This window comes from Cupriavidus sp. IK-TO18 (assembly GCF_015549295.1).
Lineage (GTDB): Bacteria > Pseudomonadota > Gammaproteobacteria > Burkholderiales > Burkholderiaceae > Cupriavidus > Cupriavidus oxalaticus_A.
The window spans coordinates 1-451,637 of record NZ_JADGMP010000029.1 but is presented as its reverse complement, the minus strand read 5'-3'; the positions used below and the strand labels follow the sequence as shown (position 1 = coordinate 451,637).

The 451,637-nt window shown below is 68.3% G+C and carries 410 protein-coding genes and 13 pseudogenes; 203 read left to right on the top strand and 220 right to left on the bottom strand.

The genetic code is table 11. From position 1 onward, the window contains the following. Positions 1-113 precede the first annotated feature (113 nt). Positions 114-317, bottom strand: coding sequence for a cold-shock protein (locus IPF36_RS22585; protein WP_010811149.1), 204 nt, complete (start codon positions 315-317; stop codon positions 114-116). A 416-nt stretch (positions 318-733) separates the two neighbouring features. On the opposite strand from IPF36_RS22585, the gene IPF36_RS22580 reads away from it, so the two are divergent. The 3 genes from IPF36_RS22580 to IPF36_RS22570 all read left to right on the top strand — a co-directional run bounded on the left by IPF36_RS22580 (position 734) and on the right by IPF36_RS22570 (position 4,861). Continuing rightward, complete coding sequence (locus IPF36_RS22580; RefSeq protein ID WP_135703353.1) at positions 734-2,098, top strand: NCS2 family permease; 1,365 nt, start codon at positions 734-736, stop codon at positions 2,096-2,098. Positions 2,099-2,900: 802 nt separating this feature from the next. Then, complete coding sequence (locus IPF36_RS22575) at positions 2,901-3,374, top strand: hypothetical protein (protein ID WP_133095566.1); 474 nt, start codon at positions 2,901-2,903, stop codon at positions 3,372-3,374. 119 nt (positions 3,375-3,493) lie between these two features. Next, complete coding sequence (locus IPF36_RS22570; RefSeq protein ID WP_133095567.1) at positions 3,494-4,861, top strand: sigma-54 dependent transcriptional regulator; 1,368 nt, start codon at positions 3,494-3,496, stop codon at positions 4,859-4,861. 147 nt (positions 4,862-5,008) lie between these two features. On the opposite strand, the gene IPF36_RS22565 is transcribed toward IPF36_RS22570, so the two are convergent. Next, the gene (locus IPF36_RS22565) at positions 5,009-5,416 is read right to left on the bottom strand and encodes a hypothetical protein (RefSeq protein ID WP_135703352.1); all 408 of its coding nucleotides are present in this window, start codon (positions 5,414-5,416) and stop codon (positions 5,009-5,011) included. A gap of 1,279 nt (positions 5,417-6,695) precedes the next feature. Between IPF36_RS22565 and IPF36_RS22560 the strand changes: the two genes are divergently transcribed. Together IPF36_RS22560 and IPF36_RS22555 are read left to right on the top strand one after the other, a co-directional pair. Next, complete coding sequence (locus tag IPF36_RS22560) at positions 6,696-7,712, top strand: YihY/virulence factor BrkB family protein (RefSeq protein WP_240745748.1); 1,017 nt, start codon at positions 6,696-6,698, stop codon at positions 7,710-7,712. Between the two features lie 125 nt (positions 7,713-7,837). Then, the gene (locus IPF36_RS22555; RefSeq protein WP_133095570.1) at positions 7,838-9,451 is read left to right on the top strand and encodes a peptide chain release factor 3; all 1,614 of its coding nucleotides are present in this window, start codon (positions 7,838-7,840) and stop codon (positions 9,449-9,451) included. Positions 9,452-9,587: 136 nt separating this feature from the next. Here the strand turns inward: IPF36_RS22555 and IPF36_RS22550 are convergent, their stop codons facing one another. Then, positions 9,588-11,747 (bottom strand): TonB-dependent siderophore receptor, encoded by a 2,160-nt coding sequence (locus IPF36_RS22550; RefSeq protein ID WP_195430383.1) that lies wholly within the window; start codon positions 11,745-11,747, stop codon positions 9,588-9,590. Positions 11,748-12,078: 331 nt separating this feature from the next. Between IPF36_RS22550 and IPF36_RS22545 the strand changes: the two genes are divergently transcribed. Both IPF36_RS22545 and IPF36_RS22540 read left to right on the top strand, forming a co-directional pair. Next, positions 12,079-13,326, top strand: a complete 1,248-nt coding sequence (locus tag IPF36_RS22545) for an MFS transporter (protein ID WP_135703350.1) — start codon at positions 12,079-12,081, stop codon at positions 13,324-13,326. A gap of 237 nt (positions 13,327-13,563) precedes the next feature. Further along, complete coding sequence (locus IPF36_RS22540; RefSeq protein WP_195430380.1) at positions 13,564-14,454, top strand: helix-turn-helix domain-containing protein; 891 nt, start codon at positions 13,564-13,566, stop codon at positions 14,452-14,454. 268 nt (positions 14,455-14,722) lie between these two features. Here the strand turns inward: IPF36_RS22540 and edd are convergent, their stop codons facing one another. Next, positions 14,723-16,552, bottom strand: a complete 1,830-nt coding sequence (gene edd, locus IPF36_RS22535) for a phosphogluconate dehydratase (protein ID WP_195430378.1) — start codon at positions 16,550-16,552, stop codon at positions 14,723-14,725. 216 nt (positions 16,553-16,768) lie between these two features. Here edd and zwf point away from each other — a divergent pair, with 216 nt between their 5' ends. The 6 genes from zwf (at position 16,769) to IPF36_RS22505 (ending at position 22,691) form a co-directional block, all read left to right on the top strand. After that, a complete protein-coding gene (gene zwf, locus IPF36_RS22530; protein WP_133095575.1) occupies positions 16,769-18,226 on the top strand; it encodes a glucose-6-phosphate dehydrogenase in 1,458 nt (485 codons plus the stop codon). 15 nt (positions 18,227-18,241) lie between these two features. Then, entirely contained in the window at positions 18,242-18,922 is a 681-nt protein-coding gene (gene pgl / locus IPF36_RS22525) for a 6-phosphogluconolactonase (protein ID WP_195430375.1), read from the top strand. A 30-nt stretch (positions 18,923-18,952) separates the two neighbouring features. Beyond that, positions 18,953-19,990, top strand: coding sequence for a glucokinase (gene glk / locus IPF36_RS22520; RefSeq protein ID WP_195430372.1), 1,038 nt, complete (start codon positions 18,953-18,955; stop codon positions 19,988-19,990). 2 nt (positions 19,991-19,992) lie between these two features. Beyond that, the gene (locus IPF36_RS22515) at positions 19,993-20,688 is read left to right on the top strand and encodes a response regulator transcription factor (protein ID WP_195430368.1); all 696 of its coding nucleotides are present in this window, start codon (positions 19,993-19,995) and stop codon (positions 20,686-20,688) included. After that, positions 20,688-22,022: a HAMP domain-containing sensor histidine kinase gene (locus tag IPF36_RS22510; RefSeq protein ID WP_195430365.1), complete on the top strand. Its 1,335-nt coding sequence runs from the start codon at positions 20,688-20,690 to the stop codon at positions 22,020-22,022. The genes IPF36_RS22515 and IPF36_RS22510 overlap by 1 nt, the downstream gene beginning before the upstream one ends. A 213-nt stretch (positions 22,023-22,235) precedes the next feature. Further along, positions 22,236-22,691 carry a YccF domain-containing protein gene (locus tag IPF36_RS22505; RefSeq protein WP_133095580.1) on the top strand — a complete coding sequence of 152 codons (456 nt, stop codon included), beginning with the start codon at positions 22,236-22,238 and terminating at the stop codon, positions 22,689-22,691. Between the two features lie 22 nt (positions 22,692-22,713). On the opposite strand, the gene IPF36_RS22500 is transcribed toward IPF36_RS22505, so the two are convergent. From IPF36_RS22500 to IPF36_RS22490, 3 genes are read right to left on the bottom strand one after another with little or no spacing between them, the layout of a single operon-like run. Further along, on the bottom strand, positions 22,714-23,181 hold the full coding sequence (locus IPF36_RS22500) for a MarR family winged helix-turn-helix transcriptional regulator (RefSeq protein ID WP_135703344.1): 468 nt from the start codon (positions 23,179-23,181) through the stop codon (positions 22,714-22,716). Positions 23,182-23,214: 33 nt separating this feature from the next. Then, the gene (locus IPF36_RS22495) at positions 23,215-23,394 is read right to left on the bottom strand and encodes a hypothetical protein (RefSeq protein WP_135703343.1); all 180 of its coding nucleotides are present in this window, start codon (positions 23,392-23,394) and stop codon (positions 23,215-23,217) included. Then, positions 23,384-25,084: an FAD-dependent oxidoreductase gene (locus IPF36_RS22490; protein ID WP_195430362.1), complete on the bottom strand. Its 1,701-nt coding sequence runs from the start codon at positions 25,082-25,084 to the stop codon at positions 23,384-23,386. The genes IPF36_RS22495 and IPF36_RS22490 overlap by 11 nt, the downstream gene beginning before the upstream one ends. A 192-nt stretch (positions 25,085-25,276) precedes the next feature. On the opposite strand from IPF36_RS22490, the gene IPF36_RS22485 reads away from it, so the two are divergent. The 3 genes from IPF36_RS22485 (at position 25,277) to IPF36_RS22475 (ending at position 28,952) form a co-directional block, all read left to right on the top strand. Continuing rightward, on the top strand, positions 25,277-27,073 hold the full coding sequence (locus IPF36_RS22485; protein ID WP_195430359.1) for an OPT/YSL family transporter: 1,797 nt from the start codon (positions 25,277-25,279) through the stop codon (positions 27,071-27,073). Positions 27,074-27,192: 119 nt separating this feature from the next. Then, positions 27,193-28,350, top strand: a complete 1,158-nt coding sequence (locus IPF36_RS22480) for an acyl-CoA dehydrogenase family protein (protein ID WP_133095585.1) — start codon at positions 27,193-27,195, stop codon at positions 28,348-28,350. Positions 28,351-28,382: 32 nt separating this feature from the next. Further along, on the top strand, positions 28,383-28,952 hold the full coding sequence (locus IPF36_RS22475; protein WP_195430355.1) for a hypothetical protein: 570 nt from the start codon (positions 28,383-28,385) through the stop codon (positions 28,950-28,952). A gap of 68 nt (positions 28,953-29,020) precedes the next feature. On the opposite strand, the gene IPF36_RS22470 is transcribed toward IPF36_RS22475, so the two are convergent. Both IPF36_RS22470 and IPF36_RS22465 read right to left on the bottom strand, forming a co-directional pair. Further along, positions 29,021-29,410, bottom strand: coding sequence for a PHA-granule associated protein 4 (locus tag IPF36_RS22470; RefSeq protein ID WP_135703339.1), 390 nt, complete (start codon positions 29,408-29,410; stop codon positions 29,021-29,023). A 193-nt stretch (positions 29,411-29,603) separates the two neighbouring features. Further along, on the bottom strand, positions 29,604-32,456 hold the full coding sequence (locus IPF36_RS22465) for a pitrilysin family protein (RefSeq protein WP_135703338.1): 2,853 nt from the start codon (positions 32,454-32,456) through the stop codon (positions 29,604-29,606). Between the two features lie 180 nt (positions 32,457-32,636). On the opposite strand from IPF36_RS22465, the gene IPF36_RS22460 reads away from it, so the two are divergent. Genes IPF36_RS22460 through thpR form a run of 3 tightly spaced genes read left to right on the top strand, consistent with a single transcriptional unit; the run spans position 32,637 to position 35,200 of the window. After that, positions 32,637-34,121, top strand: coding sequence for an AlkA N-terminal domain-containing protein (locus IPF36_RS22460; RefSeq protein WP_135703337.1), 1,485 nt, complete (start codon positions 32,637-32,639; stop codon positions 34,119-34,121). Beyond that, entirely contained in the window at positions 34,118-34,621 is a 504-nt protein-coding gene (locus tag IPF36_RS22455; protein WP_135703336.1) for a methylated-DNA--[protein]-cysteine S-methyltransferase, read from the top strand. Before IPF36_RS22460 ends, IPF36_RS22455 begins: the two co-directional genes overlap by 4 nt. A 9-nt stretch (positions 34,622-34,630) precedes the next feature. Then, a complete protein-coding gene (thpR, locus tag IPF36_RS22450) occupies positions 34,631-35,200 on the top strand; it encodes an RNA 2',3'-cyclic phosphodiesterase (protein ID WP_135703335.1) in 570 nt (189 codons plus the stop codon). Here thpR and IPF36_RS22445 read toward each other — a convergent pair. After that, complete coding sequence (locus IPF36_RS22445) at positions 35,184-35,819, bottom strand: LysE family transporter (RefSeq protein WP_133095592.1); 636 nt, start codon at positions 35,817-35,819, stop codon at positions 35,184-35,186. The genes thpR and IPF36_RS22445 overlap by 17 nt on opposite strands. A 152-nt stretch (positions 35,820-35,971) precedes the next feature. On the opposite strand from IPF36_RS22445, the gene IPF36_RS22440 reads away from it, so the two are divergent. Together IPF36_RS22440 and IPF36_RS22435 are read left to right on the top strand one after the other, a co-directional pair. Further along, positions 35,972-36,883 (top strand): LysR substrate-binding domain-containing protein, encoded by a 912-nt coding sequence (locus IPF36_RS22440; RefSeq protein WP_135703334.1) that lies wholly within the window; start codon positions 35,972-35,974, stop codon positions 36,881-36,883. 198 nt (positions 36,884-37,081) lie between these two features. Further along, the gene (locus IPF36_RS22435) at positions 37,082-37,849 is read left to right on the top strand and encodes a flagellar brake protein (RefSeq protein ID WP_133095594.1); all 768 of its coding nucleotides are present in this window, start codon (positions 37,082-37,084) and stop codon (positions 37,847-37,849) included. A gap of 27 nt (positions 37,850-37,876) precedes the next feature. Here IPF36_RS22435 and IPF36_RS22430 read toward each other — a convergent pair whose 3' ends face one another. Beyond that, positions 37,877-38,725 carry an IclR family transcriptional regulator C-terminal domain-containing protein gene (locus IPF36_RS22430; RefSeq protein ID WP_135703333.1) on the bottom strand — a complete coding sequence of 283 codons (849 nt, stop codon included), beginning with the start codon at positions 38,723-38,725 and terminating at the stop codon, positions 37,877-37,879. A gap of 509 nt (positions 38,726-39,234) precedes the next feature. Continuing rightward, positions 39,235-41,565, bottom strand: a complete 2,331-nt coding sequence (locus tag IPF36_RS22425; protein WP_195430352.1) for a patatin-like phospholipase family protein — start codon at positions 41,563-41,565, stop codon at positions 39,235-39,237. 259 nt (positions 41,566-41,824) lie between these two features. Here IPF36_RS22425 and IPF36_RS22420 point away from each other — a divergent pair, with 259 nt between their 5' ends. The 4 genes from IPF36_RS22420 (at position 41,825) to IPF36_RS22405 (ending at position 44,642) form a co-directional block, all read left to right on the top strand. Beyond that, on the top strand, positions 41,825-42,151 hold the full coding sequence (locus IPF36_RS22420) for a hypothetical protein (RefSeq protein ID WP_133095672.1): 327 nt from the start codon (positions 41,825-41,827) through the stop codon (positions 42,149-42,151). Positions 42,152-42,304: 153 nt separating this feature from the next. After that, complete coding sequence (locus tag IPF36_RS22415) at positions 42,305-42,511, top strand: oxidoreductase-like domain-containing protein (protein WP_240745864.1); 207 nt, start codon at positions 42,305-42,307, stop codon at positions 42,509-42,511. Beyond that, positions 42,508-43,335 (top strand): NAD-dependent protein deacetylase, encoded by an 828-nt coding sequence (locus IPF36_RS22410; protein WP_133095598.1) that lies wholly within the window; start codon positions 42,508-42,510, stop codon positions 43,333-43,335. The genes IPF36_RS22415 and IPF36_RS22410 overlap by 4 nt, the downstream gene beginning before the upstream one ends. A 392-nt stretch (positions 43,336-43,727) precedes the next feature. After that, positions 43,728-44,642 (top strand): DMT family transporter, encoded by a 915-nt coding sequence (locus IPF36_RS22405; protein WP_195430349.1) that lies wholly within the window; start codon positions 43,728-43,730, stop codon positions 44,640-44,642. Here the strand turns inward: IPF36_RS22405 and IPF36_RS22400 are convergent. From IPF36_RS22400 to IPF36_RS22390, 3 genes are all read right to left on the bottom strand, one after another. Next, on the bottom strand, positions 44,639-45,196 hold the full coding sequence (locus IPF36_RS22400) for a DUF1439 domain-containing protein (protein WP_135703329.1): 558 nt from the start codon (positions 45,194-45,196) through the stop codon (positions 44,639-44,641). The genes IPF36_RS22405 and IPF36_RS22400 overlap by 4 nt on opposite strands. A 109-nt stretch (positions 45,197-45,305) precedes the next feature. Continuing rightward, entirely contained in the window at positions 45,306-45,509 is a 204-nt protein-coding gene (locus tag IPF36_RS22395) for a SlyX family protein (RefSeq protein ID WP_133095601.1), read from the bottom strand. A gap of 97 nt (positions 45,510-45,606) precedes the next feature. Then, the gene (locus IPF36_RS22390) at positions 45,607-46,032 is read right to left on the bottom strand and encodes a VOC family protein (RefSeq protein WP_133095602.1); all 426 of its coding nucleotides are present in this window, start codon (positions 46,030-46,032) and stop codon (positions 45,607-45,609) included. A 258-nt stretch (positions 46,033-46,290) separates the two neighbouring features. Here IPF36_RS22390 and IPF36_RS22385 point away from each other — a divergent pair, with 258 nt between their 5' ends. Further along, positions 46,291-47,226, top strand: a complete 936-nt coding sequence (locus IPF36_RS22385; RefSeq protein ID WP_133095603.1) for a LysR family transcriptional regulator — start codon at positions 46,291-46,293, stop codon at positions 47,224-47,226. Positions 47,227-47,248: 22 nt separating this feature from the next. Here IPF36_RS22385 and IPF36_RS22380 read toward each other — a convergent pair whose 3' ends face one another. The 3 genes from IPF36_RS22380 to IPF36_RS22370 are packed head-to-tail and all read right to left on the bottom strand — an operon-like array spanning position 47,249 to position 50,225. Continuing rightward, positions 47,249-48,025 (bottom strand): enoyl-CoA hydratase, encoded by a 777-nt coding sequence (locus IPF36_RS22380; RefSeq protein WP_135703328.1) that lies wholly within the window; start codon positions 48,023-48,025, stop codon positions 47,249-47,251. 23 nt (positions 48,026-48,048) lie between these two features. Next, entirely contained in the window at positions 48,049-49,020 is a 972-nt protein-coding gene (locus IPF36_RS22375; protein ID WP_135703327.1) for a tripartite tricarboxylate transporter substrate binding protein, read from the bottom strand. A 41-nt stretch (positions 49,021-49,061) separates the two neighbouring features. Next, the gene (locus IPF36_RS22370) at positions 49,062-50,225 is read right to left on the bottom strand and encodes a CaiB/BaiF CoA-transferase family protein (RefSeq protein ID WP_135703326.1); all 1,164 of its coding nucleotides are present in this window, start codon (positions 50,223-50,225) and stop codon (positions 49,062-49,064) included. A 303-nt stretch (positions 50,226-50,528) separates the two neighbouring features. Here IPF36_RS22370 and argG point away from each other — a divergent pair, with 303 nt between their 5' ends. From argG to IPF36_RS22345, 5 genes are all read left to right on the top strand, one after another. Further along, positions 50,529-51,854: an argininosuccinate synthase gene (argG, locus tag IPF36_RS22365; protein WP_135703325.1), complete on the top strand. Its 1,326-nt coding sequence runs from the start codon at positions 50,529-50,531 to the stop codon at positions 51,852-51,854. A gap of 127 nt (positions 51,855-51,981) precedes the next feature. Further along, positions 51,982-52,164, top strand: coding sequence for a type II toxin-antitoxin system HicA family toxin (locus IPF36_RS22360; protein ID WP_135703324.1), 183 nt, complete (start codon positions 51,982-51,984; stop codon positions 52,162-52,164). 24 nt (positions 52,165-52,188) lie between these two features. Further along, positions 52,189-52,578: a type II toxin-antitoxin system HicB family antitoxin gene (locus IPF36_RS22355; RefSeq protein ID WP_135703323.1), complete on the top strand. Its 390-nt coding sequence runs from the start codon at positions 52,189-52,191 to the stop codon at positions 52,576-52,578. A gap of 71 nt (positions 52,579-52,649) precedes the next feature. Beyond that, a complete protein-coding gene (gene pip / locus IPF36_RS22350; RefSeq protein WP_135703322.1) occupies positions 52,650-53,603 on the top strand; it encodes a prolyl aminopeptidase in 954 nt (317 codons plus the stop codon). 26 nt (positions 53,604-53,629) lie between these two features. Next, the gene (locus IPF36_RS22345) at positions 53,630-54,283 is read left to right on the top strand and encodes a glutathione S-transferase family protein (protein ID WP_195430346.1); all 654 of its coding nucleotides are present in this window, start codon (positions 53,630-53,632) and stop codon (positions 54,281-54,283) included. A 60-nt stretch (positions 54,284-54,343) separates the two neighbouring features. Here the strand turns inward: IPF36_RS22345 and IPF36_RS22340 are convergent, their stop codons facing one another. Genes IPF36_RS22340 through IPF36_RS22330 form a run of 3 tightly spaced genes read right to left on the bottom strand, consistent with a single transcriptional unit; the run spans position 54,344 to position 57,582 of the window. Next, complete coding sequence (locus tag IPF36_RS22340; RefSeq protein ID WP_135703321.1) at positions 54,344-55,558, bottom strand: cation:proton antiporter; 1,215 nt, start codon at positions 55,556-55,558, stop codon at positions 54,344-54,346. 20 nt (positions 55,559-55,578) lie between these two features. Continuing rightward, the gene (fabG, locus tag IPF36_RS22335; RefSeq protein ID WP_133095610.1) at positions 55,579-56,310 is read right to left on the bottom strand and encodes a 3-oxoacyl-ACP reductase FabG; all 732 of its coding nucleotides are present in this window, start codon (positions 56,308-56,310) and stop codon (positions 55,579-55,581) included. A 42-nt stretch (positions 56,311-56,352) separates the two neighbouring features. Then, complete coding sequence (locus IPF36_RS22330; protein ID WP_195430343.1) at positions 56,353-57,582, bottom strand: NAD(P)/FAD-dependent oxidoreductase; 1,230 nt, start codon at positions 57,580-57,582, stop codon at positions 56,353-56,355. Positions 57,583-57,875: 293 nt separating this feature from the next. On the opposite strand from IPF36_RS22330, the gene IPF36_RS22325 reads away from it, so the two are divergent. After that, positions 57,876-58,910 (top strand): aldo/keto reductase, encoded by a 1,035-nt coding sequence (locus tag IPF36_RS22325; RefSeq protein WP_195430341.1) that lies wholly within the window; start codon positions 57,876-57,878, stop codon positions 58,908-58,910. 260 nt (positions 58,911-59,170) lie between these two features. After that, complete coding sequence (locus IPF36_RS22320) at positions 59,171-62,437, top strand: transglycosylase domain-containing protein (protein ID WP_195430339.1); 3,267 nt, start codon at positions 59,171-59,173, stop codon at positions 62,435-62,437. Here IPF36_RS22320 and IPF36_RS22315 read toward each other — a convergent pair. Both IPF36_RS22315 and IPF36_RS22310 read right to left on the bottom strand, forming a co-directional pair. Then, a complete protein-coding gene (locus tag IPF36_RS22315; RefSeq protein WP_195430322.1) occupies positions 62,410-62,661 on the bottom strand; it encodes a GlsB/YeaQ/YmgE family stress response membrane protein in 252 nt (83 codons plus the stop codon). The two genes, IPF36_RS22320 and IPF36_RS22315, sit on opposite strands and share 28 nt — an antisense overlap. Positions 62,662-62,782: 121 nt before the next feature. Continuing rightward, positions 62,783-64,339, bottom strand: coding sequence for a methyl-accepting chemotaxis protein (locus IPF36_RS22310; protein ID WP_195430319.1), 1,557 nt, complete (start codon positions 64,337-64,339; stop codon positions 62,783-62,785). A 341-nt stretch (positions 64,340-64,680) separates the two neighbouring features. Here IPF36_RS22310 and chrA point away from each other — a divergent pair, with 341 nt between their 5' ends. The 7 genes from chrA to IPF36_RS22275 all read left to right on the top strand — a co-directional run bounded on the left by chrA (position 64,681) and on the right by IPF36_RS22275 (position 73,517). Next, positions 64,681-65,904, top strand: a complete 1,224-nt coding sequence (chrA, locus tag IPF36_RS22305; protein WP_135703317.1) for a chromate efflux transporter — start codon at positions 64,681-64,683, stop codon at positions 65,902-65,904. Positions 65,905-66,174: 270 nt separating this feature from the next. Then, a complete protein-coding gene (locus IPF36_RS22300) occupies positions 66,175-66,831 on the top strand; it encodes a PepSY-associated TM helix domain-containing protein (RefSeq protein WP_135703316.1) in 657 nt (218 codons plus the stop codon). 75 nt (positions 66,832-66,906) lie between these two features. After that, positions 66,907-67,431, top strand: coding sequence for a DUF2271 domain-containing protein (locus IPF36_RS22295; RefSeq protein ID WP_195430316.1), 525 nt, complete (start codon positions 66,907-66,909; stop codon positions 67,429-67,431). A gap of 19 nt (positions 67,432-67,450) precedes the next feature. Next, a complete protein-coding gene (locus IPF36_RS22290) occupies positions 67,451-68,317 on the top strand; it encodes a DUF4198 domain-containing protein (RefSeq protein WP_195430312.1) in 867 nt (288 codons plus the stop codon). 11 nt (positions 68,318-68,328) lie between these two features. Next, a complete protein-coding gene (locus IPF36_RS22285) occupies positions 68,329-69,357 on the top strand; it encodes an FAD:protein FMN transferase (RefSeq protein WP_195430309.1) in 1,029 nt (342 codons plus the stop codon). Further along, positions 69,354-70,952, top strand: a complete 1,599-nt coding sequence (locus tag IPF36_RS22280; RefSeq protein ID WP_195430306.1) for a sulfite reductase flavoprotein subunit alpha — start codon at positions 69,354-69,356, stop codon at positions 70,950-70,952. Before IPF36_RS22285 ends, IPF36_RS22280 begins: the two co-directional genes overlap by 4 nt. 126 nt (positions 70,953-71,078) lie before the next feature. Beyond that, the gene (locus tag IPF36_RS22275) at positions 71,079-73,517 is read left to right on the top strand and encodes a penicillin acylase family protein (RefSeq protein WP_195430304.1); all 2,439 of its coding nucleotides are present in this window, start codon (positions 71,079-71,081) and stop codon (positions 73,515-73,517) included. 121 nt (positions 73,518-73,638) lie between these two features. On the opposite strand, the gene IPF36_RS22270 is transcribed toward IPF36_RS22275, so the two are convergent. Further along, on the bottom strand, positions 73,639-74,316 hold the full coding sequence (locus IPF36_RS22270) for a type 1 glutamine amidotransferase domain-containing protein (RefSeq protein ID WP_133095622.1): 678 nt from the start codon (positions 74,314-74,316) through the stop codon (positions 73,639-73,641). Positions 74,317-74,432: 116 nt separating this feature from the next. Here IPF36_RS22270 and IPF36_RS22265 point away from each other — a divergent pair, with 116 nt between their 5' ends. Then, positions 74,433-75,368: a LysR family transcriptional regulator gene (locus tag IPF36_RS22265; RefSeq protein ID WP_135703312.1), complete on the top strand. Its 936-nt coding sequence runs from the start codon at positions 74,433-74,435 to the stop codon at positions 75,366-75,368. Between the two features lie 43 nt (positions 75,369-75,411). On the opposite strand, the gene IPF36_RS22260 is transcribed toward IPF36_RS22265, so the two are convergent. Together IPF36_RS22260 and IPF36_RS22255 are read right to left on the bottom strand one after the other, a co-directional pair. Further along, the gene (locus IPF36_RS22260; RefSeq protein ID WP_135703311.1) at positions 75,412-76,104 is read right to left on the bottom strand and encodes an SDR family NAD(P)-dependent oxidoreductase; all 693 of its coding nucleotides are present in this window, start codon (positions 76,102-76,104) and stop codon (positions 75,412-75,414) included. Positions 76,105-76,288: 184 nt separating this feature from the next. Then, a complete protein-coding gene (locus tag IPF36_RS22255; RefSeq protein ID WP_135703310.1) occupies positions 76,289-77,245 on the bottom strand; it encodes a LysR family transcriptional regulator in 957 nt (318 codons plus the stop codon). Positions 77,246-77,459: 214 nt separating this feature from the next. Here IPF36_RS22255 and IPF36_RS22250 point away from each other — a divergent pair, with 214 nt between their 5' ends. The 4 genes from IPF36_RS22250 (at position 77,460) to IPF36_RS22235 (ending at position 81,099) form a co-directional block, all read left to right on the top strand. Then, positions 77,460-78,407: a hydroxymethylglutaryl-CoA lyase gene (locus IPF36_RS22250; protein ID WP_195430302.1), complete on the top strand. Its 948-nt coding sequence runs from the start codon at positions 77,460-77,462 to the stop codon at positions 78,405-78,407. Between the two features lie 8 nt (positions 78,408-78,415). Then, positions 78,416-79,573 (top strand): CaiB/BaiF CoA-transferase family protein, encoded by a 1,158-nt coding sequence (locus IPF36_RS22245; protein WP_195430299.1) that lies wholly within the window; start codon positions 78,416-78,418, stop codon positions 79,571-79,573. Between the two features lie 73 nt (positions 79,574-79,646). Continuing rightward, on the top strand, positions 79,647-80,636 hold the full coding sequence (locus tag IPF36_RS22240) for a tripartite tricarboxylate transporter substrate binding protein (protein ID WP_135703307.1): 990 nt from the start codon (positions 79,647-79,649) through the stop codon (positions 80,634-80,636). A 76-nt stretch (positions 80,637-80,712) separates the two neighbouring features. Then, on the top strand, positions 80,713-81,099 hold the full coding sequence (locus IPF36_RS22235) for a DUF427 domain-containing protein (protein ID WP_195430297.1): 387 nt from the start codon (positions 80,713-80,715) through the stop codon (positions 81,097-81,099). Positions 81,100-81,113: 14 nt separating this feature from the next. On the opposite strand, the gene IPF36_RS22230 is transcribed toward IPF36_RS22235, so the two are convergent. The 6 genes from IPF36_RS22230 to IPF36_RS22205 form a co-directional block, all read right to left on the bottom strand. Further along, the gene (locus IPF36_RS22230) at positions 81,114-81,467 is read right to left on the bottom strand and encodes a hypothetical protein (protein WP_135703305.1); all 354 of its coding nucleotides are present in this window, start codon (positions 81,465-81,467) and stop codon (positions 81,114-81,116) included. An 8-nt stretch (positions 81,468-81,475) separates the two neighbouring features. Beyond that, positions 81,476-81,895 (bottom strand): cupin domain-containing protein, encoded by a 420-nt coding sequence (locus tag IPF36_RS22225; RefSeq protein ID WP_195430294.1) that lies wholly within the window; start codon positions 81,893-81,895, stop codon positions 81,476-81,478. 100 nt (positions 81,896-81,995) lie between these two features. Further along, positions 81,996-82,814, bottom strand: coding sequence for a GntR family transcriptional regulator (locus tag IPF36_RS22220; RefSeq protein ID WP_135703303.1), 819 nt, complete (start codon positions 82,812-82,814; stop codon positions 81,996-81,998). Between the two features lie 89 nt (positions 82,815-82,903). Next, on the bottom strand, positions 82,904-83,893 hold the full coding sequence (gene puuE / locus IPF36_RS22215; RefSeq protein WP_135703302.1) for an allantoinase PuuE: 990 nt from the start codon (positions 83,891-83,893) through the stop codon (positions 82,904-82,906). Positions 83,894-83,925: 32 nt separating this feature from the next. Beyond that, positions 83,926-84,660: an aspartate/glutamate racemase family protein gene (locus tag IPF36_RS22210; RefSeq protein WP_029045211.1), complete on the bottom strand. Its 735-nt coding sequence runs from the start codon at positions 84,658-84,660 to the stop codon at positions 83,926-83,928. A 45-nt stretch (positions 84,661-84,705) separates the two neighbouring features. Beyond that, positions 84,706-86,238, bottom strand: a complete 1,533-nt coding sequence (locus IPF36_RS22205; protein ID WP_195430290.1) for an NCS1 family nucleobase:cation symporter-1 — start codon at positions 86,236-86,238, stop codon at positions 84,706-84,708. 707 nt (positions 86,239-86,945) lie between these two features. Here IPF36_RS22205 and IPF36_RS22200 point away from each other — a divergent pair. The 3 genes from IPF36_RS22200 (at position 86,946) to IPF36_RS35125 (ending at position 87,833) form a co-directional block, all read left to right on the top strand. Then, complete coding sequence (locus IPF36_RS22200) at positions 86,946-87,158, top strand: hypothetical protein (RefSeq protein ID WP_135703300.1); 213 nt, start codon at positions 86,946-86,948, stop codon at positions 87,156-87,158. A 65-nt stretch (positions 87,159-87,223) separates the two neighbouring features. Next, positions 87,224-87,490: a type II toxin-antitoxin system RelB/DinJ family antitoxin gene (locus tag IPF36_RS22195; protein WP_133095676.1), complete on the top strand. Its 267-nt coding sequence runs from the start codon at positions 87,224-87,226 to the stop codon at positions 87,488-87,490. Further along, positions 87,477-87,833 carry a type II toxin-antitoxin system YafQ family toxin gene (locus tag IPF36_RS35125; protein ID WP_135703299.1) on the top strand — a complete coding sequence of 119 codons (357 nt, stop codon included), beginning with the start codon at positions 87,477-87,479 and terminating at the stop codon, positions 87,831-87,833. Before IPF36_RS22195 ends, IPF36_RS35125 begins: the two co-directional genes overlap by 14 nt. On the opposite strand, the gene IPF36_RS22185 is transcribed toward IPF36_RS35125, so the two are convergent. Continuing rightward, entirely contained in the window at positions 87,725-89,275 is a 1,551-nt protein-coding gene (locus IPF36_RS22185) for an amino acid permease (protein ID WP_195430287.1), read from the bottom strand. The genes IPF36_RS35125 and IPF36_RS22185 overlap by 109 nt on opposite strands. A 371-nt stretch (positions 89,276-89,646) precedes the next feature. On the opposite strand from IPF36_RS22185, the gene IPF36_RS22180 reads away from it, so the two are divergent. The 3 genes and pseudogenes from IPF36_RS22180 to IPF36_RS22170 all read left to right on the top strand — a co-directional run. Beyond that, the gene (locus IPF36_RS22180) at positions 89,647-91,311 is read left to right on the top strand and encodes a phospholipase D family protein (RefSeq protein ID WP_135703297.1); all 1,665 of its coding nucleotides are present in this window, start codon (positions 89,647-89,649) and stop codon (positions 91,309-91,311) included. 108 nt (positions 91,312-91,419) lie between these two features. Continuing rightward, the gene (locus IPF36_RS22175) at positions 91,420-92,505 is read left to right on the top strand and encodes a Zn-dependent alcohol dehydrogenase (protein WP_195430284.1); all 1,086 of its coding nucleotides are present in this window, start codon (positions 91,420-91,422) and stop codon (positions 92,503-92,505) included. A gap of 142 nt (positions 92,506-92,647) precedes the next feature. Then, positions 92,648-92,773: pseudogene (locus tag IPF36_RS22170) on the top strand (LysR family transcriptional regulator); the annotation flags it as partial. Positions 92,774-92,802: 29 nt separating this feature from the next. Here the strand turns inward: IPF36_RS22170 and IPF36_RS22165 are convergent. Both IPF36_RS22165 and IPF36_RS22160 read right to left on the bottom strand, forming a co-directional pair. Continuing rightward, positions 92,803-93,309: a hypothetical protein gene (locus tag IPF36_RS22165; RefSeq protein WP_135703295.1), complete on the bottom strand. Its 507-nt coding sequence runs from the start codon at positions 93,307-93,309 to the stop codon at positions 92,803-92,805. A gap of 55 nt (positions 93,310-93,364) precedes the next feature. Beyond that, the gene (locus tag IPF36_RS22160) at positions 93,365-94,054 is read right to left on the bottom strand and encodes a helix-turn-helix transcriptional regulator (protein WP_195430281.1); all 690 of its coding nucleotides are present in this window, start codon (positions 94,052-94,054) and stop codon (positions 93,365-93,367) included. Between the two features lie 596 nt (positions 94,055-94,650). On the opposite strand from IPF36_RS22160, the gene IPF36_RS22155 reads away from it, so the two are divergent. The 4 genes and pseudogenes from IPF36_RS22155 to IPF36_RS22140 all read left to right on the top strand — a co-directional run bounded on the left by IPF36_RS22155 (position 94,651) and on the right by IPF36_RS22140 (position 97,427). After that, positions 94,651-95,439, top strand: a complete 789-nt coding sequence (locus tag IPF36_RS22155) for a bifunctional 2-polyprenyl-6-hydroxyphenol methylase/3-demethylubiquinol 3-O-methyltransferase UbiG (protein WP_135703293.1) — start codon at positions 94,651-94,653, stop codon at positions 95,437-95,439. A gap of 48 nt (positions 95,440-95,487) precedes the next feature. Further along, positions 95,488-96,519, top strand: a pseudogene (locus tag IPF36_RS22150) (AAA family ATPase); the annotation flags it as partial. A 66-nt stretch (positions 96,520-96,585) separates the two neighbouring features. Continuing rightward, positions 96,586-97,176: a sigma-70 family RNA polymerase sigma factor gene (locus tag IPF36_RS22145; RefSeq protein ID WP_135703983.1), complete on the top strand. Its 591-nt coding sequence runs from the start codon at positions 96,586-96,588 to the stop codon at positions 97,174-97,176. A 47-nt stretch (positions 97,177-97,223) separates the two neighbouring features. Continuing rightward, entirely contained in the window at positions 97,224-97,427 is a 204-nt protein-coding gene (locus IPF36_RS22140; RefSeq protein ID WP_133095642.1) for a zf-HC2 domain-containing protein, read from the top strand. A gap of 106 nt (positions 97,428-97,533) precedes the next feature. On the opposite strand, the gene IPF36_RS22135 is transcribed toward IPF36_RS22140, so the two are convergent. Further along, entirely contained in the window at positions 97,534-97,920 is a 387-nt protein-coding gene (locus IPF36_RS22135) for a hypothetical protein (protein WP_135703292.1), read from the bottom strand. A 245-nt stretch (positions 97,921-98,165) separates the two neighbouring features. Between IPF36_RS22135 and czcI the strand changes: the two genes are divergently transcribed. The 7 genes from czcI (at position 98,166) to IPF36_RS22100 (ending at position 106,780) form a co-directional block, all read left to right on the top strand. Further along, positions 98,166-98,540, top strand: a complete 375-nt coding sequence (gene czcI, locus IPF36_RS22130; RefSeq protein ID WP_133095644.1) for a cation efflux protein, CzcI family — start codon at positions 98,166-98,168, stop codon at positions 98,538-98,540. Between the two features lie 96 nt (positions 98,541-98,636). Next, a complete protein-coding gene (locus IPF36_RS22125) occupies positions 98,637-99,917 on the top strand; it encodes a TolC family protein (RefSeq protein ID WP_195430278.1) in 1,281 nt (426 codons plus the stop codon). A gap of 17 nt (positions 99,918-99,934) precedes the next feature. Beyond that, positions 99,935-101,236: an efflux RND transporter periplasmic adaptor subunit gene (locus IPF36_RS22120; protein WP_195430275.1), complete on the top strand. Its 1,302-nt coding sequence runs from the start codon at positions 99,935-99,937 to the stop codon at positions 101,234-101,236. A 12-nt stretch (positions 101,237-101,248) separates the two neighbouring features. After that, entirely contained in the window at positions 101,249-104,428 is a 3,180-nt protein-coding gene (locus IPF36_RS22115) for a CusA/CzcA family heavy metal efflux RND transporter (RefSeq protein WP_195430272.1), read from the top strand. Between the two features lie 58 nt (positions 104,429-104,486). Then, positions 104,487-105,629, top strand: a complete 1,143-nt coding sequence (locus tag IPF36_RS22110; RefSeq protein ID WP_135703288.1) for a cytochrome P450 — start codon at positions 104,487-104,489, stop codon at positions 105,627-105,629. 27 nt (positions 105,630-105,656) lie between these two features. Further along, on the top strand, positions 105,657-106,013 hold the full coding sequence (locus IPF36_RS22105; protein ID WP_135703287.1) for an antibiotic biosynthesis monooxygenase: 357 nt from the start codon (positions 105,657-105,659) through the stop codon (positions 106,011-106,013). Between the two features lie 11 nt (positions 106,014-106,024). Continuing rightward, entirely contained in the window at positions 106,025-106,780 is a 756-nt protein-coding gene (locus tag IPF36_RS22100) for a sulfite exporter TauE/SafE family protein (protein WP_195430269.1), read from the top strand. A gap of 98 nt (positions 106,781-106,878) precedes the next feature. Here IPF36_RS22100 and IPF36_RS22095 read toward each other — a convergent pair whose 3' ends face one another. Next, the gene (locus IPF36_RS22095) at positions 106,879-107,628 is read right to left on the bottom strand and encodes a carbonic anhydrase (protein ID WP_133095651.1); all 750 of its coding nucleotides are present in this window, start codon (positions 107,626-107,628) and stop codon (positions 106,879-106,881) included. 297 nt (positions 107,629-107,925) lie between these two features. Beyond that, on the bottom strand, positions 107,926-108,126 hold the full coding sequence (locus IPF36_RS22090) for a DUF3606 domain-containing protein (RefSeq protein ID WP_133095652.1): 201 nt from the start codon (positions 108,124-108,126) through the stop codon (positions 107,926-107,928). A gap of 152 nt (positions 108,127-108,278) precedes the next feature. Between IPF36_RS22090 and IPF36_RS22085 the strand changes: the two genes are divergently transcribed. Beyond that, the gene (locus IPF36_RS22085; protein WP_135703285.1) at positions 108,279-109,379 is read left to right on the top strand and encodes a PHB depolymerase family esterase; all 1,101 of its coding nucleotides are present in this window, start codon (positions 108,279-108,281) and stop codon (positions 109,377-109,379) included. 39 nt (positions 109,380-109,418) lie between these two features. On the opposite strand, the gene IPF36_RS22080 is transcribed toward IPF36_RS22085, so the two are convergent. Both IPF36_RS22080 and IPF36_RS22075 read right to left on the bottom strand, forming a co-directional pair. After that, positions 109,419-109,733 carry a 2Fe-2S iron-sulfur cluster-binding protein gene (locus tag IPF36_RS22080; protein WP_135703284.1) on the bottom strand — a complete coding sequence of 105 codons (315 nt, stop codon included), beginning with the start codon at positions 109,731-109,733 and terminating at the stop codon, positions 109,419-109,421. After that, positions 109,726-110,343: a YigZ family protein gene (locus IPF36_RS22075; protein WP_133095655.1), complete on the bottom strand. Its 618-nt coding sequence runs from the start codon at positions 110,341-110,343 to the stop codon at positions 109,726-109,728. Before IPF36_RS22075 ends, IPF36_RS22080 begins: the two co-directional genes overlap by 8 nt. A gap of 275 nt (positions 110,344-110,618) precedes the next feature. Here IPF36_RS22075 and IPF36_RS22070 point away from each other — a divergent pair, with 275 nt between their 5' ends. The 3 genes from IPF36_RS22070 to cysK all read left to right on the top strand — a co-directional run bounded on the left by IPF36_RS22070 (position 110,619) and on the right by cysK (position 114,443). After that, positions 110,619-112,607, top strand: coding sequence for a PhoX family phosphatase (locus IPF36_RS22070; protein ID WP_195430262.1), 1,989 nt, complete (start codon positions 110,619-110,621; stop codon positions 112,605-112,607). 113 nt (positions 112,608-112,720) lie between these two features. After that, positions 112,721-113,338 (top strand): DUF938 domain-containing protein, encoded by a 618-nt coding sequence (locus tag IPF36_RS22065; RefSeq protein ID WP_135703282.1) that lies wholly within the window; start codon positions 112,721-112,723, stop codon positions 113,336-113,338. 187 nt (positions 113,339-113,525) lie between these two features. Next, positions 113,526-114,443, top strand: coding sequence for a cysteine synthase A (gene cysK / locus IPF36_RS22060; protein ID WP_133095658.1), 918 nt, complete (start codon positions 113,526-113,528; stop codon positions 114,441-114,443). A 49-nt stretch (positions 114,444-114,492) separates the two neighbouring features. Here cysK and IPF36_RS22055 read toward each other — a convergent pair whose 3' ends face one another. Beyond that, on the bottom strand, positions 114,493-114,978 hold the full coding sequence (locus IPF36_RS22055) for a GFA family protein (protein WP_133095659.1): 486 nt from the start codon (positions 114,976-114,978) through the stop codon (positions 114,493-114,495). 92 nt (positions 114,979-115,070) lie between these two features. Then, positions 115,071-115,733, bottom strand: coding sequence for a DNA oxidative demethylase AlkB (gene alkB, locus IPF36_RS22050; protein ID WP_195430259.1), 663 nt, complete (start codon positions 115,731-115,733; stop codon positions 115,071-115,073). 138 nt (positions 115,734-115,871) lie between these two features. Here alkB and IPF36_RS34810 point away from each other — a divergent pair, with 138 nt between their 5' ends. From IPF36_RS34810 to IPF36_RS22025, 4 genes and pseudogenes are all read left to right on the top strand, one after another. Beyond that, positions 115,872-116,330, top strand: a complete 459-nt coding sequence (locus IPF36_RS34810) for a hypothetical protein (protein WP_255519868.1) — start codon at positions 115,872-115,874, stop codon at positions 116,328-116,330. A 221-nt stretch (positions 116,331-116,551) separates the two neighbouring features. Next, on the top strand, positions 116,552-117,949 hold the full coding sequence (locus IPF36_RS22035) for an amino acid permease (protein ID WP_195430256.1): 1,398 nt from the start codon (positions 116,552-116,554) through the stop codon (positions 117,947-117,949). 269 nt (positions 117,950-118,218) lie between these two features. Continuing rightward, a complete protein-coding gene (locus IPF36_RS22030; RefSeq protein WP_195430254.1) occupies positions 118,219-119,313 on the top strand; it encodes an amino acid dehydrogenase in 1,095 nt (364 codons plus the stop codon). Positions 119,314-119,340: 27 nt separating this feature from the next. Continuing rightward, positions 119,341-120,507, top strand: a pseudogene (locus tag IPF36_RS22025) (2-isopropylmalate synthase); the annotation flags it as partial. Between the two features lie 241 nt (positions 120,508-120,748). On the opposite strand, the gene IPF36_RS22020 reads toward IPF36_RS22025, so the two are convergent. Continuing rightward, positions 120,749-121,633, bottom strand: a complete 885-nt coding sequence (locus IPF36_RS22020; protein ID WP_133095664.1) for a LysR family transcriptional regulator — start codon at positions 121,631-121,633, stop codon at positions 120,749-120,751. 129 nt (positions 121,634-121,762) lie between these two features. On the opposite strand from IPF36_RS22020, the gene argC reads away from it, so the two are divergent. Continuing rightward, positions 121,763-122,692 (top strand): N-acetyl-gamma-glutamyl-phosphate reductase, encoded by a 930-nt coding sequence (gene argC / locus IPF36_RS22015; protein WP_195430252.1) that lies wholly within the window; start codon positions 121,763-121,765, stop codon positions 122,690-122,692. Positions 122,693-122,769: 77 nt separating this feature from the next. Here argC and IPF36_RS22010 read toward each other — a convergent pair whose 3' ends face one another. From IPF36_RS22010 to fliF, 6 genes are read right to left on the bottom strand one after another with little or no spacing between them, the layout of a single operon-like run. Next, a complete protein-coding gene (locus IPF36_RS22010) occupies positions 122,770-124,206 on the bottom strand; it encodes a flagellar hook-length control protein FliK (protein WP_195430250.1) in 1,437 nt (478 codons plus the stop codon). A 36-nt stretch (positions 124,207-124,242) separates the two neighbouring features. After that, positions 124,243-124,695 (bottom strand): flagellar export protein FliJ, encoded by a 453-nt coding sequence (gene fliJ / locus IPF36_RS22005; RefSeq protein ID WP_135703274.1) that lies wholly within the window; start codon positions 124,693-124,695, stop codon positions 124,243-124,245. Then, on the bottom strand, positions 124,673-126,154 hold the full coding sequence (gene fliI / locus IPF36_RS22000; protein WP_195430248.1) for a flagellar protein export ATPase FliI: 1,482 nt from the start codon (positions 126,152-126,154) through the stop codon (positions 124,673-124,675). The genes fliJ and fliI overlap by 23 nt, the downstream gene beginning before the upstream one ends. Beyond that, a complete protein-coding gene (fliH, locus tag IPF36_RS21995) occupies positions 126,147-127,013 on the bottom strand; it encodes a flagellar assembly protein FliH (RefSeq protein ID WP_195430245.1) in 867 nt (288 codons plus the stop codon). Before fliH ends, fliI begins: the two co-directional genes overlap by 8 nt. Continuing rightward, the gene (gene fliG / locus IPF36_RS21990; RefSeq protein WP_133095669.1) at positions 127,000-128,022 is read right to left on the bottom strand and encodes a flagellar motor switch protein FliG; all 1,023 of its coding nucleotides are present in this window, start codon (positions 128,020-128,022) and stop codon (positions 127,000-127,002) included. Before fliG ends, fliH begins: the two co-directional genes overlap by 14 nt. Next, positions 128,009-129,736, bottom strand: coding sequence for a flagellar basal-body MS-ring/collar protein FliF (fliF, locus tag IPF36_RS21985; RefSeq protein WP_135703271.1), 1,728 nt, complete (start codon positions 129,734-129,736; stop codon positions 128,009-128,011). Before fliF ends, fliG begins: the two co-directional genes overlap by 14 nt. 397 nt (positions 129,737-130,133) lie before the next feature. On the opposite strand from fliF, the gene fliE reads away from it, so the two are divergent. After that, entirely contained in the window at positions 130,134-130,457 is a 324-nt protein-coding gene (fliE, locus tag IPF36_RS21980) for a flagellar hook-basal body complex protein FliE (RefSeq protein WP_133096018.1), read from the top strand. 117 nt (positions 130,458-130,574) lie between these two features. Here the strand turns inward: fliE and IPF36_RS21975 are convergent, their stop codons facing one another. The 8 genes from IPF36_RS21975 to IPF36_RS21940 all read right to left on the bottom strand — a co-directional run bounded on the left by IPF36_RS21975 (position 130,575) and on the right by IPF36_RS21940 (position 136,807). Further along, the gene (locus tag IPF36_RS21975; RefSeq protein WP_135703269.1) at positions 130,575-130,865 is read right to left on the bottom strand and encodes an EscU/YscU/HrcU family type III secretion system export apparatus switch protein; all 291 of its coding nucleotides are present in this window, start codon (positions 130,863-130,865) and stop codon (positions 130,575-130,577) included. Further along, the gene (locus tag IPF36_RS21970) at positions 130,862-132,169 is read right to left on the bottom strand and encodes a flagellar hook-length control protein FliK (protein ID WP_195430243.1); all 1,308 of its coding nucleotides are present in this window, start codon (positions 132,167-132,169) and stop codon (positions 130,862-130,864) included. Before IPF36_RS21970 ends, IPF36_RS21975 begins: the two co-directional genes overlap by 4 nt. Before the next feature lie 106 nt (positions 132,170-132,275). Next, the gene (locus tag IPF36_RS21965) at positions 132,276-132,608 is read right to left on the bottom strand and encodes a flagellar protein FliT (RefSeq protein ID WP_135703267.1); all 333 of its coding nucleotides are present in this window, start codon (positions 132,606-132,608) and stop codon (positions 132,276-132,278) included. 1 nt (position 132,609) lies between these two features. Next, on the bottom strand, positions 132,610-133,017 hold the full coding sequence (gene fliS, locus IPF36_RS21960; RefSeq protein ID WP_135703266.1) for a flagellar export chaperone FliS: 408 nt from the start codon (positions 133,015-133,017) through the stop codon (positions 132,610-132,612). A gap of 18 nt (positions 133,018-133,035) precedes the next feature. Continuing rightward, complete coding sequence (gene fliD / locus IPF36_RS21955; protein WP_195430241.1) at positions 133,036-134,448, bottom strand: flagellar filament capping protein FliD; 1,413 nt, start codon at positions 134,446-134,448, stop codon at positions 133,036-133,038. 61 nt (positions 134,449-134,509) lie between these two features. After that, the gene (locus IPF36_RS21950) at positions 134,510-134,884 is read right to left on the bottom strand and encodes a flagellar protein FlaG (protein WP_135703264.1); all 375 of its coding nucleotides are present in this window, start codon (positions 134,882-134,884) and stop codon (positions 134,510-134,512) included. A gap of 142 nt (positions 134,885-135,026) precedes the next feature. Next, entirely contained in the window at positions 135,027-136,265 is a 1,239-nt protein-coding gene (locus tag IPF36_RS21945; protein WP_135703263.1) for a FliC/FljB family flagellin, read from the bottom strand. Between the two features lie 224 nt (positions 136,266-136,489). Beyond that, positions 136,490-136,807, bottom strand: coding sequence for an RNA chaperone Hfq (locus IPF36_RS21940; RefSeq protein WP_195430239.1), 318 nt, complete (start codon positions 136,805-136,807; stop codon positions 136,490-136,492). A 1,081-nt stretch (positions 136,808-137,888) separates the two neighbouring features. On the opposite strand from IPF36_RS21940, the gene IPF36_RS21935 reads away from it, so the two are divergent. Then, positions 137,889-138,080: a hypothetical protein gene (locus IPF36_RS21935; protein WP_195430439.1), complete on the top strand. Its 192-nt coding sequence runs from the start codon at positions 137,889-137,891 to the stop codon at positions 138,078-138,080. Between the two features lie 27 nt (positions 138,081-138,107). Here IPF36_RS21935 and IPF36_RS21930 read toward each other — a convergent pair whose 3' ends face one another. Next, on the bottom strand, positions 138,108-139,001 hold the full coding sequence (locus IPF36_RS21930; RefSeq protein ID WP_133096053.1) for an oxygenase MpaB family protein: 894 nt from the start codon (positions 138,999-139,001) through the stop codon (positions 138,108-138,110). A 326-nt stretch (positions 139,002-139,327) separates the two neighbouring features. Then, complete coding sequence (locus IPF36_RS21925; protein ID WP_195430236.1) at positions 139,328-139,615, bottom strand: hypothetical protein; 288 nt, start codon at positions 139,613-139,615, stop codon at positions 139,328-139,330. 296 nt (positions 139,616-139,911) lie between these two features. Here IPF36_RS21925 and IPF36_RS21920 point away from each other — a divergent pair, with 296 nt between their 5' ends. After that, positions 139,912-140,355, top strand: coding sequence for a BON domain-containing protein (locus IPF36_RS21920; RefSeq protein WP_133096007.1), 444 nt, complete (start codon positions 139,912-139,914; stop codon positions 140,353-140,355). Positions 140,356-140,444: 89 nt separating this feature from the next. Here IPF36_RS21920 and IPF36_RS21915 read toward each other — a convergent pair whose 3' ends face one another. From IPF36_RS21915 to ligD, 4 genes are all read right to left on the bottom strand, one after another. Next, positions 140,445-141,530 carry a Ku protein gene (locus tag IPF36_RS21915; protein ID WP_195430233.1) on the bottom strand — a complete coding sequence of 362 codons (1,086 nt, stop codon included), beginning with the start codon at positions 141,528-141,530 and terminating at the stop codon, positions 140,445-140,447. A 209-nt stretch (positions 141,531-141,739) separates the two neighbouring features. Then, the gene (locus IPF36_RS21910) at positions 141,740-143,833 is read right to left on the bottom strand and encodes a response regulator (protein WP_135703259.1); all 2,094 of its coding nucleotides are present in this window, start codon (positions 143,831-143,833) and stop codon (positions 141,740-141,742) included. A gap of 296 nt (positions 143,834-144,129) precedes the next feature. Beyond that, the gene (locus tag IPF36_RS21905) at positions 144,130-144,546 is read right to left on the bottom strand and encodes a hypothetical protein (RefSeq protein ID WP_240745745.1); all 417 of its coding nucleotides are present in this window, start codon (positions 144,544-144,546) and stop codon (positions 144,130-144,132) included. A 118-nt stretch (positions 144,547-144,664) separates the two neighbouring features. Then, positions 144,665-147,511, bottom strand: coding sequence for a DNA ligase D (gene ligD / locus IPF36_RS21900; RefSeq protein ID WP_195430220.1), 2,847 nt, complete (start codon positions 147,509-147,511; stop codon positions 144,665-144,667). Between the two features lie 305 nt (positions 147,512-147,816). Here ligD and IPF36_RS21895 point away from each other — a divergent pair, with 305 nt between their 5' ends. Together IPF36_RS21895 and IPF36_RS21890 are read left to right on the top strand one after the other, a co-directional pair. After that, on the top strand, positions 147,817-148,824 hold the full coding sequence (locus IPF36_RS21895; protein ID WP_133096003.1) for an SDR family oxidoreductase: 1,008 nt from the start codon (positions 147,817-147,819) through the stop codon (positions 148,822-148,824). Positions 148,825-149,061: 237 nt separating this feature from the next. Next, a complete protein-coding gene (locus tag IPF36_RS21890; protein WP_195430218.1) occupies positions 149,062-151,008 on the top strand; it encodes an ATP-binding protein in 1,947 nt (648 codons plus the stop codon). On the opposite strand, the gene IPF36_RS21885 is transcribed toward IPF36_RS21890, so the two are convergent. Continuing rightward, positions 150,993-152,045, bottom strand: a complete 1,053-nt coding sequence (locus IPF36_RS21885) for a sigma-54-dependent Fis family transcriptional regulator (RefSeq protein ID WP_133096001.1) — start codon at positions 152,043-152,045, stop codon at positions 150,993-150,995. The genes IPF36_RS21890 and IPF36_RS21885 overlap by 16 nt on opposite strands. Positions 152,046-152,401: 356 nt before the next feature. On the opposite strand from IPF36_RS21885, the gene IPF36_RS21880 reads away from it, so the two are divergent. From IPF36_RS21880 to IPF36_RS21860, 5 genes are all read left to right on the top strand, one after another. Then, positions 152,402-153,802, top strand: coding sequence for a sigma-54 dependent transcriptional regulator (locus IPF36_RS21880; RefSeq protein ID WP_133096000.1), 1,401 nt, complete (start codon positions 152,402-152,404; stop codon positions 153,800-153,802). 104 nt (positions 153,803-153,906) lie between these two features. Further along, positions 153,907-154,740, top strand: a complete 834-nt coding sequence (locus tag IPF36_RS21875) for a sensor histidine kinase KdpD (protein WP_195430216.1) — start codon at positions 153,907-153,909, stop codon at positions 154,738-154,740. A 202-nt stretch (positions 154,741-154,942) separates the two neighbouring features. Further along, complete coding sequence (locus tag IPF36_RS21870) at positions 154,943-155,503, top strand: hypothetical protein (RefSeq protein WP_218959658.1); 561 nt, start codon at positions 154,943-154,945, stop codon at positions 155,501-155,503. A 43-nt stretch (positions 155,504-155,546) separates the two neighbouring features. Then, the gene (locus IPF36_RS21865; protein WP_195430214.1) at positions 155,547-156,152 is read left to right on the top strand and encodes a hypothetical protein; all 606 of its coding nucleotides are present in this window, start codon (positions 155,547-155,549) and stop codon (positions 156,150-156,152) included. A gap of 47 nt (positions 156,153-156,199) precedes the next feature. Next, entirely contained in the window at positions 156,200-156,658 is a 459-nt protein-coding gene (locus tag IPF36_RS21860) for a PRC-barrel domain-containing protein (RefSeq protein ID WP_133095996.1), read from the top strand. Positions 156,659-156,739: 81 nt separating this feature from the next. Here the strand turns inward: IPF36_RS21860 and IPF36_RS21855 are convergent, their stop codons facing one another. Then, positions 156,740-157,078, bottom strand: a complete 339-nt coding sequence (locus tag IPF36_RS21855; RefSeq protein ID WP_133095995.1) for a BON domain-containing protein — start codon at positions 157,076-157,078, stop codon at positions 156,740-156,742. A 245-nt stretch (positions 157,079-157,323) separates the two neighbouring features. Between IPF36_RS21855 and IPF36_RS21850 the strand changes: the two genes are divergently transcribed. The 4 genes from IPF36_RS21850 (at position 157,324) to IPF36_RS21835 (ending at position 161,128) form a co-directional block, all read left to right on the top strand. Further along, positions 157,324-157,893, top strand: a complete 570-nt coding sequence (locus IPF36_RS21850) for a low affinity iron permease family protein (protein ID WP_135703253.1) — start codon at positions 157,324-157,326, stop codon at positions 157,891-157,893. A gap of 91 nt (positions 157,894-157,984) precedes the next feature. Beyond that, the gene (locus IPF36_RS21845; RefSeq protein ID WP_133095993.1) at positions 157,985-159,166 is read left to right on the top strand and encodes a DUF3182 family protein; all 1,182 of its coding nucleotides are present in this window, start codon (positions 157,985-157,987) and stop codon (positions 159,164-159,166) included. After that, positions 159,153-160,013: a S9 family peptidase gene (locus tag IPF36_RS21840; RefSeq protein WP_195430212.1), complete on the top strand. Its 861-nt coding sequence runs from the start codon at positions 159,153-159,155 to the stop codon at positions 160,011-160,013. Before IPF36_RS21845 ends, IPF36_RS21840 begins: the two co-directional genes overlap by 14 nt. Positions 160,014-160,069: 56 nt before the next feature. After that, positions 160,070-161,128 carry a DNA topoisomerase IB gene (locus tag IPF36_RS21835; protein WP_133095991.1) on the top strand — a complete coding sequence of 353 codons (1,059 nt, stop codon included), beginning with the start codon at positions 160,070-160,072 and terminating at the stop codon, positions 161,126-161,128. A gap of 60 nt (positions 161,129-161,188) precedes the next feature. Here the strand turns inward: IPF36_RS21835 and IPF36_RS21830 are convergent, their stop codons facing one another. Beyond that, the gene (locus IPF36_RS21830; protein WP_135703251.1) at positions 161,189-161,824 is read right to left on the bottom strand and encodes a ParB-like protein; all 636 of its coding nucleotides are present in this window, start codon (positions 161,822-161,824) and stop codon (positions 161,189-161,191) included. Positions 161,825-161,879: 55 nt separating this feature from the next. Then, entirely contained in the window at positions 161,880-162,995 is a 1,116-nt protein-coding gene (locus IPF36_RS21825; protein WP_195430209.1) for a BON domain-containing protein, read from the bottom strand. Positions 162,996-163,324: 329 nt separating this feature from the next. On the opposite strand from IPF36_RS21825, the gene IPF36_RS21820 reads away from it, so the two are divergent. From IPF36_RS21820 to IPF36_RS21810, 3 genes are all read left to right on the top strand, one after another. After that, on the top strand, positions 163,325-164,182 hold the full coding sequence (locus IPF36_RS21820) for an SDR family oxidoreductase (protein WP_135703249.1): 858 nt from the start codon (positions 163,325-163,327) through the stop codon (positions 164,180-164,182). Positions 164,183-164,330: 148 nt separating this feature from the next. Beyond that, a complete protein-coding gene (locus IPF36_RS34805; RefSeq protein ID WP_135703248.1) occupies positions 164,331-164,792 on the top strand; it encodes a hypothetical protein in 462 nt (153 codons plus the stop codon). Continuing rightward, entirely contained in the window at positions 164,776-165,453 is a 678-nt protein-coding gene (locus IPF36_RS21810) for a ParB/Srx family N-terminal domain-containing protein (protein WP_240745845.1), read from the top strand. Before IPF36_RS34805 ends, IPF36_RS21810 begins: the two co-directional genes overlap by 17 nt. Positions 165,454-165,537: 84 nt before the next feature. Here the strand turns inward: IPF36_RS21810 and IPF36_RS21805 are convergent, their stop codons facing one another. The 4 genes from IPF36_RS21805 to IPF36_RS21790 all read right to left on the bottom strand — a co-directional run bounded on the left by IPF36_RS21805 (position 165,538) and on the right by IPF36_RS21790 (position 168,895). After that, entirely contained in the window at positions 165,538-165,726 is a 189-nt protein-coding gene (locus IPF36_RS21805; RefSeq protein ID WP_133095986.1) for a DUF3008 family protein, read from the bottom strand. A 120-nt stretch (positions 165,727-165,846) separates the two neighbouring features. After that, positions 165,847-166,005 (bottom strand): DUF3309 family protein, encoded by a 159-nt coding sequence (locus tag IPF36_RS21800; protein WP_133095985.1) that lies wholly within the window; start codon positions 166,003-166,005, stop codon positions 165,847-165,849. Between the two features lie 224 nt (positions 166,006-166,229). Further along, positions 166,230-166,886 carry a response regulator transcription factor gene (locus IPF36_RS21795; RefSeq protein ID WP_133095984.1) on the bottom strand — a complete coding sequence of 219 codons (657 nt, stop codon included), beginning with the start codon at positions 166,884-166,886 and terminating at the stop codon, positions 166,230-166,232. Further along, positions 166,883-168,895 carry a type IV pili methyl-accepting chemotaxis transducer N-terminal domain-containing protein gene (locus tag IPF36_RS21790; protein ID WP_135703247.1) on the bottom strand — a complete coding sequence of 671 codons (2,013 nt, stop codon included), beginning with the start codon at positions 168,893-168,895 and terminating at the stop codon, positions 166,883-166,885. The genes IPF36_RS21795 and IPF36_RS21790 overlap by 4 nt, the downstream gene beginning before the upstream one ends. A 346-nt stretch (positions 168,896-169,241) precedes the next feature. Here IPF36_RS21790 and IPF36_RS21785 point away from each other — a divergent pair, with 346 nt between their 5' ends. The 3 genes from IPF36_RS21785 to IPF36_RS21775 are packed head-to-tail and all read left to right on the top strand — an operon-like array spanning position 169,242 to position 171,720. Beyond that, a complete protein-coding gene (locus IPF36_RS21785) occupies positions 169,242-169,667 on the top strand; it encodes a hemerythrin domain-containing protein (protein WP_195430206.1) in 426 nt (141 codons plus the stop codon). A 24-nt stretch (positions 169,668-169,691) separates the two neighbouring features. Continuing rightward, positions 169,692-171,035 (top strand): hypothetical protein, encoded by a 1,344-nt coding sequence (locus IPF36_RS21780; RefSeq protein WP_195430204.1) that lies wholly within the window; start codon positions 169,692-169,694, stop codon positions 171,033-171,035. After that, positions 171,007-171,720 (top strand): Crp/Fnr family transcriptional regulator, encoded by a 714-nt coding sequence (locus IPF36_RS21775; protein ID WP_255519866.1) that lies wholly within the window; start codon positions 171,007-171,009, stop codon positions 171,718-171,720. Before IPF36_RS21780 ends, IPF36_RS21775 begins: the two co-directional genes overlap by 29 nt. A gap of 70 nt (positions 171,721-171,790) precedes the next feature. Here IPF36_RS21775 and IPF36_RS21770 read toward each other — a convergent pair whose 3' ends face one another. Next, entirely contained in the window at positions 171,791-172,966 is a 1,176-nt protein-coding gene (locus IPF36_RS21770) for a nitronate monooxygenase family protein (protein WP_133095979.1), read from the bottom strand. 377 nt (positions 172,967-173,343) lie between these two features. Between IPF36_RS21770 and IPF36_RS21765 the strand changes: the two genes are divergently transcribed. The 3 genes from IPF36_RS21765 to IPF36_RS21755 all read left to right on the top strand — a co-directional run bounded on the left by IPF36_RS21765 (position 173,344) and on the right by IPF36_RS21755 (position 175,777). Then, positions 173,344-174,297: a peptidase U32 family protein gene (locus tag IPF36_RS21765; protein WP_133096051.1), complete on the top strand. Its 954-nt coding sequence runs from the start codon at positions 173,344-173,346 to the stop codon at positions 174,295-174,297. Positions 174,298-174,368: 71 nt separating this feature from the next. Continuing rightward, complete coding sequence (locus IPF36_RS21760) at positions 174,369-175,310, top strand: U32 family peptidase (RefSeq protein ID WP_135703245.1); 942 nt, start codon at positions 174,369-174,371, stop codon at positions 175,308-175,310. After that, on the top strand, positions 175,307-175,777 hold the full coding sequence (locus tag IPF36_RS21755) for an SCP2 domain-containing protein (RefSeq protein WP_135703244.1): 471 nt from the start codon (positions 175,307-175,309) through the stop codon (positions 175,775-175,777). Before IPF36_RS21760 ends, IPF36_RS21755 begins: the two co-directional genes overlap by 4 nt. 27 nt (positions 175,778-175,804) lie before the next feature. Here IPF36_RS21755 and IPF36_RS21750 read toward each other — a convergent pair whose 3' ends face one another. The 3 genes from IPF36_RS21750 to norR all read right to left on the bottom strand — a co-directional run bounded on the left by IPF36_RS21750 (position 175,805) and on the right by norR (position 179,781). Further along, complete coding sequence (locus tag IPF36_RS21750; RefSeq protein ID WP_195430201.1) at positions 175,805-177,418, bottom strand: histidine kinase N-terminal 7TM domain-containing protein; 1,614 nt, start codon at positions 177,416-177,418, stop codon at positions 175,805-175,807. 192 nt (positions 177,419-177,610) lie between these two features. Continuing rightward, complete coding sequence (locus tag IPF36_RS21745) at positions 177,611-178,063, bottom strand: polyhydroxyalkanoate granule-associated phasin (RefSeq protein ID WP_240745844.1); 453 nt, start codon at positions 178,061-178,063, stop codon at positions 177,611-177,613. Between the two features lie 161 nt (positions 178,064-178,224). Further along, positions 178,225-179,781: a nitric oxide reductase transcriptional regulator NorR gene (gene norR, locus IPF36_RS21740; protein WP_135703242.1), complete on the bottom strand. Its 1,557-nt coding sequence runs from the start codon at positions 179,779-179,781 to the stop codon at positions 178,225-178,227. A gap of 153 nt (positions 179,782-179,934) precedes the next feature. Between norR and ytfE the strand changes: the two genes are divergently transcribed. Together ytfE and IPF36_RS21730 are read left to right on the top strand one after the other, a co-directional pair. Continuing rightward, positions 179,935-180,663: an iron-sulfur cluster repair protein YtfE gene (gene ytfE, locus IPF36_RS21735; RefSeq protein WP_195430182.1), complete on the top strand. Its 729-nt coding sequence runs from the start codon at positions 179,935-179,937 to the stop codon at positions 180,661-180,663. 38 nt (positions 180,664-180,701) lie between these two features. Beyond that, complete coding sequence (locus tag IPF36_RS21730; RefSeq protein ID WP_133095973.1) at positions 180,702-182,990, top strand: nitric-oxide reductase large subunit; 2,289 nt, start codon at positions 180,702-180,704, stop codon at positions 182,988-182,990. Between the two features lie 89 nt (positions 182,991-183,079). On the opposite strand, the gene IPF36_RS21725 is transcribed toward IPF36_RS21730, so the two are convergent. Further along, complete coding sequence (locus IPF36_RS21725; protein WP_195430180.1) at positions 183,080-183,256, bottom strand: hypothetical protein; 177 nt, start codon at positions 183,254-183,256, stop codon at positions 183,080-183,082. A gap of 40 nt (positions 183,257-183,296) precedes the next feature. Continuing rightward, positions 183,297-184,610, bottom strand: coding sequence for a DUF3422 family protein (locus IPF36_RS21720; protein WP_133095972.1), 1,314 nt, complete (start codon positions 184,608-184,610; stop codon positions 183,297-183,299). A gap of 149 nt (positions 184,611-184,759) precedes the next feature. On the opposite strand from IPF36_RS21720, the gene IPF36_RS21715 reads away from it, so the two are divergent. Next, entirely contained in the window at positions 184,760-185,626 is an 867-nt protein-coding gene (locus tag IPF36_RS21715; RefSeq protein WP_135703240.1) for a LysR family transcriptional regulator, read from the top strand. A gap of 283 nt (positions 185,627-185,909) precedes the next feature. Here the strand turns inward: IPF36_RS21715 and IPF36_RS21710 are convergent, their stop codons facing one another. The 6 genes from IPF36_RS21710 to IPF36_RS21690 all read right to left on the bottom strand — a co-directional run bounded on the left by IPF36_RS21710 (position 185,910) and on the right by IPF36_RS21690 (position 189,634). Then, positions 185,910-186,755: a cytochrome c gene (locus IPF36_RS21710; RefSeq protein ID WP_195430178.1), complete on the bottom strand. Its 846-nt coding sequence runs from the start codon at positions 186,753-186,755 to the stop codon at positions 185,910-185,912. A 140-nt stretch (positions 186,756-186,895) separates the two neighbouring features. Continuing rightward, entirely contained in the window at positions 186,896-187,114 is a 219-nt protein-coding gene (locus tag IPF36_RS34800; protein ID WP_133095969.1) for a GDCCVxC domain-containing (seleno)protein, read from the bottom strand. 48 nt (positions 187,115-187,162) lie between these two features. Further along, complete coding sequence (locus IPF36_RS21705) at positions 187,163-187,639, bottom strand: DoxX family protein (RefSeq protein ID WP_133095968.1); 477 nt, start codon at positions 187,637-187,639, stop codon at positions 187,163-187,165. 24 nt (positions 187,640-187,663) lie between these two features. Next, positions 187,664-188,449, bottom strand: coding sequence for a DNA-binding domain-containing protein (locus IPF36_RS21700; protein WP_195430176.1), 786 nt, complete (start codon positions 188,447-188,449; stop codon positions 187,664-187,666). Continuing rightward, complete coding sequence (locus tag IPF36_RS21695; protein ID WP_195430174.1) at positions 188,421-189,302, bottom strand: DUF692 domain-containing protein; 882 nt, start codon at positions 189,300-189,302, stop codon at positions 188,421-188,423. Before IPF36_RS21695 ends, IPF36_RS21700 begins: the two co-directional genes overlap by 29 nt. 11 nt (positions 189,303-189,313) lie before the next feature. Next, positions 189,314-189,634: a DUF2282 domain-containing protein gene (locus tag IPF36_RS21690; RefSeq protein ID WP_135703236.1), complete on the bottom strand. Its 321-nt coding sequence runs from the start codon at positions 189,632-189,634 to the stop codon at positions 189,314-189,316. Positions 189,635-189,751: 117 nt separating this feature from the next. On the opposite strand from IPF36_RS21690, the gene IPF36_RS21685 reads away from it, so the two are divergent. Continuing rightward, positions 189,752-189,973 carry a hypothetical protein gene (locus IPF36_RS21685; RefSeq protein ID WP_195430437.1) on the top strand — a complete coding sequence of 74 codons (222 nt, stop codon included), beginning with the start codon at positions 189,752-189,754 and terminating at the stop codon, positions 189,971-189,973. Between the two features lie 106 nt (positions 189,974-190,079). Here IPF36_RS21685 and IPF36_RS21680 read toward each other — a convergent pair whose 3' ends face one another. Beyond that, positions 190,080-190,994 (bottom strand): sterol desaturase family protein, encoded by a 915-nt coding sequence (locus tag IPF36_RS21680; protein WP_195430171.1) that lies wholly within the window; start codon positions 190,992-190,994, stop codon positions 190,080-190,082. A gap of 254 nt (positions 190,995-191,248) precedes the next feature. Between IPF36_RS21680 and IPF36_RS21675 the strand changes: the two genes are divergently transcribed. After that, entirely contained in the window at positions 191,249-191,542 is a 294-nt protein-coding gene (locus IPF36_RS21675; RefSeq protein WP_135703233.1) for a hypothetical protein, read from the top strand. 89 nt (positions 191,543-191,631) lie between these two features. Then, positions 191,632-191,925 (top strand): EF-hand domain-containing protein, encoded by a 294-nt coding sequence (locus IPF36_RS21670; protein WP_133095961.1) that lies wholly within the window; start codon positions 191,632-191,634, stop codon positions 191,923-191,925. Between the two features lie 33 nt (positions 191,926-191,958). Here IPF36_RS21670 and IPF36_RS21665 read toward each other — a convergent pair whose 3' ends face one another. From IPF36_RS21665 to IPF36_RS21655, 3 genes are read right to left on the bottom strand one after another with little or no spacing between them, the layout of a single operon-like run. Continuing rightward, entirely contained in the window at positions 191,959-193,221 is a 1,263-nt protein-coding gene (locus IPF36_RS21665; RefSeq protein ID WP_135703231.1) for an MFS transporter, read from the bottom strand. Between the two features lie 37 nt (positions 193,222-193,258). Then, positions 193,259-194,452, bottom strand: a complete 1,194-nt coding sequence (locus IPF36_RS21660) for a chromate transporter (protein ID WP_135703979.1) — start codon at positions 194,450-194,452, stop codon at positions 193,259-193,261. A 36-nt stretch (positions 194,453-194,488) separates the two neighbouring features. After that, the gene (locus IPF36_RS21655) at positions 194,489-195,451 is read right to left on the bottom strand and encodes a chromate resistance protein ChrB domain-containing protein (protein ID WP_135703230.1); all 963 of its coding nucleotides are present in this window, start codon (positions 195,449-195,451) and stop codon (positions 194,489-194,491) included. Between the two features lie 138 nt (positions 195,452-195,589). On the opposite strand from IPF36_RS21655, the gene IPF36_RS21650 reads away from it, so the two are divergent. From IPF36_RS21650 to IPF36_RS21620, 7 genes are all read left to right on the top strand, one after another. Next, positions 195,590-195,970 carry a hypothetical protein gene (locus tag IPF36_RS21650; RefSeq protein ID WP_195430169.1) on the top strand — a complete coding sequence of 127 codons (381 nt, stop codon included), beginning with the start codon at positions 195,590-195,592 and terminating at the stop codon, positions 195,968-195,970. 99 nt (positions 195,971-196,069) lie between these two features. Beyond that, a complete protein-coding gene (locus tag IPF36_RS21645) occupies positions 196,070-197,287 on the top strand; it encodes a TolC family protein (RefSeq protein WP_195430168.1) in 1,218 nt (405 codons plus the stop codon). Then, the gene (locus IPF36_RS21640; RefSeq protein WP_195430150.1) at positions 197,284-197,838 is read left to right on the top strand and encodes a hypothetical protein; all 555 of its coding nucleotides are present in this window, start codon (positions 197,284-197,286) and stop codon (positions 197,836-197,838) included. Before IPF36_RS21645 ends, IPF36_RS21640 begins: the two co-directional genes overlap by 4 nt. 11 nt (positions 197,839-197,849) lie before the next feature. Beyond that, the gene (locus IPF36_RS21635) at positions 197,850-198,971 is read left to right on the top strand and encodes an efflux RND transporter periplasmic adaptor subunit (RefSeq protein WP_135703226.1); all 1,122 of its coding nucleotides are present in this window, start codon (positions 197,850-197,852) and stop codon (positions 198,969-198,971) included. Positions 198,972-198,980: 9 nt separating this feature from the next. After that, complete coding sequence (locus tag IPF36_RS21630) at positions 198,981-202,085, top strand: efflux RND transporter permease subunit (RefSeq protein ID WP_195430147.1); 3,105 nt, start codon at positions 198,981-198,983, stop codon at positions 202,083-202,085. A gap of 52 nt (positions 202,086-202,137) precedes the next feature. After that, positions 202,138-202,515 (top strand): hypothetical protein, encoded by a 378-nt coding sequence (locus IPF36_RS21625; protein WP_195430144.1) that lies wholly within the window; start codon positions 202,138-202,140, stop codon positions 202,513-202,515. Between the two features lie 175 nt (positions 202,516-202,690). Further along, positions 202,691-203,833, top strand: a complete 1,143-nt coding sequence (locus tag IPF36_RS21620) for a 3-deoxy-7-phosphoheptulonate synthase (RefSeq protein WP_218959656.1) — start codon at positions 202,691-202,693, stop codon at positions 203,831-203,833. A 59-nt stretch (positions 203,834-203,892) separates the two neighbouring features. On the opposite strand, the gene IPF36_RS21615 is transcribed toward IPF36_RS21620, so the two are convergent. Beyond that, on the bottom strand, positions 203,893-204,552 hold the full coding sequence (locus IPF36_RS21615; RefSeq protein ID WP_135703223.1) for a DsbA family oxidoreductase: 660 nt from the start codon (positions 204,550-204,552) through the stop codon (positions 203,893-203,895). A 120-nt stretch (positions 204,553-204,672) separates the two neighbouring features. Further along, positions 204,673-205,077 (bottom strand): hypothetical protein, encoded by a 405-nt coding sequence (locus IPF36_RS21610; protein WP_195430141.1) that lies wholly within the window; start codon positions 205,075-205,077, stop codon positions 204,673-204,675. Between the two features lie 157 nt (positions 205,078-205,234). On the opposite strand from IPF36_RS21610, the gene IPF36_RS21605 reads away from it, so the two are divergent. Further along, the gene (locus tag IPF36_RS21605) at positions 205,235-205,624 is read left to right on the top strand and encodes a c-type cytochrome (RefSeq protein ID WP_133095955.1); all 390 of its coding nucleotides are present in this window, start codon (positions 205,235-205,237) and stop codon (positions 205,622-205,624) included. Positions 205,625-205,633: 9 nt separating this feature from the next. On the opposite strand, the gene soxR is transcribed toward IPF36_RS21605, so the two are convergent. Next, positions 205,634-206,149, bottom strand: a complete 516-nt coding sequence (gene soxR / locus IPF36_RS21600; protein ID WP_255519865.1) for a redox-sensitive transcriptional activator SoxR — start codon at positions 206,147-206,149, stop codon at positions 205,634-205,636. 126 nt (positions 206,150-206,275) lie between these two features. On the opposite strand from soxR, the gene IPF36_RS21595 reads away from it, so the two are divergent. Next, positions 206,276-206,710, top strand: a complete 435-nt coding sequence (locus IPF36_RS21595; protein ID WP_195430138.1) for a RidA family protein — start codon at positions 206,276-206,278, stop codon at positions 206,708-206,710. Between the two features lie 26 nt (positions 206,711-206,736). Here the strand turns inward: IPF36_RS21595 and IPF36_RS21590 are convergent, their stop codons facing one another. After that, on the bottom strand, positions 206,737-207,132 hold the full coding sequence (locus IPF36_RS21590) for a nuclear transport factor 2 family protein (protein ID WP_135703222.1): 396 nt from the start codon (positions 207,130-207,132) through the stop codon (positions 206,737-206,739). A 98-nt stretch (positions 207,133-207,230) separates the two neighbouring features. Continuing rightward, entirely contained in the window at positions 207,231-208,133 is a 903-nt protein-coding gene (locus tag IPF36_RS21585; protein ID WP_135703221.1) for a LysR family transcriptional regulator, read from the bottom strand. Between the two features lie 97 nt (positions 208,134-208,230). Here IPF36_RS21585 and IPF36_RS21580 point away from each other — a divergent pair, with 97 nt between their 5' ends. Further along, positions 208,231-209,007 (top strand): NAD(P)H-dependent oxidoreductase, encoded by a 777-nt coding sequence (locus tag IPF36_RS21580; RefSeq protein WP_135703220.1) that lies wholly within the window; start codon positions 208,231-208,233, stop codon positions 209,005-209,007. 46 nt (positions 209,008-209,053) lie between these two features. Here IPF36_RS21580 and IPF36_RS21575 read toward each other — a convergent pair whose 3' ends face one another. Together IPF36_RS21575 and IPF36_RS21570 are read right to left on the bottom strand one after the other, a co-directional pair. Next, the gene (locus IPF36_RS21575; protein ID WP_133095950.1) at positions 209,054-210,040 is read right to left on the bottom strand and encodes a tripartite tricarboxylate transporter substrate binding protein; all 987 of its coding nucleotides are present in this window, start codon (positions 210,038-210,040) and stop codon (positions 209,054-209,056) included. A 100-nt stretch (positions 210,041-210,140) separates the two neighbouring features. Beyond that, complete coding sequence (locus IPF36_RS21570; RefSeq protein WP_195430134.1) at positions 210,141-211,640, bottom strand: amidase; 1,500 nt, start codon at positions 211,638-211,640, stop codon at positions 210,141-210,143. Between the two features lie 142 nt (positions 211,641-211,782). Between IPF36_RS21570 and IPF36_RS21565 the strand changes: the two genes are divergently transcribed. Next, positions 211,783-212,706: a LysR substrate-binding domain-containing protein gene (locus IPF36_RS21565; protein ID WP_195430131.1), complete on the top strand. Its 924-nt coding sequence runs from the start codon at positions 211,783-211,785 to the stop codon at positions 212,704-212,706. 21 nt (positions 212,707-212,727) lie between these two features. On the opposite strand, the gene xth is transcribed toward IPF36_RS21565, so the two are convergent. Continuing rightward, positions 212,728-213,537 carry an exodeoxyribonuclease III gene (gene xth / locus IPF36_RS21560; protein WP_195430128.1) on the bottom strand — a complete coding sequence of 270 codons (810 nt, stop codon included), beginning with the start codon at positions 213,535-213,537 and terminating at the stop codon, positions 212,728-212,730. 110 nt (positions 213,538-213,647) lie between these two features. Next, a complete protein-coding gene (locus tag IPF36_RS21555; protein ID WP_135703217.1) occupies positions 213,648-214,772 on the bottom strand; it encodes a BON domain-containing protein in 1,125 nt (374 codons plus the stop codon). A 401-nt stretch (positions 214,773-215,173) separates the two neighbouring features. On the opposite strand from IPF36_RS21555, the gene IPF36_RS21550 reads away from it, so the two are divergent. Beyond that, positions 215,174-215,875 (top strand): response regulator transcription factor, encoded by a 702-nt coding sequence (locus IPF36_RS21550; protein ID WP_195430125.1) that lies wholly within the window; start codon positions 215,174-215,176, stop codon positions 215,873-215,875. A gap of 11 nt (positions 215,876-215,886) precedes the next feature. Next, the gene (locus IPF36_RS21545; RefSeq protein WP_243736936.1) at positions 215,887-217,794 is read left to right on the top strand and encodes a histidine kinase; all 1,908 of its coding nucleotides are present in this window, start codon (positions 215,887-215,889) and stop codon (positions 217,792-217,794) included. 93 nt (positions 217,795-217,887) lie between these two features. Here the strand turns inward: IPF36_RS21545 and IPF36_RS21540 are convergent, their stop codons facing one another. Then, a complete protein-coding gene (locus IPF36_RS21540; RefSeq protein WP_195430122.1) occupies positions 217,888-219,123 on the bottom strand; it encodes an MFS transporter in 1,236 nt (411 codons plus the stop codon). Between the two features lie 143 nt (positions 219,124-219,266). On the opposite strand from IPF36_RS21540, the gene IPF36_RS21535 reads away from it, so the two are divergent. Then, entirely contained in the window at positions 219,267-220,307 is a 1,041-nt protein-coding gene (locus tag IPF36_RS21535) for a LysR family transcriptional regulator (protein ID WP_195430120.1), read from the top strand. 215 nt (positions 220,308-220,522) lie between these two features. After that, a complete protein-coding gene (locus IPF36_RS21530; protein ID WP_195430117.1) occupies positions 220,523-222,475 on the top strand; it encodes a methyl-accepting chemotaxis protein in 1,953 nt (650 codons plus the stop codon). Positions 222,476-222,491: 16 nt separating this feature from the next. On the opposite strand, the gene IPF36_RS21525 is transcribed toward IPF36_RS21530, so the two are convergent. Next, complete coding sequence (locus IPF36_RS21525) at positions 222,492-222,701, bottom strand: DUF2905 domain-containing protein (RefSeq protein ID WP_133095941.1); 210 nt, start codon at positions 222,699-222,701, stop codon at positions 222,492-222,494. Positions 222,702-223,077: 376 nt separating this feature from the next. On the opposite strand from IPF36_RS21525, the gene IPF36_RS21520 reads away from it, so the two are divergent. Then, entirely contained in the window at positions 223,078-224,457 is a 1,380-nt protein-coding gene (locus IPF36_RS21520) for an aromatic acid/H+ symport family MFS transporter (RefSeq protein WP_133095940.1), read from the top strand. A 33-nt stretch (positions 224,458-224,490) separates the two neighbouring features. On the opposite strand, the gene IPF36_RS21515 is transcribed toward IPF36_RS21520, so the two are convergent. Next, positions 224,491-225,444 carry a LysR substrate-binding domain-containing protein gene (locus IPF36_RS21515; RefSeq protein ID WP_195430114.1) on the bottom strand — a complete coding sequence of 318 codons (954 nt, stop codon included), beginning with the start codon at positions 225,442-225,444 and terminating at the stop codon, positions 224,491-224,493. Positions 225,445-225,538: 94 nt separating this feature from the next. On the opposite strand from IPF36_RS21515, the gene pcaH reads away from it, so the two are divergent. From pcaH to pcaD, 4 genes are all read left to right on the top strand, one after another. Further along, the gene (pcaH, locus tag IPF36_RS21510; protein WP_133095938.1) at positions 225,539-226,240 is read left to right on the top strand and encodes a protocatechuate 3,4-dioxygenase subunit beta; all 702 of its coding nucleotides are present in this window, start codon (positions 225,539-225,541) and stop codon (positions 226,238-226,240) included. 4 nt (positions 226,241-226,244) lie between these two features. After that, positions 226,245-226,814, top strand: a complete 570-nt coding sequence (gene pcaG / locus IPF36_RS21505) for a protocatechuate 3,4-dioxygenase subunit alpha (RefSeq protein WP_195430111.1) — start codon at positions 226,245-226,247, stop codon at positions 226,812-226,814. Positions 226,815-226,908: 94 nt separating this feature from the next. After that, positions 226,909-228,297, top strand: coding sequence for a 3-carboxy-cis,cis-muconate cycloisomerase (locus tag IPF36_RS21500; protein ID WP_195430108.1), 1,389 nt, complete (start codon positions 226,909-226,911; stop codon positions 228,295-228,297). Between the two features lie 27 nt (positions 228,298-228,324). Then, complete coding sequence (gene pcaD, locus IPF36_RS21495) at positions 228,325-229,500, top strand: 3-oxoadipate enol-lactonase (protein WP_195430106.1); 1,176 nt, start codon at positions 228,325-228,327, stop codon at positions 229,498-229,500. A 4-nt stretch (positions 229,501-229,504) separates the two neighbouring features. On the opposite strand, the gene IPF36_RS21490 is transcribed toward pcaD, so the two are convergent. Beyond that, the gene (locus IPF36_RS21490) at positions 229,505-230,392 is read right to left on the bottom strand and encodes a helix-turn-helix domain-containing protein (protein WP_133095934.1); all 888 of its coding nucleotides are present in this window, start codon (positions 230,390-230,392) and stop codon (positions 229,505-229,507) included. 127 nt (positions 230,393-230,519) lie between these two features. Here IPF36_RS21490 and pobA point away from each other — a divergent pair, with 127 nt between their 5' ends. Then, positions 230,520-231,689, top strand: a complete 1,170-nt coding sequence (gene pobA, locus IPF36_RS21485; RefSeq protein ID WP_195430084.1) for a 4-hydroxybenzoate 3-monooxygenase — start codon at positions 230,520-230,522, stop codon at positions 231,687-231,689. A 91-nt stretch (positions 231,690-231,780) separates the two neighbouring features. Here the strand turns inward: pobA and IPF36_RS21480 are convergent, their stop codons facing one another. Then, a complete protein-coding gene (locus IPF36_RS21480) occupies positions 231,781-232,695 on the bottom strand; it encodes a sterol desaturase family protein (protein ID WP_135703205.1) in 915 nt (304 codons plus the stop codon). A gap of 252 nt (positions 232,696-232,947) precedes the next feature. On the opposite strand from IPF36_RS21480, the gene IPF36_RS21475 reads away from it, so the two are divergent. The 4 genes from IPF36_RS21475 to IPF36_RS21460 all read left to right on the top strand — a co-directional run bounded on the left by IPF36_RS21475 (position 232,948) and on the right by IPF36_RS21460 (position 237,176). Next, entirely contained in the window at positions 232,948-233,946 is a 999-nt protein-coding gene (locus IPF36_RS21475; protein WP_195430065.1) for a hypothetical protein, read from the top strand. A gap of 162 nt (positions 233,947-234,108) precedes the next feature. Then, on the top strand, positions 234,109-234,822 hold the full coding sequence (locus tag IPF36_RS21470) for a response regulator (RefSeq protein ID WP_133095930.1): 714 nt from the start codon (positions 234,109-234,111) through the stop codon (positions 234,820-234,822). Positions 234,823-234,836: 14 nt separating this feature from the next. Further along, on the top strand, positions 234,837-236,168 hold the full coding sequence (locus IPF36_RS21465) for an ATP-binding protein (RefSeq protein ID WP_195430423.1): 1,332 nt from the start codon (positions 234,837-234,839) through the stop codon (positions 236,166-236,168). A gap of 243 nt (positions 236,169-236,411) precedes the next feature. After that, positions 236,412-237,176, top strand: coding sequence for a DUF4410 domain-containing protein (locus tag IPF36_RS21460; protein WP_133095929.1), 765 nt, complete (start codon positions 236,412-236,414; stop codon positions 237,174-237,176). Positions 237,177-237,249: 73 nt separating this feature from the next. Here IPF36_RS21460 and IPF36_RS21455 read toward each other — a convergent pair whose 3' ends face one another. The 23 genes from IPF36_RS21455 to IPF36_RS21345 all read right to left on the bottom strand — a co-directional run bounded on the left by IPF36_RS21455 (position 237,250) and on the right by IPF36_RS21345 (position 263,485). After that, on the bottom strand, positions 237,250-237,708 hold the full coding sequence (locus IPF36_RS21455; RefSeq protein ID WP_218959655.1) for a potassium channel family protein: 459 nt from the start codon (positions 237,706-237,708) through the stop codon (positions 237,250-237,252). A gap of 50 nt (positions 237,709-237,758) precedes the next feature. Next, positions 237,759-238,526: a uroporphyrinogen-III C-methyltransferase gene (cobA, locus tag IPF36_RS21450; RefSeq protein ID WP_195430060.1), complete on the bottom strand. Its 768-nt coding sequence runs from the start codon at positions 238,524-238,526 to the stop codon at positions 237,759-237,761. 33 nt (positions 238,527-238,559) lie between these two features. Then, positions 238,560-240,059 (bottom strand): nitrite reductase, encoded by a 1,500-nt coding sequence (locus tag IPF36_RS21445; RefSeq protein WP_195430058.1) that lies wholly within the window; start codon positions 240,057-240,059, stop codon positions 238,560-238,562. Continuing rightward, a complete protein-coding gene (nirJ, locus tag IPF36_RS21440; RefSeq protein WP_195430055.1) occupies positions 240,056-241,219 on the bottom strand; it encodes a heme d1 biosynthesis radical SAM protein NirJ in 1,164 nt (387 codons plus the stop codon). Before nirJ ends, IPF36_RS21445 begins: the two co-directional genes overlap by 4 nt. Next, positions 241,219-241,734, bottom strand: coding sequence for an Lrp/AsnC family transcriptional regulator (locus IPF36_RS21435; protein ID WP_195430417.1), 516 nt, complete (start codon positions 241,732-241,734; stop codon positions 241,219-241,221). Before IPF36_RS21435 ends, nirJ begins: the two co-directional genes overlap by 1 nt. After that, positions 241,734-242,234 (bottom strand): Lrp/AsnC family transcriptional regulator, encoded by a 501-nt coding sequence (locus tag IPF36_RS21430; protein WP_195430052.1) that lies wholly within the window; start codon positions 242,232-242,234, stop codon positions 241,734-241,736. The genes IPF36_RS21435 and IPF36_RS21430 overlap by 1 nt, the downstream gene beginning before the upstream one ends. Continuing rightward, positions 242,231-243,214 carry an Lrp/AsnC family transcriptional regulator gene (locus IPF36_RS21425; protein ID WP_195430050.1) on the bottom strand — a complete coding sequence of 328 codons (984 nt, stop codon included), beginning with the start codon at positions 243,212-243,214 and terminating at the stop codon, positions 242,231-242,233. The genes IPF36_RS21430 and IPF36_RS21425 overlap by 4 nt, the downstream gene beginning before the upstream one ends. Positions 243,215-243,222: 8 nt before the next feature. Beyond that, positions 243,223-244,395, bottom strand: a complete 1,173-nt coding sequence (locus tag IPF36_RS21420) for a cytochrome D1 domain-containing protein (protein WP_133096042.1) — start codon at positions 244,393-244,395, stop codon at positions 243,223-243,225. Next, positions 244,392-244,778, bottom strand: a complete 387-nt coding sequence (locus IPF36_RS21415) for a cytochrome c (RefSeq protein WP_195430047.1) — start codon at positions 244,776-244,778, stop codon at positions 244,392-244,394. The genes IPF36_RS21420 and IPF36_RS21415 overlap by 4 nt, the downstream gene beginning before the upstream one ends. After that, positions 244,760-245,113: a c-type cytochrome gene (locus tag IPF36_RS21410; protein ID WP_133095922.1), complete on the bottom strand. Its 354-nt coding sequence runs from the start codon at positions 245,111-245,113 to the stop codon at positions 244,760-244,762. Before IPF36_RS21410 ends, IPF36_RS21415 begins: the two co-directional genes overlap by 19 nt. Before the next feature lie 67 nt (positions 245,114-245,180). Next, entirely contained in the window at positions 245,181-246,866 is a 1,686-nt protein-coding gene (locus tag IPF36_RS21405; protein ID WP_133095921.1) for a nitrite reductase, read from the bottom strand. A gap of 274 nt (positions 246,867-247,140) precedes the next feature. Beyond that, on the bottom strand, positions 247,141-247,566 hold the full coding sequence (locus IPF36_RS21400) for a universal stress protein (protein ID WP_133095920.1): 426 nt from the start codon (positions 247,564-247,566) through the stop codon (positions 247,141-247,143). Positions 247,567-247,576: 10 nt separating this feature from the next. Next, positions 247,577-248,593, bottom strand: coding sequence for a TerC family protein (locus IPF36_RS21395; protein WP_133095919.1), 1,017 nt, complete (start codon positions 248,591-248,593; stop codon positions 247,577-247,579). A gap of 99 nt (positions 248,594-248,692) precedes the next feature. Then, positions 248,693-251,578: an AMP-binding protein gene (locus IPF36_RS21390; RefSeq protein ID WP_135703198.1), complete on the bottom strand. Its 2,886-nt coding sequence runs from the start codon at positions 251,576-251,578 to the stop codon at positions 248,693-248,695. Positions 251,579-251,798: 220 nt separating this feature from the next. Beyond that, positions 251,799-252,356 (bottom strand): molybdopterin-guanine dinucleotide biosynthesis protein B, encoded by a 558-nt coding sequence (mobB, locus tag IPF36_RS21385; protein ID WP_135703197.1) that lies wholly within the window; start codon positions 252,354-252,356, stop codon positions 251,799-251,801. Continuing rightward, positions 252,353-253,060 carry a carbonic anhydrase gene (locus tag IPF36_RS21380; RefSeq protein WP_133095916.1) on the bottom strand — a complete coding sequence of 236 codons (708 nt, stop codon included), beginning with the start codon at positions 253,058-253,060 and terminating at the stop codon, positions 252,353-252,355. Before IPF36_RS21380 ends, mobB begins: the two co-directional genes overlap by 4 nt. Before the next feature lie 29 nt (positions 253,061-253,089). Further along, the gene (locus IPF36_RS21375) at positions 253,090-253,842 is read right to left on the bottom strand and encodes a peptidylprolyl isomerase (protein ID WP_135703196.1); all 753 of its coding nucleotides are present in this window, start codon (positions 253,840-253,842) and stop codon (positions 253,090-253,092) included. 17 nt (positions 253,843-253,859) lie between these two features. Then, a complete protein-coding gene (gene narI / locus IPF36_RS21370; protein WP_135703195.1) occupies positions 253,860-254,543 on the bottom strand; it encodes a respiratory nitrate reductase subunit gamma in 684 nt (227 codons plus the stop codon). Between the two features lie 45 nt (positions 254,544-254,588). Further along, entirely contained in the window at positions 254,589-255,254 is a 666-nt protein-coding gene (narJ, locus tag IPF36_RS21365) for a nitrate reductase molybdenum cofactor assembly chaperone (RefSeq protein WP_195430044.1), read from the bottom strand. Positions 255,255-255,281: 27 nt separating this feature from the next. Further along, the gene (narH, locus tag IPF36_RS21360) at positions 255,282-256,832 is read right to left on the bottom strand and encodes a nitrate reductase subunit beta (RefSeq protein WP_195430041.1); all 1,551 of its coding nucleotides are present in this window, start codon (positions 256,830-256,832) and stop codon (positions 255,282-255,284) included. After that, the gene (locus IPF36_RS21355; protein WP_195430039.1) at positions 256,829-260,578 is read right to left on the bottom strand and encodes a nitrate reductase subunit alpha; all 3,750 of its coding nucleotides are present in this window, start codon (positions 260,576-260,578) and stop codon (positions 256,829-256,831) included. Before IPF36_RS21355 ends, narH begins: the two co-directional genes overlap by 4 nt. 187 nt (positions 260,579-260,765) lie before the next feature. After that, on the bottom strand, positions 260,766-262,151 hold the full coding sequence (locus tag IPF36_RS21350) for a NarK family nitrate/nitrite MFS transporter (protein ID WP_135703191.1): 1,386 nt from the start codon (positions 262,149-262,151) through the stop codon (positions 260,766-260,768). A gap of 53 nt (positions 262,152-262,204) precedes the next feature. Next, positions 262,205-263,485, bottom strand: a complete 1,281-nt coding sequence (locus IPF36_RS21345) for a nitrate/nitrite transporter (RefSeq protein ID WP_195430036.1) — start codon at positions 263,483-263,485, stop codon at positions 262,205-262,207. 280 nt (positions 263,486-263,765) lie between these two features. On the opposite strand from IPF36_RS21345, the gene IPF36_RS21340 reads away from it, so the two are divergent. Then, positions 263,766-264,989 (top strand): NnrS family protein, encoded by a 1,224-nt coding sequence (locus tag IPF36_RS21340; protein ID WP_195430405.1) that lies wholly within the window; start codon positions 263,766-263,768, stop codon positions 264,987-264,989. Between the two features lie 71 nt (positions 264,990-265,060). After that, positions 265,061-265,497: pseudogene (locus IPF36_RS21335) on the top strand (substrate binding domain-containing protein); the annotation flags it as partial. A gap of 34 nt (positions 265,498-265,531) precedes the next feature. Here the strand turns inward: IPF36_RS21335 and IPF36_RS21330 are convergent. Further along, positions 265,532-266,539 (bottom strand): AraC family transcriptional regulator, encoded by a 1,008-nt coding sequence (locus IPF36_RS21330; RefSeq protein ID WP_135703188.1) that lies wholly within the window; start codon positions 266,537-266,539, stop codon positions 265,532-265,534. A gap of 531 nt (positions 266,540-267,070) precedes the next feature. On the opposite strand from IPF36_RS21330, the gene IPF36_RS21325 reads away from it, so the two are divergent. Further along, complete coding sequence (locus IPF36_RS21325) at positions 267,071-267,655, top strand: hypothetical protein (RefSeq protein WP_133095906.1); 585 nt, start codon at positions 267,071-267,073, stop codon at positions 267,653-267,655. Positions 267,656-267,721: 66 nt separating this feature from the next. Here IPF36_RS21325 and IPF36_RS21320 read toward each other — a convergent pair whose 3' ends face one another. Next, positions 267,722-268,036 carry an H-NS histone family protein gene (locus tag IPF36_RS21320; RefSeq protein WP_135703187.1) on the bottom strand — a complete coding sequence of 105 codons (315 nt, stop codon included), beginning with the start codon at positions 268,034-268,036 and terminating at the stop codon, positions 267,722-267,724. A 279-nt stretch (positions 268,037-268,315) separates the two neighbouring features. On the opposite strand from IPF36_RS21320, the gene IPF36_RS21315 reads away from it, so the two are divergent. Next, on the top strand, positions 268,316-268,726 hold the full coding sequence (locus tag IPF36_RS21315; protein WP_135703186.1) for a VOC family protein: 411 nt from the start codon (positions 268,316-268,318) through the stop codon (positions 268,724-268,726). 134 nt (positions 268,727-268,860) lie between these two features. Here IPF36_RS21315 and IPF36_RS21310 read toward each other — a convergent pair whose 3' ends face one another. Next, positions 268,861-270,255, bottom strand: coding sequence for an NCS2 family permease (locus IPF36_RS21310; RefSeq protein WP_195430033.1), 1,395 nt, complete (start codon positions 270,253-270,255; stop codon positions 268,861-268,863). A 480-nt stretch (positions 270,256-270,735) separates the two neighbouring features. On the opposite strand from IPF36_RS21310, the gene IPF36_RS21305 reads away from it, so the two are divergent. After that, on the top strand, positions 270,736-270,957 hold the full coding sequence (locus IPF36_RS21305) for a hypothetical protein (RefSeq protein WP_135703185.1): 222 nt from the start codon (positions 270,736-270,738) through the stop codon (positions 270,955-270,957). Positions 270,958-270,983: 26 nt separating this feature from the next. Here IPF36_RS21305 and IPF36_RS21300 read toward each other — a convergent pair whose 3' ends face one another. The 3 genes from IPF36_RS21300 to IPF36_RS21295 are packed head-to-tail and all read right to left on the bottom strand — an operon-like array spanning position 270,984 to position 271,978. Continuing rightward, on the bottom strand, positions 270,984-271,589 hold the full coding sequence (locus IPF36_RS21300; RefSeq protein WP_255519864.1) for an N-acetyltransferase: 606 nt from the start codon (positions 271,587-271,589) through the stop codon (positions 270,984-270,986). Positions 271,590-271,649: 60 nt separating this feature from the next. Next, positions 271,650-271,781: a hypothetical protein gene (locus tag IPF36_RS34795; RefSeq protein ID WP_255519863.1), complete on the bottom strand. Its 132-nt coding sequence runs from the start codon at positions 271,779-271,781 to the stop codon at positions 271,650-271,652. Between the two features lie 17 nt (positions 271,782-271,798). Next, the gene (locus IPF36_RS21295) at positions 271,799-271,978 is read right to left on the bottom strand and encodes a glycosyl hydrolase (protein ID WP_133095901.1); all 180 of its coding nucleotides are present in this window, start codon (positions 271,976-271,978) and stop codon (positions 271,799-271,801) included. Positions 271,979-272,199: 221 nt separating this feature from the next. Here IPF36_RS21295 and IPF36_RS21290 point away from each other — a divergent pair, with 221 nt between their 5' ends. Next, complete coding sequence (locus IPF36_RS21290; protein WP_255519862.1) at positions 272,200-273,348, top strand: glycosyl hydrolase; 1,149 nt, start codon at positions 272,200-272,202, stop codon at positions 273,346-273,348. Positions 273,349-273,362: 14 nt separating this feature from the next. Then, positions 273,363-273,623 (top strand): MoaD/ThiS family protein, encoded by a 261-nt coding sequence (locus tag IPF36_RS21285; protein ID WP_063237368.1) that lies wholly within the window; start codon positions 273,363-273,365, stop codon positions 273,621-273,623. A 132-nt stretch (positions 273,624-273,755) separates the two neighbouring features. On the opposite strand, the pseudogene IPF36_RS21280 reads toward IPF36_RS21285, so the two are convergent. Next, positions 273,756-274,370: pseudogene (locus IPF36_RS21280) on the bottom strand (HEAT repeat domain-containing protein); the annotation flags it as partial. 330 nt (positions 274,371-274,700) lie between these two features. On the opposite strand from IPF36_RS21280, the gene IPF36_RS21275 reads away from it, so the two are divergent. Then, complete coding sequence (locus IPF36_RS21275; protein WP_133095900.1) at positions 274,701-275,657, top strand: chemotaxis protein; 957 nt, start codon at positions 274,701-274,703, stop codon at positions 275,655-275,657. Positions 275,658-275,999: 342 nt separating this feature from the next. On the opposite strand, the gene IPF36_RS21270 is transcribed toward IPF36_RS21275, so the two are convergent. Together IPF36_RS21270 and IPF36_RS21265 are read right to left on the bottom strand one after the other, a co-directional pair. Then, a complete protein-coding gene (locus IPF36_RS21270) occupies positions 276,000-276,656 on the bottom strand; it encodes a peroxiredoxin (protein WP_133095899.1) in 657 nt (218 codons plus the stop codon). Between the two features lie 82 nt (positions 276,657-276,738). Next, positions 276,739-277,176 carry a universal stress protein gene (locus IPF36_RS21265; RefSeq protein WP_133095898.1) on the bottom strand — a complete coding sequence of 146 codons (438 nt, stop codon included), beginning with the start codon at positions 277,174-277,176 and terminating at the stop codon, positions 276,739-276,741. Positions 277,177-277,441: 265 nt separating this feature from the next. On the opposite strand from IPF36_RS21265, the gene IPF36_RS21260 reads away from it, so the two are divergent. Further along, the gene (locus IPF36_RS21260; protein WP_135703182.1) at positions 277,442-279,151 is read left to right on the top strand and encodes a SulP family inorganic anion transporter; all 1,710 of its coding nucleotides are present in this window, start codon (positions 277,442-277,444) and stop codon (positions 279,149-279,151) included. A 1-nt stretch (position 279,152) separates the two neighbouring features. On the opposite strand, the gene IPF36_RS21255 is transcribed toward IPF36_RS21260, so the two are convergent. The 5 genes from IPF36_RS21255 to IPF36_RS21235 form a co-directional block, all read right to left on the bottom strand. Then, positions 279,153-279,347 carry a CopG family transcriptional regulator gene (locus IPF36_RS21255; protein ID WP_063237357.1) on the bottom strand — a complete coding sequence of 65 codons (195 nt, stop codon included), beginning with the start codon at positions 279,345-279,347 and terminating at the stop codon, positions 279,153-279,155. Positions 279,348-279,513: 166 nt separating this feature from the next. Continuing rightward, positions 279,514-280,632 carry a dihydrolipoamide acetyltransferase family protein gene (locus IPF36_RS21250; protein ID WP_135703181.1) on the bottom strand — a complete coding sequence of 373 codons (1,119 nt, stop codon included), beginning with the start codon at positions 280,630-280,632 and terminating at the stop codon, positions 279,514-279,516. A gap of 45 nt (positions 280,633-280,677) precedes the next feature. Beyond that, the gene (locus tag IPF36_RS21245) at positions 280,678-281,655 is read right to left on the bottom strand and encodes an alpha-ketoacid dehydrogenase subunit beta (RefSeq protein ID WP_135703180.1); all 978 of its coding nucleotides are present in this window, start codon (positions 281,653-281,655) and stop codon (positions 280,678-280,680) included. A gap of 46 nt (positions 281,656-281,701) precedes the next feature. Then, positions 281,702-282,787, bottom strand: coding sequence for a pyruvate dehydrogenase (acetyl-transferring) E1 component subunit alpha (gene pdhA / locus IPF36_RS21240; protein WP_135703179.1), 1,086 nt, complete (start codon positions 282,785-282,787; stop codon positions 281,702-281,704). A gap of 202 nt (positions 282,788-282,989) precedes the next feature. Continuing rightward, positions 282,990-283,805, bottom strand: coding sequence for a MetQ/NlpA family ABC transporter substrate-binding protein (locus tag IPF36_RS21235; protein WP_133095893.1), 816 nt, complete (start codon positions 283,803-283,805; stop codon positions 282,990-282,992). 181 nt (positions 283,806-283,986) lie between these two features. On the opposite strand from IPF36_RS21235, the gene IPF36_RS21230 reads away from it, so the two are divergent. The 3 genes from IPF36_RS21230 to IPF36_RS21220 all read left to right on the top strand — a co-directional run bounded on the left by IPF36_RS21230 (position 283,987) and on the right by IPF36_RS21220 (position 286,598). Next, positions 283,987-284,328 (top strand): hypothetical protein, encoded by a 342-nt coding sequence (locus IPF36_RS21230; protein ID WP_135703178.1) that lies wholly within the window; start codon positions 283,987-283,989, stop codon positions 284,326-284,328. Between the two features lie 63 nt (positions 284,329-284,391). Further along, positions 284,392-285,609, top strand: a complete 1,218-nt coding sequence (gene clsB, locus IPF36_RS21225) for a cardiolipin synthase ClsB (protein ID WP_133095891.1) — start codon at positions 284,392-284,394, stop codon at positions 285,607-285,609. Beyond that, a complete protein-coding gene (locus tag IPF36_RS21220) occupies positions 285,609-286,598 on the top strand; it encodes a lysylphosphatidylglycerol synthase domain-containing protein (RefSeq protein WP_133096038.1) in 990 nt (329 codons plus the stop codon). Before clsB ends, IPF36_RS21220 begins: the two co-directional genes overlap by 1 nt. 47 nt (positions 286,599-286,645) lie before the next feature. Here IPF36_RS21220 and IPF36_RS21215 read toward each other — a convergent pair whose 3' ends face one another. The 6 genes from IPF36_RS21215 to IPF36_RS21190 all read right to left on the bottom strand — a co-directional run bounded on the left by IPF36_RS21215 (position 286,646) and on the right by IPF36_RS21190 (position 292,772). Then, positions 286,646-287,920 carry an O-acetylhomoserine aminocarboxypropyltransferase/cysteine synthase family protein gene (locus tag IPF36_RS21215; protein WP_135703177.1) on the bottom strand — a complete coding sequence of 425 codons (1,275 nt, stop codon included), beginning with the start codon at positions 287,918-287,920 and terminating at the stop codon, positions 286,646-286,648. Positions 287,921-288,123: 203 nt separating this feature from the next. Then, positions 288,124-289,092: a TauD/TfdA family dioxygenase gene (locus IPF36_RS21210; RefSeq protein WP_135703176.1), complete on the bottom strand. Its 969-nt coding sequence runs from the start codon at positions 289,090-289,092 to the stop codon at positions 288,124-288,126. A 45-nt stretch (positions 289,093-289,137) separates the two neighbouring features. Further along, positions 289,138-289,926, bottom strand: coding sequence for an ABC transporter ATP-binding protein (locus IPF36_RS21205; RefSeq protein ID WP_135703973.1), 789 nt, complete (start codon positions 289,924-289,926; stop codon positions 289,138-289,140). Positions 289,927-289,962: 36 nt separating this feature from the next. Continuing rightward, positions 289,963-290,760 carry an ABC transporter permease gene (locus IPF36_RS21200; protein ID WP_195430031.1) on the bottom strand — a complete coding sequence of 266 codons (798 nt, stop codon included), beginning with the start codon at positions 290,758-290,760 and terminating at the stop codon, positions 289,963-289,965. Positions 290,761-290,773: 13 nt separating this feature from the next. Next, positions 290,774-291,613 carry an ABC transporter permease gene (locus tag IPF36_RS21195; protein WP_195430029.1) on the bottom strand — a complete coding sequence of 280 codons (840 nt, stop codon included), beginning with the start codon at positions 291,611-291,613 and terminating at the stop codon, positions 290,774-290,776. A gap of 4 nt (positions 291,614-291,617) precedes the next feature. Next, complete coding sequence (locus IPF36_RS21190; protein WP_255519861.1) at positions 291,618-292,772, bottom strand: ABC transporter substrate-binding protein; 1,155 nt, start codon at positions 292,770-292,772, stop codon at positions 291,618-291,620. A gap of 271 nt (positions 292,773-293,043) precedes the next feature. Here IPF36_RS21190 and IPF36_RS21185 point away from each other — a divergent pair, with 271 nt between their 5' ends. The 5 genes from IPF36_RS21185 to IPF36_RS21165 all read left to right on the top strand — a co-directional run bounded on the left by IPF36_RS21185 (position 293,044) and on the right by IPF36_RS21165 (position 297,682). Next, positions 293,044-293,970: a TauD/TfdA family dioxygenase gene (locus tag IPF36_RS21185; RefSeq protein WP_135703173.1), complete on the top strand. Its 927-nt coding sequence runs from the start codon at positions 293,044-293,046 to the stop codon at positions 293,968-293,970. 77 nt (positions 293,971-294,047) lie between these two features. Beyond that, positions 294,048-295,058: an ABC transporter substrate-binding protein gene (locus IPF36_RS21180; protein WP_195430027.1), complete on the top strand. Its 1,011-nt coding sequence runs from the start codon at positions 294,048-294,050 to the stop codon at positions 295,056-295,058. A gap of 2 nt (positions 295,059-295,060) precedes the next feature. Then, positions 295,061-295,912, top strand: a complete 852-nt coding sequence (locus IPF36_RS21175) for an ABC transporter ATP-binding protein (protein WP_195430025.1) — start codon at positions 295,061-295,063, stop codon at positions 295,910-295,912. Positions 295,913-295,944: 32 nt separating this feature from the next. Beyond that, entirely contained in the window at positions 295,945-296,856 is a 912-nt protein-coding gene (locus tag IPF36_RS21170; protein WP_195430023.1) for an ABC transporter permease, read from the top strand. Positions 296,857-296,911: 55 nt separating this feature from the next. Continuing rightward, on the top strand, positions 296,912-297,682 hold the full coding sequence (locus IPF36_RS21165; protein ID WP_133095885.1) for a class I SAM-dependent methyltransferase: 771 nt from the start codon (positions 296,912-296,914) through the stop codon (positions 297,680-297,682). An 11-nt stretch (positions 297,683-297,693) separates the two neighbouring features. Here the strand turns inward: IPF36_RS21165 and IPF36_RS21160 are convergent, their stop codons facing one another. Then, on the bottom strand, positions 297,694-298,053 hold the full coding sequence (locus IPF36_RS21160; RefSeq protein ID WP_133095884.1) for a LysR family transcriptional regulator: 360 nt from the start codon (positions 298,051-298,053) through the stop codon (positions 297,694-297,696). Between the two features lie 212 nt (positions 298,054-298,265). After that, complete coding sequence (locus IPF36_RS21155) at positions 298,266-298,499, bottom strand: IclR family transcriptional regulator (RefSeq protein ID WP_195430021.1); 234 nt, start codon at positions 298,497-298,499, stop codon at positions 298,266-298,268. A 506-nt stretch (positions 298,500-299,005) separates the two neighbouring features. Between IPF36_RS21155 and IPF36_RS21150 the strand changes: the two genes are divergently transcribed. Both IPF36_RS21150 and IPF36_RS21145 read left to right on the top strand, forming a co-directional pair. Next, positions 299,006-300,244: a diguanylate cyclase gene (locus IPF36_RS21150; RefSeq protein WP_135703971.1), complete on the top strand. Its 1,239-nt coding sequence runs from the start codon at positions 299,006-299,008 to the stop codon at positions 300,242-300,244. Between the two features lie 100 nt (positions 300,245-300,344). Further along, complete coding sequence (locus tag IPF36_RS21145; RefSeq protein WP_135703169.1) at positions 300,345-301,601, top strand: Hsp70 family protein; 1,257 nt, start codon at positions 300,345-300,347, stop codon at positions 301,599-301,601. A gap of 35 nt (positions 301,602-301,636) precedes the next feature. Here the strand turns inward: IPF36_RS21145 and IPF36_RS21140 are convergent, their stop codons facing one another. The 4 genes from IPF36_RS21140 to IPF36_RS21125 all read right to left on the bottom strand — a co-directional run bounded on the left by IPF36_RS21140 (position 301,637) and on the right by IPF36_RS21125 (position 305,798). Then, positions 301,637-302,317, bottom strand: a complete 681-nt coding sequence (locus tag IPF36_RS21140; protein ID WP_133095881.1) for a phosphorylase — start codon at positions 302,315-302,317, stop codon at positions 301,637-301,639. Then, complete coding sequence (shc, locus tag IPF36_RS21135; RefSeq protein WP_195430019.1) at positions 302,314-304,380, bottom strand: squalene--hopene cyclase; 2,067 nt, start codon at positions 304,378-304,380, stop codon at positions 302,314-302,316. Before shc ends, IPF36_RS21140 begins: the two co-directional genes overlap by 4 nt. A gap of 88 nt (positions 304,381-304,468) precedes the next feature. Beyond that, entirely contained in the window at positions 304,469-305,341 is an 873-nt protein-coding gene (gene hpnD, locus IPF36_RS21130) for a presqualene diphosphate synthase HpnD (RefSeq protein ID WP_135703167.1), read from the bottom strand. 253 nt (positions 305,342-305,594) lie between these two features. Then, positions 305,595-305,798: a cold-shock protein gene (locus IPF36_RS21125; protein ID WP_029045406.1), complete on the bottom strand. Its 204-nt coding sequence runs from the start codon at positions 305,796-305,798 to the stop codon at positions 305,595-305,597. 888 nt (positions 305,799-306,686) lie between these two features. On the opposite strand from IPF36_RS21125, the gene IPF36_RS21120 reads away from it, so the two are divergent. Genes IPF36_RS21120 through IPF36_RS21110 form a run of 3 tightly spaced genes read left to right on the top strand, consistent with a single transcriptional unit; the run spans position 306,687 to position 311,575 of the window. Then, positions 306,687-307,415 (top strand): response regulator transcription factor, encoded by a 729-nt coding sequence (locus IPF36_RS21120; protein ID WP_135703166.1) that lies wholly within the window; start codon positions 306,687-306,689, stop codon positions 307,413-307,415. Next, positions 307,408-309,111 carry a FecR domain-containing protein gene (locus IPF36_RS21115; protein WP_195430010.1) on the top strand — a complete coding sequence of 568 codons (1,704 nt, stop codon included), beginning with the start codon at positions 307,408-307,410 and terminating at the stop codon, positions 309,109-309,111. The genes IPF36_RS21120 and IPF36_RS21115 overlap by 8 nt, the downstream gene beginning before the upstream one ends. Continuing rightward, on the top strand, positions 309,026-311,575 hold the full coding sequence (locus IPF36_RS21110) for a CHASE2 domain-containing protein (protein WP_135703164.1): 2,550 nt from the start codon (positions 309,026-309,028) through the stop codon (positions 311,573-311,575). The genes IPF36_RS21115 and IPF36_RS21110 overlap by 86 nt, the downstream gene beginning before the upstream one ends. 164 nt (positions 311,576-311,739) lie before the next feature. Here IPF36_RS21110 and IPF36_RS21105 read toward each other — a convergent pair whose 3' ends face one another. Both IPF36_RS21105 and IPF36_RS21100 read right to left on the bottom strand, forming a co-directional pair. Further along, positions 311,740-313,140, bottom strand: coding sequence for a heavy metal sensor histidine kinase (locus tag IPF36_RS21105; RefSeq protein ID WP_195429995.1), 1,401 nt, complete (start codon positions 313,138-313,140; stop codon positions 311,740-311,742). Continuing rightward, on the bottom strand, positions 313,137-313,829 hold the full coding sequence (locus IPF36_RS21100) for a heavy metal response regulator transcription factor (RefSeq protein WP_195429993.1): 693 nt from the start codon (positions 313,827-313,829) through the stop codon (positions 313,137-313,139). The genes IPF36_RS21105 and IPF36_RS21100 overlap by 4 nt, the downstream gene beginning before the upstream one ends. A gap of 158 nt (positions 313,830-313,987) precedes the next feature. On the opposite strand from IPF36_RS21100, the gene IPF36_RS21095 reads away from it, so the two are divergent. The 4 genes from IPF36_RS21095 to copD are packed head-to-tail and all read left to right on the top strand — an operon-like array spanning position 313,988 to position 318,251. Beyond that, positions 313,988-315,844, top strand: coding sequence for a copper resistance system multicopper oxidase (locus IPF36_RS21095; RefSeq protein WP_255519860.1), 1,857 nt, complete (start codon positions 313,988-313,990; stop codon positions 315,842-315,844). An 8-nt stretch (positions 315,845-315,852) separates the two neighbouring features. Further along, positions 315,853-316,887 (top strand): copper resistance protein B, encoded by a 1,035-nt coding sequence (locus tag IPF36_RS21090; RefSeq protein ID WP_195429991.1) that lies wholly within the window; start codon positions 315,853-315,855, stop codon positions 316,885-316,887. Positions 316,888-316,931: 44 nt separating this feature from the next. Beyond that, positions 316,932-317,318, top strand: coding sequence for a copper homeostasis periplasmic binding protein CopC (gene copC / locus IPF36_RS21085; RefSeq protein WP_133095871.1), 387 nt, complete (start codon positions 316,932-316,934; stop codon positions 317,316-317,318). Between the two features lie 9 nt (positions 317,319-317,327). Next, entirely contained in the window at positions 317,328-318,251 is a 924-nt protein-coding gene (gene copD, locus IPF36_RS21080) for a copper homeostasis membrane protein CopD (RefSeq protein WP_135703158.1), read from the top strand. Positions 318,252-318,276: 25 nt separating this feature from the next. On the opposite strand, the gene IPF36_RS21075 is transcribed toward copD, so the two are convergent. The 3 genes from IPF36_RS21075 to IPF36_RS21065 all read right to left on the bottom strand — a co-directional run bounded on the left by IPF36_RS21075 (position 318,277) and on the right by IPF36_RS21065 (position 320,606). Continuing rightward, positions 318,277-318,789 carry a DUF6644 family protein gene (locus IPF36_RS21075; RefSeq protein ID WP_133095869.1) on the bottom strand — a complete coding sequence of 171 codons (513 nt, stop codon included), beginning with the start codon at positions 318,787-318,789 and terminating at the stop codon, positions 318,277-318,279. 15 nt (positions 318,790-318,804) lie between these two features. Further along, complete coding sequence (locus tag IPF36_RS21070; protein WP_133095868.1) at positions 318,805-319,167, bottom strand: DUF6152 family protein; 363 nt, start codon at positions 319,165-319,167, stop codon at positions 318,805-318,807. Positions 319,168-319,280: 113 nt separating this feature from the next. Further along, complete coding sequence (locus IPF36_RS21065) at positions 319,281-320,606, bottom strand: tetratricopeptide repeat protein (RefSeq protein ID WP_133095867.1); 1,326 nt, start codon at positions 320,604-320,606, stop codon at positions 319,281-319,283. A gap of 218 nt (positions 320,607-320,824) precedes the next feature. Here IPF36_RS21065 and IPF36_RS21060 point away from each other — a divergent pair, with 218 nt between their 5' ends. Next, positions 320,825-321,274: an FKBP-type peptidyl-prolyl cis-trans isomerase gene (locus IPF36_RS21060; RefSeq protein ID WP_133095866.1), complete on the top strand. Its 450-nt coding sequence runs from the start codon at positions 320,825-320,827 to the stop codon at positions 321,272-321,274. Between the two features lie 19 nt (positions 321,275-321,293). On the opposite strand, the gene IPF36_RS21055 is transcribed toward IPF36_RS21060, so the two are convergent. Both IPF36_RS21055 and IPF36_RS21050 read right to left on the bottom strand, forming a co-directional pair. Continuing rightward, positions 321,294-322,142, bottom strand: coding sequence for a VacJ family lipoprotein (locus IPF36_RS21055; RefSeq protein ID WP_135703156.1), 849 nt, complete (start codon positions 322,140-322,142; stop codon positions 321,294-321,296). Positions 322,143-322,174: 32 nt separating this feature from the next. Further along, positions 322,175-324,817: an MMPL family transporter gene (locus IPF36_RS21050; RefSeq protein ID WP_195429989.1), complete on the bottom strand. Its 2,643-nt coding sequence runs from the start codon at positions 324,815-324,817 to the stop codon at positions 322,175-322,177. A 175-nt stretch (positions 324,818-324,992) separates the two neighbouring features. Here IPF36_RS21050 and IPF36_RS21045 point away from each other — a divergent pair, with 175 nt between their 5' ends. Continuing rightward, entirely contained in the window at positions 324,993-325,625 is a 633-nt protein-coding gene (locus IPF36_RS21045) for a phospholipid-binding protein MlaC (RefSeq protein WP_135703154.1), read from the top strand. Here the strand turns inward: IPF36_RS21045 and IPF36_RS21040 are convergent. The 4 genes and pseudogenes from IPF36_RS21040 to ispH all read right to left on the bottom strand — a co-directional run. Next, positions 325,622-325,959: pseudogene (locus IPF36_RS21040) on the bottom strand (hypothetical protein); the annotation flags it as partial. The gene IPF36_RS21045 and the pseudogene IPF36_RS21040 sit on opposite strands and share 4 nt — an antisense overlap. Before the next feature lie 37 nt (positions 325,960-325,996). After that, positions 325,997-326,288, bottom strand: a pseudogene (locus IPF36_RS21035) (ChbG/HpnK family deacetylase); the annotation flags it as partial. A 100-nt stretch (positions 326,289-326,388) separates the two neighbouring features. Then, positions 326,389-327,561 carry an adenosyl-hopene transferase HpnH gene (hpnH, locus tag IPF36_RS21030; protein ID WP_133095862.1) on the bottom strand — a complete coding sequence of 391 codons (1,173 nt, stop codon included), beginning with the start codon at positions 327,559-327,561 and terminating at the stop codon, positions 326,389-326,391. Positions 327,562-327,582: 21 nt separating this feature from the next. Beyond that, positions 327,583-328,608 (bottom strand): 4-hydroxy-3-methylbut-2-enyl diphosphate reductase, encoded by a 1,026-nt coding sequence (ispH, locus tag IPF36_RS21025; RefSeq protein WP_195429987.1) that lies wholly within the window; start codon positions 328,606-328,608, stop codon positions 327,583-327,585. Between the two features lie 233 nt (positions 328,609-328,841). Between ispH and hpnA the strand changes: the two genes are divergently transcribed. Beyond that, positions 328,842-329,846 carry a hopanoid-associated sugar epimerase gene (gene hpnA / locus IPF36_RS21020; protein WP_195429985.1) on the top strand — a complete coding sequence of 335 codons (1,005 nt, stop codon included), beginning with the start codon at positions 328,842-328,844 and terminating at the stop codon, positions 329,844-329,846. A gap of 40 nt (positions 329,847-329,886) precedes the next feature. On the opposite strand, the gene IPF36_RS21015 is transcribed toward hpnA, so the two are convergent. The 3 genes and pseudogenes from IPF36_RS21015 to IPF36_RS21005 form a co-directional block, all read right to left on the bottom strand. Then, the gene (locus IPF36_RS21015; RefSeq protein WP_195429983.1) at positions 329,887-331,035 is read right to left on the bottom strand and encodes a glycosyltransferase; all 1,149 of its coding nucleotides are present in this window, start codon (positions 331,033-331,035) and stop codon (positions 329,887-329,889) included. 172 nt (positions 331,036-331,207) lie between these two features. After that, the gene (locus IPF36_RS21010; RefSeq protein ID WP_195429981.1) at positions 331,208-332,587 is read right to left on the bottom strand and encodes an amino acid permease; all 1,380 of its coding nucleotides are present in this window, start codon (positions 332,585-332,587) and stop codon (positions 331,208-331,210) included. A gap of 319 nt (positions 332,588-332,906) precedes the next feature. Beyond that, positions 332,907-333,119, bottom strand: a pseudogene (locus IPF36_RS21005) (quinonprotein alcohol dehydrogenase); the annotation flags it as partial. A 4-nt stretch (positions 333,120-333,123) separates the two neighbouring features. On the opposite strand from IPF36_RS21005, the pseudogene IPF36_RS21000 reads away from it, so the two are divergent. Next, positions 333,124-333,444 (top strand): annotated as a pseudogene (locus tag IPF36_RS21000) (ankyrin repeat domain-containing protein); the annotation flags it as partial. 11 nt (positions 333,445-333,455) lie between these two features. Here IPF36_RS21000 and IPF36_RS20995 read toward each other — a convergent pair. Next, positions 333,456-334,520: a beta-propeller fold lactonase family protein gene (locus IPF36_RS20995; protein WP_195429979.1), complete on the bottom strand. Its 1,065-nt coding sequence runs from the start codon at positions 334,518-334,520 to the stop codon at positions 333,456-333,458. 314 nt (positions 334,521-334,834) lie between these two features. On the opposite strand from IPF36_RS20995, the gene IPF36_RS20990 reads away from it, so the two are divergent. The 5 genes from IPF36_RS20990 to IPF36_RS20970 all read left to right on the top strand — a co-directional run bounded on the left by IPF36_RS20990 (position 334,835) and on the right by IPF36_RS20970 (position 339,418). Further along, on the top strand, positions 334,835-335,596 hold the full coding sequence (locus IPF36_RS20990) for an NADPH-dependent F420 reductase (protein ID WP_195429976.1): 762 nt from the start codon (positions 334,835-334,837) through the stop codon (positions 335,594-335,596). Positions 335,597-335,736: 140 nt separating this feature from the next. Then, the gene (locus IPF36_RS20985; RefSeq protein ID WP_195429974.1) at positions 335,737-337,320 is read left to right on the top strand and encodes a DUF1800 domain-containing protein; all 1,584 of its coding nucleotides are present in this window, start codon (positions 335,737-335,739) and stop codon (positions 337,318-337,320) included. Positions 337,321-337,347: 27 nt separating this feature from the next. Further along, the gene (locus IPF36_RS20980) at positions 337,348-338,682 is read left to right on the top strand and encodes a DUF1501 domain-containing protein (protein ID WP_195429972.1); all 1,335 of its coding nucleotides are present in this window, start codon (positions 337,348-337,350) and stop codon (positions 338,680-338,682) included. 92 nt (positions 338,683-338,774) lie between these two features. Continuing rightward, positions 338,775-339,017, top strand: coding sequence for an antitoxin (locus IPF36_RS20975; protein WP_133095853.1), 243 nt, complete (start codon positions 338,775-338,777; stop codon positions 339,015-339,017). After that, complete coding sequence (locus IPF36_RS20970) at positions 339,017-339,418, top strand: type II toxin-antitoxin system VapC family toxin (protein ID WP_135703148.1); 402 nt, start codon at positions 339,017-339,019, stop codon at positions 339,416-339,418. Before IPF36_RS20975 ends, IPF36_RS20970 begins: the two co-directional genes overlap by 1 nt. Before the next feature lie 17 nt (positions 339,419-339,435). Here the strand turns inward: IPF36_RS20970 and IPF36_RS20965 are convergent, their stop codons facing one another. Further along, positions 339,436-342,075, bottom strand: coding sequence for a penicillin-binding protein 1A (locus IPF36_RS20965; protein WP_195429970.1), 2,640 nt, complete (start codon positions 342,073-342,075; stop codon positions 339,436-339,438). Positions 342,076-342,393: 318 nt separating this feature from the next. Here IPF36_RS20965 and IPF36_RS20960 point away from each other — a divergent pair, with 318 nt between their 5' ends. Continuing rightward, positions 342,394-343,464: a porin gene (locus IPF36_RS20960; protein ID WP_195429958.1), complete on the top strand. Its 1,071-nt coding sequence runs from the start codon at positions 342,394-342,396 to the stop codon at positions 343,462-343,464. 137 nt (positions 343,465-343,601) lie between these two features. Here IPF36_RS20960 and IPF36_RS20955 read toward each other — a convergent pair whose 3' ends face one another. Continuing rightward, positions 343,602-344,087 carry a DM13 domain-containing protein gene (locus IPF36_RS20955; RefSeq protein ID WP_135703146.1) on the bottom strand — a complete coding sequence of 162 codons (486 nt, stop codon included), beginning with the start codon at positions 344,085-344,087 and terminating at the stop codon, positions 343,602-343,604. 139 nt (positions 344,088-344,226) lie between these two features. Here IPF36_RS20955 and IPF36_RS20950 point away from each other — a divergent pair, with 139 nt between their 5' ends. After that, positions 344,227-344,460: a CDP-diacylglycerol pyrophosphatase gene (locus IPF36_RS20950; protein ID WP_195429955.1), complete on the top strand. Its 234-nt coding sequence runs from the start codon at positions 344,227-344,229 to the stop codon at positions 344,458-344,460. Further along, complete coding sequence (locus IPF36_RS20945) at positions 344,448-345,257, top strand: CDP-diacylglycerol diphosphatase (RefSeq protein WP_133095849.1); 810 nt, start codon at positions 344,448-344,450, stop codon at positions 345,255-345,257. Before IPF36_RS20950 ends, IPF36_RS20945 begins: the two co-directional genes overlap by 13 nt. A 21-nt stretch (positions 345,258-345,278) precedes the next feature. On the opposite strand, the gene IPF36_RS20940 is transcribed toward IPF36_RS20945, so the two are convergent. The 15 genes from IPF36_RS20940 to IPF36_RS20870 form a co-directional block, all read right to left on the bottom strand. Further along, positions 345,279-346,853, bottom strand: coding sequence for a TAXI family TRAP transporter solute-binding subunit (locus tag IPF36_RS20940; protein ID WP_195429953.1), 1,575 nt, complete (start codon positions 346,851-346,853; stop codon positions 345,279-345,281). A 1-nt stretch (position 346,854) separates the two neighbouring features. Beyond that, on the bottom strand, positions 346,855-348,045 hold the full coding sequence (gltS, locus tag IPF36_RS20935; RefSeq protein ID WP_133095847.1) for a sodium/glutamate symporter: 1,191 nt from the start codon (positions 348,043-348,045) through the stop codon (positions 346,855-346,857). Between the two features lie 270 nt (positions 348,046-348,315). After that, the gene (locus tag IPF36_RS20930; RefSeq protein ID WP_135703144.1) at positions 348,316-349,482 is read right to left on the bottom strand and encodes an ABC transporter permease; all 1,167 of its coding nucleotides are present in this window, start codon (positions 349,480-349,482) and stop codon (positions 348,316-348,318) included. A gap of 11 nt (positions 349,483-349,493) precedes the next feature. Further along, on the bottom strand, positions 349,494-350,648 hold the full coding sequence (locus IPF36_RS20925) for an ABC transporter permease (protein WP_133095845.1): 1,155 nt from the start codon (positions 350,646-350,648) through the stop codon (positions 349,494-349,496). A 6-nt stretch (positions 350,649-350,654) separates the two neighbouring features. Continuing rightward, on the bottom strand, positions 350,655-351,347 hold the full coding sequence (locus tag IPF36_RS20920; RefSeq protein ID WP_133095844.1) for an ABC transporter ATP-binding protein: 693 nt from the start codon (positions 351,345-351,347) through the stop codon (positions 350,655-350,657). A 23-nt stretch (positions 351,348-351,370) separates the two neighbouring features. Further along, positions 351,371-352,588: an efflux RND transporter periplasmic adaptor subunit gene (locus IPF36_RS20915; RefSeq protein ID WP_133095843.1), complete on the bottom strand. Its 1,218-nt coding sequence runs from the start codon at positions 352,586-352,588 to the stop codon at positions 351,371-351,373. A gap of 189 nt (positions 352,589-352,777) precedes the next feature. Next, positions 352,778-353,122, bottom strand: coding sequence for a helix-turn-helix transcriptional regulator (locus IPF36_RS20910; protein WP_240745836.1), 345 nt, complete (start codon positions 353,120-353,122; stop codon positions 352,778-352,780). After that, positions 353,106-353,567 (bottom strand): SRPBCC family protein, encoded by a 462-nt coding sequence (locus tag IPF36_RS20905; RefSeq protein ID WP_133095841.1) that lies wholly within the window; start codon positions 353,565-353,567, stop codon positions 353,106-353,108. The genes IPF36_RS20910 and IPF36_RS20905 overlap by 17 nt, the downstream gene beginning before the upstream one ends. A 95-nt stretch (positions 353,568-353,662) precedes the next feature. After that, positions 353,663-354,616, bottom strand: coding sequence for a PDR/VanB family oxidoreductase (locus IPF36_RS20900; RefSeq protein ID WP_133095840.1), 954 nt, complete (start codon positions 354,614-354,616; stop codon positions 353,663-353,665). A 74-nt stretch (positions 354,617-354,690) separates the two neighbouring features. Then, on the bottom strand, positions 354,691-356,337 hold the full coding sequence (locus IPF36_RS20895; protein ID WP_133095839.1) for an APC family permease: 1,647 nt from the start codon (positions 356,335-356,337) through the stop codon (positions 354,691-354,693). A gap of 340 nt (positions 356,338-356,677) precedes the next feature. Beyond that, the gene (locus tag IPF36_RS20890) at positions 356,678-356,980 is read right to left on the bottom strand and encodes a hypothetical protein (protein WP_133095838.1); all 303 of its coding nucleotides are present in this window, start codon (positions 356,978-356,980) and stop codon (positions 356,678-356,680) included. 46 nt (positions 356,981-357,026) lie between these two features. After that, positions 357,027-357,914 (bottom strand): TorF family putative porin, encoded by an 888-nt coding sequence (locus IPF36_RS20885; RefSeq protein ID WP_133095837.1) that lies wholly within the window; start codon positions 357,912-357,914, stop codon positions 357,027-357,029. Between the two features lie 180 nt (positions 357,915-358,094). Further along, on the bottom strand, positions 358,095-359,825 hold the full coding sequence (gene betA / locus IPF36_RS20880; RefSeq protein ID WP_133095836.1) for a choline dehydrogenase: 1,731 nt from the start codon (positions 359,823-359,825) through the stop codon (positions 358,095-358,097). 85 nt (positions 359,826-359,910) lie between these two features. Next, positions 359,911-361,377 carry an aldehyde dehydrogenase family protein gene (locus IPF36_RS20875; protein ID WP_135703139.1) on the bottom strand — a complete coding sequence of 489 codons (1,467 nt, stop codon included), beginning with the start codon at positions 361,375-361,377 and terminating at the stop codon, positions 359,911-359,913. A 28-nt stretch (positions 361,378-361,405) separates the two neighbouring features. Next, complete coding sequence (locus tag IPF36_RS20870; RefSeq protein ID WP_195429950.1) at positions 361,406-362,521, bottom strand: SRPBCC family protein; 1,116 nt, start codon at positions 362,519-362,521, stop codon at positions 361,406-361,408. A 247-nt stretch (positions 362,522-362,768) separates the two neighbouring features. On the opposite strand from IPF36_RS20870, the gene IPF36_RS20865 reads away from it, so the two are divergent. Both IPF36_RS20865 and IPF36_RS20860 read left to right on the top strand, forming a co-directional pair. After that, complete coding sequence (locus tag IPF36_RS20865; RefSeq protein ID WP_240745835.1) at positions 362,769-363,869, top strand: helix-turn-helix transcriptional regulator; 1,101 nt, start codon at positions 362,769-362,771, stop codon at positions 363,867-363,869. A gap of 241 nt (positions 363,870-364,110) precedes the next feature. Next, entirely contained in the window at positions 364,111-365,454 is a 1,344-nt protein-coding gene (locus tag IPF36_RS20860) for an aspartate aminotransferase family protein (protein WP_195429948.1), read from the top strand. 152 nt (positions 365,455-365,606) lie between these two features. Here the strand turns inward: IPF36_RS20860 and IPF36_RS20855 are convergent, their stop codons facing one another. From IPF36_RS20855 to IPF36_RS20835, 5 genes and pseudogenes are all read right to left on the bottom strand, one after another. After that, positions 365,607-366,710 carry a methyl-accepting chemotaxis protein gene (locus IPF36_RS20855; RefSeq protein WP_195429946.1) on the bottom strand — a complete coding sequence of 368 codons (1,104 nt, stop codon included), beginning with the start codon at positions 366,708-366,710 and terminating at the stop codon, positions 365,607-365,609. 168 nt (positions 366,711-366,878) lie between these two features. Continuing rightward, complete coding sequence (locus IPF36_RS20850) at positions 366,879-367,580, bottom strand: anaerobic ribonucleoside-triphosphate reductase activating protein (RefSeq protein ID WP_240745834.1); 702 nt, start codon at positions 367,578-367,580, stop codon at positions 366,879-366,881. A gap of 25 nt (positions 367,581-367,605) precedes the next feature. Further along, a complete protein-coding gene (gene nrdD, locus IPF36_RS20845; protein WP_135703134.1) occupies positions 367,606-367,779 on the bottom strand; it encodes an anaerobic ribonucleoside-triphosphate reductase in 174 nt (57 codons plus the stop codon). Further along, a pseudogene (locus IPF36_RS20840) lies at positions 367,776-369,500 on the bottom strand (ribonucleoside triphosphate reductase); the annotation flags it as partial. The pseudogene IPF36_RS20840 and the gene nrdD, both read right to left, overlap by 4 nt. Before the next feature lie 317 nt (positions 369,501-369,817). Then, positions 369,818-370,438 (bottom strand): flavodoxin family protein, encoded by a 621-nt coding sequence (locus IPF36_RS20835; protein ID WP_133095830.1) that lies wholly within the window; start codon positions 370,436-370,438, stop codon positions 369,818-369,820. Between the two features lie 305 nt (positions 370,439-370,743). Between IPF36_RS20835 and IPF36_RS20830 the strand changes: the two genes are divergently transcribed. Both IPF36_RS20830 and mdtD read left to right on the top strand, forming a co-directional pair. Continuing rightward, complete coding sequence (locus IPF36_RS20830) at positions 370,744-372,930, top strand: TonB-dependent receptor (RefSeq protein ID WP_195429944.1); 2,187 nt, start codon at positions 370,744-370,746, stop codon at positions 372,928-372,930. A 181-nt stretch (positions 372,931-373,111) separates the two neighbouring features. Further along, positions 373,112-374,548 carry a multidrug transporter subunit MdtD gene (mdtD, locus tag IPF36_RS20825; RefSeq protein ID WP_195429942.1) on the top strand — a complete coding sequence of 479 codons (1,437 nt, stop codon included), beginning with the start codon at positions 373,112-373,114 and terminating at the stop codon, positions 374,546-374,548. A gap of 565 nt (positions 374,549-375,113) precedes the next feature. Here mdtD and IPF36_RS20820 read toward each other — a convergent pair. After that, the gene (locus tag IPF36_RS20820; protein ID WP_255519870.1) at positions 375,114-377,051 is read right to left on the bottom strand and encodes a ligand-gated channel protein; all 1,938 of its coding nucleotides are present in this window, start codon (positions 377,049-377,051) and stop codon (positions 375,114-375,116) included. A gap of 300 nt (positions 377,052-377,351) precedes the next feature. On the opposite strand from IPF36_RS20820, the gene IPF36_RS20815 reads away from it, so the two are divergent. The 4 genes from IPF36_RS20815 (at position 377,352) to treF (ending at position 380,345) form a co-directional block, all read left to right on the top strand. After that, the gene (locus tag IPF36_RS20815) at positions 377,352-378,071 is read left to right on the top strand and encodes a response regulator transcription factor (protein WP_255519859.1); all 720 of its coding nucleotides are present in this window, start codon (positions 377,352-377,354) and stop codon (positions 378,069-378,071) included. Next, positions 378,068-378,304 (top strand): hypothetical protein, encoded by a 237-nt coding sequence (locus IPF36_RS34790; RefSeq protein WP_255519878.1) that lies wholly within the window; start codon positions 378,068-378,070, stop codon positions 378,302-378,304. Before IPF36_RS20815 ends, IPF36_RS34790 begins: the two co-directional genes overlap by 4 nt. Next, entirely contained in the window at positions 378,301-378,453 is a 153-nt protein-coding gene (locus IPF36_RS34785; protein WP_255519877.1) for a hypothetical protein, read from the top strand. Before IPF36_RS34790 ends, IPF36_RS34785 begins: the two co-directional genes overlap by 4 nt. A 149-nt stretch (positions 378,454-378,602) precedes the next feature. Then, complete coding sequence (treF, locus tag IPF36_RS20805; protein WP_135703128.1) at positions 378,603-380,345, top strand: alpha,alpha-trehalase TreF; 1,743 nt, start codon at positions 378,603-378,605, stop codon at positions 380,343-380,345. 136 nt (positions 380,346-380,481) lie between these two features. Here treF and IPF36_RS20800 read toward each other — a convergent pair whose 3' ends face one another. The 3 genes from IPF36_RS20800 to IPF36_RS20790 all read right to left on the bottom strand — a co-directional run bounded on the left by IPF36_RS20800 (position 380,482) and on the right by IPF36_RS20790 (position 385,714). Further along, positions 380,482-382,116: an AMP-binding protein gene (locus IPF36_RS20800; RefSeq protein ID WP_135703127.1), complete on the bottom strand. Its 1,635-nt coding sequence runs from the start codon at positions 382,114-382,116 to the stop codon at positions 380,482-380,484. 57 nt (positions 382,117-382,173) lie between these two features. Next, a complete protein-coding gene (locus tag IPF36_RS20795) occupies positions 382,174-384,153 on the bottom strand; it encodes an alkyl/aryl-sulfatase (RefSeq protein ID WP_195429930.1) in 1,980 nt (659 codons plus the stop codon). Between the two features lie 88 nt (positions 384,154-384,241). Further along, the gene (locus IPF36_RS20790; RefSeq protein ID WP_205751621.1) at positions 384,242-385,714 is read right to left on the bottom strand and encodes a coniferyl aldehyde dehydrogenase; all 1,473 of its coding nucleotides are present in this window, start codon (positions 385,712-385,714) and stop codon (positions 384,242-384,244) included. 159 nt (positions 385,715-385,873) lie between these two features. Between IPF36_RS20790 and IPF36_RS20785 the strand changes: the two genes are divergently transcribed. The 3 genes from IPF36_RS20785 (at position 385,874) to IPF36_RS20775 (ending at position 388,719) form a co-directional block, all read left to right on the top strand. Continuing rightward, complete coding sequence (locus IPF36_RS20785; RefSeq protein ID WP_135703124.1) at positions 385,874-386,539, top strand: TetR/AcrR family transcriptional regulator; 666 nt, start codon at positions 385,874-385,876, stop codon at positions 386,537-386,539. Between the two features lie 74 nt (positions 386,540-386,613). Continuing rightward, a complete protein-coding gene (locus IPF36_RS20780) occupies positions 386,614-388,209 on the top strand; it encodes an MFS transporter (protein ID WP_195429920.1) in 1,596 nt (531 codons plus the stop codon). A 48-nt stretch (positions 388,210-388,257) separates the two neighbouring features. Beyond that, the gene (locus tag IPF36_RS20775) at positions 388,258-388,719 is read left to right on the top strand and encodes a MarR family winged helix-turn-helix transcriptional regulator (RefSeq protein WP_133095819.1); all 462 of its coding nucleotides are present in this window, start codon (positions 388,258-388,260) and stop codon (positions 388,717-388,719) included. A gap of 27 nt (positions 388,720-388,746) precedes the next feature. Here IPF36_RS20775 and IPF36_RS20770 read toward each other — a convergent pair whose 3' ends face one another. Both IPF36_RS20770 and IPF36_RS20765 read right to left on the bottom strand, forming a co-directional pair. After that, the gene (locus IPF36_RS20770) at positions 388,747-389,412 is read right to left on the bottom strand and encodes a response regulator (protein WP_195429918.1); all 666 of its coding nucleotides are present in this window, start codon (positions 389,410-389,412) and stop codon (positions 388,747-388,749) included. Between the two features lie 344 nt (positions 389,413-389,756). Next, the gene (locus tag IPF36_RS20765; protein ID WP_135703121.1) at positions 389,757-390,716 is read right to left on the bottom strand and encodes a LysR family transcriptional regulator; all 960 of its coding nucleotides are present in this window, start codon (positions 390,714-390,716) and stop codon (positions 389,757-389,759) included. A 926-nt stretch (positions 390,717-391,642) separates the two neighbouring features. Between IPF36_RS20765 and IPF36_RS20760 the strand changes: the two genes are divergently transcribed. After that, positions 391,643-391,933 carry a transposase gene (locus IPF36_RS20760; protein ID WP_158577668.1) on the top strand — a complete coding sequence of 97 codons (291 nt, stop codon included), beginning with the start codon at positions 391,643-391,645 and terminating at the stop codon, positions 391,931-391,933. Between the two features lie 202 nt (positions 391,934-392,135). Next, complete coding sequence (locus IPF36_RS20755) at positions 392,136-392,402, top strand: hypothetical protein (RefSeq protein ID WP_240745861.1); 267 nt, start codon at positions 392,136-392,138, stop codon at positions 392,400-392,402. Between the two features lie 37 nt (positions 392,403-392,439). Here the strand turns inward: IPF36_RS20755 and IPF36_RS20750 are convergent, their stop codons facing one another. Beyond that, complete coding sequence (locus IPF36_RS20750; protein ID WP_135703120.1) at positions 392,440-393,234, bottom strand: Crp/Fnr family transcriptional regulator; 795 nt, start codon at positions 393,232-393,234, stop codon at positions 392,440-392,442. A 250-nt stretch (positions 393,235-393,484) separates the two neighbouring features. Between IPF36_RS20750 and IPF36_RS20745 the strand changes: the two genes are divergently transcribed. Beyond that, the gene (locus IPF36_RS20745) at positions 393,485-394,642 is read left to right on the top strand and encodes a PHB depolymerase family esterase (RefSeq protein ID WP_195429916.1); all 1,158 of its coding nucleotides are present in this window, start codon (positions 393,485-393,487) and stop codon (positions 394,640-394,642) included. A 207-nt stretch (positions 394,643-394,849) separates the two neighbouring features. On the opposite strand, the gene IPF36_RS20740 is transcribed toward IPF36_RS20745, so the two are convergent. Then, the gene (locus tag IPF36_RS20740) at positions 394,850-395,887 is read right to left on the bottom strand and encodes a LysR family transcriptional regulator (protein ID WP_368671180.1); all 1,038 of its coding nucleotides are present in this window, start codon (positions 395,885-395,887) and stop codon (positions 394,850-394,852) included. A 330-nt stretch (positions 395,888-396,217) separates the two neighbouring features. On the opposite strand from IPF36_RS20740, the gene IPF36_RS20735 reads away from it, so the two are divergent. The 5 genes and pseudogenes from IPF36_RS20735 to IPF36_RS20715 all read left to right on the top strand — a co-directional run bounded on the left by IPF36_RS20735 (position 396,218) and on the right by IPF36_RS20715 (position 400,252). After that, a complete protein-coding gene (locus tag IPF36_RS20735) occupies positions 396,218-397,234 on the top strand; it encodes a GlxA family transcriptional regulator (RefSeq protein WP_195429914.1) in 1,017 nt (338 codons plus the stop codon). A gap of 201 nt (positions 397,235-397,435) precedes the next feature. Continuing rightward, positions 397,436-398,176, top strand: a complete 741-nt coding sequence (locus tag IPF36_RS20730; protein ID WP_195429913.1) for an SDR family oxidoreductase — start codon at positions 397,436-397,438, stop codon at positions 398,174-398,176. Positions 398,177-398,198: 22 nt separating this feature from the next. Further along, a complete protein-coding gene (locus IPF36_RS20725) occupies positions 398,199-398,702 on the top strand; it encodes an Ohr family peroxiredoxin (protein WP_195429910.1) in 504 nt (167 codons plus the stop codon). Position 398,703: 1 nt separating this feature from the next. Further along, positions 398,704-399,039, top strand: a pseudogene (locus IPF36_RS20720) (carboxymuconolactone decarboxylase family protein); the annotation flags it as partial. A 349-nt stretch (positions 399,040-399,388) separates the two neighbouring features. Beyond that, positions 399,389-400,252, top strand: a complete 864-nt coding sequence (locus tag IPF36_RS20715; RefSeq protein WP_135703119.1) for an alpha/beta fold hydrolase — start codon at positions 399,389-399,391, stop codon at positions 400,250-400,252. 90 nt (positions 400,253-400,342) lie between these two features. Here IPF36_RS20715 and IPF36_RS35120 read toward each other — a convergent pair whose 3' ends face one another. Then, positions 400,343-400,483: a hypothetical protein gene (locus IPF36_RS35120; protein ID WP_346769550.1), complete on the bottom strand. Its 141-nt coding sequence runs from the start codon at positions 400,481-400,483 to the stop codon at positions 400,343-400,345. Positions 400,484-401,072: 589 nt separating this feature from the next. Here IPF36_RS35120 and IPF36_RS20710 point away from each other — a divergent pair. Next, a complete protein-coding gene (locus IPF36_RS20710) occupies positions 401,073-405,161 on the top strand; it encodes a DUF748 domain-containing protein (RefSeq protein ID WP_195429908.1) in 4,089 nt (1,362 codons plus the stop codon). A gap of 93 nt (positions 405,162-405,254) precedes the next feature. Next, complete coding sequence (locus tag IPF36_RS20705) at positions 405,255-405,449, top strand: rubredoxin (RefSeq protein WP_135703117.1); 195 nt, start codon at positions 405,255-405,257, stop codon at positions 405,447-405,449. A 36-nt stretch (positions 405,450-405,485) separates the two neighbouring features. Here the strand turns inward: IPF36_RS20705 and IPF36_RS20700 are convergent, their stop codons facing one another. Then, complete coding sequence (locus IPF36_RS20700) at positions 405,486-405,650, bottom strand: hypothetical protein (RefSeq protein ID WP_165971506.1); 165 nt, start codon at positions 405,648-405,650, stop codon at positions 405,486-405,488. Positions 405,651-405,718: 68 nt separating this feature from the next. Then, positions 405,719-405,898 carry a hypothetical protein gene (locus IPF36_RS20695; RefSeq protein WP_029047537.1) on the bottom strand — a complete coding sequence of 60 codons (180 nt, stop codon included), beginning with the start codon at positions 405,896-405,898 and terminating at the stop codon, positions 405,719-405,721. A gap of 286 nt (positions 405,899-406,184) precedes the next feature. Here IPF36_RS20695 and IPF36_RS20690 point away from each other — a divergent pair, with 286 nt between their 5' ends. From IPF36_RS20690 to IPF36_RS20665, 6 genes are all read left to right on the top strand, one after another. Then, the gene (locus IPF36_RS20690; protein WP_135703116.1) at positions 406,185-406,688 is read left to right on the top strand and encodes a hypothetical protein; all 504 of its coding nucleotides are present in this window, start codon (positions 406,185-406,187) and stop codon (positions 406,686-406,688) included. Between the two features lie 314 nt (positions 406,689-407,002). Then, positions 407,003-408,340 (top strand): cytochrome c oxidase subunit II, encoded by a 1,338-nt coding sequence (locus tag IPF36_RS20685; protein ID WP_133095810.1) that lies wholly within the window; start codon positions 407,003-407,005, stop codon positions 408,338-408,340. A gap of 10 nt (positions 408,341-408,350) precedes the next feature. Beyond that, positions 408,351-410,108 carry a cytochrome c oxidase subunit I gene (ctaD, locus tag IPF36_RS20680; RefSeq protein ID WP_133095809.1) on the top strand — a complete coding sequence of 586 codons (1,758 nt, stop codon included), beginning with the start codon at positions 408,351-408,353 and terminating at the stop codon, positions 410,106-410,108. Further along, positions 410,105-410,752 (top strand): bb3-type cytochrome oxidase subunit III, encoded by a 648-nt coding sequence (locus tag IPF36_RS20675; protein ID WP_133095808.1) that lies wholly within the window; start codon positions 410,105-410,107, stop codon positions 410,750-410,752. Before ctaD ends, IPF36_RS20675 begins: the two co-directional genes overlap by 4 nt. Positions 410,753-410,786: 34 nt before the next feature. Then, complete coding sequence (locus IPF36_RS20670; protein ID WP_133095807.1) at positions 410,787-411,488, top strand: heme-copper oxidase subunit III family protein; 702 nt, start codon at positions 410,787-410,789, stop codon at positions 411,486-411,488. 8 nt (positions 411,489-411,496) lie between these two features. Next, positions 411,497-411,883, top strand: a complete 387-nt coding sequence (locus IPF36_RS20665; RefSeq protein WP_133095806.1) for a cytochrome C oxidase subunit IV family protein — start codon at positions 411,497-411,499, stop codon at positions 411,881-411,883. Positions 411,884-411,956: 73 nt separating this feature from the next. Here the strand turns inward: IPF36_RS20665 and IPF36_RS20660 are convergent, their stop codons facing one another. Further along, positions 411,957-413,396, bottom strand: coding sequence for an NAD-dependent succinate-semialdehyde dehydrogenase (locus IPF36_RS20660; RefSeq protein WP_133095805.1), 1,440 nt, complete (start codon positions 413,394-413,396; stop codon positions 411,957-411,959). A 227-nt stretch (positions 413,397-413,623) separates the two neighbouring features. Next, positions 413,624-413,965: pseudogene (locus IPF36_RS20655) on the bottom strand (MHYT domain-containing protein); the annotation flags it as partial. Positions 413,966-414,739: 774 nt separating this feature from the next. On the opposite strand from IPF36_RS20655, the gene IPF36_RS20650 reads away from it, so the two are divergent. The 5 genes from IPF36_RS20650 to IPF36_RS20630 all read left to right on the top strand — a co-directional run bounded on the left by IPF36_RS20650 (position 414,740) and on the right by IPF36_RS20630 (position 418,919). Further along, positions 414,740-415,879: a GNAT family N-acetyltransferase gene (locus tag IPF36_RS20650; protein ID WP_195429906.1), complete on the top strand. Its 1,140-nt coding sequence runs from the start codon at positions 414,740-414,742 to the stop codon at positions 415,877-415,879. Between the two features lie 12 nt (positions 415,880-415,891). Beyond that, the gene (locus tag IPF36_RS20645; protein ID WP_133095803.1) at positions 415,892-416,212 is read left to right on the top strand and encodes a hypothetical protein; all 321 of its coding nucleotides are present in this window, start codon (positions 415,892-415,894) and stop codon (positions 416,210-416,212) included. Between the two features lie 202 nt (positions 416,213-416,414). Beyond that, complete coding sequence (locus IPF36_RS20640; RefSeq protein WP_135703112.1) at positions 416,415-416,876, top strand: tripartite tricarboxylate transporter TctB family protein; 462 nt, start codon at positions 416,415-416,417, stop codon at positions 416,874-416,876. A 13-nt stretch (positions 416,877-416,889) separates the two neighbouring features. After that, a complete protein-coding gene (locus IPF36_RS20635; RefSeq protein WP_133095801.1) occupies positions 416,890-418,392 on the top strand; it encodes a tripartite tricarboxylate transporter permease in 1,503 nt (500 codons plus the stop codon). 218 nt (positions 418,393-418,610) lie between these two features. After that, a complete protein-coding gene (locus tag IPF36_RS20630) occupies positions 418,611-418,919 on the top strand; it encodes a helix-turn-helix transcriptional regulator (protein WP_135703111.1) in 309 nt (102 codons plus the stop codon). A gap of 3 nt (positions 418,920-418,922) precedes the next feature. On the opposite strand, the gene IPF36_RS20625 is transcribed toward IPF36_RS20630, so the two are convergent. From IPF36_RS20625 to IPF36_RS20585, 9 genes are all read right to left on the bottom strand, one after another. Then, positions 418,923-419,291, bottom strand: coding sequence for a VOC family protein (locus IPF36_RS20625; RefSeq protein WP_195429904.1), 369 nt, complete (start codon positions 419,289-419,291; stop codon positions 418,923-418,925). 212 nt (positions 419,292-419,503) lie between these two features. Beyond that, positions 419,504-420,283: a DUF4397 domain-containing protein gene (locus IPF36_RS20620; RefSeq protein WP_133095798.1), complete on the bottom strand. Its 780-nt coding sequence runs from the start codon at positions 420,281-420,283 to the stop codon at positions 419,504-419,506. Positions 420,284-420,679: 396 nt separating this feature from the next. Beyond that, positions 420,680-421,690 carry a PleD family two-component system response regulator gene (locus IPF36_RS20615; protein ID WP_133095797.1) on the bottom strand — a complete coding sequence of 337 codons (1,011 nt, stop codon included), beginning with the start codon at positions 421,688-421,690 and terminating at the stop codon, positions 420,680-420,682. Between the two features lie 66 nt (positions 421,691-421,756). Beyond that, complete coding sequence (locus tag IPF36_RS20610) at positions 421,757-422,788, bottom strand: chemotaxis response regulator protein-glutamate methylesterase (RefSeq protein ID WP_195429901.1); 1,032 nt, start codon at positions 422,786-422,788, stop codon at positions 421,757-421,759. Continuing rightward, entirely contained in the window at positions 422,785-425,088 is a 2,304-nt protein-coding gene (locus IPF36_RS20605; RefSeq protein ID WP_195429899.1) for a hybrid sensor histidine kinase/response regulator, read from the bottom strand. The genes IPF36_RS20610 and IPF36_RS20605 overlap by 4 nt, the downstream gene beginning before the upstream one ends. Continuing rightward, on the bottom strand, positions 425,085-425,810 hold the full coding sequence (locus IPF36_RS20600) for a chemotaxis protein CheW (protein ID WP_135703108.1): 726 nt from the start codon (positions 425,808-425,810) through the stop codon (positions 425,085-425,087). Before IPF36_RS20600 ends, IPF36_RS20605 begins: the two co-directional genes overlap by 4 nt. Further along, positions 425,803-427,074: a protein-glutamate O-methyltransferase CheR gene (locus tag IPF36_RS20595; RefSeq protein WP_195429897.1), complete on the bottom strand. Its 1,272-nt coding sequence runs from the start codon at positions 427,072-427,074 to the stop codon at positions 425,803-425,805. Before IPF36_RS20595 ends, IPF36_RS20600 begins: the two co-directional genes overlap by 8 nt. Beyond that, the gene (locus tag IPF36_RS20590; protein ID WP_133095792.1) at positions 427,071-427,544 is read right to left on the bottom strand and encodes a chemotaxis protein CheW; all 474 of its coding nucleotides are present in this window, start codon (positions 427,542-427,544) and stop codon (positions 427,071-427,073) included. Before IPF36_RS20590 ends, IPF36_RS20595 begins: the two co-directional genes overlap by 4 nt. Positions 427,545-427,615: 71 nt before the next feature. Next, entirely contained in the window at positions 427,616-429,232 is a 1,617-nt protein-coding gene (locus IPF36_RS20585) for a methyl-accepting chemotaxis protein (protein WP_195429895.1), read from the bottom strand. A gap of 320 nt (positions 429,233-429,552) precedes the next feature. Here IPF36_RS20585 and IPF36_RS20580 point away from each other — a divergent pair, with 320 nt between their 5' ends. The 3 genes from IPF36_RS20580 to IPF36_RS20570 all read left to right on the top strand — a co-directional run bounded on the left by IPF36_RS20580 (position 429,553) and on the right by IPF36_RS20570 (position 434,707). Further along, positions 429,553-430,881, top strand: coding sequence for a bifunctional diguanylate cyclase/phosphodiesterase (locus IPF36_RS20580; protein ID WP_135703104.1), 1,329 nt, complete (start codon positions 429,553-429,555; stop codon positions 430,879-430,881). Between the two features lie 329 nt (positions 430,882-431,210). Continuing rightward, on the top strand, positions 431,211-434,048 hold the full coding sequence (locus IPF36_RS20575; RefSeq protein ID WP_195429894.1) for a DUF6600 domain-containing protein: 2,838 nt from the start codon (positions 431,211-431,213) through the stop codon (positions 434,046-434,048). 71 nt (positions 434,049-434,119) lie between these two features. After that, entirely contained in the window at positions 434,120-434,707 is a 588-nt protein-coding gene (locus tag IPF36_RS20570) for a J domain-containing protein (RefSeq protein ID WP_133095788.1), read from the top strand. A gap of 148 nt (positions 434,708-434,855) precedes the next feature. Here IPF36_RS20570 and IPF36_RS20565 read toward each other — a convergent pair whose 3' ends face one another. The 11 genes from IPF36_RS20565 to IPF36_RS20515 form a co-directional block, all read right to left on the bottom strand. Beyond that, entirely contained in the window at positions 434,856-436,037 is a 1,182-nt protein-coding gene (locus IPF36_RS20565; RefSeq protein ID WP_133095787.1) for an ABC transporter substrate-binding protein, read from the bottom strand. A 193-nt stretch (positions 436,038-436,230) separates the two neighbouring features. Continuing rightward, complete coding sequence (locus IPF36_RS20560) at positions 436,231-436,938, bottom strand: ABC transporter ATP-binding protein (protein WP_133095786.1); 708 nt, start codon at positions 436,936-436,938, stop codon at positions 436,231-436,233. After that, positions 436,925-437,689, bottom strand: a complete 765-nt coding sequence (locus tag IPF36_RS20555; RefSeq protein ID WP_195429892.1) for an ABC transporter ATP-binding protein — start codon at positions 437,687-437,689, stop codon at positions 436,925-436,927. Before IPF36_RS20555 ends, IPF36_RS20560 begins: the two co-directional genes overlap by 14 nt. Further along, on the bottom strand, positions 437,682-438,713 hold the full coding sequence (locus IPF36_RS20550; RefSeq protein WP_135703100.1) for a branched-chain amino acid ABC transporter permease: 1,032 nt from the start codon (positions 438,711-438,713) through the stop codon (positions 437,682-437,684). The genes IPF36_RS20555 and IPF36_RS20550 overlap by 8 nt, the downstream gene beginning before the upstream one ends. Positions 438,714-438,723: 10 nt before the next feature. Then, positions 438,724-439,587 carry a branched-chain amino acid ABC transporter permease gene (locus IPF36_RS20545; protein WP_133095783.1) on the bottom strand — a complete coding sequence of 288 codons (864 nt, stop codon included), beginning with the start codon at positions 439,585-439,587 and terminating at the stop codon, positions 438,724-438,726. A 545-nt stretch (positions 439,588-440,132) separates the two neighbouring features. Then, complete coding sequence (locus IPF36_RS20540) at positions 440,133-441,137, bottom strand: tripartite tricarboxylate transporter substrate binding protein (protein ID WP_195430386.1); 1,005 nt, start codon at positions 441,135-441,137, stop codon at positions 440,133-440,135. A 103-nt stretch (positions 441,138-441,240) separates the two neighbouring features. Then, on the bottom strand, positions 441,241-444,813 hold the full coding sequence (locus IPF36_RS20535) for an indolepyruvate ferredoxin oxidoreductase family protein (RefSeq protein WP_195429890.1): 3,573 nt from the start codon (positions 444,811-444,813) through the stop codon (positions 441,241-441,243). A gap of 91 nt (positions 444,814-444,904) precedes the next feature. Beyond that, entirely contained in the window at positions 444,905-445,948 is a 1,044-nt protein-coding gene (locus IPF36_RS20530) for an Ldh family oxidoreductase (protein WP_135703098.1), read from the bottom strand. After that, positions 445,945-446,649: a GntR family transcriptional regulator gene (locus tag IPF36_RS20525; RefSeq protein WP_133095780.1), complete on the bottom strand. Its 705-nt coding sequence runs from the start codon at positions 446,647-446,649 to the stop codon at positions 445,945-445,947. Before IPF36_RS20525 ends, IPF36_RS20530 begins: the two co-directional genes overlap by 4 nt. Before the next feature lie 6 nt (positions 446,650-446,655). Continuing rightward, the gene (locus IPF36_RS20520; protein ID WP_135703097.1) at positions 446,656-447,810 is read right to left on the bottom strand and encodes a UxaA family hydrolase; all 1,155 of its coding nucleotides are present in this window, start codon (positions 447,808-447,810) and stop codon (positions 446,656-446,658) included. A 5-nt stretch (positions 447,811-447,815) separates the two neighbouring features. Then, a complete protein-coding gene (locus IPF36_RS20515) occupies positions 447,816-448,106 on the bottom strand; it encodes a UxaA family hydrolase (protein WP_133095778.1) in 291 nt (96 codons plus the stop codon). Positions 448,107-448,325: 219 nt separating this feature from the next. Between IPF36_RS20515 and IPF36_RS20510 the strand changes: the two genes are divergently transcribed. From IPF36_RS20510 to IPF36_RS20490, 5 genes and pseudogenes are all read left to right on the top strand, one after another. Beyond that, positions 448,326-448,787 carry a hypothetical protein gene (locus IPF36_RS20510; protein WP_133095777.1) on the top strand — a complete coding sequence of 154 codons (462 nt, stop codon included), beginning with the start codon at positions 448,326-448,328 and terminating at the stop codon, positions 448,785-448,787. Then, positions 448,777-449,142 carry a hypothetical protein gene (locus IPF36_RS20505; RefSeq protein ID WP_135703096.1) on the top strand — a complete coding sequence of 122 codons (366 nt, stop codon included), beginning with the start codon at positions 448,777-448,779 and terminating at the stop codon, positions 449,140-449,142. Before IPF36_RS20510 ends, IPF36_RS20505 begins: the two co-directional genes overlap by 11 nt. 47 nt (positions 449,143-449,189) lie before the next feature. Then, complete coding sequence (locus tag IPF36_RS20500; protein ID WP_135703095.1) at positions 449,190-450,161, top strand: zinc-binding dehydrogenase; 972 nt, start codon at positions 449,190-449,192, stop codon at positions 450,159-450,161. A 26-nt stretch (positions 450,162-450,187) separates the two neighbouring features. After that, the gene (locus IPF36_RS20495; protein ID WP_135703965.1) at positions 450,188-450,982 is read left to right on the top strand and encodes a TauD/TfdA family dioxygenase; all 795 of its coding nucleotides are present in this window, start codon (positions 450,188-450,190) and stop codon (positions 450,980-450,982) included. Positions 450,983-451,035: 53 nt separating this feature from the next. Next, positions 451,036-451,637: pseudogene (locus tag IPF36_RS20490) on the top strand (NAD(P)(+) transhydrogenase (Re/Si-specific) subunit alpha); the annotation flags it as partial.

Here is a 451,637-nt window from a genome sequence, read left to right as displayed (position 1 = left end):
TTGTTTACAACCCCTGCAAAGAAAAATGCCGTTCAGACTTAACTGAACGGCATTACCGCCGAGGCGGGGTTCTTCCGTTGCGTGGCGCGCACGTGGCGCGCCGCGGGCAACGCTTACAGCGGGGTGATGTTCGCTGCCTGCAGGCCCTTCGGGCCGTTCTTGACTTCGAACTGCACACGCTGGTTTTCCTGCAGCGACTTGAAGCCGTCGGCGCGGATTTCCGAGAAGTGGGCGAAGAGGTCGTCACCACCTGCGTCCGGCTTGATGAAGCCAAAACCCTTGGCGTCGTTGAACCACTTGACGATACCGGTTTGCATGATTTGCTTTCCAGAAAAAGGATATAAAACGTCGCATGACGCGCGCGCCATCCGACAGGGGAACTCAAGGAAAGGACACCATGGACAACCGAAGTACCAGACGGTGGCTAACGAATGAACTGTTGCCTCGTCGCTTGAATCTAGCCGGGTTTATACGGGGGATTGGGGCCAGCGTCAAGTTGGGGCCAGCCCCAACCCCGGCCACGCGCGGGCGGGCCCGGCGCCCCCGCGGGCCCTGTGCGCCCGGTATCCGCTGTGGGATCATCACGCTTTTTGCATATCGCTTATTCGTGTGCGCCGTGGCGTATCGGGCCCATGCTGGACCAGAGTACGCATGCCGCATGATGGCGCGCCACGCGGCCATGCCGCGCAGGGATCCCTGCCGCGGACACGATAACGATACTGGAGACTTAGTCATGTCGATGCCGGAACCCGCTTCCAAGCCGGGTACGCCTTCCGTCAACCCCTCGCGCGGCCAGCCGACGCTGCTCGAGCGCCTGTTCAAGCTGCGCGAGCACCAGACCGATGTCCGCACCGAGGTCCTCGCCGGTATCACCACCTTCCTGACGATGGCGTACATTATCTTCGTCAACCCGTCGATCCTGGGCGACGCCGGCATGCCCAAGGACGCGGTCTTCGTCGCGACCTGCGTGGCCGCAGCGATCGGCACGCTGATCATGGGGTTCTACGCCAACTACCCGATTGCGATGGCGCCGGGCATGGGCCTGAACGCGTACTTTGCGTACACGGTGGTGAAGGGCATGGGATTTCCGTGGGAGGCGGCGCTGGGCGCGGTCTTTATCTCGGGCTGCCTGTTCCTGCTGGTGACGCTGTTCCGCGTGCGCGAGATGATCGTCAACGGCATCCCGCATTCCATCCGCGTGGCGATCACCGCGGGCATCGGCTTGTTCCTGGCAATCGTCGCGCTGAAGAATGCCGGCATCGTCGCCGCGAGCCCGGCAACGCTGGTTACCCTCGGCGACCTGCACCAACCCCCGGCGGTGCTCGCCATCGTCGGCTTCTTCGTGATCGTCGCGCTGGACCACCTGCGCGTGAAGGGGGCGATCCTGATCGGCATCCTGCTGACCACGCTGCTGAGCTTTGCCTTTGCCGGCAACACCTTCCACGGCGTGTTTTCGGCGCCGCCTTCGCTGAGCCCGACGCTGCTGAAGCTCGATATTTCGGCGGCGCTGTCGATCGGCATCATCAATGTCGTGCTGGTGTTCTTCCTGGTCGAGCTGTTCGATGCCACCGGCACGCTGATGGGCGTGGCCAACCGCGCCGGCCTGCTCAAGGCGGGCCGCATGGACCGGCTGAACAAGGCGCTGATGGCTGACAGCACCGCCATCATGGCCGGCTCGTTCCTCGGCACGTCGTCGACGACTGCGTATATCGAAAGCGCTTCCGGCGTGCAGGCCGGCGGGCGTACGGGGCTGACCGCGGTGACGGTGGCGGTGCTGTTCCTGGCGGCGCTGTTCATCGCGCCGCTGGCGGGCACGGTTCCGGCCTACGCCACCGCGCCGGCGCTGCTGTATGTGTCCTGCCTGATGTTGCGCGAGCTGCTGGAGATCGACTGGAACGATGTCACCGAAGTCGTGCCGGCGGTCATGACCGCGCTGGGCATGCCCTTCACATACTCGGTGGCGAATGGCGTGGCGTTCGGCTTCATCAGCTACGCGGCACTCAAGCTGCTGACCGGGCGCGCGCGCAGCGTGCCGGTGATGGTCTGGATCATCGCCGCGGTCTTTGTCTTCAAGTTCTACTACCTGCCGGGCCACTGAGCATTCCTGGCGGCAATCAAGAATGGGCGGCGTGGGCCGCCCATTCTTGATTGCACACCCCCGTTGCCCCTTCGCGGCAAGGTCGCAAGGCCGGAGCATCGGAACGCGCGCAAAGCGTACCCGTTTCTGCGGCCCTTCCGCGGCCGCACGAGCGTTCGCAGCGTACCTGTTTCTGCGGGCTGCGTTTCGACATGCCTTGCCGCGAGCCATACCACCTCGCGCATTGGCCACGCGTGCTAACGAGAGCTCTGCCATCACCCGTTCGGGGTGCGAGAGCGTACCCGTTTCTGCGTACCATGCGGGCGTGGAAACGGCGCGCCGGCGGCACGACAGGCGGGCCGCATCCAGTCCGAAATTTAGTCCAAAATTCGGTCCGAAATTTGGCTCGAAATTCGGTCGCGAATCTGTCACGAACCAGCCCGCAAGCCGCTTCCGGCGGGCCAGATCGACGGTGTGCAGGCCGGCTCATTCCAAAGTATGAGATTGGGTGTAAGTCACCCACTCAGGGCTGGACAAACCGCCCCAAATGCACTGAACTATAGGCGTGGCAAAGAGGGGCGCGGCAAGGCGCCCCTTCTTGACTCCGGTGCATGCGGCTGGATTGCCGGAGCACACCGAGCGCGCGTTGGCGCCGTCCGCTAGTCTGGGGACAGTTCGGATGAGACCGCCAGGCAAGGCGGCACGGCCACGACCAGGGAGCGTGCGGAAACACGTACGCCACGCAGAGACAAATAATTCCAAGACTGACAAGTGGTATCCGCAGACGTGTAGTGCCGGGGGATGTTGTTCAACGGGGATAATCATGACCGCAGGAGAGATTCGGCGACCCGCCATCGGGCCCGTCAGGGAGTCCATAAGCCGATCCAATAGCCGATCCATCCACCAAGCCTGGGCTGCTCTGGGGGAAGCCGCAGGCGAAACACCCGCACACCGCGCCAGCCGCGACGGCGCTGCTGCCGACGTGGCGGCCCTGCTGGCCGAGGACAGTGCGCTCAGCGACAGCGCCCGTGCCGCGGTGGAAAACCTGCTGCGCCGCCATCGCCTGCTGGAGGACGAACTGGCGCGCCAGCGCGCCATGCTGCAGGAATGGATCCTGAGCCAGCTCACCTACAAGTCGCTCTACTACCAGTACTCCGGACAGACCCCCGAGGCACCGCGCGTAGAGTTGATGCGCGAGAAGGAAGCGGTGCGCCGACGCATCCGCGAACAGCTCCAGGGTGGCAGCGGCTATCTCGCCGCGCCCGAGGAGCCGTCCCGCAGTCTGTCCACCTCGTGATACCGACGTTGCCTGCGGGCGCCAAACCGCAGCCAGTCCAGCGCCAGTCCGCGCCACGGCCACAGGCCCCGGCGCCGGGTGCCGGAACCAAGAACAAGCCAAACGTCCGGGAGATCGTGATGGACCGACTGTGCAAGGCGCCACGCACTGCGCAGATCGTAGTCGTGTCGCGTCATGAAGATTTTGGTTTTGACCCGTCCAGCTTCGGCCCCGGATGGGAACTGCGCCGCGTGCAGCAGATCCGTGACGCCGAACGCGTGGTGCGCGCGAGCCCGCCCAGCGCTGGCGTGATCGACCTGCAGGCGGAATACAGCGATGCCGAGCTTGGCCAGCTCGAACTTGCGCTGCAGCATCTGCATGTCGCCTGGGTGGCCATCACCTGCGACGCGATGCTTGCCGACGAGCGCGTGCGCGGGCTGATCCGCGACTATTGCGTGGACTACGTGCGCACGCCGTTCTCGGTGCAGGAGCTGATCTACACGCTCAAGCACGCGCATGGCATGGCGTCGCTGCATGGCGTGCGCGTGCAGGAGACGGCGTCGCGCGGCACCATGATCGGCGAGTGCGCGGCCATGCGCGCCATGTTCCGCTCGCTCGCCAAGGTGGCGCACAACGAGGCGCCGGTATTCATCTCCGGCGAATCCGGCACCGGCAAGGAACTCGCCGCGCAGGCGATTCACGATGCCTCGAGCCGGCGCAAGGGGCCGTTCATCGCCATCAACTGCGGCGCCATCCCTTCGCACCTGGTGCAGTCCGAACTGTTCGGCTACGAGAAGGGCGCGTTCACCGGCGCCAACCAGCGCAAGATCGGCTGGATCGAGCAGGCGCAGGGCGGCACGCTGTTTCTCGACGAGATCGGCGACCTGCCGCTGGAGAGCCAGGTGGCGCTGCTGCGATTCCTGCAACAGGGCACCATCACGCGCCTGGGCGGGCATCAGTCGATCCCGTTGAACCTGCGCATCATCTCGGCCACGCACGTGGACCTGGTCGCCGCGCAGGGCGACGGACGTTTCCGTTCCGACCTGTTCCACCGGCTGTGCGTGCTGACGCTGAGCATTCCGCCGCTGCGCGAGCGCGGCGAGGACATCCTCCAGCTGGCCAACGCCGTGCTGGCCGAGCATGGGCACGAGGCGCACCGGCGTATCCGCGGCTTCTCGGCATGCGCGACCCAGGCCATGATGCAGTACGCATGGCCGGGCAACGTGCGCGAGCTGATCAACCGCGTGCGCCGCGCCATCGTGATGACCGACAACCGCAAGATCACGGCCGAGGACCTGCAGCTGCACGGCGGTGCGGAACTGCCGCGCAAGACCCTCGACGCGATCCGCGAGGAGGCCGAGCGCGAGGCGATCCGCAACGTGATGGCCAGCCATGGCTTCCACGTCGTGCCGGCTGCGCGCGAACTCAACGTGTCGCGCGTGACCCTGTACCGGCTGATGCACAAGCACAATATCCGCGTGGAGAGCCAGCCCGCCGCGGGCGAGTAGGCTGGCAAGTGCGCAGCGCAAGCGCCGGTCACCGCTGTCCGCAGCTATCGAACTGCAAACAGTCGAGCCTCGGGCAGCGCGCCACAGGAAAGGGGAACCGCCGACGTCCGCTCGCCGGTTCCGCCTTTCCCCGTGCCCGCTGGCACGTCAGCGCACAACCACGCGAGGCTGGCCGGCCGTGCCTCCTCCAATCGTCCCATCCGCCGGGGCGGCCGCGAGATTCATGCTGATCTTGCCGCGCGGCGTGCGAGGCGGGCCGTTGTCATCCCGTTGCAGCCACGGCGGCGCGTCGCGCCGGTCGGGGTAGTCGCGCGCCTGCCGGCGGCCTTGCGGCGCCGCAGGTGCGGCCGCGCCTGGCGAGGTGTCCTGCTGCATATGCAGTTCGCCCCAGGCCCAGCCGAAGCCACGCACGTACACATCATTGCTGACCGCCGCGTGGCTGTTGGCGCTGGCGTCGTCGGGACGATCGAACCAGGCATAGCTGGCTGCCACGGCAGGGGCCGAGAAGACCGCCAAGGCGGCCAGCACGCCTGCGGCAGGGATTGCGGCTTTCATGGCGTCTCCTCCTTGTGGAAAAAAGTGCCCGCCGGGGGACGGAGCACAAATCCGCGCGGGCACGCTGGCCCGCGTGCCCACTCAATATCGCACCAGCTCCCGGTCAGGCGCGCCGCCTTCCGGCCGGGCGCCTGCCGGCTGCGCGCGTGCAGGACGGACCCCGCGCCCGGCGCGCACCGCCGGGGCACGGCGCGCTGGCCGTGTCCAGCTGTGCCGGCTCGACCCGCGCGCGCGGGTAGGGCAGCAGTGGCGGCGAAAGCAGGTCCGTCACCGTAGGCGGGGGGCCCGCCAACCGGTATGAGCGCCGGCGCGCCGTCATGCGTGAAGGCGGATGACGCATGGCTGGTCTCTCTCCGCAGTAGTGGCTGGTTGATGGCCCGGACGCGCACGGCGTCCCTGCGGATACTGAGCGACAAGTGTGCCAATGGCCGCAAAGGTATATCCCATGCGGGTTTGCGGCTCGTCCGGTCGTGCCGTGCGCGGCCGGGGCGGCGCCACGGGGCCATTCGGTTTCGCCGTTGCAACGCGTGCGGCGAGCGCCACCGCCGGGCGCGCCTGCGCATGTGCGGGCATGGCCGCCTGACATGCACGCCGGGTGCGGGATAGCGTGCCCCGGCAGCGGCGCATTCTTCGCATTGCACCGGGTTGCATCTTTGAAACTGGAGTTACTTCAGCCTTGCATTGGCGTAACAGCGGGGGACACGGTGGAAGACAAAGAAAGGTTCCGGGGACCTGAGGACCGTGCCTTGAACATTGCCGAGCGCGCTGCCCGCCCGGCGCTGCGGCGACGCGCGGCGCAGTACGCAGAAACGGGTACGCAGCGGGCGTCCCTCGCGGCAGGGCGCGGCAAGCGGCTAGCGGCCGCCGTGGTCGTCAGCGGGACTGGCCCGGCGGGGCGGGTGCCGCTGGCAGGGCGGGAGCGGCAGCGGAGGACGAGGCCGTGGCAGTGCCTGAGATGGGTTTGGGGCCGGGCTGGCTGCGCTCGCAGCCGGCAACACCCAGCATCCCGATCACAAGCATGGCGGCCACCGGGCGTGCGGAGAGGGAACGGATCACAGATGCCTCCTTGCGCCGGCGCGCTGGCACGGATGCGCCGGCAGGTGTGCCTGGTCTTACTGTAGCAGGTCGCCCCGGGGGTGCTGCTTGGGCAAGCCGCACAATGCGCAGTATGATGAACGCAAGCTACCCTTGCTGCCGGAGCGTGCCGCGGCCGCTCGCGCCAGGCGTTCCGGCTCCGTCCCTGCGTACCAGGGCTCCCGAACCTGGCAAACCCAAGGCCGTGAACGACAACTCCGAACATCGTCCCGCATCGTCCCCTGGCACCGAATCCCCGCAGCCGCGGCCCCGCCGCCCTCACTGGCTGCCGGACCGCCACACCGGTGGGCGCACGCTGCGCGTGGTCACCGCGGCGGTGGCCTCCTGGTTCGATCACCGCGCCGCCAGCAAGGGCGCGGCGCTGTCCTTCTACATGCTGTTCTCGCTGGCGCCGATCCTGGTGCTGGTGATCTCGATCGCCGGCCTGTTCTTTGGCGCCGAGGCGGCGCGCGGCGAGATCTTCACCCAGATCGAAGGGCTGGTCGGCGAACAGGGCGCCACGGCGATCCAGCAGATCCTGGCCGCCACGCACCGCGCCGGCGGCAGCGGCATGGCCGCACTGATCGCCATGGGCATCCTGTTTGTCGGCGCCACCAGCGCCTTTGCCGAGCTCAAGAGCAGTCTCGACGACATCTGGCATGTGCCGGTGCCCAAGACCGCCGGCTGGCAGACGCTGCTGCGCGCGCGGCTGCTGTCGTTCAGCCTGGTGCTGGTGCTGGCCTTCATGCTGCTGGTGTCGCTGATCGTCAACGCCGCGCTGGCGGTGGTCGAGCGCATCTGGGGCCAGCTGTGGACGCAGTCCTGGTTCGCCCCGGTGGCAGACGTGATCTCGACGGCGTTTTCCTTTGCGGTCGTGACCGCGCTGTTCGCCGTGATCTTCAAGATGCTGCCCAACGCGCGCATCGCCTGGCGCGACGTGACCATGGGCGCCGTCATAACCGCGCTGCTGTTCTCGGTGGGCAAGCGGCTGATCGGCCTCTATCTGGGAAATAGTGCCGTGGCCTCTTCATACGGCGCGGCGGGCTCGGTGGTGGCGCTGATGCTGTGGATCTACTACTCGGCGCAGATCTTCTTCTTCGGCGCCGAGCTGACGCGCCAGTACGCGCTTCAGTTCGGCAGCCTGCGCGGCGTGCCGGGCATGGGAGGGGAGGGGGATGGCAAGGGCGAAGGCAAACCCCCGGCCTGGCCCGTGAACCGGTAAAATAGCGCCCCATTCCTTCCGTAAGTCCCGCAGGGCCCGGCGCAATGCCGCCTGCGGCGGCGCCGGTCCGGGTGCCGGCTGATGCCGCACCCTCTGTTCCCTCTACCTATTCCCAGCCAGATTCCGTGAGCTCGCTCGTATCCGAAATTGCGCGTCGACGCACCTTTGCCATCATCTCCCACCCCGACGCGGGCAAGACGACCCTGACCGAAAAGTTGCTGTGGTTCGGCGGCGCCATCCAGGTCGCGGGCGAGGTGCGCGCGCGCAAGGCCGACCGCCATGCCACCTCCGACTGGATGGAACTGGAAAAGCAGCGCGGCATCTCGGTGACCTCGTCGGTGATGCAGTTCCCGTATGGCCGCGGGCATGCCAGCAACAACGCGGACGGCAACGCGCAGGAGAACATCGTCAACCTGCTCGACACGCCTGGCCACGAGGACTTCTCGGAAGACACCTACCGCACGCTGACGGCGGTCGACTCGGCCGTGATGGTGATCGACTCGGTCAACGGCGTGGAAGCGCAGACCATCAAGCTGCTCAATGTCTGCCGCCTGCGCGATACGCCCATCCTCACCTTCATCAACAAGCTCGACCGCGAGGGCCGCTCGCCGATCGAGCTGCTCGATGAAATCGAGGACGTTCTGCAGATCCAGTGCGCGCCGATGACCTGGCCGATCGGCATGGGCAAGCAGTTCCGCGGCGTGTATCACCTGATCGACGACAAGGTGCAGCTGTTCGACCCGAAAGGCGACAAGGGCACCGCGGCGATCCTGGATGGCCTGGACAACCCGGAACTGGACCGCATCCTCGGCAGCCAGGCCGACGAGCTGCGCGTCGAGATCGAACTGGTGCGCGGCGCGTCGCATACCTTCGACAAGGAAGCGTTCCTCGCCGGCAAGCAGACCCCGGTCTACTTCGGCTCGGCGATCAACAACTTCGGCGTGCAGTCGTTGCTGGACGCACTGTGCGAGCTGTCACCGCCGCCGCTGGCGCGCAACACCGACACGCGCGTGGTCGAGCCGAACGAAGGCAAGTTCACCGGCTTCGTCTTCAAGATCCAGGCCAATATGGACCCGCGCCATCGCGACCGCATCGCCTTCGTGCGCGTCTGCTCGGGCCGCTTCGAGCGCGGCATGAAGCTGCTGCACGTCTCCGCCGGCAAGACCGTCGCGATCAACAACGCCATCACCTTCATGGCGCAGGACCGCAACACGACGGAAGAGGCCTACGCCGGCGACATCATCGGCGTGCCCAACCACGGCACCATCCGCCTGGGCGATGTCTTTACCGAAGGCGAGCCGCTCAAGTTCACCGGCATCCCGTCGTTCGCGCCGGAGTTCTTCCGCCGCGCGCGCCTGAATAACCCGCTCAAGGTCAAGCAGTTGCAGAAGGGCCTGCAGCAGCTGGCGGAAGAGGGCGCGACGCAGATGTTCCGTCCGCTCGCCTCCAACGACCTGGTGCTGGGCGCGGTCGGTATCCTGCAGTTCGACGTGGTGGCGCACCGGCTCGAGCATGAGTACGGCGTCGATGCCATCTTTGAGTCGCACGAGTGCGCCACGGCGCGCTGGCTCAAGGGTTCGCCCGCGGAGATCGAGAAGCTGATCGCCAAGGCCGGGCATAACGTGGCGCTGGACGGCGCCGGCGACCATGTGTACCTGGCGCCGAGCATGGTGAACCTGCGGCTGACGCAGGAGCGGTTCCCGGAGCTGCAGTTCCTGGAGACGCGCGAGATCGTTTGACGATCCCGTCGCTGACAATGCAAAACGGCTCGCCTTGGCGAGCCGTTTTGCATTCGGGGGATTTGCTCCCCTCTTCCGCTTGCGGGAGAGGGGCCGGGGGAGAGGGGAGCAAACACGCCGCCTTACTTGCGCCAGCTTAATACGCCAGCGACGCCTGGATATAGAAAGTCCGCGGCATCCCCACATACTTGCCCGCATTGTTGTCCGTCGAGCGCGTGAAATAGCGCTTGTCTAGCAGGTTCTTCACCCCCACCGCCACCTTCAGGTTCTGCGCCGACTTGCCGAAGTCGTAGCCCAGCCGCATGTTCAGCAGTGCATAGCCAGGGATGTCGCCCAGCGCGCCATTGGCGCTCTCCGCGGTCTGGTACGTGGTCGACGTGCTCGGGTCGCCCGGCGAATGCTGCTTCGACTGCGCGTAGCCGTCGATATTGAACGCCCAGCGGTTGCGCGCATAGCGCATGCCCACGGTGGCCACATGGCGCGAATAGAACGGCAGGTCGCGCCCGGCGAAGTTGCCCTGGTTGTAGGTGGCTTCGGTGAAGGTGTAGGTCGCATACGCCGACAGGCCGGCCAGCGACTTGTCGAGCGCGCCGAAGTCATAGCGCAGCGATGATTCCACGCCGCGGTGCGTGGTGGCGCCGAGGTTGGTCCACGCGTCCGGCGCGCCGCCGGTGCCGCCGCGCAGCTGCAGCTCGTCGTCGAAGTCGATATTGAACAGCGTCAGCTCGCCGCCCCAGCCGTTGCTGTTGAAGTGCGTGCCGATTTCGTACGTCTTCGCCTTCTCCGGCGTCAGGCCGTTGGTGGTCTGCGCGATCTGGAAGTACTGCAGCGGCCCGAACGAGACGCCGGCATTGGCGAACAGCTTCCACTGGTCGCTGACGTGGTACATCACCGCCAGCGAGGGCAGCGGCTCGTTGGACGAGACATCGTTGCGCGCGCCGGTGAAGTTGTCGGTCACGTACGACCGTATGAATTCGTAGCGCAGGCCCGGCGTGATGGTCCAGCTGCCGACGTTGATGGTGTCGTCGATATAGACCGCGTTGGCGGTGGTGCCGCCCGTGCGCGACTGGTACACCGGCGACGGCAGCGTGGTCGGATCGATGGTGCCCGGCGTGTAGAACACCGTGCGCGAGGCCTTCTCGTCGCTGGCTTCGCGCAGGAAGCGGTAGCCGACGCTGACCTCATGGCTCATGTTCTCGCCGCGGAACAGCTGCGAGTAGCGCGGCTCGATCGCGAACGTATGGTAGTTGCGCGGCGCCGAGGTCAGGCGCCGCAGGTTGGCCTGTGCGCCCGTGCCTTGCTGCTCGATATTGCTGCCGCGGAAGCTGTCGGTGTAGTACGTCAGCACCTCGAACTTGCGGTTGTTGTCGTTATGGCTGTACTTCAGGCTGAAGTCGTTGCGGCGGCCGTCGAAATTGTCATAGGGCCGCACCGACTGGAACGGGTCGGCCGCGTACTGCGCCGGGGTCAGGCCGCCGGGCATGCCGGCCCTGCCCTCGTAGAAGTGGAAGGCAGCGCTCAGTTCGTCGGTCTTCGAGATCCGGTAGTTGCCCTTGAGCAGCAGGTCGTCGATATTGGCGTGGTCGTTGCTCTCGCGATAGCCGTTGCCGTGGATGCCCGAATACAGCAGCGCGCCGCCCAGCCCGTTGTCGTTGGTGCCGCCGATGAACGCGGTCGGGTTGGTCTTGACGTTGCCGCCGTGGCTGTAGATGTCGGTCGAGACCGAGGCGTCGGCCGCGAAGGTCTGCGGGATCGACCGCGTCGCGAAGTTGATGATGCCGCCCACGTTCTGCGGGCCGTAGCGCACCGAACCGGCGCCGCGCACCACGTCGATGCTTTCCAGGTTGCCCAGCGACAGCGGCGCCATCGACAGCTGCGGCTGGCCATAGGGCGCCACCGCCAGCGGCACGCCGTCCATCAGGATGGTCGAGCGCGGCGACAGGCGCGCAGTCAGGCCGCGCACGCCCACGTTCAGCGACACATCGCTGCCGCCGGTGCCGTTGTTCTCCTGCACCTGCACGCCCGGGACGCGGCGCAGCACTTCGCGCACGTTGTTGGCGCCGGCTTCCTGGAAAGTCACGCGGTCGACGATGGTGCGGGCGCCGGGGTGCTCCAGCACCTTGGCTTCATCGGCGTTGTCGAGCCAGTTGCCGACCACGGTGACGGCATTGAGGGTGGTTTCCGCGTTGGCGCTGCCGGCTGCGGGAGCCGTGGCTGCGTTCTGGGCATGGACGGGGAGGGCGAACAACAGGGCGGCGCCGATGGCACCGGCGGTGGGACGGAAAGCGGGCTGCAAGATGAAAATCCTGAAAGGGCAGCGCAGTCCACTGGCGGATGCGCCGAATGGGGCCGGATTATAAGTGCGAGTGATTCTCAGACGCGATTAGTCAGATCAAACGGGGGACGTTTGTCGCATCCATGCATCAGCTTGGATACATTTGCACTGTAAAATATGACAAAAGATCCACTTATCTTGACTGCTGGCGCGCAGGGCATGCACGTGTATGCACTAATTCAGCAGCCACCGTAAAATCGTGGCTTTACTCCGCCGCTTGCCGGGCGCCTTTGCAGCACATTGCTGCGCTTTGCCGCGGCGCCTTCGCGGTCCGATCCCGTCCTTCGCATCCATGTCTTCCCCTGCCACCGTCCCGGCCGCCGAGCCGGATAGCGTCTTTGGCGACGCCGCGTTCCGCCGCTACTGGTTCGCCCGCCTGTGCACCACCATCGGCTACCAGATCTTTACCGTGGCGGTGGGCTGGCAGATGTACGACCTGACGCGCGACCCGCTGATGCTGGGCATGGTCGGGCTGGTGCAGTTCCTGCCCTCGGTGGTGCTGATCCTGATGTCCGGCCACGTTGCCGACCGCTTCGACCGGCGCCGCATCGTGCGCACGTGCCAGTCGATCGAAGCGCTGCTGGCCGCCGGCATGGCGGTGGTCAGCCTTACCGGCTGGATCGACAGCCATCACATCTTTATCTTCGTGGCACTGATCGGCGCCACCCGCGCGTTCGAGAACCCCACGCTGCAGGCGCTGCTGCCCAGCGTGGTGGCGCCGCGCCAGCTGCCGCGCGCAGTGGCGCTGGCCAGTTCCGCCGGGCAGACTGCGATCATCATCGGCCCGGCCATCGGCGGCTTTGCCTATGTGGCGGGCCCCGGCGTGGTGTACGCGCTGAGCGCGACGCTGTTCGTCATCGCCGCGGTGCTGGTCAGCGGCATCACGCTGCGCCAGGCCGCGCAGCGGCTGACCGCGCCGGTCAGCGTGAGCACGGTGTTTGCCGGCTTTGCCTATATCCGCAGCCGGCCGGTGCTGCTGGGTGCGATCTCGCTGGACCTGTTCGCGGTGCTGCTGGGCGGCGCGGTGGCGCTGCTGCCGATCTATGCGCGCGACATCCTGCATACCGGGCCGTGGGGCCTGGGGCTGCTGCGCTCGTCGCCGGCGGTCGGTGCGCTGGTCATGGCGCTGTGGCTGGCGCGCCATCCGCTGAACCGGCGCTCCGGGCGCATCATGTTCGGCGCGGTGGCGCTGTTCGGCGTCGCCACCGTGGTGTTTGGGGTGTCGACGTGGCTGCCGCTGTCGATGGCCGCGCTGGTGGTGCTTGGCGCCTCGGACATGATCAGCGTGGTGGTGCGCTCGACGCTGGTCCAGCTCGATACGCCCGACGACATGCGCGGGCGTGTCGGCGCGGTCAACTCGGTATTCATCGGTGCCTCCAACCAGCTGGGCGAGTTCGAATCCGGCGTGACCGCCGCGCTGTTCGGGCCAGTGGGCGCGGTGATCCTTGGGGGCGTCGGCACGTTGCTGGTGGTGGCGGTGTGGATGCGGTTGTTCCCGGCGCTGGCCTCGCGCGACCGGCTGCATGAACTCGCCACCTGACAAGCGCAGATTGTTCGCCGCCCAGATCTGTCCAGGCTGTGGCGGGGCCACGAAGCGTACCCGTTTCTGCGTAGCTCCTGCTTAGTCCTTGGCTGGCTGCCGCATGAGCAGCCACCGCCCGGCTGACGGTATAGTCCAGCTTTGTGCGGCGGCTTTCCGGACCAACTTTCGTCGCTGAAAGTTACCCCGGGGCGCCCCGCCGACGTCGCCCCGCCAGCTCCTGTCAGCCCCCGTCACATGGCCGCTCCGTCCGATCCGCTCCAGCGCCACGCGGTCTTCGCCGCGCTCACCGGCTCGCGCGCGTCGCTGGAGCGCGCGGCCATGCTGGGCGATGGGCTGGGCGTGGCGCTATGGCGCAACCGGGACGACGATACCGCCTACGCCCATCCCGGCCATCACACGGTTTCGGTCTACCTGGAAGGCGGCCTTGGCACCTACCGGCGCGACCAGCCCGGCAACAAGGGCGCGCCCGGGCGGCTCTGCCTGTTGCCGGCGGACCATGAGTCGCGCTGGCACGTGGGCGGCCCGCAGCGCTTCGTTCACCTGTATTTCAGGCCGGAGATGCTGGCCTGGCACTGCGTGCGCCTGCTCGACCGCGAGCCGCGTTCAGTGGCGCTGCGCGACCTGACCTTTGCCGACGATCCGTTCCTGTACGCATTGAGCCAGCGGCTGGCCGCGCTCGACTGGCACCACCCCGATGCGCGCATGGCCTGCAATGCGCTGGCGCACGAGGCGATCAGCCACCTGGTGCTGCAGCATGCCGGGCGCGCCGCGCCGGCGGACTGGCGCGGCGGCCTGTCGGCGCAGGCGAGGCGCACGGTGCGCGACTGGATCGAGGCCCATCCGGCGCACAACCCGACCCTGGGCGAGCTGGCCGCTCTGGCGGGCCTGTCGGAGTTCCACTTCGCGCGCATGTTCCGGGTCTCGTTCGGCATGCCGCCGCATGCCTGGATCCTGAGGGCGCGGCTCGAGCGCGCCCGCCAGCTGCTGGCCGAGCCATGGCCTGGCCTGCATGAAGTAGCCGTGCGTGCCGGGTTTGCCTCGGCCAGCCACCTGAGCCACCGCTTCCGTGCCGCGTTCGGGGTCACGCCCGGCACCTGGCGCGCGGGATCGTCGCGCTCCGCGTGACTCGCCGCCAGCCTTGCCGGGCAAGGGCTGGGGAGACGGGGTACGCACTGCTGGCGGATTGTGCGGGAAACCAATTGGCGCCCGGTTATGCCCTTTCGGTGTGGCGCGCCATGTCTTTGTCTGTGATCGTCTGACATCGCGCGATCAATATTCACTAATTACATAAAAATTTGCGAGTCCGCCGGTTATCGGCGAGGCGCCGCATTCCCGGTGACAGCACGCAGAAACGGGTACGCAGACGCTGCCGCCGAATACCGCCGAACGTGCGCTACTTGCCCTCGTTGGCAAACAGCGTGCAGGCGCCGCTTTCGGCCGTGCTCACATTGCTGCGGAAGGCCGCGAACAGGTCGCGGCCGACGCCGTGCCGGTTGGCACTGAGGTCCGGATGGGCGGCCTCGCGCGCGCGCCATTCGTCTTCCGGCACCAGCACGTCAAGCACGCCCGCGGGCGCATCCACGCGCATCATGTCGCCGGTGCGCACGCGCGCGATCGTGCCGCCGCGCAACGCCTCGGGACAGACATGGATCGCCGCCGGCACCTTGCCAGATGCGCCCGACATGCGCCCGTCGGTGACCAGCGCGACATGGAAGCCGCGATCCTGCAGCACCGTCAGCGTCGGCGTCAGCTTGTGCAGCTCGGGCATGCCGCATGCGGCCGGGCCCTGCCACGGCAGTACCGCGACAAAGTCGCGCTCCAGCTCGCCGCGCTTGAATGCGTGCAGCAGGTCGTCCTGACGCTCGAACACGATCGCCGGCGCCTGAACGACCTGGTGCTCCAATTTGACCGCCGAGGTCTTGATCACCGCGCGGCCCAGCTTGCCGTCCAGCACCTTGATGCCGCCGTCCGGCAAGAACGGCTGGTCGGCGCTGCGCACGATGCTGTCATCGAGCGGCGCCGCCGGGCCGTCGATCCAGCCCAGCTTGCCGTCGCGCAGCACTGGCTCGCGCGTATAGTCCTCCAGCCCGCGGCCGAAGATGGTGGTCACGTCGTCATGCAGCAGTCCCAGCGACAGCAGCCCGCGGATCACCACCGGCAGCCCGCCGGCCGCCTGGAACTGGTTTACGTCCGCCTTGCCGTTGGGGTACACGCGCGCCAGCAGCGGCACCACCGCGGACAGCTCGTCAAAGTCGTCCCACCCCAGCACGATGCCGCCCACGCGCGCCATCGCAATCAGGTGCAGCGTGTGGTTGGTCGAGCCGCCGGTGGCCAGCAGCCCGACGATGCCGTTGACGAAGGCGCGTTCGTCCAGCACCTCGGCCACCGGCGTGTAGCGCTCGCCGCCATGCACCAGCTTGAGCGCCTGGCGCGCGGACTCGCGCGTGAGCGCCTCGCGCAGAGGCGTGCCGGGGTTGACGAAGGCGGTGCCCGGCAGGTGCAGCCCCATCATTTCCATCAGCATCTGGTTGGAATTGGCGGTGCCGTAGAAGGTGCAGGTGCCGGGGCCGTGATAGGAGCGGGTCTCGGCTTCGAGCAGCGCCTCACGCCCGATCTTGCCTTCGGCATAGAGCTGGCGCGTGCGCGCCTTCTCGTCGTTGCTGATACCGGTGGTCATTGGCCCGCCCGGCACGAACACCGCGGGCAGGTGGCCGAACGACAGCGCGCCCATCACCAGGCCGGGCACGATCTTGTCGCACACGCCCAGGTACAGCGCGGCATCGAACATCTGGTGCGACAGCGCCACGGCCGAAGCCAGCGCGATCACGTCGCGCGAGAACAGCGACAGGTCCATGCCGTCCTGGCCCTGCGTCACGCCATCGCACATCGCCGGCGTGCCGCCCGCGAACTGCGCGGTGCCGCCGGACTCCAGCGCGGCTTCCTTGATCCATTGGGGATAGGCCGCCAGCGGCTGGTGCGCCGACAGCATGTCGTTGTAGGCGGAGACGATCGCCAGGTTGGGCCGCTCGTCGGCCTTCAGCCGGATCTTTGCTTCGTCAGGCATCGCGGCCACCGCGTGGGCCAGGTTGGTACAGGAGAGCTGGGCGCGTTCCACTTTCTGCCCGGCCATGGCGCGGGTGCGGTCCAGGTACGCCTGGCGGGTGGCGGCACTGCGGGAGACGATGCGGGCGGTGACCCGCTCGAGCACTGGATGACGTGGCATGGGGTTCTCCTGCGGGGGAGCTTTCAGCCTAGCGCACTTTGCCGGGCGCTGCACGCCGGAGGCCCGCCCGCGGCCCGGGCGCGCCACGCAGAAATGGGTACGCTTGCCTCGCCAAGCCGTAGCGACTCACGTAAACTTGCCGCAACACGGCCCGCCAGCGCGCGATGGCCGCCACAACTCGAATCCTCCCGAATCCTCAAGGAGCACAGGGTGAGCATGCCTGATTTCGACATGGTGCTGTTCGGCGGCACCGGCGACCTGGCGCGGCGCAAGCTGCTGCCTTCCCTGTTCGACGCGCACCACGCCGGCCTGCTGCATCCGGCTGCGCGTATCCTCGCCACCGGCAGCCAGCCGTTGTCGACCGGCGACTACCTCGCGTCGCTGGAGCAGACCGTGCGGCCCGCATTGGCCCATGCGCCGCCGGAGTCATGGGAGAAGTTCTGCGCGCGCATCACCTACGTGCAGGCCGACGCACGCGTGCCCGCGCATTTCGATGCGCTTGCCGACAAGGTGCTGTCGCGCAGGCCGGAAGTGGTGGTGTGCTATCTCGCCACCGCGCCGCACCTGTTCGTGTCGATCTGCGAGCAGCTCGCCCGCACCGGGCTCAATACGCGCACGGCGCCAAACGTACGCATCGTGCTGGAAAAACCGCTGGGCCATGACCTCGACTCGAACGAGGCGATCAATTCGGCGGTAGCCAACTACTTCGCCGAAGAGCAGATCTACCGTATCGACCATTACCTCGGCAAGGAGTCGGTGCAGAACCTGATGGCGATCCGCTTTGGCAATGCCCTGTTCGAGCCGCTGTGGCGGCGCGAGTGGGTCCGGGACGTGCAGATCACCATCGCCGAAGAGCTCGGCGTGGAAACGCGCGGCGATTTCTACGACCAGACCGGCGCGCTGCGCGACATGGTGCAGAACCACCTGCTGCAGCTGCTGTGCATGGTGGCGATGGAGCCGCCCGCCAGCCTATCGGAGGACGCCATCCGCGACGAGAAGATCAAGATCCTGAAGGCGCTCAAGCCGATCACGCCGCAGGACGTCGCCGAGAAAACCGTGCGCGGCCAGTACCGCGCCGGCGCCATCGGCGGCAAGCCGGTGCCGGGCTACACCGATGAGGCCGGCATCGCCGCGGACAGCCGCACCGAGACCTTTGTCGCGATCAAGGCGGAGATCGCCAACTGGCGCTGGGAAGGCGTGCCGTTCTACCTGCGCACCGGCAAGCGCATGCAGGCACGCGTGGCCGAGATCGTGATCCACTTCCGCGACGTGCCGCACGCGATCTTTCCGCGCCCGCTGACGCTGTCGCCGCAGAACCGGCTGGTGATCCAGCTGCAACCCGAAGAAAGCATCCGGCTGTATTGCCTGGTCAAGCAGCCCGGCGACACGCTCGAGCTGACGCCGACCTCGCTCGACCTCGACTTCGCCAACTCGTTCAAGGTGCGCCGCGCCGGCGCCTACGAGCGGCTGCTGCTGGACGTGATCCGCGGCCGGCTGGGTCTGTTCGTGCGCCGCGACGAGCAGGTGCAGGCGTGGCGCTGGGTCGAGCCCATCATCGATACATGGGAAGCCAGCACGGTACCGCCCAAGCCCTACACCGCCGGCACCTGGGGCCCGGCCGCGTCGTCGGCGCTGATGTCGCGCGACGGCGGCTTGTGGCACGAAGAAGCCTGAACCAGAGGGAACCATATGCGCCTGTTTGAACATCCCACCCCGATGGACCAGGCCGAGGCCCTGGCCATCTCGATCAGCAATGCGCTCGAACTCGCCATCCGCGTCAACGGCTGGGCGGTGCTGGCGGTGTCCGGCGGACGCTCGCCGGTGCCGATGTTCGAGCGGCTGCGCTACCGTCCGCTGCGCTGGGAAGCGGTGACGGTGACGCTGGTCGACGAACGCGTGGTGCCGCCCGACCACCCCGACAGCAATGCCGCGCTGGTGCGCGCGCACCTGCTGCGCGAGGCCGCGGGCAGCGCCGCCTTTATCCCGCTGGTAGCCGATGCGCAGGACGTGGCCGACCCAACCGCGGCGGTGGCGCGCGCGAATCGCGCGTTCCGCCAGCCTGACGTGGTGGTGCTCGGCATGGGCGAGGATGGGCATACCGCGTCGCTGTTCCCGGACGCGCCCGAACTCCAGGACGCGCTGAGCGATCCGCAGCCGGCCTACCTGCTGACGCATCCGGGCACCGCGCCGCATGCGCGGATCACGCTGAACCTGGCCGCGCTGCTGGCGGCCGAACGCGCCTTCCTGTCCGTCACTGGCGAAGCCAAGGCAAAGGTGCTCGAACGCGTGCTGCAGGGGCCGACGCCGGCGCTGCCGGTGAGCCTGGTGGCGTCGCGCCACCGGCATGGATTCGATGTGTTCAAGGCCTGAATTCTGACTGAAGGGGACGTGACCGACGCCATGGCTGACACCGCCTCCACTCCCGCGACCGCCCGCGCCAGCGCCAGCGCCACCTTCCCGCGCCTGCTCGGCGATGTCGGCGGCACCAACGTGCGCTTCGCGATCGAGTCCGCGCCGATGCAGATCGGGCCGGTGACCGCGCTCAAGGTCGCCGACTTTCCCTCGCTCGAAGCCGCAATGCGCCAGTTCCTGGATGGCCTGGCGGCCACCAGGCAGCGCTTGCCGCGCCATGCGGCGGTCGGGCTGGCCAATCCGGTCACCGGCGATCAGGTCAAGCTGACCAACCACAACTGGTCGTTCTCGATCGAGGGCATGCGCCGCGCGCTCGGCCTGCAGACTCTGGTGGCGCTGAACGACTTCACCGCGCTGGCGCTGGCCTTGCCGCACCTGCCGGCGGACGGCCTGGCGCGGGTGCGCAGCGGCACCGTGGTGCCGGCCGCGCCGCTGGCGCTGGTGGGGCCGGGCACTGGGCTGGGCGTGTCGGGGCTGGTCCCCGCTCCGGGCGGGCAGATGGTGGCGCTGGCCGGCGAGGGTGGCCATATGGAACTGATGCCGGCCACCGACGATGAATGGGTGGCGTGGCGCGCGGTGCATCGCCAGCTCGGCCGGGTGTCCGCGGAACGGCTTTTATCGGGTGCCGGGCTGTCGCAGATCCATGCCGCGCTGGCCGCAGAAACGGGTACGCTTTTGCTCGCGCCGCTGCAGCCGGAGCAGGTCACCGACGGCGCGTTCCAGCGCAACGACCCGCTATGCCAGCGCACCATGACGGTGTTCTTCGGGCTGCTGGGCTCGGTCGTGGCGGATATCGCGCTGGTGCTGGGCGCCCGCGGCGGCGTCTATCTGGGCGGCGGCATCCTGCCGCGCTTCGTGCCGGCGCTGCAGGCCTCCACCTTCGCCGAGCGCTTTGTCGCCAAGGGCCGCATGCGCGGCTGGCTCGAAGACGTGCCGGTCCATGTCGTCACCGCGCGCCACCCCGCGCTGCCGGGGTTGGCGCGCGCGCTGGCCGAGCGCCTGGACCGCGAAGCGGGGAACGCCTAGCCATGCGCGTGCTGCTGGTGGAAGACGACGCCATGATCGGCGACAGCGTCAGGCAGGCGCTGCGGCAGGAGGGCTTCACCGTCGACTGGGTACGCGACGGCGACGCCGGCCTGGCCGCGGCCACGTCGTCGCAGGACGGCGAGGCCTGCTACGACATGGTGCTGCTCGACCTCGGCCTGCCGCGCCGCTCGGGGCTGGACGTGCTGCGCACGCTGCGCACGCGCGGCGTGCCAACGCCGGTGCTGATCCTCACCGCGCGCGATGCGGTCGCCGACCGCGTCGCCGGCCTCAATGCCGGCGCCGACGACTACCTGGTCAAGCCTTTCGACCTGCAGGAACTGGCCGCGCGCATGCACGCGCTCGCGCGCCGCGCCGCGGGACGGGCCGAGCCGCTGGTGACCTATGGCGAGATCGTGCTCAACCCGTCCACGCGCGAGGTCACGCAACGCGGCGAGCCGGTGCGGCTGTCGGCGCGCGAGTTCGCGCTGCTGTCGGCGCTGATGTCGCGGCCGGGCAAGGTCTGGTCGGTGCCGCAGCTGCAGGAGCGCCTGTACGGCTGGGACGACGAGGTCGGCAGCAATACCGTCGAGGTCTATATCCACGCGCTGCGCAAGAAATTCGGCACCGCGCTGATCCGCAATATCCGCGGCGTGGGCTACGTGGTGCCGCGCCTGGACGGCGAGGGAGAGCCCGGCTGATGCGCTCCATCCAGCGAACGCTGCTGTGGTGGCTGGCAGCGGGACTGCTCGCCGGCATTGCCATCGCCACCGCGCTGATTTACGGCCAGGCGCGCCAGGAAGCGAACGCGCTGTTCGACTACCAGATGAAGCAGATGGCCGCGGCGCTGCCGAGCCAGTTTGCCAACCCCGTGGTGCCGCCCTTCATCGGCTCGCCCGGCGACCTGTCGCATGCCGACGAGGATGTCGTCATCCATATCTGGGACGGCTCCGGGCGCAGCCTGTACCTGTCGCACTCGCACCCGGCGCTGCCCGCGCGCGCCGAGCTGGGCTTCTCCAATGTGACCACGCAGCAGGGCGAATGGCGGCTGTACAGCATGCAGCTCGGGCCCACCGTGGTGCAGATCGCGCAGCCGATGAGCGCGCGCCGCACGCTGGCCGCGCGCATGGCGCTGCGTACCGTGGCGCCGCTGCTGTTGCTGCTGCCGCTGCTGGGCTGGCTGGTGTGGATGGCGGTGGGGCGCGGGCTGCGGCCGCTGCGCGAGATTGCTGCCGAAGTGCGCGCGCGCGACGCCACCACGCTCGCGCCGCTGGCGCTGCGGCAGATGCCGGACGAGATCGCGCCGCTCAGCGCCGCGCTGAACCAGCTGCTGGCGCGGCTCTCGCACGCCATCGACACGCAGCGCGCCTTCGTGGCCGACGCCGCGCACGCGCTGCGCACGCCGTTGGCCGCGCTGCAGCTGCAGGCCCAGCTGGTCGAGCGTGCCGACAGCGGCGCTGCGCGCGACGAGGCGCTCGCAAAGCTGCGCCAGGGGCTGGAGCGGCTGACCCATCTCGTCACGCAGCTGCTCACTCTGGCGCGGCAGGAGCCCGGCGCTGCCACGCCGCCGCACGAGCCGGTCGCGCTGCGCGCGCTGGCCACCGGCGTGGTGGCGGAGCTGGCCCAGGCTGCGCTGGATCGCGATATCGACCTGGGCGTGGATGGCGATGCCGACGCCGACGCGGCGCCTGCCATTGTGCATGGCGATGCCGATGCCTTGCGCATCCTGCTGACCAACCTGCTGGACAACGCGCTGGCCTATATCCCGGCCGGCAGCCGCGTCGACGTGCAGGTCGCGCGCGGCAGCGACGGGCGTTCGGTCGAGCTGGTGGTCAGCGACAACGGCCCCGGCATTCCGGCCGGGGAGCACGAACGCGTGTTCGACCGCTTCTACCGCGTGCCGGAGGCGCCGACCGGCGGCAGCGGGCTGGGCCTGGCGATCGTGGCGGAGATCGCGCAGTCGCACGGGGCGCGCGTGGCGCTGGAAGACGCGCGGCCGGGGCTGCGTGTCAGGGTTGTATTTCCAGCGGCCTGAGCCCCGGCCAAAGTCACGCAGAAATGGGTACGCTTTGCAGGTGCGACGCAATGCCATGCGGCGCGCCGCTGCAGGTTTGCGATCGCAATTCAGCCCCGCGAGCCATGCACAGGAGTCATTGCCAGTGGCCAGAAACGGGCACGCAGAAACGGGTACGCTCCCTCGCCGCGCGTATCATCGAAGTCCTCTCCTGCTCACATACAAAAGGCTCGCATGCGCGCAATCGGCAACTTCCTCTGGTTCATCCTCGGCGGCGTGGTGATGGGCCTGGCCTGGTGGCTGGCCGGGCTGCTCTGTTTTATCTCGATCGTCGGCATCCCGTGGGGCAAGGCCTGCTTCGTGATCGGCGGCTTCACCTTCTTCCCGTTCGGCAAGCAGGCCATCAGCCGGCGCGAGCTGACCGGGCGCGACGATGTCGGCACCGGCGCGCTGGGGCTGGTGGGCAATGTGCTGTGGTTTGTGTTTGCCGGCGTGTGGCTGGCGATCGGCCACGTGATGGCGGCGGTCGCCAACTTCGTCACCATCATCGGCATCCCGTTCGCGATCCAGCACCTGAAGCTGGCCGGCATCGCGCTGGCGCCGATCGGCCAGACCGTGGTCACCAACGAAGTAGCCGACGCCGCGCGCCGCGACGGTGCGCGCGCGCACGTGGACGGCTTGCGTCGCTAGGCGTCGTCGCTGGTCTTTGCGGCTAGTCCTCGTCGCTGTCCGCCGCGCCGTCCTGCCGGGCAGCGTGCGCGACCAGCCGGTCGAGCAGGCTGCCCAGCAGCGCCTGCTCATCCTCGCTCAGGCAGCCGAAGATCTCGTCATTGCGCCGCGCAATCATGGCGATCGCCTGCCGGTACAGCGGCTTGCCCTGCGCGGTTAGCGACAGCACCACGCCACGGCCATCGGCGGCGCTGGTTTCCTTGCTGACCAGCCCCCGTTCCACCAGCGCTTGCGCAGAGCGGCTCGCCTGGCCCTTGGTCAGGTTGGCGCGGTGCGCCAGCGCGTTGACCGACAGCGGCGCGAACGCGCCGATCGCGGCCAGGCAACGGCCTTCGCTCAGCAGCAGGCCGCACTGCTCCAGGTAGGCGGCGGCGCTGTCCTTGTCGCTGAGCTTGTTGACCTGGTGCAGGCGGTAGGTCAGGAACTGGTCCAGGCGTGGCAGTGGTTTCATGGCGATGTCCGGTCGGCGTCGGCATTGTAGTGCCTACGCCTGGCTGCGTGCCTCCGCCTCGTCGATCAATGCCAGCACCGGTGCCAGCGAATCCTGCCGGCTCATCAGCCCCAGGCACATCATCGCCAGCAGCAGCGGAGATCGTGCTTCGCCAACGCGGCCCAAGGCCTCGCACAGGCGGGTATAGGCGAGGTCGAGGTCATCAGCTTGCATGGCGGGCTCCGGCGGGTTGGGATTGCGGGGTTTGCATCAGGGGGGCGAGGGTTGCGCCGACCTCGTCCCATGCGGGCGCGCGCCAGCGCGACAGCACGTACCCGTCGGGGCGGATCGCGTAGAGCGTACCCGGCCGGGCACCGTAACGCGCCTGCGCCTGGCCGGCGACATCGGCAAGTGCGCCCTGCGCGGGGCCGGCGTTACCGTTGACGATCACGCGGGCCTGCAGTGTATGCGGATAGGCCTGCACCAGCGCGGCCAGCGGGGCAGGCAGCGTTGGCGAATCACCGAAGTACAGCAGCGTGAAGCGCTGCCCGAAGCATTGCGTCAGGTGGCCGATGCCTTCCGCGCTGGCGACGCGCGCCTCCGGAGCGGGCAACCCGGGCGCGGCGCCGGGGCAGTCGGCGCCGAAGTCGCTGGCGCCGTTCAGCGGCGAACCGGCATAGGCGACCGGTGCCGACTGGCGCGGGTTGATCAGCGACCGCACCGGGCTGCCGCCCTGCGCCAGCCGCAGCGTGGCCTCGCGCATCAGGCGGAAGGCAAAGTCGGGGGGCGCCATGAATTCGGTGCTCTTGGCGCCGTAGGCGATGTTCTGCCGGGTGGCGTGGACGCGTTCGGCCGAATAGGAGTCGAGCAGGCTGTCCGCGGCCTGGCCGCGCACGACCGCTGCCAGCTTCCACGCCAGGTTGCCGGCATCATCCAGCCCGGAGTTGAGCCCGCGCACGCCGAAGATCGGCACCAGGTGCGCGGCGTCGCCGGCGAACAGCACGCGGCCGTGGCGATAGTCCTGCAGCGTCAGGCACTTGGCGTTGTAGATCGAGATCCACAGCGGCTGCCAGGGCTCGGTCTCGCCGATCATGTCGAGGTGGCTCTGCACGCGCGGCAGCACGTTCTCCGGCTTGACCGCTTCCTCGGCATCCTCGTCGTCGCGGATCTGGTAGTCGATGCGCCAGACATCGTCGGGCTGGCGGTGCATCAGGATGGTCGAGCCCGGATTCGACGGCGGGTCGAACCAGGCCAGCCGCTCCACCTCGCGCCGGGTCTTCTGCACGATGTCGACGATGACATAGCGGCCTTCGTACTGGGTGCCTTCCATGCGCAGGCCCAGTTGCTCGCGCACCGTGCTGCGCCCGCCGTCGCAGGCGACCAGCCATTGCGCGTCGACCTGCACCACGCCGTCGGCGCTCTCGATTTCCGCGACCACGCCGCCGTCATGCGGATGCACCGTGCGCACGCGCGCGCCGAAGCGCACCTCGGCCGGCGTGGCGCCCCGCAGCGCGGCCTCGTGCGCGAATGCTTCGAGGTAGTACTGCTGGATATTGACCATCGGCGCAAAGCGCTCGTCCGGCTCGCTCGGCATGCGGAAATGCAGCACCTCGGCGTCGCGGTAGTAGCTGCGGCCGCCTACCCAGGGCAGGCCGGTTTCGACCGTTTGCTGGTCGGCGCCGACCCAGCCCAGGATCTCGAGCGAGCGGCGCGACATGCAGATGGCGCGGCTGCCGGCGCAGTAGCCGTCGTCGGCCTCCACTACCAGCGAGGCGACGCCGTAGCGCGCCAGCAGTGCCGCCAGCGCCAGCCCGACCGGGCCGCCGCCGGCGATCAGCACGGGTACGTGTCGGGGCCAGGGGCGCGGCGTCGCGGGAGGCGGTACCGGTGGCACGGCCGCGCGTGGTGCGGTGGAGTCGGTCATGGCTGGTCTCGTTTGATGTAATTGGTTTCGTACGCAACTATATCCCAGATGGTTGCGCACGAAACCAGTGTTTACCCGGCTGGCTCGGCGGCGCCGCCCTGTAAAGAGAGACAAGTCGCACATCGCCTACCCGGTACCGTGGCCTATGCTTCGCAGAACGCACCCCGCTACTGCTGCCTGCGAACCTTCGCCATGCCAACCCTGCCCACCGACGCCGTGCACCGCGCCAGCTGGCTGCCCGCTGCCGGCAGCTGGCGCTACCACGCGCTGCTGGGCGCGGCCGGCATGCTGGTGCTCGGTCCACTTGGCGGCATTGCCGCCGCCTACATGAATTTCTCGCTGGGCTTCTTTGTCGGTGGCCAGGTGCTGGCCGGCATACTCGGCTCGGTGGTGACGGCCAGCTACGGCGCCCCGGGCCGGCATGGCGCCAACTACATCCAGACCGCGGCGGCATCGGTGGCTGGCATGGGCGGCATGGCGGTGGTGCTGCAGGCGATGACCTGGCTCGGCCTGGCACAGCCGCCGCTGTGGCAGCTGGTGCTCTACATGCTGTGCATCGGCATGTACGGCGTGGGCATCGGCATGCTGTACACGCCGTTGCTGGTGGACCGGATGCAGCTGACGTTCCCGTCGGGACTGGCGGTTGCCAATATCCTGCGCGCGCTGACCGACCCGGTGCTGCTGCGGCGCTCGGTGGCGCGGCTGGGCGGCGGCATGGCGCTGGGGCTGGCCAGCGGCCTGGGCGCGGCGCGCGTGTCGTGGCTGGCGGCGCTGGACCTGTCGGCGGCGACATTCGGCGCGGGCATGATCGTCGGGGCGCGCATCGGCATTGCCGCGCTGGTGGGCGGCCTTGCCGGCTGGGCGCTGACGCCGTGGTTCGTGTCGGTGGGATGGCTCGCGCCTGGCGAACCATATCGCAAGGCCACCTTCCTGGTGGCGCTGGGGATGATCATGGGGGCGGCCGCGCTCGATGTCGCGCTGCTGCTGGCGCAGGCGTGGCGGCAGTGGCGTAGCCGGGCCCCGCGAAAGGCGCAGGCGCGGCGTGGACCCGGCATGGCCTGGGTGGCCGCGTGGGCGCTGCTGTGGGGCACCGCCACGGTCGCGGCGGGCGTCGCGTGGTTCGGCCAGCCGCCGGTCTTCCAGCTGATGGCGGTGCTGCTGGTGCTGGTGTTCGCGCTGGTCAACGGCATCTCGGTCGGCATGGTCGACCAGAACCCGATCTCGTCCGCCTTCGTGCTGACGGTGATCCTGATGGCCGCGGCCGGCTTGCGCGCGCCGCATGTCGGCCTGATCGCGGCGACGGTGCTGCTGGTGGCGACCGCCGAAGCCAGCGACATGCAGCAGGACCGCTCCACCGGCTGGCGCCTGGGCAGCGACCGCATGGTGCAGTTCGGCTACCAGGTTGCCGGCATCGTGGTAGGCGCGCTTGTGGCCGTGGCGATGGCGCGGCTGTTCATGCAGGCGTATCCGGTGCTGGCGCTGGACCAGACACAACTGCCGGCGGACCAGCAGCCGGCGCGCTGGGCCTCGGCCATGACCTACAAGATCGTCGGCGTGCTGCACGGGCTGGCGCAGCCGCGCGCCGCCCAGCATGCCGCGGTCGCGCTCGGGCTGGCCCTGGGGCTGGCTACGGCGGTGCTGCGCAAGGTCATCCTGGGCGGCCCGGCGTGGCAGCGCTTCGCGCAGTCTGGCCGGCGGGGCAGGGTGGCGGACTTTTTGCTGGATGCGGTGCTGTTGCCGTCACCCTATGCATCGTCCTTCGGCGGCTTCGTCAACCTGGCGGCGGCCGGCTGGATGGCCGCGGGCGGCGTGGCGGCAAGCGTCGGCGGCGCTTTGGCCGGGCGCAGGCCTGGGGCGAGGCGTGAGCGGCAGGCGCTGCCCGAGGACATGAGCACCGCATCGCTGCTGGGTGGCGGCCTGATCGCCGGCGACGCGCTGGCGGCACTGGCCGTCGGCCTGGCCGGGCTGCTCGCAGTGACGTGGAACTGACACAGGCGGATTGTCAAATTTTGTTGACGCTTCTGTCCAATCTCCAGTGGATTGTCAAATCGCGCCGCCGGCGTACCATGTCGGCCAGACCGACGTATTGCCTGACCCGGAGAATCCTCATGGCCCTTGACCAAGAATCCTTTGCCCTGCTGCGCGCCTCGGTGCAGCGCTTCATCGACGAACGCCTGAAGCCCGCCGAGGACACGCTGGAAGAGACCGACGACGTCCCCGCCGATATCGTCGCGGACATGAAGGAGATGGGCCTGTTCGGCATCTCCATTCCCGAAAACTACGGCGGCATCGGCCTGTCGATGTCGCAGGAATGCGATGTGGTGTATGACCTCGGCCACACCGCGTTTGCCTTCCGCTCGGTGTTCGGCACCAACGTCGGCATCGGCTCGCAGGGCATCCTGATGGATGGCACCGAGGAGCAGAAGCAGTCTTACCTGCCGCGTATCGCCAGCGGCGACCTGATCATCTCGTTTGCGCTGACCGAACCGAATGCCGGCTCCGACGCAGCCTCGCTGCAGACCAGGGCGGAGCTTGACGGCGACCACTACGTCATCAATGGCACCAAGCGCTTTATCACCAACGCACCGCGCGCCGGCGCCTTCACGCTGATGGCGCGCACCGGCGGTGCGGGTGCCTCGGGCATTTCGTCCTTCATCGTGCCGGCCGACACCCCGGGCATCTCGCTGGGCAAGCCGGACAAGAAGATGGGCCAGCGCGGCACAAAGACCTGCGACGTGGTGCTGGAGAACGTGCGCGTGCCCGCCGCCAACATCATCGGCGGCGTGCCGGGCGTGGGCTTCAAGACCGCCATGAAGGTGCTCGACCGCGGCCGCCTGCATATCTCGGCACTGGCCTGCGGCATGGCGCATCGCCTGATCACCGACGCGGTGGCATATGCCAAGGAGCGCAAGCAGTTCGGCAAGCCCATCGGCGACTTCCAGCTGATCCAGGCGATGCTGGCCGACAGCCAGGCCGAGCTCTACGCCGGCCTGTCGATGGTGCGTGACTGCGCGCAGCGCTACGACGCCAAGCCCGCCGGCAAGAGCGATCCGGAAGTCAGCATGCTGGCCTCCTGCACCAAGATGTTCTGTACCGAGATGGTGGGCCGCGTGGCCGACCGCGCGGTGCAGATCCACGGCGGCGCCGGCTATATCGCCGAGTACAAGGCTGAGCGCTTCTACCGCGACGTGCGCCTGCTGCGCCTGTATGAAGGCACCACGCAGATCCAGCAGCTGATCATCGCCAAGCAGCTGCTGCGCGACTGACCATGCAAACGCCCGGCGCGGCAGGAGTCGACATGGACGATTGGCAGGATCGCGGGCCGGCAGGCCATGACGTTGACACGCCGCACCGCCTGCGCGCGGTGGTGGCGTCCTATCGCACTGCGCTACAGGCGTACACGCTGGCGGTATCGCCCGCGGAGCTGATGGCGCTGGGCGCGGTGCCGGCCAATATGGCGCAGGACAGCGACCCGCGCGCGCACGCGCACCTGGCGCGCTTGCGCGGCAAGGTGCAGGCCAGCGGCATTGCGCTGCCCGGCGCGATCGTGCTGGCGGTAAGCGGCGGCAGCCTGCATTGCGAATGCGATCACCTGTACACGCTGCAGCTGCAGCCATGCCGCGGCGACCGCCTGATCGTGATGGATGGCTACGAGCGCCTGCTGGCGCTGGCGCATGGCGAACGCCGCCAATGCAAGACGCTGGTGTCGGCAGTCATGTGGCGCACGGCGCTGGACAGCGCCGAGCAGGTGTCGCCGGCCGATGCCGGCGAGCTTGCCGAAGCCGATGATGCGGCCGAGTCAATCGCCGCTGCCGCCACGCAATCGTGCGCGGCGCGATGGGCCAACGCGACGCGGGTCTGGCACTGATCGCGCCGCGTGCAATATAGAAGGTCGAAGGCCGCCGGCATGGCGGCCTTTGCTTTTGGTTGCAGCGCTTATTGCTCGCTTTTTGGCTGCGGCCACACTCCATCGACATCGCGCAGCAGGTGCCCCGCGAGAATATAGTCCCCGAGCCGCGTGGCCTTGGCCTCGAGGTCGAGCAGTTCATGGTCCGCCAGCGTGCCGAGATCGAACTGGCAATAGAGATTGCGTTGGCGGAACGTGCCCTTGGGTTTGGCAAGCCCTTCGATCAGGGCTTCGCGGGAGCGGACGGCGATGCTTTCCTGTCCGCGATACTGCACCTTGATACCGCGCTTTTCTCCGAGCCTGCCGAGTTCGACCGCATCCTGCCAGCCTGTCTCGTAGTCCAGCTCCAGCGCCAGCACGTTTTCCGAGGCCAGAAGCCGGAGCGCTTCTGCCTTGCTGCCAGCTCGCACGATTGACATCCACACCTCTTGTATCGACTTATACTGTACGAATATACAGTCAACCCGGGGTCGCGGCAAGAGCCTGCACCGCGGCGATGCCTACATGCCCGGCCTTGCGCGCCCCGGCCGTTAGCCTAGCCGCCCGGGCAGCTGCTGCCTGGCCGGTCCTGCGCTTCCCGCCAGTGCAGCCGAACTTTGTTTCCCCGGTATGTCAGGGCTGCGCGGCCGATGTGGCGCCGGCGGCTTCAGTGTTCGCCCCGCCGCCTGCCTGGCTGCCGCTGGCCGCCTCGCGTGCCTGAGTCGGCTGCGCCGCAGGCGCGCCGCTGAAGTCGCCCGCATAGACGCGCGACATGCCACCCGCCTGCATATAGCGCCGGATCGCGGCGTTGACCGATTCCGTCGTGGCCGCGCGCAGCCGAGCCTCGAGTTCCGCGGTGAAGGCCATGGTGCGGCCCAGGTAGAGCTGGTTGGCAAGCGCACCCGCCAGCGCCGCGTCATTGCTGCGGCTGACCGTGCCCTGCTGCAGCAGGCCGCTGACCGCTTCTGCCAGTTCCGGTGCGGTGATGCCGTCACGTGTGAAGCGCTCGAGCTCGTCGGCGACCGCGCGCTGCAAGCGCGCGAGGTTCTGCGGCGCGTATTGCGCCTGCACGCCGAAGCGGCCGGCGCGGTCGAGCGCGCCCACCTGTACCCAGCTGCTGGCGCCATAGCTCAACCCTTCCTGCTGGCGCAGGCGGTCGGCCAGCCGGCTGCGCAGGCTGGCACCACCCAGCACGCGGTTTGCGATCATCATCAGCGCATAGTCCGGCGAGTCGCTGGTCAGGTCGATCGGCGCCGCGGCCACGTAGACGGCATTGGCCTTGCCCGGCGCGGGCAGCGTGAATTCGGCCGGCGCAATCGGCACGAACGGCCGGTCGACGCGTTCAAACGGCTGCGCCGCGGTCCAGTCGCCGAACAGCTGCGCGACCTGCGCCGCCGCGGCCGGCGCATCGAAGTCGCCTACCAGGCTCAGTTGCGCATTGCCCGCGCCGTAGAAACGCGCGTGGAAATCGCGCACCTGTGCCAGCGTGGCCGCGCGCAGGTCGGCGATGTTCTCGGCAAAGCTGCGCGCGTGGCGCGGATCGCCCATGGGATACGGATCGCCGTGACGGCCCAGTGCGTTCGACGCCATCACGCCCGGCTGGCTCTGGATGCTTTCGATATCCGCGATGCTGGTCTTGCGCAGCGTCTCGAACTCCGCTTCGGGAAAGTCCGGCGCGCGCAGGATCTCGCGCAGCAGTGCCAGCAGTTCGGGCAGCTGCGTCCGGCGTGTCTCGAAGCTGACGGTCACGCGCTCCGAACTGCCGCCGATGCCGACGCGCGCGCGCAGCGCCTCGATGCGATCGGCGATCTGCTCGCGGTTCATGCCGGCGGCGCCGCGCCGAAGCATTGACGCGGTCATCGCCCCCACCGTGGTCAGCCCTTGCAGGCTCTGCACGTCGCCCATGCGCAGCACCAGCACGCCATGCACCACCTCGCCGCGCGCGGGCTTGGGCAACAGGGCTAGCTGCATGCCGTTGGCCAGCGTCTGGCGCGTGGTATGTGCGTCGATATTGGCGGGGCTGGGGTCGAACGGCGCGACCGCGGCCAGCGCCGGCTTGCCCTGGTAGCCGCTGACCATCGCGGCGACATCAGGCTTGCCGGGCACCTGCGCGCGGGCTGGCTGCGCGGACGGTACGAACAGGCCCACGGTGCGGTTTGACGACTGCAGGTAGTTCTGTGCCACGCGCTGCACGTCCGCCAGCGTGGTGGTCTCGATGCGATCGCGGTTCAGGAAGAACAGCCGCCAGTCGCCTTTTGCAATGGCCTCCGACAGGGCGATGCCAAGCGCGCCGGGGTCGCTCATGTAGTGGTCGTAGGCATTGCGCATGCGCACGCGTGCGCGTTCCAGCTCGGCTTCGGTCACGGGGGCCTCGGCAAAGCCTTCGACCTGCGTGATCAGGCCCGCGCGCGCGGCTGCCAGCGACTGGTCCCTGGACGTCTCCGCCATGAACAGCAGCGTGCCGGGGTCCTTCATCGCATAGAACGCGCTGCCGATCGAAGCGGCCTGGCCGCGCTCGACCAGCGCCTTGTACAGGCGCCCGCCGGGCGTGTCGCCGAGGATGATCGTCAGCAGCGACAGCGCCGTGGTGTCGGGATGTGCGCCGGGGCTGACGTGGTACTGCGCGGCCACCAGGCTGTTGTCGCCGGGCCGCATGATCACCAGTTCGCGCGCGCCTTCCTGCGCCGGCTCGACCGTATGCTCGGGCGGCAGCACGCGCGTGGGGCGCGGGATCGGGCCGAAGTAGCGCTCGATGCGTGCCAGCGTGGCGGCGGGATCGAACTTGCCCGCCACCACCAGCACCGCGTTGTCCGGCTGGTAGTAGCGCCGGTAGAACGCGCGCAGGTTGTCGATGCTGACGTTCTCGACGTCGCTGCGCGCGCCGATCGGTGCCTTGCCGTAGTTGTGCCAGCGGTATGCGGCGGACATGGTCTGCTGCATCAGCATGCGCGACGGGCTGTTCTCGCCCATTTCCATCTCGTTGCGCACCACAGTCATCTCGCTGTCGAGGTCGGCCTTGGACAGCACGCTGTTCACCATGCGGTCCGCTTCCATGCGCAGCGCCCAGTCGAGGTTTTCGTCGCTGGCGGCAAAGGTGCCGAAATAATTGGTACGGTCCTGCGTGGTGGTGCCGTTGACGCTCATGCCGCGCCGCGCGAACTCGGTCGGAATGGCCTTGCCCGGCAGCGAAGGCGTGCCCTTGAACAGCAGGTGCTCGAGCAGGTGGGCCATGCCGGTCTCGCCATAGTTCTCGTGGCGGCTGCCCACGAGGTAGGTGATATTGACCGTGGTGGTGGGCTTGGCCGCGTCCGGGGCCATGACGATGCGCAGGCCGTTGGGCAGGCGGTATTCGGTGATGCCCTCCACAGTGGCGACCTGCTGCGCCTGCGCAGGCGATGCCGCCGGCACCGGCTGCACGGGTTGCGCCGGCGCGGGCAGCGGGGCCAGCAAGGCAAGCATCGACAGGTGCAGGGCAAAACGGCGCATGGCATCTCCGGTGTGGGCTGGCTGCCGGGTAATGAGCTGAAGGGGGGCGCGGCAGTGGCGCAAAGCGCAATTCTAGCCGCCGCCCATACCCGGAACTGTGCCGCAGCCCACCTCTGCATGCCAGAGGGAAATGTCCGAATCCAGCCGGTGCCCAGGCGGCCGAAGCGGTAGCATGCCTGCATGAACCTTGATCCCGACACCTGCTACAAGGCCGTGGCATCGCATGACCGCCGCTTCGACGGGCGCTTCTTCGTAGGCGTCTCCTCGACCGGTGTGTACTGCCGGCCGGTGTGCGCAGTACGCACCCCCAAGCGCGAGAACTGCACCTTCTACGAAAGTGCCGCCGCCGCCGAGAAGCACGGCTTCCGGCCCTGCCTGCGCTGCCGCCCGGAACTGGCGCCCGGGCACGGGCTTGCCGATATCTCGGGCCGGCTCGCGCAGGCCGCCGCCACGCTGATCGACGAAGGCTTCATGGCCGAAGGCAGCGTCACCACGCTGGCCGCGCGCATCGGCGTGACCGAGCGGCATTTGCGGCGCCTGTTCGATGCGCAGTTCGGTGTCTCGGTGCTCGAGTACGCGCAGACCCAGCGGCTGCTGCTGGCCAAGCGCCTGCTGGCCGACACCGCGCTGCCGGTGACCGAGGTGGCGCTGGCGGCCGGCTTCGGCAGCGTGCGCCGCTTCAACGATGTGCTGAAGACGCGCTACGGCCTGACCCCGCTCGCGCTGCGCCGGCGCGCTGCCGACGGCGTGGCCGACCGGCTCGTGTTCGAGCTTGGCTACCGGCCGCCGCTGGCGTGGGAGGCGCTGCTGGGCTTCCTGGCCGCGCGCGCGGTGGATGGCATCGAAGAGATCCGCGACGGCGCCTATGCGCGCACGCTGCGCGTGGAAGCGGGCGGCACCGTGCATGACGGCTGGGTCCGCATTGAGCATGTGCCGCGCCGCATGGTGTTGCGCGTGACCTTGTCGGCGTCGCTGGCGCGCGCGATCCCGCAGGCGCTGGGCAAGGTGCGGCGCCTGTGCGACCTGGGCTGCCGCCCCGATGTGGTCGACCGCCATCTCGGCGAACTCGCGCAGGCCGTGCCGGGCATGCGGTTGCCGGGCAGCGTCGACGGGTTTGAGATTGCCGTGCGTGCGGTGGTGGGTCAGGTCATTTCGGTGGCGCACGCGCGCCGCATCCTGGCCGCACTGGCGCAGCGCGCGGATTCGGCGGCAACGCTGCCCGATGCCCTGCCGGGCAGTCTGCGCTACCTGTTCCCGAGCGCCGCCGCCATCGCCGCCATGCCGCCGCAGGACCTGCGCGACGCCGGCGTGCCGGCGGGCAAGGCGCACACGTTGCAGGCGCTGGCGCAGCGCGTGGCCGACGGCACACTCGCGCTTGACGCGCACGCGCCGCCCGAAGCGACCGTCGCGGCGCTGCGCGCCATCGACGGCATCGGCGACTGGACCGCGCAGTACGTCGCCATGCGCGCGCTGGGCTGGCCCGATGCCTTCCCTGGCACCGACTATGCGCTGCGCAAGGTGCTGGGCGTCGGCACCGTCAGTGCAATGCACGCGCGCACTGCGCAATGGGCGCCGTGGCGCGCCTATGCGGCGGTCCACCTGTGGCATCGCTATGAGACCATGAAGGACGCGCCCGCCGCGTCCGAACCGGAGACCATGACATGAGCAGCTATCGCCAGATCGACAGCCCGCTGGGCACCATGCTGTTGCGCGCGGAAGGGACGCACCTGACCGGCGTCTTCTTCGCGGGGCAGAAGTACTATCCCGCCAACGTGGCAGCAAGCAGTGGCGAAGCATCGCTGCAGGAGGCGGCCGTGCTCGAACGCGCCGCGCTGGAGCTGGCCGAATACTTCGCCGGCAAGCGCGACGCCTTTACCGTGCCGGTGCGCTTCGCGGGCAGCCCGTTCCAGCAGCGCGTCTGGCACGCGCTGCAGGCCATTCCATGCGGCGCAACGGCGTCCTACGGCGAACTGGCCGGCGCCCTCGGCCTGCCGCCGACGCACGCGCGCGCGGTCGGCGGCGCGGTGGGGCGCAACCCGCTGTCCGTCATCGTGCCCTGCCATCGCGTGCTCGGCACTGCCGGCGCGCTGACGGGCTACGCCGGCGGCATCGAGCGCAAGCGCGCGCTGTTGCGGCGCGAGGGTGTCGGCCCGGCGGGCGCTTGAGCCGGCGCCATGCCGCGCCTGTTTTTCGCCGTGGAAGTGCCGCCGGCGCGGGCGGAGCGGTTGCTGTCGACCCTGCCGGAGGCGACCGGCCTGCGCCCGGTGCCGGCCACGCAGGTTCATCTGACCCTGCATTTCCTCGGCGAATGCGGCGTGCCCGAGGCGCAGCTGAACGCCGCGCTCGACGGACTCGCAGCGCCCGCCTTCACGCTGCAGGCTGCAGGCACCGGCCGCTTCCGGACCGGCCAGGGCTCGGTGCTGTGGGCCGGCCTCGCGCCGGGTCCCGGGCTTGACGCACTGCGCGCGCTGCATGCCGCGGTGGGGCAGGCGCTGGCACAGGCCGCCGGCATCGAGCCGGAGCGCCGCCGCTACCACCCACACCTGACGCTGGCACGCTGCCGCCCGACGGTACCCGAGGCCATGTTGCGCGCCTGGCTCGACGCGCAACGGATGCTCGCCAGCGATCCCTGGCCGGTGCAGCGGCTGGTGCTGTTCGAAAGCCGGCTGGGACCGCAGGGCGCGGAGCACCTCGTGCTGCAGGCGTGGCCACTGGCCCGGCCTGCTGCTACGCCAGGTTGCTGAGCCCCAGCGCGGCCCCGAGCCCGCACAGCGCCGACCCGATGGCGCCGTCCAGCAGACGTTGGCGGCGCAGCATCGCCGCCCGCAACGCCGGCGCGGCGAATACACCGGCCACCAGGCTGAACCACGCCAGGTGCGCCAGCGACATGAACGCACCGTAGCCGAACTGCACCGGCACCGGCGTGTGCGCGTCGACCACCTGCGTATAGGTGCTGACCACGAACAGCGTGCATTTCGGGTTCAGCGCATTGGTCAGGAAGCCCATGCGCAAGGCCGCGGCCGGCCGCAGTGCCGGGGCGCCGTGCAGGTCGACCGCCAGCGGCGCGCGCCGGCGCAGCGTCTGCAGGCCGATCCACACCAGGTAGGCCGCGCCCAGCGCCTTCACCACCGTCAGCACGCTGTGCGCATGCGCCATCAGCAGCGCCACGCCGAACATCGTGTACAGCACATGGACCTGCACCCCCATTGCGATGCCAAGGGCGCTGAGCAGCCCGGCGCGGCGGCCGTACAGGTAGCTGTTGCGGGTCACCATGGCGAAATCCGGGCCGGGGCTGACCACGGCGAGCACGGTCACGGCGGCGACCGCCAGCGGTTCGACGACTGGAAGGGCAACTGGAATCATTTTGTGTGAGGTTACGTTGGGGTTGAGAGCCGATCGCCGCCGCCGGACTAGGCCGGCACGGCAAAGCGTACCCAATTCTGCGTGCCACAAACGAGACCCACAACCGATATATACTCGCGCAAATACGTGAGAAAAACTGACTGAAAATCCCGATGCACTGGCTGGGCTGGATCCGCTTTTTCGAGGCTGCCGCACGCCACGAGAGCTTCGTGCGCGCGGCCGAAGAACTGCACCTGACCCACGGCGCGGTCAGCCGGCAGATCCGCCAGCTGGAAGACACGCTCGGCGTGGCACTGTTCGAGCGGCGCAACCGCGGCGTCTTCCTGACCGATGCGGGGCGCACGCTGTTCGCCGCCGCTTCACAGTCAATGGAGATGCTGGCCGGCGCCGCGGCGCGCATCCGCACCCAGCCGCCTGGCCGGGCGCTGGTGCTGTCGTGCGAGCCGACCGTGGCAATGCGCTGGCTGATCCCGCGCCTGCCGCGCTTTGCCGCGCGCCACCCTGACATCCCGCTGCACCTGATGGCGGCGGGCGGCCCGATCGATTTCGCGCGCAGCGGCGCCGACCTGGCGCTGCGGCGCAATGACTTCGCCTTCGAGCCGCGCTGGCACGCGCGCGAGGTGGCGCAGGAATGGGTCGGGCCGGTGTGCCGCCCGCTGCTGGCCCAGGGTCCCGCCGCTGTTCCGGCACGGCTGCATACGCGCACCCGGCCCGATGCCTGGCAACGCTGGCTGGCTGCCGCCGGCCCTGACGCGCAGGCCGTCCGCTTCGAGGGCGATGCCTGGTACGAGCACTTCTACCTGAGCCTGCAGGCCGCGGCGGCGGGCCTCGGCTGGGCCATGGCTTCGCGGCTGATGGCCGCCGACGAGATCGCCGACGGGCGCCTGGCTGCCCCGTTCGGCTTCACGCCGGACGGGTCGGCGTACCATCTGTTGTCGCCGGCGCCGTTCGAGCACGACACGCGCCGGCTGCTGCTGCTCGCGTGGCTGCGCGACGAGGCGCAGGCAATGCTGGCGCCGGCCGCATCCCCGGCGGGGCCGCCATTGGAGCCGAAGGACGCCTGAAAGCGGCGCAGGCGCTACCCCCCGTAAGTCTGTGCTCAAGTTCTGCCACAGTTTTGCCGAAGGTGTCGCCATGAGTCTTGCCGGACGCGGGGGCACGCGCTTAACATGCGGCGCGCGGCCGGCAGGCCGACTGGCTGCCGCGCCCCCACTACACCCCCAGCCGGCGGCATCCCGCTATACCAGACGTTGCGTGAATCCATGAATCAGCACGAAGCCACCGGGGCCGGCACCGGAACCGAGACCGACACTGCCGCCGCCGACACGCCGGCGGACGATCGTTACCGCCTCACGCACAACTCCCAGATCGGCACCGTGCTGCGCGACCTGTCGTGGCAGAAGTGCATGCTGAGCGTGCGCACCCGTACCGGGCACCAGTTCGTCACCTCGATCCTGCAGGTCGATCCGGTCAACCGGACCTTCGTGTTCGACTGGTGCAATGCCGACGCCGAGCGGCAGTCGCTGATGACCTCGGAAGAGAATGCATTCTCGGGTTTGCTGCGCGGCGTGCCGGTGAACTTTATGGTGGGGCAGCCGGCCGCGACCCGCTTCGAGCAAGGCCCGGCCTTTGTCGTCGAATTTCCGGAGAAGCTCTATCACTTCCAGCGCCGCCGCCATTTCCGCGCGCGCACACTGGTGACCAAGGGCTACCGCTGCGAAATCCGGGGCGCCGACAATGCGCTGCTGTGCCTGGACATTGCCGACCTGTCGCTGTCCGGCGTCGGGCTGCGCTCCAAGAGCGTCACCGAGGAACAGTTGCCGGTCGGTACCACCGTGGCCAAGTGCCGTCTCGACTTCCGCGAGCTGGGCAAGGTCGAGCTCGACCTGCAGGTGGTTGGCCACTGGCTGGTCGGCCATGACGGCAACGCCATCCACCACTTCGGCTGCGCCTTTATCAATCCGGACGGCCGTATGGAGAACTTCCTGCAGCGGCTGGTATTCGCGCTGGAGCTGGCGCACCGGGGCTGAACATCCCGGCGCGCGAGGCGCGGCCCGTCAGGAGCCGATCAGCCGCCCGATGGCCGCCGCGGCTTCGCGCATCGGCGGCAGCAGCCGCGTGATCATCTCGCTTTCCGGTACGCGCGCGGCGCGCACGCTCACGCTCAGGCCAGCCAGCACGATGCCGGAGGCCGAGCGCACCGGCACGGAAATCGCGCGCAGGCCCGGCTCCAGCTCCTCGTCGACGATCACGTAGTCGACTTCGCGTGCCCGCGCGAAGCATGCCTCCAGCTCCTGCCGCGACACCTTGGTCTGCAGCGTGCGCGGACGCAGCTCGGCATGCTCGAAAAAGCCGTCGAGCACCGAGGCCGGCTGGTGCGCCAGCAGCAGCCGGCCGTTGGAGGTGCAGTAGGCCGGCAGGCGGCTGCCCATGCCCAGCGAGTAGTTCAGGACCCGCTGCACTTCGGAGCGGACCAGGTAGAGGATGTCGGTGCCGTCGAGGATGGCCAGCGCGCAGGTCTCGTGGATGCGCGCGCTCAGGTTGTCCAGGATCGGCTGCGCCAGCGACACCAGCGAGGTCGAAGAGAAATACGCATGCCCCAGGTGCAGCACCCGCGGGCGCAGCGCGAACTGGCCCTCCTGCTGGCTGACATAGCCAAGCTGCTCCAGCGTATAGAGGCAGCGCCGCACCGAGGCGCGCGACAGCTGCGTGCGCTGCGCCACCTGCGAGATGGTCAGCGGACGCTTGCGTTCCGAGAAGGCCTCCAGCACGGTCAGCCCGCGCGCCAGCGACAGCATGAAATTGGGATCGCCGGCAAAGCTGCTCAGCAAATCGGCCTGCGGCCGGGCGACGCGGACGGTGTCGGCCTGTGCATGGCCGAGACCGATGGGGCGGAGGACTTCCATTGGGCTGTGCTTGTCCGGGTTCGTTGTTCGATAATCGCGCAATCTTAAACCGGCTTGGCGCAACGGGCCAGCATTGCGTGCATCCAACTGTGTCCCGGTGGCCACGATGCGCGTTTAGTGATCGATGCGATACCTCCCGAGCAGGTGGCGTTGCACCAGCACCGTCAGGAAGCCCGCCGCCATGAAGGTCAGCGTGGCCACCGGACCACGCGACAGGCCGCTGTGAAATGGTGAAACCGATCTGCATGGAAACCTCCGCGAGTGCGGCCGGCAGCGCGGCCCGAGGCGGGGATAGGAGGTGGGCAACCATGCTCGCGGCCGTTGCCCGAATGCGCGACCGCCCATAAAAAAGTCGCCGCTGGGGCAGCGGCGACCGGGGAAGGGTCGTCATTCAAGAGGGGGTCTTGCTGACGGGAAAAGTATAGACCTTTGAATTAAGACATTACATACAACTTCGGTGGGGTACGCTCGCATCACACGCGCGGCCCACGTTGCGGTGGACCCGCGTCTCAGAACGGCTTGCCGAGGAAGAGGTAGAAGCTGTATGTCCCGGCCGCGGCCCGGCCATAGGCGAAATAGAGTGGCCCGAGCGGGCTGTCCAGCGCCAGGAACAGCGATCCCGACTTGAGCAGCCCGGTCGGGCTTCCCGGCACCAGCGGCGCACCCATGCGGCCTGCCTCCAGCGAGAAGCCGGCGTAGATGCCCTGCAGCAGCGTCTGCCGCGCCAGTTTGTTGTAGTAGACCAGCCGCGCAAACTGCAGGTTGCCGCCCAGCAGTTGCCCGGTCGCATAGCCGGATTGCTGCAGGAAGCCGCCCCACTGGAACAGGTCATAGCGCGGCAGCGGGTTGCCGACATTGGTGCCGGCCTTGAGCCCGAGCGACACGGTATGGTTTCCGATCGAATGGGCATACACCAGGTCGCCCTGCGCCTTGATATAGGAATCGTCGGCACCGAGTCCCGGTTGCGAGGCATAGACCCGCAACGAGCCAGCATAGCCGAAGCGCGGGAAGTCGACGCTGTCGAGCTGGTCGAAGAAGAGCCGGCCGGTAATTGCGCCGCGCTTGATCCTGCCGGGGCCCGGCGACAGCGCCTCCGGGCCGGTGCTCAGCGTGGCGTCCAGCGTGCCGGTCTGCACGCCCAGCCGCAGCTCACCGTACTTGGTGAACTGGCTGCCCACGTCCAGCGCTACGTCAAGGCGGCGCAGGTCATAGGTGGCCAGGCGGGTGCTGCCCTGGAACACGTTGACCGGGCGGCGCTCCAGCTCGATGCGCGGGGCGATGAAGAAGTACTGGCGCGTGTTCAGCGGCTGGTAGAACTCGCTCGTCAGCGAAGTAGTCTGGCCCACCTGCAGATCGGTGCGCCATTCGGCGCCAAGCGAGTTCAGCCAGGTGCGCCGGTAGCTGCCGATCAGGTTGAAGAACGCATCGCCGCGGAAGTCCGTGCTGAGCCCGAGGCCAAAGCGCAGGTAGTCCGGCCCGTACGATTTCTCGACCGCATTGACCACCAGGATGCGCTTGCCCGGCTCTTCCATGATGCCGTAGTTGACGTGCTCGAAGTCGCCGGTGCCGAACAGCCGCCGCATGTCCTGGTCGAGCGTGGCCTGGTCAAGCGGCTCGCCCGGCTTGGTCTCCATCACCGCCGTCGCAAACTCGGGATTGACGCGGTGCAGCGGCGCCAGCTCGATCGCATCCACCGGCCGCGTGTCGGGCGGCGACACCGCCTGCTGCGCCGCGCGCAGCTGCGCATACTGCGCCGGCGGCAGTGCCAGCGGCGCGAGGCGCTCGGCCACCTTGCGCGCCGCGGTTTCGCCGATGGGGATGGTGGCGGTCAGGTGGTCGAAGTCGGTCGCGGAAAAATCGCCGAGCGCGGGCTCGATCAGCACGTCGGCGGGGCCCAGCGAGGCCAGCGAGGCGCGCACGTTCTGCTCGGTCAGGATGTTGAGCATCTGGCCTGTCACGCCGATGACCGAGGTCAGCTCCTCGCGCTTCATCAGCGGCGTGCCGAGGTTGACGGCGATGATGACATCGGCGCCCATCGCGCGCGCCACGCCGACCGGCAGGTTGTCGGTGAGCCCGCCGTCGACCAGCAGCCTTCCCTGGTATTCCGCCGGCGCCACCGCGCCCGGCACCGACATGCTGGCGCGCATCACGTTGGCCAGCTCGCCGGCGTTGAACACGACCGGCGTGCCGGCGACGAGGTCGGTGGCGACGGCGCGGTAGGGGATCGGCAGCTTGTCGAAGTCGCGGTAGCCGGGCGTGCGCGCCAGCTGGCGCAGCACCGTCTCAAGCTGCACGCCCGAGACCGCGCCCTTGGGCAGCAGCAGCCCTCTCGTTTGCACGCCGATCTCGGGCGTGAACAGGTTGGTGAAATCGTCCTGCTTGCGGCGCACGGTCAGGTCCTTGCGCGGCGGGCGTTCCTTGAACAGCTTTTCGGTGCTCAGCCCGCTGACCAGCCGTTCCATCTCGGCGGGCGACATGCCGGTGGCATAGGCGCCGCCCACCAGCGAGCCCATGCTGGTGCCGGCGATGCAGTCCACCGGCACGCGCAGATCCTCCAGCACCTTGAGCACACCGATATGCGCGGCGCCGCGCGCACCGCCGCCGGACAGCACCAGGCAGATGCGCGGACGCGCGCCGCGGGCCGGCGCGGCGCTCACGGCGGGTGTGTCGATCGCGGCGGGTGCCGGGGGCATGATCGCTGGTGCCGGCGCGAGTGCGGAGTCAGGCGTTGCGTCCGGCGCTGCGTCCGGCGCGGCCCGGGCGCCAACGGCAAGGCAAGCCGCCAGCGCGAGCGCTGCCAGCCGCAGGATCCGCAACCCCCAGGGTGTGGCTGCCTTCATGTCGTCGTCCGTTCAGCAGGCAGCCGCAATGCGGCGCCGGTTGCCCGGTCTGTGCGCGGCCGGGATGGGCGTCGGCTTATCTTCGGGCAAAACGCGGCGCACGGGCCGCCTGGAGTGCGCGCCGCAAAACAATTCATCATGCCGCTCGGAAGCGTGCAGATCGGCATCCGCTGCCGGGAGCGCACTGCACAGGCCGCTTGCAGTGACTAAGATGAACGCAGACCAGGGCGGGCGCAGCCCGCACAGAGGGGGAATCGCCATGACCGCACTGGTGGAGTGGACCCGCGAACATACCTGCCGGCTGTTCCCGATGTCGGCCGAATACCATCGCGCCGGGGGCAGCGAGGTGCAGGTGAGCTGGCAGGCCGAGCCGCCCGGCTCGCCCGGCCGCTGCCGCATCAGCGCGTCGCTGGCATTCGACCAGGACGTGATTGACGCCGTCTACCTGGCCGACCCGGCCGAGCTGGCCCGCATCGGCGCGCGGCTGGCAGACGTGGTGGCGCGCTGGCTTGCCGACGACGACATCGCCTGCCTGTCCGGCACCGCGCTGGTGATCCCGGTCGGAAGCGTGCTGCTGAACCACTGAGCGCCACTGGCCCGGCGCTGCAGCCACGTGGCGGGTGGCGGGGTGGTCGGCGGCGTGGTGGGCGGCGTGGGGGCGGCGTGGTTGGCGCCGGCGGCATATACTGGCGGCTGATCCGCCATTTCCGCCCGCAGCGGCGTGCAGTCCGTGTCCCAAGTGTCTCCCGTCAACCCTGTCGCCAACCCCGCGGACGACCCGCGCCCCGTGCCGCCCGAACGGCCCGGCGACGACGAATGCTGCGGCTCCGGCTGCGATCCGTGCATCTTCGATTTCTACTACCAGGAGCTGGACCGCTATCGCGAGGAACTGCGCGCGTGGGAGGCGCGCCATGCGGCGCGGCACGCGGAGGATCCGGCCAGTTGAACGCGCTGCTCGACTTCGTGCGGCGCCATCCGCGCCTGTTCGTGCTGACCGGCGCCGGCATCAGCACGGATTCCGGCATCCCCGGCTATCGCGACGCGCGCGGCCAGTGGCAGCGTTCGCAACCGATCACGCTGCAGGCCTTCCTAGGCTCGCACGCCGGGCGCCAGCGCTACTGGGCGCGCAGCATGCTTGGCTGGCCGGTGGCGTGGCAGGCGCGGCCCAACGGCGCGCACCATGCGCTCGCCCGGCTGGGCGAGCATGGCCGCCTGGGCGCGCTGGTCACGCAGAATGTCGACGGCCTGCACCAGCGCGCCGGCAGCCGCGACGTGATCGAGCTGCACGGCAGCCTGGCCAGCGCCATTTGCCTGGACTGCGGCGCACGCCATGACCGCGCCGGCCTGCAGGACTGGCTGCTGGACCAGAACGCCGCGCTGCGCGACGTGATCGCCGAGCCCGCCGCCGATGGCGACGTGCATTTCGAATCGCCGCTGTTCGCGCAGTTCCGCGTGCCCGAGTGCGGGCGCTGCGGCGGCATCCTCAAGCCTGACGTGGTCTTCTTCGGCGAGTCGGTCCCGCGCGTGCGCGTCGATGCCGCGCGCGCGGCGCTCGAGGCCGCCGACGCGGTGCTGGTGGTGGGCTCGTCGCTGATGGTGTATTCGGGCTACCGCTTCTGTGTCTGGGCCGGGCAGATGGGCAAGCAGGTGGCGGCGCTCAACCTGGGCACCACGCGCGCGGACGATATGCTGGCGCTGAAGGTCGAAGCCGGCTGCGCGCCCACGTTGCAGGCGCTGGTGGCGCAGCTCGAATCGGACACTGCGCGCTGAACTCCGGCGCGACCCGGCACACCACCCGTTGACGCGGCCGCCTTGCAGGCATAGCATCGCCAGATCTTCGAATCCTTTCCCGATTTCGTCATGAACGCAGACCGCCAACGCCCCGTCATCGCCGCGCCACCGTGCGACGCGATGCCGCGCGTGCGTCGCCAGCCTGCGTTCGTCGCTGTCGCACCGCCGCCGTTCTCCGCCGGCGCGCATCCGCCCCCGCCGCCACGCGGCTGACGGGCGCGCATCGCGGCCCGCATCACAGCTCCCCGGTTTTCACGCCTGCGCGTGCCTGACGGCACGGCAGCCGCGCGCCTGTGCGCCGCTGCCGGCTGCCGCAGTTGCTATGCGCGCTTGCGCGCCGGGGTCTGCCAGGCTTTCGACAGATGACATCCATGACCACCGAAAAAGACTGCGCGGCGCAACTGGGCGCCGCGACCCACGCCCGGCATGCGGTATCCGCCGCGTTCTGGGCCACACCCCTGTTCGTGCTGCTGTGGAGCAGCGGCGCCATCGCGGCGCGCCTCGGGCTGGACCATGCCACGCCCTTTGCCTTGCTGACGCTGCGCTTCGCCATCACGCTGGCGGTGCTTGGCGCCATCGGCCTGGCACGCGGCCACCTGCTGCCGCCGCGCGGCGAACGGCTGCATGTGGCGCTGACCGGCCTGCTGCTGATTGGCGGCTACGCCGTGTTCTACTTCCTTGCGCTCGACCATGGCATGACGCCTGGTGTGCTGGCCACCGTGCTGGGCGCGCAACCGATGCTGACCCTGCTGCTGACCGAGCGACGCTACAGCACCACCCGCATCGCGGGCCTGGCGCTCGCGCTCGCCGGGTTGGCACTGGTGGTCGCCGACAGCCTGCTGCTGGCACGGCTTTCTGTGGCGGGCGTGTCGTGCGGGCTGGCAGCGCTGGCCTGCATGACCGTCGGCGCCATCCTGCAGAAGCGCATCGCGCGCGCGCCGGCGCAGGTGTTGCCGCTGCAGTATGGCGCCAGCCTCGCGGCATGCCTGCTGTGCCTGCCGTTCCAGCCCTTTGCCTTCGAGGTATCGCTGGCGTTCGCGCTGCCGCTGCTGTGGCTGACGCTCGGCATCTCGATCGGCGCCACGCTGTTGTTCTACCGCCTGATCCGCGCGGGCAACCTGGTCAATGTGACCAGCCTGTTCTACCTGGTGCCTGCGGGCACCGCGGTGCTGGACTACCTGCTGCTGGGCAACCGGATGGCGCCGCTGGCGCTTGCCGGGATGGCGGCGGTGCTGGCGGGACTGGCGCTGGTGTTCCGCGGCGCGCGCGAAACGGCGCGGCGTTAGCGGTTCTTCACTTCAACCCGCACTTCTTCCTTGCCGACCGTGATGGTCCCCGGCTCGACCTCCTTGCCGCCGAAGTGCAGTTCCTCGGGCTTGAAGGTATAGACCGGATAGTCCTTCAGCAGCTGCTGCGCAACGACCGCGCCAATGGCGTTGAGTTGCTCGCGGTACTGGGCCATGCCGGCAACTTCCACCTGTTGCACCGTGGGGTTGTCGAGCAGCACGGCCCGCTTGCCGGAGTCGTAGCGCACGCCGCTGTTGAGCGCCAGCTTGCCGTCGACCGGCGGCGAGGGCAGCAGCGCGTTGGTCAGGCGGGCCTCGACATGGGTGATGAGCCGGTTGCTGGCCTCGTCTAGCACCAGCCGGGGGTGGCTAAGCTGTACGGTCACCACTTCCGCGTAGCGCAGCGTGGCGGGAAAACGCTGATCCAGCGCGGCCTGCAGTTCCTGGCGGGTGAGCGTGTATTCGCCGGTCCAGACGTTGTAGCCGGCCAGCGCGGGCGTAGCCGCGGCGAAGACGGCCGCGGCGGCAAGGAGCAGGGAGGGGCGCAGGCGCATGTGGCGGATGGTGCGCGCCTTGACGGCGCGGCGTGGATGGAGTCAGCCAGTCAGACCGCGCGCGCGGGATGGCGTTCCGTCACATAGCCCCGGCGCGCATGCGCGCAGGTCAGTAATGCGGCGGGATTTCCTGCAGGGGATCGGACTCTGCCGCCGTCGACGTGGCGCTGCGCAATTGCTGGTACAGCGCGCGGAACTGCTCCTGCAGCAGGTCGATCTGCTGCTGCTGGCGCGCCACCGTGGTGTTGAGCGTTTCGAGCAGGTCTTCCTGGAAGGCGAGCTTGATTTCGAGTTCGGTGATGCGTTCGTCCATGGCGCGTGGCTGTCGTGGGTTCGCCGGTTTCTCCGGCTGGCGGCGCGCATTGTAATCCCGTATGCCGATGCCGCCGGCGAAACCGCACGCGCCGCGCTTACTTCTGCTCGGTGATCAGCATCCACATGACGCCAAAGCGGTCGCTCACCATGCCAAATTGCTCGGCGAAGAAAGTCTTGTCCAGTGGCATCACCACCTGGCCACCTTCCTTCAGGCCGTTGAAGGCATTTTCCACCCCGGCCTTGTCGGCAAAGCTGATTGTCAGCCCGAAGCCCTCGAACTTGGGCTGGTTCGAGCAGCGGCCGTCGGAAGCCATGATCACGCTGTCGCCGATCTGGAATTCCATGTGCATGACTTTGTCTTCCGTTCCCGGAGGCGCCTGGCAGCCGGGGTCGGCCTTTTGCGGCTCGGGATTTTCCTTGAACGTCATCCGCATATTGACCTTGGCGCCAAGGGTCTTCTTGTAGAACTCGACAGCTTCATCGCAACGGCCTTCAAAAAAGAGATAGGGCTGGACTTGCATGACAACTCCTGTAGAGAGAGCCTCCCGGGCGGGGCAGGCAGGAAGAACCTAGCCGGCGTACGGACGATGGCCTCGGGGATCCGGCAACGGGCGCAACGATTTGTGTACGCCGTCCACAATACCTTAGCAAACCAAGTGGCTGGTGTCCACATCAATGCGGGATCGGCCTCGGCTGGGGCGTGCATGCCGGGCTGTAGAATGCCCGCGAACCGTCACTATCCGGCTCTCGCCTGAACACCTTAGACATCCGGAGCTGCCTTGCGTTACGAATTGACCGACCTGCGCCTGTTCCAGGCGATCGCCGATGCACAAAGTCTTTCCGGCGGCGCTTCGGCCACGCATATCACCGCGTCGGCGGCCAGCTACCGGCTGAAGAACCTCGAGCATGCGATGGGCACGCCGCTGTTTGTGCGCACCGCGCGCGGCATGGAGCTGACGCCGGCCGGCGAGACATTGCTGGTCCATGTGCGCGAGCTGCTGCTCGGCGTCGAGCGCATGCACGGCGAGGTGGGCCGTTTCTCGGCGGGACTGAAGGGCAATATCCGGCTGCTGGCCAACAGCAGCTCGCTCAATGGCTTCATCATCCCGAGCGTGAGCCGCTTCCTGCTGGCCAACCCGGACGTGAACATCGACCTCGAAGAACGCGCCAGCCAGTCGATCCTGACCGCGGTCGCGGCGCATGAAGCCGACGTCGGCATTCTCGCCGGCGACTTCGAGACCACCGGCGTGCGCTCGGTGCGCTATGCGCGCGACGAACTGATCCTGGCGGTCGCGGCGGAGCATCCGCTGGCGCGCGAGCCGGAGGTTCGCTTCGGCGCGGCACTGGCTTTCGACTTTGTGTGCATGAGCCGCACCAGCAGCAACTTCCTGTTCCTGCGCGACATGGCGCAGCGCGCGGGCAAGAGCCCTAACGTGCGCCTGCATGCGCACAGCTTCGACGCGGTGCTGTCGCTGGCCGAGGCGGGGGTCGGGGTGGCACTCGTGCCGCGCAGCGTGGCGGCACAAGCGCTGCGCGATGCGCGCGTGGCGGGGGTGCGGCTGGCCGAGCCCTGGGCACTGCGCGAGCTCAACCTGATCGTGCGCGCCGACGGCAAGCTGCCGTCATTTGCCGAGGCGTTCGCGCAGTTCCTGCTCAACGATCCGCGCGTGGTGGCCACGCGCGAGGGCGGCGCCGTGGCCGGCACGGCGCCGTAATAGCGCAACCAGGGCGCGCAGGTCAGCGCTTCCGGTTCAGGAACGTGGCCATATGCTGCTGCGGCTCGCCGGTGTCGAACGCGCTGCCGAATTCCGCCACGCTGTTGTTGATCGAAACATCGACCGGCGCATCTTCCCATTCGCGCAATAAACGCTTCTGCTGACGCACGGCAACGGGACCGAAGCCCGCCAGCAGCGCGGCCACCCGCTCGACCTCCTGGTCCAGCGCATCCAGCGGCACCACGCGGCTGACCAGCCCCCACTGCAGCGCGTCTTCGGCGTTGGCGATCTCGCCCGTGAGCAGCAGCCATGACGCGCGCGCATTGCCGATCAGGCGCGGCATCAGCGCCGCGTGGATCACCGACGGGATGCCGACCTTGACCTCGGGCATGCCGAGCTGCGCATTGTCGGCGGCGATGCGGATGTCGCACGCCAGCGCCAGCTCCAGCCCGCCGCCCAGGCACCAGCCCGGCATGCGCGCGATCACCGGCGCCGGGCAATGGCGCACCGCGTCGCAAAGGCGGCGCAGGCCGCTGATGAATGCCTGCGCGCTGGCGCGGTCCAGCGCGGCCATTTCCTTGATATCGGCGCCGCCGACAAAGCCCTTGTCGCCGCTGCCGCGCAGCACCACCACGCGCACCGCATCGTTGGCGGCCAGCGCCTCGATCGCGCGCGTGACCGAGGCGATCACCGGCGTGCCGAGGATGTTGAGGGAACCCGCGTCGCGGATGGTGACGGTGGCAATGCCGCGCGCGTCGACGTCGACGCCGGCGTATTGTTCCTGGATGGTTTCGCTCATGTCGTTCCTTGCTGGTGGCTGGCTTACTGGAGCCTGGTGAATCGGATATCGTCGACGACCTTCTTCCAGTGCGCATTCTGCCCGCGCACCAGGTCGGAGAAGGCCTGGCGCGAGGTGGGCGCGGGGATCGCGCCCTGCTTCTCGATCGCGGCGATCACGTCGGGTTCGGCCAGCACCTTGCGCACGGCCTGGTTCAGCTTGTCGAGGATGGGGGCGGGCGTGCCGGCCGGCGCGCCGAGCCCGAACCACGACGGGTTGTTCATCGCCGGCAGGCCGGCTTCGGCATAGGTCGGCACGTTGGGCAGCACCTTCAGGCGCTGCTTCGCCGCAACCGCAAGCGGCTTCAGCCGGCCACCCTGGATCAGCGCGGACGACGAGGGGATGTTGTCGAACACAACCTGGATCTGGCCCGCGACCGCATCGTTGAGCGCCGGGCCCAGGCCCTTGTAGGGCACATGCAGCATGCGCGTGCCGGTGGCGTTCATGAACAGCTCGCCGTTCATGTGGCTCAGGCCGCCGTTGCCCGACGAGCCAAACGAGTACTTGCCGGGATTGGCTTTCAGCAGCCTGATGAACGCCTGCAGGTCGGTGGCCGGAAACGACGGGTTGACCACCAGCACGTTCGGCACGTCGGCGAGGTTGCTGATCGGTGCGAAGTCCTTCACCGGGTCATACGCGGTCTTGACGTAGACGTTGGGATTGACCGCGTGCGAGCTTTCCACCTCCATCACCAGCGTGTAGCCGTCGGCGGGCTGCTTGGCGGCATAGGCGCTGCCCACCGCGCCGCCGGCGCCCGGGCGGTTCTCGACCACCACCGGCTGGCCCAGCACCGGGCCCAGATGGGTGCCGACGATGCGGGCGATGATGTCGGTGGTGCCGCCCGCGGCGTAGGGCACGACCAGCTTGATCGGGCGGTCGGGGTAGGCGCTGGCCTGCGCGGCGCCGGCAGTGGCGAGCGCTGCGAACAGGGCAACGGTGGAAAGGACTGGCTTCATCGGTTGTCTCCGGAGCAGGGTTTGTGTGTCTTGCAGGGCAATCAATTCGCGGCGCTCTGCTCGCCCAGCAGCGGCGGCGGCATGAGCGGGCCGTCGTGGCCCGCCAGCATCGGGTTGCGCACCATCGGCACGCGGCCCATGACGGGATGCTCCGCTACCCGCATCAGGCCGCGGTGCTGCACCTGCGGGTGGGCGAAGACTTCGTCCATGGTGTGGATCGGGCCCCAGGGCACGCCGTTGGCGTCGAACGCTTCGGTCCATTCGATGCGCGTGCGCGTGGGGAAAAGCTCGGCCAGCAGCGCGCGCAGCGCCGGCAGGTGCTCGATGCGCGCCGAATTGGTGGCGTAGCGCGGGTCTTGCGCCAGCTCGGGCATGCCCGCCACCGCGCAGAAGCGCGCGAACTGGCCGTCATTGCCGATCGCCAGGATCAGGTGGCCGTCGGCGCAGCGGAACACTTCATACGGCGCGCAGTTGGGATGCGCATTACCGCTGCGCTGCGGGTTCTGACCAGAGACCAGGTAGTTGGCGGCTTGGTTGGCATTCATCGCCACGGCCACGTCGAGCAGCGCGATATCGAGATGCGCGCCCGCACCGGTCGACTGCCGCTGGTACAGCGCGGCCAGCACCGCCGAGGTCGCATACATGCCGGTGCTCAGGTCCACCACCGCCACGCCGGTGCGCAGCGGCCCCGCGCCCGGGGCGCCGTCGGGCTGGCCGGTATAGCTCATCAAGCCGCCCATGCCCTGGAACACGTAGTCATAGCCGGGCTTGTCGGCCATCGGCCCGTCCTGGCCGAAGCCGGTGATCGACAGGTAGACCAGGCGTGAGTTGATTGCCTTTAGGGCTTCGTAGTCGAGCCCGTAGCGACGCAGCGTGCCGACCTTGTAGTTCTCGACCAGCACGTCGGCCTCGCGCGCCAGCTCGCGCACCTGCGCGGCGCCTTCCGGCGTGCTGTAGTCGATTGCCACCGAGTGCTTGCCGCGGTTGCAGCAGATGAAGTACCCCGACAGGCGCGGACCGCCTTCGGTGCCGGCCGGCGCGTCGAGGTAGGGCGGGCCCCAGCCGCGGGTGTCGTCGCCGCGCCGGGGATGTTCGACCTTGGTCACCTCGGCGCCCAGGTCGGCCAGGTTCTGGGTGCACCAGGGACCGGCGAGGATGCGCGACAGGTCCAGGACCCGGATCCCTTGCAGGGCGCGATGCAGCATGACGACTCCGCTCTCAAAACGACGATGCGGCGCAGTATAGGGAGGGGTCCCGGGAGCTAACCAGTCGAGAGTTTTGAAGGGCGCGTTCGCGGCTTTTCAACGCTCCGCCGGGGTGCGGCCCGCGACCCGGCATTGGCCTGCGTTTGGCGCGTGGGCGCTGCCGTGTCACAATTCGCGTTTGGCACTGACTCGGCCCGTGACTCGGCCGGCCGCGTCGCCGTGCTTCCGCGCGCGCTGGCACCCTTCCGGGCGACGCGGCGGGAGCCCGCCCAAGAGCCGACAAATTCACTTAGATTTCTGGCGATGACTACCATCCTGCAGCACATTCCTACCGGCGAGCGCGTCGGTATCGCCTTCTCCGGCGGCCTTGACACCAGCGCGGCACTCCTCTGGATGCGCCAGAAGGGCGCCGTCCCCTACGCCTACACCGCCAACCTGGGCCAGCCCGACGAGCCCGACTACGACGATATCCCGCGCCGCGCCAAGGCCTACGGCGCCGAGGAAGCCCGCCTGGTCGACTGCCGCACGCAACTGGTGGCCGAGGGCATCGCCGCCCTGCAGTGCGGTGCGTTCCACATTTCCACCGCCGGCATCACCTACTTCAACACCACCCCGATCGGCCGCGCCGTCACCGGCACCATGCTGGTCGCCGCGATGAAGGAAGATGGCGTCAACATCTGGGGCGATGGCAGCACGTTCAAGGGCAATGACATCGAGCGCTTCTACCGCTACGGCCTGCTGACCAACCCCGGCCTGCAGATCTACAAGCCGTGGCTGGACCAGCAGTTCATCGACGAACTGGGCGGCCGCGCCGAGATGTCCGAGTTCATGCGCCAGAACGGCTTCGACTACAAGATGTCGGCCGAAAAGGCGTACTCGACCGACTCCAACATGCTGGGCGCCACCCACGAGGCCAAGGACCTGGAGCACCTGGATTCGGGCATCCGCATCGTCCAGCCGATCATGGGCGTGCAGTTCTGGCGCGATGACGTCGAAGTCAAGCGCGAGGAAGTCACCGTGCGCTTCGAGGAAGGCCAGCCGGTCGCGCTGAACGGCCAGACCTTCGCCAACAGCGTCGACCTGTTCATGGAAGCCAACCGCATCGGCGGCCGCCATGGCCTGGGCATGAGCGACCAGATCGAAAACCGCATCATCGAAGCCAAGAGCCGCGGCATCTACGAAGCCCCGGGCCTGGCGCTGCTGTTCATCGCCTACGAGCGCCTGATCACCGGCATCCACAACGAAGACACCATCGAGCAGTACCGCGACAACGGCCGCCGCCTGGGCCGCCTGCTGTACCAGGGCCGCTGGTTCGACCCGCAATCCATCATGCTGCGCGAAACCGCCCAGCGCTGGGTGGCCGGCGCCATCACCGGCGAAGTCACCATCGAACTGCGCCGCGGCAACGACTACTCGATCCTGAACACCACCTCGCCCAACCTGACCTACAAGCCGGAACGGCTGACGATGGAAAAGGGCGAGTCGATGTTCACGCCGCTGGACCGGATCGGCCAGCTGACCATGCGCACGCTGGATATCGTCGATACGCGCGAGAAGCTGCAGACGTACGCCAAGACCGGCCTGCTGTCGACGCAGGTGAGCGCTTCGCTGCCGAAGCTGGAAGACTGAGTGGGGTCGCGCCGGTTGGCACGATTTGCCAGGTAAGCAAAACCGGCGCCTTTGGGTGCCGGTTTTTTTTGCCGTCTCCGGCAACACCGGCTGGACGGCTCAGTGCGTGTTGTGTAAAGTTGCGCAAATGAAGAGCGCGGACCTGATCAGGCAACTGATGTCCGACGGCTGGTATTTGACGCACATCGTCGGATCGCACCATCAGTTCAGGCACCCCACCAAACCAGGAAAGGTAACGGTGCCTCACCCGAAGAAAGACCTGCCACTCGGCACGGTGCGCAGCATCCTCAAGCAGGCCCGCCTCCGGTAACAGAAAATTTTTTCTGATCGCCCCATGCTATATCCCGTCCATATCGAGCCCGGCGACGCAAAGCACGCCCACGGCATCTCGTTTCCGGATTTCCCCGGATGCTTTTCCGCTGCCGATGACTGGGCGGACATTCCAGCCAACGCGCAGGAGGCTGTCGAAGCCCACTTTGCCGACGGGGAGCCGATTCCCGAACCATCCAGTCCGGAGCGCTGGTTTCATCATCCGCAGTATCAGGGCGGCATCTGGATGCTGGTCGACATCGACTTGTCGCGCGTCAACACAAGAGCCGTACGGGTGAACATCAGCTTGCCAGAGCGCTTGGTCCAGCAAATCGATGATGCTGCCAAAAGCCGGCATATGAGCCGATCGGCATTTCTCGCGCTGGCGGCACAGCACGAGATGGAACAAGGCTGATCGGCGGCTGACGCGATTCCCCATTGCGGCAGCGTACACTGTGGCCTCGAGACCACCGGAGCCACCCCCCCATGCCCTCCCTCCGTACCCTCTACCCCGAAATCGAGCCCTACCACTGCGGCACGCTCGATGTCGGCGACGGCCACGTGCTCTATTACGAGCGCGTCGGCACGCCGGGCGCCAAGCCGGCGGTGTTCCTGCACGGCGGCCCCGGTGGCGGGATCTCGGCCGACCATCGGCGCCTGTTCGACCCGGCGCGCTATGACGTGCTGCTGTTCGACCAGCGCGGCTGCGGACGATCGACGCCGCATGCCGGGCTGGAGCACAACACCACGTGGCACCTGGTCGACGATATCGAGCGGCTGCGCGAACTTGCCGGCGTGGAGCGCTGGCTGGTCTTCGGCGGCTCCTGGGGCTCGACGCTCGCGCTGGCCTATGCGCAGAAGCATCCGCGGCGCGTCAGCGAACTGGTGCTGCGCGGCATCTACACGGTGTCGCAGGCAGAGCTGGACTGGTACTACCAGTATGGCGTGTCCGAGATGTTCCCCGAGAAATGGGAGCGCTTCCAGGCGCCGGTGCCCGAAGCGGAGCGCGGCAACATGATGGCGGCCTATCGCAAGCTGCTGACCGGCGACGACAAGGACAAGCAGGTCGAAGCCGCGCGTGCCTGGAGCGTGTGGGAAGGCGAGACCATCACGCTGCTGCCGGATGCCGGCAACAGCGCCAAGCATGACGACAGCCACTTCGCGCTTGCCTTTGCGCGGCTGGAGAACCATTACTTCACGCACCGCTGCTGGCTGGAGGATGGCCAGCTGCTGCGCGATGCGTACAGGCTGGCGGATATTCCCGGGGTCATCGTGCATGGCCGCTATGACATGCCGTGCCCGGTACGCTATGCGCATGCCCTGCACAAGGCCTGGCCGAAGGCCGATTTTCACCTGATCGAAGGGGCGGGCCATGCGTGGACGGAACCGGGGATCATGGACCAGCTGATCGCCGCCACGGACCGCTTCGCCGCGGCGTAGTGCTGGCGCGCCGACAGGAGACCACGATGCAGCTCTACGCCCACCCGTTTTCCTCCTACTGCCAGAAGGTGCTGATCGCGCTGTACGAGAACGCGATCCCGTTCGAGTTCCGCATGCTGTCGCCCGATCATCCCGACCATGCAGCCGAACATGCGCAGCTATGGCCACTGCAGCGGATGCCGGTGCTGGTCGATGGCCCGCGCACGGTGTTCGAGTCCAGCATCATCATCGAATACCTCGACCAGCATCACCGGGGCGCAGTGCGCTGGCTGCCTGAAGCGCCCGATGACGCGCTCGCGGTCCGCCTGCTCGACCGCTTCTTCGACCAGTACGTGATGACGCCGATGCAGCGCATCGTGCTCGACCATCTGCGCCCCGCCGGCCAGCGCGACGCCTATGGCGTGGCCGAGGCGCGCAAGCTACTGGAGAGTGCCTACGCGTGGCTAGACGCAAAACTAGCCGGCCGCGAATGGGCGGCAGGCACCGCGTTCACGCTGGCCGATTGCGCGGCGGCACCGTCGCTGTTCTATGCGGACTGGGTGCATCCCGTTCCCGCGGCGTGCCCCCATGTGCGTGCGTATCGTTCCCGGCTGCTGGCACGGCCGTCCTTCGCACGTGCCATCGACGAGGCGCGGCCCTATCGCTCGCTCTTTCCGCCGGGCGCGCCGGACCGGGACTGAAAGCAGCCGGCGATCGCCGGCGGCAAGCGACAGGATGCCATTCGCGCCTCCGGCCGCCGCTCAGCGCAAGCGGCCATGTGTCGCGAGCAAGGTCAGAGGACGCGCCAGCAGTGTACTGGCCAGCGCCATCAGCAGCAGCCCCGAGAATGCCGTCGTGCTGATGACGCGCGCGTCCAGCAGCACGGTCAGCACCACCACCTCGACCAGTCCCTTGGTCTGCAGCAGCGCGCCCAGCGCGAGCGACTTGCGCCAGCCCATGCCCGCGCGCAGCGCCGGCAGCGCAACGCCGGCCATCTTGCCGGCAATGGCGACGACCAGCGACAGTGCGGCGATCCACAGCGTCATCGGTTCCTGCAGCGAAATCTCGGTACGCAGCCCGGCGGCAAGGAAGAAGAATGGCAACAGCACCACAACCGTCATCGGTTCCAGCTGCTGGCGCACGCGCTGTGCCGCCTGCGACGGCCAGGCCAGCCCGGCGACGAAGCCGCCCATCACGTGATGCAGCCCGGCCAGCTCGCCCAGGAATGCCGACGCCAGCACCAGGAAGAAGGCGACCGCCAGCAGCAGTTCCGTCTCCTGCGCGCGGCGCAGCAGCCAGGCGAGCGCGGGGCGCACCACGCCGAACATGAAGGCGAGGTAGGCGCCGGCGCGCACTCCGGTCACCAGCGCGCTGGCGCCTTGCTGGCTGCCCTGCTGCAGCAGCACCAGCGTCAGGAACAGCCACACCCACGCGTCATTGACCGCCGCGCAGCGCAGCGCGAGCTGGCCCAGCGGCGTGCCGGTCAGCCGCATCTCGCGCAGCAGCGCGCCTAGCACGGGCAGCGCGGTGACCGCGGTGCAGATCCCCATCGCGCAGGCGAACCAGTAGGGATCGGCATGCTCGCCCGCCACCGGCCAGCCGGCGCGGATCATCCACCATCCCGTCACGCCGCCGAGCACGAACGGCGCCGCGATGCTGCCCAGCGAGATGCGCAGGGTGTCATGCCAGTGCGTCGTCGCCGCGTCTTCGCGCAAATGCAGGCCGGTCAGGAAGCAGAACAGCGTCACGGCGAGCCATTGCAGGCCGGACAGCATCGGCAGGTGATCGGGGCCGAACAGCGCCGACCAGCGCTGGGGCGCCAGCTGGCCGAACACCGACGGCCCGAGCAGGATGCCGGCCAGCACCTGCACCGCCACCAGCGGAAAGGCGGCCTGCAGGCCCGCGCCGCGCCACAGCAGGTAGGGAAGCGCCACCACCAGCATGGCCTGCAGGAAGAAGATGCTTACCGCGTTCATCGGATCTCCCCGGCCATGCCTTACCCGAACATCCCGCCGTTGACCGAAATCACCTGCCGCGTGATATAGCCGGCATCGGGCGACAGCAGGAAGGCGACGGTGGCGGCAACCTCGTCCGGCGTGCCCATGCGCCGCGCCGGGATCAGGCGCAGCGCTTCCTCGCGCACGTGCGCCTCGACCATGTCGGTGTCGATCAGGCCGGGCGCGACGCAGTTGACCGTGATGGCGCGCTTGGCCAGTTCGATGGCGAGCGCCTTGGTGGCGCCGATGATGCCCGCCTTGGCGGCGCTGTAGTTGGCCTGCCCGCGGTTGCCGACCAGTCCGGAGACCGACGACAGCGTGACGATGCGGCCAGGCTGGCGGCGCTGCACCATCGGCATCACCACCGGGTTGAGCACGTTGTAGAAGGCATCGAGGTTGGTGTGCACCACCTCGTCCCATTCGGCGCCGGTCATGGCCGGGAAGGCCGCGTCGCGGGCCAGCCCGGCATTGCAGACCACGCCGTAGTAGCAGCCGTGCGTGGCGATGTCGGCCAGCAGCGTGGCCGCTGCCTCGTCGCGGCGGCTGACGTCGAAGCACAGCACGCGCGACCTGCTGCCATGGGCGCGCACCGCGTCGGCCACGGCTTCGGCTTCGTCGCGGCGTGCGCGGCAATGGACCACCACGTCATAGCCATCGCGCGCCAGGCGCAGCGCGATGGCGCGGCCGATGCCACGCGACGATCCGGTGACCAGTACGGTCGGATTGGTCATGCTTGTTGTCCTTGCAGAATTGCCATGCCGGCTCGGCGGCGGTCAGACGTTGCAGAATTCTTCCAGCACCGCCATGCGGCGGCGCGGATCGGCGACGAACGGGTTGTTGCGGTCCCAGGCATATCCGGCCAGCACCGCGCTGATCATGCTGCGGATCTCCGGCGTGGCATTGGGGTAGAAAATCAGCTTCTGGAAGCGGCCTTCATACCATGCTTCGACAAAGACGCGGAAGCAATCCACGCCCGCTCGCAGCGGCTGCGCGAAATCCTTCTCCCAGTCCACCGCTTCGCCGCCGAGCTGGCGCACCAGGCACTCCACGGCCAGGCTGGCCGACTTGAAGGCAATGGTGACGCCGGAGGAAAACACCGGATCGAGGAATTCGCCGGCATTGCCGAGCAGCGCGTAGCCATTGCCCCACAGCGAACTGACGTTGGCCGAATAGCCCGCGATCTGCCGCACCGGGGTGTCCCAGCAGGCATCGGCAAGCAGGCTCGCCAGCCCGGGCTCCTCGGCCACCAGCGCGCGCAGCCGCTCGGTCTCGGTGCCGGTGTAGTTGTCCAGGAACGCCTTCTCCGCCACCACGCCGAGCGAGCAGCGGCCGTCCGAGAACGGGATGGTCCAGTACCAGACATCCGGGTGCTGCGGATGCACGCTGATCAGGATCTTGTTGCGGTCGAAGCCCCCCGGCGCGATCCGGTCCTCGACATGGGTGAAGAGCGCGCTGCGCACCGGGAAGCCCGACGGCGACTCCAGCTTGAGCAGGCGCGGCAGGATGCGGCCGAAGCCCGAGGCATCGAGCAGGAATTTCGCGCGCACCCGGTACCGGCTGCCGTCCGGCGCGCGCACCGTCACCTCGGGCTGCGCGCCGCTGACATCGACGTTCTCGACCAGATGCGCGAAACGGACCTCGGCGCCCTGGCGTGCCGCCTCGCGGATCAGCACATCGTCGAAGCGGGCACGCTGCACCTGGTAGGTCGTGCCCCAGCCGGGAGAGAATTTTTCGCGGAAGTCGAAGGCGGTGTGCTGGCCGGCGCGGGAGAACGCGGCGCCGTTCTTGTACTGGAAGCCGGCTTCGACCACCGCGCGCAGCATGCCGGCGCTTTCGATATAGGCCATGCTCTGCGGCAGCAAACTCTCGCCGATCGAAAAGCGCGGGAAGATTTCCTTCTCGATCACCAGTACCGGGATTCCGTGCTTGCGCAGCAGGCCCGCCGCGACCGAGCCGGCCGGGCCTGCGCCGATGATGACGACATCCGTGGTTTCCGTTTGCATGGTGTCCGATCCTTGTTCCTGGTCAGGCCGGCGGGGTGGGCGCCGCCGGCAAACGCAAGAATATGGCGGTAAATCGTCGCCAGTTGGCGTTCCAGCAACATCTTGAAACCATTTCAGGGCGCTGTCGCGCGGAATCGGGTGTGCAGCAAAGGTGCTGCAAGGGGTGCAATAAAAAGCGCATGGCGGCCGCGTTTATTTCGCTGCCCGCCATCTGACGGTGCGCTTGCCGGCAAGCCTGCCCAACTCCCGGCAAAATGTGGGACCGTGGTCACACCCCCCTTCCGGAGAATCCCATGCCAGCCACCACCATGCCCTACCGCCGCCTCGGCGTCAGCAACCTGCGCGTTTCAGCGCTGTGCCTGGGCACCATGATGTTTGCCGACCAGACCGACGAGGCCGAGGCGGCGCGCATCGTTGCCAGCGCGCGTGACCACGGCGTGAATTTCATCGATACCGCCGATGTCTACACCAAGGGCGCGTCGGAGCAGATGGTCGGCCGGCTGCTGACCGCGAACCGCCACGACTGGGTGCTGGCGACCAAGCTCGGCAACGTAATGCAGCCCGCGCCCAACCACTCGCACTACTCGCGCGTGTGGATCACGCGCGCGGTCGAGGACAGCCTGCACCGGCTCGCGACCGACTACATCGATATCCTCTACCTGCACCGCGACTATCCCGGCGAGAACCTGGAAGAGGCGGTCCGCGCGATGGGCGACCTGGTGCGCAGCGGCAAGATCCGCTACTGGGCGGTGTCGAACTTCCGCGGCTGGCGCATTGCCGAGATCGCGCGGCTGTGCGGCGAGCTGGGCGTGCCGCGCCCGGTGGCCTGCCAGCCGTACTACAACCTGCTGAACCGCCTGCCCGAGGTGGAGATCCTGCCGGCTTGCGAGCACTACGGCCTGGGTGTGGTGCCCTACAGCCCGGTGGCGCGCGGCGTGCTGACCGGCAAGTACGCGCCCGGACAGGCGCCGGAACAGGGCACGCGCGCCGGCCGTGCCGACCGCCGCATGATGGAAACCGAATTCCGCGAGGAATCGCTGGTGATCGCACAGCAACTCAAGGCGCATGCCGAGGCGCGCGGCCTGACGCCGGGGCAGTTCGCCACGGCGTGGGTGCTGGCCAACCCCATCATCTCGTCGGTTATCGCGGGGCCGCGCACGCTGGCGCAGTTCGAAGATTACTTCGGTGCGCTCGGGGCTGCGATCACGCCCGACGAAGAATCGATGATCGATGCGCTGGTCGCGCCGGGGCATGCGTCGACCCACGGCTACAACGACCCGGGCTACCCGTTCGGGGGACGGCCGGTGGCACGCGCGCAGCAGGCATGACAGCGACGCACGCCGGCGGTGCAGGGCACGCCGGCATGTGGCGCAAGCGCGTCTCCGAATGACGCGCGTTAGCGACGGCGCGATGCACGGCGAGGGTCAATAACGCCATGACCTCGCGCATGCTTGATGCACGCCGGCCAGACTCCTACTAATATCAAGACAGGCGGCACGCGCAATGCGCGTGCCGCGAGAACATTGCGCTTCGAGCTGGTGCGCGGATTCCGATGCGCGCAACGCCGGCCAAACAGGGAAGCCCAAACGTGTCGCGTCGTGGCTGGATTTTCGCTGGCTTGGCGGTCGCCCTCACCGGGGGCGTCTACGTCGTGTATAGCTTTGTCGCGAGCGAAGTGCGCAATTCGCACTGGCAGGCGCGGCTCATCGGCGAGCTCGGCCAGCGGCTGACCTTCGAGATCCAGCCTGGCGCCAGCGACAGCATCCGCTTTCCGCATTCCGGTCCTTACGACGCACGCATGGGCTACGGCCTGCTGCCGCAGTTCGCGCAACGGCTGCAGCAGCGCGGCTACGTTCCCGCCGAGCAGGCGCGCATGTCGCCCGACATGGTCAGGCTGATGGACCAGGGCTTGTTCGCGCCGTACCGCGAGAAGAACCAGGCCGGCCTCCTGCTGCGCGACTGCAACGGGCTGACGCTGGCGTTCGAGCGCTATCCGCAGCGCCAGTATCCCGACTTCGCCACGGTGCCGCCGCTGCTGGTGAGCGCGCTGCTGTACGTCGAGAACCAGGGCCTGCTCAACCCCGAATACCCCAACATGAACCCGGCGCTGGACTGGCGCCGGCTGTCGCGCGCGGTGCTCGACCAGTTCATCCGGCTGGCCGACCGTTCGCACGACGCGCCCGGCGGCAGCACGCTGGCCACGCAGATCGAGAAGTACCGGCACTCACCCGAAGGACGCACCGCGTCGATCCCCGAGAAATTCCGGCAGATGGCATCGGCGTCGTTGCGCGCTTACCTGGACGGACCCGACACGCAGCGCGCGCGCGAGCGCATCGTGGTCGACTACCTCAACACCGTGCCGCTGTCGGCGCGCGAGGGCTTCGGCGAGATCAACGGCATCGGCGACGCGCTGTGGGTGTGGTATGGCGAGGACTTCGGCGAGGTCAACCGGCTGCTCAAGGAAATGGACCAGCGCGCGCCCGAGCCGCGCCAGGCGCAGGTATTCAAGCGAGCGCTGTCGCTGATCATCTCGCAGCGCCGGCCGTCTTACCATTTGCGCCGCGACGACACCAACCTGGATGCGCTGACGGCCAGCTACCTGCGCCTGCTGGCCGCCAACAGCGTCATCACCGCCGAGCTGCGCGACGCGGCGCTGGCGCAGCCGCTGGACAAGGCCGCGCCGCCGCAGCGCGGGCCGCAGGAGCCGTTCGTCACGCGCAAGGCCGTCAACCGCGTTCGCGCCGATGTCACCCGCCTGACCGGCGTGGAAAGCCGCTACGACATGGACCGGCTCGACCTGACGGTCGACAGCACCATCAACCGCGAGGCGCAGCGCATCGTCACCGAGACGCTGCAGCGCGTGAACAACAAGACGGACGCGCGCGCCATGGGCCTGTACGGCCATAACCTGCTGCGCGACAACGACGACCCGTCGAAGCTGATGACCAGCTTCACGCTGTTCGAGCGTGTCGGCAACGCCAACGTGGTGCGGGTGCAGGCCGACAACATCGACCAGCCGTTCGACATCAACAGCGGCGCGCGGCTGAACCTCGGTTCGACCGCCAAGCTGCGCACGCTGGTGACCTACCTGGAAATCATCAGTGAGCTGCATGCGCAATACGCCGGCATGGGCCGCGCCGAACTGGCCGGGGTGCGGCTGGCACGGCAGGATGTGCTTGCCCACTGGGCGGTGGATTACCTGTCCAAGGCGAAGAAGCCCGAGGAGCGCGAACTGATGGCGATGCTCGAGGCCGCGATGGAGCGCAAGTACTCCGGCAGCGCCGGGGAAGGCTTCTACACCGGCGGCGGGCTGCAGAGCTTCACCAACTTCGAGCGCTCGGCGGGCGAGCGCAACATGACCGTGCGCATCGCGTTCCAGCATTCGGTCAACCTGGTCTTCATCCGCATGATGCGCGACATCGTGCGCTACGAGACCTTCCACGCCAATCCGGACATCGGCGACCTGTTCGAGGACCGCAACGCCCCGGGCCGGCGCGAGTACCTGGAGCGCTTTGCCGACCAGGAAGGCAGCGCCTACATGGTCAACTTCTACCAGCGCTACCGCGGCAAGACTTCCGAGCAGCGGCTGGATACGCTGCTGGGCCGCGTGCGCATGACCATCCCGCACATCAACGCGGTGCGCATGTCGGTGACGCTGCTGAGCGCGCGCCCGTACCTGGACGAGGACAGCTATATCCGCATCATGCGCGCGCGCCTGGGCGACAAGCAGCTCGCCAAGGAAGACCTGCCCGCGCTGTACCGCAAGTACGGCAAGGACAAGTTCAACCTGAACGACCGCGGCTACCTGTCACGGGTGCATCCGCTGGAACTGTGGATGGTGGAGTACCTGGACCAGCACCCCGACGCCACGCTGACGGAGCTGCTGCGCGCCAGCACGGCGGAGCGCCAGGAAGTCTACAAGTGGCTGTTCAAGACGCGCAGCAAGGCGGGCCAGGACAACCGCATCCGCACGCTGCTGGAGCAGGACGCCTTCACCCGCATCGCCAGGCGCTGGCAACGGGTGGGCTATCCGTTCGATTCGCTGACGCCGTCGTACGCCAGCGCGATCGGCGCGGCGGGCGACCGTCCGGCGGCGCTGGCCGAGCTGGCCGGCATCCTGCTGGCCGGCGGCGTGGCCACGCAGAGTGCAGCGGTGCGCAGCCTGGCCTTTGCCGACGGCACGCCCTACGCCACGCGCTACGTGCTGCAGCCGGGCCCGGGCAAGCGCGTGCTGCCGGCCGAGGTGGCCGAGCTGGCGCGGCGTTCGATGCTGGACGTGGTGGAACGCGGCACCGCCAAGTCGATCCGCGGCGCTTTCACGGTGCCGGGCCGCGACGGCGGGTCGCTGACGGTGGCGGGCAAGACCGGCACCGGCGACCAGCGCTTCCAGGTGTACGGGCCGGGCGGGCGGCTGATCTCGTCGCGCTCGGTGAACCGCTCGGCGACGTTCGTCTTTACGCTGGGCGAGCGCTTCTTCGGCACCGTGGTGGTCAATGTGCGCGAGCCGTACGCGGTGCGCTACAGCTTTACCAGCGCGCTGGCGGTGCGGGTGCTGCGCGCGATCGCGCCGCAGGTGGCGGCGATGGCGCCAGGCGGCGACCGTGCGCTGCTGCGCTGCCGTGATGCGGCGCCGGGCCTGCGCATGCCGCGCGTGCCGACCATGGCGTCACCGGCCGAAGCCGTGCCGGGCGCCAGCATGGCGCAGGGGCTGGAAGCCCCGCCGCCCCGCGCCGACGCGGTGGCTCAGCCCGCGGCGCCTGCGCCGGCCAAGCCCGAAGCGCCGAGCCTGGCCGACGCCAACGATGCCATCACCGTGCGCAAGGCCAGTCAGCCCTTGCGGCGGACCATGCCGTAGATCACCAGCAGCACGATCGCGCCGATCACCGAGGCGATCCAGCCGGCCGGTTGGCCCGGCTGGTACCAGCCCATCGCGCGGCCGACGTAGCCGGCCACCACCGAGCCGAGCACGCCGAGGATGATGGTCATGATCCAGCCCATCTTGTCGTCGCCGGGCTTCACGGCCCGTGCGATCAGTCCGACGATGAGGCCAACGAACACGGTGCCGATGAATGCCATCATGGTGCGCTCCCGGTAGTGGACTGCTTAGGATGGGGGCCGGCTGCATGGTGCAGCCGGCTGCGCTTCATGATACACGCAGCCGCCGGCCGCGTATGACGCTGACGTGACAGCGCCGCTGCGGTCAGGCGCGCGCCAGCCGGAACTGGCCGACGGCCCGGTGCAGCATGTCGGCCTGGTCCTCCAGCGACGCCGCCGCGGCCGCCGCCTCTTCCACCAGCGCCGCGTTCTGCTGCGCCATCTGGTCCATCTGCGACACCGCCTGGTTGACCTGCTCGATGCCGCCGGTCTGCTCCTCGGTGGCGGCCCGCATCTCGCCCATCAGGTCGGTCACGCGCTTGACCGCTGCCACGATCTCGTCCATCGCCTTGCCGGCGCTTTCCACCAGCACCGCGCCGTCTTCCACGCGCTGCGCCGAGTCGCCGATCAGCGCCTTGATCTCCTTGGCGGCGGTGGCGCTGCGCTGCGCCAGCGTGCGCACCTCGCCGGCCACCACGGCAAAGCCGCGGCCCTGCTCGCCGGCGCGCGCGGCTTCCACCGCGGCGTTCAGCGCCAGGATGTTGGTCTGGAAGGCAATGCCCTCGATCACGCCGATGATGTCGGCGATCTTCCTCGAGGCCTGCTTGATCTCGCCCATGGTGCCGACCACCTGGTTGACGATGGTGCCGCCGCGCACGGCGATGTCCGAGGCACCCTCCGCCAGGCGGCTGGCCTGGCGCGCGTTGTCGGCGCTCTGGCGCACGGTGCTGGTGAGCTGCTCCATGCTCGCCGCGGTTTCCTGCAGCGAGGCGGCCTGCTCTTCGCTGCGGCGCGACAGGTCGGCGTTGCCCGCGGCGATCTGCTTGGCGGCGCCGGCGATCGAATCGGCCGAGCCGCGGATGCTGCCGATCGCGCCGGTCAGGCGCGCCTGCATGCGCTGCATCGCGAACAGCACGCTGTGCTCGTCGCCCGGGCGCACTTCGACATGGCCGGCGAGGTCGCCCTCGGCAATGCGGCCGGCGATCTGCGCGGTGGCCGCCGGCTCGCCGCCGAGCTGGCGGTGCAGGCTGGCGGAGACGCGCACCATCACCAGCGACATCAGCGCGCCGACCGCCAGCAGCAGGCCCAGCGCCTTCCACAGCTCGGCGCGGAACGCCGCCTCGATGTCATCCAGGTACAGCCCGGCGATAAAGTTCCAGTCCCACGGGCGGAAGTTGGCCACGTAACTCAGCTTCGGCTGCGGCGCCTCGGCGCCCGGCTTGGGCCACAGGTATTCGACGAAGCCCTTGCCGGCACCCTTGCCGATAGCGGCGATATCGCGGAACAGGTAGACGCCGTTAGGGTCCTTCATCCCCTCCATCGCCTTGCCGTTCATCTCCGGCTTGAACGGGTGCATCAGCACCACGGTGTCGGAGCGCATCAGCGTGAAGTAGCCGTCGGCGCCGAAGCGCATCGCACGCACGCGCTCGATGGCCTGCTGCCTGGCCTCGTCGGCGGGCAGCTTGCCGGCCCTGGCCAGCGCTTCGTACTCGGCCACCACCGAGACCGCGGTGTCGGTGACGTGAGCCAGGTCGAGCCGGCGCTCATCCATGCGCAGCGTGCGTATGTGCCAGGCGTTCCACAGCGTGATGCCGAGCAGGCAGACCCAGCTCAGCACCAGCGGCAGCATCAGTTTTTTCTTCAGGCTCAGGTTGTCCAGCATGCTTTCCATTCCTCCTTCAGCGCATTGCGCATTGCTCATCGGTGACACGCATCTGCGGCGTCATTCGTGGTTGGCGCCTGTCCGGGCATGCGTGTGCGTCTGCGGGCTAACGGCGGGGCAGGAAACTAACTTGATTGGGGTAATACCGTCCATGGAAGCTGTGTGGTTGTTTGGCTTTAATACATTTGCCTTATAAGTGCTGTAGTGAGCGCTTATTTTTTATGGGTGGCATGCGAGACGTGCTGTTGCCGGCTCTTGTCGCGCCGTTGCCCCCGGAAATCCGGCAGAATCGGCGCGTTGCACCGACGTAGCCTTTCTTATCTCCATCGATCCCCGCGCACATGGCCACCTTGCCGAGCCCCTCCGAAAACACCCACCGCCACGAGGGGCCGCTTGCCGTGTTCCTGGTGTTCCTGCACCTCGGCCTGACGTCGTTCGGCGGTCCGGTTGCGCACCTGGCGTTCTTCCGCGATGAGCTGGTGCGGCGCCGCCAGTGGCTGAGCGAGGCCGCCTATGCCGACGTGGTCGCGCTGTGCCAGTGCCTGCCTGGCCCAGCCAGCAGCCAGACCGGGATCGCGCTGGGGCTGTCGCGCGCGGGGTACGCTGGCGCGCTCGCCGCATGGCTGGGTTTCACGCTGCCGTCGGCATTGCTGATGATCCTGTTCGCGCTGGGCGTCTCGCACTACGGCATGGCCGCGGCACCCGGGGTGCTGCACGGGCTCAAGCTGGTGGCGGTGGCGGTGGTGGCGCAGGCGGTGTGGGGCATGGCGCGCACGCTGTGCCGTGGCCCGGTGCGCATCGCCATCATGATCGCCGCCACGGGCGCGGTGCTGGCGCTGCCGGGGGCGTGGACGCAGGTGGCGGTGATGGCCGTTGCGGCGCTGGCGGGCGCCTTGCTGCTGCGGCCGGCGCTGGCCGGCACGCATGAGCCGCTCGGACTGCCGGTCAGCCATCGTGCCGGGGCGCTGCTGCTGGTGGCATTCGCCTTGCTGCTGGCCGGTCTGCCGGTGCTGGCGCAGTTGAGCGCCGATCCCGCCGTGCGCCTGTTCGATGCCTTCTACCGCGCTGGCGCGCTGGTCTTCGGCGGCGGCCACGTGGTGCTGCCGCTGCTGGACGCCGAAGTGGTGGCGCCCGGCTGGGTCGGCAAGGAAACCTTCCTCGCCGGTTACGGCGTGGCCCAGGCCATGCCCGGCCCGTTGTTTACGTTTGCCGCCTTCCTGGGCGCCTCGTCGCAGGTGCCGCCGTCCGGCTGGGCCGGCGGGCTGCTGTGCACGGTGGCGATCTTCCTGCCCGGCGCGCTGCTGGTCATCGGCGCGCTGCCTTACTGGGATAGCCTGCGCCGCAACCGCCGGGCACAGGCGGCTCTGGCCGGCGTCAACGCGGCCGTGGTGGGGCTGCTGCTGGCGGCGCTGTGGCAGCCGGTGTGGGTCAGCGCGGTGCGCGGGCCGCTCGATATCGTGCTGGTCGCGCTGGCGCTGGTGGCGCTGATGCTGTGGAAGCTGCCGCCCTGGCTGGTGGTGCTGGCCAGCGGCGTGGCGGGGTGGGCGGCGGGCACGTGGTTGTAGCGCCGCTGTCATAGTGGCTATAGCGGCGCATCCGAGGAGGGCGCGCGCCGCACACACACAAAGCCTGACCCTTGTAATGTGCCGTAACCTGACGCGCCCGGAACCGTTTGCGCATTCAAATGCGAACGATTATCCTTCTCTCCTGCGTCCGTCATTGTGATGGCAATGGCACAACCCCTGCGTCTTGTGTGCAAGGCGGCGCTCCAGCTTCCCAGGATTCCCAGCAGGGCCGGCCGCCGGTCCTACCGGGGCCAGCCGCCTACCACCGCGATGACCGAATCCCAGCCAGCTTCCGGCCAGCAGCGCCGCGCGTTCTGGCTCAAGCACCTTCACCAGTGGCACTGGATCAGTTCCGCGATCTGCCTGATCGGGATGATGCTGTTTGCCGTGACCGGATTTACGCTTAACCACGCATCGCAGATCGAGGCAAAGCCCGCGGTCGAGACGCGCCATGCCACCGCCCCCGCTGCGCTGCTCGACACGCTGCGCGCGCAGGAGCCCGCTGGCGACGGCAAGGCCCGCGATCGCAAGGCGCCCGTGCCCGAAGCGCTGGCCGCCTGGCTGGCACAGGCGCTCGATGTCGATGCCGGCGGGCGCGAGGCCGAATGGTCGGCCGATGAAATCTACGTGGCGCTGCCGCGCCCGGGCGGCGATGCCTGGGTCAGCCTTGAGCTCGACAGCGGCGAGGCCCAGTACGAGAAAACCACGCGCGGCGCGATCTCCTACCTGAACGACCTGCACAAGGGTCGCAACACCGGCCAGGCATGGAGCCTGTTCCTGGATGTGTTCGCGCTCGCGTGCCTGGTCTTCAGCGTCACCGGCCTGTTCCTGCTCAAGCTGCATGCGGGCGGGCGGCTGGCGACCTGGCCGCTGGTCGGCCTGGGGCTGGTGGTGCCGCTGCTGCTGGCGGTGTTGTTCATTCACTGAGCCTGGCCCTGGCCAGGCACGCCGGCATCCCGATCGATTTTCCTGCTGCATCTCACTGACGAGGTTTCTCCGAATATGCGCCGACTGCTCTCCGTCACCCTGACCGGCATGGCCACGGTCCCGTTCGCGGGCCCCGCGCTGGCCGCCGACCTGAACGTCAAGGTGGAAATCCCGCGACTCAACGTGGCCGAGTACCACAAGCCCTATGTGGCGATGTGGGTCGAGCGCGCCGACCAGAGCCCGGTGCAGACCCTGGCGGTCTGGTATGACGGCAAGCTCAAGGAAAACGAGGGCACCAAGTGGCTCAAGGACATGCGCCAGTGGTGGCGCAAGGCCGGCCGCGACCTGAACATGCCGGCCGACGGCATCTCGGGCGCGACCCGCGCGCCGGGCGAGCACACGGTCAGCTTCCGCGACGGCAAGAACCCGCTGGGCAAGCTGCCGGCGGGCGACTACCAGCTGGTGGTCGAAGCCGCGCGCGAAGTCGGCGGACGCGAGCTGGTGCGCGTGCCGTTCACCTGGCCGCCGCAAGCCGCACAGACCGCCCGCGCCAAGGGCGACCACGAACTCGGCGGTGTCACCGTCGACCTGAAGCCGTAATCCTTCCCGGAGCCCGACGATGAAACCCGCCGCCAACCTGTCTGCCATCCTGTCCCCCGCCCGTTCCCGCATGGCCACCCACATGGCCACCAACCTGGCCGTGCTCGCCCTGGCCGCGCTGGCGCCGCTGGCCGCGCACGCGCACCGCCAGTGGCTGCTGCCGTCGGCCACCGTGCTGTCGGGCAACGATTCGTGGGTGACCGTGGACGCCGCGGTCTCCAACGACCTGTTCTACTTCGAGCACGTGCCGCTGCGCCTCGACAACCTGCAGGTGACCGCACCGGACGGCAGCGCCGTCAAGGCCGAGAACGCGGCGACCGGCAAGTACCGCAGCACCTTCGACGTGCACTTGACGCAGCCGGGCACGTACCGCGTGGCGGTGGTCAACCAGGGCCTGTTCGCCAGCTACAAGGTCGATGGCCAGGCAAAGCGCTGGCGCGGCTCGGCGGAGAACTTCGCCAGGGAAGTCCCGGCCAACGCGCAGGAGCTGACGGTCACGCAGGCCGAAGGGCGGGTCGAGTCCTTCGTCACCGCCGGCAAGCCCAGCGACAAGGGCCTGCGCACCACCGGCCGCGGCCTGGAGCTGGCCCCGATTACGCATCCCAACGACCTGGTCGCAGGCGACACCGCCAGCTTCCGCCTGCTGCTCGACGGCAAGCCCGCCGCCAATCTGAAGGTCGAGGTGGTGCCGGGCGGCATCCGCTATCGCAACAAGCTGCAGGAGCTCAGCGTCACCACCGACGCCGACGGCAAGTTCAGCGTTAAGTGGCCGGCGCCCGGCATGTACTGGATGGAAGCCGAGGTGCGCGACGACAAGGCGACCTTCAAGCAGGCCAAGTCGCGCCGCGCGACCTACGCGGTCACGGTAGAAGTGCTGCCGCAATAAGCATTGCGCTGATGAACCGCATCCTGGTCCCCGTCGCGCTGCAAGCACCTCCGGTGCCGCCCGCGCGCGATGGGCGGCAGCACCGCTGGGGCGGCGCGAGCATGGGCACGACCTGGTCGGTCGTGGCCATGTTGCCGCCGGCTGCGGATGCCGATGCCATCGGCGCAGGCATCGCCTCGGTGATCGACGGCGTGCTTGCGCAGATGAGCAACTGGGAGCCGGATTCCGATATCAGCCGCTTCAACCGCGCCGGGGCGGGCAGCTGGCACGAGCTGCCGCCCGATTGCTTTGCCGTGCTGCAATGCGCGCTGCAGGTGGCGCGCGACAGCGGCGGCGCATATGACCCGAGCGCCGGGCCGCTGGTCGACCTGTGGGGTTTCGGCCCGGCGCCGCGGCGCGGCGCGCCGCCGTCGCCCGATGCCGTCCAGGCAGCGCGCGGCCGCTGTGGCTGGTCGCGCATCGAACTCGATGACGATGCAAGGCGCGCGCGCCAGCCCGGCGGCGTGTCACTGGATTTCTGCGCCATCGCCAAGGGCTTTGCCGTCGACGCGGTGGCGCGCTACCTCGACACGCAGGGTTTGGCGCACCACCTGACCGAGATCGGCGGCGAACTGCGCGGCCATGGCGTCAAGCCTGACGGCATGCCGTGGTGGGTCGCGCTGGAAGCGCCGCCGGGCCTGGGCAGCGACGAACAAGAAAAACAGGAAAAACAGCACGGGCAGACCCTGCTGGCATTGCACGGCCTGTCCGTCGCCACCTCCGGCGACTACCGCCGCTACTTTGACCGCGACGGCCGGCGCTATGCGCATACCATCGACCCGCGCACCGGCTACCCGGCCAGCCACGCGCTGGCTTCGGTCACGGTGATCCACCCGCAGTGCATGCTGGCCGATGCGCTGTCCACCGCGCTGACCGTGCTCGGCCCCGAGGCCGGCATGGCGCACGCGCGCCGCCACGGCATTGCCGCGCGCTTCCTGGTGCGCACGCCGGGCGGTTTCGACGAACATCTTTCCCCGGCTTTTGCCGCGATGCTGGCATGAGCCGTCCCATCCTTTCACTCTTTGCCGGCGCCAGCTGGCTGGCGCTGGCCGGCGGCGTGGCGCTGTCGCTGCTGGGACCGTCGCGCAGCGCCATCGCCGCCGGCGTGGTCGCCGCCTATGCCGGCTTCTGCGGCACGGTGCTGGCGACCCACCGCCAGCGGCGCACGCGCGTGGCGGCATTGGCAGGCACCACGGACGGCGCCACGCTGGTCGCCTATGCCAGCCAGACCGGGTTTGCCGAGCAGCTCGCGCTGCAGACCGCGACCGCGCTGCAGGGCGCCGGCATGCCGGTGCAATTGCTGTCGCTGGCCGATGTCGATGCCGGCCGGCTGGCCGCCTGCCGGCAGGCGCTGTTCGTGGTCAGTACCACCGGCGAGGGCGACGCGCCCGACAGCGCCTGCGGGTTTGCGCGCCGGCTGCTGGCTGGCCGCGCGGACGGGCTGCGCGAGCTGCGCTACGGCATCCTGGCGCTCGGCGACAGCAGCTACGCGCGCTTCTGCGCCTTTGGCCACGCGCTCGACCACTGGCTGCAGCGCCATCGCGCGCAGCCGCTGTTCGACCTGATCGAGGTCGACAACGGCGATGCCGGCGCGCTGCGCCACTGGCAGAACCACCTGTCGGCGCTCAGCGGCGGCGCCGAGATTGCCGACTGGGAGCGCCAGCCCTACGGCGACTGGGTGCTGGCCCAGCGCCGCCACCTGAATCCCGGCAGCCACGGCGCGCCGGCGTTCCACGTGGTGCTGGAGCCGCGGGACCGCGACGCGCTCGACTGGCAGCCGGGCGATATCGCCGAAGTCGGCCCATGCCATGCGCCGGCCGAGGTCGCGCGGCTGCTGGCGCGCCTCGCGCTGGACGGTGCCACGCCGGTGCGCTGCGACGCCCGCGACCTGACGCTAGCCGAGGCGCTGGCCACGCGCATGCCGCTGCCCGACGTCCACTTTGCCGCGATGCAGGCCGTACCGCCGCAGCAGCTGGTCGATGCGCTGTCGCCGCTGCCGCACCGCGAGTATTCAATTGCTTCGCTGCCGCAGGACGGCCGCCTCGAACTGCTGGTGCGGCAGGCGCGCCGCGACGACGGCCGGCTGGGGCTGGCCTCCGGCTGGCTGACCGAGCATGCGGCCGTGGGCGCGCGCATTGCGCTGCGCATCCGCGCCAACCGCAGCTTCCATCCACCCGCCGACGATCGGCCGCTGATCCTGGTCGGCAACGGCACCGGGCTGGCCGGCCTGCGCGCCCACCTGAAGGCGCGCGCCGCGGCGGCACGGCGCCGCAACTGGCTGCTGTTCGGCGAGCGCTCGGCGCAGCATGACGCCTTCTTCGCCGACGAACTGGCCGCATGGCGGGCCGACGGCACGCTGCAGCGTGTCGACCACGCCTGGTCGCGCGACGGCGCCACGCCGCACTACGTGCAGGACGCGCTGCGCGCGCAGGCGGCGCTGGTGCGCGAGTGGGTGCAGGAAGGCGCGGCCATCTATGTTTGCGGCAGCCTGCAAGGCATGGCCGGCGGCGTCAACGAGGCCCTCACGGAAATCCTCGGCGAACCCGCGCTGCGCCAGCTTGCCGACGAGGGCCGCTACCGGCGCGACGTCTACTGATTGCACCACGTGCCGTGCGGAGATCGGCCGCGCCTTCCTTTACCCACTCGCGCCCCGGCCGCGCATGCACTATCTTCGGTGTGGACTGCAAAGCATTTGCAGCGAACACAAAACCGAGGAGACCTGATGCGACGCACCCCCCGCCGCCTTGCCGCTGCGCTGGCTTTGGCTGCCACCACCGTTGCCACCACCATCCCCGCCGCCATGGCCGAGGCGCCCGCGCGCGCCGACCGCCTGGCCGTTCCCGGCCTGGAGAAACCCGCGACCGTGCTGGTCGACCGCTGGGGCGTGCCGCATATCTACGCCGGCACGCTTTACGACGCCTTCTACGTGCAGGGTTTCATGGCAGCGCGCGACCGCCTGTGGCAGATCGACCTGTGGCGCAAGCGCGGCCTCGGCGAGATGGCGAAGGACTTCGGCCCCGCCTATGCCGACGGCGACCGCATGGCGCGCGCGGTGCTGTTCCGCGGCGACATGTACCGCGAATGGCTGGCCTACGGCTCCGACGCCAAGCGCGTCGCCGAGGCCTTCGTTGCGGGCGTGAACGCCTACGTGGCGCTGACCGAGCAGAAGCCGGAACTGCTGCCGCCCGAGTTCCGCAAGCTCAACTATAAGCCCGCGCGCTGGCAGGCCGAGGATATCGTGCGCATCCGCCACCACGGCCTGACGCTGAACTTCACCGGCGAGATCGATCGCGCCCGCCTGTTCTGCGAAGCCAAGGCCGATGCCGTGCGCGCCGACTGGATCCGGCGCGAGCTCGACCCGCCGGTCGAACCGAGACTCAGCGCCGGCCTCGATCCCTGCACGGTGCCCGCTGCCGAGCTGCGCCGTGCCTACGAGCTGGCCACCGCCGCTGCGCGCTTCCCCAAGGACGCATGGAGCGGCGCCCAAAACGCCAGCATCCCGCTCGACCAGCTCTACGCACTGGTCGACCCCAACAGCGACACCGGCCGCAGCCTCGGCTCCAACAACTGGGTCATCGGCGGCAAGCGCACCACCACCGGCCGGCCGATCCTGGCCAACGACCCGCACCGCTCGCATGGCGCGCCCAGCCTGCGCTACATCAGCCACCTGAACGCGCCCGGCATGTCGGTGATCGGCGCGGGCGAGCCGTTCCTGCCAGGCATCTCGATCGGGCACAACGGCACCATCGCGTTCGGCCTGACGCGCTTCTACATGGACCAGGAAGACCTCTACGGCTACGAGCTGAACCCGGCCAACGCGCGCGAATACAAGTACAAGGGCCGCTGGGAGCCGATGGAGACCGTCACCGAGGAGATCGTCGTCAAGGGCGAGTCAGCACCGCGCAAGGTCACCGTCGACTTCACCCGCCACGGCCCGGTGCTGTACGCCGACGCCGCGCGCGCCTGGGTGCTGCGCGCCGCGTGGCTCGACTACGGCATGGCGCCGTACTTCGGCTCGATGGACTACATGCGCGCGCGCAACTGGGACCAGTTCCGCGCCGCCATGAACCGCTGGGGCGCGCCCGGCGAAAACCAGGTCTATGCCGACACCGGCGGCAATATCGGCTGGATCCCCGGCGGCCTGACCGTCAAGCGCCCCAACTGGGACGGGCTGACGCCGGTGCCGGGCGACGGCCGCTATGAATGGGCCGGCTACCGCAACATGGACGAGCTGCCGTGGGCCTACAACCCGGCGCCCGGCTATATCGTCACCGCCAACGAGAACAACATCCCGCCCGAGCATCCGGCGGCAAAGCCGGGCGTGGGCTACGAATGGAGCGACAGCTCGCGCGCGCGGCGCCTGAAGGCGGTGGTGGGCGCCAGTCCGCGCAGCTCGGTGCAGGACTCGATGGCGTGGCAGAACGACACGGTGTCGCTGCCGGCGCAGCGCGTGGTGGCGCTGCTGAAGGACGTGCGCAGCGACGACGCGCAACTGGCGCGCGGCCTTGACCTGCTGCGCGGCTGGGACGGCAACGAACGCGCCGACAGCGCCGCGGCGGCGTTGTTCGAAGTCTGGTTCAGCAAGCACCTGCGCCCGGCGGTGGTGCGCGCGGCCTTGCCCGCCGATGCCGCCCGGCTGGTCGGCGCCGGCGATGCAGCGCGCGTGGTCGCGGTGCTGGAGCAGCCAGATCCGTGGATGCCGGCGGCGCGGCGCAATGCGGTGATGCTCGAATCGCTGAAGGCCGCGCTGGCCGAGGTGGAAGGCAAGCTCGGCCCCGACCCGCGCGGCTGGCAATGGGGCAAGCTGCACACCGCGGTGTTCACGCATCCGATGGACCCGATCCTGAACGACGCCGAGCGGCAGCAGTTCAACATCAACGCTGGCCCGATCGGCGGCTCGGCCTTTACGCCGATGAATACCAGCTACCGAAACAACGATTTCCGGCTGACCGCGGGGGCCTCGTTCCGCATGGTGCTGGATGTTGGCAACTGGGATGGCTCGCGCGTGATCAACACGCCGGGGCAGTCGGGCAATCCTGCGAGCGCGCATTACCGCGACCTGGCGCCGTTGTGGGCCAAGGGGGAGTATTTCCCGCTGGTTTATACGCGCAAGGCGGTGGAGAGGGTGAGCAGGGAGAGGTTGGAGCTGGTGCCGCAGTAAGAACCTTCAACCGGCGCATCGCAAGCTCAACCGTCTGCCGCAAGCTACCACCCCCTGCAAACGCACCCCTCTCGCAAGCGGGCGAGGGGTGCAAACCGCCAGCAGGTGGAAGACTCTCGCCTTACTTCAACAACCCCAACACCGCCTCAGCCCCCGCCTCCGACGACGCCGGGTTCTGCCCCGTCACCAGCCGTCCCGCCACCGCAACGTGGCTGGCCCAGTCATCTCCTCGCGTAAACCGCCCGCCGCTGGCCTTCAGCACATCCTCCACCAGGAACGGCACCACCTCGGTGAGCTGCACCGCCTCTTCCTCGCTGTTGGTAAAGCCCGTGACTTCCTTGCCCTGGACCAGCGGCTGCCCGTCCGCGCCCTTGACGTGCCGCAGCACCCCCGGCGCATGGCACACGGCGCCCACCGGCTTGCCGAGCCGGTCGAACTGCTCGATCAGCGCGATCGAACGCTTGTCTTCCGCCAGGTCCCACAGCGGGCCATGGCCGCCGGGATAGAACACGGCGTCGAAGTCGTCGGCCTTTACCTGGTCCAGCGTCAGCGTGCTGGCCAGCGCCTGCTGCGCGGCGGTGTCGGCGCGGAAGCGGCGGGTCGCATCGGTCTGTGCATCCGGATCGTCGCTCTTGGGATCGATTGGCGGCTGGCCGCCTTTGGGCGAAGCCAGCGTGATGTCGGCGCCGGCGTCCTTGAAGACGTAGTAGGGCGCGGCGAATTCCTCCAGCCAGAAGCCGGTCTTCTTGCCCGTATTGCCAAGCTGGTCGTGCGAGGTCAGCACCATCAGGATTTGCATGTTCGTTCTCCGGTTTTGCGTCCACGGTCAGCCGGGGCAGCCCCGGCATTGGCAACATCCTACGCAGCTGGATATGATTCGAAAACTTCGAATCTTCGATTTCTGCCATCCAAAAAATGAATATCGTCAGCAAGGACCTGAACCTGCTCTACGTCTTCCATGTGCTCTACCAGGAAGGCAATGCCTCGCGCGCGGCGGCGCGCATGGCGCTGAGCCAGCCGGCGCTCAGCCACAAGCTGAACCGGCTGCGCGACGAACTGGGCGACCCGCTGTTCGTGCGCGCGCCGCGCGGCCTGACGCCGACGCCGCGCGCGCACGAGCTGGCACCGCAGGTGCAGCGGCTGGTGGCGGAACTGGATGCCTTCTACGAGGCCTGCGATGGCCGCGATTTCCTTGCGCGCGGCGAGGCCGTCCATCTCTACACCACCGACTACATGGAACAACTGCTGCTGCCCGCGCTGCTGCCGCGGCTGCGGCGCGACGCACCCGGGCTGGTCGTGGTCACGCATAACACCCGCGGCGAGCTGCCGCGCGAGGAACTGGAAAAGGGCACCTGCGACCTGGCGATCGCGGGGTTCTACGAAGACCTGCCGGATACCTTCCACCAGCAGCGGCTGTGCAGCGAAGACTTCGTCGTGCTGGCATCCAGGTCCAACCCGCACCTGGCGCGCGGCCTCGATCTCGATGCATTCCTGGCTTGCGAGCACCTGCTGACGACGCTGACCGGCGACCTCAACGGCGTGGTCGACCGCGCGCTGGCGGCGCAAGGGCGCAAGCGCAAGGTGGTGGCGGGGCTGTCGAGCTTCCTGGCGCCGAGCCGGCTGGTGCGCGGCACGGCCTTGCTGCTGACCTGCCTGCGGTCGGTGGCGGATGAGGCGGTCGCGCGCGACCCGGACCTGTTGCTGCTGCCGGTGCCGTTTGCCTTGCCCAGGGTGGAGATGATGCAGATCTGGCATGCCCGCACCGACGCCGACCGGCTGCGGCGCTGGCTGCGCCAGCAGATCCAGGAAGTGGCCGGCTCGCTGCAGCCGCAGCCGCTGTTGCAGCCATAGCCGCAGGACAGGCCTGCGGCGCGCAAGCCGGCCCGGCCAGCGGTCAGGCGCGGTTGACCACTGGCACCAGCGCCCCCTGCACCGCGCGCGCGGCGTCGGAGGCGAGGAACAGGATCACGTCGGCCAGCGCATCGAGGGCGACCCAGCGCGAGGTATCGGCATCCGGCATGGCCTGGCGGTTCTCGGGCGTGTCGAGGATGCTGGGCAGCACCGCGTTGACGCGGATGCCCTGGTCGCGCAGCTCGGCCGACATCGATTCGGTGACACGCGCCAGCGCGTCCTTGGAGGCGCAGTAGGCGCCCATCTGCGCCAGCCCGCGCGCCGCCGAATTGGCGCCCACGTTGACGATGGCGCCGCCGCCGGCGGCCAGCATGTGCGGCACCACCGCGCGCGCCATGTTCAGCACCGTGCCCACGTTCATGTCGAACAGGCGGTTCCAGTCTGCGGTGCTGGTCTCGTGGATGCCCGTGCCCATGGCGAAGCCGCCGGCCAGGTTGCACACCACGTCGATGCGCCCGCACGCCTGCACGGCTGCGCCGATGGCCTTGGCCAGGCTGTCCGCATCGAGCAGGTCGGCCTGCAGGGCCAGGTGGCCGCTGCCGACTTCCGGCAATGGTGCGTCGTGACGGTCCAGCAGCACCACGCGCGCGCCCGCCTGCGCAAAGGCGTGCGCGACCGCGCGGCCCAGGTTGCCGCGTGCGCCGGTGACCAGTACGTTCTTGCCGTTGAAGTTCATTTGCGTGCTCCTGCGCCGTGGCGGCGCGCATTGTCGTGATCAGGTTTCGCCCGGCTTTTTTCTTCTTCGACCATCGTGGCCGGCAGCGAAAAACGCAAGCCAGTCTACGCAACGGCACGCAACATAAGCTTGCGAAAACGCCTCGGGGTAACCCTCGAAACGCACGAGAAGTTGCGCGCGCGGCTTACCGTTTGCGCCGCGCCGGGGTCTGCGCGGGCACAACGCCTGAAGCGGCCGCCTCCTTCGCCGCGGCTTCTTCCAGGAACTGCACCAGCAGCTGTGCCGCGGGCGACAGCAGCGAGAAGTCGCGGCAGCAGATCGCAAAGCGCCGACGCGCCCAGTCGTTGCGCAGCGGGATCACGCGCAGGCCAAAGGCCGCGGCGACGAGCGTGGCGATCTCCGCCGGGATGATGACGATGCCGAGTTCCGCGCGCACGCAGCGCAGCGCGGCGTCGAAGGTGGACACCACCGCGCGATGCGCCATGCGGCGGCCCAGGATCGAGGCATAGCGCGTCAGCATGATCTGCACCGCGGTCTGTGCCGGCATGGCGATCTGGTCGTAGTCCAGCGTGTCTTCGAACAGGCAGGTATCCGCGCGCGCGAGCGGGTGCCCCGCGTGGACGACGGCGGCGAGGTGGTCGGTGCGGTAGGGGCGGGTCTGGAAGCCTTCCAGGTCGGCCGCGTCCCAGCAGATGCCCAGCGGCGCCGTGCCGTCGCGGAGCGCGCGCACCACTTCGCTGCTCAGGCTCTCCTCGATCGTCACGCGCACGTCGCGGTGCGCCGGCAACTGCATGAAGGCGGCGATGTCGTCCGGCAGCGATTCCGCCATGGTCGACACCGTGGCGAGCAGGCGCACCTGCCCGCGCACGCCGGAGCCGTAGTCAACCATGTCGCGCGTCACGCGGTCGGCCGCTGCCAGCATGACGCGCGCATGACCCAGCACGATCTCGCCGGCGGGGGTGGGGATGACACCGCGGCGGCGGCGTTCCAGCAGCGTGGCGCCGACGGTCTCTTCCAATTGCGCCAGCCGCTTGCTGATGGCGGACGCAACGATGTGTTCCTGCTCGCCCGCGCGCGCCATGTTGCGGGTTTCGCAGACGGCGACGAACAGGCGCAGCGTGGTGAGGTCGAGGTCTCGCATGGCGGGGGCAACTTGGTTTCCGGATTGGAATGCTACGCCGCCGGGAGGCGCGATGACATCGCATCCGGGAAATCCCGGAGCGTGACAAAGGGCACGTGATGACTTTCCGTTTCGGCATGTCTGGATGCGTAAACCATCGCTTCAGCTTGCCTGGAGAAACTCATAGAGTTATCCCGTCGCCCCCGCACGGACGCCTCACCAGTCCCCGAGAACCATGACCCTTTCCTTCCCCAGCCAGGCCGTGATCCGCGAAGTCGGTCTGCGCGACGGCCTGCAAAGCATCCGCACCATCCTGCCCACCGCCAGCAAGCTCGCCTGGATCCGCGGCGCCCACGCCGCCGGCCTGCGCGAACTGGAAGTCGGTTCGTTCGTCCCCGCGCGCCTGTTGCCGCAACTGGCCGATACCGCCGAACTGGTCGCGTTCGCGCGCACGCTGCCGGCTATGTTCACGTCAGTGCTGGTGCCCAACCTGCGCGGCGCGCAGGACGCGCTGGAGTCTGGCGCCGACCTGATGATCGTGCCGCTGTCGGCCAGCCACGCGCACAGCCTTGCCAACCTGCGCAAGACGCCCGATGAAGTCGTGGCCGAAGTGGCGCGCATCCGCGCCGCGCGCGATGCCAGCGGCGCGAAGACGCTGATCGAAGGCGGCGTCGGTACTGCGTTCGGCTGCACGCTGCAGGGTCATGTCGATGCCGATGAAGTGCTGCGGCTGATGCAGGCGCTGCTCGATGCCGGCGCCGACCGCGTCAGCCTGGCCGATACCGTCGGCTACGCCGATCCGGCCATGGTGCGCGAGCTGTTCGCGCGCGCCATCGCCATCGCCGGCGAGAGCTTCTGGTGCGGCCATTTCCACGACACGCGCGGGCTCGGCCTGGCCAATGTCTATGCCGCGCTCGAGGCCGGCGTGACCCGCTTCGACGCCTGCCTGGCCGGCATCGGCGGCTGCCCGCACGCGCCCGGCGCCAGCGGCAACGTTGCCACCGAAGACCTTGCCTACCTGCTCGGCAGCATGGGCATCGATACCGGCATCGACATCGGGCGCCTGCTGGCGCTGCGTGAAGACGTGGCCGGCTGGCTGCGCGACGAGACCCTGCACGGCACGCTGTGGCGCGCCGGCCTGCCCAAGACCTTCGCGGCCGAGCGCGTCGCGGCCACCGTTTGAGAACCAACATGCCCCAAGACAGCAACAGCAACGCCCTGCCGCTCGCCGGCGTCCGCGTGGTCGAATTCACGCACATGGTGATGGGCCCCACCTGCGGCATGATCCTGGCCGACCTCGGCGCCGAGGTGATCAAGGTCGAGCCGCCCGGCGGCGACAAGACGCGCAACCTGCCGGGCCTGGGCATCGGCTTCTTCCGCGCCTTCAACCGCAACAAGAAAAGCGTGGTGCTCGACATCACCACCGACGAAGGCCGCGCCGCCGCCGCCGAGCTGGCGGGCCAGAGCGACATCCTGCTGGAGAACTTCCGTCCCGGCCTGATGCAGAAGCTGGGGCTGGACTACGCCACGCTGTCGCGCGACTACCCGCACCTGATCTACGTCTCGCACAAGGGCTTCCTGCCCGGCCCGTACGAGAACCGGCTGGCGCTCGATGAAGTCGTGCAGATGATGGGCGGCCTGTCCTACATGACCGGCCCGAGCGGCCGGCCGCTGCGCGCCGGCACCTCGGTCAACGACATCATGGGCGGCATGTTCGGCGCGATCGGCGTGCTCGCCGCGCTGCGCGAGCGCGACCGCACCGGCAAGGGGCAGGAGATCCAGAGCGCGCTATTCGAGAACTGCGTGTTCCTGGCCTCGCAGCACATGCAGCAATTCGCGATGACCGGCGAGCCGCCGCCGCCGATGCCGTCGCGCGTGTCGGCGTGGAGCGTGTATGACGTGTTCACGCTGGCGCAGCACGAGCAGCTTTTTATCGGCGCGGTCAGCGACAAGCAGTTCGTCACGCTGTGCCACGTCCTGGAGCATCCGGAACTGATCGACAAGCCGGAGTACGCCAGCAACACCGCGCGCGTGGCCGTGCGGGCGCAACTGCTGGAAGAACTGGGTGCGATCCTGCGCCACCATCGTTCCGCGGAACTCGCGCCGAAGCTCGAAGCGGCCGGCATTCCCTATGCGCCGATCGTGCGCCCCGACCAGTTGCTCGACGATCCGCACCTGCTCGCCAGCGGCGGACTGGTGCCGATGCAGGCCGACGACGGCTCGACCACGCCCACGGTGCTGCTGCCGTTGCTGATGGGCGGCCGCCGCCCCGGCGTGCGCAGCCCGCTGCCGAGGCCCGGCGAGCACAATGAAGAGATCCTGGCGCAGCTCGGCAAGGGCCGCGGCTGAACTGCGCCTGCCCGGCAGGCCGCGGCACAGCGGCGCCGGCATCGCCCGACGATAACGATACGGAGACAAATCCATGCAACGTCGCACCCTGCTCAAGTCCGTGCTGGCAATTTCCGCCACGCTCGCCGTTTCCCTCACCGTTCCTGGCTTAGAAGCGCTCGCACAGGGCGGAGCGGGCAAGCCCGTGCGCCTGATCCTGCCGATCAGCGCCGGCTCCGGCGTCGACACCATCGCTCGTGCCGCGGGCCCCGCGCTGGGCAAGGCATTCGGCCAGCCGGTGGTGATCGAGAACCTGCCTGGCGCGGGTGGCATCACTGGTGCCGCGGCCGTGGTCAAGGCGCAGCCCGACGGCAGCACGCTGGGGCTGGTATCGAACAACCACGTGATCAACCCCAGCGTGTTCCGCGCGATGCCGTTCGACGCAATCAAGGACATCACGCCGATCAGCGTGATCGGCACCACGCCGCTGGTGCTGGTGGTCAACCCCAGGGTGCCGGCGAAGAACGTAAAAGAGCTGGTGGCGCTGCTCAAGGCCAGGCCCGATGGCTACAACTACGCGTCGTCGGGCAACGGCACCATCATCCACCTGGCCGGCGAGATGTTCCTGGACGAGGCGGGCGTGACGGCACGCCATGTGCCGTACAAGGGCACCGGCCCGATGATCAACGACCTGCTCGCCGGGCAGGTGGAAATGGGCGTGGTCGCGCTCAATGCGGTGGCGCCGCACCTGAAGGCCGGCACGCTGCGCGCGATCGGCCTGTGCGGCGACAAGCGCACGGACGCCGCGCCGGACATTGCCACCATCGCCGAACAGGGTTTGCCGCGCTACAACGTCGCGGGCTGGTTCGCTGTCATCGGCCCGGCCGGCATGCCGGCGCCGGAAGTCAGGCGCGTGCACGATGCCTTTGCCAGGGCCTTCACGTCGCCCGAAGTGCTGGAAGCGATGAAGAAGCAGGGCACGGTGGTCGAGCCCGGCACGCCCGAAGCCGCTGCAGCGTTCTTCCGCAGCGAAGCCGCGCGCTACGCCGCGCTGGTGAAGAAGGCCAACGTCAAGGTCGAATAGGCCGGCGACCACACACGCGGCACATAAACCGGCAAGCGCCTAGAATGTCCTGATCCCGCCATGCAGGAGCACGAAGATGCCAGGCAAGCCCGTCAAGATACCCGGCCCCGACCATCCCATCACTATCACGCCGACACAAGGACGAGTGGTGGTGAAGGTGGCGGGCCGTATTGTCGCCGACAGCACCGCGGCGCTGACGCTCCAGGAAGCCAGCTACGCGCCGGTGCAGTACATCCCGCGCGCCGATGTCGACATGGCGCAGCTCGCACGCAGCGATCACGCCACCTACTGCCCCTACAAGGGCGACTGCAGCTACTTCTCCGTCCCCGCCGCCGGCGAGCGCGGGCGCAATGCGGTATGGAGCTACGAGACGCCTTACGACGCGGTCGCCGCGATTGCGTCGCACGTGGCCTTCTACCCGGATCGCGTCGACAGCATCGATATCGGCGGCATCGGCGATTGAATGTGCCGGCGCAGTCAGGGAGACAGCGCCGCGTCGACCATGGCCACGGCCAGTCCCGTCAGCAACGCCAGAGCGGAAGCGATAAACCACCGTACGGTCTTGCGATATTCCTCCACCGCATCGTCCTCGATGCGCAGCGCGCGGAACAGCGCCACGATCTGCAGCGAGACTGCCGCCAGCAGCGAGATCGCGGCGAACACCGCGCGGACGTTCCAGTGGCCCGGGCTTTCGAAGCCCCAGAAGCGCCAGAACGCCAATGAAAAGCCCAGCAGCACCGTGATGGCGGTGATGATGCCCTGGCGGTAGCCGCTGGGCACCAGCGGTGGTACGGGCCCTGGTGGCGTAGCGGGTTCGGTGGGCGGTTCCATCGGGCGCCTCAGCCGCGGCCTTCGGGCAGTTGCACCGCGGCGAGGGTGGCGTCGTCAGTACCGATAACCCTGCTGACGTGCCCCTTGCCCGTGGTGTCTTCCAGCAGCAGCGCACTGCCCGCGGCAAGCGGCCGGCGCTCGCCATCGCTGGCTTCGAACTCCATCGCACCGGCCAGCACGAAGATCCACATGCGTATCGGCGACGGGTGCAGCGTGCCGACCCAGCCGGCCGGCACCAGCAGGAACCCCTGTCGCGCCGCATCGGCCAGCGGCGATACCCAGAAGGCCCGCGCGGGCGGGGCAAACAGCCTCTCCGTGATGGCCACGGAAACCGGGCCGAAGTGGGATTCGCCGTCGGCATCGGCATAGAGACGCTCGAAGGCCAGCGGCGGACGCTGGGTTGTGACGGTTTCGGCAGTGGCAGCCATGACACCCCCTGCGGCGCATTGCAAGTGCGGGTTGTTATCCACGCAGTCTAGGCTGCCATGCGGCGAGTGCAATACCAGGCCGGCGCACCGGGTGCTTCAATCAACCCTTGCTGAAGATGCTGTAGAAGTCGGGCGCGCCGCTGTCGGGCATGCTCAGGTCGAGCGAGCCTTCGATGTGCTCGAGGTGCTCGGCCATCAGTGCGCTGGCACGCGCGGCATCGCGCTGCTCGATGGCATCGATCAGCTGGCGGTGCTCGTGCTCGGCGCATGCGGGTGCGCCGGGGCGGTCGTACAGCGTGATGATCAGGCAGGTGAGCGAAACCATCTCGCGGATCAGTTTTTCCAGGATCGCATTGCCGGCCATCTCGGCCAGCAGGATATGGAATTCGCCGGACAGCCGGATCATCGCGGCGCGGTCGCCGCGGGCGCGAGCGTTGTCCTCTTCCATGGCATGGCGGCGCAGGCTGCGGACCTTGGCCGGCGTGGCGCCCAGCGCCAGCTCGGCGGCCAGCGCGGGCTCGACCACGCGGCGGGCCTGAAAGACCTCGCGCGCCTCGTCGACGGTGGGGCTCGACACGAAGGCGCCGCGGTTGGGCACCAGCGTCACCAGCTTTTCATGCGCGAGGCGGGCGAACACCTGCCGGATGCGGGCGCGGCTGGCGCCGGTGACTTCGCACAGGCGTTCTTCGACCAGCTTGGTGCCGGCCAGGAGGCGATGCTCCATGATCGCCGTCAGCAGGCCAAGGTAGATGGCCTCGGTGGCGGAGGCCTCGCCGGCGGCGGACTCGTTGCCGGCCGGTTCCTCCGGGGTGGCTGGGGGGACGGGCCTGGGTGCGGCTTTCGGTGCCGCTTTGGATGCGGGCCGGCGCGGCGCTTTTGCCGCGGCGCCGGGCGCCGCGTTCTTCGATGTGGTTGCCATATCAGGGTACGGACAGTCGGGCTGTCGCCGGAAGTGGCGACGAAACACGGCTATATCGTACACAAATATGGCGACGCGGACGTTCCTGGTCAGGCCGTCGCGGCTTCCTTCACCGGGTTGGCAACGGCAGCGCCAGCCGTCGCGGGGCGGAACGGATGCGCCTGCGCCCAGTGCCGCGCGATGTCGACACGGCGGCAGATCCACACCTTGTCATGGCCCTGCACATAGTCGAGGAAGCGCTGCAGCGCGCGGAAGCGGCCGGGGCGGCCGAGCAGCCGGCAGTGCATGCCGATCGACAGCATCTTGGGGCTGTCCTGTCCTGCGGGATCGCCTTCCTCGTAGAGGACGTCGAACGAATCCTTCAGGTACTGGAAGAACTGCTCGCCGGTGTTGAAACCTTGTGGCGTGGCAAAGCGCATGTCGTTCGAGTCCAGCGTGTACGGCACCACCAGGTGCGGCTTCTTCTCGCCGCCGGTGACTTCCACCTCGGTCCAGAAGGGCAGGTCGTCGCCGTAGTAGTCGGAGTCGTACAGCAAGCCGCCGTGCTCGACCACCAGCCGGCGCGTGTTGGGGCTGTCGCGCCCGGTGTACCAGCCAAGCGGCAGCTCGCCGGTCAGCTCCTTGATGATCTGCATGCCGATGCGCATGTGCTCGCGCTCGGTGGCCTCGTCGATGTTCTGGTAGTGGATCCAGCGCCAGCCGTGGCAGGCGATCTCGTGGCCCAGCTCGACGAACGCTCGCGTCAGCTCCGGATGGCGCTGCAGCGCCATCGACACCCCGAAGATGGTCAGCGGCAGGCCGCGCTTCTCGAACTCTCGCAGGATGCGCCAGACGCCCGCGCGCGAGCCGTATTCATAGATGCCCTCCATGCTCATGTGGCGGTCGGGATAGGCTGCGGCGCCGACGATCTCGGAGAGGAACTGCTCGGAGGCGGCGTCGCCGTGCAGCACGCAGTTCTCGCCGCCTTCTTCGTAGTTGAGGACGAACTGCACGGCGATGCGCGCGCCGCCCGGCCAGCGCGCGTGGGGAGGCTGGGCACCGTAGCCGGTCAGGTCGCGGGGATAACGTGTCTGGAGCATGTTGCGCGATAAGGTAAGAGGTTCTGGAAACGTCAGTTCAGCGCATACGGCGCCAGCATGCCGGCATACGCCTTGGGCAGCGGCCGCGCCCAGTCGCCGCGCTTGCTGGTGGCCAGCCGCACCGAGACCATCGCCTCGGCCAGCTTGACCGCGCACGTCACGCCGTCGATCACCGGCGCGCCGATGGCGTCGGCGATTTCGTCGCACAGGTCGGTCATGCCGGCGCAGCCGAGCACGATGCATTCGCTGCGGTCTTCCACCAGCGCGCGGCGGCAGGCCTCGGTGATGATGCGGCGCGCGTCCGAGCCGGGGCGCTCCAGGTCGAGCACCGGCAGGTCGCAGGCGCGCACGTTGCTGCAGAAGCGCTTCATGCCATAGCGCTCGGCCAGGTGCCAGGCGATATTGCAGGTGCGCGCCAGTGTGGTCACCACGCTGAAGCTGCTGCCGACCATGCTGGCCATGTGCATCGCCGCCTCGGCGATGCCGATCACCGGGCCGCGCGCCACCTCGCGCGCCGCGTACAGGCCGGGGTCGCCGAAGCAGGCGATGACGTAGCCGTCCACGCCTTCCTGTTCGCCGGCAAGGATCTCGTCGAGGATGCCGGGCACCGACAGCGCCTCGTCATAGTGGCTCTCGATCGAGGCCGGGCCCATGCGCGGGCTGACCGCGCTGATGCGCGTGCCCTGCTCGGCCACGGCGCGGGCGCACTGGCCGATCTTCTCGGTCATGCTTTCGGTGGTATTGGGGTTGATGATCTTCAGCTTCATGGGACGCGGCTCTGGGATGGATGCTGTCGAAGGAGTGATGTCGTTTCAAGCCTGGCTGGAGGCAGCGGCGGGCGCGGCCAGGTGGCCCGGCATCATGCGCGGTGCCAGCTGGCGGTACAGCACCAGCGCGATGCCCATGCCGATGAACCAGCTGTAGTTGGCCGCAGCCTGCCAGGCCGGCACCACCACGCACAGGATCGGGATGATGGCCGCGGGGATCATGGTGGCCACCGCCGCCGGGTTGAAGCCGTTGCGGTACCAGTAGCGGCCGCGCGGGTTCAGCGTGTACAGGTCATCGACTTCCACGTGCTGGCGCCGCACCAGGTAGTAGTCGGCGATCAGGATGCCGAACAGCGGGCCGATGAAGGCGCCCAGCACATCCAGCGTGTAGTGGATCACGGCCGGGTTGTTGTACAGGTTCCAGGGCGTGATGAAGATCGAGGCCACCGCGGCGATCATGCCGCCCGTGCGCCAGCTGATGTGCTTGGGCGACACATTGGAGAAATCGAACGCCGGCGATACGAAGTTGGCGACGATGTTGATGCCGATGGTCGCGGTCATGAAGGTGAAGGCGCCCAGCAGCATGGCGAAGGTGCTGTCGATATGGCTCACCGTCTCAACCGGGTCGGTGATCAGCTTGCCGAACACCGGCAGCGTAGCCGAGGTGGTGATCACGGTCAGCAGCGAGAAGCCCAGGAAGTTGACCGGCAGGCCCCAGAAGTTGCCGCGCTTGACCGACTTGAAATCCTTGGCATAGCGCGAGAAGTCGCCGAAGTTCAGCATCGGGCCGGAGAAATACGACACCACCAGTGCGATCGCGCTCAGCATCACCGGCACCGCTTCCCAGCCGGTGTACTTGACGAAGCTCAGCGTGAAGTTGACGTTTTCCCAGCCGGCCTTGTTCACCAGCCAGATCGCCAGCGCGATCATTACCACGTACACCGCCGGGCCGGCCCAGTCGATGAACTTGCGGATGGTCTCCATGCCGGTCCAGAAGACCAGCGCCTGCAGCACCCACAGCACCATGAACGCGGCCCAGCCCAGCGTCGACAGCCCGGCGAAGCCGTGCAGCTTGACGTCGGCATATGGCGCCAGCGATGGGAAGAAGTGCAGCGCCAGCACCAGGAAGGCGCTGGACGCAAGGTAGGTCTGGATGCCGTACCACGCCACCGCGATCAGTCCGCGGATGATGGCCGGGATATTCGCGCCGAGCACGCCGAACGAGGCCCGGCAGATCACCGGGTAGGGCGTACCGGTCACCTGGCTGGGCTTGGCCACCAGGTTGCAGAAAAACTGCACGATCACGATCCCGACCAGCAGCGATACCAGCACCTGCCAGCTGGTCAGCCCAAGCGCGAACAGGCTGCCGGCGGTGATGTAGCCGCCCACGCTGTGCACGTCGGACATCCAGAAGGCGAAGATGTTGTAGGTTCCCCAGGTCTGCTTGCGCAGCGGCGCCAGGTCCTCGTTGGTCAGCCGCTCGTCGTAGGTGGGCTTGATCAGGGCATTGCCGTGTGCGGCATGCCCCGCCTGCTGCGCGCCGGCGGTCGCATCTGGCGTTACGGTCGTTTGCATCATCTGAGTCTCCTGGCAGATGGTTGTCTTGACGATAGGCGAACGTGCGGCTGTCTGGCTCTTTCGTGCGCCATGGGATTGCTTGCTGTGCTGTCTACTAAATTGTCTACAAAATCTGTTTGGTGTGTAGACGATGTTGTAGATCACGGTTTGGTGATTGTCAACATTCGTTTTCCCGAAAGAGCGAGGCGGGTAGACATGCTGGCGGGTAGGCAGAGGGAAGCTGCAATATGCGGAACAGGGCACATGAATGCCGTCCCGGCGAGGGGCGCCTTGCCGCAGATAAAAGACACGTGGCAGGGGAAGCCGCGGCCGCCCTATTGGATCGGGCGCCGTGCATGGCAAGGTAAGATCCCGACCCGATCACCTGCGCGCCGTTGAACCTGGCGGCCAGTTGCGGCAGCACGGCATCTAGCCAGCCTCGGGCAATGGCAGTTTGTCGTTGGCGAAGTGCCCAGCACTACCGCTACCGGTTATCCGTCCCCAAGGTTCAGAAGGACGAGGCGAAGGGTACGGTGACGAGGCTGGACAGCGCCTTGCATGCGGCCATGACGAGAGCGCTTGCTCAAGTGAGCAGCGAAGTCGCTCGCGATGTAGGCCCGCCGCAGGACAAGCCCTTGTGCCCCGTCCCCGACACGGTCAAGGACGACGACCGCGATGCCTACTAAAGCTACGGCGCGGGCCACTACGCCTATGAAATCGTGAGGGATATGCCAGTCTGGGTTGGCCGCCAATGCTTTATCGGGCGCCTGATCGACTGGTTCGGCGGCTATTCACGCAAGGATGGTCTGTTCGCGCAACTCTGGGTGCGCAACCTGAAGGGCGATGCTGAGCAGACGTATGCCGTCCACGGCTTGCGCACCGCCATCGCAGGCGGGATCAAGATATCGGTAGGCAAGGTCGAAGGCGACAACGGCATGTAGCCTGCCTCGCGGCCGCCCAACAAGTAGTTGCTCGTCCACTTCGTTATTGTCCGCAGGAGCCTGCCATGTCCGCCTCGACTTTCGTTCGTGCCCGGATCGATCAGCAAATCAAGGAAGAGGCCGCGGCCGTGCTGGAAGCAATGGGTTTGACCGTTTCCGACGCCGTCCGCATGCTGTTGACCCGCATCGCGCTGGAGCAGGCTTTGCCTTCGGGGCTGATAACTCCGAACCCTGCAACCATTGCCGCGCTGAAAGAAGCGCGGGCCGGCGGCCTGCGCAAATTCGGGTCCGTGGCGGCGTTGATGGCGGATCTCAACGATGAGGATGAATGAACTGACGAGCCAGTTCAGACGAGACTACAAACGCGAATTGAAAGGCCCATACCGGTCGGCGTTGCAGGGCCAGAAAAACGAACTTTCCGCCACCATCGAATTGCTGGCGCGCGACGAGGCCTTGCCTGCACGATGCCGCGACCACGGCCTGGTCGGCGCGCCGCGCGCCTGCCTCAAGCATAGCGTGCGGCCGCCCGGGGACGGGCGGCACAGTGCCATCCGCGGGACTGGCCCCTATTCTCCCGGAACCGGAACCGGAACCGGAACCGGAACCGGAACCGCGGCGCGCGTAGCCACGCCATTGGCGCCGGCCGGCAGCGCGGGGAATTCCATCTCGGCATAGCGCACGAAGCGGGTCTTGCGCACGATGCGGTAGCCCGCCCAGATCGCGAGGAAGATCGGGATGCCGATATAGGTGGCGGCCACGCCGACCCAGTCGATCCTGCCGCTGGTGAAGGCCTGGTAGTTCTGGCCCAGCGTGACGATCAGGCACAGTGCGAAGGCGAAGATCGGTCCGTAGGGAAAGAATGGCGAACGGTAGGGCAGGCGCGACAGGTCATGGCCCTGCGCGACGAAGCCCTTGCGGAAGCGGTAGTGGCTGACCGCGATGCCCAGCCACGCGATGAAGCCGGTCATGCCCGACAGGTTAAGCAGCCACAGGTACACGGACTTGCTTTCGAACAGCGAGGTGAGGAAGCACAGCGCGCCCACCGCGGTGGTCGCCAGCAGCGCCAGCAGCGGCACGCCGTTGCGCGTCAGCCGCGCGAAGATGCGCGGCGCGCGCCCCTCGGTGGCGAGGTTGTACAGCATCCGGGTCGAGGCGTACATGCCGGAATTGCCGGCCGACAGCACCGCGGTCAGGATCACTGCATTCATCACGCCGGCGGCAAAGGCCAGGCCGGCATGGCGGAACACCAGCGTGAACGGGCTCACGCCCACGGTCTGCACGTCGCTCTTGAGCAGGCTGGGGTCGGTGTAGGGGATCAGGATGCCGATGATCAGGATCGCCAGCACATAGAACAGCAGGATGCGCCAGAACACCTGCCGCACCGCGCGCGGGATGTTCTTCGCCGGGTCGGCCGATTCGCCGGCGGCCACGCCGATCAGCTCGGTGCCCTGGAACGAGAAGCCGGCGATCATGGCCACGCCGATCAGCGCCGGCAGCCCGCCGACGAAGGGCGCATCGCCAAGGGTCAGGTTGGCCAGGCCGTTCGCGGCCGGCATGTCGCCGCGCAGGATGCCGAAGATCATCAGCGTGCCGATGCCGATGAAGGCGATCACCGTCACCACCTTGACCAGCGCGCACCAGTACTCGGCCTCGCCGAAGCCGCGCACCGAGATGGCATTGAGCGCGAACATCAGCCCGAGGAACAGCGCGCTCCACAGCACGCCTGGCGTGTCGGGGAACCAGTACAGCATCACCAGCTGCGCCGCGGCCAGTTCCACCGCGATGGTCACCGCCCAGTTGTACCAGTAGTTCCAGCCCAGCGCGAAGCCGAAGCCTTCGTCGACATAGCGCGCGCCGTAGGTGGCGAACGATCCCGATACCGGCATGTACGCGGCCAGTTCGCCCAGGCTGGTCATCAGGAAATACACCATCGCGCCGATCAGGATGTAGGCGGCCAGCGCGCCGCCGGGCCCGGCCTGCGCGATGGTGGCGCCCGACGCCACGAACAGCCCGGTGCCGATCGAGCCGCCGATGGCGATCATGGTGAGATGGCGGGCGCGCAGCGTGCGGCGCAGCGTTGGCGCTGGCGCGCCGGAAATGGAAGGTTGGCTGGACATCGGGACTTGGGTCGGGACGCGCAAAAGCGCGCAACTATGCCGGGGATCGGCCGCGGAGGCAACGCGGCCGGAGGTTCCGCCGGGGCGGCCTACCGGCCGGTATATACAACTGGCTACGCGGCGGGATCATAAGAGAAAACGCAGTGCAGGAAAAGCCGCAAACTTGACGCCACCCAACGCAAGTCATGCCGCAGCGCACAAGCCATGTAGGACAACGACCCCGCCTGGAAAGGAATGGCACCGCTGCCGTCACCTGTTGCCGCGGTGTATTGTCGTGATAGCGGGGTCTGGCACGCCACATGCGGTCTGTATGGAGTTGACTGCAGCGCGCGTCCCGGCCCGGCGCCTTTCCGGCGCAGGGAGCTCCATGGATGTTCCAGACTTTCTTCTGCCACTATCCGTCCGATACCTGCCGCCAGCGGCCGCAACCGCTGGCAGCGCTGCCGCTGGCGATCACGCTGACGCTGGCGCTGGCCATGGGGCTGACCGGTTGCGCAAGCCTGCCGGCATCGGCCCAGCGCCCGCCGTCCAGCGCGCCGGCCGCCACCGCCACTGCCGCGGACACGCCGCTGGGCAAGGCGCTGGCCCCGCGCCTGGCGCAGCGCCCGGGCGAGTCGCTGTTCTACCCGCTCTCGTCAGGCCCCGATGCGCTGGCCGCGCGCCTGGCGCTGGCCCGCGCGGCGCAGCGCAGCCTTGACCTGCAGACCTACATCCTCGAGCCGACCGGTACCGGCGCCGCGGTGCTGGGCGATATCATCGACGCTGCCGACCGTGGCGTGCGCGTGCGCATGCTGCTCGACGACCTGCGCACCGGCGGCGAGGTAGACAAGGTCCTGTCGGCGGTCGATTCGCATCCCAATATCGAAGTGCGCCTGTTCAACCCGTTCGCCAACCGCAGCCTGCGCTGGCTGGAAATGCTGGCGGACTTCAGCCGGCTGGACCGGCGCATGCATAACAAGTCGATGACGGTGGACAACCAGATGTCGGTGGTGGGCGGGCGCAATATCGGCGATGCCTACTTCTCCGCGCGCACCGACATGGATTTCAGCGACCTCGACGTGCTGATCGCCGGCCCGGCCGTGCCGCAGGTATCCGCGGTCTTTGACGAATACTGGAATGACGAGTCTTCCTACCCGGTGGTGGCGCTGATCCCCGAGGGCAAGGAGGCGCCAGTGGAAATGCGCAACCTGCGCAAGCGCCTCGAGGCGCGCGGCGACCAGGCCAAGGCCAGCCAGTACGTGCAGGAACTGCTCGACTCGGGCCTGGCCAAGGGCATCGAAAGCGGCCGCATGCCGGCCTACACCGGCAAGGCTACGGTGGTCTCCGACAAGGCCGCCAAGATCACCCACCAGACCCATGACGATCCCGGCCATGCCACCGCCCGGCTGGAGAAGATGATCAGCGGCGCGCAGAAGGAAGTCCTGCTGATCTCCCCATACTTCGTCCCCGACGATGACGGCGAAGCCTGGCTGATCGCGATCGCAAAGCGTGGCATCCGCGTGCGCATCCTGACCAATTCCTTCTCGGCCACCGACGTCAGCGCCGTGCACGCGGGCTATGCCCCGCACCGCGAGGCACTGGTGGCCGCCGGCATCGAGCTGTACGAACTCAAGCCCAGCGCCTATGCCGAGCTGGCGCAGCGCGGCAAGGCCGCCAAGGGTTCGCGCTCGCGCTCCTGGCTGTCGTCCAGCCGCGCCAGCCTGCACGCCAAGAACTACATCGTCGACCGGCGCCTGGTGTTCATCGGCTCCCTCAACATGGATCCGCGCTCGGCCAAATTGAACACCGAGATGGGCATCGTGCTCGACAGCCCGGCGCTGGCCGAGCGCATGATCAAGACCACCGAGGACGGCCTGCTCGACATGGCCTACCGCGTCGGCGTGCGCACCGATGCCGACGGCAACAACGCGCGGCTGACGTGGACCACGCGCGAGAACAGTCAGCTCACCACCTACGACAGCGAGCCCGGCATGGGCGCACTGCAGCATCTGGGCATCGGTGTACTGCGTGTGCTCCCGATCAAGAAAGAGTTGTAAACATCGCTGCACGGCGCCGACGCGCCTTTCCTGAACCATCGTTTGCGGTTATGGTTTTTCGCTTCATTGCACCGTGCCGTCCCGGCACGCCCGCCGCAAAGGAGCGTTATGAAAGCCGCCGTCCTGCATCAACCCAAGACCCCGCTCGTGATCGAAGATGTTGCCATCGGCAAGCCCGGCCCGCGCGAAGTGCTGGTGCGCACCGCTGCCGTGGGCGTGTGCCACTCTGACCTGCATTTCCTGGACGGCGCCTATCCCTACCCGATGCCGGCCATCCTGGGGCACGAGGCCGCCGGCGTGGTCGAGCAGGTTGGCGCCGAGGTGCGCACGGTCAGGCCCGGCGACCACGTCATCACCTGCCTGTCGGCGTACTGCGGCCATTGCGAGCATTGCCTGACGGGGCACCTGTCGCTGTGCATCGAGCCCGACACCCGCCGCCGCGAGGGCGAGGAGCCGCGGCTTATGGCGCGGCAGGGCGGACCCATGAACCAGTTCCTGAACCTGTCGGCCTTTGCCGAGCAGATGCTGATCCACGAGCACGCGCTGGTGGCGATCCGCCGCGACATGCCGCTGGACCGCGCCGCGCTGATCGGCTGCGCCGTCACCACGGGCATGGGCGCGGTCATCCATACCGCCAGGGTGCAGCCGGGCGAGAGCGTGGCCGTGATCGGCTGCGGCGGCATCGGCCTGGCCACGGTCAACAGTGCCGCGATTGCCGGCGCCGGCCGCATCATCGCGATCGACCGGGTGCCGGCCAAGCTGGAACTGGCGCGCAAGTTCGGCGCCACCGACGTGATCGATGCCGGCAATGCCGACGTGCTCGACGCCGTGCGCGGGCTGACCAGCGGCGGCGTGCATCACGCCTTCGAGGCCATCGGCCTGAAGCAGACCACCGAGCAGGCCTTTGCCATGCTGCGCCGCGGCGGCACCGCCACCGTGATCGGCATGATCGCGCCGGGCGTCAAGATCGAACTGAAGGGCAGCGACTTCCTCGGTGAGAAGCGCATCCAGGGCTCGCTGATGGGCTCGAACCGCTTCCCGGTCGACATGCCGCGCATGGTCGATTTCTACATGGCCGGCCGGCTGCACCTGGACCAGCTGATCGCGCAGCGCCTGCCGCTGGAGCGCATCAACGATGCCTTTGACGAACTGCGCCGGGGCGAACTGGCGCGAGCGGTGATCCTGTTCGAGTAAGAGTTAAGTAAGCGATCGCCTCAGGGTTGCGCGGGACCGCTGCCGAGCGCTGCTTGCATCGACCGGTGCCATTGTCCACACTGTGGGACAATGCCGCTCTCCCACCGCAGCCGCCCCCAACCCTATCCCAGCTTCCCCCCGCATGAAGACCATCGACTGGAAAGACTGGGAAATCTTCTGCCGCGTGGTGGAAGGCGGCGGCTTCACACAAGGCGCCGAACTCGCGCAAGTGCCCAAAGCCTCCGCCAGCGCCGCCGTGGCGCGGTTGGGCCAGCCGCAGCGTTCGCCGTGGATGGCTCAGTAGGGCTGGTTCGCGGGCCGGACCTCGAAGCGCAACTGCTCGGCCAGGTCCAGCATCTCTTCATCATCCTCGCTACGCGTGATCCAGCCGGCGTAGGCGTCGCCGCCGGTATCCCAGTTCCACAGCGTATAGCCGGCCACGCGCAACTGGTTGTGCGCCAGCTCCATCAGCTCGGGCACGCTGGTGCTTTCCAGGAACGACTCTTCCTCGGGCTCGTCCGTGCCCCAGTCGATTTCCAGGTCGATGCGCTCGCACAGCTGGTTCAGGCAGCCGATAAAGGACTGGCAGTCCTTCCAGTCGACAAAGAAGCCGGATTGCCAGTCGATGACTTCGCGCACCACCCACAGCAGCTCGCCGCCGTCGGTGTCGTCGTCCTCGGCGTCAAGCAGCGCGTCTTCGAACATCGACAGCTGCGCCGCCGTCTGCGCGCTGTCGTCGAGGTTGATCAGGGCGAAGAAACGCGCGATCGCGTCCTGCGTGTCGTCGTCCAGTGGTGTGGCCATGCGGGATCTCCTGTGGTGCCGTGCGGCTTGGTCATGCCGCGATTAGTGCCGCGACCTATGCCGCGATGCGCATGATCTCGCGTTGGCCCGCCGGTGTCACGCGCAACGCGCGCGAATTGCGCGTAGTCTCGACCCAGCCGCGCTCCAGCAGGCTGCCCAGCAGCGCCGCGCCCAGCGCACCGCCGAGGTGGGGTTTGCGCTCGCTCCAGTCCGGGCAGGTGCAGGCGAACTGGCGCCGCTTGCGCCGCGCTGCAGCAATGTCGATGCCCAGTCCCGCCAGCGCCTGCGCGCCGTCGCCGCTCAGCTCCACGCGCTGCGCGTCCAGCACCAGCCAGCCGCTATGCGTCATCCGCTCGAACAACCCCACCGCCAGTTCGCCGGCCAGGTGGTCGTAGCAGGTACGCGCCTGCCGCAGCGCCGGCGGCGCGGTGCGCGACACGGGCACGTCGCGCAGCCGCGGCGGCCGGCTGGCCAGCGACGCCGACGCCAGCGCCTCGATCGCCACGCCAATCTCCGGCGCCGCCAGCCGGTAATACCGGTTGCGCCCGCGCGTCTCCACCGCCAGCATCCCGCCCTCGGTCAACCGCGCCAGGTGCCCGCTGGTGGACGACGCCGACAGGCCGGCGATCAGCGCCAGCTCGCCCGCGGGCCGCGCGCTGCCATCCATCAGCGCCCATAGCATGGCGGCGCGGCCGGGGTCGGCGAGCAGGCCGGCCAGCTGGCTGATACCGGGGGTGTAATCCATGGTTCGGCTCCGGGTGAAGGGTGCAAGGCGGAGTATATGGCCGAACTCGGGGGCCATTACGTGCGAGATAGCTTCATCGCGCGCACGTAGTCCTGCGCCGGTCGATCACTCCCACAAATCTGTGGACAGGGTTAGGCGATCCAGGCGGACCAGCGGAGTGTTGCCGATTGCGTCGACGATGGATTCAAGGACTTTGCTCATAGTGCCTTCCTGCAGCGGAAAGCAGATGTGTCTTGAATGGCAAGTTGTCTCTGGTGGCGAAGATTGGACAATCGTGAGGGTTTCTAGGAGCGGGCAGACTTAATCCTTTTCAAGGTGAGTAGTCGCCGTTAGAGCGATGGCAGCCTAAGTGCGGCGCGATGGTCGCTCCTTCGAGGTCAAGCCACTCTACGCCAGGTGGGAGCGCACCATCAGCGGCCGAGAATGGCCGAACTTGGGCTCACGTCAAGGCGGTGCTGGCGCAGCGCTTACTCTGCTCCGAGATTAGCCGCGTGTTCTGAGGCTTTCCGCACAAACGTCATCAATCTTTGGGATGAAGCGGCTCATGCTTGTTACTAGTCTGAAACATCCGAAGCAGGCCCTAGACAGGAGACAATATGACTACGGCAGCCACTCCCACAGGTTCCGTGCTGGCGCAACGATTCAAGCAACGCTTGAAGCCATTCATGCCGGCGTGGCTGCTGAAATTCCGCCGCGACGGTGTGATACGCAGGGAAAGCTCATTGTACGAAGGCAAGTCGCTGGGCGAAATCTTCACCCATGTGTACGAAACCGGCGCCTGGGGCGTGGCCGAGGACCAGTCGGGGTTCTATAGCGGCAGCAGTTCCCACGACCCGAAGATCGTCGAACCCTATGTCGAGGCGGTGACTGCGTACCTGACGGCAATGCCGGAGCGGCCGTCCGTCGTCGACATGGGCTGCGGCGACTTCAATGTCGGCAAACGCCTGCGCGCCGTGTGCGGACGCTATATCGGCTGCGACGTGGTGGACGCGGCGATCCAGTCGAACCGCACGAGGTTCGCCGATCTTGACGTCGACTTCCGCTGCGTCGACATCACGACCGACCTGCTGCCTCCTGGCGACATCGTGTTCCTGCGCCAGGTGCTGGACCATCTGGACAATGCGCGCATCGCCACCGTGCTGTCGAAGCTGGGGCCGTACAAGGTCCTGATCCTGACCGAGTACCTGCCACAAAGCGCAAACTTCACGCCCAATCTCGACAAGACGATCGGCTCGCACCTGCGCCTGTTCGGGGCGCAACCGAGCGGGCTCGTGCTGACCGCGCCGCCGTTCAATCTGAAGGTGCTGTCCGCGCGGATTCTCTGCGAAGTTCCCGACAGCGGTGGTGTCATCCGCACCATCGCGTACAGATTGCCGGGACGCTGAGTCCTGTCGATCGGGAGCCGTCTCGGCAATTGCACGGGAGACGGCCTCGAACACCACGCGCGGCGCTTCGTGCGCTACCAACAGCGCTTCGGCGCGCAGTTTGTCGCCAGCGGGCCGGCGTGGTCGCTCGACGCCAAGGGCGCGGCCGAGCCGACGCGCGTGCCCGATGGCGTGGCGGCGCGCTGCGTCAATGACGAGGAACGGCTCGCGCGCCGTTTCGAGATGAGCTGCGATGCGTCGTTCTGGCGCGAGGCCGGGGTGGAGGCGGGCTTCGAGTCGGTGCCGCTGCACGGCTACGTGCATCTCTTCCACCTGGAATGGCACCGCAACCTGCGGGTGCATGTGCAGCACCTGACCGAATACCGCTACCAGCCAGAGTTGCGCGACAAGCTGGTGCTGCCCGACCACCACCGCGACCTGATCGATATCCTGACCTCGCACATGGACGTGCTGGTGCCGGACTTCGTGGCCGGCAAGTCGGGCGGCACCACCATCCTGTGCCAGGGCGCGCCGGGACTGGGCAAGACGCTGACCGCCGAGATCTATGCCGAAGTCGTAGGCAAGCCGCTGTACCGGGTCCATTCGGGACAGCTCGGCACCACGGCGGCGTCGGCCGGCGCCAGCCTGGGCGGCATCCTGCAGCGCGCCATGCGCTGGAACGCGATCCTGCTGCTGGACGAGGCCGACGTCTGTATCCGCTGCCGGGACAAAGACCTCGAGCACAACGCCATCGTCGCCGAGTTCCTGCGCACGCTGGAGTACTTCAACGGCCTGCTGTTCATGACCACCAACCGCATCGGCGAGGTCGACGATGCCATCCTGTCGCGCTGCATCGCCACCATCCACTACGAAACGCCGGGCAAGGTCGATGCGCGGCGCCTGTGGCGGCTGCAGGCGGCGCAGTTCGGCGCCGAGCTGGGCGACGGGCTGGTCGAGGCGCTGCTGCGGGCCTATCCGAAGGCCAGCGGGCGCGATATCAAGGAGCTGCTCAAGCTGGCCACCCGCTATGCCCGCGCGCGGGAGGTGCCGCTGAACGAGGACGTGTTCAGGCTTTGCGGGCAATTCCGGGGACTGAACTGAAGCGCATGCCGTGAAGCGCGGGCCAGCGGTATCATGGCGCATCTGCCAACGCCGCTGACGCGCCCCATGAGCCTCGATCCTGCCGAACTGCAGGCTGTACGGCCCTACCTGCTGCGCTTTGCGCGCCTGCAGCTGCGCGATGAGGGGCTGGCGGAAGACGCCGTGTCGGAAACGCTGCTGGCCGCGCTGGAGCACCCGGAGCGCTTTGGCGGCCAGTCCTCGCTGCGCACCTACCTGGTCGGCATCCTCAAGCACAAGCTGATCGACAGCCTGCGCAGCGGCCGGCGCGAGGTGCGGCTGGCGCTGGTGGCGCCGGAGGACGGCGAGGTGCCGTCCGAACAGGAGGCGCTGGATGCGCTGTTCACGCGCAACGGCCACTACCAGGACCCGCCTTCCGACTGGGGCGACCCCGAGCGCGCCTTCGAGCGCCGCGAGTTCTTCGAGATCCTGCAGTTGTGCGTCGACCGGCTGCCGCCGCGGCTGGGCCGGCTGTTCATGATGCGGGAATGGCTGGAGCTGGATACCGAAGAAATCTGTCAGGTCTTGCAGATCAGCGCGACCAATGCATGGGCCATGCTGTACCGGGCCCGCATGCGGCTGCGCGCGTGCCTGGAACTGCACTGGTTCGGGCGCCGCGACGCAACCGGCAAGGGGTGATCGGCCTCCTGCGAACGATCTCGTCCACATAACCCTCGGCAACCACCATGCCCGACCGCCCCGCCCGCCGCCTGCTGCCGGACTGCGAAGAGGTTCACCACCTGACCATGAAGGGCCTGGACCAGCCCTTGTCATGGGTGGAACGGCTGCGCATGCGCAGCCACCTGGCGATCTGCGAAGCCTGCACCGTGTTCAGCGCGCAGATGCGGACCATGCGGGAGGCGATGCGGCGGATGGGGCGGGAGGATTGAGGCCACTGCTCGCAATCAGGTGCGCGAGGTGCTGAACGCAAGCCAACGTCTCTCGCAAACGCTCCCCTCCCCCGCGAAGTGGGAGAGGGGAGCAAACCGGCGGCAATCACGCACGCGCACCTTCGCCGTAGGGATCGAAACCACCCACGCGGCTGCCTTCGCTGTACGGGTCGAAGCTGCGCGCCGGGGCTGCCGATACGCCGCCGCGGTCCAGGCCGGCCACCGTGCGGGCGCCGTCCACGTACGGATCGGGCTTGCCGGCGCGGGCGCCATCGGTGAAGGCATCGTGCGAACGGAACTCATAACCGTACTTGTCGCCAGGCAGCGTGGCGGCGGCCAGCGTGCGCGCACCATCGGTGAAGACGTCGTGCGAGCGGAACTCGTAACCATACTTGTCGCCGGGCAGCGGTTCGGCTGCGCTAGCGGCGTGCGCGGCGCCGAGGGCGGCCAGCGACAGGAACAGGGCGGAAGCGAAACGGGCGGTCTTGGTCATGATTTTCTCCAGTATTATTCGTTGAATTTGGCAGAACGTCTTGCTGTGTGTGCGTGCCGTTCATGTAACGAACTATAGGAGTCTTGGTCGGGCATAAGCGGGGAGCAGTATGGACAAATCGTTCAAATAAATTGAAATAGATGCCGGCTGGCGCGCCGCGTTACGTCATGACGCAAATGTAATCGGCTCGCCGCGTGAACACTGCCCGGCCTCGGTTAAACTTGCGGCTCACTGCCATTCCCGACATGCAACGCCTGCTTCTCATCGTCCTCGCGCTGATCCTGCCGCTCCAGTTCGCCTGGGCGGGAGCGGCCGCCTATTGCCGGCACGAGGTGGCAGCGGCGGCCAAGGCGCACCTGGGGCATCACGAGCACCAGCACCAGCAGAAAGGCGAGGCCGGCCAGCCCGCAACCAAGGCCGACGCTGATGTCGACAAGCTGGGCATCGCCGATCCCGACTGCGGCGTCTGCCATGTCGCCTCGGTCCCGTTCGCACGGGCCGACGGGCCGCGCGTGCAGGCCAGCCAGCGCGTTGAACTGGCGCAGGCCCCGCGGCAGGCCGGCTTCTCCTCCCACAGCGCCAGGGCGCCCGACCGCCCGCAGTGGCCCCGTCTCGCTTAGCCGGCGAGACGACGCTACCCGCTTCCCTGACTTCTTCCTGATTCGCTGAACTCAGGCGTCTCGCCGAATTCCCGGTTTCTTTCCTGGTGCAATTCGATGCGAAGACTTTTGCTGCCGCTGGGGCTGGCGGCCGTACTGACCAGCCCGCTTGCCGGCGTCGCCCAGACGCCACCATCCGCCATCCAACCCTCGCCGTACGCCGCCAGTGCGGACGGCGCGGGCGTACGCGAGCCATCCGGCACGCTGACGCTGGACGCCGCGCTGGCGCTGGCCGAAGCCGGCAGCTTCGCGCTGTCCGCCGCCGGCAAGGAGCTGGATGCCACCGAGGGCGACCTGACGCAGGCGCGCGTGATCCCCAATCCCGAGCTGGCAGTGTCGATGGAAGACACGCGCCGCGCCACGCGCTCGACCACCGGCCAGTTCAACGTGCCGATCGAACTCGGTGGCAAGCGCGCCGCCCGCATCGGCGTGGCCGAGCGCGGCCGCGAGCTGGCGCAGGCGGAGCTGGGCGGCGTGCGCGCCGAACTCCGCGCCGCGGTGATCGCGCGCTTCTTCGGCGTGCTGGTGGCGCAGGAGCGCGTCAAGCTGGCCGAGGGCTCGGTCGGCATCGCCAGCCGCGCGGCGCAGGCTGCCTCGCGCCGAGTCGCCGCCGGCAAGGTGGCGCCGCTGGAAGCGACGCGCGCACAGGTCGAGCAGGCCAACGCCGAGCTGGAATTGGCCGAGGCCACCGGCGCGCTGCAGTCCGCACGGCAGTTGCTGGCCGCGCTGTGGGGCAATGCCGCGCCGCGCTTCGCGCAGGCACAGGGCGACCTCGACGCGTTGCCGTCGCGCCCCGCGCCCGCCGCGCTGGAAACGGCGCTGGAAGATTCGCCGTTGCTGGCCGCGAGCCGGCTCTCCGCCGAACGCAGCCGCGCCGAAGCCGCGGTGGCGCGCAGCCGCCAGTACCCCGACGTCACCGTCAGCCTCGGCGCCAAGCGCGACAACGAGGCCAACCGCAACATGGCCGTGCTGGGCGTGGCGATCCCGCTGCCGCTGTTCGACCGCAACCAGGGCAACCTGTACGCGGCGCTGCGCCGGGCCGACCGCGCGCAGGACGTGCATGCCGCCAACCGCATCCGGCTGGCCAATGAATTGCAGCAGGCGTCGACGCAGCTGTCGGTGTCGCGCGCCGCGGCCCAGACGCTGCAGGGTTCGGTGCTGCCGGCGGCGGAGCAGGCGTATGCCGCCGCTTCGCGCGGGTTCGCGGCCGGAAAATTCAATTTCCTCGACGTGCTGGACGCCCAGCGCACCCTGTTCCAGGCGCGCATCCGCTACCTGGACGTGCTGGCCCGCACCTATGACGCGGCCGCCAGCATCGATCGCATCCTCGGACACTGATACGGAAGGCTCCAGGCATGGCAATAAGCAAGCAACAACGGGCCGCGGTGGTGGCCATTCTGGTCGCGGGGCTGCTGGGCGGCGCGGCGATCCTGTTCACGGGCAAGGGCGGCGGGTCGGGCGAGGCCGGGCATGAGCATGGCGAGCACGCTGAAAAGGGCGAGCATGCCGACCATGACGACGGCCACGCGCACGACAAGCCGGCGAGTACGCAGGCCGACGCCCCCGCTGCCGCCGCTGCGCCGGCGCAGGCCGCGGACCAGCCCCATGTCATCAAGCTGACGCCGGAGCAGGTGCAGCAGGCCGGCATCGGTATCGCCACGGCAGGCCCCGCGCCGTTGCGCGGCAGCATCGATTTCCCCGGCGAAATCCGCTTCAACGACGACCGCACCGCGCACGTGGTGCCGCGCGTCGCGGGCGTGGCGCAGGCGGTGCCGGCCAACCTGGGCGAGCAGGTCGCCAAGGGCCAGGTTCTGGCAGTAATCGCCAGCACGGCACTCGCCGAGCAGCGCAGCGAACTGCTCGCGGCGCAGCGGCGCGAGGCGCTGGCGCGCGCCACCTACGCGCGCGAAAAGACGCTGTGGCAGGAGAAGATCTCTGCCGGGCAGGACTACCAGCAGGCCCGCGCCGCGCTGGAAGAAGCGCAGATCGCGGTGCAGAATGCCAGGCAGAAGCTGGTCGCGATCGGCGCATCGGAAAGCGCCGGCAAGGATCGAGTGGACGGCAAGGGCGGCAGCCTGAACCAGTTCGCGCTGCGCGCCCCGTTCGACGGCATCATCGTCGAGAAGCACCTGTCGCTGGGCGAAGCCGTCAAGGAAGACGCCAGCGTCTTCACCATCTCGGACCTGAGTTCGGTCTGGGCCGAGTTCGTGGTCTCGGCGCGCGACCTCGACCAGGTGCGCGTGGGCGAGACCGTCAGGATCCGTTCCACCGCCTCGGAGACGCAGGCCGAGGGCAAGGTCTCCTACGTCGGCGCGCTGCTCGGCGAACAGACCCGTACCGCCAAGGCCCGCGTGACGCTGTCAAATCCGGGCATGGCGTGGCGGCCCGGGCTGTTCGTCACCGTCAGCGTGCTCGGCGCCGCGACGCAGGTGCCGGTTACGGTGGAAGCCGATGCCGTGCAGCAGGTCGATGGCCGCAGTGCCGTGTTCGTCGCGGTGCCGGGCGGGTTCGCCATGCAGGCGGTCAAGACCGGCCGCAGCGGCGGCAAGCTGGTCGAGATCACCGAAGGCCTGCAGGCCGGCGCGCGCTACGCCGCGGCCAACAGCTTCATCCTCAAGTCCGAGCTGGGCAAGGCCAGCGCCGGGCATGAGCACTGAGCGGGAGGCGCCATGTTCGAACGCCTGATCCGCTTTGCCATCGAGCAGCGCTGGCTGGTGCTGCTGGCCGTGCTCGGCATGGCCGCGCTGGGCCTGTACAACTACACCCGGCTGCCGATCGACGCCGTGCCTGACATCACCAACGTCCAGGTGCAGATCAACACCGCCGCGCCCGGCTATTCGCCACTGGAGACCGAGCAGCGCATCACCTACCCGGTCGAGACAGTGATGGCGGGCCTGCCGGGGCTGGAGCAGACCCGCTCGCTGTCGCGCTACGGGCTGTCACAGGTCACGGTGATCTTCCGCGAAGGCACCGATATCCATTTCGCGCGGCAGCTGGTCAACCAGCGCATCCAGGAAGCGCGCGACAAGCTTCCACCCGGCATCACGCCGGCGATGGGCCCGATCTCGACCGGCCTCGGCGAGATCTACCTGTGGACCGTCGAAGCCGAGCCCGGCGCGCGCAAGCCCGACGGCACGCCCTACACGCTGCCCGACCTGCGCGAGATCCAGGACTGGGTGATCCGTGCGCAGCTGCGCAACGTGCCTGGCGTGGCCGAGGTCAATGCCATCGGCGGCCATGCGCGCGCCTACGTGGTGGCGCCAAGCCTGGAGCGGATGGCGTCGTACGGGCTGTCGCTCGCCGACGTGGTCACGGCGCTGGAGAAGAACAACGACAACGTCGGCGCCGGCTACATCGAGCGGCGCGGCGAGCAATACCTGGTGCGCGTGCCGGGCCAGGTGCGCTCGCTCGACGATATCCGCGACGTCATCGTCGGCACCGCGCAGGGCCAGCCGATCCGCGTGCGCGATTTGGCCAGCGTGCAGACCGGCGGCGAGCTTCGTACCGGCGCCGCCACCGAGGATGGCCGCGAGGTGGTGCTGGGCACGGTCTTCATGCTGATCGGCGAGAACAGCCGCACGGTGTCGCAGGCCGTAGACCGCAAGATGGCGGAGATCAACCGCACGCTGCCGGCCGGCGTGAAGGCGATCACCGTGTACGACCGCACCAAGCTGGTCGACAAGGCCATCGCCACGGTGAAGAAGAACCTGCTGGAAGGCGCCGTGCTGGTGATCGCCATCCTGTTCCTGTTCCTCGGCAACCTGCGCGCGGCGCTGATCACCGCGCTGGTGATCCCGCTGTCGATGCTGTTCACCTTTACCGGCATGGTCCACACGCGCACCAGCGCCAACCTGATGAGCCTGGGGGCGCTGGACTTCGGCATCATCGTCGATGGCGCGGTGGTGATCGTCGAGAACTGCGTGCGGCGCCTGGCGCATGCGCAGCAACGGCATGGCCGCGCGCTGACGCGCACCGAGCACCTGCACGAGGTCTTCGGCGCCGCGCGCGAGGCACGCCGGCCGCTGCTGTACGGCCAGCTCATCATCATGGTGGTGTACCTGCCGATCTTTGCGCTGACCGGTGTCGAGGGCAAGATGTTCCACCCGATGGCGATCACGGTGGTGCTGGCGCTGCTGGGCGCGATGGTGCTGTCGGTAACCTTCGTTCCCGCCGCGGTAGCGCTGGCGATCGGCAATCGCGTGGCCGAGCGCGAGAACCGGCTGATGGCGTGGGCGCGGCGCCGCTATGCCGTGCTGCTGGACCGCTCGCTGTCGGCGACGCCGGTGGTGCTGGCGCTGGCCGGCGTGGCGGTGGCGCTGTCGCTGGCGATCGCCACGCGCCTGGGCAGCGAGTTCGTGCCCAGCCTCAACGAGGGTGACCTCGCCATCCAGGCGCTGCGCATTCCCGGCACCAGCCTGACGCAATCGGTGGCGATGCAGCAGCAGGTCGAGACCACGCTGAAAGCGAAATTCCCCGAGATCGAACGCGTGTTCGCGCGCACCGGCACCGCCGAGATCGCCTCCGACCCGATGCCGCCGAATATCTCGGACGGCTACATCATGCTCAGGCCGCAGTCCGAATGGCCCGCGCCGCGCCGCACGCGCGACGAACTGATCGCCGCGATCCGCGCGGAGGTCGGCAAGCTGCCCGGCAACAACTACGAGTTCTCGCAGCCGATCCAGCTGCGCTTCAACGAGCTGATCTCGGGCGTGCGCTCCGACGTTGCGGTCAAGGTGTTCGGTGACGACAACGCCGTGCTGGAAGACACCGCCAACCGCATCGCCGCGGTGCTGCAGGGCATTGCGGGCGCGGCCGAGGTCAAGGTCGAGCAGACCACCGGGCTGCCGATGCTGAGCGTCAATATCGACCGCGACAAGGCCGCGCGCTACGGGCTCAACCTGAGCGATATCCAGGAAGCGGTGGCGATCGGCATCGGCGGCAAGGTGTCAGGGACGTTCTTCAGCGGCGACCGCCGCTTCGACATCGTGGTGCGCCTGCCCGATGCCGTCCGCGAAGACATGGACGCGCTGCGGCGCCTGCCGGTGGCGCTGCCGAAGGACACCGTGGCGGGCGCGCGCACCAGCTATATCCCGCTCAGCGAAGTCGCCACCGTGGAGATCGCGCCGGGCCCCAACCAGGTCTCGCGCGAGAACGGCAAGCGCCGCATCGTGGTCAGCGCCAACGTGCGCGGGCGCGATATCGGCAGCTTCGTGCCCGAGGCGGAGGCCGCCATCCGCGATCGCGTGCGCATCCCCGCCGGCTACTGGACCAGCTGGAGCGGCACCTTCGAGCAGCTGCAGTCCGCCACGGCGCGCCTGCGCGTAGTGGTGCCGCTGGCACTGGGGCTGGTGTTCGTGCTGCTGTTCGCCATGTTCGGCAACATCAAGGACGGGCTGCTGGTCTTCACCGGCATCCCGTTCGCGCTGACCGGCGGCATCCTCGCGCTGTGGCTGCGCGGCATCCCGCTGTCGATCTCGGCCGCGGTGGGCTTTATCGCGCTGTGCGGCGTGGCGGTGCTGAACGGGCTGGTGATGCTGTCGTTTATCCGTTCGCTGCGCGAGGAGGGCGTGGGGCTCGACCAGGCGATCCGCGACGGCGCGCTGACGCGGCTGCGGCCCGTGCTGATGACCGCGCTGGTGGCGTCGCTGGGTTTCGTGCCGATGGCGCTGGCCACCGGCACGGGCGCCGAAGTGCAGCGTCCGCTGGCCACGGTGGTGATCGGCGGCATCCTGTCGTCGACGGCGCTGACGCTGCTGGTGTTGCCGGTGCTGTACCGGCTGGCGCACAGGAAAGATGAGCCGGTGACTGCGGACCGCCAGGCCGGCAATCCATCTTTCACGTCGCCGTGAAGCGTTTGCCGTGCCCAGGCGGCAAACTGGCAGCATATTTCAGCCCCCGTGTGCCGCCATGCTGCCTGCCGCCGAATCCCATGCCAACGATGCCAACCATGCGCTCGACCCGCTAAGCGCCGTCACGCACCCCGATCCCTATCCCTACTACCGCGAACTGGCGACGCACCGGCCGTTCTTCCGCGACCAGCGGCTCGGCCTGTGGGTTGCGGCGGGCGCACGCGAAGTGGCGACGGTGCTGTCCCACCCCGACTGCCGCGTGCGTCCGCCAGCGCAGCCGGTGCCGCCCGCACTGGCTGGTACCGCCGCCGGGGATCTGTTCGGCCGGCTGATCCGCATGAACGACGGCGCCGCGCATGCGCCGTTGAAGGACCTGCTGATGCCACTGCTTGCCGCCATCGATCCGGCGGCAGCTGCACGCCGTGCGGCAGCGCTGGCTGAGCTGATGGACGCCGGCACGGCATGGTCCGCGGAACGCATCAATGGCGTCCTGTCGACGCTGCCGGTCGTGACGCTTGCTGACCTGCTCGGCCTGCCCGTCGCGGTGGATCGAGCCACGGCAGCGGCCGTGGCCGCCCACGTCGCAGCATTTGCCGCCGCACAGTCACCGCTTGCCGATGCGAACGCCGTGCAAGCCGGAGCGGTCGCCGCACAATGGCTCGGCAACTGGCTCGCCAATGCCGTACCGGCAGCAGGCCCGTTGCCGTCGCTGCAGCAGGCTGCCTGTGCGGCGGGCATCGATGCGCAAGCGGTGGCCGCCAACACCATCGGCCTGCTGGTGCAGGCCTGCGAAGCCACCGCCGCGCTGGCAGGCAATTCGCTGCTGCATCTCGGCCGTGGCAAGGCGTTGCCCGGAATATCACCGGACCAACTGGTCACAGAGGTGGCGGTGTCGGATCCCCCGGTGCAAAACACGCGCCGCTTCCTCGCCGCCGATGCAACCCTGTGCGGCCATGACGTCAAGGCCGGCGATGTGGTGCTGGTGCTGCTCGCCGCAGCCTCCTGCGGCGGTATGGCGGATGGCGAGCGTCCGTGGACCTTCGGCCACGGACGCCACGCGTGCCCAGGCGACAGGCTGGCGCAGGCGCTCGCCGGCGCGACGGTGACGGCACTACTTGCACGCGGCGCCGCCCCGGCCGTACTGGCGCGCGCGTTCCGCTATCGTCCTTCCCTGAACGCCCGCATCCCGCATTTCTGCTGACCTCACCATTCAAAACACGGAGCCCTCATGATCGCCGTCATCTTTGAAGTCGAGCCCGCACCGGGCCGCCGCGACGCCTACCTCGATATCGCCGCAAGGCTGCGCAGCGAGTTGGAGAGCATCGACGGCTTTATCTCGGTCGAACGCTTCCAGAGCCTGGCCAACCCGGGCAAGGTTCTGTCGCTATCGTTCTTCCGCGACGAGGCGGCCGTGATCGCCTGGCGCAATACCGTGGCACACCGCGAGGCACAGGCCGTGGGCCGCGGCGGCGTGTTTGCCGACTACCGCCTGCGCGTGGCACAGGTGCTGCGCGACTACGGCATGCACGCACGCGACGAAGCCCCCGCCGACAGCCGCGCAGTGCACGACCGCAAGCCCGGCTGAAGGAGCATGCGATGACGATGGAAGCAATCGGCACGCAGGCTGCCTTTATCGGCCTGACCTTCCTGCTGGCAGGCTTGGTCAAAGGCGTGGTGGGCCTGGGCCTGCCCACCGTCGCGGTGGGATTGCTCGGGCTGGTGATGCCGCCGGCGCAGGCCGCGGCGCTGCTGGTGGCGCCGTCGATGGTGACCAACGTGGTGCAGCTGTTCAGCGGTCCGCGCTTCGGCCAGCTGGTACTTCGGCTATGGCCGATGCTGGCGGCGATCTGCGCCGGCACGTGGCTGTGCGCTGCGCTGGTGGCGGCCGGGATGATGACCCACGCCACCTCGGCGCTTGGCGTGGCGCTGGTGCTGTATGCGGTGGTCGGACTGGCAGCGGTCAAGCTGCACGTGCCGCCGGCGGCAGAGGCCTGGCTCGGGCCGGTGGTCGGGGTGGTGACCGGCGCGATCACTGCGGTGACCGGCGTGTTCGTGATTCCCGCTGTGCCTTACCTGCAAGGGCTGGGGCTCGAAAAGGAGGGCCTGGTGCAGGCGCTGGGGTTGTCCTTCACGATCTCGACCATTGCGCTGGCGGTCAGCCTGGCGCTGGACGGATCGTTGCTGCACACCCCGGTGCTGGGGGCTTCGTTGCTGGCACTGGTGCCTGCGCTTGGAGGCATGTTCATCGGGCAATGGCTGCGCCATCGCATCAGTGCGGAGCGCTTCCGCAAGCTGTTCTTCTGCGGGCTGCTGGTGCTGGGCGGCGAGCTGGCGATGCGCGGGCTTTCGTGATCACGCTTTCGCATACGATCGGTTTTCTCCCCTCTCCCGCTTGCGGGAGAGGGAGCACCCAGTCGGTTAAGCAAAGGTCATGGGTACGCGAACGATCCTCACCGCCCCGCCTGCACCACTCGCCCATTCAACGGCTGCACCGGCCGCGCATTCATCGGGTAGAGCTTGCGGAACGTCGCCAGTTGCGCCGCCGAAATCTCCACCGGCGTCTTCAACACCTGCCATCGCACATCCTCGCTGCAAGGCGGCGTGGTCAGCGAGCCGGTGAACGCCCAGTAGGATTGCTGCGCAGGCAGCAGCGCCGCCACGTCAATCGGCGCACCCAGCTCGCGCGACTCGCCGGCCTTGGCCGGCAGGCTGGCAAAGACCGGCTGCAACGCCGCGTTTTCGCGCCCGGTCTTGAACAGCACCGCCACCACCGCCAGCTTGCCTTCGGCGTTCTGGTGCACCAGGTGCGCCACCAGCGGATAGGCCTTGCCGTTGATCTTCTCTTCGCTCGGCGTATGGAAGTGGAATTGCACCAGCTTGTACGCCGCGCCGTCGAACTCGGCCTGCCCGCCCGCAGGCAGGTTGACCTGGATGGTATGGCCGTTGTTGACCACGGTTGCCGGCGTTGCGGTGTAGCCAAAGCCGATCGGCTTCAGGTCTGCGCTCACGGTCTTGTTGGTACGGATATCGATGGGCGACTGGTGCTTGCCCAGCGTGCAGGTCTTGTAGCCGGCGTCGAGCTCGCCCCAATGGCTGGCGCCGGTCGGCCCGGCGTAGGTCCAGTGGGTGTCGTTGCCTGCCCAGGCGGCAGGGGCGAGCAGGGCTGCGCAAATGGTGATGGCCGGCAGCTTGATGGTCATGTCGATGCGTCCTCGTGTAGGTGACCCCTTCGTACTCCGAACTCCCGGGTTGGCGCGATCTGCTGCCACGCCTGATCCGGGCCCGAAATCATGCAGCAAAAATCGCCCCGCGCGAACTCAGCATTACTGAATTCCGGTCTGCACTGCGCTTATTCCGGGTATGCGGCTGACGCTGGCGCACTGGCCAGCAATGGGACGGTCCGGGGTATTCGAGCCGTTTGATCGACGGCGCGGCCCTGGACCGGCAAGCGGGTTCATGACAGGCACGGCCGGCGTGATCCGGCCGTGCCTGCGCCTTCAGTGGGGCGGGGTGCCCGGCTGGCTTGACTCCAGCTGGTCCCGAACCGCGGCGATATGGTCGCCGGCGGCATCGACGGCCGCTTCGAGATCCTGCTCGCTGCAGTGAAGCTCGCGGCACCAGTACTGCACTTCAAGCGGATCCATCAGGTTAACGCGGCCCGGATCCAAAGGCCTGAACTGGCTCGTTGCATCGATCATGCTCGCCTCCTGTCCGTGCCTCGGCGCGACACGACCCTTGCATTGTAGGCAGTGATCGCGATCGCGTTGCATGCAAAGCCGATGCTGTGCGCCATGCCATGCACGCGACTCGGCATATGATGCACGGGTTACCCACACCGACAGGACGACGCATGCCCCGCTCTTCCGGTGCAAAGCTCTGGTCCACGCTGAACAAGGCCGCCACGCGCAATGCCCGCCGCATGCAGCGCGCGGTCAACCGCAACATCACCAAGCCGATGACCGAAGCCATCGTGCGCAACGCGGTGAAGCAATCCGCTGCACTCACCGCGGCCACGCAGCGCGCGCTGTCCGGCGTGGTGTCGCCGGCCGAGCCGCCGCGCAGCCGCGGCAGCGGCCGCTGGGAGGAGGGCAGCTGGGGCGCCGGGCCGCTCGCGCCGCGGCGCTATCGCATCTTCGTGCCGGCGGGCGCCAATGGCAGGCGGCGCGCACCGATGCTGGTGTTGCTGCATGGCTGCGGGCAGGACACCGCCAGCTTTGCAGCGGTCACGCGTGCTGCCGCCGTGGCGCGCGAGGCGGGCTGGGTGGTGCTGTTGCCCGAGCAGAGTTCGCAGGCGAACGCGCAGCGCTGCTGGAACTGGTTTAAACCCGCCGGGCACGGTGCGGTGGAAGCGGGCCTGCTGATGGCGCTGGTCGAGCAGGCATGCCGCACGCATCCGGTGGCGGCTAACCGCGTCAGCGTGCTCGGCTTGTCAGCGGGCGGGGCGATGGCTTTGACGCTCGGCCTGCGCTATCCCGCGCGCTTCGCGGCGGTGGGCTCGCATTCCGGTGCGGTGCCGTGGAGCGCCACCAACGCGGCGCAGGCCACACGCGCGATGCGCGGCCAGCGCGGGCCCGATGCGCAGGCCGTCCACGCGCTGCGCCTCGGCCTTGCCGGCCGGCGCCCGCCGCCGCTGCTGCTGCTGCATGGCGACGCCGACGCCATGGTCGACTTCAGCAATGCCACCGCGGCGGCGGCACTGTGGATGCACCTGCAGCCCGAAGGCGCCCATCCGCTTGCCGCGGTGCCGGCGCGGCGCGCCCAGCGCGGCATGCGGCGTGCGGTCGATGTGTTCGACTGGACCGAGGGCAAGGCGCCTTACATGCGGCTGGTGCGGGTCGAAGGGCTCGGCCATGCGTGGAGTGGCGGAGCCGGGGGGCACGCGTTCTCGGATCCGGCGGGGCCGGATGGGCTGAAGCTGGCGTTGCGGTTTTTTCTGGCGGTCGGGGGGTGAGGAGCGTCACCCGGGCGTCACCCCGGCGTCACCCCGGCGTCACCCCAGCGTCACCGGCTCGATCACTACATCAGTGACCGCACAAGCCACGCACGGCAGGATCAACCCTTCCTCTTTCTCATCCAGGCTCAGCCCGGGCCATTCGATCCGGTAGCGGATCGATCCGGCATGCAGCCGGCTGGCACAGGCGCGGCAAGTGCCGTTGCGGCAGGAGTTGGGCAGCGGCACGCCGTCCAGCAAGGCGGCTTCCAGCAAGCTTAGCGCGGCCGGGGCGGCAAAAGTCTGGCCGCCTGGCAGCACCTGCGCGGTGAATTCGCCGCCGATGTCCGCTATGGACGCATCGCGTTCATCCATGGGAATCGTCCTGTGCCTGCGGAAATTGCGCGCGCCCATGGGTGGCGTCGCGCAAGGCATCGCGCGCCGTATCCACTTGCGTGGCGGGAAGGCGCAGCACCAGCGTTGCCAGCGCGCCATAGGCGGTATCGGCCAGCGTGCAGCCATGTTGGGCGGCCTGTTCGATCCAGCGGCGCACGCGTGGCTCGTCGGCATAGTCGATCGATATCGTCAGCGTGGCGTAGGCGATGCGCTCGATGCGTTCGGCCGATTTCAGCGCGGCGGCGATGGCATCGGTGTAAGCGCGCACCAACCCGCCAGCGCCCAGCTTGACGCCGCCGTAGTAACGCACCACCGCGGCCAGCACGCCGTCGAGGTCGTGGTGGCGCAGCACTTCCAGGATCGGCCGGCCGGCGGTGCCCGAAGGTTCGCCGTCGTCGGACATGCCCGACGCGCCGCCGGCGAGCAGCGCCCAGCACACATGGGTAGCGGTGGGGTGTTCCGCGCGCAGCGCCTGCAGCGCGGCCATGGCCGCGTCGCGGTCGGCCACCGGCAAGGCCAGGGCCAGGAAACGGCTCTTGCGGATTTCGACTTCGGCCTGGACAGGGTGGGCTAGCGTGTAGGTCGGCAAGCGGGAAGGGCGGAAAAAGCTGGAAGAAGCTGCGCGGTGCGGCCGCGGACAGAAGCGGGAAGTGTACCGCAGCGGATGAGGCACCCCGGCCGTGGCTCCCATGTGAAGTGTTGCATCGTCAACTTCCTGTCACAAAGACGCCCTACGATCTCCGGCTGTCGGGCGCAATGCCGCCCGCCGCCCGCCTGTGCCAACAGGTGCCCGGCCGCCCGCGCGGTGCCGGCGCGATCAAGCGGTCAAAAAAACCAGATCCATCCCTTTCCCCGGATAAAACCATGCAACAACAACCTGATGCTGGCCGCCGCAAGGCCCTGAAACTGCTGGCGGGCGCGCCGATGCTTCCGTTTGGCCTGGCTTCCGCCGGCCTGCTGGCCGGCTGCGGCGGCAGCGACGATGCCGTGGCCGCGCCCGCCACTGGCCCGGCGCCTGGCGCCACCTTCACCACGGCCGAGTTCATTCCCATGAGCGCGCCCACGCTGTCGGATGCCGCCGCGATGGCGACCACCACTGTCGGCTCGAGCCTGAAGGTGTCGTTCAGCGACGGCAGCAGCACCACCTACAAGCTTGCCTACCAGCCGTTCTTCGTCACCGGCGACACGCTGCCGGACGGCAAGGGCGGCACCATCGTGGCCGGCGGCTACTACAACATCAACAACCAGCCGATCATGGACACCTCCGTGGCCGGCAAGGAACGCCAGTTCTTCTCCGACGCACCGGACGGCAGCTCGCTGCTGAAGCTGGCCAACCCGACGGTGCCCGGCGTCAAGGGCAATACCGTGTTTGCGGTGGTGCAGTTCGAGTACACCTCGCGCAACCAGAACAACACCAGCATGTACGGCCTGCTGCCGTCGCCGATCGCTGTCGTGACGCTGGACCAGGACCCGGCCACCGGCAAGCTGACCCCGGTGAAGTACCACAACGTCGATACCTCCGGCGTCAACGGCCTGTGGATCACCTGCGGCGCGAGCCTGTCGCCGTGGAACACCCACCTGTCGAGCGAAGAGTACGAGACCGACCTGAAGGACGCCGCGGCGGTCACGCAACTGCAGGGCTACAGCCAGAACCTGTATGGCGACCCCGCCAGGGCCAATGCCTACAACTATGGCCACCTGCCCGAAGTGACGGTCAACCCCGACGGCACCGGCACCATCAGGAAGCACTACTGCCTGGGCCGCATCTCGCACGAACTGGTGCAGGTCATGCCCGACGAGCGCACCGTGCTGATGGGCGACGATGCCACCAACGGCGGCTTGTTCATGTTTATCGCCGACAGCGCGCGCGACCTGTCCAGCGGCTCGCTGTACGTGGGCAAGTGGCAGCAGACCTCGGGCGTCGGCCCGGGCAGCGCCACGCTGTCGTGGATCAAGCTGGGCAGCGCCACCAGTGCCGAGATCCGCGCGCTGGTCGATGGCGGCATCAGGCTGGCCGACATCATGGACGTGCAGACCGTCAACCCGAACGACAGCAGCTACACCCGCGTCCTGTACAACGGCAAGGCCAACTGGATCAAGCTGGTGCCGGGCATGGAAAAGGCCGCGGCCTACCTGGAAACCCACCGCTACGCCGCGCTGGTCGGCGGCAGCCTGGGCTTCACCAAGATGGAAGGCACCACGGTCAACATCAGGGACAAGAAGGCCTACTCGGCGATGTCGCGCATCGAGTCGAGCATGCTCACCGGCAACGCCGCCAACCAGGGCGACATCCAGGTCGAAGGCCCGTACTCCGGCGCCGTCTATGAGCTGAACCTGAAAGGTGGACAGACCGACAAGAGCGGCAACGCCATCAACAGCGAATGGGTGCCGGTCGACATGGCCGCGGTGCCGGCACTGGTCAGCGAAGACCTCGGCGGCGGCAAGATGAAGCAGCAGGATGCGCTCGGCAACTTCGCCAACCCGGACAAGGTCGCCACGCCCGACAACCTCAAGTTCTCGGAGAAGCTGCGCACGCTGTTCGTCGGCGAGGACAGCAACACCCACGTCAACAACTTCCTGTGGGCCTACAACGTCGACACCAAGGTGCTTAGCCGCGTGCTGTCGTGCCCCGCCGGCGCCGAGTCGACCGGCTTGCATGCGGTGGACGAGATCAACGGCTGGACCTACGTGATGAGCAACTTCCAGCACGTGGGCGACTGGGAATCGCCGCTGCATGACGTGGTCAAGCCGACGCTGGACCCACTGGTGCGTGCCAATTACAAGGACCGCTTCGGCGCGGCGGTGGGGTACCTGACCGGCGACCCGACGGGCGTGAAGCTGGCGAAGGCCTGACCGCAAGCGGGCGCTGTAGCATGAAGGCGGCGGCCTTGGCCGCCGCCAGTGCATCCCGGGTCCGCGCAGACTCTGCTACGCTAGCCGTTCACCCGGCAAACGAGCCAGTCGCCATGACCGACCAGACCCACGACCCCGACGCACGCCGCATGGCGCCCGCCACCGAGCGCAATCGCGAGCCCATCCTCGCGGTGCTGCGCAATGTGCTGCCCGCCAGCGGCACGGTCCTGGAAATCGCCAGCGGCACTGGCCAGCACGCGGTGCACTTTGCCGCGGCGTTCCCAGGCCTGACCTGGCAGCCGAGCGATCCCGACCGTGCCGCGCGTGAATCGATCGCCGCATGGACCGCGCATGCGGGGTTGGCCAATGTGCGCGCGCCGCTGGACCTTGACGTGTGCCGCCAGCCCTGGGGCATCGATGCGGCCGATGCGATGGTCTGCATCAATATGCTCCATATCTCGCCGTGGGCCGCGGCCGAAGCACTGTTCGCAGGCGCAGGGAGGCTGCTGAAGCCTGGCGGCGTGCTCTACCTGTATGGTCCCTATCGCCGCGGCGGCGCACATACCGCGCCGAGCAATGCCGCCTTCGACGCCCAGCTGCGCGCCACCGACGCTGACTGGGGCGTGCGCGACATGGAGGACGTGGTTGCGCTGGGCGCCGCACAGGGATTGCGCTGCGACGAGCCGGTGCCGATGCCGGCCAACAACTTCAGTCTGGTGTTCCGCAAATAGGCGCATGCGCGGCGCGTGAAAGCGCAGGGGTGGAACACCGGAAGCGCGAAAGCGGAAAGCGCAGCGGGGCACCATCCTACGCCACGGGCCCCGTGGCCGCTTTGCACTAAAATCTTCCGTTCATTTCGATCCAGCGACGCCGTTGCCCCCAGGGCCCTGCCGCGCCGCGCCCGCCACGGAGAACACGATGAAGGTCCAGAACATCCTGCAGACGATCGGCAATACCCCGCATATCCGCATCAACCGCCTGTTCGGCAGCGGGCACGAAGTCTGGATCAAGTCCGAGCGCAGCAATCCGGGCGCCTCGATCAAGGACCGCATTGCGCTGTCGATGGTCGAAGACGCCGAGCGCCGTGGCGTGCTGAAGCCGGGCGGCACCATCATCGAGCCGACCTCCGGCAATACCGGCATAGGCCTGGCAATGGTGGCCGCGGTCAAGGGCTACAAGCTGGTGCTGGTGATGCCGGACAGCATGTCGATCGAGCGCCGCCGGCTGATGCTGGCCTACGGCGCCAGCTTCGACCTGACTCCGCGCGAGAAGGGCATGAAGGGCGCGATCGCGCGTGCCGAGGAACTGGTTGCCGCCACGCCCGGCGCCTGGATGCCGCAACAGTTCGAGAACCCCGCCAACATCGACGTGCACGTGCGCACCACCGCGCAGGAAATCCTGAACGACTTCCCCGAAGGGCTTGACGTGCTCATCACCGGCGTCGGCACCGGCGGCCACCTGACCGGCTGCGCCCGGGTGCTGAAGGACAAGTGGCCGCAGCTCAAGGTCTTCGGCGTCGAGCCGGTGGCCTCGCCGGTGATCTCCGGCGGCGCGCCGGCACCGCATCCGATCCAGGGCATCGGCGCGGGCTTTATCCCGAAGAACCTCGACACCGCGCTGCTCGACGGCGTGATCCAGGTCGATGCCGAACCCGCGCGCGAGATGGCCCGCCGCTGCGCGCGCGAAGAAGGCATCCTGGTCGGCATCTCGTCCGGCGCGACGCTGGCCGCGATCGCGCAGAAGCTGCCGGAGCTGCCCGCCAATGCGCGCGTGCTCGGCTTCAACTACGACACCGGCGAACGCTACCTGACGGTGGAGGGTTTCCTGCCGGCCTGAGCCACTGGCCGGCAGCGAGGCCGCGCCAGGCAGTGGGGGATGGGTGCCGTCAGGAGGACAAGCCGTGGCGCTTGTGCCAGTCGGCCAGCGATTCCTCCGGCCACGTGTCGCAGCGCACGTGGCCCTTGCCCTTGGGCACATCGACCCATGGCGCGGCGGATTCCAGCGAGGCTTCCACCACCTCGGGCGGGCGCGGCAGCGGCGTGTCGATGGCCGAGGCATGCGGATACACCAGCTCCGGCCAGCGCGGATCCCACAGCCACAGCGCGCTGCCGCACTTCACGCAGAAATGCCGCTGTGCCGGCGAGCGCCGCGCGCGCTTGCCCGGCTCGCGCAGCACCGCGTGGTAGATGCCCAGGTGTTTGCGCCCGCGCACGTGCAGCGTGGCGGCATCGCCGCCGATATTGATCGCATAGCCGCCGCCGCCGGCGGTCTTGCGGCAGATCGAGCAATGGCAGTGCATGTACGGGCACGGCGAGTCCGATTCCAGCGAGAAATGGACGGCGCCACAATGGCAGGAGCCTTCGAGATGCATGGTGGGATCCTTTGCGCGTTGGCGTTTTCGGCAGTCCCTTGACTGTAGAAAACCCTGCCCAAAGTGCAAAACCAAGCCGCGCCAGGCTCGCGTCACAGCGCCTTGCGGAACGTCAGGTTGACGCGCGCGCGTCCCAGCAGCGGATGATCCCCATCGGCCAGCGGCGCCACGCCGTGGAAGGCCAGCCGCGACGGGCCGCCCCACACCACCACGTCGCCATGCGCCAGCCGCACGCGCTGCGGCCGGTCCGCGCGGCGCATGCCGCCGAACAGGAATACCGCTGGCAAGCCCAGCGAGACCGATACGATCGGCGCGCCGAAGTCGCGTTCATCGCGGTCCTGGTGCAGCGACAGGCGCGTGCCCGGCACATAGCGGTTGACCAGGCAGGCATCGGGCGCGAAGCCGGCAAAGCCGGCTTGCGCCGCCGCTTCGGCCGCCAGCGCGCGCAATCGCGGCGGCATCGCCGGCCAGGGCTGGCCGCTCAGCGGGTCCGTGCGGTCATAGCGGTAGCCGCGGGCATCCGAGACCCAGCCCGCATCCCCGCAGTTCGTCATCGCCACCGACATCGTCAGGCCGCCAGGCGTCACCATGTGGCGCAGCGGGGCCGCGGCAATCACCGCCTGCACGTCGGCGAGCAGGGCCTCTGCATCCGCGCGCGCCAGGCCGCGCAGCACCACTGCGCCGTCCGCCAGGGGCTCGGGCGCAGAATCGGCAGGGGCGGTGTCGTCGAGGTTGTCGAAGAGGTCGAAGGTCATGGCCTGAGGATAGACGCGTCGGACCGCGCGTGCGGAAAAATCAATAACTTAGCACTGAAGGACGCGTCAGCCCCCAATGCGGACAACCTCGCAGACCGGACATGACAGATCCGGCGGACATGGAAGGAGACAACCCTGATGCAACGACGTCGCATTTTGCGCATCGCACTGGCTGCCACCGGCCTCGCGCTGACGGCACCTCTCGGCACGCAGGCACTGGCTGCCGACGATTTCCCGACCCGCCCGATCCGGCTCATCGTCCCTTATGGCGCTGGTGGCGTCACCGACCAGGTGACGCGCGCACTGGCTGAGGCGGCCAGCCGTGAATTGGGCCAGGCGATTGTGGTGGAAAACAAGATCGCGCCCGGCGCCTCGCGGAGGCTGGCCGCGACTATCCTTTCGCTATTCGTTCCGAGCATATCAGGTGTTGGAATTTTTGATTTTACGATGGCGCGGACGCTTCCTACACTCCCCAGACAAAAGAAGCATGCGGAGACAGACATCGTGATTACCTCACTATCGCCAACTTGCGCGAAGCCCTGGCCGCGACCAGCCTGGACGACTAAGACACTCTCGAAAAAGCCCGCGTCTACATGAGCGGCACCATGCGCTGGTTCCGGCTTTATCTCCGTGTCCCCGCGGCCTGATCGGTCCGGATAATTCCAACAAATACCGGGGCCGGTGCGCGACCTGCGTGCCGGCAAGCCGTGCTGTCGACCCCGGCAGCACGCTCCCCGCAAGCCGCGCGCCCGCATGACTCGTCGCCACCCGGCGCGGGCTCGTGCGAACGCTCGGCAGCACATGAAGGAGACCCCTATATGAGCTTGTTCCGAACCAAAGACATTGACGCAATGCTGGTGGACTGCAACGCCGGCGGCCTGAAGAAGGTGCTGGGTCCGATGGACCTCGTGCTGATGGGCATCGGCGCCATCATCGGCACCGGCATCTTTGTGCTGACCGGCACCGGCGCTTTGACCGCGGGCCCGGCGCTGACCGTGTCTTTCGTCATTGCGGCCATGGCCTGCGGCTTCGCCGCGCTGTGCTACGCCGAGTTCGCCTCCGCCATCCCGGTGTCGGGATCGATCTATACGTATAGCTACGCGACTCTGGGCGAGATCATCGCCTGGATGATCGGCTGGGACCTTCTGCTCGAATACGGTCTGGCTACCTCGGCGGTTTCGGTAGGATGGTCGGGATACTTCCAGTCGCTGGTGGCAGGTTTCGGCCTGCATTTACCGACGGCGCTGACGGCAGCCCCGGGGGCGGTGCCAGGCGTGACCACCTTGTTCAACCTGCCGGCTTTCCTGATCATGTTAGTCACCACTTGGGTGGTGTCCTGCGGCGTGCGGGAGTCGGCCCGACTCAATAACGTGATGGTGGCGATCAAGATTGCGGTGGTGGTGCTGTTCATCGCGGTCGGCGTCTGGCACGTCAAGCCGGCCAACTGGCAGCCATTCGCGCCGTTCGGGGTATCCGGCATCTTCAATGCGGCGGCGCTGGTTTTCTTCGCCTTCATCGGTTTCGATGCGGTGACCTCCGCCGCCGAGGAAGTGCGAAATCCGCACCGCGACCTGCCGGTGGGTATCATCGGCTCGCTGACGGTCTGCACAGTGCTATACGTGATAGTCGCGGCCATCATGACTGGCGTCGTCCCCTTCACCAAGTTCGCCGGCGTCGACCATCCCGTGTCGCTGGTGCTGCAGTACGCGGGACAGAACTGGGTGGCCGGCTTTGTCGACCTGGGCGCTATTCTGGGCATGACCACAGTGATCCTGGTGATGACCTTTGGCCAGACTCGCGTGATTTTTGCCATGTCTCGCGATGGCCTGCTGCCCGCCAGGCTGTCGTCGGTGCACCCGTTGCACGCCACGCCGTTCTTTGCCACGTGGACCGTCGGCATTGTGTTCGCGATGATCGCCGCCTTCGTGCCGCTCAATGTGCTGGCCGAGTTGATCAATATCGGCACGCTCGCCGCCTTCACGCTCATTTCAATCGCGGTGCTGGTACTGCGCCGGACCCGTCCCGAACTGAAGAGGGCCTTTCGCTGCCCCGGCGTGCCGGTGGTTCCGCTGCTATCGGTTGGCTTCTGCCTGTTCCTGATGGCGCACCTTCAAGCGCTGACCTGGGTCGCCTTCCTCACGTGGCTCGGGATCGGGCTGTCGGTCTACTTTCTGTACGCGCGCCGCAATGCGGTGCTGCACGGTGGCACCAGGTAGCACGCGGGGCCGGCCGTAGAAGCCTGCATGGACGCCACCGTTTGCCACTGAAAAGCGTGTGAATGGATGTAGAGGCCAACCTTGGGGTAAGCGAAAACCCCAACCGCTTCCACGCCCGGATCTGAGTAAGATGCCAACCCGGCGCTGGCGCGACACAATCGCCCGCCGCCGAACCCGATGGGGGCTCCGCGCCCATCAAAGCCGCACCGCACTGCAACCCAGGCGGTGTGCCAAGGAAGGCAGAGCTACAGCTTTGCATTCCCCACGTCATGGAGAAGAAGTTGAACGACCGTACCCACGCGGCCGCTGTCCGCCTGTTCGGCACTGGCGAAGGCCTGTCCCACGAGCGCGTGACGCTCGCCACTGATCCGCAATCCGGCCTGCAGGCCATCATCGCCATCTACAACACCAGACTGGGCCCCGCCTTCGGCGGCTGCCGGTACTGGACCTATTCCGCCGAGACCGAGGCGCTGTCCGACGCCCTGCGCCTGTCGCAGGGCATGGCTTACAAGAACGCCCTCGCCGGGCTGCCTTTCGGCGGCGGCAAGGCTGTGATCCTGCGCTCGCCGGCGCAGACGGACCGCCAACAGCTCTTCCGCGCATTCGGCCGCATGGTGGAGTCGCTGCGAGGCAGCTATATCACGGCTGAAGACGTGGGCACGACGGTGGACGACATGCGCGCTGTCCAGGCCGAGACCGGCTACGTCAGCGGCATGCCGCGCGACGGCGGATTCGGTGGCAACCCCTCGCCGTGGACAGCTTATGGCGTGTTCGTCGGTATTCAGGCGGCGGCGCAGTACCGCCTGGACCGCAAGTCGCTCGCGGGGCTGTCAGTGGCCGTCCAGGGACTGGGGTCGGTAGGCTGGGAACTCTGCCGCCGCCTCCATGAGGCGGGTGCGAACCTGACCGTGGCGGATATCGATGCCGGGCGCGCATCGCAGGCGCAACAGCAATTTGGCGCACACGTCGTATCGCCGGAAGCCATTACGGGCGCGGATGTCGACGTATTTGCACCTTGTGCGCTGGGTGCCGTCATCACCCCGGCCGTGGCCGAAAGCTGCCGCTTCCAGATCATCGCCGGCGGCGCAAACAACCAACTCGCTTCACTGGCCGAAGGCGACACCTTGCATCAGCGCGGCATCTTCTATGCGCCGGATTTCCTCATCAATGCCGGTGGCATCGTAAGTTGCGCCCGGGAATACCTCGGCGGCGTCGACGATTCAGCCCTTCGCGACGAAGTGGCCGGTATCCGCGATCGGGTGCTCAGGCTCGCGCAACGCGTAGAGTCGACAGGCGAGGCGCCGGCACGCGAGGCGGTGAAGTGGGCGCACGAGGTGTTGTCGCACGGCATCGGGTTGCACTGAGCTGTCACCCCGACCCGGAGAAGGTATATGAACGGACACCCGAAGCCCCACAGTTCGGCCAGCGCCGGCGACAAGCTCGTCATCTTTGACACCACCCTGCGCGATGGCGAACAGTCGCCCGGCGCGGCGATGACCATCAGGCAGAAAATCGCGATCGCGGAACAGCTGGACGCCCTGAACGTCGATGTCATCGAAGCTGGCTTTGCAGCCAGCTCGGATGGCGACCACGACGCCATCAAGGAGATTTCCCGACAAGTAAAAGGCAGCGTGATCTGCTCGCTTGCCCGTGCCAACGAGCGGGATATCGAGAGAGCCGCCAATGCGCTGAGCGGCGCGAGAAGATCCCGCATCCACACCTTTATTGCAACGTCAGCGTTGCACATGGAGAAGAAGCTGCGCATGACCCCGGAGGAGGTATCTCTGCGGGCCCGCACTGCTGTCCGCTTCGCGCGAAAATTCACGGACGACGTGGAATTCAGCACTGAGGATGGGAGTCGATCGGACCCGGATTTCCTCTGTCGCGTGATCGAGGGTGTCATCGACGAAGGGGCGACCACGATCAACTTTCCCGACACCGTTGGCTATGCCATGCCCGCCGAATTCGCCGAAGGACTCAGGAAGCTTCGCGAGCGTATTCCCAACTCCGACAAGGCCGTATGGTCAGTCCATTGCCACAATGATCTCGGCCTGGCCGTTGCCAACTCGCTAGAGGCCGTCAGACATGGTGGCGCGCGTCAGATCGAATGCACCATCAACGGGCTTGGCGAGCGCGCAGGCAATGCGTCTCTGGAAGAGGTCGTCATGGCAGTAAAGACCAGGCGCGACCTGTTCGGACTAGATGTTGGAGTGAACACCGCCCATTTGCTCGCTGCGTCCAGGGCTGTCTCTGAGGCCACGGGATTCAGCGTTCCACCCAACAAGGCGGTGGTTGGTGCAAATGCCTTCGCCCATGCTTCCGGTATTCATCAAGATGGCATCCTGAAAGCGCGCGAGACCTATGAAATCATGCGACCGGAAGACGTCGGATGGGACAAAGGCGCGCTCGTGCTTGGCAAGCTTTCTGGTCGGAATGCTTTCAGGCACAGGGTTCAGGAGCTGGGCATGCATTTTCGCGACGACGAAATGCTATCCGCCGCCTTCGCGCGCTTCAAGCGACTGGCGGATACCAAGCCCGAGATCACCGATGATGATCTGAGAGACATTGCCTTTGGCGTGGCGGAATCCCGCACATTCAGCGCCTGATAAGCGGGGCCGGCCACGTCGCCGGCAGCTACCACAGGCGGCGCTGGGGACAGCGCCGCCTGTACGGATCGCCGAACGTCGGGACAAGCCGACACCGGAATTCCGGTATCCGCTAACCTCTGGCGCCAGCACACCAGTACGCGGGCGGGTGGCTAAAACACGGGTAGCGAACCGAAGCTGCGACTGGCAGCTACTACACCAATCGCAGATCCCACAGCGCATCCAGTACGTGTTGGGTGGAGCGTTCAACGTACCCCGCACGATGCGCGATGCCGAGCCGACGCCATAACGCCGGGCGCAGCGGACGCATGACGATGCGCTTGTCCGGCAATGGCGTGGTGGCCTCGTGGGGCAACAGCGCCGCGCCGTAACCCGCCGCGACCAGGCTCTTGATCGCGTCGTTGTAGTTGAGCTGAATGCGTGGTGCGGGATGGTGTCCCGCGGCCGCGAACCACTCCGCAGTCTGACGCGAGAGGCGCGTGGTCGCATCATTAAGAATCAGAGGCTGGGCGGCGAGCCAGTCCGGCGTGACGCGGGCCGGGCACTGCCAATGCGCCGGCACGAAGGCCATCACGGGGTCGCGGCGCCAGGGCTTTATCACCAGTCCGGCCACCGGCGGCTGAGGCAGTGCAACCAGCCCGATATCCAGCGTGCCGTCCGCCAGCCGGGACAGTGTTTCCTGCGAAGTGAGGACCGCAATCTGGATGTCGATGGCGGGATGCTGCTGGCGCAGCACCTCGAGCGCCTGTGGCAGCAGGTGCGCGATCGCGCCAGTCGACGCACCGAGCCGGACGCGCCCTTCGAGCCCCTCCACCTGTCGTTGAATATCGTCCAGCGCCTGCTCCGCGTCGGCCAGCAGCCGACGCCCGCGCTCCACCAGCACCTCTCCGATCGCCGACGGCCTTACCTGTCCGCGTTTTCGCGACAGTAGCGGTGCTCCGATGCGTCGTTCCAGGTCAGCGATGTGGAGGCTGACCGTGGGCGGCGCAAGGTGCAAGGCACGCGCCGCCTCGGCGAATGAGCCATGGTCGGCAATGGCGACCAGCGTGCGCAGGCGGTCCAGGCTGATCTCTCGCATGTCGGCTCCGGATTCAGGAAAGCTGAATGTCAGCGTTGTGAAATTCAACTTTCATTATTCTAGTGCTCCATGGAAGATTGGGGCTCCTACGACGTGTTAACCCCCCTCAGTCACCGGAGTATTCCTCGCATGAGCTCCCCCCTGGTTTTTATCGACGGCGACCAAGGCACCACCGGGTTGCAAATCCACGAACGGCTGCGCGGCCGCACCGACCTCAGCCTGTTCACGCTTGACGCGTCGGAACGCAAGGACCCACGGCGTCGTGCGGAAGCCATCAATGCCTGCGACATCGCCATCCTCTGTTTGCCCGATGCCGCCGCGCGCGAGGCGGTGAACGCCATCGTCAATCCCGCCGTCAGGGTGATCGACGCAAGTTCAGCCCACCGCACGCATCCGGACTGGACATATGGTTTTCCGGAAATGACACCGGGACAGGCCGCGCGCATTGCGAACGCGCGACGGGTCACCAATCCCGGCTGCTATCCGACCGGTGCGATTGGCCTGCTGCGTCCCCTGGTGCAGGCCGGGCTTGTGCCAGCCAGCTACCCGGTCAGCATTCATGCGGTGTCCGGCTACTCCGGACGCGGGCGTGCCGGCGTGGAGGAGTATGAGGGGCCGGATGCCGTCAGCGCGCCGGCATTCCAGGTGTATGGCCTGGAACTCGCGCACAAGCACCCCCCGGAGATCCAGCAGCATGCCGGGCTCGCGCAGCGTCCGATCTTCGTTCCCGCGTATGGGGCGTTCCGCCAGGGCATCGTGCTGACGGTGCCCCTCGCGTTGAGGCTGCTGGCCCCCGACGTGGATGGCGCCACGCTCCACGCTTGCCTCGCCCGCCACTATGCCGGGGCGGCCCATGTACATGTCCTGCCGTTGCACGAATCGCGCGTTCTAGAACACCTGGATCCGCAGCTGCTGAACGGTACGAATGACATGCACTTAAGCGTATTTCCAAACATGGAACACGGGCACGTCCTGCTGTCCGCGGTCTTCGACAATCTTGGCAAAGGCGCATCCGGCGCCGCGGTTCAAAACCTGAACCTGATGCTCACGCAGCAATAGTGGCCGATGGCGGCCGCCTGAAACGGCGGCCTTTGTGTTCCGGTGGTGCCTGAATGCCCGACACGTCCCCAAAAAAATCAGGCGAACGTATCAATCTCGCCGCGCGCCGGCAGCCGTGCAGACCGGGCCACCGGTTCCGCTGATGCGGCGGGCTCGGCGCCAGCCAGCGTGCTCGTGCCGAAGGCCGGCTGCCCGCGCCCGTTGCCCGGCGCCTGCTGCTGTTGTTGCCCGTTGCCGGCCTGGTTGGCAAAGCCGTCGGCGCCGACCGACGTCTGTCCCAGCTGGATGCCGTTTTCGGACAGCGCGGTGCGCAGGTGCGGCAGCGCCGCTTCCACTGCGGCCCGTACCGCCTGGTGCGGCGAGACGAACTGCGCCTGGGCCTGGTCGTTGACCACGTTGAGCACGACCTTCAGCGGGCCAAGGTCGGGCGGGTTCAGTTGCAGCTCTGCGCTCTGCGTGCCCTGGGTGCTGAGGCGGAGCATCTGCTGGCCCAGGGCCTGCGGCCACTGGCTGTCGTACAGCGCCGGGGCGACCATCGGGCGAGCGGTTGCGGCCGCGGCAGCCGCCGGGGCTTGGGCCGTGTGCTGGCCGGCGAGCGTGGCGGCCAGGGCGGGCGCGTTGTCGGCGCTGGTCGACACCGTGGCGGCCTCGGTGGCGCGCGCCGCGGCTTGCGCGGCGGCGAACGAGCTGGCGGCCGGACGCGCTTCGCCGGCGCCATTGGCAGCGGCAAGCGGATCGGCGCGGTGCTGGCCGATGCCGCTGTCTAGCTGCTGGCCGGCGTTGTCCTGCTGCGCCGGAATGCTGGCGGCTGGCACGGATTGCGTGAGGGCAGAGCCCGACCTGGCGTCCGTGGCGGCCGGCGTGCTGCCCTGCATCGCGGCGCGTTGCGAGGCGATGGTGGCGAGCGTGTCGGCGACCGAAGGCGGGGCCGGCGCGGCCTCGGCGGTCACGACCTGCAGCGTGTCGGGCAATGCGGCGGCGTCGCCCCGCAACGCCGTCGCCTGGGCGCTGGCAACGTCGGATGCGCCGGCAGCCGCCGGCTGCGCGGCGCCGGCCAGCGCGGCTTGCAGGGCGGCGTTGCCGCCTGCGTCGGCGGCCGAGCCGACCGCTGCGCCGGCCGCTGCGGACGCTGCCGTGGCCGTTGCCGGCAGCAGCAATGCCAGCGCCGCGGCGGCTGCTGCGGCCGCCGCATCGGCGGCAACAGCGCTGTCATCGTCTTCCTTGGCCTTGTCGGCGGCCGCCGGCTTGTCCGCCGGCGCCGCCAGCGGCTTGCCGGTGTCGGCGCGTGCCGGCTCCGGCGCTGGCTGTTTTTGGCTCGCGGACCTTTCCTGCCCGGCGTCTGCGTCCCGGGCCTTTGTTGCCGGGGCTTGCTGCGGGCTGCTTTCGCGGGCACGCGCCAGTGCGTCGCCGAAGCCGCTGGTGTCGCTGCTGGCGCGCCTGGTGCTTTCGGTTGCACTGGCAGCCGCCTTGGCGGCATTGGCGGTGTTGCTGACAATCTGGCTGATATCGATCATGTCGTTCTGCTGCGGAATTCCGGTAGCGGTCGCGGCTTAGCCAAGCCGGGTGGCGGCGGCGCGTGCCAGCCGGGCCGCGTATTCGTCATTGGCGCGCTGCTCGCGGCGCGCGGCGACCTGTTCTTCCCTGGCCTCGGCCCGCGCGATCAGCGTGTCGAAGGAATTCAGCCGGCGCTTCTGGTGCTGCCAGCGGGTGCGCCCGGCCAGGAGGTCGGCTTCGGCCTTGGCCAGCGCCGCGGTCTGCTGGCGGATGGCCTGGTCGAGCGAGTCGAGGAAGCGCGAAAAGTCCTGCCAGCGGCTCGAGGTCATGCCCTCCGCGGCCACGGCCTGCATGCGCGCGCGGTACTCGTGGCGGTATTGCGTCAGCTGGTTCAGCTGCTGCTCCGCCTGCGTGCGCGAGCCCTGCAGCCGGCCGAGTTCGCGCGCGGCGGCGTCGGTATCGTTCTGGGCAAGGTCCGCCAGGGTATTAAGCGGTGAAGGCTTGGCCATGATCACTCCTGTCGAAGAGGCTGTGCAGCTGGGCGATGGCGTCGTCGTAGCCGGCGCGCTGGTGGATATCCTGTTGCAGGAAGGCTTCCATGCGCGGATGCAGCCGGATTGCAAGGTCCAGCTCGGGATCGTTGCCCGGCACGTAGGCGCCCACGCTGATCAGGTCGCGGTTGCGCTGATAGCGCGACATCAACTGCTTGAAGCGGCGCACCGAGGCGAACTGCTCATGCGGGATCAGCGCGGTCATGGCGCGGCTGATGGAGGCCTCGACATCGATGGCGGGGTAGTGCCCCGACTCGGCCAGGCTGCGCGACAGCACGATATGGCCGTCCAGGATCGCTCGCGCCGAATCGGCGATCGGGTCCTGCTGGTCATCGCCTTCGGTCAGCACGGTGTAGAACGCGGTGATCGAGCCGCCGCCCTCGGGGCCATTGCCGGTGCGCTCGACCAGCGTCGGCAGCTTGGCGAAGACCGACGGCGGATAGCCCTTGGTCGCGGGCGGTTCGCCGATCGCCAGCGCGATCTCGCGCTGCGCCATGGCGTAGCGCGTCAGCGAATCCATGATCAGCAGCACATGCTGGCCCTGGTCGCGGAAATACTCGGCGAGCCGGGTTGCATAGGCGGCGCCCTGCATGCGCAGCAGCGGCGAGCAATCGGCCGGCGCCGCCACGACCACGGAGCGGCGGCGGCCCTCCGGCCCCAGGATGTTCTCGATGAATTCTTTGACCTCGCGGCCGCGCTCGCCGATCAGGCCGACCACGATCACGTCGGCGCTGGTGTAGCGCGCCATCATGCCCAGCAGCACGCTCTTGCCCACGCCCGAGCCCGCGAACAGGCCCATGCGCTGGCCGCGCCCCACCGTCAGCATGCCGTTGATGGCACGCACGCCGGTATCGAGCACGGTTTCGATAGGTGCGCGCATCAGCGGGTTGATCTGCTCGCCGGCCAGCGGCACTTCCATTGCCGCGGCCAGCGGGCCCAGGCCATCGAGCGGGCGGCCCGCGGCATCGAGCACGCGGCCGAGCAGGCCCGCGCCGACGGGCAGGCGCTTGGAGCCCGGCTCGCGCGGCGCGGCGGTGCCGGCCGGCTGCGGCGACGGCTCCAGCGGATAGACGCGGGCGCCCGGCAGCAGGCCGACCACGTCGGATTGCGGCATCAGGTAAAGGCGGTCGGCACCGAAGCCCACCACTTCCGCTTCGGCGGTGCGGGGTGCGTTGCTGTCGGCGATGAACTGACCGGCGGGCAGTTCGATCAGGCAGTCGCTGCCCACCGGCAGGCGCAGGCCCACGGCCTCGAGCACCAGCCCCGCGGCACGCGTCAGGCGGCCGCAGCTGCGCTTGCTGTCGAGGCCGGCAATGCCGGCCGATGCGGTTTCGAGCGCGCCGATCCAGCGTTGCGTATGCCGGCTCGATGCGCCATCCGGCGCGGCTTGTGCGACTGGTGCGGCGGCCTCAGTCATGCGGCGGCTCCCACGGATCGTCGCGCCCCAGCGCCTTGGCCACGCGCGTCCAGCGCGTGGCCAGCGTCGCGTCGCGCTCGCCGCTGGCGGCGCTGGCAATGCAGCCGCCGCGCGCCACCGTCGGATCCGGTCGTACGGTCCAGCCCGCGGCTTCGAGTTCGCCCTGCAGGTGCGTCTCGACCAGCGCAACGTCGTCAGGATGCAGCAGCACGCTGGGCGAGCCCTGCAGCGCGGGCTCGCTGGCCAGCAGCTCGCGCACCGCGGGCAGCAGCACCGAGGGATCCCCGGCAACCGTGGTGCGCACCAGCTGGCGCGCCACATCCAGCGCCAGCGTCACCAGCGCGCGCGCGACCTGATCGTCGACGCCCGTCAGCGCGCTGCGGAAATTGGTGGCCAGCGCCTGCAGCTGCGCGGCCTCGTTGCGCGCCGCTTCCAGCCCGCGCGAATAGCCTTCGCGGTGGCCGTCGCCATAGCCCTGAGTCTGTCCCTGCGTGTAGCCCTGCGCATAGCCTTCCTTGCGCGCGCCCTCGCGCATCGCATCCAGCGCCGCGAAATCGATCGGCGGTGGCGCGGGCTCGGCCGGCAAGAGGTCGGCAGGCGTCTCGGGCGCGTTGTTGCGCGCATCGCGCGGGTCGAGCGAGCCCATCTGCCAGCGCTGCCAGCCGGCGCCACCACCGCGCGCGCGGCGCGGCGGCTCGAACGGCGCGAAGCCGCCGTGCGCGCTGTCAGGGGGATCGCCCCGTACCGCGCGGCGTGCGCTCAGTGCGTTCGGCGCGTGCTGTGCGTTCGGTGCGTTCGGTGCGTGCTGTGCGTGCTGTGCATTCAGGCCGCGCTCGGGTAATGCATCAGACATAGGCATCGTCGCCTCCGCCGATCTGGACTTCGCCCGCATCCGCCAGGCGTCTCACCACCTGCAGGATGGCCTTCTGCTCGGCTTCGACCTGCGACACGCGCACCGGGCCGAGCGCATCCAGGTCCTCGCGCAGCATCTCGCCGGCGCGCGTGGACATGTTGCGGATGAACTTGTCGCGCAATTCCGACGGCGCGCCCTTGAGCGCGACGATGAGCGACTCGGTGGCGATTTCCTTGAGCACGCGCTGGATGCCGCGGTCGTCGACCTCCAGCAGGTTCTCGAACAGGAACATCTCGTCGATGATCTTCTGCGCCAGGTCGCCGTCGTGCAGGCGCACGCCGTCGATGACCGCCTCTTCGTGCGCGGTGCTCATCAGGTTGATGATCTCCGCCGCGGTGCGCACGCCGCCCATGCGGCTGCGCTTCAGGCTCTGGCCCGCCAGCAGCTTGGTCAGCACGTCGGTCAGCTCCTGCAGCGCGCCCGGCTGCACGCCGCCGAAGGTGGCGATACGCAGGATCACGTCGTTGCGCAGGCGGTCGGTGAACAGGCCCAGCACCTCCGACGACTTCTGGCGGTCCAGGTGGATCAGGATGGTGGCGATGATCTGCGGGTGCTCGTCGCGGATCAGCTCGGCGATCGAGGTCGCGTCCATCCAGTTGAGCGAGTCGATGCCGCTGCCCGGGTCGCGCGACTCCAGGATGTCCTCGATCACCGACTGCGCGCGCTCCTCGCCCAGCGCCTTGTTCAGCACGCTGCGGATAAAGGCGCTGGAATCGACGTTCAGTGCCAGGTACTGCTCGGTCTCGGAGCGGAACTCGCCCAGCACGCCGGCCATTTCCTCGCGCGTGACTGAACTGAGCGAGGCCATGGCAGCGCCCAGTTCCTGCACCTCGCGCTGCGACAGGTGCTTGAACACCTCGGCCGCGGCATCCTCGCCGATCGCCATCATCAGCACGGCGCTCTTCTGCAGGCCGCTGGCGGAGACTTCCTTGGAGATGGCCTTAGCGGTTGTCATTGGCAATCCAGTTCTTGATCACGCTGGCGACCAGGCGCGGGTCGCGCTGTGCGGCGTCACGCACCAGCGCGAGGTCGCTTTCATACTTGGCGGCAAGCCGCAGGACTTCCGGATTGGCGGGCTCTTCTGGCGGCAGCAGCACGGCCTCGGTCTCTTCCCTGGCTTCCGGTGCCGGCAGCGGCGGCGTGGTGTAGCGGCGCAGGATCGGGCGCGCCACCTTGAACCACGCGAACAGCGCCAGCAGTGCCAGCAGCAGGTAGCCCGCGCCGGTCTTGCCGAGATCGATCATTTCAGGTTGCTTCCACAGCGGGACTTCCGGCGTGACCTCGCGGTCCACGGTGAACGGGCTGTTGACCACGTTGATCGAGTCGCCCCGATCGGACGAGAAGCCCATTGCCTCCTTGGTCAGGTTCTCGATCTGCGCCAGCAGCGCCGGCGGCAGCGGCTGCGCCACCATCTTGCCCTTGGCATCGGCCGCCTGGCGGTAGTTCACCACCACCGCCACCGACAGCCGGCGCACGCCGCCCGGTGCCTGCTGCACATGGCGCACGGTGCGGTCCAGCTCGTAGTTGACGGTGGAATCGCGGCGGTTACTGCTCGGGCCGCTGGCCGTGCCGGCCTGCGCGCCTTGCGCGGCCTGGCCTTGCTGGCCCGCTTGCCCTGCCTGGCCCGGCTGGCCGGCGGCGGGGGCGCCGGCCTGTCCAGGCGCCTGGCCCGCGCGCGGCGTCTGCGGCGTGGTCACCGGCGCGACCGCGGCAGCGGGCGGCTGGTTGGACAGCGCGCCCGGCACGCCGCCCGGCGGCGTCGCGCCCTGCTGGCTCGACTCGCTGGTCTGCTGGCTGCGGATGGCCGAGCGGGTGGGATCCTGGTTGGGCTTGTAGCTCTCGTCGGTGTGCTCGACGATGGAGAAGTCCACGTCGGCCGTCACCTGCGCACGCACGTTGTCCTTGCCGACGATCGGCGCCAGGATCGCCTCGATGCGCTTGAGGTAGTTCTGTTCCAGCGCCTGCACGTACTTGAGCTGGGTGGCGTCGAGCATGCGCTCGTTGCCGCTGTTCGACAGCAGGTTGCCGTGCTGGTCGACGATCGAGATCGACTTGGGCGTCAGCTCCGGCACGCTCGACGACACCAGGTGGCTGATCGCCGCGACCTGGCCCTCGTCGATGGCGCGGCCCGGGTAAAGCTGCAGCACGATCGAGGCGGTAGGCTTCTGGCGCTCGCGCACGAACAGCGTCGGCTTGGGGATCGCCAGGTGCACGCGGGCCGACTGCACGGCGGCGATCGATTCGATCGAGCGCGCCAGCTCGCCTTCCAGCCCGCGCTGGTAATTGACCTGCTCGGCAAACTGGCTGATGCCGAACTTCTGGTTGTCCATCAGCTCCATGCCCGCGGTGCCGCTCTTGGGCAGGCCCTGCGAGGCGAGCCGCAGCCGCGTCTCGTGGACTTTCCCGGCCGGCACCATCACCGCGCCGCCGCCTTCGGCAAACTTGTACGGCACGTTCATCTGCTGCAGCGACTGCAGCACCGCACCGCCGTCGCGCTCGGACAGGTTGCTGTACAGCACCTTGTAGTCCGGCGCGCGCGACCACAGCACGCCCACGGCGATGGCGGCGGCAAGCGCCGCGCCGCCCAGCATCAGCGGCAGCCTGGGGTTGGCCTTCAGGCGCTCAAGCACCTCGGCCGGCCGGCCCGGCATGGCAACCGCCGCGGTCACGCGCGTGCTCCTGCGCCGGCGCCGCGATGCTCGCGACGGCTCGGGCGGTGATGGCGGCCATGGTCGTCGGCACGGCTCATGGCGCGGCACACATTACGCTGCAGAGAAAACACGCGTACTCCCGGATCAATGGTTGGTCTGGCAAGTGCCGGACGGCGGCGCTCGGCGGCTGCCCGCGCTTGTCCGGCACGGTGGCAATGATCGGCCAGACTTGAGTGGGACAATGCCGCAAACAGACCCGGTTTTCCGCCCGATTTCGGGCCATGGCGGGTGCGTGGCGGCGGGTACTCTGCAAACCGCTGAAAATCGGTGCGCCCCGTCTGCCTTGCCGGCATGAATGTGCTCGACGAGACGCGCCATCGACTGACCCGGCTACGAGCCGGCCCATGACGACGCCATGACCACTATCTCTTCCATCGAGTCCATGCTGCAGCAGTTGCGCGGCCTGTCACAGGTTGCCTCGGGCAACAGCGCCACCCAGTCGGCACCGGTTGCCGGCGGCGGCTTCGCCGGCGAGCTGCAACGCTCGCTGGGCAAGATCAATGCGGCGCAGGAGCGCGCCTATGGCCAGGCCGAGGCCTTCGAGCTGGGCAAGCCGGGGGTGGCGCTCAATGACGTGATGATCGACCTGCAGAAGGCGAACATCTCGTTCCAGACCGGGGTGCAGGTGCGGAACCGGCTGGTGCAGGCGTATCAGGAGATGATGAGCATGCCGATCTGATTGGCGCGGCAGGATTGCCGCGCACAGAGCAAAGAGCCCCTGGCCGCGTGCGCATGCCAGGGGCTCTTTGCCTTTCAGGGATGCGTCAGGGCATGGCTGGGCCAGACCAGCAGAAGTTCAGGTCCGCGGCTCCGCGATGTCCATGCCCGATTCCAGGTGGTAGATCCACGCCAGCAGTTCGGCCACCGCTACATACAGCTGCGGCGGAATCTGGCTGTCCAGGTCCACCTGCATCAGCAGGTTGACCAGCGTGGGCGAGTCGTGGATATAGACACCCGCTTCCTTGGCGCGGGCGATGATGGCCTCGGCCACCACGCCATAGCCCTTGGCAACCACGCGTGGTGCCTGGTTGTTGTGCTGGTAGCTGAGCGCGATGGCCGCGCCGCGGTCTGCTGCGCCTTCGCTCATGACGTGGCTCCTGCGGCGAGGTCGTCCTGGGTCTGGATATTGAGCCGCTGCAGCGGGATGCCCTGGGCTTCCAGACGGTTGCGCAGCAGCGGCCGCGCGGCGATCAGGCGCGCGGCGATATCGGTCTCGCCGGTGGCGACACGCGCCTCCAGTCCGGACGGGCCCAGCGTCAGCAGGACTTCCACAGTGCCAAGGCTGGGCAACTGCAGCCGGATCCGGCTCGACCACGGCCTGCTCGCGTCGTCGGGGCCCTGGCCATTCGCCTCGGGATCCGTACGCCGGATGTCCCACTCCATGGCTGCGCCAGGCCATGCTTCGCCGGCAAAGCGGAACTGCTGCGTCGCGAGCAGTTCGAGCTGCTGGCGAACCACGCCCTCGGTCGCGGGATGAATCGCCGGTCCGGCGGGTGCTGCTTGCCGGGAGGCTTCGCTGGCGATGCTGTCGGTATCGCCGGTGCGCGCTGCATGGGCTGCCATCGGCTCGGCAGCCGCCGGACGCGCGGCGTCCGCGGTGGCCTGGTAGGCCTGCGTCGCCAGCATGCCGGTGGATGGCCGTGGCGGTGGCGTGTCGGCATCGCGGCTATACACGGCTGCGGAGCCGGTGCCCTGGCGCACACCCTGCTCGGACGGCGCGTGGCTGTGCGCCACGCGCGGATTGCGCGGCGAGGCCAGCGCTTCGGCCAGCACCTGCGAGGCCGGCAGCAGCGGCGGTGTGCTAATGCGAGGCACGTCACCGCTGGCCGGTCCGGCATAGGTCAACATGGCCGAGGTGGAAGCCTGCGGCTGCGTGGCGGATGGTTGGCCGGGTGCCGCCTGTGGTGACGTGCGTGGTACACCTGCCTGCGGCTCCTGCAGGATGGTCGACAAAGGGCGCGCACCGCCGACCCACTGCGCCAGGTGCGACTCATAGAACAGCCCGCTTTGTCCCACGGCATTCGCCAGCGCCGCTGCGGCAGCCTGCATCAAACCGGCTGCCGGCGGGGCGGGCAACAACGGCATGCCGGCCTTGACCGGCTGCGGCCCGGCGCCCTCCATCACCGCCAGGATCGCGCGCGCGGCACTGCTCAGCGATTCGCGCGTGGACGTGCCCGGCAGCAGCGCGGCCTGCGCCGGCATGCCATTGGGACCTGCTGCCTGCTGGCTGTGGCGGATTGCCTGGCCGGTGGAATTCTGGACGCTTGATTCCGTGGTCTCGGGCACGGGCTGCAGCGCGGCCAGCCTGTCGATCGCCAGCGCGGGGCGCAGCGATTGCGGGTCCGGGGCCTGACCGGGAGCCAGGCCTGGTGGCAGGTGGATGCCGGTCATTTTTCAGGAATCAGTGGAAAAGGCGGCGCGGCGCACGGACGTGCGTGTGTGTGTTCAGGCGAGTGGGCGCGCCGCTGGCGGCGCGCGGTATCTGTCTGGCTGCCGCTCAGGCCATGGCGCCGTACGTCGACGCAAGCTCCACCTGCCGGCGCGAACTGGTCAGCATGTCGCCGAGCTTCGTGAGCCGCGGCATGGCCAGGTCGCGGATGCTGGCATCGTATGTGAGGATGCGGTCCAGCAACTGGTAGCGGCGCATGCGCTCGGCATCGGAGAAGGGGGTTTCGTGGTCGAGCTGGCGCAGGTGCTCGACCTGTTCCAGGTAAGTGCGCTGCAGCTCGGTGACGGTGTCCCAGTCGCCGGCCTGGGCGGCGTCATGCATGCGGGACGACAGGGCCAGGATGGCTTCGTAGCAGGTGACGATGGGGGAGAAGGGTGCCATGTCAGTTGTCCTGTAAGGCAGGTTGCGGCTCGCCGATCTGCGCCCAGGCCGAAGCCAGGCTTTCCAGTAGGGTATCGACCTCGGCCAGCAGGGCCGCGTCGCTACGCAGGTTGGCCAGCATCAGCCGGCGCACCATGTATTCGTACAGGGACTCGAGGTTGGCGGAGATTTCGCCGCCCGCGTTGTGGTCCAGCACGGCGCGCAGGCCGTTGTCGATGATGTCGATGGCTTTGGAGATGGCGTTGCCGCGTTCGGCAATGTTGCCGCCTTCCAGGTGGAACTTTGCCCGCGCGATGGCGGCGCGGGCGCCGTCATACAGCATCGTGATGAGTTTGTGCGGGCTGGCGCTCATCGCGCCGGTGTGAACACCGACCTGGGCGTAGGCGTTAGCGGCTTGGCGGGCGAACATGTGCGTTATCCCCGTACGTTACTTGGAGCTGCTGTTGGTGAGCGCGTTGAACTGCTGCGTCAGGTAGCTGCTGGTGCGGTTCATCTGCGCGACGACCAGGTCCAGTTGCGTGAACTGGGCCTTGTAGCGGTCGATGGTAGCGTTGACCCGCTCTTCGACGCGGTCATAGTCGTCTTCCAGGTCCTTCAGCGTCTTGGTGATGCCATCCTGGGCCGATTTGAGTGCGCCATCGGTCTTGGTCAGGCCGTCGACGTAGTCGGTGACCTGCTTGCCGATGCCGATGCCGCCGCTGCCGCTGGTGCTGGAAAACATTGCCGTGACACCGGCAAGGTCATTGTTCAGAGCCTTGGTCAGCTTGGTGTCGTCGAGCGCCATCGTGCCGTCCTTGTTGAACGAGATGCCGACGTCGATCAACGTCATCGTGCCACCATTGCCGTTGTCCAACGCGCCGCCGAGCATGCCGCGCAGGCGCGACTGGATAGAACGCAGCGTGGTGTCGCCGGTCAGCGCCGCCGAAGTGCCGGCGTCGGTGTCGAAGGCCGTCAGGGACTTCGCCGCGCTCTGGATATTGTTATACGCGGTGACGAAGGCCTGGACCGACGACTTGATCGAATCGTTGTCGCGCGTCACCACCAGCGAGGTGGTGCCGGTCTTGCTCAGGTTCATGGTCACGCCCTGCGCCGCGTCCACCACCGAGTTGCTCTGGCTGACCACGTCGATGCCGTTGATCTTCAGCGTGGCATTGGCCGGCGGGACCTTCTGCTCCATCTTGTTCGCGGCGGGCGCGGCGGCAGGGTCAAAGGCAACGAGGTTGTTCAATGCGGCATCGCCCGACGACACGCGCATCGTGGCTTGCGTGCCGGTCTTGTCGGAAGTCAGCACCAGGCGGTAAGGCGTGGCGCTGCCATCGTTGACGATGCTCGCGGTCACGCCGATGCCAGCCTTGTTGATGGCGTCGCGCACGCCTTCCAGCGATGCGTTGGCCGGGATCGTGACCTTCTTGGTGCTGGTGGCGGCGCCACCGGTGGCCAGCGCTTCGCCAAAGTCGAAGGTGATCTCGCCCCCGCCGATAGCGGCCTTCTGGTCGGCGACATTGCTGCTCACGAGCGACTGGGCGGTGGCCAGCGTGTTGACGGTGATGCTGTAGTTGCCCGGTACGGCATTGGCTGCGGTGGTCACCGACATCACGTCGGTGGAGCCGACGGTGGCCTTGACCGCGCCGAATGTATCGGCGTTGGACAGCTTCTTGGCCGCGGCCTGGTATGCCGACAGCACGCTTTGCAGCTGGCTGAAGGCTGACAGCTTGGTCTGGTAACTCCTGGCCTGGTTGTTGATGGCGGTGAGCGGCGCTTGCTCAGCCGTCTTGAGCTGGTCCAGCAGGGAGCTCAGGTCCAGGTTGGAGCCGATGCCGATGGAGGAGATCGTTGCCATGCGTGTCGTGCCTTTCTTCAACTTTGTTCGTTTCCGCGGCGATGGTGGGGTATTCCGTGCCTCAGGCCTTCTGGGTGACGAGCAACCCCTGCAACTTGTTCATGGCCCGGGCGATGCGCAGCACCTCTTCGGTGGGCATCTGGCGGATCAGGTCACCTGTTTCCTTGTCGATCACCTTGGTGATGATGCGGTTCGTGTCTTCATCGATCTCGAAACGCAGGCCGATCGAGGTGGTCTCCAACACGTCGGCAAGTTCGCCGAGCGCTGCCAGTGCTTCCGCGGAGTCGGCGCTATCGTTGCTCATCCTTGCCGCCTCGCTTAGCGCTTGGGGTGCTACGGTTGGTTTCGGGGTGCGCTGCGCCGCAGTGTCATTGGTGGAGAGCATTTCGGGCGGCAGGCCGACTTTGCCAGGGTTCAAGATCAAGAATGGCGGCATGATCTGTTCCTTACACGGCGGGAGAATTCGGGGTTAGGTTGAAACGCTTGGCTCGCAGCGGTCTGCCAGCGAAGCGCTCCAGCTGATCGGGAAAAAAGGCTGGGCCTCGCGGCCCAGCCTTTGATGCCTTGCGCGGATGCGATCAACGCAGCAGCGAGAGCACGCCTTGCGTGGTCTGGTTGGCTTGCGCCAGCACAGAGGTACCTGCTTGCTGCAGAATCTGCGCACGGGTCATGTTGGACACTTCCGTGGCGTAGTCAGCGTCTTGAATACGCGAGCGCGAGGCCGACAGGTTGGTTACTGCAGTGCCCAGATTGGCGATCACCGAGTCAAAGCGGTTTTGCACGGCACCAAGGGAACTGCGCAGATCGTCGACCTTCTTCAGCGCCGCGTCGATCGCCTCCAGCGGGCTCGCGGTCGTACCGGTCTGCAGGCTAGCAACTGAAACTTTCGACGTGTCAACGGTGAAGGCGGCCGTGCCTGCAGTCGTCGTGGTATCGGCCGATTGCGGATCCAAGGCGATATAGCGGTACATTGCAGTGCCGTCGACTGCGCCGGTGAAGCCTTGGTTGATCAGCGAGGTGGTTTCGCCGGCGCCGTTAGGAGTGATCGCAACCTCGGCATACAGATTACCGTTCTTATCCGCCACGGCGTTGCCGGTGAAGACTGCGCCGCCAGCTGCCAAGCCGAGCTTGGACGACAAGTCGTCCGTGTTCGCTTCTGCGACAGTAGTGGTCGTAACGGCAGTAGTCGAGCCGTAGAGGGCTTGCAGCTGAGCGGCCGTGGGAGCATCGCCAGCTGCCGAGCCGGTTGCGCCATCGAAGGCGAAAGTAGCGGTGGCGGCCGGACCGGCTACGTTGAAGCCTTGCATCCCCAGAGTTTTCGAACTGATTTCGGCCAAATCGATGGTGATCGTCTCGCCGTCGTTAGCGCCAACTTGGATGGTAAGGGGCTTGGCGCTGGAGGACAGCACCTTCACGCCGTTGAAGTCGGTCTGTTGCGAAGTCCGGTCGATTTCCGACAGGCGCTGCGAGATTTCGTCCTGGATCGACTTCAGGTCCGAAGCCGAGTTCGAGCCGTTGGCGGCCTGCACGCTCAGTTCGCGGATACGCTGCAGGTTGTTGTTGACTTCGGTCAGCGCGCCTTCGGTCGTTTGCGCCAGCGAGATGCCGTCGTTGGCGTTGCGCTGTGCCTGGGTCAGGCCCTTGATGTTCGCAGTGAACCGGTTCGCAATCGCCTGACCAGCTGCATCGTCCTTGGCGCTGTTGATGCGCAGGCCCGACGACAGGCGCTGGATCGCCGTGTTCAGCGACGATTGCGAAGCGTTCATGTTGTTCTGAGTCATCAGAGACAACGAATTGGTGTTAATGACTTGCGCCATTTACGACTCCTATTTGCAAAGTTTTTTGGCATTCCGGCTGCTAGCCGTAACGTTGGCTGCCTGCTTTGCAGGGCGTAGAGTGCCTCCGTTGCAAGGGTTATCGACCGCCCCAGGCAAAGGTTTAGAGTGATCTCTGCAAGTAGTTTGGGGGGGGCGCCGGGGGGCGCCCGGGCGTGCGTCGGCCTGCCAAAAGGCCGCAGGAGTGTGGTGTTGCGATGGCTGCTTCAGCGCCGCTTGCGCGTCCGCGGTATATAGATAGGCACGAATTCCGCCGCAATCGCCGGATCGATACCGACCACCGGCGTGTCCAGCGGTGTCACCAAACAAATCGCCTGCTTGTAGACAATGGTGGGCTGCGGATCGTCCAGCCGCCGGCCGAGCAGCACCATATAGTTGTCCGTCGCCAGCACGATCCCCTGCAGGCGCGTGCCGTTGGACAAATAGACGACCACCGGCGCGCGGTTGGCCGACTGGGCGGCGAGGTGCTGGTACTGCAGTTCCTTTCGGGTGGAGCGCTTGGGCCGGATTTCCTTCTTCTTCACAACGACTCCGGAAGAGCCCGCAAGGGTTCTGGCGGCTGATGACGGTCCGTTGGCCGGCGACCGGGTGGGCGGCGCGGCCAGGGCGGCAGGGGAAAGGTCCGCTCTCGGAACCGGCCTCGGGTCGGGACGTCGGCGCCGCGACGCCTGCGGGCCTCTTGTGTGGGCCGCGGGGTGTCGGGCACATGCCGGCGAGGGGCGCTGCCAGAAGAGAGGGGGAGTACTTCAGTGCCGAGAGTAACAAAGTTTTACAAGCGTCGACGGGCAGAGTGCTTCGCCAGGCCTAGAGTGTTAGCTCTACAAAATTTGTTGCGCTCGGAGCCGTGGTATTGTACCGGTTTTGTGCGACTGCACAATGATCTTCGCCTGCCGTGTCCACCAGCCCTGACGCGGTCGGGCACGCAGTGAAAAACTGAAGGAAAGTCAAAATTCGTCCTGAAGTAATATCAGGACCCAAATTGCTAAAAGTGCGCCAATTGCCCCATAACAGGGATTCCCCTGATAGAAACGGGATTTACACCTGATGTAAGCGAGCTTATATTCTTGGCGAGAGCTTGGTTTCAAGCTCTTGCAGTCCTGGAAAGCCTACGAGCACCCCGCGCGTGGGCTTCTTTTTTTGGTGCCTACGTCGTTTGAGTCGCGCTCTGTGGCGCTGTGGCCGGGAATAAACCGACCGTTCGGGATGTCCAGCGTGATTAAAAGCCACCTTCCGGACAGGCAATTCACCGAACTGCGGGTGTTTTTGCCTCTAATTCTCATTTCCCTTCAAGAATTGTGCGCTGACCGCCGATAGCGCGCCACCGCTGCCATATGCCCTAGCGCGCCGGGGCACGGCAAGCACCGGCGGCGGGAAGCGCCTACCATAGCCGCTCTCCTTGACTCCGCAACAAGAGCAGGACCGGTCACCGCGCCGCCTCGATGCGCGGCTTTCCGCGATCCTGCCGTCCGCAGGTGCACATGACCGCCTCCTCCCCGCCGCCCTTGCAAGCGGCCGCCCGTTGGGCCTTCCGCTTCCTCGGGCGGCACTGCTTCCAAGTCCGCCAGCCAGCGCAACACCGGCGCTCCCGTGCCGCCGGTGCCGGTCATGCAGGTGATCTTCGGGCTGATGCTGGCGATCCCGTTCGGCGCGTTTGCGGCGGACCGGCTGATGTCGTGGAGCGGGCGCGACAAGCCGCTGCGGATGGCCGGCGCGCTGGTGGCGCCGCTGCTGGTGGCGCGGCTGCCGGAGACAGTGCTGCGCGGCAGCGTCGGCAGCGCGGCAGCGGCTGCGGAGTGAATATTCCGAAGGCCGCGCCGGGATGTCCTAGCCCGCGGCCCCGCCCACATTGCCGCCGCGCGCCACGCGCCGCCGTGCCCGTGCGGCCAGCCCCGCGCCCAGTGCCCAGCGCAGCGCCGGCGCAAGCACGCGCATGCCGGCCCGCGTGGCCGAGCGCCGCAGCGACGGTCCGTCGAGGTCGAGCTGCTGCCGCGCCCACGGCGGCAGCAAGGCAATGCCGGCATCGGCCATGATCCGCACCGCCGGTTGCAGCAGCGGGTTGGCCACCGGCATCCTGCGCACCAGCCGCACCACTTCACGGGTGCGCTCGCTGGCCTGCAGCTGGGGCCGCATCGCTTCCAGGTAGGCCGCCACCGCCGCGCGCGAGCGCGGCACGTCGGCTGCGCCGAGCAGCAGCGCAACGCGCGCGACCTCGTCGTAATAGCGGTCCTGCTCGGCTTCGCCCAGCGGCCCGACATAGCGCAGGTAGCCCGCCATGAAGCTCGACACCTCGGCCACATGCACCCATGTCAGCAGCGCCGGATCGGTCGCCGCATAAGGCCGTCCGTCCGGCGCCACGCCGGTGACGCCGGCATGGATGCGCCGTACGCGCCCGATCAGCGCCATGGCATCGTCGCGGCTGCCGTAAGTGGTGCCGGCAATAAACTGGGCGGTGCGGCCGAGCCGGCCCTGCATGTCGGTGCGAAAGCTGGAGTGGTCCCACACGCCGGCCAGCGCCAGCGGATGCAGCGTCTGCAGCAGCAGCGCGCTGACGCCGCCGGCCAGCATTGCCGGGAAGTCTGCGTGCACGCGCCAGCAGACCGCGTCGGGGCCGAACAGCCCGGGGTCGCCGGGCGGGTTGTCATAGTCGAGCGTGAGGCCGGAATTGCTGCGCGTCAGCGCGCGTACCTGCGCGCCGGCGTGCGCACGCACCCTGGCCACCGGTCCAGGCGCGCTGCGTTCGCGCCGGGCGTCGCGGGAGACCGCGGAATCAGCGGAATGGGCGGGATCGGTGTGGCTGGACAAGACCGTGTGGCAAGCAAGAAGACGTCACGGCCAGCATACACGGTAAGCCGCGGACGCGTGCGACGGGGTGCCGCGGCAATTTGGAAAGGAGAGCGGCAACCTCAGCAAAAAGGGCCGGATCTCCCGTTCGGGAGACCCGGCCGATCAAGTTCCGGCGTATGCCCCTGCGGCCGCACCGCATGTTGCTGCCGCACATACCCGGATAGCTGCCTCTATGTCAGCGGCAAGCCTGACTGCTGAGGTTACTGTTGGCGTTGTCCGCCCTGGCCGCCTTGACCGCCCTGTTGGCCGCCCTGACCGCCTTGCTGACCACTGCGTTGACCGCTCTGCTGGCCCGGTTGCGAGCTGCCGCGATCCTGCTGTTGCTGTTGGCCTTGGCCACGATCTTGATTACCCATTTGACCGCCGCCCTGTTGTTGTCCCATGCCGCCTGATTGCTGGCTGCCGCGTTGGCCAGATTGCTGTTCTTGTTGCTTTTGATCTTGCTTTTGGCCCGACTGCGATTGACCCGGCTGTTGCTGCTGTCCCATTGCTAGTCTCCTTGACGCGGCGGACTGCCGCATTCCCGGTTTTGCAATCGCCATGCCAAGCGGAAGCATGCCGGCAGCGGGCTTGCCGTGGCGGGCGGCGCCGCATGCTGCACCCGGCGCGGCTGCCCGCTTTTACAACAGGTGGACCGATTTACACACCCCTGTCGCCGCGGCTCCCGCGTGGCGTTGGGAGAACACTTGGTATGGACTTTGCGGACTGACAACGTGCCAGCAGTCCCGCGTGCCAGGCAGCGAACGCGGCGGAGGCGCTGGGAACCTGTACAGGAGACACAGCCATGCGAATTACCCGATTTTCCGCGCGCGGCATCAGGCTGGCTTGCGTGGCCGCAGCGTTGGCGGCGGCTGCCGGCGCCGCGCAGGCGCTGGACAAAAGTGGCCTGATATTCATCGCGGCCGACAACGCGCCGGCGGCACCGGTCAACTCCGCGCCAGGCATGCCGGGCCGGGCCGACCCGGATCGTGGCGCGAGCGCCGACATGAGCGCCGACAAGGCCAAGCAGGCGGTCGAGGATGGCGCCATCACCACCAAGATCAAGACCAAGCTGCTGACCGCCAAGGATCTCAAGTCGACCGGCATCCACGTGAAGACGAAGAATGGCACGGTTGAAGTGGGCGGCACAGTGCCAAGCCAGCAACAGCATAACCTGGCACTGGACACGATCCGCAGTGTCGAAGGCGTGACGTCGGTGAACGATAACCTCAAGGTCACTTCGCGCTGACCGCTGAAGCGCAATGCCGGGCACGCCAGTGCCCGCCGTCCGCCGATGTGCGAAACACAACGCACCATCTCCGGTTTTCCGGATTCCAGCTAGGCGGCTTTGCGGCGTGTCGTGCCCGTGCTCTTGCGAGCCGTGGCATGAGACTTGGCATGCGACTTGGTGTGCGACTGGGCCGGCGCATGCTTGGCCGCGGTCGTGCGCTTGGCCGTCGTCCGCTTTGCGGGTGATTTCGTCGCCGCTGCATGGCGCGCGGGCGTCTTGCGGCGGCTGCGGCTTGCGCGGGCGCGGTCGTCATCGGCTTCGGCTTCCTTCGCCGCTTGCGATTCCTCCGCCGGCTTCGCGCGGCGCCGGCCCTTGCCGTCGTCGCCCTTGCCGCGCTCGCCCAGGCTCTTGCGCAGCAGCGCCACCATGTCGATGACCTTGGCGCTGCGCCGTGGCGCTTCTTCGTCCTCGGTGGGCTGGGTCAGCTGGTGCGTCTTGCCGGATTCGATCTTGGCGTCGATGCGCGCCATCATGTCGTCGCGATAGGTGTCGCGATACTGTTCTGGCTTCCAGTCTTCGGTCATGTCCTCGACCAGCTTGGTTGCCATCTCGATCTCGCGCGCATGGGCGCCGCTGCCCTTGGTGCTCGACGCCTTCGGCAGGCGCAGCTCCGAGATCGGCAGCACTTCGTCGGCGAAGCGCATGGTGTTGAGTACCAGCGCGTTGTCGTGGACCAGCACTGCCGCCAGGTGCTGGCGATTGCGCAGCACCACAAGCGCCAGCGCGGCGCGGCCGGTGCGCCGCATCGTCGCATGCAGCAGCGCGTAGCCGCGGTCGCCGCGCTTGTCCGGCTCGAGGTAGTAGGGGGTGTCGAAGAAATAGGGCGGAATGCTCTGCGCCTCGACAAAGCTGACGATGTCGACCGTCTGCGTGGCTTCGACATTGGCCTGGCGGAAATCCTCGTCGTTCAGCAGCACGTACTCGTCCTTGGCGTACTGGTAGCCCTTGACGATGTGCTCCTTGTCGACCGGCTTGCCGGTGCTCTTGTTGATGCGCTGGTAGCCCACCGGGGCCATGTCGCGCACGTCTAGCAGGTCGAGGTCGAGTGTCTGGCTGCGCGACGCTGGCCGCAGGACGACCGGGATATTGACGAGGCCAAAGGTAATGGCGCCTTTCCAGATGATGCGGGACACTTGACGGCTCCTTTATCGCATTGATCGCGCGCGCGTTGCGGCGGCGGTGGCGGCTGGTCGCCCGGTGGCGGGTCGGAGACGGGTTCGGGAGGCCCCGGCGGCGGCTCGGGCGGCGGGACTTCCGGCTCTCGCGGGGGAATGTCGGGGTCGGGCGTGGTATGCACGTAGGCTCCTTGTCAGGGTTGATGGCGGACCGGCATGGCCGTTGGCTAAACGCGGTCCTTGAGCGTATCGAGCAGGTGCGTCAGCGCGTCCAGGTCGGCCGGCTTTACCAGGTGCTGGTCGAAGCCCGCTTCCATCGCGCGCCGGCGGTCCTCGGGCTGGCCGAAGCCGGTCAATGCGACCAGCGTGGCGCCGCGCATCTCGGGCAGCGCGCGCAGCCGGCGCGCGGTCTCGAAGCCGTCCATGGCCGGCATGCCGAGATCCAGCAGCACCACTTCCGGGCGCGCGGCGGTGGCGAGCGCGACAGCCGTGGGCCCGTCCGGCGCCGTCACCACGGTGTGGCCCATGGTCTGGAGCGTCATGGTCATGGCTTCGAGGGCGTCGGCGTTGTCGTCCACCACCATGATCCGCCGCGACACGCCGCTGTGCGCCGCGGACTTGCCGGTGCCGGGGTGCCACTTGTGCCACGGCTCGACCGGCAGCGTGACGCTGAAGGTGCTGCCCTGGCCAGGGCCGGGGCTGTCGGCGCGGATCGTGCCGCCATGCAGCAAGACCAGCTTCTGCACCAGCGTCAGGCCGATGCCGGGCCCGTCGTGCGGGAAGGCGTTGGCCGGCGCCGTGCCGTCGTTGATGTTGCGGTTGCCGACGCTGCTGTCGATGCTGCTGCCTTTGCCGGCGTTGCCATCGGCGGGATCGTGCGGGGCCAGCGGGTCGAACAACAGCCGCTGCAGCGCCTCGGACAGTCCGGTGCCGTTGTCGCGCACGCGCACCGTGACATGGCCGCCGGCGGAACCGCTGGCCGCATTCTCGTCGAGCGTGGCGTCGACCGTGATCTGGCCGCCCGCGGGCGTGTAGGCGGCGGCATTGTGCAGCAGGTTGCTGAAGATCTGCGTCAGCCGCACCAGGTCGCCGCGCACCGGCAGCGGCTGCTCGGGCAGCGACAGGCGCAGCGTGTGGCCGTAGACGTCGATCTCCGGCCGCACCGCTTCGACCGCGGTACTGAGCGCGGCGCGCAGCTCTACCAGGTCCTGGCGCAGCGTGATGCGGCCCTGGTTGAAGCGCGAGATATCGAGCAGCTCGTCGACCAGCCGGGTCAGGTGGTGCAGCTGGCGGCCGATGATGTCGCGCGCGCGGAACATGTCCTCGCGCGAAGGCGACAGCTGCTGCAGCATGTCGGCAGCGCTGCGCAGCGGCGCGAGCGGGTTGCGCAACTCGTGGGCGAGCATGGCCAGGAACTGGTCCTTGCGCCGCTCCTCGTCGCGCAGCGTGCGTCCGGCGCGGTTCTGCAGCGTCACGTCCTGGCAGATGCCGGCAATGCGCAGCGGCCGGGCATGGCCGGTATCGCAGGCATCGCCGCCATCGCCGGCATGGCCGGCATCGGCGCGCGCGGCCGCCTGACCGGCGCCGTGCACGGGGAAGGCGCGCGCGCGGATCTCGCGCAGCTGGCCGTCGGGCCGCGTCATCTGGAATTCGATATCCATGCGGCCGTCGGACAGCATGCTGGCGAGAGCGGCCTCGACGCGTGGTCGGTCGGCCGGGACCAGGCGGTCCAGGCAGCGGCGCGGGTTCTCCATCACCTCTGCGGCCGAATGGCCCCACAGCGCCTCGAACGAAGGGCTGACGAACAGCAGGCGCCGGGCGGCGGGATCAAGGATCCAGACCACGTCGGCCAGCGACTCCGCCAGCTGGCGGAACAGGTCCTCGTTGTCGTGCAGGGCCTGCGTGGTGCGGTGGTAGGCATCTTCCGCCCCGCGCAGCCGCAGCAGCGCCTGGATGCTCGACAGGACTTCCTCGGGCTCGGCAGGCTCGACCAGGTAGCCGTCGGCGCCGCAGTTCAGCGCCTCGACCCGCTGGCGCGCCTGGGCCACGCCGGGCGAGGTCAGCAGCACCAGGGTGCGGGCGATCTCCGGGTCGTCCTTGATCAGCCGGCACACCTCCAGCCCACTGATATCGGGCAGGCGCGACGACAGCAGCACCAGCGCCGGCGCATGCTGGCGCACCAGCGCCAGCGCCGACTGGCCGGTGGCCGCCTCGATCACGGAAAACTCGCCGCGATGCAGGATGCGGCTCTTGACGTAGCGCGGTCCCTCGCGGTCCTCGACGTTGAGGATCAACGGAGCGCGGTTGGCTTGCGGGCGCATGGCGTCACGCTGACGCGCGCTTTCGCGCGCGTCCGCAGGCGACCACCGGCGCGCAGGCGCGCGGCCGGTGCGGCCGGTTTCGGAGCAGGTAAAAGCGTGCCGGCTCCGTGTCCTCGTGTGCAAATCCTGCAAGGCTGGGCGGCATGCCGGTTGTAATAACTACATGCGTGCAGAAGTGATCCATTGCGTTCCCCCTTTGTGGCGGCTTATCCACGGGCCCTCGACGAGGCCGTTCCGCTTCGCAGTGGCAAGAGGCATGCCGGGGCCATGCGCCGGCGGCAGGACGCGACGTGCCTTTAGCGGCGCGCGGCCTCGCCGCTATGCGCTTCGGCACTTGGCGAGGTGCCGCCGTGCGGGCCGGTCGAGCCAGGGGCTTCGGCCGCCTTTTGCGGGATCTTGCCGGGCTCGGTGGCGCCCCCTGCGGCAGCGCCCTTGCCAAAACGCGCTGCCAGCTTGTCCTGCACGCGAGTCAGGGCTTCGGCCTGCTGCTTGGCCGTTTCCGCTTCCTTGGCCTTCTTGGCTTCGGCCGCCTGCTGCTGCTCGGGCGTGGGTGCCGGCAAGCGCGCCTGCACCGGCGCGGCGGCGAACGACAGCATCGCGCATGAAATCAGCAGACGGCGCAGCGCGCGCCGGTTGTGCGGCGCGCGGGTGCCGGAGCCAGCGCTGCCGCCGCCGACGGCGCGGATCGTACCGGGAATGCTGAGGTGGGTCATTGCGCTCTCTCCGTAGGTTGCGGCCTGGGCTCACGCCGGGTGTCCCGCCGTTTGTCCCGCCGTTTGTCCTTATGGAAAGCGGGGCAAGAAATGTGCCGCAGGTGTGCGGCGAGGTGGTTCAGCCGGCCCGCCCCAGCCGCGCCGCGGCACGGGTGATGGCCTGCCGCACGCCGGCATAGCCGGCCCACGGATCGTCGGCCTGCAAGGCCTCCAGCCGCGGGCCCACGTTGGCGACGGTCCATTGCGCCGCGCTCTCCAGCGTCCCGAGCTCTTCCCATGAGACCGGGATCGATACGCCCAGCCCTGGCCGCGCGCGTGCCGAGAACGCCGCGACGGTGGTCGCGCCGACACCATTGCGCAGGTAATCAATGAAAATCTTCCCTACGCGATTGCGCGCACCGCTCTTGGCGACGAAGCGCTGCGGGATGGTGGCGGCGACATGGCGCACTACGTCTTGCGCGAAGTCCTTGACCTCGTCCCAGCCGGCGCGCGGCGCGACCGGCACCACCACGTGCAGGCCTTTGCCGCCGCTGGTCTTCAGGAAGCTGGCCAGGCCAAGCTCGTCGAGCAGTGCCTTCATCAGCGCGGCGGCCTCCTGCATCTGGTCCCAGGGCACGCCTTCGCCGGGGTCCAGGTCGAAGATGATGCGATTGGGCCGGTCGAGGCTGCGCTTGCTGGCATTCCAGGTGTGGAACTCGACCACGTTAAGCTGGGCCGCCGAGACCAGCGCCTCGGCCGACACGATCTCCAGCAGCGCGGGATGCCCCGGCCACAGCGACGGGTCCAGGATGTTGATGCCATCGACGCGCAGCGTGTCGCCATGGCGCTGGAAGAACTGTTCGCCGCCCACGCCGGCAGGGGCGCGCACCATCGCGATCGGGCGGCCGCGCAGGTGCGGCAGCATCAGCGGCGCGGCCTGCTCGTAGTAGCGCACCAGGTCGCCCTTGGTCAGGCCGGAGGCGGTGTCGATCACGCGTTCGGCATGGCTGATCCTGACCTTGCCACCCAGCGCGGCAGGCTGCTTGCCGTGGGAGCCGGTTCTTTCCGCGGTTTTTGCCGGAGCCTTCTCGGCTGTCTTCGATGCAGTCCTGGCTGCGCGCTTTGCGGGGGCCTTCTCTGGCGCCGTCTTTGCCGCCGTCTTTGCTGCTTTCGCTGCGGCCTTGGTCCCCTTGCCGGCCGGTGCCGCCGGCATCTCGACCGACACCGCGCCGGCGGGCTTGTCGGTGCGCAGCCCGTGGAACACGGCATGGCGCACGCGGCCTTCGCGGGTCCAGCTGCCGAACGACACCTCGGCCACCAGCTTCGGCCGCACCCAGTGTCCCTTCACGCCCGCCGGCACGGTCGCGAACGGCGACGTATCGGCGCGCAGCGCGTCGAGCTGCGCGCGCAGTTCGCCGAGCGTGCGCGTGTCGAAGCCGGTGCCGACGTTGCCGGCATAGCGCAGCCGTCCGCCGCTGTCGTGCACGCCCAGCAGCAGCGAGCCGATGCCGGTGCGGCTGCCGCTGGGATCGGTAAAGCCCGCCACCACGAATTCCTGGCGCAGGGTGCATTTGAGCTTGATCCAGGTGTTGCTGCGCGTGCTGACATAGCTGGAATCGGCGCGCTTGCCGATCACGCCTTCGAGCTTCATGCGGCAGGCGGCGTCGAGCATTTCGTCGGGGGCGGCCTCGAAGTCCTCGCTGAACTGCAGCCGCGGCGCGGTGTTGCCGGCAAAGATATGCCGCAGCAGCGCGCGGCGCTCGGCCAGCGGCACCTTGCGCAGGTCATGGCCGGCATAGAAGGGCAGGTCGAACACGAAGTACTGGATGGCCTCGACGCGCGCGGTATCGAAGGCGTTCTGCAAGGCCTGGAAGTCGGTCTCGCCATGCTTGCCGAGCACCACGATCTCGCCGTCGAGCCAGCCGTCGGGCAGCCCCAGCGTGCCGACATCACGCGCCAGCGCGCGCAGCTTCGCGGTCCAGTCATGGCCCTGGCGCGTGAACAGCCGCACGTCCTTGCCGTCGATGCGCGCCAGCACCCGGTAGCCGTCGAACTTGATCTCATAGCGCCAGGCCGCGGCGTCGGCCGGAGGCTTGTCGACCAGCGTGGCCAGTTGCGGCGCCAGCGCCAGCGGCAACGCCGCGCGCGGCGCGCCGGGCGGCGGCTTCAGTGCCCTGGCGCGGGTGGCGGCGTGGGTTGTCCCGCCGGCGTCGGCCTTGCCGGCACGCTTTGCCGCCGGCCTGGCGGAGCCGCTGGCAGCTTGCGTCTTGCGCGCCGTGCCGCCCAGCACGCTGTCGGGCAGCGCCTCGACCACGTCGAACTCGGCCGCCGGCACCGCGTCGTCGTCGCGCTCCTTGATCAGCAGCCACGCGTCCTGCTCCTTCTGCCGGCTGCCGTGCATCCGCACCAGCGTCCAGTGGCCATGCAGCTTTTCGCCGCGCAGCTCGAACTTGAGCTTGCCGGCGCGGTAGCCGGCCTCGGCGTCGCCGACCGGCACCCAGGTGCCACGGTCCCATACGATCACCGTGCCCGCGCCGTAGTGCCCGGCTGGGATGACGCCCTCGAAGCCCGCGTAGTCCATCGGATGGTCTTCGACGTGGACTGCCATGCGCTTGTCGTGCGGGTCCAGGCTCGGGCCCTTGGGCACGGCCCAGCTTTTCAGCGTGCCGCCGAGTTCGAGCCGGAAGTCGTAGTGCAGCCGCCGCGCCGCGTGCTTCTGGATCACGAACGACAGCTCGCCGGCTCGCTTGCGCGGTGCGCCGCGTGTGCGGGCGGCGGCACCGCTGGGCTCGGGCGTGGCGCCGAAGTCGCGCATGCGGCGGTATTTGTCCAGCGCGGCGCTGGCCGTGCTGCGCTTGCGGGCCGCCGCGCCGGCCTTGCGCGCCGCCGGCGGCGAGCCCTTGCGGGCAGGCTTGCCGCTGCGCGCCGTCGTGCGTTTTGCCGCAGTGCGGCTGTCGCCGGAGTCCTGTCGCGTCGTCTTGGCCATGGCTGTCGCCGGTTGCGGAAAGATGCATCCAGCTTAGGCAGCACATGGCGCCGGCGAAATCGGCGCCAGTCCTACAGCGGCACAGGATGGCGCCGCGACGGCACGCGCACGGCAGCGCGTGCCGGCCGGCATGTGGTTCTTACCGGACGTTGTAATTCTGCCGCGCGTCCGCTCCCCCCTCCGCGCGCCCGCAGGCCGGCGCGGATGGGAACGCAATTTGCGATGCTTGTCTGCAATGCACTGTCGGTGATCAACCATTGCCACGCCCGGCGCCGTGCCGGGATCATCCCGAGGAGAAGCGGCAGATGAAACCCACCCTGAAGAAAATCGGCTCGCAGGTGATCGTGCTGACCGGCGCCACCAGTGGAGTGGGCCTGGTCACCGCGCGCAAGGCCGCCGCGCGGGGTGCGCGGCTGGTGCTGGTGGCGCGCAGCGAGGATTCGCTGCACAAGCTGGCCGAAGAGCTGCGCCAGCAGGGCGCCGAAGTCATCACTGTCGCTGCCGATGTGGGCCGGCACGAAGAGGTCGGCAAGGTCGCGCAGGCCGCGATCGAGCGCTTCGGTGGCTTCGACACATGGATCAACAATGCCGGCGTGACGATCTTCGGCCGCCACGGCGACGTGCCGCTGGAAGACCAGCGGCGGCTGTTCGACACCAACTACTGGGGCACCGTCCATGGCTCGCTGGCGGCGGCCGCGCACTTGCGCGAATGCGGCGGCGCCATCATCAACATGGGCAGCGAGGCCTCCGATGGGCCGCTGCCGCTGCAGAGCGCGTACGCGGCCTCGCAGCATGCGATCAAGGGCTTTACCGATTCGCTGCGGCTGGAGCTGGAACAGGAACAGGCGCCGGTCAGCATCACGCTGATCAAGCCCGCCGGCCTGGAAACGCCGCTGGCCATGCACGCCAAGAACTTCCTTGACGTCGAGCCGCGCCTGCCGCCACCGCTGTACGATCCGGCGCTGGCCGCCGATGCGATCCTGTTCGCCGCCGAGAACCCGCGCCGCGACCTGTTCGTCGGCGGGGCGGCCAAGGCTTTCTCCGCGGCGGCGTACCACACGCCGCATACCTTCGACCGCTTCATGCGCCGCTTCATGGGCCGTGCCCAGCAGACGCGCCACCCGGCCGGCCCGCTCGAGGACAACACACTGTACGGCAGCGGCAGCGGGCTGCAGGAGCGCAGCGGCACGCGCACCGCGCTGCAGTCGTGCCCCTATACGACCACGGCGCGGCATCCGGTGCTGGCCACCGCGCTGATCGTCGGCGCGTCCGCCGCGCTGGCGGCGGTGGTGCAGGCGCGCCGGGGGCGCTAGCCTTCCGCCCAGCCACACCGGAACCAGCGCGCCGCGTGGTGTGCGCCGTGGTCGCGGTCGGTGCCACGAACACCTATCATGGATCTGAATGCCCGCCGGCTGGCGGGCATTTGGCCGTGCCGCAGGCGTACCGCCTGCCGGCCATGGTGGCACGCCGGGCGCCCGCATCCGCCGTACTGCGCGTACTACGTATTGAATGGCCTGCCATGATCGTCCATTACCACGTAGGGTTTGTCCATGTCGGAGCCGCAAGCGACAAAAGGTGCCTGCGCGCCACATCTGGCAGAGGCGGGAGCCGTTCCCCCCGGGCGTGTCGGCCAGCCAACCGTTGAGCAATACCGGCGCCTGCTGGATGCGGTCGAGGACGTGGCGGTGTTCGAAACGGATGCAGAGGGCCTCATCGTGGCGTGGCCCGACTCCGCGCTCCGCGTATTCGGCTACCGCGCCGAAGACATCGCCGGCCGGCACTTCTCCTGCCTGCACCGCGCCGATGATGTCGCCGCCGGTTTGCCGCTGCAGTGGCAGCAGGCCGTGGCGCAGGCCGGCAGTGCCCGCGACCGGGGCTGGCGCGTGCGCCGGGACGGCAGCCAGTTGCAGGCCGCCTGTGTCATGCATGCGAGCGCCGGCGGCTTCGTGGTGGCTTGCCGCGATATCACCGTGCAGGAAGCCGCGTCCGATCACGCCCGCCTGGCCGAGTCGCGCCTGCAGCTGCTGGCCGACAACCTGCCCGGCACCGCGGTCTGCGAGCTGGACCTGGATGGCACCATCCGCAGCTGGAACGTCGGCGCGCAGGCCGTGACCGGATACACGGCGGCTGAGGCGGTCGGCAAGCCGCTGGCGCTGTTGTACACCGGGCCGGATGCCGCGGCCGGGCGCGACCGCGCGGCGCTGGAAGCCGCGCGCGCCTGCGGTCAGTGGGCCGGCGACGAGCGCCTGGCACGCCAGGATGGCGCGATCGTGCGCTGCCAGACCCGCATGGTGCTGGTGCGCGATGCCGCGGGTTGCCCGGCCGGGCTGCTCTGGACCGCGCGCGACATCAGCGACGCGCTGCGCCTGGAGCTGCTCGAATCCGGCAACCGGCGCCTGCAATCCTTCCTTGCCATCCTTGGGCACGAACTGCGCAACCCGCTGGCGCCGGTGCGCAATGCGGTCGAGGTGATCGCGCTGACGCCGGATGCCGATACCCGCATCCGCCATTGCGCCGCGATCATCGACCGGCAGTTGCGCCAGCTCGAGCGGCTGGTCAATGACCTGCTGGATGTCGGCCGCGTGACCGCGGGCAAGATGAAGATGGAGCTGACGCCTACGTCTTACAACGAAGTGGTCGGCAACAGCCTCGAGGCGATCCGGCCGGTGCTCGATGCCGCCGGCCAGCAGCTGGTAGCGGAGCTGCCCGCCGTCTCGCCGCACGTGCGCGCCGATGCCAACCGGCTGGGACAGGTGCTGTTCAACCTGCTCAGCAACGCCACCAAGTACACCCCGCGCGGCGGCACCGTGAGCGTGCGGGTCCACGTGGAGCCGGCGCGCGTGGTGACGACCGTCTCGGATACCGGCCGTGGCCTGCAGCGGGCGGCGCTGGACCGGATCTTCAACCTGTTCTCGCAGGAAAGCGAGGCCGGCAGCCGCAGCGGGCTCGGCGTCGGGCTGGCGCTGGCCAAGGCCGTGGTCGAAGCGCACGGCGGCGCGATCCAGGCCGACAGCGCCGGGCCGGGCAAGGGCAGCACCTTCACCGTGATCCTGCCGCGTGCCGGTGCGCCACGCCGCGAAGCGGCCGCACCGGCGCCGGGAACGCCGCCGCGGCGGCGCGTGCTGGTGGTCGACGACAATGCCGATTCCGCCGACAGCATGGCCGAACTGCTGATTATGCTCGGCCACGATGCGCGCGCGGCCCATGGCGGCTACCAGGCGCTGGCGCTGGCCGGCAGCTTCCGCCCCGACTGCGTGCTGCTGGACCTGGAGATGCCCGACATGTCGGGCTATGAAGTCCTGCAGGCGTTGCGCCAGACCTGCGGCGCGCAGGTGCGCTTCCTGGCGCTGACGGGGCGCGGCACCCCGGATGACCATCGGCGCAGCAAGCTGGCCGGCTTCCATGCGCACCTGACCAAGCCGCTGGCGATCGACGCGCTGTTGCGCGCGCTGGCCGATCCGGCCACCGGCGCTTCGCCGTCTCAGAGCGAGCGGTAGGCGTCCAGCCGGTTGTACAGCGTCTTGAGGCTGATGCCGAGCGCGCGCGCCGCCTGGCGCTTGTCGCCGTCGAAGCGCGCCAGCGTGGCCATGATGATCTCGCGCTGGGTATCGGCCAGCGTGGTGCCCACGCGCACGTTGACCACGCCGTCCACGGTGGTGGGCCGCGGCGGCTGCGTGGCCAGGTTGGGATTGCCGATCTCGACCACCTTGTCGGCGAGGATAAAGGCCCGGTAGACCGCGTTCTTCAGCTCGCGCACGTTGCCCGGCCAGTCATAGCGCACCAGCCGGTCAAGCGAAGCGGCCGAGAAGGCCTTGTCGCTGTGTTCCATCGCGTTGTATTCGGCGAGGAAGTGCCGCGCCAGCGGCACGATATCGTCCGGGCGCTCGCGCAGCGGCGGGATATGCAGCGGAAACACTGCCAGCCGGTACAGCAGGTCTTCGCGCAGCTGGCCGGTGCGCACGGCATCGACCGGATCGCGGTTGGTTGCGGCCAGGATGCGCACGTCGGTGACGATCGGCGTATCGCCGCCGACGCGGTGGAAGGTGCGGCTTTCCAGAACCCGCAACAATTTGATCTGCATCTCGAGCGGCATTTCGGTGACTTCGTCCAGGAACAGGGTGCCGCCCTGCGCCTGCTCGAAGTACCCCGCCTTCTGCTCGATCGCGCCGGTAAAACCGCCCTTCTCGTGCCCGAACAGCTCCGACTCGATCAGCGTCGGCTGGATCGCGCCGCAGTTGACGGCGATAAAGGGGCCGTTGCGCCGCGCGCTGCGCTCATGCACGGCGCGCGCCACCACTTCCTTGCCCGAGCCGCTTTCCCCCACCGCGAGCATGGTGACATCGGTCGGCGCCACCCGCTCCACCTGGGCCATCAGGCGCTGCATGGCCGGCGCGGTGCTTTCCCACAGCAGCGAGACCTGCGAGGGCACGGCCCGGCGCGGCGCAGCTTCCCCGGCCGCGGGGGAGAGGGGGGCCTGGCGGGCTGAGGCAGGGGCGGCGGCGCTGCGCCGAGGAGGCGTGGTGGTCACTGGCACGATCGAAGGCAGGGCTTGGCGAGCTTGTCGTGTGAGGGTGGGAAGTTCCTATGCTAGCCTTTGCCAGAGGGCCTTGCCATAGCCGCGCGGTCCCGCGCGGAAAGGTCCGACAGCGGTGTCAGACAGACACTGGCAACCTTGGGCCCAGGCCGGGCTTAGACTTTTATTACGCAGTGGACTGGCAGTATGCAGTCGGAACCGTGCCGCCCCTGTCCTGAATTGCCCGGAATGCCTGCCTTGCCGCGCTTCGCATGGCGCGCGGCGGCGGCTGCGGTACCTGGCGCCGGGCCGGAATCCGGACAGGCGTTCTTTGCTGGTTCCGCAGAAGTTTCCATTAAGTCTCACTGACGGATCGTATGCCCCACATCCTGATTGTCGATGACGATGAAAACGCATGTGCCGCGCTGGCGGAGATCGTGGCCATGGAAGGTTTCACTTCCGCCACCGCCGGCAGCCTGCGCGAAGCCCGGCTGCAGTTCGGCTGGCACATGCCTGACGCGATCGTCGCCGACCTGCGCCTGCCCGACGGCAACGGCATGGAGCTGTTCGACGAGGTCGGCGCCTCCGGCGTCGAAGTGATCCTGACCACCGGCTATGCCAGCGTCGAAAGCGCGGTCGAGGCCCTGCGCGCCGGCGCTACCGACTACCTGGTCAAGCCGATCAACGTGGCGCGGCTGCAGACCGTGCTCAAGCGCCTGGCCACCACCGGCGAGCTGCGCGCCGAAATCCATTCGCTGCGCGGCGAACTGCGCCGCTACGGCCGCTTCGGCCGGCTGATGGGCAGCTCGGAGGTGATGCAGACGGTCTATGACCAGCTCGCGCGCGTGGCGCCCACCGAGGCCACGGTGCTGCTGATCGGCGAAAGCGGCACCGGCAAGGAGCTGGCCGCGCAGACCGTGCATGAGCTGTCGTCGCGGCGGCGCCAGCCCTTCCTCGCGGTCAATTGCGGCGCGATCTCGCCCACGCTGATCGAGAGCGAAATGTTTGGCCACGAGCGCGGCAGTTTTACCGGCGCCGACCGCCAGCACAAGGGCTACTTCGAGCGCGCCGACGGCGGCACGCTGTTTCTCGACGAAATCACCGAGATGCCGGCCGAGCTGCAGGTCAAGCTGCTGCGCGTGCTGGAGACCGGCACCTTCATGCGAGTGGGCACCAACCGCGAATGCCATGCCGACGTGCGCGTGCTGGCCGCCACCAACCGCAACCCGGAAGAGGCCGTGGCCGACGGCAAGCTGCGCGCCGACCTGTTCCACCGCCTCAACGTGTTCCCGGTGGAGCTGCCGCCGCTGCGCGCGCGCGGCGACGACGTGATCCAGATCGCCAACCTGATGCTGGACCAGCTCAACGGCGAGCAGGGCACGCAGCGGCGCTTCGCCCCCAACGTGCTCGACAGCCTGCGCCTGCATGCCTGGCCGGGCAATGTGCGCGAACTGCGCAATTTCGTGCAGCGCGCCTTTATCATGGCCGACGAGGATCTCATCACCGAGGTGCAGGTGCCGCTGCAGGTGGCGGCCACGCAGGCCCCCGGCGCGGCGGTGGTGTCGGTGCCGGTAGGCATGTCGCTGGCCGACGCCGACCGCCAGCTGATCTTCGCCACGCTGGAGCAATGCGCCGGCGTCAAGAAGCATGCTGCCGAGATCCTCGGCATCAGCCTGAAGACTTTGTACAACCGGCTGGAAGATTATGCCGCCCGCGGGGAGCTGCCCGAGTGGCTGCGCGCCTCGCGCAATGACACGGGATCGTCCGCGACCGGTTGACTGGCCTGGGACGCCATGTGGGCTGGCCTCCCGGCGCTGCGCGCAGCACGTTTCTTGCTTCTACGCCAAGTAGCCAACCTGGCCGCCCAGACGCCAATCCGACCATGACGCAACCGCAGCCGCCGTCCAACCTGCCGGACGTTTCTGACGATCAAGCCACGGATGTGGCTGCCGGCGCGGACACCGCCGAAACGGCCGCGGTGCGCGCGGTGCAGGAAGTCAGCACGCTGATCGAGCAGTCGGCCCATGACCTTCGTTCATCGCTCAATGCCATCCAGAGCTGGGCCTACGTGCTGGACCGCGCCTTCGATGCGGCGCCGGCCCCGGCGCAGCGCGCGCTCGACGGGATTCGCGCCGGCACCCAGCAGCAGCTGGCGCTGATCGAGGAAATGGAGGAATCGGTGCGACTGCTGGCCGACGAGCGCCCGCCGAGCTGGCAACGCATCGACCTGCTCGACGCCGCCGCGCAGGCCATTGCCGACCGCCGTCCGGCCGCCGAGGCGCGAGGGGTGCTGCTGGCCCCCGTCACCACCGACGGCGCGGGGGATGGCGCGTATGGCATCGACGGCGATGCGAACCGCCTCGTCCCGTTGCTGCGGCACCTGCTGGTGCATTGCATCTGGCGCGCGCCGGCGGGCGGCTCGGTGGCCATGCATCTGTTCGGCGAGCCTGCCCACGTGAAGCTGCGCATCGCCGAGAGCCCGCCGCTGGACCAGCAGCGCAGCGCCAGCCGGCTGGCGGCACTGACCGACTTCTTCGGCCGTCGCGCCGCGCCCGACGGTGGCAGCCAGGCGCGGCAAAGCACTGCGCTGCTGCTCACGCGGCGCATGGTCGAGATGCATGGCGCCCTGCTCAGCGCCGAAGGCGATGGCTGCGACGCGGACAAGATCAGCGTCTGCATCGCCGTCAGGTTCCCGCGCCAGCCACGTACGGCGTGACATCGCGCGCTGCGCGCCCAGCTTCCATCCTTTGCTTGACGATGTAGTTTTTACCGGCAGGTCTGTCGCGCAGCGCATTGGCCGAGCGCCGGTGGCGTGTCCGGCGTGGCGCCTGGCGGGCATGTAGCGCGCGTCGGTCAGGCCCGGGCGGTCTGGCCCGGCCTTTGCATGGGTCAGTCACCCAACCAAGGAGGGAACAACCATGCCTAACGCCAGCCGCAAGTCCGACAAGGCCGCGCAGGTTGCCCGCAAGCCGTCCGGCGCGAAATCCTCGGCATCCACCGCAAGATCCTCGGCCAAGCCTGGCGCGCGATCGGCCGCCAAGCCGGCTGCAAAGACTGCGATCAGGGCCGCGGCAAAACCAGCGGCCAAGCCGGCAGCCAAGCCGGCCAAGCCAGCCGCCAAGCCTGCTGCAAAGACCGCTGCCAAGACCGCTACCAAGACCGCTACCAAGACCGCGGCCCGCCCTGCAGCCAAGGCCGCCGCGAAGGCTGACAAGCCGCAGGCGATGCGCGCCAGCGCCGCTTCCGACAAGCCCCAGCGCGGCAAGGAGGCCAGGACGTACCAGGCCGCCGTCGACGACTCCCTGGAGATGACCTTCCCGGCCAGCGACCCGATCTCGCCGAGCGCCGCCATGCACGCCGAAAGGAAGACGCAGACCGCGCGCGACGACGTCGACTGGAAGCTCAAGCGCGGCAGCGCGCAGCAGCCCGTCGGGGCCAAGCCCGCGGGTCAGCGCAAGGGCAGCATGCGCGGCCGCTAGCGTAGCCAATGCGCGATTCCGATCAACAAGACATGGAGCCAGCATGACCGCTATCGTCGCAGGTCGATTCGACAGCTTCAGTACCGCCGAATCCGTCGCCAGCCGCCTCAAGGCACGCGGTTTCGCGGACCAGGACCTTAGCCTGTTCTACGTCAATCCGCCCGGGCAGCACGCTGCCTACGCGGTGGGCGGCGACCACGCGGCCGATGCCGGCGCGCGCAAGTCCGGCGCCGGTGCCATTGCCGGTGTAGTGATCGGCGCCGCGGCCGGCGCTGCCGTGGGTGCGATGCTGGTGTCGGCGCTGGCCGCTGTACCGCCGGTATCGATCCTGGTGCTGGTAATTGCCGTGAGCCTGGGCGCGTACCTCGGTTCGCTCGCGGGCGCGCTGGCGCTGGCGCGCGACGGGCGCCGCAATCCGGTGACCGGCCAGCCGCCGGTGCGCAACGCCGGCGTGCTGCTGGCCGCGCACGTTTCCAGCGGCGACACCGCCGCGGTCGCGGACCTGCTGCGCCGGGAAGGCGCCAAGGACGTGGAGCGTGCGGACGGGCAATGGGTCGATGGCCGCTGGGTGGATTTCGACCCGCTGGTGCCGCCGGTGCCGGCAGACGGGCGACGCCAGGCACCGGGCAGCCGGCCCCGCGCGGAATGATTTTTTTTGCAGCGACTTGTTGCAGCCAACCCGAAACGGAGGTGTCCATGACCCAAGTCCAACCTGAATCCCCTGGCGAACAGCCGCGCGGCGCATCGATCGTCGGCGGCATCGACCGCAATTCCCCGGGCCCGGGCCCGTTCGTGATGGCCGCCGATACGCTCGAGGGCAACAAGGTGGTCGACCCGGCGGGCGACGACATCGGAACCATCGATCACATCATGATCGATGTCCTTGGCGGCCGGGTCGCGTATGCGGTGCTGGCCATGGGCGGCTTTCTCGGCATCGGCGAAAAGCTCTTTGCCTTGCCGTGGTCCGCGCTGACGCTGGACACGCGCCGCAAGTGCTTCGTGCTCGGCGTCGAGAAAGATCGTCTCAAGGCCGCACCCGGGTTTGACAAGGACCACTGGCCGAGCATGGCCGATTCGCAGTGGGCCACCAGCATCCACCAGTACTACGGTATTTCGCCGTATTGGGAAGCGGACCGCTACGATCCGTGGGGCTGAGCAAGGGAGACAGCGCTGTGAGCCAGTGTGAGCGATGAACGAGGCGCCGGATCCGATCCGGCGCTTCTATTTTTTGGGGAGTCAGACCTTGTGGTTGATCTGCCCATACGGGCGCTGCGATGGGTCGGCTTGCATGCCGCTGTCTTCGGGCTGCGCCGGCGCCTCCGGTGGCGGTTCATGACGCAGCGACAGCGCGTTGTGCACGCCGAGCACCCCGGCGCTGACGGCCGCGGCTTTTTCGATGCGCTGCGCGGTGTCGGCGTCCTCCACGCAGCCCCGCACGGTGACCCGGCGATCCGAGACTTCGAGCGTCACGCCGTCGGGAAAGCGGCCGTCGCATGCCGCGGCGATCTCGGCGCGCACCGCCACGCGCAGCGCTTCGTCGTCGGCGGCGGATGGGGAAGGGGCGTTCTCGTTCATTTCGGCTCCTCGACAGATAAACCCTGTCCGGCGCAAGAACCATTCCCGCGCAAGCTGCCAGCGGCATGCGCGCCGCGCGCGGCGGAAACGCAAGCCGTGTGCCGCGGATTGCCAGGCAAGTGCTGCGCGCGTTGTAGGACTGCGCCCGCTGCACATCGGCCCCATGCCCTCCATACAATGAAATCAGCATGCCGCGGCGCCGGCGCACCGCGCGAACGAGCAAGGCGCAACAGAGGAGCGCAACGATGAGCAAGTCCAGCCCGAACCTGCCGCGCGTCAATCATCAGCCAGCGTCTAGGCGTGACAGCGTATTGCACGCGTTTGACCGCTTCGCGGGTGGTGCCACGCGCCGAGCCGGCTCTCCCACTGCATTTGTGCTCGCGCTCGGCGTGGTGGCCGCCTGGGCCATCACCGGGCCCATGTTCGGGTTCTCCGAGACCTGGCAGCTGGTCATCAACACCGGCACCACCATCGTCACCTTCCTGATGGTGTTCCTGATCCAGCAGAGCCAGAACAAGGACGCCGTCGCGGTCCACCTCAAGCTCAACGAGCTGCTGGCCTCGCACCGCGAAGCCAGCAACATGCTGGTCTCGATCGAAGACCTCGACGAGGAAGAGTTGCGGCAGCTGGTGAACTTCTACCGCCACCTGGCCGAGCTGGCCGATAAGGAAAACGGGCTCAAGATGAGCCATTCGCTGGACGAGGCGCGCGAGAACCACGCGGCCAAGCAGCAGGCCCGCGCCTCGCGGCAGTACCGCCCGAAGGACGGCGGCGGCGGCGCCGATGCGCATGCCATTGCCGACGCCAGTCCATAAGCCGCTCTACCGGGCAGCGGCACGCATGCCGTTTGCCGCGGTAGTCGTCAACTTGTCGCGCCAACCAGGTCATCGAGCAAGGAGCCACCCCGTGTCCGATCCGAACAAGGCAAGCAAGCGCAAGCAGATGGAAGCGGCCGGCGCTGCGTCCCGCACGGTCATGGTGTACGGCTGCGACTCGCTGGGGCAGCCGGACAGCCACCTTGGCACCACCATGGCCAATATCGCGCGCAAGGTGGCCGAGATCGCGGGGATCGGCTACGCCGGCACCTATGATGAAACCGCGCCCGGCCAGCCGCGGCCCTACCTGGTGCCGGCGCAGACGCTGGTCGGGCAGGACCTTGCCGCGCGCCTTGGCGTGCAGGGAAAGGGCGACCTGTTCGGCGGCGTGGTGCCGTACGCGTTCGTCGCCACCAAGGCGATCACGCACGGCCTGGTCGAGCCGGGCGCGGCTGCGCCCGAAGGATGGAGCGACGCTTTCGTGCAGCGTGTGGTCGGCGCCACCCTGCCGGGCTTTACTGCGTTCACCCTTGCCGATGCGCGCACCGCCGGCACGCGCCTGCTGGCACTGGGTCCGGTGCGGCTGAAGGAGCCATGCGGCATCGGCGGGCTGGGCCAGTGCGTGGTCGACAGCGCGCGCGCGCTGGACGAAGCGCTTGCCGCCATGCCCGCTGCGGTGGTGGAGGCCCACGGCATCGTGGTGGAACGCGACCTCGACGCGCCGCAGACCTATAGCGTCGGCCAGGTGGAATTGGCCGGGCTGCGCGCCAGCTATTGCGGCACGCAGGGTCTGACGCAGAACAACCGTGGCCAGAAGGTCTACGGCGGCTCGACGCTGACGGTGGTGCGCGGCGGTTTCGACACGCTGCTGGAGCAGCCGTTCGACGCACGGACGCTGGCCGCGGTGCGCGCGGCGATGGTGTACCACGATGCCGCGCTGTCCTGCTATGGCGGCATGGTGCTGACCCGCTGCAACTACGACGTGGCCTTCGGCCCGGCCGCTGGTCCCGACGCCGACCGCGAGCAGGTGCTCGGCGGCGTGCTCGAGCAGTCGTGGCGCGTAGGCGGTGCCACCGGTGCCGAGCTGGCGGCACTGGAGGCGCTGCGCAACGATCCGGACCGCGCCCGCGTGGTCGCATCCACGCGCGAGGTGTATGGCGCCAACGTGCGGGTGCCCGCCGGCGCCGTGATCTATTTCCAGGGAGAGGACCGCCACGTCGGCCCCCTGACCAAGTACGCAAGGCTGGAGCCCGATTCCCATGGCAACCCATGAAGAACTGCTGCAGATCCAGAGCGAGGGCGGCACCATTGCCGGCACCCTCATCAGTCCAGAGACGAAGTTGCCGGGCGTGCTGTTCGTGCACGGCTGGGGCGGCAGCCAGCAGCAATACCTGGCGCGCGCGCGCAAGGTTGCGGGGCTGGGCTGCGTCTGCCTGACCTTCGACCTGACCGGCCACGCCGGCACCAGGTCGCAATACGAGACCGTCACCCGCATGCGCAACCTGGCCGATGTGGTCGCCGCGTACGACACGCTGGTACGGCAGCCGGAAGTCGATCGCAACGCCATCGCGGTGGTGGGCAGCAGCTACGGCGGCTACCTGGCGGCGCTGCTGAGCGCGATGCGCCCGGTGCGCTGGATGGGTTTCCGCGCGCCGGCGCTGTACATGGATTCCGGCTGGGAACTGCCCAAGCGCCAGCTGCACCGCGAACAGGATCTGGTGGCGTACCGGCGCAGCGTGGTCGCGCCCGAAGACAACCGCGCCGTGCGCGCCTGCGCGGAATTCGGCGGCGACGTGCTGGTGATCGAATCCGAGCACGACCAGGTGGTTCCGCACGCCGCGGTGATGAGCTATGTCGACGCCTGCGTGCATGCCAACTCGATGACCTACCGCGTGATCAAGGGCGCCGACCATGGGCTGACCGAGGAGGAGAGCCAGCGCGCGTACAGCAGCCTGCTGGTCAACTGGCTGCGCGAGATGATCACCGTGGCGCGCGCCGGCCCGGTCAGCGCCGACAGTGCCTTGCAGCCCAAGCCGCCACGCGCGGCGCCGGAGCCCGACGGCGATGCTGCCGGCATGGGCGGGGAGCTGCCCTCGCCAGCCCCGGCCAGTGCCGGATAGTGCCGGATAGTGCCCGGATAGTGCCCGGATAGTGCCGGCCCCGGAACGCAACGCGCATGGACAGCATCCTCACCGCCACCGAGCCCGCCGCGACGCTTGACGCCGTGCTGCGCGATGCCGGCCTGCGCTATGTCGACGACAGCAGCCCTGGCATTACCCGGTGCCGCCAGGGCAGCGGCTTCAGCTATATCGATCCCGATGGCGAACGCGTGCGCGACGCAACCACGCTGGCCCGCATTGCCGCGCTGGCCATCCCTCCGGCGTACGAGTCGGTGTGGATCTGCCCGGATGCGCGCGGCCACCTGCAGGCCACGGGGCGAGACGCGCGCGGGCGCAAGCAGTACGTCTACCACCCCGAATGGGCGGCACTGCGCGATTCAGACAAGTACGCGCGCCTGCCAGCCTTCGGCGCGGTGCTGCCACGGCTGCGCGCCCGTGCCGCGCGCGACCTGGGCCGCAACGGCATGCCGCGTGAAAAGGTCGTGGCGGCGGTGGTGGTGCTGCTCGATGCCACGCTGGTGCGGGTGGGCTCGCCGCGCTACGCGCAGCAGAACCGCACCTATGGCCTGACCACGCTGCGGCGCCGGCATGTGACCGTGCGCGGCAGCCGGCTGCGCTTCCAGTTCACCGGCAAGAGCGGCATCACCCACGACGTCTCGGTCAACGACCCGCGCCTGGCGCGCGTCGTGCGCAACTGCGCCGACCTGCCGGGCCAGCGGCTGTTCAAGTACCGGGACAGCGACGGCGAGATCCGCGAGATCGGCTCGGCCGACGTGAATGCCTACCTGAAGGAGGCGACGGGCGGCGAATTCACCGCCAAGGATTTCCGCACCTGGGCCGGCAGCGTGCATGCGCTGGCAATCCTGCGCAAGCTGCCGGAAGCCGCCAGCGAAACCGCGCGCAAGAAGGCCGTGGCCGACGCGATCCGGGAGGTGGCGCGACAGCTGCGCAATACCATGGCGGTTTGCCGCAAGTGCTATGTGCATCCCGGCGTCATCGAGGCTTACCTGTGCGGTGTGCTCGAAGCCGGCGGAAAGGCGCCGACGGTGGCCAGGCTGCGCGCTGACGAAGCCCGCTTGCTGCATTTGCTGCAAGCGGTGCGGCGCGATGACTGAGCGGCCAATTGCCGGGCATCGGGCCGGCCGTCGGGCCGGGGCGTCAGCCGCCACCGGGCTTCAGCACCGCAGCGGACCGATATAGCCGGGCAGTTCGCGCGCACCCGCGGCATGCGCCAGGCGGAACGCGCGCGTCAGGGCGTCGGCGAAGTGATGCGCCGTGTCGAACGGACCCGGCACATTGCGGCGGAAATAATCGGCCCAGCGGAAATCCGGGTAGGCGGTCTTGACCTTGCGATAGCCCCCGGCGAGCTGCACGAATGCTTCAAGACTGCGGTAGGGGTCGTCGCGCATGTCGTGGACGGCCACGGGCAGCTCGGTCAGCGGCCGGCGGCGGCCGTGCTCGTCATAGGGGTGGACCAGGTGGTTGGTGACCATGTAGCGCCAGAACGCCGGCACGTCGAGGTCGCTGACATCGGCGCGGACAATGCCGGGCACGTGGCTCAGGCCGAGGTCGTGCCAGGCGCGCACCCAGTGGTGATGGTCGACCACGTAGAGGCCCTGTTCCGGCCCGATTATCAGGTGGACGCGGTGCCGGTCCAAGAACGCTGCGCGGTGCTCGGGCGGCACGCGGCGCGTTGCGTGGACCTTTTGCGCGACGTGGTAGCCGCCGACAGTGATCTGGGTCGGGTGCAGCGCGTCCAGGGGCACCATCAGCTTGGCACCACGACGAAGTTTGCGGGGATGGCGTGGCATATCGGCGCGGCGCGGCCAGGCGCTTCTTAGACGCGCCGCGCCGGATGACTGGCGCTCAGCTCTTGTTCAGCGTGCGCTCCGGCGACGTGCCGGTATCCGCCGCGCTGCCGGCAGTGTCTTCGCCACCAACCTCGGAGCCCGCGGCCCATGCCGAGCCCTGGCCGCCTTGCCCGCGTTCCACGCGCAGCCGGTTGTCGACCTCGGTCACGCCGAACACCGCATCGGCGATTTCCTCGATGACATACTTCTCGCGGCGCTCGCGCACGGTGCCGTCCAGCGTGACCACGCCGTTGGCGACTTCCACGCTGACTTCGCCGACATCGATGTAGGGATTCATGGCGAGGCGCTCGCAGACGTCCTCGCGCACCCGCTCATCCGAGCGGCGGTAGCCCTTGGGGCCGGTCATGCGCCTGCCGGCTTGCTGGCTGCGCTGGCTCCATCCCTGCGCGGCCGCCTGCTGGCCAAAGGCCCGGCTGCGGCGATAGCCGTAGTCGTCCGGGTAGACCCGCTGCCCGCCGCTGAATGACTGGCCGCCGCTGGCGGAATCGCCATAGTAGCCGCTGCCATAGCTCGGCTCGCCGCCGCGCTGGCCGCGGTCGCGCTCCATGCCTTCGCGCCAGTGCATGGCGCGGCCGCCGCGCTCGCCACGTTGGCCCCGCTCATCGCGCTCATCGCGCTCATCGCGCTCGCCGCCACGGCCGCGCGGCCCGAAGCGGTCTTCGTCGCGGTAACCATAGCCCGATTCGCGCTCCTGGGCGGGATAGCCGCTGTCTTGCGCCGACGGACGGTAGCCGCCGTAGCCGCTGCTGTAAGGATGGCCGGTGCCGCCGGCATCCGATGCGCCATAGCCCGGCTGGCCCCAGCTGCCGCGGCCCTGGCCGGAGGGCGTGTCCTGCTGGTACCACGGACCGCCGTGGCGCGCGGATTCGCTGCCGCGGCGTTCATCGCCACGTTCGTTGCCGTACTGGCCACCCGAGCGGCCGCGGCTTTCGCCGCGCCACTCGCCGCGGCCCTCGCGCTCGTCACTGCGCTCGTCACCGCGCCAGTCTTCGCCCCATTCCTGGCCCCAGTCTTCCGAGCCGCTGCCCCGGCTCTCGTCGCGCCGGCCCGCTTGCTGGCGCTGGCCCTGATTTCCGCCGCGGCTGCCGCGGTCGTTGCGGAAGTTGAACATTGCTTGCCTCCTGGCTGAATGGTCCGGCTGGGCCGTTGCCTGCGCAAAGCTGGCTGCGGCGCCGGGCCGTTGAAGTGCGGTGGTTTCCGCAGGGTTTCCGCAGGGGAAAGCCGCAAAATCCGTGCCCCTTCGCTGCCGCGCCCGCACGCCGCCGCGGGCGTGGCACCGCTGTAAGGATTGCCGGGCGATGTAACGGTTACGGGCGGCTGCGACGTCACCGCAGTTGGCGCGGCGCGCTGCGGGGGCAGCATGCCGGGTGCCTCCCAGCGGCATGGAACTTGCGCGGCACGCGCAAGGGCCAGCGCGCCCTCCACAGACAGGAGTCAGCCATGTCCACACCGAAGAGCGTCCCACCCCAGCACCAGGACCGCCAACCCGGGCTGGAAGCGCCCATGCGGCCGCAGCCGGACAGCGGCGCGGACGACTACGTCGGCAGCGGCCGCCTGCAAGGGCGCGTGGCGCTGATCACCGGCGGCGACAGCGGCATCGGCCGCGCCATAGCGGTGGCTTTTGCGCGCGAAGGCGCTGACATTGTCATTGCCTACCTCGACGAGCATGCCGACGCCCGCGAAGCCGTCGAACTGGTCGAAGCCTCCGGACGCAAGTGCCTCGCCGTCGCGGGCGATCTTGCCGACCGCAGCCATGCCGAGGGGGTTGCGCGCCAGACGCTGCAGCAATTCGGCAAGCTCGATATCCTGGTCAACAACGCCGCCGAGCAGCATCCCGAGAAGTCCCTGGAAGACGTCGAAGAAAGCCAGGTCGAGGCCACCTTCCGCACCAATGTCTTTGCGATGTTTCACCTGACGCGCGCAGTGCTGCCGCACATGAAGGCGGGCGCGTCGATCCTGAACACCACGTCGGTGACTGCGTATCGCGGCAGCAAGCATCTGCTCGACTACTCCGCGACCAAGGGCGCGATCGTGTCGTTCACGCGCTCGCTCGCGCTGCAGGTGGTTGAACGCGGCATCCGCGTCAATGGTGTTGCGCCGGGCCCGATCTGGACCCCGCTGATCCCGTCCACCTTTACAGCGGAGGAAGTCGCCGAGTTCGGCAAGAAGACGCCGATGGGCCGGCCGGGGCAGCCATTCGAAGTGGCGGCGGGCTTCGTGTTTCTGGCCTCGGATGCGGCCAGCTATATCACGGGGCAGATCCTGCACATCAACGGCGGCGAGGTCGTCAACGGCTGAACCAGCCGCGCATGTAGTTCGGGCGCTGCGCTTGCAAAAATTGCACGTGCCGCGCGCCGCCTCGGCCGCCAGCGTGCAGGTCCGGCGCGGGCGTGGCTCTTGCAAGCGGCGAAACTACCGCATCCATTCATCGATACAGGGAGCCACCATGTCACCGATCGTAGCGGGTCGCTTCGACTCCATCGCCAGCGCCGAAGAGGCGGCGCGGATCCTGTTCGCGCGGGGTTTTTCGGTATGGGACGTTTCCATCATGTCGGTACGGCCGCAAGGCGAGGTGCAGGCCGGGACGCAAGCCGAGACCCACACCGACAATAGCGCCGGCAACGTGATGCTGGCCGCCTGCGTCGGCAATGGGCTGTCGTCGGTTGCGGTGGACGTGCTGCGCGAAGCCGGCGCGAGCCACCTCGAGCGTGCGCAGGGCTGCTGGGAATGCGGGCAGTGGACCGACTTCGACCCGAACGTGCACGGCGAGCCGGTGCAGGACGTTGAAGGCGAATACTGGCCACGGCCGCTGGCACGGGAGTCGGTCGCCGAGCAGTCCACCGGCAACGAAGACCCGGGCAGCGAGCTGGAGCATTTCGTCAACCAGAAGCGTGCCGAACACGACTGAGCGGCGCGACCGCGCCATTCCCCGGAACGGCAACGCCATTGCCGAACTCGCGCGCCTGCGCCCTACGCAACTCACGCTGGGCTATGCCCACGTCAGCCAAAAAAAAGAAGTCACACAGCGCCACGCGGATCGCAACGACGGCGAGGCGCTGCGGCGCTTCATGCGCAGGCACCGCATCAAGACCATTGCGGGCCCCGGCGGCAGCCTCTATATCGTCGATCATCATCACTGGGCGCGCGCCTGGCTGGAGCTGGGATACCAATGGGGGCCGGTGCGCATCCTGCGCGACCTGAGCGCACTGAGTCCGTCCGCGTTCTGGAAGCGCATGCGCCAGCTCAACCACGTCCATCCATATGACGAGCACGGCGAGCTACACGGCCCCAGGGCGCTGCCGCCCACGGTGATGGGGATGCTCGACGACCCGTACCGCAGCCTGGCGGCATTTGCGCGCATGGCGGGCGCCTACCGCAAGCCGGGCAATGCCTATGGGGATTTCCGCTGGGCCGGCTTCCTGCGCGAGCGCGTGGTGCAGGATCATGACAGCATCGCCGGCTTCGGACTGGCGCTGGCCGAATCGATCAGGCTAGCGCGCAGTTCCCAGGCCAGGGAGCTGCCAGGATTTTGCGGCGGACCTGCAAACAGCAAGAAAGGGAAAGGCTGAAACGGCGCGGCGAGGGAGCGCTGAGATTCGCGCCCGTGGCGCGTCGTCCCCGCGCGAGCGGGAACGACGGGGTGCGTGAACGCGTCAGCGTTCCGATTTGTGCTTTGGCAGCTTCTTGGTCTTGGTCGATGCCATCTTGTCGAGTTCTTTCTCGCTCATCGACTTGTACATCGAACGCGAAGCGCCCTTCAGCGATCCGGCCTTGGTTTCCCCGCGCTTGGCGGAGAGCGCCGCTCCAGCGGCCTGCTGTTGCGCCTTCGATTTGGCTGGCATGTCAGTCTCCTGGATAGGGTGAAGGAAAAACGGGCGATGCGGCAGACAGGCCCGGCGTGAGCAGCGATGCCGCTCATGCCGGGCCTGCCTGCCGCCGTTGCCCGCTGGACGGCCGGGACGCTATATCCGGCCGAGAACCACGAGCAGCAGCACAATCAGGACGATCAAGCCCAGGCCGCCGCTTGGCCAGTAGCCCCAGCCGGAACTGTACGGCCAGGCCGGCAGGGCGCCGACCAGCAGCAGGACAAGAATGATCAGAAGAATAGTGCCGATTCCCATGGCGTGCTCCTTGTTCGTGGATCGGGGAAGCCGGGGGCTTCCGTACCGAAGCGGCCCGCGCATCTGAAAGGCCACTGCTCAAGGTTCAGCCTACGTCAAGGCTCGCCTGCGTCCCCCCGGGCAGGGACTGATAACGGTGTAGGAATCGGACGACGCCGTGCGCGATGCGCCTTTGGCGCGCTGCACACGGCTCGTGCAGCACATTGGCGCCGTTGTGGGCGCGCTCAGCCCGCTTCGGTCAGGCCGTGCTCGACCGCGTAGACTGCCACCTGCACGCGGCTGGCGAGGTTGAGCTTCTTCAGGATGTTCTGCACGTGGATCTTCACTGTGCTTTCGGCCACGCCGAGATCGCGCGCGATCTCCTTGTTGCTTTCGCCGCGTGCCAGCCCCTGCACGATCTCGCGCTCGCGCGCGGTCAGGCGCGGCGCGTCGTCGTGGCGCGCCGCGCCGGCGGGAGTCGGCGTGCGGAACTGCGCCACCAGCTTGGCCGTCATGCTGTCGGAGATCACCGGCTCGCCCGCGGCGGCGCGGCGGATGCCGGCGATCAGCGCCTCGGTCTCGATGTTCTTGATCAGGTAGCCGCGCGCACCGCTGCGCAGCGCGGCGGCCAGCTCCTCGGCCTCTTCGGACACGGTCAGCACGATCACCGCGGTCTGCGGCAGGTCTTCCACCAGCAGCTGCAGCGCCTCCAGCCCGGACAGGCCGGGCATGTTGAGGTCCAGCAGGATCACGTCGGGGCGATGCTGCTTGGCGCGCTTGATGCCCTCCACGCCGTCGGCGGCTTCGTCGACGATCTCGAAGTCGGTCTGTCGCTGCAGCAGCGCGCGGATGCCGGAGCGGAACAGGGTATGGTCGTCGATCAGCAGGATGCGGATGGTCATGGCTGGGTCTCTGTGTTCTGTGGGGCGCGGCGCGGCAGCACCAGTTCGATGCGCACGCCACGGCCGGGGGCCGCCTGCACATGCAGCTGGGCGCCCAGGCGCGCGGCGCGCTCGCGCATGATGTTCAGGCCGATATGCGCGTCGGCGCGCGTGGCGGGTTCGGCAGGATCGAAGCCTTCGCCGTCGTCCTCAACCACCAGGCGGAAGTCGCGGCCGTGGCTGAGCGCCACCGTCACGTGCGCGGCCAGCGCATGCTTGCGCACGTTGGAGAGCGCTTCCTGCAGGATGAAGAGCACCTGCAGCTGCTGTTCCGGCGCCAGCGGCCGGCCGCCGGCGCCGTTGCCGTCGGCATGCTCGTCGATGGTGAGCGTGGCTTCGGTGCGGCACTGGCGGCGGAAGCGCGCCACGGTGTCTTCCACTGCCGGGCGCAGTTCGCCGCCGCCCAGGCGCGAGCGGAAATTGTTGAGCAGCTCGCGCACGTCCTGGTAGCTCTCCTCCACGCCGTGGCGCAGCATCGGCACGATCTCGCGGGTCTCGGCGAGGTCGTCGCGCGCGACCGCGTCGTCAAGCAGTTGCACCTGCAGGTTCAGGTAGTTCAGCCCCTGCGCAATGCTGTCGTGCAGGCCCTGCGCCACCAGATTGCGTTCTTCCACCACCGCCAGCTGGCGCGCCGTCGCCGACAGCCGCAAGTGCTCCAGCGCCGTGCCCAGGTGCTGGCCCAGTGTTTCGAGCAGTTGCCGGTCGGAGGCGGGCAGCGCGCGCGGGGCGCGGAAATGCAGCGCGAACACGCCGGTGGCGCCGCGCTGGCTTTCGATGCGGAAGGCCGCCAGCGCGCGGAAGCCGTTGCGCGCGCACGGCGTGCCGTCCTCCATGGCCGTGGCGCCCTGCCTGCCGTCCTGCATGCCGCGCAGGTCGGTGATGGTAATCACGGCCTCGCGCGTCGCGTCGCCGCAGTGGCAGGCATCGGCGGCGGCGCACGACGCGGCCTCGGCCAGCGCCGCGGGCAGGCCCGCGCTGGCCAGCAGGTGCATGCGGTTGTGGCGTGGGTCGAGCACGCGCACGCTGCCGCCCTCGGCGTCGAACTGGCGCATCACGCGCGCCAGGAAGCCGCGCGCCATGGTGTCGGCGTCGCGGGCCTGGTTCAGGAACGCCGCCATGTCGTACAGCTCCTCCAGGTCGCGGTTCTGGCGTTCCAGCTCGGCGGTCTTCTGCGCCACGCGAGTCTCCAGGTCGTGATACAGGCTTTGCAGTTCGCCGGCCATGCGGTTGAAGCCTTCGCTGAGGGTGCCGAACTCGTCGCGCGTCTCCACCGGCAGGCGCAGCGAGAACTCGCGCGCGGCCATGCGCCGCAGGCCGTCCTGCAGCCGCAGCACCGGCAGGATGATCCACAGGTAGAGCAGGTAGATCACGGCCACGGTGCCCACGCAGGCCATCAGCGCCAGCGCCGTCTGCGACAGCCGCAGCAGGTCGGTCTTGCGCGCGCTGTCGTGCTCGATCATGCCGACCAGCTTGTCGGCCTGCGCCACGAAGCCCGGCAGCGCGGCGATATAGCGCGCCGGCGCGGTGCTGTCGGTGCCGGCCATGGCGATCGGGCGCAGCTGGGTGTGCCAGTCCTGCGTCACGCGCGCGAGCTGGGCGTGGATGGCGGGTTCGTCGGGCAGGAACAGCGGGCGCGACGGGTTGCCGCGGCGCAGCTGCGCCAGCGTGCCGTCCAGCGCCTGCACCTGCATCGCCAGCGCATTGCCGCGCTGCGCGTGCGCCAGCGTCAGCTCGATCGCGACCCGGTTGGCGCGCATGCGCAGGCTGCCGGCGTCATTGATGGCGGCGCCGGCGCCTTCGAGCTTCCAGGACAGCCACAGCGTGCCGGAGATCATGCCGAGGACGACCAGCAGAACGGCCAGCGACAGCGAGATGATGCGCGTGGAAAGGCGGTGGCGCAGCGGGGTGGCGGCCTGCGCTTCGGCCGGGGGATCGGCCGGGGGATCGGCCGATAGATCGGTGTAAGGCATGGTTCGGTATCGGGGGCTACCTGTCAGGGGAACGCCGGCGTACTGTCAGTCGCGTCAGTCGCGCGCGCGTCTCGAAGGCAATTCTCCACGTGACAGGCGCTGCACTACCTGCGCCAGATCAACAAAACGCGAGGTCGGCCAATTCGCATGTGCGCCCGGGATCGCATTGCTCGTCCGCAGTCAAGCGTGATGGCGATGAATACGACGCTACAGCATGTCACGTTGTGATATATCGACACGCCAGTCCCCTTACACCGGCTATTGGCGCCCGACTTATTCCCGATCAAATCCCCACGCCGGGCCGCGCCCTAGCATCCGGTCAATACCGGTCCGGAGAATCCACACCATGTCTGATGGCATCGACACCCTGGTGCAGCAGCACCGCAGTTGCGACGCCGCGCTGGCACGCCTGGAAGGCGCGCTGCGCGAAGCCGGCTGGACAGGGGCCGCCGCGGCCTTCGCCGAGCTGGAGACCGCGCTGGCCGGCAATTTCGGCGCGGAAGAGGCACGGCTGTTCCCCGCCTTCGAGCAGGCCACCGGCATGGCCGGCGGCCCGACCGCCGTGATGCGACAAGAACACGACGAAGTGCGCGCGCTGGTGGACAACGTGCGCGAATGGCTGTCGCTGCGCGACGCCAATGCGCTCGCGGCCGAGACCGACACGCTGGTGGTGCTGCTGCAGCAGCACAACATCAAGGAAGAGAATGTGCTGTTCCCGATGTGCCGCGCGCACGTGCCGGGGCTCGACGCCGTGCTCGACGGCATTGCCTAGCGCTGGCGAGGCAGGGCAACCCAGATGAAGGCCGCCAACCTCGATTACGAGCGCGCGCCGCGTCCCGCGGTGGTGTTCGGTTGCCTGGTGCCGGCGCCGTGGCTGGGCGCCGCGGCAGGGTTGCTGCTCGCGGCGGGGCCCGCCGGCGGCTTGCCGGACCGCTTTGCGCCGCTGGCGATGGTGGCGGTCCATGTGCTCGCGCTGGGCATGCTGATGCCGGTGATGGTGGGCGCGTTGTTCCAGATGATGCCGGTGGTGGCGGGCGTGGCCGTGCCGGGTGCCGGCGTGCTGGCACCGTTTGTCGCCGTGGCCGGTGCCGGCGTGGCCGCCGGGCTGGGCTTCGGGCTGCTTGGCGGCATGCCGCAAGGCATGCAGGCCGCCGCCGCGGCCGGCCTGCTGCTGTTGCTTGCCGGCGCGCTGCTGCTCATTGCCGGACGGCGCGTGGCCGCGGTCGACGCCACCACGCGCACGCTGGCCGGCATCGGCGCGCCGCTGCTGGCCGCGGTGCTGTGCGGCATCGCGCTTGCCGGCACCTTCGGCGGCTGGTGGCAGGTGCCGGTGGCGCCGGTGCTCGACATGCATATGGCCTGGGCGCTGGGCGGATGGCTGGCCGCACTGGTGGCCGGCGTGGCCACCACCGTGTTGCCGATGTTCTGGCAGACGCGGCGCCTGCCCGCTGCGCTGGCGCGTGGCCTGCCGATGGCGCACTGGGTGCCGCTGGCGCTGTTCAGCGGCGCAACCCTGCTATGGCCCGGCCAGCCTGCCCTGGGCCAGGCGGTGCTGCTGGCGTGGCTGGCGTTCGTCGCCGTGGTGGCCGCGTTCGGGCTGGCCGGCACCCTGCGCGCGCGGCGCCGCCAGGACCCGCTGTGGCTGCTGTGGCCGGTGGCCTGCGCCAGCATGCTGGGCGCGGCCGTGCTGGGCGCGGCGGCGATCGTGTGGCCCGCATCGGCTGCACCGCTGGCGTGGTGGGCCGGCACCATGGCGCTCATCGGCACCGGCGTGCTGCCGGTCACCGCGATGCTCGGCAAGATCGTGCCGTTCCTGGTCTGGCTGCACTTGCGCCGGCTGCTGCCGCCGCGCGCGCGCGTGCCGGCCATGCAGGCCATCATCGTGCCCGCCCGGCAGCGCCGCCAGGCGTGGCTGCTGCTGGCGGCCTACCTGCTGCTGCTGGTGCTGCCGCTGGCGCCGGTGCCGCTGGCCCGCGCCGGCGGCCTGCTGCTTGCCGCGGCCAATGCCTGGCTCGGCTGGCAATTGTTGTCCGCGTTGCGCTGCATGCGGCAGATGCGCCGCAGTGGCGGCCTGCCGCCGCGCCATGCGGCCTGGAATGCTGAACGCAGTCATGCCGAAGGAGGTCATCACCATGGGTGAAGCCATCAACCTGGAAGCGCTGCCGTTGTTCCGCGGCGTCGATGCGGCCGTGGTGGCGCAGTTGCGCGCCGCGGCCACGCTGCGCTGCCTGCGCAAGGGCGAATACCTGTTCCGTGGCGGCGAGCCGTGCGCCGGCCTCTATATCGTGGCGGAGGGCCTGCTCAAGCTGGCGCTGCAGCCGCCCGCCGGCGACGAGGCCGCCTGCGAGCGCGCCATCGAAGTATTCGGCCCGGGCGCGGCCTTCGGCGAAGACCTGCTCTGCCTGGACGTGCCGGGGCGCATGGCCTGCCAGGCGCAGACGCGCACGCTGGTGCTGCAGATCGGCAAGGCGGCGCTGTGGCAGGCCGTCATGCAGGAGCCGCTGCTGGCCGCGCAGCTGTTGCGCAACCTGTCGGGCCGGCTGCATGGGCTGATGCGCGACATCGAGGCGATCAGCCTGCAGACCGCGCTGCAGCGCGTGGCTGGCTTCCTGCGCGAGCAGGCGTTTGCCACGCGGCGCACCTGGCTGGCCTGCACGCAGCGCGTGATTGCGTCAAAGCTGGGGATTACGCCCGAGACCCTGTCGCGCGTGATGCACAGGTTCTGCGCCGAGCGGCTGGTGCGGATCGAGCGCGGCAAGATCTACCTGATCGATCCGGATGGGTTGGCGCGCCAGGCCGGCGTGGAGGAGCCGGCGGTGGCCTGAATGTCGGCACGTCAGGCACGTCAGGCACGTCCGGTGCCGCGTGCCGGGGATCCGGACGCGGCACGCAGGCTCAGGCCGTAGCGGCCACCTTGGCAGAAGCCAGCGCCGCTGGCTTTTCCCCTGTCATCAGGTAGTGGATCAGCTCGGCCACCGGGCGGATCGCCTCGCCGAACGGCAGCGCGCCCCTGCCGCGGAAGAACAGCCCGCGTTCCACGTCGCCACGTACCGCCTGCGCGAGCTTGAGGTCGATGCAGAACTGGCCGATGCGCGCAATGCCGTCGCGCAGGCCGCACGATTGCAGGCAATCGAACCCTTCCAGGCACTCTCGTACCTTGGCGCGGCGCTGCAGCCTGGCTTCGCTCGACAGGTAGCGCGACAGCCACGGCGTCAGCACCGCGCGCGCCGGCAGGCCGGCCACGCTGGTGAACTCGCGCAGCGTCTCGGGCCGCGCCGTGGCCAGCACCTGCTTGAAGGCCGGATGCGCATCGCATTCCTCGGTGACGGCAAAGGCGGTGCCGAGCTGCACCGCGGCGGCGCCCTCGTTGAGCCAGTGGCGCACCTTGGCATGGCTGTCGATGCCGCCGGCGAGAATCAGCGGGATGCTGTCCCATGCCAGCCCCAGCGACTGGAACAGGTCGCGGCACTCGGCCAGCACGCGCGAGAACGAAAAGCGCGGCTCGGACAGGTCCTGGATGGTGGCGGCGCCAAGGTGGCCGCCGGCATGGGCCGGGTGCTCGACCACGATGGCATCGGGCAGGCGGCCCTTCTTCATCCAGCGGCGCAGCACCAGGCCGATGCCGCGGGATTCCGACAGGATCGGGATCAGCGCCACCCCGGGGTGGCCGGCGGCCAGCTCGGGCAGGTCCAGCGGCAGCCCTGCGCCCATCACGATGGCATCGGCGCCGCTTTCGCACGCCTGGCGCACCAGCGAGGCATGCGAGCCCACCGCCTTCATCACGTTGACCGCGATCAGCCCGCGGCCTTCCGACAGCGTGCGCGCGGCGCGGATCTCGCGGTCGAGCGCCTCGAGGTTGGCGGCTTCGATGCCCGCCTTGTCGCGCACGCCGCGGGTGCGCGCCATCAGGTCGGGATGGTGGTGGCGCAGGTCGATGCTGGCGATGGTGCCCACGCCGTTCTCGCGTGCCACTGCGCCGGCAAGCCGGTGCGCCGAGATGCCGATGCCCATGCCGCCCTGCACGATGGGCAACAGGCGGCGGCCGGCCAGCTTCAGCCAGTGTTCGTTCATAAAAGGGATCTCCGGAAGGTGAATCGCGTGTGGCCGGCAGCCGGCCTGGCGCGGGGGGTGACTGGCGAAGCGTGGCACAGCGGAAAGCCCCTGCGTTTGCCGCAGGTCAAGCCCACGGGCGCTGCCTGCCATCGGCCTACGCCGACCGGCATACGCCGGCGCCAGCCATGTGCCGTTGGTGCGGGTTTGCGCGCGATCAAGCCCCTTGCGCCAGCGCGTGGCTAGCATCGGCCGCTGTCTTTGTCCTGTTTTTTGTCCTGTTTTCCCACACCATGACAACTGCCTCTACTGGCCCGGATGCGGCCACCGTCGCGCCTGCCTGCGCGCCACGCCGGCCCCAGCTGGTTGCGCCCGCCGGCTCGCTGGCGGCGCTGCGCATGGCGCTGCAGCACGGCGCCGACGCGGTCTACCTGGGCCTGCGCGATGCCACCAATGCGCGCAACTTCGGCGGCCTGAACTTTACCGAGGCCGACATCCGCACCGGCGTCGCCGAAGCCCACGCCCGCGGCGCCGAAGTGCTGTTCGCGATCAACACCTTCGCGCAGATGGGTGCGGTGCCGCAGTGGCACCGCGCCGTCGACGCCGCGGCGGAACTGGGTGCCGACGCGGTCATCATGGCCGACGCCGGCCTGATGGGCTACGCCTGCGAGCGCCATCCGCGGCTGCGCCTGCACCTGTCGGTGCAGGGCTCGGCCACGCATGCCGATGCCATCGAGCTGATGCGCGAGCGCTTCAATATCCGCCGCGTGGTGCTGCCGCGCGTGCTGTCGCTGGCGCAGATCGGCAAGCTGGCGCGGCAGACCAGCGTCGAGCTGGAAGTATTCGGCTTCGGCAGCCTGTGCGTGATGGCCGAAGGGCGCTGCCTGCTGTCGTCGTACGCGACCGGGGACTCGCCCAACAACAAGGGGGTCTGCTCGCCCGCGCACGCGGTGCGCTGGACCGAGCAGGACGGCACCATGCAGGCGCGCCTGTCAGGCATCCTGATCGACAGCTACGCGCCCGGCGAGCCGGCCGGCTATCCGACCTTGTGCAAGGGCCGCTTCGAGGTGGAGGGCGAGCGCGGCTACGTGCTGGAAGAGCCCACCAGCCTCAATGCGCTGTCCCTGCTGCCGGCGCTGGTCGGCATGGGCATCGCTGCGATCAAGATCGAAGGCCGGCAGCGCAGCCCGCGCTACGTCGCCGATGTGGTCGGCGTGCTGCGCGCCGCCATCGACGACGCCTGCGGCGATCCCGCACGCTTTGCGCCGCGCCAGGAGTGGCAGGCCACGCTGGGCCGCCATGCCGAGGGCGACCAGGTGACCCAGGGCGCCTACGACCGGCCATGGCGGTGACGCGGATGGACGCGACCAGCCTAAATCGCCCCGTCGATCCCCCCGCCACCCTTGCCACGATGGAACCTGCCATGCCCGATACCGCCACGGCGACCGCGCCTCGAGCTGTCTCGCAACATACTGCACCGCAATTCGGCATCGCCCTCGGCCCGCTGCTGTACTACTGGCCGCGCGAGCGCGTGCTGCAGTTCTACGCCGCCGTCGCCGATGCCCCGGTGGACCGCGTCTACCTCGGCGAGACCGTCTGCACGCGGCGCCACGAACTGCGCCACGCGCAGTGGCTGGAGATTGCGCAGATGCTGCGCGATGCCGGCAAGGAGGTGGTGTTGTCCACCCCGGTGCTGGTGGAGTCCGATACCGACATCGCCTGGATGCGCCGCGCCTGCGAGCAGCACGACTACCTGGTCGAGGCCAATGACCTTGGCGCGGTGCGCTGCATGGGCGGGCGGCCTTTCATCGCCGGCCCGCACCTGAACGTCTACCACGCCGACACGCTGGCGTGGCTGTCCGGGCTGGGCGCGGCCGGCTGCGTCGTGCCGGTGGAAATGGACGGCCGCACGCTGGCCGCGCTGGCCGCGGCGCGGCCGGGTGGCGTTGGCGTCGAAACCTTTGTCTGGGGCCGCATGCCGCTGGCGTTCTCGGCGCGCTGCTTCACTGCGCGCCACCATCGGCTGCGCAAGGACAGCTGCGAATTCCGCTGCATGGACTACCCCGACGGCCTGGTCGCCGCCACCGGCGAAGGCCAGGCGTTCTTCACGCTCAACGGCGTGCAGACCCAGAGCGCGACCTGCCTCGACCTGTGCGCCGAGGCGCTCGCCATGGCCGCGATGGGCGTGGACATGCTGCGCGTCAGCCCGCACTCGACCGGCACGCTGGAGGTGGTGCAACAACTGGCGGCGATCCGCGCGGGCGAGCGCGCGCCGGCGCCCAGCGGCATCGCCCCGGCGGGGGCGCAGCCCTGCAACGGCTACTGGCACGGCGGCGCCGGCATTGCGTGGGAGGCACGGGCATGAATGCGAACACAAGCCCATTGCACAAGCTGATGGCCGGCGTGCACCGGCGCATGCCGGCGCGGGCGCGCGCGCTGCCGCTGGTGGCAGCGCTGGAACTGGCGCGGCGCGCCGGCTGGCTGGAGCCGCCGGCCGCGCTGGAAGGCCATGTATTCCTGCTGACGGTGCAGGACCTGGGGCTGGAAGTGCCGTTCCGCTGCGAAGGCGGGTGCTTCCGCACCGCCGGTGCCGGCAGCGGCGAACCCGCGCTGACGCTGCGCGCCGCCGCGGTCGACTACCTGCGGCTGCTCGGCGGCGAGGCCGACACCGACACGCTGTTCTTCCAGCGCAAGCTGGTGATCAGCGGCGACACCGCGCTCGGGCTCGAGGTCAAGTACTGGCTCGATGCGGCGCCGCGGCCGGCGTGGGTCAGCCAGGCGGCGGCGCGGCTGGTGGCGCTGCAGGGCGCGCTGACGGTACGCGCGGGTTAGCCGGCGCCATGTTCTGGCCACGGCTGGTCAGGCCGCTTCGCCATCCACCATGTACCGGTTGCGGCCCGCGCGCTTGGCGCGGTACATCGCGCTGTCGGCGCGGTGCAGCAGCGGCTCCAGCCGCGGCGACTCGGGCACGGCGCAGACCGCGCCCACGCTGATCGTCACCACGGGCTGCACCGGCGTGCCGCGGTGCGCGATGCCAAGCTCGCGCACCGCGGCGACCATGCGGCGCGCCACGTCGCGAGTCTCTTCGCGCGATGCGCCGGGCAGCACCGCCGCGAATTCCTCGCCGCCCAGCCGCGCGCAGAACTGCTCGCCCGTTACCGTGCCGGCCAGCGCGCAGGCGATCTGGCGCAGGCAGTCGTCGCCCGCCAGGTGGCCGTGCAGGTCGTTGTACTGCTTGAACAGGTCGACATCCAGGATCAGCAGCCCCAGCGGCTGGCCGCGCTCATGCGCGCGGGTCACGGCGGCGAGCGACTCGCGCTGGAAGTAGCGCCGGTTGGGGATGCCGGTGAGCGCGTCGACGTCGAGGTCGGCCTGCACCTGCCACAGCTGCTCCTCGGTCTGGCCGAGGCGCGCGGTCAGCGCCAGCTCGCGCGACTGGAAGCGGCTGATGTCGCGCATGAACACCAGGCTGCCGATCTGCCTGCCGTCCAGGCGCTCGACGCGTTCGACAGCCAGCTCGAACGGGGCACCCGGCGGCACGAACGGCGTGGCGGGCGCAAGGCCGGGCGCAGCCTGAGCCGATCCCTGAGCCGGTCCCTGAGCCGATCCCGGCGCCGATTCCAGTGCCGTCTCCCATCCTGCCGGCACCGCGCTGCCGCGGTGCAACTGCGGCCACAGCTGGGCCGCGGCGGGGTTGAATTCCACCACCGCGCCCTTGGCGTCGACGATCACACAGCCCTCGCGCAGCGCGTCGAACACGCGCAGCCGGGCGTAGTGGCCGATATCGTCGAGGTGCGTGCGCAGCGCGCAGAACCACACCAGTACCGCCATCAGCGAAAACGTGGCCGGGGTCAGGTCGCCGCCCAGCGGGCCGGTCCAGCGGTTCAGGTAAGCCACATGGGCAATCAGCGGCAGCGCCAGGCCGCCGGCCAGGATGACGCGGCCGCGGCGCGACAGGGCGTCGTTGGGCACTTCGGCCGTGATCAGGAAAAACCAGCTCAGCGCCAGCAGCGAGTAAGACCAGAAGGCCGCCACGACGTAGCCCGCGCCATGTTCGAACACCGCGCCGGGCGCGACCCCGGGCGGCATCAGCGTAATGCGCGTCCAGACCAGGTGGTGCCGCTCATTGGTGAAGACCAGCACTACTGTCACCACTGCCGCCATCACCGGCAGCCACAGCCGCGACCATGGCACCACGTAGCGCGGGCGGCTCAGGTGCACCATCGCCACCAGCCAGCCGATCGGCACCGCGACGATGCCGATGTACTGGATCTTGGCCCACAGGATGCGCCCGGGCAGGTCGGTCGAACTGATCTCAAGCAGGCGTCCGCCGCTCCAGACCACCGCGCCGAAGGCCAGCACCAGGAACGCCTGGACGGTGGGGTCGTCGCGCCGGGGCCAGGTGGCTATGGCCATGCCGATGCAGCAGACGACGGCGACGGTGAGCAGCAGGACCAGTGGATATGAGGGCATGAACCGGGGCGCGTCCTGAACCAGTCCTGTGTGGAGATCCGCCAGCCGGGACGGCGGGGATGGCGAATCGGGGTGTCATGATCTGCATGATACCGGTGCGCGCGCGTTGTCATGGCAAGCCGCGCAGGAAAAAAATTGGCCGCGGCCAGGCGCGAGCCACCCGGCGCGCAACGCCACGGCGCTCGTGCCGGTTCAGCTCGCGCTCGGACGCGGTGTCTCGCGGATCAGCCAGGAGGGAATGTCGGTGACGGCCTTCGCGCCCGCGGTCCAGTCAGTCAGCGGGCCCTGCATGAACAGGTGGCCCCAGCCATCGATCCACTTCTGCTGGGCGCGGGCCAACAGTTCCAGCATGGCCGAGGCATAGTGCAGCGGCCCGCCCAGCAGCGGCAGCTCGCAGGCGATCTCGCGCGCGTACAGGGTCTCGGGGTCCTGTTCCACCAGCATGCCCACGGCGTCGAAGCGCAGTTCCTCGGCCATGTTGCTGGCAAATTCCAGGTTCAGCTCGGCCATGCGGCGCCAGTTCTCGGCCAGGTCTGCCTGGATGGACTGGAACTGCTGCAGGCTGGCAAAGCCTGCCGTGAAGACGGCAGGGAAGGGCCAGGCGGGCCAGGCAGGCCAGAAGGCTTGCGTTGCGGTCATCATCATGGGCATCTCCGGTACGGGTCCACAGGGCGCGCCACCGCAGGGTGGTGAGGGCACCACATGCATGCTGCACTGCAAACGACGCCTGACTAGCTTAGGCAGGCCAGGCGACCTTTGCCATCCCAATGCCGCCCGCGCCCTCATTTGCCTCCTCACTTGCCAACTTACTTGCAGCCCAGGCGCCTGGCCAGCTTGTGCAGGTTGCTGGCATCGACGCCGAGCTGCCGCGCCGCCTGCGCCCAGTTGCCGCCGTGGGCCTGCAGTGCCTGTTCGATGCACGCGCGCTGGGTCTGGTCGACGGCCTCGCGCAGGCTGGTGCCGGGGACGATCGCTGGCAGTGAGGCGCATGTCGCCTCCGCCAGCGCTGGCGGAGGCGCATCGAGTCCGTCCAGGTCGAGCAGCTCCGTTTCCAGCGTGACGATGTCGTTGCGGCCGGCGCCCCGGCTGACCGCGCGCAGCGCGGCGCGGCTGAGCACGTGCTCGAGCTCGCGCACGTTGCCGGGCCAGCGATAGCGCCGCAGCGCATCCTGCGCCGCCGGCGCCAGGCGCAGGCTGCGCAGGCCCAGGCGGGCGCGGTTCAGTTCCAGGAAGCGCCCGGCCAGCAGCAGCACATCGTTGCCGCGCTCGCGCAGCGGCGGGATCGGGATCGGGTAGACCGACAGCCGGTGGTACAGGTCGGCGCGGAACGAGCCGTCGCGCACATGCTCGCGCAGGTTGCGGTTGGTGGCGGCGATCACGCGCACGTTGACGCGGCGCGGCCGGTCCGAGCCCAGCCGCTGGATCTCGCCGTTCTGCAGCGTGCGCAGCAGCTTGGCCTGGATCGACAGCGGCAGCTCGCCCACTTCATCGAGGAACAGCGTGCCGCCGTCGGCGGCCTCGAAGCGGCCCGGGCGTTCGCCGGTGGCGCCGGAAAAGGCGCCGCGGGCGTGGCCGAACAGCTCGCTCTCGGCCAGCGACTCGGGCAGCGCCGCGCAGTTGACGTGCACCAGCGGCTGCGCGCGCCGGCGCGACTGACGGTGCAGCCGGTGCGCGAACAGCTCCTTGCCGACGCCGGTCTCGCCCAGCAGCAGCACCGGCAGCTCGGTATCGGCAACCACCTCCAGCTCGTGCAGCAGGTTGGCGATGGCCGGACTCTGGCCGACGATCTCGCCGGTGATGTCGCCGGCGCCGGCCGTGCCTTCGTCGGCAACGGGCTTGCCCCGTGCCACCTGCAGCGCCAGGATCTCGGCCTCGAGCCGGGTGGTGCGGATCGCCGCCTCGACCACCACGGTGAGCCGCTGCAGCTCGGCCTGCGCGGCGGCGTCGAAGGTGCCCACGGCGAGCGCATCGAGCGTGAGCACACCCCATGGCTGCCCTTCGACCTCCAGGCTGGTGCCCATGCAGTCATGCACCGGCAGCGGCTCGCCCACGTGCTCGTCGATCAGGCCGTCGTACGGGTCTGGCAGCACGCTGTCGTGATGGAAACAGGTCACGTCGCGCCGCGCCAGGATTGCCGCCAGGCGCGGATGCAGGCCGACGGCGAAGCGCCGGCCCAGCGCGTCGCCGACCAGGCCATCCACCGCCATCGGGCGCAGGTGGTCTTCTTCCAGCCGCAGCAGCGCCACGGCGCCGCAGCGGAAATGCGCCCGCAGGCCGCTGACCAGGCGCTGCAGGCGCACGGCGTGGGGCAGGTCGGCCACCAGGTCGGCCAGCAGCTCGGGAACGATCGCGGAAGTCGTCATGGTGAAAAACACCAGTTGGGGTGATTAGTACCACGAACAGTCTAGGGTATTTAGAACCATCCGTGTGACAACCCTTTGATCTGGAATGGTTTTTTTCAGGCACGCTCCTCGCGTCATGTCATGCGGACGCAACTTCCCACACAGGAGCACCTCATGACCTACCAGGACCAATCGCTCGGCCAGCTGGCCCGCCGCATCCCCGGCGCGACGCGCATCTTCCATGACTACGCGCTCGACTTCTGCTGCGGGGGCAAGCAGACCCTGCGCGATGCCGCGCTCGAAAAAGGCCTCGATGCCGCCGCCATCGACAGCATCGAAGCGCGGCTGCATGCCCTGCACGACGACGCCGCACCCGCCGGACAGGACTGGAACACCGCGACGCCGGCCGTGCTGATCGACCATATTTTGACGCGCTTCCACGCTCGTCACCGCGAGCAGTTGCCCGAACTGATCCGGCTCGCAAGCCGGGTCGAGCAGGTCCACGGCGACCGGCCGGATTGCCCGGTCGGCCTGGCCGACCACCTGGCCGGCATGCTCGGCGAGCTGGAAACCCATATGCAGAAGGAAGAGCAGGTGCTGTTCCCGATGCTGACGCGCGGCATGCAGGCCGCCGCCGGCCGCCCGATCGCGGTGATGCGCATGGAGCATGACGACCATGGCGTGGCGCTGCAGCGGGTAGCCGACCTGACCAACGACATCACGCTGCCGCGCGCGGCCTGCAATACCTGGCGCGCGCTTTACCTGGGCCTGCGCGCGCTGCGCGAAGACCTGATGGAACACATCCACCTGGAAAACAACGTGCTGTTCGAGAACGCCGCAGTGGCCGCCACGGTGGCCGCCACCGTGCCAGCCACCGGTTGCGGCTGCGCGGGCCACGCCTGAGCCGCGCACCAGCCATCACAACCAAACGACTTCGCATCATGGGTTCCTACCGCAGACTCTGGTTCATGCTGATCGCCGTGCTGGCGGTCACTTTCTCCCTGCTCGGCTACTACGGCGTCGAGGTATACCGGCAGGCCCCGCCAATGCCGGCCAAGGTGGTCACGGCCGAAGGCCGCACCCTGTTCACTGGCGACGAGATCCTGGACGGCCAGACCGCCTGGCAGTCGGTGGGCGGCATGCAGCTCGGCTCGATCTGGGGCCATGGCGCCTACCAGGCGCCGGACTGGACCGCCGACTGGCTGCACCGCGAACTGACCGCGTGGCTCGAACTGGCGGCGCAGGACACGTACGGCCGTCCGTACGCCAAGCTGGCCGCGCCCGAACAGGCCGCGCTGCGCGAGCAGTTGCGCACGGAATACCGCGGCAACGCCACCGATCCGGCCACCAACGTGCTGACCGTGTCGAAGCGCCGCGCGCAGGCCATCGCCAACACCGCGGCCTACTACGACCAGCTCTTCTCCGACGCGCCGGCACTGCACACCACGCGCGATCACTACGCCATGAAGGAGAACACGCTGCCCAGCGCCGAGCGGCGCCAGCAGCTGACACAGTTCTTCTTCTGGACCGCATGGGTCGCCTCGACCGCGCGTCCCGGGCATGAAGCCACCTACACCAACAACTGGCCGCATGAGCCGCTGATCGGCAACAAGCCGACCAGCGAAAACGTGGTGTGGTCGGTGATCAGCGTGGTGGTGCTGCTGGCCGGCGTGGGCTTCCTGGTGTGGGCGTGGGCCTTCCTGCGCGGCAAGGAAGAGACGCCGCCGCAGGCGCCCGCGCGCGACCCGCTGTTGTCGGTGGCGCTGACCCCGTCGCAGCGCGCGCTGGGCAAGTACCTGTTCCTGGTGGTGGCGCTGTTCGTGTTCCAGGTGTTCCTGGGCGGCTTTACCGCGCACTACACCGTCGAGGGGCAGAAGTTCTATGGCATCGACGTATCGCAGTGGTTCCCGTACGCGCTGGTGCGCACCTGGCATATCCAGAGCGCGTTGTTCTGGATCGCCACGGGCTTCCTGGCCGCTGGCCTGTTCCTGGCGCCGCTGATCAACGGCGGCAAGGACCCGAAGTTCCAGCGGCTCGGCGTCGATGTCCTGTTCTGGGCGCTGGTGGTCGTGGTGGTGGGCTCGTTTGCGGGCAACTACCTGGCGATTGCGCAGAAGCTGCCGCCGCACCTGAACTTCTGGCTGGGCCACCAGGGCTATGAATATGTCGACCTGGGCCGGCTGTGGCAGATCGGCAAGTTCGCCGGCATCCTGATCTGGCTCGTGCTGATGATGCGCGGCATCCTGCCGGCGCTGCGCGCGCGCGGCACCGACCGCAACCTGCTGGCGCTGCTGACCTCGTCGGTGGTGGCGATCGGCCTGTTCTACGGCGCGGGCCTGGCCTACGGCGAGCGCACCAGCCTGACGGTGATGGAGTACTGGCGCTGGTGGGTGGTGCACCTGTGGGTGGAAGGCTTCTTCGAGGTCTTCGCCACCACCGCGCTGGCCTTTATCTTCGCCACGCTGGGGCTGGTGTCGCGCCCGATGGCGACCGCGGCCAGCCTGGCCTCGGCATCGCTGTTCATGCTCGGCGGCATCCCCGGCACCTTCCACCACCTGTACTTTGCCGGCACCACCACGCCGGTGATGGCGGTCGGCGCCGCGTTCAGCGCGCTGGAAGTGGTGCCGCTGATCGTGCTGGGCCATGAGGCCTGGGAGAACTGGAGCCTGAAGCAGCGCGCGCCGTGGATGGCGGACCTGAAGTGGCCGCTAATGTGCTTCGTCGCGGTGGCGTTCTGGAACATGCTGGGCGCCGGCGTATTCGGCTTCATGATCAACCCGCCGATCGCGCTGTACTACATCCAGGGCCAGAACACCACGCCGGTCCACGCCCATGCGGCGCTGTTCGGGGTCTATGGCTTCCTGGCACTGGGCTTCACGCTGCTGGTGCTGCGCTACGTGCGGCCGGCGTACCGGCTGAGCCCGGCGCTGATGAAGACCGCCTTCTGGGGCCTGAACGCCGGCCTGGTACTGATGATCGGCACCAGCCTGCTGCCCGTCGGCATCATCCAGTTCCTGGCCAGCGTCGAGCATGGCACGTGGTACTCGCGCAGCGAGGAGTTCATGCAGCAGCCTATCCTGCAGACGCTGCGCTGGGTGCGCACGTTCGGCGACGTGGTGTTTATCGTCGGCGCGGTGTCGTTTGCCTGGCAGGTGGTGCTGGGGCTGGCTAACCGTACCCCGGCCGCGGCGGATGCGGTGGCTGTGAGGATGAAGGCGGCGGCGCGCTGAAGCGCGCGACGGAAGGTGAAATCGACGCAGTAAGAGGTAAGGAGAGGCAGTACTTGCCCGCCCGGTTTCCGGGCGGGCGTTTTCTTGCGTCAGTTGTAGCCAAGAATCGCGATCGTCGCGACGTCTGGCCGGTCGTTCGAGTTGTCCGTCAGCACTTCCGTGGGTGTTTTCTGCTGGCTCACCCAATGCGGCCCGGGCTGCGGCGCTTGCCGGGTTGCCGCAGGCAACGATATGGGAGACGGGTCAATGCTCGTGGTGGCGTTCATATGCGTTTCTCGGTAATAAGCGCTTCAGGTCGACTACGTTTCAGGCGCGGCTTGCCTGGGCAACGCCATCGTGGGATTTCTGGGTCCGGCTGCGTTTGATGATGCCGAACACGATCAGCACCACGGGCAGGATCAGCAAGCCTTCGGCCAACTCGGGGTCGACTGGCAGTTTCACGACATGCAGCGCCTTCAACCCCGCTGCGGCGATGGACAGTACGTAATACGAGATCGCGGCCACTGACAGCCCCTCGACGGCATGCTGCAGATGCAGCTGGTTCCGCGCGGTACGGTCCAGTCCGGCCAGCAGCCGGGTGACGTCACGCTCCTGGGTCAGGTTGACGCGGGTGCGGAGCAGGTCGACGGCACGTGCGACCCGTGCCGCGATCTGTTCGTGGCGTGACCAGACGCTGCGGCACGTCTCCATGGCGGGTCCGAAACGCCGCTCCATGAATTCCGAGATCGTCGGCATGCCTTCGATCCGCTGTTCCCGCAGCTCCTGGATCCGCGCCAGCACGATTCGCTCATACGCACGCGACGCGCTGAAGCGTCCGCTGTGCCCGGACAGCGATTCCACGCGCACGGCCAGTTCGGTGAGCCTGTCCAGCAGTTCCGCATCGTCGTCGCCGGCGCGACGGGCGTCCATGGCCCGCATCAGTTGCTGGAGCGACGCGTGAATGTCGTCGAGTTCCCGGCCAAGGCTGCGTGCGACCGGCAACGCCAGCAACGCCATCATGCGATACGTCTCGATCTCGTAGAGCCGCTGCAGCAGCCTGCCGCCCTGTTCCTCGCGGAAGTCCTCGTCGATCGCAAGGATGCGCATATAGCCGTCGGCCCGCACATTCCAGTCGCAGTAGACCTTGCCGCCGCCCAGGACATCGCTGCCGACGAGAACCGGCCCGTCGAGCCAGTGGCGCAAGTCCGCGCTGACTGCGGCCGCGGCGTTTCCCGACAGCAATTCCATCCGGACCGCATGAAAGCGCTTGCCCGCCAGCAGGCTCAGCCAATCCGCCGGAACCCCATGGATGGCGAGGTCATTGAAGTAGTCCGTGTCGTCGCGCGGACTGACGAACGTGAAGGTGGAGAACTCGGTGTGCCGCTCCCATTTCAAGTGCCAGCCGAAGGGCGATTGCACGGCGTGGTGCGTGACCCCGTCCGTGGGCAGCGCCATGCCGGTCTGTTCGCACAAGGTACGAACGAGATACTCGTGGATCGCAGGATCCTCGTCCGAATAGATCGCATAGTGGGTCAGTGACACGCTGCCGCTGAGCCGGAGAAAGGGGCGGGCGTGCAATTCAGCGACGAGGGAGGCGCGTAGCGGGTGGTCGACGAGTAGCGAAGCGGCTTTGTTGTCCATGCTCGGAAGGCGGATACCGAAATCCCGCGGTCAAGACGTGGTGCAAGGTTGCGGTCCACGTTTTTGTTTGTTGTTGCCAAATATCGCACGCCGTTTTCAAGAAGAAAAACGCATAATATTGATTGTTGTATTCAGTTTTCCTGATAGCTATGAAGATGCTTGACCACGATGTCCTGGCTACGGTAGTCGCCGTCGCCGAGACCGGCAACATGACGCGCGCCGCCGAGGCGGTGAACCGTTCGCAGTCCGCCGTCAGCATGCAAATCAAGGCACTCGAGGAAGCGCTGGGCCGGCCCCTGTTCGTGCGGCGGCCCCGCAGCATCGTGCTTACGCACGAGGGTGAAGTGCTGCTGGGCTTCGCCCGGCGGATGCTGGCCCTGCACGACGAAGCCTGGGCCGCCGTGGTACGGCCGGAGGTGACGGGCAAGGTAGCGATCGGGGTGCCCGACGACTACGCATCATCGCTGCTGCCATCGGTGTTGAAGAAGTTCTCGACGACGTACCCGAAAGTGCAGATCCAGGTAGTCGGCCTGCCCAGCAGCGCGCTCGCGCCACTGGTCAAGGACGGCACCGTCGACCTTGTCTGCGGCACACGCGTGAAGGGCTTGTCGGGCGACTTCATCCGTTACGAGCCGATGGCATGGGCCGCCATGACGAACGGGCCGCAAGTGTGGGAGGACAGGCCGTTGCCCATCGCCGTGTTCATGCCGGGTAGCGTGGCGCGCGAGAACGCGATCCGCAGCCTGGATCGAGCACGGATTGCGCATCGAACGTCGTACGAGAGCCCAAGCCTGCTGGGTTTGCTCAGCATGGTCGAGGCTGGCCTGGCCGTCGCGGCGTTGGCCCGATGCGCGATCCCGCCACAACTGGCCGTGCTTGGCCAGGCCCATGGGCTGCCCGACCTGCCGCCGCTCGAGCTTATCCTTGCCCGAAGCGCAAAGTCCAAGCGGCCGCCTTGCGATTTCCTTGCCGAGCAGATCATGACGGACCTTCGGGCAGGGGCCGCGCAGGCTTAGCACCGGTCGCCTGTATTATGGCGGCGCTTAAATGGGGCGCTTTGTCGCGTGGCTTGTCGCCGCTTTTATCCCCGCTTTTGTCCCCACTGCGCCGGCACGATGCAGACATGGCTAACCCCGGCGGGATAGTCCATACCGCATTGCGTGCATTCTGGCTCTCACCATAAAATCCAGGGAGCTAGCCATGAAGCTGACCTGCATTGCTTGCCTGGCGGTTCGCAATGGCTGATCACAAGCCATCATTCGTCGGCCATGCCGGAGAAGACCTGACGCAACCCTGGCCTCAGGAGCCCTTGCGCCCGGCCATATGATGCAGGTACGCCAGCAGGTCCTTCAGGTCGGCATCCGATAGCGTCCTTTCGTCGATGGCCGGCATGCGCGCGCCCGGCCACCAGCGTAGTGACTGCGGGTCGCGGATCAGGCTGGCCAGTTTGTCGTCGCCCATGTACTCCACCGCGCTGTGCGGCACATTGAGATCCGGGCCGAGGTGGGCATCGCCCACCTTGTTCAGCGAGTGGCATGAGAAGCAGACCCGCTGGAAGGTCGCGAAGCCGCGCATGACCGGGCCATCGGCCGGCTGGTCGGAGGCAGGGCGGATGGCCGCAAAGCGCTCCGCGGGCGATGCGGTGATATCGATGCGCGCGATGTTGTAGGTCCAGTGGCTTTCATTGACCACGGATGCGGCGCCCCCCGACGGCAGCGTCCAGATCAGCCGAAACGGGCCGATGCCCTGGCCCTTGAGCTTCGGCCACGGCCGTGCAGGATTTTCCACGGCCAGCCAGGCCCGCGGCTCGTCGGCGCTATCGGCCAGCAGCATACGCAGCGGCAGGTGAGAGACATAGCCATCGCTGGCCGCTGTCGTGGCAGTCGCGCCGGCTTCCGCAGACATGCCGCGCAACAGGGAGGCCATCGGGATCGCCTTGAATGTCAGGCGGCGTTTCAGGTTGTCATCGTCGACCGTCACGTTGGTGAGCCGACGGTCCTTTAGCAGCGCATCGGCCGTCCAGCTGCATTGCTGCATACCAGCCGAAATGACCAGCGTGGCCGGCTCGGCGCCGCTCGCCGGACCCGCAAGCAAGGCCATGGCACAGCCAAGCGCTCCAACTGCCTTTGCAATCCAGGCCTTCATGGGTGTATCTCCGGAAGCGGGGTAACGTGTTGAGCCGAACGTTCAGTGTAATAAAGAAAGGGTTCATCACAGATATCCGTGAAGGGGATGATCCGACGGACGACCTCATCCTCGTCGCGTTCTGCGGCAGACGTTTCACATCAGAACTTTCCTTCACAGCAGTGTCCTTGCTGCGCCGGCGGACACCTGACTGTCCCGAACGAGCAGAACACGCAGCAGTCACCAGGAGCGGGCTTCAGCAGCGTCTTGCAGTTTGCACACTCATAGAAGAACACGCAGGCATCCGTCGGCATCGTCTCCTGCTGTGCCCAACCGCAATGCGGACAAGTCAGAACGGATTCCAGGATGACGTCTCGCATCGCCCCTCCCTTGCAAGAAACTGCACATCACCAAGCGGTCCACGCGGGTCATTGCTCCCCAGTGCACATGGCATGCCGCCGGATCAGCCAATCGGCCGAAAGGGTCCCCGCACCCCGCGCCAGCAATACCAACAGCATCGCTCCCCACTGGATATGCGTCGGCCATGCCTGTGGATAGACGAAGAGCTGTATCACTGCCGTCATGCACAACAGTACCAGTGCTGCGAGCCGGGTTGCCAGGCCGAGGAGCAGCAGCACTGGCGCGGTCAGCTCGACGGACACGGCCAGGTAGACAGCCACTTCGGGTGGCAGCAACGGCAGCCGGTATTCTTCGCGGAAAAGCTCGAAAGCCGTCTCCAGGTTCGCCAGCTTGGCCATGGCCGAATGCCAGAAGACAGTGGCCACCGCGACGCGCAGTGGGACGGCGAGAGCCGAGTACGGAATTCGATCCAGCCAGCCCACCGCGCGCCGGAAATGCGCGCCGAGCGTGAACGAGGACCGGGCTGAGTGCGTGATATGTGTCATGCCGAACGCTCCGCGATAGTCAGATCAGGCGCATGGCGCGCGGCCGAATCCGGTGAAACAGCCAGCGCACAGCAGGGTGGCCAGCCACGCGTGAGCGTCAGCCGGCGAGGCAGCGCCAAGTGCGATGTGCAGTGGAGCGCCGGCCAGCAAGGCCCCTGCGAATTGCCATTGCCAGGCATGGATCCGGTCGACGTCGATGCCGGCGGATGCCCGGCGCACCAGCAGGCTGACCGGGCCCGATGCAAGGTCGACAAGCCCCAGCGCCCGGTCGTCGCGCATCAGCACCGCCCGCCAGATGACGTCGACAGGAGAATCGGCTTGCACGAGGCGCACCGCAGGGTGTGCCACAAAACAGATCTCGCCGGCCACGGCCATGTCCAGTTCCGCCAAACGGCCCAGGTCAAGCGGCATGGCATCCGGCGCGTGCAACACCGAATTCACGGCCCAGTCAAGGCGGGCGACGTCCGGCACGTAAGGGATTGCTGCGGCCTCGGGCAGGCGCGCCAGGAAAACGGGGTACCCCTCGCCATATGCATCCAGCCATGCGCTGCGCGGGGGCTCTGCTTCGATGAACAGCCGGGCCGCGCCTTCGAAGAACTCCGGCCCCACCAGGGCCTGCACCGCCGGATATGACAGGCGCAGCGCGGCCACCAGCGTGGCGGTGGACGTGTTCCGGTAGATGCCAACCCGATCCTGCGGCGCAAGCGCGCCAGCGGTCACGGATGACGAGGCGCGACCGTCGCCAGCATTCCTCAACGCGTTGGCGAACGCGTGCTGCAGATCAAGCAGCGATGGCAGATCGGATTGCATGCCGCTGTCTCTCCAAGGCTGCCTCTGCAATACGCGCCTCATCCCTCAGCACGTCGAGCGGCGGCACATCCGTATCCCATTCGATCAGCGTCGGCACTGGCCCGAACAACCCAAGCGCCGCCTCATACAACGCCCACACCGGTGGCACCACCCGCGAGCCGTGGTCGTCGATGCACACGACCTGTCCCTGTCCGAGTTGCAGCATGCTGTGGCCGGCCAGGTGGATTTCGCCGATGGCGGCCGGCGACAGCGCGCGCAGGTATGTCATGGCATCCCATCCATGATTGCTAGCGCTGACAAAGATATTATTGACGTCACACAGGATGCCGCACCCGGTGTGCCGCGCCACTTCGGCGAGGAACTCCCACTCCGGAATGGTCGAATGACGGAACTGGAAGTAGGTAGACGGATTCTCGAGCAGGATGCTGCGTCGCAAAGCGCCCTGGACTTGGTCGACATGCCGGCATACCACCGCCAGGGCCTCTTCGGTCATCGGCAGCGGCAGCAGGTCGGCAAGGTACTTGCCCCCCGCGATGCTCCAGGAAAGATGTTCCGATACCAGGCCGGGTTCCAGCCTCTCAACCATCTGGCACACGCGCGCCAGATGGGCCGGGTCGAGCCCCTCGGCACTGCCAAGGGACAGGCCCACGCCGTGCAGCGAGAGCGGATAGTCGGAGCGGATGGCCTCCAGGCAACGTGGCGCGCGGCCACCGCCCATGTAGTTTTCCGTATGCACCTCAAACCACGCAATCGGAGGGTGCTCCTCCAGCACCGCCTGGTGATGCCGGAAACGCAGCCCGACCCCGGCGCGCAGCGGGATCAGGCCCGGCCCGTGTTGATGGAGGGCAGCCATGGTCGCCGGCCTCAGGAGGCTTTCAGCTTGCCGCCCTGGATTTTGCTGCAATCGCCCGCGGGAAGCAGCACGAACGACTTGGCATCACGCGCCTGGGTGGCTTGTCCAGCGCAGGAATGGACACCCTCCGCGCAGTCGTTCCTGGCGACAGCATTGATGCCGTAGCACTTTTCCAGCTTGCCTTTTTCCATCCTCGCCATGTTGTCCTTGACGACCTGCGGCATCGCACTCATGTCCTTCGTGGCTTGCGCCTGCGCGGGCACGGCGATCATGGCAAGCGCGAGGCCCAGCGCGGACGACAAGGTCGAGGCTGCCAATGCATGCTTGTTCATGTTGCAATCTCCTGAAGGTTGCGGCCCCGGATCCGAGCCGTGTCAGGAAATTCGGTCTGAGGCGACCAAAGGTTACGCATCCCTGAAAATTTCAAGATGCGCGACAGGCGATTTCCAGTGAAGCAGAATGTGGGTATGTCGTCCCAGGCAATGTCCGCGGCGCTCGCGGTAGCCGCGATGACGGCAGCGGTCCTTTCAGTCATTCATCCCCTGGATGCCAGCGCGATGATCCTGCTTTGGAATCTCGGTGTGGCGCTGGTGTTCGTCGCTGGCGGCGGCCTGATTGGGCGTCGCTTGACCAGCAAATACGTCGACGCGACCAGCGCGCCCAGCAGGTGAGCCTGCTGCCCGATCAGCGATGGGCGGCCGATCTCGGCGGAACTCGTCGAAGAACAAAAAAAGCGGGCAGCCTGCGCTGCCCGCTTCATCTCCTCCATCCTGCCTGTTACCTCGCACTGACCGGCACCGCGCGCTCCATGGCTTGCTGCTGCCGCAGGACCTCCGTCGTCTGACCCTTCCCGTCCGGTGCCCAGCCCGGAGGCATCAGCAGGTAACCGAGCGCATTCAGCAGGCTGCCGGCGTTGATCATGTCCTTGCCCAGGCCGATCCAGTGTTCGAACTGGTTGACGAACGGGTTGTGCGTGGTGGTGCGGTGGACCAGGCCGTAGCGGCACGGTTCGTCTTCACGTTCTTCCACGTAGGTGCCGAACAGGCGGTCAAAGATGATCAGCACGCCGCCGTAGTTGGCATCCAGGTAATCCACGTTCGAGGCATGGTGCACGCGGTGCGACGACGGGGTGTTGAACACTTTTTCGAACCAGCCCAGCTTGGAAATCCAGGTGGTGTGCAGCCAGAACTGGTACAGCAGGTTCAGGCTCAGCGTGGACAGCACGACCTCCGGACGAACACCAAGCCAGACCAGCGGGGCAAAGAACATCGACGCGCCGAGGATCTTGCCGGTCCAGCCGAGGCGATAGGCGGTGCCCAGCGTCAGTTCGTTCGGCGAGTGGTGCACCGCGTGCGTCGCCCAGAAGAAGCGGATGCGGTGCGAGGCGCGGTGGTACCAGTAGTAGCAGAACTCTTGTCCGAGGAAGAGCAGCAGCACGGCCAGCGCGCTGTTGATCTCAACGGTGAAGATCCGGTGTTGCCAGGCGAGCGCGAAGATCGGCGTGGCCAGGGACAGCGGCAGCAGTGCCATCAGCTTGCGTCCGGCCATGTCGGCCAGCGACAGTCCCATTTCGTGCCAGGGGTAGGCCTTGCCTTGCTGGCGAGTCCTGCGCGCCAGGAAGAAGGCTTCGACCAGTGAGATCGCCACGACGAAGACTGTGGCGAGAAGGGTGATCTTGTGGAGGCTGTGCATGATCGTCCTGTGGGGTGAGTGGTGACGCCTTGCTTTGCGGGGAGCGGCATTGCTGCGTCGGTGAGGCAAATGTAGTGGCCGATCGCTGCCGGCGCCATGTGGGAAATATGTCGGCGCATGTCATGCCTGACGGGGCTGCCGTCGTGTAACACCGCGACATGTTTTCCGCGTCGAAATTCGCCAGGCCCCGACCTATAGTTCGGTCCGTTGCCGCGCTGCACCGGCCGGCTGAAACCGAACCTGAAGGACTTGTGATGACCTCGCGCTTCTCCAAATACCTCCGCATTCCCCGCTTCCTTGGCGCTGCCGCCGGTACGCTGGTCCTGCTGGCAAGCAGCCAGGCCTTCGCCTCGACGGTGGTGGTCGCCCCGGCCAGCGTGTATGTCCGTCCGCCGGCGGTGGTGGTTGCGCCGCCGCCCAAGGTGGTGGTCAAGCCTGCACCCAAGGTGGTCGTGGCCTCGGCGCCGCTGCCGACGGTAGTCGTGAAAGCCACGCCGCTGCCGCGTACCGTCTACGTCGCATCCCGCCCGGTCTACCTGGTGCGGTGATATTCCCGGGCCACTGCGCGGGTGCGGTATGCGTATCCGCGAACCTGAGTTCACAACGCCGGCAGAGGCCGGCCAAACGGAGAAACACCATGAAGAAGATGATTGCAGTAGCCGCCGTGTGCCTGGCTTCCGCCGGTGCGTTAGCGCAAAGCGCTGACATGCCCGCTGCCGCCAACCCCCGGGTGGAGCGTGCGATGCAGCAACTGCAAGGCCGCTTCGCCAGTGCAAATACCACGCACGACGGCAAGCTGACGCGCGAGCAGGCGGCCGCCGGCATGCCGATGGTCGCCAAGCACTTCGACCAGATCGACGCGCAGCGGACCGGCTACGTGACGCTGCCGCAGATCGAGGCGTTCATGGGGCAGATGATGATGTCGCGGTAATCCCGGTCTCCCGCGGTTTACGGGTCCGCTGGATCAGTTGAGCGGCTTGACGCGACGGAACGAGCGCAGCATGGCGAGGTCGTAGGCGATCTTCAGCAGGCCGCAGGCGACCAGCGGCGTGCTGGTAAAGCCGTAGGCCATCAACGCGGCGGCGAGCGCAGGACTGAGTGCCGCGGTCAGGCTGCGCGGCACCGCGGTCAGGCTTGCAGCGGCCGCCCGTTCAGGCGGGGTGACAACGGCCATCACATAGGCCGTCCGGGTCGGCACATCCATTTGCGACAGCGCGCTGCGAGCCAGCAGCAGTGCCAGGCTAAGCGCCAGCGTGGGTGCAAAGGCGGCTGCGATCAGGCACAGGCTGGACGGAATATGCGTGAACACCATCGTATTGAGCAGGCCGATCTTTCGCGCCAGCGGCACCGCAGCGAGTTGCGAGAACGTCGTCAGCACCCCCGCCACGAAGAAGAACTGGCCGGTCGCGGCCGGACTCAGGCCGAAACGCTGCATCAGCCACAGCGACAGCAGCGAATTGACGACGAGCCCGCCAGCGAACGCGTCTACGCTGAACAACATGGCCAGCCGTAACACGATCGGACGGGAAGGACCCAGTGGTGTTCTAGCCGCGGTCGCAGCGCCATGAGGCTGAGCGGCATGCACGCGCGCATACAGACGCCACAGCAGCAACCCAATGATCCCGTAGAAAACGAACATCAGGCGCATCGCATCGAGTAGCGACAGCGGGGATTGCCCGGCCAGCCATGCCGGTATCGCCGCCGCCAGTGCCCCGAAGGCGGATGAGAATGCGCCGATCAGGCCGTAGCGGGCGAACAGCGCCGTCCGGGTGTCGGGCGTTGCCGATTCCGCCAGCCGCGCATGTTCCAGCGGCAGGAAGATACTGACATCGCCGGACCCGGGGTTGAGCGTGCCGACGAAGGCGATCATCAGAAGCGGCCACAGCGTGGAGAAACCCGCAAAGCCGAGGCCAGTTGCAAACATCAGGGCAGCCGCCAGCATCATCAGGCGGCGTTGCGGGTAGCGGTGCCCGACGAGTCCGATCAGGATCGTGGCGAGGGCGGAGCCGATCAGGGTCGCGCTGCTGATGAGCCCGACCGCCATCGAGTCGAAGCCGAGTGCCAGCAGGTAGGACGGCAACAGCACGGCAACATAGCCATCGCAGATGCCACGCAGCGCGCGGCCGGCAAGCAGCGGCATGGCGTCGGCGTGGACACCGGATGGCAGCGCGATGCGTTCGAGCCAGCTGCTTCTGGCGTTCGAGGGATGGCCATTGTGCCGGGCCATGGCGAGCCTGGGTTTAGCGGAGCATGTGCATGCGCCTTCAGTGGTGCAGCACAGGATAAACCGCGAGGCCGATCAGCGCGGCGCCGGTGATGATGACGGGCTCGGGCAGCTTCCTGAACTTCAGCAGCAATGCGACCGTTCCCAGGGACAGCAGGATGGTCGGAACGTCGACGATCGAGCGCTTGGCCAGCACCAGCACTGCACCCGTGATGGCGCCAACCGCGGCCGCCGTGACGCCATCGACAAAGGCGAGGATGGCGGGCAATTTTCCGTACTTCTTGAAATAAGGAGCGGGCAGCACGGTGAACAGATAGCAAGGCAGAAACGTCGCCAGTGCCGCCACGCAGGCGCCGGGTAGTCCCGCCACCAGGTATCCGATAAAGCCGACCGTGATGACAACCGGGCCGGGCGTGATCATGGCCACGGCCACCGCATCGACAAACTGCTTTTCGTTGAGCCACTGGTACTCCGTCACGACACCGCCGTACAGGAACGGCACGATGGCGAGTCCGGAGCCGAAGACAAAGGCGCCTGCCTTGGCAAAGAACAAGCCGATCTGGGTCAGTAGCGACCAGTCCAGCGTGCTCGCCAGGCCGCTTGCGGCGGGTACCTGCACTGCCGCGAGCGCATTGACGCCACTCTGGCGCAGCCATTTGGGCGGGGCGCGCCAGAACCAGGCAAGCACCCCCGCCGCCAGGAACAGCCAGGCGATTTCGGACTCGGTGACGACGGTCACCGCAGCCAGCACCAGGTGGATTGCCCACAGCAGCTTGTCCTTGCCGACGCTCTTCGTGGTCAGCTTATAGGCGCTGATGGCGATAATGCCGATGACGGCGGCACCTACGCCATAGAACACCGATTGCATCCAGGTCAGCCCGCCGAAGCTGACATAGGCCCAACCCAGCGCCAGCACCATCAGGAACGACGGCAGCACGAAGGCCACGCCGGTCAGCGTGGCGCCGAGGATCCGATAGTGGGCGTAGCCCAGGTAGATCGCCAGTTGCGCCGCCATCGGGCCGGGCGCAAGTTGTGCCAGCGCCATCCCTTCCTTGTAGTCGCCATCGCTGATCCAGCCCCGCCGCTCCACCAGGTCGCGATGCATATAGCCGGCCAGCGCGACCGGCCCGCCAAAGCCGGTTGTGCCCAGGCGAAGAAAATAGAGCACGAGCTGCCAGAGGGTATAGGCGGGCTGCTCCGCGGCGTCCGGCGGGGCCATGCCGCCTGATTGCATGCGATTCATCACGGGATCCTGTAAGGAAGCTGGCTATCAGGGCTTCCTGTTGGTGGAAAAGTGTGCGTAAAGCGAATCCAGCACCGCGCCGATTTCCGCCAGCAGGGCGTCATCATCCTTCAGGCGCGCGCGTGCGCCGGCCAGCATGGCCTCGAAGCCGCTGGCTTCCGGTACCGCAATGCCGCCGATGTCCAGCGCATGGACCATGGCGCCTAGCCGGCTGAGCCCGCGGTCGGAATCGAGGCCGAAGCTCGACAGCAGCACTTCGAATGAAACGCGCTCGCCCACATGCGTGAAGGTCGCGCCGTCGAAATCGAAGCCCAGCGCATCGCCAGGGCAATCAGCGGGGTTCTCCAGCCACAGGAAGCGGGCGTGGGGATCGATGAAGCGCTGGATCAGCCAGGCGCTTGCCACGCGGTCCACCCACAAGTTGCGGCGTGTGGCCCAAAGCCGCCCTTGATACTGGACAGGATCCCGGCGAGCAATCGCGTGCGCGAGGGCCTGTGGCTCACCCGGAGACTGGATGGTCTCGATGGCGCGGCTGAAGTCATTCCATTGGGCTTCGGCGCGGGCCGACGCCGCATCGGGGAAGAAGTCGATCATGCGGATCGCTTCGTAGGCACGCCCGTGACGGCGCAGCAGGCGATTGAGTTCGGCGCTGCTTTGATCGGACAGCGACTTGCGCGCCTCTGACAGGGCCGCCTGCAGTTCGGCATAGTCGGGGCTGCGGTCGAACAACGCCCGGAAAGCGCTCTCCTCCTCCGGATCGGCGGCCCGGACATTCAGGAGCCAGGCTTGCCCGCCTTCCTGGCGCGCCTCGTCGGCCAGCTCTCGCAACTGGGCGACCTGCACGTTGCCCGCGGGCAATAGATAGGCGCCGTCACGCAGGGCGGCGCAACCAATGGTCTTGATCGCGCGCCAGATCCGCATCCGGGCGGTGGCGCCGGAGGTTGGTAGCGTGACGATCAGCAGGGCCCAGTTGTCGGAGAACGCTGTCATGAGCGCATGTTAGAAGCCCATAACTCGCATTTCAACAATGTAGATATCTCTACAAAAAACGCTCTTGAGCCACATTTGAGACATGAGCTGGACCCCCGGCCGCGCCCGCACGCGATAGGTCAGGTAAAATCCCGCCCCATGTCGCGCGTGATTGCCATCCTCCTGATGCTGATCCTGCCGCTGCAGGCACTGGCCGCAGCGCAGCGGCAGCTCGCGCATTCCGCCGAGTTCCCGGTGGACCTGGTGGACCTGGTGGACCTGGTGGACCACATGGCGGCGCATGCCGATCATGTCCCCCATCACCACGATGATGACGGGGATATCACGTTCGACGATTCCGCCGCTTCCGCGTCGCACCAGCTTGACTTCGACTACGGCATGCACTTCCAGGCGCCGCTGCCCGGGGGCCTGCCGCTGTCGCTGGCGCAGCGGACGCAGCCCAAACCGTTGTTCCTCGGCGGCCGCATGCCTGATCCCCGCGGCAGTCCACCTTTACGCCCCCCTCACGCGCCCGCCTGACGGCGGGGCACTGATCTCCTGACTGCATCCCGTGGCGCAATGTCTTGTGCCGCGCCCCGCCGCATTTGCTTCGTTTTTGCAATTTGCATTGGGGATTCCATGCGGAAGATTTTCATTTCCATTGTTGCGTCCGCGCTGCTGCTGCCGTCGGCCCATGCCCAGCCAGCGCCGGCGGACCTGCACGCGCTGTTCAATACAGCGTGGGAGCGGTCCGTTGCCTTCCAGGCGACCGAAGGGCGGCGCCTCGAGGCCGCGGCCAGCCGGATCCAGGCCGATTCGCTGATCGCCGGGCCGCCTACGCTCGGGCTGCTGCACCGGGATGACCGCTGGACCGACAAGCGCGGCCTGCGCGAGAGCGAGGTCCAGCTTGGCGTCCCCGTATGGATGCCAGGGCAGCGTGCGGCACGCGGCGACCTGGCCGACGCGCAAGCCGCCGAAGCTGAAGCCGGCGGCGCCCTGGCGCGGCTGAATCTTGCTGCGGAGGTGCGCGAGCGAGTCTGGCAGCTCGCGGCCGCGGAAGCGGAGCGCGATGTGCTGCGGCATCGCGCAGAGATCGCCGCGTCATTGCGCGACGATGTGCGCCGGCGGGTTGCCGCTGGCGACCTCGCGCGCACCGACCTGCTGCTGGCGCAGCAGGACCATCTGGCGGCACAGGGCCTGCTGGCGGACAGCGAGGGGCGGCTGGTGGACGCCAGGACGCGGCTGCTGCAAGCGACCGGGGTATCGGCCCTGCCGCTTCGCTTTGACGAAGCCGCCGCGCCAGTGAGCGACCCTGCTGCCGCCGCCGCGGCCCACCCGCGGCTGGAAGCGGCGCAGCGGTCCGTGCAGCGCGGCGAGCGTCAGGTGGGCTACCTGCGCAAGTCGCGCCGCGACCCGCCGGAAGTCGGCGTGCTGTACCGCAATGACCGTGCGGGCGGCGGCATGCCCAGCGACCAGACCGTCGGCTTGTTCATCAAGATTCCGTTTGCCACCGAGGCGCGCAACATGCCACGCGAGTCGGCCGCGCAGACGGATCTGATGACGGCGCGCGCCGAACTCGACCGCACCGAGCGCGTCGTCCGCTCCGAAATTGACGCAGCACGCCAGGCGCTGTCGCTGGCGGAACAGCAGCTCAGGCTCACCGAAGAGCGCAGCGCCACGCTGTCCGAGCGGGCGGCGCTGCTACGCAAGGCTTTCGATGCCGGCGAACTCGGCTTGCCGGAGGTGCTGCGCGCCCAGAACCACGCCCTCGAAGCCCAAGCCGACCTGGCGCGCCAGCGCGCCCGGCACGGTATCGCCATTGCCAACCTGAACCAGGCTCTCGGAGTGCTGCCATGATCCGCCAGTTCTTTCTGACTTTGCTGCTTTCCTGCGCCTGCATGGCGCATGCCGGGCCCGGGGCCCACGGACCAAACGGCGAACACCTGGACGCGCCGGCAAGCGCCGGCGCTGCCGTGAATGCCCAGCCGATCATCGAAGCCAATACGGAAACATTCGAACTGGTTGGCACCCTGGCTGCCGACGAGCTGTCGGTGATCGTGGATCGCTATGCCACCAACGAACCAGTCCTGAACGGCAATCTGGAGGTCGAGTTCAACGGCATCAGGGCGCAAGGCAAGCTGCACGCCGACTTCGGCGACTATTCCTTTACCGACGAGAAGCTCCTCAGGGCGCTGCACCGGCCCGGCAACCACGCGCTCGTGTTCACGCTGATCGCGGGGAATGAGTCCGACCTGATCGAGGGCAGCCTGAATGTTGTTGCGGACGGGCACGACGCTGGCTTTGGCGCGTTCTGGAAAGCGCGCTGGCCGTGGATCATCCCCGTCGCGCTGGTACTGGCCGCTGCGGCCGGGTTCGTGTGGCGCCGCCATGCCGGCAAGAAGAGCTGAGGCCAGACATCATGTCCAGGATTACAAGATTCGTCGCCATTGCTATGGCATTGGCCGCTAGCGCAGGCATGCCGGTCCAGGCAGGACCCGGTGCCCATGGGCCCGATGGCGAGCACCTCGATGTGGCCGGCGCGGTATCGGGCACCGGCCTGGCCAGGCTGCCGGATGGCAGCGTCCACGTGCCCAAGCTCGCGCAACGGCGCATGGGCATCCGGACCGCGATGCCGCAGGAAGCCACGCATCCGATGACGGTGGAGCTGAACGCCGTGGTGGCGATCGATCCCAATGCCGGCGGCCGGCTCCAGGCAGGCCATGCCGGCTGGATCGAGCCGCCTTCCGGCGGCTTCCCGGTGCTGGGGCAGCGCGTTGCCAGGGGCCAGGTGCTGGCCGTCCTGCGGCACAAGAACGAACCCTTCGATACCGGCAACCAGCAGGCCCGCCTGGCGAGCCTGAGTGCCGACCTCAAGCTGGCGCAGCAGCGGCTGGCGCGGCTGGAGTCGCTGCAGGACAGCATCCCGCGCAAGGAGATCGAAGCCGTCCGCGCGGAAGTCCGCAGCCTGTCCGGCCAGCGCGACGCGGTGGGCAAGAGCCTGCGCCACACCGACAACCTGACCGCGCCGGCCAGCGGAATCATCGCAACCGCCAATGTCCTGGCCGGCCAGGTGGTCGCGCCGGGCGACGTGCTTTACGAAGTGCTGGATCCGGAGCGGATGCTGATCGAAGCCAACACCGCGGATGCCACGCTGGCGGGCCGCATCCAGGGCGGCACGCTGGGCCGCGCGGACGGTGGCAAGCTGGAATTCGTGGGCGCGGGCCGCAGCCTGAAGAACGGGGCCGTGCCGCTGATGTTCCGGCTTGCAGGCAAAACCTTGCCGCTTGCCGTTGGCCAGCCGGTAACCGTGGTAGCCACGCTGACCGACACGGCCACAGGCATTGCGCTGCCAGCCGAGGCGCTGGTGCGCAATGCCAGCAACGTGCCGGTGGTATGGATCAAGTCCGGGACACAGCGCTTTATCGCCCAGCCGGTTGAGGCCCGGGTGCTGGATGCGCGTACCGTGGTCGTGGTCAGGGGCCTGTCGCCGGAGAACCGCGTGGTGGTGTCCGGCGCGGCGCTGATCAACCAGGTCCGCTGAGGGGCGCGCATGTTCAACTGGATTGTTCGCGCGAGTCTTGGCAACCGGCTGCTGGTCCTCGCCGTCGCCGTCATTCTGATGGCGTACGGCGCCTTCACCGCGTGGCGCACGCCGGTGGATGTCTTCCCGGACCTCAACAAGCCGCTGGTGACCGTGATCACCGAAGCCGGCGGCATGGCGCCGCAGGAAGTCGAACTGCTGGCTTCGTTCCCGATCGAGACTGCGCTCAACGGTATGCCGGGCGTCACGCGGGTCCGCTCGGTGTCCGGCGTCGGCTTATCCATCGTATATGCCGAGTTCGACTGGGGCAGCGATATCTATCGCAACCGCCAGCTCGTGTCGGAACGGCTTGCCCTGGTCAGGGAGCAATTGCCCGGCGGGCTCACGCCCATCCTCGGGCCGGTATCGTCGATCATGGGCGAGATCATGCTGATCGCCTTGCCGATCGATCCGGCCAGGGCCAGCCCCATGCAGGCGCGCGAGTATGCCGACTTCGTGCTGCGTCCGCGCCTGCTGTCGGTGGCCGGGGTGTCGCAGGTCATCCCGATCGGCGGCGAGGTGCGCCAGCTACGGGTGGAACCGGACACCGCCAGGATGGCGCAGTTCGGCGTGGCGCTGCCGCAGGTGGAAAACGCGTTGCGCGACTTCGCGGCCAATACCAGCGGCGGCTTCATCGACCTGAACGGCCGCGAATACCTGATCCGCAACCTCGGGCGCACCAACCGCCTGGAAGACCTCAAGGGGCTGGCCGTTGCCTACAAGGACGGCGCGCCGGTGCTCCTCGAGCAGGTGGCGAGTGCACGATATGCCGCGGCGCTCAAGCGCGGCGATGCCGGCTTCAATGGCACGCCGGCAGTGATCGTCAGCGTGCAGAAGCAGCCCGCGGCGGATACGGTCCGGCTGACGCGCGAGCTGGAAGCAGCGCTGGGCGAACTGAAGCGAGGACTGCCGGCAGGCGTGTCCGCGCCGCAAGTCCTGTTCCGGCAGGCGGACTTTATCGAGGCGTCGATCGGCAATGTGGTCGAGGCGCTGCGCGACGGCGCCATCATGGTCACCGTGATCCTGTTCGCCTTCCTGCTGAGCGCGCGCACCACCGCGATCTCGCTGGTCGCGATCCCGCTGTCGCTGGCGGTGACAGCGCTGGCCTTCCATCTGCTGGGCCAGTCGATCAACGTGATGACGCTGGGCGGGCTGGCCATTGCCATCGGCGAGCTGGTCGACGACGCGGTGGTCGATGTGGAAAACATCCTGCGCCGGCTCAGGCAGCGCTCAAGCGTGGAGGACCCGCCGTCCGTGCTGGAAACGATCTGGCGCGCGTCGGTCGAAGTCCGCTCCGGCATTGTCTATGCCACCCTGGTGGTGGTGCTGGTATTCGTGCCGCTGTTCGCGCTGCCTGGCATCGAGGGGCGGCTGTTCGCGCCGCTGGGTATCGCCTATATCGTGTCGATCCTGGCGTCGATGCTGGTGTCGATGACGGTGACCCCGGTACTTTCGTACTACCTGCTGCCGCGGATGAAGCGGCTGGATCATCCTGACAGCCCGCTGGTGGCGTGGCTCAAGCGGGTCGATGCCAGGATCCTGGACCGGTCGTTCCCGCGTGCCAAAGCCGTGCTTGTGACGGCCGCCGTCACGGTCGCGCTGGCGGCCGCCACTGTACCCTTCATGCCGCGGACCTTCCTGCCGTCCTTCAACGAAGGCTCGCTGGTGATGTCGCTGATGCTGAATCCCGGTATTTCGCTGGCCGAAGCCAACCGCATGGGCGCACTGGCCGAGACGCTGGTCCGCCAGGTGCCTGAAGTCACCCAGGTGGGACGGCGCACCGGCCGCGCCGAACTCGACGAACATGCCGAAGGCGTGCATTCGTCCGAGATCGACATCGACCTGAAGCGCTCGGATCGTAGCCGGGAGCAAGTGATGGCCGCGATCCGCGCCCAGCTTGCAAGCCTTCCGGCGTCGGTCGCGATAGGCCAGCCGATTTCGCACCGGCTGGATCATTTGCTGTCCGGCGTGCGGGCGCAAGTCGCGCTCAAGATCTATGGCGATGACCTCGATACGCTGCGCGGGCTGGCGGAGAGCGTGCGCGGGCGGCTCGCTGCCATACCGGGGCTTGTCGATATCACGGTGGAGCGCCAGGTATTGATTCCGCAGGTAAACGTGCGGCTCGACTACCGCAAGGCAGCGCAATACGGCATCCCCGCGGGCGAGGCGCTGAAGGCTCTGCAGACCTTGTCCGATGGTTCGCGCATCACCCAGCTCATCGAAGGCGTGCGCCGCTACGACCTGGTGGTGCGCTTGCCGGATGCCGGCCGCACGCCGCAGGATTTGTCCCGCATCATGCTGGAATCGCCGCGCGGGCCGGTGCCGCTGTCGGCTCTCGCCACTGTCGAAGAGGGCGACGGCCCCAACCAGATTGGCCGCGAGAATGGCCGGCGGCGCATCGTCGTCTATGCCAACACCGACGGCTCGGATATGTCGAGGATCATCAGCGAAGTGCGCGGCGCCGTGGCGCGCGCCGGGCTGCCGGGCGGTTACTTCATCAGCATCGAAGGCCAGTTCCAGGCGCAGGAGCAAGCCACGCAACTGATCGTGCTGCTGTCCCTGGTGTCGCTTGCGCTGATCTACCTGGTGCTCTATTCGCGCTACCGCTCGGCGACGCTGACGCTGATCATCATGGCCAACATTCCGCTGGCGCTGATCGGCAGCGTCATCGCGATGTGGATCGGCGGACTCGCGCTGTCGGTGGCATCGATGGTCGGCTTCATTACGCTGACCGGCATCGCCACCCGCAACGGCATCCTGAAAGTCAGCCACTACATCAACCTGTGCCGCCACGAAGGAGAAACCTTCGGAATCCCGATGATCGTGCGAGGCTCCCTGGAGCGGCTGACCCCGGTGCTGATGACTGCGCTGGTCGCCGCATTTGCGCTGGTTCCGCTGCTGGTGTCGGCCGATGCGCCAGGCAAGGAAATCCTGCATCCGGTTGCCGTGGTGATATTCGGCGGCCTGGTCAGCTCGACCATCCTGGATTCCGTGCTGACGCCGCTGGCCTTCTGGCTGTTCGGGCGCCGCCCGCTGGAGCGGATCCTGTCGCAGCGGCAGGTCGACATGTACTGAACATGGGCCTTGGCAGCGACGCCCCCAAGTTGCTGCATCAATGGAGTATGCGATGAAGAAGCAGATCACAACCATCCTGATTGCCACCAGCCTTGGCGTGTCCGGCCTGGCGCTGGCCCACGGCGCCGGGCCCGCGCAGTACGGCGGCATCGTGCAGGCGGCCAGCGACCTGCAATTCGAACTGGTCAACAAGGATGGCGCAGTCACCATCTATGTTGACGACCACGACAAGAAATTGCCCGTGGCCGGTGCCAGCGGCAAGCTGACGGTGCTGACGGGTGCCAGGAAGACGGAAACCACGCTTGCGCCGGGCGCTGGAAACGCGCTCGTGGCCGCCGACAAGCTGTCGCTGCAGGCTGGCGCCAAGCTGGTTGCGACGATCCGGTTTGCCGACGGCAAGACCGTGACGGCGAGATTCGTGGCGAAGTGATTTGTGGCCAAGTGATTCGTCGACAGTAACAGGTGCCGGCCGGACCAGGGTGGCGAAGGCGGATCATATGTGCCCGTCAACACAGTTCGGAAGCAGGCGGGCCTTCGGCCTGCCTTGACGCCCTCGCCATTGGTGTAGCACCATCGTTCGCTAGCAAAACCTGCTCGACCTCGCCATGAACGACCCGCTCAAACCTTCGCCCACCATCACCAGTGAATGGCAGTCACCGCCGGACCGTACCAGCGTGACTGACGACGCGCATGTCGAAGACATCATCCCGCTGCCGCCGCCCGAACACCTGATCCGCTTTTTCCCGATCCGGAACACGGCGGTCGAGTCGCTGATCACGCAGACGCGGCAGCGTATCGCGCGTATCCAGCATGGCGAGGACGACCGGTTGCTGGTGATCATGGGACCCTGCTCGATCCACGACCCGCAGGCGGCACTCGAATATGCGCGGCTGTTGCTGGAGCAGCGGCAACGTCATGCCGGCACGCTCGAGATCGTGATGCGCGTGTATTTCGAGAAGCCCCGGACCACGGTCGGCTGGAAAGGGCTGATCAATGATCCTTATCTGGACGAGAGCTACCGCATCGACGAGGGCCTGCGCATTGCGCGCAGCCTGCTGGTCGACATCAACCGCCTCGGCCTGCCGGCGGCCGGCGAGTTGCTCGACGTGATCTCGCCACAGTACATCGGCGACCTGATCTGCTGGGGCGCGATCGGCGCCCGCACCACGGAAAGCCAGGTGCATCGCGAGCTGGCTTCAGGCATTTCAGCGCCGATCGGCTTCAAGAACGGCACCGACGGAAATATCAGGATTGCGATCGACGCGATCCAGGCCGCATCGCGACCGCACCACTTCCTGGGAGTGCACAAGAACGGCCAGGTCGCGACGGTGCACACCAAGGGAAATCCGGATTGCCACGTCATTCTCCGCGGCGGCAAGGTGCCCAACTACGATGCGGATTCCGTGGCGGCGGCGTGCCGGGAGTTGCAGGCGGCAGGGCTGGGCGACGCGCTGATGGTGGATTTCAGCCACGCCAACAGCAGCAAGCAGCATCAGCGTCAGCTGGACGTGGCGCGGGACGTGGCGCAGCAGATCCGCAGCGGCAGCCGCTCCATCTTCGGGGTCATGGTCGAGAGCAATCTGGTGGCCGGCGCGCAGAAGTTCACCCCGGGGCAGCACAGCCCGTCCGCCCTGACCTACGGGCAGAGCATTACCGATGCCTGCATCGGCTGGGAGGATTCGCTGGCAATGCTGGACTTGCTCGGCGAAGCGGTCAATGAACGGCGCGGGCACAAGCGCAATTCCTGACCCGCAAGCTACCGGCCTGAGGACCACCCCAGGCCGGTCCAGTCAGCACACGCGTTGCTTCAGGTTGCCGTACCCGCCTGCGCCTCGGCCGCGATCTCCCGGATCGCCTGCTCGAAGGCCTCGACCGGCTGCCCGCCCGTTACCAGGTAGCGGTTGTTGAAGATCACCGACGGCACCGACTGGATGCCCATCTGCTGGTACTGGCGCTCTTCGGCGCGCACCTCGTCGCCGTACTGGCCGCTTTCCAGCACGTGGCGCGCGGCGTCCGCATCCAGGCCGACCGACGCCGCCGCCTCGAGCAGCACGGCATGGTTGCCCGGATCCTTGCCATCGGTATGGTAGGCGCGCAGCAGCGCCAGCTTCAGCGGGACTTGCTTGCCCTCCAGGCCGGCCCAGTGCAGCAGCCGGTGCGCGTCGAACGTGTTGTAGACGAAGGCGCGCTCGCCGAAGGTGAAGCCCACGCCGGCGCCGCGCTCGCGGATCATGGCCTGGGTTTCGGCGATCTGCGCGGGCGTGCGGCCATACTTTTTGCCGAGGTAGTCGACAATGGCCTGGCCTTCGGGGCCCATGTCGGGGTTCAGCTCGAAGGGATGCAGCACGATCTCGGCGTCGACTTTGTCGCCCAGCCGCTGCAGCGCGAGCTGGAGCGAAGACAGGCCGATGGCGCACCAGGGGCAGGCGATGTCGGAGACGAAGTCGATTCTGAGGGGTTGGGTCATGGCGATTTCCTGGCAGGCTCAAACGGGAAGTTGGCCGACAGGGTAGCCTGACTTGCGGATCTTTGCTGGAAGGGCCTTTCCACGGCGGCCGGGCTGGAGGGCCCGGCCGGCAGCGGCGTGTCAGTCCCAGTGGCGGCCCGGGCCGCGGTAATCGCGGTGCCCGTCATGGCGGTGGGCCCATTCGCGCTCGCGCCATTCGCGGCGAGCCTCGCGGTATTCCGCGCGGTGATAGCCGGGGTGATAGCCGGGGTGATAGTCGGCCCGATAGTCCGGGCGATAGCGCACCGGCACCGGGGCCACTACCACCGGGCGTGCCGGGGCGTAGGCGACTGGGGCGGGGGCATACGCTACCGGCGCGGGCGCCGGCACGTAGACCGCCGGGGCCGGGCGGTACACCGTCGCCGGCTCCGCGACCACGACGGCGGGCGCGCCGATATTGATGCCGACGCTGACGCCGGCATGGGCTGCGGCACTCGCCGCCAGCAATGCACCGCCTGCTACTGCCATTGCCAGGATTCGTTTCATGGGTGCCTCCCAAGGGGCGTTGGACATGGGCTCACTGTAGGGGCAGGGTCCGTAATATTGGGCGCTCGAAGTGTTGCAAGTGTGACGCGGTGTAACCTGCCCATCCACCCGCGCGCCTGTATCATGCAGCCTCGCAGTTCATTGCCCCGTGTTGCCCATGCGCCGTACCGTCCTGCCCGCCGCCGCTTTCCTCGCCTTTTCCATCCTTGCCGCAATGCCCGCCGTGGCGCGCGCCGAGCCTGACCTGCAGGCCGGCAAGGCACTGTTTGCCACGCGCTGCGCGTCGTGCCACTACGTCGGCCGCAATGCGCGCGGCGCGTTCGGGCCGCAGTTGAACGGCATCTTCGGGCGCCAGGCGGGTACGACAACGGATTTCCAGTATTCGGAAGCGATGCGCACATCCAGGGTGGTGTGGTCGCGCGACACGTTGAGCGCCTTCCTGCGTTCACCGGCCAAGGTCGTGCCGGGCACCAAAATGCGCTTCTGGGGCATGGGCAACGACAAGCAGATCGAAGACCTGCTCGGATACCTGCAGACCTTCCGGTAAGGCCTCCGCCTAATCCTCTTCGCCGGGGAAATGCGGCCCCGGCCCTGCTCCGGCCAGCGCATCCTGCGGATTGCGCAGCGGGCACGCCTTCAGCGACAAACAGCCGCACCCGATGCAGCCATCGAGCTGGTCGCGCAGCATCGTCAGCGTGCGGATGCGTTCCTCCAGGTCATCGCGCCAGCTGGCCGACAGCCGCCGCCAGTCCGCCACTGTCGGCGCGCGCCCGTCGGGCAGCTTCTGCATCGCCGCCGCGATCACCGCCAGCGGCAGCCCCATGCGCTGCGCCACGCGGATCACCGCCAGCCGCCGCAGCACGGCGCGCGCATAGCGGCGCTGGTTGCCGCCGCTGCGCGTGCTGGCGATCAACCCGCGTGATTCATAGAAATGCAGCGCCGATACCGCGATGCCGGTGCGTTCGGCCACCTGCCCGATCGACAGCAGTTCCTCGGCAGGTCCTGGCCGGCGCCGGCGCGGCGCATCGGCCGTGGCAGGCACGGCGGGAACAGGTCGGGAAGTCTTGGGCATGGCTGGGTGGAGGGAGGGCGGCGGCGGGAATGCCCATGCTACCACCGTGGCCGCGCTTGACCTTAACCTAACTTGAGGTTTGATACTTGCGGCTCCATTGTTTGCCCTTCTCTCAACACAGAGTTGATGACCATGCTGACGCCTGCCCGCCCCAATGCTTCGCTGAACCTGATCAATCCCCCCGCGCTGTACGACCCGCGTCCCAACGGCTATTCGCACGTGGCGGTGGTGGAAGGGCCCGCCCGCATCGTCTACGTGGCCGGGCAGGGCGGCGAGGATGCCGCCGGCTGCCTGGCGGCGGATTTTCCGCGGCAGGTGGCGCGGGCCATGCAGAACCTGCGCATCGCGCTGCAGGCCGCGGGCGCCGACGTGGGCGATGTCGCCAAGCTGACGGTGCTGGTGGTCGACCACTCGCACGACCGCCTGCGCACCTTCGGCGCCGCGCTGCGCGAGATGTGGGGCGACCGGCGCGCGCCGGCCTGCACGCTGATCCCGGTGCCGCGGCTGGCGCTCGACAACATGCTGTTCGAGATCGAAGCCACCGCGGTGCTGCCCGGCTGAGCCGCGCGGGCAGCCGCCGCAGTACGTTACTGCGGCACGCGTGGCGCGGCGCTGAAGGTCTTGTTGACGATCTTCCACGCGCCGTCGATCTGCAGCAGCGTCATGTAGTCGGTAAAGACCACGTCCGGATGCTCCAGCACGACCTTGGCCACGCCGGCATTGCCGACCACGTCGAACTGGCTGATGGCGCGCCGGCGCTGCGCTTCATCGGCCGGCGGATGGCCGGGGCAGCGCGCGGCGATAAAGTCTTCCACCGTCAGCGAATGCAGCTTGCCGTCGCGGAACGAGACGATGCGGGCGTCGGCATGGAAGGCGCGGCGCATCACCTCGGGGTTGCCGGTGGCGTGGCCCTGCAGGTAGTCCTCGATCGGGGCCAGGGCGGCGGTGTGGCGGGAAGTCAGGCCGGTTGTACTGTAGGTCATGGTCTCCTCCAAAACTGGGGCGGCGCGGGAAGCACCCGGCCGCTACATTGAAAGCACTGATTGTATTCCAGTTTTGTATGCAAAACAGAAGCGCCGATCTAGGCCTGTGAGAGCGACGCGACGATCTGCTCCCGTAGCCAGCGATGTGCCGGGTCACGGTGCACGCGCTCATGCCACAGCATCGACATCTCGTAGCCCGGCACCTCGACGGGCGGCTCGACCACGCGCAGTGCCGGCGCATCGCGCACCAGGCGCTGCGGCACCATCGCCACCAGGTCGGTGCTCGCCAGCACCGCGGCGACAAAGAGGAAATGTGGCACCGACAGCACCACGCGGCGCTGCATGCCGGCCAGCGCCAGCGCCTCGTCGGTAACGCCGGAGAAGCCGCCGCCGTCGGGCGACACCATCACATGCTCGAGCGCGCAGAACTGGGCCAGCGTCGGCCGCCGCTTCAGCCGGGGATGGCCGCCGCGGCCCGCCAGCACATAGCGCTCGGTGAACAGGGCGCGCCGGTGCAGCGCGGGCGGCGAGCCTTCGGTCGTGTGGAAGGCCAGGTCCAGCTCGCCCTGCTCGCACTGGCGGGCGATGCGCGACGGCACCATCTCCAGCACCGCCAGCCGCGCGCCCGGGGCGGCGGTGCGCAGCGCCCGGATGGCCGGCAGCACGATGGTCGATTCGCCGTAGTCGGTGGCCGCCACGCGCCAGGTATGCGTGGCGGCGGCGGGATCGAAGGGACTGTCGGGCGACACCGCGTGCTCCAGCGCGGCCAGCGCTTCGCGCAGCGGCTCGCGCAGCGATTCCGCCCTGGCCGTGGGCCGCATGCCGCGCGGCCCGGGCAGCAGCAACGGATCGCCGAAGTAGTCGCGCAGCCTGGCCAGGTGGACGCTGACCGATGGCTGCGAGAAATGCAGGCGTTGCGCGGCGCGGGTCACGTTGTGCTCGGACAGCAGCACGTCCAGCGTGACCAGCAGGTTGAGGTCGAGCCGCCTGAGATTAGTCATGACAATACCTGTGATATTGGATATTCATTTCCAATATACCTCGCGGCGGCCTAAGCTGGCTTCTCCCGATCATTGCTTACCCAAGGAAGCCGCTGTCATGAACGTTCTTATCGTCTACGCCCACCCCGAACCCACCTCGCTCAACGGCGCCATCCGCGATTACGCGGTGCAGCGGCTGAGCGATGCCGGCCACCAGGTCCAGGTATCCGACCTGTACGCGATGCAATGGAAAGCGCAGCTCGATGCCGCAGACAGCAAGGCGCGCCGCGGCGATGCGCCGTTCCATCCCTCGCTGGATTCCAGGCACGCATTCGAGAACGGCCTGCAGAGCGACGATATCGCGCGCGAGCAGGACAAGCTGCGCTGGGCCGATACGGTGATCCTGCAGTTCCCGCTGTGGTGGTTCTCGATGCCGGCGATCCTGAAAGGCTGGATCGAGCGCGTCTACGCCTATGGTTTTGCCTACGGCGTGGGCGAGCACTCGGACGAACGCTGGGGCAACCGCTACGGCGAAGGCATGCTCGCCGGCAAGCGCGCGATGCTGGTGGTCACCACCGGCGGCTGGGAATCGCACTACAGCGCGCGCGGCATCAACGGGCCGATCGACGATGTCCTGTTCCCGATCCAGCACGGCATCCTGTACTACCCCGGCTTCGACGTGTTGCCGCCGTACGTGGTGTACCGGACCAGCCGGGTCGACGACGCGCGCTTTGCCGCGATCCGCGCAGAGCTGGGCGAGCGCCTCGATACGCTGGCGACCACGGCGCCGATTCCGTTCCGGCCGCAGAACGCCGGCGACTACCGGATCCCGGCGCTGACGCTGCGCGAAGACGTGGCGCCGGGCCTGGCAGGGTTTGCCGCGCACGTCGCATGAGCCGCGCGCGCGGGGGCACCGTGCGGCAGGCAGGCGCCTGCCACCGTCATTCAGCGCGGATATCCGCGCGCGCGGCCACTGCGCGCATCTCCGGCAGCTCCTTCTCGACCCGCGCCCGCACCGCGGCGCCGTTGCCGTAGGCCGGCGTCAGCGCCAGCTCGACCATGCGCGCGCGCGTGGCCGGGGCATTGGCGACTTCGGCCAGCGCCTTTTCCAGCTTCTGCTGCACCGGCGCGGGCAGTCCCGCCGGCGCCAGCAGTGCGAACCACGTGCCCATCTGGAAGCCGGGATAGCCGCTTTCCGCCACCGTCGGCACCTGCGGCAGCGCCGGCAGCCGCTGCGGCGACAGCACCGCCACCGGCCGGATCTTGCCGCCCTTGATCAGCGGCAGGCTGGCAACCACGGTATCGACCGCCACCTGCACCTGCCCGCCGGCGAGCGCGGTCAGGCTCGGCGCGCTGCCATTGAAGGGAACGTGGACCATGCGGATGCCGGTGGCGGACTTGAGCATCTCGCCGCCGAAATGCACCGACGAACCCGTGCCGAACGAGCCATAGGAGAACTTGTCGGGATGGGCCCTGGCCTGCGTCACCAGGTCCTTCACCGAGCCGACCTGCGCATCGGGATTGGCAACCAGCACCAGGCTCATGTCGGCGACCAGGCCCAGCGGCGTGAAGCTCTTGATCGGGTCATAGCCCAGATGCTGCCGGATCGCCGGGTTCAGCGTCAGCGTGGTGCTGGCCGCCAGCAGCAGGGTGTAGCCGTCAGGGGCTGCCTTGGAGACCTGGGTGGCGCCGACCACCGTGCTGGCGCCGGGCTTGTTCTCGACCACTACCGGCTGGCCCAGCTTTTCGCCGAGGCCGACAGCGAGCAGCCGGCCCAGCAGGTCGGTGGCGCCGCCGGCGGCGAACGGCACCACCAGCCGCAACGGGCGCTCGGGCCAGGCTGGCGCCTGCGCCATGGCAGGCGCCGTGGCCATCGCCGCGCTGAATGCGGCACAGGCGAGGAACAGCTTCGGGGGCAATGCGGTCATCGGATTCACTCCTGCCGGCAGTTGTAGGAAAGCGAAGCGTGGGCACCGGCCCGGGTCAGGCCGGGCCGCGTGTGTTGTGATGGTGTGGTGTGTTGTCGAACTAGGCCGCGCGGTCCAGCCACGGGCTGCGCACGCGCGAGAAGCCGCCGGCCTGGTCGTAGGCATGGCCCAGCTGCAGCACCGCCGCGTCGGCCTGCGCCGGCCCGATGATCTGGATGCCGGCTGGCAGCCCCTGCGGGCCGAAGCCGGCGGGCGCGGCCAGCGCCGGCAGCCCGGCCATGGTGGCCGGCACCACGACCTGCATCCAGCGGTGGTAGGTGTCCATGTCACGGCCGCCGACGCTGCGCGGCCAGTCCCATCCGGCGTCGAACGGGAACACCTGCGCGGCCGGCAGCACCAGGTAGTCGAAGCGCTCGAACAGCGCGCGCAGTGCCTGGTACCACGCGCTGCGCTCGCACAGGGCTTCGTAGACGCGCGTGCCGGGCAGCGCCAGGCCGCGCTCGATTTCCCAGGCGGCCTCGGGCTTGAGCAACGCGCGCGTGGCCGGGTCGCGGTACAGCGTGCCATTGGCGCCGGCCACCGAGAAGCTGCGCAGGTCGATCCACGCCTGCCACAGGCGCTCCAGCTCGAAATCCGGCAGTGCGGCGTCGACGTCGCAGCCGAGCGCGCGGAAGTGGTCCAGTGCCTGCTCGCAGGTTTCGAGCACACCGGGCTCGGTCGGCAAGTGGCCGCCCAGGTCGCCAAGCCAGCCCACGCGCACACCTTTCCAGTCGCGCGCGGGGGGCAGCGTGAAGGCGCCGGGCGCTTCGGCGCGCCGCGTCAGCGGCATGCGCGCATCGAAGCCGGCCTGCACCGACAGCAGCAGCGCCAGGTCGGGCACGTTGCGCGCCATCGGCCCGGCCACGCTGAACTGCTGGAAGAAGACCTCGTCGGCGGGCCCATGCGGCACGCAGCCGACCGACGTGCGCAGGCCGTACACCTGGTTGAAGGCCGCGGGCGTGCGCAGCGAGCCCATCATGTCCGATCCGTCCGCCACCGGCAGCATGTGCAGCGCCACGGCCACCGCCGCGCCGCCGGAGCTGCCGCCGGCCGAGCGCGCCGGGTCGAAGGCATTGCGGGTGGTGCCGTAGACCGGGTTGTAGGTATGGCCGCCCAGGCCGAACTCGGGCGAGTTGGTGCGGCCGATAAAGACCGAGCCCGCGGCGCGCATGCGCTCGAAGATCGCGGCATCGCTCCGGGTGACCTGCCCGGCAAAAATCGGCGACCCCTTGGTGGTGACCATGCCCGCCGCCGGGCTGATGTCCTTGGGCGCTTGCGGAAAGCCGTGCAGCGGGCCGCGGCTGTCGCCGCGCGCCAGCTCGGCATCGAGCGCTTGCGCCTGGCTGCGCAGCACGTCGCGGTCGACTGGCGCGACGATGGCGTTGACGCGGGGGTTGTGGCGATCGACCTGGCCGAGGAAGGCCTCCAGCACCTCCACGCAAGAGACCTCGCGGGCATGGACGGCGCGCGACAGGGCGACGGCATCGAGTTCGGTGATCGGGTCGGTGGGAAGCGCGGTGGGAAGCGTGATGGAAAGCGCGCTGGAAAGCCTGTTCGCCATGGGTTCTCCCGGTGTCTCCTGTGGTGTCGGGAAAAAGCATACGGGCCCGGCAGGGCTTTACGCAATCGATGATTTTTTCAAATATCCTTGCATAAAACGCAAAGCGGCTCGCTGCACCGCCGCATTCCACGGAGCTGCCCCCATGCTGTCGCACCGCCTGCAGGACACCTCCCTGCGCTACTTCCTGGAGGTGGTGCGCAGCGGTTCGCTGACCGAGGCGGCGCAGCGCCTGAGCGTGACCGTTTCGGCGGTCAGCCGGCAGGTCGCGGCACTGGAGGCGCTGCTGGGCGTGCCGCTGTTCGACCGGCGCCCCCGGGGCATGGTCGCGAGCGCCGCCGGTGAACTGCTCGCCGCCTATGCGCTGCGCGGCGCCCTGGAAGCGGACCGCGTCGTGGCGGAGATCGCCGCGCTGCAGGGGCTGCGCCGTGGCCGCGTGCGCATTGCCAGCTCCGCCGGGTTTGCCATCGAGTTCCTGCCGCGCATCGTCGCCGAGTTCCGCGAGCGCTATCCGGGGCTGCATTTCCATGTGCGCGTGGCGGCGCCGGCGGAGGTGACCGGCATCGTACTGCATGGCGACGCGGACATCGGCATCACCTACAGCCGTGCGGCCGAGCAGGGCATACGCATCGAGCATCGCCAGCCCGCGCCGGTCATCGCCATCATGCGGCCCGACCACCCGCTGGCGCGCTTTCGCAGCATCACGCTGGCGCAGATGCAGCCGTACCCGCTAGCGCTGCCGGAAGGCGACAACACCGTTCGGCAGCTGTTCGACATTGCCTGCGGCGAGCGCGGCATCGTGTTCGATCCGGTGCTGGTGACCAACCACTTCGAGACGCTGACCAGCTTCGTGCTGCATGGCGGCGGGCTGTCGATCTCGGGCGCGGTGACCGTAGGCGACCGCCTGCGGCGCGGCGAACTGCATGCCGCTGCCATCCGCGAGCGCGGCATGCGCAGCCGTGCGGTCGAACTGCAGACGCTGGCCGGCCGCACGCTGCCCGAGGGAGTGCGCGCTTTCCTGGACTTCGCCCGGGAGCGCCTGGCGGCGGAGATGGGCGCGGCGGCCTGAATCCTGCGCTGGCGGCGCTGGCTATGGCCCGCGCTTGCGCCGGGCGGCGGGCCGGTTCAGCACCACCCACGCCGGTGCATGGTCGCTGGGATGATCCTCGCCGCGGACCCAGGTGTCGACGCCCGCATCGCGCAGCCGCGGGGCGAGGTCGGCGCTCAGCAGCAGGTGGTCGATGCGCAGCCCGGAGTTGGTCTGCCAGTGCTGGCGGAAGTAGTCCCAGAAGGTGTAGACGCGTTCCTCGCCATAGTGCGTGCGCAACGCATCGGTCCAGCCTTGCGCCAGCAGGCGCGCGTAGGCCTCGCGGCTTTCAGGCTGCAGCAGCGCGTCCTTGCGCCACGAGCGCGGGTTGTAGATGTCTTCGTCGGTGGGCACCACGTTGTAGTCGCCCGCCAGCACCACCGGCTGGCCGCTGTCGAACAGCGTCTGCGCGTGTTCGATCAGCCGCGCGAACCAGGCCAGCTTGTAGTCGAACTTGGGCCCGGGCTGCGGATTGCCGTTGGGCAGGTAGAGGCAGCCGACCAGGATGCCGTGCACCGCTGCCTCCAGGTAGCGGCTGTGGCTGTCGTCGGGATCGCCGGGCAGGCCACGGCGGACTTCCACCGGATCGGCGCCGCGCGCCAGGATGGCAACGCCGTTCCACGACTTCTGGCCGTGCCAGACGGCGCCGTAGCCGGCCTCGCGCAGTTCGCGCGCGGGAAAGCTTTCGTCGGCGGTCTTCAGTTCCTGCAGGCAGGCCACGTCGGGCGCCTCGCGCTCCAGCCAGTGGCGCAGCGCGCCGACCCGGCTGCGGATGCCGTTGATGTTGAACGTGGCGATCTTGAGGGCGGGCATGGGCACCTTGCGCGTTGGTAATGAGGCAGGAACGAGGCCGGCCGGCACAAGTGCCGGCCGGGGCATCTGCCGCGCGCACCGGCGCTGCACCGGTGCGCTGCTGCGGCAAATCAGGCGCGCCAGGTGCTCCCGGTCGCCTCGGACGTACTCGTGCTGCCGGCGCTGGTGCCGTGGCCCTCGCGGCGCACCCGGATGTCGTTGTTGACTTCCTTCACGCCGTAGGTGCCGTCGGCCAGATCCTCGATGTAGTACTTCTGGCCGCGCTCGCGCACCGTGCCGGTCAGCGACACCACGCCTTCGTTGACGTCGACGCTGACATCGCTGACATCGACGCCGCGCGCATAGCTGAGCCGCTCGCAGATCTGGTCGCGGATGCGGTCGTCGCTGCGCTGGTAGCCGCGCGGGCCAGCCTTGCGCTCGTGCTCGCGCTGGTCGGTGCCGAACAGGTCGCCGACCGCCTCGCCGATGCGGCGGCCAAGGTTGTAGAGCACGCCGCGGTCTTCCCGGTCGTCGCCGCGATAGCCTTCGCGATCATCGGTTTCCCACCCCCGCTGGCGCGCCGCCGCGCGGCTGTAGCGCTGGCCGTAGCGCTGCTGGTCTTCGCGCTCGTCGCGGTCCTCGGTCCAGTAGCGGGTGTCGCTGCGCAGGTCGCGGAAGTAGCGGTCGCGGTTGCGCTCGCGAGCGATCTCATACGGGTCGCGGGCGCGCTCGGCGCTTTCGCGCCACTGGCGGTCGGCGTATTCGTCATCGCGTTGCCATGCCTGCGGATCGCGCCATTCGCCTGCGCGTTCCCAGCCATAGCCGCCGTTCAGGCCGTAGCTCAGGCTGCTGCCGGCTCGGCGGCGATAGCGCTCTTCGTCCCGGTCGCGCTGGCTGCGCTCGTCGCGCTCATACCGCCGGCTTTCATCGCCCTGGTAGCCCTGGGAACCCTGGGAACCCTGGAAGTCCTGGCGCTGTGGATAGTCGTAGTCACCGCGCCACGCACCGGCGGAGCGCTGCTGGCCGCGGCTGCCGTACTCGCCTTGCGTCGGCCGCTCCGGATACCGGCCGGCTCCGTACTCGTCACTGTAGCCGCCGCCCTGGCGTGCCGGCCCGCCGTAGCTGGTCTGGCCCGGCGTCAGCTGCTGGCGACGGCGCTGCGCCTGCCAGCGGTCGCGGTCGCTTTCGGATTCCGGTTGCCAGTCGTCGTCGTCCCACGCCTGGCGGCGTTGGCGTTCGTCGTAGTAGTAGCTCATGCTGATTTCCTGATATGTGAATGGCGCCATACGCGGACGAGCACAACAATGTCCGCATTCCGGTGGCGGGTTATCAGGAGCGGCAAGATTCATACCGTGCGGCAGCCGCGCGCCTGCGGCCCGGGTGACGCCGCAGGCCCCGTGCAAGCCTTGCAGACCTTGTAAGGGATGCAGGGTGGGGAACCGGGAGAAATGCCGCGTGCTCCACAACGGGGCGGCGCCGCGAACCAGCGGACGAAAAGCGACACCCGCATGGATAGGCTGGTGCGGGCGGCCGCGGCGACGCTTGTGTTTACCCTGAAAACCAGCCCGAGCCACGCCCGCGACACCGGGGGATATGTCAGAATCCGCCGGCAACCCGTCGCGCCGACGCAACGGCAGGGCCCCGCAACCACACTGGCATGACAAGCACAACAAGAGTCCTGATCGTCGAGGATGACCCGGCGGCGCAGAGCCGCCTGGTGCAGGCCGTCGAGATGCATGCTCCCGCCAGTACCGTGGCCGGCTGCGCCGGCAGTGTCGCCAATGCCCTTGCCTGGCTGGCGCTGCACCAGCCCGACGTCCTGCTGTGCGACCTGGGCCTGCCGGACGGCAGCGGCATCGCCGTGATACGCCAGGTGCGCGAACGCTATCCCGAGTGCGAATGCATGGTGGTCACGGTGTTCGGCGACGACCAGCACATGCTGGCCAGCATCGAAGCCGGCGCCATTGGCTACCTGCTCAAGGACGAGACCACCGACCGCATCGCCGCCTCGATCGGCGAACTGCGCGCCGGTGGCTCGCCGATGAGCCCGCTGATTGCGCGCCAGGTGGTCAACCGCCTGCGCGGCGAGCCCGCCGCGGCCGCTGGGTTGGCCGGGGCCGCCGAATGCGCCGGACGCGGCAACGCCGCCCAGCGCGGCGTCACGCTGTCCGCGCGCGAAAGCGAGATCCTCGACCTGATCTCGCGCGGCTATACCTATGCCGAGACCGCGCGCTATGTCGGCCTGAGCGTGCATACCGTGCAATCGCACATCAAGAACATCTACGGCAAGCTGGCGGTGCGCTCGCGCGGCGAAGCCGTGTATGAGGCCGCCAAGCTCGGCCTGCTCAAGTCCCTGTAGCTTCCTGCGCCATGCCGCCGACCTGGCTGCGACTCACCCGGACCTTGCTTGCCGTGCTTGCGGTACTGCTGCCGCTGTCGTGGCTGGCGTCGCCGGCGCGTGGTGCCGCGCCGGCCGCCAGCGACGGGCTGGCGGAGCTGGAGCTGGCCGTGCGCAGCGCCACGCTTAGCGACGGCAGCGTGCTGCCGGCGCAGCCGCTGACGCTGCCGGACTATTGGGACCGCGCGCTGCCGGGCAAGTCCGGCATGGCGGTCTACGACCTGCGCTTTGACCGCGGCTGGCCGGCGGCGGCAGCGGCAGGGCTGTTCGTGCCGTGGGCAGGCGGCAGCTACGAGGTGCGCCTGAACGGCATCCTGGTGGCGGCGGGCGGCAGCCTGGGCGCGCCGTCATCCGCGCTGGCCAAGCGACCCTACTATGTGCCGTTGCCGCCGGAGCTGGTGCGCGAGCACGGCAACGCGCTGCGCATCACGGTGGCGGCGCGCGCGTTTTCACGAGCCGGCCTGCTGCCGGTCACGGTGGGGCCGGCCAAGGCGGTGCGCGCGCGCTACCAGGACGCATTCATGGTGCGCGTGGCCGGGCCCTTCATCGTCGCCGTGCTTAGCGCCGTGCTCGGCACCATCGCGCTGCTGATCTGGTGGCGCCAGCGCGACCCGCTGTTCGGCCTGTACGGCCTGGCCGAGATCGCCTGGAGCGTGCGGCTGCTCGACTATTTTGTCGACGACCTCGCGCTGCCGCCGGAACTGCGCAGCTATATCGTCGCGGCCGCGCGCGAGGTCTTCCTCGGCGCCATCGGCAAGTTCTGCCTGCTGGTGATCCGCGTGCCCTGGCGCTGGCTGCACCGCACGCTCGACGCCTACCTGTGGCTGGCATTGCCCATACTGGCGCCGCTGGCCGCGCTGTCGAGCCATCCGCTGGTGTTCCCGCTGAGCTGGCTGGCCAAGGTCGGCATCATCCTGACGGTGGCGGCCGCGCTGGTATGGGCCGCGCTGCGGCATCCAAGCCGCGAGGCCAGGCTGCTGGCCGCCACCGTGGGCGTGTCGGCGGTGCTGTTCCTGGGCGACTGGCTGCGCGTGTGGCTGACCGGCGACTACTACTGGGTGCACTCGATGACCCGCTATGTCTCGGTGCCGTTCAGCGTGGTCATGGCGTGGATGCTGGTGGAGCGCTACACCAGCGCCGTACGCAGCCTGCAGCGCGCCAACCAGGTGCTGAGCGAGCGCGTGGCGCAGCGCGAGGCCGAGTTGCGCGCGGTGTTCGCACGCGCGCAGAAGGCCGCCGCCGAGCAGACCGCGCTGCGCGAGCGCAGCCGCATCCTGCGCGACATGCACGACGGCCTCGGCAGCCAGCTGGTCACCACGCTGTCGATGCTGGAGTCAGGCCAGCCCAGCCGCGCGGAGATCGCCGGGCAGGTGCGGCATGCGCTGGACTCGCTCAAGCTCTCCATCGATGCCATGCAGGACACCGGCGGCGACCTCGCCGCGGTGCTGGGCAACCTGCGCTACCGGCTGGGGCCGCGCATCGAAGAGGCCGGCATCGCCATCCGCTGGCAGGTCGAGCGGCTGCCGGTGCTGCCCCACTTCACCGCGCGCAAGGTGCAGGAGCTGCAGTACCTGCTGCTCGAGGGCATCACCAACGTGCTGCAGCACGCCGGCGCCAGCGCGATCACGCTGGCGGCGCATGCCGACCCGGTGGCGCAGGTGATCCGCGTCACGCTGGGCGATGACGGGCGCGGCTTCGATGTCGACGCCCCGCGTGGCGGGCGCGGGCTGCGCAATATGGGGGTGCGTGCTGCGGCGATCAGCGGGCGGCTGCAACTGAAATCGGTACCGGGCCAGACGACGCTGACGATCGAACTGCCGCTGGCGCCGACGGGGGATGAGGACGGCGAGGAAGGTGAGGGACTGGCACCCGCCGCATGATCGTGCCGCGGCGGCATGCCAGGGCGCAGGCCGGGCGGGGACGTAGCCGCCCGCCATCACCGCCCGCAGGAAGCCTTGCGCATTGCTTCCTGGTTACGACGCCTGCCCGGCTCGCAACGGCAGCGTCCGTACCGCCAACGCTGCCAGCGATGTGGCCGTGGCGAGCGCGGCCACACCCGTCCAGCCGGCATGCGCCAGCGCCAGGCTGCCAAGCGCGGCGCCCGCGGCCATGCCGGCGAACATGCAGACAAACAGCACCGCGTTCAGCCGGCTGCGCGCGCCCGGGTCGATGCCATAGACAATGGTCTGGTGTGCGACCAGCGTTACCTGCACGCCCAGGTCGAAGCCGACGGCGGCGGCCACCAGCAGCCCGAGCTGCGCCTGCGGCGACAGCCATGGCGCCAGCAGCATGGCGGCAAAGGACAGCGCGGCGAGCGCGGCGCCGAGCCGGGTCACGGCCTGCGGGCCGCGGCGGTCGGCGATGCGGCCCGCGATCGGGGCGCCGAGCGCGCCTGCCGCACCGGCCAGCCCGAATGCGCCAGCAGCTTCGCTGCCAAGGTGGAACGGGGCGCCATGCAGCATCACCGCCAGCGTTGACCAGAACGCGCTGAAGCCGACCGACAGCAGCGCCTGCGCCAGCGCCGCGCGGCGCAGGTCGCCATGCCGGCGCCACAGCGTCAGCAGCGAGCCCAGCAGCGCGCGGTAGGGCATCACCGCGGTCGGGGCGAAACGCGGCAGGCTGCGCCGCGCCACCAGCGCCATCGCGGCGATGCTGCCGGCGGCGGCGATGAACATCGCGCGCCAGCCGAATTGCGCGGCGACAAGGCCGCTGACCACCCGCGACAGCAGGATGCCGAGCAGCAGCCCGGTCATGACCGTGCCCACCACCTTGCCGCGCTGCGCATCGGGCGCCAGCGTTGCCGCGGCGGGCACGATGTCCTGCGCCAGCGTGGCGGACAGGCCGATGGCCAGGCTCGCCGCCAGCACCAAGCCGATGCCGGGCGCCAGTCCCGCCAGCAGCAGGGCGGCCACCAGCGCCGCCGACTTGGCCAGGATGATGCGGCGGCGGTCGAAGCGGTCGCCGAGCGGTGCCAGCAGCAGGATGCCCAGCGCATAGCCAAGCTGCGTCAGCGTCGGGATGGCGCCGACAGCCGTGGCGGAGGTGTGCAGGTCAGGCGCCATGATGCCGAGCATGGGCTGGCTGTAGTACAGCGACGCGACGGCGAGACCGGCGGCAGTGGCGAGCATCAATACGAGGCGTGCCGGGAGCGCCGGTGCCGGCGATGGCGCCGCGATGGCAGCGGCGGGCGAGGTGGATAGGCAAGGCATGGTCGTTGTTCCTGAATCTGGTGATTTCGTTGAAAAAAGGCAGATCCGCAATCGGTGCAGTGGATGCGATGGATGCAGATGTTGTCCGGCCCCCGCGTTTTCTGGTAGAGGTGTGCGGTGAACAACGGCTATACGAGGCGCGTATGACCAGATCCCGGACCACTGCACGGGCCACCGCACGGGCCGGCACCCCGGAACCCGCTCCGGCCAGCGCCGGTGCCGACCGCATCGACCTGCTCCAGACCTTCGTGCGCATCGTCGAGGCCGGCAGTTTGTCGCAAGCCGCCGCGCAATTGCGGACCACGCAGCCCACCGTCAGCCGCCGCCTGCAGGCGCTGGAGCGGCAGCTGGGCGTGCGCCTGCTGCAGCGCTCCACGCATGGGATGAAGCTGACCGAAGACGGCGAGCGCTGCTACGAGCGCGCCAAGGCGCTGGTCGGCGACTGGGCGACGCTGGAGGCCGACCTGCGCGGCGCCGGCTACGCGCCCGAGGGCACGCTGCGCGTGGTGGTGCCGCATGCCTTCGGCCAGGACCTGATGGTGCCGCCGCTGGCCGCCTACATGCGCCAGTACGACCAGGTCGCGGTGGAGTGGCTGCTGCATGACCGCACGCCCGACTTCATCGCCGAGGCCATCGATTGCGCCATCCATGTCGGCGAGGTGCGCGAGCCCGGGCTGGTCGCAGTCAGGCTGGCCGAAGTGCCGCGCGTGGCAGTCGCCGCGCCGGCGCTGCTCGAAGGCCGGCGGCTGCCGCTCCAGCCCGAGGAACTGGAGGCGCTGCCCTGGCTGGCGCTGCACACCTTCTACCGCCAGGCGATGACGCTGTCGCACGCGGCCAGCGGCGACTCCCGCGAACTCCGGTTCCGGCCGCGGCTGAGCACCGACAGCCTGTACGCGTTGCGCAGTGCCGCGCTGCAGGGCCTGGGCGTCGGCGTGGGCTCGGCGTGGATCTTCGCCGACGACATCGCGCGCGGCGACCTGCTGCACCTGCTGCCGGAGTGGCAGGCCGAGCCGCTGCCGGTCTACCTGGTTTATCCGTACGCCAGCTTCTACCCCGCCAGGCTCAGGTTGTTCATCGATGCCATGCGCGAGGCGGTGCCGGCCATGGCGGGCGTGCAGCCGCCGCGCGCCCGGCGCAGGCAGGCACAGGCCGGGGCGGGCAAAGCGAGGGCCGGAAAGCGATAGACGACGGCACACCGCAATCGCGCAGAGGACTCTGTCGGTATCGCCGACCTTGGCGTGCAAGCACCGTTTTTCTGCCCCTGGTGCGTGCATTTTGCCCCGATGCCGGGCATTTTCTGCACCCCGTTTGCGCATCGTCAAAACGATCGGAATTCGTGCTTCAGGCCTGGAAAACGCGGCCGATAGCCCGGGGGAAAGCCAACCCCTTGCCGAGCCCGATGACCGCCTTTTTCCGCCCCGCCGAGCGCCTGATGGCGCGCCTCAACATCAACCAGAAACTGACCCTGATCGCGGTGCTGTTCCTCGTGCCGCTGTGCGGCGCGATGTACGTCGTGCTGCATGGCTCGGCGCAGTCGATCCGCACCACCGACAGCGAACGGCGCGGCCTGGTCATCGTCGGCCACGCGCTTGATTTCATGCGCGAGACGCAGGTCCGGCGCGGTGCCGCGAATACCGTGCTGGCCGGCAACGCCGGCTTCCGGCCGACCTTCGACGCGGCCGACGGCAAGGCCGCGGCCAACCTGGCCGGACTGCTGCGCGCCACCGCCGACAACTCCGGCTTTGCGCTCGAGCCCGCGGCGCGCAAGCTGGAGCAGGACTGGCAGCAGATCCGCGGCCTCGGCCTGAACACCTCGCCCGGACCGCTGTTCGAGCGGCACAGCGCATTGGTCAGGCAGACGCTGCTGTTCATCGCCGACGTGGCCGACCGTTCGGAGCTCGCGCTCGACGGCGAGGCCGGCGCCTACTACCTGATCAGCCTGATGGTTGGCCCAATGCCGCGCCTGGCGGAGCACAGCGCGCTGGCGCGCGGGCGCGGCGCCGGCATCATCGCGCAAGGCGGCTATGCCGATGCCGCGCAGCAGGCCGACCTGGGCGCGCTTGCCGAGCAAATCCAGGAGGGACTGGAAGCCATCCGGCGCGATGCCGCGCGCGTGCGCAGGAATGCGCCGGCACACCAGCCGCAGCTCGACGCGGCCATGCAGCAGCTGGCGGCGATGGACAACTTCCACCGCACGCTCAAGTCGCGCATGCTTGGTGCGAGCGGCATCGGCATCGATGCCAAGACCTATTTCGACGAGGCGACCGCGGCGATCAACGGCGTACTGGCCGCCAACAGGGAACTCTCGGCCATCGCCGGCGCCATGCTGGCGCAGCGCATCGCCGCGCAGCAGCGCCAGTTCGTGCTGCTGGCGGCGCTGGGCGTGGTCGCGCTGGCCCTGGCCTTCTATCTGTTCGGCGGCTTCAGCCGCGGCATGCGCAGCGATGTGCGCACCGTGGGGGACATGGTCGACCGCATCAACGCCGGCGACCTGAGCCTGAGCATGGCGGTGCACGGGCGCGACGAACTCAGCGAGGTCAAGCGCCACCTGCTGTCGCTGGTGGACAGCTGGCGCGGGCTGATCGGCGATACCAAGGCCGGCGCGCACAATGTGCTGGCTGCCGCCGGCGAGATCGCGCAGGGCAATATCGACCTGTCGGCGCGTACCGAGCAACAGGCCTCTTCGCTGGAGCAGACCGCGGCCAGCATGGAGCAGCTTACCGCCACCGTGCAGCAGAACGCCGGCAGCGCCGGGCAGGCCAGCGAGCTGGCGCGCGAGGCGTCGGACATCGCGCTGGCCGGCGGCGCCGCGGTGGGGCGCATGCGGCAGACCATGCAGGACATCGAGGCCGATTCGCGCCGCATCGTCGACATCATCGCGGTGATCGATGCCATCGCCTTCCAGACCAATATCCTGGCGCTGAACGCCGCGGTGGAGGCGGCGCGCGCGGGCGAGGCCGGGCGCGGCTTCGCCGTGGTGGCGACCGAGGTGCGCGGGCTGGCGCAACGTGCCGGCAACTCGGCCAAGGAAATTGGCGAGCTGATCTCGCAGTCGGCGCAGCGCGTGGCATCCGGCACGTCGCTGGCGGTGGATGCCGCCGCCAGCATGGACAGCACGGTGGCGGCGATCCGCCGCGTGACGGCGATGATGGACGAGATCAGCCATGCCTCGCGCGAGCAGAGCACCGGCATCGCGCAGGTCAACCAGGCGGTGGCGCAGATGGATCAGGTCACGCAGCAGAACGCCGCGCTGGTGGAGGAGGCCGCCGCCGCGGCGCAGTCGCTGCAGGCGCAGGCGCAGCAGATGCAGCGCGCGATGGCGGTGTTCCGCACCGAGGCGCAGGCGGCCTGATGCCGCTGGCGCGGGGTCAGCGCCGCAGCAGCCAGATCACGACCGAGACCACCACCGACACCAGGATGCAGGTCGTGATCGGCAGGTAGAAGCTGAAGCCGTCGCGGACGATATGGATGTCGCCGGGCAGGCGGCCAAGGCGGTCGAACGGCAACTTCGACAGCCAGGGCCAGGCGGCGCCGGCGGCAAGCAGCACGGCGCCCAGGATGAGGAGCAGGCGTTGCATGGGATGGGGAGGGTCAGCGGGCGATCCTGAGGCATTTGACCGGCAGGTCGACGCATTGATTCCGGTCTGCCGCCGGCCAGCCATCCTGGTCAGGATGCCGTGATTTACATGGATTTCGGAATGTAAATTGAAGGCTCGCGCTTTTTGTATGAAATTTCCTTATTCGTATTGATGGTTGGGATAGAAAATTTCAGTATGTCGTAGAACATTGAAATAAATATCCAAAATAGTGAGGAACAGATAGTGAAAAACCCGAGATAGGTGCCTAAGATTCGTTCAATTAGAGAACGTGAGTTCGCTATTAGAACAAATCGCGGTGCCGGTCGTGCCTGCCTGCAGGCGGACCGCGCGATTTCCAAGGCAGACGGAGACAATAGTGCCCCAATCCCTCCAAACCAAGGCTGGCGTCGCGGACGTCCAGGCCCTGATCGACGGACAGCGATTCACTGCTTACCAGTGGCTGATCCTTGTGCTTTGCTTCCTGGTGGTTGCCGTCGACGGCTTCGATACCGCCGCCATCGGGTATATCGCGCCGGCGCTGGTGCAGGACTGGGGGATCGAGAAATCGGCCCTCGGGCCCGTCATGAGCGCGGCGCTGTTCGGCCTCGCCTTCGGCGCGATCTTTGCTGGCCCGCTGGCTGATCGCATCGGCCGCAAGAAGGTGCTGGTGCTGTCGGTCTTCTTCTTTGGCGCCTGCAGCCTGGCCACGGCCTTTGCGCCCACGCTGGGCTGGCTGACGGTGCTGCGCTTCCTGACCGGCCTGGGTCTGGGCGCCGCCATGCCCAATGCCGTGACGCTGACCGCCGAGTTCGCGCCGCAACGCCGCCGGGCCGTGCTGGTGAACACTATGTTCTGCGGCTTTCCGCTCGGCTCCGCGGCCGGCGGCTTTGTCGCCGCCGCGATGATCCCGCATTTCGGCTGGCACAGCGTGCTGCTGCTTGGCGGCATCGTGCCGCTTGCGCTGGCGCTGCTGCTGGTGGTGCTGCTGCCCGAGTCGGTGCGCTACATGGTGTTGCGCAACTATCCGGCCGACCAGATCCGCCAGCTGCTGCGGCGCGTGACCGGCGCGGACGTGGGGGCAGCGAACGCCTTCGTCATCGGCGAGCAGGCGCCCGCGACCCGCTCCGCCATCGGCACCGTGCTGGCGCCGGGCTATCGCCTGGGTTCGGCGATGCTGTGGTGCACCTACTTCATGGGCCTGGTCATCTTCTACCTGCTGACGAGCTGGATGCCCACGCTGATGAAGGACGCCGGCTTCTCGATCCAGCACGCGTCATTCCTGACAGCGCTGTTCCCGCTCGGCGGCGGCATCGGCACCATCGCGGCCGGGTGGTTCATGGACCGCTTCAACCCCAACAAGGTGATCGCCATCACCTACGCCGCCACCGGCGTGCTGATCTACGCCGTGGGGCACGGCACTGGCAGCCAGGTGCTGCTTGGCGTGCTGATCTTTCTCGCCGGCACCGCCATGAACGGCGCGCAGTCGTCGATGCCGTCGCTGGCCGCGGCGTTCTACCCGACGCAGGGCCGTGCCACCGGGGTGGCGTGGATGCTTGGCATCGGCCGCTTCGGCGGCATCACCGGGGCCTTGCTCGGTGCCGAACTGCTGCGGCTGCATCTGGGCTTCGACACCATCTTTACGCTGCTTGCCGTGCCGGCATTTCTGGCTGCCGGTGCGCTGGTGGTCAAGCATTTCAGCGGCAGTCATGCCCCGGGTGCCGACGCCGAGGGCAGCGCCGGCGTGGCAGCTCACTGAGCCTCACTGAGCAGTCCTGAGCATCACTGAGCATCACTGAGCCGCAAGCGGCCGGGCCGCGGCGCGGATGCAGTCAGCCAGCGCTTCGGCCATCGGGCTGAGGGTGCGGTCGCCGTGCCGTAGCAGGCCGATCGGTTCCTCCGTGCCCTGCGTATCGAGCGGCAGCAGGACCAGTTCATCCTCGGCCACCGCGCGCTGCGCGGCAGACAGCGGCGCCGCCCACACGCAGTCGCTGTGGCGGGCCAGCAGCCGTCCGAGGTAGGCGTCCGATGTTTCCACGCATCCGCCCGGCAGGGGCAGGCCGTGGCGGGCGAGCAGGCTTTCGGTGTTGTGGCGGGGGATCGAGCCCGCTGCCGGGATCACCAGCGGCCATGCCAGCACGTCAAGCAAGGTCGGCCGCGATACGGCGGCAAGAGGGTGCGCGGAACGCACCGCCAGCGCCAGCGAGTCCGGGCCCAGCGATTCGAACCACAGGCTTTCCATGGCAACCGGGTCATCCATCCGGCCAATGACCAGATCCAGCACATCGGCCTTGAGCTGGTCGATCAGGCTGCGGTTCATGCCGGTCTGGACGGCAAGCCCGACCTCGGGGTGCGCGGCGCGGAAGCGCAGCAAGGCATCGGTCAGCACCGCCGGCACGACGCTGGGCAGCGCGCCCAGCCGGATGCGCTCCTGTGGCTGCGCCTGCTCGCCGGCCATGCTGTCGGCCGCCGCATCGATATCGGCGAGGATGCGCAGCGCGTGGCGCAGGAAGCGCGTGCCGGCGGTGGTCAGTTCCGTGCCCGCGCGCTGGCGCACCAGCAGGCGCGTGCCGGTCAGCTCCTCCAGCTCGCTCAGGGTCTTGGACACGGCTGGCTGCGTCAGCCCCAGGCGATCAGCGGCGCGGCCCAGGTGCTGGGTCTGCGACACCGCCACGAAGCAGTAGAGATGCCGCAGCCGCACGCGGTTGCGGAAGATTTCGAGCGCGGGTGGGGCGGGGGTTTTCATGCTGAAAAGTTATCGTAATTCTTGGAAATCTCAATTTACATGACTTTATGTGTTGCTTAAAGTCATACCATTCCAACGACAAGGAGACTGCGCAATGACCCGCCTTGCCCAGTATCGACGTCCCTACTGGGACACCCAGCCCGAATACCGCTTCGACCCCTACGCTTCCACGCAGAAGCGCTCGCCGGGCCAGCCGCTGATTGCGCTGCCGCAGTCGCTGTCCGAAGTGACCGGTCCCACCTTCGGCGCCGAGTTCGTCCGCGAAGGCGATAACGACCTCACCGTCGGCAACGGCGGCGAGCCCATCGGCGAGCGCATCCTCGTGACCGGCCGCGTGCTGGACGAGAATGGCCGGCCGGTGCCGAACGCGCTGATCGAGGTGTGGCAGGCCAACGCGGCCGGCCGCTACGTGCACAAGCGCGACCAGCACGACGCGCCGCTGGACCCGCATTTCTCCGGCGAGGGCCGCACCGTCACGGACGCCAACGGGCACTACCGGTTCAAGACCATCAGGCCCGGCGCCTATCCCTGGCGCAACCATCACAATGCCTGGCGGCCGCAGCATATCCACTTCTCGCTGTTCGGCAACGCCTACGCCACGCGGCTGGTGACGCAGATGTACTTCCCCGGCGATCCGCTGCTGCCGTTCGACCCGATCTTCAACTGCGTGCCGGACGAGAAGGCGCGCGACCGGCTCATCGCCAGCCTCGACTGGGAGACCACCCAGCCCGAATACGCGCTCGGCTACCGTTTCGATATCGTGCTGCGTGGCCGCGATGCCACGCCGATGGAGTAAGACCATGCTTTACGCCACCGCATCCCAGACCGTCGGCCCTTACCTCCATATCGGCCTGAGCGGGCTGAACTGCGCCGACCTGACCGCCAGCGCACCGGCACTGGCCGGCCAGCGCATCGTGATCGAAGGCCGCGTCACCGACGGCAACCGCGAGCCCGTGCCCGACGGCATGGTCGAGATCTGGCAGGCCAATCCCGCCGGCCGCTACCGCCACGCCGAAGACACGCGCGAGCTGCCTCTGGTGCCAGGCTTTACCGGCTTCGGCCGCGTGCCGACCGAGGCTGACGGGTCGTTCCGCTTCGTCACCGTCAAGCCGGGCGCCGTGCCCGGTGCCGACGGCCGGCCGCAGGCGCCGCACATCATGGTGTCGGTGTTCATGCGCGGGCTGGTCAAGCACGTTGCCACGCGCATGTACTTTCCGGACGAGGCCGCGGCCAATGGGGCCGATCCGGTGCTGGCGCTGGTGCCGGCCGAGCGGCGCGGCACGCTGGTTGGCAACGATGCCGGCAATGGCGTGCTGCGCTGGGATATCGTGCTGCAAGGCCCGGGCGAGACGGTGTTCTTCGATATCTGACACGCCGCGCCGGCGGCCGGGGAATCTCCCGGGCCGCCGGCGACAAAGCATAATCAGGTGGTCGTCATCGCCACGACCCCTACCGATCGCCCCCATGCCAACCGTCACGCGTCTTACCGATCCCATGTTCGGCAGCCCCGCGGTGCTGGACATCTTCTCCGACGCCGGCACCGTGGAACGCATGCTTGCCGTCGAGGCCGCGCTCGCGCGCGCCGAAGCGCAATGCGGCGTGATCCCGGCCGCTGCCGCGACAGTCATCACCGAAGTCTGCAGCGACGTCGGCGCCATCGACCGCGATGCGCTGGCGCAGGCCGCGGTCGCCGCCGGCAATCTGGCCATTCCGTTTGTCAAACAGCTGACCACCGCCGTGGCTGCGCGCGATGCCGATGCGGCGCGCTTCGTGCACTGGGGCGCCACCAGCCAGGACATCATCGACACCGCGCTCGTCCTCCAGCTGGGCGACGCGCTGCGCGTACTCGATGCCGACCTGATACGCCTGGGCGAATCCTGCGCCGCGCTGGCCAGCGCGCACCGCGCCACGCCGATGGTGGCACGCACCTGGCTCCAGCATGCACTGCCCACCACCTTTGGCTGCAAGACCGCCGGCTGGCTCGACGCGCTGCGCCGCGACCTCGCCCGCCTTGATGCGGCACGCGCGCAGGCCCGCGCGCTGCAGTTCGGCGGCGCCGCGGGCACGCTCGCCAGCCTTGGCGACGCCGCGCCCGGCGTAGCTGCCGCACTGGCCCGCGAGCTGGGCCTGGTCGCACCCGTGCTGCCATGGCATGCGCATCGCGACCGCATGGTCGAAGTGGCCGCCACGCTTGGCATGCTGACCGGCACGCTCGGCAAGATGGCGCGCGACATCTCGTTGCTGATGCAGACCGAGGTGGCGGAAGTGGCCGAGCCCACCGGGCCCGGCCGCGGCGGTTCCAGCACCATGCCGCACAAGCGCAATCCGGTCGGCTGCGCGGCGGTGCTGACGGCATCGGTGCGCGTGCCGCCGCTGGTGGCCACCATGCTGTCGGGCATGGTGCAGGAACACGAGCGCGCGCTTGGTGGCTGGCAGGCGGAATGGGACACGCTGCCGCAGATCGTCACGCTGGCCGCGGGCGCGCTGCGCCAGATCGGCGAGGTGGTGGCGGGGCTGCAGGTCGATGCGGCGCGCATGCGTGGCAATCTCGATCTCACGCATGGGTTGATACTCGGCGAGGCCGCGATGCTGGAACTCGGCGGCAGGATCGGACGCCTGCAGGCGCACCATCTGGTGGAGCGCGCCTCGCGCCGCGCAGTGGCCGACGGCACCAGCCTGCGCGATGCGCTGGCCCGCACGCTGCAGGAGGAACCCGCCCATGCGGGCTTGCTCGACGACGCCACGCTCGACCGCCTTGCCAACCCCGCCAACTACGCGGGCCAGTCATCGGCTTTTGCGGATGCCGCGGTGCAGGCGTGGCAATCCGCGCTTGCCGGACGTGCCGCACGCTGACTGGCCACGGATTCTCAGGAGACTGCATTGCCCTATCTCGATCACGCCGGTGCCCGGCTCTTCTACACCGTCGACGGCCCCGAGGCCGCGCCGGCCATCATCTTCTCCAACTCGCTCGGCACCGACCACACCATGTGGGAGCCACAGGCCGCCGCGCTGGCCGGGCGCTTTCGCGTGGTGCGCTACGACACGCGCGGCCATGGCCGCTCGACCGCACCCGGCGATGCCTTCACGGTTGAACAACTCGGCCAGGACGTGATCGCCATCCTGGATGCATTGGGCATCGGCCAGGCCGTATTCTGTGGCCTGTCGATGGGCGGCCTGACCGGGATGTGGCTCGGCATCCATGCGCCCGAGCGCTTTTCCCGCATCGTGCTGGCCAATACCGCCGCAAAGATCGGCAACGCGGAGGGATGGAACACTCGCATCGACACCGTGCTGCGCGACGGCATGAGCGTGATGGTCGCGCCTTCGGTCGAGCGCTGGTTCACCCCCGGGTTTGCCGCCACGGCCGACCGAGCGCTGGACGGCCTGCGCAGCGTGCTGGCAGGACTCGATCCACGCGGCTATGCGGCCAGCTGCGCGGCGGTGCGCGACGCCGACTTCCGCGAGACGGTGCCGTCGATCCCGGTGCCGGTGCTGGTTGTCGCCGGCAGCCAGGACCCGTCGACCACCGCGCAGGAGGGCCGCGCGCTGGCCGATGCGATTCCCGGCGCGCGTTTCATCGAACTGCCTGCCGCGCATATCTCCAGCTTCGAGCAGCCGGGCCGCTTCACTGCCGCACTGATCGATTTCGTGCGCGGCCGCCTGCCCGTGACCGACGACCACGCGCGCTACGACGCCGGCCTCTCGGTGCGGCGCGAGGTGCTCGGCAGCGCGCATGTCGATCGCTCGCTGGCGCGGCTGACGCCGCTCAACGAAGAATTCCAGAACCTGATCACACGCTACGCCTGGGGCGAGATCTGGACGCGCGAAGGCCTGCCGCGCCATACGCGCAGCCTGCTGACCATCGCCATGATGGTGGCGCTGAACCGCACGGATGAACTGAAGCTCCATCTGCGCGCCGCCGCCAACAATGGCGTGACGCGCGACGAGATCAAGGAAGTGCTGTTGCAGACGGCGATCTATTGCGGCGTGCCGGCGGCGAATTCGGCCTTCCACATGGCCGAGGAAATCTTCGCCGCGATGGACCAGCCCGCCTGATCCGTCAGCGCACCGCGAACGCCGGCAGCCGCGCCCGCCCCGATTGCCGGAACTCCGTGGGCGCCTGGCCCACCTGCCGCGCGAAGAAGCGCGAGAAGTACGCCGCATCGGAAAACCCGAGCGACAGTGCGATGTGCTTGATCTCCAGGTCGCTGAAGAGCAGGTCGCGCTGCGCTTCGGCGAGCACGCGCGCGTGGATCATCTGCAGCGCTGACTGCCCTGAGGCCTGGCGGCACACGCGGTTGAGCTGTGTAGGCGTGATGCCGATGGTGCCGGCATAGTGGCCGATCTCCTTCTGCTCGCGGTAGTCCGATTCCAGCAGTTGCTGGAAGTGCTGGAAGTGCCGCGCCGGTCGGCTGCTGCTGCGCGCGGCGGCCGGCTGATCGGCATTGCCCAGCCGCGCAATGCCGATCAGCACCAGCGTCAGCAGCGCCGACAGCGACGCCCCGCGCCAGGCGGACACCGCTTCCATCTCCCCACGAAACAGCGCCAGCGCATCCGCCAGCGCGTGCCCGCGCCGCACGCGGTCGTGGCGCGGGTGGTCGAACAGCGGCAGCGCATCCGGCACACCCGCCAGCAGCGTGCGCAGGTGGCTGTCGGTCATGGTGACAACCATGCCGTCAGTGTCCGGCGTAAACACGAAGCCGTGGATGTGCCGCGGCGGCATCGTCACCAGCGAGCCGCCGCGCAACGGCTCGCGGCGTTCCTCGAGCAGGGCTTCCCCGCCACCCGCGTGGATGTACAGAATTTGCAGGAAGCGTTCATGCCGGTGGGGCTTGATCTCCCACCCGTGCAGGCGGCTGCGCGCGGCGATGGACTCGAAATGCAGCTGGTCAGACAGCGGCTCGGACGAATTCACGCCATACAGGGAGTAGGTCGGGACAGGTTTCACGGGGGGCGTCAGTGTTTACCAGCAATGTTCCGATTGTCCTGTCATCGGTTCGGTCTGTCCATTCCGTAGCGGGCCTCCGCCGACTATTGTTAGCGCCGGTAGATCGATATGTACAAGGAGACAAGACATGCGCACCCAGGTTGCCATCATCGGCGCCGGCCCCGCCGGCCTGCTGCTCGGGCAGTTGCTTACCAAGGCGGGCATCGACAACATCATCGTCGAGCAACGCAGCCCGGAATACGTGCTGGGGCGCATCCGCGCCGGCATCCTCGAGAGTGTGACCGTCGATGCGCTGGAGCGCGCGGGCGTGGCGGCGCGGCTGCATGAGGAAGGCCTGGTGCACGACGGCATCGAGCTGTCGTTCGATGGCCAGCGGCATCGGATCGACCTGCATGCGCTGGTCGGCCGCAGCGTGACCGTCTACGGCCAGACCGAGGTCACGCGCGACCTGATGGCGGCACGGCAGGAAGCGGGCATCACCACGGTCTACGAGGCGCAGGATGTCAGCCTTCATGATTTCGATGGCGCCAGGCCGGTGGTCCGTTACCGCAAGGGCGGCGTGGCGCACGAGATCCACTGCGACTACATCGCCGGCTGCGACGGCTTTCATGGCGTCAGCCGCCAGAGCGTGCCGCTTACCGCCACGCAGCTGTTCGAGCGCGTCTATCCGTTCGGCTGGCTTGGCATCCTCTCGGACACGCCGCCGGTGGCGGAGGAACTGATCTATGCCAGCCACGAACGCGGCTTTGCGCTGTGCAGCATGCGCTCGCGCACGCGCAGCCGCTACTACGTACAGGTGCCGTCGAGCGAGCGCGTGGAGGACTGGTCCGATGAACGCTTCTGGGACGAACTGCGTTGCCGCCTCGATCCGCAGTCGGCGCAGTCGCTGGTGACGGGCCCGAGCATCGAGAAAAGCATCGCGCCGCTGCGCAGCTTTGTGTGCGAGCCGATGCGCTTCGGCAACCTGTTCCTGGCCGGCGATGCCGCGCATATCGTGCCGCCCACCGGCGCCAAGGGGCTGAACCTGGCCGCCAGCGACGTGCTGACCCTGGCCGATGGACTGGTCGCCGCCTACCGGCATGACGACAAGCGCGAGCTGGATGCCTATTCGGCGCGCTGCCTGCGCCGCATCTGGAAGGCCGAGCGCTTTTCATGGTGGCTGACTTCGCTGATGCATCGCTTCCCGGCTGCGGATCCGTTTGCGCTGCGCATGCAGCGGGCCGAGCTCGATTACCTGGTGGGTTCGGAAGCGGCGTGCCGGGTGCTGGCGGAGAACTATGTGGGGTTGCCGTACTGAACGGCCAAAACCGGTGCCGCGCGGGGCGTTGTCGGAAGAAAAAATAGAGCGCGGCACTTGCCGCGCTTTCCAACCCTGCATTCCGCAGGTCTTACCTGACTTCTATTGCCACCGCCCGCTCAGCCTGCGCCTGCAGCCGCAGGCTCTCCGTGGTCTGGCCCGACCCATCCGGGGTCCATCCGGGGGGCATCACCAGATAGCCAATCGCTTTCAGCAGGCTGCCAGCGTTGAGCATGTCCTTGCCCAGGCCGATCCAGTGCTCGAACTGGTTGACCAGCGGGTTATGCGTGGTGGTCGGGTGGACCAGGCCGTAGCGGCAGGGCTCTGCTGCACGCTCTTCCACATAGGTGCCGAACAGGCGGTCGAAGATGATCAGCACGCCGCCGTAGTTGGCATCGAGGTAGTCGATGTTCGAGGCATGGTGCACGCGGTGCGCCGACGGGGTGTTGAACACGTACTCGAGCCAGCCCAGCTTGGGAATCCAGGTGGTGTGCAGCCAGAACTGGTACAGCAGGTTCAGGCTCACCGTGGCCAGTACCACTTCAGGACGAACGCCCAGGAAGACCAGCGGCGCGAAGAAGATGGCGGTGCCGGTGATCTTGCCGGTCCAGCCGAGGCGATAGGCGGTGCCCAGCGTCAGTTCGTTCGGCGAGTGGTGGACCGCGTGCGTCGCCCAGAAGAAGCGGATGCGGTGCGAGGCGCGGTGGTACCAGTAGTAGCAGAACTCTTGTCCGAGGAAGAGCAGCAGCACTGCGAGCGCGCTGTTGATCTCGACCGTGAAGAGGCGGTGCTGCCAGGCAAACGCAAACACGGGGGCGGCCAGCGACAGGGGCAGCAGCGCCAGCAGCTTGCGGCCAACCAGGTCGGCCAGCGACAGGGTGACTTCATGCCAGGGGTAGGCCTTGCCCTGGCGATTCGCCTTGCGTGCCAGGACGAAGGCTTCGACCAGAGAGACTGCCACGATAAACGCCGTGACGTAGAGGGTGAATCTGCCGAGATTGTGCATGTCAGGTCCAGTGCGGTGAGGTGGGACGCTTGGCTTGCGGGTTGCTGCTTGCTGCGTCGGTGAGGCAAATGTAGTGGCTGGACCCGTGCGGCGCCATCCAGCAATTATTTCGCCGTATGTCATGCCCGGCGGGCCGCGGGCGGTGCAACAGCGCGACATTTTTTCCACCGCGAAAAGCCGCCGTCCCTTTCCTATAGTTCGACCGTCGCCGCGCCACGGAGCGCGGCAAGAAACGAACCGGAAGGACCTGCCATGACGAAACGCCTCAGCAATCTTGCCTCTTCCTTGCACCTGCCCCTGCACCTGCCCCGCGTGCTCGGTATCGCCAGTGGCGCGCTGGTGATCCTGGCGAGCACGCCCGCCTTCGCTGCATTCGGCGGACACAGCATGGCCTATACGCCGCGCGGCACGTTCGAGAGCGGGCATATCGGCGCCTGCGGTGGCGGCAGCTGCTCGCACGCCGGCGGCATCGAGGGCCCGCATGGCGGCCTGGCCACCAATACCGGCACCGTCACGCGCACGGCGCCGGGCCAGTTCAGCAACAGCGGCACCGCCGTCGGCTCCAACGGGCGCTCGGTGCAGCACGACGGCAGCACCAGTTGCGCCGGGGGCACCTGCTCGCACAGCGGCGACCTGACCGGCCCCAACGGCCAGACCGCCACCACTTCCGGCAGCGTGACCCGCGAAGGCGTGGGCCAGTATTCGTCGTCGGGCACCGTCACTGGCGCAAACGGCAATACCTACGGGCACGCCGCTTCGACCAGCTGCGCCGGCTCGACCTGCTACCGCTCCGGCACCGTGACCGGCACGCAGGGCGGCACGGTCGTGCACTCGGGCAGCGCCACCAGCGTGGCGCCCGGCGTGGTGACCACCGGCGGCGGCACTACCGTGGTCCACGGCGCGGCGGTGACGACCGGCGGCACGACCGTCACCACGGTCGGAGCGGTCGGCACTGTGGCTGCCGTCGGCACGGTGGGTACGACCGTGGCGGTCAGCACGCCGCCGGTGGTGGTCACGCCGCCTCCGCCGGCGCCTGTCTACGTGCCGGCCCCTGCGCCCGCCACGGTGTACGTGCCGCCGCCCGCCAAGGTCGTGGTTGCCCCGCCGCCGCCTCCGGTGCGCGTGGTGGTTGCCGCACCGGTGCCGCGCACCGTCTATGTCGCGCCGCGCGCTGTCTACGTGACCCGCCCGCCCGTCATGATCCCCGGCCACTGGGCCGGCGGCGCGTGGGTGCCCGCACACTTGGTCTGAGCACAGCGAGGCGGTTTTCCCTTCGGTATCCCATCGCAAAGCGCCGGTAAATGACCGGCGGGCCTACCGCGCCCCACATGAAGAAGATGATTGCTGTGCTTGTGTTGTGTATTGTTTCTGCAGGCGCCTATGCACAAAGGGCCGCATCGCCGGAGACCCGTGATGGAACAGGTGAACAGGATTGTCGTGCTCGACGACGAAGCCGAGCTGCGCAACATGCTGCAGCGCTTCCTGACCGGGCACGGCTTCCGCGTGCGCGCGGTGGCCGACGGCAAGCAGCTGGACAAGTACCTGCAGCGCGAGCCGCACGACCTGCTGGTGCTCGACCTGATGATGGAGCCCGAGGACGGCCTCACCATCTGCAAGCGCCTTCGGGCAGAGGGCCACACGCTGCCGATCCTGATGCTGACGGCCAAGGGCGACCCGATGGACCGCGTGGCGGGGCTGGAAACCGGCGCCGACGACTACCTCGCCAAGCCCTTCGTACCCGACGAGCTGGTGGCGCGCATCCGCGCGCTGCTGCGCCGGCAGAAGATGTCGGCCGGCGATCCCACCGTGACCACGCAGAGGCTGCGCTTCGGCGACTTCACCTTCGATGTCGGCAAGCAGACGCTGCTGCGCGGCGGCGAGCCGGTCGAAGTGCATTCGGCGCAGATGCTGCTGCTGCACGCGCTGGGATCGTCGCCGAACCGCGCGGTCAGCCGCGAGAACCTGCTGGCGCGGGCGCGCGGGCGCGACCATGATGCGCTCGACCGCAGCATCGACGTGCAGATCCTGCGGCTGCGCCAGATCGTCGAAGACGACCCGTCCAAGCCGCGCTTTATCAAGACCGTGTGGGGGGTCGGCTACATGCTGGTCGCCGGCGTGGATTCGTGAACCGTTCGTCGCCCATGCTCAGGCGCCTGCTGCCGCGCTCGCTGCTGGCGCGCAATATCCTGCTGCTGGTAGCGCTGGTGGCCATCACCCAGGCGTGCTCGCTGACGGTGCTGATGCATTACGTGCAGCGCCCGCGCATCGAGCGCGCCGCCATCGTCTTTGCCGACTACGTGCGCACGCTCGACCGCGTGGTGGCGGCAATGCCGCTTGACCCCAGCGGAGCCGCGGCCACGCGCATGGGCGCGCAGGCGCAAGAGCCCGAGCACGCCGCGGCGAAACCCGCGGCCGATCTGCAGCACCTGCTGCGCACCTGGCAACGCGATGTCTTCATGGAGGCGTTGCGGCGCCACCTGCCCGCCGACATGCCGGTGCGATGGCAGGCCGGCGAGGCCGAGCAACTCTGGATCCGCATGCATGTGGGCGGCGAGCCTCGCTGGATCGGCCTGCCCATCAGCGAGGACGTGCGCGCCGGCGGCATCGCCACGGCGCTGGCGCTGTCGACCGCGCTGGCGCTGCTGGCGGCCTTGACCGGCTACCTGATCCAGCGCCACCTGAACCGGCCGCTGCAGGACCTTGCGCGTGCCGCGCAGGACATCTGCGCGGGCTCGACGCCGCCGCCGCTGCCGACCGACGGTCCGACCGAGATCGCCCAGGTCAGCGGCGCCTTCAACCAGATGACGCAGGCGTTGCAGCAGGCCGAGCAGACGCGGGCACTGATGCTGGCGGGTGTCTCGCATGACATCCGCACGCCGCTGACCAAGCTGCGCCTGGCGATGGCCATGTCGATCCCGCGCGGTGCCGACGACGCCTTCGTGGCCTCGGCCGAGGGCTACCTGGACCACATCGAGACCATCCTGCAGCAGTTCATGGACTACGCCGGCAGTGGCGAGAAAGAGCAGCCGCAGCCCGGCGATGTCAATGCGCTGGTGTCGCAACTGGCCGCCGACTTCGCCGGCCTGGGCCATGAGTTCGAGCTGTCGCTGGCGCAATTGCCGCCGGTTCCCTATCGCCCGGTCAGCCTGATGCGGCTGCTGATGAACCTGATGCAGAACGCTGTCGTCTACGGCAAGTCTGGCTTCAGCGTGCGCACGTGGCGCGATGCCGCGTGTGCCTACGTGGCGGTCGGCGATCGCGGCACCGGTATCGCCGCGCACGAGCTGGAGCAGCTCAAGGCGCCCTTCAGCCGCGGCGCCAACGCGCGCGGCCACGCGGGCGGCACCGGGCTCGGGCTGGCCATCGTCGAGCGCATTGCGCGGCTGCACGGCGGCTCGCTGCAGTTCCGCCCGCGCGATGGCGGCGGGCTCGAAGCGGTGGTGGTGCTGCCGCTGCAGGCACCGGCGGCGTAGCGCAGCACCTCGCCGCACCCCGCCGCGCCGTGACATGGCGCGAAATAATTCCCAGATGGCGCTGCGCGCGGGTTTTTCCCATACTTCCGTCACCGCGATGCCGAACGGCAACACACTCGGCAACACCCGAAGCAGGCAACGCGGCAAGAAGCTCCCGATGGTTTGCGATCCCTGATGCAACGATGTCGGTGACAGCTTTTACAGACCACTGACGGCACCACTCGCCAACCCAAAGGAAACGATATGCGCAACGCTCTCCAGACCATCGCCAAGCAAACCAAGCGCCTGACCATCGCCGCACTCGCCGCCACCGCCATGCTCGGCGCCGGCTGCGCCAACGCCGGTGTCACCGGCATCAACCAGGTGGGCCTGATGCAGGCCGTGCACGCCGACGTGATCTACGTCCACGCGTTCGACGCCGATGCCGGGCAGGTGAAGCTTGACGGCGGCCTGGCGCAGAAGGTCAGGATGATGGCCACCGGCGGCTCGTCGGCGAGCGCGCAAGGCCAGACCGCCGCCGAAGCGCGCGAGCAGGTCGCCAACGAGATCGTGCGCGAGCTGCGCGGCATGGGCCTGAACGCGGTGCGTTCCGATGCGCCGGCGCCGGCTGGTGCCAGCGCGCTGATCGTCGAGGGCGATTTCCGCAAGATCGATGAAGGCAGCGGCCGCCGCCGCCTGCTGATCGGCCTGGGTGCGGGCAAGAGCGAAGTCGGCGCCGATGTGCGCATCTCGTACAAGCCCGCCAACGGCGCGCCGATCCCGCTGCAGAGCTTTGTGGCCAGCGCTGATTCGGGCCATGTCCCGGGCGTCGCGGAAACCGCCGGCATCGGTGCCGCTGCCGGGCATGTGGCGATGGCGGCAGCCGGTGGCGCCGGCGTGCACGGCGCCACGGAAATGACGCGCGACTCGATCTCCGCCGATGCCACGCGCCTGGGCAATTCGATCGCCAGCCAGGTCGCGGCCGCGAGCACCGAAGAAGGCTGGCTGACTGCCGCGGCGGCTCGCTAAGCCAACGGCTTGCTCCCCTCTCCCGCGTGCGGGAGAGGGGAGACAACACTGGCAGCTTTTGGCGCTGTCAGCACTATGCGGCCCCGCCTTGCGCGGGGCCTTCGTCTTTCCGGTCGCGCAGCACCTTGCTCACCACCCTGGAAAAGAACGCGAAATACAAGCCGGTCGACAGGCCGCACATCAGGATGCCGGTCAGCGCTTCCACGCTGCCCACCAGGCGCCATTCCTGCGGCAGCACCACGTCGCCATAGCCCGTGGTGGTGTAGGTCACGGCGCTGAAGTACAGGGCCGTATGCAGGTCGGGCATCCCCGCGCGCCAGTAGTAGAACAGGCCCCATGCCGTGATCTGCAGCAGGTGCAGCAGGATCGTGCACGCCGCCAGGCTGATCAGCGCATGCGTGGCGCGCCAGAAGTAGCGCGGCCCCGACGGGATCCGCCACTTGAGCCAGTGAAACGCCGCCAGGATGCCGATCGCGTGGATCGATACACAAAGCGCCATCAATAGGAATGCGGTGAGAGCCTTGATCAGCATAGTTGTGCCTGTTGGTGTGGCGCAACCCGGGCCGGCCGCGCGGCACCATGCTACTCCAGCGGCGCGACGAAGGAGAGCGCCATCGCCGGCGGCATCGCCTCTGCCACCACGCCGCCCACCAGCACCACCGCCGGGCTGGCTAGCCCGGCAGTCAATGCATCGGTCAGCGTTTGCACCGTGCCGGTCCACGAACGCTCTTCCGTGGCGCCGGCATGCATCACCACCGCCGCCGGCATGCCCGCGCGCATGCCGGCCGCCAGCAGCCCGTCGCGTATCGCCGCGAGCCGGCTCATGCCCATGTAGATGACCAGCGTGGTGCCGCCGCGCACCAGCGCGTCCCAGTCCGGCGAGCCGTGTTCGCTGGTGTGCCCGGTGACGAAGGTCACGCCGTGGCAGTGGGCGCGGTGGGTCAGCGCGATGCCCAGCGCCTGCGCCGCCGCCACGCCGCTGCTGATGCCGTTGACCACTTCCACCGGCACGCCGTGCGCGCGCAGGAAGGCGGCTTCTTCGCCGCCGCGGCCGAACAGCAGCGGATCGCCGCCCTTGACGCGCGCCACGGTGCGGCCGGCCAGCGCATGCTGCAGCGTCAGCTGCTGGATGCGCGCCTGGGTGACCGAGCAGCGGCCGCCACGCTTGCCGACCCACTCGACATGCGTGCCGGGCCGGGCATAGCAGGACATCTCCGGCGAGACCAGGTCATCGACCAGCCATACGTCGGCGGAGCCGAGCGCGCGCACCGCGCGTACCGTGACCAGGTCGGGGCTGCCGGGGCCGGCGCCGACCAGCCAGACCTTGCCGGGCTTGAGGGGAGAGTTCATGCGAGTGACTCCTGCGTGCGTGGCGGCATGGCGTCAATGACTGGTGCCGGCCGAGCGCGTGGTCTTGTTGAAGACGTTGTATTTGCCGATGGGCTTGTCCATCGGGATGCGCTTCACTTCCCGCAGCGTGGCGGCGTCGTAGACCACGATCGCGCCGTCGCGCTCCATCAGGCTGACCAGCGCATAGCGCCCGTCGCGCGTGAATTCAACATGCGCGGCGGTGCGGCCGGGGCTGGGCGTGACGCTGCCGGCGACTTGCAGGGTCTGCTTGTCGATCACCTGCAGCGTGTCGCGCCGCGGGCTCATCATTGCGTCCGCCCAGGCGTAGCGGCTGTTCTCGTGGCTGCGCAGGAAGAAGCCGGGGCCGTTGGTCGGGATGGCGGCGACAGTTTTCCAGTCCTGCATGTCGATCACCGGGATGCGCCCCTGCCCGAGGTCGGGCGACGCCATCACTGCATGGCCGCCCCGTTCCCACGTGATGCCGCTGCCGAGGTGGGGCATGCCGCCGAGCGCCAGCGAGGCCACCTTGCGGCCCTGGTCGAGGTCGATCACCTGGCCGCCGCCGCTGCGCGATGCGCCGAGGATATGGCGGTAAGGCTGGTCGAAGAAGAAGTCGTCGAGCACATCGTCCAGCACGATCGCACGCGGCGCCAGCGACGCCAGGGGCTCGCCGGCGGCGTCGGCATACGGGATCTCCCAGACCTCGGCAATGTCCTTCAGCGCCGCGATAAAGCTGTGGCGAGGCGCCGCGTCGTAAACCGCCGATACCCGCGAAACGTCGCCACTGAGGCCCTTGACGTCGATCACCCGCTCCAGCGACAGGTCGTCGGCGCGCAGCAGCACCAGCGTGCGCGGCAGCGTATTGCCGGCCAGCACCCAGCGCCCGTCGTCGCTGACGGCAACGTTGCGCGTGTTGATGCCGACGCGGATCTCGGCGACATAGGCCAGGTTCCACAGGTCGTACTTGCTGACCCAGCCGTCGCGGCTTGCCATGTAGACATAGCGGCCATCGCGGCTGAACTTCGGGCCGCCGTGCAAGGCGAAGCGCGTGGCAAAGCGATGGATCGGTGCCAGCCTGTCGCCGTCGAGCACGGTCATGTGATGGCTGCCTGCCTCGATCACCACGAACAGGTTCTGCGGATCGGCGCTGAACACGGGACGCGCCGGCAGCGCGCCGGGTGCATGCATGACCACGTGGCTGGCCCGGATCGCGCCGGCGCTCCATTGCGGCGCGGCGGCCGGTGCCATGCGCAGCCAGCGCGCCAGGGCCTGCAGTTCGGGCGCCGGCAGCGTGGCGACGAAGGCCGGCATCTGCGTCGCGGCGCGGCCGTCGCGCAGCACGGTGTCGAGTTCGCTGGGGCGCAGCCGCTCCAGGCTTTCCGGCAGCAGCGCGGGGCCCAGGCCGCCGAGGCGGTCGGCGCCGTGGCAAGTGGCGCAGTGCTGGCCATAGAGCGCGGCAGGATCGTGCGCGAGCGCGGATTGCATCCCGCAAGCGAGCGCCATGGACATGAGCCATCGGGCAAGGCGTGTCATGCCGCCACCTCCGCTTGGGGCGAGGTGGCGATTTCGGTGCCGCTGAGGTAGCAGCCCGGATCTTCCGCCCACGCGTTGCCGGTCAGTGCGAGCGCGCGCACTCGCGTATTGCCGTTGCAGATGGCACGGTGCGCGCAGTCAGCGCAGCGTCCCTGCAACGGGCGCGGCCGGCTGGCCAGCCCCGCCATCAGCGGATCGGCGCGGCTTGCCCAGATCTCGCCAAAAGGCCGTTCGCGCACGTTGCCCAGCGTGACATGCCACCACATCGTGTCGGGATGCACATTGCCGAGGTTGTCGATATTGGCGACACCCACGCCGGTCGCATTGCCGCCCCACTGTTCCAGCCGCTGGCGCATGTCGGCGACGCGGTGCGGGAAGCGCTGCGCGATCCAGTGCAGCAGGTAGACCCCGTCGGCATCGTTGTTGCCGGTGACGAAGTCGCCGGCATGGCCCGCGCGCGTGCGCTGCCAGACATGGTCGAACAGCCAGTCCAGCGCGGCGCGCGTGCGCGCATGCCGCGCGTCCTCGGCGCGATGGCTGCGCGCGCGGCCCGCGTAGTTGAAGTGGGACAGGTAAAACTTGCCGATGCCTTCGCGTTCGGCCAGCGCGACCATGTCGGGCAGTTGCGCGGCGTTGGCCTCGGTCAGCGTCATGCGCACGCCGACGCGCAGGCCGGCGGCGCGCGCCACGCGCAGGCCCGCCAGCGCCTGCGCGAAGGCGCCGTCGCTGCGGCGGAAGCGGTCGTGCGTGGCTGGCAGCCCGTCCAGGCTGACGCCGACATAGTCGAAGCCCGCCGCGGCCAGCCGTGCAGCGTGGCCGGCATCGAGCAGCGTGCCGTTGGACGACAGCGACAGGTGGAAGCCGAGCGCGCGCGCATGCGCGGCAATGTCATACAGGTCCGGCCGCAGCAGCGGCTCGCCACCGGACAGGATCAACGCGGGCACGCGCGCATCGCGCAATTGCGCCAGCACGCGCAGCGCCTCGGCGGTATCCAGCTCGCCCTTGAAGTCGGTATCGGCCGAGGTGGCATAGCAATGGCGGCAGTTGAGGTTGCAGCGGCGGATCAGGTTCCAGATCACGACCGGCCCGGCGGCCTTGCGGGCATGCGGCACCGGACCGGCATCGCGCAGGGCTTCCATGAATCGGGACAGGCGGAACATCAGCGTGGCTCCTGTGGGGCAGCGCCCGCCGGCGGCAGGCGCAGGCCGGTTTTCTTCAGGATGCGGGTGGACCACAGCACGTCATGCGCGCGGCATGCGTCGCCCAGCAGTGCCGCGATGCGGGCTATCTGCGGCGCCGCGTCGGCGCGCGTGTGCGCGTGGACCATCGCGAACAGGTTGTAGGGCCAGTGCGGCAAGCGGCGCGGGCGCAGGTAGCAGTGGCTGACGAAGGGCAGCGCACCGACGCGTTCGCCGAGCGCATCGACGCCGGCATCGTCCACGTCCCACACCGTCATGGCGTTGGCGCGCCAGCCCAGCCGGTAGTGGTTGGGCACCGCGCCGATGCGGCGGAGCATGCCGCGCGTCTGCATCGCCGCCAGCCGGGCGATGACTTCGGCTTCTTCGAGGCCCAGCATGGCGGCGACCGCTGCGAACGGCGCCGGCTCCAGCGGCAGGCCGGCCTGGGTGGCGCGGATCAGGGCAAGGTCGATGGTATCGTGGGCGTCGGCGGACATCATGCGGGAAGGTAGAGGTTGACGAAGAATTCGCGCTCCTTGGGAAGCGGCAGGATCTCGACGCCCGCCGCGGCGGCGATGCGCGCGAGCGCCGGGGCCACGTCCTCGGCCCGCGCGACCGCCAGCACGAACCACAGGTTCAGGTGGTGGGTGCGCTGGTAGTGGTGCGCGACCTCCGGGAAGGCGTTGATTGCGGCGGCCACGGCGTCGAGCCGCTGTTCCGGCGCGTGGCAGGCGCACAGCACAAAGCGGCCGCCCGCCCGCTCGATCTGGTAGAGCGGGCCGAAGCGCGTCAGCACGCCGTGGTCGAGCAGCCGGCGCAGCCGCGCCAGCAGTTCGTCCTCCGCGATGCCAAGCGAGGCGGCTGCCTCGGCATAAGGCCGGGGCACCAGCGGCAGGCCCCGCTGCAGCGCGTTGATGATGCGGCGGTCGGTGGCGACGATGGTGTCGATGGTGTCGAAGGAGTCGGGAAGCGCGGCACCGGAGGCATCGGCTGTCATGCTCGCGCCGCCTCCTGCGTGGCGTAGCGCGTGCCGCGCTGCTTGTAGCAACGGGTGCCGACCAGCACCGCGCCGGGGGTCTGGTCCATCCCCACGGTGGCGCGGATGTCGTCGAGTGCCGGCCGCAGGTCGTGCGCATCGCGCGCATGGATCATCGCGAACAGGTTGAAGGGCCACGCCGGCAGGCGCCGCTCGCGCCGGTAGCACAGCGTCACGCGCGGCTGGCGTGCCAGGCGCAGGCCGATCGCGTCGACGCGGGCGTCCGGCACGTCCCATACGCACATGGCGTTGTGGCGGTAGCCGAAGCGGCCGTGGCGCAGGACTACGCCGAGCCGCCGGATCACGCCCTGCGCCGACCAGTGCGCAATCCGCTCCAGCACCCGCGGCATCGGCAGCCGCGTGCGCAGCGCCAGATCATGGAACGGGCGCGGCGTCAGCGGCAGGCCCGCCTCGAGCGCCGCCACCAGGCGCCAGTCATCCGCATCCAGCGTGACAGGCAGCACGGGGGCCGCGACTCGGCGCTGGCGGCGATAGCCAGTACCGAGCGCAAAACCCAGGTCGATGTGGTACTCGCGTGCCATCGGCAGGTCCAGTGGCACCTGCCCCGCCATGTCGGCAATCGCCGCCAGCGTGCGATCCAGCGTGCCGCGCTCGCGCGCGCCCGCGACAAACCACAGGTTGTAGGCGTGGCCGCTGCGCGCGTAGTTGTGGCTGACCGACGCGCAGGTGCTGACGCGCGCGGCCACGCGATCCAGCTGCGCTGTCGGCACGCTCAGCGCGGCCAGCGTGCTGACGCCGATCACATTGGGCGCGAACACGGCGCCGACGCGGCTGATCCGGCCCGCGCCCAGATCGCGCGCCAGCAGCGACAGCAGCGTGTGCTCGCACAGGCCCAGCCCTTGCGCGAGCGCCTGGTAGGGGCGAGGCTGCAGCGGAAAGTCGTGCTGCAGCGTGTCGTACAGGGTGAATTCGTCGAACATGGCGCCGCCTACATGCCGAAGCGCTGTGCCCGCGCGGTGAAGAAGATGCCGCTGGGGTTGTCGGCCGGCAGCGTGGCGATGCGTGCCAGGCTGGCGGTGTCATAGACCTCGACGCGGTTGTCGTCGCGGCAGGACAGCCACAGCGCCTCTCCCTTGGGCGTGAATTCCATGTGCAGGACTCCGCCGCAGGGCCGCAGGGTGCGAATCACCTCGCGCGTGGCGGTGTCGATGACCTGCACCGTGTCGTTGTGCGGGAAGGCGAAGTTGACCCACACCTGCCGGCCGTCCGGGCGTGCCATCACAAACACCGGCTGGCCGGCCAGCGCTACGCGCGCGGTCTGCTGCCAGCCGCGCGCCGGATCCGCTACCAGCACTTCGTGGCGGCCGATGGCCGGCAGCCATGCCTGGCCCTGCGCCATCGCCCAGCCGCGCAGGTGCGGCATCTTGTAGACCGGCAGCGGCTGGCTGCCGCGCCCGTAGCCCGACAGGACGCGGCGTGCCTGCGGTGGCGTTTGCCACAGGTCGACCAGCGCCAGCCCGTCCTCGCCGAACAGGCCGGCCAGGTACCAGCGTCCATCGGGCGTGACCAGGCCGTCGTACGGCTCGCGCCCGGCCGGCAGGCGCGTCACCTGCGGATGGCGCGGATCGGCGGCATCGATGATCCAGATCTCGCCGGACTCGAACAGGCTGGCGGCGAAGCGCCGGCCCGGCAGGTCGGCCAGGCCCACCACCTTGGCGCGACGCCCGTCCTGGCCGATGGCCGGCAGGTCGGCCAGCGGTTCGAGGGTCTGGGCATCGAACAGCCGGACCCCGCCCGGCGCGTAGTTCTGCGCGGCCACTACGCGGCCATCCTGCGAGATCGCGCCGCCGATGCTGTTGCCGGCTTGCAGGACGCGGTGCGTGATGCGCGCGTCCAGCAGGTCCACGCGCGTGAGCCCGCCGTCGCGGCCGAACACGTAGGCGTAGCGCGCATCGCGCGAGAACACCACGCTGGCGTGCGACAGGTCGCCCAGCCCGTCGACCGTGGCCAGCCGCGTCATGCCGGTGGTTTCCACGATCTGCAGCCGGCCGGCGGCACGTTCCACCACCACGCCGAGATCGCCGGTGCCGCGCACCGCGCTGGCACAGCCGGCCAACAGTGCCGCGGCGCAGGCTAAGGCAGCGGCCAGGCCGCGCATCATCGTGCCGGCGCCGTGGTGACGGGCACGACGGTCGGCTGAGTGCCGGCCCGGAGTCGTTCGATCAGCCATTGGGCTTCATCCTGCGTCATGAAGGGTTGCCAGGGCGGCATGGCGGTGCCGGGCCTCCCGTACAGCACGGTGGCGACGAGGCTCTCGGGCGGCTTGCCCGCCAGCGCCTCGCGCGTCAGCGGCGGACCCAGGCCGCCGCGCAGCGTCATGCCGTGGCAGGCGCCGCAGTCGTCGCGCAGCCAGTGCGCCAGTTGCGCCTGCCGGGTGGGCGTGGGCTGCGCTGACGCCGCTGCCGGCGCGGTCAGCAACACCGCGGCCAGAACCGTCACCGTGGCGCCACGCCACCCCCGGGGTATCAGAGCGACAGGATCCATTTGGCCAGCGTATTGGCCTCGGCCTCGCTGACCGCGTTGGCCGGCATCGGCATCGCGCCCCACTGGCCGTTGCTGCCCTTCAGGATCGACTGGACCATATGCGGCTGCCCGTCTTTCTTGCCTGCGTACTTGGCCTTGACGTCCTTGAAGGCCGGTCCGATCAGCTTCTTGTCGACGCCGTGGCAGGACAGGCAAGCTTTGCTGGAAGCAAGCTGCTGGCTGGCATGGGCCACGCCGGGTACGGCGGCGCCGAATGACAGGACACAGGCGGCGGCTGCGAGCAGCGCGGGCAGGCGCGCAGGAAGGTGCGCAGTCAGGTGAACGGGGTGCTTCATCTTGATTTCTCCGTTGGGGGAATGGAACCGGGCACCGCACCGAGAGAGCGGTGCGGTGCCGCGGGTATTAGTAGACGTCGTGTTGTGTGTTGTAGGCGTTGAACTTGCCGGTTGGCGTGACCAGGCGCTTGTCCTTGATCACCGTCTTGAGCGTGCGGGTCTTGTCATCGACCACCACCAGCGCGGACTCGCCGTCCTTGGTGCCCCAGACCGAGAACCAGACCTCGTCGCCGGCCTTGTTGTACTCGGCCTGCACCACGCGCTTGGCGCCCGCACCCTTCAGGCCGGCCCAATCGGCGATCGGCAGCACCTTGAAGCCGTCTTCCAGGTTGCGCGTATCGAACACCGCCACGGACTGGTTCAGCTTGGCATCGGGATTCAGCGGCGTATCGACCCAGAGGTTCGAGGACTTGGGATGCGTCTTGATGAACAGCGAGCCGCCGCCCTGGCCCTTGAGCGTCTGCACGACCTTCCAGGCCTGTGCCGGATGGCCGGCGGGATCGGTGCCGATCAGGCTGATGGTCTCGTCGCCCAGGTGGCTGGTGGCCCAGACCGGGCCGAACTTCGGATGCGAGAAATTGGCGCCGCGTCCCGGGTGCGGGGTCTTGCCCACCTCGATCAGTGCGGCGAGCTTGTCTTCCTTGGTGTCGACCACGGCGATCTTGTCGGATGCGTTGGCCGCGACCAGGAAGTAGCGCCCGGTGGAGTCGAAGCCACCGTCATGCAGGAACTTGGCCGAATCGATGGTGGTGGTCTTCAGGTTGGACAGGTCCGAGTAGTTGACCATCAGGATCTTGCCGGTCTCCTTGGCATTGATCACGAACTCGGGGTGGTAATGGCTGGCGACGATCGAGGCAACGCGCGGCTCGGGGTGGTATTCGTTGTCGACGGTCATGCCGCGCGTGGACACCACCTTCAGCGGCTTGAGCGTATCGCCTTCCATGATCACGTACTGCGGCGGCCAGTAGGAGCCCGCCACCGCGTACTTGTCTTCATAGCCCTTGTACTTGGAGGTCTCGACCGAACGCGCCTCCATGCCGATCTTGACCTCGGCGACGATGTCGGGCTTGGGCAGCCACAGGTCGATCAGGTCCAGCCGCGCATCGCGCCCGATCACGTACAGGTAGCGGCCCGACGCTGACATGCGCGAGATGTGCACCGCATAGCCGGTCTTGACGATGTTGATGATCTGCTTGCTGTCGCCGTCGATCAGCGCGACTTCGCCGGCGTCGCGCAGCGTGACCGAGAAGAGGTTGTCCAGGTTGTACTGGTTCATCTTCTTCGTCGGCCGTTGCGCGACGGGCAGGATGTCCTTGCGGCTCTTCTCGATGTCGGCCAGTGAAAACTCCGGCGGCGTCGGCGGATCGAGCTGGATGTAGCGGGCCATCAGGTCGACTTCCTGGTCGGAGAGATCGCCGGAAGTGCCCCAGTTCGGCATGCCGGCCGGGCTGCCGTACTTGATGAAGGTCTTCAGGTATTCGGAGCCGCGCGCGCGGGTGATGTCGGGCGTCAGCGGCTTGCCGGTCGCGCCCTTGCGCAGCACGCCGTGGCAGCCGGCGCAGCGCTCGAAGTAGATCTGCCTGGCATGATCGAACTCGGCGGCGGTGAGGGTGGGGATAGCCGCCTTCCTGTCAGCCTTTGCTTCAGCCTTCGGTGCGGCCTTGGCGGTGTTGGTGGCTGCCTGGGGAAGACCCAGCCAGAGCGAGAGCGGCAGTGCCGCGAATGCGGGGTAAAGCCATTTTCTTGCTTTCATGGTGCCGTGGTTCAGCGGGTTGTGGAAAGCTGTTGTCGCGGTGCTTGTGGGGCGCGAACTGGCACCAGGCGCTTGCAGTGATGATGCGGACACACTGCGAGAAGGGGATTGACTGGCATCAAACCGGGCAGGATGTCATGCAGCGGTTTTTTGCCTGTGGAGAAGACGCGGTTGCGTGCGCGCCAGGCGCGCGCTCCCAGCGGCGGCGCCATCGCGTGGAAGCGCTCGCCGCCCTTATGGCTATGGGGCCGTGCCTAGTGGGAACGACGCGCTGCTAATCCTTGATCAGCAGCACAGGACAGTGCGCATGGGCAAGGACCCGCCTTGCCACCGACCCCACGATGGCATCCAGGAATCCGCCCCGGCCATGCGAGCCCATCACGATCAGGCTCGCACCGATCTGGCTCGCATACTCCACGATGCGGGTCGGCGCGAAGCCAGTGAAGCCATGGCGCTCGAACGGGATCCCGGCTTCGCCGAGGATGGTGGCCACCGAGCCCATCGCCTTCTCGTTCTGTTCGCGATGCCAGTCGTCGAGCGTGCGGCGATCGATGAAAGATTTGATGTCGCCGGGCACATCCGGCTCGCAATGCACCACGTGCACGACGAAGTCGCGGGTCAGCAACGGGCTTTGCGCCAGGTAGCGCGCAGCCGCGTCGCTATAGGACGACCCGTCGGTCGCCAGCAGGATCTTGTTCATGGCTTGCTCCTCATGTGCGCCGGTTACCGGCCTCGCGTTCGCGCGGTGCGCCGCCGCGGCCCGGCTCATCGCCCGCCGCGGCGGCTCGCCTGGTCCTGGCCTGGCTGAGCAGGACGGAGACGAACAGTGTCATCGCGACCGCGCCCAGGGACCAGTGCACCGGTACGTGGAACCACGGCTCGACCAGCATCTTGGCGCCGATGAAGGCGAGCACGACGGCAAGGCCGTACTTCAGGTACTGGAAATGCGCCGCCAGGTTGGCGAGCAGGAAATACAGCGCGCGCAGCCCCATGATCGCGAAGATGTTCGACGTGAAGACGATGAAGGGATCGGTGGTCACGGCGAAGATCGCCGGGATGCTGTCGACGGCGAACACCAGGTCGGTGGCCTCCACCATCAGCACCACCACGAACATCGGGGTGGCATAGCGCAGGCCGTCGATGCGCACGAAGAAGCGTTCGCCGTGATACTGCGGGGTGATCCGCATATGCGCGCACAGGAAGCGCACGATGGGATTGCGCGAGAGGTCGGGCGCATGCCTGGACATGAACAGCATCTTGATGCCGGTGATGATGAGGAACACGCCGAACACGTAGAGAATCCAGGCGAACTGGCTGATCAGCCATACGCCCACCAGGATCATCGCGGCGCGCATCAGGATCGCGCCGAGCACGCCAAGCAGCAGCACCCGGCGCTGCAGTTCCGGCGGCACCGCGAAGTAGCTGAAGATCATCGCGAACACGAACATGTTGTCGACCGACAGCGACAGCTCGATCAGGTAGCCGGTGTAGAACTCCAGCACCTTGCGATTGGCGGCGTCGTGGCCGGCGTCCTCGGCCACCACCCACCAGAGCCCGAGGCCGAACAGCGCGGCCAGGGTCATCCAGGTCAGGGTCCAGCCCAGCGCTTCGCGCGAGGAGACGCGGTGCGCATGCCGGCCGCCAAGGACAAAGATGTCCACGAGCAGCGTGCCCAGCACCAGGACAAAAAATCCGGCCCACATCGGGGCGGTGGCAAAGGTCTCCATTGCCTTATGGTGAAACGGCGGGTGAAACGGCGGGTGAGACGGCCGGTGAGACGGTCGATGTGACGGTCGGCGGCTCGCGCCCGGTCCGGCCAGCAGGGATCATGGCAGCTGCCGCGCGAGGTGGGGCCGCGCAGGCTGCGCCTTGATACGCAGTGCATCGGGTTCGCCGCAGTAGTGGAGGATCTCGGCGCGGGCCGCGTTGCGCAGCCGCATTGCCGCCGGCCAGTCCTGCCCGTCGGGCGGCAGGGGCCGGCCGATGACGACACTGATCGGGCCCCGGCGCGGCAGCCACTGGCCGTCGCGCAGCACCGAGCGGGTGCCCCGCAGCGCAATCGGAACCACCGGGGCGCCGGCACGGGCGGCGGCGACAAAGGCGCCCGAGCGAAAACGTTGCAGCCCCGGCTCGCGGCCGAAGGTGCCTTCCGGGAACAGCAGGGCAGAGCGCCCGGCGCGCACGGTTGTGACCAGTCGCTCGATCGCCTCAGATTCGCGCACGTTGTCGAAACGGTCGATGAAGTCGGCCCCGATGCTGGACAGGTAGGCGCCCGGGATGCGTTGTCCTTGCAGCTCGCGCTTGGCCACCACGCACACGGGCATGGGCAGTGCGGCGATCAGCACCATGCCGTCCAGGTAGCTGGCATGGTTCGATACCAGCACGCAGGCGCGATTGCGCGGCAGGTGCTCCAGCCCCTGCACGAACCATGGCACCCCGGCCAGCCGCAGCAGCAGCCGGGCGGCGTGGTGGCTGAGCGTCCAGCCCATGGCAGGCCGGTGCATCGCCACCGAAGCCAGGCACGTCACTGGCGCCATCGCGGCGAACAGCAGCCACGCGTACAGCGAATAGGACAGCCCGGCGGCGGCATGCCGGCCGCGCCGCAACTGCGGCAGCAGCGCCTGCCAGCCGAAGCGCGCGATCTGCAGCCATGGCGCGGCGTCGCCCGGGCCGGTGCCGCCATGCTCGAATCGCTCCCGGCAAGCGGCGCGGCGGATCTTGCCGCTCGACGTCTTCAGGATGGTGTGCGGTGGCACCAGCACGACATGGTCCGGCGGCATGCCGAGCACATCGAGCGCGGTCTTCAGCGCCTGCCGTTGCAGCGCGCTGCGCGCTGCTTCGTCCGTTGCCGCAGATTCCGCCATCACCACGATGTGCTCGGTGCCGCTGGCCGGATCGGGGCTGCCGAACACCGCGACGCAGCCCTTGCGGATGCCGGGGATGGCCCCGATGGCCTGCTCCACTTCGTAGGGATAGAGATTGCGGCCGCCGCGGACGATGGTTTCCTTGGCGCGTCCGGTGATGAAGAGCTCGCCGTCGGCGATATAGGCGTAGTCGCCGGTGTTGAGCCAGCCGCGATCGAAGAGCTGGCGCGTCTGCGCGGGGTTGCGGAAATAGCCGCTGGTGGCCGAAGGCCCGCGGAACTGCAGCAGGCCCTCACGCCGCTCGGGCAGTTCGCAGCCGCTGGCGTCGACGATGCGGATATCGTGGCCGGGCAGCGGCCGCCCGCACGACGGGATCTCCATGGCGTCCCGTTCGCCTGCCACGTCTGGCCCGTCCGCTCCGGCAGGAACGGCCCGCGACGTGCGTGCGAATGCGGCGCGGTCGATGAGGTCGGCCGTCAGATCGCGTCCCGGCGGCGGGAAGGTCAGGCCCACCGATGCTTCGGCCAGCCCGTAGACCGGCGCTGCCGCTTGCGCGCGCAGTCCATGCCGGGCGAAGCGCGCCGTGAACTTGCGCATGGTCTGCAGGCTCACCGGCTCGGCACCGTTGAAGGCGAAACGCCAGCTCGACAGGTCCAGGCCCGACAGGTCCGCCTGGGCCAGCCTGTGCAGGCACAGTTCATACGCAAAGTTGGGCCCGCCAGACAGCGTGCCCCGGTACTTGTGGATCGCCCACAGCCAGCGCTCGGGCCGTGCCAGGAACGTGAGCGGCGACATCACCACCAGCGGGAAGGCGAAGTACAGGCTGCCCATCCAGGCGCCGATGAGGCCCATGTCGTGATACAGCGGCAGCCAGCTGACAAAGACGTCGCGCGAGTCGACCGACAGCGCCAAGCCCATGGCGCGCAGGTTGGCCAGCAGGTTGGTGTGCGTCAGCACCACGCCCTTGGGCGAACCGGTGCTGCCGGAGGTGTATTGCAGCAGCGCGATATCGTGCGCGCGCAGCATCGCATGGACCGGCGCCGCGTCGGTGTCCTCAACTTCTTGTGGCGTCAGCACGCTTTGCAGCGTGCCGGTGCTGGCCTTGAGCAGGGTGGCGAGCGGCCGCGCTTCGGCCACCGTGATCAGGATCGGCGCCTGCGCGTTGGCCAGGATGCCGGCGTGGCGCTGCAGGTGATCACCGATCTGCGCCAGCCGCGCCGGCGGGTAGAGCGGCACCGGGATCCCGCCTGCCATCAGGATGCCGGTAAAGCAGTAGAAGTACTCCGCGCTGGTTGGCAGCATCAGTGCCACGGTCGTACCGGCGCGCACGCCGCGCGCGGCCAGGCCGGCTGCGACTGCACAGGCGCGCCGGTGCAGTTGCGCAAAAGTGATCGGCGTATCCTCGCCCTCGCCGCTGTGCAGGATGATGTGGGTACGGTCCGGGTGGCGGTGCAGGTGCCAGCGCAGCACGTCCGTCATGGTGGCGGCGCCTTCCGGCGCTTGTGCCGCGGCATCTGCCGGTGCCGGGCTGGCCAGCCGTGCGGGTGCATCTTCAGCGCCGGGCGGCAGGTCCCTGGCGGCGAGCACGGCGCGCAGCAGCGCGCGCGGGGTGTCGGCCTGGGCCAGCACCTGTTCCGGCAGGCTGACGCCGAAGCGCTGTTCGATGCGGGTCAGGAGTTCGGCGCGCGTCAGGCTGTCGAAGCCCAGTTCGGCTTCGAGCGCGCTGTCCAACGAGGGGGCGGCGGCTGCACCGGCTTCGGCCTGCGGCCGCATGGCGGTAGACATCTCCCCCACGATGCCGAGCAGGGCATCCTCATAGTTCTGCCGCGGGGGTGAGTCCTCGTTCATTCGCTTGATGCCTGCGTCCGGGCAAACGGCGACTGCCGCCTGCCGCGGACGGGCAGTCGGCAGCACCGGCGGCGCCAGTACTGACACCCTTAAGATAGGCGGCGTGCGGAAATTGTCGAGGCGGGTGGCGGCGCGGGCACTGGCGCGGGCATTCCGGCGACGCACAGACGCAGCATCCCGCACATGCCGCCGGGGCTGTCGGGTCCGCCGGAGGCCGCCGTCAGGCGGCGACCATGTCCACCGCTGTGGGGAAAGCGCCGGAGTCGAGCGGATCCAGATGGTTCCGGCCGCGCATGGCGAGGATGAACCGGCCGACCTGCCCGCTATCGTCCAGCGGCAGGCACGGCAGCAATGTGTCGAGCCGCGCATCGGTCGCCACAGCGACGATCGACGGATCGCAGGGATAGTAGGGCGCACGCCCATGCGCCGGGCGATACACCTCGATGCGCGGAATATCCTCCCGGCGGAAGCCTTCGACCAGCGTGATGTCCGCCGGCCGCAGCCGCGCCACCTGTTCGGCAAGCGTCGGCTCGGCTTCATTGGCCAGCTCTCGCACGATGGCGTAGCGATAGGGCGAGGCCACCATCACTTCCGTGGCACCGGCCGTGCGAAAGCGCGCGCTGTCCTTGCCGGGGGGCTCGAGCTCCAGCGGATGGTGGCTGTGCTTGATCACGTTGACGGTCAGGCCTTGCGCGCGAAACCACGGCAGCAATGCGGTAATCAGCGTGGTCTTGCCGCTGCCCGAGGTGCCGGTGATGCCAAAGATAAAGGGATTCATGTCGTGACGGATTCGGTTTGTGCGGCGGTAATGGGCAAAGGGCATACCAGCGGCAGGAAGGCATCGGCGCGTTGCGAGTAGGCCAGCAGGGCGCCGGCCTGCAAGTCGAAGTACCAGCCGTGCAGCGTCAGCCTTCCGGCTTCCAGCGCGCGACGCACGAACGGGAAGGTCTGCAGGTTGCGCAGCGAGACCAGGATCGCCGCCTGTTCGCAGGCGCGCTGGCGCTGCGCCGGGCTGGCGTCGGCGAGCGTTTGCTCCACCTGCCGGCGCGCCGGTGCGGCGATGCGCACCCAGGCGCCGAGGTAGTCGGCTTCGTCGCCTTCTTCGGGCGGATGGTCGCCGGCGTCGGCCGGCTGCGCCAGCAGCGCGCGGATGCCGCCGCAGCCGCCATGGCCCATCACGATGATGCGGTCGACCTGCAGCTGCTCGACGGCAAACTGGATCGCGGCGGACACGCCGTGCAGGCTGCCTTCATGACGCCCGGTGCAGGGCGGCACCAGGTTGCCGATATTGCGCACGGTGAAGAGATCGCCGGGGTCGCAACCCAGCAGCAGGGCCGGGTCCACGCGCGAGTCGCAGCAGCCGATCAGCAGCGTGGGCGGCTGCTGCCCGGTGCGCAGCGCGTCGAACAGGCTCGGCGCATCGTCGAAATAGCGTTGCTGGAACCGCTCGAAGCCCTTCAGTAGATGTTCGATCTGATGCATGGCGGTTTCCGTTGGTCAGGATGGCGGCGCTACTGCACCAGCGGGCTGTCGGCGCCTTCCAGTTCGATGCCTTCGATGCGGGCGCGGCCGATCAGCAGGCTGGCGTACTGCTTCCAGGCGCGGTCGCGCGCCGCCGTGGCCAGCGCACAGGCGATGTCGCCGCGCACGGCATCGAAGGGCAGTCGGGTGCCGGGGCAGCGCTCCAGGATGCGCACGATATGCAGCCCGAAGCGGGTCTCGACCAGTTGCGGCAAGACGCCGTCATGCTGCGCGGCAAAGAGCGCGCGCTCGAACTCCGGCGCGGCTTCGCCGCGGAACACGCGGCCCAGGCGGCCGCCGTTGTTGCCGCTCGGGCAGTTCGACAGCGCGCGGGCATGCTGCGCGAAGCTCGACGGATCGCCGCGCACCAGCGCCAGCGTCTGCGCCGCGATCTCGCGCAGCGCATCCAGCGGCACGCGCGGCGTCACCTGGAACAGGATGTGGTCGGCCTCGACCCATTCGCCGTCGCGGAAGCGCTCCGGACGGCTGTCGTAGTGGCGGCGGCAGCTGGCTTCGTCAGGCTCGGGGATGCCGGCCTCGCGCTCCAGCAGCGCCATGGCGAGCGCGTCGTCGTCCTGGCCGGGCACGCTCAGGCCGATGCGTCCGGCCTCTTCGCGCACCAGCAGGCGCAGGATGGCCGCGATCGTCGCCATCTTCGCGGGATTGGCCGCGTCATGATGGTGGTCCAGCTCGCGTTCGATATCGGCGTCGCGAAGTTCCACGCCGTTGACGGTGACAGGCATGTCGGTTCTCCGTTGGTTCAGCGTCCGCGTACCAGCTGCCAGGCGCGGCCGACGTAGCCGACCGAGGCAAAGCCGCTCCACACATGCACCAGCCGCGTGAACGGGAAGATCGCGAACAGCGTGATGCCCATGAACAGGTGCGCCTTGAACAGCAGCGGCGCGTCGGCGATATAGCCGGCGGCGTCGCCGCGCAGCGTGACGAGGTGCTGGGCCCAGGTCATCAGCTGCACCATCATGTGGCCGTCCATGTGGCCGGCCGATTCGAAGATGGTGGACAGGCCCAGCAGCAGCGTCACCAGCAGCCACAGCAGCAGCACCTTGTCCCCGGTGCGGGTCACGGCGGACACGCGCGCGTTGGTCAGGCGGCGGTGCAGCAGGATCAGCAGCCCGGCCAGGCACATGGTGCCCATCACGCCGCCGGCCGCCATGGCCACGCCTTGCTTGAAACCGTGCGAGACGCCCAGCGCGTCCCATACCGCCACCGGCGTCAGCAGGCCCACCAGGTGGCCGAAGAACAGGCCCAGGATGCCGACGTGGAACAGGATGTTGCCCATGCGCAGGTTGCCGCGGTAGAGCACCTGCGAGCTGTCGGTCTTCCAGGTGTACTGCTCGCGCTCGAAGCGGGCCAGGCTGCCGAACAGGAAGATGGCGGCAGCGATGTAGGGGTAGATGCCGTAGAGGAATTGGTGAAGCGTTGCCATGGTATTAGCCCAATGTCTGTGTTCGGGTTGCCTTGCCAGGTGTGGTCAGCAATGCGCGGGAACCGGCGCCGTGCCACGCGGATAGAATTTCACCGCCTGCGGCCCAGTCTGTGGCGCCAGCAGCGGCTCCACGCCATCGGCGCCCGGACCGAAGGTCTCCAGCGCCTCGTCCATGTCCCGCACCGGCGGCTCCTGCTGCGGTTGCGGCTGCACGTCGGTCAGCGTGCGCAGCACAGCGAACACGCCGGCATACGGGCTCTGGTTGCGCGCGAGCCGGTCGCCGATCGCGGCCAGCACGTGGATCGCCTCGCCCAGCAGGTGCTCGGCGCGTGCCTCCTTGCCGTCGGCGCTCAGCGCCCCGAGGAACTCCAGGAACAGCGGCACGTAGTCCGGCAACTCCGACGCGGCCGGCTCGAAGCCGTCGCGCCGGTATTCGTCGATCAGGTCGACCATGGCCTGGCCGCGGTCGCGGCTTTCGCCGTGCACATGCTCGAGCAGGTGCAGCGAGTGCGACGGGTTGCGGTCGAAGGTGGCGACATAGTTCTCCTGCAGCGTGATCAGCGCTTCGCCGCGCAGCATGTCGGTCACCGGCGCCAGCAGGTGGCGGGCCTGCGGCCATTCGGCCAGGGCGGTGTCGATCTCGGGCAGCGCGTCGATCAGTTCCTGCTCGGGATAGCCGAGCAGCGCGCTGAGGATGGGATAGAGGGGCATGTTGTTCTCCGGTTCGTTCGCGGGCGCTCAGCTCATCACGGCCTTCTTGCGCGACCTGGGCATATCGACGAAATGCACGCTGCCCTGCGGCTTCTTGCCGAACAGCGCGCCATCCGAGGTGCCGCCCGAGCAGCCGTTGCCGAAGGTGAAGCCGCAGCTGGCCTTGTCGTTGAAGCTGTCCTCGACCATTTCCTTGTGCGAGGACGGGATCACGAAGCGGTCCTCGTAGTTGGCGATCGCCATGGTCTTGTACATATCCTCGACCTGCGCTGGTGTCAGCCCCACTTGCCTGAGCACGTCCAGGTCCTGCACGCCGTCCACCACCTGCGAGCGCTTGTAGGCGCGCATTGCCAGCATGCGGTCCAGCGCCGACAGCACCGGCATCACGTCGCCCGCGGTCAGCAGGTTGGCCAGGTACTTGACCGGGATGCGCAGGCTCTTGACGTCGGGGATGATGCCGTTCATGCCCATGTGGCCCGCTTCGGCCGCCGACTGGATCGGCGACAGCGGCGGGATGTACCAGACCATCGGCAGCGTGCGGTACTCGGGGTGCAGCGGGAAGGCGACCTTCCATTCGCACGCCATCTTGTACACCGGCGACTTGCGCGCGGCATCGAGCCAGCTTTGCGGGATGCCCTGGCGCAGCGCCTCGGCCTGCACCGCCGGGTCGTGCGGATCGAGGAACACGTCGAGCTGCGACTGGTACAGGTCGCGTTCATCGGCCACCGACGCGGCGTGCTCGATGCGGTCGGCGTCGTACAGCATCACGCCGAGGTAGCGGATGCGGCCGACGCAGGTCTCGGAGCAGACCGTAGGCTGGCCAGCCTCGATGCGCGGATAGCAGAACAGGCATTTCTCGGCCTTGCCGCTCTGCCAGTTGAAGTAGATCTTCTTGTACGGGCAGCCCGAGATGCACATGCGCCAACCGCGGCACTTGTCCTGGTCGACCAGTACGATGCCATCATCCTCGCGCTTGTAGATCGAGCCCGACGGGCAAGAGGCCACGCAGGCCGGGTTCAGGCAGTGCTCGCACAGGCGCGGCAGGTACATCATGAAGGTGTTCTCGAAGGTCGAGTACATCTCCTTCTGCACGTCGTCGAAGAGCTTGTCGCGGCCGCGCGAGCTGAACTCGCCGCCGAGGTCGTCTTCCCAGTTCGGGCCCCACTCGATCTTTTCCATCTTGCGGCCGGTCAGCACCGAGACCGGGCGCGCGGTGGGCGGGGTCTGCGACAGCGGCGCCTTCTGCAGGTGCTCGTAGTCGTAGGTGAACGGCTCGTAGTACTCGTCGATCTGCGGCAGGTTGGGGTTGGCGAACAGGTTCGCCAGGATCTTCAGCTTGCCGCCCTGGCGCGGCTCCAGCGTGCCGTCGGGGTTGCGCTTCCAGCCGCCCTGCCACTTGTCCTGGTTCTCCCATTCCTTGGGATAGCCGATGCCGGGCTTGGTCTCGACGTTGTTGAACCACGCGTACTCGACGCCGTCGCGGCTGGTCCAGACGTTCTTGCAGGTTACGGAGCAGGTATGGCAGCCGATGCACTTGTCGAGGTTCAGCACCATGGCCACCTGGGCGCGGATCTTCATTGCGTTGCTCCTTCCTTCTCTGTCTTTTCCACGAGCGGCCCTTCGAGCCAGTCGACCTTCTTCATCTTGCGCAGGATTACGAACTCATCGCGGTTGCTGCCCACGGTGCCGTAGTAGTTGAAGCCGTAGGCCAGCTGCGCGTAGCCGCCGATCATGTGCGTGGGCTTGGTCACGGCGCGCGTGACCGAGTTATGGATGCCGCCGCGCATGCCGCTGGTCTCGGCGCCAGGCACGTTCACGATCTTCTCCTGGGCGTGGTACATCAGGCACATGCCCTTGGGCACGCGCTGCGACACCACGACGCGCGCGGTCAGCGTGCCGTTGACGTTGAACACCTCGACCCAGTCGTTGTCGCGGATGCCGTTGGCCTTGGCCTCGACTTCCGAGATCCACACGTGCGGGCCGCCGCGCGACAGCGTCAGCATGCGCAGGTTGTCCGAATACGTGGAGTGGATCCCCCACTTCTGGTGCGGCGTGATCCAGTTCAGCACCAGCTCCGGGTTGCCGTTGGGCTTCTTGCCCAGCATCGGCGCCACGGTCTTGGTGTCGATGGCCGGCTTGTACACGCAGGCGCCCTCGCCGAAGTCCAGCATCCATCGGTGGTCCTGGTAGAACTGCTGGCGGCCGGTGAGTGTGCGCCAGGGGATCAGTTCGTGCACGTTGGTGTAGCCGGCGTTGTAGCTGACCTCTTCCGATTCCAGCCCCGACCACGTCGGCGCGGAAATGATCTTGCGCGGCTGCGCCTGCACGTCGCGGAAGCGGATCTTGTCGTGCTCGCGCCCTTCGGCCAGGTGGGTGTGATCGCGGCCGGTGATCTTCGAAAGCGCTTCCCACGCCTTGACGGCGACGTGGCCGTTGGTTTCGGGCGCGAAGGTCAGGATCATCTCGGCGGCGTCGATCGCCGTTTCGAGCTTCGGGCGGCCCTGGCTCACGCCAGGTTCCGTCACCGTATGGCTCAGCTCGCCGATTTCCTTCACCTCATGCCGGGTGTTCCAGTTGATGCCCTTCCCGCCATTGCCGAGCTTGTCGAGCAGCGGGCCGATCGAGGTGAATTTCTTGTAGATGTCCGCGTAGTTGCGCTCGACCACCGTCATCGACGGCGCGGTCTTGCCCGGGATCAGGTCGCACTCGCCGGCCTTCCAGTCCTTCGGCTCGAACGGCTGCCCCAGTTCGCCCGGGGTGTCGTGCAGCAGCGGCGTGCACACCAGGTCCTTGCGGGTGCCCAGGTACGGGCCGGCGATCTCGCTGAACTTCTTCGCGATGGCCTTGTAGATTTCCCAGTCGGTCTTGCTTTCCCACAGCGGCTGCACGGCCTCGGACAGCGGGTGGATGAAGGGGTGCATGTCGGACGTGTTGAGGTCGTCCTTCTCGTACCAGGTTGCCGTCGGCAGCACGATGTCACCGTACAGGCAGGTGGTGCTCATGCGGAAGTCCAGCACGGTCAGCAGGTCGAGCTTGCCTTCGGCGGCCGGGCGCACGTTGACTTCGCTCGGCGTGATCGCATCGTTTTCATCCCCGAACACGGCGTTCTGCGTGCCGAGCAGGTACTTCAGGAAGTACTCATGCCCCTTGCCCGAGCTGCCCAGGATGTTGGAGCGCCACACGAACATATTGCGCGGGAAGTTGGCGGGATTGTCGGGATCGTCGCAGGCGAACTGCAGCGCGCCAGACTTCAGCTGCTCGACGGTGTAGGCCACCGGATCCTTGCCGGCTTGCTCGGCCGCGTCGACCACGTCGAGCGGATTGCTGCCGAGCTGCGGCGCCGACGGCAGCCAGCCCATGCGCTCGGACCTGGCGTTCAGGTCCAGCAGCGACAGGCCGTCATAGCGCTTGCGATCGGCGGTCGGCGACAGGATCTCGTCGACGGCCAGCTTCTCGTGGCGCCACTGGCTGGTGTGGTTGTAGAAGAACGAGGTGCCGTTCATCTGGCGCGGCGGGCGCGACCAGTCCAGGCCGAACGCCAGCGGAGCCCAGCCGAACTGCGGGCGCAGCTTCTCCTGTCCGACATAGTGGGCCCAGCCGCCGCCGCTCTTGCCGATGCAGCCGCACATCATCAGCAGGTTGACGATGCCGCGGTAGATCATGTCGTTGTGGTACCAGTGGTTCAGCGCGGCACCGACGATCACCATGCTCTTGCCCTGCGTGCGGTCGGCGTTGTCGGCGAACTCGCGCGCCACCTGGACCACCAGGCGGGCCGGCACGGAGGTGTGCTTTTCCTGCCAGGCCGGGGTGTAGGGCACGTCGTCCTCATATGAGGATGCCACGTTGGGGCCGCCCAGGCCCTGGTCGACACCGTAGTTGGCCATCTGCAGGTCGTACACGGTCGCCACCAGCGCGGTGCTGCCGTCGGCCAGCGTGATGCGGCGCGCCGGCACGCGGCGGCGCAGCAGTTCGTCGTGTTCGCCGCCGAAGTAGGGGAAGCCGACTTCCACTACCTCATCGTGCTGGCTGAGCAGCGACAGGCGCGGCTCGACCGGGCGGCCGCTGCCGCCGTCCTTCATTTCCAGGTTCCAGCGGCCCACCTTCTCGCCGCCGTTGTGGGCGGCCTCGCCCCAGCGGAAGCCGATCGAGCCGTTGGGCGCGACGATCTCGCCGGTGGTGTCGTCGATCTGCAGCGTCTTCCACTCGGGATGATTGGCTTCGCCGAGGTTGTCGGCCAGGTGCGAGGCGCGCAGGAAGTGGTCGGGCACCAGCGTGCCTGCGTTGTCCTGGTTTTCGCGCAGCAGCACCAGCATCGGCATGTCGGTGTACTGCCTGATGTAGTCGCGGAAGTAGGCGGACTTGCCGTTGGCGTGGAACTCCTTCAGCACCACGTGGCCCATGGCCATCGCCAGCGCGGCATCGGTGCCCTGCTTCGGCGCCAGCCAGATATCGCCGAACTTGACCATCTCGCCGAAGTCGGACGAGACGGCGACGGTCTTGGTGCCCTTGTAGCGGACCTCGGTATAGAAGTGCGCATCGGGCGTGCGCGTCTGCGGCACGTTGGAGCCCCACACCATCAGGTAGGTCGAGTTGTACCAGTCCGCCGATTCGGGCACGTCGGTCTGCTCGCCCCAGATCTGCGGGCTGGCCGGCGGCAGGTCGCAGTACCAGTCGTAGAACGACAGGCAGGCGCCGCCGAGCAGGCTCAGGTAGCGCGCGCCGGCGGCGTACGAGACCATCGACATGGCCGGGATCGGCGAGAAGCCGATCACGCGGTCGGGGCCGAACTTCTTCACGGTGAAGGCGTTGGCCGCAGCGATCATCTCGGTGGCGGTGTTCCAGTCGGCGCGCACGAAGCCGCCCTGGCCGCGCACGCTCTTGTAGCGCGCCGCCTTCTTCGGATCCTGGCTGATCGATTCCCAGGCGGCGACCGGGTCCATGGTCTTGCGGGCCTCGCGCCACATCTCCATCAGGCGGCCGCGGATCATCGGGTACTTGACGCGCTGCGCGGAGTAGACGTACCAGCTGTACGACGCGCCGCGCGGACAGCCGCGGGGCTCGTGGTTGGGCAGGTCCGGGCGCGTGCGCGGGTAGTCGGTCTGCTGCGTTTCCCAGGTGATCAGGCCGTTCTTGACGTAGACCTTCCAGGAGCAGGAGCCGGTGCAGTTCACGCCGTGGGTGGAGCGCACGATCCTGTCGTGCTGCCAGCGGCTGCGGTAGCCGTCTTCCCACTTGCGGTCTTCGTTCACCACCGCGCCGTGGCCGTCCGCATAGGTGGACTTGACGCGCGACATGAACTTCAGTCGATCCAGGAAATGACTCATTTGCTTGTTCTCCGCGAGGCTTTTCTGCGGGGCTCCGGGGCTTGCCGGAGCGTTTGCAGGGACACCTTGAGCTTATGGGGGAGCGGCGCGGCAGCCAATTCGCTGGTGGAACAGCCGCCGCATGGCGATCGGGGGAGGTGCCGGCCGCGGGACTAGTTCCGAAGAACTAGTCCGGCCGGCAAGGCGGTCAGCAGGGCATGGGCGCGTTGCGGCGCGCGTAGTACCACCAGGTCACCAGCACGCAGCTGACATAGAAGGCGATGAAGCAGTACAGCGCGGTGTCGGGGGCACCGGTCAGTTCCAGCGAGGTGCCGAAGCTCTTTGGGATGAAGAAGCCGCCGTACGCACCGATCGCGCCGGAAAAGCCCAGCACCGCCGCGGATTCCTTGCCGGCGTCCTGCAGCGCCTGGCGCTGCGCGGCGTCGCCCTTGCCCTTCGCGGCGCGCTGGCGCTCGGTCAGGAAGATCACCGGGATCATGCGGAAGGTCGAACCATTGCCGATGCCGGTCAGCGCGAACAGCGCGATGAAGGCCGCGAGGAAGTACGTGAAGTTGCCGCCGGCGCCGTCATGCGGCAGCGCCGCCAGCACGGCGAACACCGCCACGATCATGCCGATGAAGGTCCACAGCGTGACGCGCGCACCGCCGAGCTTGTCGGAGATCCAGCCGCCCACGGGACGCGTCAGCGCGCCGACCAGGGGCCCGAGGAAGGCATAGGCGGTGGGGTTCACGCCCGGGAACTGCGACTTGGTCAAGAGCGCCAGCCCGGCCGAGAAGCCGATGAACGAGCCGAAGGTGCCCACGTACAGCCAGCACATCAGCCAGTTGTGCTTGCGCTTGAAGATCACGGCCTGCTCGGCGAACGACGCCTTGGCATCGGCGATGTCATGCATGCCGAACCACGCGGCCAGCGCCGACACCACGATGAACGGCACCCAGATAAAGCCCGCATTCTGCAGCCACAGGTCCTGCGTGGCGCCGTTGGCCTGGAATTGCTGCGGCTCGCCGCCGAGCGCACCGAACACCGCCAGCGACACCACCAGTGGCGTGACGAACTGCACCACCGACACGCCCAGGTTGCCGATGCCGGCATTCAGCCCGGTAGCCAGGCCTTTCTTCGCCTTGGGGAAGAAGAAGCTGATATTGGCCATCGACGAGCTGAAGTTGGCACCGCCCAGCCCGCACAGAAGCGCCAGTACCAGCAGCGTGGGATAGCCGGTGGACGGGTCGCGCAGCGCGAAGCCCATGCCCAGCGCCGGGACCAGCAGCAGCGCGGTGGAGATCGCGGTGAAGCGGCGCCCGCCGAACACCGGCACCAGGAAGGAATAGAAGATGCGCAGCGTGGCGCCCGACAGCGCCGGCAGCGCGGTCAGCCAGAACAGCTGGTTCTTGGTGAACTGGAAGCCGGCGCGGTCGAGGTTGACCGCGACCACGCTCCACAGCATCCAGACCACGAACGCCAGCATCAGCGCGGGGATCGAGATCCACAGGTTGCGATAGGCGATGCGCTCGCCCTCGCTTTGCCAGAACGCCACGTTCTCGGGCTCCCAGCGGGTGAGTACGGATGAGGTCATGATTGGTATGCCTTGGTTGAGAGAGCGCGGAGGCGCGCTTGTGAGGTGAGCAATCAGGCCGCCTGTGTCAGGCCGACAGCCTGTGCCTTGCGCTGGCGTTCAGCGCGGTGGCTGTAGTGCATCCACACCAGGCTCACGCACACCGTGCCGTACATCAGCATGAAGCAGCTGCTGCGGATGCCGGTCAGGTCGGCCAGCATGCCGAACAGGATCGGCAGGATGAAGCCGCCCAGGCCGCCGGCCAGGCCGACCACGCCGGAGACCGCGCCGATGTTGTGCGTGAAATCGTTGGAGATGAACTTGAATACCGAGGCCTTGCCGATGGCGAAGGCGATGCCGACCACGAACAGCAGGAAGGTGAATACCGTGGGCGTCAGCGCGATGCGGAAGCCCTGCGGGCCGCCGGTGGTCTGGATGATGAAGTCGGTCTGCGGATAGCTGAGCAGGAAGAAGCCGACCCAGCTCACCCACATCACCCACCAGGTGGTGCGGTGTGCGCCGTAGCGGTCGGAGATCCAGCCGCCGATGGCGCGCAGCACGCCGCCGGGCAGCGAGAAGCAGGCGGCCAGGAAGGCGGCGGTCTTGATGTCGAAGCCGTATTCGCCGATGTAGTACTTGGTCATCCACAGCGACAGGCCGACATAGCCGCCGAACACCACCGAGTAGTACTGCGAATAGCGCCACACGCGCGGGTCGCGCATCACCGCCAGCTGCTCGCGCCAGCCCACGCTGGACTTGACCATGTGCGCCGGGTTGCTGCGCGAGAGCACCCAGAACAGCAGCGCGGTGACGAGCATCGCCACCGAATAGACGCGCGGCACGATGGTCCAGGTGCCGGCCGCCAGGATCATCGCCGGCGCGACGAACTTGGTCAGTGCCGCGCCCGAGTTGCCGGCGCCGAAGATGCCCATCGCCAGGCCCTGGCGCGAGCGCGGGAACCAGCGCGCCACATAGGGCGTGCCGACCGAGAACGACCCGCCAGCCAGGCCGACGAACAGGCCCAGCACCAGCAGTTGCCACAGGCTGTGCGCGTAGGAGATCAGCCAGATCGGGACCACCGTGGCCAGCATCAGCACGAAGAAGACGATGCGGCCGCCGAAGCGGTCGGTCCAGATGCCCAGCGGCACGCGGATCAGCGAGCCGCTCAGCACCGGCGTGGCGGCCAGCAGGCCGAATTCAGTGTCGTTGAGACCGAGTTCCTGCTTGAGCGGGATGCCCAGGACGGCGAACAGCATCCAGACGGCAAAGCAGATGGTGAAGGCGAAAGTACTGGACGCCAGCGTGAGTGCCGCGCCGGCTGGAACGGGTTCCGGCGCGCGTGTTTGGGTGGCCATGGCCATGCTCCTGTGTCAACTTTGGCGGGGGTGATGCCAGAGTAGGGGCGGCCACTGGTGCTGCCTATTCGCCGGCAGCACAGCACGCCACATGGAGCGATCTGTCGTTGGAGGTAGTTCCACCGGCGGAGGTTGGTGGCGCGGCGCTGGTGCTATCGTGATCGCAGCACGCATGGCACCCGTTTGCGTGCTTGCGGCAATCCTGCGCCAGATCAAGAATCTGACGCCTGCCGCCCCGGCACTGCCGGATTCACCAGATATACCGACCCTTCCGCCCGCCATGGAAACCATCCCGATCCTTCCTTCCCGGCCTTCGCCTTCCGGCAAAAAACCGGGCGGGCCGCCGCCGCGTGGCTTCGCCTTGTTCGCGCTGGGGTTCCGGCCGTTCTACCTGGGCGGCGCGGCCTTTGCCGCGCTGGCGATCGCGGCATGGTCGGCAATGCTCGCGGGCATGCAGTCGGTCGGGCCGGCGCCGGTGCTGCCAGGGATGTTCTGGCACGCGCACGAGATGGTGTTCGGCTTTGCCGCGGCGATCGTGGTGGGTTTCCTGTTCACCGCGGGACGCGCCTGGACCAGTCAGCCCACGCCGACCGGTGCCGCGCTGGCCGTGCTGTTCCTGTTGTGGCTGGCGGGACGCGTTGGCATGTGGATCGCGCCGGGCACCGTTGCCTTCGCCATCGAAGGCGCATTCCTGCCGCTGGCGGCGCTGGCCTTCACGCGCACGCTGGCCAGGGCCGGCAACCGGCGCAACTACCCGCTCGCACTGGCGCTGTGGCTGCTCGCCGTGGCCAATATCGCTGCATTGTGGCTGCAGGCCGGCGGGCACGACGTCGCGGCGCTGCATGCCTGTCGCGCCGGCGTGGCGCTGGTGACGCTGTTCGTGGTGGTGATCGGCGGCCGCGTGATCCCGATGTTTACCACCAACGCGATTCCCGGTTTCCGCCTGCGGCAGTACCAGCAGGCCGATCGGATGGTGATCCCGGCAACGGTGCTGGGGCTGGCCTCGGGACTGCTGCCCTTGCCGGCATGGCTGGCCGCGGCGCTGTCGCTGCTCGCTGCCGGCGTGCTGGCGGTGCGCGTGGCGGGATGGCGCGGCTATGCGGTGGGCAACCGGCCACTGCTGTGGGTGCTGCATCTCGCCTATGCGTGGCTGCCGCTAGCGTTGCTGCTGCAGGCACTGGGCGCGCTGGGGCTGGTGATGGCCGGGCTGGCGACCCATGCGTTCACGGTGGGCGTGCTCGGCGTGGCCATCATCGCCATGATCACGCGCACCGCTCTGGGCCATACCGGGCGCATGCTGGTGGCCGGCCGCACCGAAACGGTGGCGTACTGGCTGATTGCCATGGCCGCGGTATTGCGCGTGTTCGGTCCGATGGCATGGCCGGCCGGCTATCTGCACTGGATCTGGGGCGCGGGGGCGTGCTGGGTGGCGGGGTTTGGTCTATATGCACTGACCTATGCGCCGCGGCTTGCGCGCCCACGGGTGGACGGCAAGCCGGGTTGAGTGATGCGAATACTCTGGTTCCCGAGTATTGCCTGACAGGCTGCTGCGGTTCCGTGGAAGAATGCCTGTAGCGGCATCCCGGGCTATCGGTCAGCGTGAACCTGACCGACAACGTGCTCGACCTCGTCAGCGCCGGCTTCGACCTGGCCATCCGCATCGGCGCGCTCGACGATTCCTCGCTGGTGGCACGCCGCCTTGCCAGCAACCGGCGCGTGCTGTGCGCCGCGCCGGATTACCTGCCCGGCGCGGCACGCCGCGCACGCCGCATGACCTGGCCCGGCACGATTGCCTGGTGCTGGTGGGCAGCCAGGGCCGGCAGGACGTCTGGAGACTGGGCGACGGCCAGGGCGGGGAAATCGCGGTGCGGGTGCGTGGGCGCATCGAGGCCAATACCGGCGAGCTGCTGGCGGACGCAGCGCTGGCCGGCTTCGGCATCGCGCTGCATTCGACCTCCCTCGCGCAGGAGTACGGCGAGAATCCGCCGTGGGAAGCGCCGGCCGGCGCATGAAGCCGGCCGGGGAGGGGGAATCGGGCCGCTTGCCCTAACCCTGCGGGTGCGCCGCCGAGCGCCGGTAGTCGCCCGGTGTCATGCCGGTCCAGCGGCGGAAGGCGCGGAAGAACGAATTGGCATCGTCAAAGCCGAGCCGGAAAGCGATTTCTCCCAGCGACATATTGCCCTCGGTCAGGTATCGGCCGGCCAGTTCGCGACGCACATCTTCGCACAGCGCGCGGAAGCCCGTGCCTGCCGCCATCAGCCGGCGCTGCAGCGTGCGTTCGCTGATGTCGAGGTGGCGCGCCACCGCGGCCAGGCTCAGCGCGCGCTCGCCGGCCAGCTGGTGCAGGGCGGCTCGCACGTCGTCGAGCGATGCCGCCGCGCGCTGCGCGTCGCGCATGGCGGCGGGCGCAGCCGGACGGCTGTGGGCGCGCGCGACCAGGCGCAGCGACAGGTCGCGCCGGCCGAACACGATCGCGTCTTCCGGTTCGCCAAAGCGCACCGGGCAATCGAAGGCTTCGGTATAGCGCAGGTGCCAGTCGGGCTGGCCGATGCGCAGCGAAACCCGCAGCGGATGCAGCGGCTTGCGCGTGAACTGGCGCCCGAAGGCCAGCAGCGAGCACAACTCCATGTCGATGCGGGGGCGGGTGTCAGGCGCCTCCGGCTCGCTCGGGCGGATACAGACCCAGGCCTCTTCGCCCTGCCGGCGCAGTTCGATGCGGTCGCCCATCATCAGCTTCTGGTAGCGCGCGATACGCCGCAGCGCCGTGCCCAACGACGGGCCCGCCATGGCCGGCATGCCTGCCAGGCCGAGCAGGTCGGGCTGCATCCGGCTGCCCAGCCACAGGCCGATGGCGGGATCGCCGGTGGCCTGGTAGACCGCGCACAGCAGGTGGCTCGCCTGCTGGGGCCCGGCCTCGGGCGTGTACGGGGCGGAAGACTCGGGATCGGATTCAGGAGCAGGCACGAGCGCCGACACATCGTAACCGCCTTCACGCAGCGCGTGCAGCAGGTCGCGAGGAAACGGCCTGGCCTGGATTGGCTCTTGTAGTGGCATTGTTATTGGCTGGCAAATTGGCGCAAGGCACCTGTGCTAGCCCCCGGTAAGACTGAGATTACGCGGTGGTGGCGGCGCCTTCAAGGGCACGCGGGGGGAGGATGTGTGGTCAAGGCAGCGCAACCGGCGGGCTGGGCAAGGGGGCGCAACACCGGGGGAGGCTTCGACGCGCTGACGAGGGTCGATGCGCGATCGATGCAGCGCGTTGCCTAAAATTTGTGCGGTCCGGTGCGTTGCCGCACAGACCAAGGCTTCCGGGGAGGGTGAAGGCAGGATATCCACAGATTCTGTGGATATCACGCCGGGGTTTTCAACATGGGTTTGTGCGGCTGCCGCAATCTGCCGGAAACCGGTATGCTGCACGGTTTTGGGAGCAGGGCAACACTGCGCAAGCCGCGACGGTGTCACCGCCGGATGCCGTGCATGCCGGTATCGCGCATGGTTCGTGGCCTATCTCCACCGATGTTGCCGCTTTCCCGCTGCCAGCGATCGCCCGGCTGGCGTAACCGCGATGCCAAACTGCCTGCCGCCATGCGCCATGACCGGTCGTCCGCAGTCCCCTCCCGCCTGACCTGCCTCGCCACATTGGCCGCCACCGCGGCACTATGCGGCTGCGTGGCGCAATACCGGGTGCCATCGGGCGCCCCCACGGCCAGCGTGCGGCTGCTGACCAATACCGAAGAAATCACCTCTTTCGCGGTGGTCGACCCGGCCAGGTGCCCGGTGCCGGCACGGCCGCTGATCCTGGCCGGCACGGGCAAGCAGTTGTCGGCAATGGGACGGGATCGCGAACTGGGCCTGCCGGGGCGCTCGCCCGAGCCGCCGGAACGCACGCGCGAACGGCTGGTCGAGGCAGGCCGGCGCATCTACGTGGCCGTGACGTCCATCGCCGAGCCGCCGTTGCCGGAGCAGCGCTGCGCGGCCGGGGTGTCGTTCGTGCCCGCGCCGGGCGGCCTCTATGAAATCCGGTATCAGCGTGACGAGAGCGCGAGCCAGTGCTCGGCGCAGGTATTGCGGATGCAGCCGCTGGAAGCCGGCGGCGCGCGCCTGACGGCGGAACCGACGCAGAAGGGCTTCCGCGCGCTGCGCAAGGAGTATGTGTGCCAGGCGCTGTGACGGCGCCCTGGGCGGCGCCGGAACGATAGCGCGCCGGGCAGGCCCCCGCCTGGCCGACAGGCGGGATTACTGCTCGATCAGGAAGCGCTCGGGGCGCTTGCCCAGCCATGCCGGGGCGCGGCCGCGGCCGGACCAGGTCTTGCCGGTCTTGGGATCCATGTACTTGGGGGGCAGCGTCGAACCCGAGGCGGCCGCCTTGCCGGCCGAACCCGCGGGGCGGCCGCGCCTGCGCCGGGGCATGATGTCTTCCGCGGTCAGGCCATATTCGGTCATCAGTTCGCGGATTTTGTCGATCACACCGGCGACTTCCGTCGCACGCACTTCATTCAGCTTGGCTTCCAGCGCTTCTTTCTCTGCCAGGAGTTGCTTGTATGTCGCCATTCATTTCCCCTTTCTGCAATTAGGCCGCTGCATGTTACTAGAACCTCAGGTGTCGGTAGACATAAAAATTTTACAAAAAATAACGGGGATTGCACGGATTGATTGTGTTTGCGCACAGCCTCACTGTTTTACAGCGCACCGATGCGCGCCATTGCGGTGCTCCTAGTGCGGCGAATGGCAATGCCGCCGCTCCAATTTCCGGGAAAGGAAAAAGCTGGCGCTGCCGGATTTTGCACCTAGACTGGTTCTCTGCGTTGTACAACGCTTTCCGGAGACGTCATGAACCAGCAGATCTTTGTCAATTTGCCAGTACGCGACCTGCAAGAGTCGATCGCGTTCTTTACCAGTCTTGGCTTTACCTTCAATCCGCAATTTACCGATGACACCGCCACCTGCATGATCGTTGGCGAGAACATTTTCGTGATGCTGCTGACCGAAGCCAAATTCCGCAGCTTTTCACCGAATGACATCTGCGATGCGCGCAAATTCACCGAAGTGCTGGTGTGCCTGTCGATGGAAAGCCGAGCGCGCGTGGATGAAATGGTGAATGCCGCGGTGACCGCGGGCGGCAATACCTACAAGCCGCCGATGGACCTGGGATTTATGTACGGGCATGGCTTCCAGGATCTGGATGGCCATGTCTGGGAACTGGTGTACATGGATACGGCGGCAATGCAGGGCGCGCAGTAAGGCGCGCACCAAAAAAAACAGCCCGGGAAAGCAGGAAGCCCGGGCTTGAAATCCACCTGGATCGCGGTGGAGGAGACAACTTGTCGTAGACAGCCCGGGCCAGTTGCCCGGGATGCGGGATGTATCAAGCAGGATCAGATCGCCCAGCCGCCGGCATAGAAGGCAGCCAGCACCACTGCGATGGCGACGGTGCCGACATTGAGCTTGCGCCATTCGCCGGCGATCACGCGGCCGACCACCAGGGTGCAGAAGCCCAGCATGATGCCGGTGACGATATTGCAGGTCAGCACGATAAACACCGCGCAGACCAGGCCGGCCAGCGCATCGACCAGGTCATCCATATGCAGGCGGCTGACGCTGGACAGCATCAGCAGGCCCACGTACATCAGCGCCGGCGCCGTGGCGTACGACGGCACCAGTGCCGCCAGCGGCGAGAAGAACATCACCGCCACGAACAGCAGGCCCACCACCACGGCGGTCAGGCCGGTCTTGGCGCCCGCGGCCACGCCGACGGTCGATTCGATATAGGCCGCGGCCGGTGCGCCGCCAAAGAAGCCGGAGAAGATCGAGCTGACCGAGTCCGCCGTCAGCGCGCGGCCGCCGTTGTGGATATGGCCGGCGGCGTTGAGCTGCCCGGCTTGCCCGGCCACGGCGCGGATGGTGCCGGTGGCGTCGAACACGGCGGTCATCACCAGCGCCAGTACGCTTGGCAGCACCGCAGCGGTCAGCGCGCCGCGCAGGTCCATGGCGCCGATCAGCGAAGCTTGGCCCGGTGCGCTCAGCGACGGCAGTGCGAACACGCCGGTGAACTTCACCGCCGGATCGAAGACGAGGCCCAGCGCCGAGATCGCGATGATCACCAGCAGGATGCCGCCCGGCACCTTGCGCCGCTCCAGGCCGAAGATCGCGGCCAGGCCGAGCACCGACATCACCACCGGGAACGAGGTAATCTTGCCCAGCGCCACCGGCAGTCCGGCGTGGGTGTTCTTGACCACCAGGCCGACTTCATTGGAGGCGATCAGCAGCAGGAACAGGCCGATGCCGATGCCCGTGCCATGCGCGACGCCTGCCGGCAGGTTGCGCAGGATCCAGGAACGCACCCCGGTCACCGAGATCGCGGTGAAGATCAGGCCCATCAGGAACACTGCGCCGAGCGCGACCGCCGGCGACAGGCCCTGGCCGAGCACCAGGCCGAAGGCCATGAATGCAGTCAAGGAAATGGCGCAGCCGATCGCGATCGGCAGCTTGGCCCACAGGCCCATCAGCAGCGAGCCGAAGGCGGTGGTCAGGCACACCGCGACAAAGACCGCGCTGGTGTCGAAGCCGGCCTTGCCCAGCATGCCGGGCACGACGAAGACCGCGTAGACCATTGCCATGAAGGTGGTGATGCCCGCCACCACTTCCTTGCGCTGGGTGCTGCCGCGCGCGGTGATCTCGAAATAGGCGTCGAGCCGGTTCCGGACCTCGGGGACGTTGGGGCGTGCCGCATCGGCTTCCGTCGCTGACGACGGATAGGGCTGCTCGATCATGATGAACTGTCTCCTTGCAGGGCGCTGCAACGTCCGTCGTACGGCGCGTCGTCAGGCTTGTCTCACGTGGTTCGGGCTGTTTTGGGCTGCAGGCCTGGAGGGCCTCGCCAACCCGCTGTTATCGGTGTGCCGGCTTGTCGTTGCCTTCTAGTGCGGGCTTGATCTGGGCAAGGCTGAAGGCTAGGTGAGTGCGAGGGACTCGTCATAACCGCAGCGGAATGCACGGCATGCGCGGTGCGGAATATCGAGTGTGGAGAATGATTATCTTTGAGGCTGAGGCTTCCGCCAGGTGGCGCTTTGGACGCAGGGAATTATCACGCCACCCATATACGGCCTATAGGTAATGACCCGGATGCCGAACGAGGTACTTCGCTATACTAGGGATAACCCTGAATTGCCTCGCGCGGCTGGCCAGAACCCGGTCAGATATGCATTGCGAGGCACTGAACATTTCTCCGATCCGGAAAAGGAAATATTGCCATGCAAGTGCTCGCTGATACGCTTTATCGTCAACCCCGCCAAGCCAGGCCCGAGGCCAGGTCCAATGCCCGTGCTGCCGCCGAACCGGCGCGCGAGACCGATGATTACGCCCGCATGGGCAGCGGCCGCTCGCTGTCGGCTCGTGTTCGCGACTACTTCGCCCGCGGCTGGACGCTCTATCTCGACAACGCCCGCGCAGTCGCGCCGCTGATGCACCTGTAAAGACGCTTCCGTGGCGCGGCCCGCGCTCAGTACATGCCGGTACGTGCCATGAATTGCTGCAGGGTCCAGCCGCGGCCCAGCAGCAGCCGGCGCGTGTGGAGGCCATCGCATTGCTGCGGGCTGACCGTCTCGCCCTGCCATGTCAGTGTCTTCTGGCGCAGGTCGACATAGCCGCCGGCGTAATCCGCGGCCAGCACCTGCCATAGCGCGTGCGCACCTGCCGACTGGCGGGCGCCGCTCAGCAGGCACAGCCCGCCGTCCAGCGCCCAGCGGTACAGCGCCCTGGCCAGGCCGCGGCGCTGGTAAGCGGGCGCAAACTTCGTGTGCGGCGCACGCACCCATGGGTCGGCGCGCCGGCCCACCTCGATCAGCCGGTTGAACACGGTATAGCCGGCCAGGCGCCGCTGCATCAGGTCTTCCACATACACGTAGTACTCGCCGTCGGCTTCGCGGTAGCGCAGCCGCAGCGCCGGCGTGCCCGCCGGCAGCGCGGGCATGTCGTGCAGGCGGTCGCCGGGCCGGTGGATGCGCTCGTGGAGCGCGTCCAATTCGCGCTCGATCTCGCCCGGGGCCAGTTCCACGTCGATGCGCAATGCCAGGGGACGGGTCAGGACCGGAGTCGGGGCCAGCATCGGGCCCAACATCGGGCCCAACATCGGGCCTAGTGAAGGAAACGGGACCATGGCTGCGCCTCAGGCTTCGAGGAGCAGGTAAAGGGCGGCAAGCGCCACCATGGCAAGAAGGGTCTGGCGGTAGAGCTGAGGCATGGCTGGCTTTCTCCTGGCTGCATGATCAAGCGGATGCCGGATGGCGATCCGCGCCATGTGCCGTGCAGGAAAGCTCAGGTCTGCTGAAGGGTAGTGTCCCGAGCTGCCCGCACGGCCAGGAAAAGCACGGCGCTGCGGACCACGCCGTGGGCGGCGTGGTCAATGGCGTAGCCCGGTTGCTGCGAAGTCACGGCGAACGCCGCCGCCGGCAGGGCCGGGCGGTTCAATGCGGCGATGCGGACGATGCGAGACATGGGGGCGCGGTGCGTCGGATTCGGGGAACCATGCTTATGCCATATTTGTGCGCCGATGTCCAGCTAACGTGCCGATATCCGCTTTTATCTGCTGTCTACCGACTCGCTGGATGCGGCTATGGCGCTGTTTGGGCCGATCGCACTCGTGCAATCTCAATTGTGAACACTGTCTACATGTACTAGACTCGGATGCATCGTTCAACGGCCTTCCCGCAGGAGCCATGATGACGACGTCCCCCGAAACCGTCCCGATCACGCTGCTGGTCGCCACCACCAAGGGTGCCTGGACCCTGACCAGCGATGCCGCCCGCGGCCACTGGCAGGTGGCAGGTCCCACCTTCCTTGGCCACACCATCCACCACATCGTGCAGGACCCCCGCGAGCCGTCGCGGATGCTGATGACCGCGCGCACCGGCCACCTTGGCCCGACGGTATTCCGCTCCGCCGACGGCGGACGCAACTGGACCGAGGCCACGCGCCCGCCCGCTTTCGACAAGGCGCCCGAAGGCGAGACCGGCCGCGTGGTCGACCATGTGTTCTGGCTGACTCCCGGCCACGCCAGCGAACCCGGCGCCTGGTACGCCGGCACCTCGCCGCAGGGATTGTTCCGCAGTACCGACCATGGCGCCACGTGGGAGTCCGTGCCGGGCTTCAACAACCACCCGATGTGGCGCAACTGGACCGGCGGCGAGCAGGACGGCACCCCCGACGGGCCCAAGATGCATTCCGTGCTGGTCGATCCGCGCGACAAGCGTCATCTCTATATCGGCATGTCCAGCGGCGGCGTGTTCGAGAGCACCGACGCGGGGGCCGACTGGAAACCGCTGAACCGAGGCAGCCTGGCCCTCTTCCTGCCCGACCCCAACCCGGAATACGGCCAGGATCCGCACTGCGTGCTGCAGCACCCGGCCAATCCCGACATCCTCTACCAGCAGAACCATTGCGGCATCTATCGCATGGACCGGCGCGAAGGTGTGTGGAAGCGCATCGGCGAGGCAATGCCGGCCGAGGTGGGCGACATCGGCTTCCCGATCGTCGCGCATCCGCGCGATGCGCGCACGGTGTGGGTGTTCCCGATGGACGGCAGCGATGTCTGGCCGCGCGTCAGTCCCGGCGGCCACCCTGCGGCCTATGTCACCCGCGACGGCGGCGAGACCTGGCAGCGACAGGACCGCGGCCTGCCGCCAGAGCAGGGCTGGTTCACGGTCAAGCGGCAGGCCATGGCCACCGACCGCCACGGGCCGGTGGGCGTGTACTTCGGCACCACCGGCGGCGAGATCTGGGCGAGTGTTGACGAAGGCGAGCACTGGCGCTGCATCGCCAGCCACCTGCCGCAGGTCTACGCCGTCAGCGTGGCGCGGCCGGCCTGAGTCGGAGGGCAGCCATGCAAGTACGCATTGCCACGCCGCTGTTCTCCTACACCGGGCAGCGCGAGTATGTGGAAGCCCACGGCGCGAACATCGGCGCGCTGCTGGACGACCTTGACCGGCAGTTTCCGGGCATGCGGTTCCGCATTGTCGATGAGCAGGGAAAGTTGAGGCCGTATATCCGCGTCTTCGTTAACCGGACGCAGTTGATGCGGCTGGATGCGCCGCTGCGGGAGACCGATGAGGTGCATATCCTGCAGGCGCTGGCGGGGGGCTAGCGACTGCTCGCAGGTGCTGCTGGTTTGCTCCCCTCTCCCACTGCGCGGGAGAGGGGACCGTTCCATCCGGCCAGTGGATGCGCAGCGTCCCTTCAACCCTGGCCAGTTTAAACCGCGCCGGAACCTGCATGCTCAGGCCCCGCCATGCGGATGGCCGATCTGCGCCAGCGCGATCCGCACCGCCTTGCGCACCTCGGGGTCCGCGTCGCTGGCCGCGGCGGACAGCGCCGGCAGCGCGGCGGGATCGCGCAGGCTGCCAAGCGACAGCGCGGCTTCCTTGCGCAGCTTACTGATTGCATGGGCAAGCTGCACGGTGAGGGGCGCCAGCGCCTGCCGGTCCCCGAGCTTGCCCAATGCGCGCGCGGCCTGCAGGCGGACCTGCCAGTAGGCGTCTTCCAGCGCTCCGATCAACGGGCGCACGGCTTCCGCAAATCTGAGCTTGCCGAGCGTCTGCGCCGCTTCCTCGCGCACCTGCCACGCGCTGTCGCCGAGCGCGGCAAGCAGCGCGTTGCGCGCCGAGGCGTCGGCAGCCAGGCCGAGCGCGCCGGCCGCGGCGCGCCGGACTTTGGTGTCGGCATCGCTGGCGGCGACCTGCGCCAGCGCCGGCAGCGCTTCGCTGCGCCTGAGCCAGCCCAGCACGGTCACCGCTTCGCGCCGCACCGGCGCGGCGGCGTCGGCCAGCGCCGCCATCGCGGCAGCGAAGCCCGGCGCGTAGCGCAATTCGCGCAGGCCGCGCCAGGCTGACGCGCAGGTTTGCGGGTGCGCTTCGGTGCGGGCGTGGCTGGCGCTGGTTGCGAAGTAGGCAGCTCGGCCTTGTGGCGCTCGGCGCGCAGCCGGTACCGGAAGGCGTCGCCGCGGAAGTAGAGGAACTCGTAGTCGACACGCCCGCCGAGGAACGAAGCAATCCGATATCCAACGACGAAGTCCGAACATGCTCCCCCGGGCGATCTCCCTCAACTCTCCAGTCCCCGCGCCGATATCCAGTCAAGAAACCTGCCGTCCGCCAGCCGCCGCGGCGGCACGGCAAGGCATACACGGCGGCCACAGATCATCCAACGCACGGCACGGGAGCGACGCATGAGCAGTTCCATGAGGGACATCGACGAACGGACTAACCTCACCAACAACAACCAGTTCGAACTGCTGCTGTTTCGGCTGGGCGACGCCGAGCACAGCGGGCAGTCCGAACTGTTCGGCATCAATGTGTTCAAGGTGCGCGAGATCCTGGTGATGCCGCAGGTCACGACGGTGGTCGGGGCCGACCCGTCGATCCTGGGCATGGCCGATATCCGCGGGCAGGTGATCCCCGTGATCGACCTGCCCAGGCTGGTGGGATGCAAGCCGCGCAACGGGCTCGGCATCCTGCTGGTGACCGAGTACGCACGTTCGACGCAAGGCTTCGCGGTCGAGGCGGTGGAAGAAATCGTGCGCCTGGAGTGGAACCAGGTGCACTCGGCCGAGGCCAGCGTGCGCACCGGCCACGTGACCAGCATCGCCAAGCTGGATGCCGGCACGGACCAGGCGCGCCTGGTGCAGGTGCTGGACGTGGAGCAGATCCTGCGCGATGTGCTGCCGGCGCGGCAGCCGGACGTCGAGCCGGGCTCGGTGGGTCCGCAGCTGAACCTGCGCCCGGGCCTTAAGGTAATTGCCGCCGACGATTCCGCGCTGGCGCGTGGCCTGATCGAGCAGGGACTGAAGGCGCTGGGCGCACCGGTGCTGATGACCAAGTCGGGCAAGGAAGCGTGGGAACTGCTCGACCGCATCGCCGGCGAGGCCGCCAGTCACGGCAAGTCGGTGCAGGACGAAGTGGCGCTGGTGCTGACAGACCTCGAAATGCCCGAAATGGACGGTTTCACGCTGACCCGCAAGATCAAGGCCGACAGCCGGCTCAAGCAGCTGCCGGTGGTGATTCATTCGTCACTATCGGGCGAAGCCAGCGAAGAGCATGTGCGCAAGGTGGGCGCGGATGCCTACGTGGCGAAGTTCGTCGCCAAGGAACTGGCCGATACCATCCGCCAGGTGCTGACGCGCTGAGCGGGCGCTGAGTTAGGTGCCTGAGGCCACAACCGGGTTGGCCTTAGGCAGCACAAGGCACAAAATCAATCAGGCTGCAAGCATTCCCGTATGTTTACGGTTTGCCTATAAAACGGGCACTCCAGTACGAGCCAAGGCCGGCGCGCCCTTGGCGGTTGTCAAGAGGGGAGATATCCACTGAAGCTGTGGATAGATCCTGTGGACAAGTCAGGCGTCCCGGCCGAACTGCCCGGGACGCCTGCCGGCGGTCCTGCGTGACCTCCACGCCCTGCCGCGCTCCCTTGCTCGCTCTCTCTCCCTTGCCTGGCCTGGCCCGGTCGCTGCCGGGACCCCGCGATTGCGCTACTTGGGCTGCTCCACCGTGCGCAGGTAGGGCTTCAGCGTCTTGAACCCTTGCGGGTATTTCTTCTTCGCATCTTCGTCCGAGACCGATGTCGGGATGATGACATCCTCGCCCGGCTTCCAGTTCACCGGCGTGGCTACGGTGTGCTTGGCGTTGAGTTGCAGCGAGTCCAGCAGCCGTAGCACTTCATCGAAATTGCGCCCCGCGGTCATCGGATACACCAGCATCGCCTTGACCTTCTTGTCCGGGCCGATGATGAACACCGAGCGGATGGTGGCGTTGTCCACCGCCGTGCGCGGCCCGGCGCCGCTGGCTTCGGGGTGGATCATGTCGTAGAGCTTGGCCACCGTCAGGTCGGCGTCGCCGATCATCGGATAGTTGATGGCGGCGCCCTGGGTTTCCTCGATGTCCTTGGCCCAGCGCTGGTGGTCGCTGACGGGATCGATGCTCAGGCCGATGATCTTGGTGTTGCGCTTGTCGAATTCGGGCTTGAGCCGCGCCATGTAACCCAGTTCGGTGGTGCATACCGGCGTGAAGTCCTTGGGGTGCGAGAACAGGATCGCCCAGCTGTCGCCGATCCATTCGTGGAAGCTGAGCTTGCCTTCCGTGGTGTCTGCGGTGAAGTCCGGGGCTTGTTCACCCAGTCGAATCGCCATGGTTGCGCTCCTTGCAGTTGGCATGGGGTGGAAAAAGCGCGTTGCCGGCGTGCCGGCCGGCAACGCGCGCGATGCCTGGCGCCTAGCGCAGGACCAGCACCGGGATCGTGCTGTGCGTCAGGACTTTTTGCGTTTCGCTGCCGATCAGCAACGCCTGCAACCCGCGCCGCCCGTGCGACGACATCACGATCAGGTCGCAGCCGCGCTGCTCGGCGCATTGGATGATGGCCTGCCACGGGTGGTCGTCGGTGGCGGTGACGGTGTCGCACGGCACTCCGGCCTGGCCGGCAGCACGCGTGACGGCGGCCAGGAAGGTATCGGCATGGCGTGCGGCCTCGGCCGCGAACGAGTCCCTGGTGTCCTGCTGGCTGGTCAGCCGGTACGTCAATACGTGATACTCGGGAATCACATGCAGCCCGGTCGCGCGGGCGCCGATGCGGCTGGCGAAGGTCATGGCCCGGGCTACTGTCGCCTCGGCGCGTGCGGAGCCGTCGGTGGGGACTAGGAGGTGCTTGAACATGATGGCCTCCGATTGCAGTGAATAGCCGCGTCCGCCGGGCCGTTCCGCCCGGACCGTCCGGACGAGCCACTCCAGTATAGGAATTGGCCCGTGATAGCGACAGGTCGCGTGCAGCGCCTGCCATCGCCGGCCCTCGATGGCGCGATGCCCCGCGTCCGGCGCAAGCCGCAAGTGCCTGGGTCCATGTCACGGCATTAGCATGTTGTTATCATTCCATGCACCTGCGCCCTCCCTCCGACGTTGACCCACTGCAAGGATTCTCCGCATGATCGCGCTGCGCGAAGCATGGCAGGCCGGGCTGTTCCGCCGCGCCAACTGGCTGCCCAACCTGGTGTCGGGCGTGATCGTCGGGGTGGTGGCGCTGCCGCTGGCGATGGCGTTTGCGATCGCATCCGGCGCCAAGCCCGAGCAAGGGCTGTATACGGCCATCGTCGCCGGGCTGGCGGTGTCGATGTTCGGCGGCAGCCGCCTGCAGATTGCCGGGCCCACCGGCGCGTTCATCGTGGTGCTGTCCGCCATCACGGCGCGCCATGGGATCGGCGGGCTGCAACTTGCCACGCTGATGGCCGGGCTGATCCTGCTGGCGCTGGGCCTGGCGCGGCTTGGCGGCGTGATCCGCTACATTCCCGCGCCGGTGATCGTGGGCTTTACCGCGGGCATCGGCGTGATCATCTTCGTCGGGCAATGGCGTGATTTCTTCGGGCTGCCGCCGGTAGCCGGCACCCACTTCCATGAAAAGCTGTGGCACCTGCTGCAGGCGCTGCCGCAGTGGCATGCGGCCACGACCGCGCTGGCGCTGGGGAGCCTGCTGCTGGTGCTGGGCGCGCCGCGCGTGCGCTGGCTGCACCGCGTTCCCGGCCCGCTGGTGGCGCTGGTGGTGGCCACGGCAGTGCAGGCGCTGTTCCGCTTCGACGGCGTGGCCACCATCGGCAGCGCCTTCGGCGGCCTGCCGCGCGGATTGCCGGTTCCGGCGCTGCCGGAGATCTCGCTGGCGCGCGTGATCGAGCTGGCAGGGCCGGCCTTCACCATCGCCATGCTGGGCGCGATCGAATCGCTGCTGTCCGCGGTGGTGGCCGACGGCATGGCCGGCACCCGGCACGATTCCAACCAGGAACTGGTGGGGCAGGGCATCGCCAATGTCCTGGCGCCGCTGTTCGGCGGGTTTGCCGCCACCGGCGCCATCGCGCGCACCGCCACCAATATCCGCAACGGCGGCAGCAGCCCGCTGGCCGGCATCGCCCATGCGCTGACGCTGGTGCTGGTGCTGCTGTTCCTGGCGCCGCTGGCAGCGAGCGTGCCGCTGGCGACGCTGGCCGCGATCCTGTTCGTGGTGGCGTGGAACATGAGCGAGGCGCGCCAGTTCGCGCGCATGGTGCGGCAGGCGCCGCGCGCCGACGTGGCGATCCTGCTGATCACCTTTACGCTGACCGTGCTGACCGACCTGGTGGTCGCGGTCAACATCGGCGTGATCCTGGCCATGCTGCAGTTCCTGCGGCGCATGTCGGCGTCGGTGGAAGTGACGCGCCAGGACGTAACCGGCATCGAGCGCGAGCTAAGCGCCGAAGCGGACGCGGCCGATTCCGTCGCGGCCCGGATGCCGCCGGGCGTGCTGGTCTACGCCATCGACGGCCCGTTCTTCTTCGGCGCGGTCGAGGCCTGCGAGCAGGCGCTGGTGCACACCCATACCGAGCCGCGCGTGCTGCTGATCCGCCTGGGCCGGGTGCCGTTCATCGACATGACCGGCTTGCAGACGCTGGAAGCCGTGATCCGCACGCTGCGCCGGCGCGGCGTGGCCGTGGTGCTGGCCGAGGCGAATGCGCGCGTGCGGCAAAAGCTGGAGCGGGCCGGGGTGCTTGCGGCGCTGGGGCAGCAAAACTACGCGGATGCGCTGGCGCAGGCGGTGCGGCGTTGCGGCGTGCTGGCGGGAGAGGAGGGTGCGGAACGGGAGCGCGAGGACACGGGCGCCCCGCACTGAGCTACTTCTTTTGCCGGCCGCTGCCGGCGGGCCGTGCCTTGGTGGCGTATTCCACGCCGTGCTGGGCCAGGTAATCGCGGATCAGCTGGCGCACCACCTGCGACGGCGTCAGGTCCTGCGCGGCGCACAGGGTTTCGAAGGCCTTCTTCTTGACCGGATCGATCAGGATGGTGAGGCGGGCGGTCTTGGTTTCCATGAGGGGTGTGTCGGGCGGTCCGGCTGGATCGCTCGCATTATATACAGCGCAAACTTTGCCGAGCCGCTGGTTTGCCCCCCTCTCCCCCACCCTTCTCCCACTTCGCGGGAGAGGGGAGCGTTCACGACGGGCGGCGGCCTTTGCAGGCGCTTTCCCCGGTGTTCCGCTAAGCCGGCATCTCCAGGTCCGCAATCACCGCCGCCAGAAACCGCGCCGCCTCGCCCCCCGTCACCACGCGGTGATCGAACGTCAGGCTGAGCGGCATCACCCGATGCACCGCCGGCACGCCGCCGGCCGCGACCACCTCGTCCCGCACCCGTCCCGCCCCAAGGATCGCCACCGTCGGCGGCACCACGATCGGCGCCGCGTAGCGCCCCGCGATCATGCCGAAGTTGGACAGCGTGATGGTATTGCCGCGCATCTCCTCCGGCGCGATGGTGCGCGCGCGGATGTCCGCGCGCATGCGGTCGAGCCCGCGGCGCAGGTCGGCCGCGTCGCGGCTGCCCACGTCGCGCAGCACCGGCACGAACAGCCCTTCGGGCAGGTCCGCAGCAATGCCCACGTCGATCTTCTTCAGCACGTGGCGGCGCCCGGTCTGGCCCTCGTACCAGGCGTTCAGGCCCGGCTCGGCACGGCAACCGGCCACCAGCGCGCGCACCAGGCGGATGGTGACGTCGGCGCCCGCCTGCCAGGCGTGGATATCGGCATCGTCCATCACCGTGGCCGCGGCGACCTCGTTCTGCGCGCGCGCCATGTTCTGCGCCATCGCGCGGCGCACGCCGCGCAGTTCCTCGGGCGCACCGAGTTCGGCCAGCGTGGCGGCCATGCGTTCGACGTCGGCGGCGGTGACGGTGCCCTCCGGCCCCGACGCGGTGGCCATCGCCGGGTCGACGCCGAGGCGCCGCGCCAGCGCGCGTACCGCGGGTGTGGCCTTGACGCGCGCGGCCATGCCGGAGGCAGGCGCGGCCGCGCCCGGCGGCGCCGCTTCGCTGGCCACGCGCGTGCCGACCTGCACGGAGCCGACCACGGTGCCGGCATCGGCATCCTCGCCGGCGCCCTCGAAGCCGACCAGCGGCGCGCCCAGGTGGACGATATCGCCCGGCTGCGCGTGCAGCCGGGCGATGGTGCCCGCATAGGGCGAGGGAATCTCGACGATGGCCTTGGCGGTCTCCACCGACAGCAGCGGCTGGTCCGCGGCCACCGCATCGCCCACCTTGACATGCCAGGTCACGATCTCGGCCTCTTGCAGGCCCTCGCCCAGGTCGGGCAGCTTGAAGACTCTCATCGGCGCTTCCTCGGCTTGGTGTCGCTCGGTGTTGCCTGGTGTCAGTCAGGCGGCCATGGCCTTGCGGGCCGCGTCGGCGATGCGCGCAGCGCTGGGCAGGTAGGTGTATTCCAGCCGCGCCAGCGGCACCACGGTATCGAAGCCGGCCACGCGCTGCACCGGCGCCGCCAGCGAATACAGCCCGGCATCGGCCAGTTCCGCCGCGATCTCGGCGCCGAAGCCCGCGGTGCGCGGCGCCTCGTGCACGATCACGCAGCGCCCGGTGCGCGCCACCGCTTCGAGGATGGTCGGCATGTCGAGCGGCTTGAGCGTGGCGACATCGATCACGGTCGCACTCACGCCTTCGGCGGCCAGTTCGTCGGCGGCGGTCAGCGTCTCCTGCACCATCGCGCCCCAGGTCACCAGCGTGATGTCGCTGCCTTCGCGCAGCGTGAAGCAGGTATCGAGCGGCAGCGCCGCGCCGTCGTCGGCGACCTCCTGGCGGAATAGCCGGTACAGCCGCGTGGGCTCGAGGAAGATCACGGGGTCGGGATCGGCGATTGCGGCCAGCAGCAAGCCGTAGGCGCGCGCCGGCGACGACGGCACCACCACGCGCAGCCCCGGCATGTGGGCGAACATCGCTTCCGGGCTTTCCGAATGATGCTCGGGCGCGTGGATGCCCGCGCCGCATGGCGAGCGCACCACCAGCGGGCAGCTCAGCCGCCCGCGCGTGCGGTGCCGCATGCGCGCGGCGTGGTTGATGATGTGGTCGATGGCGGGGTAAATAAAGCCGGTGAACTGGATCTCGGCCACGGGCCTGAGTCCCATCGCCGCCATGCCGATCGCCGCGCCGACGATGCCGCCCTCGGCCAGCGGCGTATCCATGACCCGCGCCGCGCCGAAGCGCGCCTGCAGTCCCGCGGTGGCGCGGAACACGCCGCCGTTGACGCCGATGTCCTCGCCCAGCAGCAGTACGTCGGGATCGTTCTCCAGCGCATGGCCCAGGGCCAGGTTGACTGCTTCGACCAGATTGATTTCCGCCATGGTTCGCTCGCTTTGGTCGTTGAAGGCCAGGGGGACGATGAAAGCGTCAGCCGTGCTGCGCGGGATAGCGCCGCGCGGTCTCCAGTTGCGCCTGCAGCGCCGGCGGCATGGTGGCGTACAGGCAGTCGAACATCGCCGCGGCGTCCGGCGGCGGCAGCGCCAGGTAGGCTTCGACCGCTTGCGCCACCTGCTGCGAGCAATCCTTGACCAATGCCTCTTCGCGCGCCGCGTCCCATGCGTTTAGCGACAGCAGATGCGTGCGCAGGCGCAGCAGCGGCTCTTCCTGCCAGTGCGCCTTGACGCTGGCCTCGTCGCGGTAGCGCGAGGCATCGTCGGCGGTGGTGTGGTCGCCCAGCCGGTAGGTGATGGCCTCGATCAGCGCGGGGCCGCCGCCCGTGCGGGCGCGCTCGATGGCCTCGCCCACGCGGTGCCGCACCGCGACCACGTCGTTGCCATCGATTTGCTCCCCCGGGATGCCCGCCGCGATCGCCTTCTGCGCCAGCGTCTGCGCCGCGGTCTGCCCGCTGCGCGGCATCGAGATCGCCCACTGGTTGTTGTTGATCACGATCACCATCGGCGCGCGCCACACGCCGGCCATGTTCATGCCTTCGTAGAAGTCGCCCTTGGAGGTGCCGCCGTCGCCGAGCAGGCACACCGCCACCCGTGGCTCGTTGCGCAGCTGGAAGGCATAGGCCGCGCCCGCGGCATGGCACACCTGGGTGCCGATCGGCACGCAGTTGGCAAAGTCATGCGGCGCCGCCGCAAATCCACTGCCGCGTTCGTCGCCGCCCCAGTACAGCAGGCTCTCGGTCATCGTGACGCCCCGCACAAACTGCGCCGCGTGGTCGCGGTACGAGGGCACCAGCACGTCTTCGGGCCGCATCGCAAAGGCCACGCCGACGCCGATGGCTTCCTGCCCGAGGGCCGAGGCGAAGGTGCCGATCTTGCCGGTGCGCTGCAGCGCGATCGCCTTCAGGTCGAACTGGCGCGCCAGCACCATGGCCTGGTACAGAGGCAGCAGCGCCTCAGGGTCGCTGGCAAAGGGCGGGGGCGGGGAAGTGGGGGAAGGGGGTTCGCCCGGCGGGGCGAGATAACGCGTATAGCCGATCTCGAAGCTCGCAACCATGGACATGGCAGGTCTCTCGATGCGCGTGTCGTGTTGTGATCCCGGGCGTGCTTTGTGGGCGCGCGCGGCATGTGTAGTCGAGTGTAGGGTATTTGCGGCGCAATGGCGGCGGCAATTGTCTTGCCGTGCACAAGGCGGAGCGGATCCGGGCACCGCCAACGAAAAAGGGCTCCCGTGCGGGAGCCCTGCGCAGATGTTCCGAGCCGGATCAGCGCTGGTACGGCGGCGGCACGAAGCCCGCGAAGCGCTGCTGCGTCACCGCCTTGAACTCGGCCGACTGGTAGGCCTCCTTGATGTCCTTGACGAACGGCTTGTTGACGTCCGCAGTCTTCACCGCCACCAGGTTCATGTAGTAGTCGGGAATCTTCTCCAGCGCCAGCGCGGTGGTCAGCTTCAGCCCCGCGGCCAGCGCGAAGTTGCCGTTGACGAAGGCGTAGTCGACATCGTCGAGCGAACGCGGCAGTTGCGCGGCCTCCAGCTGGACCAGCTTGAGCTTGTGCGGATTGGCATCGATGTCGCGCTCGCTGGCGCGGATCGGGTCGGTGCCCGGCTTGAGCGTGACCCAGCCCACCTGCTGCAGGATGGCGATGGCACGCGCCAGGTTGGTGGGGTCATTCGGCAGCGAGACGGTATTGCCCGGCTTCACCTCCGCCAGCGTCTTGTGCTTGTGGCTGTAGATGCCGATCGGCGCGGTCGGGACCTGGATGATGTCGGTCAGCTGCAGCTTGCGGTCAGCCGAGAACTTCTTCAGGTAGGCCACGTGCTGGAAGGCGTTGGCGTCGATGGCGCCGTCGGCCAGCGCCAGGTTGGGCTGCACGTAGTCGCTGAACTCGATGATGGTGACCTTGTAGCCGCGCTTCTCCAGCACCGGCTTCACGCCGTAGCGGATCTGGTCGGCGTACGGGCCGGCGGTGGCGCCGAAGCGGATTTCCTTCTTGTCCGGATCGGCGGCGCTTGCGCCCTGCACCACGCCCAGCGCCAGTACTGCCGCGGCTACCGCGAAGCCGAATTTCCCGTATCGCATCAAAACGCTCCCCTGTTTGTTCATTGATCGTTCGTTGGAGAGCCCATTGTATGGAAGGCAAGTCATCTGGCGAACGAGTACTTAATCATGCCGATATGCCTGAAGCGCATATAGGCTGCCTGCAGGCAGCGCCGTGCGCTACGCTGAAAGACCGCCAGCCCATCCTTGCACGGAGGCCGCCATGCCCGAACAACTGACCCGGCATCCCGATGTCACGCTGCAGGTCCTGCGCAGTGCCGGCGCGCGCTGCGGCGAAGGCGCGCCGCAGGAGATCCTCAAGGCCTGCCCGCGTGAGCGCTTCTGCAAGCTGCCTGGCGGCGAAGTCTGCGTGTACGGCCTGGACAACGCCATCAGCATGACGCAGATCACAGCCGCCGACTGGCGCGCGCTGGCACAGCAGGCGGGTGCGCCGCCCAATCCCGGCATGCCGCCGCTCACCATGGCCGGGGTGGGCACGGCGGGGCTGCTGGCGGGCGTGCTGCTGACGGCCCTAGTGGTCCGCCGGCGGCGCGGCCCTGGCTGAGCGGCCCGGGCGCCCCCGGCAACACCCCGGCGCTGGCATGGTGTTTGCGGCGCCTCTCGGGCCATGACACCGTTGCCGTCCGCCCCCGACAGCATCCGCCTGCTGGAGAACGGAGAAGAGTACTTCCCGCGCGTATTCGAGGCGATCGCGCAAGCGCGCGAAAGCGTGCTGGTGGAAACTTTTATCCTGTTCGACGACGAGGCAGGAACGAAATTGCACGCCGCGCTGCTGGCTGCCGCGCGGCGCGGCGTGCGCGTGGCCGTCACGGTCGACGGCTTCGGCTCGCATGACCTGCCTCCTGCATTCATTACAGAGCTGGTCAAGGCGGGCGTGCACTTCTGCACATTCTCGCCCTGCCGCCGCCTGCTGGGCGTGCGCACGCATATCTTCCGGCGCATGCACCGCAAGCTGGTCGCGATCGACGGCGAGGTGGCCTTTGTCGGCGGCATCAATTTCTCAGCGCAGCACCTGTATGGCTACGGGCCACGGGCCAAGCAGGACTATGCCGTGGAAATCGCCGGCCCCGCGGCGCGGCAGGTGCATGACTTCCTCGCGCGGGCCATCCCCGGCGCATGCCTGCAGGGCAGGCTGGCACCGCCGCCGCCGGGCTGCAACACGGCGCCGCCGGGTCCGGTGCGTCTGGTCACGCGCGACAACCATCGCCATCGCAACGACATCGAGTTTGCCTACCTCGATGCGATCCGCGCCGCGCGGCGCGAGGTGGTCATCGCCAACGCTTATTTCCTGCCGGGCTACCGGCTGCTGCACGCGCTGTGCGAAGCCGCTGGGCGCGGCATACAGGTGCGCCTGCTGCTGCAGGGCAAGCCCGACATGCCATGGGTCGCGCGTGCCGGTGGCCTGCTGTATTGCCACCTGCAGGACTCCGGGGTGCAGATCCTCGAGTACGTCGAGCGGCCGTTCCACGGCAAGGTCGCCGTCGTCGACGAGCAATGGGCCACGGTGGGTTCGAGCAACCTCGACCCGCTCAGCCTGTCGCTGAATCTCGAAGCCAACCTGGTGATCCGCGACACCGCCTTCGCGCAGCGGCTGCGCGGCAGGCTGCAGGCGCTGATCGCCGAACGCTGCCGCGAGGTGCCCCCGCGCCGGCACGAGCGCTCGCTGCTGGACGCGGCCGGCGCCACGCTGATGTTCCACTTCCTGCGCCGCTTCCCGGCGTGGGCCGGCTGGCTGCCCGCGCATACGCCGCGGCTGGTGACGCCGCAAGCCGGCGACCCGCGCGGGCGCCGCCGCGTATTCGTGCTGGAACGGGAGGCCGAGTGATGGTCGCGCAGGCGCTTTCGGCAATCCGGCACCACGCGCGCTGGCCGATGTGGCGGCGCGCGATCGGCATCCTGTTCATCGCGGCAGTGCTTGCGCTGATCGCGCGCAAGCTTGGCACCATCGACTGGGACGCGGTGCTAGCCGCGCTGCGCGGCTTCGACCGCCGCACGCTGTTGCCAGCCGCGGGGTTCGTGGTGCTGACGGGTCTGCTGTACAGCCAGTTCGACGTGCTGGGGTGCCGCTACGCCGGCCACCCGCTGCCGGTGCATCGGGTGATGGCGATCGCCTATGTCAGCTACACCATGAGCCTGAACCTGGGCGCGACGCTCGGCGGCGCGGGCGTGCGCTACCGGCTGTATTCGCACGCGGGCCTGAGCCCGCCGCAGATCTGGAGCGTGTTCGCGGTGGCGGTCAGCAGCAACTGGCTCGGCTACGCGCTGCTGGCGGGCATCATCCTGGCCGGGCAGCTGGTAGTGCTGCCGCCCGGGTGGGGTATCCCGCCGGCGGCGACGCGGCTGATTGGCGTAGTGATGCTGGCCGCGCCGGCTGGCTACATAGCGGCATGTGCGGCGTGGCAGGGTCGGCACCGTACTGTGCGCGACCATGATATCTATGTGCCGTCACCGCGCTTCGCGCTGTTGCAGATCCTGGTGTCGGCGGGCAACTGGGCGGCGGTGGCGGCCATCCTGCATGCCTTCCTGCATACGCATGCGGACTATTACACGGTGCTCGGCGTGTACCTTGCCTCCGGACTGGCGGGCGTGGTGATCCGCGTGCCGGGCGCCCTTGGGGTTGTCGAGACGGTGTTCCTGACGATGCTGGGCGGACAGGTGCCGCATGGGTTGTTGCTGGCGGCGTTGATCGCGTATCGGGCGTTGTATTACCTGATACCGCTGGCAGTAGGGACGGTGGGGTACTTCCTGCTGGAGGCGCGGGGGAAGAAGCTGGCGCAGGGAACGGCGATGGAAGAAAACCAACGCCGGCAGTGAACGCTCCCCCCCTCTCCCGCAGGCGGGAGAGGGGGGCAAACCTGCGCTTACGCTGCCGCCAGCGCGCGCTCCAGGTCCTCGATCAGGTCATCGATATGCTCGATGCCCACCGACAGCCGCACCATATCCTCGCTGACGCCAGCCGCCTTCAGCTCCTCGGGGTTGAGCTGGCGATGCGTGGTCGATGCCGGATGCGTGGCCAGCGACTTGGCATCGCCGATATTGACCAGCCGCGTGAACAGCTGCAGCGCATCCAGGAAACGCGCCCCGCCTTCGCGGCCGCCCTGCTTCAGGCCGAACGACAGGATGCCGGGACCGCGGCCGCCCAGGTACTTCTGCACCAGTGCGTGGTCCGCATGGTCGGGCAGGCCGGCAAAGTTGACCCATTCCACCTTCGGGTGCTGCTGCAGGTGGCGTGCGATCGCCAGCGCGTTTTCGGTGATGCGGTCCAGCCGCAGCGCAAGCGTCTCGATGCCTTGCAGGATCAGGAAGGCGTTGAACGGCGACAGCGCCGCGCCGGTATTGCGCAGCGGCACCACGCGCGCGCGGCCGATATAGGCCGCCGGCCCCAGCGCCTCGGTGTAGACCACGCCGTGGTACGACACGTCCGGCTCGTTCAGGCGCCGGAAGCGCGCCTTGTGCTGGGCCCACGGGAACTTGCCGCTGTCGACGATGGCGCCGCCGACGCTGTTGCCGTGCCCGCCCAGGTACTTGGTCAGCGAATGCACGACGATATCGGCGCCATGCTCGAACGGCCGGCACAGGTAGGGCGAGGGCACGGTGTTGTCGACGATCAGCGGCACGCCGTGGTTGTGCGCCACGCGCGCGATCGCCTCGATGTCGACCACGTTGCCGAGCGGGTTGCCAACCGACTCGACGAACACGGCCTTGGTGCGCTCGTCGATCAGGTCGCCGAAGCTCGACGGGTTGCGGCCGTCGGCGAAGCGGGTCTCGATGCCAGACTGCGGCAGCGTGTGCGCCAGCAGGTTGTAAGTGCCGCCGTACAGCTGGCTCGACGAAACGATGTTGTCGCCGGCCTCAGCGATGGTCTGGATCGCGTAGGTGACCGCGGCCATGCCCGATGCCAGCGCAAGCGCGCCCACGCCGCCCTCGAGCGCGGCCAGGCGCTGCTCGAGCACGTCGTTGGTCGGGTTCATGATGCGGCTGTAGATGTTGCCCGCGACCTTCAGGTCGAACAGGTCGGCGCCATGCTGCGCATTGTCGAAGGCGTAGGCCACCGTCTGGTAGATCGGCACCGCCACCGCGCGGGTGGTCGGATCGGGCGAGTAGCCGCCATGGACGGCCAAAGTTTCGAGTCTCATGTTCTTCTCTGGGTTGTGTGCCGGACATGCCTGGCGGCGCCGCGCACGCAAATGCGCGCCGCCGGGCCGAGCGATGGTACCAGCCGGCCGCTGCACCGCCCAGGCGTTCGGGCGCTATGGTCACGGACGGCACCCAGCGAGGCAATGAACCTTATTGCATTTGGATATGCGGCCTGCGCGAGCGTGCCGGCCGCTGGCACTACTCACGCCGCGCGCTGCGCGGCTGCGTCGGCGTGATCTGCAGGCTGATTGGCCGGGGCCGTGTCGTCGCGGCGCACGCCGGCCTTGACCGCCACGCTGTGGCGCCCGTCCACGCTGACCGGCACCGCGCCCACCACGGTGGCGCGGCGCACCACGCGCTTGGCGTCGCCGTAGTCGTTGATGGCGTAATGCTGCGTGGCGCGGTTGTCCCAGATCGCGACGTCGCCCGCGCGCCAGCGCCAGCGCACCGTGTTCTCGAGCCGGTGCACGTGGCCCTGCAGCACCGATACCAGGTGCGCCGAATCGACCGACGAATAGCCGAGCAGCTTCTTGACGAAGTGCCCCAATACCAGCGTGCGCTCGCCGGACTCGGGATGCACGCGCACCACCGGATGCTCGGTTTCATAGAGCGCGGAGGTGAACACCTCGCGATAGCGCTTCAGCCCCTCGCTGCTGGCCTTCACCCGCGTGGCCGCGTAGTCGTAGTCGTTGGTGTGCAGCGCCCACAGCTTGTCGGCCAGCTCGCGCAGGGGCTCGGGCAGGTCCTGGTACGCCGCGGCGGTGTTGGCCCACACGGTGTCGCCGCCGAACGCGGGAACGGTCACCGCGCGCAGCACCGACACCGCAGGGTAGGCCAGGTCGAAGGTCACGTCGGTATGCCAGGAGTTGGCGCGGCCGCCGTGCTCGGAATCGAGTTCGAGCAGTTGCGTGCCGTCGCGCGAGGGCACGGTCGGATGCGGCACCAGTTCGCCGAACAGCGCGGCAAAGCGCTGCTGTGCGCTGTCGTCGAGGTGGACCTGGTCGCGGAAGAACAGCACCTTGTGCTGCAGCAGCGCGGCGCGGATGGCGGCGAAGGTCTCGGCAGGCAGGTCGCCATGCAGGGCGACGCCGCGCACTTCGGCGCCGATGCGGCCGGCCACCGGGTGGATATCGAGCTGAACTGCCTGGTCTTGCTGGATTGCTTGGGTCATTGCTGGGCTCCGGGAAAATGCGGGTGGGTCATCGTTCGAATGCGGTCAGGCGGGTTCGGCAATGGCTTCGGCGGCGATAGCCTGTCCGGCGAATTCCTGCAGCACGGCATCGCGCACGCGTGAAAACGGCTGCCCGGCGCGCTCGCGCGGATGCGGCAGGCCGACCGGCACGATGCGGCGGATTCGGCCGGGCCGCGGCTCCATCACCACCACGCGGTCGCCGAGATACACGGCTTCCTCGACGTCATGCGTGACCAGGATCATGGTGATGCCCTCGGCCTGCCAGATGCGGTGCAGCTCCTGCTGCAGGTAGGTGCGCGTCATCGCGTCGAGCGCGCCGAACGGTTCGTCCAGCAGCAGGATTTCGGGTCGCGTCACCAGCGCACGCGCGATCGCCACGCGCTGCGACATGCCGCCCGAGAGCTGGTGCGGATACGCATGCTCGAAGCCACGCAGCCCGACCAGCGCGATATGCTCGGCGACATTGCGGTCCTTTTCCGCCGCGCTGCCCGGCGTGTTCAGCAGCGCCAGCCGGATGTTCTGCTCCGCCGTCAGCCACGGGAACAGCCGGTGCTCCTGGAACACGATGCCGCGCTGCAGGCTGGTGCCGGCCACGCGCTTGCCATCGAGCAGGATCTCGCCGCGATAGTCTTCTTCCAGCCCCACCACCAGCCGCAGCAAGGTCGACTTGCCGCAGCCGCTGGCGCCGACGATGCTGAAGAACTCGCCCGGGGCGATGGTCAGCGTGATGTCCTCCAGCACGGGCAGGGTGCGGCCCTTGACCTCGTACTGCTTGTGCAGGTGTGCGATGCTGAGCGTGCCGGCATGCGCCATGTCGTTCTCTCCGGAAATATTGAGCAAGCGTCGGGCTCAGCCCGCCGCCACCGAGCTGCCGCGCCACGCGAGCAGCCGTCGTTCGATGCGGCTGGCGATCCAGTTGAGCGTGAAGCCGACCAGCCCGACCACGATCACGCCGAAAATCACCAGGTCCATCCAGAAGTTCTCGCGGCCGTCGATCATGGTGTTGCCGATGCCCTTGCCCGAGACCAGCAGGTACTCGGCGCCGAGCGTCGCCAGCCACGCATAGATCAGCCCCAGATGGATGCCGGCGAAGATCGACGGCGCCGCCGACGGCAGCACCACGCGGCACAGCACCTGCGCGCGGTTGAAGCTCAGCACGCGCGCCACTTCCAGCAGGTCGGCGGGCACCGCGCGGATGCCTTCGAAGGTGTTGAGCACCACCGGAAAGAATGCCGCCAGCGACAGGAACACCACCTTGGCGGTATCGCCCAGCCCGAACCACACCGAGATCAGCGGAATCCATGCGAACAGCGAGATCTGCTTGACGGTATGGAAGATCGGGCCGACCAGCCGCTCGAACAGCCGCGACAGCCCCAGCGCAGCGCCGAACACCAGCCCCGCGCTTGCGCCGATCGCAAAGCCGGCCACGTCGCGCCACAGGCTGGCCGACAGCGAGACAAGGAGCGCGCCGCTCTGCAGCTGGCGCACGGCGGTGTCCCATACGGCGGAGACCGGCACCAGCAGCGGGGATGTGGTCCAGTGGAAGCGCACGGCAGCCCACCACAGCGCCACCAGCACCAGCGGCAGGATCCAGCCGCGCAGCGCGCGCGGCACGGCAAGACGGGAATGCCTGGCGGATACGGTCATTGGTGGCCTCCGTTCAGAATCCGGGCTTGCGCCAGCGCAGCACTGCGCCCTCGGCCAGCGCCAGAACCTTGTCAAGCGCGAAGCCGATCACGCCCACCACTACCACCGCGGCAAGCACCATGTCGAGCTGGAACAGCTGGCGGCCGTAGACGATCATGTAGCCCAGCCCCTCGGACGAAGCCAGCAGCTCCACCACCACCAGCGCCAGCCAGGCGTGCGTGAGGCCGTAGCGCACGCCGTTCCACACCGGTGCCGCCGCTGCGGGCAGCACCACGCGCGCGAGCGTCTGCCAGCGCGTCAGCTGCAGCACGCGCGCCACTTCCAGGTAGCGCACCGGCACGCTGCCGATGCCCTTGTACGTGTTCAGCGCCACGGGCACGAACGCCGCCTTGGCGATCAGGATGACCTTGAGCGCCTCGTCGATGCCGACCAGCAGCATCAGCAGCGGCAGCCAGCCCAGCACCGGCACCTGGCTGAAGGCCTTGAAGGTCGGGTACACGTAGTCGCGCAGCGTCGGCGACAGGCCCATCGCCGCGCCCAGCGCGAGTCCGCCGAGCAGTCCCACGCCGAAGCCGCCGGCCACGCGCAGCGCGCTGATGGCAAGGTTGGCCTGCAGTTCACCGCTGGTCCACAGCCCGGCCAGCGTGTGTGCCACGTCTTCCGGCGCGGGCAGCACCTGCGGCGGAATCCAGGCATGGCGCGATGCCACGTACCACAGCAGCAGCAGTGTCAGCGGCACCGGCCAGGCCAGCAGCCAGTGCGTGGCATTGCGCCAGTTCAGGGCCTTGCGCAATGGGGCCGCACGCGAGGCACCGTGCTGTGCGGCGGGCAGCGAGAGTTCGGCGACGGACATGGCATCAGGCTCCCAGGATCTTGCCGTTGGGCTGGTACACGGGCCAGTAGGACTGCAGGCTCAGGTCGTTGAGCGCGGCCTTGAGAAAGCGCTGGTCGATCCACTGGTCGACGTCGAAGCGCGCGCGGCTCAGGCGGAAGCGATAGGCCTGCTCGACGGCGTCCTTGTAGCGGCTCACCAGAAAGGGATCGAAGTTCGGGTTCAGGCGCACGCGCAGCGGCTCGCCGTCGAAGTCTTCCTTCCAGTGCTCGTACGGTGTGCCGGCGCGCGCCCAGGTGCGCAGCACCTCTTCGCGATGGCTTTCGTCGGAAGCCCAGCGCGCGGCCTCGACGGCGGTCTTCACCAGGTGCTGCGTGGCCTCGGGATAGCGGCTGGCGAAATCGTCCGTCACCAGCACGTGGCTCTGGCGGGTGTAGATCGGCGACTGGTTCTTGCTCGAATAGAGGATGCGCACCGCGCCCTTGTCGCGCAGGCGCAGGATGTCCATGGCGCCGATGGCCGCGTCGATGTCCCTGGTGGACAGCGCCGCGAGGTAGCCCGCAGTGTCGAGATTCAGCAGGCGCAGGTCCCTGTCGGTGAGGCCGTTGGCCTCCAGCAGGCGCAGCGCCGGCAGATGCATGTTGGTGCCCTTGAACAGCGACACGCGCTTGCCGCGCAGGTCGGCCAGCGTCTTCAGCGGCGAGTCGGGCGGCACGCCGACATAGATGTTGGCGCGCACACCGGTGGCAAGCACCAGCCGCGTCTTCAGCCCGGCGGCGCGGCCGACCAGCGACGGCAGGTCGCCCTGCAGCGCGAAATCGAGCTGGCGGTTGGCCAGCGCCTCGTTGACCGCGGGGCCTGCGCCCTTGAAGAAGAACCACTCGACGCGCGTGCCGGTGGGCTTGAACGATTCCTCCAGCCAGCCGCGTGCATGCGCAATCGCGAGCGAGCTGCCGGCGAAGCTGGGCGGCGTGCCGGTGGCCGGCTGCGCCACGCCGATGCGGATCACGTCTGGACGCGCCGACGGACTCGCGCTGAACGCGGACAGCGGCGACAGCGATGCGGCCAGGCCAAGGCCTGACCATGCCGCACCGCGCAGCAGGTCGCGGCGGCTCAATCGGGATGGCAGTGCATCGGCACCGCGGAATCCGGCGGCGGAACGGGGGCGCTGGGTCTTCATCGTGCAGACCTTCTCGAAGTGGAGGACGGCTCAACGATAAGCGGCGCCGTGCGCGGACCTGAACGAATGATTCCGGCATTGGATATCGGGTCGGCGTATATGGGATGCGCTCTTTCGCGCGCGCAGGGCAATGTGCAGACATGGATATGCGATAAGCGGATAAGCCCCAGCGATTTGATTCGTTGACCCTGCTTGCCCCGTCTCTCTACAGTGCAAGCTTGCACGCGGCACCCGTTGCCGCGCAGGCTTCCCCCGAATTGCCAGAGCTGCCATGACGACCGCAACCGCCTACACCATAGTTTCGCGCCAGCAGAGCGCACTGCATTCCGCCGCGATCGATGCCGGCCAGGATTTCGAGATCCGCGCGCTGGACGCGCCGCTGGGCGCGGAGGTGCTCGGCCTCGACCTGTCCCGCCCACTGTCCGACAGCGATTTCGCGCGCATCCATCGCGCCCACCTCGACTACCACGTAGTGGTGTTCCGCGACCAGCGGATCACCCCGGCGCAGCAGATCAGCTTCAGCCGCCGCTTCGGGCCGCTGCAGATCCACGTGCTGCACCAGTTCCAGCTACCCGGCCATCCCGAAGTGCTGGTGGTGTCCAACGTGGTCGAGAACGGCAAGCCGATCGGACTCGGCGATGCCGGCCACTTCTGGCATTCGGACCTGTCGTACAAGGAGAAGCCGAGCCTGGGTTCGCTGTTGCATGCGCGCGAGCTGCCCGCCGAAGGCGGCGATACGCTGTTCGCCAACATGCACCTGGCATGGGATACCTTGCCCGCGGAACTTCAGCGCACTGTCGACGGCCTGTACGCCGAGCACACCTACCTGGCGCGCTATGCCGAACTGCAGCAGCGCAGCCCGTGGCGTCCCAACCTGATGCCCGAGCAGATCGCGCAGGTCAGGCCGGTATTGCAGCCGGTGGTGCGCACCCATCCCGAAACCGGCAGGAAGGCGCTCTTCGTCAGCGAGCACTTCACCACGCGCATCGCGGGCCTGCCCGAGGACGAAAGCCGCGACCTGCTCAAGCAGCTGTTCGCGCACAGCGTCAAGCCTGAGCACGTGTACCGCCACCAATGGCAGCCGCATGACCTGGTGTTCTGGGACAACCGCTCACTGCTGCATCTGGCCGCGGGCTGTCCGGACCACCTGCGGCGCGTGATGTACCGCACCACCATCGAAGGCGACGTGCCGCGCTGACGCGGCGATCGCTTCGCCATGCATCCCGGACTCACGCATGTCGCGTGCGTCCCTTCCCTGATTTCAGGAGTCCATTCATGTTCCAACGGTTTTCCCGCAAGCTGGGCCTGCTCGCGCTGAGCGCCGGCCTGGCGATTTCCGGTGCCGCGCACGCCGAAGGCAAGCTGCGCATCGCCGAGCAGTTCGGCGTGGTCTACCTGCTGCTCAACGTGGCGCGCGACCAGCAGCTGATCGAGAAGCACGGCAGGCAGCAGGGCATCGACGTCAAGGTCGAATGGACCCAGCTTTCCGGTGGCGCCGCGGTCAACGATGCGCTGCTGTCCGGCGCGATCGATATCGCCGGTGCCGGCGTCGGTCCGCTGCTGACGCTGTGGGACCGCACCCATGGCAAGCAGAACGTGCGCGGCGTGGCGTCGCTGGGCAATTTCCCGTACTACCTTGTGAGCAACAACCCCAAGGTGAAGACCATTGCCGATTTCACCGAGAAGGACCGCATCGCCTTGCCGGCGGTGGGCGTGTCGGTGCAGTCGCGCGTGCTGCAGCTGGCAGCGGCGAAGCAATGGGGCGACAAGGAGTACAACCGGCTCGACAAGTGGACCGTGGCGGTGCCGCATCCCGACGCCGCTGCCGCGATCATCTCGGGCGGCACGGAAATCACCGGTCATTTCGGCAACCCGCCGTTCCAGGAGCAGGAACTGGCCGGCAATCCGAACGCACGCATCGTGCTGAATTCGTACGACGTGCTGGGCGGGCCGAGCTCGGCGACGGTGCTGTACGCGACCGAGAAGTTCCGCAACGACAACCCGAAGACCTACCGCGCGTTCGTCGATGCGCTGGCTGAAGCGGCTGCCTACGCCGCCGCCAATCCCGAGGCCGCCGCCGATATCTACCTGCGCCAGGCCAAGGCAAAGACCGACCGCGCGCTGCTGGTGCGCGTGCTGAAGAACCCGCAGGTGCAGTTCAAGGTGGCGCCGCAGAACACCTTTGCGCTGGCCTCGTTCATGCACCGCGTGGGCGCGATCCGCAACCAGCCCAAGTCCTGGCAGGATTATTTCTTCCAGGACCCGGTCACCGCGCAGGGAAGCTGATCATGGCCACGCACAGCCTGCGCGTGGTGTCCGACCGCGCCGCGCCGCTGCTACCGCCGTTGCTTCAGATTGACGGCGTGTCGCTCGAGTACCGCACGCCCGAGCGCATCGTGCGCGCCACGCACCGGGTCAGCTTCGACGTGCATGCGGGCGACCACTTCGTGCTGCTGGGGCCGTCCGGCTGCGGCAAGTCGACGCTGCTCAAGGCGGTGGCTGGCTTCGTCGCGCCCGCCGAGGGTGAGATCCGCCTGGAAGGCCAGCGCGTGCAGCAGCCCGGGCCGGACCGCATCGTCGTGTTCCAGGAGTTCGACCAGCTGCCGCCGTGGAAGACCGTGGTGCAGAACGTGATATTCCCGCTGCGGCAGGCGCGCGGCCTGTCGCGCGCCGAAGCGCGCGAGCGCGCGCTGGACAGCCTGGAGAAGGTCGGCCTCGCTGATTTCGCCGATGCCTACCCGCATACGCTGTCGGGCGGCATGAAGCAGCGCGTGGCGATCGCGCGGGCGCTGGCGATGCGGCCCAAGGTGCTGCTGATGGACGAGCCCTTTGCCGCGCTCGACGCGCTGACGCGCCGGCGCATGCAGGAAGAACTGCTGGCGCTGTGGGACGACGCGGGTTTCACGCTGCTGTTCGTCACGCATTCGATCGAAGAGGCGCTGGTGGTGGGCAGCCGCATCCTGCTGCTGTCGCCGCACCCGGGCCGCGTACGCGCCGAACTGAACAGCCACCAGTTCAGCCTGGCCAGCCAGGGTGGCACGGAATTCCAGGCCGCCGCGCAACGCATCCACACCATGCTGTTCGGCGAGCCCGCCGCCGACGCGCAGCCGCTGCGCGCGCGCAGCGCCGCGGGCCGCTAGCGAGCCTTACTGCGGAAAGGGAAAGAAGCATCATGACGCAATCCACCCTGGCGCTCCCCGAGTCGCCCGAACTCCGTCCCGACTTCCGGCCGCTGGTGCGCCCGGAATACGAGCGCGACATCGAACCCTTCACCGAAGCGCCGCTGGCGCGCGCGCTGCCGTGGCAGCAACGGCTGTGGCAGTACGGCTGGCTGCGCAAGGCCGTGATCCTTCTGGCGCTGGCATTGGTGTGGGAAATCGTGGCACGCGTGCAGGACAACGACCTGCTGCTGCCGACGTTCCTGGCGACCCTGCGCGCCTTCATCCAGGATGTGGCCAGCGGCGAACTGCCGGGCAAAGCGGCGGTGTCGCTGTCGGTGCTGCTGCGCGGCTATGCCGCGGGCATCGTGCTGGCGTTCGTGCTCACGTCGCTGGCGGTATCGACGCGCTTCGGCCGCGATGTGCTGGACACGCTCACCGCCATGTTCAATCCGCTGCCGGCGATCGCGCTGCTGCCGCTGGCGCTGCTGTGGTTCGGGCTGGGCACCAGGAGCCTGGTGTTCGTGCTGGTCCACTCGGTGCTGTGGCCGCTGGCGCTGAACATGTACGCCGGCTTCCAGGCGGTGCCGCAGACATTGCGCATGGCCGGGCGCAACTATGGCCTGCGCGGGCCGCGCTATGTCGCGCTGGTGCTGGTGCCTGCCGCGCTGCCGGCGATCCTGTCGGGGCTGAAGATCGGCTGGGCCTTTGCCTGGCGCACGCTGATCGCGGCCGAGCTGGTGTTCGGCGCGTCGTCGGGCAAGGGCGGGCTGGGCTGGTTCATTTTTCAGAACCGCAACGAGCTTTATACGGACCGCGTGTTCGCAGGCCTGGCGGCGGTGATCCTGATCGGCCTGCTGGTGGAGGGGCTGGTCTTCACCACGCTGGAGCGGCTGACCGTACGACGCTGGGGCATGCAGCACTAGCCGCGCGGGGACTTCGGGCGTAGCCTACGGCACCGTAAAGCCAACCGGAGCCGCCATGACCGCCATCCACCAGGCCGCCGCACAGGGATTCGCCAGCCAGGCCGATGCCTACGCGCGCGGACGCCCCGAATATCCTGAAGCCATCGATGGCTGGCTGCGCGCCACGCTCGGGCTGGGCCCGGGCCGCACCGTGCTGGACCTGGGTGCCGGTACCGGCAAATTTACGCGCCGGCTGGCCGACACCGGTGCAGCGGTGATCGCGGTCGAGCCGGTGGCGCAGATGCGCGCGCAGCTCGCCGGTGCGCTGCCGGCCGTGCGGGCGCTCGCGGGCAGCGCCGAAGCGATTCCCTTGCCCGATGCCAGCGCAGACGCAGTGGTCTGCGCGCAGGCGTTCCACTGGTTTGCCAACGACCGCGCCATCGCCGGGATCCGCCGCGTGCTGCGGCCGGGCGGCCGGCTGGGGCTGGTCTGGAACGTACGCGATGAAAGCGTGGACTGGGTCGCGCAGCTGACCGCCATCATGACGCCCTACGAGGGCGACGCGCCGCGCTTCTACAAGGGCGACTGGAAGCGGGTCTTTCCCGCCGAGGGCTTCGGCCCCATGGCGCTGCACAGCCTGCCATACACGCACGCGGGCCCGCCGCAGCAAGTGATCGTCGACCGGGTGATGTCGGTGAGCTTCATTGCCTCGCTGCCCGGCACGGAGCAGGAGCGCGTGCGCGCCGCGCTGCAGGCTGTCATCGATGGCCACCCGGCGCTCGCCGGACGGCAGGAAGTCGCGTTTCCCTATCGCACCGAAGCCTATAGCTGCGAACGCCTGGCCTGAGCCGCGCCGCGCTACATCGTCGCGTGCCGGACCCAGAACGCCGGGCCGCGGCGTGCGGCGTCACTGAACTCCGGCGGCGGGCCGGTGCGGCCGGCGCACGGGCGCGGCGCAATCTGTTCCCAGATGTGCAGCATCGCCATGACCTTGGGCAAGGCCTTGACGCCGGTGGGCGTGGGCAGCCAGTTGGGGCTGCCCACGCTGAACAGCGGCGTGCCGAGCACGGCCTCGAGGCTGCGGATCTGGTAAAGGAGTCTCTGGGTCTGTATGCCCAGCGCTTGCGCGGCGCGGGCGGTGTCGCGGTGCTGCATCAGTGCGACGAAGGCGCGCAACGACAGGAAGCTGACGCGCCTGTTGTTGACAAGGTATGCCATGGATGTGCCCTTGCCGGGACGGGCACTGGCGGCGCGCTGGGGCACCGTTGCGCGGCGGGGAGGCGATGCACCCCGGGTGCGCGGCCTGTTGCCGGCGGATCGAAGTTAATCGATCGTAGCGGCGCACGCACGGGGGTAGGGCGGTGAAGCTTCCGAGTTAAGGTGGGGAATGGTCCCGGTCAGATGGTCACAGATGGCGATGCCGGTGCGCTTCAGTGCATCGGCAAATGGCCGATCGCCGTCAGCGCCTGCATCACCTCGGGCGACAGGCGGCGTTCGCGGCACGGCACGCCGGCGGTCTCCAGCGTGGTCCACAAGTCGGCATCGCCGGTGACGATGCGTTGCCGCAGGTGCGCCAGGTATGCGTACTCCGCGGATGTCAGCGGGCGCGGTGCGCTGCGCAGGTCATCCAGGATGGCGCCAAGCGAGAGGGCGGGAACGGTCATACCAGGGTCGGGAATAGCAGGGCGGGTCATTGATGCAGTATTGACGCGAGATTCTTGCGCGGTCGGCGCGGTAGGCAACGCATGATTTTATCCAGCCGGTGCAGTGCCTGCTTAACCAAATGCAACCAACTTTGACCTCAATTCCGCTTGCACGCGAGCGAGTGGCGATTGCGTGGTGGCAATGTGGCGCATGCTGAGGCTGGTGGGGCGCGCAAGCCGCTTGCGCGCGAGTGGTTGCCGTTAGAGGCATCCTTCAACGCGGTCTGGGTGTTGCATAAAAACGCCAGTGGGATCTATCCATGCGACGCCGTGCAGCGGCGCCGGCACCACAACCGGCCCGTCATGCACGCCCCCGGCTAGACGGGGGTGCCAACTGCCAGCGCACGCGGGCTATCATGCTCGTTTGCCGAGCGCCGCCGGCCTGCCGCGGCGTATCTTGACTGTCCCTTGGCCCCAGTCCCGCCCATCGATTGACGGCAAGGCGGACCGCCTCCTTGAGGATTCCCGTGCACCTGGACCAGCAGACCATTGCGGTCGTGATGATGGTGTTTTTCTGCAGCACGCTGGTGATCGCGGCGGGGCTGGTGTTCGCGCTGCGCGCGAGCGAGGCGGGACGCCTGTGGGCATCGGGGCACGTGCTGGCATCCGGCGCGGGCCTGGCGCTGGCGTTGAGCGCGGCCACAGGCACCATCCACCTTGGCACGTTAGGGGCGGGTGCCTTCGTCATCGGCTGGCTGCTGATCTACCGCGGGGTGCGCGTCTATTACGGCGTACCGGCGTACCCGGGCGCGCTGGCCAGTGCCGCCACCATCGTGCTGGCCACCCTGGTGGCCGTTGGTGGCCTGCCCGGCGGGCCTCAGCTGGTGCTGCGCGTGGTCTACGGCGTGCTGGCGCTGTTGTCGCTGGCCACCTTTGCCACGCTGGCGCGCGCCGGGCGCGGGCGGCGCAGCATCGGAGCCCCGCTGGTGCTGGTTGCCAGCCTGGTGCAACTGGCCACGCAGCTGGCCGGCTTTGACCATGCGATGCGGCTGGCCGGCGCCGATGCGCAGCCGATGATCCTGTTCTTCGCCGGCCCCGCCGGCTCGGCCTGGATGCTGGCGCCGCTGATCGCCACGCTGCTGGGCCTGTTCGGCTTCACCGTGATGGCAATGGAGCAGATCGTCGCGCACAACGAGAGCGGCGCGCGCGTCGATGCGCTGACCGGCCTGCTCAACCGCGGCGCGCTGGAGATGTCGGCGCTGCAGCTGGTGGCGCGCTGGCAGCGCGACGGGCTGCCGCTGTCCTGCCTGGTGATCGACATCGACTACTTCAAGCAGGTCAACGATACCTTCGGCCACCATGCCGGCGATGCGGTGCTGCGCGAAGTGGCGCACGCGCTGGACAACTCGCGCCGCGCCTCCGACGTGGCCGGGCGCTATGGCGGCGAGGAGTTCTGCATCCTGTGCCCGCACACCGACGAGCAGCAGGCGTCGGCGCTGGCCAACCGCATCCTGCGCAAGGTGCGCGCGATCGCGCTGCCGGGCGCGCAGGGCTTTGCCAGCGTCAGCATCGGCGTGGCCCAGCTGCGCGGCGGCCCGGGCAGTAAGGAAGGCCTGTGGCGCGCGCTGTTCGCCGATGCCGACCGCGCGCTGTACTGCGCCAAGGAGCACGGGCGTGACCGCTATGTGCTGGCCTCGTCGATGGCCGCGCCGGTGCCGGGCCACGCCCCGCCGATGCTGGAGCCTGCCGCCGACCCCGTCGCCTGAAATCGCGGGGCCGCCGCGCGCCTGCCCTACAATGGCGCCCCCGCCCGGACTCGCGTCCAGCGGCAACTGATGTGGTGTCTTGCAGGAAAATCTGGAATCAATGATGTCAAACGCATGCGGCCTGGACTTCGGCACGTCCAACTCAACCGTCGGCTGGAGCCGGCCCGACCGCCCCGCGGCGCTGCTGCCGCTGGAAGACGGCAAGGTGACGCTGCCGTCGGTGATCTTCTTTCACGCCGAGGATCCGCTGGTCAGCTATGGCCGCGCCGCGCTCGGCGACTACCTGGCCGGCTATGAAGGGCGGCTGATGCGCTCGCTCAAGAGCCTGCTCGGCACCTCGATGATGGACGACAGCACCGAGGTGATGGGGCAGGCCATGCCGTTCCGCAAGCTGCTGGCGCATTTCATCCGCGAGCTGAAGGCCCGCGCCGAGCAGGCCGGCGGCACCACCTTTACCCACGCGGTGCTGGGCCGCCCGGTGTTCTTCATTGACGAGGACCCGGCCGCCGACCGGCTCGCCGAAGAGACGCTGGCCGAGATCGCGCGCGACGCCGGCTTTGCCGAGATCGCGTTCCAGTACGAGCCGATCGCCGCGGCGTTCGACTACGAAGCCGGCATTTCGCGCGAGGAGCTGGTGCTGGTGGCCGATATCGGCGGTGGCACCTCGGACTTCTCGCTGGTGCGCCTGTCGCCCGAACGCGCCCGCAAGACCGACCGCAGGGGAGACATCCTTGCCAACGGTGGCGTGCATATCGGCGGCACCGACTTCGACCGCGCGCTCAGCCTGGCGCGCGCCATGCCGCTGCTTGGGCTGGGCAGCCAGCTGCGCAACGGCAAGGCGATGCCGTCGAGCCAGTACTTCGACCTGGCCAGCTGGCACACCATCAACTACGTCTACACGCGCAAGGCCTGGTCGGTGGTGATGGACAACTACCGCGATGCTGCCGACACCGTCAGCCTCGACCGCCTGGTGCGGCTGATCCGCGAGCGTGCCGGCCACTGGCTGGCGATCCAGGTGGAAGGCGCCAAGATCGCGCTGTCGGATGCGGCCAGCACCGAGGTCGACCTGCACCGGCTGGAGCAGGGGCTGATGCTGACGATCACGCGCGACGAATTCGATGCGTCGATCGACAAGCTGGTCGCCAGGACCGAGAAGACGGTCCAGCAACTGCTGGTTGACGCGGGCGTGGACGGCAACGGCGTCAATACCATCTTCTTCACTGGCGGTTCCAGCAGCGTGCCGTTGCTGCGCCAGCGGCTGGCGGCACTGCTGCCGCAGGCGCGCTGCGTCGAAGGCGACCGATTCGGCAGCATCGGCAGCGGGCTGGCGCTGGATGCGGTGAGGAAGTTCGGCTGAGGAAATCCGGGCGACGTTCGGCTCGACCGGCCCGCCTACTGCTGCAGCACGTCGCGCAACGCAAAGCCGTCGCCCACCGCCAGCCTGGCCGCCCGCAGCGCGCCACGCGCCGCGGCGGCATCGCCCGCCAGCCGCAGCAGCGCCGGCAATTGCCACGGCGCGCGCAGCAGCCCGCCCAGCACCGCCGCCACATCGGTCTTGCCGCCTTCCCCCATCCCTGCCGCCGCCGCGGCCGGCACGGCGCGGCTGGCCGGGTCGATGACCACGCGGCAAGCCGCGAACGGCAGCCGGCAGGCGGCGGCCATGCGCGCGGCGAGATGCGATTCCATGTCGACGCACAGCGCGCCGCTGGCCTGCCGCAGCGCGTGTTTTGCGGCGACGTCGAGCACCGGCTCTTCCGTGCCGGCGATGGGGCCGACCCGGGCATGCGGCAGCGCCGCGTGCAGCGCATGGGTCCAGTCCGGCGCGGTGTCGTAGCGTTCGCCGGGCGCGCGGATCTCATCGGCAATGACCAGGTCGCCGGGCGCCAGCGCCGGGTCCAGCCCGCCGGCGACGCCGAAGCTGACGATGCCCCGGCACGCGCGGCTGGCCATGGCCGACACCTCCTGCTCCAGCGCGACGCCGCGCAGCCCGTGCACCACGCGGCAATGCGGGCCGGCGGCGATGCCGGCCTCGAAATCCATGCCGGTGACGACCATGACGAAGGGCGCGTTCACAGGCCCCACGCCACGCGGCCCTCAGCGACACCCTCACCGCCACCGCCACCGTCACCGCCGCGCCGCAGGTTGCGGTAGCGCGCCAGCGCCCACAGCGGGAAATAGCGCGCGTATCCGTGGTAGCGCAGGTAGAACACGCGCGGGAAACCCACGGCGGTGAAGCGCGGCTCGTGCCAGAGCCCGCCTTCCTGCGGCGGGCGCTGCGTGCGCAGCAGGTAGCCGATGCCGCGCGCGACCGCCGGGTGTTGCACGGCGCCGGCCGCCATCAGCGCCAGCAAGGCCCAGGCAGTCTGCGATGCCACGCTGGGCGCGGCCTCATAGCCGCGGTAGTCGAGCCGGTAGCTGGCGCCGTCTTCGCCCCAGCCGCCGTCGTCGTTCTGGATTCCGGCCAGCCAGTCGGCGGCGCGCCGCACCGCGGGCGCGTCGGGCCCCAGGCCGGCCGCATTCAGCGCGCACAGCGCGCTCCAGGTGCCGTAGATGTAGTTGGTGCCCCAGCGGCCGAACCAGCTGCCATCCGGCAGCTGCTCGGCCAGCAGGTAGCGCAGCGCGCGCGCGGCGGGCTCGCTGCTGGCGGGCGTGGCGCCGGTCTGGCACAGCATCGACAGGCAGCGCGCCGAGACATCCGCGGTGGGCGGGTCCAGCAGTGCGCCGTGGTCGGCGAAGGGGATGTTGTTCAGGTACAGGTGCGTGTTCTCGGGCTCGAACGCACCCCAGCCGCCGTTGCCGCTCTGCATGCCGACGATCCATTCGGCCGCGCGTGCCACGGCTTCGTCGTAGTGGCCCGGCGCGGCGTGTTCGCGCATGTAGCGGTCCATCGCCGCCGCCACCACGGCGGTGTCGTCGACATCCGGGTAATGCGCGTTGGCGTACTGGAAGGCCCATCCACCCGGGCGCACCCGCGGGCGGCGCACGCTCCAGTCGCCGCGCACGTCCAGCACCTGCAGCGGCTTGAGCCAGTCCAGCGCGCGCCCCACGGCCGCGGCCGCGCGCGCCTCTCCGGTCTCGAGCAGCGCTTGCGCGGCCAGCGCGGTGTCCCACACCGGCGACAGGCAGGGCTGGCAGTAGGCCTCGTCGCCATGCTCGACCAGCAGCCGCTCGACCGCGTGCCGGGCCACCGCGCGCGCGGGATCGTCGGCCGGCACGCCCAGCACGTCGAACATCATCACGCTGTTGGCCATCGCCGGAAAGATCGCGCCGAGCCCGTCCTCGCCATTCAGCCGCTCGCGCACGAACCTTTGCGCCGCGGCGATGGCGCGCCGGCGCAGCACGCGCGGGAACGCCGGCTCGGCCACGCGCAGCAGCGCGTCGAGCCCGCGGAACAGGTTGTACCAGCCGGCGTGCTGGTGCGGCGCGCGCGGCGCGAGGCCGACGCTGCGGCGCGGGTTGGAGAAGAGTTCGTCGATGCCGATCCCGCGCGGGTTGCGCGCGCGCGGGCGCAGGCTGTTCAGCACCAGCAGCGGCACGATCACCGTGCGCGCCCAGTAAGAGACCTTGGACAGGTGGAACGGGAACCAGCGCGGCAGCAGCATGATTTCCACGGGCATCATCGGCACCGCCGACCACGGCATCACGCCGTACAGCGCCAGCAGCGTGCGCGTAAACACGTTGCTGGCCTCGGCGCCGCCCATGGCATGGATGGCCTGGCGCGCGCGCGCCATGTGCGGCGCCTGCGGATCGTCGCCCGCCATCTTCAGCGCGAAGTAGGCCTTGACGCTGGCGCTGATGTCCGCCTTGCCGTCATGGAACAGCGGCCAGCCGCCATCGGCGTTCTGGATGCGGCGCAGGTAGCGCGCGATGCGCGCTTCGAGCGCCAGGTCGGGCGCCTCGCCCAGGTAATGCACCAGCAGCACGTATTCGGCCGGGATGGTGGCGTCGGCTTCCAGCTCGTAGACCCAGTGGCCATCGGGGCGCTGCTGGTGCAGCAGCGCATCGACCGCGAGGCCGATGCCGTGGTCGAGCTCCTGTGCGGCAGATCGCTGGGTGAAAGCAGGGGCGAACGCCGGATCGGCGGCGACCCGGACAGGCGGGGCTGTCGTGCCCAAGGCGGTCTCGTTGATCGACATGCGGACTCCTTGTGCCGGCGCGGGCGGGATGATCCGCGCCCGGCCTCGGCTTGCATCGGCTTACATCGCCGGCAACGGCATGCGGCGCTCAGCCAATGGCGTGGCGCAGCATGATCCAGAGCAACTGCGCGCGCGGCAGGCGCACGCGCTGGCGCGGTGCCCGCCAGCCCTGCATGCGCAGGCGCGCGAGGATGCGGTGGTAGACGTCGGCCATGATGCGCGGCGAGCGCACCAGCCGTGCCGGGCAGCGCGCCATGATGGCGTCGGCCTGGTCGTAGTGCGCCTGCGCTTCCAGGGCCAGCGCCGCGCAAGCCTGGCCGATTGCCGCGTGCGCGACCACCGCCTGCGGCGTGGCGCCCGCGGCATCGATGCCGGCGGCGGCCAGCGCCTCGGCCGGCAGGTAGAGGCGGCCGATGGCGGCATCCTCGTCGATGTCGCGCAGGATGTTGGTCAGCTGCAGCGCTCGCCCCAGGTGGTGCGCCAGCGCGATGCCGCACGACGTTTCCAGGCCGAACACGCGCACCGCCAGCCGCCCCACCGCGCTCGCCACGCGGTCGCAATACAGGTCGAGGGTGGCGGCGTCGGGGGCGCGGATGTCCTGCACCACGTCCATGGTCATGCCGTCGATGACGGCGAGGAAATCCTGCTGCTGCAGGTCGAAGGCGCGGATCTGCACGGCCAGCGGCTGCAGCGCCGCGGGCGGGCTGCCCGCGTAGCAGGCGGCGATGTCGCTGCGCCAGGCATCGAGCCCTGCCAGGCGCTCCGCATGCGGAGCGTTGCCGTCGGCGATGTCGTCGACCGCGCGGCAAAACGCGTAGATCTCGAACATGGCCTGGCGCTGGTGCGCCGGCAGGATGCGCAGTGCGGCATGGAAGGAACTGCCGGCAGAGGCGGCGGCTCCCGCGCTGGAGCCGGCCACGGCGGCGGGGGTGTCTTGCGTTGCGATCTGAGTACCGGCCACGTAACTCCTCGACACGCTGCATACCTTCCCGCGCTTCGCACGCAACGGTGTGCGCGCCCATGCGCGGGCGGTGGTTGTGGGTCGGGCGATTATAGCAACATCAACCCTGGCATCGCGGCGCCCTGGCCGGCGGCAGGGAGGCGGCAGCGCATTGCCGGCGCGCAAAAGAAAAGCCCCGCGCCGGAGCTGCGGGGCTTGCTGGCCGGCGCGGCGTCGCGAGACGCCGCGGGACCGGGCCGGTCCTAAACCGGTATCAGACGGCCTGAATCTTGGTGGCTTGCTCGCCCTTCTGGCCCATGGCCTTGACGTAGCGCACCTTCTGGCCTTCCTTCAACGACTTGAAGCCCGAGCCTTCGATTGCGGAGAAGTGCGCGAACAGATCGTTGCCGCCTGCGTCCGGCGTGATGAAGCCGAAGCCCTTGGCGTCGTTGAACCACTTAACGGTACCGGTTTCCATATCTATCTCAACCTTGGATTTCAAAATGAGCGAAAAACGCTCGTTATACACCGTGTGCAACGCAGGCAACGGATTGTTTTGGTTCCGCTGCTGCATCCGTATGACCTCGATATGTCGCTGTCGTGACAACCGAAAACGTCACGGAACAACACACCAAATGACACACCCCAAAGGGCGCTGCACAAGTGGGAATCATTCTGCCGAATTTTCCCGATGTGTCAATCAGGCGAAGCGCCTAATCATGATGAGAGGTTCCGATAGGAGATATTAACGTCTTCTACTTCGCATTCGATTCAGTGAATTCCCTGAGTGTGCTTGCCTGCGCGGTTTGGACTGAATTTCAGACGGGTGCACCTTGAATGCGCGCCGAATGCGGGCTCCTGGTGCGGAAGGTCCGTGTTTCGGTGCATTTGTTTCGCTTTGTTTCAAATGCATTACCACATTCGGGGGATGTTTTTGCCCGTTCGGGTGTGGGCGGCAATAGTTTGGGGCAAATCCGGCGGGAGAAATGCCGCAGCGCTCCATTTCGCAGAACGATTCTCGTGCAACGTATATAGGGTGAACCCCTGCATGCCGCGCCTGAGTGTTCGCGGGCTCTCCCACCGCCGGTCCGCCAGTCCGCCGCCCCCGCTCGCCCGCGATCGTTGCGATTGGCCGGTTTTTCGCCTCGGATCGATGGCCGATCCCGGCATGTTGCGGCATGCCCCTCGTCGGTAGCCTCGACGGCGGGTGTCGCTGTTAGGTAACATTGCGACTTCCGGCTTGCTTCGGCCACGCTTGCCGCGCGATTGACCATGGGCCGCGCCCGCCAGGGTGGATATCAGAGCAGCCGTCAGTATTGCCCGGCGCGCAGTCGCAGTGGCAGTCGCAGTAGGCAGGGGGGAGTGGATGAGAATTGCCTCGGTGGAGGACGATCCGGATCAGGCCGAACTGATCCGGCAGATTTTGGGCGAGGCCGGTTTCGAGTGCGAATCGTTCGCCAATGGCGCCGATTTCCTGCGCGCGCTGCGCGAACGGGCGTTTGACCTGCTGATGGTCGACTGGCAGTTGCCCGGCACCAGCGGCTATGAACTGGTCAGCTGGGTGCGCCAGAAGTCCGGCAACATGCCGCCGATCCTGTTTGTCACCAGCCGTACCGGCGAGGCCGACATCGTCGCCGGCCTGAGCGTCGGCGCCGACGACTACATGCTCAAGCCCATCCGCGCCGGCGAGCTGGTCGCGCGCGTGCGCTCGCTGCTGCGCCGCGCCTATCCCGAGGCCGCGCAGGAAGTCGAGCTGATCCGGCGCGGTAACTACACCGTCGATCCCCATACCCGCGCCATTACCATCGGCAGCCAGCCCGTGCAGCTGTCGCCGCGCGAGTATGAGCTGGCCCTGTTCCTGTTCCGCAATACCGGGCGCCTGCTGGCGCGCGAGGTGGTGGAGCAGGCGGTCTGGGGCCGCGCCATGGGCGCCGGCTCGCGCACGCTCGATACCCATATCTCGCGGCTGCGGCTGAAGCTGGCGTTGCGCCCCGAAAACGGCGTGCGGCTGACGTCGGTGTATTCGCACGGCTATCGCTTTGAGGAAATTTCCGCTGGCGAAGCGGAAGCTGACGAGGCCGCGGCGGATGCGTAAGTGGATTGGCACGGCTGCGCTGGCCTGGTTGGCCGGCGTGGCGGGTCCGGCCCAGGGCGGGCCGGCGGGCGCGGAGGGCGCCGATTTCCTGTACCTGGTGGAGCCGGGCGATACCCTGATCGGGCTGGCCGAGCGCTACATGGCCTCGTCCGATGGCTGGCGCACGCTGCAGCGGCTCAACGGCGTGGCGGATCCCTACCGGCTGGTGCCCGGTTCGCGGCTGCGCATCCCGCTGAGCCAGATCCCCGAGCAGGCCGCGTCGGCGCGCGTGGTCTATGTCAACGGCGAAGTGCGCGCCAACGGCCGTGCGGTGCAGGTGGGCATGTCGCTGGACGAATCGGCACGGATCGAGACCCCGGCGGCCGGCTCGGTCACGCTGGAACTGCCCGATCGCAGCCGCATCACGTTGCCGCCAAATACCACGGTGGCCGTGCGCCGCCTGCGTACGTTCGCGCGCAGCGGCCTGACCGATACCGTGATCCGCATCGACCAGGGCGGCGCCGATACCCGCGTGGCGCCCGAGGGCAGCGGCGTGGGCCGCTTCGAGCTGCATACGCCGATGATGGTCACGGGCGTGCGCGGCACCAGCTACCGGGTTGCGGCCGATGCCGCCGGCAGCCGCAGCGAGGTGCTGGAAGGCCGCGTCGGCGTCAGCGCGGCGCGCCAGGCCACGCCCGCACCCGCCGGCCGCGCCATGACGGCGGCGGCGCAAGTGAGCGCCGGCTACGGCGTCGGCGTGTCCGACCGTGGGCGGCTGTCGCAGCCGGTGGCGCTGCTGCCGGCGCCGGTGTTGCTGCCCCCGGCCGATACCGTGCTGGGCCCGGCCTTCGACGCCGCCTGGCAGCCGGTGCCCGGCGCCAGCGCTTACCGCGTCACGGTGGCGCGCGACGCGGCGCTGACGGAACTGGCCTGGAGCGGCACCACCACCGACACCCGCGCGCGTCCGGAGGGCCTGCCGGAAGGCACGCTCTATCTTGCCGTCAGCGCCATCGACGCCAACCGGCTGACCGGCCTTGCCGCGCAGGCGCCGGTGGCCGTGCGGCTGAACCCGCCAGCGCCGTTCACGCTGCAGCCAGCCGCCGATGCGGTGCGCTATGGCGAGACGGTGGCGTTCGCCTGGGCGGCGGTGCCCGGCGCCGGCAGCTATGAACTGGCCGTGGCCACGGATGCCGGCTTCGCCAGCGAGGTGGCACTGCATCCCGCCGCCGAGCCGGCCAGCGCGCAGCCGCAGGCGCCGGGCCAGTACTGGTGGCGCGTGCGCAGCGTCGACGCCGCGGGCCGGCCCGGTCCCTGGTCGGCGCCGGTCGCCTATCGCGTCGAGCCGCCGGGCCCGGTGCCGTCGATGCAGGACGACGGCAAGACACTGCAGATCGGCTGGCCCGCCGACCGTGGCGCGGGCACCGGCTACCGGGTCCAGTTGTCGGCCGATGCCGGCTTTGCCACGCTGCTGGTGGACCAGCACAGCGAAACCAACGCCATCGAGCTGCCGCGTCCGGCGCCCGGCGTCTACTACGTGCGGGTCGCCCGCGCGGCGCCGGGGACAGCGCCCGACCCGGCGGCCTTCTCCACGCCGCAGCGCATCGAGGTCTTCACCTACCTGATGGACGGCAATGGCGGTGCCATCGGCGCGGGTGGCGGGACAGGTGGCGGCGCGGGTGGCGGGACGGTTGGCGGTGGCCGCATCCGCCTCCACTGAGCCCGCCGCGGCGCCGGAGCCGGACGCGCCGATCGCGCCGGGGCGCGCCTTCGGCCGCCGCACGCTGGCAGAATGGTGCGTGCTGGTCGCGGCGGTGCTGGCGCTGGTGCTGCTGGCCGCGCGCCAGGGCTGGACCGAACGCGCCGACCTGGCCGCCTACGACACCGCCATCGCCGCCCAGCACCATCCCGCCCGCGACGACATCGTCATCGTCGCCATCGACGACGCCAGCATCACCGCCATCGGCCGCTGGCCCTGGCGCCGCGCGGTGCTGGGGCAACTGGTCGAGCGCATTGCCGCCGGCGGCCCGCGCGTGATCGGCGTCGACGTGATCCTGTCCGAGCGCGACACCCGCTATCCGCAGGACGATGCGCTGCTGGCGCGCAGCCTGGCGCAGGCGGGCAATGTGGTGCTGCCGGTGGTGGCCGAACCGAGCACCGGCGGCACCGGCGGCATGCTGGTGCGCTATCCGCTGGCGGGGCTGGGCGCCGCGGTCGGCCATATCAACATGGTGGTCGATACCGACGGCGTGGCGCGCCAGGTCTGGCTGCGCGAAGGGCCGCAGCCGGTCGAGGGCGCCGGCGTGCCGCACCTTGCGGCGGTGATGGCCGGCATGCTGGCAGAACCGGGACGCGCACCGCGCGCGCTCGACAGCTACCGCCACGAAGCCGCTCGCGTCGCCGAAAGCAACGGCTGGCAGCGCAGCGGCCGCCTGCGCATTCCCTACGCCGGCCCGCCCGGCACCTTTGCGCGCGTGTCGGCGCGCGACGTGCTGGAAGGCCGCGTCGATCCCGCGCGCTTTGCCGGCAAGGCGGTGCTGGTCGGCGCCATGGCCACCGGCATGGGCGATGTGCTGCCCACCCCGGTGTCGCGCGACGGCCGCGGCATGAGCGGCGTCGAGATCCTGGCCAATACGCTGCAGGCGCTGACCGACGGCGACGCCATCCTGGCGGTGCCGCGCGGCTGGCAGCTCGCGGGAACGCTGCTGGCGGTGCTGCTGGCGGCGCTGGCCGCGCTGCGTTTGCCGCCGCGTGGCGCGCTGGTCGCCACCGGGCTGCTGCTGGCGGCCCTGCTGGGCGGCTCGCTGGCGCTGCTGGCGTTAGCACGGTTCTGGTTCGCCCCGGCCGCGGCGGCGCTGGGCTGCCTGCTGTTCTACCCGCTGTGGGCGTGGCGCCGCCAGGAAGCGGCGCTGCGCTTCCTGGCCGACGAACTGGCGCGGCTGGAGCGCGAGCCGGGACTGATGCCGGCACCGCACTACACCGGCGCCACGCTGGACAGCCGCATGCGCGCCGTCTATGGCATGAGCGCCAGGCTGCGCGGCATGCGCCGATTCCTCTCCGACGGGGTGGAAAGCCTGCCCGATGCCACCGCCATCTGCGACCTGGCGGGCGGCGTGATGCTGGCCAACCGCCGCTGCGTGGCGCTGGCGCCGGCGGTGCTCGGGAACATGGCCGCGGCAGGCGATTCCGGCCAGCCGCGCCCGCCGATCCGCGACGTGATCGAGGCGCTGTTCCCGGCGCCCGCGCCGGCGCTGGCGTACTGGCACGCGCTGCATGACCGCCATGCCGGGGTCCGGCCGGGGCAGGAGCCCGTGCCCGAGGGCGGCATCGAGGTGGCCGGGCGTGGCGACCGCCGCTACCTGGTGCACGGCGCGCCGCTGCACGGAGAATCCGGCGCGGTGGCGGGGCTGATCGTCAGCGTCACCGACATCACGGCGATCCGCGTGGCCGAGCGCCAGCGCGAGCAGATGCTGCGCTTCCTGTCGCATGACATGCGCTCGCCGCAGGCATCGATCCTGGCGCTGATCGAGCTGCACGAGCGCCGCGCCCGCCGCAATGCCGCCGACATCGCAGACACCGATGACGCCGCCGACACCGACACCGACGACGGCCACCATCGCGCCGCGCACGCCGTGCTGCACCGCATCGCCGCCCACGCGCGCCGCACCATGACGCTGGCCGACGATTTCATCAGCGTGGCGCGCGCCGAGTCGCAGTCGCTCGCCTTTACCGAGGTCGAGCTTGGCGGCCTGGTGCTGGATGCCACCGATCAGCTATGGGCGCTGGCCAATGCCCGCAGCGTATCGCTGCAGGTCGACCTGCCCGACGAGCCCGCCGTGCTGCGTGGCGAGCCCGCGCTGCTGGTGCGGGCCATCGCCAACGTGGTCAGCAACGCGATCAAATTTAGCCCACACGGTGCCGAGGTGGCGGTGACGCTGACGCACGCGCACCAGCATTTCGTGATCGCGGTGCAGGACCACGGCCCCGGCATCGACGAGGCCGACCAGGCGCGGCTGTTCGAGCCCTTCGTGCGCCTGCACGAGGGCCGGCAGGGCGCGCCGGACGGCACGGGGCTGGGCCTGGTGCTGGTGCGCGCGGTGGCCGAGCGGCATGGCGGCAAGGTCACGGTGCAGAGCGCGGCAGGTGCCGGCGCGACATTCCGGATCGCATTGCCGGCGGGTTAAGCGCGGGTCCGCCGACACAATTGTTGCCATTCGATCAGGGCGGAATTGCGTAGCATCGGACCGCCGCTGGAGCCGCATCCGGCGGTTTTTGCGCCCTTGCCAGCTCCCCCAACGGCCTTACTGGCTCGGGCGGTTTTTTTACATGCCATGCAGCCCGCCGGCAATCACGTCCGCACGATGTCCTGTTCGCGCCGCGCGCGGAACGTCAGCACGAAGCGCGTCCTGCCCGCGATCGACTCGGCGGCGATGGCGCCGCCATGCGCGGCCATGATCGCCTGCGTGATCGCCAGGCCCAGCCCGGTGCCGTCCGACTCTGGCCGCGCGCGCGACTTGTCGGCGCGCGAAAAACGGTCGAACAGCGACGGCAAGAATTCGGGCGGAATGGTTTCGCCTTCGTTTTCGACCACGATATCCACCGCATCCGCGCCTTCCTGCGCGCGCGGCACGATCGTCACCATGATCGGCTTGCCCGCGGCCGCGTGCCGCAGCGCGTTGGACAGCAGGTTGCTGAGCGCGCGCCGCACCATCAGCCGGTCGCCGGTGATGCGGCCGCTGCCGCGCTGCCGCAGCTGCACGCCCTTGTCCTCGGCCAGCGCATCGTAGAAGTCGAACAGGGCCGCGACTTCCTGCTCGAGCGTGATGGGCTCGGCGCTGGGCAGCGTGATGCCGTGTTCCATCTTGGCCAGGAACAGCATGTCGGACACCATGCGCGCGAGCCGCTGCAGCTCCTCGGCGTTTGACGCCAGCACCTCGCGGTACTTGGCCGCATCGCGCGGCTGCGACAGCACCACGTCGGTCTGCGTCATCAGGTTGGTGATCGGCGTGCGCAACTCATGCGCCAGGTCGGAGGAGAATTCCGACAGGCGCCTGAAGTCGTCCTGCAGCCGCGCGAGCATGGCGTTGAGCGTGGCGGCCAGGTCGGCCATTTCCACCGGCACCGCTTCCACCGGCATGCGCTCGTCGAGCTTGTGCGCGGTGACCGTGCGTGCGCGCGATGCCATGGTGCGCAGCGGCGCCAGCCCGCGGCGGGCCGCCCACCAGCCCAGCAGCCCGCTGGCCAGCGCGGCCAGCGCGGTGTAGAAGGCCAGCGACTTGCGGAACGCCTGCATGAAGTGCGCATGCAGCGCGGTGTCCATGCCGACCACGATGCGCAGCGCGCCGGCACCCGGCACCTGCGCCACGGCGCGCAAGCCGCGGTAGGCCTGTCCGCTCTGCTCCCAGGCGAAGGTATCGCGCTGCGCTGCCGTGGCAACGGCCTGCGCGGGGCCGAAATCGAAGCCATGCGTGGCGTACACGCGTTGGCCATCCGCGTTGCGCACCTCGGCGACGAAGCCGGGATGGTGCTCCAGCGCCTGCCCCAGCCGCTGCGGCAGCGACGCCATCGGGCCTTCGGCCGCGATCTTGCGGACCAGGCGCACGTTGTCGTCCAGCACGGCATAGTCTTCGTCGGCGAAATGGCTGTCCATCGCCAGCCAGATCAGCATGCCCAGCCCCAGCAGCACCACCGCCGACGACAGCGAAAACAGGATCGTGAGCCGCGCCGTCAGCGACAGCCGGGCCTTCATGCCGCATCCCCCGGGTCCGGCGCCTCCAGCACATAGCCCATGCCGCGCACGGTCTGGATCAGCCGGGGCTCGAAGCCGTCGTCGATCTTGGCGCGCAGGCGGCGGATGGCCACGTCGATCACGTTGCTGTCGCTGTCGAAGTTCATGTCCCACACCTGCGAGGCGATCAGCGAGCGCGGCAGCACTTCGCCGCGGCGCCGCGCCAGCAGTTCGAGCAGCGCGAACTCCTTGCTGGTCAGCGTGATGCGGCGCCCGGCCCGTGTGGCGCGCCGGCGGCCCAGGTCGAGCACAAGGTCGGCCACCTGGATCCGGTCGAGCGCCATATGCGCGGCGCCGCGCCGCAGCAGGGTGCGTACGCGCGCCAGCAGTTCGGAGAAAGCGAAGGGCTTGACCAGGTAGTCGTCGGCGCCCAGCTCCAGTCCCTTGACGCGGTCCGCCACGCTGTCGCGAGCGGTCAGGAACAGCACCGGCACGGCGTTTTCGGCGGCGCGCAGCGCCTGTACGATGCGCCAGCCGTCCATGTCCGGCAGCATCACGTCGAGGATGACAAGGTCGTAGGGCTCGGTCATGGCCAGGTGCTGGCCGTCCAGGCCGTTGTGCACCAGGTCGACGACAAAGCCCGCTTCCGTCAGGCCCTGGCGCAGGTACTCCCCGGTCTTGGACTCGTCTTCCACTACCAGCAGTTTCATCGGCCCTGGATTCCTTGTAATCAATGGTTGCGGCAACTGTATGCGCGCGCGGCGCGCGAGAACATGACCGGAAGATTACCGGATTGTCATGTTCCGGTCAGGCGAGGGTAGGGTGGCGCCGGCTACGCTTAGCTTGCCTTGATCAACAAAGTGAAGCCATGCGACGCCACCGACCTACGGGCCTCTTGCTGCCCACGCCTCCCGACCTGCCACGCCGCCGCTTCGTCCAGGGACTGGTAGCCGGCGGCGTGGTCGCCGGGCTGGCGGGGCTTGGCGGCGCCAGCGCGCTGGCCGGCACGCCCCACCGCGCCACCGCTGCCGCCGCGGCGGGAACCGCGCCGGTGCTGCGCGGCACCGAATTCGACCTCGTGATCGGCGAGTCGCTGGTCAACTTCACCGGCAAGCCGATGGTGGCGACCACCATCAACGGCATGCTGCCGGGCCCGACGCTGCGCTGGCGCGAGGGCGACACCGTCACCATCCGCGTCACCAACCGGCTGCGCGAGGCGACCTCGATCCACTGGCACGGCATTATCCTGCCGTTCGAGATGGACGGCGTGCCGGGCATCAGCTTTGCCGGCATTGCCCCGGGCGAGACCTTCACCTACCGCTTCAAGGTGGCTCAGCAGGGCAGCTACTGGTACCACTCGCACTCCGGTTTCCAGGAGATGACAGGCGTCTACGGCGGCATCGTCATCGACCCGGCAGCGGGCCGCGAGCACGGACATGCCGACCGCGACCACACCGTACTGCTGTCCGACTGGACCGACGAAGACCCGATGCGGGTGCTGACCAAGCTGAAGGTGCAGAGCGACTACTACAACTACAACCAGCCGACCGCCGTCGACTTCTTCCGCGACGCGGCACGCGACGGGATGAAGCAGGCGCTGGACAAGCGCCGCATGTGGAACCAGATGCGGATGAGCCCGACCGATCTCGCGGACCTGTCCGGCGCCACGCTGACCTACCTGACCAATGGCGTCACACCTGCCGGCAACTGGACCGGGCTGTTCCGCCGCGGCGAAACCGTGCGGCTGCGCTTTATCAACGGCTCGGGCAATACCTTCTATGACGTGCGCATTCCCGGCCTGAAGCTGCGCGTGGTGCAGGCCGACGGGCAGGACCTGGAGCCGGTCACCGTCGACGAATTCCGCTTCGGCCCGGGCGAGACCTGCGACGTCGTGGTCGCGCCGCAGGACGACGCCTACACCATCTTCGCGCAGTCGATCGACCGCACCGGGTATGCGCGCGGCACGCTGGCCGTGCGCGAAGGACTGTCGGCGCCCGTGCCCGCGCTGGACAAGCCGGAGTGGCTGACCATGGCGGACATGATGGGCGACATGGGTGGCATGGGTCATGGTGGCGCGCATGGCATGGACCACGGCAGCATGCATGGCATGGCCGCGATGAACCATGGCGCGATGCCGGGCATGGACCACAGCCAGCACGGCATGGCGGCGATGCCGGCCGAGGCGTCGCTCAAGGTGCCGAGCAAGGCCGCGCGCCACGCCCGCACCGAGTATGGCGCCGGCACCGACATGCGCGTCGACACGGCACGCACCAATCTCGACGATCCCGGCATCGGCCTGCGCAACAACGGCCGGCGCGTGCTGACGCTGGCCGACCAGCACACCATCGGCGGACCGATGGATCCGCGCGGCCCGGGCCGCGAAGTCGAACTGCACCTGACCGGCAACATGGAACGCTACACGTGGTCGTTCGACGGCGTGGAGTTCGGCAAGTCGACGCCGATCTATTTCAAGCACGGAGAACGGCTGCGCGTTATCCTGCACAACGACACCATGATGACTCACCCGATGCACCTGCACGGCATGTGGAGCGAACTGGAAGCGCCGGACGGCAGCTTCCAGGCGCGGCGCCACACCATCCCCGTGCAGCCGGCACAGCGCATCAGCTTCCTCGTCACCGCCGATGCGCTGGGACGCTGGGCCTGGCATTGCCACCTGATGATGCATATGGATGCGGGCATGTTCCGCGAAGTGGTGGTGGCGTGATGACGGCAATGAAGAAGGCTTCCCGTTCGCTGGCCAGGCCAGCCACCCATGTCGTGGCCGCCGTGCTGGCATTGGCCGCGATGGGCGCCGCGTCGGCGCAGGATCCGCACGCGGGCCACCAGGGCCATGGTGTGCCGGCGCAGGACACTTCCCCGATGCAAGGCATGGAGCCGATGCAGCCGGTGCAGCCGATGCAGCCCATGGAACCCATGCAGCCGATGCAGCCGATGCAGCCGATGCAGCCGATGCAGCCGATGCAGCAATCCGGCGCGATGGATCACGGCGACATGAAGATGCAGGGCGGCAGCGCCCCGCCCGATGCGCGCGATCCGAACGCGTATTCCGGCGGCTACCAGCTCGGCGTCGGCAAGTACGCGCTGGGCGACAAGCGCCAGCTGGTGATGGCCGACGAGCACCTGTTCGCTTCCGTGCTGGTCGACCGACTGGAGTGGGCGCACGCCAGCGGCGAAAACGCCGCGGCCTACGAGGCGCAGGCGTGGTTCGGCAACAGCTACGACAAGCTCGTGCTGAAGGCCGAAGGCGAGGCCGCCAAGGGAAAGATGCATGACGCCCGCACCGAACTGCTGTGGGGCCATGCCGTGGCCACCTACTGGGATACCCAGCTGGGCCTGCGCAACGATGCCGGCAGCGGCCGGCCCGCGCGCAACTGGCTGGCATTCGGCATCCAGGGGCTGGCGCCGTACTGGTTCGAGGTCGACGCCACCGCCTACCTCGGCACCAGCGGCCGCACTGCGTTGCGGCTTGCCGCCGAGTACGAGCTGCTGCTGACGCAGCGCCTGATCCTGCAGCCGCGTATCGAAGCGAACCTGTACGGCAAGAACGACCCCGAGACCGGCATCGGCAGCGGCCTGTCCAGCGGCACCGTGGGCGTGCGCCTGCGCTATGAGATCAGCCGGCAGTTCGCGCCGTATATCGGCGTCGAGCGCTACCAGGCCTTCGGCAACACGGCGGACATGATCCGTACCTCCGGCGGCCGCGCCGGCGAGACGCGCTTCGTGGCCGGCGTGCGCATGTGGTTCTGAGCGGCCGCCATTTTTCTTTCTTACTACCAATACGGAGCACAGCCATGCGAATCAAGCGCCCCCTGATCGCGACCATTGCCGCCGCGGCCGCCGCGCTGGCCAGCAGCGCAGCCCTTGCGCATCCCAGGCTGGTCACGTCCTCGCCCGCCGACAAGGCCGAGGTGGCCGCGCCGCAGAAGATCGAGCTGACCTTCTCGGAAGACCTCGTTACGCAGTTTTCCGGCGCCAACCTGGTGATGACCGGCATGCCCGGCATGGCCAGCCATGCGCCGATGAAGATGGCCGTCAGGGTGTCCGCCAGCAGCGACCCCAAGGCCATGGTGATCACGCCGGCGCAGCCGCTGCCCGCGGGCAGCTACCGTGTCGAATGGCGCGCCGTGTCGGCCGACACGCATCCCGTCACCGGCAATTTCTCCTTCACCGTCAAGTGATCGCGAGCGATGGACTGGCTCGCCGTGGTGCTGCGCCTGGCGCTCTATGTCGTCCTGGGCCTGGCGTTCGGCCTGCCGCTGTTCTGCCTGGCTGCGCTGCGGCGCGATGAACACGGTGCGCGCTTCGCCACGCAGTGCCGTGTCATTGCGCTCGGTTGCGCACTGGCCGGCATCGTGCTGTCGCTGGCCGGGCTGGTGGTGATGGCCAGGACGATGAGCGGCGCGGCGTCGTATGCCGCATTGGACCGCGAGGTCTTCGCCATGATCCTGACCGGCACGGCGTACGGCCTCGCCTGGTCGGTGCGCGTGGCAGCGCTGGTGCTGTGCCTGCCCGCCGTGCTGGTGCTGCGCGCGCGGCCCGTGGCGCAGGCCGTATCGCTGGCGACGCTGTCGGCGGTGGCGCTGGCAGCGCAGCCCTGGGCCGGCCACGGCGCGATGAGCGAGGGGATTGGCCATTACGTGCACCTGGCCGCCGATGCGGCGCACTTGCTTGCCGCGGGTGCGTGGGCCGGTGCGCTGGCCGCCTTCGTGCTGCTGTCGCGGGCACGGCCCGGATCCGATCCCGCCGCGCTGTCGCTGCTCAGCCGCACGGCCAACGGCTTCGCCCGACTCGGCACCGGCATTGTCGTCACGCTGGTGCTGACCGGCGTACTGAACTACGGCTTCATCGTCGGTGCCGCGCTGCCGGACTTCTCGGCCACCGCATACGGTGGCTTGCTGGCCGCCAAGCTCGCGTTGTTCATGGCGATGCTGGCGCTGGCCGCGGCCAACCGCTTCCGCCACGCCCCGCGGCTGGCGCAGGCCTTGCGCACGGGCCAGGCCGCCATGGCGGCGCGCGCGCTGCGGCGCAGCGTGGCGCTGGAAGCGGCTGCGGGCACGGCGGTGCTGGCGCTGGTCGCGGCTCTGGGCACGCTGTCGCCCGCAATGAGCTGATTCAGCCGGCGCGCGGTGCGTCCCCTCAGACGTAGGCGATCAGGCGTCCGGCACAGATCACCAGCACCCACATCACCACCGACACGATGGCACTGATGCGCGCGCCGGCCGGCGGCGCGCGCTCAACGTCCCAGCCAAGCCGGCTGTCATGCAGCCGCCGGTACGGCACGGTGTGGAACCACGCGACGTTGAGCAGCGCCAGCGCGACCAGGCACAGCTTGGCCAGGAAGGCGGGATTGGTGGCCAGTTCGTCCGCGTGCGCCATGAACAGCAGCACGCCGCTGGCGGCGACGGCGATAAAGGCCGCTACCGTGAACGGCAGTGCATGGCGCAGCAGCAGGCTGACCGGCAGCCGGCGCCCGAGCCCGGCCAGGCGCATGTCAACCACGACGATGGAGCCGAACAGCAGCGCCATGCCGGCGAGATGGACGATTTCCACCGCCGGGTAGGCCCACGGGGAGGAGCGCAACGCGGCAGCGAACGGCAGCCGTGCCAGCCCGGCGGCCCATTCGCTCCATTGCGCCAGCAGTGCCGCCATGGCGCGCGTGGCGGCTCAGCGCAGCTCGACGGTCTTGCCGTCCACGGTGATGCGCTCGGCGCGCAGCTCGTCGGCCTTGTCCTTGCTGGCGTAGCCGACCAGCGTGACCTCGCGGCCCACGGCGACCTTGTCGGCGGTGGCGCCGCGCGCTTCCATGCGCGACACCGGCGCAAGGATCGCCAGCCAGCGCTTGCCGCCCGCATCGATGCGGATATGCGCGTGCGGGTTCTCGTAGTGGCTCTCGACGATCTTGCCGGTCAGCGTCAGGGGCTTGGTCTCGTCGTAGGTCGACCAGCCGTGGTGGGCCAGGGCGGGTACAGCGGCCAGCGCCAGCGTGGCGCTGGCGGCGAGCATCAGCGAGCGGAAGCGGTTCGGCATGGGGCGGTCTCCGGTCAGGTGCTGGGTCGGGGGCGCTCGGGTGCGGCCAGGTGCGGTCAGGTGCAGTATAGGCGGCGCTGGGCCGCCTCGCGGGTCCGCTTTATGGGGCCACATCATGGCCGGCAGCTGTCCGCGCGCTGCACCAGCCGGTGCAGGCTCGGGCTCACGGGCCTGAGCGCGGCACGCTCGGCAGTCAGCGCAATCGCCAGGTTGCGGCGGCCGGCACGCAGTGCCGACTCGAGCAGCGTCAGGCCGATCACGTCGCGCTGCGCATGGCTGCCGCCGAAGCGATGGGCGATCAGCCGCACCGGCAGCAGCAGGTCGATCGCCCCGGTGTAGTCGCCCTGCTCGAACGCGATCAGCGCATCGGCAACGGGGAGTCCCACGTCACGCGCCATCATGGCGTTGGTGCCGTTGCCCAGCGCGGCGCGCTCGAGCGCGGCCCGCAACTGGTCGACGGCCGCCGGCCGGTGCGCGCCCAGGCTCGCCATCACGGCGTGGACGTCGTTGAAGGCGTAGTATCCGGCCGCGCCGCGGCCCAGCCAGTCGTCCGCCACGGGCTGCCAGCGCGTGCCTACGTCGACGCCACGCAGGCGCAGCCGCCACAGCAGCGCGGAGGCATCCACCAGGTCCAGCGCGATCGCCGGCGCCGGGCGGCTGATCTCGTGGTCGTACAGTGCCAGCACGTCGTCGGTGTTGCCCGCTTCGAGCTGGAACAATGCCAGGTGCCACCAGTTGTGCACGGCCAGCATGTTGTCCTCGGACCAGTCGTCGCGGCGTGCATTCAGCCAGGCGATGCCGTCGTCGAGCCGCCCCTGCATCTCCATCACGTGCGCCACCGCGTGCACCGCCCACGGGTCGCGCGGGTTCAGTTCCAGCGCGCGCCGGCCGCTTTCCTCGGCGCGGCCGTAGAGCTGGGTTTCTTCCAGCCCGAACGCATGCATGCCGAGCAGGTAGCCGTAGCCCGGCATGCCTTCGTCCCAGTGCGGGAGCACCTGCGAGATGCGGTCGCGCAGCATCGACGACTGCCCCAGCAGGAAGTCGCCCAGGTGCGCCACCTGGATCGCCAGCAGGTCGCGCGGATAGTCGACCACGATATCGCCGTACAGCCGCAGCGAGCGCTCAAACTCGCCGTCCAGCCACGCGCGCGCCGCGGCCAGGTGGCGCTGCTCGCGCTCGTTCAGCCCGCCCAGCGCCTCGCCGGCTTCCACGCTGTCGCGCAGCATGGGCTCGGCGGTGCCGTCGCCGGCGGTCAGCATCAGGCCGGCGCGCAAGGCATGGCCCATGGCGAAGCCGGGATCGGCGTCGAGCGCGGCGTCGATGACGCCGAGCGGGTCGCCGTAGTAGCCGTTCAGCAGTCGCAATGCCGTCTCGTACAGCTCGACCGAGCGGGCGTTTTGGGTGGTGACCGCGAGATCCCTTGAGTCCGTCAATGCCATGGCATCCTCCGTGCGGCCCGGCCGCGCCGGGACTGTCAGAATCATCGTAGACCGCAAAACGGGGCATGCAACGGGCCCTGTGTCGCAATCCGGCGCATACGCCGCATACGCCGCATGGCGCAACCCGCCTGTGCTCCATCGGGCGCTGGCACGCCGAGGGGATGCCCGCCTAAGTTACACTGCCGCATCCCAATCACGACAACACGATGGCCTTTCCCATGAAAACTCTCGCGCTTTTTGTCGGATCCCTGACTCTGGCCTGCGCCGCTGCCTCTGCCATGGCGGCGGGGCCGGCTGCATCCACCCCGGCCGCCCCCGCCGCCCCCGCGGCGCCGCAGGCGCTGCCTTCGGGCATGACCATCCAGCACCTGGTCAAGGGCACCGGCGCCTCGCCCAAGGACACCGACACGGTACAGGTCCACTACCGCGGCACGCTCGCCGACGGCACCGAGTTCGACAGCTCGTACAAGCGCGGCCAGCCGATTTCGTTCCCGCTCAACCGCGTGATCCCGTGCTGGACCGAAGGCGTGCAGGCGATGCAGGTGGGCGGCAAGGCCAAATTGACCTGCCCGGCCTCGACCGCCTATGGCGCGCGCGGCGTGCCGGGCACGATTCCGCCGAACGCGACGCTGACGTTCGAGGTGGTGCTGCTCGGTATCGGCAGCTGATCCGGGCGCAGGCGCCGCCTCAGCGCGGCGCCACCGGCTGCGTCGGCGTCGGCGCAGCGGCCGGCGCGGCAGGCTTGCTGTCCTTGCTGTCCTTGTTGTCCTGGTTGTCGCCCTTGCCGCTCGCGTTGTCCGCGTTGTCCAGGTCGTCCTCGTCGCCATAGTCGGGCAGCGCCGTGTTTTCCCCCAGCAGGTAGCGCCTGCGCTGCAGGTACGCGTCACGCACGAACGCATACTTGTCCAGCGCCGCCAGCGACAGCAGGTCGGTCGCGCCCAGCAGGTTGGTGCGCACGTCGACCACGTTGGCGGCAAACAGCGAATTCCGTACCGCCGGTTCGGCATAGGTGATGGGATCGAACTGGAAATTCACATACAGGCCCACGCCGTCGCGGAATGAACTCGGACCGAACAACGGCAGCACCAGGTAGGGCCCCGACGGCACGCCCCACGTGCCCAGCGTCAGGCCGAAATCCTGCGAACGCTTTTCCAGCCCGGCCGGCGTGGCGATATCGATCAGCCCGCCCAGCCCGAGCACGGAATTGACCGCGACCCGCATAAAGCTTTCGGCCGCCGCCACGCCCTTGCCCTGCAGCAGGTTGTTGGCAAAGTTGCCGACGTCGGCGAGATTCGAGAAGAAGTTGGTGACGGCGGTGCGAACGGGCTCCGGCGTGACCGCCTTGTAGCCCTGCGCGACCGGCTTGGCCACGTACTGGTCGAGCTTGTCGTTGACCTTGAACACGGCGCGGTTCATCGGTTCGAGCGGATCGTCGGGGTTGGCCTGCGGGCCGGTGGCGCAGCCGGCGAGCAGGGCCGCGGCGGCGATGGCGGCAAGGGAAATGGCAGGCGCGCGCGGGCGGGTGCGGAAAGGCATCGTACGAAAAAGGTGCGGGAAGTCGGGACGGCTCAGGGCGAAGGCGCGGCGGTTTTGTCGTGGCCGGGCTGCGCCTCTTCGCGCGGGCGGCCCATCAGGATCGGCTGGAAGAACACCGCGCCCACCAGCGTGCATACCAGTGCCAGCGCCAGCAGCTTGCCCATGCTGGCGGTGCCGGGATGGTGCGACAGCCACAGGCTGCCGAAGGCGGTGGCGGTGGTGGCGGCGCTGTACAGCACCGCATGCGTCAGGCTCGATTGCAGCAGCTTGGTCTTGCCGTGCCGCCAGGCGATCACGTAATAGATCTTGAAGGCCACGCCGATGCCCAGCAGCAGCGGCAGCGCGATCACGTTGGCAAAGTTCAGCGCAATGCCGAACAGCACGCACAGCTCCAGCGTGACGATGGCCGACACCAGCAGCGGCACCAGCGTGCGCAGCACGTCGCCGAAGCGGCGCAGCGTGATCCACAGCAGCAGCGTGATCGACAGCACCGCCCAGGCGCCGGCCTGCCCGAATGCCGTCATGATGGTGTTGGCCGAGCCGCGCACGGCGATGGGCCCGCCGGTGGCGGCAGGCTCGGCGCGCTGCACCGCGGCGATAAAGCGGTCCAGCGCGGCCTCTCGCTGCGCGCTGCCGGCCGGCGGCAACTTCGGGCTGATGGTGACCAGCGCGCGGCCATCGGGCGTGACCCAGTCGCGCACCAGTTCAGGCGGCAGTGTCTCGCGGCTGACCGGGCGCGGGCTGAGCGCGAGCCTGAGCCGGGCCAGCGCCAGCTGCAGCGGCAGCGCGATCGCGCGCTCGGCGCGGTCGCGCGTGGCCGCGTTGGCGCCGGCGAGTTTCTTCAGCGTGGCCGACAGGTGCGCGGCTTCGGCCGCGCCGGGGCCGGGATGCTCGTCGGCGGCGATGGCGAGCTGGCGCGCCGCGTTGCGCAGCGCATTGACGCGGGCGGTGTCGTTCGCGGGCGTGGCGGTGGGCTGCGTGAGCGCCGGCATCAGCGCGGCCGACGCCTGCGCGATCGCCTGCAGCTTGGGCGGCTGGTCTTCCGGGATAAAGCTCTGCAGCGTGACAGCGCGCGCCACCTCGGGCAGGGCCGCGAGCCGGGCGGCGCTGTCGCGCGCCGCCTGCAGCGACGGCGCCAGCACGCTCACGTTTTCGGTGCCGGCCTGCGGCGCGTCCTTCAGCGCCAGCAGCGTCGCCATCGATTCGGACTGCGGGTCCTTCAGGTGCAGCGGATCGAAATCGAAACGCAGGCCCGGCAGCAGCGGCGCGCCGGCGAGGATGGCCAGCAGCGTCACCAGCAGCACCGGCTTGCGGTAGCGCTCGAAGAACAGGTCCGCCGGCGCCAGCCAGGCAAAGCCGGGCGCCTCGGCTTCGCCGCCGGGCCGCAGCACGCAGACCAGCGCCGGCAGCAGCGTGAAGGTGGTGGCGAACGCGATCATCATGCCGACGCCGGCGATCAGGCCCAGCTCGGCCACGCCGCGGTAATCGGTCGGCAGGAAGCAGAAGAACGCCGCCGCGGTCGCGGCCGCGGCCAGCGCAAGCGGCGCGCCGACCGCGTGCGCGGCCATTCCCAGCGCCTCGACCGCGTGGTCGCGGTCATGGCGCTCGGCGCGGTAGCGCACCCCGAACTGGATGCCGAAGTCCACGCCGAGGCCGACGAACAGCACCGCGAACGCCACCGAGATCATGTTCAGCGCGCCCACCATGGCCAGTCCCAGCGCCGCAGTGATCACCAGCCCGGCGAACAGGCTTGCCAGCACGGCCACGATCAGCCGCGCCGAACGCAGCGCCAGCCACAGGATCAGCACCACCACCAGTACGGTCAGCATGCCGTTGAGCGCGGCGCCGTCGCTGACCGAGGCAAATTCATCGTCGGCGAGCGCCTGCGGGCCGGTCAGCCGCACCGTCGCCTGGTAGCGCTGCGCCAGCTGCAGGTCGGCGGCCGCCTGCCGGATCGCGCGCGAGGCCGCGGCGCCGGCCTGCAGGTCGCTGTAGTCGAGCACCGGGCTCACGGCGACGTAGCTGTAGGCATGGCCGCCGGGGCCGGGCTTGAGGCTGTCTTCGACCAGTCCGGCCCACGACAGCGCCGCGGGCCTGCCGGCCAGCACCTGGTCCAGTGCCTGTGCGCTGCTGCCGAGCAGCTTGGCCATGTCGCCAAGCTTGACCTGGCCCAACTGCAACGGCAGCGTCAGCGTGGTGGTGAGGGTATCGGAGAGGCCACGCAGCGTGGGGTCGTGCGCCAGCGCGCTGACCAGCGGGCGCGCCTGCACGAGTTGCTGCGACAGCTGGCGGACTTCGTCGGAACTGGCGAACAGCAGCCCGTTGCGTGCGAAGAACGCTCCCCCGCCAGGCTGGACGACGGCGGTGAAGCGCGCCGGCTGGCGGCGCAATGCCTCGGCCAGCGCATCGGCGGCGGCATCTGCCAGCTCCGCGGCTGGCGCCTGGACCACCGCCAGGAGCAGCTGGCCGCGCTGCGGGAAGGCGGCATTGATGGCGGCATTGCGCTGTGCCCACGGCGCGTCCGATTCGAGCAGGCGGCCGATGTCGGTGTTGATCGCGAAGTTGTGCGCGACGTAGACGCCGCTCGCAGCGCTCAGCAATGCCGCCAGCATGATGACCCGCCAGGGCCAGGCCGTGGCGAGCCGGACGATGCGTGTCAGCAGCGTAGTCAGCATGGGCGGATCCGGAAGGAGCACGAACCGCGAGTATATCGGCTGGCGGCGTGGCATATGCGGCATACGGGGCGGAGCAGCGCAGGAGTGTTCCGCTTATACTGGCCGCACACTTGCCAACCGCGCCTGACAGCCATGCGCCACACGCGCGGCCACCCTGTCCTTCCTGCACGAGATCATGAAGAGTTACGGTTTGCTCCCCCTGGTGCCGCTTGCGGCGGTGGTCATGGTTGCAACGGCGCACGCCCAGGCGGTCCAGCCCGGCGCCAGCCCCGAGAAGCTGGTGCAGACGGCGGTCGAAGGCGTGGTCGGCACGATCCAGTCCAACCCCGACACGCGCGCCGGCGACCTCGCCAAGATCACCGCGGTCGTGCGCAAGCAATTCCTGCCTTATGCCGATTTCCGGCGCACCACGCGGCTGGCGGTCGGCAGCGCCTGGCGCAGCGCGACGCCCGAGCAGCAGAAGCAGCTCTACGAGCAGTTCGAGACGCTGCTGGTGCGCAGCTACGCCGTATCGCTGGCGCAGCTGCGCGAGCAGAACGTCAAGTTCCGCTACCAGCCGTCCAAAGCCGGCAGCGACGCCTCCGACGTGGTGGTGCAGACGCGCGTGATCAACAATGCCGACGAGATGCAGATCGACTACCGGCTGCAGCGCACCGCCGCCGGCTGGCGCATCTATGACATCAACATGATGGGCGCGTGGCTGATCGAGGTGTATCGCAAGCAGTTCGCCGATATCGTCGCGCGCGGCGGCGTGGACGGACTGGTGAGCTACCTGACCACGCACAACGCCCGGCAGAACGCCGACTAGGCTTTTCCCGCCTCGCGCGCGCGGCTGCGGCGCCAGCGCCGCAGCTCCACCCACTGCCACGACAGCAGCGCCGGCACGCCGAACAGCACCTCGCGCGCGCGCTTGACCAGCGCCAGCGCCAGCCGACCTGCGCATCCATCCCCAGCGCCTGCCCCAGCAGCATCACCACCGCTTCCTGCACGCCGAGCCCCACTGGCACGAAGAACGCGACGTTGCGCGCGGCCTGCGTCAGCGCCTCGATCGCCAGCGCATGCCAGAACTGCACCGGGTGGCCCAGCAGCATCAGCGCAAACCACACTTCCAGCGTGCCGGTGACCAGCCCCGCGAGCTGCCACAACACGGCGCTCACCAGTTCGTTGTGGCGGCGGTTGCAGGATCAGGGCCAGCACGGTCGGGTGCAGGTGGAAATGCTTGTGCGTGTTGACATGGTCCAGCGGCAGCCCGGTCGCGGCGAAGGCGTCGAACTGCGCGCGGATCTCGGCGGCCAGCTGGCGCCGCACATGCGGCAGGAAGAAGAAGCGGCAGCCGTCCAGCGCCATGGCCGAGCCGAAGCGGCCCTGCGCATCGACCAGCGCCGGGATCCGCGCGCGGCAGCGTGGCGGGCCCGTCAGCCAATACCACGTGCAGGCTCACGCGCAATGACGGCAGCCGGCGCGCGCGCTTCGACGGCGCGCCACCGACGCCGCGGCCAGCGCAAGCCCGCCGACACGCAGGTCAGCGCAGCGCCGGTCAGGCTGGCGGCGAGCATGGCACGGTTCCGGGATCAGTGCGTGGCTGCGCCTTCGGCCTTGGCCGCCTGCCGGCCCTGATTGGCGGGCGGCTTCGCGCGCTGGATTTCCTCGAGCTTGATCTCGACGTGGCGCGAGAATACGTACTCCGCCGGCCGCTGCCGGTCCAGCGCAATATCGGGCGCCATCGGCCCGCTGGTGCGCACCCCGCGCAGGCTCACGCCCAGCGCCTTGAGCGGGTGGGCGAAGGTATCCGCCACCGCGGTGGCCTCGTAGCCGCTGTGCACCATGCAGTCGGCGCACTTCTCGTAGTTGCCGGTGCCGTAGGCGTCCCAGTCGGTCTCGTCCATCAGCTCGCGGAAGGTCTTGGCATAGCCCTCGCCGACCAGGTAGCACGGCCGCTGCCAGCCGAACACCGTGCGCGCCGGGTTGCCCCACGGCGTGCAATGGTAAGTCTGGTTGCCCGCCAGGAAGTCCAGGAACAGCGTCGACTGGCTGAAGGCCCAGTTCTTGCCCGCGCGGCCGCGGCCGAGGATGTCGCGGAACAGTTGCCGGGTCTTGCCGCGGTTCAGGAAATGCTGCTGGTCGGGCGCGCGCTCATAGGCATAGCCCGGCGACACGGTGATGCCGTCCACCCCCAGCGCCTTGACCGAGTCGAAGAAACTGGCCACGCGCTCGGGCTCGGCATCGTTGAACAGCGTGCAGTTGATATTGACGCGGAAGCCGCGTTCCTTGGCCTGCCGGATCGCCGCCACCGCGCGGTCGTAGACGCCTTCCTGGCACACCGAGCGGTCGTGCATCTCGCGGTCGCCGTCCAGGTGCACCGACCAGATGAAATAAGGGCTGGGCTGGTACTGGTCCAGCTTCTTCTCCATCAGCAGCGCGTTGGTGCACAGGTAGACAAAGCGGCGCCGGGCGATGATGCCCTGCACGATCTCCGGCATGTCCTTGTGCAACAGCGGTTCGCCGCCGGCGATCGAGACCACCGGCGCGCCGCATTCGTCGACCGCGTCCAGGCATTCCTGCACCGACAGGCGCTGGTTCAGGATGGGATCGGGGTAGTCGATCTTGCCGCAGCCCGAGCAGGCCAGGTTGCAGCGGAACAGCGGCTCTAGCATCAGCGCGAGCGGATACCGTTTTTGCCGCGACAGATGCTTGCCGACGATGTAGGCGCCCACGCGGGCAACCTGCAGGAGCGGGATGGCCAAGGCAGCTTCCTCTGGTTGGGTTCAGCCGGCGATATTCTCGCTGGTGCCGGCAGCGGCAGGCGCGGTGTCGGCTTCGGCGCGGGCGGCGGCCTTGCCAGCCTTGCGCGGCACGGCGGATGGCCTGACCTCGGCCAGTTCGGCGGGCAGGCGGAATTCGGCATGCTCCTCGCGCCCTGCCATGGTGGTGACCTCGACCGGGCCCAGCTTGCGCAACGCGGCGATCACGTCCTCGACCATTTCCTCGGGCGCCGAGGCGCCGGCGGTGATGCCGACCACGTTGGCGTCGCGCACCCAGGCCGGGTCCAGCTCGCTGCCGTCGGCGATCAGGTAGCTGGGCACGCCGCTTTCGGTGCCGATCTCGCGCAGGCGGTTGGAGTTGGAGCTGTTGGTCGCGCCGATCACCAGGATGACGTCGGCCAGCTTGCACAGGTCGCGCACGGCGCTCTGGCGGTTTTGCGTGGCGTAGCAGATGTCGCGCGTATCGGGGCCGACCAGGTTGCTGAAGCGGCGGGCCAGCGCGGCGATGATATTGCGGGTGTCGTCAACGCTCAGCGTGGTCTGCGTGACGTAGGCCACCGGCGTTTCGGGCGGCAGGTCCAGCTGCTCGACCTCGGCCTCGTTCTGCACCAGGATCACCTTGCCCGGGATCTGGCCCATGGTGCCTTCCACCTCGGGATGGCCGGCATGGCCGATCAGGATCACGGTGCGGCCGCTGGCAGCGTACTGGCGGCCCTGGGTATGGACCTTGATCACCAGCGGGCAGGTGGCGTCGATGGCATGCAGCTGGCGCTGGCTGGCATCGGCGACGACCGCGCGGGAAACGCCGTGCGCGCTGAAGATGGTCACGGCGCCGGTCGGAACTTCGTCGAGTTCTTCGACAAAACGCGCGCCTTTTTCTTTCAACCCCTCTACTACGTGCTTGTTATGCACAATCTCATGCCGCACGAACACCGGCGCGCCGTGCTTGACGAGGGCGCGGTCGACGATCTCGATCGCGCGCACCACGCCGGCACAGAAGCCGCGGGGCTGAGCCAGAATCACCTGCATAAAGTAGACCCCCAGACCCTTTGCAACGGGTTTCAGCAATTGGGATGGCCGGATTTGCGATCCACAGGCCGGCGCCGCACCGGAGATTCATCAGGATCACATTTCCGTCGCACGATGGTTACTATATACCCGACACGCGCGCTTTGTCTGGCAGCCTCGCGACCCGGCGGGCCGGACGGCGAGCGCGGCCCGCCGCCTTTGCGGCGCTTGTACCACACCGGGAAAACGGCTTTATGACGAGAAACGATGACGTGCTGGTGACAGGAGCCTCGGGTTTCCTCGGGTCGGCGATAGTGCGGCAGGCCCTGGCGCAGGGTTTCAGCGTGCGCGTGCTGGTGCGCCCGCAGAGCCCGCGCACCAACCTGGCCGGCCTGCCGGTGACGGTGGCCGAGGGCGACATGCGCGACGCCGCCGCCGTGGCCGCCGCGCTGCAGGGCGTGCGCTACCTGTTCCACGTTGCCGCCGATTACCGGCTGTGGGCGCCCGATCCGGAGGATATCGTGCGCACCAACGTCGATGGCACGCTGGCGGTAATGGAAGCCGCGCAGCGCGCCGGCGTCGAGCGCGTGGTCTATACCAGCAGCGTTGCCACGCTGCGCGTCGCCGGCGCGCAGGCGCCGGTGGACGAGACCGCGCCGATGCACCCGCACGAGGCCATCGGCGCCTACAAGCGCAGCAAGGTGCTGGCCGAGCGCGTGGTCGAACGGCTGGTGGCCGAGCATGGCCTGCCCGCGGTGATCGTCAACCCGTCGACGCCGATCGGGCCGCGCGACGTCCGGCCCACGCCGACCGGCCGCATCATCGTCGAGGCGGCGACCGGCAAGATCCCGGCCTTCGTAGATACCGGGCTGAACCTGGCGCATGTGGACGACGTCGCCGAGGGCCATTTCCTGGCACTGGAGCGCGGCCGCACCGGCGAGCGCTACATCCTCGGCGGTGACGACGTGATGCTGCAGCAGATGCTGCGCGATATCGCCGAGCTGTGCGGCCGGCGTCCGCCCACCATGCAACTGCCGCGCTGGCCGCTGTATCCGCTGGCGCGTGCGGCGGAAGCGGCGGCGCGGGTGACCGGTAAGGAGCCGCTCATTACCGTCGACGGGCTCAATATGTCGCGCTACCGGATGTTCTTCACGTCGGCCAAGGCGCGCCAGCAGTTGGGCTATGCGCCGCGCGCTTACCGCGAAGGGCTGCGCGATGCGCTGGCATGGTTCCGCACGCAGGGATATCTTGGCAAATGAGCGGCAGGTGAGCGGCAGGTGAGCGGGTGAGTGCTGCGCCTCAGGACCGCACCGGCGCCTGTGCCCGCCCCTTCCACTGCCCGCCGCGGCGCAGCCAGTAGCGCCGCGCCGAGTCGATGGTGGCGCCGAGGTAGAACAGCGCCGTCACCGGCAGCAGCGGCGCCAGCCATGCCGGCTGGCGGTACTCGCGCAGCATCGGCAGGTAGGCAAACGCCATCGCGCCCCATGCCAGCCACGCCGGCCACAGCCGCCAGCCGCCGGCCAGCGCCAGCAGCGGCGGCGCCAGGTAGGTCAGGGCCATGCCGGCCACCGCGCCCGCCAGCAGCAGCGGCGAATAGCGCAACTGCGTATAGGCGCTGCGCGCGATCATGTCCCACAGGCTGCGCCAGTCGTCATAGGGACGCAGCGACAGGCTGTCGTCGGCCAGGTCCAGCCGGATCGCGCCGCCGGGCTTGATGCGCGCCGCCAGGCTGCAGTCGTCGATCAGCTCGCCGCGGATCGCGGCAAAGCCGCCGATGCGCGCCAGCGCCGCGCGCCGGGCCAGCATGCAGCCGCCCGCCGCCGCGGCCACGCGCGAGCGCGGGTCGCGCACGCGCGCGAACGGGTAGAGCTTGGCAAAGAAAAAGACAAACGCGGGCACGACCAGCCGCTCCCACGCCGATTCGCAGCGCAGCCGCACCATCAGCGAGACCAGGTCGCGCCGCTCGTGCTCCGCGCGCGCCACCAGCGATGCCAGCACGCCGGGGCCATGCCAGATGTCGGCATCGGTCAGCCAGACATAGCGGGCGCGCGCAGCGATGCGGTCGGCTTCGGCCAGCCCCTCGGACTGGGCCCAGACCTTGCCGCTCCAGCCGGGCGGCAGCTCGCGCGCGCCGGACACCGCAAGCGCTTGCGGACGCGCGGTCGTCGCGGCAGCGGCGCGGGCGAGATCGGCGGTGCCGTCCTGGCTGTGGTCATCGACCACCACCAGCGAGAGCTGCCCCGGATAGCGCTGGCCGAGCACGCCCGCGACCGCGCGCGCGATCACCGCGGACTCGTCGCGGGCCGGGATGATGGCGACCACGTCCGGCCATTGCGCCGGCGCCGGTGCGGCGGCCGGCTTGTGCACGCGCCAGAAGCCGGCGCGCAGCCACAGCAGCCCGCACCAGATCGCCAGCGTCAGCAGCGACAGCGCCAGCGCGATATCCATGGCGATTTCAGCAAGTGGCGCGCCGGCACGCCTTGGCGGCGAGGCGGCGTGGTTGGCGCGGTGCGGCGCAGGTGTCAGGCGTCTCGGACATTCGGCCCCCTGGCAATGGATTGCCCGGGGCCATTGTAGCGAGGTGCGCTGTCACGCGCACCTCGCGCGCACTCGCGCTCGTTCAGGCGCGGTAGCTGACCGGCCCGCGCGAGCGCATGTCCAGCGCGTAGTAGCAGATTGTCAGCAGCACCAGCCAGCCCGGGCCCACGTACAGCGCCACGCGCGTTTCCGGGAAGTAGGCCATCAGCGCCACCACCAGCGCCAGGAACGCCAGCGCGATGTATGAACCATACGGCCAGAACGGCATGCGGAAGGCCAGCGCCTTGCGCTCGGCCGCCGACAGGCCGCGGCGGAAGTTGATCTGCGTGACCAGGATGATGGCCCAGGTCCAGACCGCGCCGAAGGTGGAGATCGCGGTCACCCAGACGAACACCTTTTCCGGCACCAGGTAGTTGAGCAGCACGCCGAACAGCAGCGCGGCGATCGACACCAGCAGCGCGCGGCGCGGCACGCCGTTGCGGTCTACCCTGGCGAAGGCCGCCGGCGCCTGGCCCTGCAGCGCCAGGTTGTACAGCATGCGCCCGGTGCTGAAGATGCCGCCGTTGCACGACGACAGCGCCGCGGTCAGCACCACGAAGTTGATGATGCCGGCGGCGGTCTTGATGCCCAGGCGCTCGAAGGTCAGCACGAACGGGCTGCCCTGCGCGCCGATCTCGCTCCACGGGTACAGCGACAGGATCACGAACAGCGCGCCCACGTAGAAGATCAGGATGCGCCAGAACACCGAGTTGATCGCGTCCGGGATCGACTTCTTCGGGTTGCGCGCCTCGCCGGCGGTCAGGCCGATCATCTCCACGCCCAGGTAGGCAAACATCACCATCTGCAGCGACATCAGCACGCCCGAGGCGCCATTGGGCATGAAGCCGCCATGCGCCCACAGGTTGGAGATGCCGGTGGCGACGCCGCCGTTGCCGAAGCCGAACACGATCATCGCGCCGCCGCCGAACAGCATCAGCACGATGGTGACGATCTTGATCATGGCGAACCAGAACTCGAACTCGCCGTAGGCCTTGACCGCCATCAGGTTGACCGAGCCCATCGCGGCCAGCGCGGCCAGCGCCCAGATCCAGCGCGGCACGTCGGGGAACCACATGCCCATGTAGATGGCCACCGCGGTGATCTCCGCCACGCAGGTCACCAGCCACAGGAACCAGTAGTTCCAGCCGGTCAGGTAGCCCGCCAGCGGGCCCATGTGGTCCTGCGCGTAGCGGCAGAAGGAGCCGGCCACGGGGTTGTGCACGGCCATCTCGCCCAGCGCGCGCATGATCAGGAAGATCATCGCGCCGCCGATCAGGTAGGCCAGCATGATGGCGGGGCCGGCCATCTTGATGGCGCTGCCGGCGCCCAGGAACAGGCCCACGCCGATGGCCGAACCCAGCGCCATCAGGCGGATGTGGCGTTCGCCCAGGCCGCGTTGCAGATGCTCTGCGCTTGCACTCATGTCTCGTTGTCTCCGTGTGATCAGAATGGCCGCGCCGGCCCTTGTGGGGCTGGCGGGGAGCGGCATATCTTCGCGTTCGCTACGGGCCTGCGCCGAGCCGGCAATACGCCACACCGCGCAATCCGCGTGCGCCGGTGAGGTAGCCGCCGTCAGGAAATGTCCAACAAGAGGCCTGGCCGCAAACGGAAAATAGCGGGCAGGTTAATAAGATCACGGGGGAATTTGTTGCTGAATTGCCGTAAAAATTTAAGAAAAATTGCTATGCCTGCTGTGGTAAATGCTTGTTGCGCAACACCGTGTCGGTACGTTGCACGGCGTTGGGCGCCCATTCCACGCAGCCGTTTGCGCCCGGCAGCATGCGCGCGCCTTGCGGGGTGGGCAGGGTCCACATGTTCTCCTGCGGGATCATCGCCTGCGAATAGCGGATCAGGCGGCCATCGCGGCGATCATGCACGTAGACGTGCCCGGTCTTGCCGCCGTGGATGACGCCCGGGGTCATCTGGCCCTTTTCATCGCGCACGTCGACCAGGATGGCCGCCGAACTGAACGCCACCGACCGCGTCAGCAAGACCGCCATGATCTATGCAGCGGGAGAGGGTCGCACGGTGGTGGTGAAGCAGTTGCTGGACGCCGGCGTCGACAGCAACGCGCGCTATGCGCATGGGCTGACGGCACTGATGTGGGCGGCCGGCTATGACAAGAGCGAGGTCGTGCAACTGCTGATTGCACGTGGCGCCGATGCCTCGTTGCGCGATGACCGTGGGCTGACCGCACGCGAGATTGCCGAGCAGGCTGGCGCGAAGAACGTGGTGTCGATCCTGTCGGGCAGCCCTACCGCGGCGGCGCCGGTGAAATGACGCCGCGCCGCTTACGGCGAATCGATCGAACCCACGCTTTTCGGAAAGGTCACGATGCCCCAGCTCAGCGGCAGCCCGTCGAACTGCTTCACCGGCTTGTAGGTGCGCGCGTCGAAGACCAGGACCGCATTGGAGCGGCCGCACGCCACCAGCAGCCGCGCATCGTCCGGCGTGAAGCTGAAATGCCAGCAGCGCTTGCCGACCGGGATCTCGGTCAGTAGTGCGAAGGTCTGCGCATCGAACACCTGCAGGGAGTCGGCGCGCGACGCGGCGACGAACAGCCGCGCGCCGGCGCGATCGAACGCCACGCCGTAGGGACCGGTGCGCGTCGGCACGGTGCGCTGCACGCGGAAGTCCGTGGCGTCGAGCACCACGAAGGCGTTGGTGTTTTCCAGCGTCACCACGTAGCGGGCGCCGTCGGGGCTTGCCTTGATCCCGCGCGGGCGCGAGCCGGCCGGCATCGGCAGCAGCTTCACTTGCCTGCCGCTGGCTTTTTCGTAGACCGTGACGGTGTCGTCGCCTTCGTTGGTGACCAGCAGCAGCTTGCCATCGCGCGAGAACTCGATCCCTTCGGTTTCCAGCCCGCTGCGGATGGTCCGGCTCACACGCCAGTCTTTCAGGTCGATCACGGCGATTTTAGCCGGCAGCGGCTTGTCGTCAGTGCCCTTGCCCTTTGCGGGCGGCGTCGGCGCGGCGCCGGGCGGGCCGGAGCGCTCGCCCGGTTCGAACGTGACGAAGGCCTGGTCGCCCGCCATGCGCACGAACTCCGGGTTCTGCCCGATCGGCACGCGCCGGACCGGCTGGCCGGTGGCCAGTTCGATCACCGACACGTCGCCGGTGTCCTTGTTGGCCGCCAGCAGGTATTTGCCATCGGCGGTCACGCCCAGCCCGCGCGGGCCCTTGCCACCCGCCGGCAGACTGGCGACGGCTTCGAGCCGCTCCAGGTCGATGACTGCGATACCGCCGCCTTCGGTCGATACGTAGGCCTGCGCCGCGTGGGCTACGAGCGGGCACGCCAGCGCAAGCAAGGCGGCCGCGAAGCTGCATGGCGTACGGCGTAACAGATGCGAGAGCATGGCGATTCCTCCTCGCCGTCGGTGACTGTCTGGATTGGCGGGAAAAGCCTGTGGCTCGATGCAAGCCTGGCAACGGGGTCGGGCGTGGACCATGGGGGTCCCCTTTCCCCTCTCGCGCCGCATCGCGCGGGCGGCTGTAACGCAGACTTCGTGGCGTGGCGCAAATGCTACCTAATCTAGTCCAGCGCGCAGGCAGTGCCAAGCGCGATGGCCCGGCAAGCCATTTTTTCGCCTAGAGTTCGTTGGGCGGCCGGTGTGCGGCAGGAGATGCGCATGGTGGCCGCGCGGGCAAGCAATCATCCTGGGAGCGCGCGATGCAAGAGCCGGCCAATGTCTTCAATCCCGAACGTCGCCGCATGCTGCGAACGGGGGCAATGGCCATGGTGGCGCTGAGCTTGCCGCCGTTGAGCGCCTGTGCCCGGAAGCCGGCTGCCGCCAGCGACGCGGGTCCGGGGCGCATCGGCGTGATCGGCTCCGGGCGCATTGGCGGCACCATCGGCGGCCTCTGGGTCAAGGCGGGGCACCCGGTCCTGTTCTCGTCGCGGCATCCTGAAGCGCTCAAGCCGCTGGTCGACGGCCTTGGCCCGCTGGCGCGGGCGGGAACGGTCGCCGAGGCAATCGCCTTTGCCGACGTGCTGTTTCTCGCCACCCCGTACAGCGCCTTGCCGCAGCTAAGCCAGGAGAATGCCGGGGCATGGTCGGGCAAGATCGTGCTGGATGCCACCAATGCCTTCGCCCAGCGCGACGGCGCGATTGCCGACGAAGCGCAGCGCAACGGCATTGGCATCACCACGGCGAAATACCTGCGCGGCGCGCGCGTGGTGAGGGCGTTCAACTTCATGGGCGCGACCAACTTTGCCAATGAACATCACCGGCCCGGCGGCCTGATCGCCGTGCCGATCGCCGGTGACGACGAGGCGGCGCTGCAGGTGGCGGCGCGGCTGGTGCGCGACGCGGGGTTCGAGCCGGTGGTGGTGGGGCCGCTGGCCAGCGCGGACAGGTTCGCGCCAGGCGGACCCCTGTTTCGGCAGATCGGCACGGCCGAAGAATTCCGCAGGAAGATGAGCGGGCAATAGGGCTGGTCGCCGCGACCTTACCGCGCGCACGTACCGATCAGCGCTGCCGATCGTGCAAGGCAGCCGCCCGCCAAGCGCCCATGTCAACGGAAACGCGCTTGCCCCGTAACATTGACAGTGGGCATGACAAGGAGGCGGGCATGGATGCGGCGCAACAGGCGGGACATGGCAGGATGCCGCGGCGGCTGGCCGCCTGGCGCGCCGGCGCAGCGGTGGTGCTGGCCGCCTGCGCAGGCGCCTGTGCCCAGATGCCGGACGCCGGCAGCGACAGCGCGACCGACCTGCGCTGGCTCAATACCGTCAGCTTCGGCGCCGACCAGGCCAGCCTGGCCGAGCTGCGCCGACTGGGACGCACAGCCTATCTGGAGCGCCAGCTCGCCATGCCGCTGGCGGATCCGCCCGAACTTGGGGCCGCCATCGCCGCGCTGCCGGCCCTGCAAGGCGACCCCGGCACGCCGCTGCTGGCTGCGCGGCAGGCGCGCGAGCGCATCGACGCGCTGGCCGACGCAGACAGCAAGCAGCAGGCCCGCCAGGCCCTGAACGAAAAAGGCCGCGAGCTGGTGGCCGATACCGCGCGGCGCCACCTGCTGCGGGCGCTGTACTCGCCGGCGCAACTGCGCGAGCAGATGACGTGGTTCTGGATGAACCACTTCAATGTCTATTCGGGCAAGGGGCAGGTGCGCTGGCTGCTGCCCGACTATGAGGAACGCGCGATCCGCCCCCATGCCCTGGGCCGCTTCCGGGACCTGCTGATGGCCACCGTCACCGCGCCGGCGATGCTGCTCTACCTCGACAACGCGCAAAGCAGCGCCAACCGCATCAACGAGAACTACGCGCGCGAGCTGATGGAGTTGCATACGCTGGGCGTGGCGGGCGGCCCCAGCGGCTCGCGCTACACCCAGCAGGACGTGCAGGAACTGGCGCGCGTGCTGACCGGCGTCGGCGTCAACCTGCGCGGCACGCCGCCGCGGCTGCCGCCCGCGCGCGCGGCGCTGTACCGCAGCGACGGCGCGTTCGAGTTCAATCCGGCGCGGCATGACTTCGGCGCCAAGACGCTGCTGGGCCAGCGCATCGAGCCGGCCGGGTTTGCCGAGGTCGAGCGCGCGGTGGCGATCCTGTCGCGCGAGCCGGCCACGGCGCGATTTATCAGTGCCAGGCTGGCCGCTTATTTCATCGCCGACAACCCGCCGCCCGCACTGGTCGACCGCATGGCCCAGACCTTCGCGCACACCGATGGCAATATCGCCGCGGTGCTGCGCACCATGCTGCTGGCGCCCGAGCTGGACCGGCTGCCGGCTTCTTCCCCGCGCAAGTTCAAGGATCCGGTGGTCTACGTGGTGTCGTCGCTGCGGCTGGCCTACGAAGGCCGGCCGGTCGCCAACCTGCGCCCGGTGCTGAACTGGCCGAACCAGCTGGGCGAGCCGCTGTATGGCCATGTGACACCCGACGGCTATCCCGCGGCGGAGAGCGCCTGGGCCAGTTCCGGGCAGATGGTGCGGCGCTTCGAGATTGCGCGCGCAATCGGCTCGGGACCGGCCGGATTGTTCGCCGGCGATGCGGGCACGCCGCGCGGGGCGCGCTTCCCGGTGATCGGCAACAAGCTCTACTACGACGGCATCGAAGCCACGCTTGGCCCGGCAACGCGCGCGGCGCTGGCGCAGGCGGCCTCGCAGGCGGAGTGGAATACCGTGCTGCTCAGCTCGCCCGAATGGATGCAGCGCTGACGCGCACGGGAAAGGAAGGAGCTCGCCATGCGACGCAGACAATGGCTCGGCACGATGGGCGCCACCGCGCTGGCGTGGGCGCTGCCCGCCACGGTGTCGCGCGTCTACGCGCTGCCGGCGCAGGCCGACGCCCGCTTCCTGCTGGTGTTCCTGCGCGGCGGCTATGACGCCGCCAGCGTGCTGGTGCCGGCCGGCAGCGACTTCTATTACGCGGCGCGCCCCAATATCGCGATCCGGCGACCGCCCGCCGCCGGAGCGGACCCCGACCCCGGCGCCGCCGTCGCGCTGGCGCCGGCCTTTGCCGCCGACAGCGCCGCGCGCGGCATCGGCGGCTGGGCGATGCACCCGGCACTGGCGCCGGCCATGCTGCCGCTGTGGCAGCGCGGGCAGCTGGCCTTCGTGCCGTTTGCCGGCACGCATGACTTGTCGCGCAGCCACTTCGAGACGCAGGACACCATCGAGGCAGGGCTGCCGGGCGCGGGCGACGATCCACGCGACCACAACCGCAGCCAGCTCGCCGCGCTGCGCGGCAGCGGCTTTCTCAACCGCCTGGCGCAGGCGATGGGCGGCCAGGCCGCGCCGGTGGCCTTCACCGATGGCCTGCCACTGGTGCTGGCGGGGCCGCGCGGCGTGCCCAACGTCTCGCTCAAGGGCAGCGGCCGCACCCCGTTCGACGCGCGCCAGGAACAGATGCTGGCGCAGATGTACCGCGGCACGCGCTTCGAGTCGCTGATCGACGAAGGCTTCGAGCTGCGCCAGGCGGTTGCGCGACAGGCCGAGGCGGCCGCAGGGGACATGGCAGGTGGCAGCAACATGGCCGCGCGCCAGCAGGAGATGCAGGCCGCCAACCGCCGCTCGCTCAGCGCGCGCGGCTTCGAAATCGAGGCGCGGCGCATGGCGGGGCTGATGCGCGAGCGCTTCAACCTCGGCTTTATCGACGTCGGCGGCTGGGATACCCACGTCAACCAGGGCGCGGCGCAGGGCCAGCTCGCCGGCCTGCTCGACAACCTCGGCCGCGGCCTGTCGGCCTTCGCCGACGGTATGGGGCCGGCGTGGGGCAATACCACGGTGGTGGTGCTGTCGGAGTTCGGCCGCACGTTCCGCGAGAACGGCACCCGCGGCACCGACCATGGCCATGGCACCGTCTATTGGGTGGCCGGCGGCGCGGTGCGCGGCGGGCGCATCGCGGGCGAGCAGGTCGCGGTGGAGCGCGCGGCGCTGAACCAGGACCGGGACTGGCCGGTGCGCAATGAGTATCGGGCGGTGCTGGGCGGGCTGCTCCAGCGGTTGTACGGCTTGGATGCGGGGCGGCTGGAACAGGTGTTTCCAGGGGGGCGGGCCGGTGATCTGGGACTGATTTGAGTCGTCGACGAGGCACTGCGGCGATTTGAGCCGGCTCTCATTGCAGTACCCCGGCATTTGGCATATGCTTTGGCATATGCGAAGGAGGTTCCATGACGACAACCGACGAAATCCGCCATGTCAGGCTGTTCCGCAACGGTCGCAACCAGGCAATCCGCATCCCGCGCGAGTTCGAGCTGCCCGGGGACGAGGCCATTCTTCGCCGCGAAGGCAACCACCTCATCATTGAGCCGGTCGCGGCCACGCCGTTGCGGGCGCTGCTGTCGCAATGGGAGCCGATCGACGACGATTGGCCGACGATCGACGACTTGCCAGCCGAGGACGTCAATCTCTGATGGCCTTGTTCCTGCTCGACACCAATATCATTTCCGACGCCATTCGCAATACTCGTGGGGCTTGCGCGGCCCGGATCGAAGCGACCGACCCCGATAGTCTCTGCACATCGATCATCGTCGCGGCCGAATTGCGCTTCGGCGCAGCAAAGAATGGCTCATCGGCGCTCAGCCAGCGTGTCGGCCAGGCACTGGCCGGCCTGCGCGTCCTGCCCCTCGGCGGTGACGCGGATCACTGCTACGGCGAGTTGCGTGCAGCACTGGAGCGCAAGGGCACAGTCATCGGAGCCAATGACATGCTGATTGCCGCGCATGCGCTCTCGCTTGGGGCTGTTTTGGTCACCGACAACATGGGTGAATTTTCCCGCGTGAACGGACTGCGCTGCGAGAACTGGATGGCGTAAGCCCGCCAGTGCCTGCTTTAGCCGGGCGCGACGCTGCTCTGGTTATTGCTTTCCGGCGTCACCGGTGCCGGCGGTATTGGCGCTGCGGGTACGGGCGCAGCCGGCGCCGGCCGCCCGGCCGGATACGCAGGCGCCGCAGGCGCATTGGAGCCTGCTGGATCGGGCGGCGGGGCAGGCGGCGTCGCGGGCGTGACCGGTGCCTGCGATGCCGCTGGTGCCTGCGCTGGACTTGCCTCAAAACCCGGCGGCACCGCCATCACTGTTTCCCCCTGATCCAGCGCCAGGCTGGACTCTTCCCCGCCACTGCCCCCACCGCTCCCCGGCGCTGAGGCCGACGCCATCGGCGTGCTCGCCGGCGGCGCCACATCCGCCTCGGGCGCCGGCAGCGCCGGACGGCGCGGCGCCGGGCGCGGCGCGGTGGCGTCGTTGGCCTTGTCGCGGCTGAACAACTGGGCCCACCAGCCGCGCACCTGGTTGCCGAGCGAGGCGAACACATGGGTTTCCTCGTACTCGGCAAAGCGGGCGCTACCGTCGATGATGCGGCCGCGCAGCGCGCGCTGGTAGAAGTCGCCGACCATCGGCAGCGCGCTGTGCGCGCCCTGGCCCCAGTAGTCGCTGCGCAGCGTGACGCGGCTGTCGTTGAAGCCGACCCAGGCGCCGGCGACCAGCTCCGGGTGCATCATGATGAACCAGCCGTCGGCATTGTCCTGCGTGGTGCCGGTCTTGCCGGCCACGTCGGCGCGGATACCGAAGCGCGAGCGGATGCCGGCGCCGGTGCCGCGGTCGATCACGTCGCGCATCACGTCGAGCAGGGTCTGCGTGGTGGCGTGGGGCAGGGCGTGCTCGGCGCGCGCCGGGCGGAATACCTGCAGCACATTGCCGTTGCGGTCTTCGATCCGTGTGACCATGGTCGGCGCGATGTAGTTGCCGGCGTTGGCGATGGTGCCGTAGGCGGCCACCATTTCCTTGAGCGTGACCGGGCTGGTGCCCAGCGCCAGCGACGGCACCTCCTCGAGCCGGCTTTCGCGCACGCCCATCTCGCGCGCCAGCCGCGCCACGCGCGCCGGGCCTACCTGCTGCATCAGCTGCGCAGTGATGGTGTTGCGCGAATAGACCAGGCCGTCGCGCAGGCTCATCGCGCGCCCGGTAGGGCGGCCCTCGTCGGACGGGCGCCAGATCTCGCCGCCGGCCAGCTCGATCTCGACCGGCTGGTCCATCAGCGTGTCGTCCGGCGACTTGCCTTCCTCGAACGCCGCGCCGTAGACGAAGGGCTTGAAGGTCGAGCCCGGCTGGCGGCGCGCCTGCTGCACGTGGTCGAAGGCGTCCTGGGTGTAATCGCGGCTGCCGACCCAGGCGCGGATCTCGCCGTTGCGCGGATCGATGGCGAGGAAGCCCGCCTGGATCCGCGTCTTCTGCTGGTGCAGCGCGCGCATGAAGGTGCCATTGGCCAGCAGCTGTTTCATCGCGTCTTCCGGCGGCGTGCCGGCGGCGGTGGCGGCTCGGTATTCCGGCGACTCGCGCACGAAGGCCTGCACCAGCGCGCGGTCCGCGGCCCAGCCCGCGCGCGGCGCCCAGGCGGCGTTGGCGATCGCCTGCAGGCGGTTGCCCTGCTGCGCCACCGCCTGCGTGGCCATGGCCTGCAGGCGCGCGTCGATGGTGGTGCGCACCACCAGGCCGTCGGCGTAGATGTCGTAGCCGTTGCGGTCGGCCCAGCCGATCAGCCACTTGCGCAGCTGCTGCGCGAAATGCGGCGCGGGGCCGGGCGGCTCGGTCTGGCGCTCGAAGTCGATGCGCAGCGGACGGCGTTTGAGCTGCTCATAGCGGGCCGCGTCGAGCTTGCCGCGCTTGACCATCTGCCCCAGCACGATATTGCGCCGGTCCAGCGCGCGCTCGGGGTTCAGCACCGGGTTGTAGTAGCTGTTGCCCTTGAGCATGCCGATCAGCGTGGCGCTCTGCAGCACATCGAGCGAGCGCGCCGGCTTGTCGAAGTACGTGCGCGCGGCCATCTCGATGCCGAACGCGTTGTACAGGAACGGCACCGTGTTCAGGTAGGTCTCGAGGATTTCGTCCTTGGTGTACAGGGCCTCGATCTTGAACGCGGTGATCGCTTCCTTGAGCTTGCGCGTCAGCGTGGGCGCGCGGCCGATCTCGTCGGGATAGAGGTTGCGCGCCAGCTGCTGAGTGATGGTCGAGCCGCCCTGGCGGTCGCCCGAGAAGGTATGCACCGCGGCCGAGGCAAGGCGGCGCCAGTCGAGCCCGTGGTGCTCATAGAAGCGGTGGTCTTCGGTCGAGATCAGCGCCGCCACCACGTTGGGCGAGATCTGCTTCAGCGGCACCCAGTCGCGGTTGGCCCACTTGAAGAGCGCCAGCTCCTTGCCGTCGGCCGACAGCACCTGCGCCGGCTGCTCGGACTTGGCCTTGCGGATGTCGCTGATGCCCGGTGTGAATGGCACCAGCACCAGCATGTACAGCAGCAAGGCTGCCGGCGCCGCGGCCATGCCGACCAGCACGCCGCGGCGCGTGGGTCGCAGCGAGCCGGGCCGGGTCAGGCCCAGGCGCGCGCTGCGCGCGCACAGGCCGGACAGGCGTTGCTGGATCGAGGCGGGGAGCGGAGCCTGCAGCGAGGCAAGCCGGGTCTTGATCTCTGCCAGCTTCATGACGCGAAGCTGTCGAGGCAAAGGCACATGGCGGCACGGGGCACTGGCATTACCGTCGTCGGAAAAGCCTGCATCCTACCAAAACGATCCCCTTGCTTACAGGGAAAACCCCCATTCGGGTGCTATTCGGCACATTGTGCTGAGTACTACTCGTCACAACGCTTTCATATTGCGCCAGCACAATGCGCCGGCCGCACATGTGCGGACGTGCGTCGCCGCCGGGTCTTGCGCGGCCAGCCAGCTCAGGCCGGGATGGCCGACCGGCCCCGGTCGGTCCGGCGCGGTGTCATGGAATCACCATAAAACAGAGAAATCACAGTGAAGAAAGCTCTCCTTGCAATGGCGGCAGCAGTGGCCGCTACCGCGGTATCCGGGGTGGCCTCGGCCCAGTCCGCATCGAACGTAACGCTGTACGGCATCGCCGATGCCGGCCTCGAAGTCATCAGCCACGTGCCTGGCACCAACGGTGCCCAGGGCACGACCACCCGCCTGAACTCGGGCAACCTGTCCGGCTCGCGCTGGGGCGTGCGCGGCACCGAAGACCTGGGCGACGGCCTGAAGGGCATCTTCGTGCTGGAAAGCGGTTTCGATATCGATACCGGCACCTCCGGGCAGGGCAACCGCCTGTTCGGCCGCCAGGCCTACGTGGGCCTGCAGGGCGGCTTCGGCGCCGTCACGCTGGGCCGCCAGCAGAACGCGCTGTACGACCTGTTCGGCGCCTTCGACCCGATGGGCGTGGGCCCGCGCTACTCGCTCAACAGCGTCGACTCGGCCTTTAACGGCCGCGCCGACAACGCCATCAAGTACACCGGCAAGTTCGGCGGCCTGACCGCCACCGGCTTCTACAGCTTCGGCCGCGACAACAACGGCGAAGTGCCGGGCGAACCCAAGGTGGCGCGCAACTTCGGCGGCGGGCTGTCATATGCCGCCGGCGGCTTCACGGTCGGTGCCGCCTACGACCAGTACCAGGGCGCCACCGTGGCGCTGCAGGACCGCAGCGCCAAGCGCGCCGCGGTGGGCACCGCCTATGCCTTCGGCGACGCCAAGGTGTTCGCCGGCTACCGCTGGCTGAAGGACGATGGCGTCTCCAGCGCCACCGCCGCCGCGACCCGCAGCAACGTCTACTGGGCTGGCGCGCAGTACCGCTTCACGCCCGCCTTCCTGGTGACCGGCGCCGCCTATTACAACGACACCCGCAGCAGCGATGCCGATCCGTGGATGTTCGTGCTGTCGGCCGACTATTCGCTGTCCAGGCGCACCGACGTGTACCTGAACGTGGGCTACGCCAAGAACAAGAACGGCTCGGCCCTGGGCCTGAATGGCGTGGGCACCGTGGTCGCGGGCGAGAACCAGACCGGCGCCACCATCGGCATGCGTCACCGCTTCTGATCACCGCCGCCTGATGCCCGCCCGCGATGGCGCTGCGGCGCCGCGCACGGGCGGGCGCGTGATGTTCATATCGACACCTTGCCTGTGCGGGGTTCGTTGGGCCGGTTCCTCGATCGGCCCTTTTTTTCTTGCGCGGCCTACCGGTAGGCCGCGGCACTGATGAATTGCCCGAACCGCTCGCACCAGATCACTACCGCACGGTGCTGGCCGGGATCGACGCCATCCGGCAACGCGACGGTGAAATTGCCGAAGGTCTTCAACGGCGCAACCTGCACCGCGCGGTCCTTGATCGCAAGGAAAGCGGCCTTGGTGTCGACGAACTCCGGCACCAGGTAGATCCGGTAGTCCGGTCCCGGCGCCACGCTGCCTTCGAAGGCAATGGCGCGGTCCGACACATGCAGCCGTCCGCTGGCCCAGTGGAATGCGTCACTGCCGGCCAGGTCCTTGCGGAAGGCGCCGGAAAAGGCCGCCTGCCGCGACACCTCCTGTAACTGCCCGATACTCGCCCCCGCCTGCTCGGTCAGGATCGGCAGCACATAGATCCCGGCCGCGAAGCCGGCCGCCAGCATGGCGAGATGCGTCAGCGCGAGGATTGCGATCTTGCGAGGTGACTTGATCGTCATGTCTGGCTCCGGTTTCCGGCGAGGGGACATCGGTTGGTCGTGGCCGGTGCGGCTTCCTGACAGCAAGTTACAGCCGCAGTCATCAAAGCAACACAGGAATGTGGTTATGATTTGGCGTCCTCATGACGAGAAGCTGCCTATGACACGCCACGTCACGATCCGTACCATCCGTACGGGCGCGCTGCAGACGGCCCGCTACCAGGCCCAGGTCTACCCGACCACCGACGCCGAAGCCCTGCCGCTGCTGGCCACACCCTGGAGCGAACGCGAGGCCGAGGTCTTCCGCGACGCCCAGTTCTGGGCCCAGCGCCACGCCTATATCGTGTCCAACCCGCGGGTAGGGACGTACTACGGCATTCCATGCCGGCGCTGACCCCGGCACGCCGGCGCGGCGCGCTGGCGTTGGCGGCGGCAATGATGCTGGCGGGCTGCACCGCCGAGAACGTGGTCGGCGTCCTGTCCGGCGGGCGCGATGGCCTGTGGCGCAACGTGCAGCAGCGCTGCCTGGCGCCGCCGCAGCCGCAGCATGCCGATTGCGCCAGCGTCGACCGAGCCCGCGGGCTGGTGCTGTACAAGGACGCGATCGGCGTGTCGCACTACCTGGTGATCCCGGCACGGACAGTGACGGGCGTGGAGGATCGCAAGGCGTGGGACGGCACCGGTGCCAACGCCTGGGCCTTCGGCTGGGACGAGCGCGGCATGGTCGGGCAGGCGCTGGGCAAGCCCGTGCCGGACGACATGCTGGGGCTGGCGGTCAATTCCCGCACCTCGCGCAGCCAGGACCAGCTCCATATCCATCTCGATTGCATCAGCGCCGCGGCGCGCGCCTTCGTCAATGGCGCGAGCGGGCCGATCGGCACCGAGTGGACTTCGCTGCGATTCGACGGCAAGCCGGTGCGGGCCAGGTTTATCCCGGCTGCCACGCCGGTCCTGTCGGCCGACCCGTTCGCGCTGGTCGGGGGCAGGGCTGACGATCCCGGCGCCAGCGCCGCCGCGGTGCCGCCGCCCGACCGGGGCATATTCCTGACCTATGGCCAGGACCGGCAAGGCCGCCCTGGCTTCTTCCTGGTGGACCAGCCGGTCCACGCGGCGGGTGGCAGCAATGGCCACGCGAGCGATTTTCTCGACCGGCGCTGCCGGCTGGCGGCGGAGTTGCCGGCGGCAGGGTAGCGCGAGCGGCGGCTTCCGGGGTTAGCGGGCGGCCGGCCTGGATGCGGTGGCAGCCGGTGCCGACGCGGGTGCCGGTGCCTGAGTGGCCGGTCCTCCGGACCGCTGCGCTGGCGTGCCCGCCGCCAGGCCGTCCAGCACCTTTGCTGCCGCCAGGTGCTGCGGAATCACCAGCCCTTCGCGCGCCGTGGCCACGTTGATCTGCCCGCCCTGGGCGCTGCCGCGCGCGACGAAGTCGCGGCCATGCCGGTACACCAGCCGCGTCAGGTCGGCCACCTCGGTATCCGACAGGTCGGGTCCGGTCACCAGGATCGCCGCGGTGGCGATGGTGCGCACCGGCTCGCGCAGGCCGGGGTACGTGCCGGGTGCGATGCTGGCGCGGAAATACCCCGCCTTCTGCCCGACCATCGCCGCGATAGCGCGCTCGTCCAGTGGCAGCAGTCGCAACGGCAGTTCGCTCAGCGCATCGCGGATGCTGTCGGACGGCACGCCGATCACCTGCATCACGGCATCCACCTGGTTCTGGCGCAGTGCCACCAGCGCCGCGCCCAGGCCCACTTCCTCGGCCTTGAAATCCTTCTCGGCCAGCCCGTGTGCGGCCAGCACGCGCAGCACCGTGCCGCGCGAGGCCGAGCCGCTTTCGCCCACCGCAATGCGCTTGCCGCGCAGGTCGGACACCGAGCGTGCCGGATCGCCGTCGCGCACGAGCACGTGCACCGGTTCCGGGTACAGGCTGCCGACGGCGCGCAGCGACGCGTGCGGCCCGTCTTCGGCAAAGGCGCCCTTGCCCTCGTAGGCATCGAGCGCGGCATCGCCCTGCGCCATGGCCGCCGAGACCTTGCCGGCGCGCAGCAGGCGCAGGTTCTCTTCGCCGCCGCGAGTGACCAGCGCGATGGCGCGCACGCGCGCGCCGTCCACCAGCGCGCGCACGAAGCGCAGGTACTGGCCATGCTCGGCGCCGGCGGCAATGGCGTAGCCCTCGTCCACGCGTGCCAGCCGGGCGCGGATATTGGCGTGCGCGGTGGTCAGTTCCTGCTCGATCACCGCGCGCTGCGCCGGCGAGGCGTCCTTCTGCACAGCCTCGACCACCTTGCGCATCGCATCCAGGATCGCCGCCGGACCAGTGGGCGCGTTGGTGGCCACGGCCGGCGCCTCGGCGGGGCGATAGCCGGCGGGCTGCACGCTGACCCAGCGCTCGCCGTCGCGCCGGTACAGTGCGGTGCCGTGCGCGCGCAGCACGTCGCCCGCCTTGTTGCCGCCGCTGGTGATCCCGGTGATCCCGCGCGGCCCCGCGCCCAGCGCCGAGATCAGCCCGGCCACGCCGGGCGAATCCCACGCGCCGAAGTCGTAGTCGCGCAGCAGCTTCAGTTCCGCATCGAAGTACACCACGCGCCGGGTTTCGCCGGCCGGTGCCTTGGTATCGGACTGCGAGCCGCGCCGGTCGACGTCGACCAGCTGCACGGTGCCCGGCGGCAGCGCCTGCGCCAGGCGCTCGTTGAGATTGGCGCGGATGCCGTCGGCGTTCGGGCCGCCGCCGCAGCCGCCCAGCCACAGGCTGGCCAGCAGCGCAAAGAGGAAGGCAAGGCAGGCGCGGCGCATGTCAGCCTCCGATCAGCGGCAAGGCCAGCAACATGGTCAGCACGAACGCGTTCATCAGGTCGACAAAGAACGCGCCGGCCAGCGGCGTGATCAGGTAGCTGGTGGGCGCCGGCCCGTAGCGCGCGGTGATCGCGCGCATGTTGGCCATGGCGGTCGCCGTGGAACCCATGTTGAAGCCGATGAACGCGGCCGAGGTGACCGCCGCCTCGTAGTCGCCGCCCATGAAGCGGAAGCAGACGAACACCACGTAGAGGATGATGAACACGACCTGCATCGCGATGATCAGCAGGAACGGGCCGGCCGACAGCGCCACCTCGGCCAGGTCCAGCGCCATCATGGTCATCACCAGGAACAGCGACAGGCAGACGTTGGTGATCAGGTCGGTGGCGCGGTCGTCGAAGCGCAGGCCGATGAATGGCAGCAGATTGCGGATCGCGATGCCGAGCATCATGCACCACAGGAAGCCGGGGATGGTGATCGGGCCCGCCGGCATCTGCGCCGCGATCCAGCGCCCGCCGATCACGGCGGCCAGCATGCCGGCCAGCGCGGCGAGCGCGCCGACCGTGGTGATCGGCGACGCGGCGGCGGCTTCCTCCTCGGTGTCGCCGACCTCGCGCGCGGTCGAGCGCAGCTTGTAGCGCGAAATCAGGTACTGCGCCACGGGACCGCCGATGATGCCGCCGACGACCAGGCCGATGGTCGCCACCGTCATCGACAGGTCCATCACCGCCTGCAGGTTGTTGACCTCGGCGAAGCGCTCGGCATAGGCGGCCCCGGTGCCATGGCCGCCCACCAGCGTGATGGAGCCGCTCACCAGCCCGAAGATCGGGTGCAGGTCGAGTGTCCTGGCCATGGCCACGCCGACGGCGTTCTGCACCACGATATAGGGCAGCAGGATGATCAGGAAGATCACCAGCGCCCTGCCGCCCCGCTTGAGCATGCGCAGGTCGGCGCCAAGGCCGACGCCGCCGAAGAACATCAGCAGCAGCACCGGCTTCATGCCGGGATCGATGACCACGCGGAAATTCGCCGCCGCCGCTGCCACCGACGCGACGATGGCGAACAGCAGCCCGCCGGTGACGGGGTCGGGGATGTTGTAGCGCGACAGGATGCCGACGCTGCGGTTGACCAGGGTGCCGATCAGCAGCACCACCACGGCAGTCAGCAATGAAGCCAGCAGGTCGAGATTCATCGGGGGCGTCCTGGCGGTAAGTCCTGCGGTGGGGCGCCGCTGGCCGTGCCGGTGCGCACTGGCCGCCAGCGAGGCCTGGCGAGTAGCATGCATCACTACGGGTTGTAGACGGACAGTGGGGAGAAGGCAAGGAAAGGATCGGGGCTCTTGGAGACCTGTAGCGAAGCCAACGGCGTTGGGTGCACCCAAGCCGCCCGAGCCGGGCTAAGCAAGGTGTTCTCCCTCTCCCCTCATTGGGAGAGGGGAGCAAACCGGCAGCGAGCGAGCCGCTCAACGCGCCCGCAGCGCATCCACGATATTCATCCTCGCCGCCCGCACCGCCGGCAGGAAGCCGCCCACCAGCCCCATCGCCATCGCGAACCCGAGCGTCTGCAGCGCAATGCCAGGCGTCAGGATGAAGCGGAACGACAGATCGGCAAACGTCTGGAAATTGGTCGTCGAGAACGACGCGAATTGCATCAGCGCCGCAAACGCCAGCCCGGCCACGCCACCCACCAGTCCGAGCAACGCCGCCTCGATCAGGAAAGCCACCAGCACGTTGGCACGCTTGAATCCCAGCGCGCGCAGCGTGCCGATCTCGGCCACGCGGTTGGCCACCGACGCGTACATGGTGATCATGGCGCCGATCATTGCCGCAATCGAAAAAATCGTGGACAGCGTAAAGCCCAGGATATTGATAAATTTGGACAGCGCCCTGGACTGGTCGCTATAGAAGACCTGCTCGCGCTTGGCCTCGTCGGCAAGGCGTGGATCCACGTCGATATCGGCGCGGAAGCGCTCGAACAGCGTGGGGTTGGCCAGCCGCACCACCATCGACGAATACGCATTGCGCCGGAACGACTGCATCAGCTGGTCGACATCGCCCCAGATCTCCGAGTCGAAACCGCTGCCGCCGGCGTCGAAGTGGCCCACCACAGTCCACTCGCGCTGGGCGAAGCGCAGGTGTTCGCCGATCTGCACGCCGGCAAAGCCGTCGGCAATGCTGCTGCCGACAATGATTTCAGCCGAGCCCGGACGGAACATGCGCCCCGCCACGAGCCTGACCTGCGGACGCAGGTCCATGCCCAGCGGCGAGATGCCGCGGATCACCACGTTGGAGGGCTGCCCGGTGCTGGACTTGGTCAGCGAGATCAGCACCACGGCCTCGCGCGAGGCCATCGGCTGGCCGGCGCCGGTCATGGCCACCGCCGGGTGCATTTCCATGATGCCGGCCTGGCCGCGCTCGACGGCGCTCTGGATTTCGGTCTCGGCGCCTTTGCGGATCACTACCACGTTGTCGCGCTCGCCGGTGGTGACCAGCGTCTTCTTCAGGCCGGCATCCAGCATCAGCATGGTGGCGAAGACAAAGACCACCAAAGCCAGCCCGCCCGCGGTCAGCGCGGTGGTCAGCCGCCGGGCCCACAGGTTGCGCGCGATATAGGTGAGCGGGATCGCCATGGTCGAACGCGTCAGCCGATTGCCCGCAGGCCTTCGACGATGCGCACCCGCGCGGCCTGTACCGCGGGCACGATGCCGGCGGCGATGCCGACCGCCAGCGCGCACGCGGCCTGCGCGCGCATCGTTTCCTGCGACACTGTAAACACCGGGAATACGCCGCCCACCGCCTGCTTGAACGCCGCCGCCATCGGCGGCGTAGCCAGCATGCCGAGCGCGCCGCCCGCCACGCAGATCGCCAGCGACTCGCCGAACACCAGCAGCGCCAGGAATCCTGGTCCGAAGCCCAGCGCCTTGAGCGTGGCGTATTCCGCGGTGCGCTCGCGCGCACTCATCGCCATCGCATTGGCCATCACCGCCATGATGATCACGATCACCACGTAGGAGACCACGCGGATCGCCGCGATGATCTGGTTCGACATGGCGACGAAGCCGAGCTGGAACGCCTGCTCGGTCTCGGTCAGCGTCTCGGCCAGCGAGTTGCGGAACACGGCATCGACATTGCGCGAGATCGCCGCGGTGTTGTCGGGATTGTCGACGCCCAGCACATAGACCCCGACCTGGTCGGCCTGCCGCGGCGACTTCTTGCGGATGGTCTCGTTCAGGTATTCCCAGTGGAACACCATCTGCTTCGTGATGATGCTTTCGTCGCGGCCGTCCATGATGCCGCGCACCACGAACTCCCAGGTGCCGGGGTAGATGGTGCCCTTGATCGGGATCACGTCGCCGATCCTGAAGCCGAACTGGTCGGCCAGCTGGCGGCCGACCAGCGCCCCTTTGCGGTCGCGCTGGTATTCGGCACGCTGCTGTTCGGGAACGATGAATTCCGGGTAGAGATCGAGATAGTTGTCCGACACTGCGAACTGCGCGAAGAAATTCTTGCGGTCGCGATAGACGCCGCCGAACCAGTTGGAGCGCGCCACCGCGGTCACGCCGTCAACGCCGCGGATGCGGCCCTCGTAGCTGAGCGGCAGCGGGAACACCAGCGAGATCGCATTGCGCGTCACCAGCCGCGCGCTGGACGCGGCCGACGCGCCGGCGTACCACGCATCGATCACGGTCTGCAGCAGCCCGAACGCCAGCACCGCGATCACCAGCCCCAGCACGGTCAGCGCGGTGCGCAGCTTGTGCCGCAGTGCGTTGCGAGTGATCAGCTTGAGCGCGTACATGACGGATCAGGCCACCTCGCCGCGGATCAGCTCGCCCTTATCGAGGTGCACCAGCGAGCCCGCCGCGGCCGCGGCATGGGCATCGTGCGTGACCATGATGATGGTCTTGCCGAGTTCCGCGTTCAGGCGCTGCATCATCGCCAGGATTTCCGCGGCAGAGGTGCGGTCGAGGTCGCCGGTGGGCTCGTCGGCGACGATCAGCGACGGGTCGGTGATCAGCGCCCGCGCGATCGCCACGCGCTGCTGCTGCCCGCCCGACAGCTCGGACGGGTAGTGGCTCATGCGGTCGGCCAGGTTGACCATGTCCAGCACCAGCTCCACGCGCGCGCGCCGTTCCGCGCGCGGCAGGCTGGTCAGCATCAGCGGCAGCTCCACGTTCTCGAATGCGGTCAGCACCGGCATCAGGTTGTAGAACTGGAAGATAAAGCCGACGTTGGCCGCGCGCCAGTCCGCCAGCGCGGCCTCGGGCAGCTGCGTGATATCGAGCCCGCCCACCTGCAGCGTGCCGCTGTCGGGGCGGTCGATGCCGGCGATCAGGTTCAGCAGCGTGCTCTTGCCGGAGCCGGACGGGCCCATCAGCGCGACGAAGTCGCCCTCGCCGATATCGAGCGAGATATCGGTCAGCACGGGCACGGTCTGCATGCCGCGCCGGTAGGACTTGGCGACGTGGCTGATGCGGACCAGCGGCGCGGTGCTCATGCGCTCACCCTCATGTGGTTACTTCAAGGCTTGGCCGGCGTGACGCGGTCGCCGTCGCCGAGTTTGTCGCCGGGGGACAGCACCAGCACGTCGCCGGTCTTGACGCCCTGTACCGCGACCAGCTCGCCGAGCTTGTCGCCGGTCTTGACCTGGGTCTCGTGCGCCTTGCCGTCCCGCACCACGTAGACCACCTGCCGGCCATCGCGCATGACCACCGCGGCGGGCTGCACCGCCACCATCGGCTGGCGGTCGCGCGCCGTGGCCGCGCGCGACAAAAAGGCGATCTTGGCGCTCATGTCCGGCAGCACGCGCGCGTCGCGGTCGACAAAGCGCACCTTGACCAGCACCGTGGCCTTGGAGCGGTCCACCGTCGGCACGATGCGCGACACCTGCCCGGCCAGGCGCACGCCCGGCAACGCATCGAGCAGCAATTCGCACGGCTGGCCGGCGCGGATCCTGGCGATATTGGATTCGGCGACGTCGGCCTCGACCTCCAGCGTCTCCATGTCGGCAATGGTCACGATCGCGCCCTTGGTGTCGGCGGCGGCCGAGAACGGCGTGATGTTGTCGCCGACGTTGGCATGCTTGACCAGTACCACGCCGTCGAACGGCGCGCGCACCACGGTCTGTTCCACCGCCACCTCGGCCGCGCGCGCATTGGCCTGCGCCGACGCGATCGACGCCTGCGAGCTGCTGACCGAGGCCCTGGCCTTGTTGTAGCGCGCAACATCGGCGTCGTACTGGGTGCGCGAGATCGCGTTCGGCCCGATCAGGATCTGCGAGCGGCGCAGGTTGACTTCTGCGTCCTTCAGCTCCGCCTGCTGCAGGGCCAGGTTGGCCTGTGCCACCTTGACCTGCGCCTGCGCCTGGGCGAAGGACGCGGACACGTCCTTGCTTTCCAGCCGCGCGATGACCTCGTCCTTCTTCACGCGCGAGCCTTCCAGCACGCCCAGCCATTCGAGCCGGCCCTGCGCCTTGGATGCGACCGCCGCCTTGCGCTGCGGCACGACATAGCCGGTGGCGTTGAGCAGCGTGAAATTCTGCGTGGGGTAGGCCGAGGTAACCGTTGTGGTCTGCACCGACTTCGGGCCGGCGAGCCTGACAGCGATGCCGAGCACGGCCAGCAGGATCAGCGCGATGACCGCATAGCGCAGCCATCTGCGCCGGGGGCGGACGCGGGCGCCGGTCGCGGCGGTGGCGCTGCGGTCGATTTTCAGCCTGGACAGGTCGTGGTCAGCCAATTGCGCGCTTCCTCCGGCAGGCCTGGCGCGGGCGCGGCCTGCGTTGCCGTGGTGGTGAGGCGGGGGGCTTCCCAGTATAGCGGGGTGCGCGGGGGATTACATGTTGCGGTGTCGTCTACAAACTGTGTGCTCCCTCTCCCGCTTGCGGGGTAGGGGAGCAAACAGGTGACGTGCGGGACGTCGGTTTGGCTAGTGATTCGTCTCTACCGCCAGCTTCAGCTTGCCCAGCGCAAACTCCCACTGCCTTCCAATCGCCTCCAGCGAGCGCCGCGCCGCCTCGACCTGCCCGGGCTCGAACATCCACAGCCGCTCGCGCCCGGCCTTGCTGTCGCGCACCAGCCCGGCCTGCGACAACACCTGCAGGTGCTTGGTCACCGCCTGCCGCGTCATCGCGCTGCCGGCGGTCAGCTGCGCGATCGACATCGCGCCGCCCGCGCACAGCGCGGCCACCAGCCGCAGCCGGGTCTCGTCGCCCAGCGCGGCAAAGACCGCGGCCGACTGTTTCAGATCCAGCGCTTCAGGCGCCGGTGACATGCTTGCGGACATTGTTCATCTGTGCGTCCCAGCCGCCGCTGTTGAGGCGGAACGCTTCCATGCGTCGTTCGGGCGGGATCTGGTCGAAGCCAGACTCGACCACCGTCAGCATGGTGCCGCCGTCGACTTCGCGCAGGGTGAATTCCACCAGCGTGCTGGGTTCGCCGGAATAGTCGCGCCCGCGTTCCACCGGAGCGGGGTGCCAGCGCCAGGACAGCAGCCTTTCGGGCTCGATGCGTTCCACCTGCACATCGAATCTCAGGTACTCGTAGCCGGGGTGGGTGATGCTGCCGATGGCGCGCCGGCCGGGCGTGAAGGTGGCGCCGTCGAATTTGACGCCGAACCAGCTGCCGAAGGTATCGGCATCGGCCAGCGCGTGCCACACGCGCGCCACGGGGGCTTCTATCAGGATGCTGCGCTCGATGCGGTCGGTTTCTGAGGGCATGTCCGGTCTCCTGTTTCGGGGGTTGATATGCAACGGTGTGGTTGCATGTTAGGAGACCGGGGAGGGAGATGCAACCAAAAAGTTGCGAATGGCGATCAGAGATCCAGTACCAGCCGCTGCCCCTTGCACCGCGACACGCACAGCATCATCGTTTTCTGCGCCGTCTTCTCCGCATCGGACAGGTACTGGTCACGATGGTCCGCTTCGCCCTCCAGGATCGCGGTTTCGCACGAGCCGCAGATACCCTCGCGGCACATGCAATCCACCTGGACGCCGGCTTTCTCGATCGCGCGCAGCAGCGATTCCTCTGCGCCCACCTGCAGCGTCAGCCCGCTCTTTTGCAGCACGGCCTCGAAGGCGCCGCCGGTGGTGTCGACCTCGTTGCGGAACTGCTCGAAGTGGATACGGCCGGCATCCCAGCCGGCGGCGCGCGCGGCGTTGACCACGGCATCGTTCAGCGGGCCGGGGCCGCACACATAGACATGGGTATCGGCGGGCTGCGCGGCGAGCAGCGCGGCGATGTCGAGCATGGTGCCGGTATCGCTCTCGTACAGGTGCAACTGGCCCGGCTGCAGCGTGGCCGGCAGTACGTCGAGGAACGCCGCGGACTGCGCGTTGCGGAAGCAGTAGTGCAGCTCGAACGCGGCGTGGCGCGCCCGCAGCGCCTGGATATGCGTCATGAACGGCGTGATGCCGATGCCGCCGGCGATCAGCAGGTGGCGGCCGGCGCCGTGGTCCAGGCCGAACAGGTTGCCCGGCGCGCCGATGTGCAGTTCATCACCCTCTTGCACCTGCTCATGCATGTAGCGCGAGCCGCCGCGCGAGGCTTCTTCCAGCCGCACTGCGATCTGGTAGTGGGCCGGGTTGTCCAGCGCGCTGGTCAGCGAGTAAGCGTTGCGCAGCCGGCCGCTGTCCATATGGACCACGACGTGGCTGCCGCTGGAGAAAGCGGGCAGCGCGCCGCCGTCGCAGGGTTGCAGGGTGAAGCGCTTGATGCCGGCGGCCAGCGGCTCGACGCGGCCGACGCGTACGCGGAGCGTGTCAGTCATGGCAATACCTCGGAATGCAGGGAATGTCGGGAAGAGAGAGGGCAGGCGAGCCAGGCGCCGCCTGCCTCGCCAGATCAGGAGATCACGGTCAGCCGCGCGGCGATCCACACCACCGCCGCGCCGGCGATCAGCGCCACGTAGGGCAGCTTGCCGGCACGCGCATGCGGCAGTTCCATGTCGCGGCGCATCGACTCGGGGAACTGGCCCTTGTCCTGGACATAGTGGCGGTAGACGAAGACCGGCACGATCAGCAGCGCGGCGATCAGGCCATTGCGCAGCGTGTTCTCGCCCTGGAAGTTGGCGCCGGCGCCGACAAAAGCCAGGTCGAAGAAGCCGCAGAACGCGCCCAGTGCCAGCAGCCAGTTCTTGCACTTGTACGGGCGGGCCCAGTCCGCGCGGTCCATGCGGTGGATCCAGCCGGCCTGCAGGTTCAGGAACACGAAGATCATGTAGCAGACATTGCTGATCGACAGCACCGCCATGTAGTTCGACATCAGCAGCAGGAACAGGTTGAACAGCAGGTCCGTCCACATCGCGCGCGTCGGGGAGCCGTGCTCGTTGACGTGCGAAAGGTAGCGCGGCAGCCAGCCGTCGAGCGAGGCCTGGTACAGCGTGCGCGACGAACCCATCATCGAGGTCATCACGATCAGCAGGATCGCCAGCACCAGCATCACCACGATCACGTTGAACACCACCGCGCCGCCGCCGACGAACTTGGCCATTGCCGCGCCCACGCCGGAGCCGTCGACGATGTCGGGCGCCAGCATGCCCTGCAGCCCGAGCGAGCCCTGGAAGGCGATCGGCACCGCGATGAACATGAACAGGCACAGCACGCCGGACCAGAAGATCGCCTTGAAGGTGTCCTTCTGCGGGTCCTTGAACTCGCGGGTGTAGCAGACCGCGGTCTCGAAGCCGAAGGTCGACCAGCAGGCCAGGAACATCGCGCCCATCGCCGTGCTGATGCCGGCCGCGTTCCAGCCGCCCAGCACCGCGGCGCCGGTGGCGTCATGCGTCAGCGGCAGCAGCGGCAGGAAGTTGGTCGAGGGCATGTCGCCGGTGAACAGCGGCACCAGCGCGATCACCACCAGCGGCGTCAGCGAAGCGATGCCCAGGATGCGCTGCGTGGTAGCCGCGGCCGAGGCGCCGCTGTGCTGCAGCTTGAAGGTGATCAGCAGGAATGCCGTCGCCAGCAGGAAGGTGGAGTTCACCCGCAGCGTCAGGCCTTTGCTGACGAAGCCCAGGTCGACCAGCGTCAGCTGCCACGTGTTGATGACCGAATCGGGCGGGAACAGCGCGCTCAGCATGTAGCCGGCGGCCAGGCTGGTGCCCAGCGCCAGCATCGGCGACCACGCCACCCAGTTGCACCACACCGAGACCGGCGCGACGAACTTGCTGTAGCGCACCCAGCCGAGCGCGCCGTACACCGAGGCGCCGCCCGACTTGTGCGGATACAGGCCCGAGATCTCGGCGTAGACGAAGCACTGCGCAAAGCCGATCAGGATGGCCAGGATCCAGATCACCCACGCCGGGTTGCCGATGGTGGCGGACACGCCGCCGATGGTGAAGAGCACGCCGGCGGGCACGCCGCTGGTGACCCAGAAGGCGTCCTTCCAGGTCAGGGTGCGCTGCAGTTCATGGGATTGGGTTGGCTGGGTCTGTTGCTGCGCAGGGGCGAGCGGCGCCTGCGCGCCGATCGACAGCACGTCTTTTTGCGAATACACGAAATGTCTCCTTGCTTCCCGGTGCCGTTTGTCTGGAGCGCTAGCTCCGTCACGGTCTGCCGTCTGCGGTGGGTAGGTACTTGGGTACTGCCTGCCGGTCGTTACGACGGTCGGGAATCTGTGGCGGGAATTTTGGGGGCGTTTCTCATCCTTGTCTCCTGTTGTCATCCCGGGGTTGCCGCGATCCCCGAATGCAGGTCTCGCGACTTCCGGTGTCTTATCAATTCACCAAAAGTAAATTACAGCACTAATGGTGTTTCGAATGAGTATAGGAACGGCGCTGTGCCATGGCAACGGAAGTTTTGTATCGCGTTGCAATCGGCACCGGCCGCGCCGTGGGTTACTGCTGCACGGGCTGCCCCGGACGCGGGCCACCCAACGTTTCAACCACCGCGCGCCCGGTCCGCCGGTTGCGCCACCATCCCAACAGCGTCAGCCCCAGCCAGAAGCACTGGGTCAGGAACGAGGCCAGGTTGAAGGCGCCGGTCAGCGAGATCAGGATGCAGCTCGGCCCGATCACGTTGAGGACGACCGCCAGCCGGCCGGTCGGGGATTTGTGCAGGACCTGCACGGCAAAGTGCGCGGCGACGTAGGCGGCTACGCCGACAAGTCCGGTCGCATCGGTAAGACCCAGGGAGGCCATGGTGGTGTGCTTCGTAAGGCAGTGGTACAGCGGTTGGTGAATGCCGTCAGAACGTCTTGGTCAGCGAGACCAGGAACGTGCTTTTCAGCGGGTTGGACACCGCCGGGTTGCCGGAGGAATCCAGCGCGCCGGTGGTGTAGTTGTCGTAGACGTCGGTGCGGCCCCAGCCGCGGGTGTAGGCGCCCGTCAGGGTCCAGCCGCCTTCGAACGCCTTGGAAACCGCGACGCGCACGTCGCGGAAGCTGTAGGCGGCAAAATTGCGCACGCGCTCCTGACCGTAGTGCAGCAGTAGCGAAACGCCGTGGCCGAGGTCGAAGGTGCCGTTGATGTCGAGGTAGCCCGAGCCGCGGCTGTGCAGGTTGTTGCCGGTCAACAGCGAGGCGCTGTTATAGCCGAAGTAGTCGGGCGTATAGGTCAGCCAGTACTTGACGTTGAACCACTTGTAGGTCAGCGAGGCGACTGCCTCGCCATAGTTGTATCTGGTCTGTGCGTACTGCAGTTTCGCGCCCGGATACAGGTAGTAGTAAACCTGTCCGGCGTAGACGAAGTCGCCGACTGTGCCGGTGTAGCCGGCATACAAGTCCCATTCGACCGTGCCGCCCTCGATGAACTTGTCGCTGATGCTCGACATCCAGGTGCCCGCGGAAAAGCCGCTCGGATGGGCGTAGTCGATGCCGCCCTGTACGGCAGGCTTGCCCCAGGTCTGGCGGAAGCCGCGCGAGACGTACTGCGAGGTCAGCGTCATGTTGGCGCTCCACGGCGACGCTACCGCAGCGGCTTCTGCCGGCGGCACGGTCGCGGTGACCTGCGGCACCGGCGCGACCGCCAGCGTGGTGTCGCCGTCGGCTTGAGCCAGCGCCGGCAGCGCCTGGCACAGCAACAGGGGCAGGGCGCCTTGCAGGGCCCGTCTTGCGGGAAAGCATTTGCGCAGCATGGAAGTTGTCTCCTCCTTGCAGCCGGTCTGGGTTTGTTGATGGGTCGCCGGCTTTTGGTGGTGTGGGAGGCGCGACGCGTCCGACTGGGCGCACGCTGCCCGCCGGGACCTTGGTCCCGGCAGCACATGTGCCGCAGTCTGGGGTTCGGGGCGGTAGGCCCGCGAGTCGCGCCGCTCGGGTCAGGCAGGCATCGGCACGGGGACGCGCGCGGTGGGTGGCTGCGCTCGCTCCGCACTCGCCTGCCTGCGCGCCGGCGCCGCCTTGTAGTAAGGCGCCGTCGAGCGCTGCAGCGGGGCGCGACCGCGGATCACGTCGGCCAGCTTCTCGGCCATCATGATCGTGGGCGCGTTCAGGTTGCCGGTGACGATCCTCGGCATGATCGAGGCATCGACCACGCGCAGGCCAGACAGGCCATGCACGCGGCCCTGGTTGTCGACCACGGCCATCGGGTCGGACGCGTCGCCCATCTTGCACGTGCACGACGGGTGCAGGGCGGTCTCGGCATGCTCGCGTACGAAGGCATCGATCTCGGCATCGCTCTGTATCATCATGCCGGGCTTGATCTCGCGGCCGCGGAACTGGTCCATCGCCTGCTGGCCGATGATCTCGCGCGTCAGGCGCACCGCGGCGCGGAACTCGCGCCAGTCCACGTCATGCGCCATGTAGTTGAACAGCAGGCGCGGCTTGACGCGCGGGTCGCGGCTGGCCAGCTTGACGAAGCCGGTGCTGGGCGAGCGCATCGAGCCCACATGGCACTGGAAGCCGTGCGACTGCACCGGGTTGCTGCCGTCGTAGTTCATCGCCAGCGGGATGAAGTGGTACTGCAGGTTGGGCCACGCAAACTCGTCGCTGCTGCGGATAAAGCCGCCCGCTTCGAAGTGGTTCGACGACGCGATGCCCGTGCCGCGCAGGTACCACTCGATGCCGATGGCCGGCTTGTTCCACCACTTCAGCGCGGGGTACAGCGACACGGGCTTAATGCATTCGTACTGCAGGTACATCTCCAGGTGGTCCTGCAGGTTTTCGCCGACGCCTTTCAGGTCCGCGACGGGATCGATGCCGAACGCGCGCAGCTCATCGGCATTGCCCACGCCGGAGCGCAGCAGCAGTTGCGGCGAGGCCACCGCGCCATTGCTGACGATCACTTCGCGGCGCGCGCGCGCTTCACGCACGTGATCGCCCTGGATGTATGACACGCCGATGGCGCGCTGCCCGGAGAACAGGACGCGGTCCGCGAGCGCACGGGTGTGCACGGTCAGGTTGGGCCGGTCCTTCGCCTGGTCGAGGTAGGCCAGCGACGTGCTGCAGCGGCGGCCGCGCGCGGTGGTGGTGCGGTCCATCGGACCGAAGCCTTCCTGCCTGTAGCCGTTCAGGTCGTCGGTCTTGCCATAGCCAGCCTGCTCGCCGGCCTTGATAAAGGCGTCGAACAGCGGGCTGATGTTCGCCTTCGGGGTGGTCACATGCAGCGGGCCGTTGCCGCCGTGGTAGTCGTTGGCGCCCTTGTCGTAGGTCTCGGCCTTGCGGAAGTAGGGCAGGCAGTCGGCGTAGCTCCAGTCCTCCAGCGACCGGTTCTCCGCCCAGCCGTCATAGTCCATCGCGTTGCCGCGGATATAGACCATGCCGTTGATCAGCGACGACCCGCCCAGTCCCTTGCCGCGGCCCTGCGTCATGCGGCGGTTGTTCATGTGCGGCTCGGGCTCGGTCACATAGGCCCAGTTATAGGTGGTGCCCTGCAGCGGATACGCCAGCGCCGCAGGCATCTGCGTGCGCCAGTCCAGGCGCCAGTCTGGGCCGCCGGCTTCCAGCAGCAGCACCGAGACACCGGCGTCCTCGGTCAGCCGCGCCGCCAGCACGCAGCCCGCGGAACCTGCGCCGACGATGATGTAGTCGTACTCTTGGATTGCCTGCATGGTGCAATCTCCTTGTGTGCTTGACGCCGTGCGTGGCAGCCCGGGGACGGTACCGCCGCGCACGCGATTGCGAAGTCAGCTGCGCTCAGGCGCCAAACCAGCCCATCGCCTTGGGGGCCAGGTTGATATAGCTGTGCTTGAGCTCGGTGTACTCGTCCAGGCCGATGCGGGCCAGCTCGCGGCCGATGCCGCTCGCCTTGTAGCCGCCCCACGGCGCTTCCGGGAAGTACGGGTGGTAGTCGTTGACCCACACCGTGCCGAAGCGCAGCGCGCGCGACATGCGGTTGGCCTTGTCCAGGTCGCGGGTCCAGACCGCGGCGGCCAGGCCGTACGGCGTGTCGTTGGCGGCACGCAGTGCCTCTTCTTCGGAGCGGAAACGCTCGGCCGTGATCACCGGCCCAAAAATCTCCTCCTTCGCAATCTTCATGTCTGCCGTCACGTCGGCCAGCAGCGTCGGCTCCAGCCAGTAGCCCTTCTTGTACACGTCGCCGGCCGGCCGCTTGCCGCCGTGGACCAGGCGCGCGCCTTCCGCAATGCCGGCCTGCACCATGCCAAGGATCTTCTCGTGCTGTTGCGCCGACTGCACCGGGCCCATTTGCGTTTCGCCATGAAAGCCGTTGCCGATCACGATGCGCGGCAGGCGTTCGGCCAGCCGGCTGATGAATGCATCATAGATGCTGTCCTCGATCATCAGGCGCGAGCCGGCGGAGCAGACCTGGCCGGCGTGGAAGAACGCGGCGTTGAGCGCGTAGTCCACCGCGGCATCCAGGTCGGCATCGGCAAAGACGATGTTGGGGTTCTTGCCGCCCAGCTCCAGACCGATGCGCTTGAAGTTGCCGGTGGCGGCCTTCATGATGCTCTCGCCGGCAAAGGCGCCGCCGGTGAAGGACACCAGGTCCACATCCAGGCTCTCGGCCAGTTCGGCCCCGACTTCGGCGCCGCCGGTCACCAGGTTGAACACGCCTGGCGGCAGGTCCAGCTCGGCCACCAGCTGCGTGAAGTGGTGCGTGGTCAGCGGCGTCAGGTTGCTGGGCTTGATCACCACGGTGTTGCCCGCGCCCAGCGCCGGCGCGATCTTCCATGCGGCCTGCAGCAGCGGGTAGTTCCACGGCGTGATCAGGCCGCACACGCCGACCGGCTCGCGCAGCGTGCGGCTGATGACGTGGTGCGGCGCTTCGTTGACGGCGCCCGATTCCGACGCCACCAGCCCGGCAAAGTAGCGGAAGGTGGCGGCGATATCGCCCATGTCGGTGCGGCTCTCGGCCAGCGTCTTGCCGGTGTTGAGCGACTCCAGGTGGGCGAGCTTCTCGGCATCGCGGTCGATCAATCCGGCGATCTTGTTCAGCAGTCTGGCGCGGTCACGGATCGTCGTCTGGCGCCACGGGCCGTCGAAGGCCTTGCGCGCAGCTGCGATGGCCAGGCGCGCGTCGGCGCGGGTGGCTTCGGCGGCCTGGGCGATCACGGATTCGTCGGCCGGGCTCACGATGGCGCGCGTGCCGTGGTCGACGGGCGACTGCCACTGGCCGTCGATATAGAGCTGGGTCTGGATCATTGCTGCGGTTCCTCGTTATCTTGTTGGTTCAGGCGGCCAGCGCGTCGAGCACCATCTGCTGGAAGTGCTGCACGCCGTGCTCGCCGATGGCGGAGGTCTTGTCGTCGGTGACCAGCAGCGGACCTTGCCCGTTGCGGTAGCCGCGCGACTTCAGGCCGCGCTGCACCGATTCGACGATGCTGAGGTCTTCCGGCTTGAGCACGTTCTTGTAGTACTCGATCAGCTGTTCCTGCTCGGCCGTGGGCGTGCTGTCGCGGAAGTAGAACTCGAAGTGCTGGATGGTGGTGTCGGCATCCACCGGGAACATGTAGAACACGCCATAGTTGCCGTCGCCCGGCAGCACGTTCAGCGTGACGTTGGGCCACAGCCAGTACGCGGCGAAGTCGGTATTGGGCGCATCGCTGTCATACGTGAAGGCGTCGCTGCCGGAGCGGGTCTGTCCGACCTGGCTGGTGTAGAGGCCGCGCACTTCGTGCTTGTAGGTCTCCATCCTGATCGACTCGACCAGCGCCGGGTGCGCGGTCTGGCAGTGCAGGCACTCCAGGTAGTTGTCGACCACCACCTTCCAGTTGGCCTTCATTTCGTAGGTGAGCTTGTGCGCCGGTACCAGCTTGTCGACGTCAGGGCAGCGCGCGCGGATCTCGTCGTTCAGGCCGGCGGCCAGTTCCGACAGCGGCTTCGCATCCATGTCCAGGTTGACGAAAATCAGGCCGCAGAACTCTTCCACGCGCACCGGCGTCAGCCCGGCGTTGTCCTTGCAGAAGCCCGGCACGTTTTCGGCGTTGCGCACATGGATCAGCTTGCCGTCCAGGCCGAACGACCACGCGTGGTACGGGCAGGTGATCACGTTCTTTGCCTTGCCGGCGCCATCGGCGAACAGCTCGTGCGCGCGGTGCGGGCACACGTTGTAGAACGCGCGCAGCACGCCGTCGCGGCCGCGCACCACGAACACGTTCTCGCCCGCCACCTTGGCGGTGGCGTACTGGTTGTTCTCGGCGACCTGGCTCTTGTGCATCACGCAGACCCAGCTGCGCGCGAAGATCGTCTTCTTTTCGTGCTCGAAGATCTCCGGCGAGGTGTAGTAGTGGGCCGGCAGCGTGTAGGCCAGCGGGGTGGTGCTGCAGGCGGCGGTGGTCTCTTGCATGGGGGTGTCTCCTCGTTTGTCTCGGTCTGTGCGGTGACTTGTCGATTCACTGAAAGTAAATTAAATTACCACCAGTGATGTGGAATGAAGTCTAGTGACGAGAGCGGGAGCGGCGCAATATGGTAAAAGCGATCGATAGAACATACACAATTGATCCAAGCTATCAAGTCACGCGATTTACCCCGATGGTGTAAGGTTCGAGTTACTCAATTCACCATCGGTTGAAAAAAAGTAGAGGGGGGATGCCATGACCGAAGACACTTTTGCCACCCGCCTGAAAGGCGTGCTGGAGGGCAAAAGGATCATGCTCAAGCAGGTGGCCGAGGCCCTGTCGGTCTCGCCATCGGCGGTACACAAGTGGACCCGCGGCGGCGAGATCGAATACGAGCGCCTGCTGGCGCTGGCGCGCTTCCTGGGCGTGAACTGGCTGTGGCTGCGATATGGCGAGCAGGCCATCGCCGACCTGGAGGCAAGCAGCGCGTCCGATCCGCACATCAAGGAACTGCGCCAGAAGCACCTGGCCGAGATCATGGAAAGCGAGGCGCGTATGAAGTTCGCGCAGGAGGTCTCGGGCATCGTCACGTGGGAATGGAACGTGCTGACCGACGGCCTGACGTACTCATCCAACGACGTCACGCTGTTCGGCCGGCATATCCGCAACATGGACGACTTCTGGGCCTGCGTGCATCCGGCCGACGTGGCGCGGCTCAAGGAAGTGCTGGCGCGCACGCTGGGCGCGCAGGAAATGCACGAGTGGGAATTCCGCGTGGTGCACGAGGGCACCACGCGCTGGATCTCGTCGCGGGCCACGCTGGTGCGCGATTTCGACCAGCGCCCGGTGAAGATGATCGGCGTCAGCCTGGACATCACCGAACGCCGCCGCGCCGAGGCCGCGCTGCGCCAGAACGAGGCGCTGCTGGCCAAGGCGCAGGAGATCGCGCACCTGGGCGGCTGGTACTGGAACATCCAGACCGACGACTGCGCCTGGACCGACGAGGCCTATCGCATCTTCGGGTGGGCGCCGCAGGCGTTCAAGGTGACGATGGACCGCTACCTGGCCTCGATCGTCGAGGAGGATCGCCCGCGCGTGCAGGCCGCCATCCGCGCGGCCACCGTCGACAAGGCGCCGTACCGCGTGGACTACCGCATCACGCTGCCCGACGGCAGCCTCCGCGACATCCACGAGGAAGGCGAGGTCACGCTGGACGAGCACGGCAATGCGCTGACCATGGTGGGCGCGTCGCAGGACGTGACCGAGCAGAAGCGCGTCAAGGCCGCGTTGGTGGAGGCGTTGGCAGAGGGGGAGGGTGGCACGGAGGGGCCGAAAGCGGCGAAGAGCAGGCGTTGAGGGGCATCCGTCAGGTGCGACGCTACGCGCTGTGGTGAAACAATCGTTTCGCACCGGGTGGCTTTCGGGTGATGCCGGCGTACTTTTCGGTGAAAACGTCTTGATTGCATGGGAAATCGTAAATGCAACAAATGTTGCGCAAATCCCCGCCAAGTCCTTATACTGTTTCGCACCGCGCCACGATGCGTGTCGCCCGTGCCGCGCAGCCGTAGCGTCCGGCCATTGCCACCACCACGCCATCATGACCCACGTATTCCATCGCAATCCGCGTCAGAAACTGCCCGTCGCCGTTGCCGGGCAGGGGATCGAACTGATCGACAGCGAAGGCAAGCGCTACCTCGATGCCTCCGGCGGCGCCGCCGTATCGTGCCTCGGGCACGCGCACCCGCGTGTGATCGAGGCGATCAAGTCGCAGCTCGACACCATTGCCTACGCGCATACCTCGTTCTTCACCACCGAGGTGTCGGAAACGCTGGCCGAAACGCTGGCGCACGCCGCGCCCGGAGATCTCGACCATGTGTATTTCGTCTCGGGCGGCTCCGAAGCCGTGGAATCGGCGCTGAAGCTGGCGCGCCAGTATTTCGTCGAGGTGGGCCAACCGGGCCGCCGCCATTTCATCGCGCGCCGTCAGAGCTACCACGGCAACACGCTCGGCGCGCTGGCGATCGGCGGCAATGCCTGGCGGCGCGAGCCGTTCCTGCCGCTGCTGGTGCCGGCGCATCACGTCTCGCCGTGCTACGCCTATCGCGACCAGCAGGCTGGCGAGACCGACGCGCAGTACGCACAGCGGCTCGCCGACGAGCTCGAAGCGAAGATCCTGGAACTGGGGCCGGACACCGTCGCCGCTTTCGTCGCCGAGACGGTGGTCGGCGCCACCGCCGGCGCGGTGCCGCCGGTGGGCGACTACCTGAAGCGCATCCGCGCCGTGTGCGACAAGTACGGCGTGCTGCTGATCCTGGACGAAGTGATGTCCGGCATGGGCCGCACCGGCCACCTGTTCGCGTGCGAAGAGGATGGCGTGGTGCCGGATATCGTCACCATTGCCAAGGGCCTCGGGGCCGGCTACCAGCCGATCGGGGCGATGCTGTCGACGCGCCGCATCTATGACGCCATCGTCGGCGGCAGCGGCTTCTTCCAGCACGGCCATACCTACATCGGGCATGCCACCGCCTGTGCAGCGGCGCTGGCGGTGCAGCGCATGATTGCCGAAGACAGGCTGCTGGCCAATGTGCTGGCCCGCGGCGAGCAATTGCGCGCGCGGCTGCGCGAAGCACTGGGCGACCATCCCAACCTGGGCGACGTGCGCGGACGCGGGCTATTTGTCGGCGTGGAGTTTGTCGCGGACCGCGACAGCAAGGCGACGCTCGATCCCACGCTGAAGACGCATGCGCGACTCAAGTCTGCGGCGATGCAGAACGGGTTGCTGGTCTATCCGATGGGTGGCACGGTGGACGGCGTGCGTGGCGACCACGTGTTGTTTGCGCCGCCGTTTATCAGTACGGAGCAGGATATCGACAATATCGTGGGGCGCTTTGCAGCGGCGGTGCGGGCTGTGCTGCCGGCGGGGGTAGTTGCTGCAGTGTAGGGCGTGGGCGCGCGAGCGCTGCCTCGCCATCAAGTGCGGTGGTGCGCCGGCGCGCTAATACGCAAGCCTCCACCGCTGGCGAAGGCTCCCCTCTCCCGCGAAGTGGGAGAGGGGAGCAAACCATCGGTAGGGATGCGTTGTCGCAGCCCCGCTCAAGCCTCCAGCTTGAACTCCCCCACCACCTGCTGCAACTCCGTAGCCTGCCCCGCCAGCGCACTCGAAGCACTGGCCGCCTGCTCCACCAGTGCGGCGTTCTGCTGCGTCACGCTGTCCATCTGCGCCACCGCTTCATTCACCTGCGCGATCCCCGCGCTCTGCTGTTCCGACGCCACGGTGATCTCGCCCAGCAGCGCCGTGACGCGGCTGACTGACTGCACGATTTCATGCATGGTCTCGCCCGCCTGCCCGACCAGCGCCGAGCCGCTGTCCACCTGCTGCACCGAGGCGTCGATCAGCTGCTTGATCTCCTTGGCCGCCGCGGCGCTGCGTTGCGCCAGCGTGCGCACCTCGCCCGCCACCACGGCGAAGCCGCGGCCCTGCTCGCCGGCGCGCGCGGCTTCCACCGCGGCGTTTAGCGCGAGGATGTTGGTCTGGAAGGCAATGCCTTCGATCACTTCGATGATGTCGGTGACCTTGCGCGAACTGGCGCTGATCGCCGACATGGTCTGGACCACGTGGCCGACCACCTCGCCGCCGCGCTCGGCGATGCCGGATGCGGCTTCCGCGAGGCCGTTGGCCGCGCGTGCGCGTTCGGTGTTCTGGCGCACCATCGCCGTCAGCTCGCCCATGCTGGCCGCGGTCTGCTGCAGCGAGGCGGCCTGTTCCTCGGTGCGCTGCGACAGGTCGGTATTGCCGGCGGCGATCTGGTGCGAGGCCGCGCCGATGGAATCGGTGGCGGCCTTGATGCGCGTCACCAGGTCGGTGAGCATGTCTTCCATCTCGCCCAGCCCGCCCAGCAGCCGGCCGAATTCGCCGCCGCGCTCGGTCTCGAAGTCCTGGCTCAGGTCGCCGGCGGCCACTGTCTCGGCGATGTAGACCGCTTCGGCCAGCGGCGCCTCGATGCTGCGCGCCAGGGCCCAGGTGGCCGCCACCGCCACGCCCAATCCGGCCACGCCAAGCGCCACCAGCAGGTTGCGCGCGTTGCCGTCGGCGGCGCCCTGCATGCGCGGCAGTGCGATCGCGATGCCGACCGCCGCCAGTGACCACATGGCGCCGAACGCCGCGCCGAGCTTCATCCGTATTCCCAGGTTCTGCATGTCTCCTCCGTTCCCCCGCTGTCCAAGTCGGCTGTCATGGCGCCTCGCCGGTGCCGGTTCGCCGGCACGCACGCTTGACGCCTCAACCTACTGTTATCGACGGCGGAAGGCGGGGCTTTAGGGAATTTTTTGCGGACGGGGGCCAAAGGCACCGCCGGGCGGCACGGCTCACCCTTCGCGGTAGCAGAACGTCTCGAACGACGACGCCAGCGCCGCGCGCCCCGGCGCGCTCAACGATGCGCCAGGCACCGCCACCGTGCCCGTCCGGCAGGCCTGCACGGCATAGTGGCGCACGCCATGCGCGGCCAGCGAGCGTGCCAGCGCCAGCAAGCGCGGCTCGCTGAGGCAGGCGGGATCCCACGTTGTCCGGCATTCGAACGGGACGCCGGCGCCGATCAGCAGCGCCAGGCTGGCCTGCACGCGCGCCAGGCCGCCGGGCCGTCCAACCAGCGCATCGTGGCCGGCGGCGTCCGCCTTGATATCCAGCCCGACCCAGTCCAGCAGTGGCAACAGTGCGGCGAGACGGCGCGGGTAGATGCCGGCGGTATGTAGCCCCACCTTGAAACCGAGCGCGCGCACCGCCGCGGCCAGGTCCGGCAGGCGCGCTTCGCTGAGCGGCTCGCCGCCGGAAAACACTACGCCGTCGAGCAGCCCGGCGCGGGTCTTCAGCCAGTCCAGCACTGCAGGCCAGGCATAGGCCGCATGGCGCCGCTGCAGGTGGGCGTTGTGGCAATAGCCGCAGCGCCACGGGCAGCCGGCGATAAACAGCACCGCCGCCAGCTGGCCGGGCCAGTCCACGCTGGAGAATGGCACCAGGCCGGCGAGCGCCGGCCCGCCCAGCAATGACGCGGTGGCCGCCGGCGCGGGCACCGGTATGGCCGTGAGGCAGGGGCTGTCAGCGACAGGCGCTTTCGGTGAAGAAAAGCCGCTCATTGAACTCCCCCTGCTTGCCGGTGTTGAAGGACGTCACGGGCCGGTGATAGCCCATCACCCGGGTCCAGACCTCGCAGCGGGTACGCAGGGCGGGATCGAGGGCCGGCGTGGCTGGCTGGCGCGATTCGGTATTCATGAGAGCTCCTCTTCAGGTTGGGTTTGCGGCGCGCTCGCCGCGGCTGGGGCGCGTGCCAGCAACTCGGCATCGCACCGGGGACAGAACTCGTGGCGCCCGCTCAGGTAGCCGTGCTTCGGGCAGATCGAGAACGTGGGCGTGACGGTGAGGTACGGCACGCGGAAGCGCGACAGCGCGCGCCGGACCAGCGCCTTGCAGGCCTGTGCGCCGGACAGGGCTTCGTTCATGTACAGGTGCAGCACGGTGCCGCCGGTGTACTTGCCTTGCAGCGCCTCCTGCATCGACAGCGCGGTGAACGGATCGTCGGTATAGCCGGCCGGCAACTGGCTGGAATTGGTGTAGTAGGGCTGCTCGGCGGTGCCGGCCTGCAGGATGTCGGGCCAGCGCTTGCGGTCTTCACGCGCAAAGCGGTAGGTGGTGCCTTCGGCCGGCGTTGCCTCCAGGTTGTAAAGGTGGCCGGTCGCCTCCTGGAACTCGCCGATGCGCGCGCGCACATGATCGAGCAGCCGCAATGCCATGGCATGCCCGCCCGGCGTCGTGATGTCGTCGGCGTCGCCGGAGAAATTCCGGATCATTTCGTTGATGCCGTTGACGCCGAGCGTGCTGAAGTGGTTGCGCAGCGTGCCGAGGTAGCGGCGCGTATAGGGATACAGCCCCGCGTCGATGTAGTGCTGCACCACGCGGCGCTTGTCTTCGAGCACGTCTCGGCCCAGCGCCAGCAGGCGGTCCAGTGCTGCCGTCAGCCCGGCCTCGTCGCCCGCGTGCAGGTAGCCCAGGCGCGCGCAGTTGACGGTGACCACGCCGACCGAGCCGGTCTGCTCGGCCGAGCCGAACAGGCCGTTGCCGCGCTTGAGCAGTTCGCGCAGGTCCAGCTGCAGGCGGCAGCACATGGAGCGGACCATGTGCGGCTCCAGGTCGGAATTGATGAAATTCTGGAAGTAGGGCAGCCCGTAGCGCGCCGTCATCTCGAACAGCGGCTCGGCATTGGCATGGTCCCAGTCGAAGTCCGGCGTGATGTTGTAGGTGGGGATCGGGAAAGTGAAGGCGCGCCCGCGCGCATCGCCCTGCATCATCACCTCGATGTAGGCGCGGTTGATCATGTCCATCTCCGGCTGCAGGTCGCCGTAGGTGAACGGCATTTCCTCGCCGGCGATATACGGCACCTGGCCGGCCAGGTCCTGCGGGCAGGTCCAGTCGAAGGTGAGGTTGGTGAACGGCGTCTGCGTGCCCCAGCGGCTTGGCACGTTCAGGTTGAATACAAGCTCCTGCATCGCCTGGCGTACCGCGCGGTAGTCCATGCGGTCGTGCCGCACGAACGGCGCCATGTAGGTATCGAAGCTGGAAAATGCCTGCGCGCCGGCCCACTCGTTCTGCAGCGTGCCGAGGAAGTTGACGATCTGGCCGACGGCGGCCGACATATGCCTGGGCGGGTTGGCCTCGACCTTGCCCGGCACGCCGTTGAAGCCTTCCGCCAGCAACTGGCGCAGCGACCAGCCGGCGCAGTAGCCGGACAGCATGTCGAGGTCATGGATATGCAGGTCGCCGTCGCGGTGCGCCTGCCCGGATTCAGGGCTGAAGATTTGCGACAGCCAGTAGTTGGCCGTGACCTTGCCGGCGACGTTGAGGATCAGTCCGCCCAGGCTATAGCCCTGGTTGGCGTTGGCGCGCACGCGCCAGTCGCGCTGGGCCAGGTATTCCTCCATGGCGCTGGCCACGTCGACCTGGCCGCCGGGCTGGGCCGGCGGCAGCGTGCCGGCTTGCTGTGCGTCGCGCATGTTTACCCCTTTATGTAGTGTGTGACGCACAGGTTAGCACTACATATAGTGGTCATGAGCTGCCGGAGTCATGTGTTCTGCGTCTAGGTTGACGGCTGTCAACCGACATAACCGGCGCCTGGCTGGCTGGGGCAGCGCTTGCGCGCGCGCAAAGCCATATTTCCGGGCGGGGCATTCCCGCTGCGGTGCAACGCACGTCTCCCAAAACGCAAACCGGCCCCGAAGGGCCGGCAGGCAGTTCACGCGCGAGGCGTGGTGAGGGGTCAGGCGGCCTGCTTCAGTTCCGCCAGCGCGCGCCGGCCTGCCACCAGTTGTTGCGCCACTTCAGCGACGCGCGCACCGAGGTGCTCGGCGGTGCGCAGGTCCGCCAGCGGCGGCACCACGTCGGCGCTTTCATCGGCGTTGGACTGCGCGGCGGCGCCGAGGAAGAAGCCATGGCGGTTCAGCGAGTCCTCGGTCGACTTGGAGTTGTTGTGGCCCGGGGGCAGGCCCAGGTTGACCCAGTGCATGCCGTGCTGTGCCGCGAAAATGGCGATCTGCTGCAGCGTTGCCAGCTTGTCGCCCGAACGCGAGGCGGCGTTGGTGAAGCCGGCCGCGACCTTGTTGGCCCACTTGCCGCCCTTGGCGAAGACGTTGCGCGAGGTGGCGTCCATGAAGCCCTTGAACTGCGCCGAGGCGCTGCCCATGTAGGTCGGCGCACCGAAGATGATGGCGTCGACCTGCTCCAGCGTGTCCCAGTGCTGGTCGATGTCTTCCACCGGAATCAGCAGGCTTTCGGCACCCGCCACGCTGCCGGCGCCGCGGGCGACGGCCTGGGCCTGCTTGGCGGTGTGGCCGTAGCCGCTGTGGTAGACGATGGCGACGCGGGTAGGTTGGGTATGCATGGTGTCTAGTCCCTTGATTTTAAAAATCTGAATGACCGTTTGCTGCGCTGCGCTGTGGCGTGTCTGCCTTTTAGTATCGCGCGTTGTGTCGGCCGGTGAAGAGAGTTTAGGCACGCGGTTACCCCTGCGTGAGGCCATTCATTAAACAAATTATTGAAATATTTTGAAGTTTCGATCGTGCCGCGCTGGACGATCGTCCACGCAGCGCTATCCCGGGTTTTCCCCGCAGCGGCGGCCATGGAAAAGCGCCCCGGGACGCGATAAAGTTGCGGCACCACCACTTGTGGCCCACGCCCCCGACCATCATGAGACCAGGCGGCACGCAGCCTTCGTCGGTCTTGCATCAGCGCCGTCCCTGCCTCCGCGTGCTGGTGCCCAGGGCATTGGCGCTAGCAGCCTTGCTGCTCACATGCGCCGGCGTGCGCGCCGCAGATGCGCCGGACAGCGCGGTGGCCGCCGCCACCGGCGAAACCCTCTCCGACATCGTGGTCACCGCCACCCGCAGCGAGCAGCGCCGCTTCGACGCGCCCGCCGCGGTAGACAGCGTGCCGGTCGATCCGCTGCGCAGCGCCACGCCGCTGGTCAATCTGTCCGAAGTGCTGGCGGGTGTGCCGGGCGTGGCCGTGCGCGACCGGCAGAACTATTCGCAGGACCTGCAACTGGCGGTGCGCGGCTTCGGCACGCGTTCCACATTCGGCGTGCGCGGCGTTCGGCTCTATGTCGACGGCATCCCCGCGACCATGCCGGACGGGCAGGGCCAGGCCTCCACCGCCGACCTGCCCAACGCCGGCCGGGTCGAGGTGCTGCGCGGCCCGTTTGCGCAGATGTACGGCAATGCCTCGGGCGGCGTGGTGCAGGTGTTTACGCCCGACCCGCCCAAGGACGGCTTTACCGCGCGCGCGTCGACCGGCTTCGGCTCGGACGGCCAGTGGCAGGCCGGGGTGGCGCTGGCCGGCGGCAACGAGCGCCTGGGCGGCTCGCTCGATGCCTGGACCTACCAGACCGACGGCTACCGCGACCATTCGGCGGCGCGCCGCTACCAGCTCAATGCACGCGTGGTGGCGCAGCCGGCCAGCGGCACGCGCGTGACCGGCCAGTTCAACTACTTCAACCAGCCGCTGGCGCAGGATCCGCTCGGGCTGACGCGCGCGCAGGCCGATGCCAACCCGCGCCAGGCGGTGCCGGCGGCGACCCAGTTTGACACCGGCAAGAACGTCGAGCAGGCGCAGGCGGGCGTGGTGGCGGAGCACCAGCTGACCGACCTCGACAGCCTCTCCGGGCGTCTCTACGGCGGCACCCGCAACCTGTACCAGCGGCTCGGCTTCAGCGGCGCCGCGCCGACGTCGTCTGGCGGCATCGTCGACCTGGATCGCATCTTTGGCGGCGGTGCGCTGTCCTGGAGCCGGCGCACTACCGCCAACAGCCTGCCGCTGCGGTGGACTGCCGGGGTGGAAGCCAACGGCATGCGCGACGGCCGCAACGGCTATGTCAACCAGGATGGCAGCCAGGGCGCGCTGCGGCGCGACGAGACCAATACCGCGACCGACCTGGGCGCCTTCGCGCAGGTCGACTGGACCTTCCACCCCGCCTGGCAGGTGGTCGGCGGCGTGCGTGCCAGCCGCGTGCGGCTCGGCATCGACGACCAGTTCATCACCGCGGCCAGCCCGGACGACAGCGGCACCGCCACCTACAGCAACGTCAGCCCGGTGCTGGGACTGGTGTGGCATGCGCTCGATACCCTGAACGTCTACGCCAACCTCGGGCGCGGTTTCGAGACGCCGACGCTGACCGAGATCGCCTATGGCCCCGGCGGGGTCGGCAGCAACCTTGGCCTGCGCGCCTCGACCAGCCGCCAGGGCGAGATCGGCATCAAGTGGCAGGCTGACGGGCAGCGGCTGGAGGCCGCGCTGTTCGATGCCGACAGCCACGACGAAGTGGTGCCGCAATCGAACAACGCGGGCCGCACCGTCTACCAGAACGTCAACGGCGTGCGCCGGCGCGGCTTCGAGCTGGGCTGGCGCGGCGGCTTCCTGGGGCAGGTCGGCACGCCGGGGCAGGGCGGCGGCAGCCGCGTCGAGGCCGGGCTGGCCTATACCTGGCTCGATGCCTATTTCGGCGATGCCTTCGTCAACGCGCAGGGCCAGACCGTGGCCGCGGGCAACCGGCTGCCCGGCACCGCGCGCCACAGCCTCAGCGCAGAGGTGGCCTGGCGGCCGCTGGCGCCGCTCACGCTCGGCGCCGAGATGCGCGTCGACAGCCGCGTCTATGCCGACGATCTCAACACGCAGGCCGCGCCCGGCTACGCGGTCTTCAACCTGCGCGCGGGCTATGAGTTCCGCATCGGCCCGACTCGCGCCTACCTGTTCGGCCGCATCGACAACGTGACCGACCGGCGCTATATCGGCTCGGTGATCGTCAACGAGGCCAACGGGCGTTACTTCGAGCCGGCACCGGGCCGGCGCTTCTTCATCGGGCTGCGCGCGGCCTTGTAGGCTCGGCACGCGTCGGGCGGTCGTGCACCGGTTTCGCTGACTGCCTGTTGATTGCCTGTTGATTGCCTGTTGCGCCATTGCCCTTTAAGGTGTTGGCTTTGGCTGCGTCCGCCTGCATGCCCAACCAGTCATTGCCGGCGGCAGCGCGCGCCAGACCGGAGTTTGCGTAATGACCGCGCCCATGCCAGACCTTCCCGTCGTGCCGTCGCCGGACGACCGTACCCGCCGCATCATGCTGTGGGTCGTGGCGGTCGGCTTCTTCATGCAGACGCTGGACTCGACCATCGTCAACACCGCCTTGCCGTCGATGGCGCGCAGCCTCGGCGAGAGCCCGCTGCGGATGCAGTCCGTGGTGATCGCCTACTCGCTGACCATGGCGGTGATCATCCCGGCCTCGGGCTGGCTCGCCGACCGCTTCGGCACGCGCACCATCTTCCAGACCGCGATCGGCCTGTTCGTGGCCGGCTCGCTGCTGTGCGCGTACGCGCCCACGCTCAACTTCCTGGTCGGCGCACGCGTGGTACAGGGCGTGGGGGGCGCCATGCTGCTGCCGGTCGGACGGCTCTCGGTGCTGCGCACCTTCCCGCGCGAACAGTACCTGCAGGCGCTGAGCTTCGTTGCCATCCCGGGCATGATCGGTCCGCTGATCGGACCCACGCTGGGCGGCTGGCTGACGCAGGCGCTGTCGTGGCACTGGATCTTCCTGATCAACGTGCCCGTCGGCCTGCTCGGCGCGATCGCCACGATCCGGTATATGCCGAACGCAAAGCTGTCCGGCATCGGCCGCTTCGACATCGCTGGCTACCTGCTGCTGGCCATCGCCATGCTGGCGCTGTCATTTTCCCTCGACGGCCTGGCCGGCCTCGGCTTCCAGCACGCCACCGTGCTGTTGCTGCTGATCGCCAGCATGGCCGCGCTGACCGCCTACGGCCTGCATGCCAACCGCCGCAAGCAGCCGCTGTTCCCGCTGCGCCTGTTCCGCATCCACAGCTTCAGCGTCGGCCTGCTGGGCAACCTGTTCGCCCGCATCGGCAATGGCTCGATGCCGTTCCTGATCCCCCTGACGCTTCAGGTCAGCCTGGGCTATTCCCCTTTCGACGCAGGCCTGATGATGCTGCCCGTCACCGCCGCCGGCATGGCCTCCAAGCGGCTCGCCACGCGGCTGATCCAGCGCCACGGCTATCGCCGCGTGCTGGTCTCCAATACTTTCGTGGTCGGCCTGGTGATGGCCGCCTTCGCGCTGATCACGCCGCAACTGCCGCTATGGCTGCTGATCCCCTTGCTGGCCGTGTTCGGCATGGTCAATTCGATCCAGTTCACGGCGATGAATACCGTGACGCTCAAGGACCTGAGCGGCGCCGGCGCCAGCAGCGGCAACAGCATGCTGTCGATGGTGCAGATGCTGTCGATGAGCCTGGCGGTGACGTCGGCGGGCGCGTTGCTGGCGACGTTCCAGAATCGGTTTGGCGGGGACACGGCTGCGGTGTTGCCGGCGTTTCATACCACCTTTGTCTGCATGGGGCTGATCACTTGTGCGTCGGCGTGGATCTTCATGCAGCTGGGGAGGCAGGAGGCGGCGCCGGCGTTGCCGGTCAGGCATGGGGAGAAGGAGGTGTGAGGGCAGTTGGAGGACCGGCGTTGGGAGCCGGCCTCGGGTCAGGCGGGCCAGCAGTTCTGCATGTGCTGGGACGCTGCCGACGAGGTCGTCGCGGCCCGGCGACAGGTCGAGCGTCGGTGCCAGCTGCGCCAGCGCGTCGTACCTGGCGGCGGAGCGGCCACCGACCACGATCAGCTGCGGGGCCAGGGCGCGGATCGCCGCCAGGTCGGGCTCACTCACCGGGCCCAGCCGGGCGTAGCGCGCATCCTGGTACATCGTGAGCTTGCCGGGGAACTGGCCTTCGGGCACGCCGGCGACCGGGACCTGCAGCACACGCAGCGTGTCGAGCGTGGCCTGTCGAAGACGGCAATGCGCGCGGGATGGTCGGGTACTTCAGTGGTGCCTTTAGCATGCTTCACCGTCATTGCCAGCGCAGGCAAGGCGGGGGCGAGCAGGGCCGCGGCACCGGCGGCGAGCAGGCGGCGCCTGCCCGGTTGGAATCGGTTCATCAGAGTCCCTGGTTGAATGCACAGCAACGCCCGGGATCCTGCAACCAGGACCACCGGGCCGTTGACAAGCCGAAAGATCAGAACTTGACCGATACGCTCATCCAGTAGCGCCGGCCATCCTCGACATAGCCGTAATCGGTGTAGTTCACCTGCTTGTCGAAAAGGTTGTAGATGCCGGCGAACACCGACACGTGCTTGGTCACCGCGTAAGTCGCCCCAAGGTCGACGAACGTGTACGACGGCGCCACCACGGTGCTGGACGACGGCCCGGTGATCGGCTGGCTTTCCTTGCCGCGATAGTTGACGCGCGCCCAGCCGTTGAGCTTCCCGGTCGGGCGCCAGTTCAGCGTGGCGACGAACAGGTGCATCGGCAGCTGGTTCAGCGGCTGGCCGGCGTACTGTCCGCTCTTCTGTTCCGACTTGGTGTACGTGTAGCTGCCGGTCAGCGACAAGGTGCGCGCGATCGGCCAGCGCAGGCTGGCTTCCACGCCGCGCGAGTAGGCGCTGTCCACGTTCATGTACGTGGTCGGGTTGGCGCCGAACCGGTTCGCGCCATCGGTGCACTGCGTGTTCGGGCAGGCGACGCGCGTGATCTTGTCCTTGAAGTCATTGTTGAACAGTGTCACGCCGGCCTGCAGGCCATTGCCCTGGTCATACAGCAGGCCGAGTTCCTGCGACAGCATGGTCTCGGGCTTCAGGTCCGGATTGCCATACATATTGCCGCCGCGGCTGGTCTGGCCCCAGCCGGCCACGGTCTGGCGCAGGTCCGGCGCGCGGAAGCCGGTGGAAACGCCGCCCTTGACGGTCCAGCGCTCGGCCGGCTGCCACACGCCGTACAGGCGCGGGCTGTAGTGCTGGCCGAAGTTCTCGTCATAGTCCATGCGCGCGCCGCCGGTCAGCGCGAAGCTTTGCGACAGGCGCCATTCGTCCTCGGCGAAAAGCGCCCACTGGTAGCGGTCAACCTTTTCCGGGCCGTTGGCGATCTGGTTGCCGGTCTGGTCGTGCAGGCGCTGGCTCAGGTACTCGGCGCCGACCGACAGCATGTGGTTGCCCAGCGGCATGGCCCAGCTGGTGCGCAGGTCCAGGTTCCTGATCTTCATCTGGCGGCTGCGGTTGTCGAACTCCTCCTGCTGGATATAGCTGTTGGAGACGCCGAAGCCCCAGCGGCCGGTATGCGACAGCGCGAACTTCTCGCTGCGGTAGTCGGCCTCGGACGAGGTCGGGCAGCCGGTGCGCGGACAGCTGGCGCCGGGCGCGACCGGCGGCACGGTCTTGCCGACGGTCTCGTTGCGCAGCTGGCGCATGGTGGTGGCTTCCAGCACGATGTCGTGGTCGCGCGTGGGCGTGAGCGCCAGCTTGGCGGTCAGGCTCTCGGCGCGGCGGCCGCGAAAGCCGTTGTCAATATCGTCTTCCTGGCGATGGTAGCTCTGGCCGTACAGTTGCAGGCCGAGCAGGTCGTTCTTGAGCGGGCCGGCGAGGTAGAAATTGCCCTGGTAGATGTCGCCGGAGTCGCTGTTCTGCTGCAGCGTGGCGTCGCCGCGCAGTTCGCCGGTCCATGTCCTGGGTACCTTGCGCGTGATGATGTTGACTACGCCGCCCATGGCATCCGAGCCATACAGCGACGACATCGGCCCGCGCACCACCTCGACGCGTTCGATCGCCGACAGCGGTGGCGTCCAGCTGCTTTCAACCCCGGACGAGTCGGAGTTGGTGCGCGTCTCGCGCGAGCTCTGGCGCTTGCCGTCGATCAGGATCTGGGTGTACTTGGGACCCATGCCGCGCAGGCTGATGTCGGTGGTGTCGCCGCCGCCGCTGATGATGACGCCGGGCACTTCCACGAGCGCGTCGTTGAGGTCGCGATAGGCCTTGTTTTCAAGCTCATCGCGCGTGACCACGCTGATCGACGCGGGTGCGTCGCGGATGTCCTGCGCGCTGCCGGCGGCGGTGACCACCACCGTGGGCAGGTTCTTCGCTTCGGCGTCCGGCTGGCCTGACTGCGCCCAGGCTCCTGTCATTCCCGTCATGCCGGAAGCCGCGCAAAGCGCCGCCACGATCCGGCCCCACGATCCTGCGCTCATTGCCGTCGAACCTGCCGACGTACCTGCCGGCGTGTTTGCCGCCACGGTGTGCCCCATGGCTTGCCTGTCCTTCATTATTTTCCCCGTACAATGTAAATAACAATCATTCTCATATTAGAATTCGCGATACAAAGTGCTTACCAGCCACTTTGGATAGGTTTTGTTTTCTTGACGTTTCTTGACGGAACCCGGGCGCGCGGCAGCATCAAACGCCGTCACCGGGAAGGCTGGATACAGATGTGCTTCAACATGGGCGCCGCGCGCGTGCTGCTGATCGACGACGACATCGAGCTTGCGCAGATGCTGCGCGAATACCTCGAACCCGATCACTGCACGGTCACGCTGGCGCACACCCGCGAGCAGGGCGAAGTCCTGCTCGCGCGCAACGACCATGATGTGGCGCTGCTCGACCTGATGCTGCCGGACGGCAACGGGCTGGACCTGCTCAGGCAGCACCGCAGCCGCTCGCAGCGGCCGGTGATCATGTTCACCGCGCATGGCGATGAAACCGACCGCGTGCTGGGCCTGGAGCTCGGCGCCGACGACTACCTAAGCAAGCCATTCAGCCCGCGCGAGCTGAAGGCGCGCATCCACGCCGTGCTGCGCCGTTTCCGCACGGGCGTGGAGGCTGCGCAGCCGGAGCAGGACACCTGGCTGCAGGCCGGCACGCTGCGTCTGAATCTGGCTACGGGCGTTGCCATGCACGGCAACATCCAGGCGATGCTGACCGGAGCAGAACAGCGCGTGCTCGAAATCCTGCTGCGCTCCGCGGGCCGCGTGGTCGAGCGCGCAGAGATTGGCCAGTTTGCGCTGGGCCGCGCGCCCGAGCGCTTCGACCGCAGCATCGACACCCATATCAGCGCACTGAGGCGCAAGCTGGCGATCGAGGGCACGGCCCCGCCGCTGCTGATCCGCAACCTGCGCGGCCGCGGCTACATGCTGGTGCAGTCGCCATGACTCCGTGGCGCCGCGTGCGTGCGCTGTTCCCGCTGCCGCTGTTCTGGCGCAATTTTCTGACGTTCTGGCTGGGCGTGGCTGCCATTGTCGGCATCGGCATGGCGCTGACCGCCGCGGTGGAGTGGTTCAACGGCGGCCGCGGCGTGCCTGACGATGCACTGCCGAGCCTGTTCGAGCCCTTTTTCCGCGTACGCAGCGGCGCCGGGCATCCGGCGGCGCGGGACTGGGGTTGAGCATCGCGCAGGCGGCGATCGCCGCGCATGGCGGTGCCGTCACCGCGCACAATGCTGCACCGCATGGCCTCGCGGTGCGGATCTGTCTGCCGTGCCATGTCGTGCAGGCACCGGAAGACGCAGTTGCCGACCTCGCCGCACTACACTGAATCCACACCTTGACGGGCGAACTTCGCTGCGCCTGGCCGCTCCTGCCATCATGCGCCGGCGGCGTACAGGATGCCGGCATCAACGCGAGAAGGCGCCAAGGCTTCGGCCGTCATGAATACGTCAGTGACCGGCAGCCTGCACTGGACCTATGCACAACAATGACGACCGCCGCGCCGCAAGCGCGGGCGCCTACACGGTGCCGCGCACTGACCCGGCCACGCCCGATGGCGCCGGGGCGGTCTCCGGCGCCGTCGCCGCGCCGGCCAAGGTCCACGCGGTGGCTCATCCGCCGCTGGCCGCGCATCGCGAATGCCCGCAGCCACATGCCCTGGCGAGCTGTCCGCAGGCCGACACGCTGTCGCCGGCGGTGCGCTACGGCGAACTGTTCGTCGATGTCCAGCACAGCGGCCTGTTCGCCGACAGCAAGACCTTTCCTGATTGCATTCCCGGCTGCGACCCCGAGTGGATCGTCGCGCGCTATCGCCAGACACGCGTCGAGCCTGGCTTCTGCCTGGCCGACTTCGTGCAGGCCCACTTCACCCGCGCGATCGTGCCGGACAGCCACTATGTCTCCGATCCCGCCAATACGCTGCGCGAACATATCGACGGCCTGTGGCCGGTGCTGACGCGCGAGCCGGGCGCGCATCCGCCGCTGTCGTCGCTGCTGCCGCTGCCGCATCGCTACGTGGTGCCTGGCGGGCGCTTCGGCGAGCTGTACTACTGGGATTCCTATTTCACCATGGTGGGGCTGTCGGCAAGCGGGCGCGGCGACCTGCTGCTGGAAATGGCGCGCAATTTCGCCTACCTGATCGACACCTACGGGCTGGTGCCAAACGGTACGCGCAACTATTATCTGAGCCGCTCGCAGCCGCCCGTATTCGCGCTGATGGTCGACCTGCTCGAGCGCGAACAGGTCGCCAGCGCGCGCGACTTCGTGCCGCAGCTTCGGCGCGAGTACGACTTCTGGATGGACGGTGCCCAGGCCCTGCGTCCGGGCTGCGCGCACCGGCGCGCGCTGTGCCTGCCCGACGGCGCCGTGCTTAACCGCTACTGGGACGACCGGCCTTGCCCGCGCGAGGAAGCTTTCCTGGAAGACGTGCAGACCGCCGAGCGCAGCGGCCGGCCGCACCACCTGGTGTTTCGCGACCTGCGCGCCGCCGCCGAATCGGGCTGGGATTTCAGCTCCCGCTGGCTCGAGCTGCCGCTTGCGGGGCAACCCGCCGATCTCGCCACTATTCGCACTACAGCGGTCCTGCCGGTCGACCTCAACGCGTTGTTGTGGCACCTAGAAACGCGCCTGGCCGAATTGTGCGACCAGGCCGGCGATGCCGATGCCGACCGCTTCCTTGCCGCCGCGCGCCGGCGCGAAGCCGCCATCCGCCAATACATGTGGGACGACGCAGCCGGCATCTTCGTCGACTACGACTGGTGCTGCGGATCGCCGCGACCATGCCTGACAGCGGCGACGATGATGCCGCTATACCTCGGCCTTGCACGGACGGAAGAAGCCGGCGGCGTTGCCAGTGCTGTGGCTGCACGCCTGATGGATTCAGGAGGACTGGCCACCACCGAACTCACCTCCGGCCAGCAGTGGGACCATCCCAACGGCTGGGCGCCATTGCAATGGCTCGCGGTGCGCGGACTGACGCGCTACGGCCATGAAGGCTTGGCGCGCGACATCGCGCAGCGCTGGCTCGCCACGATCGCCGGTGTCTATGCCCGGGAATGCAAGCTGGTGGAGAAATACCGGATCGAGGCCACCGGCGAGCGTGCCAGGGGTGGCGGAGGCGGCGAGTATCCGCTGCAGGACGGGTTCGGCTGGACCAACGGCGTTGCCAGTGCGTTGATGGCGTTGTATGGCGATCTGCCGGCGATGTGCCTGAACGTCTAGCCTGGCTCGATCCCGTCGACAGCGCGTGGTCATGGACGGCCCGCCCGAGGTTGGGCGGGCCGTCCTTTCCCGGAGGCGAGCCGGCGGTGGAAGGGTTCTGGTACCTGACGCGGTTGGCGTTGCTTGCAAACTGGCTTCACGCCCGGGGCCGCAGCTCCCGTCGCAACACCTTGCCTACTGTCGACTTCGGCAGTGCCTCGACGAATTCGAAGGATTTCGGCACCTTGTATCCGGTCAGTTGCCCGCGGCAATGCGCCTGCAATGCCGCTGCATCCAGCGTCGCGCCGGCGGCCATCACCACGTAGACTTTCAGTGCTTCGCCGGAGTGGCCGTCGCTGATACCCACGCACGCGCATTCGATCACGCCGGGACAGTCGCTGACCACGGCCTCGATCTCGTTGGGGAACACGTTGAATCCGGAGACGATCACCATGTCCTTCTTGCGGTCGACGATCTTCAGGTAGCCCTGTTCGGTCAGCATGCCGATGTCGCCGGTACGGAAGTAGCCATCGGCGGTGAACGCATCGGCGTTGGCGCCTGGCTTGTTCCAGTAGCCGCGCATGACCTGCGGCCCCTTGACGCAGACTTCGCCCGCCGCGCCGGGCGGCACGTCACGGTCGTCGTCGCCCAGCAGCCGGATATCGGTGGACGGCAGCGGCAGGCCGGTGGTGCCGTTGAAGGCTTCGGCCGTCGGTGGATTGAAGCTGACGATCGGGCTAGTCTCTGACAGGCCATAGCCCTCGCGGATGAAGACACCCGTCAGCGCCTTCCACCGCTGCGAGGTGGCCGGCACGATGGCCGCGCCGCCGCCCGCGGCCAGGCGCAGCGACGAGAAGTCGACCTCGCCGATGCGCGGGTGCGCAACCAGGCCGGCGTAGAGCGTGTTGACCCCGGTCAGCACGGTGCAGCGCGAGGCCTTGAGCACGTCGATGAAGGCATCCATGTCGCGCGGGTTCGGCACCAGCCAGTTGCGCGCCCCGACCGTGAAGAAGGTGATGAAGTTCACCATCAGCGCGAAGATGTGATACAGCGGGATCGCGGTCACGACCACTTCCTTGCCGTCGACCAGGTTGTCCGTCACCATCGCCTTGAACTGCGCCACGTTGGCGACGAGGTTGCGGTGCGACAGCGCCGCGCCCTTTGACACGCCGGTGGTGCCGCCGGTGTATTGCAGGAAGATCAGGTCGTTGCCTTCGATTTCCACGGCCTGCAGCGGCAGCGCACGACCCTGGGCGACGGCTGCGTCGAAGGCGATTGCCTGCGCCAGCCGGGGATCGACCGGCGGCGACGGCAACGCCGCCCCGGTGCCGTCGCCGGGTCCGGCGGTGACGATGGTCCTGAGCGGGGTCCGCGCCATCACTTCTGCGACGGTGGCACTGATGCCGCTGTAGGCCACCAGGATCTCGACCCCCGCGTCGTTGAGCTGATGCTCGAGCTCGCGCGCCGTGTACATCGGGTTGATGTTGACCTGCACCGCACCGATGCGCGCGATCGCGATCAGGGCGATCGGGAAGGCGATGAGGTTGGGCAGCATCACGCCGATGCGGTCCCCCTTGCGCACGCCGAGTTCGGACTGCAGATAGGCGGCGAAGTCGCGCGACTGCGCGTCGAGACCGGCGTAGCTGACGGTCTGCCCGAGGCAGGTGAAGGCGGGCCGGTCGGCATGCTGGCGCAGCGCGGTATCCAGCAGTGCGGTCAGAGAACGGGGCGTGTCCGCATCGATCTCGGCGGGGATGTCGCCATAGCTGGCGAGCCAGGGTTTCGTGGTCATGGTGCCTTGGTCAAGCAGGGTTTGAAAGCGGAGAAAGTCGCGCGCCGTCGGCGGGTATCACGGCGCCACGATCTCGAATTGCGGGTCGAACTTGTCGAGCATGCCGAACAGCGTCTGCAGCGCGGCGGGATCGCCGTCAAGCTTTGCTTGCCCGGCAGCCGTTGCCGCCTGCAGCGTGGTCTGGCCAAGCAGCGCGCCGACCAGCACTGCGCGCGGCGCGGTCAGCGTGACCTGTGCGTCGGCGTGCTGGCGTTCCGCGCGATACATGAAGACCGAGTTGTCGACGGACAGGGCGTATCGCTTGCCGGTGTCGGGCTGGACCCAGTTGATCTTCACCAGCTTGCCGGCCGCGCGTTCGCTGTTCAGGCGCACGGCGAGGAAGTCCAGGAACATGGTGTCGGTCATCGCGCGGACCATGTCGGGACTGGCGGTCTGCGTGGACTGCGTCTTCGGCACGCCGTTGCGCAGCTCGTAGGCGCCCACCAGGTAGGCGCTGCGCCAGGCTGCGGATTCGGCCTGGTAGCCCATCTGCTCGAGCGCGTCGGCCAGCAGCTTGCGTGCCGCCTGGTTCTTCGGATCGGCGAAGACCACATGCTTGACCACCTCGGCCACCCAGCGGTAGTCGCCTTGCGCGTACGAGGCGCGCGCCTGCTCCAGCGCCTTGTCGGCGCCGCCCATGAATCGCACGTAGCGCTGCGCGGACTGCTCGGGCGGCAGCGGGTGCAGGTCGGCCGGATTGCCGCTGTACCAGCCGAGATAGCGCTGGTAGATGGCCTTGGCATTGTGGTTCACGGTGCCGTAGTAGTCGCGCAGGTCCCACTGGCTGGCCAGCGACGGCGGCAGCTTCACCATTTCCGCGATCTCGGTCATGGTGTAGCCCTGGTTGGCCAGCCGCAGCGACTGGTCATGGATGTACTTGTAGCCGTCGCGCTGCTTGCCCAGGTACGCGAGGATGTTCTGCTGGCCCCACATCGGCCAGTGATGCTGGGCAAAGACCACTTCGGTGCGATGCCCGTAGCGGTCTGCGGTCTCGTCCAGCGCGCGCCACCACTGGTTGGCGTCGCGCACCTGCGCGCCGCGGATGGTGTAGAGGTTATGCAGCGTGTGGGTGGCGTCCTCTGCAGCGCACAGGGCCTTCAACTGCGGGAAGTACATCAGCATCTCGGCCGGCGCCTCGGTGCCGGGAGCCATCTGGAATTCGATCTGCACGCCGTCGATGGTGCGGGTCTCGCCGGTCTTGCCGACCAGGTCGGTGGGCGGGATCAGCGTGACGGTGCCGAGCGACACCGTCTTGCCCAGCCCCGCGTCGACCTGCCCGCGCGGCCCCTTAGGCAGCAGCGGCCCATACATGTACTGCGCGCGCCGGCTCATGGCGTTGCCGGCGTAGATGTTCTCGCTGACGGCTTCTTCCATGAAGCCTTCGGGGGCAATAATCCTGACGCGGCCGGCCTTGACGTCGTCTTCGCTGACCACGCCCTTGACGCCGCCGAAGTGGTCGGCGTGGCTGTGGGTATAGATCACCGCGACGACCGGCTTCTTCGGGCGGTGCTTGTAGTACAGGTCGAGCGCGGCGCGCGCGGTTTCGGCGGTGAGCAGCGGGTCGATGATGATGAGGCCGGTGTCGCCTTCCACCACGGTCATGTTGGACAGGTCGAAGCCGCGCACCTGGTAGATGCGCTCGGTCACGCGGTACAGGCCATGGTGCAGGTTGAGCTGCGCCTGGCGCCACAGGCTCGGATTGACCGAGGCCGGCGCGGCGTCGTCCTTCAGGAAGGCGTAGGCGTCTAGGTTCCAGACGACGCGGCCGCTGGCGTCGCGGATCTCGCCGCGCTCGATAGTGCCGATAAAGCCGCGGCGCGCGTCCTCGAAATCCTGCCGGTTGGCGAAGGGCAGGTGCTTCAGCACCTCGGCGTTGGCCTGGCGCGTGGCCGCGGTGGCATCGCCCGGAGCTACCGGCGCTACGCCGGCGACGGCGGGCAGCGGCAGCAGCAGGGCGCACGCGATGGAGATCGCGGAAGCGGCGGACTTGCGAAGCATAAAGTCTCCAGTGTTGCTTGGTAGGGTCGTTGTCGGGGAAGCAGGCAGCCGTCGCCGGCGTATCGATGATGGCCGGCGGGCGTGTGGCTCAGCGGGGCGTGGCCGGCGGAACCGCCTTCGTGCCGGAAGGCAGGGGAGCATCCGCGGCGGACGAATGCGGCTTGCCGAGAAACAGGCGCAGAGCGAGCCGCTGGATCCGGCCGCCGTATGGCGGGTGGAACAGCGTGATCGGGAACCAGCGGCGCTCGCTGAACACCGCCTTGGCGTGCGACAGCTCGCGGAAGCCTTCGGCGCCGTGGTAGTTGCCCATGCCGGAGGTGCCGGTGCCGCCGAAGGGCAGGTCGTGGTTGACCACATGCCAGCCCCAGTCGTTGAGCGTGACGCCGCCGGCGTGGGTGCGCTCCAGCAGCGGACCGGTCTCGGCCTTGTCATGGCCGAAGTAGTACAGCGCCAGTGGCCGCGTGCCGCGCTGCACGCAGACGATGGCCTCGTCGAAGGTGCGGTAGGTCATGACCGGCAGGATCGGCCCGAAGATTTCCTCTCGCGCCAGGCGCATCTGCGGCGTGACCCCAAGCACCACGTGCAGGGGCAGGCGCCGTCCGTCCGCCGGCATCGCCGCGGCGAGGATCCGCGCGCCGTGCGCGCGGGCATCGTCGAGCAGCGCCCGCTGGCGGGCCAGCGCGTCGTCGTGGATGACGGCCGTGTAGTCGTCGCTGCCCTGTGGATGCATGCGGGCCGCGGCGGCGAGCACTGCTTCGGCGAAAGCGCCGGCAAGCTCTTCCGGCACCAGCGCGTAGTCGGGCGCGACGCAGATCTGGCCGCCGTTCAGGGTCTTGCCATGGGCGATGCGCGTGGCCGCCGTCGCCAGCGCCGCGCTGCGGGAAACGATTGCCGGCGACTTGCCGCCCAGTTCCAGCGTCACGGGGGTCAGGTTGTCGGCGGCGGCTCGCATGACGTGGCGGCCCACCTCGGGCGAGCCGGTGAAGACGATATGGTCGAACGGCAGGCTGGTGAAGGCGCGTGCCACCGCGGCATCGCCCTCGACCACGGCCACCTCGTCTTCATCGAAGGCTTCGGCCAGCAGCGCGCGCAGCGCGGCCGAGGTGTGCGGCGCGTATTCGGAGGTCTTCACCATGCAGCGGTTGCCGGCGGCCAGCGCGGTCGCCAGCGGGCCCAGCGCGAGGTAGACCGGGAAATTCCACGGCACCACGATGCCGACCACGCCCTTGGGCTGGACCATCACGCGCGCGCCGTTGCCGAGGAACAGCAGCTCGGTGTGCCGGCGCGACGGCTTCATCCAGCGCCGCAGGCCGCGCAGCAGGTGGTTGATATGCAGCACCGACGGTAGTACGTCGACCATCAGAGTCTCGGCGTCGGCGCGCGCGCTGAAGTCGCGCGCCGCGGCGGCGGCGAGCCGGTGGGCATGGCCGCGAATCGCCCGGCGCAGCCGCTGCAGTGCGCTTCTGCGTTGCGCCAGCGAGGGGAAGGGCGACGCCATGAAGGCTGACTGCTGCATTGCCAGCAGCGCCTCCAGGCGTGTTGGTTGTGCTGCATTCACCATAATCATAATCCCCTAAATTTATTCTGAACAGTCGGTACAATTTCAAGTTTGGTGAAGGCGGTGGTAGCCTGTCAAGGACAGCATGCCGCCTCTAGGGCAAATCCCGAGAGGGAAAATGGCCGGCGCTCAACATTTCCCCGGCCCAGTGCCGACGCAGCCATGCATTCATCAGAAGAAGGTGCCCCAGGCACCGACCGCCCCCACGACACCGCACCGAAAGCACCGCCGGCACGCGGAACCGGCGCGACCAAATACCGCCGCGGCCTGGAAACGCGCCAGCGCGTCATTGACCTGACCAAGGGATTGATCGCCGAGCACGGCTATGGCGAAGTCACGCTGGACCAGGTCTCCACACACGCCGGCGTGGCAAAAAGCAGCTTGCTGTGGCATTTCGGCAGCAAGGAAATGCTGCTGGCGGAAGCCGCGATCAGCCTGTTCCAGGAAATCGAGGTGCAGTTCGACCCGGCTGACCTGCAAGGCCTGACCGTGTCGCAGCGGGTGGATGAGTTGTTCGAGCGGGTAGCCGATTACTTCACGCGCAACCCGGAAACCAAGGGGATCGTGCTGGCGCTGTTGTTTTCAGGCAATGCGCCGCAAAGCGTGCGCGAGCATATCCGTGAAGGGTGGAACGGCCATGTGCGGGTTCTGGTGGAGGCCCTTGGCACGCCGGAGCGCCCGCTGCCACCGGAAATGGCGCGCGCGCTGCTGGCGGTATTCCATGGCTGTTACTGCCACTGGTATGCCAATGGCCGGCAGGAGCCTATCGGCAGTTACCTGGCGCCGGCACGGGAGATGTTCCGCCACTGGTATCTCGGCGCGGAATAATCGTATTGAGGGCTGGCGGACTCCGATGTGTGTCCTATAATCATTGACATCGCAACGATTGATCGAGCAATCACATGACGCCCCAGCCACAAAGCGGTGAGGCCACCGGCCAGGTCCTGCCATTCCGCAAGTCTTTGCTGGCCATGCTAGGCGTGTCCTTCGTGGTGATGCTGGTGGCGCTGGACCAGACCGTGGTCGGCACCGCGCTGCCGACCGTCGTGGCGGAACTGCAAGGCTTCGAGTACTACGCCTGGGTGGCGACGGCGTACCTGCTGACGTCCGTCATCACCGTGCCGATCTTCGGCCGGCTGGGCGACTATTACGGACGCAAGCCCTTCGTGCTGGCGTCGATCGTGGTGTTCACCGTCGCGTCGGCATTGTGCGGGCTCGCGAGCAGCATGCCGTTCCTGGTGCTGGCGCGAGCGCTGCAGGGCATCGGCGGCGGCATGCTGGTGGGCACGGCTTTCGCCTGCATTGCCGACCTGTTTCCCGACTCGCATGTGCGGCTGCGCTGGCAGGTGATGCTGAGTGCGGCATTCGGTATCGCCAATGCCATCGGACCGTCGCTGGGCGGCGTGCTGACCGAGTGGTACGGCTGGCGCGCGGTGTTCTATGTCAACCTGCCGGTCGGCGTGCTGGGCCTGTGGTTTGCCTGGCGCTACCTGCCGCACCTGCGCCAGCAGGCGCACAGCGGGCCGGTGCGCGTGGACTGGGTCGGGGCCTTGCTGATCGCCCTTGGCCTGGGCGCCATGCAGATGAGCGTCGAACTGCTGTCCGGGCGCGGCTTCGATGCCTATACCGGTGGCTTGCTGTTGCTGTCGGCCCTCGCGATGGTGGCGCTGTGGCACTGGGAGCGGCGCTGCGCCAACCCGATCCTGCCGGTGGAGATGTTCCGCAATCCCGGACTGGCGCCGCTGTTCCAGCTGTCGGTGTTCGCCGGCTTCACGATGTTCGCGCTGCTGCTGTATGCGCCGTTGCTGTTCCAGGGCGGCTTTGGCCTGTCGCCGAAGGAAGCGGGCTTGCTGATCACGCCGCTGGTGGTCTGCATCACGGTCGGCAGCATCGTCAACGGCCGCGTCATCACCCGCATCCGCCGGCCCAACGCGATGCTCTATGCCGGGTTTGGCATGCTGGCGCTGGCCACGCTGGCCCTGTCGCAGGCCACGCGCGCCATGCCGCACGGGATGCTGCTCGCCATCATGCTGGTGGGCGGACTCGGGCTGGGCTTCATCATGCCCAACCTGACGGTGTTCGCGCAGCAGACCGCCGGGCGCGAGCACCTTGGCATTGCCACGGCGATGCTGCAATCGCTGCGCATGGTGGGCGGCATGGTCGGTACGGCGATCGTCGGCACGCTGGTCACGCGCAGCTATACCGGCGGCGTCGACCACGCCATGGCTGCCGCCGGCGCCAGCCAGTGGGCAGCGCGCATGGGAGACCCGCAGGTGCTGATCGACAAGGCCTCGCAACTGGCGCTGCTCGGCGAGCTGGGCCAGGCCGGGCACAATGGCGCCTTGCTGCTGGAGCAGGCGCGCATGTCGCTGGTCAGCGCGATCCACCTGGGCCTGCTGGCCGCCGGGATTGCCGCTGCGGTGGGCGTCTGGTGCGCGCACCGGGTGCCGCCGGTCAGACTGGTGCGCACCGCGGGGCCTGCGATGGCGGCGGAGTGAGCGCCTGCGGCGCCTGTGATGGCGCTTGTGTACCCCTGAGGAGAACGGATGGAACTGGAGCGACAAAGCGTAGCCGTACTGCAGCAGTTCGGACGCACCTACCGCGCGTATGCGGCCGCATTCGAGCAGTGCATCGGCCTGCCGCTGGCGCGCTGGCGGATCCTGCATGTACTGCACCTGCAGGAGGATGCCATTGCGCAGCGGGCACTGGCCGACCGCGTCGGCATGGATCCGGGCGCGCTGACGCGCCAGCTCAAGGCCATGCAGGAGCTTGGCTGGGTCGAGCGGACCACATCGGAGCGCGACAACCGCGTGACCCATGTCACGCTGTCGCACGCCGGGCAGCAACTGGTGGCGCGCCTGATGCCGCTGCGCTCCGCCTTCCTGGAGGATGTGCTGACCGAGGTTTCGGCCTCGACCATGCAAGACCTGTCGCGCGGGCTGGCGCAGCTGGAGACCGGCATTGCGCATGCGCTGGCGCGGCTGGAGCAGCCTGACGCCGTGGCCTGAGTGCCGGCCGGTGCCGGCGCCCGCCATTCAGCAGCCGGAAAGCAGCATGCCGTTGAGGGCGGCGAATTCGAACAGCTCGCGGTCGTTGGTGACACCGAGCTTGTGCATGGCACAGTTCTTCTGGCGGCTGATGGTCTTGACGCTGCGGCATAGCAGGACCGCAATCTCGCTGACGGAGCGCCCGGCCAGGTACATCCGCAGCACTTCCATTTCACGCGCCGACAGCCGCTCGGCGCCACCATGGCTTGCCGCCGGGTTGCCGGAATCGGCCTGTGACAGGATCTCCATGGCCGACTTGCCGATGTAGCGGAAGCCGCGCTGGATGCGGCTGATCATGGTGACCAGCTCCGACAGCGGGGCGTCTTTCAGCAGCAGGCCATGCACCTGCGTATCGAGGATGGAGCGCAGCACCAGAGGGTTGGTGATCATGGTCAGAACGGTCACGGCCAGCGACGGATGGCGCCGGCGCAGTGCGCCCAACATGCGCAAACCGTCCCCGCTGCCTTCCTGCTGCGAGGGCATGTGATAGTCGGTGACGACGACATCGGGCCGCAGGGTCGCGACGCTGTTCAGCAGTGCCGTTGCGCTGGTCACTGTGCCGCAGATTTCCCATCCGGTCTGGGTGTGCAGGCGGTCGGCAACGGCCGCGCTGACCACCGGATGGTCATCGGCAAGCAGGATCCTCAATGCCATCGGGTCTCCTCGGTCCAGATTCGTGCCGGCCGTCATGCCGCGCCGCGCTCAAGAAAACGCCGCACGTCGGCCGACGTGCGGCGAAATGGCGGCGCCAGACAAGTGACGCCAGACAACTGCATGCATCGCCGCAGGACGGGCCAAACGGGAGACGGCCGGCGCGCTGCGATGCATGGGCAGGATACTGGCTATGCCCCGGCGCGAAAGTAGGAGAATTCGCAAAGCGCTGTCGCCACCGTGTCGCAGCAAAAAAAAAAGCGCTGGCCCCGGCAGGGGCCAGCGCCTCGCGGCGCATCGAATGCGTTGACGGATCGGCGACTAGCGCGCCGGCGCCATTGCGCGAGTCAGGCGAGCGCCTCGGCCTGTGCCATCGCGGGCCGCCCGCTGCGGCGGCCGTCGATGGCCTTGAGCGGATCGCGCAGCACCGCGCTGCCGACTTCCATGATGTCGCGCAGCACCGCCTTGTCGTGGCTGCGCTCCGGCGCCCAGAAATGCAGGGCGGCCCATTCGGGAAAACTGCTCGGCGGTGCCAGCAGCCGTGTCTTGCGCTCGCGCGTGACCAGCGGCACGTTGAAGTCCAGCACCGGGCAGATGCCTCCCGCGGCATGCAGCAGCGTGATCTGCGTGTGCCAGGAAGGCACCACGGTCTCGCGATGCCCGGGCGTGCCGGCCTGCCGGCTCAGGAAGGCGCGCAGCGGGCTGCCGGCTTCGCAATCTTCCTGCAGCAGGATCCAGTCCGTTTCACCCTCGTCGTGGCTGCCTTCGCGGGCGGCACTGACGAGGCGGCGCGGCGTGGCCATGATGTTCTGTTGCTGCACGCGCTCGGGGTCGTGGCCGCCGTCTACGACAAACGCGCAATCCAGTTGGCCGCTATCGAGATGGCTGGCCAGCGCGGCATCGGCGATCACGGGGCGCGTGATGAAGCTGTCCTGCGGGAACTGCTCGCACAGCGTGGTCAGGATTTCCGTAATGACCGGGTCGCCGATCGAAGACGAGAAGCCGATGGAAATCCGTCTGCCGTCCGCGCGGCGCTGGCTTATGCCCGCTTCGCCCGGGCGCACCAGCTGGTTCCACTTGGCCAGGATCTGGCGCGCGGTCTGCTCCAGGCGCAAGGCGTGGGGCGTCGGTTCGAGCATGCCATTGCGCTTGACGAACAGCGGATCGCCCGTGATTTCGCGCAAGCGCGTCAGGCTATAAGCGACGGTGGGCACGCGTCCCTGGGTACAGGCGGCGACCGCGTTGAGGTCGCGATACTCCATCACCAGGACGAAGACATGTAATAGCTTGGTGCTGACGTGACGCATTCTGACTTCTCCCGATGCATGATTCTTTTTTTGATTTCTTGTCTGTCCGATGCGTACAGCACCGCGCGCAATGGAGCGCGCGGCAAAGCATGAAACGTGCTTATCCGACGGGGCGGCAATCTGACGCCCATACTGCAAAGCCAGCTTGGAAAATGGCGCCCGTCACACTCGGCGCGGCAGACCGGATCGGTCCGCGCCGTCCGGACAGGACTCTTTGGATGGCCATGCACGACTCCACATTTCCGACTTGCGTCGACAAATTGGCGCAGTGACTCCTCGATCCTTCAGGCCTGATATTTGCCGGCAGTGTAGGGACCGCACACCGGTTCTCTTCACGGTGGCTGCGGGCTGCCGGGCCGCTTCCTGCGAGCGCCGCGTGGCGCATTGCGAAAGCGTGCGAAATTTAGTTGTGCCGAGGAATCTTAATACATGGTCTGCAAAAGTCCTAGAAACTTGATTTGATGACAGGCTTCTAATCCTGCTTTTATCGCCCTTATCCGGTTCGCTATACCGGCGGGACAGCCGCTGCCGGCTCAAGACGACGTGCGGGCCGACACGGCTTGCCAGGCCATTGCCACGGTGCTGAAACAAAGTGGACTCCAAATTGGCTTAGCAAAATATGGCCGTGTCGGCAGCGTTGCCGGCACGGCGGCACGGCCTGTGCGGCTACGGCGAGGCTTGCGGATTTTCTGAACGACGAGGTGCCGGAAACGCCCGCGCGCCTGCTGGCAGGTGGCTTGCGGCAGCCATTTGGGCGGCGCTGCGCGCGGCGTCCATCCAGATAATTTTCTTAACTCGCCTTGCGAAGACACTGAATTGCCTTTTGGCGCGGCCGTGGGCTAACGTACGGCCAGAGTCGGCACGGTTGGCGGCGCGGCCGGCATTGCCTGCGCCAGCGCCGGCGCCGTTGTGGAGCGGAGAGATTCGTGAACAGACGGTATTCGGAAGAACAGATCCGCAGCTACCTGGCCGAAGCGGCCAGCGGCGTGCCGGTGCGCGAGCTGTGCGCGCGCTATGGCTTCAGCGATGCCTCGTTCTATGGATGGCGCGCGCGCTACGGGGACCAGAGCCAGAACGATGCCCGCGACGGGCGCAAGCTGCGCGAACTGCAAGAGGAGAATGCGCGGCTTAAGAGTATGCTTGCGGACGCACTGCTCAAGCTCGAGCTGCTGCGCAACCGTACCGGCCGCCGCCAGGGCAACGGCAAGGATCGCTGAAGGCACGGCTGGTTTTTCCGCAACGCAATGCCGCGCACCATGGCTGTCGCCATGCCCTGCGCAGGCCCCTGGAGTACTGGTTTTGAAGAGGTTTGTTTGCAAGTGCGGCCTGCTGACGGCCGCCATCGTGGCAATTTCCCTGCACGCCACGTCGTGGGCAGCGAGTCCTGCCGCATCCGCAGCCGCCGCCGGAGGTACGCCGATGGTGGCGCCACCGCCGCCGCGGATGCTGGACGAAGCCACCGCCGTGGTCGAAGGCCCCGGTGGCACCTTGTCCGCATCGCAGCGCCAGCACTGCCAGGGCCTGCTGGACCAGATCGATGCGCTGCCGAAGGGGCCCCAGTGGTCCGAAGGCAAGTCGTCGGTGACCACGGCAGACGGCCGCACCTATCCGACACTGGAGCGGCAGCCGGATCGCAAGCGGCTGGAAGAGGCGTATCGGCAGGAGTGCACGCAGCAACGTCGCTGAGTGCGCAACCCCCGGGGCTGCAAGCCGTCGCCGACGGCTAGGACGCCGGGCCCCGGCACATCGCCATCGCGGGCGCGAATTCCGCGCCCGGATCACCTTCGCGCGCAGGCCGCTGTGCGCCGCCGTCAAGGTCGGCATAGATCGAGGCAAGCCCGGCGGAGTCGATGATGCGCAGCCGCCGCTGGCGCACCGCGATCAGACCAACCGATGCAAAGCGCGACAGCAGCCGCGATACCGTTTCCAGCGTCAGGCCCAGCAGACTGGCGATATCGGCGCGCGACATCGCCAGCGTCAGCGTGCTGTCCTGCCGGCCATGGCGGCGTGCCTGCTCGCCGGCAAGGTCCAGCAGCAGCATGGCCAGGCGCTGCGGGGCTTTCATCGATCCCACGGCAACCAGCAGCACGCGCTCGCGCTCGGCGTTGCGGCGCATGACCGCCAGTGCGGCGATGCGGAAGGCCGGCGCAGCCATCAACTCGCGCAGCGATTCGACCGGCACCGCGCACACCTCGGAGTCCTGCAGCGCGATCGCCGCGGCACCGTGCTGTGGCGCTTCATGCGGTTCCAGTCCCAGCACATCGCCCGGCAAGGAAAAGCCGGTGACCTGGCGCCAGCCCAGCGGCGATTCGTAGACCTGCTTGGCGCTGCCCGTGCGCAGCGGATAGACCGTCAATGCCGGGCGTCCCTGGCGGACGACATAGTCGCCGGCGCGCAGGCTCAGGCGCTCGGGCCGCAGGCGCGTGCCGGCGGGCGCGGTGGCGGCGGCCGTCGCGGCTGCGCCACAGACGGGATGGAAAAGGCAAAGCGAACAGGCGGGGGCGCCGTGATCCGGCATGGGTATTTTGACGCAAGGGCAATCGACAAGTCAGTATAAAACGCCGGCATCGCCAGCCAACTTGCTGCGATCTTCATTCTTTCGATTCCAGTGTTCAATATTTTCGCGATGGCGGGGGAGGCCCGGGCGTGGCGCCAAGGCAATCCGCGTGCCACATCCGCCTCACGGGAAGTCCATCCGGGGTGTGGTATGCTGCAACGCACAACAAAGGCACCCCGGGGGAGATTCCGTCATATGAGCAGGAGTCCTCATGACCAAGAGCCTAGCCGCTGACTGGCACGCACAACTCCGGCGCCTGAGCCGGGTGCAGGCCCGAACTGAAACTCAGGTGAAGTCCTGGCTGCGACGCCTCGATTCGCTGAACCCGCTGACACCGTCACGTCCGCAGGACGCGCCAGCCCGCCCACGCCGCTCGGCTGTTGCCCCCCTGACGACGCCCGCCACGCCGCCCGCGTGGTCACCCGCGAGGTCGCCCGCCACGTCACCCATCGCGCCGGACGAACTGCCCGGCACTTGGCAGGCACACCGGCTGCGCCTGGCGGCGCTGCCCGGCGAACTGGTGCCGCGGCTGTCCTATCACCTCTATATCCCGTCCAAGCGCCATCGCGGCCCGTTGCCGGTGGTGGTGCTGCTGCATGGGTGCCGGCAGACGCCCGATGCCCTCAGTGCCGGCACGCGCATGAACGCGCTGGCAGAACAGGAGGGCTTTATCGTCGCTTACCCGCAACAGCCGCTGCGGCGGCAGGTCCAGCGCTGCTGGCAGTGGTTCGACCTGAGCGCCGCCGAGGGCGGGCGCGAGGCGCAGGCCCTGGCGGCACTGCTCGATGCGCTGGCCGCGCGCCACGATGTGCGCGAGCGCGAGATCTACCTCGCCGGCATGTCCGCCGGTGCGGCCATGGCCGCGGTGGTGGCGCTGCGTTACCCCGGCAAGGTGGCCGCGGTGGCGATGCATTCCGGTGTCGTGATCGGCGCTGCCGACACGCCGCGCGCCGGCCTGCACGCCATGCGGCACGGTGCCACGGCCGAGCCGGCATGGCTGCTCGACGCCGCTGGCGTCACGCCAGGCGGGCCCGAGATGCCGGCGCTGGTGATCCACGGCCTCGCCGACGATGCGGTGCACCCGGTCAACGGCAGGCTGCTGGCGCGCCAGTTTCTCGCCTACAACGAGCTGGAAGACCGGCTTGCCGCGATTCCGGACGCAGGGCCCGACGCGGCGCCGGGCGAAGAACCCGGCCGCTGCCGCGAGTACCGCTTCGGCCGCTGGAGCCGCGACCTGGTCGCGCTGGTGGAGGTGGAAGGGCTGGACCACGCCTGGAGCGGTGGCGACGCCAGCTACGGTTTCCATAGCGACATCGGCCCCGACGCCAGCGCGATGATGTGGGATTTCCTGCGCCAGCACCGGCGTTGAGCCGCGACCACGCGCGCATGGAAAAAGGGAGGGCAATTGCCCCGGCAATTGCCCTCCCTTTCTCTGCGTTTCAGGGCCACCAAGCTTCAGCCGCGCAAGCGGTCCTTGACGAACAGCGCCGTCACCATGCCCGGCACGCACGGCGACCACATCGCCGTGGTCGAAGCTGGACTACCAATGCGCAGACGCGGCACCTGAACTGGAGAACTACGCTGACGCCGCCTCCGCCGTCGCATCAATGTCTCCGGCGTTGAACTCGGTCAGGCAATTCAGGTCGAGCGCACGGATGTGCTCGACCATGAAATCGATGAAGACGCGATTTCGCGTGGGCAGGTGCTGCCGGCTCAGATAGCAGATGTAATGCCCGCGGTCGTCGGGCGAGTGCCTGCTCATCGCAACCAGCAGGTTTTTGCTCGCGATGTGATCGCAGATTTGGTAGCCGGCCATCTGCGCAATGCCCCATCCCTGCAGCACCGCCTGCAGTACAAGGTCGGCATCGTTGAAGGTCATGCGAGCCGCTGGCGTGTACTTGCGGACAATGCCGTCGACCTTGAACTCCCAATCGAACACGCGCCCGCTGGAATAGCGGAAATTGATGCACTCGTGCTGCGGCAGGTCTTCCAGCGTCTGTGGCAGGCCGTGCCTGGCCACGTAGGACGGCGCTGCGCACAATGCCATCTGCATCGGAATCAGCTGCCTGGCGATGATGCTCGAATCCTCGATTCGCCCGTTGCGGAACGCGATGTCGATCTGTTCCGAGGCGAAATCCGTGGGACGGTCGTCGAGCAGCAGGTCGATGGCGATATCGGGGTAGGCGCGCACGAATTTATCAAGCAGCGGGGCTACCACCTTCCTGCCGAAGCCCACCGTCGAGCTGATTCGCACGAATCCGCGAGGCGGGCCCTGGCGTAGTTCCAGCATGTCGTTCATCGCTTCCACGATGTGCGTGACACCCTGGTGGCAGTTCTCGAAAAAGCGCTGGCCTTCGTGCGTCAACTGCGTGGTGCGCGTGGTGCGCAGGAACAGCCGCGTACTGAGCTGTGTTTCGAGCTTTTGTACGTTCCGGCTCACTGCCGATCGACCGATGCCCAGGCGCTCTCCCGCCTTGGCAAAGCTCCCCTCGCTGGCCACAGCCATGAACGCCATGATGCCCGCATAACTTGCCGCAAAGCTCGCCGACAGCGCGTCCGCGCGATTTGGCAAGCTCAGCCGCAAGCTCCGTTCCGGTGTATCCGATGGCTTTATGTCTGCTTCCCCCAAAGTGCTCCCCTTCTTATCCGCAGTGTCGGTCATCGTCCGGCGCGGACATTGCTGTGCGGCCAGCGCCGTCTCTTCCATCCCGGCATGCCCGGATACAGCCGTTGGCCGACCTCTTCGGATCTTAATAATTGGCCAAGAGGCCGTAAATGACAGAGAACCCAGATTTTCTGCCAGACTGCCAGCCCGTCTCTCCACGTCACGCGACTTTCATCGACGATTGGTGCGCAAGTGGAAACTCCGCCGCCTCGCAGGCGGGCCCTCTTGCACCCGATTGTGTAGATGACATAGCATCCGTCGAGTACTGCATTACCTGCCATGGTCCTGAATCAGCCGCCCCTCGCTCCAGAGAACATTGAAGACACGCCGCGCAATATTCTGTTCGTGGCGTATCCCGATGTGAGTCTGCTCGATCTTGCCGGCCCCCAGACGGTGTTCTGGGCCGCTTCCAGATACGCGCGGGAGCGCGGCATGGCGGGATACCGGTGTCACACTGCCAGTTACTCCGGGGGCATGGTCGCCACAGTGGAAGGCACCGCGATGCAAACAGTGGCACTCGATTCATTCGACCTGGGGATGGTCGACACCGTTGTTGTGCCGGGGTCGCCGATCATCCTTGAGGTCGCCAGGAATTCGACTTCGCTGATCGAGTGGCTGACCGTCGCGAGCCGTACGGTGCGGCGCATGGCTTCGGTGTGCAGCGGCGCCTTCCTGCTGGCATTCGCCGGCCTGCTCGACGGCAGACGCGCCACGACGCACTGGGCCATGCTCGACCGGTTTCGTAAGCTGTTTTCCACGGTGGACCTGGACCCGGATGCCATCTTCGTGCAGCAGCGGAACCTCTGGACCTCGGCCGGTGTCACCACCGGCATCGACCTGGCACTCGCCATGGTGGAAGCCGACTACGGGCACGAGGTCGCGCTCAATTCGGCCAAGGAGCTGGCGGTCTACATGAAGCGTCCCGGTGCGCAGCCGCAGTTGAGCGAGATCCTGATCACGCAAAGCCGCCAGGTGCCGATGTTCGAATCGTTGCACGTGTGGATCACCCAGAACCTGTCGAACGAGGAGCTCTCTGTCGAGCGACTGGCGGATCGTGTCGGCATGAGTCCGCGTAATTTCGCGCGGGTCTACAAGGAAAAAACCGGACGCACGCCAGCCAAGGGCGTCGCGTATTTCCGGCTGGAAGCCGCGCGGCGCCAGTTGCAGGACCTGAGCCAGCCGATCGAAGCCATCGCGCGCGCGTGTGGCTTCGGTAGCGAGGAACGGATGCGTGTGACCTTCCAGCGACACTTCGGACTCTCGCCCAGCGAATACCGGCTGAAGGTGAATCGCTAGATTCACGGTTGCCGGCCGGCAACATTGGTTCCCCTCCACATTTCTCCGGGTGTCCGGGCGCACGCCGATCGCCTGTACGCTGCCGCATTCGATTGATGCAAAACAGGAAACATGGTGCGTCCTGAGCCGGTCTGGTGGGGGACCCACCGTCTTACCTAACATGCATGTGGATTTGTTCCACCTTCTGTTTGGAGAAGCATCATGAAGATTGTTGTCATTGGCGGCACCGGCCTGATCGGCAAGAAGGTCGTGGCGCGACTGGTTGCGCAGGGCCATGAAGTGGTAGCCGCTTCGCCGGCCACCGGGGTCAATGCGTTGACGGGCGAGGGCCTGGCGCAAGCGCTGTCAGGTGCGCAGGTCGTAGTGGATGTCGCGAACTCGCCGTCGTTCGAGGATCGGGCGGTGCTCGAATTTTTCGAAACATCGGGCCGCAACCTGGCGGCAGCCGAAAAGGCGGCTAGCGTGGCGCACCATGTTGCGCTGTCGGTCGTCGGTACCGACAAGCTCGAGCAGAGCGGCTACTTCCGCGCCAAGATTGCACAGGAGGCCCTGATCCGCAAGGCGGGCATTCCATTCACGATTGTCCGCTCGACCCAGTTCCTTGAATTTCTCGGCGGCATCGTGCAGTCGGCCGGACAGGGTGACACGATCACGCTCACGTCCGCGCTGATCCAGCCTATCGCGTCGGACGATGTTGCCCACGCCGTGGCCGACGCCGCGCTTGCGGCGCCACTCAACGGTATCGCCGAGATCGCCGGGCCGGAGCGCTTCAGGATGAGCGACCTGGTGCAGCGTTATCTCCAGGCGATTGGCGACACTCGCCGCGTCGTGGCCGATCCGGCCGCGCGGTACTTCGGTGCCGAACTCAAGGAAGACACCCTCGTGCCCGAAGGCGATGCGCGCCTTGGCCGCATCCGCTTCGAAGACTGGCAGAAATCATAAGTCGGTAGTCTGGAGACACCGTATGGGCGACAACGAAAGGTTGCAGCCTCCACCACTTACTCTGCTCGACAGGTACCGGGGTCAGGGATTCACCGCGCTCTATACGACGACGGTCACGGTGTCGGGCGGTGAGGCCGGGCATGGCCGTGCATCTGGTATTGCGAGATCCGACGATGGCAATCTGATTCTCGATCTGCGTCTGCCCGCGGCACTCGGCGGTCCGGGCAGCGGTACCAATCCGGAGCAGCTGTTCGCCGCAGGCTATGCGGCTTGCTTTCACGGGGCATTGAGTCTTGTCGGCAAGCGTTCACGGGTTGACGTGTCGAATGCCACGGTCACGGTGGAGGTGTCCTTCGGCCGCGATCCCATGGACGGCGGCTACGCGCTGATTGCGGAGATCCGCATTCGCATGCCGGGTGTGGAACGGCACGTTGCCGAAGAGCTTGTCCGGGATACCGAGCGTCTCTGCCCTTACGCAAAGATGGCACGTGAGGGGATACACAGCATTGTGAGCGTCATCGACTGATTGCGCGTTCTGCGTCGACATGCACATCAAGCAGGCCAAGATCCATGGCGAGCGCGAACTGCGTCTCCACCACGTGGCGATCTGGCGCGAATCGACATTGTTCACACCGCGCGAGCGCGCCGCGCTAGCCTGGACGGAGGCAGTGACCCAGCTCTCCGCGCAAGGCGTGCCGGATGAAATCTATGAACGCGTGTGCACGCAGTATTCCGAGAAGGAACTGTCCGATCTCACTTTCCTGGTGGGTGCGATCAACACCTGGAACCGCCTGAACGTGGCGTTCCGCACGGTGCCCGGTTCGTCCGACAAGGCCTTCGGACTCGACAAGGCCGGCCTGGAGTGCCTGACGATGGCAAAACCTGCCATGGCCGCGGGCGATGTCAGCGTCAAGCCATTGCTCACGGAGCCGTTGCCGGAGTATCCGGGCAAGGAAGTGCAGATGATCGTCGTGGAGTACGGCCCTGGCGGTGCCGATCCGGTCCACCGCCATGACGCACACGGCTTCATCTACGTGCTCGAAGGCAGCATCGTGACTGCGCACGGCGCTGAACGTGCGCACGTAACACTTCATTGTCACTGCAAGGGAGCCCCCGCAAAGGGGAGCTATCAGAAAATCTGAAAGATTCCATCAATATTATTCGATTTTCTTTTTGAGCGCGATGCAGCAAAGTCTGGGCAAGGAGTTAAACATGAATGCACGAGCGCCCCTGACTGCGCTGGCTCTTGCCGGTGCCTGGCTACAACCTTCTTTTGTTTCCACTGCCTCCGGCACCTCCGTTCCCTATGTGGAAGCTGGCAGCGGCGAGCCAATGGTATTCGTGCACGGGTCGCTGTGCGACTACCGCTATTGGGAGCCGCAGCTCGCTTCTCTGTCGAAGGACTTCCACTGCCTCGCTCCGAGCCTGGGCCACTATTGGCCACAAACCAGTGCGAACGGACGCGGCGACTTCAGTTGGGAGGCGCACGTCGCGGAGATTGCGGAGTTCATCGATGCGCTCGGTCTGGGGCCGGTCCATCTGGTCGGCCACTCGCGTGGCGGTTGCATTGCGTTTCATCTAGCGTGTGAATACCCTCACTTGGTGAACACGCTCACGCTCGCTGATCCAGGCGGCCCACTTCAGGCAACGCCGCAAGCAGGGGCCGGCAAATTGCCGCCGGCCACCCATGCGTTGAGAGAGAAGGCTGCAGCACTGGTTGAGCAAGGCGAATTCGATGCCGGTCTGAATCTGTTCGTAGACTCGGTAACCATGCCGGGTTTTTGGAGCAAGAGTTCCCAGGGCTTCCGCAGGATGGCGCTCGATAATGCGCTCACACTGCCGAAGCAGCTGCGTGACCCGTTGCCCGCCTACACACGCGAAGCGGCCGGCGAAATCCGGTGTCGAACGTTGCTGATCGATGGGCAAAAGAGTCCGCGCATGTTCCGTGGCACGGTCGAGAAGCTTCAAGAATGGATCGTGCAAGCTAAGCGTCAGACAATTGCCGGAGCCTCTCACGGCATGAATATTGCCAACCCAGGCGCGTTCAATCGGGCGGTTGCCGAGTTGGCTGGCTAGAGAGGCCCTGTCTCGCAGAGTTCGTGGATCGAGCCGTTGATCGCCATCGTGACCGAGGAAATCCTGACGCGTCATTCACGGAAGGCGCGCCTACAACGACTTCAGATACTCGGCCAGATCCGCAATCTGCTCAGCGGTCAACCCCAGCCCTTGCCTGGTGTTATAGGTCTGCGCAACGTCCTCCAGCGTTGCAGCCGACCCGTCGTGGAAGTAAGGCGGATGCTGCCACACACTCCTGAGCGGACTGGTTCGATACTGCTTGCCGAACGTGAGGCATAGCTGGGCGATTCCGGTTCGACCATCGAGTCGCTCGGCGGATGCAAGCGCGCATTGGCGTCGGTAAGCAGTGTGCCGCTATGGCAGGTGGCGCAGCGGCCGGCGCCTTCGGACACCAGCCTGCATATCGGCGAAAGCGCCTTCCACAAGGCAACGCTATTTCGTCCGACCGGGTCCGAACGGGCGCCTGTTGCGAGTGGGTGATGGCGCTGCGCGCCCAGGGCGGCACGATGAAAGAAATCGCGCGCGAGCTCTCAGTCGACAATCGAACCGTACACAAGTCGTCACCGCGGGGGCATTCCCCGAGCGCGTCGGATACAGCGCGGGAGTGGCAGGCGCGGTGTGGCGGGTAAGCCCCAGGCTTGCGACCAACCACTTCGCAAAGGCCATAAAGATGCCAGATCGGCATTTTTGGCGGTGACTGAGCAATTCCCATGTCTTTGCTTTGTCCGAATCCGTTGCCATAATGGCGACAAAAAAGTGAAATCCGGGGCACAAAGCAGCGTGTAACGCCGGAGTGCGGGGTCAGATTTTCTGGGACGACATGGAATTCAAGCAATCCATTCAGGCAGTGGCCGCCACGCCGCGCGGCCGGCTGGCGACCCGCGTTGCCGGCGGCGTGGTTGCCGCGCTCGCGGTGTTCGGGCTGGCGGGCTATATCGGCGGACCGCCGCTGCTCAAATACCTGATCGAAAAGAACGCGACTGAAGCACTCGGGCGCAAGGTCACGCTGGGCAAGGCGCATGTGCGGCCGTTCGAACTGGCCGCCACGCTGTCTGACCTGACGATCTACGAGCGCGACGGCAAGACGCCTGCGGTGACGCTGGGCGAGGCCGAGGCCAATACTTCGGTGGCATCGCTGTGGCATCTGGCACCGGTGGTGGACAACCTGCGCGTCGACCGCCTTGCCGTGCGCGTCGCGCGCGGCGCCGACGGGCGCATGACCTTTGCCGATGTCCAGGAAAAATTCGCAGCACTGCCGCCCAAGCCGGCCGATGCCAAGCCGGCGCGCTTCTCGGTCAACAATATTGCCGTGACCGGCAGCAGCTTCAGCTATGACGACAGGCTGCTCGACACCAGCCTGCGCGTCGACCACCTGACGCTGACGCTGCCGTTCCTGTCCAACCTGCCGCATGACGTCGAGATCGTGACGCGGCCGACGCTGAGCGCGCGGGTCAACGGCACGCCGCTGGCGCTCGATGGCGAGGTGCTGCCCTTCGCCGATTCGCGCCAGACCCGGCTCAATGTCAATCTCGACGGGCTCGACGTGACGCGCCTCATGGCCTTCGCGCCGCCGCTGCGCGATGCCGAGGTCAAGTCCGGCAAGCTTGATACGCGCCTGACGGTGGCGTTCCGCCAGCAGAAGGACACGCAGGAAATGCTGCTGATGGGCACGGCCGCGCTGCGCGATGCGGATATCCGCACGCGCGCGGGCCAGCCGCTGGTGAAAAGCGGCCGGCTGGCGCTGGACATTGCCCGGCTCGAGCCGCTGGCGCACCGGGCCCAGCTGCGTAGCGTGGAAATCGAAGGGCTGGGGGTGCAGGCGGTACGCCGCGCCGACGGCACGCTGAACCTGGCGACGGCGTTCCTGCCGCAGGCGGTAAGCAAGTCGACCGACGGTGTGGCGCCGGCCCCCGCTCCGGCTCCGGCTGCGGCGGCGTCCGCGCCCGCGCCCGCCGCGGCTGCTTCCGCTGCTCCTGCTCCTTCGGCTTCTGCCGCGCAAGCCGCGCCGGCCGGCCCCGCGGCCAAGGACCAGCCCTGGCGCTATGCGGTCGACCGCATCGTAGTAAAGCAGGCCAACCTCGGGTTTGAGGATGCGCTGGCGCCCTCGGGCCCGGGCAAGCTGGCGCTGGGCCCGCTCGACGCCGAGGTCAAGGGCTTTGCCGGCACCGAAGGCGACAAGCCGGCGCATATCGATGCCACCCTGACCGTGGCCGACGGCCAGACCCTGCACCATGCCGGCGACCTGCTGCTGCGCGACGGCACGCTGGCCGGCACGCTCGAGACCAAGGGGCTGCGGCCGCAGGGCTTTGCCGCGTGGTGGCCGCGCGAGCTGCGCAGCCAGTTCGGCGAGACCGCGGTCGATGCCGAGCTGCACTACCGCATGTCGTGGGCGGCGCCGCAGTTCCAGTTCGTGCTGGAAAAGTCCCGGGTGGAACTGGCGCCGCTCTATGTCGCCACACGCGATCCGGTGGTGATGCCGGCCGCGCCTACCGCCACCGCCAACACCGCCAACACCGCCAACACCGCCAACACCGCCAACACCGCCAACACCGCCAACACCGCCAACACCGCGAATGAAGCCGCGACGCAGGCCCACCAGCGCGTCAGCCGTCGTGCGCGCGAACGCGCCGAGGCCGACCGTGCAGGCGCCAACCTGCCGCTGCTGCGCGCCGAGAAGCTGGTGCTCGACGATATCCAGTTTGACCTCGCGCGCCAGACCTTCGCGACCAGCCAGGTGACGCTGGCGCAGCCGCAGATCGCGGCCACGCGCGACCATAGCGGCCAACTGCTCGAAATGGCGCGGCTGTGGGCCAGCGAATCCGCCCAGCAGGCTCGCGCCACGCCGCGCAAGGCACCGGCCCCTGCCGCGAATGCCACGAATGGCGCTAGTGGCGCCAATGGCAGGAACGGCAGTGCCGCCGCAGGTGTCTGGCAAGCCAGGATCGGCAAGATCGCCGTCGACGGCGGCAGCGCGCGCGTGGCCGACTACCAGCCGGCCGAAGCCAACCGCGGCCGCCCGGTGATCCACCAGTTCCGCAATATCGAGCTCAGCACCGGCGCCATTGCCTGGCCGCTGACGCCGGCGGCGGTGCCGGTGAAGCTGCACGCCGAATCCGGCCGGCGCGGCGTGATCGGCATCGACGGCACCGTCTTGCCTGCCATGCCGGCGAGCCGCCTGCAGCTGGACCTGCGCCAGGTCGAAATCGGGCCGCTGCAGCCGTACCTGGCCGACCGCCTCAACGCGGCGCTGCGTAGCGGCACGCTGACCGTCAAGGGCAAGCTCAATGTCGACGCGCCCACCGGCAAGCCGATCGCCGCGCAGTTTGCCGGCAACGTGCTGGCCGGCAACGTGCGCACGGTCGACCGTGTCAGCGGCGAGGATTTCCTGCGCTGGCGCTCGCTCGCGCTGTCGGGCATCGACTTCGCGATGGATGAGAGCAAGGGCCCGATGCGCGTCAGCCTGGGCAATATCGCGCTGTCCGATTTCTATGCGCGCGTGATCCTGAACGCCAACGGCCGCCTGAATCTGCAGGACGTGCTGGCCGGCGGCGCGGCCAAGGGCGAGGCGGCGCCGTCCACCAGCCTGACGCAGGCCAACCCGGCCTCGGCGCCGGCGACGCCGCCGGTGCAGGCCGGTGACACGCGCACCGCGCAGGTCGAGCAGAAGCCGGGCGGCCCCAAGCCGCAGATCCGCATCGGCGGCGTGTCGGTGAACCAGGGCAACATCAATTTCTCGGATTTCTTTGTCAAGCCGAACTACACGGCCAACCTGACTGGCATGAAGGGCTCGGTGTCCAAGGTGTCGTCGGGCGATCCCGCGCCTGCCGACCTGGTGCTCGACGGCCGCATCGACGACGATGCGCCGGTCACCATCAGCGGCAAGATCAACCCGCTGGGCGAGCAGTTGTTCCTGGACATCGCCGCCAAGGCATCGGGGGTCGAGCTGACGCGGCTGACGCCGTACGCGGCCAAGTACGCCGGCTACCCGATCACCAAGGGCAAGCTGACCGTCGATGTCGCCTACAAGATCGAGAACGGCAAGCTGGATGCGAGCAACCACCTGTTCCTCGACCAGCTTACCTTCGGCGAGCGTGTCGACAGCCCGGACGCGACCAAGCTGCCGGTGCTGCTGGCGGTGTCGCTGCTGAAGGACCGCAATGGCGTGATCGACGTGAACCTGCCCGTCTCCGGCTCGCTGTCGGATCCGGAATTCAGCATCGGCGGCGTGATCGTGCGCGTGATCGTCAACCTGCTGACCAAGGCGATCACTTCGCCGTTCTCCTTGATAGCCTCTGCCTTCGGCGGCAGCAGCGAGGAGCTCGGCTACGTCGAGTTCGCGCCCGGCACGTCGACGCTGACGCCGGCGGCGAAGGAGAAGATCGGCAAGCTCGGCCAGGCGCTCAATGACCGGCCTTCGCTGCGGCTGGAAATCAGCGGCCGCATCGACCCGGCCACCGACGAAGCCGGCGCGCGCCGCGCGTGGCTGGATGCGCGCGTGGCCGAGCAGAAGCGGCGCGACCTGCGCAACAGCGCGCAGGCAGGCACCGAGGCCGGCGACGACGAGTCGGGCGTGCAGGGCGCCGAGATCAAGGTGTCGAAGCAGGAATACCCGAAGTACCTGGAAGAGGTCTACAAGCGCGCCTCGATGAAGAAGCCGCGCAATTTCGTCGGCTTTGCCAAGTCGCTGCCGCCCGAGGAAATGGAGAAGCTGCTGATGGCCAATGCCACTGTCTCCGAGGCCGACCTGAAGCGCCTTGCCGAGCAGCGGGCGCTGGTGGTCAAGCAGTCGCTGGAGCGCGAAGGCAAGGTGCCGGAGAGCCGGCTGTTCCTGACCGCGCCCAAGCTCACGGCCGAGGGCATCAAGGACAAGGGCGCGCCGAACCGGGTCGATTTCTCGATCCGGCAGTAGCCGTGGCGGCCGGCGGCGCCGTCACGGCGCCGCCGGCAAAAAACGGTATGATTCGGCCCGGACAATGTGTCATGACCGAATCTGGAGAATGTTTTGCAGGATCAACTTGAAGCGGCCGTTGCCTACAAGACCTGGGTGTGCGTGATCTGCGGCTGGGTCTACGACGAAGAACAGGGCTGGCCCGAAGACGGCATCGCCCCCGGCACGCGCTGGGAAGACATCCCCGACGACTGGCGTTGCCCCGAATGCGACGTCGGCAAGGGCGAGTTCGCGATGATCGAGCTGTAATGCATGACGGCGCTTTGCAGCGCCGTCATGCATTGACTAGCCATGCCGCCGCAAAGGCGGCCGGCACAGGCCGGTGTGGTGACGTTGCGCGGCATAACGCCGGTAGCGCATCCGATACGGGTGAACGCTGCGCCACAGGGCCACCAGCACGGTAACAAGCAGCAGGGCCGCCATGATGGCGGCAAGCAGGGCGATCGACATGGCGGCCCTCCTCTTCGCGATTCGTGCGGATCGTGCAAAACCTGCCAGCCCGGCCTCCCGGGCCGGTATCAGATCAGCATCGGCAGCGCTTCCAGCACCAGCACCGCGACCAGCGCGCCGATCAGCGCTCCCATGGTCCGGCAACTGATACGCAGGTACTTGGCGGTCACCGGGATCGAACCCATGGCGATCACGCCCACCAGCGCCATCGGAATCAGGAATACAAGATCATGCGCGGTGAAGTGCATGGCGGTCTCCTGTCTCTCTTTTGTGATTCCAGTATAGGCAGTGTGTGCCGCGCGCAAGGCAGCGCGCATCGGGATTGTCCCGTAGTGTGCACAGCAGCCGGGCGTTCGCAGGTATCGTTATCGGCACTCCTGCGCCGATGGCGTTGCGCCACGCACGAAGCGGAAGTGTTTTTCGCCATGCCGGCAGCCTGATGGGAAGCGCGTGTCCTATGCTGATCAGAGACGCGGGCCCCGATCCCATCCATGTCGAAGGTCCCGCCGACTCAAGAGAGAGACGGAGGTGGCTATGGAACTTCACATGCGATCGCACCATTACGTGCGGCGCCAGCCGGACTGGACCGCGGCAGCGGTGTCGGGGCTGGCCGCGGGCGCGCTGCTGCTGGTGCTGGAACTGTTCTGGTCGTCGATGGTGTCGGGCGTCAATCCGTGGGTGGCCACGCGCATGATCGCGGCGATCGTGATGGGCCCGGACGAGCTGCAGACGTCGCTGTTCACCGTCGGCACGGCGGCCGCGGCACTGGCGATCCACTTCGTGCTGGGCGCGGTGCTTGGCATGATCCTGGCGGCGATCATCGCGCCGTTCACGCTGGACTCGAGCCTCGGCATGGCGATGCTGGCCGGCGCCGTGTTCGGGCTGGTCGTCTACTTCTTCAATTTCTATGTGATGACGCGCGCGTTCCCGTGGTTTGTCGAGGTGCGTGGCTGGCATACGTTCATCGGCCACCTGATCTTCGGCGTGACGGCCGCGGCGTGCTACTGGAAGCTGGAAAGCAAGGACGTGTCGCACTGAGATGACGCAATGAGCCGCGGTGCTCAGCGGCCGAACCGAGACATTTTTCAACCCGGGGATCGTGCCCGAACGGCACGGCAAGACGCATGCACGTTTCCTGCGCGCTTTGGCCATTACACGGGGCCGCGCGCGACCATGGCGGTGGCATGGAGCCGAAGGGTTCCTGCCGCCGCTTTTTCTGGGCGGACCGCTTGTGCATGGAGGCACGCATTTGCCCGCCATGTCGCCTTGCAGTGACCTGACGGCATGCACTAGTCTTATCTAACCTTGCGTGACTTCCGCATCCCTCGCCGCGCGCGAGGAGGAGGGTGGTTATGGCGTTGGCCATTGCACTCGTCGTCATCGTCGTCGCTTCGGTGCTCTTCCATTTTCTGAGCCCGTGGTGGGCGACCCCGCTGGCGTCCAACTGGAAGCAGATGGACGACACGCTGACCATTACCCTCGTCATCACCGGGATATTCTTCGTCGTCATCAACCTGTTCGTCGGCTACATCGTCTGGCGCTACCGGCACAATGCGCCGCATCCCAACGGCGGCACTGGCCACCGCGCCGCCTACGAGCCGGAAAACCGCAAGCTCGAGTGGTGGCTGATCGGCGGCACCACCCTGGGCGTGGTGGCGTTGCTGGCGCCGGGCCTGTTCGTCTACGCCGACTACGTGCGCCCGCCGCGCGAGGCGATGGTGCTGGAGGTGGTGGGCCAGCAATGGTCGTGGGGGTTCCGCTTTCCGGGCAAGAGCGGCGAGCTGGGTGCTTCCGACCCGCGCTTCATTACCGGTTCCAATCCGCTGGGCCTTGACCCGGACGACCCGCGCGGGCAGGACAACATCGTCATCGTGGGGCCCGAGGTACACCTGCCGCTGAACAAGCCGGTGAAAGTGCTGCTGCGCTCCAAGGACGTGCTGCATGATTTCTATGTGCCGCAGTTCCGCGCGCGCATGAACATGGTGCCGGGCATGGTGACGTCGTTCTGGTTCACGCCGACGCAAACGGGACGCTTTGAAATCCTGTGCGCGCAGCTGTGCGGCGTGGGGCACTACAACATGCGCGGCATCGTGGTGGTGGACGAACCCGCCGCGTACGACGCCTGGCTGGCGAAGCAGCAGACCTTTGCCATGGCGCTGGCGAAGGCGGCGGCACCGCCGGCCGCCATGGCCGCCGCAGCGCCGGGCGCCGCCAGCGACGCCGGCGTGGTGGAAAAGGGCCGCGCGCTGGCGCAAAGCAAGGGCTGCGTCGCATGCCACAGCATCGACGGCAATCCCGGCGTGGGCCCGACGTGGAAGGGCCTCTACGGCAAGACCGAGACCTTTGCCGACGGCAGCAGCGCCGCGGTCGACGACGCCTTCCTGCACAAGGAGATCACCGACCCGCACGCGCGCCTGGTGAAGGGCTTCGGTCCGGTGATGCCCCAGCTGCCGATGAGCGAGGACGAGACCGCTGCGCTGATTGCGTATATCAAGTCGGCGGGAACCGGCGCCCCCGCACCGGAGGTCGCGGCGCCGGGCGCGCCCGCTGCCGCCACCAGCGCCGCCACGACCGCGGCAGCCGGCACGGCCGCGCCCGCGCCAGCCCCTGGCGCTGCCTCGGGCACCTATACGACCTCGACCGCGGTGGCCGTGCCGCCCGGCGCGGCGCCCGCGCCGCCACGCAAGTGAGGAGACCCGCATGGCTTACGCCGACGATGCAGCCCATCACGCGCCGCAGAGCTTCTGGACCCGCTACGTCTGGAGCCAGGACCACAAGGTGATCGCCGTGCAGTACACCATCGTGGCGATCGTGGTGGGGCTGGTGGGCGTGGCGTTGTCCAACCTGATGCGGATGCAGCTGGGTTTTCCGGGGCGTTTCGAGTTTATCGACGTCAACCGCTATTACCAGTTCGTCACCATGCACGGCATGATCATGGTGATCTACCTGCTGACCGCGCTGTTCCTGGGTGGCTTCGGCAACTACCTGATCCCGCTGATGGTGGGGGCGCGCGACATGGTGTTCCCCTTCCTCAACATGCTCAGCTTCTGGGTTTACCTGCTGTCGGTGATCGTGCTGCTGGCCAGCTTCTTCGTGCCGGGCGGGCCCACCGGCGCCGGCTGGACGCTGTATCCGCCACAGGCCATCCTGCCCGGCACGCCGGGGCATGACTGGGGCATCATCCTGATGCTGGTGTCGCTGGCGATCTTTATCGTCGCGGCGACGATGGGCGGCCTGAACTACGTCACCACCGTGCTGCAGGCACGCACCGAGGGCATGACGCTGCTGCGCATGCCGCTGTCGGTGTGGGGCATCTTCATGGCCACCATCCTGGCGCTGCTGGCGTTTCCGGCGCTGTTCGTGTCCGCGGTGATGATGCTGCTGGACAAGACCCTGGGCACCAGCTTCTTCATGCCCGCGATGGTGTCGATGGGCCAGCAGCTCACCTACAAGGGCGGCAGCCCGCTGCTGTTCCAGCACCTGTTCTGGTTCTTCGGCCACCCCGAGGTGTATATCGTCGCGCTGCCGGCGTTCGGCATCGTCTCCGACCTGGTCAGCGTCCATGCGCGCAAGAGCATCTTCGGCTATCGCACCATGGTGTGGGCGATCCTGGCGATCGGCGTGCTGTCGGTGGTGGTGTGGGCGCACCATATGTTCGTCAGCGGCATGAACCCGTACTTCGGCTTCTTCTTCGCCACCACCACGCTGATCATCGCGGTGCCAACGGCAATCAAGGTGTACAACTGGGTCATCACGCTATGGCGCGGCGACATCCATTTCTCGGTGCCGATGCTGTTTGCGATCGCGTTCATCAGCACCTTTGTCATCGGCGGGCTGACCGGGCTGTTCCTGGGCAATGTCAGCGTGGATATCCCGCTGTCGAACACGTATTTCGTGGTGGCGCACTTCCACATGGTGATGGGCGTGTCGCCGATCCTGGTGGTGTTCGGCGGCATCTACCACTGGTATCCCAAGGTGACGGGGCGCATGCTCAACGACACCATGGGCCGCGTGCATTTCTGGATCACCTTCATCGGCACCTACGCCATCTTCTTCCCGATGCACTATCTCGGCGTGCTGGGCATGCCGCGGCGCTACTACGCTTGGGAGAACTACGCCTTCATCCCCGAATCCGCGCACGTGATGAACATGTACATCTCGGTGGCGGCCTTCGTGGTCGCGACGGCGCAGCTGCTCTTTGTCTACAACCTGGTGTGGAGCCTGCGCCATGGGGACAAGACTGATGGCAATCCCTGGCGCGCGGCCTCGCTGGAGTGGCAGACGCCGCAGACGCCGCCGGTGCACGGCAACTGGGGCCCGCACCTGCCGGTGGTGTACCGCTGGGCCTATGCCTACAGCGTGCCGGGCGCGCCCGAGGACTTCATCGCGCAGAATGCGCCGCCCGAAGCGGGTGGATCGGAGCCTGAACCCCACGCCAGCCGCGGAGCCGTAGCATGAACGCCGACGCCGTCTACAAGGTCAGCCGCGACGACTTCGGCGGCAACCCCTCCGGCGAGAATGCCGCGCACCGCCACCCGCGGCGCCGCTCGCCGGCAAGCACCGGCCTGTGGGTGTTCATGGGGGTGGTCACGTCGCTGTTTGGGCTGTTCCTGACCGCTTATGCGCTGCGCATGGACAGCCCGGACTGGCACCGCATCGCGCTGCCGTGGCAGGTGTGGCTGTCCACCGCCCTGCTCGCCGCCGGCAGCGCGGCGATGGAGGTGGCGTCGCGCGCGGCACGCCGCGGCAGCATGGGCGTGGCGCGGCTGGCGCTGCGCCTCGGCGGCCTGGGCGCGGCCGCCTTCGTGGTTTCGCAGCTGTGGGCCTGGCAGGCGCTGGGCGCGATGCAGGTCATGCCGGCCGGCAATCCGGCGGGCAGCTTCTTCTACCTGCTGACCGCCATGCACGGCCTGCACGTGCTGGGCGGGCTCGTGGGCTGGGGCTTCGCGGTTGCCGCGCGCGGCAGCGGCGAAGTTGCCGTGCTGCGCATGCGGCTGTGCTCGCGCTACTGGCATTTCCTGCTGGCGGTATGGGTGGTGCTGCTGGCGGCGCTGGGCTGGCTCACGCCCGAGCTGGTGCGCTATCTCTGCGGCACGGCCTAGGACGGGCACGCACGCGCAAGAGGAGGAGAGCGGCATGTCAACGCAACTGTCTTCACCGTCGGCCACGCCGCCCGCGGCTCCGCCACTTGGCGGGGTGCGCGGCCTGCTGGCCGACTGGTCGTCGGACCAGCAGGCCTTCAAGGTGTCGTGGGGCAAGACCATGATGTGGATCTTCCTGCTGTCCGACACCTTTGTCTTCAGCTGCTTCCTGACCGGCTATATGTCGGTGCGGATGGCGACCACGGTGCCATGGCCGAATCCCAGCGAGGTATTCGCGCTGCACGTGGGCGGCGCCGATATCCCGCTGCTGCTGATCGCTATCATGACTTTCGTGCTGATCACCAGCAGCGGCACCATGGCGATGGCCGTCAACTTTGCCTACCGGCGCGCGCGCCGGGAATGCGCGCTGCTGATGCTGGTGACGGCGCTGTTCGGCATGCTCTTCGTCGGCATGCAGGCGTTTGAATGGACCAAGCTGATCGTCGACGAGGGCGTGCGGCCGTGGAGCAACCCGATGGGCGCGGCGCAGTTCGGCTCGACGTTTTTCATGATCACCGGCTTCCACGGCCTGCACGTGTCGTGCGGCGTGATCTACCTGCTGGTGGTGGCCACGCGCGTGCTGCGCGGGCGCTACGAAGCCACCGGCAACTACCAGATCGTCGAGATCGCCGGGTTGTACTGGCACTTCGTTGACCTGGTCTGGGTGTTCATCTTTGCGTTGTTCTATCTCTGGTGAGGGCGGCCATGGCATCGACTCCCGCATCCCCCGCAGGCTCCACGACGCCCGCGCAGCCGGCCGCGCACGAATCCGGGCATGCCGGCGCGCATAGCGGCCAGCAGCATCCCATCGGGCTGTACCTGAAGATCTGGTTGTTGCTGTTCGTGCTGTCGACGCTGTCCTACCTGGTCGACTATTTCCACGTCACCGGCTACCTGCGCTGGACGCTGATCCTGGTGTTCATGGCGCTGAAGGCGGGGCTGATCGTGGCGGTGTTCATGCACATGGCATGGGAACGCATGGCGCTGATCTGCGCCATCCTGGTCCCGCCGCTGTGCCTGCTGGTGCTGGTCTGGCTGATGGCGGAAGAAGCGAACTATACGTTCCTGACGCGCGGCATCTTCTTCCGCTGACGGGGAGGGCGCCGCCGGCTCCGGGAGGGAGCCGGCGGCAGGCCGCCTCAATGGCTGTCGCCGTCGTTCGGCTTCAGACCTGGGTGATGAACTTGGTCACAAGGTAGCCGTCGAACGTCTCCAGGCCGCCCTCGCTGCCGATGCCCGAGTCCTTGATGCCGCCGAACGGCGTCTCGGCCAGCGCCATGCCGAAGTGGTTGATGTTGACCATGCCCGCTTCCAGCCCGTTGGAAACTTCCGTTGCGGTCTTCAGCGAGTTGGTAAACACATACGAGGCCAGGCCAAAGGGCAGGCTGTTGGCGCGGCGCAGCACCTCGGCGGTGTCCTTGAAGCGCGTGACCGGCGCCACCGGGCCGAACGGCTCGTCGGTCATCAGGCGCGAATCGTCGGGCAGGTCGGTCACCACGGTCGGCGCGAAGAAATAGCCCTTGTCGTTGCCGAGGGCGCTGATGCGCGAGCCACCGGCCACCACCTTGCCGCCGCGCTGGCTGGCATCGTCCAGGAACTGCTCCATCGACAGCACGCGGCGCTCATGCGCCAGCGGGCCCATCTGGGTGCCGTCGTCCAGGCCGTTGCCCACCTTGATCGAGCCGATCACCTCGGTAAAGCGCGCCAGGAACTTGTCGTAGGCCTTCTCCTGGACATAGAAGCGCGTCGGCGACACGCACACCTGGCCGGCATTGCGCAGCTTGAAGCGCGCCAGCATCTCGGCGGCGGGCTCGATGTCGGCGTCGTCGAACACCAGCACCGGCGAATGCCCGCCCAGCTCCATGGTCACGCGCTTCATGTGCGCGCCGGCCAGCGCGGCCAGCTGCTTGCCCACCGGCACCGAGCCGGTGAACGAGATCTTGCGCACGATCGGCGATTCGATCAGGTAGGTCGACACTTCGCTGGGCACGCCCCAGACGATGTTCAGCACCCCCGGCGGCAGGCCGGCGTCATGGAACAGCTGCGCCAGCGCCACCACCGCGCTGGGCGAGTCCTCCGGGCCCTTCAGGATCAGCGTGCAGCCCGCACCGACCGCGGCCACGATCTTGCGGATCGCCTGGTTGAACGGGAAGTTCCACGGCGTGAATGCGGCGCAGACCCCGATCGGCTCGCGCACCACGATCTGCCGCACATTGGGCTGGCGCGGCGGAATCACGCGGCCGTAGATGCGGCGGCATTCCTCGGCGTGCCAGTCGGCATGCTCGGCGCAGACCATGATTTCGCCGATGGCTTCGGCCAGCGGCTTGCCCTGGTCCAGCGTGATATTGCGGCCGATCTCCCTGGCGCGCTCGCGGGCCAGCTCGCCCACGCGGCGCAGGATCTTGCCGCGCTCCAGCGGCGAGGACTTCTTCCAGCTCTCGAACGCGCGCTGCGCGGCGGCGAGCGCGCGGTCCAGGTCGGCGCGGGTCGCGTGCGGCAGCTTGCCCAGCACTTCCTCGGTGGCCGGATTGATGACGTCCTGCTCGCGCCTGTCGCCTCCCTTGATGAATTCACCGTCGATATAGAGGGCGAGATCCTGGTACATGCGTGTTCTCCTTGGTGGCGTTCGATGGGCGAAGGGCAAGGCCGCGGCGGCGGGCAACCCCGCGGCCGCGGCCGTCAGTGAAAACGCAAGCTTACCGCGACTGCGGCGATCATGCAGTGGACGCTGCGCCGGGGGGGGGGCGGGCGCAGGCAGGGAGGAAAGTGCGGCACCCGTCCCCCGCCGGCGCGAGGGAGCTATGGGCCGGAGCGGACTGCGCCCGTGGGCGCTCAGGCCAGGTCGCGCGGCCGCGCGGCCGGGGTGGCGCCGGTGCGGGTGGCTTCCACCACCAGGATCACCAGCAGCGTGATCAGCGTCAGGCCGAACACGGCATAGCCGATGCTGTCGCCCTCGATGGCGAACAGGCTGGGCGCATAGGTCGGGCTGGTGCAGACCATGGTGCCGGCGGACATGCCGGTGTAGTGCATGCCGCAGACCGCCACGCCCATCACCACCGCCGCGGCCAGCTGCTTGCCGCCCGTCTTCACCGTGGTGGCCAGCCACAGCGCCACTACCGACACCACGACGGCGATCACCGCCGACAGTGCGATCACGCCCAGGTCCCAGTCAAAGCCAGGGCTGCGCGTCGTTGTCGTCCGCACACGCCTCAGGGGCGTGTACGCCATGTCATCGCGATATCGCCGGTCTATGTGTGGTTGACCACATAGACGTGAACCCCCCGGTGCCGCGCCCTGTAGAATTTGTCGGACCTATACCTAAACCCCCTAAACCGTCTTCACGTGCGCGCCATCCGGCTTCTTCTGCTGGTCATGATGCTGGCCTTCCTGCCTCTCCAAGGCTGGGAGGATGCGGTCGCGCACACCGTGTCGGCGGACGCCACGGCCAGGGCCGCCGAGGCCGAGTTCGCAGAGCGCGGCGACGCCGGCCACCCCATACCATCTTCGGAAGCCGCCGAGCCGTCGGAGCAGCCCGGCCCCGATCCTTTCGAGCAGCTGTTATCGCCCTCCCCGCTATATCCCGCGGCCTGTGCGGGTAGTGCCAGCCGGCCGCATTACACCGACGGGCCACGGCCCGGTCCCGACCTGCCACGCCTGCCGCGTCCTCCACGCGGCTGATCCCTCACCGTGAGCGGTGTGCGCGATCGCGTTCGGCGTCCTGGCAACAATGATCGTGGCCTAGTTCTCGCGCCAGCGTGAATTGTGCCCTCGATGCGGGTGCCGCCGGGCTGGTGGCCTCGCCCACGCGAACGGCACGACTTTCCGGTCATTCCAGTCATTCACCCATCGAAAGCGCATCGCGGCGCCTCAGTCCGTAAGCTGATGCCAGCGAGACCAATGCCCCGGCGCTGAGCGCGCTGGCACGGGTTCTCTGATATGGAATCATCAATGCAATCGATCCTGCTTCAACCAGGCATGCCAGCGTGGCGGGAAACGCTGGCACGCTGCCACCATGACTGCCATCACACGCCAGGCTGGTACGTAGCAGCAGAGCGCAGTGAGCGCGGCAGTGCGGCTGCCGTCCATGTCACCGACGGATCCCGCGACTTGCTGGTTCCGCTCGTGTGCCGGCCGCTTACCAATGTCAGTTGGGACGCCACCTCGGCCTACGGTTACGGAGGACCGGTAGTGAGCCACGGCGCACCGGCCGGGTTCGCCGACGAGGCGCTTGGCGCCGCGCTGGCGTTGCTGCGCCGTGAAGGCTGCGTGTCGTGGTTTATCCGCATGCACCCATTGCTGAATGCGGACTGGCAGAGCCGCTTCGGGTTGGTGGTCGAGCAAGGGGCCACCGTCTCGATCGACCTCACGAAGAGCCCGGAGCGGCTGTGGCAGGAAACCCAGGCGCGCCACAAGCGCGGCATTAACCGCGCCCGCCGCGCTGGCGTCACCGCACGGCTAGATACTGACTTCGCCACGCTGCCGCGGTTTATCCGGCTCTACAACGAAACCATGACGCGGTTAAATGCGTCAGCGTATTACTTCTTCGACGCGCAATACTACCGGACCCTGGTGCGATCCCTCGGCAGCGACCTGTTGCTGTTCGTGGCCGAAGAGGACGACTGCGTCATCGGCGGGGCATTGTTCACCGTGTCACGCGAGTCGGGCATCATGCAATACCACCTCGCAGGCTGGGATTGGGAATACCGTCATCGCCAGCCGTCAAAGACGGTGATCCATGCCGCGCGCGAATGGGGCCGGCTTAACCGCATGAGCTGCCTGCACCTGGGCGGCGGATTGGGTTCGGCGAACGATTCTCTGCAGGAATTCAAGCTAGGTTTTTCGCCTGACACGCATGTGTACCGGACGCAGCGCGTGGTTGTGGATCCTGAGCGCTATGTGGCGCTGTCCGGCGGCGACGAATCCACGCTTGACGAACTGGACGGCTACTTCCCGGCGTACAGGCGCCCGGGGGGGCGTTTCGGGCCAGCGCTGCCGTCGACGCTTGTGGCGAGACCATCCCGCCAGGCGAAGCCTGAAGCAAGCGATGGCGGCAGGGGCAATGCAGATTGCCTAGTTGAGGAGGTGTGATTGTGAGGGGGCGTGATTGCCGGCTTCGGCGGGAAGCTGATCGCTGGCGCGGCGGAGCGTGATTACGCCGGCGACTTTGCCATACCGCGCCACCCGCCGATGCTTGCTGAAAGCCATTCGAAAGATCAGCCTGTCATCCTGCAACCGCTGGCACTCCCTCCCGGCACACGCGCCGGCACACACCAGCGCGTCTTAACGGCCGCGCCTTGCCCTGACGCAAGCGCGCGCCGTCTTATTCGCCAGGCCAATAGCAACCCTCATCCAGCCTGCGCCGACCACCACTTCCAATACGAACGGCATTGCGAGCAGATGCATCACATCATGATGTATTGAAGCAGCCCATTCTGTCAAAAAACCCCTTATTTAAAGGGTACATCGGTAAATACCCGTAAACAAAGACAAATGAAAGGCACCTGAAAGATCACCTCTTTAAGGTTCGATCCATCCGTCGGAAACCATGCCCACGGCATGCCGCGTTGCGCAGAGCCAGCGCACGTCCCGGCCTTGCATTTCATGAACTTTGAGGAGAATCGTTTTGCGCATACGCAGCCAAAAGGACTTTGCCTCCGGCCTGATGTTTATCCTGGTCGGTCTGGGCTTTTCCTGGGTCGCACGCGGCTATTCCATGGGAACGGCCGCAAAGATGGGACCCGGATATTTCCCCTTCCTGCTGGGCCTGGTGCTCGCCGTGCTGGGCGCGGTAGTGCTGCTCGGCTCGCTCTCGTCCAAGGGCGAGGAAGACCACCTTGCCCGCTGGGACCTGAAGACCCTGCTGTGGATCCTGGGTTCGGTAGTGCTGTTCGGCCTGCTGCTCAAGCCGCTCGGCATGGTGCTGTCCGTGTTCGTGCTGGTGCTGGTGTCGTCGATGGCGAGCCATGAATTCAGCTGGAAGGGCGCGTTGCTCAACGGCGTAGTGCTGGTGCTGATCAGCCTGGGTGCGTTCGTGTACGGCATCAACCTGCAGATGCCGGTGTGGCCGGCTTTCCTGGGCAGCTAAGGAGTCGCAAACCATGGAATTGTTTGACCATCTTGCGCTGGGCTTCTCCACGGCCCTGTCGCTGCAGAACCTGGCCTACGCCTTCCTCGGCTGCGTGCTGGGCACGCTGATCGGCGTGCTGCCGGGCCTGGGGCCGCTGGCTACCATCGCCATGCTGCTGCCGATCACCTACACGCTGCCGCCGGTGGCCGCGCTGATCATGCTGGCCGGCATCTACTACGGCGCGCAGTACGGCGGCTCGACCACCGCCATCCTGGTGAACCTGCCGGGCGAATCGTCGTCGGTGGTGACAACCATCGACGGCTACCAGATGGCAAGACGAGGACGGGCGGGCGTGGCGCTGGCCACCGCCGGCCTGGGTTCGTTCTTCGCCGGTTGCGTCGCCACGCTGATCCTGGCCGCGTTTGCCACGCCGCTGTCGGAAATCGCGTTCAAGTTCGGTCCCGCCGAATACTTCTCGCTAATGGTGCTGGGCCTCATCGGCGCCGTGGTGCTGGCTTCCGGCTCGCTGCCCAAGGCAATCTCGATGATCGTGCTGGGCCTGCTGCTGGGCCTGATCGGAACTGACGTGAACTCGGGCGCCGCGCGCTTCTCGTTCGACGTGCCGGAGCTGACCGACGGCATCGACTTCGTGGCACTGGCCATGGGCATGTTCGGCTTCGCGGAAATCATCGCCAACCTGGAGCAGAAGGAAGCCCGCGAGACCTTCACCAACAAGGTCACCAACCTGTTCCCGACCAGGGACGACTTCAAGCGCATGATTCCCGCGGTGCTGCGCGGCACGGCGCTGGGTTCGGCGCTGGGCATCCTGCCTGGCGGCGGCGCGGCGCTGGCATCGTTCGCGGCCTACTCGCTCGAGAAGAAGACCTCCAGGTTTGCGCACGAGTTCGGCAAGGGCGCGATCGAAGGCGTGGCGGGTCCGGAATCGGCCAACAATGCAGCGGCGCAGACTTCGTTCATCCCGCTGCTGACGCTGGGCATTCCGCCCAACGCGGTGATGGCGCTGATGGTGGGCGCGATGACCATCCACAATATCCAGCCCGGCCCGCAGGTGATGACCAGCAACCCGGCGCTGTTCTGGGGCCTGATCGCCTCGATGTGGATCGGCAACCTGATGCTGATCATCCTGAACCTGCCGATGATCGGTATCTGGGTCAAGCTGCTGACCGTGCCGTACCGCTTCCTGTACCCGGCGATCCTGACGTTCTGCTGCATCGGCGTCTACTCGGTCAACAACCAGACCTTCGACGTGTTCATGGCTGCGGGCTTCGGCATCATCGGCTACCTGTTCCTGAAGCTCAAGTGCGAGCCGGCGCCGCTGCTGCTGGGCTTCGTGCTGGGGCCGATGATGGAAGAGAACTTCCGCCGCTCGCTGCTGCTGTCGCGTGGTGACTTCACGGTGTTCGTGACGCGCCCGCTGTCGGTCGGCCTGCTGATCGCGGCTGCCGCGCTGGTGGCGGTGGTAGCCCTGCCGTCGATCAAGGCCAAGCGCGAAGAAGCGTTCCAGGAAGAATAGCGCCGCGCGTGCTGCCCCGGGAATGCGCCGTTGGAACGGTTCACCCCAGGCGGCGCATCACAACGCAAGCGTTCCGGGGTGCCTCTGTGCACCCCGTTTTTCTTTGGCTGGGCCGCACGGCCCGCCATCACGACAAGAGAGTGCCCGACTGCGGCAGCAGTCATGGGCTGCGCATGATGATCAGGATTCCCGCACCGTCGGGTGCGCCGACAGCGCCCATGAAACCGCCAACCCTTGACCGGTTTTTCTCACGTATCTACGTCCTCAAGCTCGTGCAGTCGAGTCCTTCGACGGTGCTGAGCCTGGTCGAACGCCTGCGCGAACGCGGCATCGACAAGAACATCCGCTCGCTGCGGCCGGTGCTGCGCAGCCTGATGATGGCGCGTGCCATTACCGCCGAGCTGGTCGAAGGCAGCGGCCGCGTGTACTGCATCACGGAGCGCGGGCGTGCCGAACTGGAGCAGTACATCTCGCACCTTGCGGTGCTGAAGGCGGAGCTGGCGCCGGACGAGGGCGAGCAGCCCTGAGCGTCATTCCCTGGTGAAGATCTCCAGGAAATGCTTGCTCGGGTCCTCGAAATAGATCCGGCGGCCGCCATCGTCGGTACTGACCTGTTCCGGCCGGCGGCGGTACGGGTCGGCCCAGTACATCAGGTTGCGCGCGCGGATGCGGGCAAAGCTCTGGTCGAACTCGGCGTCGCTCAGCAGGAAGGCGTAGTGCTGCAGGGCAACATCGCCTCCGGCGTCCATAAAGTCCAGCGTGACGCTGTTGTCGAGCCGGACGGCAAGAAATGGCCCGAACGGCACTGCCGCCGGACGACCCAGTATCTCGCAGAGGAAGTCGGCCGATACCTTCTTGTCATGGGAAAACACGATGGTGTGATTGAGCTGGATAGCCATGTCCGCAATCTCCCAAAGCTGTGTGGAGGGAGCAGCGCGTCATCATGGCGCGGCGCATGCCACGGCGGACATGCGCGCCACGCGCGTCCCACGCCGATAGCGTACAGGTTTTGGCGGCTGAATGTCGCCCGCAATAAGCACAGGCCGGTCCAGTGGACCGGCCTGCGGCGCCTGCCCGCGCGCCTGGCTCGGGCAGGATCATGCTTGCTGCGTTATTGCGATACCAGCTCCAGGCCGGCCTGCGACTCGTCATCGCCGCGTGCCACCAGCACCTTGATCTTGTTCGGCACGGACGCGCCGACGCCGTCAGTCGGAATGGTGGTGATCAGCCAGTCGGCGTTGTTGGCCAGCGTCAGCGTGCCCGAATCAAAGATCACGGTCTTGGTGCCCGCCGTGGTAATACGCAGCCGATAGGTGCCGCCGTCCATGTCGACCGAATCGGACCCGGAGGCCGGCGATGCCTGCTTGTAGCCCACGTTGCTGAAGTTCGGGCCGACCGAATTGAGGTCGACCGCCGGCATGGTCAGGTAGAAATCGACGTTCTGCGCATTGAACGAAGCGTTCAGCGTGCGCACGCGCGCCTTGTGCGAGAACAGGCCCTTTTCGAACGGATCGTCGATCTGCAGCACTTCGGCGCCGGTCGCGCCTGGCAGTGCGACCACGGTGTACTTGTGGCCGGTGGCTGCCACGATGGTGGTGCGGCCGAGTTCGGTCTGCGTGCCGGCAGTGTTGAACGAGATCAGCTGGTTGCCGGTTTCGACGTTGAAGTAGGTCGAGACAAACTTGTACGGCTTGTTGGTGAAGCTGGTCAGCGCGCCGTTCTGCAGGATGTCGACGTTGGGGCCGCCGGTGACCGCATGGATTGCGCGGACGCTCGGCTTGCTCAGGCCGATGCGATCGTCGATACCGTCATCGCCGCCGCCGCAGGCGGACAGGATTGCCGTTGCGGCCAGCGCAAGGCCGAATATAAGACTGGACTTGGATCGGAACATGGGTCACCTCTTACCGTTGGACTCAGAGACGAGCTGGCCCATGCCGCGCGGCGGGTGCGCCGGTAGCTGGCCAGTTGGCTTTCTGCATGGACTGCAGGCGCGGCGTACGCGCGTGCCGGGATGCAACTGCCGTGATGCAACGATAGGTATGAAGTGTGGTGCGAGACAGGCGCGCGCTTCCGAATTCCCTGTCGGAGGAATCCCACAAGACGCGGTGGCCACAATGCGTCCGAAATACGGCAAAGCGTGACCGGCTATAGGTTGGCGGCGGCCGGCCCGAAGCGCCGACTTGTGCGGGCCTGCGGCAACTACTGTGTAACCGGTTGTTGCAACCGGCGTGTCGACGCCATTGACCCCGTCATTAAGGCAAGGGTTTTGGCGCGATCGGGCTCATCGCTAAGGCAGTGACATCATGACCTGGTTGCGCCCGTTGCGCTTGGCCTGGTACAGCCCCGCATCGGCGACCTCCACCAGCCGGCTCGACGGCTCACCGGCCTGCGGCACCAGCAGCGCGCCGCCGATGCTGACGGTCACGCAATCGCTGGTGGGCGAGCCGCTGTGGGCGATGGCAAGGTCCTGCACCGCGCGCCGTACTTTCTCGGCCAGCAGCCGCACGCCGCCGGGCGAGGTGCCCGGCAGCACCATCGCGAACTCTTCGCCGCCGAAACGCGCGGGCAGGTCCGATGCCCGCGTGCAGTTGTCCCTGATCACCGCGGCCACGCGCCGCAGCACGTCGTCGCCGGCGACGTGGCCATAGGTATCGTTGTAGGCCTTGAAGGCGTCGACATCGATCATCAGCAGCGCCAGCTGCGTCTGCTCGCGCTGCGCGCGGCGCCATTCCGCGCCGAGGTATTCGTCGAAGTAGCGGCGGTTGGACAGCCCGGTGAGGCCGTCCGAGTTGGTCAGCCGCTGCAGTTCCAGGTTGGTCTCGAGCAGTTGCTGCTGGCTTTGCCGCAGCGCACGGTAGGCTTCGTCGCGCTGCAGCAGGTTCAGGTACGAGCGCGAGTGGTAGCGGATGCGCGCGACCAGCTCGATGCTGTCGGGCAGCTTGACCAGGTAGTCATTGGCGCCGGCGGCGAAAGCCGCGCTCTTCATCGAGGCCTCTTCCTTGGTCGACAGCACGATGATGGGGATATCGTGCGTGGCGGCGTTCTCGCGGTAATGGCGAACCAGCGTCAGGCCGTCGACGCCCGGCATGACCAGGTCCTGCAGGATCACCGTGGGCCGGGTGCGCTGCGCCACGGCAACGGCTTCGCCGGGCTGCGAGCAATAGTGGAAATCGATGTCGGGCTCGGTGGACAGCGCACGGCGCACCGCTTCGCCGACCATGGCCTGGTCGTCCACCAGCAGCACCATGACCTGGTAGTCCGATGCGTTAGAGGCGAGGGCAGGGTGTTGGGAGTTCATGCTGTAATCCTGGGGTGTTGCGCTCCCGGGCCGGGCCCGGGACGTGTTCTGGCAGTATGGCGGCGCTCACGGCAGTGGCGCGGCCAGGCCGGTGCGGCCGCACGCCTGCACCAGCCGTGGCGCGATGCGGCCCAGCGGCAGGATTTCGGCCGCCGCGCCAAGCGCCGCCGCCGCCTTGGGCATGCCGTACACGGCGCTGGTGGCGCGGTCCTGTGCGATCGTCAGGAAGCCGCGATCATGCATCGCCTTCAGGCCGAGCGCGCCGTCGCGGCCCATGCCGGTCAGCAGCACGCCGACCATGTCGCCGCGCCAGTGCTCGACCACGCTTTCAAAGAATACATCGATGGAGGGCCGGTACAGGTAGTCGCACGGTTGTTCGGTATAGACCATGCGCGTCGGGCTTGCCAGGCGCAGGTGGTCGTTGGTGCCGGCCAGCAGCACCGTGCCGGCCTGCGGCGTGTCGCCGGCGCGGGCGATGCGCACCGGCAGCGTGCATTGTCCGTCGAGCCATTCGGCCATGCCGGCGGCGAAGGCCTCGTCGACGTGCTGCACGGCCACCACCGCCGCGCCGAAGTCGGCCGGCAGCGCGCCCAGCAGCGCCGCCAGCGCGGCCGGGCCGCCGGCGGAGGCGCCGATCGCCACCAGGCGGGGCGCGGCGACGGCGCGCGGCGCGGCTTGCAGCTTGTGCTGCGGGGCCACGCGGCCAGCCAGCAGCCGGCCGATATTGCGCATCTTGCGCAGCAGCGGGCCGGCGGCGAGCTGTGCATCGGCTTCCGTCAGCGTGGGCGTATCGACCGCGTCGATGGCGCCGTGTCCCATCGCCTCGAACACCTGCTCGGCATTGCGGCCGAGATCCATGGTGACCACCACGATCGCGCAGGGCGTGGCCGCCATGATCCGGCGCGTGGCTTCGACGCCGTCCATCACCGGCATCAGCAGGTCCATCAGGATCAGGTCCGGGGTGCGGGCCGCGGCCATCTGCACGGCTTGTTCGCCGTCGACGGCGACCCAGGCGAGCTCGAAGGCGGGGTCCAGCGCGATGGCCCGGCGCAGCGCGGCGACGGCGAGCGGGGAGTCGTTGACGATGCCGATTTTCATGAGCGTGCCTCGCCGATCAGGTCCTGCACCGCGTCGAGCAGCGCGGCGTCGTGGAAACTGCCCTTTGCCAGATAATAGTCCGCGCCCGCTTCCAGGCCGCGCTGGCGGTCCTGCTCGCGGTCCTTGTACGACACCACCATCACCGGCAGCTGGCGCAGCGCGGCGTCATGGCGGATCCTGCTCACCAGCTCGATGCCGTCCATGCGCGGCATGTCGATATCGGTGATGACCAGGTCGAAAGGCTCGGCGCGCAGCACGTTCCAGCCGTCCATGCCGTCGACCGCCACCGCGACATCGTAGCCGCGCCCGGCCAGCAGCTTGCGCTGCAGCTCGCGCACGGTGAGCGAGTCGTCGACCACCAGCACGCGCCGCGCGCGCGCTTGCACGCTGGCTTCGGCAGCGTGGCGCACGCCTTCGATGCGGCCTTCGGAGACCAGCTTCTCGACCGAGCGCAGCAGGTCTTCCACGTCGAAGATCAGTACCGGCGTGCCGTCGTCGGTCAGGCTGCCGGCGGCGATGTCCTTCACCTTGCCCAGCGCGGCGGGCAGGGGCTGCACCACCAGCAGCCGTTCGCCCAGCATGCGGTCGACCGCGATGCCGTAGGTGCGCTCGCCCTCGCCGACGATGATCACCTGCACGTCGTCGCGCTCGTGCGCAATGCTCTCCGGCCGCTGCATTACCTGCGCCGCGCTGACCAGGCCGATGGCACGGCCCTCGTGGCGGAAATGCTGGTGGCCTTCGGTCTGCTCGATCTGCGCGCGTCCGACCGCGGCGGCGCGCAGCACATGCCCGAGCGGGAAGGCATAGGCCTCGCCCGCGACCTCCACCAGCAGCGTGCGCACCACCGACAGCGTCAGCGGCAGCTCGAGGTGGAAGTGCAGGCCCTGCCCGGGCTGCTGCGTCAGGCGCAGGCTGCCGCGCACGCGCCGCACCATCTCCTGCACCGCATCCAGGCCCACGCCGCGGCCGGACACTTCCGACACCGTGTCGCGCATGCTGAAGCCGGGCAGCAGCAGGAAATCGAGCAGCTCCGCCTGCGACAGCCGCGCCGCGGTCTCTTCCGAAGCAAGGTTGCGCCGCACGATCGCGCGCCGCAATGCGTCCAGGTGGACGCCGGCGCCGTCGTCGAAGATCTCGATCACCAGCCGGCCGGCGTTGTGGCGGGCCTGCAGCGTGACCCGGCCTTCGGCGGGCTTGCCCTGGGCCTGGCGCACCGCGGGCGGCTCGATGCCGTGGTCCACCGCGTTGCGCAGCAAGTGGGCGAGCGGGGCGTCGAGCGCTTCCAGGATGTCGCGGTCGACCTGCGTGCCCGCGCCGACCAGCTCCAGGTGCACGGACTTGCCGAGCGCACGGCCCAGGTCCCGGACCATGCGCGCGTAGCCGGTCAGCCCATCCGCGAGGGGGCGCATGCGCGAGCCCAGCGCGCTGTCGTAGAGCCGGCGCGCAAGGCGCGTGGCGCGGTGGTCGTACTGGTCGAATTCATCGGCCCGCCGCGACAGCTCGCCATGCCCGTCTTCGAGCAGCTGGCGCAATCCGGCCAGCGCCACGCGCGCGCCGGCGTTGTCCGCGAGGGTGTCCTGCAGCGCGTCCTGCAGCGCATCGGCTGCGCGCAGCGCGCGCGCCTGCTGGCGCCTGGCCTTCTGCAGCGCCTGGCCGAATGGCCGCAGCCAGTGCGACTCGACCATGGCCTCGCCGGAGAGTGCCAGCAGCTGGTCGAGGGCATCGGCGTTGACGCGCAGCATGCGCTCCTGCGGCTCGCCGGGGGCGACTGGCTGTGGCCCCGTTGCCTGCGGCTGCGGGATGGGTGCGGCTGGCGCTGGTGGTATGGCGGGCCCATCGTCTGCCGGCACTGTCCACGGCGCGGCTTGCGGGGCTGCAACGGGCGGCAGGGCCAGGCCGCCATCCAGCGTGCCCAGCCGCTGCACCACCGCATCGATCCCGGCGCGGCCGGCGCCGTCGGCCCAGCCCGGATCGCCGCCGGGCGGATGGCCGATGCGCAGCAGCAGGTCGGTGCCCTGCAGCAGCGCGTCGATATGCGCGGCCGTCAGCGGCATGCCGCCCTGCGCGGCGACCAGGCAGTCTTCCATGGCGTGCGCCATGCGCACGCCGGCGTCGAGCCCGACGATGCGCGCCGCGCCCTTGAGCGAATGCGCCGCGCGCATGCACGCCTCCAGGTGCTCGGCGGCGGCCGGGTTGCGCTCCAGCGCCAGCAGCCCGGCGTTGAGGATTTCGGCCTGCGATTCGGCCTCGAGCGCGAACAGCTCGAGCAGCGAGGCGTCGCGCAACTGTTCGGGGTTCATGCCAGGCTCCGTGCCAGTGCCTGGCGCAGCAGGGCCGCGTCGAGCAGGCCGACGCTGCGGCCATGGTCCAGGAATAGCGCCTGCGTGTAGCGCGCCGACGCGCGGCCCAGCGTGGCCGGCAGCGGCTGCAGCGCGGGTCCGGATACGCGCACCACGCCGGAAACCTCGGCCACCGGCAGCGCGAGCGCGGCGCGGCCCTGGCCGAGGATCAGGAAGCGGCTGCCCGCTGCCTCGCCGGCATCGCCGGCCTCGCCAGTGCCGAACAGCCGTGCCAGCGACAGGCACACCAGCAGGTTGCCGCGCACGGCCGCCAGGCCCAGCACCGCGGCATCGCGTCGGTGCGGCAGCGAATGCACCGGACACGGCGCGGTGACTTCGCCCAGTGCCGCGGTCGGCAGCGCCAGCCATTCTTCGCCGATGCGGAATACCAGGCACGACAGCGCGTTGCCGTGCCCGGCGTACGGGTCGTCCGCTTCTCCGCCCATGGCTGCCGCATCGGGCAGCGCATCGGCGTTCTGGTCGAGCAGGTCTGGCAGGTCGAGCTGCTGCGCATCCAGCAGCATGGCCGCGGCTTGCGCGTAGGTCGGGCAGTTGCGGCAGTGCGCGTGCTCGGCCAGCGCCGGGCAGGAGCCGTCGCCGCGCACGCCGATGCGGCGCCAGCAATCGTCCACTGCGACGGTGGCCGCGCAGGTTCCGCGGAAAATGCCTTGCGGTTCAGCCATGGTGCTTGCGGGTGTGGCGTTGCGCGCGCTGGCGCAGGCGCATGGCGCCGTCGTGGTCGCCTTCAGTGTCGAGCAGCGCGGCCAGGTGGTACAGGCTCTCCTGGTGCGCCGGGTCCAGGTACAGCGCCTTGCGGTAGGCGGCGTGCGCCTGCGCGGTGCGGCCGGCGGCGTCGTGCAGCACGCCCTGCATGCACCAGGCGCCGGCGGCGCCCGCATCGGTGCCGATGCGGTCGAGCAGTGCCTGGCAGGCGGCGCCAGCGGCCTCGAGTTCGCCACGGTCGGCCATGCCGGCGATACGGGCCAGTTCGCTGGCGTGCGCATGGCCGGGCATGACGGTAGCAGCAGGCGTGCCGGGCGCGGGCGCTGGCCGCACGACGGGCCTGGCCGGCACCGGCGAGCGCGGCAGGCGCAGCGGCGCAGCCATCCTTGCCCCCTGCGGCGGGTGCGCGATGGCGGCCGGTGTGGCGCGCGGCGAGGGTTTGCGGAAGGCAAAGGTCAGCGGCAGGCCGACCGGCACCATCCCCTGCGCGCTCAGCAGGCTGGCCTCGGCCGGGCCGACGAAAAGCAGGCCGTCGGCCATCGTCAGCCGCGCCAGCGTCTGCACCGCGCGCCGCTGGTCGGGCGCAGCGAAATAGATCAGCAGGTTGCGGCAGAAGACGAAGTCATAGGGCGGCTCGCCGGCGAGCAGGTCGGGATCGACCAGGTTGCCCTGCAGCAGCCGCACCTGCGCAGGCACACGCGGGTCCAGCGCGTAGCCGGCGGGGCCGGCGGTGAAATAGCGGTCGCGGAAGTCGAGCGGGCCACTGCGGAAGGCGTTGGCGCCGTACTCGCCCTGGCGCGCGCGCGCCAGCGCCCGGGCGCTGATGTCGACGGCGTCGATGCAAAAGCGCGCCGCCGGCACGCCGGCATCGAGCAGGGCCATGGCGATCGAATAGGGCTCTTCGCCGGTGGAGCAGGGCAGGCTCAGCACGCGCAGCGTGCGCGTGCCGTCGGCAAAGGCGCGCTCGGCGGCAAAGCGGCCCAGCGCCAGTAGTGCCTCGCGATGCCGGAAGAACCAGGTCTCGGGCACCACCACCGCCTCGATCAGCGCCTGGAACTCGCCGGCGGTGCCGCGCAGCAGGTTCCAGTACGCCTGCGTATCCGCTGCCTGCACTGCGTGGCTGCGCTCGCGCACCGCGCGTTCCACCGCGCCGCTGCCGATGGCATCGGCGTCCAGGCCGATGCGGGCCTTGAGCAGGGCCTCGATGTGTGTGGCAGTGCTCATGCGGGGTCTCCGGACGTGTCGGCGAACAGCATCGCATGGATTTCGTCTGGCAGCAGGGCGTCGATGCGCACCCACTGCACCAGGCCGCGCGCGTCATGGCGCACCGGCCCCAGGTAGCGCGGGCTGGCGCCCGCTATGCCGCTATCGACAAAGGATTCGGCCGGGCAGCGCAGCATCTGCGTGGCGGACTCAAGCCGCAGGCCGAGCAGCCGAGGCGCGGCGGTGCCGCGATGGCGGTAGTGGACCAGCACCGTGCGCGTGCTGGTGCGCAGCGCCGCCGGCACGCCGGTCGCCAGCGCCGGCAGGTCGATCACCGGCACCGGCTGGCCGCGGCGCTCCATCATGCCGGCCACCCAGGCGGGTGCGCCGGGCACCTGCTTCAGGCGCGTCAGCGGCAGCACCTCGGCGACCTCGGCCGCATCCAGGGCGTAGTGGTCGGCGCCAAGACGGAACAGCAGGAAGAGCTTCATGGTTGCGAGGCGGAAGGCTGGGCGGGCCAATACGGGCCAATACGGGCCGATAAGGTCCAGTAAGGGGCCGCCTAGACCTTGAAGCGCGAGACGCCGCTGCGCAGGTCGTTGGCGACCAGCGTCAGTTCGTCGATGGCCTGGCCCGACTGGCGCAGCGATTCGACCGTCTGCTGGGCGGCTTCCGACAGTTGCATCAGCGCCTGGTTGATCTGCTCGGCGCCGCCGGCCTGCGCCTGCATGCCCTCGCTGACCATGACCACGCGCGGCGCCAGCGATTGCACCTGGGCGATGATCTGAGACAGCTGGTCGCCCACCTGCGTCACCTCCGACATGCCGCGGCGCACTTCTTCCGAGAACTTGTCCATGCCCATCACGCCCGCGGCAACGGCCGACTGGATCTCGCGCACCATCTGCTCGATGTCGTAGGTGGCCACCGCAGTCTGGTCGGCCAGGCGGCGGATCTCGGTGGCCACCACCGAGAAGCCGCGGCCGTACTCGCCGGCCTTCTCGGCTTCGATCGCGGCATTGAGCGACAGCAGGTTGGTCTGGTCGGCCACCTTGGCAATGGTGGTCACCACCTGGTTGATATTGCCGGCCTTCTCGTTCAACGTGGCGAGCTTGCCGTTGACCGAGCCGGCGGCGTCCATCACGTGCTGCATGGTGCCTTCCATGCGCGACAGGCCCACCTGCCCGGTGCCGGCCAGCCCGGCCGCCTGCTCGGCGGCGCTGGACACCTCATGGATGGTGCGCACCAGGTCGCGCGCGGTGGCCGAGATCTCGCGCGAGGTGGCGCCGATCTGCGTGGTGGTGGCGGCGGTCTCGGTGGCGGTGGCCTGCTGCTGGCGCGCGGTGGCGGCGATCTCGTTGACCGAGGTGGTGACCTGGATCGCGGTGCGCTGCGCCTGGCCCACCAGCGAGGTCAGCTCGCCGGTCATCTGGTTGAAGCCTTCCTCGACCTCGTGGAACTCATCCTTGCGGCGCAGCGCCATGCGCTGGCGCAGGTCGCCGCCGCGGATGCCGGCGAGCAGGCCGACGATCGACTGCATCGGCACGGTGATCGCGCGCAGCAGCAGGTAGCCGCACACCACGGCCACCACCAGCGCGACGATCAACGCGGCCTCGATGCTGATCTTGGCGGTGTTGACGGCATCGTCGATGCCGCGCGCGGCGCGTGCATTGACCGCGCTGTTGTCGTCGACCAGGTGCTGGGCCGCCTTGCGCGCGGCGATCCAGCGATCATGCACGGGGCCGCGCAGCGCCGCGACCGCGGCCGCGCCGTTCCAGTCGCCGGCCTGGGCCAGCACCTGCGCGGCCTGTTCATACTGGGCGCGCAGGTCGCGGTAGGCCTGGAACGCGACGCGGTCCTCGCTGCGCGTGATCGTGCCCTCGTACTGCTGCTCCAGCTTGTCCAGGCGCGCGGCCGCGTCCTTGCCCTGTTCCTGGAAACCGCGGCGCTCGTCGTCGTTCGAGGCATTGATGGTCTGCCAGGCAAGCACGTAGCGCTCGCCCCAGACGCCGCGGATACCGGTGCTGTAGTTCAGCCCCGGCAGGGCGTCATGCAGCATCAGCGCGGTCTCGCGCTCGATCGCATTCATCCGCATATAGGCGACCACGCCCATCAGGGCCATGACCAGCAGGATCATGGAAAAGCTGGCCAGGATGCGGGTACGGATGGTCCAAGCGTTCACGGTGAAGGTCCCGGTAATGTTCTTGTTCAGGGAGGAGCAGGGCGACGGAGCGCAATGTTACCGGGGGCGGCCGTTGCCCGCATCGCCGCGTCCAGGGCCGCTTTCCGGCTGCGCGGCTGCCGGCACGGCCCTGGTGCGCGGTAGGGTACTGTATGCCGCAAGCCGATTCAACGCGCAACCGCGCGACGGGCTCGCCAGCGTTGCGCCGCCGCATTGGGGTTACGGCAGCCGGCGGGAACTTCTTGATTTTTTCCAAGTTTTCGTCACACTTGCTAAATTGCTTGCGGGTAACAATGTCGACAATTACAGATGGGGCAGGGATGGTGGCCAAGTCCGGGGCGAAGGCGGCTGGTGCCTCGCCAGGCTCGGATCTCGATCCGCTGACCGGCGTTGACAATCGCCAGGGGTTTCTGAAGCGGCTGGAGGTGCGCCTGCAGGCTGAGGCGGTGCCCCGCTGCGCATTGCTGCTGATCGGCATCGATGATTTCCGTGCCTTCAATGATATGCACGGGCATGCCGAGGGCGACGTCATCCTGCAGCGGGTGGCCCGGCGCCTGCGCGATGCTTCGCCGCGCGATGCCGCCATCGGCCGCGTCGGCAGCGACGAGTTCGGCGTGCTGCTGCCTTCCATTTCCGATCCCACGCTGGTCCGGCATGTCGGCGCGGCGATCCTGTCAATGCTGTCTTCCCCGCATGAGCACGCCGGGCGCCGCCACCATGTGCTGGCCAGCATCGGCGCGTGCGTGATTCCCGCTGCCGGCGAACTGGGTTCAGACGTACTCGCCGCCGCCAGCCTGGCGCTGGCCCGTGCCAAGCACGACGGCGGCCGCACCATCCGCTTCTTCAAGCCGCAGATGCGCTCGGACGTGACCGCGCGCCTGTCGCTGGTCCAGGCCCTGCACGAAGCCTACGCGCAGCGCCAGTTCGAGCTGCTGTACCAGCCCCAGGTCGACCTGCGCGACGGCCGAATCCGCGGCGCCGAGGCGCTGATGCGCTGGCGGCATCCGACCCGCGGGCTGATCGTGCCGGCACTGTTCATCGACGCGCTGGCTGCCAGCAGCATTGCCAGCGACGTCGGCATGTGGCTGCTGCAGACCACGTGCGCGCAGGCGCGCGCGTGGTCGCTGGCGTTTTCGCAGCCGCCGCGCGTCGCCATCAACCTGTTTGCGGCGCAGCTGTCCGAAAGCCGCCTTCTGACCGAGGTGCGCCACGTGTTGCGCGCGCTGGAGCTGGCGCCGGATTGCCTGGAGATCGAGATCACCGAGACCATCGCGCTGCAGCAGGGCGACGAGGTCTCGGACCAGCTGCAGGCGCTGCGCCGCGACGGCGTGACGCTGACCTGCGATGATTTCGGCACCGGCTATGCGTCGCTGAGCTTCCTCAAGTCGTTCCCGGTCGACCGGCTCAAGATCGACCAGTCCTTTATCCGCAATGTCACCCAGGATCCGGTCGACGCCGCGATCGTGCGTTCGGTGATCAACGTGGGCAAGAGCCTGCGCATCGGCGTGGTCGCAGAGGGCGTCGAGACCCCGGAGCAGCGCGACTTCCTGCTGGCCCACGACTGCTACGAGGCGCAAGGCTACCTGTATGGGCGGCCGATGCCGGCCGACCGGCTGACCGAACTGCTGCGCGAGCAGCAAGGCCGCTGAAACCGCCGCCGGCCGGCCGGCGCGCGCCGGCTCCGGCAATACCGGCAAAACCGGCAATAGTTGTTTCTACCTTTGACGCCCGGTGTGCCGCCGCGCATCGCCCGCCGCCCGCCTTCCCGCCCGCCGCCTGCCTCGCGCCTCGTTTCCCGGCGGGCCACCATGCCACATGGTGAAATACGCGCTTACAAAGTGCGCCGCATGGGCCATGTTGCCAGGCTTCCCGGCAATGTATGGTGCCAATAGGATGGCGCGTTGCCATTGGCTTCGCCGATCGGTTCCGACCGGCTGCCCGCGCCGCATCCCGGAGCGTCTTGTCCCGACCTGAAATCATGTCCGAATCCGTCCAATCTGGTGGTTCCCGCCCGCTCGCCGGCCCGCGCACCCGGCTTGCCCTGACTGCGCTCGCCGCCGCCTCGGCCCTTGCGGTGGCGGCTGCTGCACTGGCCCAGGTGCCGCCACCCGGCCAGCCCTACCTGGACGCGCCCATCGTCGACGCCCCGGTTGCGCAGGCCGACCCGTCCGCCCGCATCGCCACGCTTACCGCGGTCGACGGCAACCTGAGCTTCGCGCCGGCCGGCTCGGACCAGTGGGCCGCCACCGGCCTCAACCGCCCGGTCACTACCGGCGACCGGCTGTGGATGGACGCCGGCGGCCGCGCCGAGCTGCACGCCGGCAACGTTGCCATGCGCATGGGCGGCGCGACCGCGGCCAGCATCCTGAACCTGGACGACGACACCACCCAGGTCAAGCTGACGCAGGGCACGATGCAGGTGCGCGTGCGTGCGCTGCCGCAGGACCAGACCGTCGAGATCGATACCCCCAACCTGGCCTTCGTGCCGCGCGAGCCGGGCGACTACCGGCTCGACGTGGCGCCGGACGGCAGCACCACCACGGTGACGATGCGGCATGGCAGCGCCGTGGTCTACGGCGATAGCCGCTCGATCGAGCTGCAGCGCGGCGATCGCATGCGCTTTGCCGGCACCGACCTGGCCGATGCCGGCGGCGGTCCGATTGCCGAGGACAGCTTCGACCGCTGGACCGCGGCCCGCGACGCCCGCGAAGACGCGTCGCCGTCGGCGCGCTACCTGCCGCGCGAAATGCCGGGCTACGCGGCGCTGGACGACTACGGCGACTGGCAGGAAGAACCCGCCTACGGCGCGGTCTGGTTCCCGCGCGTCGTCAGCGCCGGCTGGGCACCCTACAGCGTCGGCCACTGGGCATGGATCGCGCCGTGGGGCTGGACCTGGATCGACGATGCCCCATGGGGCTTCGCCCCGTCGCACTACGGGCGCTGGGCCTTCGTGGGCACGCGCTGGGGCTGGGTGCCGGGCCCGCGGGTGCGGCCGTGCTACTCGCCGGCCGTGGTGGCCTTTGTCGGCGGTGGCGGCGGCGGGCACGGCTGGAGCAGCGTGCAAGTGGGCGGGGGCCCCGGCGTGGCGTGGTACCCGCTCGGTCCGCGCGATGCCTACCGGCCGGCGTACCGCGCCAGTCCCAGCTATGTCGCGCGCATCAACCGCGTCACCGTCAACAACATCGTGATGGGCGACCGCGGGCGGCCCGTGCCGTATGCCAACCGCAACGTGCCTGGCGCCATCACCGGCATGCCGGCGCGCAATTTCGTCGAGGGTCGCCCGGTGCGCGGCATGCACCGCGCCGAATGGCGCAACCTGCCGGCCGGCGAGGCACGCGGCGGCCCGCCGGTGGCGCCGGTCAAGAACAGCCTGGTCGGCGCCGCGCCGGTGCGGCAGCTGCCGCCGCAGGCGCGCCCGGTCTTCGAGCGCCAGGCGATCGCGGCGCACCCGCCGGGACGGCCGGCCACCGATGACCTGGCCCGACGCTTCGCCCGCGAGGGCGGTGTCGTCCCCGGGGCGGGCCCGGCATGGCGCGGCAGCCCCGAGCCACGGCCGGGACGCCCCGGGCGCCCGGGACGCGAGGCGCAGCCCATGCCGGACGTGCGCATGAGCCAGGCCGCCCTGGCCGCGCGCGAGCAGCAGCCGCGCGCCGGCCGCCCGGACCCGGCCCAGGCGCCGGACGGCTGGCGCGGCAATGGCCGTGGGCAGAGCGCGCGTCCCGACGATGGACGCGGCTTTGCCGGCCAGCCTGATGCGCAACGCCAGGCGCAGGCCATGCAGCGCGAACAGCAGCAGGCGCGCGACCTGCAGCGGCAGCAGCAGGAAGCGATGGAGCGCCGCCAGCAGGACCAGCAGCGCCAGTGGCAAGGCCAGCCTGGCCGCGAACAGCAACAGGCGCGCGAACTGCAGCGGCAGCAGCAGGAAGCGATGGAGCGCCGCCAGCAGGAGCAGCAGCGCCAGTGGCAAGGCCAGCCTGGCCGCGAACAGCAGCAGGCGCGCGAACTGCAGCGGCAGCAGCAGGATGCGATGGAGCGGCGCCAGCAGGAGCAGCAGCGCGGGCAGCAACGGCAGTGGGCGGACGGGCAGGATCGCCCCGATCCGGCGCGGCAGTCGCAGGAAATGCAGCGCCAGCGCTTCGAGCAGCAACGCCAGATGCAGGAGGCGCAGCAGCGCCAGGCCCAGGACGCCCAGCAGCGCCAGATGCAGGAAGGCCGCCAGCGCCAGCAGATGGAGCAGCAACGTCAGGCCCAGGACGCGCAGCGCCAGCAGATGGAGCAGCAACGCCAGGCGCATGACGCCCAGCGCCAGCAGATGGAACAGCAGCGCCAGGCCGCCGAGCAGCAGCGCCAGCAGGTGGAGCGCCAGCGCCAGATGGCCGACCAGCAGCGGCAGGGGCAGGAGATGCAGCGCCAGCGCTTCGAGCAGCAACGTCAGATGCAGGAGGCCCAGCAGCGCCAGGCGCAGGAAGTCCAGCAGCGGCAGGCACAGGCCGCCCAGCGTCAGCAGATGGAACAGCAGCGGCAGGCGCAGGAACAACAACGGCAGATGCAGGAGCAGCAACGCCAGCAGGCCATGCAGCGCCAGCAGGCTGAGCAGCAGCAGCGCGCCGCGCAGGCGCAGCAGCGGCAGGCGCAGGAGCAGCAGCGGGCAATGCAGGAGCAGCAGCGCCACCAGCAGGAACAGCAGCGGCAAATGCAGGACCGCCAGCGCCAGCAGATGGAGCAGCAGCGCCAGCAACAGCAACAGCAGCAGCGCGCCCAGCACGACCGTGGGCAGATGGAGGCACGTAACCGCGACGGTGACCGGCCCCAGTAGCGGCGATGCCCCCGATGGGCCGGCGCGCCGTGCTAGCATGAACGCCAGCCCAGCAGCGCCCCCATCGCCCCATGACGACCCTCTACGCGACACTAGGCGTGCAAGCCGACGCCACCCTTGACGAGATCAAGCTGGCGTACCGGCGCGCCGCAATGAAATGGCACCCGGACCGCAACCTCGGCCGCGAGGCCGAGGCGCACGCGGCCTTCCAGGAAATCCGCGACGCCTACGCGATCCTGTCCGACGCCGAACAGCGCCAGATCTACGACGAAGTGTTCGAGCGCGAGATGCGCCGCTGGCAGGCGGAGCAGGAAGCACACGAAGAGCAGGAACGCGCCGCGCAGCGCGAGGCCCAGCGCGCGGCGCAGGAACAGTACGAGAAGATGGTCACCATCGCCATGCGCTTTGCCGATGACGGCCACAACCGCGATGTCCTGTTTGGCGTGCTGCTCGGCCGCGATTGCGAGGCGGAGCTGGCGGCCCGCATCGCCGACAGCGTTTCGGCCTTGCAGGCATCGCGGCAGGCAAGCGCGGCTGCCGCGCAGGCGCCGGAACCCGAGGCAGCGGCGGCGTCAGGGCACGATGCCCCGGAGCGCCACAGGCGCCATCCCGGCGCCTTCGATTCGTTCTGGCACGGCCTGTTCGGCGTTCGCTCGTAGCGGCGCGCCGACCTCCGGCTGAGACGCGTCGGATCCTGTCGGTTGCCGCCAACAGAAAAAAGCCCCACAGGCGCGTGGCCTGCAGGGCTTTTCGGCGTGGATGGCCAACGCATTTGGCCAGCGCATTTGGCCAGCTCATCTGGCCACCTTACTTGGCCAGCTCCGACAGCCGCACCTGCGAGATCTTGCCGTTCTGTACCCAGCCCACCACGGTATCGGCCATCGAGCCGCCCTTGGCATCGATGCCGTCGACTTCGTTGGGATTGACCTCCCTGGCCAGTCCCTTCACCGCGTCCGGCATCTTTGCGCGGATCGCCGCGGCATCGCTGGTGGTGCCCGCCAGCTTCATGGCGCCGGCCAGCGCATAGACCATGGTGTAGTTCAGCGACATCTCGGTGGTCGCATCGCGGCCGTCATGCAGCTTCTTGTACTTGGCATTGAACGCCTGCGCCGCCGGGCGGTTGTCGTTGACCAGCGGCAGCACGCCGATCGAGCCTTCCAGCATCGACAGCCCGTTGGTGACCTTGGCCATCTCGTCCATCTTGGCCTGGTCCATCACGATAAAGCCGCCCTTGAAACCCAGTTCGCGCGCCTGCTTGACCACAAGCGCGGTCGGCTCGGACGGTCCGCCGACGAACATCACGTCCGGCTTCTCGCTGATGGCGCGCGACACGCCGCTGTAGAAGTCGGTGGCCTTGGTGTACGACATCGGGTTGTTGGCCACCACCTTGCCGCCGGCCGATTCCCAGGCCGGCACGAAGGCCTGCACCCAGGCCTTGGCATAGTCGTGATCCGCCGGCGTCAGCGCCACGTTCTTGCCATAGCGCTTCATCTGCGCCTTGATGAACGGCTCGATATAGCCGGTATAGGCCGGGGGGATGCGGATGGTCAGCTTGTTGCCGGCATCGGTGATGCGCGGCACGCTGGAATAGGCCATCACCAGGAATTTCTCCTGCTCGTTGAAGGCCTGCAGCGCAAAGATGCCGCCCGAGTGCGGCACGAAGATCGCCGCGGTCTTGTGCTGCTGCACCAGCCGGCGGCCGTTGATGGCGGCCTCGGCGGGCGAGTACTTGTCGTCCAGCGCCACCACTTCCAGCTTGACCTTCTTGCCCTTGACCTCCAGCCCGGCGGTGTTGATTTCATCCACCGCCATCTGCACGCCCGACAGCACGTTCTTGCCATACAGCGCGGCGCCGCCGGACAGCGGGCCGGTATAGCCGATCTTGACGACTTCCTGCGCCAGCGCGGCGCCCGAAGCCATTATGGCGGTCATGGCGGCCACGGCGGTGGCGGCCAGCGGGAAGATACGGCGGATGATGTTGCTTTGCATGGTGATGTCTCCTGAAAGTACTGCATCTATTCGATCTGCCATCTCTGGCCGACCGCTTGTTTTCTCCCCTCTCGCGCTTGCGGGAGAGGGGCAGGGGGAGAGGACAGGCCGTGGTTATGCCAACGCATGCACTTCGTCTGACACGCCGGCCCTCTCCCCAACCCTCTCCCGCAAGCGGGAGAGGGAGCAAAACCTACCCGCCGATATACGCCTTCCGAATCCCCTCATCCCTCAGCAACGTATCCCTGTCCCCCTCCATCACGATCTTCCCGCTCTCGATCACATACGCGCGATGCGCAATCCCCAGCGCCGCATAGGCGTTCTGCTCCGCCAGCAGCACCGTGGTGCCCGCCCGGTTGATGCGCTGGATGATCTCGAACATCTGCTTGACCACCAGCGGCGCCAGCCCGAGCGACGGCTCGTCCAGCAGCAGCGCGCGCGGCCGGCTCATCAGCGCGCGGCCCAGCGCCACCATCTGCTGCTGCCCGCCGGACAGCGACCCCGCGGGATCGTCCTTCTTCTGCCGCAGGATGGGGAAGAGTTCATAGACCTCCTCCAGCGTCTTGCGAATCCCCGCGCCGTCGCGCCGATGCACATACGCACCCAGCACCAAGTTCTTTTCCACGCTCATCGCGGGAAAGAGCTTGCGTCCTTCCGGGCAATGCACCAGCCCCGCCTGCACGATCTGCGACGGCTTCATGCCCGACAGCTCGCGTCCGTCGAAGCGCATGCTGCCGCCGCTGATGCGGTGGATCGCGCTCATCGCCAGGAAGATCGAACTCTTGCCGGCACCGTTGGCGCCCAGCAGCACCACCAGCTCGCCGGCGCCGGCGTGCAGCGTGATGTTGTCCAGCGCACGGAAGCTGCCGTACGACAGCGAGACGCGTTCAAGCTGCAACATGGTCGGCTCCCAGGTAGGCCTCGATGACATGCGGATCCTGCTGGATCTGCGCGGGCGTGCCTTCGGCGATCTTCTCGCCGTAGTTCAGCACCATGATCTTGTCGGCCAGCCGCATGATCATGTCCATCTTGTGTTCGATCAGGCAGACGGTCTTGCCATGGCGCACCATCTTGCGGATGAGCTCGGCCAGGCCGACGGTTTCTTCCGGATTGACGCCGCCCGCCGGCTCGTCGAGCAGCAGCAGCTCCGGGTCGGTCGCCAGCGCCAGCGCAAACGCCACGCGCTTGCGCGCTTCCTGCGTGATATCGGCGGCGACTTCATGCGCGAGGTGCGACAGGCCGACAAAGTCGAGCGCGGCTTCGGCCTTGTCGCGGCACAGGCGCTCTTCCTCGCGCAGCCGGCGCGTGTTGAACAGCACGTCGCCCAGCCCGGCGCGCGTGCGCAGCCGGTGGCCGACGATCAGGTTATCCAGCACCGTGGCGCGGTCGAACAGCGCGGTCGCCTGGAAGGTGCGCGCCACGCCGAGGCGCGCGATCTGGTCGGCGCGCAGGCCGGCCACGTCCTGCCCCTTGAGCAGGATCTGCCCGGAGGAGGGTGCGTGCGTGCCCGCGACCAGGTTGAAGAAGGTGGTCTTGCCGGCGCCGTTGGGACCGATGATGGCATTGATGTGGCCCTGCTCGAAGGTCACCGAGACATCGTGCACCGCGGTCAGGCCGCCGAATTTCTTGGTCAGGTTGCGGATCTCAAGCATGGTCGGCTCCGGCGCGGGTGGTCGGGACAGATGCGATGTTGCCGGCGGCAGCGGGCTGTGCCTGCTTGCCGCGGCGTGCGGCGGCGGCCTTGCGCGCCTGCTTCTTCAGCCAGGAACCCACGATGCCGTCCGGCACGAAGATAATCAGCAGGATCAGCACCGGGCCGAACACCAGCATGCGGTAGTCCTGCATGAACTGCAGCGACTGCGTGATCCACGGCACCAAGACCGCGCCCAGCAGCGGCCCGAACAGGGTGCCGATGCCGCCCACCAGCATCGACATCACCATGTCGAAGGTCAGGTCGGTGCGGGCGATGTCCGGACCCAGGAAGCGCACCTGGCCGGCGTACAGCGCGCCGGCAAAACCGGCGTAGCCCACCGACAGCACGAACGACAGCACCTTGGTGCGCATCAGGTTGATGCCCAGGGCTTCGGCCAGCGCATCGCTGTTGCGCACGGCCATGAAGCTGCGGCCCAGCAGCGAAGTGACGATCCGGTGCATCAGGAACGTACCCACGGCCAGGAAGAACAGCACCAGGTAGTACTGCGCCTGCACGCTGTCGAACGCGAGCGGTCCGATCGCCGCCGGCACCGGGATGCCGATCAGCCCCACGGTGCCGTGAGTCAGGCTTTCCCATTTCTCGATCACCAGGTAGATGATGTAGCCGATGCACATGGTGAAGATCGAGAAGTAATGGCCCTTCAGCCGCAGCGACACCACGCCGACCACGTAGCCCAGCACCATGCAGACCACGCCGGCCAGCACGAAGGCGAGCCAGAACGGCACCTGGTGATCGACGGTCAGGATGCCCAGCGTGTAGGCGCCGATGGCCATGAAGCCGCCGTGCGCCAGGTTGAGCTGGCCGGTGTAGCCGGTGATCAGGTTGAGCCCGAGCGTGGCGATGGCGTAGATGAAGGCCAGCGTCATCACGGTCAGGTAGTAGCTGTTGGGCGTGACCAGCGGGAACGCGATGGCGAGAGCCAGCAGCAGCATCCAGCCGGTCTTTCCTTGCAGTGCTTTCATGTCGTACTCCTCAGGCTGCCTTGCCGGCAAACAGGCCCTGCGGCCGGATCGACAGGATCACCACCAGCAGCACGAAAGCGATGATGTCCTTGTAGTCGGTGGAAACGTAGAAGCCGCCGAAGCTCTCGGCCATGCCGATGATCAGCCCGCCGACGATGGCGCCGGGAATGCTGCCCATGCCGCCCAGGATGATGATGACGAAGGCCTTGGTGATCACCAGGTTGCCCATGCTCGGGTAGACCAGGTTGATCGGCGCGTACAGCGTGGCGGCGATCGCGGCCAGCGCGCCGGAGATGGCGAAGACCAGCAGCGTGACGCGCGTCGCATCGATGCCGACCAGCGCGGCGCCGTCGCGGTTCTGCGCCATCGCCATGATGGTGGCGCCGGTCATGGTGCGCGTGAGGAACAGGTGCAGCAGCACCATCAGCGCAAACGCGGCGCCGATGATCAGCAGGCGCTGCAGCGGCGCGGTCAGGCCGAAGACGTCGACGATCTGGCCGTACGGCGTCGGCATGCGATGGAAGTCCGCGCCCCACAGCGCCTGCGCGCCGGCCTCCAGGAACAGCAGGATGCCGATGGCCGCGATCATGTCGTGCAGCTCGGGCGAGTTGCGCAGCGGATGGAACACCAGCCGGTCGGCCAGCATCGACAGCACCGCCACCACCAGCGCGGCGCCGACCATCGCCAGCCAGTAGTTCATGCCCAGCGCCGTCATCAGGTAGTACGACACATAGGCGCCGGCCATGTAGAACGCGCCGTGCGCGAAATTGGGCACGTGCAGGATGCCGTAGACCAGCGTCAGGCCAAGGGCCACCAGGCTGTAGACGCCGCCCAGCGTCAGGCCGTTGAGTATCTGTTGAAGGAACAATGCCACGGGGTTACCTCATGCGGTTCGCGAATCGGAAATCCAGGCACGCGCTGGCAAGACGCCGCGCGTGATCCCTCGCGGCAGCGCCGGGCGCTGCCGCGCAAGAATTCGGGGCGTATGGGGATCAGGTGCGCGGAGTGCGGGCCTGACAGCGGGCGCCGGCGCCTGGCTGGCGTGTGCCGGCCGGCGTGGCGGGGATCGCGCCGTGACGGTCACGGGGCGGATGCGCGGACGCGGGGTACGGATACTGCATGGGCTGTCTCCTGTGCGATGCGGCAACGTGGCCGCCCGGCTTGCCGGGCACCGCTGTGCCGTCGGCGGCAGCGAAAGCCCGGTGACGAGGTGTCGGGATTATTCCCGCACGATCGTTCGTTTTCACCGACTTTTGCACAGGCTTCGCGGCATCGTCAAGGAAACCGGCTGACAATTCCGCACAGCGAAATAGCGACAGCGAAACCCTCGGGAAAGCCCCAATCGGTACGGCGCCGGAAGCGTCGTACCGATTGCGGAGGCAGGCAGGATGGGGAATGCGAGCGGGCGACGGTGGCCGCTTACTCCAGGCGGAACCCGGTCTGCTTGATCGCCAGCGCCCACTTCTTCTGCTCGGCCGCCATGAAGGACGCGAACTGGTCCGGCGTGCCCGGCGCGGCCGGGTCATAGCCCTTGCTGGCCAGTTGCTGGCGCACGCCGGGGGCGTTGAGCGCCTTGTCGATTTCCTTGCCGAGCAGCGCGACGATTTCCTTGGGCGTGCCGGCAGGGGCCACCAGGCCATACCATTCGCTGGCCTCGATGCCGGGGAAGCCGGACTCCGCCATGGTCGGCACGTCAGGGAACAGCGGCAGGCGCTGCTTGCTTGCCACGGCAATGGCCTTGAGCTGGCCGCCCTTGACGAATGGCATCACCGCCGGCACGCCGTGGAACATCATGTGGATATGCCCGCCCACCATGTCGGTCAGCGCCTGCGGGCCACCCTTGTAGGGAGCGTGCACGACGTTGATCTGGGCGTTTTCCTTGAACACTTCGCTGACCACGTTCTGCTGCGTGCCCGGCCCGACCGAAGCATAGCTCAGCTTGCCGGGCTCGGCCCTGGCGCGCGCCACCAGTTCCTTGACGGAACCGGCCACCGACGGGTTGACCACCAGCATGTAGGGCGAGCTCGCCATCAGGCCCAGCGGCGCGAAGTCCTTGCCCAGGTCGAACGGCAGGTTCTTGTGCAGGCTGGCATTGATCGCCATCGGCGCGCTGGCGACCAGCAGCGTGTAGCCGTCGGGTGCCGCCTTCGCGCCCATGCCGGCGCCGATATTGCCGGTGGCGCCGGGGCGGTTGTCGACGATCACCTGCTGGCCCAGGCTGGCGCTCATCTTCTCGGCCACCGTGCGCGTGACGGCGTCGACACCGCCGCCCGCGGGCCAGGGCACGATGATGCGGATCGGGCGGTTGGGATATCCGCCCTGCGCCAGCGCACCGGTGGCGCAGGCGGCAAATGGGGCGGCAAATGAGGTGGCAAGCGCGATCGCACCCAGGGCGCGGCCAAAGCGGTTCAGTACGGTCTTCATCATCTCTGTCTCCTCGCTGTCTCTGTGGCGGGACCCGCGGCAGCAGCGGCGGCCGGGACCCGTTCGTTGTCTTCAGTCTGTGGTGGATGCTGTTTGAGCTTGCCTATGCCGCCGCGCTGGTCCGCGCCGGAACCTGCGTGCCGCCCGCGTGCCACTGCGCCATCAACCGCTCCCAGCGGATGCGGGTGGCGGCCAGGTTGCGCGCCTTGACGTGGCCGTAGCCGCGGATCTCCTGCGGCAGCCGCGCGATCTCCAGTGCCAGTTCGAGGTTGTGCGCGGAAAGTGCCGGCAGCAAGGCTTCGATGCTGCGGCGGTACTCGCCAATTAGCGCGCGTTCCTGCCTGCGTTCCTGCGTGTAGCCGAAGGGATCGAACGGCGTGCCGCGCAGGCCCTTGAGGCGGGCCAGCACGCCGAAGGCGTTGCGCATCCATGGGCCGTAAGCCCCCTTGACCGGCTCGCCGTCCTGGTTCCTGCGCGCCAGCAGCGGCGGCGCGAGGTGGTGCACCAGGCGGACCTTGCCTTCGAACATCGACGCGATCTGCTCGCGGAAGGCGGCGCCGGTGTGCAGGCGCGCCACCTCATATTCGTCTTTATAGGCCATCAGCTTGAACAGCGAGCGGGCCACGGCTTCGCTGAGGCGGGTGCCGCCGACGACCGATTCCGCTGCGCTGACGCGACTGATGAACGACTCGTATTGCGCCGCATAGGCCCGGTTCTGGTAGCCGGCCAGGAACCCGGCGTACTTGCCCGCCAGTTCCGCCAGCGGCACCTTGCGCGCGAACTGGATCACCTGCGAGCCGTCCGGCTGCGACGGCAGGTACGACTGCAGAGCAGGCATATCGTGCGCGCCCAGGCGCCCCCATTCGAACGCCGCCTTGTTGCTTTCCACCTGCACGCCGTTGAGCTCGATGGCCCGCATCAGCGCCGCGTGCGACAGCGGCACCTTGCCCTGCTGCCAGGCATAGCCGAGCAGCAGCAGGTTGGCGAAGATCGACTGGCCCAGCAGCTGCTTCGCGACCTGCTCGGCGTCGAAGCTGGCCAGTTGCCCTTCGCCGACGGCGCGCGCGATACGCGCCACCGCCTCGCCGGCCTGCGGATCCCAGTCGGGGTTGCGCACGAATGCCGCGGTGGGGGTCAGGTGGCTGTTCAGCACCACATAGGTCCGTGCCGACATCGCCGCCAGCGACGCCTTGCCGGCCGCGACCACGGTGTCGCAGGCGATCACCAGGTCGGCCATGCCCAGGTCGACGCGGCTGGCGTGCAGCGCGTCGGGGCTGGCGGCGATCTGGATATGGCTCCAGGTGGCGCCGCCCATCTGCGCCATGCCGGTCGCGTCCTGCGTGATCACGCCCTTGCCTTCCAGGTGCGCAGCCATGCCGAGCACGCCGCCGATGGTGACGATGCCGGTGCCGCCGATGCCGGCCACCACGATGCGCTGCGGCTTGCCGGCATCCGGCAGCGCGGGCATCGGGATCGCCGGCGGCGTGGCCTTGCCGCCGGCCGGCTTCGCGGGCTTCGTCAGCTGGCCGCCTTCGACCGTGACAAAGCTCGGGCAGAAGCCCTTGGTGCAGGAGAAGTCCTTGTTGCAGGTGTCCTGGTTGACCTTGCGCTTGCGCCCGAAATCGGTTTCCACCGGCTGCACGGCCAGGCAGTTGCTCTGCACCGAGCAGTCGCCGCAGCCTTCGCACACCAGCTCGTTGATGACCACGCGCCGGGCCGGATCGGCCATGGTGCCGCGCTTGCGCTCGCGGCGCTTCTTGGTGGCGCAGGCCTGGTCGTAGATGATCACGGTCACGCCGGCGACCTCGCGCAGCTCGCGCTGCACGGTGTCCAGCTCGTCGCGGTGGCGCACGGTGACGCCCGCCGCGAGGTTGCCGACACCCTTGTACTTGCCCGGCTCGTCCGTCACCACCACGATCTGGCGCGCGCCCTCGGCGGCCAGTTCGCGCGTCATTGCCGGCACGTCGAGCTGGCCGTCGACCGGCTGGCCGCCGGTCATGGCCACCGCGCTGTTGAACAGGATCTTGTAGGTCAGGTTCACACCGGCGTGGATCGACTGGCGCACCGCCAGCAGGCCAGAGTGGTTGTAGGTGCCATCGCCCAGGTTGGCGAACATGTGCGCGCGCTTGCTGAAGGGCGCCTGGCCCATCCAGTGCACGCCTTCGCCGCCCATCTGCGACCACGAGGTGGTGGACCGGTCCATCCACACCACCATGCCGTGGCAGCCGATGCCGGCGGTCGCCACCGAGCCCTCCGGCACGCGCGTGCTGGTGTTGTGCGGGCAGCCGGGGCAGAACCAGGGCAGGCGGTCGGTGGCGCGGCTGTCGCCCTGCGCGGTGGCGCGTTCGGCGGCGGCGATCTCCTGCAGGCGCTGGTCCATGCGCGCGGCCATGTCGGCCGGCACGCCCAGTGCCTTCAGCCGCAGCGCGATGGCCTTGGCCACCAGCGCCGGCGACAGGTCGGCCTTGGCGCGCAGCAGCCAGTCTTCGGCGGGCTTGCGGTGGCTCCACTCGCCGCCATTGCCGTCGCTGTGGTGGTACTTGCCGAACACGGCGGGGCGCGCCGCGGGCGGGTAGTGGTAAAGCTCGTCCTTGAGCTGCTGCTCGATCACAGGCCGTTTTTCCTCGACCACCAGCACCTCGCGCAGGCCGCGCGCGAAGTCGCGCACGCTGTCCGGCTCCAGCGGCCACACCACGCTGACCTTGTGCAGGCGGATGCCGAGGGCGCGGCAGGCGGCATCGTCCAGCCCCAGGTCCAGCAGCGCCTGGCGTGTGTCGCTGTAGGCCTTGCCGCTGGCAATGATGCCCAGCCGGTCATCGGGACCCTCGATCACATTGCGGTTGAGGCGGTTGGCGCGCACGTAGGCCAGCGCCGCCGGCCACTTGAACTCCATCATGCGCGCCTCGGCCGCGAGCGGGTCGTCGGGCCAGCGGATATGCAGGCCGCCGGCGGGCTGCGTGAAATCCTCCGGCAGCACGATGCGCACGCGGTCGGCGTCGGTGACCACCGAGGCGCCCGATTCCACCACTTCCTGCACCGTCTTCATGCCCGACCACAGCCCGCTGACGCGGCTCATCGCAAAGGCATGCACGCCCAGGTCGAGGATGTCCTGCACGTTCGCCGGGAAGAACACCGGCAGCCCGCACGCCATGAAGGTGTGGTCGCTCTGGTGCGCCAGCGTGCTGCTCTTGGACACGTGGTCGTCGCCAGCCAGCGCGATCACGCCGCCCAGCGGCGCGGTGCCGGCCAGGTTGGCGTGCTTGAGCGCGTCGCCGCTGCGGTCCACGCCGGGACCCTTGCCGTACCAGATGCCGAACACGCCATCGAACTTCCTGCTGGCGGCATCGAACTCCAGTTGCTGCGAGCCCCACACCGCCGTGACGCCGAGTTCTTCATTGACGCCGGGCTTGAACACCACGTTGCTGGCGGCCAGGTGCGCGCGCGCCTGCCACAGCGCCTGGTCATAGGTGCCCAGCGGCGAGCCGCGATAGCCGGAGATAAAGCCGGCGGTGTTGTGGCCGGCCGCGGCATCGCGCCGGCGCTGCAGCAGCGGCAGGCGCACCAGCGCCTGTACGCCGCTCATATAGGCACGGCCGGACTCCAGCGCGTACTTGTCATCGATCGACACAGCGGCCAGGGCCTGGCGGGCCGCATCGGGGGGCATGGGGGCATTCATAGTGGCGGTTTTTCAGGCAAGCAGGGTTGAAGGGGGCCAGCCGGTGTGCGCATGGCACCCGGATCTTCGGCAAGACGGAAAAGAAAACCGGTTACCCGGGCAGGGGGATGCCCAGCGCCTGGCCGAGCGTGTCCAGCTCCCGCGCTAAGGCATCGGGCAAGGCAATGCCGTGCTGGCGCCCTTCGCGCTCGAGCAGGTCGCCGCGATGGCCGGGTAGGCGCGCGTCGGCACCGCCGGCGGCAAGGTAGTTGCCGGTCCATTGCGCCATGTAGTCGGCAAAGAGCTGCTGGCCGGCGAAGGCCTCGGGTTTGACCAGCCAGACAAAGCCGCCCTGGCGGCCGACCGCGCCGGCACCGGAGACGGTATTGCGCTCCGGCGACAGCGAGTCGGCGGTGGCGGCCATGGCGCCGGCCAGGCATTCCACCATCATGGCGATGCCGATGCCCTTGTGCCCGCCCATGGGCAGCAGCGAGCCCTCCAGCGCGCGCCTGGCATCGGTGGTGGGCTGGCCGTCGGCATCGAGCGCCCAGCCTTCCGGGATGGGTTTGCCTGCGCGCGCGGCCAGCAGGATATGGCCGCGCGCGGCGACGCTGCAGGCCACGTCGAACACGATCGGCGCCGCGCCCGGCAGCGGGCAGCCGAAAGCGATGGGGTTGTGGCCCAGCGCCGGGCGGGCAAAGCCTTCCATGCCCAGCATCGGCGGAGTGCGCTGGCCGACCATGCAGAAGGCGCCGGTCTCGGCGGCCTGCAGGGCCGGCAGGCCCAGCGCGCCCAGGTGGCCGCACGACTGCACCGCGACCAGCACGCTGGCGCTGTGCTCGAGCGCCTGCAGGCCCAGCCGCACCGCGTGCGGCGCCGCAACCTGGCCCATGGCGCCATCGGCATCGAGCACGATCCCGCCCGGGAAGGCGCGATGCGACATCCGCGGACGCGGGTTGAAGTCGCCCGCGCGCAGGCGCTCGACGTAGGACGGCACCCGGGTCAGGCCATGGGTCCTGTAGCCGCGCAGCTCGCTGCGCACCAGCCCGGCGGCGGCCTCGTGCGCATGGCCGGACGCCACGCCGCACGCTTCGAAGATGGCCGCGGTCCAGTGCGTGAGCTGGTCTGCAGTGCGACGGATGGTACGGCTCGTCATGTTGACTTCTCCCTGACAATCATCAGGCGCTCCGAGAACGGGGCGGCATAGACCGACTGGTAGTAGAGCGGCTGGTCGCGCAGCGTGTAGCCGCGCAGCTCCATGATGAAGGCCGGCGCGTCGGGTTCCAGCCCGATCTCGCGCGCCGCCGTGGCGGGGGCCGGCCCGAAGCGGATCCACTGGTCCACGCGCAGCGTCGGCAGCGACAGGCGCTGGCCGATCAGCTCGCGCAGGTTCTTCTCCAGCGCCTCGCGGTCCAGGCCGCCGAGCTGGGCGAAGTCTTCGTCGCGCATCCAGAACTCGCTGTACAGGTCCAGGCGCCCGCCCACGCTGATGACGCGCTCGATGCGCACGCAGCCATCGCCGCCGAGGAATTCGGACCAGGGACCCTGGCGCTTGACGCGCTTGACCGAGCGGGCGTGCACATAGGACGGCAGCTCGTTGCCCTGCTCGTCGCGAAAGCGCAGGTAGCGCACGTCGGCCGGCGCCACCCGGGTGCCCGAGACAAAGGTGCCGCGGCCCTGCTCGCGCGTGATCAGCCCCGAGTGCGTCAGCCGCGCCAGCGCCTTCTGCACCGTGCCCACGCTGACCCCGTGGAAGGTGGCCAGCTCGCCCTCGGAGGGCAGCCGGTCGCCTTCGCGCAGGGCGCCGGACTCGATGGAGCGGATGATGGCGTCGGAGACGCTGCTAAGTTTGGTCATGGTCGTTCAAAGGCTCAGGGCGAATCGACTGATCGCGGTCTCCCGGATATCGAGCACCTCGCTGGTCAGCCGCGTGCCGGATGCGACATCGATCGCATAGCCGTACAGCTGCTCGCCGAGGTCAGGGATCTTGTCCCCGTGCTGCAGGACGCCGCTGACGTCGAAGTCAATGTTGTCGGCCATGGTGTGCAGGGTATTGACGTTGCCGCACACCTTGACCGTCGGTGCCACCATGCTGCCGATCGGATTGCCCACCCCCGTGCCGAAGAAGGTCAGCTGGCATCCGCCGGCAGCCAGCGCAGTGAGATTTTCCACTGCCGCGGCCGGTGCGTCCATGAAATGCAAGCCCTTCTTCTGCGGTGCCTCGCCGTAGCGCAGCACGCCCACCAGCGGGCTGGTGCCGGCCTTGGCCATCGCGCCCAGCGCCTTTTCCTCGACCGTGGTCAGGCCGCCGCGCTTGTTGTCGGGCGAGGGCTGGTCCTCGCGCATGTCCACGCCGCGCGAGATCGCCAGGTTTTCCATGTTGCGCACCGCGGTGACGAAGGCCTCGCGCACGCGGCCATCGGTGGCGCGCTCGGCAAACAGGTGCTCGGCGCCGATGAACTCGGAGGTCTCGGAGATGATCACGGTGCCGCCCTCCGCCACGACCATGTCCGCCATGCGGCCGATCACGGGATTGCAGCTGAGCCCGGAGGTGGTGTCCGAGCCGCCGCACTCCACGCCGATCACCAGGGACGACACCGGGCACGGCACGCGCCGCGCCCTCGACGCCGCCAGCGACAGCCGCGCGGCCTTGCGCGTGCCGTCGGCAATGCATGCGACCGTGCCGTCGGGCTGCAGGTGCACGCGTTCGACCGGCTTGCCGGTGCTGCGGATGCGGCGTGCCACTTCCTCGGTCGACGACTCTTCCAGGCCGACCAGCAGCACTGCCGCGATATTCGGATTGCGGCCCAGCCCGGCGAGCGACTCGAAGGCGAAGTCCAGGTCGGCGCCGAACTGCCCGCGCACGAACAGCGTCGTCACCGGGATGCAGCCGCCCACGGTGCGCGCGATGGTCCGGGTCACCGGGTTGCAGTTGTCCATCACGGAAACCACCGCGACCCAGTTGCGCACGCCGACCGCGCCGTTCTCGCGCGGGTATCCGAGGAAGGTTGTTGTCATCTGCTTTACCCCTTGTGCAGGTCGCCGCGGGCACGCGCCGACTCGATGTTGTGGACATGCATGTGTTCGCCGGCGCGCACCGCGCGGCTGGCGCGGCCGATGACCTGGCCGTATTTCACGATGGTGGCGCCCGCCGCCGTGTCGGCAATGCAGATCTTGTGGCCGAACGGCACGTCCTGCAGCAGCACCAGCGTGCCGGCGCGCTCGCCTTCCAGCACGCAGGCCTCGCCGGCATTGCCGGTGCCCAGCAGGGTGGCCACGTTGTCGGCCGGGTTCAGTACGATGGCTCGCGGCATTTGATCAACTCCTGTATAGATGTTGAGGCCAACTGTAGGGAACCGGCCGGCGTATGGTCAAGAAAAATTGCGGGTTCTACGAGGAAACCACTACTCTATCCATGGAAGTCCTATATAGAAGTTTGTTGACACCGGCATCTCTGCTGTCTATCGTCATGACAACGGCGGCGGTGTCGGCGCCGGTTTATCGACACCGCGAACCCACTGGAGAAGACAGGCATGAAGGTTCGGTCACACCAGGAGAAGATCGGGCGGCTGCAGGCGCTGCGTGCGCGGCTCGATCCGCAGCAGGATTTCGGCCTTTGGTTCTGGGCAGGCATGACCGCGGGCACCCATGCCGTGAACGCGGCGCTGCACCACGCGGGCGTCACGCAGGACGACGACAGGTTTCCCACGCAGCCAGGCGTCTACCTGGTGCCGCAGCCCGATGGCAGCCTCAGGCCGGCGTTCGGTCCGCTGGGCGACGTGCTCCATGTGGGCCGGCCGAAGGTCGAGGCACCGGTGCCTGCCGACATCGCGGCGATGATGGCGGCGATGGAGGAGATCGAGCATTACCGCGATCCCTGCCTGCGCGAGGGCCTTGAACCCACCCCGGCCATTGCCGAAGTCTGCGATGCGGCGCTGCGCCGCTGCCTGGCGCTGCTGGCGGCGCGACTGGAGGGAGCAAGGGATGGATATTGAACGCCACATGGCGATGGCGCGCGGCATCGAGGCATCGCTGCAGAAGTGCACCAGCGCCGACTACGAGATGCTGATCGAAGGCGCGATGCTGGCCGGCACGCACTGGCTCAACGCGCTGCTGCACAAGCTCGGCACCACGCCGCCGCAGGCGGACGTGTTCCACAGCTACCTGCTGACCGTCAATGAATTCCGCCGGCTGGCGGTGGCGGCGGAACGGCCGCTGCATGCGCTGGCCGCGATCGAGGACAGCCGCGTGCCGTTCGTGCGCGGCAACCACCCCGGCGGTGAAGCAGCCGCCGAGCGCGCACTGGAACTGCTGTCGCTGATCAGGGCGACGGCGCTTGGTAGCGCATAAGGCAGTGCATAGGGCAGCACAGGGATCAATCGGGAAAGGAGACAACAGTGAAGGCAGTCCGCGTAGTGCCGGGCCCGGAGGGCGGCAAGGTCGAAGTGCAGGATATCCCGGTGCCGGTGGCGGCGGCGGGGCAGGTGCTGGTCAGGGTGCGCGCCGCCGGCCTGAACCGGGGCGAGATCAACCAGGCGAAGGAATTGCGCTCGGGCAATACCATCACCGCCGGCGTCGAGTTTGCCGGCGAGGTGGCCGACGTTGGCGCGGGCGTCAGCGGCTGGCGCAAGGGCGACCGCGTGATGGGTCATGGCCGCGGCTGCCAGGCCGAGTACGTGGTGGCCGAGCCGCTGGCGCTGATGCCGGTGCCGGACGGGCTGTCGTGGATCGATGCCGCGGCGTTTCCCAATGTCTTTATCACCGCGCATGATGCGCTGGTCACCAACGGCCGGCTGGTGGCGGGCGAATCGGTGCTGGTCAACGGCGCCTCGGGTGGCGTGGCGATGGCGGCGATCCAGATCGCCTCGCTGATGGGCGCGCGCCCCGTGATCGCGTCGTCGCGCTCGGCGGCCAAGCTCGACAAGATCAGCCAGTTCGGCGTGGACGTGGGCATCGATGCCTCGCGCGACGACCAGGTCGCGGCGGTCATGGCGGCCACCGGCGACAAGGGTGTCGACATCATCATCGACACGGTCGGCGGCCCGCTGTTCGAAGCCAATATGCAAAGCCTGGCGGTCAAGGGCCGGCTGGTGAACATCGCGCGGCTGGGTTCCGCGACCGCGCAGATCGACCTGACGCAGCTCTGGCTCAAGCGCCTGCAGCTGATCGGCGTGACCTTCCGCACCCGCACCGAACAGGAGCGGCTGGAATGCATCCAGGCCTGCGCGCGCGACATGCTGCCGTTCCTGCGCGCGGGGCGTGTGCGGCTGCCAATCGATCGCACCTTTGCCATGACCGATATAGCCGCCGCGCATGCCTACATGAAGCAAGAGCAGCACGTGGGCAAGATTGTGCTGCTTGCAGACTGATTCCACAGAAAAGACGAGGAGACATGATGACCATCCAGATCCAGCCGCTGACCGGTTCCGTTGGTGCCGCCGTGACCGGCGTCGACCTGAACCAGCCGCTCGACGATGCCAGCTTCGACATCCTGCACCGCGCATTCCTGGAATACGGTGTGCTGGTATTCCGCGGCCAGCACCTGCAGCCCGCGGCGCAGGTCGCCTTCGCGCGGCGCTGGGGCAAGCCGGTGCAGGGCAACCCGCTGCTCAAGGGCCTGACAGAGTTCCCGGAGCTGGCCCAGGTGACCAAGATTCCGAAGGAGACCGCGTCGACCGAGGCCTGGCATTCGGACTCGATCTACACCGAGGTGCCGCCCAAGATCTCGATCCTGTCGGCGGTCACCATCCCGGTTGGCGGCGACACCATGTGGTGCAACCAGTACGTGTCCTACGAGCGGCTGTCGCCGGCGATGCAGCGCATGATCGAAGGGCTGCGCTGCCGCTTCTCCGGCGCGCGGCTGGCCAAAATGACCGGCTCCGACAAGGTTCCCGCCGCCGTGCATCCGATCGTGCGCACTCACCCGGAAACCGGCCGCAAGGCGCTGTACGTCGGCCATCCCGATACCGCGCAGTGCATCGAGGGCATGACCGAGGCGGAGAGCCGGCCACTGCTCGACTTCCTCTACGAGCATTCGGTCTCGCCCGACAACGTCTACCGCCATATGTGGCAGCAGGGCGATGTGCTGATGTGGGACAACCGCTGCACCATGCACTACGCGGTGCACGACTACGGCAATGCCGAACGTGTCTTGAACCGCGTCACGCTGGAAGGCGAAGTGCCGCGCTGAGCCGCAACGCCACAGACCGGCGCCGCCATGCGGCGCCAATCCGGAGAATGAAGATGCTGATAGGGATCCCGACTGAGTCGCGGGCGGGGGAGGCGCGTGTTGCCGCGACGCCGGAGACCGTAAAGAAGTACGTGGCGCAGGGCCACAAGGTCATCGTGCAGGCCGGCGCCGGCGTTCGCGCCAGCCAGCCCGACGGCGCGTATGAAGCGGCCGGTGCCACCATCGGCACCGCTGCCGAAGCGCTGGGGGCACAGCTGGTGCTCAAGGTGCGCGCGCCCGACGACGCGGAACTGGCACAGATGAAGCCGGGGGCCGTACTGGTGGGCATGCTCAATCCCTTCGATGCCGAGAACAACGCGCGCATGGCGGCAGCCAACGTGATCGCGTTCGCACTCGAGGCCGCGCCGCGCACCACGCGCGCGCAGAGCATGGACGTGCTGTCGTCGCAGGCCAACATCGCCGGCTACAAGGCCGTGCTGGTGGCCGCGCACCACTACCAGCGCTTCATGCCGATGCTGATGACCGCCGCCGGCACCGTCAAGGCCGCACGCGTGCTGATCCTGGGCGCCGGCGTCGCCGGCCTGCAGGCGATTGCCACCGCCAAGCGCCTGGGCGCGGTGATCGAAGCGTCCGACGTGCGCCCCGCGGTCAAGGA

Bases quoted from the DNA above. Each gene is read 5' to 3' on its own strand.
- IPF36_RS22420 (WP_133095672.1), top strand. From the start codon at position 41,825: ATGACCGCACTGGTGGAGTGGACCCGCGAACATACCTGCCGGCTGTTC.
- IPF36_RS21725 (WP_195430180.1), bottom strand. From the start codon at position 183,256: ATGAACGCCACCACGAGCATTGACCCGTCTCCCATATCGTTGCCTGCG.
- IPF36_RS20955 (WP_135703146.1), bottom strand. From the start codon at position 344,087: ATGACGATCAAGTCACCTCGCAAGATCGCAATCCTCGCGCTGACGCAT.
- IPF36_RS22505 (WP_133095580.1), top strand. From the start codon at position 22,236: ATGCGCGCAATCGGCAACTTCCTCTGGTTCATCCTCGGCGGCGTGGTG.
- IPF36_RS21375 (WP_135703196.1), bottom strand. From the start codon at position 253,842: ATGCCTGTCACCGTCAACGGCGTGGAACTTCGCGACGCCGATATCGAA.
- IPF36_RS21925 (WP_195430236.1), bottom strand. From the start codon at position 139,615: ATGGGACAGCAGCAACAGCCGGGTCAATCGCAGTCGGGCCAAAAGCAA.
- IPF36_RS21210 (WP_135703176.1), bottom strand. From the start codon at position 289,092: ATGACCCAAGCAATCCAGCAAGACCAGGCAGTTCAGCTCGATATCCAC.
- IPF36_RS20925 (WP_133095845.1), bottom strand. From the start codon at position 350,648: ATGTACGCGCTCAAGCTGATCACTCGCAACGCACTGCGGCACAAGCTG.
- IPF36_RS22080 (WP_135703284.1), bottom strand. From the start codon at position 109,733: ATGGATGAACGCGATGCGTCCATAGCGGACATCGGCGGCGAATTCACC.
- IPF36_RS21605 (WP_133095955.1), top strand. From the start codon at position 205,235: ATGCGCCGTACCGTCCTGCCCGCCGCCGCTTTCCTCGCCTTTTCCATC.
- IPF36_RS20870 (WP_195429950.1), bottom strand. From the start codon at position 362,521: ATGCAAGAGACCACCGCCGCCTGCAGCACCACCCCGCTGGCCTACACG.
- IPF36_RS22575 (WP_133095566.1), top strand. From the start codon at position 2,901: ATGACCGCAGGAGAGATTCGGCGACCCGCCATCGGGCCCGTCAGGGAG.
- IPF36_RS22585 (WP_010811149.1), bottom strand. From the start codon at position 317: ATGCAAACCGGTATCGTCAAGTGGTTCAACGACGCCAAGGGTTTTGGC.
- IPF36_RS21220 (WP_133096038.1), top strand. From the start codon at position 285,609: ATGGTCGCGCAGGCGCTTTCGGCAATCCGGCACCACGCGCGCTGGCCG.
- IPF36_RS21950 (WP_135703264.1), bottom strand. From the start codon at position 134,884: ATGCCGCCATTCTTGATCTTGAACCCTGGCAAAGTCGGCCTGCCGCCC.
- IPF36_RS22020 (WP_133095664.1), bottom strand. From the start codon at position 121,633: ATGCGAGAGATCAGCCTGGACCGCCTGCGCACGCTGGTCGCCATTGCC.
- zwf (WP_133095575.1), top strand. From the start codon at position 16,769: ATGCCTGATTTCGACATGGTGCTGTTCGGCGGCACCGGCGACCTGGCG.
- IPF36_RS21975 (WP_135703269.1), bottom strand. From the start codon at position 130,865: ATGAGCGAAGGCGCAGCAGACCGCGGCGCGGCCATCGCGCTCAGCTAC.
- IPF36_RS22480 (WP_133095585.1), top strand. From the start codon at position 27,193: ATGGCCCTTGACCAAGAATCCTTTGCCCTGCTGCGCGCCTCGGTGCAG.
- IPF36_RS22200 (WP_135703300.1), top strand. From the start codon at position 86,946: ATGCCAGTCTGGGTTGGCCGCCAATGCTTTATCGGGCGCCTGATCGAC.
- IPF36_RS22120 (WP_195430275.1), top strand. From the start codon at position 99,935: ATGGCAATAAGCAAGCAACAACGGGCCGCGGTGGTGGCCATTCTGGTC.
- IPF36_RS21215 (WP_135703177.1), bottom strand. From the start codon at position 287,920: ATGAGACTCGAAACTTTGGCCGTCCATGGCGGCTACTCGCCCGATCCG.
- IPF36_RS22565 (WP_135703352.1), bottom strand. From the start codon at position 5,416: ATGAAAGCCGCAATCCCTGCCGCAGGCGTGCTGGCCGCCTTGGCGGTC.
- IPF36_RS21425 (WP_195430050.1), bottom strand. From the start codon at position 243,214: ATGTTCGACGAATTCACCCTGTACGACACGCTGCAGCACGACTTTCCG.
- IPF36_RS20670 (WP_133095807.1), top strand. From the start codon at position 410,787: ATGTCAACGCAACTGTCTTCACCGTCGGCCACGCCGCCCGCGGCTCCG.
- clsB (WP_133095891.1), top strand. From the start codon at position 284,392: ATGACACCGTTGCCGTCCGCCCCCGACAGCATCCGCCTGCTGGAGAAC.
- IPF36_RS20980 (WP_195429972.1), top strand. From the start codon at position 337,348: ATGCGACGCAGACAATGGCTCGGCACGATGGGCGCCACCGCGCTGGCG.
- IPF36_RS22210 (WP_029045211.1), bottom strand. From the start codon at position 84,660: ATGAAGCTGAAGATCATCAACCCCAATACCACCGAAAGCATGACCGAG.
- IPF36_RS21855 (WP_133095995.1), bottom strand. From the start codon at position 157,078: ATGAACGAGAACGCCCCTTCCCCATCCGCCGCCGACGACGAAGCGCTG.
- pcaG (WP_195430111.1), top strand. From the start codon at position 226,245: ATGCTTTACGCCACCGCATCCCAGACCGTCGGCCCTTACCTCCATATC.
- IPF36_RS20910 (WP_240745836.1), bottom strand. From the start codon at position 353,122: ATGTCACCGGCGCCTGAAGCGCTGGATCTGAAACAGTCGGCCGCGGTC.
- IPF36_RS22390 (WP_133095602.1), bottom strand. From the start codon at position 46,032: ATGCAAGTCCAGCCCTATCTCTTTTTTGAAGGCCGTTGCGATGAAGCT.
- IPF36_RS22380 (WP_135703328.1), bottom strand. From the start codon at position 48,025: ATGAGCGAAACCATCCAGGAACAATACGCCGGCGTCGACGTCGACGCG.
- IPF36_RS20675 (WP_133095808.1), top strand. From the start codon at position 410,105: ATGAACGCCGACGCCGTCTACAAGGTCAGCCGCGACGACTTCGGCGGC.
- mdtD (WP_195429942.1), top strand. From the start codon at position 373,112: ATGCCAGACCTTCCCGTCGTGCCGTCGCCGGACGACCGTACCCGCCGC.
- IPF36_RS21700 (WP_195430176.1), bottom strand. From the start codon at position 188,449: ATGCAATCCGATCTGCCATCGCTGCTTGATCTGCAGCACGCGTTCGCC.
- IPF36_RS20795 (WP_195429930.1), bottom strand. From the start codon at position 384,153: ATGCTTCGCAAGTCCGCCGCTTCCGCGATCTCCATCGCGTGCGCCCTG.
- IPF36_RS21285 (WP_063237368.1), top strand. From the start codon at position 273,363: ATGCAAGTACGCATTGCCACGCCGCTGTTCTCCTACACCGGGCAGCGC.
- IPF36_RS20555 (WP_195429892.1), bottom strand. From the start codon at position 437,689: ATGCTTGAGATCCGCAACCTGACCAAGAAATTCGGCGGCCTGACCGCG.
- IPF36_RS21565 (WP_195430131.1), top strand. From the start codon at position 211,783: ATGCTGTCGCACCGCCTGCAGGACACCTCCCTGCGCTACTTCCTGGAG.
- IPF36_RS21775 (WP_255519866.1), top strand. From the start codon at position 171,007: ATGCCGAAGGAGGTCATCACCATGGGTGAAGCCATCAACCTGGAAGCG.
- IPF36_RS21910 (WP_135703259.1), bottom strand. From the start codon at position 143,833: ATGCGCCCGCAAGCCAACCGCGCTCCGTTGATCCTCAACGTCGAGGAC.
- IPF36_RS22195 (WP_133095676.1), top strand. From the start codon at position 87,224: ATGTCCGCCTCGACTTTCGTTCGTGCCCGGATCGATCAGCAAATCAAG.
- ligD (WP_195430220.1), bottom strand. From the start codon at position 147,511: ATGGCCAAGACGACGCGACAGGACTCCGGCGACAGCCGCACTGCGGCA.
- IPF36_RS21850 (WP_135703253.1), top strand. From the start codon at position 157,324: ATGAGCAAGTCCAGCCCGAACCTGCCGCGCGTCAATCATCAGCCAGCG.
- IPF36_RS22360 (WP_135703324.1), top strand. From the start codon at position 51,982: ATGAAGAGCGCGGACCTGATCAGGCAACTGATGTCCGACGGCTGGTAT.
- IPF36_RS20790 (WP_205751621.1), bottom strand. From the start codon at position 385,714: ATGGTGAATGCAGCACAACCAACACGCCTGGAGGCGCTGCTGGCAATG.
- IPF36_RS20685 (WP_133095810.1), top strand. From the start codon at position 407,003: ATGGCGTTGGCCATTGCACTCGTCGTCATCGTCGTCGCTTCGGTGCTC.
- treF (WP_135703128.1), top strand. From the start codon at position 378,603: ATGCACAACAATGACGACCGCCGCGCCGCAAGCGCGGGCGCCTACACG.
- IPF36_RS21475 (WP_195430065.1), top strand. From the start codon at position 232,948: ATGACGAAACGCCTCAGCAATCTTGCCTCTTCCTTGCACCTGCCCCTG.
- IPF36_RS21945 (WP_135703263.1), bottom strand. From the start codon at position 136,265: ATGGCGCAAGTCATTAACACCAATTCGTTGTCTCTGATGACTCAGAAC.
- IPF36_RS20610 (WP_195429901.1), bottom strand. From the start codon at position 422,788: ATGAAAATCGGCATCGTCAACGACTCCCCGCTCGCCGTCGCCGCGCTG.
- IPF36_RS34795 (WP_255519863.1), bottom strand. From the start codon at position 271,781: ATGGCGCGGATCGCCATCCGGCATCCGCTTGATCATGCAGCCAGGAGA.
- IPF36_RS20860 (WP_195429948.1), top strand. From the start codon at position 364,111: ATGACCCACGTATTCCATCGCAATCCGCGTCAGAAACTGCCCGTCGCC.
- IPF36_RS21970 (WP_195430243.1), bottom strand. From the start codon at position 132,169: ATGACCGGCATCCACCTGCCACCAGGCCTGGCTCCCGGTCAGGCCCCG.
- IPF36_RS21125 (WP_029045406.1), bottom strand. From the start codon at position 305,798: ATGGAAACCGGTACCGTTAAGTGGTTCAACGACGCCAAGGGCTTCGGC.
- IPF36_RS21295 (WP_133095901.1), bottom strand. From the start codon at position 271,978: ATGTCTCGCATCGTCCGCATCGCCGCATTGAACCGCCCGGCCCTGCCG.
- IPF36_RS20885 (WP_133095837.1), bottom strand. From the start codon at position 357,914: ATGCTGCGCAAATGCTTTCCCGCAAGACGGGCCCTGCAAGGCGCCCTG.
- IPF36_RS21420 (WP_133096042.1), bottom strand. From the start codon at position 244,395: ATGATGCGCGGCCTGGCCGCTGCCTTAGCCTGCGCCGCGGCACTGTTG.
- narJ (WP_195430044.1), bottom strand. From the start codon at position 255,254: ATGCCCCTCTATCCCATCCTCAGCGCGCTGCTCGGCTATCCCGAGCAG.
- IPF36_RS21435 (WP_195430417.1), bottom strand. From the start codon at position 241,734: ATGTCCGCCGACGCCCACGATACCATCGACCTTGCCCTGATCCGCGCC.
- IPF36_RS22165 (WP_135703295.1), bottom strand. From the start codon at position 93,309: ATGGCCACACCACTGGACGACGACACGCAGGACGCGATCGCGCGTTTC.
- IPF36_RS21155 (WP_195430021.1), bottom strand. From the start codon at position 298,499: ATGACCGTTCCCGCCCTCTCGCTTGGCGCCATCCTGGATGACCTGCGC.
- hpnA (WP_195429985.1), top strand. From the start codon at position 328,842: ATGACGAGAAACGATGACGTGCTGGTGACAGGAGCCTCGGGTTTCCTC.
- IPF36_RS21400 (WP_133095920.1), bottom strand. From the start codon at position 247,566: ATGAACAAGATCCTGCTGGCGACCGACGGGTCGTCCTATAGCGACGCG.
- pgl (WP_195430375.1), top strand. From the start codon at position 18,242: ATGCGCCTGTTTGAACATCCCACCCCGATGGACCAGGCCGAGGCCCTG.
- IPF36_RS20855 (WP_195429946.1), bottom strand. From the start codon at position 366,710: ATGCAGAACCTGGGAATACGGATGAAGCTCGGCGCGGCGTTCGGCGCC.
- IPF36_RS22095 (WP_133095651.1), bottom strand. From the start codon at position 107,628: ATGACCATCAAGCTGCCGGCCATCACCATTTGCGCAGCCCTGCTCGCC.
- IPF36_RS22315 (WP_195430322.1), bottom strand. From the start codon at position 62,661: ATGATGGCATTCATCGGCACCGTGTTCGTTGGCCTCATCGTCGGACTG.
- IPF36_RS21310 (WP_195430033.1), bottom strand. From the start codon at position 270,255: ATGATCGAGCAGCCCTATCCGTCGTCAGCGACGGAAGCCGATGCGGCA.
- IPF36_RS22065 (WP_135703282.1), top strand. From the start codon at position 112,721: ATGACCGACCAGACCCACGACCCCGACGCACGCCGCATGGCGCCCGCC.
- IPF36_RS22220 (WP_135703303.1), bottom strand. From the start codon at position 82,814: ATGGCAACCACATCGAAGAACGCGGCGCCCGGCGCCGCGGCAAAAGCG.
- IPF36_RS22250 (WP_195430302.1), top strand. From the start codon at position 77,460: ATGACCCTTTCCTTCCCCAGCCAGGCCGTGATCCGCGAAGTCGGTCTG.
- IPF36_RS20690 (WP_135703116.1), top strand. From the start codon at position 406,185: ATGGAACTTCACATGCGATCGCACCATTACGTGCGGCGCCAGCCGGAC.
- IPF36_RS22465 (WP_135703338.1), bottom strand. From the start codon at position 32,456: ATGCGCCGTTTTGCCCTGCACCTGTCGATGCTTGCCTTGCTGGCCCCG.
- IPF36_RS22055 (WP_133095659.1), bottom strand. From the start codon at position 114,978: ATGCATCTCGAAGGCTCCTGCCATTGTGGCGCCGTCCATTTCTCGCTG.
- IPF36_RS21935 (WP_195430439.1), top strand. From the start codon at position 137,889: ATGCAGGTGATCTTCGGGCTGATGCTGGCGATCCCGTTCGGCGCGTTT.
- IPF36_RS21585 (WP_135703221.1), bottom strand. From the start codon at position 208,133: ATGACTAATCTCAGGCGGCTCGACCTCAACCTGCTGGTCACGCTGGAC.
- IPF36_RS20970 (WP_135703148.1), top strand. From the start codon at position 339,017: ATGGCCTTGTTCCTGCTCGACACCAATATCATTTCCGACGCCATTCGC.
- IPF36_RS21595 (WP_195430138.1), top strand. From the start codon at position 206,276: ATGACCATGCTGACGCCTGCCCGCCCCAATGCTTCGCTGAACCTGATC.
- IPF36_RS21090 (WP_195429991.1), top strand. From the start codon at position 315,853: ATGAAGAAGGCTTCCCGTTCGCTGGCCAGGCCAGCCACCCATGTCGTG.
- IPF36_RS21015 (WP_195429983.1), bottom strand. From the start codon at position 331,035: ATGGATATCGCGCTGGCGCTGTCGCTGCTGACGCTGGCGATCTGGTGC.
- IPF36_RS21470 (WP_133095930.1), top strand. From the start codon at position 234,109: ATGGAACAGGTGAACAGGATTGTCGTGCTCGACGACGAAGCCGAGCTG.
- shc (WP_195430019.1), bottom strand. From the start codon at position 304,380: ATGTCGATCAACGAGACCGCCTTGGGCACGACAGCCCCGCCTGTCCGG.
- IPF36_RS21165 (WP_133095885.1), top strand. From the start codon at position 296,912: ATGACCGCCATCCACCAGGCCGCCGCACAGGGATTCGCCAGCCAGGCC.
- IPF36_RS22500 (WP_135703344.1), bottom strand. From the start codon at position 23,181: ATGAAACCACTGCCACGCCTGGACCAGTTCCTGACCTACCGCCTGCAC.
- IPF36_RS22485 (WP_195430359.1), top strand. From the start codon at position 25,277: ATGCCAACCCTGCCCACCGACGCCGTGCACCGCGCCAGCTGGCTGCCC.
- glk (WP_195430372.1), top strand. From the start codon at position 18,953: ATGGCTGACACCGCCTCCACTCCCGCGACCGCCCGCGCCAGCGCCAGC.
- IPF36_RS21640 (WP_195430150.1), top strand. From the start codon at position 197,284: ATGATCCGCCAGTTCTTTCTGACTTTGCTGCTTTCCTGCGCCTGCATG.
- IPF36_RS22435 (WP_133095594.1), top strand. From the start codon at position 37,082: ATGAATCAGCACGAAGCCACCGGGGCCGGCACCGGAACCGAGACCGAC.
- IPF36_RS21690 (WP_135703236.1), bottom strand. From the start codon at position 189,634: ATGAACAAGCATGCATTGGCAGCCTCGACCTTGTCGTCCGCGCTGGGC.
- thpR (WP_135703335.1), top strand. From the start codon at position 34,631: ATGCCGCGCCTGTTTTTCGCCGTGGAAGTGCCGCCGGCGCGGGCGGAG.
- IPF36_RS22090 (WP_133095652.1), bottom strand. From the start codon at position 108,126: ATGATCGATGCAACGAGCCAGTTCAGGCCTTTGGATCCGGGCCGCGTT.
- IPF36_RS20630 (WP_135703111.1), top strand. From the start codon at position 418,611: ATGAAACCGCCAACCCTTGACCGGTTTTTCTCACGTATCTACGTCCTC.
- IPF36_RS22300 (WP_135703316.1), top strand. From the start codon at position 66,175: ATGACCGAATCCCAGCCAGCTTCCGGCCAGCAGCGCCGCGCGTTCTGG.
- IPF36_RS21045 (WP_135703154.1), top strand. From the start codon at position 324,993: ATGAAGAGTTACGGTTTGCTCCCCCTGGTGCCGCTTGCGGCGGTGGTC.
- fliH (WP_195430245.1), bottom strand. From the start codon at position 127,013: ATGCCTATGTCTGATGCATTACCCGAGCGCGGCCTGAATGCACAGCAC.
- IPF36_RS22475 (WP_195430355.1), top strand. From the start codon at position 28,383: ATGGACGATTGGCAGGATCGCGGGCCGGCAGGCCATGACGTTGACACG.
- IPF36_RS21200 (WP_195430031.1), bottom strand. From the start codon at position 290,760: ATGACCGTATCCGCCAGGCATTCCCGTCTTGCCGTGCCGCGCGCGCTG.
- IPF36_RS22175 (WP_195430284.1), top strand. From the start codon at position 91,420: ATGAAAGCCGCCGTCCTGCATCAACCCAAGACCCCGCTCGTGATCGAA.
- IPF36_RS20785 (WP_135703124.1), top strand. From the start codon at position 385,874: ATGCATTCATCAGAAGAAGGTGCCCCAGGCACCGACCGCCCCCACGAC.
- IPF36_RS22340 (WP_135703321.1), bottom strand. From the start codon at position 55,558: ATGAACGCGGTAAGCATCTTCTTCCTGCAGGCCATGCTGGTGGTGGCG.
- copC (WP_133095871.1), top strand. From the start codon at position 316,932: ATGCGAATCAAGCGCCCCCTGATCGCGACCATTGCCGCCGCGGCCGCC.
- IPF36_RS21145 (WP_135703169.1), top strand. From the start codon at position 300,345: ATGATGTCAAACGCATGCGGCCTGGACTTCGGCACGTCCAACTCAACC.
- IPF36_RS21800 (WP_133095985.1), bottom strand. From the start codon at position 166,005: ATGGGAATCGGCACTATTCTTCTGATCATTCTTGTCCTGCTGCTGGTC.
- chrA (WP_135703317.1), top strand. From the start codon at position 64,681: ATGGCCACCTTGCCGAGCCCCTCCGAAAACACCCACCGCCACGAGGGG.
- IPF36_RS21920 (WP_133096007.1), top strand. From the start codon at position 139,912: ATGCGAATTACCCGATTTTCCGCGCGCGGCATCAGGCTGGCTTGCGTG.
- IPF36_RS20605 (WP_195429899.1), bottom strand. From the start codon at position 425,088: ATGAACCCCGAACAGTTGCGCGACGCCTCGCTGCTCGAGCTGTTCGCG.
- IPF36_RS20775 (WP_133095819.1), top strand. From the start codon at position 388,258: ATGGAACTGGAGCGACAAAGCGTAGCCGTACTGCAGCAGTTCGGACGC.
- IPF36_RS20990 (WP_195429976.1), top strand. From the start codon at position 334,835: ATGCAAGAGCCGGCCAATGTCTTCAATCCCGAACGTCGCCGCATGCTG.
- IPF36_RS20865 (WP_240745835.1), top strand. From the start codon at position 362,769: ATGACCGAAGACACTTTTGCCACCCGCCTGAAAGGCGTGCTGGAGGGC.
- IPF36_RS21720 (WP_133095972.1), bottom strand. From the start codon at position 184,610: ATGGACAACAAAGCCGCTTCGCTACTCGTCGACCACCCGCTACGCGCC.
- IPF36_RS34800 (WP_133095969.1), bottom strand. From the start codon at position 187,114: ATGCGAGACGTCATCCTGGAATCCGTTCTGACTTGTCCGCATTGCGGT.
- IPF36_RS21190 (WP_255519861.1), bottom strand. From the start codon at position 292,772: ATGAAGACCCAGCGCCCCCGTTCCGCCGCCGGATTCCGCGGTGCCGAT.
- IPF36_RS20650 (WP_195429906.1), top strand. From the start codon at position 414,740: ATGCAATCGATCCTGCTTCAACCAGGCATGCCAGCGTGGCGGGAAACG.
- IPF36_RS21840 (WP_195430212.1), top strand. From the start codon at position 159,153: ATGGCAACCCATGAAGAACTGCTGCAGATCCAGAGCGAGGGCGGCACC.
- IPF36_RS21355 (WP_195430039.1), bottom strand. From the start codon at position 260,578: ATGAGTCATTTCCTGGATCGACTGAAGTTCATGTCGCGCGTCAAGTCC.
- IPF36_RS21540 (WP_195430122.1), bottom strand. From the start codon at position 219,123: ATGCCTTGCCTATCCACCTCGCCCGCCGCTGCCATCGCGGCGCCATCG.
- IPF36_RS20600 (WP_135703108.1), bottom strand. From the start codon at position 425,810: ATGGCTGAACCGCAAGGCATTTTCCGCGGAACCTGCGCGGCCACCGTC.
- IPF36_RS21705 (WP_133095968.1), bottom strand. From the start codon at position 187,639: ATGACACATATCACGCACTCAGCCCGGTCCTCGTTCACGCTCGGCGCG.
- IPF36_RS22290 (WP_195430312.1), top strand. From the start codon at position 67,451: ATGAAACCCGCCGCCAACCTGTCTGCCATCCTGTCCCCCGCCCGTTCC.
- IPF36_RS21340 (WP_195430405.1), top strand. From the start codon at position 263,766: ATGGAAACCATCCCGATCCTTCCTTCCCGGCCTTCGCCTTCCGGCAAA.
- IPF36_RS20750 (WP_135703120.1), bottom strand. From the start codon at position 393,234: ATGCCGGATCACGGCGCCCCCGCCTGTTCGCTTTGCCTTTTCCATCCC.
- betA (WP_133095836.1), bottom strand. From the start codon at position 359,825: ATGCAGGCAATCCAAGAGTACGACTACATCATCGTCGGCGCAGGTTCC.
- IPF36_RS20820 (WP_255519870.1), bottom strand. From the start codon at position 377,051: ATGACAGGAGCCTGGGCGCAGTCAGGCCAGCCGGACGCCGAAGCGAAG.
- IPF36_RS20710 (WP_195429908.1), top strand. From the start codon at position 401,073: ATGGAATTCAAGCAATCCATTCAGGCAGTGGCCGCCACGCCGCGCGGC.
- IPF36_RS21175 (WP_195430025.1), top strand. From the start codon at position 295,061: ATGGCCACGCACAGCCTGCGCGTGGTGTCCGACCGCGCCGCGCCGCTG.
- IPF36_RS20495 (WP_135703965.1), top strand. From the start codon at position 450,188: ATGACCATCCAGATCCAGCCGCTGACCGGTTCCGTTGGTGCCGCCGTG.
- IPF36_RS22070 (WP_195430262.1), top strand. From the start codon at position 110,619: ATGCAACAACAACCTGATGCTGGCCGCCGCAAGGCCCTGAAACTGCTG.
- IPF36_RS22395 (WP_133095601.1), bottom strand. From the start codon at position 45,509: ATGGACGAACGCATCACCGAACTCGAAATCAAGCTCGCCTTCCAGGAA.
- IPF36_RS21575 (WP_133095950.1), bottom strand. From the start codon at position 210,040: ATGACCGCATTGCCCCCGAAGCTGTTCCTCGCCTGTGCCGCATTCAGC.
- IPF36_RS21055 (WP_135703156.1), bottom strand. From the start codon at position 322,142: ATGCCTTTCCGCACCCGCCCGCGCGCGCCTGCCATTTCCCTTGCCGCC.
- IPF36_RS21615 (WP_135703223.1), bottom strand. From the start codon at position 204,552: ATGACCCAACCCCTCAGAATCGACTTCGTCTCCGACATCGCCTGCCCC.
- narI (WP_135703195.1), bottom strand. From the start codon at position 254,543: ATGGCAACGCTTCACCAATTCCTCTACGGCATCTACCCCTACATCGCT.
- IPF36_RS21780 (WP_195430204.1), top strand. From the start codon at position 169,692: ATGAAGGCCGCCAACCTCGATTACGAGCGCGCGCCGCGTCCCGCGGTG.
- IPF36_RS21670 (WP_133095961.1), top strand. From the start codon at position 191,632: ATGAAGAAGATGATTGCAGTAGCCGCCGTGTGCCTGGCTTCCGCCGGT.
- IPF36_RS20695 (WP_029047537.1), bottom strand. From the start codon at position 405,898: ATGCACTTCACCGCGCATGATCTTGTATTCCTGATTCCGATGGCGCTG.
- IPF36_RS21525 (WP_133095941.1), bottom strand. From the start codon at position 222,701: ATGCAACGCCTGCTCCTCATCCTGGGCGCCGTGCTGCTTGCCGCCGGC.
- IPF36_RS22240 (WP_135703307.1), top strand. From the start codon at position 79,647: ATGCAACGTCGCACCCTGCTCAAGTCCGTGCTGGCAATTTCCGCCACG.
- IPF36_RS21350 (WP_135703191.1), bottom strand. From the start codon at position 262,151: ATGACCTCATCCGTACTCACCCGCTGGGAGCCCGAGAACGTGGCGTTC.
- IPF36_RS21865 (WP_195430214.1), top strand. From the start codon at position 155,547: ATGACCGCTATCGTCGCAGGTCGATTCGACAGCTTCAGTACCGCCGAA.
- IPF36_RS22345 (WP_195430346.1), top strand. From the start codon at position 53,630: ATGCAGCTCTACGCCCACCCGTTTTCCTCCTACTGCCAGAAGGTGCTG.
- IPF36_RS20800 (WP_135703127.1), bottom strand. From the start codon at position 382,116: ATGACCACGAAACCCTGGCTCGCCAGCTATGGCGACATCCCCGCCGAG.
- IPF36_RS21745 (WP_240745844.1), bottom strand. From the start codon at position 178,063: ATGATGATGACCGCAACGCAAGCCTTCTGGCCTGCCTGGCCCGCCTGG.
- IPF36_RS22225 (WP_195430294.1), bottom strand. From the start codon at position 81,895: ATGGCTGCCACTGCCGAAACCGTCACAACCCAGCGTCCGCCGCTGGCC.
- IPF36_RS21680 (WP_195430171.1), bottom strand. From the start codon at position 190,994: ATGCACAGCCTCCACAAGATCACCCTTCTCGCCACAGTCTTCGTCGTG.
- IPF36_RS21330 (WP_135703188.1), bottom strand. From the start codon at position 266,539: ATGCCACTACAAGAGCCAATCCAGGCCAGGCCGTTTCCTCGCGACCTG.
- IPF36_RS21465 (WP_195430423.1), top strand. From the start codon at position 234,837: ATGCTCAGGCGCCTGCTGCCGCGCTCGCTGCTGGCGCGCAATATCCTG.
- IPF36_RS20510 (WP_133095777.1), top strand. From the start codon at position 448,326: ATGAAGGTTCGGTCACACCAGGAGAAGATCGGGCGGCTGCAGGCGCTG.
- soxR (WP_255519865.1), bottom strand. From the start codon at position 206,149: ATGCCCAAGACTTCCCGACCTGTTCCCGCCGTGCCTGCCACGGCCGAT.
- IPF36_RS20540 (WP_195430386.1), bottom strand. From the start codon at position 441,137: ATGAAGACCGTACTGAACCGCTTTGGCCGCGCCCTGGGTGCGATCGCG.
- IPF36_RS22570 (WP_133095567.1), top strand. From the start codon at position 3,494: ATGGACCGACTGTGCAAGGCGCCACGCACTGCGCAGATCGTAGTCGTG.
- IPF36_RS20615 (WP_133095797.1), bottom strand. From the start codon at position 421,690: ATGAACTCCCAACACCCTGCCCTCGCCTCTAACGCATCGGACTACCAG.
- czcI (WP_133095644.1), top strand. From the start codon at position 98,166: ATGCAACGCCTGCTTCTCATCGTCCTCGCGCTGATCCTGCCGCTCCAG.
- cobA (WP_195430060.1), bottom strand. From the start codon at position 238,526: ATGAACTCTCCCCTCAAGCCCGGCAAGGTCTGGCTGGTCGGCGCCGGC.
- IPF36_RS21115 (WP_195430010.1), top strand. From the start codon at position 307,408: ATGCGTAAGTGGATTGGCACGGCTGCGCTGGCCTGGTTGGCCGGCGTG.
- IPF36_RS21195 (WP_195430029.1), bottom strand. From the start codon at position 291,613: ATGTCCGTCGCCGAACTCTCGCTGCCCGCCGCACAGCACGGTGCCTCG.
- IPF36_RS20725 (WP_195429910.1), top strand. From the start codon at position 398,199: ATGGGCGACAACGAAAGGTTGCAGCCTCCACCACTTACTCTGCTCGAC.
- IPF36_RS20700 (WP_165971506.1), bottom strand. From the start codon at position 405,650: ATGTCGATCGCCCTGCTTGCCGCCATCATGGCGGCCCTGCTGCTTGTT.
- IPF36_RS20535 (WP_195429890.1), bottom strand. From the start codon at position 444,813: ATGAATGCCCCCATGCCCCCCGATGCGGCCCGCCAGGCCCTGGCCGCT.
- pobA (WP_195430084.1), top strand. From the start codon at position 230,520: ATGCGCACCCAGGTTGCCATCATCGGCGCCGGCCCCGCCGGCCTGCTG.
- IPF36_RS21290 (WP_255519862.1), top strand. From the start codon at position 272,200: ATGATGACGACGTCCCCCGAAACCGTCCCGATCACGCTGCTGGTCGCC.
- IPF36_RS34810 (WP_255519868.1), top strand. From the start codon at position 115,872: ATGCAACGACGTCGCATTTTGCGCATCGCACTGGCTGCCACCGGCCTC.
- argG (WP_135703325.1), top strand. From the start codon at position 50,529: ATGACTACCATCCTGCAGCACATTCCTACCGGCGAGCGCGTCGGTATC.
- IPF36_RS21270 (WP_133095899.1), bottom strand. From the start codon at position 276,656: ATGGCGATTCGACTGGGTGAACAAGCCCCGGACTTCACCGCAGACACC.
- IPF36_RS22455 (WP_135703336.1), top strand. From the start codon at position 34,118: ATGAGCAGCTATCGCCAGATCGACAGCCCGCTGGGCACCATGCTGTTG.
- IPF36_RS22490 (WP_195430362.1), bottom strand. From the start codon at position 25,084: ATGACCGACTCCACCGCACCACGCGCGGCCGTGCCACCGGTACCGCCT.
- IPF36_RS22370 (WP_135703326.1), bottom strand. From the start codon at position 50,225: ATGCTGCATCGCGCCCTGCAAGGGATCCGGGTCCTGGACCTGTCGCGC.
- IPF36_RS21415 (WP_195430047.1), bottom strand. From the start codon at position 244,778: ATGGATCCTGTCGCTCTGATACCCCGGGGGTGGCGTGGCGCCACGGTG.
- IPF36_RS21830 (WP_135703251.1), bottom strand. From the start codon at position 161,824: ATGCCACGCCATCCCCGCAAACTTCGTCGTGGTGCCAAGCTGATGGTG.
- IPF36_RS21805 (WP_133095986.1), bottom strand. From the start codon at position 165,726: ATGCCAGCCAAATCGAAGGCGCAACAGCAGGCCGCTGGAGCGGCGCTC.
- IPF36_RS21590 (WP_135703222.1), bottom strand. From the start codon at position 207,132: ATGACCTACAGTACAACCGGCCTGACTTCCCGCCACACCGCCGCCCTG.
- cysK (WP_133095658.1), top strand. From the start codon at position 113,526: ATGAAGGTCCAGAACATCCTGCAGACGATCGGCAATACCCCGCATATC.
- IPF36_RS20900 (WP_133095840.1), bottom strand. From the start codon at position 354,616: ATGACTGACACGCTCCGCGTACGCGTCGGCCGCGTCGAGCCGCTGGCC.
- IPF36_RS21430 (WP_195430052.1), bottom strand. From the start codon at position 242,234: ATGACAGCCGATGCCTCCGGTGCCGCGCTTCCCGACTCCTTCGACACC.
- IPF36_RS21795 (WP_133095984.1), bottom strand. From the start codon at position 166,886: ATGACCATCCGCATCCTGCTGATCGACGACCATACCCTGTTCCGCTCC.
- IPF36_RS21160 (WP_133095884.1), bottom strand. From the start codon at position 298,053: ATGGCATACCTTGTCAACAACAGGCGCGTCAGCTTCCTGTCGTTGCGC.
- IPF36_RS20745 (WP_195429916.1), top strand. From the start codon at position 393,485: ATGACCAAGAGCCTAGCCGCTGACTGGCACGCACAACTCCGGCGCCTG.
- IPF36_RS22545 (WP_135703350.1), top strand. From the start codon at position 12,079: ATGTCTTCCCCTGCCACCGTCCCGGCCGCCGAGCCGGATAGCGTCTTT.
- IPF36_RS21105 (WP_195429995.1), bottom strand. From the start codon at position 313,140: ATGAAGGCCCGGCTGTCGCTGACGGCGCGGCTCACGATCCTGTTTTCG.
- fliS (WP_135703266.1), bottom strand. From the start codon at position 133,017: ATGTTCGCCCGCCAAGCCGCTAACGCCTACGCCCAGGTCGGTGTTCAC.
- IPF36_RS21655 (WP_135703230.1), bottom strand. From the start codon at position 195,451: ATGACAGCGTTCTCCGACAACTGGGCCCTGCTGATCGTCACGCTACCA.
- IPF36_RS20570 (WP_133095788.1), top strand. From the start codon at position 434,120: ATGACGACCCTCTACGCGACACTAGGCGTGCAAGCCGACGCCACCCTT.
- IPF36_RS21610 (WP_195430141.1), bottom strand. From the start codon at position 205,077: ATGAAACGAATCCTGGCAATGGCAGTAGCAGGCGGTGCATTGCTGGCG.
- IPF36_RS20770 (WP_195429918.1), bottom strand. From the start codon at position 389,412: ATGGCATTGAGGATCCTGCTTGCCGATGACCATCCGGTGGTCAGCGCG.
- IPF36_RS20625 (WP_195429904.1), bottom strand. From the start codon at position 419,291: ATGGCTATCCAGCTCAATCACACCATCGTGTTTTCCCATGACAAGAAG.
- IPF36_RS21870 (WP_218959658.1), top strand. From the start codon at position 154,943: ATGCCTAACGCCAGCCGCAAGTCCGACAAGGCCGCGCAGGTTGCCCGC.
- IPF36_RS21265 (WP_133095898.1), bottom strand. From the start codon at position 277,176: ATGTTCAAGCACCTCCTAGTCCCCACCGACGGCTCCGCACGCGCCGAG.
- IPF36_RS21675 (WP_135703233.1), top strand. From the start codon at position 191,249: ATGACCTCGCGCTTCTCCAAATACCTCCGCATTCCCCGCTTCCTTGGC.
- IPF36_RS22010 (WP_195430250.1), bottom strand. From the start codon at position 124,206: ATGATCGATATCAGCCAGATTGTCAGCAACACCGCCAATGCCGCCAAG.
- IPF36_RS21230 (WP_135703178.1), top strand. From the start codon at position 283,987: ATGCCCGAACAACTGACCCGGCATCCCGATGTCACGCTGCAGGTCCTG.
- IPF36_RS22205 (WP_195430290.1), bottom strand. From the start codon at position 86,238: ATGATGCAAACGACCGTAACGCCAGATGCGACCGCCGGCGCGCAGCAG.
- IPF36_RS20890 (WP_133095838.1), bottom strand. From the start codon at position 356,980: ATGGCCTCCCTGGGTCTTACCGATGCGACCGGACTTGTCGGCGTAGCC.
- IPF36_RS22405 (WP_195430349.1), top strand. From the start codon at position 43,728: ATGACCACCGAAAAAGACTGCGCGGCGCAACTGGGCGCCGCGACCCAC.
- IPF36_RS21480 (WP_135703205.1), bottom strand. From the start codon at position 232,695: ATGCACAATCTCGGCAGATTCACCCTCTACGTCACGGCGTTTATCGTG.
- IPF36_RS20560 (WP_133095786.1), bottom strand. From the start codon at position 436,938: ATGTTGCAGCTTGAACGCGTCTCGCTGTCGTACGGCAGCTTCCGTGCG.
- IPF36_RS22460 (WP_135703337.1), top strand. From the start codon at position 32,637: ATGAACCTTGATCCCGACACCTGCTACAAGGCCGTGGCATCGCATGAC.
- ctaD (WP_133095809.1), top strand. From the start codon at position 408,351: ATGGCTTACGCCGACGATGCAGCCCATCACGCGCCGCAGAGCTTCTGG.
- IPF36_RS22295 (WP_195430316.1), top strand. From the start codon at position 66,907: ATGCGCCGACTGCTCTCCGTCACCCTGACCGGCATGGCCACGGTCCCG.
- IPF36_RS20730 (WP_195429913.1), top strand. From the start codon at position 397,436: ATGAAGATTGTTGTCATTGGCGGCACCGGCCTGATCGGCAAGAAGGTC.
- IPF36_RS21755 (WP_135703244.1), top strand. From the start codon at position 175,307: ATGAATGCGAACACAAGCCCATTGCACAAGCTGATGGCCGGCGTGCAC.
- IPF36_RS21300 (WP_255519864.1), bottom strand. From the start codon at position 271,589: ATGCTGGCCCCGACTCCGGTCCTGACCCGTCCCCTGGCATTGCGCATC.
- IPF36_RS20530 (WP_135703098.1), bottom strand. From the start codon at position 445,948: ATGACGAGCCGTACCATCCGTCGCACTGCAGACCAGCTCACGCACTGG.
- IPF36_RS20515 (WP_133095778.1), bottom strand. From the start codon at position 448,106: ATGCCGCGAGCCATCGTACTGAACCCGGCCGACAACGTGGCCACCCTG.
- IPF36_RS20715 (WP_135703119.1), top strand. From the start codon at position 399,389: ATGAATGCACGAGCGCCCCTGACTGCGCTGGCTCTTGCCGGTGCCTGG.
- IPF36_RS21875 (WP_195430216.1), top strand. From the start codon at position 153,907: ATGACGCAACCGCAGCCGCCGTCCAACCTGCCGGACGTTTCTGACGAT.
- IPF36_RS22115 (WP_195430272.1), top strand. From the start codon at position 101,249: ATGTTCGAACGCCTGATCCGCTTTGCCATCGAGCAGCGCTGGCTGGTG.
- IPF36_RS21455 (WP_218959655.1), bottom strand. From the start codon at position 237,708: ATGCTGATCAAGGCTCTCACCGCATTCCTATTGATGGCGCTTTGTGTA.
- IPF36_RS21060 (WP_133095866.1), top strand. From the start codon at position 320,825: ATGAAAACTCTCGCGCTTTTTGTCGGATCCCTGACTCTGGCCTGCGCC.
- IPF36_RS21250 (WP_135703181.1), bottom strand. From the start codon at position 280,632: ATGAGAGTCTTCAAGCTGCCCGACCTGGGCGAGGGCCTGCAAGAGGCC.
- pip (WP_135703322.1), top strand. From the start codon at position 52,650: ATGCCCTCCCTCCGTACCCTCTACCCCGAAATCGAGCCCTACCACTGC.
- IPF36_RS21460 (WP_133095929.1), top strand. From the start codon at position 236,412: ATGCGCAACGCTCTCCAGACCATCGCCAAGCAAACCAAGCGCCTGACC.
- narH (WP_195430041.1), bottom strand. From the start codon at position 256,832: ATGAAGATCCGCGCCCAGGTGGCCATGGTGCTGAACCTCGACAAGTGC.
- IPF36_RS22425 (WP_195430352.1), bottom strand. From the start codon at position 41,565: ATGAAGGCAGCCACACCCTGGGGGTTGCGGATCCTGCGGCTGGCAGCG.
- IPF36_RS22145 (WP_135703983.1), top strand. From the start codon at position 96,586: ATGAGCCTCGATCCTGCCGAACTGCAGGCTGTACGGCCCTACCTGCTG.
- fliE (WP_133096018.1), top strand. From the start codon at position 130,134: ATGACCACTATCTCTTCCATCGAGTCCATGCTGCAGCAGTTGCGCGGC.
- IPF36_RS22260 (WP_135703311.1), bottom strand. From the start codon at position 76,104: ATGAACTTCAACGGCAAGAACGTACTGGTCACCGGCGCACGCGGCAAC.
- IPF36_RS20620 (WP_133095798.1), bottom strand. From the start codon at position 420,283: ATGTTCCGATCCAAGTCCAGTCTTATATTCGGCCTTGCGCTGGCCGCA.
- IPF36_RS22540 (WP_195430380.1), top strand. From the start codon at position 13,564: ATGGCCGCTCCGTCCGATCCGCTCCAGCGCCACGCGGTCTTCGCCGCG.
- IPF36_RS21405 (WP_133095921.1), bottom strand. From the start codon at position 246,866: ATGAAAGCAAGAAAATGGCTTTACCCCGCATTCGCGGCACTGCCGCTC.
- IPF36_RS21710 (WP_195430178.1), bottom strand. From the start codon at position 186,755: ATGAAGGCCTGGATTGCAAAGGCAGTTGGAGCGCTTGGCTGTGCCATG.
- IPF36_RS22355 (WP_135703323.1), top strand. From the start codon at position 52,189: ATGCTATATCCCGTCCATATCGAGCCCGGCGACGCAAAGCACGCCCAC.
- IPF36_RS21890 (WP_195430218.1), top strand. From the start codon at position 149,062: ATGTCGGAGCCGCAAGCGACAAAAGGTGCCTGCGCGCCACATCTGGCA.
- pcaH (WP_133095938.1), top strand. From the start codon at position 225,539: ATGACCCGCCTTGCCCAGTATCGACGTCCCTACTGGGACACCCAGCCC.
- IPF36_RS21180 (WP_195430027.1), top strand. From the start codon at position 294,048: ATGTTCCAACGGTTTTCCCGCAAGCTGGGCCTGCTCGCGCTGAGCGCC.
- IPF36_RS20660 (WP_133095805.1), bottom strand. From the start codon at position 413,396: ATGTACCAGGATCTCGCCCTCTATATCGACGGTGAATTCATCAAGGGA.
- ytfE (WP_195430182.1), top strand. From the start codon at position 179,935: ATGACCTACCAGGACCAATCGCTCGGCCAGCTGGCCCGCCGCATCCCC.
- IPF36_RS21010 (WP_195429981.1), bottom strand. From the start codon at position 332,587: ATGAGTGCAAGCGCAGAGCATCTGCAACGCGGCCTGGGCGAACGCCAC.
- copD (WP_135703158.1), top strand. From the start codon at position 317,328: ATGGACTGGCTCGCCGTGGTGCTGCGCCTGGCGCTCTATGTCGTCCTG.
- IPF36_RS22285 (WP_195430309.1), top strand. From the start codon at position 68,329: ATGAACCGCATCCTGGTCCCCGTCGCGCTGCAAGCACCTCCGGTGCCG.
- IPF36_RS21275 (WP_133095900.1), top strand. From the start codon at position 274,701: ATGAGCAGTTCCATGAGGGACATCGACGAACGGACTAACCTCACCAAC.
- IPF36_RS21205 (WP_135703973.1), bottom strand. From the start codon at position 289,926: ATGGCGCATGCCGGCACGCTCAGCATCGCACACCTGCACAAGCAGTAC.
- IPF36_RS20525 (WP_133095780.1), bottom strand. From the start codon at position 446,649: ATGACCAAACTTAGCAGCGTCTCCGACGCCATCATCCGCTCCATCGAG.
- IPF36_RS21075 (WP_133095869.1), bottom strand. From the start codon at position 318,789: ATGGCGGCACTGCTGGCGCAATGGAGCGAATGGGCCGCCGGGCTGGCA.
- IPF36_RS22155 (WP_135703293.1), top strand. From the start codon at position 94,651: ATGACTACGGCAGCCACTCCCACAGGTTCCGTGCTGGCGCAACGATTC.
- IPF36_RS22515 (WP_195430368.1), top strand. From the start codon at position 19,993: ATGCGCGTGCTGCTGGTGGAAGACGACGCCATGATCGGCGACAGCGTC.
- IPF36_RS34805 (WP_135703248.1), top strand. From the start codon at position 164,331: ATGTCACCGATCGTAGCGGGTCGCTTCGACTCCATCGCCAGCGCCGAA.
- IPF36_RS21645 (WP_195430168.1), top strand. From the start codon at position 196,070: ATGCGGAAGATTTTCATTTCCATTGTTGCGTCCGCGCTGCTGCTGCCG.
- IPF36_RS20965 (WP_195429970.1), bottom strand. From the start codon at position 342,075: ATGAAGCTGGCAGAGATCAAGACCCGGCTTGCCTCGCTGCAGGCTCCG.
- IPF36_RS21695 (WP_195430174.1), bottom strand. From the start codon at position 189,302: ATGGCTGCCCTCCATCAACACGGGCCGGGCCTGATCCCGCTGCGCGCC.
- IPF36_RS21170 (WP_195430023.1), top strand. From the start codon at position 295,945: ATGACGCAATCCACCCTGGCGCTCCCCGAGTCGCCCGAACTCCGTCCC.
- IPF36_RS21410 (WP_133095922.1), bottom strand. From the start codon at position 245,113: ATGAAGCACCCCGTTCACCTGACTGCGCACCTTCCTGCGCGCCTGCCC.
- IPF36_RS20815 (WP_255519859.1), top strand. From the start codon at position 377,352: ATGTGCTTCAACATGGGCGCCGCGCGCGTGCTGCTGATCGACGACGAC.
- IPF36_RS21630 (WP_195430147.1), top strand. From the start codon at position 198,981: ATGTTCAACTGGATTGTTCGCGCGAGTCTTGGCAACCGGCTGCTGGTC.
- IPF36_RS21825 (WP_195430209.1), bottom strand. From the start codon at position 162,995: ATGTTCAACTTCCGCAACGACCGCGGCAGCCGCGGCGGAAATCAGGGC.
- fliD (WP_195430241.1), bottom strand. From the start codon at position 134,448: ATGGCAACGATCTCCTCCATCGGCATCGGCTCCAACCTGGACCTGAGC.
- IPF36_RS22125 (WP_195430278.1), top strand. From the start codon at position 98,637: ATGCGAAGACTTTTGCTGCCGCTGGGGCTGGCGGCCGTACTGACCAGC.
- IPF36_RS20565 (WP_133095787.1), bottom strand. From the start codon at position 436,037: ATGCAAAGCAACATCATCCGCCGTATCTTCCCGCTGGCCGCCACCGCC.
- IPF36_RS21530 (WP_195430117.1), top strand. From the start codon at position 220,523: ATGACCGCCTTTTTCCGCCCCGCCGAGCGCCTGATGGCGCGCCTCAAC.
- IPF36_RS22325 (WP_195430341.1), top strand. From the start codon at position 57,876: ATGCCAGCCACCACCATGCCCTACCGCCGCCTCGGCGTCAGCAACCTG.
- IPF36_RS22580 (WP_135703353.1), top strand. From the start codon at position 734: ATGTCGATGCCGGAACCCGCTTCCAAGCCGGGTACGCCTTCCGTCAAC.
- pdhA (WP_135703179.1), bottom strand. From the start codon at position 282,787: ATGTCCATGGTTGCGAGCTTCGAGATCGGCTATACGCGTTATCTCGCC.
- IPF36_RS20995 (WP_195429979.1), bottom strand. From the start codon at position 334,520: ATGCTCTCGCATCTGTTACGCCGTACGCCATGCAGCTTCGCGGCCGCC.
- IPF36_RS21580 (WP_135703220.1), top strand. From the start codon at position 208,231: ATGAACGTTCTTATCGTCTACGCCCACCCCGAACCCACCTCGCTCAAC.
- puuE (WP_135703302.1), bottom strand. From the start codon at position 83,893: ATGCTCCAGACACGTTATCCCCGCGACCTGACCGGCTACGGTGCCCAG.
- IPF36_RS22230 (WP_135703305.1), bottom strand. From the start codon at position 81,467: ATGGAACCGCCCACCGAACCCGCTACGCCACCAGGGCCCGTACCACCG.
- IPF36_RS21620 (WP_218959656.1), top strand. From the start codon at position 202,691: ATGAACGACCCGCTCAAACCTTCGCCCACCATCACCAGTGAATGGCAG.
- IPF36_RS21255 (WP_063237357.1), bottom strand. From the start codon at position 279,347: ATGGAAACCAAGACCGCCCGCCTCACCATCCTGATCGATCCGGTCAAG.
- IPF36_RS20950 (WP_195429955.1), top strand. From the start codon at position 344,227: ATGACACGCCACGTCACGATCCGTACCATCCGTACGGGCGCGCTGCAG.
- IPF36_RS21390 (WP_135703198.1), bottom strand. From the start codon at position 251,578: ATGAACGAGGACTCACCCCCGCGGCAGAACTATGAGGATGCCCTGCTC.
- norR (WP_135703242.1), bottom strand. From the start codon at position 179,781: ATGACGACTTCCGCGATCGTTCCCGAGCTGCTGGCCGACCTGGTGGCC.
- edd (WP_195430378.1), bottom strand. From the start codon at position 16,552: ATGCCACGTCATCCAGTGCTCGAGCGGGTCACCGCCCGCATCGTCTCC.
- IPF36_RS20780 (WP_195429920.1), top strand. From the start codon at position 386,614: ATGACGCCCCAGCCACAAAGCGGTGAGGCCACCGGCCAGGTCCTGCCA.
- IPF36_RS22235 (WP_195430297.1), top strand. From the start codon at position 80,713: ATGCCAGGCAAGCCCGTCAAGATACCCGGCCCCGACCATCCCATCACT.
- IPF36_RS21895 (WP_133096003.1), top strand. From the start codon at position 147,817: ATGAAACCCACCCTGAAGAAAATCGGCTCGCAGGTGATCGTGCTGACC.
- IPF36_RS22245 (WP_195430299.1), top strand. From the start codon at position 78,416: ATGCCCCAAGACAGCAACAGCAACGCCCTGCCGCTCGCCGGCGTCCGC.
- IPF36_RS20875 (WP_135703139.1), bottom strand. From the start codon at position 361,377: ATGATCCAGACCCAGCTCTATATCGACGGCCAGTGGCAGTCGCCCGTC.
- fliG (WP_133095669.1), bottom strand. From the start codon at position 128,022: ATGACAACCGCTAAGGCCATCTCCAAGGAAGTCTCCGCCAGCGGCCTG.
- IPF36_RS20945 (WP_133095849.1), top strand. From the start codon at position 344,448: ATGCCGGCGCTGACCCCGGCACGCCGGCGCGGCGCGCTGGCGTTGGCG.
- IPF36_RS21880 (WP_133096000.1), top strand. From the start codon at position 152,402: ATGCCCCACATCCTGATTGTCGATGACGATGAAAACGCATGTGCCGCG.
- IPF36_RS21320 (WP_135703187.1), bottom strand. From the start codon at position 268,036: ATGGCGACATACAAGCAACTCCTGGCAGAGAAAGAAGCGCTGGAAGCC.
- IPF36_RS22400 (WP_135703329.1), bottom strand. From the start codon at position 45,196: ATGCGCCTGCGCCCCTCCCTGCTCCTTGCCGCCGCGGCCGTCTTCGCC.
- IPF36_RS21535 (WP_195430120.1), top strand. From the start codon at position 219,267: ATGACCAGATCCCGGACCACTGCACGGGCCACCGCACGGGCCGGCACC.
- IPF36_RS34790 (WP_255519878.1), top strand. From the start codon at position 378,068: ATGACTCCGTGGCGCCGCGTGCGTGCGCTGTTCCCGCTGCCGCTGTTC.
- IPF36_RS21730 (WP_133095973.1), top strand. From the start codon at position 180,702: ATGGGTTCCTACCGCAGACTCTGGTTCATGCTGATCGCCGTGCTGGCG.
- IPF36_RS22085 (WP_135703285.1), top strand. From the start codon at position 108,279: ATGCCCCGCTCTTCCGGTGCAAAGCTCTGGTCCACGCTGAACAAGGCC.
- IPF36_RS22440 (WP_135703334.1), top strand. From the start codon at position 35,972: ATGCACTGGCTGGGCTGGATCCGCTTTTTCGAGGCTGCCGCACGCCAC.
- IPF36_RS20975 (WP_133095853.1), top strand. From the start codon at position 338,775: ATGACGACAACCGACGAAATCCGCCATGTCAGGCTGTTCCGCAACGGT.
- IPF36_RS22030 (WP_195430254.1), top strand. From the start codon at position 118,219: ATGGAGAAGAAGTTGAACGACCGTACCCACGCGGCCGCTGTCCGCCTG.
- gltS (WP_133095847.1), bottom strand. From the start codon at position 348,045: ATGAATCTCGACCTGCTGGCTTCATTGCTGACTGCCGTGGTGGTGCTG.
- IPF36_RS21570 (WP_195430134.1), bottom strand. From the start codon at position 211,640: ATGGCGAACAGGCTTTCCAGCGCGCTTTCCATCACGCTTCCCACCGCG.
- IPF36_RS21545 (WP_243736936.1), top strand. From the start codon at position 215,887: ATGCCGCCGACCTGGCTGCGACTCACCCGGACCTTGCTTGCCGTGCTT.
- IPF36_RS21070 (WP_133095868.1), bottom strand. From the start codon at position 319,167: ATGCCGAACCGCTTCCGCTCGCTGATGCTCGCCGCCAGCGCCACGCTG.
- IPF36_RS21065 (WP_133095867.1), bottom strand. From the start codon at position 320,606: ATGGCATTGACGGACTCAAGGGATCTCGCGGTCACCACCCAAAACGCC.
- IPF36_RS22255 (WP_135703310.1), bottom strand. From the start codon at position 77,245: ATGCGAGACCTCGACCTCACCACGCTGCGCCTGTTCGTCGCCGTCTGC.
- IPF36_RS21765 (WP_133096051.1), top strand. From the start codon at position 173,344: ATGGCGCTGCAGCACGGCGCCGACGCGGTCTACCTGGGCCTGCGCGAT.
- IPF36_RS21905 (WP_240745745.1), bottom strand. From the start codon at position 144,546: ATGACCCACCTCAGCATTCCCGGTACGATCCGCGCCGTCGGCGGCGGC.
- IPF36_RS20590 (WP_133095792.1), bottom strand. From the start codon at position 427,544: ATGAAGCTCTTCCTGCTGTTCCGTCTTGGCGCCGACCACTACGCCCTG.
- IPF36_RS21445 (WP_195430058.1), bottom strand. From the start codon at position 240,059: ATGACACGCCTTGCCCGATGGCTCATGTCCATGGCGCTCGCTTGCGGG.
- IPF36_RS21750 (WP_195430201.1), bottom strand. From the start codon at position 177,418: ATGCCCTCATATCCACTGGTCCTGCTGCTCACCGTCGCCGTCGTCTGC.
- IPF36_RS22160 (WP_195430281.1), bottom strand. From the start codon at position 94,054: ATGGATTACACCCCCGGTATCAGCCAGCTGGCCGGCCTGCTCGCCGAC.
- IPF36_RS21325 (WP_133095906.1), top strand. From the start codon at position 267,071: ATGCGCCATGACCGGTCGTCCGCAGTCCCCTCCCGCCTGACCTGCCTC.
- IPF36_RS20830 (WP_195429944.1), top strand. From the start codon at position 370,744: ATGAGACCAGGCGGCACGCAGCCTTCGTCGGTCTTGCATCAGCGCCGT.
- IPF36_RS22180 (WP_135703297.1), top strand. From the start codon at position 89,647: ATGTTCCAGACTTTCTTCTGCCACTATCCGTCCGATACCTGCCGCCAG.
- IPF36_RS22330 (WP_195430343.1), bottom strand. From the start codon at position 57,582: ATGCAAACGGAAACCACGGATGTCGTCATCATCGGCGCAGGCCCGGCC.
- IPF36_RS20905 (WP_133095841.1), bottom strand. From the start codon at position 353,567: ATGCCCTCAGAAACCGACCGCATCGAGCGCAGCATCCTGATAGAAGCC.
- IPF36_RS22510 (WP_195430365.1), top strand. From the start codon at position 20,688: ATGCGCTCCATCCAGCGAACGCTGCTGTGGTGGCTGGCAGCGGGACTG.
- IPF36_RS21315 (WP_135703186.1), top strand. From the start codon at position 268,316: ATGAACCAGCAGATCTTTGTCAATTTGCCAGTACGCGACCTGCAAGAG.
- IPF36_RS22035 (WP_195430256.1), top strand. From the start codon at position 116,552: ATGAGCTTGTTCCGAACCAAAGACATTGACGCAATGCTGGTGGACTGC.
- IPF36_RS21380 (WP_133095916.1), bottom strand. From the start codon at position 253,060: ATGCATCAGATCGAACATCTACTGAAGGGCTTCGAGCGGTTCCAGCAA.
- IPF36_RS20930 (WP_135703144.1), bottom strand. From the start codon at position 349,482: ATGGCGATCCCGCTCACCTATATCGCGCGCAACCTGTGGGCCCGGCGG.
- IPF36_RS22135 (WP_135703292.1), bottom strand. From the start codon at position 97,920: ATGACCAAGACCGCCCGTTTCGCTTCCGCCCTGTTCCTGTCGCTGGCC.
- IPF36_RS21635 (WP_135703226.1), top strand. From the start codon at position 197,850: ATGTCCAGGATTACAAGATTCGTCGCCATTGCTATGGCATTGGCCGCT.
- IPF36_RS21100 (WP_195429993.1), bottom strand. From the start codon at position 313,829: ATGAAACTGCTGGTAGTGGAAGACGAGTCCAAGACCGGGGAGTACCTG.
- IPF36_RS21770 (WP_133095979.1), bottom strand. From the start codon at position 172,966: ATGAACGAACACTGGCTGAAGCTGGCCGGCCGCCGCCTGTTGCCCATC.
- IPF36_RS21965 (WP_135703267.1), bottom strand. From the start codon at position 132,608: ATGGCACCCTTCTCCCCCATCGTCACCTGCTACGAAGCCATCCTGGCC.
- IPF36_RS21260 (WP_135703182.1), top strand. From the start codon at position 277,442: ATGATCGCGCTGCGCGAAGCATGGCAGGCCGGGCTGTTCCGCCGCGCC.
- IPF36_RS20755 (WP_240745861.1), top strand. From the start codon at position 392,136: ATGGTGGCGCCACCGCCGCCGCGGATGCTGGACGAAGCCACCGCCGTG.
- fliJ (WP_135703274.1), bottom strand. From the start codon at position 124,695: ATGGCCAAGCCTTCACCGCTTAATACCCTGGCGGACCTTGCCCAGAAC.
- IPF36_RS20665 (WP_133095806.1), top strand. From the start codon at position 411,497: ATGGCATCGACTCCCGCATCCCCCGCAGGCTCCACGACGCCCGCGCAG.
- IPF36_RS22375 (WP_135703327.1), bottom strand. From the start codon at position 49,020: ATGAAGCCAGTCCTTTCCACCGTTGCCCTGTTCGCAGCGCTCGCCACT.
- fliI (WP_195430248.1), bottom strand. From the start codon at position 126,154: ATGACTGAGGCCGCCGCACCAGTCGCACAAGCCGCGCCGGATGGCGCA.
- IPF36_RS20985 (WP_195429974.1), top strand. From the start codon at position 335,737: ATGGATGCGGCGCAACAGGCGGGACATGGCAGGATGCCGCGGCGGCTG.
- IPF36_RS21760 (WP_135703245.1), top strand. From the start codon at position 174,369: ATGCCCGATACCGCCACGGCGACCGCGCCTCGAGCTGTCTCGCAACAT.
- IPF36_RS20575 (WP_195429894.1), top strand. From the start codon at position 431,211: ATGTCCGAATCCGTCCAATCTGGTGGTTCCCGCCCGCTCGCCGGCCCG.
- IPF36_RS21500 (WP_195430108.1), top strand. From the start codon at position 226,909: ATGCCAACCGTCACGCGTCTTACCGATCCCATGTTCGGCAGCCCCGCG.
- IPF36_RS20635 (WP_133095801.1), top strand. From the start codon at position 416,890: ATGGAATTGTTTGACCATCTTGCGCTGGGCTTCTCCACGGCCCTGTCG.
- xth (WP_195430128.1), bottom strand. From the start codon at position 213,537: ATGCCCGCCCTCAAGATCGCCACGTTCAACATCAACGGCATCCGCAGC.
- mobB (WP_135703197.1), bottom strand. From the start codon at position 252,356: ATGAATCCCTTTATCTTTGGCATCACCGGCACCTCGGGCAGCGGCAAG.
- IPF36_RS22495 (WP_135703343.1), bottom strand. From the start codon at position 23,394: ATGCAAGCTGATGACCTCGACCTCGCCTATACCCGCCTGTGCGAGGCC.
- IPF36_RS20835 (WP_133095830.1), bottom strand. From the start codon at position 370,438: ATGCATACCCAACCTACCCGCGTCGCCATCGTCTACCACAGCGGCTAC.
- IPF36_RS21785 (WP_195430206.1), top strand. From the start codon at position 169,242: ATGTCTGATGGCATCGACACCCTGGTGCAGCAGCACCGCAGTTGCGAC.
- IPF36_RS22140 (WP_133095642.1), top strand. From the start codon at position 97,224: ATGCCCGACCGCCCCGCCCGCCGCCTGCTGCCGGACTGCGAAGAGGTT.
- IPF36_RS20550 (WP_135703100.1), bottom strand. From the start codon at position 438,713: ATGAAAGCACTGCAAGGAAAGACCGGCTGGATGCTGCTGCTGGCTCTC.
- IPF36_RS35125 (WP_135703299.1), top strand. From the start codon at position 87,477: ATGAGGATGAATGAACTGACGAGCCAGTTCAGACGAGACTACAAACGC.
- IPF36_RS22270 (WP_133095622.1), bottom strand. From the start codon at position 74,316: ATGCAAATCCTGATGGTGCTGACCTCGCACGACCAGCTTGGCAATACG.
- IPF36_RS22280 (WP_195430306.1), top strand. From the start codon at position 69,354: ATGAGCCGTCCCATCCTTTCACTCTTTGCCGGCGCCAGCTGGCTGGCG.
- IPF36_RS20940 (WP_195429953.1), bottom strand. From the start codon at position 346,853: ATGCGCCGCGCCTGCCTTGCCTTCCTCTTTGCGCTGCTGGCCAGCCTG.
- IPF36_RS21110 (WP_135703164.1), top strand. From the start codon at position 309,026: ATGGCGGTGCCATCGGCGCGGGTGGCGGGACAGGTGGCGGCGCGGGTG.
- IPF36_RS22275 (WP_195430304.1), top strand. From the start codon at position 71,079: ATGCGACGCACCCCCCGCCGCCTTGCCGCTGCGCTGGCTTTGGCTGCC.
- IPF36_RS22110 (WP_135703288.1), top strand. From the start codon at position 104,487: ATGCTGCCTGCCGCCGAATCCCATGCCAACGATGCCAACCATGCGCTC.
- IPF36_RS21835 (WP_133095991.1), top strand. From the start codon at position 160,070: ATGGACAGCATCCTCACCGCCACCGAGCCCGCCGCGACGCTTGACGCC.
- IPF36_RS21120 (WP_135703166.1), top strand. From the start codon at position 306,687: ATGAGAATTGCCTCGGTGGAGGACGATCCGGATCAGGCCGAACTGATC.
- IPF36_RS21395 (WP_133095919.1), bottom strand. From the start codon at position 248,593: ATGGAGACCTTTGCCACCGCCCCGATGTGGGCCGGATTTTTTGTCCTG.
- IPF36_RS22430 (WP_135703333.1), bottom strand. From the start codon at position 38,725: ATGGAAGTCCTCCGCCCCATCGGTCTCGGCCATGCACAGGCCGACACC.
- IPF36_RS22100 (WP_195430269.1), top strand. From the start codon at position 106,025: ATGACGATGGAAGCAATCGGCACGCAGGCTGCCTTTATCGGCCTGACC.
- IPF36_RS20765 (WP_135703121.1), bottom strand. From the start codon at position 390,716: ATGCGTCACGTCAGCACCAAGCTATTACATGTCTTCGTCCTGGTGATG.
- IPF36_RS20505 (WP_135703096.1), top strand. From the start codon at position 448,777: ATGGATATTGAACGCCACATGGCGATGGCGCGCGGCATCGAGGCATCG.
- IPF36_RS21790 (WP_135703247.1), bottom strand. From the start codon at position 168,895: ATGCCTTACACCGATCTATCGGCCGATCCCCCGGCCGATCCCCCGGCC.
- IPF36_RS21665 (WP_135703231.1), bottom strand. From the start codon at position 193,221: ATGGCCCGGCACAATGGCCATCCCTCGAACGCCAGAAGCAGCTGGCTC.
- IPF36_RS21345 (WP_195430036.1), bottom strand. From the start codon at position 263,485: ATGGCCACCCAAACACGCGCGCCGGAACCCGTTCCAGCCGGCGCGGCA.
- IPF36_RS21860 (WP_133095996.1), top strand. From the start codon at position 156,200: ATGACCCAAGTCCAACCTGAATCCCCTGGCGAACAGCCGCGCGGCGCA.
- IPF36_RS21515 (WP_195430114.1), bottom strand. From the start codon at position 225,444: ATGAAAACCCCCGCCCCACCCGCGCTCGAAATCTTCCGCAACCGCGTG.
- IPF36_RS20595 (WP_195429897.1), bottom strand. From the start codon at position 427,074: ATGAGCACTGCCACACACATCGAGGCCCTGCTCAAGGCCCGCATCGGC.
- IPF36_RS20520 (WP_135703097.1), bottom strand. From the start codon at position 447,810: ATGACAACAACCTTCCTCGGATACCCGCGCGAGAACGGCGCGGTCGGC.
- IPF36_RS21095 (WP_255519860.1), top strand. From the start codon at position 313,988: ATGCGACGCCACCGACCTACGGGCCTCTTGCTGCCCACGCCTCCCGAC.
- IPF36_RS22265 (WP_135703312.1), top strand. From the start codon at position 74,433: ATGAATATCGTCAGCAAGGACCTGAACCTGCTCTACGTCTTCCATGTG.
- IPF36_RS22105 (WP_135703287.1), top strand. From the start codon at position 105,657: ATGATCGCCGTCATCTTTGAAGTCGAGCCCGCACCGGGCCGCCGCGAC.
- IPF36_RS20735 (WP_195429914.1), top strand. From the start codon at position 396,218: ATGGTCCTGAATCAGCCGCCCCTCGCTCCAGAGAACATTGAAGACACG.
- IPF36_RS21715 (WP_135703240.1), top strand. From the start codon at position 184,760: ATGAAGATGCTTGACCACGATGTCCTGGCTACGGTAGTCGCCGTCGCC.
- IPF36_RS21235 (WP_133095893.1), bottom strand. From the start codon at position 283,805: ATGCGATACGGGAAATTCGGCTTCGCGGTAGCCGCGGCAGTACTGGCG.
- argC (WP_195430252.1), top strand. From the start codon at position 121,763: ATGAGCTCCCCCCTGGTTTTTATCGACGGCGACCAAGGCACCACCGGG.
- nrdD (WP_135703134.1), bottom strand. From the start codon at position 367,779: ATGAATACCGAATCGCGCCAGCCAGCCACGCCGGCCCTCGATCCCGCC.
- ispH (WP_195429987.1), bottom strand. From the start codon at position 328,608: ATGCAGGTGATTCTGGCTCAGCCCCGCGGCTTCTGTGCCGGCGTGGTG.
- IPF36_RS21820 (WP_135703249.1), top strand. From the start codon at position 163,325: ATGTCCACACCGAAGAGCGTCCCACCCCAGCACCAGGACCGCCAACCC.
- IPF36_RS22185 (WP_195430287.1), bottom strand. From the start codon at position 89,275: ATGTCCAGCCAACCTTCCATTTCCGGCGCGCCAGCGCCAACGCTGCGC.
- IPF36_RS21625 (WP_195430144.1), top strand. From the start codon at position 202,138: ATGAAGAAGCAGATCACAACCATCCTGATTGCCACCAGCCTTGGCGTG.
- IPF36_RS21245 (WP_135703180.1), bottom strand. From the start codon at position 281,655: ATGGCGGAAATCAATCTGGTCGAAGCAGTCAACCTGGCCCTGGGCCAT.
- IPF36_RS20920 (WP_133095844.1), bottom strand. From the start codon at position 351,347: ATGAGCACCGCGCCGCTGGTCCGCATCAGCCACGTCGCCAAGTCCTAC.
- fabG (WP_133095610.1), bottom strand. From the start codon at position 56,310: ATGACCAATCCGACCGTACTGGTCACCGGATCGTCGCGTGGCATCGGC.
- IPF36_RS21305 (WP_135703185.1), top strand. From the start codon at position 270,736: ATGCAAGTGCTCGCTGATACGCTTTATCGTCAACCCCGCCAAGCCAGG.
- nirJ (WP_195430055.1), bottom strand. From the start codon at position 241,219: ATGTTCCGCCTGTCCCGATTCATGGAAGCCCTGCGCGATGCCGGTCCG.
- IPF36_RS22470 (WP_135703339.1), bottom strand. From the start codon at position 29,410: ATGTCAATCGTGCGAGCTGGCAGCAAGGCAGAAGCGCTCCGGCTTCTG.
- IPF36_RS21050 (WP_195429989.1), bottom strand. From the start codon at position 324,817: ATGCTGACTACGCTGCTGACACGCATCGTCCGGCTCGCCACGGCCTGG.
- IPF36_RS22310 (WP_195430319.1), bottom strand. From the start codon at position 64,339: ATGCTGGACAACCTGAGCCTGAAGAAAAAACTGATGCTGCCGCTGGTG.
- IPF36_RS22445 (WP_133095592.1), bottom strand. From the start codon at position 35,819: ATGATTCCAGTTGCCCTTCCAGTCGTCGAACCGCTGGCGGTCGCCGCC.
- IPF36_RS20580 (WP_135703104.1), top strand. From the start codon at position 429,553: ATGGTGGCCAAGTCCGGGGCGAAGGCGGCTGGTGCCTCGCCAGGCTCG.
- IPF36_RS21185 (WP_135703173.1), top strand. From the start codon at position 293,044: ATGACGACCGCAACCGCCTACACCATAGTTTCGCGCCAGCAGAGCGCA.
- IPF36_RS21650 (WP_195430169.1), top strand. From the start codon at position 195,590: ATGTCGCGCGTGATTGCCATCCTCCTGATGCTGATCCTGCCGCTGCAG.
- alkB (WP_195430259.1), bottom strand. From the start codon at position 115,733: ATGACCTTCGACCTCTTCGACAACCTCGACGACACCGCCCCTGCCGAT.
- IPF36_RS21555 (WP_135703217.1), bottom strand. From the start codon at position 214,772: ATGAGCTACTACTACGACGAACGCCAACGCCGCCAGGCGTGGGACGAC.
- IPF36_RS21550 (WP_195430125.1), top strand. From the start codon at position 215,174: ATGACAAGCACAACAAGAGTCCTGATCGTCGAGGATGACCCGGCGGCG.
- IPF36_RS21660 (WP_135703979.1), bottom strand. From the start codon at position 194,452: ATGCAATCAGGCGGCATGGCCCCGCCGGACGCCGCGGAGCAGCCCGCC.